The organism is Streptomyces sp. NBC_01244 (assembly GCF_035987325.1).
In the GTDB taxonomy this organism is placed as follows: domain Bacteria; phylum Actinomycetota; class Actinomycetes; order Streptomycetales; family Streptomycetaceae; genus Streptomyces.
This window is the reverse complement of the sequence record NZ_CP108488.1, coordinates 230687-692059: the sequence shown is the minus strand read 5'-3', so window position 1 is coordinate 692059 and position 461373 is coordinate 230687. Positions and strand designations below refer to the sequence as shown.

The 461373-nt window shown below is 72.2% G+C and carries 354 protein-coding genes and 13 pseudogenes (1 of these 367 running past the window's edge); 189 read left to right on the top strand and 178 right to left on the bottom strand.

The window, feature by feature from the left end; all coding sequences use genetic code 11:
• On the top strand, window positions 1-1055 hold the 3' portion of the coding sequence (locus tag OG247_RS02890; protein ID WP_327257320.1) for a sensor histidine kinase. 313 nt of this gene lie to the left of the window's left edge; 1055 of the gene's 1368 nt are visible here — the last part of the coding sequence; the start codon falls outside the window, past its left edge; its stop codon occupies window positions 1053-1055.
• Between the two features lie 23 nt (window positions 1056-1078).
• Here OG247_RS02890 and OG247_RS02885 read toward each other — a convergent pair whose 3' ends face one another.
• The gene (locus OG247_RS02885) at window positions 1079-1759 is read right to left on the bottom strand and encodes a TetR/AcrR family transcriptional regulator (protein WP_327250680.1); all 681 of its coding nucleotides are present in this window, start codon (window positions 1757-1759) and stop codon (window positions 1079-1081) included.
• A 140-nt stretch (window positions 1760-1899) separates the two neighbouring features.
• Entirely contained in the window at window positions 1900-2721 is an 822-nt protein-coding gene (locus OG247_RS02880; RefSeq protein WP_327250679.1) for a hypothetical protein, read from the bottom strand.
• A gap of 140 nt (window positions 2722-2861) precedes the next feature.
• Here OG247_RS02880 and OG247_RS02875 point away from each other — a divergent pair, with 140 nt between their 5' ends.
• From OG247_RS02875 to OG247_RS02855, 5 genes are all read left to right on the top strand, one after another.
• The gene (locus OG247_RS02875; protein WP_327250678.1) at window positions 2862-3353 is read left to right on the top strand and encodes a GNAT family N-acetyltransferase; all 492 of its coding nucleotides are present in this window, start codon (window positions 2862-2864) and stop codon (window positions 3351-3353) included.
• 204 nt (window positions 3354-3557) lie between these two features.
• Window positions 3558-3932 (top strand): hypothetical protein, encoded by a 375-nt coding sequence (locus OG247_RS02870; protein WP_327250677.1) that lies wholly within the window; start codon window positions 3558-3560, stop codon window positions 3930-3932.
• Between the two features lie 39 nt (window positions 3933-3971).
• Window positions 3972-5846, top strand: a complete 1875-nt coding sequence (locus OG247_RS02865) for a galactose oxidase early set domain-containing protein (protein WP_327250676.1) — start codon at window positions 3972-3974, stop codon at window positions 5844-5846.
• Window positions 5847-5976: 130 nt separating this feature from the next.
• Window positions 5977-7983 carry a peroxidase gene (locus OG247_RS02860; RefSeq protein ID WP_327250675.1) on the top strand — a complete coding sequence of 669 codons (2007 nt, stop codon included), beginning with the start codon at window positions 5977-5979 and terminating at the stop codon, window positions 7981-7983.
• Between the two features lie 9 nt (window positions 7984-7992).
• Window positions 7993-8952, top strand: coding sequence for an aldo/keto reductase (locus OG247_RS02855; protein WP_327250674.1), 960 nt, complete (start codon window positions 7993-7995; stop codon window positions 8950-8952).
• 16 nt (window positions 8953-8968) lie between these two features.
• Here the strand turns inward: OG247_RS02855 and OG247_RS02850 are convergent, their stop codons facing one another.
• Window positions 8969-9859 (bottom strand): esterase/lipase family protein, encoded by an 891-nt coding sequence (locus tag OG247_RS02850; protein ID WP_327250673.1) that lies wholly within the window; start codon window positions 9857-9859, stop codon window positions 8969-8971.
• 272 nt (window positions 9860-10131) lie between these two features.
• Here OG247_RS02850 and OG247_RS02845 point away from each other — a divergent pair, with 272 nt between their 5' ends.
• Window positions 10132-11262 carry a PucR family transcriptional regulator gene (locus OG247_RS02845; protein WP_327250672.1) on the top strand — a complete coding sequence of 377 codons (1131 nt, stop codon included), beginning with the start codon at window positions 10132-10134 and terminating at the stop codon, window positions 11260-11262.
• A 38-nt stretch (window positions 11263-11300) separates the two neighbouring features.
• Here OG247_RS02845 and OG247_RS02840 read toward each other — a convergent pair whose 3' ends face one another.
• The 3 genes from OG247_RS02840 to OG247_RS02830 all read right to left on the bottom strand — a co-directional run bounded on the left by OG247_RS02840 (window position 11301) and on the right by OG247_RS02830 (window position 14441).
• A complete protein-coding gene (locus OG247_RS02840) occupies window positions 11301-12170 on the bottom strand; it encodes a glycosyltransferase family 2 protein (RefSeq protein WP_442813206.1) in 870 nt (289 codons plus the stop codon).
• A gap of 97 nt (window positions 12171-12267) precedes the next feature.
• On the bottom strand, window positions 12268-13527 hold the full coding sequence (locus OG247_RS02835) for an Ig-like domain-containing protein (RefSeq protein WP_442813575.1): 1260 nt from the start codon (window positions 13525-13527) through the stop codon (window positions 12268-12270).
• 374 nt (window positions 13528-13901) lie between these two features.
• Complete coding sequence (locus OG247_RS02830; RefSeq protein ID WP_327250670.1) at window positions 13902-14441, bottom strand: FBP domain-containing protein; 540 nt, start codon at window positions 14439-14441, stop codon at window positions 13902-13904.
• 71 nt (window positions 14442-14512) lie between these two features.
• Here OG247_RS02830 and OG247_RS02825 point away from each other — a divergent pair, with 71 nt between their 5' ends.
• From OG247_RS02825 to OG247_RS02810, 4 genes are all read left to right on the top strand, one after another.
• Complete coding sequence (locus OG247_RS02825; protein WP_327257318.1) at window positions 14513-15082, top strand: TetR/AcrR family transcriptional regulator; 570 nt, start codon at window positions 14513-14515, stop codon at window positions 15080-15082.
• Window positions 15083-15171: 89 nt separating this feature from the next.
• The gene (locus OG247_RS02820) at window positions 15172-16347 is read left to right on the top strand and encodes a GDSL-type esterase/lipase family protein (protein WP_327250669.1); all 1176 of its coding nucleotides are present in this window, start codon (window positions 15172-15174) and stop codon (window positions 16345-16347) included.
• A gap of 172 nt (window positions 16348-16519) precedes the next feature.
• Window positions 16520-17968, top strand: coding sequence for an argininosuccinate synthase (argG, locus tag OG247_RS02815; RefSeq protein WP_327250668.1), 1449 nt, complete (start codon window positions 16520-16522; stop codon window positions 17966-17968).
• Window positions 17969-18161: 193 nt separating this feature from the next.
• Window positions 18162-18350, top strand: coding sequence for a hypothetical protein (locus OG247_RS02810; protein ID WP_327250667.1), 189 nt, complete (start codon window positions 18162-18164; stop codon window positions 18348-18350).
• Here the strand turns inward: OG247_RS02810 and OG247_RS02805 are convergent.
• Window positions 18347-18904, bottom strand: coding sequence for a GNAT family N-acetyltransferase (locus OG247_RS02805; RefSeq protein WP_327250666.1), 558 nt, complete (start codon window positions 18902-18904; stop codon window positions 18347-18349). The genes OG247_RS02810 and OG247_RS02805 overlap by 4 nt on opposite strands.
• A gap of 166 nt (window positions 18905-19070) precedes the next feature.
• On the opposite strand from OG247_RS02805, the gene OG247_RS02800 reads away from it, so the two are divergent.
• Together OG247_RS02800 and OG247_RS02795 are read left to right on the top strand one after the other, a co-directional pair.
• Window positions 19071-19277, top strand: a complete 207-nt coding sequence (locus OG247_RS02800) for a hypothetical protein (protein ID WP_327250665.1) — start codon at window positions 19071-19073, stop codon at window positions 19275-19277.
• Between the two features lie 23 nt (window positions 19278-19300).
• Entirely contained in the window at window positions 19301-19654 is a 354-nt protein-coding gene (locus OG247_RS02795; protein ID WP_327250664.1) for a VOC family protein, read from the top strand.
• 68 nt (window positions 19655-19722) lie between these two features.
• Here the strand turns inward: OG247_RS02795 and OG247_RS02790 are convergent, their stop codons facing one another.
• From OG247_RS02790 to OG247_RS02775, 4 genes are all read right to left on the bottom strand, one after another.
• Window positions 19723-21060, bottom strand: a complete 1338-nt coding sequence (locus tag OG247_RS02790; RefSeq protein WP_327250663.1) for an MFS transporter — start codon at window positions 21058-21060, stop codon at window positions 19723-19725.
• A 58-nt stretch (window positions 21061-21118) separates the two neighbouring features.
• Window positions 21119-21823, bottom strand: coding sequence for an RNA 2',3'-cyclic phosphodiesterase (gene thpR, locus OG247_RS02785; protein ID WP_442813205.1), 705 nt, complete (start codon window positions 21821-21823; stop codon window positions 21119-21121).
• Between the two features lie 64 nt (window positions 21824-21887).
• Window positions 21888-22388 carry an isochorismatase family protein gene (locus OG247_RS02780; RefSeq protein WP_327250662.1) on the bottom strand — a complete coding sequence of 167 codons (501 nt, stop codon included), beginning with the start codon at window positions 22386-22388 and terminating at the stop codon, window positions 21888-21890.
• Window positions 22389-22437: 49 nt separating this feature from the next.
• Window positions 22438-23346 carry a GlxA family transcriptional regulator gene (locus OG247_RS02775; protein ID WP_327257316.1) on the bottom strand — a complete coding sequence of 303 codons (909 nt, stop codon included), beginning with the start codon at window positions 23344-23346 and terminating at the stop codon, window positions 22438-22440.
• Window positions 23347-23496: 150 nt separating this feature from the next.
• On the opposite strand from OG247_RS02775, the gene OG247_RS02770 reads away from it, so the two are divergent.
• The gene (locus OG247_RS02770) at window positions 23497-24150 is read left to right on the top strand and encodes an MBL fold metallo-hydrolase (RefSeq protein WP_327250661.1); all 654 of its coding nucleotides are present in this window, start codon (window positions 23497-23499) and stop codon (window positions 24148-24150) included.
• Between the two features lie 123 nt (window positions 24151-24273).
• On the top strand, window positions 24274-26799 hold the full coding sequence (locus OG247_RS02765) for a discoidin domain-containing protein (protein ID WP_327250660.1): 2526 nt from the start codon (window positions 24274-24276) through the stop codon (window positions 26797-26799).
• A gap of 74 nt (window positions 26800-26873) precedes the next feature.
• On the opposite strand, the gene OG247_RS02760 is transcribed toward OG247_RS02765, so the two are convergent.
• From OG247_RS02760 to OG247_RS02705, 12 genes are all read right to left on the bottom strand, one after another.
• Window positions 26874-28127 carry an MFS transporter gene (locus OG247_RS02760; protein WP_327250659.1) on the bottom strand — a complete coding sequence of 418 codons (1254 nt, stop codon included), beginning with the start codon at window positions 28125-28127 and terminating at the stop codon, window positions 26874-26876.
• Window positions 28128-28312: 185 nt separating this feature from the next.
• Window positions 28313-31684: a S8 family peptidase gene (locus tag OG247_RS02755; RefSeq protein WP_327250658.1), complete on the bottom strand. Its 3372-nt coding sequence runs from the start codon at window positions 31682-31684 to the stop codon at window positions 28313-28315.
• 124 nt (window positions 31685-31808) lie between these two features.
• Window positions 31809-33239: a cytochrome P450 gene (locus OG247_RS02750; RefSeq protein ID WP_327250657.1), complete on the bottom strand. Its 1431-nt coding sequence runs from the start codon at window positions 33237-33239 to the stop codon at window positions 31809-31811.
• Window positions 33236-33817, bottom strand: a complete 582-nt coding sequence (locus tag OG247_RS02745; protein WP_327250656.1) for a carboxymuconolactone decarboxylase family protein — start codon at window positions 33815-33817, stop codon at window positions 33236-33238. The genes OG247_RS02750 and OG247_RS02745 overlap by 4 nt, the downstream gene beginning before the upstream one ends.
• A gap of 5 nt (window positions 33818-33822) precedes the next feature.
• Complete coding sequence (locus OG247_RS02740) at window positions 33823-34014, bottom strand: 3-oxoacyl-[acyl-carrier-protein] synthase III C-terminal domain-containing protein (protein ID WP_327250655.1); 192 nt, start codon at window positions 34012-34014, stop codon at window positions 33823-33825.
• A gap of 344 nt (window positions 34015-34358) precedes the next feature.
• On the bottom strand, window positions 34359-34817 hold the full coding sequence (locus OG247_RS02735) for a 3-oxoacyl-ACP synthase III family protein (protein WP_327250654.1): 459 nt from the start codon (window positions 34815-34817) through the stop codon (window positions 34359-34361).
• Between the two features lie 38 nt (window positions 34818-34855).
• Window positions 34856-36112, bottom strand: a complete 1257-nt coding sequence (locus tag OG247_RS02730) for a beta-ketoacyl-[acyl-carrier-protein] synthase family protein (RefSeq protein ID WP_327250653.1) — start codon at window positions 36110-36112, stop codon at window positions 34856-34858.
• Window positions 36109-36357, bottom strand: coding sequence for a phosphopantetheine-binding protein (locus OG247_RS02725; RefSeq protein ID WP_327250652.1), 249 nt, complete (start codon window positions 36355-36357; stop codon window positions 36109-36111). Before OG247_RS02725 ends, OG247_RS02730 begins: the two co-directional genes overlap by 4 nt.
• A gap of 313 nt (window positions 36358-36670) precedes the next feature.
• Window positions 36671-37720 carry a beta-ketoacyl-ACP synthase 3 gene (locus OG247_RS02720; RefSeq protein WP_327250651.1) on the bottom strand — a complete coding sequence of 350 codons (1050 nt, stop codon included), beginning with the start codon at window positions 37718-37720 and terminating at the stop codon, window positions 36671-36673.
• A 440-nt stretch (window positions 37721-38160) separates the two neighbouring features.
• Window positions 38161-38484 (bottom strand): putative quinol monooxygenase, encoded by a 324-nt coding sequence (locus OG247_RS02715; RefSeq protein WP_327250650.1) that lies wholly within the window; start codon window positions 38482-38484, stop codon window positions 38161-38163.
• A gap of 42 nt (window positions 38485-38526) precedes the next feature.
• Window positions 38527-39588, bottom strand: a complete 1062-nt coding sequence (locus OG247_RS02710) for a DUF7847 domain-containing protein (protein ID WP_327250649.1) — start codon at window positions 39586-39588, stop codon at window positions 38527-38529.
• Between the two features lie 139 nt (window positions 39589-39727).
• A complete protein-coding gene (locus OG247_RS02705) occupies window positions 39728-40453 on the bottom strand; it encodes a TetR-like C-terminal domain-containing protein (RefSeq protein ID WP_327250648.1) in 726 nt (241 codons plus the stop codon).
• A gap of 249 nt (window positions 40454-40702) precedes the next feature.
• Between OG247_RS02705 and OG247_RS02700 the strand changes: the two genes are divergently transcribed.
• Complete coding sequence (locus OG247_RS02700; protein ID WP_327250647.1) at window positions 40703-42163, top strand: purine-cytosine permease family protein; 1461 nt, start codon at window positions 40703-40705, stop codon at window positions 42161-42163.
• A gap of 33 nt (window positions 42164-42196) precedes the next feature.
• Here the strand turns inward: OG247_RS02700 and OG247_RS02695 are convergent, their stop codons facing one another.
• The 4 genes from OG247_RS02695 to OG247_RS02680 form a co-directional block, all read right to left on the bottom strand.
• Entirely contained in the window at window positions 42197-43633 is a 1437-nt protein-coding gene (locus OG247_RS02695) for a GH1 family beta-glucosidase (protein WP_327250646.1), read from the bottom strand.
• An 87-nt stretch (window positions 43634-43720) separates the two neighbouring features.
• Entirely contained in the window at window positions 43721-44668 is a 948-nt protein-coding gene (locus OG247_RS02690) for a carbohydrate ABC transporter permease (RefSeq protein WP_327250645.1), read from the bottom strand.
• Window positions 44669-44673: 5 nt separating this feature from the next.
• Window positions 44674-45636, bottom strand: coding sequence for a carbohydrate ABC transporter permease (locus OG247_RS02685; protein WP_327250644.1), 963 nt, complete (start codon window positions 45634-45636; stop codon window positions 44674-44676).
• Between the two features lie 147 nt (window positions 45637-45783).
• Window positions 45784-47136 carry an ABC transporter substrate-binding protein gene (locus OG247_RS02680; protein WP_327250643.1) on the bottom strand — a complete coding sequence of 451 codons (1353 nt, stop codon included), beginning with the start codon at window positions 47134-47136 and terminating at the stop codon, window positions 45784-45786.
• A 448-nt stretch (window positions 47137-47584) separates the two neighbouring features.
• Between OG247_RS02680 and OG247_RS02675 the strand changes: the two genes are divergently transcribed.
• Window positions 47585-48625: a LacI family DNA-binding transcriptional regulator gene (locus OG247_RS02675; protein ID WP_327250642.1), complete on the top strand. Its 1041-nt coding sequence runs from the start codon at window positions 47585-47587 to the stop codon at window positions 48623-48625.
• Window positions 48626-48776: 151 nt separating this feature from the next.
• Here OG247_RS02675 and OG247_RS02670 read toward each other — a convergent pair whose 3' ends face one another.
• The 3 genes from OG247_RS02670 to OG247_RS02660 all read right to left on the bottom strand — a co-directional run bounded on the left by OG247_RS02670 (window position 48777) and on the right by OG247_RS02660 (window position 53314).
• Window positions 48777-50561 carry a glycoside hydrolase family 6 protein gene (locus OG247_RS02670; RefSeq protein WP_327250641.1) on the bottom strand — a complete coding sequence of 595 codons (1785 nt, stop codon included), beginning with the start codon at window positions 50559-50561 and terminating at the stop codon, window positions 48777-48779.
• Window positions 50562-50577: 16 nt separating this feature from the next.
• On the bottom strand, window positions 50578-52089 hold the full coding sequence (locus OG247_RS02665; RefSeq protein WP_327250640.1) for a cellulase family glycosylhydrolase: 1512 nt from the start codon (window positions 52087-52089) through the stop codon (window positions 50578-50580).
• Window positions 52090-52405: 316 nt separating this feature from the next.
• Window positions 52406-53314, bottom strand: a complete 909-nt coding sequence (locus OG247_RS02660; RefSeq protein ID WP_327250639.1) for a LysR family transcriptional regulator — start codon at window positions 53312-53314, stop codon at window positions 52406-52408.
• A gap of 118 nt (window positions 53315-53432) precedes the next feature.
• On the opposite strand from OG247_RS02660, the gene OG247_RS02655 reads away from it, so the two are divergent.
• Window positions 53433-54203 (top strand): SDR family NAD(P)-dependent oxidoreductase, encoded by a 771-nt coding sequence (locus tag OG247_RS02655; RefSeq protein ID WP_327250638.1) that lies wholly within the window; start codon window positions 53433-53435, stop codon window positions 54201-54203.
• Window positions 54204-54244: 41 nt separating this feature from the next.
• Entirely contained in the window at window positions 54245-54457 is a 213-nt protein-coding gene (locus tag OG247_RS02650; RefSeq protein ID WP_243333154.1) for a tautomerase family protein, read from the top strand.
• A gap of 8 nt (window positions 54458-54465) precedes the next feature.
• On the opposite strand, the gene OG247_RS02645 is transcribed toward OG247_RS02650, so the two are convergent.
• From OG247_RS02645 to OG247_RS44715, 3 genes are all read right to left on the bottom strand, one after another.
• Window positions 54466-55116 carry a helix-turn-helix transcriptional regulator gene (locus tag OG247_RS02645; RefSeq protein WP_327250637.1) on the bottom strand — a complete coding sequence of 217 codons (651 nt, stop codon included), beginning with the start codon at window positions 55114-55116 and terminating at the stop codon, window positions 54466-54468.
• A gap of 66 nt (window positions 55117-55182) precedes the next feature.
• The gene (locus tag OG247_RS02640) at window positions 55183-56790 is read right to left on the bottom strand and encodes a M6 family metalloprotease domain-containing protein (protein ID WP_327250636.1); all 1608 of its coding nucleotides are present in this window, start codon (window positions 56788-56790) and stop codon (window positions 55183-55185) included.
• Between the two features lie 322 nt (window positions 56791-57112).
• Window positions 57113-57280: a LuxR C-terminal-related transcriptional regulator gene (locus tag OG247_RS44715; protein ID WP_442813574.1), complete on the bottom strand. Its 168-nt coding sequence runs from the start codon at window positions 57278-57280 to the stop codon at window positions 57113-57115.
• 614 nt (window positions 57281-57894) lie between these two features.
• Here OG247_RS44715 and OG247_RS02630 point away from each other — a divergent pair.
• The gene (locus tag OG247_RS02630; protein ID WP_327250634.1) at window positions 57895-58419 is read left to right on the top strand and encodes a GNAT family N-acetyltransferase; all 525 of its coding nucleotides are present in this window, start codon (window positions 57895-57897) and stop codon (window positions 58417-58419) included.
• Window positions 58420-58464: 45 nt separating this feature from the next.
• Here the strand turns inward: OG247_RS02630 and OG247_RS02625 are convergent, their stop codons facing one another.
• Window positions 58465-59817 (bottom strand): tetratricopeptide repeat protein, encoded by a 1353-nt coding sequence (locus tag OG247_RS02625; RefSeq protein ID WP_327250633.1) that lies wholly within the window; start codon window positions 59815-59817, stop codon window positions 58465-58467.
• A gap of 139 nt (window positions 59818-59956) precedes the next feature.
• On the opposite strand from OG247_RS02625, the gene OG247_RS02620 reads away from it, so the two are divergent.
• A complete protein-coding gene (locus tag OG247_RS02620; RefSeq protein WP_327250632.1) occupies window positions 59957-61315 on the top strand; it encodes a M64 family metallopeptidase in 1359 nt (452 codons plus the stop codon).
• A gap of 111 nt (window positions 61316-61426) precedes the next feature.
• Here the strand turns inward: OG247_RS02620 and OG247_RS02615 are convergent, their stop codons facing one another.
• A complete protein-coding gene (locus OG247_RS02615; protein ID WP_327250631.1) occupies window positions 61427-62983 on the bottom strand; it encodes a hypothetical protein in 1557 nt (518 codons plus the stop codon).
• 115 nt (window positions 62984-63098) lie between these two features.
• On the opposite strand from OG247_RS02615, the gene OG247_RS02610 reads away from it, so the two are divergent.
• Together OG247_RS02610 and OG247_RS02605 are read left to right on the top strand one after the other, a co-directional pair.
• Window positions 63099-64391, top strand: a complete 1293-nt coding sequence (locus OG247_RS02610) for a sensor histidine kinase (RefSeq protein ID WP_327250630.1) — start codon at window positions 63099-63101, stop codon at window positions 64389-64391.
• On the top strand, window positions 64388-65086 hold the full coding sequence (locus OG247_RS02605; protein WP_327250629.1) for a response regulator transcription factor: 699 nt from the start codon (window positions 64388-64390) through the stop codon (window positions 65084-65086). The genes OG247_RS02610 and OG247_RS02605 overlap by 4 nt, the downstream gene beginning before the upstream one ends.
• On the opposite strand, the gene OG247_RS02600 is transcribed toward OG247_RS02605, so the two are convergent.
• Window positions 65058-66014: an IS481 family transposase gene (locus OG247_RS02600; protein WP_327250628.1), complete on the bottom strand. Its 957-nt coding sequence runs from the start codon at window positions 66012-66014 to the stop codon at window positions 65058-65060. The two genes, OG247_RS02605 and OG247_RS02600, sit on opposite strands and share 29 nt — an antisense overlap.
• Before the next feature lie 246 nt (window positions 66015-66260).
• Here OG247_RS02600 and OG247_RS02595 point away from each other — a divergent pair, with 246 nt between their 5' ends.
• Window positions 66261-66653, top strand: coding sequence for a hypothetical protein (locus OG247_RS02595; RefSeq protein ID WP_327250627.1), 393 nt, complete (start codon window positions 66261-66263; stop codon window positions 66651-66653).
• Window positions 66654-66660: 7 nt separating this feature from the next.
• On the opposite strand, the gene OG247_RS02590 is transcribed toward OG247_RS02595, so the two are convergent.
• Genes OG247_RS02590 through OG247_RS02580 form a run of 3 tightly spaced genes read right to left on the bottom strand, consistent with a single transcriptional unit; the run spans window position 66661 to window position 70036 of the window.
• Window positions 66661-67353, bottom strand: a complete 693-nt coding sequence (locus tag OG247_RS02590; RefSeq protein ID WP_327250626.1) for an aspartate/glutamate racemase family protein — start codon at window positions 67351-67353, stop codon at window positions 66661-66663.
• A gap of 34 nt (window positions 67354-67387) precedes the next feature.
• A complete protein-coding gene (locus tag OG247_RS02585) occupies window positions 67388-68452 on the bottom strand; it encodes an FUSC family protein (RefSeq protein WP_327250625.1) in 1065 nt (354 codons plus the stop codon).
• Between the two features lie 36 nt (window positions 68453-68488).
• Window positions 68489-70036, bottom strand: coding sequence for a DUF6056 family protein (locus OG247_RS02580; RefSeq protein ID WP_327250624.1), 1548 nt, complete (start codon window positions 70034-70036; stop codon window positions 68489-68491).
• Between the two features lie 268 nt (window positions 70037-70304).
• On the opposite strand from OG247_RS02580, the gene OG247_RS02575 reads away from it, so the two are divergent.
• Window positions 70305-71873 (top strand): hypothetical protein, encoded by a 1569-nt coding sequence (locus OG247_RS02575; protein WP_327250623.1) that lies wholly within the window; start codon window positions 70305-70307, stop codon window positions 71871-71873.
• Between the two features lie 36 nt (window positions 71874-71909).
• Here OG247_RS02575 and OG247_RS02570 read toward each other — a convergent pair whose 3' ends face one another.
• Complete coding sequence (locus OG247_RS02570; protein ID WP_327250622.1) at window positions 71910-74015, bottom strand: PIG-L family deacetylase; 2106 nt, start codon at window positions 74013-74015, stop codon at window positions 71910-71912.
• Between the two features lie 629 nt (window positions 74016-74644).
• On the opposite strand from OG247_RS02570, the gene OG247_RS02565 reads away from it, so the two are divergent.
• The gene (locus OG247_RS02565) at window positions 74645-75868 is read left to right on the top strand and encodes a glycosyltransferase (protein ID WP_327250621.1); all 1224 of its coding nucleotides are present in this window, start codon (window positions 74645-74647) and stop codon (window positions 75866-75868) included.
• A gap of 283 nt (window positions 75869-76151) precedes the next feature.
• Window positions 76152-77765 carry an alpha/beta hydrolase gene (locus tag OG247_RS02560; RefSeq protein ID WP_327250620.1) on the top strand — a complete coding sequence of 538 codons (1614 nt, stop codon included), beginning with the start codon at window positions 76152-76154 and terminating at the stop codon, window positions 77763-77765.
• A 39-nt stretch (window positions 77766-77804) separates the two neighbouring features.
• Here OG247_RS02560 and OG247_RS02555 read toward each other — a convergent pair whose 3' ends face one another.
• Complete coding sequence (locus OG247_RS02555) at window positions 77805-79253, bottom strand: FAD-dependent monooxygenase (protein WP_327250619.1); 1449 nt, start codon at window positions 79251-79253, stop codon at window positions 77805-77807.
• Between the two features lie 38 nt (window positions 79254-79291).
• Here OG247_RS02555 and OG247_RS02550 point away from each other — a divergent pair, with 38 nt between their 5' ends.
• Window positions 79292-79990 (top strand): TetR/AcrR family transcriptional regulator C-terminal domain-containing protein, encoded by a 699-nt coding sequence (locus tag OG247_RS02550; protein WP_327250618.1) that lies wholly within the window; start codon window positions 79292-79294, stop codon window positions 79988-79990.
• Window positions 79991-80014: 24 nt separating this feature from the next.
• Here OG247_RS02550 and OG247_RS02545 read toward each other — a convergent pair whose 3' ends face one another.
• From OG247_RS02545 to nadE, 3 genes are all read right to left on the bottom strand, one after another.
• The gene (locus tag OG247_RS02545) at window positions 80015-81586 is read right to left on the bottom strand and encodes an MFS transporter (protein WP_442813204.1); all 1572 of its coding nucleotides are present in this window, start codon (window positions 81584-81586) and stop codon (window positions 80015-80017) included.
• Between the two features lie 28 nt (window positions 81587-81614).
• Window positions 81615-81989 (bottom strand): hypothetical protein, encoded by a 375-nt coding sequence (locus tag OG247_RS02540; RefSeq protein WP_327250617.1) that lies wholly within the window; start codon window positions 81987-81989, stop codon window positions 81615-81617.
• A 127-nt stretch (window positions 81990-82116) separates the two neighbouring features.
• Complete coding sequence (gene nadE / locus OG247_RS02535; protein ID WP_327250616.1) at window positions 82117-82947, bottom strand: ammonia-dependent NAD(+) synthetase; 831 nt, start codon at window positions 82945-82947, stop codon at window positions 82117-82119.
• A gap of 137 nt (window positions 82948-83084) precedes the next feature.
• On the opposite strand from nadE, the gene OG247_RS02530 reads away from it, so the two are divergent.
• Together OG247_RS02530 and OG247_RS02525 are read left to right on the top strand one after the other, a co-directional pair.
• Window positions 83085-83645, top strand: a complete 561-nt coding sequence (locus tag OG247_RS02530; RefSeq protein WP_327250615.1) for a PadR family transcriptional regulator — start codon at window positions 83085-83087, stop codon at window positions 83643-83645.
• A 126-nt stretch (window positions 83646-83771) separates the two neighbouring features.
• Window positions 83772-85502: an acyl-CoA dehydrogenase family protein gene (locus OG247_RS02525; RefSeq protein WP_327250614.1), complete on the top strand. Its 1731-nt coding sequence runs from the start codon at window positions 83772-83774 to the stop codon at window positions 85500-85502.
• A 41-nt stretch (window positions 85503-85543) separates the two neighbouring features.
• Here the strand turns inward: OG247_RS02525 and OG247_RS02520 are convergent, their stop codons facing one another.
• Entirely contained in the window at window positions 85544-85666 is a 123-nt protein-coding gene (locus OG247_RS02520; protein ID WP_327250613.1) for a hypothetical protein, read from the bottom strand.
• A gap of 230 nt (window positions 85667-85896) precedes the next feature.
• Between OG247_RS02520 and OG247_RS02515 the strand changes: the two genes are divergently transcribed.
• Window positions 85897-87222 carry a peptide MFS transporter gene (locus tag OG247_RS02515; protein WP_327250612.1) on the top strand — a complete coding sequence of 442 codons (1326 nt, stop codon included), beginning with the start codon at window positions 85897-85899 and terminating at the stop codon, window positions 87220-87222.
• A gap of 31 nt (window positions 87223-87253) precedes the next feature.
• Here OG247_RS02515 and OG247_RS02510 read toward each other — a convergent pair whose 3' ends face one another.
• Entirely contained in the window at window positions 87254-88372 is a 1119-nt protein-coding gene (locus OG247_RS02510; protein WP_327250611.1) for a glycosyltransferase, read from the bottom strand.
• Between the two features lie 404 nt (window positions 88373-88776).
• Here OG247_RS02510 and OG247_RS02505 point away from each other — a divergent pair, with 404 nt between their 5' ends.
• Complete coding sequence (locus tag OG247_RS02505) at window positions 88777-89115, top strand: hypothetical protein (RefSeq protein WP_327250610.1); 339 nt, start codon at window positions 88777-88779, stop codon at window positions 89113-89115.
• Between the two features lie 21 nt (window positions 89116-89136).
• Here OG247_RS02505 and OG247_RS02500 read toward each other — a convergent pair whose 3' ends face one another.
• The 4 genes from OG247_RS02500 to OG247_RS02485 all read right to left on the bottom strand — a co-directional run bounded on the left by OG247_RS02500 (window position 89137) and on the right by OG247_RS02485 (window position 92785).
• The gene (locus OG247_RS02500; RefSeq protein WP_327250609.1) at window positions 89137-89985 is read right to left on the bottom strand and encodes an SDR family oxidoreductase; all 849 of its coding nucleotides are present in this window, start codon (window positions 89983-89985) and stop codon (window positions 89137-89139) included.
• Between the two features lie 175 nt (window positions 89986-90160).
• Entirely contained in the window at window positions 90161-90736 is a 576-nt protein-coding gene (locus OG247_RS02495) for a GNAT family N-acetyltransferase (protein ID WP_327250608.1), read from the bottom strand.
• Complete coding sequence (locus OG247_RS02490; protein ID WP_442813203.1) at window positions 90733-91629, bottom strand: hypothetical protein; 897 nt, start codon at window positions 91627-91629, stop codon at window positions 90733-90735. The genes OG247_RS02495 and OG247_RS02490 overlap by 4 nt, the downstream gene beginning before the upstream one ends.
• Window positions 91630-91768: 139 nt before the next feature.
• Entirely contained in the window at window positions 91769-92785 is a 1017-nt protein-coding gene (locus tag OG247_RS02485) for an NAD(P)/FAD-dependent oxidoreductase (protein WP_327257314.1), read from the bottom strand.
• A 114-nt stretch (window positions 92786-92899) separates the two neighbouring features.
• Here OG247_RS02485 and OG247_RS02480 point away from each other — a divergent pair, with 114 nt between their 5' ends.
• A complete protein-coding gene (locus OG247_RS02480) occupies window positions 92900-93523 on the top strand; it encodes a helix-turn-helix domain-containing protein (RefSeq protein ID WP_442813202.1) in 624 nt (207 codons plus the stop codon).
• Between the two features lie 140 nt (window positions 93524-93663).
• On the top strand, window positions 93664-94599 hold the full coding sequence (locus tag OG247_RS02475) for a class I SAM-dependent methyltransferase (protein ID WP_327250606.1): 936 nt from the start codon (window positions 93664-93666) through the stop codon (window positions 94597-94599).
• A gap of 73 nt (window positions 94600-94672) precedes the next feature.
• Here the strand turns inward: OG247_RS02475 and OG247_RS02470 are convergent, their stop codons facing one another.
• A complete protein-coding gene (locus tag OG247_RS02470; protein ID WP_327250605.1) occupies window positions 94673-95290 on the bottom strand; it encodes a TetR/AcrR family transcriptional regulator in 618 nt (205 codons plus the stop codon).
• A gap of 158 nt (window positions 95291-95448) precedes the next feature.
• On the opposite strand from OG247_RS02470, the gene OG247_RS02465 reads away from it, so the two are divergent.
• Entirely contained in the window at window positions 95449-96912 is a 1464-nt protein-coding gene (locus OG247_RS02465; protein WP_327250604.1) for an MFS transporter, read from the top strand.
• A 9-nt stretch (window positions 96913-96921) separates the two neighbouring features.
• Here the strand turns inward: OG247_RS02465 and OG247_RS02460 are convergent, their stop codons facing one another.
• The gene (locus OG247_RS02460; protein WP_327250603.1) at window positions 96922-98070 is read right to left on the bottom strand and encodes an SRPBCC domain-containing protein; all 1149 of its coding nucleotides are present in this window, start codon (window positions 98068-98070) and stop codon (window positions 96922-96924) included.
• Between the two features lie 76 nt (window positions 98071-98146).
• Here OG247_RS02460 and OG247_RS02455 point away from each other — a divergent pair, with 76 nt between their 5' ends.
• Complete coding sequence (locus OG247_RS02455; RefSeq protein ID WP_327250602.1) at window positions 98147-98689, top strand: GNAT family N-acetyltransferase; 543 nt, start codon at window positions 98147-98149, stop codon at window positions 98687-98689.
• 23 nt (window positions 98690-98712) lie between these two features.
• On the opposite strand, the gene OG247_RS02450 is transcribed toward OG247_RS02455, so the two are convergent.
• Window positions 98713-98904 carry a hypothetical protein gene (locus OG247_RS02450; protein ID WP_327257825.1) on the bottom strand — a complete coding sequence of 64 codons (192 nt, stop codon included), beginning with the start codon at window positions 98902-98904 and terminating at the stop codon, window positions 98713-98715.
• 171 nt (window positions 98905-99075) lie between these two features.
• On the opposite strand from OG247_RS02450, the pseudogene OG247_RS02445 reads away from it, so the two are divergent.
• Window positions 99076-99480, top strand: a pseudogene (locus OG247_RS02445) (helix-turn-helix domain-containing protein); the annotation flags it as partial.
• Between the two features lie 2 nt (window positions 99481-99482).
• On the opposite strand, the gene OG247_RS02440 reads toward OG247_RS02445, so the two are convergent.
• Window positions 99483-100754: an alpha-L-fucosidase gene (locus tag OG247_RS02440; protein WP_327250601.1), complete on the bottom strand. Its 1272-nt coding sequence runs from the start codon at window positions 100752-100754 to the stop codon at window positions 99483-99485.
• Between the two features lie 211 nt (window positions 100755-100965).
• Between OG247_RS02440 and OG247_RS02435 the strand changes: the two genes are divergently transcribed.
• Entirely contained in the window at window positions 100966-101223 is a 258-nt protein-coding gene (locus OG247_RS02435; RefSeq protein ID WP_327250600.1) for a hypothetical protein, read from the top strand.
• Between the two features lie 152 nt (window positions 101224-101375).
• Window positions 101376-101672, top strand: coding sequence for a WhiB family transcriptional regulator (locus OG247_RS02430; protein ID WP_327250599.1), 297 nt, complete (start codon window positions 101376-101378; stop codon window positions 101670-101672).
• A 103-nt stretch (window positions 101673-101775) separates the two neighbouring features.
• Here the strand turns inward: OG247_RS02430 and OG247_RS02425 are convergent, their stop codons facing one another.
• The 3 genes from OG247_RS02425 to OG247_RS02415 all read right to left on the bottom strand — a co-directional run bounded on the left by OG247_RS02425 (window position 101776) and on the right by OG247_RS02415 (window position 103319).
• Complete coding sequence (locus OG247_RS02425) at window positions 101776-102120, bottom strand: SH3 domain-containing protein (protein WP_327250598.1); 345 nt, start codon at window positions 102118-102120, stop codon at window positions 101776-101778.
• A 211-nt stretch (window positions 102121-102331) separates the two neighbouring features.
• Entirely contained in the window at window positions 102332-102775 is a 444-nt protein-coding gene (locus OG247_RS02420) for a hypothetical protein (RefSeq protein WP_327250597.1), read from the bottom strand.
• 1 nt (window position 102776) lies between these two features.
• Window positions 102777-103319: a hypothetical protein gene (locus tag OG247_RS02415; protein ID WP_327250596.1), complete on the bottom strand. Its 543-nt coding sequence runs from the start codon at window positions 103317-103319 to the stop codon at window positions 102777-102779.
• 161 nt (window positions 103320-103480) lie between these two features.
• Between OG247_RS02415 and OG247_RS02410 the strand changes: the two genes are divergently transcribed.
• Window positions 103481-103990 (top strand): hemerythrin domain-containing protein, encoded by a 510-nt coding sequence (locus OG247_RS02410; RefSeq protein WP_327250595.1) that lies wholly within the window; start codon window positions 103481-103483, stop codon window positions 103988-103990.
• 122 nt (window positions 103991-104112) lie between these two features.
• On the opposite strand, the gene OG247_RS02405 is transcribed toward OG247_RS02410, so the two are convergent.
• The gene (locus tag OG247_RS02405) at window positions 104113-104478 is read right to left on the bottom strand and encodes a PRC-barrel domain-containing protein (protein ID WP_327250594.1); all 366 of its coding nucleotides are present in this window, start codon (window positions 104476-104478) and stop codon (window positions 104113-104115) included.
• A 221-nt stretch (window positions 104479-104699) separates the two neighbouring features.
• Between OG247_RS02405 and OG247_RS02400 the strand changes: the two genes are divergently transcribed.
• Together OG247_RS02400 and OG247_RS02395 are read left to right on the top strand one after the other, a co-directional pair.
• Window positions 104700-105344 (top strand): VanZ family protein, encoded by a 645-nt coding sequence (locus OG247_RS02400; protein ID WP_327250593.1) that lies wholly within the window; start codon window positions 104700-104702, stop codon window positions 105342-105344.
• A 155-nt stretch (window positions 105345-105499) separates the two neighbouring features.
• Window positions 105500-106567 carry a mechanosensitive ion channel family protein gene (locus OG247_RS02395; RefSeq protein ID WP_327250592.1) on the top strand — a complete coding sequence of 356 codons (1068 nt, stop codon included), beginning with the start codon at window positions 105500-105502 and terminating at the stop codon, window positions 106565-106567.
• A gap of 85 nt (window positions 106568-106652) precedes the next feature.
• Here OG247_RS02395 and OG247_RS02390 read toward each other — a convergent pair whose 3' ends face one another.
• From OG247_RS02390 to OG247_RS02370, 5 genes are all read right to left on the bottom strand, one after another.
• On the bottom strand, window positions 106653-106775 hold the full coding sequence (locus tag OG247_RS02390; RefSeq protein WP_327250591.1) for a hypothetical protein: 123 nt from the start codon (window positions 106773-106775) through the stop codon (window positions 106653-106655).
• Window positions 106776-106862: 87 nt separating this feature from the next.
• Window positions 106863-107294 (bottom strand): ATP-binding protein, encoded by a 432-nt coding sequence (locus OG247_RS02385; protein WP_327250590.1) that lies wholly within the window; start codon window positions 107292-107294, stop codon window positions 106863-106865.
• 183 nt (window positions 107295-107477) lie between these two features.
• A complete protein-coding gene (locus OG247_RS02380) occupies window positions 107478-108434 on the bottom strand; it encodes a sensor histidine kinase (protein ID WP_327250589.1) in 957 nt (318 codons plus the stop codon).
• Window positions 108431-108799 (bottom strand): STAS domain-containing protein, encoded by a 369-nt coding sequence (locus OG247_RS02375; RefSeq protein WP_327250588.1) that lies wholly within the window; start codon window positions 108797-108799, stop codon window positions 108431-108433. The genes OG247_RS02380 and OG247_RS02375 overlap by 4 nt, the downstream gene beginning before the upstream one ends.
• Window positions 108800-108808: 9 nt before the next feature.
• Window positions 108809-109735 (bottom strand): SigB/SigF/SigG family RNA polymerase sigma factor, encoded by a 927-nt coding sequence (locus OG247_RS02370; protein WP_442813201.1) that lies wholly within the window; start codon window positions 109733-109735, stop codon window positions 108809-108811.
• A gap of 154 nt (window positions 109736-109889) precedes the next feature.
• On the opposite strand from OG247_RS02370, the gene OG247_RS02365 reads away from it, so the two are divergent.
• Window positions 109890-110480, top strand: coding sequence for a hypothetical protein (locus OG247_RS02365; protein ID WP_327250586.1), 591 nt, complete (start codon window positions 109890-109892; stop codon window positions 110478-110480).
• 112 nt (window positions 110481-110592) lie between these two features.
• On the top strand, window positions 110593-110937 hold the full coding sequence (locus tag OG247_RS02360) for an STAS domain-containing protein (protein WP_327250585.1): 345 nt from the start codon (window positions 110593-110595) through the stop codon (window positions 110935-110937).
• Between the two features lie 71 nt (window positions 110938-111008).
• Here the strand turns inward: OG247_RS02360 and OG247_RS02355 are convergent, their stop codons facing one another.
• A complete protein-coding gene (locus OG247_RS02355) occupies window positions 111009-111437 on the bottom strand; it encodes an ATP-binding protein (RefSeq protein WP_327250584.1) in 429 nt (142 codons plus the stop codon).
• 349 nt (window positions 111438-111786) lie between these two features.
• On the opposite strand from OG247_RS02355, the gene OG247_RS02350 reads away from it, so the two are divergent.
• Together OG247_RS02350 and OG247_RS02345 are read left to right on the top strand one after the other, a co-directional pair.
• Window positions 111787-115812, top strand: a complete 4026-nt coding sequence (locus tag OG247_RS02350; RefSeq protein ID WP_327250583.1) for a HAMP domain-containing protein — start codon at window positions 111787-111789, stop codon at window positions 115810-115812.
• Window positions 115813-115907: 95 nt separating this feature from the next.
• A complete protein-coding gene (locus OG247_RS02345) occupies window positions 115908-118307 on the top strand; it encodes a SpoIIE family protein phosphatase (RefSeq protein ID WP_442813573.1) in 2400 nt (799 codons plus the stop codon).
• A 21-nt stretch (window positions 118308-118328) separates the two neighbouring features.
• Here OG247_RS02345 and OG247_RS02340 read toward each other — a convergent pair whose 3' ends face one another.
• On the bottom strand, window positions 118329-118967 hold the full coding sequence (locus OG247_RS02340) for a peptidylprolyl isomerase (RefSeq protein WP_327250582.1): 639 nt from the start codon (window positions 118965-118967) through the stop codon (window positions 118329-118331).
• 228 nt (window positions 118968-119195) lie between these two features.
• On the opposite strand from OG247_RS02340, the gene OG247_RS02335 reads away from it, so the two are divergent.
• Window positions 119196-119918 carry a dioxygenase family protein gene (locus OG247_RS02335; protein ID WP_327250581.1) on the top strand — a complete coding sequence of 241 codons (723 nt, stop codon included), beginning with the start codon at window positions 119196-119198 and terminating at the stop codon, window positions 119916-119918.
• A gap of 47 nt (window positions 119919-119965) precedes the next feature.
• Here OG247_RS02335 and OG247_RS02330 read toward each other — a convergent pair whose 3' ends face one another.
• The gene (locus OG247_RS02330; protein ID WP_327250580.1) at window positions 119966-120631 is read right to left on the bottom strand and encodes a GNAT family N-acetyltransferase; all 666 of its coding nucleotides are present in this window, start codon (window positions 120629-120631) and stop codon (window positions 119966-119968) included.
• Between the two features lie 183 nt (window positions 120632-120814).
• Between OG247_RS02330 and OG247_RS02325 the strand changes: the two genes are divergently transcribed.
• Both OG247_RS02325 and OG247_RS02320 read left to right on the top strand, forming a co-directional pair.
• Window positions 120815-121513, top strand: a complete 699-nt coding sequence (locus OG247_RS02325; protein WP_327250579.1) for a beta-glucanase — start codon at window positions 120815-120817, stop codon at window positions 121511-121513.
• A gap of 96 nt (window positions 121514-121609) precedes the next feature.
• The gene (locus OG247_RS02320; RefSeq protein ID WP_327250578.1) at window positions 121610-122695 is read left to right on the top strand and encodes a WD40/YVTN/BNR-like repeat-containing protein; all 1086 of its coding nucleotides are present in this window, start codon (window positions 121610-121612) and stop codon (window positions 122693-122695) included.
• Window positions 122696-122701: 6 nt separating this feature from the next.
• Here the strand turns inward: OG247_RS02320 and OG247_RS02315 are convergent, their stop codons facing one another.
• Both OG247_RS02315 and OG247_RS02310 read right to left on the bottom strand, forming a co-directional pair.
• Window positions 122702-123088: a hypothetical protein gene (locus OG247_RS02315; protein ID WP_327257824.1), complete on the bottom strand. Its 387-nt coding sequence runs from the start codon at window positions 123086-123088 to the stop codon at window positions 122702-122704.
• Window positions 123089-123614: 526 nt separating this feature from the next.
• Window positions 123615-124127 (bottom strand): annotated as a pseudogene (locus tag OG247_RS02310) (2-isopropylmalate synthase); the annotation flags it as partial.
• Window positions 124128-124483: 356 nt separating this feature from the next.
• On the opposite strand from OG247_RS02310, the gene OG247_RS02305 reads away from it, so the two are divergent.
• Complete coding sequence (locus OG247_RS02305; protein ID WP_327250577.1) at window positions 124484-125221, top strand: SAM-dependent methyltransferase; 738 nt, start codon at window positions 124484-124486, stop codon at window positions 125219-125221.
• 19 nt (window positions 125222-125240) lie between these two features.
• Here the strand turns inward: OG247_RS02305 and OG247_RS02300 are convergent, their stop codons facing one another.
• From OG247_RS02300 to OG247_RS02290, 3 genes are all read right to left on the bottom strand, one after another.
• Window positions 125241-125927 (bottom strand): DUF4230 domain-containing protein, encoded by a 687-nt coding sequence (locus OG247_RS02300; RefSeq protein ID WP_327250576.1) that lies wholly within the window; start codon window positions 125925-125927, stop codon window positions 125241-125243.
• A gap of 83 nt (window positions 125928-126010) precedes the next feature.
• Entirely contained in the window at window positions 126011-126940 is a 930-nt protein-coding gene (locus tag OG247_RS02295; RefSeq protein ID WP_327250575.1) for a DUF7916 family protein, read from the bottom strand.
• A 368-nt stretch (window positions 126941-127308) separates the two neighbouring features.
• The gene (locus tag OG247_RS02290) at window positions 127309-131079 is read right to left on the bottom strand and encodes a hypothetical protein (RefSeq protein WP_327250574.1); all 3771 of its coding nucleotides are present in this window, start codon (window positions 131077-131079) and stop codon (window positions 127309-127311) included.
• A gap of 132 nt (window positions 131080-131211) precedes the next feature.
• On the opposite strand from OG247_RS02290, the gene OG247_RS02285 reads away from it, so the two are divergent.
• On the top strand, window positions 131212-132117 hold the full coding sequence (locus tag OG247_RS02285) for a D-hexose-6-phosphate mutarotase (RefSeq protein WP_327250573.1): 906 nt from the start codon (window positions 131212-131214) through the stop codon (window positions 132115-132117).
• 51 nt (window positions 132118-132168) lie between these two features.
• Here the strand turns inward: OG247_RS02285 and bla are convergent, their stop codons facing one another.
• Entirely contained in the window at window positions 132169-133038 is an 870-nt protein-coding gene (gene bla, locus OG247_RS02280) for a class A beta-lactamase (RefSeq protein WP_442813572.1), read from the bottom strand.
• 715 nt (window positions 133039-133753) lie between these two features.
• Here bla and OG247_RS02275 point away from each other — a divergent pair.
• Window positions 133754-134158, top strand: coding sequence for a transglycosylase SLT domain-containing protein (locus tag OG247_RS02275; RefSeq protein WP_327250571.1), 405 nt, complete (start codon window positions 133754-133756; stop codon window positions 134156-134158).
• A 97-nt stretch (window positions 134159-134255) separates the two neighbouring features.
• Here OG247_RS02275 and OG247_RS02270 read toward each other — a convergent pair whose 3' ends face one another.
• From OG247_RS02270 to OG247_RS02260, 3 genes are all read right to left on the bottom strand, one after another.
• A complete protein-coding gene (locus OG247_RS02270; RefSeq protein WP_327250570.1) occupies window positions 134256-137159 on the bottom strand; it encodes a helix-turn-helix transcriptional regulator in 2904 nt (967 codons plus the stop codon).
• Window positions 137160-137254: 95 nt separating this feature from the next.
• Window positions 137255-138112, bottom strand: a complete 858-nt coding sequence (bdeA, locus tag OG247_RS02265) for a bis(hydroxyethyl) terephthalate hydrolase (protein ID WP_327257312.1) — start codon at window positions 138110-138112, stop codon at window positions 137255-137257.
• Window positions 138113-138420: 308 nt separating this feature from the next.
• Window positions 138421-139608, bottom strand: a complete 1188-nt coding sequence (locus OG247_RS02260) for a PucR family transcriptional regulator (RefSeq protein WP_327250569.1) — start codon at window positions 139606-139608, stop codon at window positions 138421-138423.
• Between the two features lie 187 nt (window positions 139609-139795).
• Between OG247_RS02260 and OG247_RS02255 the strand changes: the two genes are divergently transcribed.
• Genes OG247_RS02255 through OG247_RS02235 form a run of 5 tightly spaced genes read left to right on the top strand, consistent with a single transcriptional unit; the run spans window position 139796 to window position 144683 of the window.
• Window positions 139796-140593 carry an ABC transporter ATP-binding protein gene (locus tag OG247_RS02255; protein WP_327250568.1) on the top strand — a complete coding sequence of 266 codons (798 nt, stop codon included), beginning with the start codon at window positions 139796-139798 and terminating at the stop codon, window positions 140591-140593.
• Window positions 140581-141399 (top strand): ABC transporter ATP-binding protein, encoded by an 819-nt coding sequence (locus OG247_RS02250; protein ID WP_442813200.1) that lies wholly within the window; start codon window positions 140581-140583, stop codon window positions 141397-141399. The genes OG247_RS02255 and OG247_RS02250 overlap by 13 nt, the downstream gene beginning before the upstream one ends.
• Window positions 141396-142286 carry a branched-chain amino acid ABC transporter permease gene (locus OG247_RS02245; protein ID WP_327250566.1) on the top strand — a complete coding sequence of 297 codons (891 nt, stop codon included), beginning with the start codon at window positions 141396-141398 and terminating at the stop codon, window positions 142284-142286. The genes OG247_RS02250 and OG247_RS02245 overlap by 4 nt, the downstream gene beginning before the upstream one ends.
• The gene (locus OG247_RS02240; RefSeq protein ID WP_442813199.1) at window positions 142279-143415 is read left to right on the top strand and encodes a branched-chain amino acid ABC transporter permease; all 1137 of its coding nucleotides are present in this window, start codon (window positions 142279-142281) and stop codon (window positions 143413-143415) included. Before OG247_RS02245 ends, OG247_RS02240 begins: the two co-directional genes overlap by 8 nt.
• Window positions 143412-144683, top strand: a complete 1272-nt coding sequence (locus tag OG247_RS02235; protein ID WP_327250565.1) for an ABC transporter substrate-binding protein — start codon at window positions 143412-143414, stop codon at window positions 144681-144683. The genes OG247_RS02240 and OG247_RS02235 overlap by 4 nt, the downstream gene beginning before the upstream one ends.
• Window positions 144684-144803: 120 nt before the next feature.
• On the opposite strand, the gene OG247_RS02230 is transcribed toward OG247_RS02235, so the two are convergent.
• Together OG247_RS02230 and OG247_RS02225 are read right to left on the bottom strand one after the other, a co-directional pair.
• A complete protein-coding gene (locus OG247_RS02230; protein ID WP_327250564.1) occupies window positions 144804-145592 on the bottom strand; it encodes a GNAT family N-acetyltransferase in 789 nt (262 codons plus the stop codon).
• Between the two features lie 163 nt (window positions 145593-145755).
• Window positions 145756-145959, bottom strand: coding sequence for a cold-shock protein (locus tag OG247_RS02225; RefSeq protein ID WP_243336897.1), 204 nt, complete (start codon window positions 145957-145959; stop codon window positions 145756-145758).
• A 248-nt stretch (window positions 145960-146207) separates the two neighbouring features.
• Here OG247_RS02225 and OG247_RS02220 point away from each other — a divergent pair, with 248 nt between their 5' ends.
• Both OG247_RS02220 and OG247_RS02215 read left to right on the top strand, forming a co-directional pair.
• Window positions 146208-146600 carry a TOBE domain-containing protein gene (locus OG247_RS02220; RefSeq protein ID WP_327250563.1) on the top strand — a complete coding sequence of 131 codons (393 nt, stop codon included), beginning with the start codon at window positions 146208-146210 and terminating at the stop codon, window positions 146598-146600.
• 6 nt (window positions 146601-146606) lie between these two features.
• Window positions 146607-147395 carry a sulfite exporter TauE/SafE family protein gene (locus OG247_RS02215; protein ID WP_327250562.1) on the top strand — a complete coding sequence of 263 codons (789 nt, stop codon included), beginning with the start codon at window positions 146607-146609 and terminating at the stop codon, window positions 147393-147395.
• Between the two features lie 34 nt (window positions 147396-147429).
• Here OG247_RS02215 and OG247_RS02210 read toward each other — a convergent pair whose 3' ends face one another.
• Together OG247_RS02210 and OG247_RS02205 are read right to left on the bottom strand one after the other, a co-directional pair.
• A complete protein-coding gene (locus tag OG247_RS02210; RefSeq protein WP_327250561.1) occupies window positions 147430-148029 on the bottom strand; it encodes an HAAS signaling domain-containing protein in 600 nt (199 codons plus the stop codon).
• Window positions 148026-148400, bottom strand: coding sequence for a PadR family transcriptional regulator (locus OG247_RS02205; protein WP_327250560.1), 375 nt, complete (start codon window positions 148398-148400; stop codon window positions 148026-148028). Before OG247_RS02205 ends, OG247_RS02210 begins: the two co-directional genes overlap by 4 nt.
• Before the next feature lie 180 nt (window positions 148401-148580).
• On the opposite strand from OG247_RS02205, the gene OG247_RS02200 reads away from it, so the two are divergent.
• The 4 genes from OG247_RS02200 (at window position 148581) to OG247_RS02185 (ending at window position 153651) form a co-directional block, all read left to right on the top strand.
• A complete protein-coding gene (locus OG247_RS02200) occupies window positions 148581-149594 on the top strand; it encodes a helix-turn-helix domain-containing protein (protein WP_442813571.1) in 1014 nt (337 codons plus the stop codon).
• A gap of 10 nt (window positions 149595-149604) precedes the next feature.
• Window positions 149605-150234, top strand: coding sequence for a class I SAM-dependent methyltransferase (locus tag OG247_RS02195; protein WP_327250558.1), 630 nt, complete (start codon window positions 149605-149607; stop codon window positions 150232-150234).
• A 300-nt stretch (window positions 150235-150534) separates the two neighbouring features.
• A complete protein-coding gene (locus OG247_RS02190; RefSeq protein ID WP_327250557.1) occupies window positions 150535-152652 on the top strand; it encodes a glucose PTS transporter subunit IIA in 2118 nt (705 codons plus the stop codon).
• Between the two features lie 147 nt (window positions 152653-152799).
• Window positions 152800-153651, top strand: a complete 852-nt coding sequence (locus OG247_RS02185; protein WP_327250556.1) for a PRD domain-containing protein — start codon at window positions 152800-152802, stop codon at window positions 153649-153651.
• A 71-nt stretch (window positions 153652-153722) separates the two neighbouring features.
• Here the strand turns inward: OG247_RS02185 and OG247_RS02180 are convergent, their stop codons facing one another.
• Window positions 153723-154409 carry a response regulator transcription factor gene (locus tag OG247_RS02180; RefSeq protein ID WP_327250555.1) on the bottom strand — a complete coding sequence of 229 codons (687 nt, stop codon included), beginning with the start codon at window positions 154407-154409 and terminating at the stop codon, window positions 153723-153725.
• A complete protein-coding gene (locus OG247_RS02175) occupies window positions 154406-155575 on the bottom strand; it encodes a sensor histidine kinase (protein ID WP_327250554.1) in 1170 nt (389 codons plus the stop codon). Before OG247_RS02175 ends, OG247_RS02180 begins: the two co-directional genes overlap by 4 nt.
• Window positions 155576-155708: 133 nt before the next feature.
• Here OG247_RS02175 and OG247_RS02170 point away from each other — a divergent pair, with 133 nt between their 5' ends.
• Together OG247_RS02170 and OG247_RS02165 are read left to right on the top strand one after the other, a co-directional pair.
• The gene (locus OG247_RS02170; RefSeq protein ID WP_327250553.1) at window positions 155709-156620 is read left to right on the top strand and encodes an ABC transporter ATP-binding protein; all 912 of its coding nucleotides are present in this window, start codon (window positions 155709-155711) and stop codon (window positions 156618-156620) included.
• Window positions 156617-157492: an ABC transporter permease gene (locus tag OG247_RS02165; RefSeq protein WP_327250552.1), complete on the top strand. Its 876-nt coding sequence runs from the start codon at window positions 156617-156619 to the stop codon at window positions 157490-157492. The genes OG247_RS02170 and OG247_RS02165 overlap by 4 nt, the downstream gene beginning before the upstream one ends.
• A gap of 48 nt (window positions 157493-157540) precedes the next feature.
• On the opposite strand, the gene OG247_RS02160 is transcribed toward OG247_RS02165, so the two are convergent.
• The 5 genes from OG247_RS02160 to OG247_RS02140 all read right to left on the bottom strand — a co-directional run bounded on the left by OG247_RS02160 (window position 157541) and on the right by OG247_RS02140 (window position 161427).
• Window positions 157541-158539, bottom strand: coding sequence for an endonuclease/exonuclease/phosphatase family protein (locus tag OG247_RS02160; protein ID WP_327250551.1), 999 nt, complete (start codon window positions 158537-158539; stop codon window positions 157541-157543).
• A 540-nt stretch (window positions 158540-159079) separates the two neighbouring features.
• Window positions 159080-159463, bottom strand: coding sequence for a hypothetical protein (locus OG247_RS02155; RefSeq protein ID WP_327250550.1), 384 nt, complete (start codon window positions 159461-159463; stop codon window positions 159080-159082).
• The gene (locus OG247_RS02150) at window positions 159460-160047 is read right to left on the bottom strand and encodes a TetR/AcrR family transcriptional regulator (RefSeq protein ID WP_327250549.1); all 588 of its coding nucleotides are present in this window, start codon (window positions 160045-160047) and stop codon (window positions 159460-159462) included. The genes OG247_RS02155 and OG247_RS02150 overlap by 4 nt, the downstream gene beginning before the upstream one ends.
• Window positions 160048-160052: 5 nt before the next feature.
• Window positions 160053-160631 carry a GNAT family N-acetyltransferase gene (locus OG247_RS02145; protein WP_327250548.1) on the bottom strand — a complete coding sequence of 193 codons (579 nt, stop codon included), beginning with the start codon at window positions 160629-160631 and terminating at the stop codon, window positions 160053-160055.
• Window positions 160632-160959: 328 nt separating this feature from the next.
• The gene (locus OG247_RS02140) at window positions 160960-161427 is read right to left on the bottom strand and encodes an RICIN domain-containing protein (protein WP_327250547.1); all 468 of its coding nucleotides are present in this window, start codon (window positions 161425-161427) and stop codon (window positions 160960-160962) included.
• Between the two features lie 381 nt (window positions 161428-161808).
• Between OG247_RS02140 and OG247_RS02135 the strand changes: the two genes are divergently transcribed.
• A complete protein-coding gene (locus tag OG247_RS02135; protein WP_327250546.1) occupies window positions 161809-163590 on the top strand; it encodes an RICIN domain-containing protein in 1782 nt (593 codons plus the stop codon).
• A gap of 13 nt (window positions 163591-163603) precedes the next feature.
• Here OG247_RS02135 and OG247_RS02130 read toward each other — a convergent pair whose 3' ends face one another.
• The gene (locus OG247_RS02130) at window positions 163604-164977 is read right to left on the bottom strand and encodes an MFS transporter (RefSeq protein ID WP_327250545.1); all 1374 of its coding nucleotides are present in this window, start codon (window positions 164975-164977) and stop codon (window positions 163604-163606) included.
• Window positions 164978-165047: 70 nt separating this feature from the next.
• Here OG247_RS02130 and OG247_RS02125 point away from each other — a divergent pair, with 70 nt between their 5' ends.
• From OG247_RS02125 to OG247_RS02095, 7 genes are all read left to right on the top strand, one after another.
• Window positions 165048-166070 carry a GlxA family transcriptional regulator gene (locus OG247_RS02125; protein ID WP_327250544.1) on the top strand — a complete coding sequence of 341 codons (1023 nt, stop codon included), beginning with the start codon at window positions 165048-165050 and terminating at the stop codon, window positions 166068-166070.
• A gap of 228 nt (window positions 166071-166298) precedes the next feature.
• Complete coding sequence (locus OG247_RS02120) at window positions 166299-167663, top strand: CapA family protein (RefSeq protein ID WP_327250543.1); 1365 nt, start codon at window positions 166299-166301, stop codon at window positions 167661-167663.
• 249 nt (window positions 167664-167912) lie between these two features.
• Entirely contained in the window at window positions 167913-170180 is a 2268-nt protein-coding gene (locus OG247_RS02115) for a cache domain-containing protein (RefSeq protein ID WP_327257310.1), read from the top strand.
• A gap of 108 nt (window positions 170181-170288) precedes the next feature.
• Window positions 170289-174254 (top strand): GTPase, encoded by a 3966-nt coding sequence (locus OG247_RS02110; RefSeq protein ID WP_327250542.1) that lies wholly within the window; start codon window positions 170289-170291, stop codon window positions 174252-174254.
• Window positions 174254-176191 carry a GTPase domain-containing protein gene (locus OG247_RS02105; RefSeq protein ID WP_327250541.1) on the top strand — a complete coding sequence of 646 codons (1938 nt, stop codon included), beginning with the start codon at window positions 174254-174256 and terminating at the stop codon, window positions 176189-176191. Before OG247_RS02110 ends, OG247_RS02105 begins: the two co-directional genes overlap by 1 nt.
• Window positions 176188-177222, top strand: a complete 1035-nt coding sequence (locus tag OG247_RS02100; protein WP_327250540.1) for a toll/interleukin-1 receptor domain-containing protein — start codon at window positions 176188-176190, stop codon at window positions 177220-177222. The genes OG247_RS02105 and OG247_RS02100 overlap by 4 nt, the downstream gene beginning before the upstream one ends.
• 65 nt (window positions 177223-177287) lie before the next feature.
• Window positions 177288-179555, top strand: coding sequence for a TIR domain-containing protein (locus OG247_RS02095; protein WP_327250539.1), 2268 nt, complete (start codon window positions 177288-177290; stop codon window positions 179553-179555).
• Window positions 179556-179625: 70 nt separating this feature from the next.
• On the opposite strand, the gene OG247_RS02090 is transcribed toward OG247_RS02095, so the two are convergent.
• The 3 genes from OG247_RS02090 to OG247_RS02080 all read right to left on the bottom strand — a co-directional run bounded on the left by OG247_RS02090 (window position 179626) and on the right by OG247_RS02080 (window position 182406).
• The gene (locus OG247_RS02090; protein WP_327250538.1) at window positions 179626-180069 is read right to left on the bottom strand and encodes an IPT/TIG domain-containing protein; all 444 of its coding nucleotides are present in this window, start codon (window positions 180067-180069) and stop codon (window positions 179626-179628) included.
• A gap of 168 nt (window positions 180070-180237) precedes the next feature.
• Window positions 180238-180972 carry a hypothetical protein gene (locus tag OG247_RS02085; protein WP_327250537.1) on the bottom strand — a complete coding sequence of 245 codons (735 nt, stop codon included), beginning with the start codon at window positions 180970-180972 and terminating at the stop codon, window positions 180238-180240.
• A 303-nt stretch (window positions 180973-181275) separates the two neighbouring features.
• Entirely contained in the window at window positions 181276-182406 is a 1131-nt protein-coding gene (locus OG247_RS02080; protein ID WP_327250536.1) for an NADH:flavin oxidoreductase, read from the bottom strand.
• Between the two features lie 222 nt (window positions 182407-182628).
• Between OG247_RS02080 and OG247_RS02075 the strand changes: the two genes are divergently transcribed.
• Together OG247_RS02075 and OG247_RS02070 are read left to right on the top strand one after the other, a co-directional pair.
• The gene (locus OG247_RS02075) at window positions 182629-183069 is read left to right on the top strand and encodes a MarR family winged helix-turn-helix transcriptional regulator (protein ID WP_327257309.1); all 441 of its coding nucleotides are present in this window, start codon (window positions 182629-182631) and stop codon (window positions 183067-183069) included.
• Between the two features lie 191 nt (window positions 183070-183260).
• The gene (locus OG247_RS02070) at window positions 183261-183587 is read left to right on the top strand and encodes a hypothetical protein (RefSeq protein ID WP_327250535.1); all 327 of its coding nucleotides are present in this window, start codon (window positions 183261-183263) and stop codon (window positions 183585-183587) included.
• 19 nt (window positions 183588-183606) lie between these two features.
• Here the strand turns inward: OG247_RS02070 and OG247_RS02065 are convergent, their stop codons facing one another.
• The gene (locus OG247_RS02065; RefSeq protein WP_327250534.1) at window positions 183607-184026 is read right to left on the bottom strand and encodes a hypothetical protein; all 420 of its coding nucleotides are present in this window, start codon (window positions 184024-184026) and stop codon (window positions 183607-183609) included.
• Between the two features lie 75 nt (window positions 184027-184101).
• Here OG247_RS02065 and OG247_RS02060 point away from each other — a divergent pair, with 75 nt between their 5' ends.
• Window positions 184102-184503 carry a hypothetical protein gene (locus OG247_RS02060; RefSeq protein WP_327250533.1) on the top strand — a complete coding sequence of 134 codons (402 nt, stop codon included), beginning with the start codon at window positions 184102-184104 and terminating at the stop codon, window positions 184501-184503.
• Between the two features lie 151 nt (window positions 184504-184654).
• On the top strand, window positions 184655-185125 hold the full coding sequence (locus OG247_RS02055; RefSeq protein WP_327250532.1) for a hypothetical protein: 471 nt from the start codon (window positions 184655-184657) through the stop codon (window positions 185123-185125).
• Between the two features lie 188 nt (window positions 185126-185313).
• Here the strand turns inward: OG247_RS02055 and OG247_RS02050 are convergent, their stop codons facing one another.
• Window positions 185314-187650: a M9 family metallopeptidase gene (locus OG247_RS02050; protein WP_327250531.1), complete on the bottom strand. Its 2337-nt coding sequence runs from the start codon at window positions 187648-187650 to the stop codon at window positions 185314-185316.
• A gap of 283 nt (window positions 187651-187933) precedes the next feature.
• Window positions 187934-191320: a S8 family peptidase gene (locus OG247_RS02045; RefSeq protein ID WP_327250530.1), complete on the bottom strand. Its 3387-nt coding sequence runs from the start codon at window positions 191318-191320 to the stop codon at window positions 187934-187936.
• 348 nt (window positions 191321-191668) lie between these two features.
• Here OG247_RS02045 and OG247_RS02040 point away from each other — a divergent pair, with 348 nt between their 5' ends.
• Window positions 191669-195586 carry an nSTAND1 domain-containing NTPase gene (locus OG247_RS02040; protein ID WP_327250529.1) on the top strand — a complete coding sequence of 1306 codons (3918 nt, stop codon included), beginning with the start codon at window positions 191669-191671 and terminating at the stop codon, window positions 195584-195586.
• Window positions 195587-195600: 14 nt separating this feature from the next.
• Here the strand turns inward: OG247_RS02040 and OG247_RS02035 are convergent, their stop codons facing one another.
• A complete protein-coding gene (locus OG247_RS02035) occupies window positions 195601-197355 on the bottom strand; it encodes an FG-GAP repeat domain-containing protein (RefSeq protein ID WP_327250528.1) in 1755 nt (584 codons plus the stop codon).
• Window positions 197356-197605: 250 nt separating this feature from the next.
• Complete coding sequence (locus OG247_RS02030) at window positions 197606-198121, bottom strand: DUF2716 domain-containing protein (RefSeq protein ID WP_327257308.1); 516 nt, start codon at window positions 198119-198121, stop codon at window positions 197606-197608.
• A 96-nt stretch (window positions 198122-198217) separates the two neighbouring features.
• On the opposite strand from OG247_RS02030, the gene OG247_RS02025 reads away from it, so the two are divergent.
• From OG247_RS02025 to OG247_RS02015, 3 genes are all read left to right on the top strand, one after another.
• Window positions 198218-198595 (top strand): PadR family transcriptional regulator, encoded by a 378-nt coding sequence (locus OG247_RS02025; RefSeq protein WP_327250527.1) that lies wholly within the window; start codon window positions 198218-198220, stop codon window positions 198593-198595.
• The gene (locus tag OG247_RS02020; protein ID WP_327250526.1) at window positions 198592-199179 is read left to right on the top strand and encodes a hypothetical protein; all 588 of its coding nucleotides are present in this window, start codon (window positions 198592-198594) and stop codon (window positions 199177-199179) included. Before OG247_RS02025 ends, OG247_RS02020 begins: the two co-directional genes overlap by 4 nt.
• 103 nt (window positions 199180-199282) lie before the next feature.
• On the top strand, window positions 199283-200287 hold the full coding sequence (locus OG247_RS02015) for an ArsR/SmtB family transcription factor (RefSeq protein ID WP_327250525.1): 1005 nt from the start codon (window positions 199283-199285) through the stop codon (window positions 200285-200287).
• 71 nt (window positions 200288-200358) lie between these two features.
• Here OG247_RS02015 and OG247_RS02010 read toward each other — a convergent pair whose 3' ends face one another.
• Window positions 200359-203304, bottom strand: coding sequence for a discoidin domain-containing protein (locus OG247_RS02010; RefSeq protein WP_327250524.1), 2946 nt, complete (start codon window positions 203302-203304; stop codon window positions 200359-200361).
• A gap of 180 nt (window positions 203305-203484) precedes the next feature.
• Entirely contained in the window at window positions 203485-204201 is a 717-nt protein-coding gene (locus tag OG247_RS02005) for a TetR/AcrR family transcriptional regulator (protein ID WP_327250523.1), read from the bottom strand.
• 118 nt (window positions 204202-204319) lie between these two features.
• Between OG247_RS02005 and OG247_RS02000 the strand changes: the two genes are divergently transcribed.
• Window positions 204320-205591 carry a saccharopine dehydrogenase family protein gene (locus OG247_RS02000; protein WP_327250522.1) on the top strand — a complete coding sequence of 424 codons (1272 nt, stop codon included), beginning with the start codon at window positions 204320-204322 and terminating at the stop codon, window positions 205589-205591.
• Between the two features lie 48 nt (window positions 205592-205639).
• Here OG247_RS02000 and OG247_RS01995 read toward each other — a convergent pair whose 3' ends face one another.
• The gene (locus tag OG247_RS01995; protein WP_327250521.1) at window positions 205640-206071 is read right to left on the bottom strand and encodes a VOC family protein; all 432 of its coding nucleotides are present in this window, start codon (window positions 206069-206071) and stop codon (window positions 205640-205642) included.
• A 175-nt stretch (window positions 206072-206246) separates the two neighbouring features.
• On the bottom strand, window positions 206247-206507 hold the full coding sequence (locus OG247_RS01990; protein WP_327250520.1) for a hypothetical protein: 261 nt from the start codon (window positions 206505-206507) through the stop codon (window positions 206247-206249).
• 173 nt (window positions 206508-206680) lie between these two features.
• Here OG247_RS01990 and OG247_RS01985 point away from each other — a divergent pair, with 173 nt between their 5' ends.
• Window positions 206681-206824, top strand: a complete 144-nt coding sequence (locus tag OG247_RS01985) for a hypothetical protein (RefSeq protein ID WP_327250519.1) — start codon at window positions 206681-206683, stop codon at window positions 206822-206824.
• A gap of 128 nt (window positions 206825-206952) precedes the next feature.
• Here OG247_RS01985 and OG247_RS01980 read toward each other — a convergent pair whose 3' ends face one another.
• Together OG247_RS01980 and sigK are read right to left on the bottom strand one after the other, a co-directional pair.
• Complete coding sequence (locus tag OG247_RS01980) at window positions 206953-207705, bottom strand: anti-sigma factor (protein WP_327250518.1); 753 nt, start codon at window positions 207703-207705, stop codon at window positions 206953-206955.
• Window positions 207702-208289: an ECF RNA polymerase sigma factor SigK gene (sigK, locus tag OG247_RS01975; RefSeq protein ID WP_442813570.1), complete on the bottom strand. Its 588-nt coding sequence runs from the start codon at window positions 208287-208289 to the stop codon at window positions 207702-207704. The genes OG247_RS01980 and sigK overlap by 4 nt, the downstream gene beginning before the upstream one ends.
• 412 nt (window positions 208290-208701) lie before the next feature.
• Between sigK and OG247_RS01970 the strand changes: the two genes are divergently transcribed.
• Window positions 208702-208899, top strand: coding sequence for a hypothetical protein (locus tag OG247_RS01970; RefSeq protein ID WP_327250516.1), 198 nt, complete (start codon window positions 208702-208704; stop codon window positions 208897-208899).
• A 92-nt stretch (window positions 208900-208991) separates the two neighbouring features.
• Here OG247_RS01970 and OG247_RS01965 read toward each other — a convergent pair whose 3' ends face one another.
• The 6 genes from OG247_RS01965 to OG247_RS01940 all read right to left on the bottom strand — a co-directional run bounded on the left by OG247_RS01965 (window position 208992) and on the right by OG247_RS01940 (window position 215009).
• Window positions 208992-209234: a hypothetical protein gene (locus OG247_RS01965; RefSeq protein ID WP_327250515.1), complete on the bottom strand. Its 243-nt coding sequence runs from the start codon at window positions 209232-209234 to the stop codon at window positions 208992-208994.
• Window positions 209235-209715: 481 nt separating this feature from the next.
• The gene (locus tag OG247_RS01960; RefSeq protein WP_327250514.1) at window positions 209716-210042 is read right to left on the bottom strand and encodes a hypothetical protein; all 327 of its coding nucleotides are present in this window, start codon (window positions 210040-210042) and stop codon (window positions 209716-209718) included.
• A 64-nt stretch (window positions 210043-210106) separates the two neighbouring features.
• The gene (locus OG247_RS01955; RefSeq protein WP_327250513.1) at window positions 210107-211534 is read right to left on the bottom strand and encodes a GH1 family beta-glucosidase; all 1428 of its coding nucleotides are present in this window, start codon (window positions 211532-211534) and stop codon (window positions 210107-210109) included.
• Between the two features lie 90 nt (window positions 211535-211624).
• Entirely contained in the window at window positions 211625-212545 is a 921-nt protein-coding gene (locus OG247_RS01950; RefSeq protein WP_327250512.1) for a carbohydrate ABC transporter permease, read from the bottom strand.
• The gene (locus OG247_RS01945) at window positions 212542-213549 is read right to left on the bottom strand and encodes a carbohydrate ABC transporter permease (RefSeq protein WP_327250511.1); all 1008 of its coding nucleotides are present in this window, start codon (window positions 213547-213549) and stop codon (window positions 212542-212544) included. The genes OG247_RS01950 and OG247_RS01945 overlap by 4 nt, the downstream gene beginning before the upstream one ends.
• 155 nt (window positions 213550-213704) lie before the next feature.
• Complete coding sequence (locus OG247_RS01940; protein WP_327250510.1) at window positions 213705-215009, bottom strand: ABC transporter substrate-binding protein; 1305 nt, start codon at window positions 215007-215009, stop codon at window positions 213705-213707.
• A 243-nt stretch (window positions 215010-215252) separates the two neighbouring features.
• Here OG247_RS01940 and OG247_RS01935 point away from each other — a divergent pair, with 243 nt between their 5' ends.
• Window positions 215253-218027: a glycosyl hydrolase gene (locus tag OG247_RS01935; protein WP_327250509.1), complete on the top strand. Its 2775-nt coding sequence runs from the start codon at window positions 215253-215255 to the stop codon at window positions 218025-218027.
• A 114-nt stretch (window positions 218028-218141) separates the two neighbouring features.
• Here the strand turns inward: OG247_RS01935 and OG247_RS01930 are convergent, their stop codons facing one another.
• Together OG247_RS01930 and OG247_RS01925 are read right to left on the bottom strand one after the other, a co-directional pair.
• On the bottom strand, window positions 218142-219179 hold the full coding sequence (locus tag OG247_RS01930; protein ID WP_327250508.1) for a LacI family DNA-binding transcriptional regulator: 1038 nt from the start codon (window positions 219177-219179) through the stop codon (window positions 218142-218144).
• 145 nt (window positions 219180-219324) lie between these two features.
• Window positions 219325-219486, bottom strand: coding sequence for a carbohydrate-binding protein (locus tag OG247_RS01925; protein WP_327250507.1), 162 nt, complete (start codon window positions 219484-219486; stop codon window positions 219325-219327).
• A gap of 177 nt (window positions 219487-219663) precedes the next feature.
• Here OG247_RS01925 and OG247_RS01920 point away from each other — a divergent pair, with 177 nt between their 5' ends.
• A complete protein-coding gene (locus OG247_RS01920; protein ID WP_327250506.1) occupies window positions 219664-220608 on the top strand; it encodes a LysR family transcriptional regulator in 945 nt (314 codons plus the stop codon).
• A 230-nt stretch (window positions 220609-220838) separates the two neighbouring features.
• Window positions 220839-222203 (top strand): carbohydrate-binding protein, encoded by a 1365-nt coding sequence (locus OG247_RS01915; RefSeq protein ID WP_327250505.1) that lies wholly within the window; start codon window positions 220839-220841, stop codon window positions 222201-222203.
• Window positions 222204-222294: 91 nt separating this feature from the next.
• Here the strand turns inward: OG247_RS01915 and OG247_RS01910 are convergent, their stop codons facing one another.
• Entirely contained in the window at window positions 222295-224694 is a 2400-nt protein-coding gene (locus OG247_RS01910) for a bifunctional serine/threonine-protein kinase/ABC transporter substrate-binding protein (RefSeq protein WP_327250504.1), read from the bottom strand.
• Window positions 224695-224857: 163 nt separating this feature from the next.
• On the opposite strand from OG247_RS01910, the gene OG247_RS01905 reads away from it, so the two are divergent.
• The 4 genes from OG247_RS01905 to OG247_RS01890 all read left to right on the top strand — a co-directional run bounded on the left by OG247_RS01905 (window position 224858) and on the right by OG247_RS01890 (window position 230228).
• Window positions 224858-225343 carry a hypothetical protein gene (locus OG247_RS01905; protein WP_327250503.1) on the top strand — a complete coding sequence of 162 codons (486 nt, stop codon included), beginning with the start codon at window positions 224858-224860 and terminating at the stop codon, window positions 225341-225343.
• 254 nt (window positions 225344-225597) lie between these two features.
• A complete protein-coding gene (locus OG247_RS01900) occupies window positions 225598-226011 on the top strand; it encodes a VOC family protein (protein WP_327250502.1) in 414 nt (137 codons plus the stop codon).
• 167 nt (window positions 226012-226178) lie between these two features.
• Complete coding sequence (locus tag OG247_RS01895; RefSeq protein ID WP_327250501.1) at window positions 226179-226613, top strand: YdeI/OmpD-associated family protein; 435 nt, start codon at window positions 226179-226181, stop codon at window positions 226611-226613.
• A 177-nt stretch (window positions 226614-226790) separates the two neighbouring features.
• Window positions 226791-230228: a phosphocholine-specific phospholipase C gene (locus OG247_RS01890; protein ID WP_327250500.1), complete on the top strand. Its 3438-nt coding sequence runs from the start codon at window positions 226791-226793 to the stop codon at window positions 230226-230228.
• Window positions 230229-230315: 87 nt separating this feature from the next.
• On the opposite strand, the gene OG247_RS01885 is transcribed toward OG247_RS01890, so the two are convergent.
• Window positions 230316-231149, bottom strand: coding sequence for a hypothetical protein (locus tag OG247_RS01885; protein WP_327250499.1), 834 nt, complete (start codon window positions 231147-231149; stop codon window positions 230316-230318).
• A 59-nt stretch (window positions 231150-231208) separates the two neighbouring features.
• On the opposite strand from OG247_RS01885, the gene OG247_RS44710 reads away from it, so the two are divergent.
• The 3 genes from OG247_RS44710 to OG247_RS01875 all read left to right on the top strand — a co-directional run bounded on the left by OG247_RS44710 (window position 231209) and on the right by OG247_RS01875 (window position 235622).
• The gene (locus OG247_RS44710; protein ID WP_442813198.1) at window positions 231209-231559 is read left to right on the top strand and encodes an FG-GAP repeat protein; all 351 of its coding nucleotides are present in this window, start codon (window positions 231209-231211) and stop codon (window positions 231557-231559) included.
• Window positions 231552-233021 (top strand): RICIN domain-containing protein, encoded by a 1470-nt coding sequence (locus OG247_RS01880; RefSeq protein WP_327250498.1) that lies wholly within the window; start codon window positions 231552-231554, stop codon window positions 233019-233021. Before OG247_RS44710 ends, OG247_RS01880 begins: the two co-directional genes overlap by 8 nt.
• A gap of 231 nt (window positions 233022-233252) precedes the next feature.
• The gene (locus OG247_RS01875) at window positions 233253-235622 is read left to right on the top strand and encodes a helix-turn-helix domain-containing protein (RefSeq protein ID WP_327250497.1); all 2370 of its coding nucleotides are present in this window, start codon (window positions 233253-233255) and stop codon (window positions 235620-235622) included.
• A gap of 18 nt (window positions 235623-235640) precedes the next feature.
• On the opposite strand, the gene OG247_RS01870 is transcribed toward OG247_RS01875, so the two are convergent.
• Window positions 235641-236099 carry an LIC_13387 family protein gene (locus OG247_RS01870; RefSeq protein ID WP_327250496.1) on the bottom strand — a complete coding sequence of 153 codons (459 nt, stop codon included), beginning with the start codon at window positions 236097-236099 and terminating at the stop codon, window positions 235641-235643.
• A 216-nt stretch (window positions 236100-236315) separates the two neighbouring features.
• Here OG247_RS01870 and OG247_RS01865 point away from each other — a divergent pair, with 216 nt between their 5' ends.
• On the top strand, window positions 236316-236816 hold the full coding sequence (locus OG247_RS01865) for an SRPBCC family protein (RefSeq protein WP_327250495.1): 501 nt from the start codon (window positions 236316-236318) through the stop codon (window positions 236814-236816).
• A 49-nt stretch (window positions 236817-236865) separates the two neighbouring features.
• On the opposite strand, the gene OG247_RS01860 is transcribed toward OG247_RS01865, so the two are convergent.
• Window positions 236866-241677: an aminotransferase class I/II-fold pyridoxal phosphate-dependent enzyme gene (locus OG247_RS01860; RefSeq protein ID WP_327250494.1), complete on the bottom strand. Its 4812-nt coding sequence runs from the start codon at window positions 241675-241677 to the stop codon at window positions 236866-236868.
• 108 nt (window positions 241678-241785) lie between these two features.
• A complete protein-coding gene (locus OG247_RS01855; protein WP_327250493.1) occupies window positions 241786-244011 on the bottom strand; it encodes an MMPL family transporter in 2226 nt (741 codons plus the stop codon).
• A 305-nt stretch (window positions 244012-244316) separates the two neighbouring features.
• Between OG247_RS01855 and OG247_RS01850 the strand changes: the two genes are divergently transcribed.
• The 3 genes from OG247_RS01850 to OG247_RS01840 all read left to right on the top strand — a co-directional run bounded on the left by OG247_RS01850 (window position 244317) and on the right by OG247_RS01840 (window position 246440).
• The gene (locus tag OG247_RS01850; RefSeq protein ID WP_327257307.1) at window positions 244317-244472 is read left to right on the top strand and encodes a DUF6131 family protein; all 156 of its coding nucleotides are present in this window, start codon (window positions 244317-244319) and stop codon (window positions 244470-244472) included.
• Window positions 244473-244582: 110 nt separating this feature from the next.
• Window positions 244583-245644, top strand: coding sequence for a fatty acid desaturase family protein (locus OG247_RS01845; RefSeq protein ID WP_327250492.1), 1062 nt, complete (start codon window positions 244583-244585; stop codon window positions 245642-245644).
• Between the two features lie 388 nt (window positions 245645-246032).
• A complete protein-coding gene (locus tag OG247_RS01840; RefSeq protein ID WP_327250491.1) occupies window positions 246033-246440 on the top strand; it encodes a DUF3618 domain-containing protein in 408 nt (135 codons plus the stop codon).
• A 218-nt stretch (window positions 246441-246658) separates the two neighbouring features.
• Here OG247_RS01840 and OG247_RS44705 read toward each other — a convergent pair.
• A pseudogene (locus tag OG247_RS44705) lies at window positions 246659-246763 on the bottom strand (ribonuclease BN); the annotation flags it as partial.
• A gap of 362 nt (window positions 246764-247125) precedes the next feature.
• Here OG247_RS44705 and lanKC point away from each other — a divergent pair.
• From lanKC to OG247_RS01815, 4 genes are all read left to right on the top strand, one after another.
• Complete coding sequence (lanKC, locus tag OG247_RS01830; RefSeq protein WP_327250490.1) at window positions 247126-249771, top strand: class III lanthionine synthetase LanKC; 2646 nt, start codon at window positions 247126-247128, stop codon at window positions 249769-249771.
• Window positions 249758-249895 carry a SapB/AmfS family lanthipeptide gene (locus OG247_RS01825; RefSeq protein WP_254386476.1) on the top strand — a complete coding sequence of 46 codons (138 nt, stop codon included), beginning with the start codon at window positions 249758-249760 and terminating at the stop codon, window positions 249893-249895. Before lanKC ends, OG247_RS01825 begins: the two co-directional genes overlap by 14 nt.
• 67 nt (window positions 249896-249962) lie before the next feature.
• Window positions 249963-251813 (top strand): ABC transporter ATP-binding protein, encoded by a 1851-nt coding sequence (locus tag OG247_RS01820; protein ID WP_327250489.1) that lies wholly within the window; start codon window positions 249963-249965, stop codon window positions 251811-251813.
• Window positions 251810-253597 (top strand): ABC transporter ATP-binding protein, encoded by a 1788-nt coding sequence (locus OG247_RS01815; protein WP_327250488.1) that lies wholly within the window; start codon window positions 251810-251812, stop codon window positions 253595-253597. The genes OG247_RS01820 and OG247_RS01815 overlap by 4 nt, the downstream gene beginning before the upstream one ends.
• Window positions 253598-253622: 25 nt before the next feature.
• Here the strand turns inward: OG247_RS01815 and OG247_RS01810 are convergent, their stop codons facing one another.
• The 3 genes from OG247_RS01810 to OG247_RS01800 form a co-directional block, all read right to left on the bottom strand.
• Window positions 253623-254231, bottom strand: coding sequence for a response regulator transcription factor (locus OG247_RS01810; protein WP_327250487.1), 609 nt, complete (start codon window positions 254229-254231; stop codon window positions 253623-253625).
• Window positions 254232-254467: 236 nt separating this feature from the next.
• Window positions 254468-254917 carry an SRPBCC family protein gene (locus OG247_RS01805; RefSeq protein WP_327250486.1) on the bottom strand — a complete coding sequence of 150 codons (450 nt, stop codon included), beginning with the start codon at window positions 254915-254917 and terminating at the stop codon, window positions 254468-254470.
• Between the two features lie 317 nt (window positions 254918-255234).
• Window positions 255235-255696, bottom strand: a complete 462-nt coding sequence (locus OG247_RS01800; protein WP_327250485.1) for a hypothetical protein — start codon at window positions 255694-255696, stop codon at window positions 255235-255237.
• A gap of 587 nt (window positions 255697-256283) precedes the next feature.
• Here OG247_RS01800 and OG247_RS01795 point away from each other — a divergent pair.
• From OG247_RS01795 to OG247_RS01750, 10 genes are all read left to right on the top strand, one after another.
• On the top strand, window positions 256284-258017 hold the full coding sequence (locus tag OG247_RS01795; RefSeq protein WP_327250484.1) for an AfsR/SARP family transcriptional regulator: 1734 nt from the start codon (window positions 256284-256286) through the stop codon (window positions 258015-258017).
• Between the two features lie 141 nt (window positions 258018-258158).
• Entirely contained in the window at window positions 258159-260384 is a 2226-nt protein-coding gene (locus OG247_RS01790) for a TOMM precursor leader peptide-binding protein (protein WP_327250483.1), read from the top strand.
• A complete protein-coding gene (locus OG247_RS01785) occupies window positions 260374-262383 on the top strand; it encodes a TOMM precursor leader peptide-binding protein (RefSeq protein ID WP_327250482.1) in 2010 nt (669 codons plus the stop codon). Before OG247_RS01790 ends, OG247_RS01785 begins: the two co-directional genes overlap by 11 nt.
• Window positions 262384-262456: 73 nt before the next feature.
• Window positions 262457-264109, top strand: a complete 1653-nt coding sequence (locus OG247_RS01780) for a nitroreductase family protein (protein WP_327250481.1) — start codon at window positions 262457-262459, stop codon at window positions 264107-264109.
• Window positions 264110-264122: 13 nt separating this feature from the next.
• Window positions 264123-266984 carry a lantibiotic dehydratase gene (locus OG247_RS01775; protein WP_327250480.1) on the top strand — a complete coding sequence of 954 codons (2862 nt, stop codon included), beginning with the start codon at window positions 264123-264125 and terminating at the stop codon, window positions 266982-266984.
• The gene (locus tag OG247_RS01770) at window positions 266972-268072 is read left to right on the top strand and encodes a lantibiotic dehydratase C-terminal domain-containing protein (protein ID WP_327250479.1); all 1101 of its coding nucleotides are present in this window, start codon (window positions 266972-266974) and stop codon (window positions 268070-268072) included. The genes OG247_RS01775 and OG247_RS01770 overlap by 13 nt, the downstream gene beginning before the upstream one ends.
• Complete coding sequence (locus OG247_RS01765; RefSeq protein WP_327250478.1) at window positions 268069-269193, top strand: M50 family metallopeptidase; 1125 nt, start codon at window positions 268069-268071, stop codon at window positions 269191-269193. The genes OG247_RS01770 and OG247_RS01765 overlap by 4 nt, the downstream gene beginning before the upstream one ends.
• A 117-nt stretch (window positions 269194-269310) precedes the next feature.
• Window positions 269311-270324 (top strand): ABC transporter ATP-binding protein, encoded by a 1014-nt coding sequence (locus tag OG247_RS01760; RefSeq protein ID WP_327250477.1) that lies wholly within the window; start codon window positions 269311-269313, stop codon window positions 270322-270324.
• On the top strand, window positions 270321-271076 hold the full coding sequence (locus OG247_RS01755) for an ABC transporter permease (protein WP_327250476.1): 756 nt from the start codon (window positions 270321-270323) through the stop codon (window positions 271074-271076). The genes OG247_RS01760 and OG247_RS01755 overlap by 4 nt, the downstream gene beginning before the upstream one ends.
• Window positions 271073-273034 (top strand): TOMM precursor leader peptide-binding protein, encoded by a 1962-nt coding sequence (locus OG247_RS01750; RefSeq protein ID WP_327250475.1) that lies wholly within the window; start codon window positions 271073-271075, stop codon window positions 273032-273034. Before OG247_RS01755 ends, OG247_RS01750 begins: the two co-directional genes overlap by 4 nt.
• 101 nt (window positions 273035-273135) lie before the next feature.
• Here OG247_RS01750 and OG247_RS01745 read toward each other — a convergent pair whose 3' ends face one another.
• Window positions 273136-273309 (bottom strand): thiazolylpeptide-type bacteriocin, encoded by a 174-nt coding sequence (locus OG247_RS01745; RefSeq protein ID WP_007268044.1) that lies wholly within the window; start codon window positions 273307-273309, stop codon window positions 273136-273138.
• Window positions 273310-273475: 166 nt separating this feature from the next.
• On the opposite strand from OG247_RS01745, the gene OG247_RS01740 reads away from it, so the two are divergent.
• Window positions 273476-274759, top strand: coding sequence for an amidohydrolase (locus tag OG247_RS01740; protein WP_327250474.1), 1284 nt, complete (start codon window positions 273476-273478; stop codon window positions 274757-274759).
• A gap of 12 nt (window positions 274760-274771) precedes the next feature.
• Here the strand turns inward: OG247_RS01740 and OG247_RS01735 are convergent, their stop codons facing one another.
• The gene (locus OG247_RS01735; protein WP_327257306.1) at window positions 274772-275146 is read right to left on the bottom strand and encodes a cupin domain-containing protein; all 375 of its coding nucleotides are present in this window, start codon (window positions 275144-275146) and stop codon (window positions 274772-274774) included.
• On the opposite strand from OG247_RS01735, the gene OG247_RS01730 reads away from it, so the two are divergent.
• The gene (locus OG247_RS01730; RefSeq protein ID WP_327257305.1) at window positions 275081-275437 is read left to right on the top strand and encodes a zinc-binding dehydrogenase; all 357 of its coding nucleotides are present in this window, start codon (window positions 275081-275083) and stop codon (window positions 275435-275437) included. The two genes, OG247_RS01735 and OG247_RS01730, sit on opposite strands and share 66 nt — an antisense overlap.
• 108 nt (window positions 275438-275545) lie before the next feature.
• On the opposite strand, the pseudogene OG247_RS01725 reads toward OG247_RS01730, so the two are convergent.
• A pseudogene (locus OG247_RS01725) lies at window positions 275546-276471 on the bottom strand (ATP-binding protein); the annotation flags it as partial.
• Window positions 276472-276952: 481 nt separating this feature from the next.
• Here OG247_RS01725 and OG247_RS01720 point away from each other — a divergent pair.
• Complete coding sequence (locus OG247_RS01720) at window positions 276953-277831, top strand: GNAT family N-acetyltransferase (protein WP_327250473.1); 879 nt, start codon at window positions 276953-276955, stop codon at window positions 277829-277831.
• A 70-nt stretch (window positions 277832-277901) separates the two neighbouring features.
• Here the strand turns inward: OG247_RS01720 and OG247_RS01715 are convergent, their stop codons facing one another.
• The 8 genes from OG247_RS01715 to OG247_RS01680 all read right to left on the bottom strand — a co-directional run bounded on the left by OG247_RS01715 (window position 277902) and on the right by OG247_RS01680 (window position 292133).
• Window positions 277902-279683, bottom strand: a complete 1782-nt coding sequence (locus tag OG247_RS01715; RefSeq protein ID WP_327250472.1) for a hypothetical protein — start codon at window positions 279681-279683, stop codon at window positions 277902-277904.
• Window positions 279680-283594, bottom strand: coding sequence for a DUF5682 family protein (locus tag OG247_RS01710; protein WP_442813197.1), 3915 nt, complete (start codon window positions 283592-283594; stop codon window positions 279680-279682). Before OG247_RS01710 ends, OG247_RS01715 begins: the two co-directional genes overlap by 4 nt.
• Window positions 283595-283598: 4 nt before the next feature.
• Complete coding sequence (locus OG247_RS01705; protein WP_327250471.1) at window positions 283599-284792, bottom strand: ATP-binding protein; 1194 nt, start codon at window positions 284790-284792, stop codon at window positions 283599-283601.
• Window positions 284789-289771, bottom strand: coding sequence for a hypothetical protein (locus tag OG247_RS01700; RefSeq protein ID WP_327250470.1), 4983 nt, complete (start codon window positions 289769-289771; stop codon window positions 284789-284791). The genes OG247_RS01705 and OG247_RS01700 overlap by 4 nt, the downstream gene beginning before the upstream one ends.
• Complete coding sequence (locus OG247_RS01695) at window positions 289768-290622, bottom strand: DUF4132 domain-containing protein (protein WP_327250469.1); 855 nt, start codon at window positions 290620-290622, stop codon at window positions 289768-289770. The genes OG247_RS01700 and OG247_RS01695 overlap by 4 nt, the downstream gene beginning before the upstream one ends.
• A 144-nt stretch (window positions 290623-290766) precedes the next feature.
• Window positions 290767-291099, bottom strand: coding sequence for a hypothetical protein (locus OG247_RS01690; protein WP_327250468.1), 333 nt, complete (start codon window positions 291097-291099; stop codon window positions 290767-290769).
• Between the two features lie 46 nt (window positions 291100-291145).
• Window positions 291146-291718 carry a hypothetical protein gene (locus OG247_RS01685; RefSeq protein WP_327250467.1) on the bottom strand — a complete coding sequence of 191 codons (573 nt, stop codon included), beginning with the start codon at window positions 291716-291718 and terminating at the stop codon, window positions 291146-291148.
• A gap of 46 nt (window positions 291719-291764) precedes the next feature.
• Window positions 291765-292133, bottom strand: a complete 369-nt coding sequence (locus tag OG247_RS01680; RefSeq protein WP_327250466.1) for a hypothetical protein — start codon at window positions 292131-292133, stop codon at window positions 291765-291767.
• A gap of 139 nt (window positions 292134-292272) precedes the next feature.
• On the opposite strand from OG247_RS01680, the gene OG247_RS01675 reads away from it, so the two are divergent.
• The 3 genes from OG247_RS01675 (at window position 292273) to OG247_RS01665 (ending at window position 294674) form a co-directional block, all read left to right on the top strand.
• Window positions 292273-293154, top strand: coding sequence for a hypothetical protein (locus tag OG247_RS01675; protein ID WP_327250465.1), 882 nt, complete (start codon window positions 292273-292275; stop codon window positions 293152-293154).
• Between the two features lie 483 nt (window positions 293155-293637).
• Entirely contained in the window at window positions 293638-293970 is a 333-nt protein-coding gene (locus tag OG247_RS01670; protein ID WP_442813196.1) for a hypothetical protein, read from the top strand.
• Between the two features lie 95 nt (window positions 293971-294065).
• Complete coding sequence (locus tag OG247_RS01665; RefSeq protein WP_327250464.1) at window positions 294066-294674, top strand: hypothetical protein; 609 nt, start codon at window positions 294066-294068, stop codon at window positions 294672-294674.
• A gap of 58 nt (window positions 294675-294732) precedes the next feature.
• Here the strand turns inward: OG247_RS01665 and OG247_RS01660 are convergent, their stop codons facing one another.
• Both OG247_RS01660 and OG247_RS01655 read right to left on the bottom strand, forming a co-directional pair.
• A complete protein-coding gene (locus OG247_RS01660; protein WP_327250463.1) occupies window positions 294733-296337 on the bottom strand; it encodes a TROVE domain-containing protein in 1605 nt (534 codons plus the stop codon).
• Window positions 296338-296825: 488 nt separating this feature from the next.
• Window positions 296826-297341: a hypothetical protein gene (locus OG247_RS01655; protein WP_327250462.1), complete on the bottom strand. Its 516-nt coding sequence runs from the start codon at window positions 297339-297341 to the stop codon at window positions 296826-296828.
• Between the two features lie 203 nt (window positions 297342-297544).
• Here OG247_RS01655 and OG247_RS01650 point away from each other — a divergent pair, with 203 nt between their 5' ends.
• From OG247_RS01650 to OG247_RS01625, 7 genes and pseudogenes are all read left to right on the top strand, one after another.
• Window positions 297545-298345 carry a hypothetical protein gene (locus OG247_RS01650; protein ID WP_327250461.1) on the top strand — a complete coding sequence of 267 codons (801 nt, stop codon included), beginning with the start codon at window positions 297545-297547 and terminating at the stop codon, window positions 298343-298345.
• A 202-nt stretch (window positions 298346-298547) separates the two neighbouring features.
• Window positions 298548-302108 (top strand): annotated as a pseudogene (locus OG247_RS01645) (HEAT repeat domain-containing protein); the annotation flags it as partial.
• Window positions 302008-302436, top strand: a complete 429-nt coding sequence (locus tag OG247_RS44700; protein ID WP_442813568.1) for a HEAT repeat domain-containing protein — start codon at window positions 302008-302010, stop codon at window positions 302434-302436. The pseudogene OG247_RS01645 and the gene OG247_RS44700, both read left to right, overlap by 101 nt.
• 129 nt (window positions 302437-302565) lie before the next feature.
• Window positions 302566-303084 (top strand): MarR family winged helix-turn-helix transcriptional regulator, encoded by a 519-nt coding sequence (locus tag OG247_RS01640; RefSeq protein ID WP_327250459.1) that lies wholly within the window; start codon window positions 302566-302568, stop codon window positions 303082-303084.
• A 172-nt stretch (window positions 303085-303256) separates the two neighbouring features.
• A complete protein-coding gene (locus OG247_RS01635; protein ID WP_327250458.1) occupies window positions 303257-303757 on the top strand; it encodes a hypothetical protein in 501 nt (166 codons plus the stop codon).
• A gap of 83 nt (window positions 303758-303840) precedes the next feature.
• Window positions 303841-304761, top strand: coding sequence for an NmrA family NAD(P)-binding protein (locus OG247_RS01630; protein ID WP_327250457.1), 921 nt, complete (start codon window positions 303841-303843; stop codon window positions 304759-304761).
• A gap of 291 nt (window positions 304762-305052) precedes the next feature.
• Window positions 305053-305505, top strand: coding sequence for a hypothetical protein (locus OG247_RS01625; RefSeq protein WP_327250456.1), 453 nt, complete (start codon window positions 305053-305055; stop codon window positions 305503-305505).
• A gap of 364 nt (window positions 305506-305869) precedes the next feature.
• Here OG247_RS01625 and OG247_RS01620 read toward each other — a convergent pair whose 3' ends face one another.
• A complete protein-coding gene (locus OG247_RS01620; protein ID WP_327250455.1) occupies window positions 305870-307009 on the bottom strand; it encodes a hypothetical protein in 1140 nt (379 codons plus the stop codon).
• A 444-nt stretch (window positions 307010-307453) separates the two neighbouring features.
• Here OG247_RS01620 and OG247_RS01615 point away from each other — a divergent pair, with 444 nt between their 5' ends.
• Window positions 307454-308026, top strand: a complete 573-nt coding sequence (locus OG247_RS01615) for a snapalysin family zinc-dependent metalloprotease (protein WP_327250454.1) — start codon at window positions 307454-307456, stop codon at window positions 308024-308026.
• A 171-nt stretch (window positions 308027-308197) separates the two neighbouring features.
• Here OG247_RS01615 and OG247_RS01610 read toward each other — a convergent pair whose 3' ends face one another.
• From OG247_RS01610 to OG247_RS01595, 4 genes are all read right to left on the bottom strand, one after another.
• Window positions 308198-310285: a PIG-L family deacetylase gene (locus OG247_RS01610; protein ID WP_327250453.1), complete on the bottom strand. Its 2088-nt coding sequence runs from the start codon at window positions 310283-310285 to the stop codon at window positions 308198-308200.
• A gap of 479 nt (window positions 310286-310764) precedes the next feature.
• The gene (locus OG247_RS01605) at window positions 310765-314247 is read right to left on the bottom strand and encodes an NB-ARC domain-containing protein (protein WP_327250452.1); all 3483 of its coding nucleotides are present in this window, start codon (window positions 314245-314247) and stop codon (window positions 310765-310767) included.
• 360 nt (window positions 314248-314607) lie between these two features.
• On the bottom strand, window positions 314608-315492 hold the full coding sequence (locus OG247_RS01600; RefSeq protein ID WP_327250451.1) for a carbon-nitrogen hydrolase family protein: 885 nt from the start codon (window positions 315490-315492) through the stop codon (window positions 314608-314610).
• A complete protein-coding gene (locus OG247_RS01595) occupies window positions 315489-316268 on the bottom strand; it encodes a flavin reductase family protein (protein WP_327250450.1) in 780 nt (259 codons plus the stop codon). Before OG247_RS01595 ends, OG247_RS01600 begins: the two co-directional genes overlap by 4 nt.
• Window positions 316269-316674: 406 nt before the next feature.
• Here OG247_RS01595 and OG247_RS01590 point away from each other — a divergent pair, with 406 nt between their 5' ends.
• The 7 genes from OG247_RS01590 (at window position 316675) to OG247_RS01560 (ending at window position 324257) form a co-directional block, all read left to right on the top strand.
• A complete protein-coding gene (locus OG247_RS01590) occupies window positions 316675-318579 on the top strand; it encodes a WD40 repeat domain-containing protein (RefSeq protein ID WP_327250449.1) in 1905 nt (634 codons plus the stop codon).
• 6 nt (window positions 318580-318585) lie between these two features.
• The gene (locus tag OG247_RS01585) at window positions 318586-319872 is read left to right on the top strand and encodes an MFS transporter (protein ID WP_327250448.1); all 1287 of its coding nucleotides are present in this window, start codon (window positions 318586-318588) and stop codon (window positions 319870-319872) included.
• Between the two features lie 13 nt (window positions 319873-319885).
• Window positions 319886-321751, top strand: a complete 1866-nt coding sequence (locus tag OG247_RS01580; protein ID WP_327250447.1) for a WD40 repeat domain-containing protein — start codon at window positions 319886-319888, stop codon at window positions 321749-321751.
• Entirely contained in the window at window positions 321748-322389 is a 642-nt protein-coding gene (locus OG247_RS01575) for a GTP cyclohydrolase II (protein WP_327250446.1), read from the top strand. The genes OG247_RS01580 and OG247_RS01575 overlap by 4 nt, the downstream gene beginning before the upstream one ends.
• A gap of 11 nt (window positions 322390-322400) precedes the next feature.
• Window positions 322401-323411, top strand: coding sequence for a formylglycine-generating enzyme family protein (locus OG247_RS01570; protein ID WP_327250445.1), 1011 nt, complete (start codon window positions 322401-322403; stop codon window positions 323409-323411).
• Between the two features lie 112 nt (window positions 323412-323523).
• A complete protein-coding gene (locus OG247_RS01565; protein ID WP_327250444.1) occupies window positions 323524-323733 on the top strand; it encodes a hypothetical protein in 210 nt (69 codons plus the stop codon).
• Window positions 323734-323816: 83 nt separating this feature from the next.
• A complete protein-coding gene (locus OG247_RS01560; protein WP_327250443.1) occupies window positions 323817-324257 on the top strand; it encodes a VOC family protein in 441 nt (146 codons plus the stop codon).
• A gap of 41 nt (window positions 324258-324298) precedes the next feature.
• Here OG247_RS01560 and OG247_RS01555 read toward each other — a convergent pair whose 3' ends face one another.
• From OG247_RS01555 to OG247_RS01520, 8 genes and pseudogenes are all read right to left on the bottom strand, one after another.
• On the bottom strand, window positions 324299-324496 hold the full coding sequence (locus tag OG247_RS01555) for a hypothetical protein (RefSeq protein WP_327250442.1): 198 nt from the start codon (window positions 324494-324496) through the stop codon (window positions 324299-324301).
• Window positions 324497-324561: 65 nt separating this feature from the next.
• A complete protein-coding gene (locus OG247_RS01550; RefSeq protein ID WP_327250441.1) occupies window positions 324562-324954 on the bottom strand; it encodes a tetratricopeptide repeat protein in 393 nt (130 codons plus the stop codon).
• Between the two features lie 68 nt (window positions 324955-325022).
• Window positions 325023-325148: pseudogene (locus OG247_RS01545) on the bottom strand (DUF6193 family natural product biosynthesis protein); the annotation flags it as partial.
• Complete coding sequence (locus tag OG247_RS01540; RefSeq protein WP_327250440.1) at window positions 325088-325741, bottom strand: S1 RNA-binding domain-containing protein; 654 nt, start codon at window positions 325739-325741, stop codon at window positions 325088-325090. The pseudogene OG247_RS01545 and the gene OG247_RS01540, both read right to left, overlap by 61 nt.
• 81 nt (window positions 325742-325822) lie before the next feature.
• Window positions 325823-327319 (bottom strand): MFS transporter, encoded by a 1497-nt coding sequence (locus OG247_RS01535; protein ID WP_327250439.1) that lies wholly within the window; start codon window positions 327317-327319, stop codon window positions 325823-325825.
• 381 nt (window positions 327320-327700) lie between these two features.
• On the bottom strand, window positions 327701-328096 hold the full coding sequence (locus tag OG247_RS01530; protein WP_327250438.1) for a hypothetical protein: 396 nt from the start codon (window positions 328094-328096) through the stop codon (window positions 327701-327703).
• A 330-nt stretch (window positions 328097-328426) separates the two neighbouring features.
• Complete coding sequence (locus OG247_RS01525) at window positions 328427-329902, bottom strand: sensor histidine kinase (RefSeq protein WP_327250437.1); 1476 nt, start codon at window positions 329900-329902, stop codon at window positions 328427-328429.
• Window positions 329895-330572 (bottom strand): response regulator transcription factor, encoded by a 678-nt coding sequence (locus OG247_RS01520; RefSeq protein ID WP_327250436.1) that lies wholly within the window; start codon window positions 330570-330572, stop codon window positions 329895-329897. The genes OG247_RS01525 and OG247_RS01520 overlap by 8 nt, the downstream gene beginning before the upstream one ends.
• A gap of 211 nt (window positions 330573-330783) precedes the next feature.
• On the opposite strand from OG247_RS01520, the gene OG247_RS01515 reads away from it, so the two are divergent.
• From OG247_RS01515 to OG247_RS01480, 8 genes and pseudogenes are all read left to right on the top strand, one after another.
• Window positions 330784-331437, top strand: coding sequence for an HAD family hydrolase (locus OG247_RS01515; RefSeq protein ID WP_327250435.1), 654 nt, complete (start codon window positions 330784-330786; stop codon window positions 331435-331437).
• A 93-nt stretch (window positions 331438-331530) separates the two neighbouring features.
• Entirely contained in the window at window positions 331531-332004 is a 474-nt protein-coding gene (locus OG247_RS01510) for a YxiG-like protein (RefSeq protein ID WP_327250434.1), read from the top strand.
• A 23-nt stretch (window positions 332005-332027) separates the two neighbouring features.
• A pseudogene (locus OG247_RS01505) lies at window positions 332028-332150 on the top strand (transposase); the annotation flags it as partial.
• A 348-nt stretch (window positions 332151-332498) separates the two neighbouring features.
• The gene (locus OG247_RS01500; protein WP_327250433.1) at window positions 332499-334226 is read left to right on the top strand and encodes a diacylglycerol kinase family protein; all 1728 of its coding nucleotides are present in this window, start codon (window positions 332499-332501) and stop codon (window positions 334224-334226) included.
• Window positions 334227-334352: 126 nt separating this feature from the next.
• The gene (locus tag OG247_RS01495; RefSeq protein WP_327250432.1) at window positions 334353-335306 is read left to right on the top strand and encodes a YihY/virulence factor BrkB family protein; all 954 of its coding nucleotides are present in this window, start codon (window positions 334353-334355) and stop codon (window positions 335304-335306) included.
• Window positions 335307-335467: 161 nt separating this feature from the next.
• Window positions 335468-336211: pseudogene (locus OG247_RS01490) on the top strand (phosphatase PAP2 family protein); the annotation flags it as partial.
• Between the two features lie 155 nt (window positions 336212-336366).
• Window positions 336367-336609: a protealysin inhibitor emfourin gene (locus OG247_RS01485; protein WP_327250430.1), complete on the top strand. Its 243-nt coding sequence runs from the start codon at window positions 336367-336369 to the stop codon at window positions 336607-336609.
• Between the two features lie 197 nt (window positions 336610-336806).
• Window positions 336807-337157, top strand: coding sequence for a hypothetical protein (locus OG247_RS01480; RefSeq protein ID WP_327250429.1), 351 nt, complete (start codon window positions 336807-336809; stop codon window positions 337155-337157).
• Here the strand turns inward: OG247_RS01480 and OG247_RS01475 are convergent.
• Window positions 337088-337867 carry an alpha/beta fold hydrolase gene (locus tag OG247_RS01475; protein WP_327250428.1) on the bottom strand — a complete coding sequence of 260 codons (780 nt, stop codon included), beginning with the start codon at window positions 337865-337867 and terminating at the stop codon, window positions 337088-337090. The genes OG247_RS01480 and OG247_RS01475 overlap by 70 nt on opposite strands.
• 329 nt (window positions 337868-338196) lie before the next feature.
• On the opposite strand from OG247_RS01475, the gene OG247_RS01470 reads away from it, so the two are divergent.
• The gene (locus OG247_RS01470) at window positions 338197-339072 is read left to right on the top strand and encodes an oxygenase MpaB family protein (protein WP_327250427.1); all 876 of its coding nucleotides are present in this window, start codon (window positions 338197-338199) and stop codon (window positions 339070-339072) included.
• A gap of 32 nt (window positions 339073-339104) precedes the next feature.
• Here the strand turns inward: OG247_RS01470 and OG247_RS01465 are convergent, their stop codons facing one another.
• Window positions 339105-340031 (bottom strand): UbiA family prenyltransferase, encoded by a 927-nt coding sequence (locus OG247_RS01465; RefSeq protein WP_327250426.1) that lies wholly within the window; start codon window positions 340029-340031, stop codon window positions 339105-339107.
• 79 nt (window positions 340032-340110) lie between these two features.
• Here OG247_RS01465 and OG247_RS01460 point away from each other — a divergent pair, with 79 nt between their 5' ends.
• The 8 genes and pseudogenes from OG247_RS01460 to OG247_RS01425 all read left to right on the top strand — a co-directional run bounded on the left by OG247_RS01460 (window position 340111) and on the right by OG247_RS01425 (window position 347951).
• Complete coding sequence (locus OG247_RS01460) at window positions 340111-341181, top strand: type III polyketide synthase (RefSeq protein WP_327250425.1); 1071 nt, start codon at window positions 340111-340113, stop codon at window positions 341179-341181.
• Window positions 341182-341188: 7 nt separating this feature from the next.
• Complete coding sequence (locus OG247_RS01455) at window positions 341189-341728, top strand: isoprenylcysteine carboxyl methyltransferase family protein (RefSeq protein WP_327250424.1); 540 nt, start codon at window positions 341189-341191, stop codon at window positions 341726-341728.
• Entirely contained in the window at window positions 341725-342753 is a 1029-nt protein-coding gene (locus OG247_RS01450) for an NAD(P)/FAD-dependent oxidoreductase (RefSeq protein ID WP_327250423.1), read from the top strand. The genes OG247_RS01455 and OG247_RS01450 overlap by 4 nt, the downstream gene beginning before the upstream one ends.
• 212 nt (window positions 342754-342965) lie before the next feature.
• Window positions 342966-343229, top strand: a pseudogene (locus OG247_RS01445) (restriction endonuclease); the annotation flags it as partial.
• A 216-nt stretch (window positions 343230-343445) separates the two neighbouring features.
• Entirely contained in the window at window positions 343446-344768 is a 1323-nt protein-coding gene (locus tag OG247_RS01440; RefSeq protein ID WP_327250422.1) for an MFS transporter, read from the top strand.
• A 35-nt stretch (window positions 344769-344803) separates the two neighbouring features.
• On the top strand, window positions 344804-346036 hold the full coding sequence (locus OG247_RS01435) for an anhydro-N-acetylmuramic acid kinase (protein ID WP_327257302.1): 1233 nt from the start codon (window positions 344804-344806) through the stop codon (window positions 346034-346036).
• Between the two features lie 64 nt (window positions 346037-346100).
• Window positions 346101-347465, top strand: coding sequence for a mycothione reductase (locus OG247_RS01430; protein ID WP_327250421.1), 1365 nt, complete (start codon window positions 346101-346103; stop codon window positions 347463-347465).
• A 216-nt stretch (window positions 347466-347681) separates the two neighbouring features.
• Entirely contained in the window at window positions 347682-347951 is a 270-nt protein-coding gene (locus OG247_RS01425) for a DUF6296 family protein (protein WP_327250420.1), read from the top strand.
• Between the two features lie 83 nt (window positions 347952-348034).
• Here the strand turns inward: OG247_RS01425 and OG247_RS01420 are convergent, their stop codons facing one another.
• Window positions 348035-349744 (bottom strand): SpoIIE family protein phosphatase, encoded by a 1710-nt coding sequence (locus OG247_RS01420; protein WP_327250419.1) that lies wholly within the window; start codon window positions 349742-349744, stop codon window positions 348035-348037.
• Between the two features lie 267 nt (window positions 349745-350011).
• A pseudogene (locus OG247_RS01415) lies at window positions 350012-350858 on the bottom strand (ribonuclease BN).
• 1217 nt (window positions 350859-352075) lie between these two features.
• On the opposite strand from OG247_RS01415, the gene OG247_RS01410 reads away from it, so the two are divergent.
• Window positions 352076-352504 (top strand): VOC family protein, encoded by a 429-nt coding sequence (locus OG247_RS01410; RefSeq protein WP_327250418.1) that lies wholly within the window; start codon window positions 352076-352078, stop codon window positions 352502-352504.
• 242 nt (window positions 352505-352746) lie between these two features.
• Here the strand turns inward: OG247_RS01410 and OG247_RS01405 are convergent, their stop codons facing one another.
• Genes OG247_RS01405 through OG247_RS01395 form a run of 3 tightly spaced genes read right to left on the bottom strand, consistent with a single transcriptional unit; the run spans window position 352747 to window position 355382 of the window.
• A complete protein-coding gene (locus OG247_RS01405) occupies window positions 352747-353508 on the bottom strand; it encodes an FAD:protein FMN transferase (protein ID WP_327250417.1) in 762 nt (253 codons plus the stop codon).
• A 1-nt stretch (window position 353509) separates the two neighbouring features.
• On the bottom strand, window positions 353510-353983 hold the full coding sequence (locus OG247_RS01400) for an FMN-binding protein (protein ID WP_327250416.1): 474 nt from the start codon (window positions 353981-353983) through the stop codon (window positions 353510-353512).
• Between the two features lie 31 nt (window positions 353984-354014).
• On the bottom strand, window positions 354015-355382 hold the full coding sequence (locus tag OG247_RS01395; RefSeq protein WP_327250415.1) for a ferredoxin reductase family protein: 1368 nt from the start codon (window positions 355380-355382) through the stop codon (window positions 354015-354017).
• Window positions 355383-355531: 149 nt separating this feature from the next.
• On the opposite strand from OG247_RS01395, the gene OG247_RS01390 reads away from it, so the two are divergent.
• The 6 genes from OG247_RS01390 to OG247_RS01365 all read left to right on the top strand — a co-directional run bounded on the left by OG247_RS01390 (window position 355532) and on the right by OG247_RS01365 (window position 360789).
• On the top strand, window positions 355532-356221 hold the full coding sequence (locus OG247_RS01390; protein WP_327250414.1) for a response regulator transcription factor: 690 nt from the start codon (window positions 355532-355534) through the stop codon (window positions 356219-356221).
• The gene (locus OG247_RS01385; protein ID WP_327250413.1) at window positions 356218-357651 is read left to right on the top strand and encodes a sensor histidine kinase; all 1434 of its coding nucleotides are present in this window, start codon (window positions 356218-356220) and stop codon (window positions 357649-357651) included. Before OG247_RS01390 ends, OG247_RS01385 begins: the two co-directional genes overlap by 4 nt.
• Before the next feature lie 32 nt (window positions 357652-357683).
• On the top strand, window positions 357684-358046 hold the full coding sequence (locus tag OG247_RS01380) for a WXG100 family type VII secretion target (RefSeq protein ID WP_327250412.1): 363 nt from the start codon (window positions 357684-357686) through the stop codon (window positions 358044-358046).
• Between the two features lie 152 nt (window positions 358047-358198).
• Window positions 358199-358480, top strand: a complete 282-nt coding sequence (locus tag OG247_RS01375; RefSeq protein ID WP_327250411.1) for a hypothetical protein — start codon at window positions 358199-358201, stop codon at window positions 358478-358480.
• A 92-nt stretch (window positions 358481-358572) separates the two neighbouring features.
• The gene (locus OG247_RS01370; protein ID WP_327250410.1) at window positions 358573-359217 is read left to right on the top strand and encodes a hypothetical protein; all 645 of its coding nucleotides are present in this window, start codon (window positions 358573-358575) and stop codon (window positions 359215-359217) included.
• A gap of 51 nt (window positions 359218-359268) precedes the next feature.
• A complete protein-coding gene (locus OG247_RS01365; RefSeq protein ID WP_327250409.1) occupies window positions 359269-360789 on the top strand; it encodes a hypothetical protein in 1521 nt (506 codons plus the stop codon).
• Between the two features lie 79 nt (window positions 360790-360868).
• Here the strand turns inward: OG247_RS01365 and OG247_RS01360 are convergent, their stop codons facing one another.
• Window positions 360869-365353 carry an FtsK/SpoIIIE domain-containing protein gene (locus tag OG247_RS01360; protein WP_327250408.1) on the bottom strand — a complete coding sequence of 1495 codons (4485 nt, stop codon included), beginning with the start codon at window positions 365351-365353 and terminating at the stop codon, window positions 360869-360871.
• A 239-nt stretch (window positions 365354-365592) separates the two neighbouring features.
• Here OG247_RS01360 and OG247_RS01355 point away from each other — a divergent pair, with 239 nt between their 5' ends.
• On the top strand, window positions 365593-366552 hold the full coding sequence (locus tag OG247_RS01355) for a hypothetical protein (protein ID WP_327250407.1): 960 nt from the start codon (window positions 365593-365595) through the stop codon (window positions 366550-366552).
• 18 nt (window positions 366553-366570) lie between these two features.
• On the opposite strand, the gene OG247_RS01350 is transcribed toward OG247_RS01355, so the two are convergent.
• Both OG247_RS01350 and OG247_RS01345 read right to left on the bottom strand, forming a co-directional pair.
• Window positions 366571-367116, bottom strand: a complete 546-nt coding sequence (locus OG247_RS01350) for a sigma-70 family RNA polymerase sigma factor (protein ID WP_327250406.1) — start codon at window positions 367114-367116, stop codon at window positions 366571-366573.
• Window positions 367117-367477: 361 nt separating this feature from the next.
• Window positions 367478-368305 carry a LamG domain-containing protein gene (locus OG247_RS01345; protein WP_327250405.1) on the bottom strand — a complete coding sequence of 276 codons (828 nt, stop codon included), beginning with the start codon at window positions 368303-368305 and terminating at the stop codon, window positions 367478-367480.
• Window positions 368306-368618: 313 nt separating this feature from the next.
• Here OG247_RS01345 and OG247_RS01340 point away from each other — a divergent pair, with 313 nt between their 5' ends.
• The 6 genes from OG247_RS01340 (at window position 368619) to OG247_RS01315 (ending at window position 374663) form a co-directional block, all read left to right on the top strand.
• A complete protein-coding gene (locus tag OG247_RS01340; protein ID WP_327250404.1) occupies window positions 368619-369380 on the top strand; it encodes a DeoR/GlpR family DNA-binding transcription regulator in 762 nt (253 codons plus the stop codon).
• Window positions 369381-369499: 119 nt separating this feature from the next.
• Entirely contained in the window at window positions 369500-370861 is a 1362-nt protein-coding gene (locus OG247_RS01335) for an ABC transporter substrate-binding protein (RefSeq protein ID WP_442813195.1), read from the top strand.
• 1 nt (window position 370862) lies between these two features.
• Entirely contained in the window at window positions 370863-371837 is a 975-nt protein-coding gene (locus OG247_RS01330; protein ID WP_327250403.1) for a carbohydrate ABC transporter permease, read from the top strand.
• 8 nt (window positions 371838-371845) lie between these two features.
• Window positions 371846-372706, top strand: a complete 861-nt coding sequence (locus tag OG247_RS01325; protein WP_327257300.1) for a carbohydrate ABC transporter permease — start codon at window positions 371846-371848, stop codon at window positions 372704-372706.
• Complete coding sequence (locus OG247_RS01320; RefSeq protein ID WP_327250402.1) at window positions 372703-373692, top strand: zinc-dependent alcohol dehydrogenase family protein; 990 nt, start codon at window positions 372703-372705, stop codon at window positions 373690-373692. The genes OG247_RS01325 and OG247_RS01320 overlap by 4 nt, the downstream gene beginning before the upstream one ends.
• On the top strand, window positions 373689-374663 hold the full coding sequence (locus OG247_RS01315; RefSeq protein WP_327250401.1) for a carbohydrate kinase family protein: 975 nt from the start codon (window positions 373689-373691) through the stop codon (window positions 374661-374663). Before OG247_RS01320 ends, OG247_RS01315 begins: the two co-directional genes overlap by 4 nt.
• A 51-nt stretch (window positions 374664-374714) precedes the next feature.
• Here OG247_RS01315 and OG247_RS01310 read toward each other — a convergent pair whose 3' ends face one another.
• Window positions 374715-377576 (bottom strand): helix-turn-helix transcriptional regulator, encoded by a 2862-nt coding sequence (locus tag OG247_RS01310; protein ID WP_327250400.1) that lies wholly within the window; start codon window positions 377574-377576, stop codon window positions 374715-374717.
• A gap of 396 nt (window positions 377577-377972) precedes the next feature.
• On the opposite strand from OG247_RS01310, the gene OG247_RS01305 reads away from it, so the two are divergent.
• Together OG247_RS01305 and OG247_RS01300 are read left to right on the top strand one after the other, a co-directional pair.
• Window positions 377973-378650 (top strand): helix-turn-helix transcriptional regulator, encoded by a 678-nt coding sequence (locus OG247_RS01305; protein ID WP_327250399.1) that lies wholly within the window; start codon window positions 377973-377975, stop codon window positions 378648-378650.
• On the top strand, window positions 378650-379288 hold the full coding sequence (locus tag OG247_RS01300; protein ID WP_327250398.1) for a helix-turn-helix transcriptional regulator: 639 nt from the start codon (window positions 378650-378652) through the stop codon (window positions 379286-379288). Before OG247_RS01305 ends, OG247_RS01300 begins: the two co-directional genes overlap by 1 nt.
• 90 nt (window positions 379289-379378) lie before the next feature.
• Here OG247_RS01300 and OG247_RS01295 read toward each other — a convergent pair whose 3' ends face one another.
• The 3 genes from OG247_RS01295 to OG247_RS01285 are packed head-to-tail and all read right to left on the bottom strand — an operon-like array spanning window position 379379 to window position 386912.
• Window positions 379379-380899 (bottom strand): hypothetical protein, encoded by a 1521-nt coding sequence (locus OG247_RS01295; protein ID WP_327250397.1) that lies wholly within the window; start codon window positions 380897-380899, stop codon window positions 379379-379381.
• 35 nt (window positions 380900-380934) lie between these two features.
• Complete coding sequence (locus OG247_RS01290) at window positions 380935-383517, bottom strand: hypothetical protein (RefSeq protein WP_327250396.1); 2583 nt, start codon at window positions 383515-383517, stop codon at window positions 380935-380937.
• Entirely contained in the window at window positions 383514-386912 is a 3399-nt protein-coding gene (locus OG247_RS01285) for a right-handed parallel beta-helix repeat-containing protein (protein WP_327250395.1), read from the bottom strand. Before OG247_RS01285 ends, OG247_RS01290 begins: the two co-directional genes overlap by 4 nt.
• A 224-nt stretch (window positions 386913-387136) precedes the next feature.
• Here OG247_RS01285 and OG247_RS01280 point away from each other — a divergent pair, with 224 nt between their 5' ends.
• Window positions 387137-388312, top strand: a complete 1176-nt coding sequence (locus tag OG247_RS01280) for a S8 family serine peptidase (protein WP_327250394.1) — start codon at window positions 387137-387139, stop codon at window positions 388310-388312.
• 69 nt (window positions 388313-388381) lie between these two features.
• Here the strand turns inward: OG247_RS01280 and eccCa are convergent, their stop codons facing one another.
• On the bottom strand, window positions 388382-392329 hold the full coding sequence (gene eccCa, locus OG247_RS01275; protein WP_327250393.1) for a type VII secretion protein EccCa: 3948 nt from the start codon (window positions 392327-392329) through the stop codon (window positions 388382-388384).
• A 227-nt stretch (window positions 392330-392556) separates the two neighbouring features.
• Between eccCa and eccD the strand changes: the two genes are divergently transcribed.
• The 9 genes from eccD (at window position 392557) to OG247_RS01230 (ending at window position 423515) form a co-directional block, all read left to right on the top strand.
• The gene (gene eccD / locus OG247_RS01270; protein WP_327250392.1) at window positions 392557-393945 is read left to right on the top strand and encodes a type VII secretion integral membrane protein EccD; all 1389 of its coding nucleotides are present in this window, start codon (window positions 392557-392559) and stop codon (window positions 393943-393945) included.
• Between the two features lie 76 nt (window positions 393946-394021).
• A complete protein-coding gene (gene eccB / locus OG247_RS01265) occupies window positions 394022-395563 on the top strand; it encodes a type VII secretion protein EccB (protein ID WP_327250391.1) in 1542 nt (513 codons plus the stop codon).
• Between the two features lie 111 nt (window positions 395564-395674).
• Window positions 395675-396016 carry a hypothetical protein gene (locus tag OG247_RS01260; RefSeq protein ID WP_327250390.1) on the top strand — a complete coding sequence of 114 codons (342 nt, stop codon included), beginning with the start codon at window positions 395675-395677 and terminating at the stop codon, window positions 396014-396016.
• A 104-nt stretch (window positions 396017-396120) separates the two neighbouring features.
• Entirely contained in the window at window positions 396121-396444 is a 324-nt protein-coding gene (locus OG247_RS01255; RefSeq protein ID WP_327250389.1) for a WXG100 family type VII secretion target, read from the top strand.
• 29 nt (window positions 396445-396473) lie between these two features.
• Window positions 396474-396941, top strand: a complete 468-nt coding sequence (locus OG247_RS01250; RefSeq protein ID WP_327250388.1) for a type VII secretion system-associated protein — start codon at window positions 396474-396476, stop codon at window positions 396939-396941.
• Between the two features lie 39 nt (window positions 396942-396980).
• Entirely contained in the window at window positions 396981-399776 is a 2796-nt protein-coding gene (locus OG247_RS01245) for an AAWKG family protein (RefSeq protein ID WP_327250387.1), read from the top strand.
• Window positions 399773-400288, top strand: coding sequence for a YbaB/EbfC family nucleoid-associated protein (locus OG247_RS01240; RefSeq protein ID WP_327250386.1), 516 nt, complete (start codon window positions 399773-399775; stop codon window positions 400286-400288). Before OG247_RS01245 ends, OG247_RS01240 begins: the two co-directional genes overlap by 4 nt.
• A 140-nt stretch (window positions 400289-400428) precedes the next feature.
• Entirely contained in the window at window positions 400429-400773 is a 345-nt protein-coding gene (locus OG247_RS01235; RefSeq protein ID WP_327250385.1) for a hypothetical protein, read from the top strand.
• Window positions 400770-423515: a hypothetical protein gene (locus OG247_RS01230; RefSeq protein ID WP_327250384.1), complete on the top strand. Its 22746-nt coding sequence runs from the start codon at window positions 400770-400772 to the stop codon at window positions 423513-423515. The genes OG247_RS01235 and OG247_RS01230 overlap by 4 nt, the downstream gene beginning before the upstream one ends.
• 71 nt (window positions 423516-423586) lie before the next feature.
• Here OG247_RS01230 and OG247_RS01225 read toward each other — a convergent pair whose 3' ends face one another.
• From OG247_RS01225 to OG247_RS01205, 5 genes and pseudogenes are all read right to left on the bottom strand, one after another.
• A complete protein-coding gene (locus OG247_RS01225) occupies window positions 423587-424453 on the bottom strand; it encodes a carbohydrate ABC transporter permease (RefSeq protein ID WP_327250383.1) in 867 nt (288 codons plus the stop codon).
• Window positions 424450-425799, bottom strand: a complete 1350-nt coding sequence (locus OG247_RS01220; RefSeq protein WP_327250382.1) for an ABC transporter permease — start codon at window positions 425797-425799, stop codon at window positions 424450-424452. The genes OG247_RS01225 and OG247_RS01220 overlap by 4 nt, the downstream gene beginning before the upstream one ends.
• Before the next feature lie 9 nt (window positions 425800-425808).
• Window positions 425809-427143 carry an ABC transporter substrate-binding protein gene (locus OG247_RS01215; protein WP_327250381.1) on the bottom strand — a complete coding sequence of 445 codons (1335 nt, stop codon included), beginning with the start codon at window positions 427141-427143 and terminating at the stop codon, window positions 425809-425811.
• A 29-nt stretch (window positions 427144-427172) separates the two neighbouring features.
• On the bottom strand, window positions 427173-428852 hold the full coding sequence (locus OG247_RS01210; protein WP_327250380.1) for a glycoside hydrolase family 13 protein: 1680 nt from the start codon (window positions 428850-428852) through the stop codon (window positions 427173-427175).
• 199 nt (window positions 428853-429051) lie between these two features.
• Window positions 429052-430322: pseudogene (locus tag OG247_RS01205) on the bottom strand (ABC transporter substrate-binding protein).
• A gap of 168 nt (window positions 430323-430490) precedes the next feature.
• On the opposite strand from OG247_RS01205, the gene OG247_RS01200 reads away from it, so the two are divergent.
• The 5 genes from OG247_RS01200 (at window position 430491) to OG247_RS01180 (ending at window position 435853) form a co-directional block, all read left to right on the top strand.
• Window positions 430491-430997: a PadR family transcriptional regulator gene (locus tag OG247_RS01200; RefSeq protein WP_327250379.1), complete on the top strand. Its 507-nt coding sequence runs from the start codon at window positions 430491-430493 to the stop codon at window positions 430995-430997.
• Entirely contained in the window at window positions 430997-431782 is a 786-nt protein-coding gene (locus OG247_RS01195) for an ABC transporter ATP-binding protein (protein WP_442813194.1), read from the top strand. The genes OG247_RS01200 and OG247_RS01195 overlap by 1 nt, the downstream gene beginning before the upstream one ends.
• 2 nt (window positions 431783-431784) lie before the next feature.
• Window positions 431785-434148 (top strand): ABC transporter permease, encoded by a 2364-nt coding sequence (locus tag OG247_RS01190; RefSeq protein ID WP_327250377.1) that lies wholly within the window; start codon window positions 431785-431787, stop codon window positions 434146-434148.
• Window positions 434149-434294: 146 nt separating this feature from the next.
• Window positions 434295-435269 (top strand): 4-hydroxy-3-methylbut-2-enyl diphosphate reductase, encoded by a 975-nt coding sequence (gene ispH, locus OG247_RS01185; protein WP_327250376.1) that lies wholly within the window; start codon window positions 434295-434297, stop codon window positions 435267-435269.
• 221 nt (window positions 435270-435490) lie between these two features.
• Complete coding sequence (locus OG247_RS01180) at window positions 435491-435853, top strand: hypothetical protein (protein WP_327250375.1); 363 nt, start codon at window positions 435491-435493, stop codon at window positions 435851-435853.
• A gap of 112 nt (window positions 435854-435965) precedes the next feature.
• Here OG247_RS01180 and OG247_RS01175 read toward each other — a convergent pair.
• Window positions 435966-436415, bottom strand: a pseudogene (locus tag OG247_RS01175) (PadR family transcriptional regulator); the annotation flags it as partial.
• 152 nt (window positions 436416-436567) lie between these two features.
• On the opposite strand from OG247_RS01175, the gene OG247_RS01170 reads away from it, so the two are divergent.
• From OG247_RS01170 to OG247_RS01160, 3 genes are all read left to right on the top strand, one after another.
• On the top strand, window positions 436568-437506 hold the full coding sequence (locus tag OG247_RS01170) for an ATP-binding cassette domain-containing protein (protein WP_327250374.1): 939 nt from the start codon (window positions 436568-436570) through the stop codon (window positions 437504-437506).
• Window positions 437503-438327, top strand: a complete 825-nt coding sequence (locus tag OG247_RS01165; protein WP_327250373.1) for an ABC transporter permease — start codon at window positions 437503-437505, stop codon at window positions 438325-438327. Before OG247_RS01170 ends, OG247_RS01165 begins: the two co-directional genes overlap by 4 nt.
• Before the next feature lie 156 nt (window positions 438328-438483).
• A complete protein-coding gene (locus tag OG247_RS01160; RefSeq protein ID WP_327250372.1) occupies window positions 438484-440877 on the top strand; it encodes an excinuclease ABC subunit UvrA in 2394 nt (797 codons plus the stop codon).
• 79 nt (window positions 440878-440956) lie between these two features.
• On the opposite strand, the gene OG247_RS01155 is transcribed toward OG247_RS01160, so the two are convergent.
• The 5 genes from OG247_RS01155 to OG247_RS01135 all read right to left on the bottom strand — a co-directional run bounded on the left by OG247_RS01155 (window position 440957) and on the right by OG247_RS01135 (window position 450669).
• Window positions 440957-441649, bottom strand: a complete 693-nt coding sequence (locus OG247_RS01155; protein ID WP_327250371.1) for an alpha/beta fold hydrolase — start codon at window positions 441647-441649, stop codon at window positions 440957-440959.
• A gap of 81 nt (window positions 441650-441730) precedes the next feature.
• Window positions 441731-444631 (bottom strand): LuxR family transcriptional regulator, encoded by a 2901-nt coding sequence (locus OG247_RS01150; RefSeq protein ID WP_327250370.1) that lies wholly within the window; start codon window positions 444629-444631, stop codon window positions 441731-441733.
• A complete protein-coding gene (locus OG247_RS01145; RefSeq protein ID WP_327250369.1) occupies window positions 444631-445311 on the bottom strand; it encodes an alpha/beta fold hydrolase in 681 nt (226 codons plus the stop codon). The genes OG247_RS01150 and OG247_RS01145 overlap by 1 nt, the downstream gene beginning before the upstream one ends.
• Window positions 445312-445440: 129 nt before the next feature.
• Window positions 445441-447708, bottom strand: coding sequence for an ATP-binding protein (locus tag OG247_RS01140; protein ID WP_327250368.1), 2268 nt, complete (start codon window positions 447706-447708; stop codon window positions 445441-445443).
• A gap of 126 nt (window positions 447709-447834) precedes the next feature.
• Entirely contained in the window at window positions 447835-450669 is a 2835-nt protein-coding gene (locus tag OG247_RS01135) for an ATP-binding protein (RefSeq protein ID WP_327250367.1), read from the bottom strand.
• Between the two features lie 308 nt (window positions 450670-450977).
• Here OG247_RS01135 and OG247_RS01130 point away from each other — a divergent pair, with 308 nt between their 5' ends.
• Complete coding sequence (locus OG247_RS01130; protein ID WP_327250366.1) at window positions 450978-451643, top strand: helix-turn-helix transcriptional regulator; 666 nt, start codon at window positions 450978-450980, stop codon at window positions 451641-451643.
• Between the two features lie 103 nt (window positions 451644-451746).
• A complete protein-coding gene (locus OG247_RS01125) occupies window positions 451747-452250 on the top strand; it encodes a DUF3224 domain-containing protein (protein WP_327250365.1) in 504 nt (167 codons plus the stop codon).
• On the opposite strand, the gene OG247_RS01120 is transcribed toward OG247_RS01125, so the two are convergent.
• Window positions 452228-452443, bottom strand: coding sequence for a hypothetical protein (locus OG247_RS01120; protein ID WP_327250364.1), 216 nt, complete (start codon window positions 452441-452443; stop codon window positions 452228-452230). The genes OG247_RS01125 and OG247_RS01120 overlap by 23 nt on opposite strands.
• A gap of 28 nt (window positions 452444-452471) precedes the next feature.
• On the opposite strand from OG247_RS01120, the pseudogene OG247_RS01115 reads away from it, so the two are divergent.
• From OG247_RS01115 to OG247_RS01105, 3 genes and pseudogenes are all read left to right on the top strand, one after another.
• Window positions 452472-452591 (top strand): annotated as a pseudogene (locus OG247_RS01115) (MarR family transcriptional regulator); the annotation flags it as partial.
• Between the two features lie 208 nt (window positions 452592-452799).
• Window positions 452800-453144 (top strand): hypothetical protein, encoded by a 345-nt coding sequence (locus tag OG247_RS01110; protein ID WP_327250363.1) that lies wholly within the window; start codon window positions 452800-452802, stop codon window positions 453142-453144.
• Between the two features lie 497 nt (window positions 453145-453641).
• Window positions 453642-454079, top strand: coding sequence for an ester cyclase (locus tag OG247_RS01105; protein ID WP_327250362.1), 438 nt, complete (start codon window positions 453642-453644; stop codon window positions 454077-454079).
• Between the two features lie 355 nt (window positions 454080-454434).
• Here OG247_RS01105 and OG247_RS01100 read toward each other — a convergent pair whose 3' ends face one another.
• The 7 genes from OG247_RS01100 to OG247_RS01070 form a co-directional block, all read right to left on the bottom strand.
• Window positions 454435-455121 (bottom strand): TetR/AcrR family transcriptional regulator, encoded by a 687-nt coding sequence (locus OG247_RS01100; protein ID WP_327250361.1) that lies wholly within the window; start codon window positions 455119-455121, stop codon window positions 454435-454437.
• A gap of 195 nt (window positions 455122-455316) precedes the next feature.
• Complete coding sequence (locus OG247_RS01095; RefSeq protein WP_327250360.1) at window positions 455317-455616, bottom strand: hypothetical protein; 300 nt, start codon at window positions 455614-455616, stop codon at window positions 455317-455319.
• A gap of 162 nt (window positions 455617-455778) precedes the next feature.
• Entirely contained in the window at window positions 455779-457929 is a 2151-nt protein-coding gene (locus OG247_RS01090; RefSeq protein WP_327250359.1) for a xanthine dehydrogenase family protein molybdopterin-binding subunit, read from the bottom strand.
• Window positions 457926-458900, bottom strand: coding sequence for an FAD binding domain-containing protein (locus tag OG247_RS01085; protein ID WP_327257298.1), 975 nt, complete (start codon window positions 458898-458900; stop codon window positions 457926-457928). Before OG247_RS01085 ends, OG247_RS01090 begins: the two co-directional genes overlap by 4 nt.
• Before the next feature lie 7 nt (window positions 458901-458907).
• Entirely contained in the window at window positions 458908-459513 is a 606-nt protein-coding gene (locus OG247_RS01080) for a (2Fe-2S)-binding protein (protein ID WP_327250358.1), read from the bottom strand.
• Window positions 459514-459743: 230 nt separating this feature from the next.
• A complete protein-coding gene (locus tag OG247_RS01075; protein WP_327250357.1) occupies window positions 459744-460427 on the bottom strand; it encodes a TetR/AcrR family transcriptional regulator in 684 nt (227 codons plus the stop codon).
• The gene (locus OG247_RS01070; protein WP_327250356.1) at window positions 460424-461095 is read right to left on the bottom strand and encodes a DUF998 domain-containing protein; all 672 of its coding nucleotides are present in this window, start codon (window positions 461093-461095) and stop codon (window positions 460424-460426) included. Before OG247_RS01070 ends, OG247_RS01075 begins: the two co-directional genes overlap by 4 nt.
• Between the last annotated feature and the right edge of the window lie 278 nt (window positions 461096-461373).

Genomic DNA, 461373 nt, shown 5'->3' with positions numbered 1-461373 from the left:
CCGAACCACCCGTCGCACCCGGCACGGTCCGCGACACGTGGAAGGGAGGCCGGGTCCGTCAGGAACACCGCCAGCGCGTCGTACAGGTCACCACCGTCACCGCGAAGGGCCTGGTCACCGTCTACGCCGGGACCTCGCTCCGGGACGCCGACACCGCCGACGCGACCATCATGGCGGTGCTGGCCGTCGTGGTCCCGCTGCTCGTGCTGGTCGTGGCCATGATCACCTGGCGGGTCACCGGCTGGGCCCTGCGCCCCGTCGAGGCGATCCGCGCCGAGGTCGCCGAGATCGGCGACCGCGAACTGCACCGCCGGGTGCCCGTTCCGCCCACCCGCGACGAGGTGGCCCGGCTCGCCGTCACCATGAACGCCACCCTGGACCGGCTGGAGGCCGCCGGCATCCGCCAGCGCCGCTTCATCGCCGACGCCTCGCACGAACTGCGCAGCCCCATCACCGTGCTCCGCACCCAGCTGGAGGTCGCGCAGGCCCACCCGGATCCCGAACTGTGGGGCGAACTGGTCAGCGGCGCGCTGGAGGACACCGTACGGCTCCAGGACCTGGCGGCCGACCTGCTCCTGCTGGCCCGCCTCGACACCTCGGAGCCGCCGCCGGCCGCCGCCGTCGACCTCACGGAAGTGGTGCGCGAAGCGGCCCGTACGCGCAGGGGCGCCCGCGTCCCCGTGCACGCCGACATCGCCCCCGGGATCGCGGTCCGCGGCAGCACGATCTGGCTGTCGCGGCTCGTCACCAACCTGCTGGACAACGCCGGCCGCCACGCCGAGCAGGACGTCACCCTCGTCCTGCGCCTGGACGAGCCCCGGGGCGAGGCCGTTCTGGAGGTCACCGACGACGGAGCGGGCATCGCGCCCGCCGACCGCGAGCGCGTGTTCGAACGCTTCACCCGGCTCGACGACGCCCGCGCCCGCGACGAGGGCGGCACCGGTCTGGGCCTGGCCATCGCCCGCGACATCGCCCTGCGCCTCGGCGGCACGCTCACCGTCCGGGACTCCCCGAAGGGCGCCCGCCTGGTCGCCACGCTCCCACTGGGCCCCTGACGGCGGAGCCGCCCGACGTTCCGCTACGGAGCGGCGTAGCGAGCCAGGAAGAGGTCGACTCCCGAGGTGACGACGCGGGTCAGCTCCGCCGGGTCCGTCGCGGTGCCGGGTGTGAGGGTGTGCACCCGTTGCGGGACGCCGGCGGTGGCGGCGACGAGCTGCCGGACGGCGAGTACGGGGTCCGGGACGTCGAGCCTTCCGCGCCGGCCGAGTTCGGTGCAGGCCTCGACGAGGGGCTTGTCGTACCCGTCGTACGTGACCCGGTACCAGAGCCGGCCGAGCTGAGGGAAGCGGTGGGTCTCGCCGATCACCAGGCGGTGCAGCGTCATGACGTCGGGGCGCAGCAGGAGCCCGGCCCACTCGACGGAGAGGGCGATCAGGGCGGCGCGCAGGTCGGCGGCTTCCGTGAGGCGAGAGTCGTCGAACTCGAGGCCGGCGCGGATCTCGCGCAGCATGCCGCCGATGACGGCGAGGAACAGTCGCTCCTTGGTGCCGAAGTGCTTGTAGACCGTCGCCTTGGAGACCCCGGAACGGCTGGTGATCGCATCCATGGAGGCGGCCGCGTACCCCTCGGCGAGGAATTCCGCGGCGGCCGCGGCGGTGATCGCCCGGCGTTTGCGCCGGACGGAGTCGGAGGAAGCGGGGATGGCGGGGAGGACCGGGATGCCGAACTCGTCGGTGGCGTTCGCCGTTTCGGCTTCCATGGGGGAGTCCTTCGTACCTGCGGGGTGGAACGGGGGCGGCGGTGCGTGCCGGGCCAGTGTAGGAACCGAACCGGTCGGTACGCACAGCCTGCCCCTGCCCCTGCCCCTGCCCGGCCCCCCCCGCCCGGCCGTCGCGCGCCTCAGCCCTGCGCGCCTCTGCCCTTCTTGACGGCCTCGGTGACGTCGGCCGTGTCGGCTGCCGGCGGGGCGGCGATGTCCTTCGCGACGCCGAAGGACAGGAAGTCCATCCTGACGTCGGCGTCCCCGAAGGTCTGGTTCAGCCGCGAGGGCATCCCCTTGTCGTCGACCCAGATGTCCGAGACGAGCTCGGTCGCACCTCCGCCGCCCACCGCGGCGAGCAGCGTCTTGGTGTCGCCCAGTTCGTCCACCGGAACGATGGCGCGGTAGTGGATGGAGCTCTTGCCGTTGACGTCCTCCCGGCCGACCTTGGTGACGTTCTTGGCCCGCTTGAGCGACTTCAGCGCGGCCGTCGGGTCGCTGTTCCCCGCGTTCATCCCGGCGGCGCCCTGCTCACCGAGCACGGCCGAGGCCTCGACCTTCAGCCAGGTCTTGCCCGCGAAAGGGCCGCTCGGCGCCGGATCGATGCCGTAGTAGTACGCCCCCTGGACGAGCCGGTACGTGACCGTGCCGTCGGACACCAGGTCCTCCAGCCGGAGGCTCTCGGCCGGCATCTCGGCCTCCATCGCGAGGCCGCCGCCCCAGGAATAGGTGCCGTTCACCTGGACCGGCTTGCCGCCCGTGCCGGGCATCGTCAGGCTCATCTCGACCTTGGCCGAGCCCGCCTCGGAGGCTTTGTCGGAGGCCTTGGCGAGCGTCGCGAGCAGCGACTCGGCGGAGTCCACCGTCTCCTTGCCCACGGAGGCGCCGGCCGTACAACCGCTCAGTCCGGCCGCCACGATCACGGCCGCCGCGATGCTCGCGGTGACTGTTCCTGCCTTCATGCCCCACCCCTTGGCCGGTTGCCGCCCCAGTCCCCCGTACGGGACCTCATCGTCACACGCCCGCACACCTCCCCGACCGGCAGGGAAGCCCCCCGAAACTCGCGGGCGCCCGTCCGAGCAGCCCGGATATCCTGCCCGGCATGCTGCGACTCGAACGCCTGCGGGCCGATCACGAGGATGCCCTGCTGGCCTTCGAGCGGGACAACCGGGCTTATTTCGCCCGCTCCGTACCGGATCGCGGGGACGCGTACTTCGCGGAGTTCGCCTCCCGCCACCGCGCCCTGCTCGCGGAACAGGACACGGGCGCGTGCCGGTTCCACCTCGTGCTGGACACCGCCGGCGAGCTGATCGGACGAGTCAACCTGGTGGACCTGGCGGACGGCGCCGCCGACCTCGGCTACCGGATCGGCGAACGGGCGGCGGGCCGCGGGGCGGCCACCGCCGCCGTCCGGGAGGTCTGCCGGCTCGCCGCCACCGAGTACGGGCTCGGCGTCCTCACCGCGTCCGCGGCCCTGGACAACGCGGCCTCGGCGGCGGTGCTGCGGCGGACCGGATTCACGGTCGTGGGGGAGACCGTCCTGGACGGCAGCCCCGGGCTGACCTACCGGCGGGAGCTGACCGCCGAGGGCTGACCCGGCCCTGCCGCACCAACCGCCCCACCCCGCCCGGACGGGGCGACAGCCCCGGGCCTGGTGCGTACGGGTGACGGTCCGACAGCGATGCGTCACCCCATCGGTGGCCCCGGCGCGCGCGCACGGCGTTGATCACCGAGTGTGTTGATCACTGGCAGCGGGTGCGCTGCCCGTCGGCCCCCGCACTGAGGAGTCCCCGGCCCCATGGCTGTCGCCGCCGTCCTCTCCGTCTTATGCGCCGCGCTCATCGCGATGGGCGCGGCGAAACCGGGCCACCGCGCGGCAGGCAACCGCAGGATGCCGGACGTGAGTCCAGCCGTCGGCACCGCCGCGGTCATCATGGTGGTCACCTTGATCGGCGCGGCCGCGCTCGCGGTGGCCTTCCCGCTCCTGACCGGCCGGCCCAGGGGCATGCTCGGAGTCCTCGGCATCGCCGCGCTCGGCGGCATCTGCGGGTACGGCGTCCGGCTGGTCCTCCAGCTCGACCACCACGGCTACGCCTCGGGCGTGTACGTCCCGCCCGCCGGCTTCCACGAGGCGCTGCGCCGGACGGCGTTCGCCACCGCGCACGGCATCTGAGACACCCCGGTTCCCCCTCCCCCCACGTAAGGGTTCCCCATGTCCCGTCCCGGAGTCGCCCGCGCCCTGGTCGCAGGCACCCTCCTCGGCCTGCTCCCCGCCGGTCCAGCGGCCGCGCACGAGGCCCCGTACGACCCGGATGCCGCGCGGCCGACGCCGTACGTCGCCCCCGAGTGGGTGCGCCGCGAGGTCAGCGCGGACGAGCGGCGCAATCTCGGTGAGGACCACGCCGAGGAGCACGCCCGCACCCGCATCGCGCTGCGGGACGCCGCCGACTACCCCGACACCACCCGGCGCGCCCGGCTGAAGGCCCTCACCGAGTCCCAGGCGGAGGCCAACGCCGGTCTGGCGCCGGAGAAGTACGGCGTGTTCAAGGAGTACTTCGACTCCCCGGACTTCGCCGCCCACATCGCGCTGCTGCCCACCGGCAAGGTGTTGCTCTTCTCCTTCGAGCGGATCGAGACCAACCCCACCAAGGAACCCGCCCCCACCAACATCATCGGCGCCACGAACGCCGGCCGCGCCTTCCTCTGGGACCCGGCCAAGGGTACCGGGGCGTCGGCGTTCACCAAGGTCACCCCGCCGGTGGTCGACATGCCCGACGGCACCCACGCACCGCGCCCCGCACCGTTCTTCTGCTCCGGGCACTCCTTCCTGCCCAACGGCATGCTCGGCGTCTTCGGCGGCAACCTGGGTTCCAACGGAGGCAGCGGCGCGAAGCTCTCGCTGGTCTTCGACCCGTGGACGGAGACCTGGAGCCGCAACGGGGACATGGCCACCGGGCGCTGGTACCCCTCCGTGGTGACCGCCGCGGACGGCCGCCAGCTCATCATGTCCGGCCAGTCCGAGCTGGGCTGGGGCACCCCGACCCCGCTCGTCGAGCGCTTCCCCGCCCTCGGGCACCCCGTGCCCCGGGAGAAGACGGACGTCCCGCGCGACGCCCCGGTCGGTCCGTTCAAGGCGAAGGCCCCCTTCACCCGCGACTACCCCCACCTCTTCTCGCTCCGCGGCGGGCTGGTCTACGGGCTCGGCAGGGTCCACAACGAGCAGTGGGCCTTCGACCCCGTCGCCGAGTCCCGTACCGACCTGCCGCCCCGCCCCGACGCCAGCTCCCGGACGTACGGGGGAGCGGTGCCGCTCCCCGGCGGGTACGAGGGCCCGGGCGAGGCCCTGATCATCGGCGGGGACCGAGCCGACCCGAACACCTACAAGCTGTCCGAGGGCCGCTGGACCATCGACAGGCCCCGGGCCTTCGGCCGCACCCAGGACAACACCCTGCTGATGCCGAACGGAACGCTGCTGACGGCGAGCGGCGGCTACGACATCCGCGACTACGGGAACGGGGTCCTGAACCCCAACGCCGACCTGAAGTACCGGCAGTTCGAGATGCGCGACGGACAGGGGAACTGGAAGCTCGGCCCCGCCCAGCGGCTTCCCCGCGGCTACCACTCCAATGCCGTCGTCCTGCCCGACGGCCGGGTCGTGGTCACCGGGGACGAGCTCCAGCAGCTCGCCAACGACGCCGACATCACCGACGAGATGAACGGCACCATCGAGATCTACGAGCCCTCCTACCTCCACCAGGGCGCCCGGCCCGCACTCGACAAGGCGCCCACCGGCCCGGTCGGCCACAACACCCGCTTCGAGGTCACCACGAGCACCCCCGACCAGGTCAAGCGGGCCGTACTGCTGGCGCCCACCACCGCCACGCACGCGGTCAACACCAGCCAGCGCCACGTGGAACTGCGCATCAAGCGGCGTGCGGGCGACACCCTCACCCTGCAGGCCCCGCCGAACGCGGCCGCCGCCCCGCCCGGCTACTACATGCTCTTCCTCCTCGACGCCAAGGGAGTGCCCGGCGTCGCCCAGTGGATCAAGCTCGACTCCGGAGTGCCCGCCGCGCCGCTGCGCTGAACCCGGCAGCTCTCCCCTGGATTCGATTCCCCCACTCGATTTCCCGTCCCCTCCCCACCCCACCCCGCCCCTCCCCACCCCCTTCCTCCCGACCCCGCCCTTCCCCCTCACCGCCACTAGGAGCAAGCCGATGGCCCTCGCCCCGTCGTCGCCCCCGGGCTGCCCCCACACCGGACCCGCCCGCAGGACCGTGGTCCAGGCCGCGGCCCTCGCCGCCGCCGGAGTCGCCACGGGACTCGCGCCCACGGCGTGGGCCGCCGAGCCCCCGGCCCGCCCGGCGGCCGGCCCGGCCGCGGAGCCCGCGCGCAGGGACACCGAGCCCCAACCCCTCCCGCTGCGCACCGACCGCGACTCCCAGGGCGACATCCTCGCCGGATTCCGCAAGGACCACGCCTGCTTCCTCTTCCTCCACTTCCGCGACGCCGACAAGGCCCGGCACTGGCTGACCGGTCTGCTGCCCTCGATCTCCACCACCGAGGAAGTGGCCCGCTTCAACCGGGCCTTCAGCAGGGCCCGCCGGCGCAGCGGCGGCATCGACCCCGACTCCATGGCCACCCTGTGGACCGGGCTGAGCCTGACACATCCGGGGCTGCTCCTGTTCGCGGGCAAGGAACCCTTCCCTGCGGCCCCGGCCGGCTCCAGCGCCGAGGCCTTCACCCAGGGCTGCGCCGCCCGCGCGCAGCAGATCGGCGACACCGGAACCAGCGCCCCGCAGTCCTGGCTGTTCGGCTCGGAGGAGCCCGGCCGCGTGGTGCACGCCGTCCTCACGCTCGCCGCCGACCAGCCCGAACGCCTCGACGCCGCCGTCTCCGAACACAGCGCGGGCGCGGGCGCGGCCGGCGCGACGGTCCTCTTCCGCCAGGACGGGGCCACGCTCCCCGGCGAGCTGCGCGGGCACGAGCACTTCGGCTTCCTCGACTGCATCAGCCAACCCGGAGTGCGGGGCTTCGACGAGCCGGACCCGGCCGACGCCACCGGCCTGCTCGGCAAGCCCGGAACCCGGCTGATCCCCGCCGGCGAGTTCGTCGTCGGCGCCGAGCGGGTGGGCAAGCGCCCCACGGGCCTGCCCGCCTGGGCCACCGGCGGCGCCTTCCAGGTGGTACGCCGCCTCGCGCAGGACGTGCCCGGCTGGTGGACGCAGGTCGCCCTGCGCCTCGCCGAACTCCAGCGCGCCGGCGCCGCGCCCGCCGACGCCGGCCGGGAATGGCTCGGAGCCCGCCTGATGGGCCGCTGGCCGGGCGGGATGCCGGTCGCCCTGTGCCCCGCGGCGGAGCAACTGCCCGTGCCGGGCGAGCACCCCGACGCCAAGCTCGACTACGGCCGGGATCCCCAGGGCTGGCAGATGCCGCTCTTCGCGCACATCCGCAAGGGGAACCCGCGCGACGGCCTCGTCCTCACCCCGGGCCGTCCCCCCGTGGCCCAGGCGGAGCTCGACGCACGGCGCCTGATGCGGCGCGGAATCCCGTACGGCCCCGTCTACAAGCCCGAACTGGGCGGGGAACACGGTCCGGAGACCTCGCGCGGGCTGGTCTTCGTCTGCCACCAGTCGGACCTGGTGGGGCAGTTCGAGCTGGTGATGCGCAAGTGGGTGAACGAACCCGACTTCCCGGCCGGCCGCAACCCGCGCACCGGCTGCGACCCGGTGCTCGGCCCCGATTCCCCCATCGCCTTCGAGACCCCCTCGGCGGACGGCACCGGCAGCCGGGCCAACACCCTCTACTTCGGACGGTTCGTGCGCACCGAGGGCTCGGTCTACGCCTTCAGCCCCTCCCTGCCCGTCCTGCGGGCCCTGGCCAAGGGAGAACTCGACGACTCCATCGAGTTCCACACCGGTTCCGTACTGCGCCCCGGCGAGCTCCTCGACGCGGGCACGTTCCGGCTGTCCCTCGACAGCACCGGAGACCTCGCCCTGCTCGACTCCGAGGGCCGCCGTACGTGGCACACCAACACCGCGGGCTCCGGCCACGACGCCGTCCTCACCCAGGACGGCGAACTGCTCGTGCGCAAGGCCGACGGCCGCCCGGCCTGGTCGAGCGGAACCACCGGCCACCCCGGCGCGCGCCTGCTGCTGCGCCCCACCGGAGAATTGGTGATCGTGGCCGGCGACCGGGTGCTGTGGAAGGCGTCCGCCTCGTAGGGTGACGCCATGGCGATCACGGCACCAGTGACAGGCGACACCCGGCTGATCTACGGCTGCATGGCTCTCGGCGGGAGCTGGGAGCCCGGCCCGTACCAGGCCGAGGACATCGACGCGGCCGAGGCGGCGATCGAGGCCGCCCTCGACAGCGGCATCACGATGTTCGACCACGCCGACATCTACCGGCACGGAAAGGCGGAAGCCGTCTTCGGCGAGGTGCTCGCCCGCACCCCCGGCCTGCGCGAACGCATCACGCTGCAGACCAAGTGCGGCATCCGGCTCGCCGATGGCGACCGCCCCGGGATCTACGATCTGCGGGGCGCGAGCATCCTGCGCCGCGTGGAGGAGAGCCTCACACGGCTGCGCACCGATGTCATCGACGTCCTGCTCCTGCACCGGCCCGACCCCCTGGCGGACCCGGCGGAGACCGCCGAGGCGCTCACCTCGCTGCACCGCCAGGGCCTCGTCAGGGAGTTCGGCGTCTCCAACATGAGCGCCGCGCAGTGCGCCGCCCTGCAACGCCACCTCGATGTCCCGCTCGTCGCCAACCAGCTGGAGATGAGCCTGCAGCGGCGGGACTGGCTGGAGGACGGGGTCCTCGTGAACACCCCGGCCGCGGCCGCCGTCGGCTTCCCGGCCGGCACCGTCGAGTACTGCACGGCCAACGGAGTCCGCCTCCAGGCCTACGGGGCGCTGGCCCAGGGCCGCTTCACCGGGCGGGAGTCGAGCGTCGGGGAGCACGCGACCGCCGAGCACCTGCGCGCCCTGGCCAAGGCCAAGGACACGACACCGGAGACGATCCTGCTGTGGTGGCTGCAACGCCACCCGGCCCGGATCGCCCCCGTCATCGGCACCGGCCGCCCCGAGCGCATCCGGGCCTGCCGCGACGCCGCCCTGCGCGCCCCGGACCTCGGCCACGAGGAGTGGTACTCCCTGTGGCTCACGGCCCGGGGCGGTCCGCTTCCCTAGGGGGCGGCTTGTTGTCCTAGCCGGGCGAGCCGACCGCGCAGACCAGGATCGGGGTGGCGCGGCGCGGGTCGAGGGCGTTGCGGACCAGGTGCCAGACGTTCAGGTCGTACGCCTCGCCGATGTGGCCCACCGGGTCGAAGGGGCAGAAGTCCTGCACGTACTGGTTCTTGACCCCCGGCTCGCGGACGAACGCCGTCTCGGTCGGGGTCACGAGCTCGTCGTAGCGCGAGGTGATGATGGTGTAGGCGATCCCGGGCTGGGCCACCGGACCGTCGTTCAGCGCCAGGATCGCGGGGCCGCCGGGCACCTCGTCGGCGAGCACCGGGATGCCGATGGTGGTCACGATCTTCTCCATGGCCGCCCGGCCGAGCAGCTTGTCGCCCAGGTCGAGCAGGCCTGCGGCGTTCGTGCCGTGGGTCGGGGGAGCGATGGCCACGACCGCCTTGATGTGGGGCTGGATGCCCTGCATCTTGGCGAGGTAGAGGGCCTGGAGCCCACCTTCGGAGTGGCCGACGACCGAGACCTTGGCGGCGCCCGTCGCACCGCGCACCTTCTCCACGTACTCCTTGATCTCCAGGTTGGAGACGGCCACCGGCTTGAGGCCTCCGACCAGCGGGAAGCCGTCGTAGGCGCCGTAGGTCAGGGCGAAGGTGCAGTAGCCGCGGGCGGCGAGGTCGAGCTGGAGGAAGTTCAGGTCCTCGTACCAGGTGGCGAAGGTGCCGTGGAGCAGCACCACGGGCTCGGGGTGCGCGGCGCTCGGCCGGCAGGAGAAGTCGTTCACCCCGCCTCCCGTGACGCCCTCGGTGGCGGCGTGCGCCGGGAAGGCGGCGCCGAGCAGGAGGGCCAGCGGGAGAGCGGCTCTGGCGAGCAGGGTGCGGGTGCGCGACGCACGGGTACGGGGGGCCATACGACATCTCCTGACGGGGGGTCGTGCACTGGTCGGACTGCACAGAATGCTCCGGCGCGCCGCCCGTGTCCCCTGGCGGTACGCGCAGAATGCTTCCTCCCGCGTTTGTGCACGGTGACAATGCGGGGATGGACGACGCGGACGGTACGGCGGTTGTGGCATCCGGTGGGACGACGGCCGGGGCGGCTGACGGGTCCGCTGGCGGGTCCGCTGACGGGGCGTCGGGAGCAGCGCCGGGGCTCGCCGCCGCGCTGCTGCCCCGGATATCGGAGATGGCTGCCGAGACCGTCGCCCGGCTGACCGCCGACATTCCCGCCTACCGGCTGCTGCCCGACAGCGTCCTCGGCGGAGACCTCGTCGCCAACACCGAAGCCGTGCTGAAGCTGTTCTTCACCACCGTCGCCGAAGGGCGGGCGCCCACCGAGGCCGAGCTGGCCCTCCCCGTGGCCTGGGGCGCCGAGCGGGCCCGGGACGGGGTCCCCCTCGAGGCGGTGCTACGGGTCTACCCGCTCGGCGCCCGACGGGCCTGGGAGCTCGCCGTGGCCGGCCCCGAACCCGTCGACGACCCGTACGCCCTGGTCACGGGCCTGCTGGCATTCCTCGGCGAGGTCATGCCGAAGGTCGCCGAGGCCTACCTGCGCGAACAGGCCGACCTCGACTGGGAGCAGCGCGAACACGGCCGCAACCTCGCCGGGGTCCTGCTCGCGGGCCGCCCGGCCCGCCGCGCGGCCGAACGGTACGGGCGCACCCTCGCCGAATCCTACGAGGTGGTCGTCCTGCGGCTCCCCGAGGCACCCGGCGGCGCGACGAACCGCATCCTGCGCGCCCTGCGCTCCGAACTGGACGGCAATCCGGAGGTTCTGGCCACCTTCAAGGGCGAAGGCGGTGTCCTCCTGGTCCCGCTCGCCCCGGACGGGACGGACGCGCCGGACGGCGCGACCAGGCGGCTGCTCGCCCGCCTCGACACGGCGGCCGAACTGCGGTGCACGGCGGCGGCCGCCGTCGCCGAGGACCACGCATCGATCCCCCGGGCTCAGGCGGAGGCCTCCGAAGTGCTCTCCCTGGCCGAGGACTTGGGGCGCCCACCGGGCCTCTACCGGCTGGCCGACCTCGCCGTCGAGTACCAGATCGTGCAGCCGGGCCCCGCCCGCGACGCCCTGGCCAGGGTCCTGGCACCCCTCGACGACCAGCCCCATCTGATCGCCACGCTGCGGGAGTTCATCGCGGCCGGCTACCGGCGGGCCGAGGCCGCCGAAGCCCTCACGGTCCACCGCAACACCCTGACCTACCGCCTGGGCCGCATCCGGCTGCTCACCGGCCACGACGCCACCGACCCCACCGGCGCCCGCCACCTCGCGGCCGCCCTCACGGCGTACGGTGCGGCCCGCCGCAGCGGCCCCTGAGGCGCACCGGCGGGCCGGTGGGCCGTGGGGCAGGCTCCTCAGAGGACCGGCGGCCGTCCGGCTGCCGTCAGCCGCACCACGGTGCGCCAGCGCATGGGCCGCCGCACCTGGTCGTGCCGGGCCGCCCACCCTTCGCGCAGCCCCTGGAGCGAGTCCCGGAGTCCGCCGCCGCGCAGCCCGCGCAGGGCCGTGACGGCCGTCCAGACGCCGAGGTACGCGGGGATGAGGGGCGCGGGGAGGTTGCGGTAGGCGAGCCAGACGCGGTTGCGGGCGGCCAGCCGGTGGAAGAGCGCGTGCCGGGTGGGGCTGGTGACCGGGTGGTGCATCCGGACCTCCGCCGCGTACCAGCCGCTGCCGCCCTGCTCCCAGAGCCGGTACGCGAGGTCGATGCCCTCGTGGTACAGGAAGAAGTCGGGCCAGCCCCCGGCCGCGTCGAAGGCGTCCCGGCGGACCATGACCACGCCCTCGGTCATGGTGGCGATGGTCCCGGACCGCCCCGGATCCCCGGCGCGCAGCCGGGGCACCCAACGGCGCGGCGTCGTGGTGTCGTCGGGCCCGGTCAGCCGCGGCTGGACGTACGCGGCCTCCGGGCGCCGGCGGGCCTCGGCCACCAGCCGGGACAGGACGTCGGGCCGGGGGAACGAGGCGTCGTTGTCGAGGAAGAAGAGGAACTCGCTGCCCGGGTCCCGCAGGGCGAGCGCGCCGCGATTGCGGCCCTCGGGGATGCCGAGGTTCTCCGGAAGGGCGACGACGGTGGCCCCGTCCACCGAGAGCCCGGGGACGCAGCCGTTGCCGACGACGACGATGCGCAGGTCGACGTCCTGCTGTGCGAGGAGCGTCCGGACGGCCGCCGCCTCCTCGTCGGGACGGTCGTTCATCGTCAGCAGGACGACGTCGATCCCGGTCACGGCGGGGGAGGGTGGGGTGGAAGAGGGGGAGGCGGGCACGGATCGGATGTTATCGGAGCCGCCGCCCCCACCTCCGCGGGGAAGCCGCCGGGCCGGCTCAGGTCAGGGGGAGGAGCCGGGACGGCCCGTGCGCCGACGGGGGCGCGGAGGCGGGCGACGCGAGCGGGGCATCGGTGTCGCCGCCCAGCGCGCTGCCGGCCAGCCAGGCGTCCCAGCCGAGGTTCCAGTCGCCGAACCCGTTGGCGAACGGGGCCATCGGCTCACCGCCGCTGTTCACCACCGACACCACGTCCCCTTCCCGCACCGTGTCGAAGAACCAGGCCGCGTCGGCCGTGCTCATGCCCGTGCAGCCGTGGCTGACGTTCTCCTCGCCCTGCGCGTCGACCGACCAGGGCGCGGCGTGCACGTACTCCCCGCTCCATGTCACCCGGGTCGCGTAGAACACGGGCAGGTCGTAGAACTCGCTCGTACCGCGCTTGATGCCCACGCTGTCCCCGCGCATCCGCACCTTGCGCTCCTTGCCGAGCACGACCTTGATGCCGGTACGGGTCAGGAAGCCGGCCTTGCCGGTGGTCACCGGGATGGTCCGGACGGTCCGGCCGTTGCGGCGTACGGTCATCTCGTGCGCGGCGGCGTCGGTGAGCGCCTCGATCCGGTCCCCGATGGTGAACCGCAGGGACTCGGAGGGGCCGCCGTACTGCCGCTCCCCGACCTCGACCCCGTCGAGCCCGCTGACCACGTGCACCACGGCGTGGGCGGGCCAGTAGGTACGGGGCCGGTAGTGCAGGGTCGATTCGTCGACCCAGTGCCAGGCTCCCTCGACCGCCGGCTCCGAGGTGACCTGCAAGGCGCGCTCCAGCCGGGCCCGCGCCGCCGGGTCGGTGGCGGGGACGGGGTGGCTCAGGGAGGCCGTCACGATCTGCCCCGCCCCGTACGTGCCGGGCCGGGGCCCGAACTCGGCCGTGAGCCGGTCCTCCTGCGCCGCGGGCGCGGTCCGGAACGCCATGGTCACGCCGACCGGGGTGCCCGCCGCGTCCTGGGCGCCGACCCGCACGGTGTAGGTCTCACCGGCCCGCAACGGCTCGGTGTTGGCCCATCGGTGCCCCCGGGCGCCCAGGGAGCCGCCCACGTGGCGGCCGTGACCGTCGTGGACGGTGACGTAGGTGAGGAGCCCCGGTCCGGCGAGGGCGATCTCCAGGGGGCCGGCCGCGTCGGTGGGCAGGACGACCGTGTGCGCCGCCGCCCGCGAGGCGCCGCGGGACGAGGGATCGCGCACCACGGAACCGGCTCCGCTGGAGGTGGCCAGGACCACCCGCTGCTCCAGGCCGCTGCACAGACCGGCCCGGAAGGCGTCCATCGCGCACCCCCGGCCCCCGTCGTCCAGCACCCGGCCGACCAGCAGCTCGACGGAGCCGGCGTGGTCGCCGCCGGGCTGGCGCCCGTCACCGGGCCGCGACGCGGGCTGTGGCGCGGCGGCGACGACGAAGACCACCCCGGCCACCGCCCCGGCCACGCTCCACGTCCTGCTCCGTCGCCGGAGTCCTCCACGGTGTGTCGATGACAGCATGCGCGCCACGCAGCCCTCCCAGATCGCCTTCGGCCGGATGGCAGCATCAAAACGATTTCCGGGCAGCCTGATGATCATGAACTCGGCCCGTGGGGCCGAATGGGCGCCGAAGAGGGCTCGTACGGAGTAGGGGAGGGCCGCTCCGGGCCGCAGGGAGCCGTGCTTCAGGCCGTGACGTTGCCGAGGGCCTTGACGTCGCCGAAGGCCTTGACGTCGCCGGTGACGTTGCCGAAGAAGGCGGCGAGGTTCGCGACCGTCCGCTGGATCTTCTCCTCCAGCGTGAGCGACTCGTGGAGCCGTGCACCCGGGCCCGCGTCCTTCTTGCCCCGTACGTAGAGCGAGCAGGCGAGGTCGCTGCAGATGTAGGCCCCCACGGAGTTCCCCTGCTGCCCGGCCTTGCCCGCCTTCGGCGCGACCATCAGGGAGACGCCCCCGGTGTGCGTGGTCAGGCACAGCGAGCACATGCTGCGCCGCGCCTGGGAGGGGGCGGCGGCGGAGGTGCGCAGCGCCAGGGCGACCGGGCGGCCGTCGAACTCGGTGGCGAGGTAGGCGCGCTCGGGGGCCTTGGGGTCCCACCAGCCGAGGAAGTCCAGGTCCTCCCAGGGCCGTTCGGCCAGATCACGGGGTACGGACAGGCGCTTGGCTTCGCCCTTGGTGCAGTTCACGAAGGCGGCACGGATCTCTTGCTCGGTCAACGGCTTCATGAGCGGCAGGCTAATTTGCCTAAAGGTTTTAGGCAAATACATAATGGCTATCGCCAGCTAGGAGGCACATGATGGTTCGAGCAGGACTGACCACGGAGCGGCTGACCCGGGCGGGCGCGGAGCTCGCCGACGAGGTCGGCTTCGAGCAGGTGACCGTCTCGGCGCTCGCCCGGCGCTTCGACGTCAAGGTCGCGAGCCTCTACTCGCACCTGAAGAACTCCCAGGACCTCAAAACCCGGATCGCCCTGTTCGCGCTGGAGGAACTGGCCGACCGGGTCGCGGCCGCGCTCGCCGGGCGGGCGGGCAAGGACGCCCTGGCCGCCTTCGCGGACGCCTACCGGGACTACGCCCGGCAGCACCCCGGCCGCTACGATGCCGCCCGCCTCCGGCTCGACCCCGAGACGGCGGCCGCCAGTGCGGGCGTCCGGCACGCCCGGATGACGCGGGCGATCCTGCGCGGCTACGACCTGACGGAACCGGACCAGACGCACGCGGTACGGATGCTCGGCAGCGTCTTCCACGGCTACGTCAGCCTGGAACTGGGCGGCGGCTTCAGTCACACCGCCGTGGACCCGCAAGAGTCATGGGACTGGATCGTGGACTCGCTCGACGCGATGCTGCGCAAGCCCGTAACCGCGTAATCCCGTAACCCTGTAGTCCCATAACCCCGTAGTGCCGTAGTCCTGTAGTGCCGTAGTCCCATAACCCCGATCATCACGAGGCTGAGGCGATGACCACCGACCGCGACCGGATCACCACGCCCGTCACCGAGGACCTCCTGCGCGGCGCCCTCGACGTGGAACGCACCGCGCACGGCCTGCTGCCCCACCGGCTGCCCGCCCGGGCCCGCCTGCAGATCCCCGACGACCAGCTGGCTACGGCCGAGGCCCGCCCGTCCGGCGTGCGCCTGGTCTTCCGCACCAGGGCCACCGTCATCGAACTGGACGCACTGCCCACCAAGCGGGCCTACCGGGGCTTCCCGGCCTCGCCGGACGGTGCGTACGACCTCGTGATCGACGGCGTGCTCACGGCCCGGGCCACCGTGCCCGGAGGCAGGGTCCGCACCCTCGACCTGGCCACCCAGGCCGTCGAACTCGAAGAAGGGCCGCCCGGCACCGCCCGCTTCGCGGATCTGCCCGCGCGGGACAAGGACGTCGAGATCTGGCTCCCGCACACCGAGATGACGGAGCTGATCGCCCTGCGCATCGACGCCCCCGTCACAACGGCGCCGGAGAGCGGGCGCAGGGTGTGGCTGCATCACGGCAGCTCCATCAGCCACGGCTCGAACGCGGAGCGTCCGACCGGTACCTGGCCGGCGCTGGCCGCGGCGCAGGGGGCCGTGGACCTGGTCAACATGGGATTCTCCGGCAGTGCCCTGCTGGACCCCTTCACCGCCCGCGCGATGCGCGACACCCCGGCCGACCTGATCAGCGTCAAGATCGGCATCAACATCGTCAACCTGGACGTGATGCGGCTGCGCGCCTTCGCCCCCGCGGTCCACGGCTTCCTCGACACCCTCCGCGAGGGCCATCCGGCCACTCCGCTCCTGGTCGTGTCGCCCCTCCTGTGCCCCATCCAGGAGGACACCCCCGGCCCCCTCGCCACCGACTTCAGCACCGGGACCCTGCGGTTCAAGGCCCTGGGCGACCCCGCCGAACGGGCCGCCGGGCGCCTGACGCTGGGCGTCGTCCGCGAGGCGCTGGCCGGGATCGTCGCGCAGCGGGCGGCCGGAGATCCGTACCTGCACTACCTCGACGGCCGTGACCTCTACGGTGCCACGGACCACGCGGAGCTGCCGCTCCCGGACGACCTGCATCCCGACCCCGCGGGCCACGTGCGCATCGCCGGGAACTTCGCCCGCCACGCCTTCGCCGCCGGGGGCCCCTTCGCGGCCGCGACCGCCTGAACCACCCGGAACCACCCTGCGCCGCGGCCCGGCGGTGCGGCCCCTCGGGCGCCCCGCCGGGCGCGCCGCCGACCCGGCCGCGCGCCACAATGACGGCACGCCCGTCCGGTGCCCAGGAGCCTCATCGGCCCGTCATTTTGCATGAACATGCATCATCGCGCATACTCATCCCATGTCAAAGGTTCTCACCTCCCTGCCCACCGGCGAGCGCGTCGGTATCGCCTTCTCCGGCGGCCTCGACACCTCCGTCGCCGTCGCCTGGATGCGCGACAAGGGTGCCGTCCCCTGCACCTACACCGCCGACATCGGCCAGTACGACGAGCCCGACATCGCGTCGGTGCCCACGCGGGCCACGGCGTACGGCGCCGAGATCGCCCGCCTGGTCGACTGCCGTGCGGCGCTCGTGGAGGAGGGCCTGGCGGCTCTCGCCTGCGGTGCGTTCCACATCCGCTCCGGCGGCCGCGCCTACTTCAACACGACGCCGCTCGGCCGCGCCGTGACCGGCACGCTGCTGGTCCGCGCGATGCTGGAAGACGACGTGCAGATCTGGGGCGACGGGTCGACCTTCAAGGGCAATGACATCGAGCGGTTCTACCGCTACGGCCTGCTCGCCAACCCGCACCTGCGCATCTACAAGCCGTGGCTCGACGCCGACTTCGTCACCGAGCTCGGTGGCCGCAAGGAGATGTCGGAGTGGCTGCTCGCCCACGAGCTGCCCTACCGCGACAGCACCGAGAAGGCCTACTCCACCGACGCCAACATCTGGGGCGCCACCCACGAGGCGAAGACCCTGGAGCACCTCGACACCGGTGTCGAGACCGTGGACCCGATCATGGGCGTCCGGTTCTGGGACCCCTCGGTCGAGATCGCCACCGAAGACGTGGCCATCGGCTTCGAGCAGGGCCGCCCGGTCACGATCAACGGCAAGGAGTTCGCCTCCGCCGTCGACCTGGTCATGGAGGCGAACGCCATCGGCGGCCGCCACGGCCTGGGCATGTCGGACCAGATCGAGAACCGCATCATCGAGGCGAAGAGCCGCGGCATCTACGAGGCTCCGGGCCTGGCCCTGCTGCACGCCGCGTACGAGCGCCTCGTCAACGCGATCCACAACGAGGACACCGTCGCCCAGTACCACAACGAGGGCCGGCGCCTCGGTCGCCTCATGTACGAGGGCCGCTGGCTGGACCCGCAGGCGCTGATGATCCGCGAGTCCCTGCAGCGCTGGGTGGGTACGGCGATCACCGGCGAGGTGACGCTGCGACTGCGGCGCGGCGAGGACTACTCGATCCTGAACACCACGGGCCCGGCGTTCAGTTACCACCCGGACAAGCTCTCCATGGAGCGCACCGAGGACTCGGCGTTCGGCCCGGTGGACCGCATCGGCCAGCTCACCATGCGCAACCTCGACATCGCCGACTCCCGCGCGAAGCTGGAGCAGTACGCCGGCCTCGGCATCGTCGGTACGACCCACCCCGCCCTGATCGGCGCCGTCGAGGCGCCGGGCTCCGGCCTGATCGGCGCCATGCCCGAGGGCGGTGCCGAGGCCATCGCCTCCCGCGGCGAGGTCTCCGGCGACGACGAGCTGCTGGACCGCGCCGCGATGGAGTTCGGCACCGACTAACCGGTACCGGCGGCAGGGCGCGAAGCGCCGCCCGTGGTCCCCGGAGGGGCCGCGGGCGGCGTTCTCTTTGGCCGGGGCGCGGGCGGGGGCGCCGTTCGGGACGCCGGTCAGGGCGCCGTGGCCGTCCAGGGGGTGACCGCGCCACCGCGGACCCGGCGCACCTCGCCCGGGAGTCCAGGAGCCGGAGATCTCGGTGGATGGTCATCGCGCTGACGTCGAGTTCGCGGACGAGCCGTTCGAGGGAGACATCGAGCAGCTCACCTACGACCAGTACGGCCGCCCCTGCGAGTCCAACCGCGTCGTCTACCGCGCCGACCGCTACCGCTTCCACACCACCCTGGCGGTCTTCCCCGGGCGGGACGGAGCCGGTCGAGCGGCCTAGCGCCGTACGTGCAGGTGGCCGTCGAGCGGATAGGCGGGCGGCGCTGCCGGCAGGATCCCGTCGAACCCGTAGCCGGCCTTCGCCGCGACCCTGCAGGACGCCGGATTGTCCACCTGGTGGAGCAGTTCGAGCCGTTCCAGGCCCTGGGCCCGGAACGTGTCGAGCGCCCAGGCGGTGACGGCCTCCAGGGCGCGGGGAGCGACCCCCTGGCCGCGGGCCGAAGCCGAAGTCCAGTACCCGACCTCGGCGGCGGCCTTGCCGGGGGAGAGCTCCTTCACCACCACGCTGCCCACCAACCGCCCCTCCGGCGCTCCGGGAACGGCCTCCAGAACGGCGAAGCCGCACCGTTCGCCCGCCGCCCACCCCCGCTCCTGGTCCCGCACCCACCGCAGCCCGTCCTCCTGGCTCTCCAGTCGAGAAGTCGCCCAACGGCGCAGTACGGGGTCCCGGTGGATCTCGACGAGCGCGCCGACGTCCGCCGCCCGCCAGGGACGAAGGGCGAGGGCGGGAGCGGTGGCCGTCGGGGCGGCCGTGAGCGTGATGTGAGGTGACACGGGTGGATCTTATGCGTCACCTCCCGCTGAACAGGCCGGTATCCGGCCGCGTGGAGCGGGGGCCGGATGGCGGCTGGGGTGGGGGCCTTGGTCCCTTGTGGGGGATCGAGGCGGCCGTAGTTTGGACAAACGGGATATCTGATCGGCTGAGGGAGTGGTGGGAGCGATGACCGAGGTGCACTGGGAGGTCGGCTCGTACCGGATGACGGTGTCGCTGCCGGAGTCGGACGCGGCGTGGGCGGTCGAGGGTACGAAGGGGTTGATGGGCATCCGCCCCCTGTTCGAGGGGCGGGGACCCGAACCCCGTCCGCTGCCGGAAGTCGAGAGCGGGATGAACCCCGTGCTGCTGGGCGCGCTCGGCAAGGGATTCTGACGGAGTCCTGGCAGGATCGCGGGATGGAACGTGTGCTGGGAATCGGTGGATATTTCATGCGGGCCGCGGATCCGGCGGCCCTGGGCGCGTGGTACCGGGACTGCCTGGGGCTGGACTCGGACGAGCACGGCCTGTGGCGTCAGGGAGCCGGACCGACGGTGTTCGCACCGTTCGAGTCCGGGACCGACTACTTCGGTTCCCCCGCCCAGCAGACCATGCTCAACTTCCGGGTCCGCGACCTGGACGCGATGCTCGCGCAGCTGCGCGCCAAGGGCGCGGAAGTGGCTCCGGAGGCCCAGGACATGGACGGCGTCGGCCGGTTCGGCTGGGTCACCGACCCCGAGGGCAACCGGATCGAGCTCTGGCAGCCCGCCTGAGCAGGCCGGCACGCGGGAAAACCGTGCTCGGGCGGGCTGCGGAGCCTCTTGGTCAGAGTGCGCGTCGCTCAGCCGGTGGCTGTCGTGGCCGGCTCGCGGGTGACCGCTTCCGCCGGGGCCGCGGCCGGTGCAGGGGTCGGGGAAGGTGGAGTGGCGTGGACGGCCTCCGGCGGGAGGTGGCGTTCCAGCCGGGTCAGGGCGAGCGCGGCCCCGAGTGCGGCGACGGTGAGGAAGGCCCAGGGCAGGCGGCCGTCGAGGGCGAGCAACCCCGTGAAGAGGGACGGGGCCAGCGCGGTGGCCAGGGAGTACGACAGCTGGTAGGTGGCGAGGTAGCGGCCGCGTACGGCCTCGGGAGCGGCCGAGACCGACAGGGCGCCGCCCGAGGGGCTGTGGACCAGCTCGCCGACCGTGTAGACCACCACGATGACCAGCAGGGCGACCAGCGTCGCCGTCTGTCCGGGCCGGACCGTGCCGAGCACGATCTGCCCCACGAAGGCGGCGGCGAAGAGCAGTGCCCCGAGGGCCGCGGAGCGGGTGCGGCGGGCTCCGGAGCGGCGGACCCGGCTCGCGATCAGGACGCCGATCCCCGCGCAGAGGGCGGTGTTGACGGTGAAGGCCGCACCGGTGAGGGAGTCGGGTCCGTGCAGCCACGTGGTGATGTAGAGCGGGAAGAGGACGGACAGGGCCGAGTACCCGAGGGCGGTCAGGAAGTTGGCGGCGGTGAGGCCCAGGAAGGGCCGGTCGGCGAGCACCATCCGGTAGCCCGCGGGCGGCCGCTTGGCCGAGCCGGGTGCGCCGTCCGCGCTGAGCAGGCCGTTCGTGTGGTCCCGTAGCGGCTTGACGCGGCTGACGAGCAGTCCGGCGAGCGCGAAGGCGACCGCGTTGCCCCAGGCGGTGTAGGTGAACCCGTCCGTGCCCCACAGGGCCAGTACCCCGGAGACGACCAGCGCGCCGGCGCCCATGCCCGCGTTCTGCAGGGCCCTGATGGAGGCCTGGAGCCGGTCGCGGGCGCCACCCCGGGCCACTTCCCCGATCAGCGACTGCTGCACGATGGAGAAGGACCGGTCGGCGAGGGCCGTGACCAGTGCGACGGCGGCGAAGGCCGGCAGCGATCCGGCGAACGGGTAGAGGGTGAAGCCGAGCGCCCGGACCGCGTAGAGCAGCAGGTTGACCTTCCTTGCCCCGAACCGGTCGACGGTCGAGCCGGCGAGCGGCATGACCGCGAGTCCGGCCAGGCCGGTCGCCGTCAGCACGATGCCGACGAGGGCGAAGGAGAGCCCGGTCACGTGGTGGAAGAAGACGAGCGAGAAGGGGATGTACATCCCGATCCCGATCGCGCTGATGCCCACTCCGAGCAGCAGTGAGCGTTCGCCCGCCACCCGCTCCTCGCGCATGCCCTTGACCACGTAGAACTCTCCCCCGATTGGATTGCCGGGAAGTAGCTTAGTGATAAGTGGCTTAGCGTCAAGGCATTTCCTCGCTGTCGCTGTCGCTGTCGCTGTCGCTGTCGCTGTCGCGGTCCGAGGCCGAAGGCCCGCCGTTCGTACGCTCCTCCCCGCCGCCGAGGTTCCACGCCTCGATGTCGCGGTAGTGGATCGGACCCGGCCCACGGCCGATGTTGCTGCCGACCAGGTGCAAACGCTCCGTCCGCCAGCGGCGACCGGTGAACCCGGTGAGTCCGGCGGCGGCCTCCACGGCCGAGGTGGCGTCGTTACGGCGGGCCCGCGCCAGCGTCAGGTGGGGGCGCAGCGGCCGGTCTTCGAAGGGGATGCCGCACTCCTTGACCACGGCGCGCACCTCGGCGGCGAGCCGGTGCAGTCCGTCGAGGTCCCCGTCGATCCCGCTCCAGAGCACCCGCTCGCCGAAGTGCCCGCCCCCGCGCAGGGCCAGGCGTACGGGACTGCGCGCCGCCGCGAGCTCCGCGAGCGGCGGCCCCAGGAGGGGGACGGTCTCGACCGGCAGCTCACCGAGGAACGCCAGGGTGATGTGCCAGTCCTCGATGCGGTTCCACCGCATGTCCGGGTACGCGGCGTAGGCGGGGCCCAATTCCCGCGCCAGTTCCTCCTTGGCGTCGTCGGGCGGGGCGAGGGCGATGAACACGCGAACGGTCGCGGGCCGGGTCTGTCCGTTCACGGCGTTCGCATCGTCCACGGCGTTCGCATCGGTCACAGTGTTCACATCGTTCGCAGGAGACTTCGTACAGTGCTTCGGGCGGTCCGGTCGTTCATCGTGGTCAGGTGTAGTGCGCCGTGTTGTGCACGTCGCCGAACCGGGGGAAGATCCGCTCCACGGTGAACGCGTGCTCGTCGGCGGTGAAACCGGACATGGCGTCGGCGACGAACTCCAGCTCGTAGCCGTGGTCGCTCGCGGCCCGCGCCGTGGACTCGACGCCCATCGTGGTGACCAGACCGCCGAGCACCAGCGTGTCCACGCCCATGCCGCGCAACCGGTCGTCCAGGCCGGTGCCGTGGAAGGCCCCCACGGTCTGCTTGACGATCAGGACGTCACCCGGCCGCTCCAGCCCGTCGGCGAAGCCGCTGCCCGGCGGCTGCTCCGCCACCCCCGGCCGGTCCACTCGGACGAGCACCACCGGGCGCCCGCCGGCCCTGAAGGCCTCGGCCAGCCGGAGGCAGCGGGCCAGCACCTCCTCACCGGAGTGAGGGGCGACCGGCAGGTCGATGATGCGGGGCATCAGGTCGATGAGGATCAGCGCGGAGGTCACGGGAAGGATCATAGGACAGGGCCGTACGGGCGCCGGGGGCCTCGCGCCAGGGCGACAGGCCCTACGGCGTGCTCGTGAAGGAGCGGCGGTAGGCGCGGGGCGGAACTCCCCTGCGCCGCACGAACTGTTCGCGCAGGACCGCCGCGCTGCCGTAGCCGACCCGGCGGGCGATCTCCTCGACGGGCAGGTCCGTGCTCTCCAGGAGTTCCTCGGCGCTGCTCAGCCGCAGGTTCCGCAGCCAGGCGTGCGGGGTGGTGCCGGTCGCGGCGGTGAAGCGGCGGGCGAAGGAGCGCTTGCTCATCACGGCGCGACGGGCCAGCTCCGTGACGGGAAGCGGCTCGTGGAGGTGGTCGCGCGCCCAGGCGAGCACCTCGGAGAGTCGCTCGTCCCGGCAGTCCTCGGGGACGGGCGCCGCGAGGTACTGGGCCTGCCCGCCGTCGCGGTGCGAGGGCAGCACCATGTCCCGGGCGACGGCGTTGGCCATCGCGGCCCCGTGCTCCCGCCGCAGCAGGTGCAGACACAGATCGAAGCCGGCGGCGGCCCCCGCGCCCGTGACGATCCGGCCTTCGTCGATATAGAGGGCGTCCGGTTCGACGGCCACGTCCGGATGCCGGTGGGCCAGCAGTTCGGCGAACCGCCAGTGCGTGGTGGCCCGTAGCCCGTCGAGCAGCCCGGCCTCGGCCAGGGCGAACGTGCCGACGCAGTGGGCCGCGAGCAGGGCGCCGCCCCGGTGGGCGGCCACCAGGGCGTCGAGTACCGCCGGACCGGGCGGTGTGCGGAAACCGGCCCCCGGCAGGGCGATCACCAGATCGGCGGCGGCCAGCCGGTCGAGGCCGTGCTCGATCGCGAGCGGCACCCCGAAGTCGGTGGGGACCGGCCCGGGCCGCTCGGCGCACAGGGCGAAGTCGAAGCCGGGCAGCCCCTGCCCGTGCGGGCCGAAGACCTCGGCGACGATCCCGACGGCAAGCATGCCGACGCCGGGCGGGACGTACGCGGCGACGGTCGCGAAAGGGGGCACGGGGGCAGTCTGCCACCGTGGCACGACTACTGGCACTAATCCTGCGATCACTGGCAGATGTGCCACTCGTGCGCTCCCTGTCGCCGCGGAAGGATTACAGCCATGACGAACACGACGAAGAACGACACGGCGAAGAACGACACGGTCACCGTCCAGGACCTCCGCACCGACGCACCGCTCGGTCGCAGCGCCGTCTACAAGGTCCTGACCACCGGCTACGTCGGATCCACCGGGCCCGGGGTCGCCGCCACCGTCTCCTACGTATCCGATGCCGGCCGGCACTTCATCTTCGACCCGGGCATGGTGGCGAGCCACACGGACATCCTCGGCCCGCTCGCGGAACTGGGGCTGGGCCCCGAGGACATCACCGACGTGGTGCTCAGCCACCACCACCCGGACAACACCATGAACGTGGGCCTGTTCGGCCGGGCCCGGGTGCACGACCACAAGGTGGAGTACCGGGGCGACCAGTGGACGAACCGGGACGCCGAGGGCTACGAACTCACCCCCTCCCTGCGCCTGATCCGTACCCCGGGGCACAGCCACGAGGACATCACCCTGCTGGCCGGAACGGACTCGGGCGTGGTGGCCTTCGCCGGCGACCTGTGGTGGCACGCGGAGGGCCCCGCCGACGACCCGGTCGCCCCGGACCGCGAGGTGCTGCGCGCCTCCCGGCTGCGGGTGCTCGCCGCGGCGGACCTGATCGTGCCCGGCCACGGAGGCCCGTTCGCCGCCGACGGCACCGTGCCGCTCTAGGCGCTCCCTCCCGGATCGCGTCGGTGCCTTCGGTTTTGCGTCAACTTGCCTCTGATTTAGGTGAGTTGCTGCCATCCTGACCTATCTTCCATGGGGCATACCGGTTCGCCCCAGGAGGTCAGATTGCAGTCCAGGCGCTTCTTCGCCTTACCCCGCACGCTTCGCCGGTCGAGACTGCTCACAGCCTTCGGTCTCGGCGCGCTGCTGATCGGCTTCACGCCGTGGCTCGGGGTCGCGAGCCCCACGCCCACCCCGGGGCCGGTCGGCGAGCAGGCGGCGCGGCAGTCGCCGCACCACGGCGTCGCCCCGGCGAACGCCATGGAGCCGACGGCCCCCGTCCTCGACCGGACCGGATGGACGGCCGCGGCGAGCGACGAGGAGACGGCCGGTGAGAACGGCCGCGCCGCGGGCGTCCTCGACGGTGACACCGGCACCCTCTGGCACAGCAAGTGGTCGGGCACCGCGGCCCCCTTGCCGCACAGCATCACCATCGACCTGCACCGTACGGCGGTCGTCTCGGCGCTCGTCTACACCCCCCGCACCAACGGGGCCAACGGGCGCGTCGGCGAGTACACCCTCAGCGTCAGCGCGGACGGAACGAACTGGCCGGCCCCGGTCGCCAGTGGCACGCTCGCGGACGACGGCAGCGCCAAAACGCTCGGGTTCGCCCCACAGGGGGCCCGGTTCGTACGGCTGACGGCGCTCACCGAGGCCGGCGGCCGCGGCCCGTGGACCTCCGCCGCCGAGATCAACCTGCTGGGCGACCCCGGCACCCCGGAGGCCACCGTGGACCTGGCCCGGACCGGATGGACGGCCGCGGCGAGCGACGAGGAGACGGCCGGTGAGAACGGCCGCGCCGCCAACATCCTCGACGGTGACACCGGCACCCTCTGGCACAGCAAGTGGTCGGGCACCCCGGCGCCCCTGCCGCACAGCATCACCATCGACATGCACCGCACGGCCGCGGTCTCCGCACTCGTCTACCACCCCCGCACGAACGGACCCAACGGCCGGGCGGGTGCCTACACCGTCACCACGAGCACCGACGGAGCCGCCTTCGGCGCACCGGTGGCGGCCGGCACCTGGCGCGACGACGACACCGTCAAGACCGCCACCTTCACCCGCAGCGCGAACGCCCGGTTCGTCCGGCTGACCGTGACCGCCGAGGCCGGCGCCCGCGGCCCGTGGACCTCCGCCGCCGAGATCCGCCTGAGCGGGCCGGCCAGTCCCGCCGTCCACGGATCCTGGGGGCGGATCACCGGCTTCCCCCTGGTTCCCGTGGCCACGGCCGTGCTGCCCGGGGACAAGCTGCTGGCCTGGTCCGCGTACGCGGTGGACCGCTTCGGCGGCAGCAACGGCTACACCCAGACCGCGATCCTCGACCTGAAGACGGGCAAGGTCACCCAGCGCCGCATCGACAACACGGGGCACGACATGTTCTGCCCCGGCATAGCCATGCTGGCCGACGGCCGCGTGCTGGTCACCGGGGGCAGCAACGCGGAGAAGGCCAGCATCTACGACCCCGCCACCGACGACTGGTCCGCCGCCGGCAACATGAACATCCCCCGCGGCTACCAGTCCATGACGCTGCTCTCCACCGGCGAGGCCTTCGTCCTGGGCGGATCCTGGAGCGGTCCCGCGGGGGACAAGGCGGGCGAGGCCTGGTCGCCGGAGACCGGCACCTGGCGCGGACTCCCGGGCGTCCCCGCCCTCCAGGCGTCCACGGCCGACCCCGCCGGACCCTACCGCGCCGACAACCACATGTGGCTGCACGCCACTTCGGGCGGCAAAGTGCTGCAAGTGGGCCCGAGCAAGCAGATGAACTGGATCTCGACCACCGGTACGGGCAGCATCACCCCCGCCGGCGTCCGAGCCGACAGCGCCGACGCCATGACGGGCAACGCCGTCGCCTACGACATCGGCAAACTGCTCACCCTCGGCGGCTCGCCCGCCTACCAGAACACCCCCGCCACGCGCCGCGCGTACACCGTGGGCATCGCGGGCAGCCAGGTCGAGACCGCCCGTACCGGAGACATGGAGTACGCCAGGGCCTTCGCCAACAGCGTGGTCCTGCCCGACGGCAAGGTGATCGTCCTCGGCGGGCAGAACTATCCGGTGCCGTTCAGCGACGCCACCTCGGTCCTGACCCCCGAACTGTGGGACCCCGCGACCGGCGCCTTCACCCCGCTCGCCACCATGGCCGTCCCGCGCAACTACCACAGCGTGGCCAACCTGCTGCCGGACGGACGGGTCTTCTCCGGCGGCGGAGGCCTCTGCGGCGACTGCGCCACCAACCACGCCGACGGGGCGGTCTTCACACCGCCGTACCTCCTCAACCCGGACGGATCGCCGAAACCACGCCCCGACATCACGGGAGACGTCCCCTCCAGGACGCGCCCCGGCACCTCACTGACCCTCTCCACCTCCTCCCCGGCGGCATCCTTCGTCCTGATGCGCGCCGCGGCCGCGACCCATTCCACCGACAACGACCAACGGCGGGTCCCCCTCGCCTCCACGGCCACGGGAACGGGCGGATACACGGTGTCCGTACCCGCCGACCCGGGCGTGGTCCTGCCGGGGACCTACATGCTCTTCGCCCTCGACGCCCAGGGAGTACCGAGCACGGCACGCTTCCTCACCATCTCCTGACCCGCGTACGGCATCCCGCCGGCCGGAACTCCACAGTCCGGCCGGCGGACGCACGCACCGTTCCCCCACGCGTCTCAGCCCGGCGGTGCTCCCTGCTTCGGCCCCGGCGCGAGGTCGCGCCGGGGGAGGAGGAGCGGGGTCGCCATGGTCAGGAGGCCGGCGGCCGCGAGGGCGGTGCGGAGGTCGGTGAGGGCGGCGAACAGGCCCCACAGCGCGGTCAGCGCGGCGATGGAGGCCTTGCTGGTGACCGACCAGGCGGACAGGACGCGGGCCACCCGGTCCGGCGGGGTCCGGGTGAGCCGGCGGGTGGCGAACACCGGGTTGAACACGCCCATGCAGGTGATCAGCCCGAACTCGACGGCCATGACCAGTACGAGCCCGCCGGTCCCGGAGTGGACCAAGGCCAGCCAGGGCAGCCAGCACGCCCGCAGCACCCCGGCGGTGAGCATCACCCGGTGCTGTCCGAACCGCTCGACGAGCCGCGGGGTCAGCCGTGAGCCGAGCAGGCCGCCGGCGCAGGGCACGGCGAAGGCGAGTCCGTACTGCCAGGGCGTGAAGCCGAGCGGGCCGAGCATGAGGACGGCGAGCAGCGGCGAGGTCGCCATGATCAGGCCGTTGACCAGGATCGTGTTGGCGAAGAGCGGGCGCAGCTCGGCGTCGGCCAGGATGTACCGCCAGCCTTCGAAGAGGTCGCCGAAGCGCAGCCGCGCCGGGGCTCCGGGAGGTGGAGCGGGGCGTGGCTCCTCGCCGCCGATCGCGCGGATCCCCGCGGCCGAGAGCAGGTAGCTCACCGCGTTGCCCACCACCGTCATCACCGGCCCGAACACGGCGACCGCCACCCCGCCCAGCGGGGGCCCGAGCATGGTGGCGGTCCAGGTGGTGGACTCGAACCGGCCGTTCGCGACGAGCAGGTCCTCCGGCCGGACGAGCGCCTTCAGACAAGCGCCGCCGGCCGCCGTGAAGGCGATGTCCGCCGCGCCGACGACGACCGAGACGAGCAGGAGCTGGGTGATCCCGAGCCCGCCGAGCGCGAAGGCCGCGGGCACGCTCATCAGCGCCGCGAACCGGATCAGGTCCATCCCGATCATCACCGGCCGCTTGCGGCGGAACTCCACCCACGGCCCGAGCGGCAGCGCCACCACCGCGGCGACCGCCGGCCCCGCGGCCGCCAGCGCCGACACCTCGGCGGGCCCGGCGTGCAGCACGAAGATCGCGATCAGGGCGAAGGAGTCGAAGGCGAGCCAGGTGCCGAGCGTACTGACCGCGTACGCCGCCCAGAGCCACCCGAACTGCCGTCCCAGTGACCGCCCGGTCCTCGTGATCGGCATGATCGCCGCAGCCCCCGCTCTCTCGCACGCCCGCCCGGTGGTGCGAGCGAGCGTACGAACCTACTTGTGTCGCCCGGAGCAATCAAAGCGAGCGGCACACAGCCGGGTCAAAACCATGCCCCCGGCACGGCTCCGGCCCGGCACCCGCGTGGTGCGGGGCCGGGCCGGAGTGTCGTGCTGTCGGCTCAGGGAGCGAGCCGGTAGGCGTTCGTGATCGTCTCCCGTACGGTGTTGCCGGCCTTGTCCTTCAGGTCCACCCGGAACGACACGGCCTTGGCCGACGCCGGGTGCTGCACGGTCACCGACCGCGCCCCCTCCGCGTCCGTAGCCACCGCGAGGAGCCGCCAGGTCTTGCCCCCGTCGAAGGAGACCCTGACCGTCAATGCGGCGACCTGCCCGTCCTTCGCGGCCGCCCCGCCCAGCACCAGCGGCACCTTCAGCGCGCCGCCCGCCGGCGCGGTCCCGCTCAGGCTCAGCTTCGGCGACAGCCGCACCGTGGACAGCGGCAGCGCCACGGTCTCGTCCGTGGCCGGACGGGCCGAGGTGAACGTCCAGATCGCGCTCACCTTCGTGCTGGTCGAGGTGTCCCCGGCGGAGCGGCTCGCCTCCTTGGTCAGCCGGTACGTCGCCTTGCCGGCCGGCACCTCGGCGCTCAGCCAGCCGCTCGGCGGAGTTTCGACGATGACCTTGCCGCCGGACTCCAGCCGGGTGACGCCGCCGGTGGTGATGGAATAGCCCTCGTGGCCGGCGCCGTCGTTGAACAGCCCGACATTGAAGTCCACGTAGTCGCCGGAGCGCGTCGCGGCCTGCTCCTTCCCGGCCTCCAGATCGGGGCCGACCACGCCGGTGTTGAAGTTCAGCGTGTACCGGTGGCCCGCCTTGTACGAACGGAGGTCGTGCGTGTAGACGACGCGCGGCTCCCCCTTGGAGTCGATCTGCGAGGCGACCCAGGACCAGCGCACACCGCCCTCGGTGTTGACGTACTGGGTGCTCGCCAGCGGCAGGCTCCGCTCGGCGGGGTCCTGTACGCCGGACGTGTAGCCCTTGGCGTCCGTCGGCGTCGCGTAGAGCAGGCCCTTCGCCCCGGTGACCGAGGCGCCGAACCCGAGCTTCACCTCGGCGACGTCCGCCCGGGTGAGCTTGCGGTCGAGCCCGGTGAACCAGGTGTCCGAACGGTTGAAGGCCAGCCGGTAGTCGACGTTCTTGCCCGCCGCCCCCGGTGTCTTCCACAGACCGTTGTACTGCGCCCGCAGCGTGGGCGTGGCCGGGCCCAGGTGCTGGGTGAGGATCTTCGTGGCCCCGTCGGTGGCCCACATGTCGGACACCATCGCGGCCTCGTCGTAGAACCCGGCGTAGGCGCTCACCAGCTTCGCGGACGGATCCGGCGGGGTGACGGCGAACGGCTTGGCCTTGCGGGAGTCGAAGGTGACCGTGGTCCTCCCGGTGAGCTTCAGCACCGGCTGGACGAAGAAGCCCAGGGTGGCGTCCGGGCCCCAGATGACGCCCTCCAGCAGGTAGTCGCCCTTGGGCAGCCGCTGGACGACCGTGCCGCTCGGGTCGTACGGGACCTCGAAGCGGCCCTCCAGGCCCGTGCCGAGCTTGGTGACCGTGGTGTAGTACGTCGCCGGCTTCGCACCGTTGACGTCCAGGTGCTTCAGGGTGACGTCGTAGGACTCCACCTCACGCTCGACCATGAGACCAGTGCGCACCTGCTGACCGTCCCCGGAGGCCAGCACGGTTCCGCCGAAGGCGCCGTCGGCGGCGCCCTTGCGGGTGTCGGCGGTGACGGTGGTAGTCGCACTGCCACCGGCGGGGACGGTGAGCTGCGCGTCCTTGACGGTGAACATCCCGGCCGGGGCCGGACGGCCGGACGGGCCGGTGCCGGCCGTGCTCAGCTTCAGCGTGACCGGCTTGGTCCCGTGGTTGCGGTACGTGAGGGACTTGGACACCGGCTTGTCGTCGGCATGCGGCCACAGGTGCGTACCGAAGGCGAGAGAACCGGGATCGGCGGTGACGACGGCCTTGACGGCCCGGACCAGATCGGTGAGGCCCGCGCCCTGCTGATAGGCGTTGAGCTTCGGGTTGGGCGTGGCCGAGGCGGTCAGCAGGGCCTTGATCCGGGCCGCGCTCCAGTTCGGGTGCTGCTGCTTGACCAGGGCCGCGGCGCCCGCGACGTGCGGGGTGGCCATCGAGGTGCCCGACATGCTGACGTAGCCCTCGGGGGGCCCGGGATCGGCGCTCTGCGTGGTCGCGGCGGCGGTGATGTCGACGCCCGGGGCGGTGATGTCCGGCTTGGCCAGTCCATCGGCGGTCGGACCACGGCTGGAGAAGTCGGCGAGCTGGTCCTGCTTGTCCACCGCGCCGACCGTGAGGGCCGCGGCAGCGCTGCCGGGCGTGCGCATCGTGCCGGCCTGGTCGCCCTCGTTCCCGGCGGCCACCACGAACAGGGCCTTGCCGGAGAGCTGGGCGACCGCTTCCTCCATGGGGTCGACGCCCGGCTGGTCGGGAGAGCCCACGCTCATGTTGACCACGGTCGCGCCCTGGTCCACGGCCCACTGCATACCGCTGACGATCTCGGAGTCGGAGCCGAAGCCGTCGTCGCCCAGGACCTTGCCGTCCAGGAGCTGCACATCGGGTGCCACGCCCTTGTAGAGGCCGCCCGACCGCGCGCCCGACCCGGCGATCGTGGAGGCCACGTGCGTACCGTGCCCGTACCGGTCTTTGGAGTCGGGTGAGCTGCTGAAGTTCTTCTGCAGGGTCTCGACGCCCTTGAGGTCCGGGTGGGTCTCGTCGACCCCCGTGTCCAGGACCGCCACCTTGACGCCCTTGCCGGTGTAGCCCGCCTTCCACATGGCGGGCGCGCCTATCTGCGGCACGCTCTTGTCCAGGGTGGCGCTCACCTTGCCGTCCAGCCACAGGTGGGCGACGGGCGGTACGGGCGCGGAGCCCAGCGCGCGGGCGTCCTTCCGGCCGGTGACCGCCGTCCAGAGGGCCGCGGCGTCGGCCTTCCGCGCGTTGAACGCCTCGCCCGCCACCGCGGGCAGTTCGCGGCGGTCGCGGGCGACCGCCGCGAGCGTGTCGCCGGCGGCGCCGAAGGTTTTGGCCCCCGAGGCGTCGCGCCGGTAGCCGGCGATCAGGGGCAGCGTGGTGCGGTGCGCGTCGTCGTACCCGTCCTTCACCAGCTGGGTGACGTCGAACAGCCGCCGGTCGAGCACCCCGTCGGCGACCAGTCGCAGGGCGTCCTGCGGAACGACGTACGTGTGCGCGCCCTCGCGGCGCACCGAGAGGGCCGTCCCCTCACGGCCCGCGCCGCGGATCACCTGCTCGACGCTGCCGTCGCCCTTGACGACGACCCGGTCACCGGTGACCAGGGTCACGGTCGCCGACGGCGTCGCTTCCTTCTTCGCCCGGCCCTTGGCCGGACCTCCCGTGCCGTCCTGTGCGGTGGTGCCGGCGGCCGGCGCCGGCGTGGCGCCGGCGGACACCGTGCCCGCGACCAGTGTGCCCGTCACCGCTGCGGCCAGTGCCGCCGTTCGGGCCTTCCTTGCGAATCCCACCCGTGTTCCCCCGCGTTCGTGTGCATGCCCATGCGTGTGGTGTGGGGTATCACGCCGGGCGGGCCCGTTCGGTTCTCCGCCGACGCGGGAAACATCAGCTCGCACACGAATTCGTCCGTGGGGGTCACCAGGCGACGGGGAGCTCCCGCAACCCGTAGACGATGGTGTCCCGTTGGAACACGAGCTGCTCCTCGGGTACGGCCAGTCGCAGGCCGGGCAGTTTGCGCAGGACGGTCTCCAGCATGACCTGGAGCTCGACGCGCGCCAGGGTGTGGCCCAGGCACTGGTGCGGACCGTGGCCGAAGGCCACGTGCCGGCGCGCGTCCCGGGTCACGTCCAGCTCGGCGGGACAGGCGGAGCCGCCGCCCGGGGCTTCGGCGGGTTCGGCCGGGTCGGTGGGTTCGGTGGGTTCGGTGGGTTCGGTGGGTTCGGTGAAGTCTGCGGAGCCGAAGAGCTCCGGCTGCCGGTTGGCGGTGGACAGCATGCAGATCACCCCGTCCCCAGCCCGGATCGCCGCTCCGGCGACCGTGACGTCCTCGGTGGCGGCGCGGCCCAGGCCGAGGTGGATGATCGTGAGGTAGCGCAGCAGTTCCTCCACCGCACCTGGAATCAGGGCCGGTTCGGCACGCAGCCGGGCGGCCTGCCCGGGGTGGCGCAGGAGGGCCAGGACGCTGAGCGCCGCCATGTTGGTGGTGCTCTCGTGGCCGGTGATCAGGAGCATGAAGCCGAGCGAGGCCGTCTCCCGCGCGGTCAGGTCGGGCCGGACGGCGAGCCGGCTGAGGATGTCGTCCCCGGGATCCCGCCGTTTGCGCTCGGCCAGCTCGGCCAGCTCGGCCAGCTCGGCCAGCTCGGCCAGCTCGGCCAGCTCGGCCAGCTCGGCCAGCTCGGCCAGGTAGCCCATCAGCCCGCGGTGGGCCCCGGCGGCCCGTCCCGGGTCGGTGGTGTTGTCGAGCAGGGTCCGGCTGAGCGACTGGAACAGCGCGTGGTCCTCGTACGGGACCCCCAGCATCAGGCAGATGACCAGTGACGGGACGGGCAGCGCGAAGTCCGCGACGAGGTCGGCGGTCCGGCGTCCGCCGGAGGTCATTGCCCCGACGGCGGCCTCGACCACGTCCGCGATGGCCGGGCGCAGTTCCCGGACCCGGCGGTTCAGGAAGTCCTTGGCGACCATCCTGCGCAGCCGGGAGTGCTCCGGGTCGTCCATCCGGATGAAACTGGGCTGCGCGGTGGCCAGTTGACGCTGGCCGGGGGAGAGGAAGGGGAATCCGGGGGTGCGTGCGTCGGCGCTGAAGCGGGCGTCGGCGAGGACGGCCCGCACCTCCTGGTGGCCCGTCACGAGCCAGCAGGGGGTGCCGTCGGGCAGCTCGGCGCGGCTGACCGGAGCCCTGGCGGCGGCCTGCGTGTAGCCGGGTGGCGGGTCGTAGGGGCAGGACCCGTACGGGGCGGGCAGGGCGAGCGGGGCCGCGGCGGCGGCCGGGTTTCCGGAGCCGAAGCCGGTGTCGGCGGAGGCGGCGGTCGGCGTGGTGGTGACGGTCGGCGTGGTGGTGACGGTCATGGTGGCGGATCTCGTCCGGAGGGGGTTCGGCCGCCGTCGGGCGGGGTGTGGAGGGCGCCGAGCGTGGCGCACATGGTGGCGCACTGCCCGGCGAGGATCAGCAGTTCGATCAGTTGGTCGGCGCGCAGTCCGCCCGCCAGCCGGTCCCACAGCGGCTGCGGCAGCGGCTCACCGGCCGCGAGCGCGTCGGAAGCCTCCAGCAGGGACAAATCGGCGTCCTGCCAAGGGTGTTCGGTGAGAGGCGAGGTCGTCGCCGCCACTTCCCGGCAGTCCAGCCCGGCGTCGGCGGCGACCGCGCTGTGACGGTCGAACACGAAGGACCCTCCGCGCCGGTGTGCGGTGCGCAGGACGACCAACTCCCGCTGACGGTTCGTCAAGGTTCCTTCGTGGGTCAGGACCCGGGCCAGGGAGAGCCAGGCGTGTGCGAGTCCGGGATGGTGGGCGAGGGTGCCGAAGAGGTTCACCCGCCCGGGGCCGTCCTTGGCGGATCCGGCCAGCAGCCCGCGCAGGGCGGGCGTCCACTGCTCGGGCGGCAGCGGGGTGATGCGTACGGGGCGCTCGGGCGGTTCGGTGGTCATCGGGCTCACCACCGGCAGACGACGACGCCGGCGCTGGCGCCGCTCGCGAACCCGAACATGCCCACCAGGTCGCCCGGGTGGAGCCGGTCCGACTTCATCGCGGTGGCCGGCTGCAGCGGGATGGTGTTGGTCGCGACGTTGCCGTGCGCGGGGAAGGTGGACAGGATCCGCGAGGGATCCAGCCCACCCAGTCGCACGCCACCCGGGTGAAGGGCACGGACGGCTGGTGCACGCAGACGAGATCGAAGTCCTCGACACCCACCCCGAGTTCGCGTACCGCACCGCGCACCTTGGCCGGCATCCCGTCGAAGGAGGCGACGAGCCGCGCCGAGTCGATCTCCAGGCGGCCCATCCTGCGGTGGTTCGCGTACGGATTGGACAGTGTCGCGGCCTGCCAGCCCCAGGAGTTGGCGAAGAACCGGCTCTCGAGGATCCCGGGCCGCGCACTCGCCGCGACCAGGACCGCCGAGCCCATGTCGCCGGTGCTCAGGCTCGGCAGGGCACTGAGCAACTCGTCCGGGTCCGTGACGCTCCATCGGCTCTACCGGGTGCTGACCTCGGCGCTGGTGATCAGCACCCGCCGGTACTGTCCCGCCCGGACGAAGGCGTCGGCCACCTCCAGCGCGTTCAGTACGCCGTTGCAGGCGTTCTTCAGGTCGAACACAGGGCAGTCCAGGCCGAGTTTGGCCGCCACCACATGGGCGGTGGCCGGTTCCTCCATATCGGCGAGGATGTCGGCGTACAGCAGCAGGTCCACCTTCCGGGCGGGGGTGCCGCTCTCCTCCAGCAGACTGCGGGCGGCGCGCACCGCCAGGTCGGAGGGCTGCTCCTCGGGCGGTGCCACCGTGCGCTGGTCGAGCCCGTACATGTGCCGGAGCACGCCCCGGGACATCGGGACGCCGGGGCTGCCCGCCCGGAAGCGGTCCTCGACCGCGGAGACGCTCTGGCGCTCCTGCGGTACGTGGACGGTGGCGTGGACGACGGCACTGTGAACGGCCAAGGGTACGAAGCCTTCTGCTGGTGGGGGACGGGCGGCGGTCAGGGCGCGGTGAGGAGGAGCACCACGTTGTGCCCGCCGAAGCCGAAGGAGTGGCTGACGGCGGCGCCGACCCGCTGCTCGCGCACCGTGCCCGTCACGCAGTCGATGTCGTAGGGAGAGCCGGAGCCGCAACCGGAGCCGCGCGCCGCGAGGTTGGCGATCGGTGCCACCCGGGAGTCACGGATGGTGAGGGCGGTGAGCGCGGCCTCCACGGCGCCGGAGGCACCGAGGCTGTGGCCGAGCACCCCCTTGGGGGCGGTCACGCTGGGGCCGTGCGCCAGGACTCGGGCGATGAGCTCTGCCTCGGTGCGGTCGTTGAGCGGGGTCGAGGTTCCGTGGGCGTTGACGTGGTCGACGTCCGCCGGGGACAGCCCGGCCTGGGTGAGCGCCGCGCGCAGGGCCGCCTCGGCGTACTCGCCGCCGGGGGACGGCGCCGTCGGATGGTGTGCGTCCGAGGTGAGGCCGGCTCCGGCCAGGTGCGCGTAGCCGCGCCGCCCGCGAGCCGCCGCGTCCGCCGGCCGCTCCAGTACGAGCACTGCGGCCCCCTCGGCGATGACGAAGCCGTCCCGGTCCGCCGCGAACGGCCTGGAGGCCAGGGCCGGCTGGTCCACCCGCCCGGACAGGGCGCCCATCCGGGCGAACCCGGTGGTGACCACCGGGGTCACGGCCGCCTCCGCACCGCCGGCGATCGCGATGTCGCAGGCCCCGGAGAGCAGCAGGTCACGGGCGATGGCCAGGGCGGTGGCCCCGGAGGCACAGGCCGTCTCGGTGGCCAGGGAGGGCCCGTGGGCGCCGAGGTCCGCGGACACCTCGCCGGCGGCCATGTTGGGGATCAGCATCGGGATGAGGGAGGGCGAGACCAGGTCGGGTCCCCCCTGGTGGTGGCGCAGGGTCATCGTCTCCAGATGGAGAGCCCCGGCCAGTCCCGAGCCGATCACCACGGCCACCCGGGCCCCGTCCCAGGAAGCGGGGTCGAGTCCGGCATCGGCCACGGCCTCGCGGGCCGCCAGCACCGCGAGCTGCGTGAACCGGCCCATCCGCCAGGCCCTGCCGCCGCCGATGCGCCCCTGCTCGGGGGTCATGGCGGGGATCCGGCAGGAGAAGCCGACCGGGCAGTCCTTGAGCTCGGGATCGGTGTCCGCCGTGGAGCGGCCCCGGAGCACCCCGGCCCAGGTGTCCTCACGGCCGATCCCGGCCGGGGTGATCAGCCCCAGGCCGGTGACGGCGACGGCGCGGGGGTGCGGGGAAGCCGTCACAGGGCGTCCTGCGCGGTCCGCTTGGAGTGGAGTACGGCCACGAGCTCGCCGATGGTGGTGCGCTTGGCGGCCTCGTGTTCCTCGACCTTCACGCCGAGCTCCTCCTGGAGGGCGAGGGCCAGTTCGGCGAGGGCGAGCGAGTCGAGGTCGAGGCTCTCCAGGGTGGCGTCGGGCAGGACGCTCTCGGGGGAGACTTCGAACTTCTCGGTGAGCACGGTGGCGAGAACGGTCTGGACAGGGGGCATGGCGGAGCGTCCTTCCGGGACGGGTGGTGAGCGTGAGCTGAAGACGGGCAGGGCGCGGTGGGCGGCTGGGAGCGGGTATCCGGGACCGGTGTGGGGAGCGGGACTTCAGGGACCGGGGATCACGTGGCGGCAGGGTCCGGTGCGACCGATCGGGCCCTACGGCATCGGCGCGGACGGTGAAAGTGGTGGGCGCCGAAGGCTGCGCGGGGGTCACGGGGACCCCGCGGGAACCCGGTGGGCGGAGTCGGGTGGAGGCGGTGGGTGCGGCTGGGTGTGGTGGGTGAGGCTGGGCGTGGTGGTGAACGAGCAGAGCTCAGGGCGCCGGGTCGATGGCGGGCACCGCACGCTCGAGCCGCGGCCAGAGCACGGCGGCAGACCCCCAGGTGAGCCCGGCCCCGAAGGTGGTGAGCAACACCCTCTCCCCGGCGTGCAGTTCGCCGCGCGAGGCGGCGTCGGCCAGGGCGAGCGGGATGGACGCGGCGCCGGTGTTGCCGACCCGCTCGATGTTGGTCACCCGGCGCGGTCCGGGGACGGGCAGCCGCTCCCCGACGGCTTTCACGATGCGGGCGTTGGCCTGGTGGGCGCAGAACCGGTCCACGTCCTCGGGTGACCAGCCCGCGTGTTTCAGTACGGTCTGAGAGGACTGGGTCATCCGGGTCACCGCGTGCTGGAACACCTCGCGCCCCTGCATCCGGAAGTGCCGGTCGCCGGGGCCGTAGGCGTCGGGGGCGGACCGTTCCCGGGCTCCGCCTCCGCGCACCTCGATCAGCTCGTCGCCCGAGCCGTCGCTGCCGAGGTCGAAGGCGAGGATGCTGCCCGGTTCCCCGGCGCGGCCCCGGCGCAGGACGACGGCACCCGCACCGTCGCCGAAGACGATGCCGGCCGAGTGGTCCTCGGGGTCCAGAAGGGTCGAGTACAGGTCGGCCGCGACGAGCAGGACCCGGTCCGCGCAGCCGGACAGCAGGGCTCCGGTAGCGGTGGCGAGCCCGTACAGGAAGCCGCTGCAGGCGGCGTTGACGTCCCAGGCGGCCGCGCCGCCCAGGCCCAGACGGGTGGCCAATTGCGGGGCCATGGCCGGCATGGGCCGGTCCGGGGTGGAGGTGGCCACGAGCACGGTGTCCACGGGAGCGCCGCCCGCCACGGCCAGGGCGCGGCGCCCGGCCTCGAGGGCGAGTTCCCCGGTGGACACTCCGGCGTCGGCCCGGCGCCGCTCGCGGATCCCGGTGCGGCGGTGCACCCAGGCGTCGTCGATGCCCCAGGCCGAGGGGAGTCCGGCGTTGGCGACCACCCGGGGCGGAACGTATCCGGCGATGCCCTCCAGCACCGCCGCGGGCGGGGCGGACCGGGTGGCCGGGGGTGTCAACTGGTCTTCTGAGCAAGGCAAGAGGGAAGTCACGCACGTCTCTCAGGAGGGATCTCGGGGGAGCGGCACGACTGTAGGGCGGGTCAAGATCACGTCGGGCGCGGAGGTGCGGGGGAACGGATGTGCTGAATGCCTGGTTCTGCATCATCGCCGCAGCTCAGCGGCGTGTAGGAAGAAACGTTACGGCCGATGGGGCATCGGGGTATCGCCCCAAAGGCTGAACTAGGTACGGCTGTCCAGGCGTCCGGCTGACGTCGGGGTGCTGCCGTCCTCGAGTCCATCAACCGTTTCCACGGCCCGAGGGCAACGGTGGGAACGGGTGGCGCTGTTGAACGTGTTGCACGCGCCCCCCTCCCGGGCCGCTCCGTAGCGCGCGATGCCGGGAGGGGGACGGGGAGGGTTCGGGGAGGTTCGGGGCGTGAAGTGGAGCGTGTCTGTTCTCAGTCGACCTGGAGCTCGCCCATCCGGCTCCAGCCGGTCGCGCCCTCGATGGTGGTGCTGACGATCTCCGGCGTCCGGGTGACCAGGGGACGCATGGTCTCCAGGGCCTTGCGGAAGTGTGCGGAAGTGACGTGCGCTTCGCCGGCGTCGTCCTGGAACGCCTCGACCAGTACGTAGGTGTCCGGCTCTTCCAGGCTCCGGGACCACTCGAACCACAGGTTGCCCGCCTCGCCGCGGGTGGCCTGCGTGAACTCCGCGACCAGTTCGGGCCACTGGTCGACGTACTCGGACTTGACGGGGAATTTCACCACAATGAAGATCATTCGAGCATTGTAGGCGCGAGCCCCGCCCGGCCTGCGGTGCCCTCAGGTCCGTTCGGGGGCGGAAGCCGGCCCCGCCGCGGTCTCCGTCCTCGGTGCGGGGAAAGCGGCGGCGGTGAGGGTCGCCGCGAGGTCCTCCTTGCGCATCCGCTGGTCGACGTAGATCAGGGCGATGACCATCTGCGGGAAGCTGAACTGGAACAGCGAGCTGATGACGCCGCCGAGCAGCATGGCGGCCCCGTAGACGAGGAACCCGACGATCAGCGTGCCGGGGTCCGGCGAGGGATCGTCCGACCCCGGCAGGCTCGGGAAGGCCGCGAACATGCCGACGAAGCCGAACGGCATCTGGATGGCGTACCCGGCGGCCATCGCCACGACGTACCCGAGCATCGAAATGCCGAACACCCTCCACCAGCCGTCGCGGACCAGCTGCGAGGAGCGCCGCAGTGCCGCGACGGGGCCGAGTCCTTCGCAGACCGCCGCGGCGGGCGCCAGGCTGAACCGGGCCATGAGCCAGACGGAGAAGGGCACGCACAGGAGGGAGCCCAGGAGGAGCAGCCCGACGGCGGCCGGCGTGCCGAAGCCGTCCGGGCCCGCGGACATGATGATCAGCGGGATGCAGATCGCGTACAGCAGGAGCGCCGGCCCGCCCGCGATCAGCGCCGTGAGCAGTACGGCGGCGAGCACCGACGGCAGCCGTGACCAGCTGCGGCGCCACATCGCGCCGAAGGTCGTGGGGCGGCCGAGCACCGCCTCCTGGATCAAGGCGGGGCACAGGGCGCTGAACATCGCGGCGCCCACCGTCATCACGACGAGCAGGACCACGCACGCCGGTACGAAGGAGAGGAAGAGGGCCGCCACGTCCGAGCCCGCAGGGTCTTCTCCCGGTGCGAGATCGAAGACGGCGGAGAACCGGTCGTACGCGGCCGCGAAGGAGAGCGCGAGCGCGGCGGCCGCGAGCAGGATTCCGATGCCCTGCACCGCGGCCATCACGCCGATCAGGGGCTTCCAGTACCGCCGGAACGTCCCGAAGGCCCCGCCCAGCACCTCGCCCGTGGCGAGCGGGCGCAGCGGCATGACGCCCGGCTGTGGTGCGGGAGGCGGCATCCAGCCACCTCCCCACTGCGGCGGCACGGGCTGACCCGGGTGGTGACCCCACCCGCTGTGGTGCGACATCGGTGTTCCCCCTCGACTGAAGGGACACGGTAACCCGCCCGTGAAAGCCCTGGCCAAGGCCCCCCGGTCCTCAGTGGGCGTCCCCGTCCAGGGGAACCACGAGTCCGATGGTCTCGGCCGCCACGGCGATGGCGTAGTCGAAGAACGCGGCCTCGTCCCGGACGCTGTCGTGGGTACGGCTGAAGACCTGGAACACCAGGAGCCCGATCAGGCTGCTCCACAGCACGATCCCGCGCTCGATGACGTCGGAGAACGGGGCCGGGGGCAGGCCGCCGAAGGCCTCCACGGCAGCCGGCAGCAGCAACGGCGGCCCGGGCACCGTGCGCCGGGGCGGGGTGAGTTCGCCTCCCGCCAGGGCCGCGCCCACGATGCCGGCCAGGACGCCGGGCGTGCGCGAGGCGGGCAGGACGGTGTCCTGCGGGGCGTGGTAGCCGGGGACGGGCGATCCGTAGATCAGCGTGAACTCGGCGGGGTGGTCGAAGGACCACTGGCGCAGCGCGCGCGTGACCGCGAGCAGCCGCGCGCCCGCGGAGGCGTGGAGGGCGGCGGCCTTGTCGGCGCGCTCCATCGCGGCGCCGGACCCGTCATAGGCATCGATGACCAGCGCGGTCAGCAGGTCGTCCCGGTGCGGGAAGAGGGCCCGTACCTCGGTGACGGCACGACCGCAGTCGCGCGCGAGGGAGTCCAGGGACAGCCCTCCGCCGCCCAGCTCCGCCAGGTGCAGGCGCGCGGTCTTCTTGATCAACTCTGACAGGATCGCGTCGGCGGATGTCGAATTCGTTGCGTGATCGTCCATGCCGAAACCGTACCGGTCGGGGCCAACTGCCTTGTGTGCGGCCTCCGCAGGGCGCCGGCCGGGCACGGGCGGGACCCGGTCGAGGGACCCGGTAGAGGGCCCGGCCGAGGACCCAGGCAGGTCGCGGCGCCCAAGTGCGCCGATGTCGTCGTACGCGACTCCTCCCCGCGTGCGTGAAGATCGGGCGGGAGCGACGCGCACGCCTCCGCCAGAACACGCAGGTGGGTACGACCGCAGACGGAGGGCTCCATGGGATCCACGGGCACAGGCTCGGGAACGGGCTCGGGCTCGGGCTCGGATACGGATACGGATACGGGCACGGACCGGCCCGGCCGGGTCGAGGTCCACGGCATCGACCACGTTCCCGACCGCGAGCGCCACGGCCGGGCCCGCGAGCTGTTCCCCGTCTGGGCGGCGGCGAACGTCAACTACCTGAGCATGGTGGTCGGCGGCGCCCTGGTCCTCATGGGCCTGAGCCTGGGTCAGGCCATCGCGGTCATCGTGCTGGGCAGCCTGTTCTGGGCGCCGATCGGGCTGCTCGCCGTCTCGGGGCCGGCCTCCGGCACGCCGAGCGAGGTGATCGCACGGGCGATGTACGGCGTCCGCGGCAACCGGGTGAACATCGCCGTCAACGGCTGGCTGCTCTGCATCTGCTACATCGCCCTCAACCTGGCCGCCGCCGCGGTCGCCGCCTTCGTCCTCGTGGAGAAGGCGGGCATCGACACGAACAGCGGGGTCAAGATCGCCGTCGTGGTGGTCATCGCCGCCCTCACCCTGGCCATCGGCGTCTACGGACACGCCACCATGGTGAGGCTCTACCCCCCGATCGCGATCGCCCTCACCGTCACCTTCGCCGTCGTGGCCTGCTACGTGTGCACCCGCCCCGGCCTCGGCCGACAGCCCTCCGAACCACTGACCGGCACCGCCCTGTGGGCCACCCTCGCGGCAGGCGTCACGCTCATCGCCTCGGGCCCGCTCTCCTACACCAACAGCGCGGACTTCTCCCGCTACCTGCCGCGAACGACCTCCCCGAGGGCGGTCGCGGGCTGGACCGCGCTCGGCGGATTCCTGCCCGGAGTCCTCCTCTGCTCGCTGGGCGCGCTCGCCGCGACCGTCGTGGACATGGCCGAGCCGCAGGCCGGGCTGGAGAGCATCCTGCCCTCCTGGTTCTCGCCCGTGTTCCTGTTGGCGATCGTGCTCGGCACGATCGCCAACAACGCCATGACCGCCTACAGCTCCGGCCTCGCCCTCCAGGCCATGGGCGTCCGTGTCCGCCGCTCCGTCGGCGTCCTCGTCGACGGAGCGCTCGGGGTCGTGGTGACCCTGTACGCGCTCCTCGTCTCCAACTTCCTCGACACGGTCGGCAACCTCCTCCAGCTGAGCGTCGTCGTGCTGGGCCCCAGCACGGCCGTCTACGCGACCGACATCCTGCTGCGCCGCTGCCGCTACGACGGCCGCGCGCTCGGCGACGAGAGCCCCGGCGGCCCCTTCTGGTACACCGGGGGCGTCAACCGGGCGGGAGCGCTGGCCCTGACGGCGGGCATCGCGGCGGCCGCCCTCTGTGTGGACACCCTGTACACGGGCCCCGTCGCCCGGGCCCTGGACGGCGTGGACCTCTCCCTGCCCGTCGGCATCGCCGTGGCGGCGTCCCTCTACGCGCCCCTGATGCGCCGCACGCTACGGAGCCGGGCCACCGTGCCGCCGGCCTGACCCGGGCATCCGGCGCCGGGGCACGCGCACCCGCTACGACGGGGCGTGCAGCTCACCGGTCCGTGCCACGCGGGCGTACCAGTGCGCGCTCGATTTGGGTGTGCGCTTCAGGGTGTCGTAGTCGACGTGGATGGCACCGAAGCGTTTGGCGTAGCCGTAGGACCACTCGAAGTTGTCGAGCAGCGACCAGAGGAAGTAGCCGTGCACGTCCACCCCGTCGGTGATCGCCCGGTGCACGGCGTCGAGGTGGGCGTGGATGTAGGCGGCGCGTTCGGGGTCGTGGACCGTGCCGTCGGGCCCGATCTCGTCCTCGTACGCCGCTCCGTTCTCGCTGATGACGAGCGGCAGTCCGGGGTAGCGGGCGGCGGTGCGGGTCAGCAGGTCGTACAGGGCGCTCGGGTCCACTGGCCAGCCCATCGCCGTGCGTTCGCCTGGTGCCTGGTGGAAGGCGACCTCGTCCGCGCCGGGCCAGGGGGAGTGTTCGCTGTTGCCGTGGCCGTCGTCCTGCGGCTTTTGGTCGCCGGGCGCGACGTGCGAGACGACTGTCGGGGTGTAGTAGTTGACGGCGAGGAGGTCCAGGGGCTGGTGGATCGTGGCGGTGTCACCGTCGCGGACGAAGGACCAGTCGGTCAGGTGCGCGGTGTCCGCGAGGAGGTCCTGGGGGTAGGCGCCCTCCAGCATCGGGCCCAGCCAGATGCGGTTGCCCACGGCGTCGATGCGCCGGGCCGCGTCCCGGTCCTCGGCCGAGGGGGTCAGGGGGCGCACTTCGTGGAGGTTGAGGGAGACGGCGAGCTGGGCGTCTGCGGGCAGCGCCGCCCGCAGGGTCTGGACGGCGAGGCCGTGGCCGAGGTTGAGGTGGTGGGCGGCGCGCAGGGCGGCGACCGGGTCGGTCCGGCCGGGGGCGTGGACGCCGGAGCCGTAGCCGAGGAAGGCGCTGCACCAGGGTTCGTTGAGGGTGATCCAGTGCTTGACCCGGTCTCCGAGGGCGTCGGCGACGAGGCCCGCGTACGTGGCGAAGCGCTCGGCGGTCGTCCGCTCGGGCCAGCCCCCCGCGTCCTCCAGGTCCTGGGGGAGGTCCCAGTGGTAGAGGGTGAGGGCGGGGGTGACACCGGCGGCGAGCAGTTCGTCGACCAGCTTGCGGTAGAAGTCGAGGCCCTTCTGCACGGCCGGGCCGCGGCCGGTCGGCTGGACGCGGGACCAGGAGACGGAGAACCGGTAGGCGCCCAGGCCGAGTTCGGACATCAGCCGGACGTCTTCGGGGAAGCGGTGGTAGTGGTCCACGGCGACGTCGCCGGTGTGGCCTTCGAAGACCTTGCCGGGGGTGTGGGAGAAGGTGTCCCAGATGGACGGGGTCCGGCCGTCCTCGCGGGCGGCGCCCTCGATCTGGTACGCGGCGGTGGCCGTGCCCCAGAGGAAGTCGGACGGGAAAGAGCGGACGGCGGTGAGCGGCCGGGTCTCGGACGCGGTCATAGGAGAGCGCTCCCAACGCGAAATTGGATGGAGTGGTGCCGGATAACAGAGGGGGAGGGGACGGGCGGGGGCGCGGCGCGGAGCCGGTCAGTTCTTGACGGCGCCGGCGGTGATGCCGCCCACGATGTGCTTGCCGAGTACGGCGAAGACGAGCAGCAGGGGCAGGGTGGAGATGAGTGCGCCGGTCAGGACGACGGCCTGGTCGACGGTGTGGTTTCCCGCGCCGAGGCCGGCCAGGGCGACCTGGAGGGTCGGATTGCCGTCCGGGGTCAGTGCGATGAAGGGCCAGAAGAAGTCGTTCCAGGCCTGGACGAAGACGAGCATTCCGAGGACCGCCATAGCGGGCCGGGCGACGGGGAACACCACGTGCCAGATGATGCGCAGGCTGTGCGCCCCGTCCATCCTGGCCGCCTCGACGAGTTCCACGGGCAGTGCCTCGATGAGGTATTGGCGCATGAAGAACACGCCGAAGGCGGCGACCAGGGAGGGTAGGACGACCGACTGGAGCTGATCGACCCAGCCGAGGTCGGTGATGATCTGGTAGAGCGGGATCACGCTGAGCTGCGGCGGGATCGTCATGGTCGCCACCACCAGGGCCAGCAGGGCGCCCCTGCCCTTGAAGGGCAGTTTGGCGAAGGCGAAGCCGGCCAGGGTGGAGAACAGGACGGTGGACAGCGCCACCAGCGAGGCGACGATGGTCGTGTTGACCAGTGCCTCGCCCATGTCGACCTGGTTCCAGGCGAAGGTGAGGTTGTCGAAGAGCCGGGGGCCGGGCAGGAGCGGGGCCGGGGCCTCGACCACGCGCTCGCCGGTGTGGGAGGCGGCCACGAGGTTCCAGTAAAGGGGAAAGAGGGAGACGAGGGCCGCCAGTCCGAGGAGGACGTACGTCAGCGGTCCCGCGTGATGCTGACGGCCTGCCGACTGGCGCAGCAGCCTGCGGCGCGGCGCCGGTGTGGTGGCCGGACCCCCGGGCGTGGCCGTGGCCGTGTGCGTAGGTACGGGTGTGGGCGTGGGCGTGTCGACCGTGCGGGCCATGAGCTTCAGCTCCCCGACTTCTTGCGCTTGTGGTTCGAGCGGGTGATCAGCGTCTGGATGCCGCCGATGAGCAGGAGGAGCAGGAGCATGACCCAGGCGATGGCGGAGGCCTGGCCCAGCGCGCCGGTCACCCATCCCTTCTCGTACATGAGCAGGCTCAGCGTCTGGAACTGGTTCCCGCTGCCCCCGCTGATGCCGACACTGCCGCCGAAGAGCATCGGTTCGCCGAAGAGCTGCGTGGCGCCGATGGTGGAGACGATGACCGTGAAGAGGATCGTCGGCCGGATCGAGGGGATGGTGACGCTGATGAACTGGTGCCAGCGCGAGGCCCCGTCCAGCGCGGCGGCCTCGTAGAGGTCCTGGGGTACGGCTTGCATCGCCGCCAGGTAGATGAGCGCGTTGTAGCCCGTCCAGCGCCAGGTCACGATCACCGAAATGGCTATCTGGGCGGGCCACTTGGAGGATTCCCAGGCGACCGGGTCGAAGCCGGCCCAGCCCAGGACCGTGTTGATCAGGCCGTAGTCGGTATTGAAGAGCTGGGCGAAGACGAGCGTGGCCGCCGCGATCGAGGTGGCGTACGGGGCGAGGACCGCGACGCGGAAGAAACCCCGGCCACGCAGCTTGTAGTTGAGCAGGTGCGCGAGCCCGAGGGCCATCAGCAGCTGGGGGACGGTGGAGATCACGCCGATGGTGAAGGTGTTGGCGAGCGCGTTCCAGAAGAACTCGCTGGTGGCCAGGGAACTGTAGTTCTCCAGCCCCTTCCACTGCGTGCTGCCGCCGAGTTCGACCCGGTGGAGCGAGAGCCAGCCCGTGTAGATCAGGGGGAAGAGCCCGAAGGCCGCGAAGGTGAGGAAGAAGGGGGCGACGAAGACGTAGGGGACCGCCTTCAGGTCCAGGCGGTAGAGCGTGCTGCGCAGGCCGGCGGGCGGCGGGGAGCCGCCACTCGTCGCCCGTACGGAGGTGGCCACGGGGGCGTCCTTCCGGGTGGGTGCGTAAGGGGAGATGCGTAAGGGTGGGTGGGTACGGGAGACGCGTACGTGTGGTCGGTACGGGAGGTGCGGACGGGGGCGGCCCGCCGCCCGAGAGGCGGTGCGACGGGCCGCGCCCGGCCTCCGTTACTGGTCGATCTTGTCGTCGACCAGCTTCTTGACGTTCTCCCAGGCCTTCGCCGGGTCGGTGCCGCGCTGCTCGATGTCGAGGATGCCGTTGTCGGTGAGGAAGGTCTTCACCTGTCCGTCCCAGCGGCTGATCGGGGCGGGCGTGATGCCGGCCGCGGCCTCCGAGTAGATCTTGCCGATCGGGGTGTCACCGAAGTACGGCAGTTTGGCGTCCTGGACGGCCGCCGAGATGAGCGTGTCCTTGGTGGAGGGGATGTTGCCGTTCACGCCGAAGACCTTGGCGTGCTGCGCCGGTGCGGTGAGCCAAGCGGCCAGCTCGGCCGCTTCCTTGGCGTGCTTGCCCGACTTCGGCACGGCCAGGAAGGAGCCGCCCCAGTTCCCGGCCACGGGCGGTGCGGCGATGTCCCACTTCCCCTGGTTCTCCGGGCCCGCCTGGTCCTTGATGATGCCCGTCATCCAGCTGGGGCAGGCGACGGTGGCGAACTTCGAGTTCTTGAAGGCCGCGTTCCAGGTGCCCTTCTCGTCGAACTGGCGCAGCTTGGCCGTCAGTTCGCCCTTCGTCGCCGCCACGGCGGTGTCCCACGCCTTCTTCACGCCCGGGCTGTTCTCGTAGTCCAGCTCGCCCTTGGTGTTCGCGTACTGCACCGGCTCACTGGAGATCACCGCGTTGAACAGACCGCTCGCGGAGTCGTGGAAGGAGGTCCCCTCCGGGGCGCTCTTCTTGTACGTCTCGCCGGCGGCTATGAACTTCGCCCAGTCGCCTGCCCAGAGCTTGCCGACCTCGGCGCGGTCCGTCGGTAGCTTGGCCTTGGCGAAGAGGTCCTTGTTGTAGCAGATGGCCATCGGGCCGATGTCCGTGCCGAGGCCGATGACCTTGCCGTCGCCCGTGGTGGCCTGCTTGACCTTCCAGTCCAGGAACGCGCCGAGGTCCGCGCCGCCCGTCTTGCCGAGGTCGGTCCACTTGTCCGCCATGGCCGGACCGGTCGCCTCCGCGATGTAGCCCACCTCCAGGGCCTGGATGTCCGCCAGACCGCTGTCACGGGAGAGGCGCAGCTTCAGCGTGTCCCAGTACTTCTGGCCGTCCGCGACGTTCGACTCTTCGATCTTGATGTTGGGGTGGGCCTTCTCGTACTCGGCGTAGAGCTTGGCGCCGGTGGCGTTGTCGTAGCCGAAGGAGCCGAAGGTTCCGATCCGCAGCGTGATCTGCTCGCCGCTGCCGCCGGCCGCGCCGTCGCCGTCGCTGCCGCAGCCGGTGAGCAGGGCCGCACCGGTCGCCATGACGGCGATCGCTGCGACCGCGTTGACCGCGGTGCGGCGTCCGCGTCCGTGTCTGCTGCTGGAAGTGCGCATTCCACTCTCCTCGTCCAAGGTGGTGCTCGTTGTGCGCCGGGAGGTCCGGCGGGCTGTTCGCGGCTCGGCGAGGGCCCTGCCAGGACCTGATGTGAAGCTCGTTCTCGCATCCGAGGATGGGAGCGCTCCCACGTCGTTGCCGGAAGGTTGCTGCTTGGTGGGTGCGGGTGTCAAGAGATGAACGCGGATTCGTGACGTGAAGGCGTCCGGTGCGCGTCGCGCCCCGCTTTCCGATGCGCCTTCGTCGGTTCCTGAATGCGGTCATGGCGTCGAGGTGGGATCATGAGTAGTGTGGGAGCGCTCCCATTCGTGCCTTCCGTGCGCCGGACCGGCGTAACGTGTTCCGCGTGAGATGGGGGCGGGATCCACTTCTTACCTGATCAGCCGCGACCGGCCCGGGCCCGCACCGGCCCGGAGCGCGAGAGCGCACGAGGGGAGTTCGAGAATCGTGACCGGACGGCAGAACGGCAGACCCACCCTGGAAGAGGTCGCGGCGCTGGCCGGTGTCGGCCGGGGCACGGTCTCCCGGGTGATCAACGGCTCGCCGCGGGTGAGTGAGCAGGCCAGGGAAGCGGTCGCCCGCGCTGTGGTCGAGCTGGGGTACGTACCCAATCAGGCGGCCCGGGCGTTGGCCGGGAGCCGGACCGACGCGGTCGCCCTCGTCATCCCGGAGACCGAGGCCAGGCTGTTCTCGGAGCCGTACTTCCTCGACCTGATCCGCGGGGTCAGCGCCGAACTGGCGGAATCAGACAAGCAGTTGCTGCTCACCCTGGTCCGGACCGAGACCGAGCGCCGGCGGTTCGAGGACTACCTGGCCGCCCAGCGGGTCGATGGCGTCCTGCTGGCGTCCGTGCACGGCGACGACCCGCTGCCGGACCGGATCGCACGACTGGGGCTGCCGGTCGTCATGAACGGGCGGCGCTCCGAGGCCGAACCCGTCGCCTACGTGGACTCCGACAACATCGGCGCGGGACGCGCGGCCGTCGCCCACCTGGTGGGGCGGGGCCGCAGCCGGATCGCGACCATCAGCGGTCCGCTCGACATGTACGTGGCCCGCGCGCGTCTGGGCGGCTACCGCGCGGGGCTCGCGGAAGCCGGGTTCCGGCCCGACGAATCGCTGGTGGCGACCGGGGACTTCACCGAGGAGGGCGGCCGGCTGGCGATGCGCGAGCTCCTGGAGCGCGCCCCCCGTCTGGACGCGGTCTTCGCCGCCTCCGACGTGATGGCGGCCGGTGCGCGCGGGGTGCTGCGCGAGGCCGGACGGCGGATCCCCGAGGACGTGGCCCTGGTGGGGGTCGACGACTCGACGGTGGCCCGCCTGATGGATCCGCCCCTGACGAGCGTGCGCCAGCCGATCGAGGAGATGGGCCGCACGATGACCCGGCTGCTGCTCCAGAAGATCGCGGAGGGGTCCGAAGCCGGTCATGCGGCGGGGGAGGAGTGGCGGCGGGTCCTTCCCACGGAGCTGATCGTGCGGGATTCCTCCTGAGAACTGAGGGATCCGAGCTGCTGCTGCATGGTGCTGATGCCTGATGCCTGATGCCTGATGCCTGATGCCTGAGGCCCGGGTGCGGTACGGCCCGGAGCCGTACGGAATGTAGACGGCTCCGTACGGCTCCGGGTCCTTCACCAGCGGTGTGTCACAGTGCCGGGTGGGCGTTCTTCATGAGCTCCTGGAACTGGGCGGAGAACCACTGTCCGGCGAGCGGTGCGTCCGGGAGGGACCCCGACATGCTGTTGCCGTTGCGCACGTTGCCCGTGTAGGTGGGGTCGCACATGCGGTCGAAGCCCTTGCCCTCGTCGTTCGGGATCTCCTTGCTCGCCCCGTCCGACTCGCCCGGCGGCTTGACCCACACGTACGCGTCGATGCCCGCCGCCGGGGCGGCCTGCGGCCGCTCGCCGAGGCCGGCGCCCGACTGGTTGCACCAGTTGCCGAGGTGGATGCGCCGGTCGTAGCGGCCCCCGTTGACGAAGGTGTCCACGCTCGTCAGCGCACCGGGGCCGGCCGGGCGGGCCGTGCCGCCCCAGCCGTTGCGGGAGGTGTCGATCAGCATGCCGATGTTGGCGTCGAAGCCCAGGGTGACCAGTTTGGCCCGCATGCCCTGGGCGTAGGACAGCTCGTCGGTGTAGCGGTTCCAGTCGACCCACTTCGACTGGCGCACGGAGGTGCCGTTGACCGAGTCGTCGATCTTGAAGTGGTCCTCCTTCAGGGCGCTGTAGTTGGCGGTGTTGACGATGAAGCCGTGCACGTTGGCGAGCGTGGAGCCCTCGGCGGTCGCCGCCTGCTTGAACATCTCCGCGGAGGCGCCCAGGTTGTCGTCCCAGCCGAGCCAGCCGTGGTGGCCGGCGTCCACGTAGTTGTAGACGTTGGCGACGGCACCGAGCTTGTTCAGTGCGTAGCCGACGCCCTTGATGTAGTTGCCGTTGGTCTTCATCACGTCGCAGTTGGCGACGGCCGTGGGGCGACCGGAGACGTTGGTGACCAGGTTCGGCAGCGAGTCGATCTCGACGGTGGTGACGATCCGCAGCCCCGTGTACTTGGAGTCGGCGAGGATCGCGGCGATCGGGTCGATGTACTGCGTCTTGTACTTGTCGATCTCGGTCGGCCCCAGCTCGCCGTTGGAGGCGAGTGCCGAACAGTCGCGTCCGGGCAGGTTGTAGATCACGAATTGGACGACCATCTCGCCGCTGCCCTTCTGCGCCAGCGCCGCGTCGAGGTGGGCGCGCAGGCCCATCCCGCCGTTGACACCCGCGATGGCGGCGGTGCGGTCCAGCCAGACGGCGGTGGGCTGGTTCGCCACCCTGGACCCGCCCGGTTCGGCGGCGGCCTTGGCGGACCATTCGGGGTTCACGTACATCTTGGCGCCGGCGTACGGGTTGTCGACCTTGCCGCCCGACGGCGGCGGGGTCGTGGGGGGTGTGGTGGGTGGTGTCGTCGGCGGAGTGGTCGGCGGTTGGGTCGGGTCGGTCGCGCCGTTGCACGTGACGCCGTTGAGCTTGAACGTCGCGGGCACGGCGTTCGTGCCGGTGTGCGAACCGTTGAACCCGAAGGAAGTCGAACCGCCCGTGGCCAGCGACCCGTTGTACGAGAGGCTCCTGGCGGTCACGGCCGCCCCGGACTGGGTGATCGTGGCGTTCCAGCCCTGCGTGACCTGCTGGCCGTTCGCGTAGGACCACTCCACGGTCCAGGAGGCCACCGGGTCACCGGTGTTGGTGACGATCACGTTCGCGCCGAACCCGGTGTTCCACTGGTTCGTGATCTGGTACTCGACCTTGCAGCCCGCGGCGGCGGCGCCGGCCGAGGTGCCGAAGACCGTCGCGGTCGCGCCGGCGGCCGTGACCAGACTGAGCGCCGCCAACAGGGCGGTGCGCTTGGTCGTACGGGACGTGGTGCGGGGAGTCGTGCCGAGTGCTGTGCGGCTCATCTTCTTGGAATGCCTTTCAGTTCAGGGCGCGCAGGTGGTCGCGCAACCCGGTGCCGAATGCGGTGGGGGTGCCGTCGTACGAGGTGATCAGGGCCGGTCCGGAGTTGCAGTTCCAGGTGTTCCAGGTCCAGCCGAGGTACGAGAGGGAGCGGTCGTCGAACCACTTCATGACGCGGTCGACGAACGCGTGTGCGCAGGTGTTCTCGCCGATCTCGCCCGCCACGAGGGGGACCCGGGCGGCGACCGGGGCGAGAGTGGAGTCCCAGCAGGCCTCACTGGCACAGGAGTTGAAGTTGTAGACGTGCCAGGCCGCAGCCAGATTGCCCGTCGGGTCGGTGGGGGAGTGGCTGAGCCACTGGCTCAGGTCGTTGGAGTAGGCGATGCCGGGGACGAGGACGAGATTGCGGGCGCCGGTGGCGCGGACGGCGTCCACCAGGTCCTGCATGCCGGCGACCTCGTATCCGATGCCCGGACAGGTGCCGCCGTCGCGCCAGCAGGTCCATGCCTGGGCGGTGGTGGAGGTGGCCCGGTCCGGATAGGGCTCGTTGAACAGGTCGAAGACGACCCGCCGGTCGTTCTTGAAGGTGTTCGCCACCGAGGTCCAGAACGCCGGGGTGTACTGGGCGTCCGGCATCGGCTTCTGGCAGGAGGCGTGCACGTCGGCGCATCCGGAGGAGTTGCCGGTGTACTGGCCGTACGTCCAGTGCAGTTCGACGACCGGGGTCATGCCGTGCGCGAGGACCCGGTCGACCAGCCCCTTGACGGCGTCGGCGTAGTTCGCGCCCCGGTACTCGGGCTTGATGTTGTCGAGGCCGAGCCAGCACTCCTCGTTGAGGGGGATGCGGACGGTGTTGGCCTTCCAGTCGGCGATGGCGCGCACCGAGGCGTCGTCGACGGGACCGTCGAAGATGCCGTGGCCCTGGACGCACATGAACTCGGCCCCGGAGCGGTTGACGCCGAGGAGGCGGCGGGTGGCACCGTTCCGGTCGGTGAGGCGGTTGCCGGTGACGCTCAGTTCGGGCGCCCCGGAGGCCGGGTCGGTGGGTGTGGGCGTGGGGACGGTGGGCGTCGGCGTGGGTGTGGGCGTCGGAGTGGGTCCGGGCCCGGAGTCGGTGGTGCAGGTGGCTCCGCCCAGCGTGAACGTGCTCGGCGCCGTATTGGCGCCCGACCACGAGGCGATGAAGCCGGTGGTCACGCTCGCGCCGGTGCCGAGCGCGGCGTTCCAGCTCTCGTTCACGGCGGTGACGGCCGACCCGGTCTGGGACCACTTGGCGCCCCAGCCCTGACTGACGGTCTGGCCTGCCGGGAAGCCGAAGCCGAGGCTCCAGCCGTTCAGCGCGGAACTGTTGTTGGTGACGGTGACCGAACCCTGGAATCCGCCGGCCCACTGGCCGACGACCGAGTACGTCACCGTGCAGGAGGGTGAGGCCGCGGCTCCTGCGGCCGTACCCATGACGGCGAGCGCGCAGCTCGCCGTCGCGAGCGCTGCCGTTGTGAGCAGCGCGGACGTGCGTGGGGGGTGTCGCATGAGCGAGTCCTTGCAGCGAGGGCACGCTTGTGACGGCGCGCCGACTGACGGATTCGCTCCCACTGGTTGGGGCCAGACCGTAGCGGCAACTCACGCCAAGCAACAGAGGAGTTGACGAATTTTCCATGGGAATGGCTTCGACTCTTCACGGACCTTGACGGCCTTGAGTCACGAATGCACAGTGGGAGCGCTCCCACTGGTTCAGAGCTTGTGCCCACCGTCCCCGTACGCCTTCATTCCCGAGCCGAGAGGAGAACCATCCCCATGCCGGTCCGGCGTCCGGACCGTCTCCCCGGTCCACGCGTGGGGCTTCGAGTCAGTCCACGCGTGGAGCCTCGAGGCGGCCGACGAGTTCCTCGACGAACGCCTCCAGGTGGGGCGGGCGGACGCCGGTCCGGGTGGCGACGAACCACGTGCGGGTCAGCGGCTTCGCGCCCATGCGGACCAGTGCCAGATCGTGCGAGGTCGCGTAGGGGGCGGCCACCCAGTTGGGCAGGACCGTCAGCCCCTGGCCGCCCGCCACCATCTCGATCACCAGGTCGGTCACCACCGGCATGGTGGTGATGCGGGCGGGCCGCGCCCCGGCGGGGATCGGCAGTGGCATGGACGGGATGCGCTTCTGGTCGTAGAAGTCGTAGAGGACCAGATCCGTGCCGTCGAAATCGCGGGCGGTCACGTGCGCGCGGGAGGCCCACGGGTGGCCGGCGGGCACCACCGCCACCATCTCGTCGTCGAACAGCCTGGTCAGGGACACCCGGTCCATCTGCAGGTCGGGCTTGGTCACCAGGGCCACGTCGACCAGGTCGGCGAGCAGGGCCGGGATCGGCGCGTCGTCGGCGACGGTCTCGATCCGCACCTCGATGTCCGGCTGGCGCGCCCGGAAGGCGCGCAGGACCGGAGGCAGCCACGGGAAGGTGGTGCTGCACTGTGCGGCGAACCGCACGCGCCGGTCCCGCCCGTCCCGGAGCTCCCGCAGGTCGCGCGAGGCCGATTCGAGTTCCCCGAGGACGTGGCGGGCGGCGACCAGGAGCCGGCGGCCGGCGGCGTTGGGGATCAGCCGGCGGCCCTTGCGGTCGAAGAGCGGCATCCCGAGACGGGCCTCCAGCCGGGTGAGCCGCTGGCTCAGCGCCGGCTGGCTGACGTAGAGCCGCTCCGCAGCGGCGGTCAGCGAACCGGCCTCGGCCGTGGCCTCGAGGAGTTCCAGGTCACGCAAGTCCACATCCATAACGCTGGATTATCACATGCTCCATATTCCGTCGTGGTGTTATGGGTCGAAGGCTCCTAGGTTTCTGGTGTCGGCCACCGGAACTCCCCGGCCGCCGCCCACGAAAGGAACCCCTTCCATGAGCGTCACCAGCACCAACACCAGCGCAGGCGGCAGGACGACCACGGCCCTCGTCACCGGCTCCTCCAGCGGCATGGGACTCGACATCGCCCGCGCCTTCCTGGCGGCCGGCGCGAACGTCGTCCTCAACGGCCGCGACCCCGACCGTCTCGCCAAGGCCGCCGCCGGCCTCGGGCATCCGGAGCGCACCGCCTGCGTCGCGGGCAGCACTGCCGCCCGGGAGACGGGCGAAGCACTCGTCCGTACGGCGCTGGAGCGCTTCGGGCGGATCGACGTCCTGGTCAACAACGCCGGCACCTTCGAGCCGAAGCCCTTCACCGAGGTGACGGAGGAGGAGCTCGACGGCTATCTGACGGGGAACCTCAAGGGCACCTACCTCACCACGCAGGCGGTCGTACGGGCGCTGCGCGCCCAGGGTGAGGGCGGCAGCATCGTGAACATCGGCACCGTGCTGGTCGACCACGCGCTGGCGGGCTTCCCGGCCTCCGCGCCCGTGGTCAGCAAGGGTGGTGTGCACGCGCTGACGACCAGCCTCGCGGCCGAGCTGGCCGCCGACGGGATCAGCGTCAACCTGGTCGCGCCGGGCATCATCCGCACCCCCCTGCACGAGGGGGCCGACGTGGACTCCTACGGCGGCCTCGCCCTGCAGGGCCGTGTCGGCGAGGTCGCCGAGATCTCGGACGCCGTGTTGTACCTCGCGGGCGCCGGCTTCGTGACCGGCCACTCCCTGCGGGTGGACGGCGGTCACGTCACCGGCCGTCGCATCTGACGCTTCCGCCCCCCGTCACCGCCACGAGAAGAGGAATCCCCGTGCCGTACGTCAACGTCAAGATCACCCGTGAAGGCGCCACCGCGTCGCAGAAGGCCGAGCTCATCGCGGGCATCACCGACCTGCTGGTCAAGGTCCTCGACAAGGACCCGGCGACCACGTTCGTCCTCATCGACGAGGTCGCCCTGGAGGACTGGGGCGTGGGCGGCGTCCCGACGGACGAGTACCGCCGCCGCAACCGTCCCCGCGGCTGACCCGCGGGTCAGGCCGTGCGCAGGTCCGCCGCGCACAGGTCCGGGCCGATGAAGGGCAGCAGTCGCACCGTGCTCCCGCAGTCCTCCAGCAGTCCGTCCAGGACGCCTTGATGGACGGCGCACACGACCTCGGGCCGGGCGCGGGCCAGGTCCCGGTACGGGCACTCGTGCAGCAGTACCCGCCGGGTGTCGGGGTGGGGACCCGGTGCGTCCCGGGGTGCGAAGCCCATCCGGGCGGCCGCGGCGAACACCCGTTCCGCCGCCGGACCGCTCCCGGCCAGCCGGCGCCCCCAGCCGAGGCCGGCCTCGCGGGAAGCGCCCGGGCCGCCCCCGACCGCCTCGGCCAGGGCCCGGGCGAGCTCCCGGAAGGGGGTGTCGGCCGGTTCCTCCCGGGGATCGGACCGGATGGCCGCGTATCGCAGTCGGGGTCGGCCCCGGCCCGGGCCGGCCGAGGCGGTGGCCGTGATCAGGCCCGCCTCGGCCAGAGCGGCCAGGTGGTGGCGGACGGTGGCGACCGAAAGCCCCGTGGCGGCGGCCATGTCCTCCACGCCCAGCAGGTCGTCCGCCTCCCGCAGCAGGGTCATCAGGCGCCGGCGCGACGGTGCGGCCAAGGCGTGGTGCACACGCTGGGCATCCACATCACGGGGCATTTCGGTCATGCCCCAAATGTAATCGACGCCCATGGGCCAAAAGGAGGAGGGAGTCCCGGAGTCCCGGTACCGCAGTCAGGTGCCCGTCCGGATGGCGAGGGACCACTCGTTCAGCACCCCGGCGTTCGAGACGACAGCGTCGGTGATCCTGAGCTTCCAGCTCCCCGGCACGGAGTCGCCGATCAGCGGGGCGAGCAGGGACGGCGGCTGCGAATCCAGCGTCACCCGCAGGTTCTTGGTGTTGCCGCCCGAGCGGTTGTGGATCACGGCGCGGCGGCCGCTCGGCGCCATCAGCACCACGCGAAGGTCGCCGATGCGGGGGTGCTCGATGTCGATGGTCACCGTCAGGTCCCGGACCGTGCCCAGGCCCTGGAGGGTGATCGCGTCGGTCAGACCGCCGAAGTCCTCCTCGGGGATCGTGGCGCCGGGCGCCGAGGCACCCGTGACCAGGGTTCCGGCCACACCCTGCTCGCCCGTCCGGAAGGTGAGGACCGGGCCCGGCGCGGAGACGGCCGAGATGGTCAGCCCGGACTCGGTGCCGTCCCACCACAGGGACGCCGGGCGGCTGCTGTGCGAGACGGCGGTGCCCTGGGTGGGGCCGAACAGGTCGGCGCCGTCGCCCTGGTTCCGGTTGGTCTCCAGGTCCAGGTGGCCGTCGGCCTGCAGGAGGGCGCACTGGTAGTGGCCCACCGGAGTGCCGTTCTGGAACTCGTTCGATCCCTTGATGTCGCAGTGGTAGACGGCGAGCCCGCTGGAAGTGAGCCGGGAGTCGAAGCCCGTGCGGGTGCGGTTCTCCACGAGGTAGTACTCGACGTCGCGCCGCTGCGGGTTCTGGTAGATCAGGGCCTCGTCGTACTCGCCCTGCCGGGCCTCGTAGACGCCGGGCAGGGAGATGTCGACGTCGTGCGTCCAGTGCACGAGGCGCCGCAGGTAGACGCAGACCGCGGACGGGAGGAACCCGTCGCCCAGGTTGTTGCCCGCGGCCATCGCGCAGTACGTGCCCAGTCCCGCGCTGGAGAAGTCGTCGCCCTCGCGTTCGGCCGTTCCGTAGTCGTACAAGTCCGGCCAGCGGCACAGCAGGTGGCCGCTCTCGTGGCAGAAGGTGCCGATGCTCAGGTCGGAGGCCGTGTCGCCGATGCTCGTGACGGTGTACAAGTCGGTGCGCACGCCGCCGATCTGGGCGGGGAAGCGGGAGTTGTGCGGCCAGAGGTCCTCCCTGAACTCCGTCCGGCCCGCGTACATGATGCAGAGGGAGTCGACGACGCCCCGCCCGAGCGAGTCGAACCGGCTGAAGTCCACGCCGGCGTCGACGGCGGCCTGCAGAGCCTCCGGTACGAGCCGTCCCCGGTTCGCCTTGAGCCCGTAGGCGAGGCGGGGACGGCTCAAACGCAGCGGGCCGACCACGGTGTTGGTGAAGCGGAGCCGGCCCGTCGACATCGTGCGGAAGAACTCCTTGACCGAGGAGCTGTTTCCGTTCGCCGTGAAATGGGGGCCGTTCAGCAGTGCGGAGACCTCGTCGACGGTGACCTCGGTGGGCTTGTCCGGGAAGTCGACGAGGATCGTCAGCCCCTGCACGTCGCCCTCGCTGAGGACGAAGCCGGGGAGCAGGCCCTTGTTGGGGCCGAAGGTCAGCAGGGTGTCCGGATCGGTGGTGGCCCGGTCCTCCGCCGGGACCGTCTCCATCAGCCGTTCCCTCACCACGTCCCGCCGGTATACCTGCCCTTCCCGCAGGTGCCGGGGCAGCCCCTCGGGCGCCGGCCGGGAGACCGGAGTGCCGCTGGAGACGAACCGGCGCCCCGAGCCGCCGCCGTCGGGCTCGGCGAAGCAGTACAGGCCCCGGGCGTCGTCGTAGACGACCGAATAGCCGTCGAGCGTCTCGTACCACTCATCGCAAAGCGCCTCCCGGATCCGGGCACACGAGGGCTGTCGCCTTCAGTGTCCGGTGGAACCCGGGACGGGCACAGGGCAGAAGAACCCACGCGGGGGCGGGGCAGGGTTACCCCGGTCAGGAGGATGCCGCGATGAGGTCGTGGGTCAGGGCGAAACGCGTCAGGTCGGCCCGCCGCCGCGAGCCGATCTTGTCGCGGAGCCGGTCCAGGTGGGAGTGCACGGTGTGCTCGCTGATCCCCAGCCGGACGGCGATGCCGTGGTCCGTCTCCCCGTGGGCGACCAGCTCCAGGACCTGCGCTCGCTGTCCGTGACGTGGCAGAGGGGCGCCGCGTCCGGGACCGGCCCCACGGCGAGATCGGCGGAGGCGTACGGACAGCCGCCGGCGACCAGCCGGATCGCGGCCGGCAGTTCGCGCTCCGCGGCCCGCCGGCTCAGGCAGCCGAGGGCCCCGGCGCGCAGCGCGCCCCGGACGTCGTCCGGCGGGCCGGAGGAGAGCACCAGGACGGCGACCCCGAGTCCGGCCAGCCGCGCCACCACCTCCGCCAGGCAGCCGGGCGACAGCCGGAGGTCGACGAGCAGGACGTCCCCGGCCCGGGCGTCCCCGCGCTCCACCGCGGCGGTCAGCTCATCGACCGATCCGGCGCCGAGCACAAAGGCCGGGCCGTCGGCCGCTTCGAGCTCACGGGCCACACCGTGGCGCAGCAGCGGGCAGCCACCGAGGACGGCGACCCGTCCCGCGTCCGCACTCATGCGCGCCCCTCTCCCGTACGGCCCGCGCCCGGTGGGAGCGCGGCCCCGCCCCTCCAGTCTTGGCCCCCCGCGGCGGTCCGGCATGCCGGCGGCCCGTACGTCCCCACCCCCGCCGGGACGGTTTCCGCGGACTGTTATCGTCCGCTCATGCCCGAGCTGATCACACCCACCCCCCGTCTGTACGCCTCCTGGATCGCCGCGCAGGAGGAATGGGGGCCCGACGCGCACATGGACGGCGCCGGGCTCGGCTCGGATGACGACGTGGACACCCTGGAGGGCTTCACCGCCTGGACGCAGCGGCTGCGGCGGTACGGGGACCGGGCGGTGCCGCTCGAACACGGACGCGTCCACGCCACGTACTGGTGGATCGCGGAGGGGGACGAGTACCTGGGCGCCATCGACCTGAGGCACTACCTGAACGGTTTCCTGCTCGACGCGGGAGGCCACATCGGCTACAGCGTGCGCCCCTCGGCCCGCCGCCGCGGCCTGGCCACCTGGGCCCTGGGCGAGGTCAAGCACGAGGCCCGGCTGCTGGGGATCGACCGGGTGCTGCTCACCTGCGACCCCGGGAACCAGGCCTCGATCCGCACGATCGAGGGCAACGGCGGAGTGCTGGAAGACGTCCGCGAGACCCTGATCGGCCCCAAGCGGCGCTACTGGATCGACCTCTAGCCGACCCGCCGCCACCACCTGCGCTCCACCGCCACCACGTGCCCGCTACCGCGCCGCCGGCCGGTGCGGGAACGCCGGCGCCGCGGGAGCGGGGCCCAGCGTGGTGGTGCCGGGAGCCGCCCGGTGGCCCAGTCCGGTGCGGTAGGCGTCCAGGGCCGCCTCGGTGCGGCCGGCCCGGCGCAGCAGATCACCCAGGAGCCGGCACAGGTCCGCGAGGTCGCCCGTCGCCCCGCTGCGCTCCAGCAGCGCCAGGGCCTGCACGTAGTGCTCCTCGGCGGCCTCGGGCTCGCCCCGTTCCTCGGCCATGAGGCCGAGGAGCCGGTGCGCGCCGCCCGCGTGCACGGCGCCGTGACTGTCTCCGAGGGCCAGCAGCGCAGAGAGCAGCCCGGCGGCCTCCTCGTACCGGCCGAGCCGGCGCAGTACGTCGGCCAGCTCGACCTCCACCTGGGCGGTGTAAAGGGCCGCCCGCCCGGCCGAGAGCATGTCCCGCGCCGTGCGCAGTTCCCGCTCGGCGGAGGCGAGGTCCCCGTCCTGGGCCTGTACGTAGCCGCGCATCCAGTGGCAGTGCGCCAGGTCGGTCCGCAGCTGTAGCTGCCCGTAGATCGCCTGGGCCTTGGCCAGGGAGGCGTCGGCGTCGGCCACCCGCCCCTCGGTCAGGAAGGTCCGCGCGACCTGCCGGTGCATGCCCGCCACCAGGGCCGGGTCGGTGACCCGGGGGGCCAGCGCCAGGGCGAGCTCGGCTGCGTGGGCGGCCCGGGCGTGGGCGCCCATGTCGATGTACGGCCCGATGACCGCGGCGTAGAGCAGGAGCAGGGCCTCGGGATCGGCCAGCCCGCTCGCCCCCAGCTCCTCGATGGTGGATTCGAGCAGGTAGCAGGCGTAGCGCAGTTCCCCGGCGAGTAGGTGCGCCACGGCGCGGCCGCGGATCGGGCGGGCGCGGCGGGGGAGCGGCTCGTCGGCCAGGAGTCGTTCGGCTGACTCGAAGTACCCGATGGCATCGGGGAGTTCACCCGTCTCCAGGGCGCAGTCGCCTAGTCCGAGCAGCGCCTCGACCCGCTCGCCGGTGAGCCCGAGGTCCTCCGCTTCGGCGAGCAGGCGCCGGTAGTGGAGGGCGGCCTCGCCCGCCGCGCCGGAGGCCAGGAGCTGCTGGGCGTCGGTGAGGGCGAGGCGCAGCTCGGTGGCCAGCCCGGCGGGGCGTCCGGTGGCCAGTTCCTCGTAGGAGGTGCCGAGCCGCCCGGCCAGGAAGCGCAGGGCGGCCTCCGAGGGGCGCACCTTGCCCGACTCCAGGGTGGAGATATAGGCCGGGGTGTACGAGGGCTCCGCCAACTTGCGCTGTGTCAGGCCGAGTTCGGTGCGCATGCGCTGAACCCTGCGGCCGATTTCGGCCGGTTCGTCCATGGGATCCCCCTGGTTGCTCGAACTGCCCAGTATTCAGGGGGAGCAGGGCATTGCGCACCCGTCGTGCGCCGCCTAATTTAAGCAATCGATTCAATGTGTTTACACACCTACTTAACTCCCGTCATCGCAGGAGGACTTCATGCACCACGTCAGACGCCCGGCCGCCCGGGCGGTCCTGCGGGCAGCCGTCGCGGCGGCCTGCGCGACCGCCGCCCTGCTGGCCGCCGGGCCCGTCCGCGCGGCCGGCGACCCGGTCGTGCCGCGGCTGGTGGTGGAGATTCCGGGGCCGGAGCAGGGTGGTGACGCCGGGTCGGGCCACGTCCGCGTCCCTGCGGGGGCCGGCCGGGCGGCCGGTTCCGGTGCCCGGCTCTCCGAAGCGGAGCGGGCGGCGGACGGCGAGGTGGTCAAGCTCGTCGACAACGGCCCCACCGGCGACCGGCTGGACGTGGTCGTCATCGGCGACGGCTACACGGCGGCCGAGCTGGGGAAGTTCCACACCGACGCCGAGGCCAAGTGGGCCGAGGTGACCGCCGTGGAGCCGTACGCCACCTACCGGAACCTCTTCAACGTCTGGACGGTCGACGCCGTCTCCCACGAGTCCGGAGTCTCCGGCGATCCCGACCGGACGGCCGTCCGCGACACGGCCCTCGGCTCGTACTTCTGGTGCGAGGAGATCGAGCGGCTCCTGTGCATAGACCAGCCCAAGGTGGACGCCTACGTCGCCAAGGCGCCCGAGGCCGACCTGGTCATCGTCCTGGCCAACAGTGCCAAGTACGGCGGCGCCGGCTACAACGAGCCGAGCGCCGCCCTCGGTTACGAGGGCATCTCCACCGCCTCGGCGGACAACGCCAAGTCCGGCCAGGTGGCCATCCACGAGACGGGCCACTCCCTCGGCAAACTCGCCGACGAGTACTTCTACCCGGGCGTCCCGGACTACGCGAAGTACACCGGGCCCGAGCCCGCCGAGTCCAACACCTCCAAGCTGTCCGCCGACCGGATGGCCCGGCAGCGGGCCAAGTGGTACCGCTGGCTCGGCGAGCCCTCTCCGGACGGCGGCACCGTGGGCGCGTACGAGGGCGGCGGCTACTTCGTCACCGGGATCCAGCGGCCCACCGACAACTCGCTGATGCGGGTCCTGGGCAAACCCTTCAACCTCCCCGGCGTCGAGGCGATGATCGCCGGCTTCTACAAGCACGCGAAGGCCGTCACCCCGCTCACCCCGACGGACCGCACCCTGCGGACGGCGCACACCGCGAAGGTGGCCGTGCCCCTGCTCACCGGCGGTGACGGCCGCCGGATCCTGGTCCGCTGGTACGTCGACGGCCGCGAGGTCAAGCGCCTGGCGGGCCGGACCGACGTCACGGTCGCGGAGCTGCGGCTCCCCGACCCGCGCACCCACACCCTGTCGGTCACCGCCGAGGACCGGACCCCCTCGGTCCGCGACCCGGAGATCGCCCGCACGCTGCGCTCCACCGCCGCCTGGAACGTCCGCCGGTAGCGGACCGCCGGGCGGGCGCAGCCCCGACGACGGCGGCGCGGGAGCCATCGCTCCCGCGCCGCCGTCGTTCCCCTCCCCTCCCCTCCCCTCCCCTCCGCTCCGCGGACCGGCCTAGGCGGGCTCGCCCACGGGGTCGGCGGCCCGGGCCTCGGCCCGCTCACCGCTCCGCGGCAGGCGGCGCAGGGCAAGGGCGACAGCGGCCGCCGTGTACGCGCACAGCACCGCGGCCCCGGCCCACCAGGGCAGCGGGAAGTACCCCGCGGAAGGCGCGTAGTGGGCGGTGACCTGGTGGTACTCCACCAGAGTCTGCTGGACGGCGAAACCGGCGGCCGGAGTCACCCGGAGCAGCCACTGCGCGATCCCGTCGCTGAACAGGGGGACGGTGGCCACGGCGTACGGGACCACGACGGCCGAGACGGCGAGGACACCCGCGATCAGGCGGCGCCGGAACACCGCGCCCAGGGCAAGGGCGAGCACGGCCGTGAGGGCGAGCGCCGCGGCGACGCCGATGACCACCCGGGCTCCGGTGAGCGCGGACAGCCCCACGACGGGAACCCCGTTCGACTCCAGGACCGCCGCGCCGACCGGCACCACGATGCCCACGGCGAGCAGCCCGGTCACGAACGTCACGGCCCCCACGACGACGGCCCTCGCCCCGAACACCGCCCGGGTGAGCGGCGCGCCGTCCCCGGGCCGGCGCCGGCCCGACCCGCCACCGGCGAACCGTACCGCCACCACGAGCACGATGAGCAGGGCGAGGCTCAGACCGGTCAGCATCCCCTCCACGGGGCGGCCGCCCGAGGCCGCCACGGGCGCGATGTCACCGGTGCCGGTGACCGTGATCGTGCCGTCCTTCTCCACGGCCCCGGACGGCTGGTGGTGCTTCTCCCAGTCGGTCGCGTTCATCTCGCCGACCAGCCCGCCCCGCCAGCTCCCGCCTGCGGCGGCGCCCTCCAGGCCGACGTGGTCGAAGGAACCGGCGGCCTGCGTGAAGCGCACCTCTTCCGTGGCCCCGCCCAGGCCCACCGGCCGCAGCGTCAGGTCACCGGGCGAGGTGGCGAACAGGCCGACCTGCGCCGTCTCGGGCAGCCCGAGAACCTTCACCGCGGCCACCATCACCCACCGCTCGCCGTCGGAGGACTCGTAGCCCGTGATGGTGTCGCCCGCCCGGGCCAGCCGCAGCCACCGCGGCGAGCGGGCCGAGACCGCGGCGCCGTTGGCGCTGCTCCCCGCGATGTCGTGCCCGTAGTCGTACTGCATCCGCACACCGTGCTCGCCGGTGACCATCAAGGCCGCGTACGAGGACCCCTGGCGGACGCCGTCCTTGATGATGATCCCGGCCTTCGCCCAGGGCACCAGGCCCGGGACGATCTGGTCGTGGTGGGGCGGTGGATAGGTGACGGTGCCCGTCATGGACGTCATCCGGACCGTGATGCTGCCCTCGCGCCCCATGTCCCGGTACATGAAGGCGAACTGGTCGCTGACCGCGGAGCCGTCCGGACCGGTGGGCTCGGCCGGGCAGGTGGCGGCACAGGACGCGTGGTTGCCGAAGGCGTAGAGCAGACCCAGGGCGAGGACCATCAGGGCCGCCGTGACCAGTGCGATGAGCCGGCCCGGACGCCGGAAGCGGGTCCACTCCTGCCGGAGGAGTTCGTTGTGTGTGAGCATGCTCCGGTTCTACGCAGCGGCTCGTAACGGGGTCCGAACCGCCGCTGTCATGACGCTGTTAGGTGCCGCCGGGCATGCTGGACCGCATCGGACGGGGCGGGACGGGGAGCGGAACATGGTCGGACTGCGGAGAAGGACCGTCGGGCGACGGTTCACGATTCTCTACGCCACGGTCTTCCTGGTGTCCGGGATCGGGCTGATCGGCCTGATCTACCTGTTCTCCCGCTCCGACCTGACCGTGTCCGCTCCCCGACAGCCACCGCCGGGCGGGCCGGCCACGGGCGTCGCGCAGCACGTCCTCGACCTCGAACGACAGCTCGCGGACGTACACGCCCAGCAGTCCAGGCAGCTCCTGTTCGGCTCTCTGATCGCGATCGTGGTGATGGCGGCCGTCTCGCTCCTGCTCGGCCGGATCCTCGCCGGGCACGTCCTGCGCCCGCTGCGCCTGATCACCGCGGCCACGCGGCGGATCTCCGCGGAGAACCTGGACCAGCGGCTCGCCGTGGCCGGGCCCGACGACGAGGTCAAGGAACTCGCGGACACGGTGGACGGCCTCCTGGCGCGCCTCGAGGCCTCGTTCGCCGCGCAACGCCGCTTCGTGGCCAACGCCTCGCACGAACTGCGCACCCCACTGGCGACGATCCGGGCTTCGCTCGACGTGGCCGTGGCCAAACCGCAGCCCGCGCCGCAGACCATCGCGCTCGCCGACCGGCTGCGGACCGAACTGGACCGGGTGGACCGCCTGTTGGAAGGTTTCCTCGTCCTCGCACGGGCGCAGCACGGCGCCCTCCCCGACCGGGTACCCGTATCGCTCGCCGAACTGGCGACGGAGGCACTGGCCACCCGGGCAGCCGCCATCGCCGGGAAGGAGCTGACCGTCGAGGACGGGCTGAGCTCGAAGGCGTGGACGCGGGGCAGTCCGGCGCTGCTGTCCCGGCTGGTGCAGAACGTGATCGACAACGCGATCGTGCACAACCAGGAGGGCGGCTGGATCCGGATCGCCACGGAGGACGGCGCGACCGGGGGCGGCGCGACCGGGGACGGTGCGAACCGGGACGGTGCGAACCGGGACGGCGCGGCCGGAGACGTGGCCGCCGGGGGCGGTGCCACAGGGAAAGAGGCCCGGGGGAGCGACACGCACGGGGCCGCACGCCTCGTCGTCGAAACCGGCGGGAGCGTCCTCGACCAAGACCAGGTGGACCGGCTGACACAGCCGTTCGAGCGGCTTGGCGCCGACCGGACCGGATCGCAGGAGAGTTCCGGACTGGGGCTGTCGATCGTCGCCGCGATCGTCTCCGCGCACGGCGGCAGCCTCGACCTCCGCGTCCGGCCGGAGGGCGGGCTGAAGGTGACGGCCGCGATGCCGGCGGCGGACGCCTCGAGCGGTCCGTACGGGGGGACGCTGTGAGGATCCTGGTCGTCGAGGACGCGCGCTCGCTCGCGGAGGTCGTCGCCGAGGGACTGCGCGACCAGGGAATGGCCGTGGACCTCGCGTACGACGGGCTGGCCGCCGCCGCCAAGCTCGACGTCAACACGTACGACGTGGTGGTCCTCGACCGGGACCTGCCCGGCATCCACGGCGACACGCTCTGCCGGATGATCACGGAGCGGGACGACCGCGCGATGGTGCTGATGCTGACCGCGGCCGGATCGCCCGGCGACCGGGTCAGCGGCCTCACCCTGGGCGCCGACGACTACCTCGCCAAACCCTTCCACTTCCCCGAACTGATCCTGCGCATCCGCTCCCTGGCCCGCCGCAGGCCCGCGGCCCGGCCCCGCACGCTGCGCGCCGCCGGAATCGAACTCGATCCGGTCCACCGCACGGCCCTGCGGGACGGCGCCCGCCTGGAGCTCTCCGTCAAGGAGTTCGCCGTCCTGGAGGCCCTGCTCCGGGCCGGCCCGGGCTTCCTGAGCGCCGAGGCGCTCCTGGAACAGGTGTGGGACGAGAACGCGGATCCCTTCACCAACACGGTCGCGGTCACCATGGGCCGCCTGCGCCGCAAACTGGGTACCCCGCAGATCATCACCACGACCCCCGGCGTGGGCTACCGCATCACCGCGCCCGCGCCCAGCCCTAGGTGTATTGACCTGCAGGGTTGTTGACGCGGCTGATGGGTGGTTTGCCGTCGAGTGCGGTGTGGCAGCGGTGGTGGTTGTAGGTGTGGAGGAAGTCTGTCAGGGCTGCTGTCCGTTCGTCGTTTGAGGTGTAGGGCCGTAGGTAGGCCCATTCGTCCAGCAGGGTGCGGTTGAAGCGTTCGACTTTGCCGTTGGTCTGGGGCCGGTAGGGGCGGGTGAGTTTGCCGCTCGCGCCGAGGTCGGCCAGGACGTTCTTCCAGGCCAGGCCTTTGCGGTAGGCCCAGGCGTTGTCGGTCAGGACCCGTTCGATGCGGGTGATGCCCTGGGAGTGGAAGAACGCGGCCGCGCGGGTGAGGAAGGCCGCGCAGGTGGCGGCTTTCTCGTCTGGGTGGATCTCGCTGTAGGCGAGGCGGGAGTGGTCGTCGACGGTGGAGTGGACGTAGTCGAAGCCCATGGCGGAGCGGGTGGTGCGGCCGGCCTGGCGGCCCAGGACTTTGTGGCCGCCGCCGTCGGGGATCCGGCCGAGTTTCTTCACGTCGATGTGGACCAGCTCGCCCGGGCGGTCGCGTTCGTAGCGGCGGATCACGGTGCCGGTGGGGCGGTCGAACCAGGCGAGCCGGTTCAGGCCGTGGCGGGTCAGGATCCGGTGGACGGTCGAGGCGGGCAGGCCCGGGACCGGGCCGATCCTCGCGGGGCCCAGCTTGCGGGTCCGACGCAGGTCGCAGACCTTCGCCTCGATGGCGGCCGGGGTCCGGTGCGGCGTCCTGTGAGGCCGGCTGGACCGGTCGTGAAGACCCGCCTCGCCCTCGGCCCGCCACCGGCGCACCCACTTGTGGGCAGTGGCCCGCGATATGCCCATCTCGGCTGCTACGTGGGCGACCGGACGTCCCGATGCGACCCGATCGACCAACAGGCGCCTACCGAAGACAGTCAGCCGGGCATTACGGTGGGACACGAAGACCTCCGTTGTGCAATGGGTTCCTAGACAGCTCCCACCACACCGGAGGTCTTCGCCATGTTCAAGACCTGCCAGGTGTCAACAACGCTCGTGATCAATACACCTAGGCAGACGGGAGTTTGACGACAGGCCCCAGAGGGGGCTCGGCTGCCCGGTCCGGCCGTTCCGGATGCCGCCGACGGGTCGGCGTGGGCCGGGACGGATAATGGCGGGGCACGTACCGAGCGGAGAGTTGAAGAGACGATGACGCTGAACGAAGGCCGGCGGGTGAGGCTGGCGGCGGACACCCGGCTGACCGACTGGGTCGCGATGACGGAGGGCCCTTCGGCGGGGACCGGTGCCGTCGCCGGTTCGCTGTCTTTGGCGGCGGGCACCGAGGGCACCGTGGTGCGGGTGGTCGAGCACGACCTGCAGACTCCGGAGTCCCGCGAGTACGAGAGGCTCAAGTCGCTCCTCGACGCCTTCGGCGCGGGCATGCCGACGGAGAGCAGGAAGCAGCTGGAGGAGAAGGTCGCCGGCCTGGAGCCCGCGTGGATCGCCTACCGCGCGCAGCCGCTCCGGGTGACCGTCGGGGTGCGCTTCGACAACGGATTCATCCTCGACGACGCACACGAAGACCTCTTCGTCCCCGCCTGACGCCCCCCTACGGGGCCAGGGCCGCGTCCACCGCGGCCTCGGCGTGCAGGCGGGCGGTGGGGAAGAGCGGTACGGGGCTGTCCGCGGGACCGATGAGGAGTTCGATCTCCGTGCACCCCAGGACGACTCCCTCGGCGCCCCCGGCCACGAGGTCCTCGACGACCCGGCGGTAGGCCGCCCGTGATTCCTCGCGGACGATGCCGAGGCAGAGCTCCTCGTAGATCACCCGGTGTACGAGCGCACGCCCCTCGGGATCCGGGACGAGGACGTCGAGCCCGCCCGCGGCGAGGCGGCGCCGGTAGAAGTCCTGTTCCATCGTGAACGCGGTGCCCAGGAGCCCCACCCGGCGCAGTCCGGCGCCGCGGACGGCCGCCGCCGTGGTGTCCGCGAGGTGCAGCAGCGGTACGGAGACGGCCGCCTCGACCGAGTCGGCGACCTTGTGCATGGTGTTGGTGCAGATCAGCAGGAGCTCCGCGCCCGCCGCTTCCAGCGCGCGGGCGGCATCGGCCAGTGCCTCGCCGGCTTCCGCCCAGCGGCCCTGGACCTGCAGCCGCTCGATCTCCGCGAAGTCCACGGAGTAGAGCACGCAGCGGGCGGAGTGCAGTCCGCCGAGGCGCTCGCGGGTCCGCTCGTTGAGGATCCGGTAGTACTCCGCCGTCGACTCCCAGCTCATACCGCCGATCAACCCGATCGTCTTCATGCGCCCACCATAAGGGAGAATCCGTAATGGCCGCTCAACCATAAGTCGGCCTTTGGTCACCTGTGGGTGGGACCTCCAGCTCGTCCAGGACCCGGTGCAAGGGCCGGCGCAGGGCAACGGCCACGGGCCGGGAGTCCGCGCGGGCATAGGCGGCCAGCCCCTCGCGGGCGGTGGTCACGGCGGCCCGGGGATCGTCTCCCGACAAGGCCAGCTCGACGGCCCGCGCGGTGAGCGAGGTCAGTTCCGGCACCCGTAGCCGCGCTCGGGCGAGATCGGGAGCGAGGTCGTCCCGGCAGGTGAACGCGTCCACTTCGCCGGCCAGGGTCGCCACGTGCACGGCGAGCCCGTCGGCGGTGGCGATGCGCTCGGCCCGGAGGCGTACGGTGCCGCGCTGACGGCGGCGCAGGGGGTTGAAGCGCAGGGCGCGTTCGGCTTCACGGGCGCGTGCGGCGCCCGAGTGCACCGCTTCGACGTGGGCGTGCACCCGGGCGAGGTTGTCACGGGCGGCGGCCGGCCCGCCGCCCAGCACCGCCGCGGTGCCCGTGAGGGAACGGCTCAGGCGCGCGGCGCAGTCGCCGGCGACGACCGCCAGGACGCGCTGGGGGTCGGGCGGCCACAGCAGCGGGGCCAGGAGGATGGTGACGGCCGCGCCCGCCACGGTCTCCCACACGCGGTCCAGCGCGTAGGAATCGGGGGAGGTGTTGGCGAAGACCAGCAGCGAGGACAGCGCGACCTGGATGTTGTTCGTACCGCCGGCCCGCAGGACCATGCCGACGCCCAGGCCCAGGGTCACCACCAGGGCCAGGGTGAGGGTGGAGGGCTGCCACAGGTTCAGGACGCCGATCGCGATCAGCACGCCCGCCACGACCCCCAGGATCCGCTGCAGCGAGGTGCCCAGGGCCGTCATCGGATCACCGCGCAGGGCCACCAGGGGGACCATCGCCGCGAACACCGGCGGCTGGTCGGCGCCGAGCCACAGCGCGGCCTGCCAGGCGGCGGCCACGGTGACCACGATGCGGGCGGCCGCCGGCCCCTCGGTGCGCAGGAGCGCCAGGGCCCGCCCGCTCGGTCGTGCCGGGGAGTCGGCGAGATCGGTCATCCGTTCCCTTCGGTGTGACCCCCCGGCACGGACGGTTCAGCGGCGGTGGATCCGGTCGATGCCGTACCACTCCGACACGCAGGCGGCGACCCAGTCACGCTTGTAGGTCTTCGTGAAGAACGGCTCGGCGAGGCTGCCGATGTACAGGGGCTTGTAGGCCACGTCCGTCGCACCGCGTTCGGCCTCGGCCTCGATGCGCGCGTTCTGCGCGTCCCAGGCGGTCGAGCGTGCGACCGTCATGGTCGTGAGCCGCTGGACCTCCGGGATCAGGACGGCCACCGCGGCCAGCGCGAGGCAGCCCGCCGCCACGGCCCCGGTCAGGAGGGCCGGGACGGCGTTGCGGTGTTCCCGGAGCCGGCGCCCGCCCCAGGCGCCCAGCAGGGCGCCGTAGCCGCAGAGCGCCAGCTCCATCGGCACCAGGTAGCTCGTCCAGGTACGGGCGTACGTCCACCCGGTCGGCCCGTAGCCGCTGCGCAGGCCCACCGCCACGGCGAACGAGCCCAGGATCACCACGGGCACCGGGAGCAGCAGGAGGGCGATCATCGTGCCGCGCGGCACGGTCCGGCGCGGCTCCCGCTTCTCGGGTACGACACCGCCCGGGCGGGCCCTGCCCAGGACCATCGCCAGCCCCAGCAGCACGCCGACGGCGGCGGCTCCGAGGTAGGCGGGCCGGCCGGTGACGGAGTCCCACATGCGCAGCCAGTCGTCGAAGGTGGCCCGGAGTTCGCCCGCGGACAGCAGGGACTCCTTGGCCGGCTGCTGCGCCCGGCGCCACCGGGCGCCGGGGGAGGTGTAGAGCACGATCAGGCCGGTCACCAGGCCCGAGCACCAGACGAGGCACCAGGTGAAGGGCTGCCAGTTCCGCGTCAGTCCGAGCCGGGGCACGCAGAGCAGCCCGACCAGCGTCGCGAGGAGACCGCTGACGAGTGCGAACGGCTCGCTCAGGGTGCCGATGGCGAAGGCGATGAGGAACGCGCCGACCAGACCGGTCACCCGGACGGCGGTACGGGGATGGGAGGCGGTCCGCAGGGCCAGCAGGAGCGCCCACACGCCGATGACGCTCGGTATGGTGTGCGAGATCGTGGCGGGGGCCCACAGCAGGGCCTGGTAGCTGCGGGGGCCCGCGAAGTAGACCAGTGCCTGGATGACCAGGGCGCACGCGAGCAGGACCGACAGCCGGGGCCTTCCGCCGATGAACCGGACGAATTCGCGGCCCAGCAGCACCAGTCCCACGGTGAACGTCACGGCTATGACCGCGGGCAGGACCTTGGCCCCGACCAGTCCGTCGCCGTAGATGATCCCGCTGAGGAAGGCGTTGGTGATCCTTCCGTTCTGCGTCATGTAGAAGTCGGAGGTGATGCCGAAGACCCCCATGTCGCGCGACTTCCACGCGGCGCACCAGTCGTCGGACGTGGGCCGCACGTAGAGACCGAGGAAGCATCCGACGGCGACCAGTGCCCCGGCCGCCGCGACGAGTACCGCCCCGGTGGCCGCGAAGACTCCGCGCAGGAGCGGGCGGCGCCGGCCACCGGTGTCCCTCACCCTCTCCCTCTCGGTCTCGCCCTGGCCCTCAACTGTGCTCATGTACCTGTCCTTCGCAGCGGAAGCCGGCCGTGAGAAGCGGCCGACGCGCCCGCCGCCCCGCGGTGACCTGGGGCCCGCGGAAATCCATGATGTGCACGGCCCGCGGCCCCCGGCATCCTGGGTGCGCCAGGACGGGTACGGGGCCACGAGGCCCCTCCGCGCTCCCGGGTCACCCGCGCGGCGGGCCTTCCGTGGCAGCCTACGCGGGGCGCTCCCACTATGGGGAATCAGGGTCCGCACGCACGCGGGCCCGGCGGAGGGAGCGGCGATGCCCGGTGTCCGACCCGGCCGTTGGGTGGTCGTCACGGCGGCCCTGGCGAGCGTCGCCGTACCCGTGTGTACTTCGGGCCCTCCCACCGCCCGGCACCCGGGGCAGGCCACCCGGTACACCACCCCGTTCGAGGCCGGGCACACCACCCCGTTCGAGGCGGCACACCCCGGGGACCGGCACGCCGAGCAGCAGGACGGCGGCCCGGCGCCGTTCGCCCTGCCCGTGGGCCACCGGGCCCGTTCCGGCGCCTGGCCCGGGCACGCACACCGGACGGCGCTCGAGGCCCCCACGGCGGGGCTCCTGTCGAACACGACGGCAGCCGAGGGCGTTCCGCCGTCCCTCGCCGCGGACGCGCGCTACGTCCGGGGGAGTCACGTCCTGCGGCTGGCCTCCGGCCGGTGGATGTACCTCCCGGACGGCAGGACGGCCTCGGCCGTGGTCGCCGCCGGCCATCCGGCCGCCCTGCGGCAGATCGAACGCAGCCGGGCCTGGCTGGCCTCCGGCCGGGTTCCCGGCACCTCGCCCGAACAGCGCGCGGCGGCCGAGCGGGCCCTGCTGGCCATGCGCGCCCTGCTCCTGCCCAACGGCGCCGTGGCGGCCGGCTGGAGCCACGGCTGGAAGTACTCCTGGCCGCGCGACTCCAGCTTCGCCGCGGCGGCCTTCGCACACACCGGACACGACGCCGAGGCCCACCGGATCCTGCGTTACAGCGCCGCGACCCAGCGCGCCGACGGCACCTGGGAAGCGCGTACGAAGCTCGACGGATCCGGGCCGCCCGACGCCAGGAGCCCGCAGCTCGACGCCAACGGCTGGGTCCCCTGGGCCACCTGGCAGTGGTACCAGAAGGCCCCCCGGGCCACCCGCAGGGCCCGGCTGGCCACCCTCTACCCGATGATCCGCAAGGCGGCCGACCACGCGGCGGGCTCCCTGCGGGCGGACGGGCTGCCCCCGGCCTCCCCCGACTACTGGGAACTGACGACGCCCACCGCGAACATCGGCACGGCCGCCCCGCTGCTCGCCGGGCTCAACGCCTCCGCCGACCTCGCCCGGGAGGCGAACCGGCCCGGGGACGCCGCCCGCTGGGCCGGCGCCGCGCGGCGGCTGTCGGCCGGGATCTCCACGCGCTTCCTCCCCCTGGGGTACCAGCGCACCGTGGACGGACGCCACGGGCACGACAGCGCGGTGGCCTTCATGGCGCCCCCCTTCAACGAAGCCCCCGCCGGCCTGGCCGGGGCGCTGGACACCACGTACCGGGAACTGCTGCTGCCCAACGGCGGGCTGACGCCCGGGAACGATCCCGGGGCGCGCTGGGGCGCCTACGCCTGGACCCCCAGTACGGGCTTCTTCGCGCTCGCCTGGGCCGGCACGGGCCGACCGGAGAAGGCCGGGCGGGTCCTGGACTGGGTCCTCTCCAAGCGGAACGCGCTCGGTGAACTGCCGGAGAAGGTGGACGGTTCGGGCCGGCCCTGCTCGGTCGCCCCTCTCGCGTGGACGGGCTCCATCGCCGTCCTGGCGCTCGTGGCGCTCGAGGGCACAGGGCTCCCGACCCCGCCCCTGCGCCCGTAGCGGGCCGCCGCGGCGGCCCGCTACGGGCGACAGGACCTAGGGGCTGCCCGGTGCGCCCTCCGGCGGCGGGACGGCCGGGTACCAGGGAGCGGAGGGAGGCCGGCTGCCGCGCTGCCCGGCGGCGCCCGAGGGAGGAGTCGTGACGTGCAGACCGGCGTCCAGACCGAGAACGGCGCCGACGGCCGTGCCGTCCTCGGGATTCAGGGCCGCCGGGGCACCCGTGTAGTACATCTGGGATTCGTACCAGGACGGTCCGCGGTCCGTTTCCGAGATGCCTATCGTGCCCGAACCCGCGCGGCCCGCGAACAGGTCCCCCGCGATTCCGACGGAGCCGTAGCCGCCCTGGCCGCCCAGCTCGTCGAGCGGGGAGAACTTCGGTACGGGCCCGTCGGTGGTGGCCGTGCTCGTGGCGAAGGTGCCCGTGCCGGGGCGGCGGAAGTACAGGGCGACGGCCTCGCCCTCCGCGCACGCCGCGAGCGGCCCGGTGGTCGCCGGCAGCTTGGTGGGTACGGGGGGGCCGAGCGGGGCGTCGGGTGCGTGCTGGATCCAGGCGAACACGCTCTGGGCCGTGGCCGCGTACACGTGGCGCCGGCCGGACGCGTCCGTGGCGGTGACCGGGTCGCCCTGCAGGCCGGCGCCGCCCAGGGAGGCCCACGCGCCGAAGGCGCCGTCGGGGGCCGCCTGCGTGCTGGCGCGCAGGGTGCGCCGGGAATCGCGTACGTAGACGGTGATCCGGCCGGTACGGTCCTGGGCCACGGCCGGTCCGCTGATCGCCGAGGTGCCCGTCACGTCGTCCTTTTCCGGGGTGCCCAGCGACAGCCACGGGCCGAAGTCGCCGTCGGGCGCCGCCTGCACGGAGTACACCAGGTCGCGCCGGTATTCCTTCGGCGTGGCGCCCAGCGTGGTCCGGGTACCGAAGACCCCGACCCTGCCGTCGGGGAGCCGGACCGCCGTCGCACCCGTGTCCATCCCGGTTCCGGCGAGGAACTGGGGCCCTGTCCAAGGGGTGTTGCGTCCGATCCGGGACCAGTAGGCCATCCGGCCGTCCAGCACGGCGAAGGCCCACAGCCGGCCGGATGCGCCCTCGGTCATCCAGGAGCTGACATCGCCCCGGCTGTAGCGGATGGTCCGGTTCCAGCCGGCGCCGGTGGGCCGGGTGGCCGTCTTGCGGTCGCCGCAGCCGGCGGGGCTGCCGCACCAGTTCTGGTGGTCGGTCCAGGCGTAGGTCTTGAGGTAGCCGAGCTTCTCCGCGGCGGTCTTCGGGTCGAGGGCCGGGGGCAGGGCGGTGGTGGGATAGCTCATGTAGTTCTGGATGGAGAAGTGCGGCCGGTCCGTGGACTTCGCGTAGCGCTCGGCCGCGGCCTGCACGAACCGGGCACCGTAGAGATGGTCCTGGTGGTCGAGGAAGTTGCCGCCGATGCGCGTCCGGCCGGGCGTCGGGTCCTGCGTCCGTATGGTGGTCGGCCGGTACATCGCGAATATCCCCGCGATGGCCTCCACGACCTGATCCTTCTTGTACGAGAACCCGGGCTTGACCGGAGTCCCCGAACTCACCTGGACACCCAGGGCGGGGACGCGGCCGTCCCACAGTCCGCGCAGGCTGTCCGGATTGTCCCCCGAGATGCTGCGGGCCTCCCGCAGCTGCATCCACACCAGGTTGACCTCGGGCCGCGCCACGAGGACGTCCACTTCGGCGCTCCCGCCGCCGACGGTGGGTATGGAGCGGCGCTGCCAGGCGCTGGTGCGGTCGCCGGTGCTCATCTGTGCGTAGGCGGCCCGTATGCCGTTCTGCCGGGCCTCCGCGTAGGCGGCGTGGTTGGCGGGGACGACGGGGTCCTGCAGGTGCGGGCCGTGGGCCTCGTTGTGGCCGTCGGACTCGCCGGCGGTGAGGAAGACGGTGGTGACCTTGATGCCCGTCGCTATGGAGCGGCTCAGGTCGGGGTTCATGAAGAAGAGGTCGTCGTCGGGATGTGCGACGACCTGGAGGACCGTGCCCTCGGTCACACTCGGGCGGGGGGCCGCCCCGGGGGCCGCCGGTTCCGATATGGTCCCGTCGCCGTAGGCCCAGGTCGTCACTCCGACGGCGCCGACGGTGAGCACGGTGAGTACGGCCGCGAGGCGGGTGCGGCTGGCCAGGGACATCTGCAACGCCTCGGGAGTCGGTCGGTCGGGTGCGAAGTTGGGCTGCGGGGCGGGTCGATGCCCCGTTGGCCCCACCGCTCTCCGGAGACGACCGGGTCTGATTATGCCTCGCGCGCGTGCGCCTGACACACCGTCAGGTCCGGTATCCATCGACATCGAGTGACTTTCCCCCTATCACCCATGTTGGGCCTTTTTGTCCCTATACATCAGGAGTGGATCCCTGCCCCGTGCCCCCGTGAACCGCGCCGCCCCCGCCGAGGCCGCAGGCCCGGCGCATCCGGCTGTCCGCGGAGCCCGTCCCCTGGTGGGCGCGGCAGCGGCCGCCCCCGCGGCACCTGGCGAGACGTCGGCGGCCGGGTCGCGCAGCGTCCCCGTGGTCGCGCGGGGAGGGTGCTTCGCGTGTGAGCGGATCCACACGGCGGGCGACACTGCCCGAGGTTCGCGGCGGGCCGCACGCCAGGCCGACGATCGTCTCGAATCCGTCGCGCACGGTACACCCCCCACCATGATCAACATACAGGGGCGCAGGGGGCTTGCGGCAAGCCCGGGGGCGTGTCGAAGAATCGTCGGCCGGGGCCGCGACCCACGGCCCCTCGCCTCTGCCCACATACCGGAATGGGAGTTGCCGCATGCGTGTGGTGTTGTCGACGTACGGGTCGCGCGGGGCCGTGGAGCCGATGGCGGGGCTGGCGGTGCGGTTGCGGGAGTTCGGTGCGGACGTGCGGATGTGCGCACCGCCCGACGAGGAGTTCGCGGTACGGCTGGCCGGGCTCGGCGTGGAATCGCTGCCGGCCGGCAGCGCGGTGCGCCCGCTGGTGACCTCGGTGACGCCGGGATCGGCGGAGGGCCTGGCCCGGCGGGCGGCTGATCTGATGACCGCGCAGTTCGACATCGTCGCCGCGGCCGCCGAGGGGGCGGACGTGCTGGTGGCCACCGGTCCGCTGCCGGTCACCGCGGGCGCGCGGTCGGTGGCCGAGAAGCTGGGTCTGCGCTACGTGCACGCGAGCCACCAGCCGGTCAGCCTGCCGTCGCCCCACCGGCGGCCGCCCGCGCGGCGGGGGCAACCGCTGCCGCCGGACGCCACCGACAACCTGGCGCTGTGGGACCAGGACGCCCGGATAGCGGACGCCATGTTCGGCGAGACGCTCAACACCCTGCGGACGGCGGCCGGCCTGGCGCCGGTGGACTCCGTCCGTGACTACGCCTTCACCGCCCACCCGTGGCTGGCCGCGGACCCCTTCCTCTCCCCGTGGCAGCCGACGGCACTCGGCGTGGTGCAGACCGGAGCGTGGTGCGCACCGGACGAACGCCCGCTCCCCGCCGAGCTGGTGGAGTTCCTGGATGACGGCCCCCCGCCCGTCTACCTGGGCTTCGGCAGCATGCCCCAGGGCGCGCTCGAAGGGGTCGCGCGGGCGGCCGTCGAAGCGATCCGGGCGCGGGGCCGCCGTGCGGTCGTCTCCCGGGGCTGGGCCGAACTGGCCCTGGCCGACGGCCGGGACGACTGCCTCCTCGTCGACGAGGTCAACCATCAGGCGCTCTTCCGCCGGGTGGCCGCCGTCGTGCACCACGGCAGCGCGGGCACCACGACGACCGCCGCGCTGGCCGGTGTGCCCCAGGTGGTGCTGGCCCAGGGGGCGGACCAGCCCTACTGGGCCGGCCGGGTCACCGACCTGGGCATCGGCGCGGCCCACGAGGGCCCGGCCCCTGCCGCCGAGGCCCTGTCGGCCGCACTGCACACGGCCCTGGCCCCGGAGACCCGCGCCCGTGCGGCCGCCGCGGCCCCGGCGGTCCGCACCGACGGGACGACCGTGGCCGCGCGGCTGCTGCTCGAGGGGGCCGCCCGGACCGCTTGACCTCCACTCCGGCCGAGGTGCCACCGGCCGGGGACCCGGGCGGCGGGCCCGGCCGGTGGCCCCGGTCGGCCCCGCCCTCATCCGGTCGGCCCAGCGCGCCCCAGGGTCGAATCCGCAGGCCGGGGCCGTACGTTCCGCATCCCGTCGGGCCCGCCGTCTATCCCGGCCCGCCCCGCGGATGGGAACCTGAGGCTGCCGCTCAGCCGAGCGCGGGGCGCCCGCACCCTCCCCCCGACCCGGGTCGCCCCCCTGCCGCCGACCTGCCAACAAGGGAGTTCACCGCATGCAGACCCGTTCAGCCGATGATGCGCGCAAGCGAGTGGTGTGGGGGATAGCCCTCGTCCTGATCGCGGTCACGGCGCTCCTCGGAGCCGGGCCGGGGGCCGCCACGGCGACCGCCTTGCCCGCCCCGCCCGTCCCCGTGCTCACCTGGGGCCCCTGCGCCGACGACCAGGGCGACGGCTTCGAGTGCGCGACCGCGCAGGTGCCGCTGGACTACCGCGAGCCCACGGGAAGCACGATCCCGCTGGCCGTCACCCGCCGGCTCGCGGCCGACCCGGCCCACCGCACCGGCGTCCTGGTGCTGCACCCCGGCGGACCCGGCAACTCCGGCGTGAACTTCGCCCGCAACAGCTACGCCGCTCTCCCCGCCGCCCTCCGTGACGGCTTCGACGTCGTCGGGTACGACATGCGGGGCGTGGCCCGCAGCGGCCAGGTGGAGTGCTGGAACGACGCGGAGTACTCGGCCGCCGTCGACGCCGCGCGCGGGGTCCCCGGACCGGGAGCCCTGCGGACCGCCATCCGGCAGGGCCAGGAGTTCGCCGCCGCCTGCCGGGAACGCGCCGGCGGCCTCGTGCCGTTCATCGGCACCGGGTCGAACGCCAAGGACCTCGACCTGCTGCGCCAGGCCCTCGGCGAGGAGACGCTCACCTTCTACGGCCGCTCCTTCGGCAGCTATGTCGGCACCGTGTACGCCGCCCAGTTCCCCCGGCGCGTGCGGGCCATGGTCCTGGACGGGGCCTACGATCCGCGCCGCTACGCCGACGTGCCGTACGCCTACGACGCCGCGCAGTTCACCGCGCTGGACACGGCGGTCGGCCGGTTCCTCGACTGGTGCGCGCAGAACGCCACCGCCTGCGGATTCGGCGCGGGCAAGCCCCGGGAGGCCTTCGATCAGCTCAAGCGGGACCTCGACGCCGATCCGGTCATCACCCCGAGCGGACGCCCGGCCACCGGCTACACCCTCGCCTACCGCCTGATGTTCAACATCAACTCGGGCAAGGAGATCTGGCCCTACCTGGGCGAGGCGCTGGCCGCGGCCCAGGCGCACAAGACCTCCTTCCTGCTGTCACCCCCCTCACCCGGGTCCTTCGACTTCCTCAACGTCAACCTGGCCGTCGAGTGCGCCGACCGCGTCTACCCGACCAGCCGGCTCCTCCTGGGCGCCATGGTCGGCGCACAGTCCGCCTCGGCGCCCCTGCTCGGCCCGCCCATCGGCCTCGGACCGCCCACCTACGACCACAACCACGCGCCCGCCTGCGCGCAGTGGCAGGCGGAACGCCCGAGCCGCTACGAGGGCTCCTACCGGGCGGCCGGATCCGCCCCGATCCTGGTGCTCGGCACGACCGGGGACCCGGACACTCCGTACCGCGACGCAGTGGTCCTGGCCGGGACGCTGGAGGCCGGCCGGCTGCTGACCTTCGACGCCGAGGGTCACACCGCCTACAACCGGAGCGCGTGCGTCAGCGCGCTCGTCAACGACTACCTGGCCACCCTGGCCCTGCCCGCACGGGGCACGGTCTGCGCGGACGAGACGCCCCCGGAAGCGCTCGGCCGGCGCACCACCGGTCCCGTGGAAGCCGACGAGACGAACGACGTGATCCCCACCCTGCGCTGACGGGGGATCCGCCTCGGCTGCCCGCCCGGGCCGCTCGCCTCAGCCGGCCGTCGCGGGTGAGCCGGGGCGGGCCAGGCGGGCGAGGTAGCGCACGAGTCCGGTCGCGTCCTCGCCCGCCCAGCCCACGTACCCGTCGGGCCGGACCAGGAAGAGCCCCTTGCCGTACGGCTCGTACGGTCCGATCCGGTGGACGTGCAGGAACTCCGAGCTCACGGGCGGCAGTTCGGCATCCGTGCCGACGGCCAGCAGCGTGAACTGCGGCCCCCGGAACAGGTCGAAGAGCCTGCGCCCGTCCGGCAGGGGGCCGTCGGGGGCCCGGTCCCCGGCCTCCAGCGCGCCCGCGGCCCCTTCGGAGAGGGGGCCGCCCCGATAGCCCAGGCCGAGCTGGCGGGTGGCGTCGCCGCGCTCCGCCTGGCCGCGGTGGATCCGCGTGGACAGGCCCAGTACGTGCGCGGCGACGGGCTGACGTTCCTGCTCGTAGGTGTCCAGGAGCGCGGGGTCCGCGCCGTGGCGCAGCACCTGTCCGAGTTTCCAGCCGAGGTTGTAGGCGTCCTGGACGCTGGTGTTGAGGCCCTGGCCGCCGGCCGGGGAGTGCACGTGGGCGGCATCGCCCGCGAGCAGCACCCGGCCGGCGCGGAACCGGTCGGCCATGGCGGCGCGGGGCCTGAAGTCGGAGGCCCACCGGACCTCGATGACGTCCTCGGCGCTCAGGTGGGTCAGGGCGGCGACCGCGGCCGGGATCTCGAGGGCGTCGCAAGCCTCGGTCCGCGCGACGAACTGGTGCTCGTCGGTGCCGGGCAGCGGGCACAGCGCGGCGAAGCCGCCGTCCGCTCCCGGGAACAGGTGCCAGTGGTCGCGGTCCAGGGCGCCGGGGCGCAGCCGGACGTCGGCCACGGCCATCGGTGCGGGATCCACGGTCTCGCCGGTCATGCCGATGTCCAGGGCCTTGCGGACGGTGGAGCGGCCGCCGTCGGCGGCGACCAGGTAAGCGGCGCGCAGGGTACTGCCGTCCGAGAGGTGCGCGCTCACCCCGTCGGCGTCCTGGTCGAAGCCGGTCAGGGCGGCGCCGAAGCGGACCCGGCCGCCGAGCCCGGTGAGGCGCTCGAACAGGATCTCCTGGGTGCGCCACTGGGGCAGGAGCCGGGCCCGCGGATGCGGCTCGGTGTCCGTGGGGCCGCCGACGCCTGCGTCTCCGAGCATGTCGTGCTCGCCCACGGGCCTGCCGTCCTGCCAGATCCGCCCGATCGGTGCGTGGGCGCTCGCCTCCCGTACCGCGTCCCCCACTCCGAGGTCGTCGAAGACCTCCAGGGTCCTGGGCTGAAGCCCCTTGCCCCGAGAGCCGGGGAAGAGGGCGTCGGCCCGCTCGACGACCAGTGCGTGGACGCCGCGGCGGGTGAGGTCGAGGGCCAGGGCGAGTCCCGTGGGGCCGGCGCCGACGACGAGCACGTCGGGAGCTCCGATTTCCTTAACGCTGTTAAGTGCGGTCATGGGTACGAGAATGTGCTTAACGCTGTTAAGTTGTCAAGGTGGTGAAAGAAGAACGAGAAGCGAAACCCGAACGGGCCCGGCTCGACCGGGCGACGGTGGCCGCCACCGCCCTGCGCCTGCTCGGCGAGGTGGGGCTGGAGGGGCTGACCCTGCGGGCCATCGCCAAGGAGCTGGACGTCAAGGCGCCCGCCCTGTACTGGCACTTCAAGGACAAGCAGGCCCTGCTCGACGAGATGGCCACCGAGATGTTCCGCCGGATGACGGCGGACCTGGACGCGGCCCGTCCGCCCCGGGACTGGGTGCGGGCACTGGAGGCCGCGATGCGGGGCCTGAGGGGGCACCTGCTGCGCTACCGGGACGGAGCCAAGGTCTACAGCGGTACGCACTTCACCGACATGAGCTACGCCGCTCCGATGGAAGGCCATCTGCGGACGCTCGTCGCGGGCGGCTTCACGGCCGCCGGGGCTGCCCGGGCCTGGTTCACCGTCTACAGCTACACCATCGGGTACGTGATCGAGGAGCAGTCGATGGGCCCGCTGCCCGGCTCGGACGGTGAGGGCTACGACCTGGAGGCCCGCGCCGAACGGCTCGCCGGCTTCCCGCTGACGGCCGAGGCGGGCCCCGAGATGTTCCGCGACCAGGACGCCGGCTTCGAAGCGGGCCTCGCGGCGGTGCTCGCGGGCATCGCCACGACCCTGCTCCCGCCGACCGCGCGGCCGGCCCCGCAGGGCCCGTGAGCCCCGCCCGTCACGCCGGCCCCGTCAGGCCGTCGGAGCGGCGACCGCCGCGCCCGGCACCTCGCGGCGGAGCGCCGGCGCAGGGGCGGTGACCATGACGGCGGCCGCGACGGCGCCCAGGAGCATGATGCCGGCCGCCCACCAGAGCGCGACCCCGAAGCCGTGCACCAAGCCCTGGGCCTCGATCAACCGCTGCGCCGGGGACCCGGGGACGCGGTCGGCCGACTCCGCCGGACCCGCGAGGTGCGCGGCGACGTAGGCCGTCGCGGCCGTGCTGGCGATGGTGTTGAGGAGCGCCGTTCCGATCGCCCCGCCCACCTGTTGGGCCGTGTTGACCGTGGCCGAGGTGACCCCGGAGTCCCTCCGCGCCACGCCTTGGGTGGCCGTCGACATCACGGGCATGAACACCAGGCCCATGCCGAACCCGAGGACCAGCATCGCGGGGAGCACATGGGTCGCGTACGCGGAGTCCACCGTCAGCCGCGTGAGCAGGACCAGGGCCAGGGTGGCCAGGAGCAGCCCGGGGACGATCAGTGAGCGGGGGGCGAGCCGGTCGAGGAAGCGCGCGGAAACCTGGGTGGCCCCGGTGATGGTCGCCAGGGTCATGGGGAGGAAGGCCAGCCCGGTCCTGACGGGGGAGTAGCCGAGGACGAGCTGGAAGTAGTAGGTCATGAACAGGAACAGGGCGAACAGGCCGATGGTCGCCAGGGCCATGGTGACGAGGCAGCCGGCTCGCGTCCGGTCCCTGATGATGTGCGGCGGGAGCATGGGGTCGCTCGCTCGTGTCTGCCACCAGGCGAACACGGCGAGCAGGGCGGTACCGCCGGCGAGGAGGCCGATGACCAGGCCGTCGGACCAGCCGCGCGGTTCGGCCTCGCTCAGCCCGTAGACGATCGCCACGAGTCCGCCGCATCCGAGGACCGCTCCCGGGACGTCGAGCTTCGCCCCCGTACGTCCCGTGCCGCGCAGGACGGCGAAGGCGCCGATGACCGCGATCGCGGCGATGGTCACGTTCACGTAGAGGCACCAGCGCCAGTTCAGGTACTCGGTGAGCAGGCCTCCGGCGATCAGGCCGACGGCGCCGCCGCCGCTCGCGATCGCCGCGAACACGCCGAAGGCCTTGGCGCGTTCCCTGGGGGTGTCGAAGGTGGTGGCCAGAAGCGACAGGGCGCACGGCGCGAGGAGCGCGGCGAAGACCCCTTGCAGGGCCCGGGCCGCGAAGAGCATCCCCGGTCCGCTCGCCGCGCCGCCCAGGGCGGAGGCGAGGGCGAAGCCGCTCAGGCCGATGACGAACGCCCGCCTGCGGCCGATGAGGTCCGCGAGGCGCCCGCCGAGCAGGAGCAGCCCGCCGAACGCCAGCGAGTAAGCGGTGATCACCCACTGCCGGTTGCCGTCCGACATCCCCAGATCGCGCTGGGCCGAGGGGAGCGCGATGTTCACGATCGTGGCGTCGAGCACGACCATCAGCTGGGCCAGCCCGATCACGGCCAGCGCCCACCAGCGCCGGGGATCGGGAGGGCCCGCCGGTGCGCCGTCGGCGGGCCGGGGCACGGCTTCGGACATCGGGCCGGGTGAGGTTCCGCTGGCGGACGTCATGCGGTCAGCCAAACACGGATCGTGACGCTCAGCCCGCCTGGAGGTCCGGCGGTGGGACCCTGCGTCCCCAGCCGGAACGGCCGGACGGGTGAGCGGGGCGGCGGGGGCGGTCCGCGTGGCCGGAGCCGTCCGCGTGACCGGAGCGCGCCGCGTGTCCGGAGCCGTCCGCGTGTCCGGAGCGACCGGAAGGCCCCGAGTGAGCGGACTGACCGGGAAGGCCGGGCCGACCCGTACGCACGCCCGGCCCGGCGCACCGCGCGGCACGCGCGGCGTCCGGCAGGGCTGCTGTCACCCGCTGGCGGCGGACATGGAGGCGGCGCAGGGCCGCGTACAGGGCCGCGGTGACCACGCTGGCGGCGCACCAGGCGCCGAGGATCACGAGGATCGTGCTGAGGACGGCCACGGGGACTCCTCGGGGTGTGAAGGGCACCGCCTGGGCGAGCCGGCAAGGTGGTTGCTCGCCGTGACCGACCAGTACCCGGGGGAGACGGACTTCACGCCCGCCACCCCCGCCCCCGTCGCGGACGCCGCTACGGCGCGATCGGCAGCTGCCGCTTGTGCTCGGTCAGGCGGTAGCGGCGGACGATCGTCTCGAAGGCGCGCTCCCCGACCGGCTTGCCCTCCAGGAAGTCGTCGATCTCGTCGTACGTGACACCCAGCGCGTCCTCGTCGGCCTTGCCCGGGTCGAGGGTCTCCAGGTCCGCCGTGGGCGTCTTCCAGACCAGCTCCGCCGGGGCGCCCAGGGCGTCGGCGCAGGCCCGTACCCGGCGCTTGGTCAGGCCCGTCAGGGGCACCACGTCGGCCGCGCCGTCGCCGAACTTGGTGAAGAAGCCGGAGACCGCCTCGGCGGCGTGGTCGGTGCCGACGACCAGTCCGTCGTGCGCGCCGGCCACCGCGTACTGGGCGATCATCCGCTGGCGGGCCTTGATGTTGCCCTGCACGAAGTCCTGGTGGTGGGCGTCGCGGAAGACGGTCCCGCCGGCCAGGGAGGCGGACAGCGCCGCGTCGCTCGCGGGCTTCACGTCCACGGTCAGCACCCGGTCGGCGTTGATGAAACCGAGGGCGAGCTGCGCGTCCCTCTCGTCGGCCTGGACCCCGTACGGCAGTCGCATGGCGTAGAACACCGCCTCGTGCCCGGCGGCGCGGACCCGCTCCACGGCGAGCTGGCAGAGCCTGCCCGCCGTCGTGGAGTCCACGCCGCCGCTGATCCCGAGGACCAGGGAGCGCAGGCCGGTGGACGTGAGCCGCTCGGCCAGGAACGCCACCCGGCGCTCGATCTCCCGCTGGGCGTCGAAGGTCTCGGCGACCAGGAGCTCCCGGGCGATCTCCTGCTGCAGGGCGGTGGACGCCGGCTGGCTCACGGCTGCTCCTCATGATGGTTCGTCGGTCCGGAAACGATGCGCTGTCCCGCCGACCCTAGCCGAGCGCGCGGGTGAGCCGCGTCTCACCCTCGTGGTGGCGCTTGTCTATGCAACGAGTTGCATAGAAGGATCGGGGCATGGCACTTGAGCACGCGATCCTCGTCTCCCTGCTGGAGCAGCCGGGTTCCGGATACGAGCTGGCCCGCCGGTTCGACCGCTCCATCGGCTACTTCTGGACCGCGACCCACCAGCAGATCTACCGCGTGCTGAACCGGATGGAGGCCGACGGCCGGCTCGACGTCCGCGAAGTGCCGCAGCGGACCCGGCCGGACAAGAAGGAGTACTCCGTCACCGACGCCGGCCGCGCCGCCCTCTCGGCCTGGCTCCACGAGCCGATCCAGGCCGACACCGTCCGCCACGAGCTCGCCGTGAAGATCCGCGGCGCGGCCTTCGACGATCCGGCCGCCCTGATCCGCGAGGTCGAGCGGCACCACCGGACGCACGCCGACCGGCTCACGCACTACCTGGCGGGAGAGCTCCGCGATTTCACCGGACCGCAGGCTCCGGCCTCGGGCCCCTCCGACGCCGGGCGGGAACTCCAGCACGTCGTGCTCCGCGGCGGCATCGCCTACGAGCGCATGCAGCTCGCCTGGCTGGAGGACGTACTGGCCACCCTCCACCGCCTGACGGCCCCCTGACCGGAAGCCGCCGCACCCCCCTACCCCTCCCTCGATCCTTCCCTCCCCCTGCTTCCTCCTCGTCCCGTCCTCTTCACCCCTCATTCGACCCATCCGACGCATCCTCCGACCGGAAGGCGAACGCCCATGAGCGACCCGCTGCTGTTCAACCCGCGCACCTACGACCCCGCGCACTTCGACCCCGAGACCCGCCGGCTGCTGCGCGCGACCGTCGACTGGTTCGAGGAGCGCGGCAAGCGCCGGCTGATCGAGGACTACCGCACCCGTGCCTGGCTGGGGGACTTCCTCGCCTTCTCCGCGAAGGAGGGACTGTTCGCGACCTTCCTGACCCCGGAACCGGCCGCCGGCCAGGACGGGCCCGACAAGCGCTGGGACACCGCGCGCATCGCCGCCCTCAACGAGATCCTCGGCTTCTACGGCCTCGACTACTGGTACGCGTGGCAGGTCACCATCCTCGGCCTCGGGCCCGTCTGGCAGAGCGGCAACGCCGCCGCCCGCGACCGCGCCGCCCAACTCCTCGACGCGGGCGAGGTGTTCGCGTTCGGCCTGTCCGAGAAGACCCACGGCGCGGACATCTACAACACCGACATGCTGCTGGAACCGGCTGCCGACGGTTCCGGCGGCTTCCGGGCCACCGGCTCGAAGTACTACATCGGCAACGGCAACGCCGCCGGCCTCGTGTCCGTCTTCGGCCGCCGCACCGACGTCGAGGGCCCGGACGGCTACGTCTTCTTCGCCGCGGACAGCCGCCACCCCGCGTACGACGTGGTGAAGAACGTCGTCGACTCCTCCAAGTACGTCAGCGAGTTCCGCCTCACGGACTACCCGGTCGGCGCCGAGGACGTCCTGCACACCGGCCGCGCCGCCTTCGACGCCGCCCTCAACACCGTCAACGTCGGCAAGTTCAACCTCTGCACCGCCTCGATCGGCATCTGCGAGCACGCGATGTACGAGGCCGTCACCCACGCGCAGGGCCGCATCCTCTACGGCCGCCCCGTCACCGCCTTCCCGCACGTGCGCCGCGAGCTGACCGACGCGTACGTCCGCCTCGTCGGGATGAAGCTCTTCAGCGACCGCGCCGTCGACTACTTCCGCTCCGCCGGCCCCGACGACCGCCGCTACCTCCTCTTCAACCCCATGACCAAGATGAAGGTCACCACGGAGGGGGAGAAGGTCATCGACCTGATGTGGGACGTCATCGCGGCCAAGGGCTTCGAAAAGGACACCTACTTCGCCCAGGCGGCCGTCGAGATCCGAGGCCTGCCCAAGCTGGAGGGCACGGTCCACGTCAACCTGGCGCTCATCCTCAAGTTCATGCGCAACCACCTGCTGGAACCGGCCGACTACGCCCCCGTCCCGACCCGCCTCGACGCGGCCGACGACGGGTTCCTCTTCCGCCAGGGCCCGGCCCGCGGCCTGGGATCGGTACGGTTCCACGACTGGCGCCCGGCCTACGACGCGTACGCCGCCGTGCCCAACGTCGCCCGGTTCCGCGCACAGGCCGACGCCCTCTGTACGTTCGTGGAGACCGCCGCCCCCGACGAGCGGCAGAGCCGCGACCTCGACCTCCTGCTGGCGGTCGGCCAGCTCTTCGCCCTGGTGGTGCACGGCCAGCTGGTCCTGGAGCAGGCCCGGCTGACCGGCCTGGACGAGGACGTGCTGGACGAGCTGTTCGGCGTCCTCGTACGGGACTTCTCCGCGCACGCCGTCGAACTGCACGGCAAGGACTCCGCCACGGCGGACCAGCAGGCCTGGGCCCTGGGAGCGGTCCGCCGCCCGGCCGTGGACGCGGACCGCTCGGCGCGCGTGTGGGCCCGGGTGGAGGGTCTCGCGGGGGCGTACGAGATGAAGCCCTGACGCCCGGCCGGGCCTGGTCCTGGGCCAGGCCCGTGCCCGGGTCAGGCCGGGGCCTGACCCGCGATGCGGGCGAGCAGCGCCTGCAAGGCGATCGCCCCCTCCGGGCGGCCCAGAACGACGGCATCTACGACGCCGACCAGGGACTTTGGGCCCGGGTCTCTCATCGTGGGCCGCTCCGTCCTTTCGGCCGGTGCGCACACGGCCCTGCGGGGTGTTGGCTGGAAGGAGCCGGAACAGCCGGAGCCCACACCCCCGAGAGGCTGGAACGCCATCATGTCGACGTCCACGGAGCAGAGGGCGGAGGTGATCGCAGAGAACCGCACCCGCAAGGGTCTGCTGCCGCTGTGCCTGAGCGAAGCAGCGGAGCGGTTCTCCTTAGAGGTCCTTCTACGGAATGCGCGCGGTACTGGCGCTCTTCCTGATCGACACCGCCCACGGCCTCGGCATGTCGAAGACCACGGCGGTCGCCCTCGTCGGCGCCTACCTGTCCGCCTGCTACTTCACCGCCCTGCCGGGCGGCTGGATCGCCGACCGGCTGCTCGGCGCCCGTAAGACCGCCCTCACGGGCGGGCTCGCCATCCTGGCCGGCCACCTCGCGCTCGCCTTCGAGGCCGGAGCGGGCGGCGTCTACGCCGGACTCCTCCTCATCGCGGTCGGCACCGGCCTGCAGAAGCCCAACATGACCGCCCTGGTCGGGAAGCTGTACGCGCGGGGCACCGACCAGGAACGGGACGCGGCCTACAGCAAGTTCTACGCCAGCGTGAACGTGGGCGGCCTGGCCTCGACCCTCCTGGTGGGCTGGCTCGGACTCCACTTCGGCTGGAACGTCGCCTTCGGTACGGCGGCCGTGGCCATGGCCCTCAGCCTGTGCGTCTTCCAGGCCTCGGGCAGCCTCCGGGAAGCCGCCGACGCACCCGGCCGTCCCCTCACCCGCGCCGAGGCGCGCACGGTGGCCGTCCGGGCGCTGTGGTGCGTGGCCGGCATCGTCGCGGCCGGCGCCACGGCCCGGGCGACCGGCACGCTGACCCTGCCCCACGCACTCACCGCGTTCGCGGTCCTGGCCGTGGTCGTACCGGTCGGCTACCTCGTCACCCTGCTGCGCCGCACCGACCTCGACGAGCGGGGACGAGCGGGCATCCGCGCCTACGCGCGGCTGTTCGCGGCGGCCGTCGCCTTCTTCTGCATCTTCGACCTGGCCGCGTCCAACGTGCAGCTGTTCGCCGCGGACCACGTGGACATGATGGGGATCCCGGTCACCTGGCAGGCGGCCCTGAACCCCGTCATGACCATCGCCTTCGCCGGGGTCCTCGCCTTCGTGTGGCGCAAGGTGCGCATCTCCTCCCCGGCGAAGTTCTCCACCGGACTCGTCCTCGGCGGGCTGTCCTTCCTCCTGCTCGCGCTCGCCGCGGGCCACGCCACCGGCGGCGCCCACATCTCGCTGCTCTGGTTGGTCGGCCTCTACGTCCTGCTGAGCACGGGGGAACTGTTCCTCGCCCCCACCGGACTGTCCATCAGCCACAAGCTGGCCCCGGCGGGCACCGGATCCCAGCTCGTGGGTCTCTTCTTCCTCGCCGCGGCGGCGGGCGACGCCATCGGCAGCCAGGTCGCCACCCACCTCACCGGCGCCGCCCTCTACATCGCCCTGGGCGGGCTGGCGCTGGTGGCCGGCCTCGCGATGGCCGCCGCCACACCGAAGCTGCGCCTGCTGACCGGCGAATGAACCGGCCGCCCGCCCCCGCGACTCTCCCGGCCTAGCCGATGGCCTCGAAGGAGGCGACGAGATCGGTGGGGGAGGGGAGTGCGGCCATCTCGGCCTGCGTGGCGGCGGCCCCCTTGCGGAGGGCTTCGTCGGTGAGCAGCCGGCCGAGCAGGTCGGCGTCCACCTCGTCGCCGGTCGTACGCAGGGCGAAGCCCAGGCCGGTCGCGGCATCGGTGTTCATGAAGTGGTCGGCGCCCTGCGGGAGGATCAGCTGAGGGACGCCCAGGGAGGCGGCGGTGAGCATGGTGCCGGCGCCGCCGTGGTGCACGATCGCGTCCGCGGTGTCCAGGAGCTGCGCCAGGGGCACCCAAGGCAGCGCCCGGACGTTGTCGGGAAGCGTGCCGAGCGGGCTCAGATCGGTGTCGCCGACCGCGAGCAGGAACTCGGCGTCGACGGAAGCGGCCTCGGAGATCACCCGGGTCACCGGTCCGACGCCCGCGAACGCGGTCACCACGGTCCCCAGGGTGACGGCGATCCGGGGCCGGGAGCCACGGGCCAGGAGATCGCGCGGAACCGAACCGCCACCGTTGTGCGGCACGAAGCGGACGCGCCAGCCGGTGCCGTCCCCGCCGAGGGAGGGCGGTACGACGTCCAGGACGGTGTGGGTGGCCGGGCCTTCGACCCCACGGGCCCGGTACTCGTCCGCCAGCAGGTCGGCGAGCCGGCCGACCATGCCGAGGCCGGACATCACGCCGAAGTTGTGGACCACGGCCGGTATGCCCAGGGCCGCGGAGACCAGGGGAGCGGCGGCCTGGAAGGCGGCGTGGACGATGACGTCCGGCCGCCAGGCCGCGGCGACGGCGAACAGGTCGTCGATGGAGACCCGCCCGTGTTCGGCGAAGCCCGCCGCGGCGCTCCGCTCGGTCTCCTGCGGGCTCTTGCCGTCGGTGACGAACTGCAGGTCCGAGCCGTTCGAGGCGCGCCGGAAGGCCTCCAGCAGCGTCGAGCCGTCGCCGATCTCGACGGTGGGCAGGCCGGACTGCCGGATCTGGTCGTACGGGGCCGAAACGGCGAACAGCACCTGGTGACCCGCGGCCTGGAGGGCCTGGGCGGTCGGCACCATCGGGAACAGATGGCCCACCGAAGCGGGGCCGGTGAAGAGGATGCGCACGGTGTGACTCCTTGGGTGGGGCCCCGAACCGGTCCCCGGTCAGGGCTCCTTGAGGTTCTGGCACATGGTCGAACGAATCCGCGTTCGCCTCGGTTTCCCTCGAGATGATCGAATTTCGGCCGATTCGGGAGGGCATCCGGCCCTCCGGGACCGGGCGTTGACCATGCGTTCAGCCGTCGGTCGGCGCTCCGCGCCATGCGACGGCCTGTACGGGAGCTACGGCATCGGCGACGCCGAGCCGGGCGACGGCGGGTCGTGGGTCAAGAACTACCCCGGCAGCCCCCTGGTCGCGGTCACCGCGACCTTCGACGCCCAGGTCGCCGGCCCGGACGGCTACCGCTTCCGGGGCACGGTCACGGCCGTTGACCGGCAGCCCCGCACCTCGTTCCTGTATCCGGCGCCCAGTGTCACCGCGGCGCCCCTCGACGAGGTCGCCGCCGTCCTGGACCAGGTCGCGGACCAGATCCGCACCACGATGGCGCCGGGTCAGCGGATGCGCCCGCAGTCCTTCCGTCCGTCAGTGGATCCGCGGCATCGACCAGGGCACGGTCCGGCTCCTCGGCGAACGCGGGCCCAGCCAGGCCGGCCGGGCCGCGGTGGCCGCCTTCGTCGCCGATTTCCCCAAGGTGCGGATCGAGGTGTCCTACGGGGCCGCGGCCGCCCAGGCCGACGGGTGCGGCTACGCCGACGCCACCGCGCTTCCGGGCGGCACCTGGCTGAAGGTGTTCCCCGCCGCCCGCTGAACCGGCTGCCGCGGCCTCGCGTCAGGCCTGGGGCGGGCCCGGTACGAGCGGGCCCTGTACGAGGAGGCGGGCCGCGGCGTGGTCGGCGCGGTCCGCCTCCTCCGAGGCGTCGATGTAGCCGTAGGCGTCGTCGCCGACGGGGATCCGCAGGGGCGTGGGGCCCGCGGCTGCGACGATGTCGAGGACCCGTTCGGCGAAGTACTCCGGGCGTCCGGTCTCGGGGCTGTCCGCGAGACCCCGGGCCCCTTCGAGCATCTCGCGGTTGGTGGCGTCGTAGGCGGGGACCCGGTGGGCGGCTTCGGCCATGGAGGTGCCGTAGCGCGTCGCGAACATGCCCGGTTCGATGACGGTGACGCGGATGTTGTGGGGGGCCGCCTCCATGGCGAGGGTCCGGCTCATGCCTTCGAGGGCGTGCTTCCCGGCGGTGTAGGCCGCCAGACCGGGGAAGGCCATCCGGCCGACCACGGACGAGACGTTGAGGATGTGGCCGTGTCCCTGGGCCCGCATCAGCGGCAGGACCAGGCGCGCGAGCCGCCAGGGGCCGACGACCAGGGTCTCCAACTGGTCGCGGAGTTCGGCGTCCGAGACCTCCTCGACCGCGCCGAACAGCCCGACGGCGGCGTTGTTGACGAGGATGTCGATGCCGCCCAGGCGCTCGACCGCGGTGCGGACGGCCTCCTCGCAGGAAGCGCCGTCCCGCAGCTCGAGCGGGATCGGGACGATCCGGCCGGGCCAGGCGGCGGCCAGGTCCTCCAAGTCGGCGGTCTTGCGGGCGGTGACCGCCAGTTCGTCCCCCGCCCGGGCCGCCGCGGTGGCCAGTGCGTGCCCGAGCCCCGAGGAGCATCCCGTGACCAGCCAGCGTCGTCCCATGGTTCCCCCGTGTTGACCGAGTCGCCCCGGATGATGGCGGCAGTTCATGGTCGTGGGGGCTCCGGTCCGGGGTCATCCCTGCTGCGGGGGCGTGCGGCGGCGCGCAGGCGCACGTCCGGGCGCGCGCACGCGCCGGGCCGGCCCCGCAGCCCGGCGGGCGAGCCGGACCGGTCGCCTATGCGAGCGGCCCCGCGCCCGTCGAACCCGCGCTTGCCGGGCCCGCCGCGCCTCCGCCGGCCCGGGCGGCGCGGCGCAGCCGGGACCTGGCCGGGTCCTGGGGGGAGTAGGAGGCCGTGCCGGTGTGTTCCCGCGGGTTCGGGCGGACGAAGAGGGTGACGGTGACCTTCTCGGTGAACCCGTTGCGCCGCATCATCGCGGCGGAGGCCGCGTTGCCGCTCTCCACGTCGGTGATGATCCGGGACGCGCCCGCGGCGAAGAGCGCGGCGCAGCAGTGCTCGACCAGGGAACTCGCGACTCCCCGGCCCCGGGCGCGTTCCTCCAGGGCGATCCACTCCAGGTAGCCCCAGTCCTCGCGCTCGTCGTAGGACAGCGATCCGAGGACGAAACCGAGCAGTCCCTGCTCGTCGCGGGCGATCCAGCAGGCGTCCGGCTGGGCGTCCCAGTGCGCTGCCACCGACGACAGCGACCAGGAGGTGTAGGGCATCGCCTTCACGTCGAAGGCCCGGTAGCCGAGATCGAGAACGGCATCGAGGTGGGTCAGTCGCAGGGGGAGGGTCTCGACTTCACTCATGAACTCGATGATGACATAGCGGGATTTGTCTCTACGTCACCTCGCGGAGAGGACCTCGGGGTCCGCGGCCGGCTCCGGCTCCGGGTTCTTCGGGCCGCGGGCGAGGACGTAGAGGAACAGGACGCCCATGACGGCGACACCTGCGGGATGTCCTGGAGCCGTCCGTCGACGGCATCGCGGTAGCCGGCCGACAGGAGCGCTCCGAGCAGGGCCACACCCAGCGCGGTGCCGAACTCGCGGGTGACGTCGTTGAGCGCGGAGGCGACGCCCTGGCGCCCTCGCGGCAGGGAGCCGGTGATGGCCTCGGTGGAGGGCGTCATCGCCAGGCCCATGCCGATGCCCATGGCGAGCATGGCCGGAAGGACGGACGGGTGGCCGCCGTCGACGGAGACGATGCCGGCCATCAGGGCGAGGCCGGCGCCGGCGAGCAGGATGCCGGCCGCCATGGCCGAGCGGACACCGGCGCGCGCGGCCAGCCGGGGCGCCAGGCCGGAGGCCAGCATCACGGCCACGGCCACGGCCACGGCCACGTCCACGTCCACGGCCACGTCCACGTCCACGGCCATGGGTATCAGCGCGAGCGTGGACATGATGCCCGACCAGCCGAGAACGGCCTGGAAGAAGGGGAAGAGCACCACGAAGATCCCCGCCTGCACTCCGAAGACCGTCAGCAGGGTGAGGGAGCCGCCGGCCAGTCCGCGTTCGCGCAACAGCCGTACGTCGAGCAGGGCGGCGTCCCCCAGGCGCAGCTCCCAGACCGCGAAGGCGACGGCGGAGAGCAGCCCGACGGCGAGGCCGACGAGGGTGGCGGGATCGGACCAGCCGCGCTCAGGCCCTTCCTGGAGGGCGAAGATGAGACCGGCCACGGCGACGACGGAGGTCAGCGCGCCCACGGTGTCGTAGGAATGCCCGGGTTTTTCGCGGGAGCGGGAGGGCGGCCAGCGCCGGACCAGGTCCGGCGCTGCCGGGGTGGGGTGGGGGCGGGCGTTCGTGCGCCCGACGGGCCGGACGTCAGGTGTGAGGCGCCAGGTGTCAGGCGGTGGCGCTGGTCCCCGCCGGGGCGAGGGCCGCGACCGCCGCGTCGGTGTCGGCGACGGCGAGGAGCGCGTTGACGTGTGCGCCGGCCAGCGCCCCGGCCGCGGCGGAGGCCCCTACCTGGGCGATCGGGTCGGTGACGTTGCCCGCCACCCACACCCCCGGTACGTCGGTGGCGCCGGCCGTGCCGGAGGTGAAGCGGCGGCCGCCGCCGGGCAGCTCCTCCATCGGCAGGCCCAGGCCCGCCAGGCCTTCGGTGCGGGCCACGAGCGTGGTCGCCACCGCGAGGACGCGGCGGTCGACGACCCGTCCGTCGGCCAGGCGGACACCGCGGATCCCGCCGGAGCCGTCCCCCAGGACCTCCTCGACCGGGGCGTCGATGACGCGGATGGCGCGTGCGGCGAAGCGCGCCCGGGTGTCGTCGTCGAGCTCGGTGCCGTGCGTGAAGTAGACGAGGTCGTCGGTGAGCTGACGGAACAGCAAGGCGTGGTGCACCGATGCGGGGCCGGTGGCGAGGACGCCGATCGGCTCGTCGCGCACCTCCCAGCCGTGGCAGTACGGGCAGTGGACCACGCTGTGACCCCAGTGCTCCGCCAGTCCGGGCAGCTCGGGCAGGACATCGCGCAGTCCGGTGGCCACCAGCAGGCGGCGCGCCGTCAGGGCGCGGCCGTCGGCCAGGGTGACGGTGAAGCGCAGGTCGCCGTCGGCGGACGGGTCGGCGTGCTCGGCGGCGGAGACCTCACCGGAGACGATGAGGCCGCCGTAGCGGCGGACTTCCTCACGGCCCCGCCCGTACAGCTCCGCCGGTGGGGTGCCGTCCAGGCCGAGCAGGCCGTGCACGCCCTCGGCGGGTGCGTTGCGGGGGGTGCCGCTGTCGATCACGACGACCGAACGGCGGGAGCGGGCGAGCATCAGCGCACCGTTCAGACCGGCGGCGCCGCCGCCGATCACCACGGCGTCGACGGTCCCGTCCGGCAGTGCGTCGGTCGCGTAGGCGGTAGTCGTCGCGGACATGTCGTCCATGTCGTCGGGTTCCCTTCTGGATGTTCCTTCGTACCGGCCCGGTGGTCCGGGGCCGTCTGCACCGACGCTAACCGCGACTTGCAGGACGGGCATACAATGTTGCCTATGACGCAAGAAGATGGCGACCTGGACAGCCTGGTACGCAAGCGCATCCGCGCGCTGCGGGTGGCGCAGGGCTGGTCCCTGGAGGAACTGGCCACACGCGCCCGGCTCAGCCAGTCCACGCTCAGCCGCATCGAGAACGGCCAGCGCCGCCTGGCGCTGGACAGCCTGGTCACGCTCGCCCGCGCGCTGGACACCACCTTGGACCAGCTCGTGGAGACCGCGACCGACGATGTCGTCACCAGCCCGATGATCGACGCCGCTCGCGGGCAGATGCGCTGGCCGATCAAGGGCGAACCGGGCATGACGGTCATTCGCCAGCGCATGACCGAGCCGCCACCGGACAACCCCTCCCGCATGCGCGCGCACCCCGGGCGCGAATGGCTCGTCGTCCTGTCCGGCACCGCGATCCTGATGCTGGGGCACCGCCGCTTCCGGATCGAGACCAACCAGGCCGCGGAGTTCCCCACGATGATGCCGCACGCGATCGGCGCCGAGGGCGGACCGTGCGAGATCCTGGGAATCTTCGACCGGGACGCCCGCCGCGGCCACCAGCGGGACAACGGTACCGGCGACGGGGGAGGCGACGGGAGCGGCGAAGGTGCTGCTCAGGACCCGGGTCATTGACGATGCGCGGTGGGCCCACTCTGTCCCGTACGGGGTGCCGCGCCCGGGCGTCTTGCGCGTCCCGGGGGCAGCGGGGCCATCTTCTTGCCTAACCGGCAAGAATCAATGCGGCAAGCGCATGGGCGTCCTACCGTGGAGCCATGACCCGCGCACAGCACGCACCCCGGCACGGCCACGACGACGCCCACCGACTCCACGGTCACGGCCACCACGGCCACGACCGCGACCACGGCCCGGCGGCCGGGCACGGCCACACCCGCGACGACCTCGAGGGCCAGGCGGAGATCCTCGACCTGGACGCGGAAGTCCTCGCCGAGCACATCGCCGACATCACCACCTGGCTGCCCCTGCGCGAGCCCCCGCGCCACGTCGTGGACCTGGGCTGCGGCACGGGAGCCGGCACCTTCGCCCTGCTCGACCGGTTCCCCGACGCGCACGTCACCGCCGTCGACTCCTCGGCGGGGCACCTGCAGCGCTTGAGGGAGAAGGCGTGCGCCCGGGGGGTCGAAGACCGCGTCCGCACCGTGCAGGCAGACCTCGACGAGACCGTGTGGCCCGACCTCGGTACGCCGGACCTGGTGTGGGCCTCGGCCTCGATGCACCACATGGCCGACCCGGACCAGGCCCTGCGCACGGTCCGGGACCGGCTCGCCCCCGGCGGACTGTTCGCCGTCGTCGAGCTGGCGGGCTTCCCCCGCTTCCTGCCCGCGGACGCCCCCGAAGGCCGGCCCGGACTGGAGGATCGCTGCCACACCGCGAGCGAGAGCTACCACGCCGACCACGTGCCCCACCGCGGCGCCGACTGGGGACCGAAGCTCACCTCGGCCGGATTCACCCTCGACGGCGACCGCGTGATCGACGTGAACATCGAGGGCTCCCGCAGCGCAGCGGTCGGCGCGTACGCCCTCGGCAGCCTGCAGCGCCTCCGCCGCAGCATCGTCGACACCCTCGGGCCCGAGGACCTCGCCGCGCTCGACCGGCTGCTCGACACCGACGGCCCCGAGAGCATCCTGCGCCGCGACGACCTCGCCGTACGCACCGAGCGCGCCGTCTGGGCCGCCCGCCGCAAGAACTGATCCGCGCCGGCCGCGGCGGCAACACCCTGCTCCGCCTCGACCTGCGCCGCAGGGCGCTACGGCCCGGAGGACGTCACTCCTGCGGCCGGCGCAGCAGCGGGGGAGCCGGGTGGGGCAGGGGGGTGGCCGCGGCCGGGCTCAGGCCGTCCATGACGAGGGTCACGTAGCGGCGCCAGCCCTCCTCGGCGGGGTCCATGGTCCACAGCACGCTGACGAGCATGCTCATGATCCTCTTCAGGTCGTCGGGCACGAGGTCCCCCCGGATCACCCCGGCCTGCTGACCCCGGGTCACCAGCGGGTCGAGCGCGTCGAAGAACCGGGCGCTGGTCTCCGCGGAGAGGACGCCGGCGTTCCGCGCGGCCGTCAGCACGTGGTACTCGTCGGCCGCCGAGGTCAGGGCGGCTTCCAGTACGGCGGTCAGGCCGCGGCGGGGGTCCTCGTCGGCCAGCCCGCGGTCGATGGCGGGCAGGACGTCCTGCGTGAACTGCTGGTCGAGTACGGCCCGGAGCAGGGCGGCCTTGTCCGGGAAGCGGCGGAAGAGCGTGGCGATCCCCACCCCGGCCCGCCGCGCGATCTCGTCGAGCGGCGCGTCGGGTCCCAGCTCGGCGTACACGCCGCGTGCCGCTCTGACGATCTTCTCGATGTTGCGCACGGCGTCGGCGCGCAGGGGTTTGGGGCTTTCGGTCGGCACGCTGCCGAGAATACAACTGATAGTCGGCGATCGGATCCGGTTGACACGTCGCACACCGCGAACTGATAGTTGACTACTGATTGTGGTGTGGGCCGACCTCGTGCCCGCGCATCGCCGGGCCCGCGGCGCGACCGACAAGACACCCCCTAGGACCTTTCATGCGACAGCCGCCCACGGCCGCCCCCCGCACCGGCAAGGTGATCGCGACGCTCGCCCTCGCGGGCATCGCCGCAGCCGTCATGCAGACACTGGTCACGCCACTGCTGGCCGACCTGCCGAACATCCTCCACACCTCCCACTCCAACGCCGCCTGGGTCGTCACCGCGACCCTCCTGGTCGCCGGCGTGTGCGTACCGATCAGCGGGCGCCTGGGCGACATGCTCGGCAAGCGCCGCATGCTCCTGGCCTGCTGCATACCGCTGATCGTCGGATCGGTGGTGTGCGCGCTGGCGGGCGGCGTCGTCCAAATGATCGTCGGGCGCGGCCTGCAGGGCATCGGCATGGGCATGATCCCGCTGGGCATCGCCCTGCTCCGCGACATCCTCCCCGCGGAGAAGCTCAGTTCCTCCATCGCCCTCGTGAGCGCCTCCATGGGCATCGGCGGCGGCATCGGCCTCCCGGTCTCCGCGGCCGTCGCCCAGTACGCGAGCTGGCGCTTCCTGTTCTGGGGGTCCGCGGCGCTCGCCGGCTGCGTCGCCGTCATGATCGTGGCCTTCGTACCCGAGGGCTCGGGCGCGGCCAAGGGGCAGCGCTTCGACGCGGTCGGCGCGCTGGGCCTCGCGGCGGGCCTGGTGTCCCTGCTGCTGTTCGTGTCCAAGGGCGCCGACTGGGGCTGGGGCTCGGCCACCACCCTCGGGCTGATCGCCACCGCCGTGGTGGTCCTGGCCGCCTGGGGGTGGTTCGAATGGCGCACCACCGACCCGCTGGTCGACCTGCGCACCACGGTCCGCCCGCGCGTCCTGCTGACCAACCTCGCCTCGGTCTCCATCGGCTTCGGCATGTACGCCGGCATGCTGGTGGTCCCGCAACTGCTGCAGTTCCCCGCCGCCACCGGCTATGGCCTGGGTCAGTCCATGCTGGCGGCCGGCCTGTGGATGCTCCCCGGCGGGCTGATGATGATGGCCGTGTCCCCCCTCGGGGGCAAGCTCACCAACACGCACGGCCCGAAGGTCACCCTCGTCAGCGGAGCGCTCGTCCTGGCCGCGGGCTACGGGGTCGCGCTCCTCTTCTCCGGCACGGCCGCCGGGCTGATGGTCGCCGTCATGGTCATCAACAGCGGTGTCGCCCTCGCCTACGGAGCCATGCCCGCTCTGATCATGAGCGCGGTACCCCTGACGGAAACCGGGGCGGCCAACGGCTTCAACGCCCTCATGCGGTCCCTGGGCACCTCCGTCGGCGCCGCCGTCGTCGGTGTGGTCCTGGCCCAGATGACCACCACGGCCGGCGGGTTCACCTTCACCTCCGAGGCGGGCTTCCGCACCGGCCTGCTGATGGGCGGCGGTTTCGCCCTGCTGTCCGGTGCCATCGCCGCGCTGATCCCCGCCCTCCGGCCGCAGCGGCTCGAACTCCGGGACCAGTCGGGGCCCTCGGCGGAAACGACCGCCACCGCGGTGGGCAAGTAGCGCCGACCCTCAGCCAGGCCGTCGGGCCGCTTCGACGTACGACGCCAGATGGGCCAGCGAGGAGGCGATGCCCGCCTCGTGGTCCGCGCGGTCGATGCCCGGCGGTACGTCCGTGGCGGTCACGGTCACCTCGGTGCCCTCACCGGAGCCGGAGGCGGCGAGGTGCCAGGTCATCGTCATGGTGCCGGCGTACGACGGGTCGTCGGACACGAACACGGCCTGCTGCACCACGCGTTCCGGCGGCACGAGGCCGGTGAACCGTACGTCGACCACGTCGGTCGCGTCGGAGGTTTTGCCGGGGCTCTCGGCGGGATTCTCGGCAGGATCCAGGTAGGTGAGGACCATCCGGAAGCCGCCGCCGGGCCGCGGGTCCCACCGCTCGATCCGCCCGCTCATGCCGTCCGGCGGGAGCCAGGCTTCGAGGGCCTCGCGGTCGAGGAGGGCGGCGTAGACGGCCGCCCGCGGCGCCGCGATCGTCCGGGCGGCACGGTCGGTCCTGCCGGTGGACCCGTTCTCGGACCGGTCCCGGTGCGCCGGTGTGCCGTCGGCCGGGGCCTCCAGGGTGCGGAGGTGGGCGGTCACGGCCGCCGTGGTGCGCCGCTCGTCGCGGCTCGCCAGCAGATCCAGCAGGGCCCCGCGCAGGATCGAGAGCAGCAGGGTGCGTTCGGCGAGCCCCTCGGGCGTGTCGCGGTGCGCCGGTGGCTGGGCGGCGGCGAAGACCTCCAGCCAGTCGGCGATCGTCCGCTCCGCGAAGCCCGCCCAGGGTCCCGTGCCACCGCTCAGCGAACGCGAGTAGCCCTCGACCCAGAGGGTGAGGACCTTGCGGTGTCCCGGGGCGGCCAGCCAGCTCCACACCAGCTCGCCCGTGCGGGCGAGCCCGTGCTCCGGCCGGGCCGCGCGTGCGGCTTCGAGCATCCCCGTCTCGTCCTGCCGGGCCCGCGCGAGCAGCGCCTGCACCAGGGCGTCCTTGCTGCCGAAGAGGAAGAGCAGGACGCGCGGGCTGCTGCCGATCGCCTCGGCCAGGGGGCGCAGGGACATGTCAGCCAGCCCGTGGTCGAGCACGTGCGCGTAGGCCAGCTCCAGGAGCTGCTGCTTGCGGGCGGAATCGGTGCGGGCGGAATTCGCGTGGGCGGAGTCGTCACGGGCGGAAGGCGTCACACGGACATTATGCTTTACTGAAACAGTCGTTTCAGTAGCTCGCCGGCGGTTCGGCGGTGGTGGAGAGAGGGTCCCCATGAATGAGGTCCGTGCGGTGATCCGGCCGCTGGGGGAGCCGGGCGATCTCGGCTGGGTGGTGATGGCCCACGGCGAGCAGTACGCGAAGGAATTCGGCTGGGACACCAGCTTCGAGGCCCTGGTCGCGCGGATCGTCGCGGACTACGCGGCCGGCCGCGATCCCTCCCGCGAGTCGGCCTGGATCGCCGAACTGGACGGCCGCCGGGTCGGCAGCGTGTTCTGCGTGGCCGACAAGGAGGACAAAGAGAACAAGGGGGGCGGGGAAGGCGGGGAGGACCAGGGAGGCACCGCCAAACTGCGGATCCTCCTCGTGGACCCCGCCGCCCGCGGCCACCGCCTGGGCTCGCGCCTGGTCGCACGGTGCGTGGACTTCGCCCGCGAGGCGGGGTACGAGCGGATCCGGCTGTGGACGAACGACACCCTGGTGGCCGCGCGCGGGATCTACCTGGCCGCCGGCTTCCGGCTCGTGGAGGAGGAGCCGCACCACAGCTTCGGCGCCGATCTGATCGCACAGGTCTACGAACTGGACCTGTCGGCCTGACCGGCGCCCCCACCTGGCCGGCGCTACCGCCTCTCCGGCCCGAGGTCCACGGCTACCACCGTGCAGAGGTCGTCGAGCAGCTCGCCCGGGATCCCCACGTGCAGCTCGCCGACCGGATCGGTGGCCGCCGTGTGGATGTCCTTCAGCTGGGCCTGCACCGACCACTCCAGGGCCGTACCGGTCCCCAGCAGGGTGACCGACTCGGTCACGGTCATCCCGTAACTCCGGTCCCGACGAAGGCGCCACGTGAACGACACCTACTGGACCGAGCCCGGCCGCACCGTCGGCGTCCCCCTGGACGCGCCGCCGCGGGTGGCCGGGCTGGGCGTCGGCGTCCACGGCGTCACACGCGCCCTGGACGTCTTGCGGCTGCCCGACCTGTGGCCACCCCGCGCCGGGCCGACGCGGAGGTCTGGGGCGCCCTGTGGCGTGTGGCGGCCCTGGCCGGGCCGGCCGACGGGCAGCCGCGACCGCACCGGGCCGTCGCGGCCGCCCTGGCGCACATCGAGTCGCACCTGGCCGAACCGCTGACCGCGCCGGAGGTGGCCCGCGCCTCCGGCGTCTCGCACAACCACCTGCTGCGCCTGTTCAGGGCCGAGACCGGGAGCACGGTGGTGGCCTACGTACGCCGCCGGCACATGGAGCGGGCCCGGCACCTGCTGCGCGAGTCCACCCTGCCGATCGCCGCGATCGCGGACGCCGTGGGGATCGGTGACCTGCAGGCCTTCAACAAGGCCTGCAGGCGCGAGTGGGGTGCCTCACCCCGCGGTGTGCGGGGCGGCGAGGGCTGATGTCAGTCGCGGCCGGCGCCCCGGTACAGGTCCAGCTCGCCCTCCAGCTCCACGGCGAGCACGGTCGCCCGTCCGTCCACGTCGGCGGGCGCCGGGGCATCGATCCACAGGACGCCGGGCACCTCGCCGAGTCCACCGGTGATCCGGTGCCCGAGCGTGGTGCCGGAGCCGACCACCGAGACCCGCCGCACCTTGTTGCGCAGGCCCCGCAGGGAGACGGCCTCGAGCGGCGGGTCGAAGCAGACCAGGTACAGCGTGCGGCCGTCGGCGGACAGCGTGCTCGGCCCGTAGTGGTGTCCGGCCGGGAGTCCGGCGACGGTGGCGTGCACGGCCTCGGAGTGCTTGGCGATCCAGTCGCCGAGTCCCTCCAGCCGTTCCACCTGCTCGGGGAGGAACGTGCCGTCCTCGCGCGGCCCGACGGCCAACAGCAGGTTGCCTCCCATGCCGATCGTCTCGGCGAAGTAACGGACCAGCTGGCGGACCGACTTGTGGGCCCGGTCCTGCGGCTGGAAGCCCCAGGACTCGTTCACGGTGAGGCATAGTTCCCAGGGTCCGGAGGGCTGCCGGAGGGGGACTCCCTGCTCGGGAGTCGCGTAGTCCCCGTAGCTGAGCATCCGTGCGTTCAGGACGGTCCCGGGGTTCGCGTCGAGGATCCGTTCGGAGAGCGCACGCAGGCCCCACTGCTCCTCGCTGCGCTCCCACTCGCCGTCGAACCACAGCAGATCGGGCCTGAAGCGGGAGACCAGCTCGCCGACCTGGGCGTCGCGGTACGCCAGGAACCGGGACCAGGCCCGCGGATCGTCGACTCCGTCCGCCGGGGTGACGAGCGGGTGGGTGGCGACCGAGTCGTTCGGCGGCTCGGGGTGGGTCACGCTCGCGTAGTCGGGGTGGCTCCAGTCCGAATGCGAGTAGTACAGGCCCACTTTGAGGCCCTGCTCGCGCAGCGCCCCGGCGTACTCGGCCACCAGGTCCCGGCCGGCGGGGGTGCTGCGGACGGCGTTCAGCTCGCCGTGCCCGGTGTCCCAGAGCGCGAACCCGTCGTGGTGACGGGCGGTCAGCACGGCGTACTTGGCTCCGGCGCGGGCGAACAGGCGGGCCCAGGCGCCGGCGTCGTAGGCCGAGGCGGTGAAACCGTCCAGTTGCCGCATGTACTGCTCGCGCGGGACCTCGCCGCTGTAGAGCGACCAGGATTCCGGGACCCCGTCGACGGAGTAGATGCCGTAGTGGACGAAAATGCCCAACTTGGCGTCGGTGAACCAGGGTTGCATCGGCATGAGCGGATTCCCTTGGTGAGAGGGGGGCGGGGTGCGCGGCCTCGTGGACCGCGCACTTCGAAGCTAGGCCCGGGTGTCCGCCCGCCGCGTGGGGGCAGGTCACCAAAACTGGTCGGTTCTCACCAGGGGCGGGGGCGGGGGTGGGGGTGGGGGTGGGGGTGGGGCGGGTCAGTCGTCGAGCCGGCCGCGCATCCACTCCTCGACCTCACCGATGTGTTCGGCGGCCGCCGCCCGTGCGGCCTCGGGGTCGCGGGCGACCGGGGCGCGGTGGGTCCGCGAGGACCAGATCGCGGGCGACGTGCCCGAGGCCCTGGGCCTCCTGGACCCCGCGGGTCTCCTCGCCGCCCTCGAAAGCCTGCCGGTGAACATCGCCTGGCAGGCACGGATGGCCACGCTCCTCGACGTGGCACACGACTACGGAGAGGGACTCAGGTCTTCGCGGGCACGGCCGACCGCGCGTACGGGCTGAACGACCGATCGTCCTACAGGGCCGCGCGAGCCGTTTGAACCGCGCGTTCCGGGCCAGACGAGAGGGGATCGTGTATCCGAATCAGGTCCGGACGAGGTGCGGATCCGTGCCGGATCCGGGCCGTCTCCGATGGAGGTTCCGAGGTGGGAAATGTGTCGCGTCTGCCGGGTCGTGCCGAGCACCACTGGTTGTGGCAGGAGGACGCCGCCTGCCGGGAACTGGGCTCGCGCCTCTTCTTCCACCCCACGGGCGAGCAGCGTGCGGACCGGGAGGCGCGTGACGCGGCGGCGAAGGAGGTGTGCGCGCTGTGCCCGGTGCAGCCCGACTGCCTGCGACACGCGCTGGAGGTGGCGGAGCCGTTCGGCGTCTGGGGCGGGCTCACCGCGCACGAGAGGCGCGGACTGCGTACGGCGGGAGCGCGGAGGTCCGCACTGCCCTCCACCGCGTGAGCGCCGGCGCCCGTAAAAGGGACTCGTCACGGGACTCGCAAAGGGAACGGCCCCGGTGTTCGGGGGCCGTTCCCTTTACGTCTTTCCACCGCCCACCGCGCTTTCAGCAGGGGCGGACCGGCTGGAGGTTGTGGACGTAGCGGGCCGAGACCCAGCCCTTCGAGCCGTGCAGGCGGTACCACAACGGGTTGCCGTCCACCCAGCCCCCGCGCTTCTGGCACACGAGGACCACCCGCTCGTGCGGACGCAGCTTCTTCACCACGTCGGAGTACACGGTCGGCTTCTCGCGGACGTTGAGCGGTGCGCGGGACTCGACCACGCCCACGGGGCCCGACTTGCCCTGCCCGTACCCGGCGGCGAGCCCGTCGGCCGCCCAACCGGCCGAGCTCAGCGGCCCGATCAGTACTCCGGCCGCCAAGGCGTACGTCAGCAATGCCTTCTTCACCATCGGATCCACTCTCCCTGTATCGCCTGGCCTCGGGGCCGGCAGCCCGTGCGGCCGACCGCCCGACCGACTATCCACCGCCCGGGCGGCGGATGGTCGGCGGCCCGTAGGGAACACGCCCCCGTTGCTCCGGATGGCCCACAGCCCTTCGCCGTGGCCGCCTTGCGGGCCGACCACGGCGAAGGGTCCGGATGCCGACACCGGGATCCGGCACTCAGGCGGCGAGGAGCCGGTCCACCAGTGAGCGGTAGGCGCGCAGGGCCTGCCGCAGGTCCTCGGTGGCCACCTGCTCACCGCCGTCCCACTGCTTCTCCAGCCCGTCCCGGCGTTCGGAGAACGTGTCCGAGAACTTGAGCATGACCTCGGACACCAGCCCGTCCGCCGCCCGGACCGCCTCCTGCGGATCGTCCACGAAGCGGCCCTGGATCTCGCTCCACGTGGTGTGGTAGCGCTCCGCCTCGACGGCCCCCAGGAGCGGTTCCTCCCCGTTCCGCGACCCCCGATGCCCTTCCGGCCCGCCGGTGCGCCTGTCGGTGGGCCCGTCCGTGGGCACCGCCGTGGGCGGGGGCGGCGGCGTGGGACGAGCGAGGTCCTCCGCGGTGAGCACGGGCTCGGACACCGCCCCCCGTCCGGTCTTGGCCTCGTAGATCTTCTTCATGTCATCGGCTCCTCTGGTCGGAGAGCAGCTCCTCGAAGAGGGTGCGGTAGTGCACCATCGCCCCGCGCAGCTGCTCCGTCGTCGCCCCGCCCGTACCGCCGCGCACCTTGGTCGCGTGGGCGGCCCGGTACTGCTCCAGCGTGTGGCCGTGCTTCACGGAGAGGTCCCGCACCTGTTCCCGGTGATCCTCGGTGGGATAGCCGCGCTCACCCATCAGCCGGGTCACGAGCTCGTCGGCCTCGGCCACGGAGCGTTCGGGCCCGTCCACGAACCGCCGCTGGACAGCGGTCCACTCGTCCGCGTACTCCTGCCTGCGCGCGGGCGGCAGCTCCTTGATGCGGAGCCGGCCGTGCCGCTCCTCACGGGCCCGCAGGTCCCGCTCGGCGGCCCTCCTGTCCCCGCGTTCCTCTACGGTGCGCTCGTACTCCGGGCCGAACCGCTCGCGCAGGTGGCGTCGCCGGGACAGTGCCCACAGCAGCGCGATGAGCGCGATCACGACGACCGCCGCCACGACGATGACGGCTATCAGCGAAATGGTTGACATCTCCGGCCTCCGTTCGGGGGCTCTACGTCTCAGTCGGCGCGGTTGCCCTGCCGGGCGGCGGGCAAACCCGCACGGCACCACGCCGGGCAAGGTTTGAACCCGCCGGTATCGAGCAGGCGCCCCTGCGGAACGAAACCCCGCAAGCCGAGGAGGGACGTGGCATGGCCGCGGACGCGCAGGAGCACGAGAACCAGGACGTCGTCGCCTTGATCCTCAAGGACCACCGCACGATGGAGGAACTCTTCCGCCGGATGCGCAGCGTGGAGGCCGACCGGGCGGGCGCGCTCGCGAAACTGTCCGCACTCCTCGTCGCGCACGGCGAGGCGGAAGAGGCCGAGGTGTACGGGGCCCTGAAGCGGTTCAAGGACGTCGACAACGCGGAGGTCGAGCACGGGGCCGAGGAGCACGCCGAGGGGAACGAGGCCCTCCTGGCGCTGCTGGAGGTGTCCGAGGTGGGTTCCGACGCGTGGGACGCGCGCCTGGAGGACCTGGTCAAGGCGGTCAACCACCACTTCGACGAGGAGGAGCGCACGATCCTCAACGGAGCCCGGGAGAACGTCCCGGACGAGCGGCGGGCCGAGCTCGGGGCGGCCTTCCTCCGGGAGCGGGAGCGCCGGCTCGCCGCCGACTGCGGCAGCGTCGAGAACGTGCGCGCACTCGTACGGGGATGACGGCGACGCCGGCGCGGCCGGGGGCCGGCCCGCCGGCCCGGCGTAGCGCGGCAAGCTCGGCGTAGCGCGGCAAGGCGACGGGGCCCGGACTCGAAGAGTCCGGGCCCCGTCGCGCCTCCGGGTCAGATGATCCGGCCGCCGAAGCCGCCGATGGAGTAGTAGGTCCCGATCTCCTCGCGGTAGCCGACGTCGTCGAGGTGCTTCTCGCGGTGGAACTCCGGAGCGTTCTTGATCTGCTCCTTGGTGCCGTCGACGTAGACCTTCTCCTGGTTCACGTCGACGATGATCACCGTGCTCGCCGGGAGCAGGACCTCCTTGCCGAAGATCCACATCCCTGTGTCCACGACCAGGTAGGCGTCACCGGCCTCGTCGGAGTGCTTGTCGACCTTGCCGATAGTGCCGTCGGTCGCCTCGACCGTGTACCCGATCAGATCGGTGCCGGTCAGGTGGCCCGCGGTCGACCTGTAGCTCCACACATGCTCAGTCACGCGAATACAACTCCTTCGCCAGACAGGGGGCGGCGGGGCGGTGCCTGCCGTCCCTCTCTTTCGATGTCGTACGGGGCACGGTCGGCGCCCCGCGCCAACTCGCCTGCCCCGGCTTCGCCCCTTCATTCCCTCCCGAGCGCCGACGGTGGGGCGGCCCGCCGGTCCGGCCCCCGGCTCCGGCCCGGGTGCGTACCGGCCCCTTCGCGGGGCAGACGGCCGCCATGACATGGAGACACGCGCTGCGTCGCGGTGAGGGATCCGGCAGGGGAGCCGTGGCGGCCACTTGGCGACGGCACGATCCGGTGCACCCCGTCATCCGGGCGCTGGCCATGGTGGCGGCCTTCGTCGGGACCGTCCTGTTCAGCGTGGTCCTGGCACGGCTCACGCTGGAACCGTCCGCCGCCTCGGTGGCCCTGGTGCACAGCAACGTCCGGCCCGGCCATTCGATCAGCGCCTACCTGGACCGAGCGTCGACCGTCGAGGCGGTGCGCCAGCTGGGCGGAAACCTGCTGCTGGGCCTGCCGTTCGGCGTGCTCCTGCCCGTCCTCATGCCCCCGGCCCGAGGCCTGCTGCGGGTCGCCGCGGTGACGATCTGTCTGATGACGCTGGTCGAGCTGATCCAGGGCGCCCTCGTCACGGGACGCGTCTTCGACATCGACGACGTCATCCTCAACACCACCGGAGCCCTCCTCGGCTACCTGCTGATCGGCCGCCGCCTGGGCCGGGCCGTGCACCCGCGCCGCAGGCACTGGTGGCACCGCCGGCCCCGGCAAGGCACGCCCGTGCCATCGCCGAGGCCGGAACCGAAGCCGGCTTCCAAGCGGGCTTCCAAGCCGGTCTCGGAGCGGTTTCGAAGCCGGTGGTGAAGGCGCCTCGCGCGGGCTGGCGGAAGGCCTTCCACCGCGACAAGTGACGCGCGGTCAAACCTCGGTGCGGACCCCGACCGGGGGCTCCGCGTGTCAGGTCCCCGCCATGGGGCAGGCGTGCGGGAGTCCGTGCCGCTTCGACCCACTGGGGAGACATGAACACCGCCCTTCGCCTCCTGACCGTTCTGGGGGGCTCGATCCTGCTCACCGCCGCGGCCGGCTGGGCCGTCGACCGACTGCTCCGCCGCGCCGACGCGCGACACCCCGAAACGCCCTTGTGGAACCTGTTGCGGCGCTGCCGCCACGCCCTGCAGATCGTCATGCTGGCCGCGCTGTTCAAGGGCGCCTACCGGCAGACGGGATGGCCGCCGCTGCGGGACAACGCCGCTGCCGCGGGGCGGATCCTCTCGCTGGCCCTGATCGGCGCCGGGGCCTGGCTGATCGTGGTCGTGGCCTCCGCCATCGTCGAGTCGGGGTACGCCCGCTACGCCACCGGCACCCGCGACCCCGCCCGCGTACGCCGGGTCCGTACCCAGGTGACGCTGATCACGAGGGTCGTGACGGTCGTCGCGGCCGTGATCGCGGTCGCCGCGATGCTCCTCACCTTCCCGAGCTTCCGCGCGCTCGGAACCTCCGTGCTCGCCTCCGCCGGGATCATCGGCATCGTGGCCGGCGTGGCGGCCCAGTCCACCCTCGGGAACCTCTTCGCGGGCTTCCAGATCGCCTTCGGCGACCTGGTGCGCATCGGAGACACGGTCGTGGTCGCCGGCGAGTGGGGGGTGGTCGAGGACGTCACCCTCACCTTCCTCGCCGTACGCACCTGGGACGAGCGCCGCATCACCATGCCCGTCTCGTACTTCACCACCCGGCCCTTCGAGAACTGGTCGCGCGGCGGCGTCCAGATGACCGGCACCGTCTTCCTCCACTGCGACCACAGCGCGCCCGTGGACCTCGTACGGGACAAGGTCCACGAGATCCTGCACGACTGCCCGGAGTGGGACGGCCGGGGCTGGGACCTCGCCGTCACGGAGACGACGCCCTCCACCATCGTGGTGCGGGCCATCGTCACGGCCAAGGACGCCGACGACCTGTGGACGGTGCGCTGCGCCGTACGCGAGAAGCTCATCGCCTGGCTGGCGGAGAAGCACCCCGGCGCGCTGCCCCGCATCCTCCTGGACCGGGCTCCGACAGCGCACGACACCACGGACGGGCGCCACCTCTGACGGAACTCCCGGCCGGGACCGGGCCCGTACTGCTACGGGGCTACCGGCCTACGCGGCCACGGGCCATGGGCGGCGCAGCACGTTCCTACCGGTGCCGGGCGAGGGTGTGCACGAGGACGATCAGCGCGAAGGCGATGACGAGGAGGTGTACCCAGGAGGGCCCGATCGCCGGGGCCAGGGACAGGGAGGTGAGCTGATGAGAGGTCATGACGCGCTCCTGCCCCCGGCAGCCGGATCGACGCACCCCTCGCGGGGCGGCGGCGATCGGACCCGGAGGGCCGGGTTCCCGACGCTGTCAGCGGGCCGCGGGCCTGCCGGACACCAGACGGGCCGCCTCGATCTCGGCCCAGACGGCCTTCCCCTGCTCATGGGTGTGCGTGCCCCAGCGGTCGGACAGGCGCTCCACGATGTGCAGGCCGTGGCCGCCCGGCATGCCGCGCCGCGGGGCCGGGTGGAGGAGGGGCAGGGCCGTCGTGCCGTCGTAGACCTCGATGCGCAGGGTTTCCCCGGCCGTGAGGACGAGTTCCCGGCAGCCGTCCGCGTGCAGGGAGGCGTTGGTCAGCAGTTCGGACACGAGGAGCAGGGTGTCCTCGGCGGTCTCGGTGCCGTCCCAGCCCCAGTCGCGCAGGGCCCGGCGCGTGAAGTCGCGGCCCTTGGCCACCGCGCCCCCGACGCCCGTGAGGGCGAGGCGACGCCGCTGGCCTCCGCCGGGAAGGCCGGCGCTCACTGGATCTCCCGTTTCCGGTCCGATGGTCTCCACCGTGCTCTCGCACCCCCGTGCCGACGCTGCCCTGTTCGCTGTTCCCGGGACCGCACGACGAGATCGTGGTCGGTGTCCCGGACCCTCCGTATGCCCCCGAGCGGCCCGGGGACACCCGGGCCCGCCCCCGAGTGTAGGTGACCTCCGGTGTCAGGGCGTTGCCATGTGGAGCCGCAGCGTGAAGCCGTCGTCCAGGGCGCGGACCTCGACGAGATCGCAGAGCTGGTGGATCATCCAGAGGCCGCGGCCGCCGTTGGCCGAGGCGAGGGAGGGGCGGCGGCGTCCCGCCAGGGGGTCGGCCAGGCGTCCGCTGTCGTGGATCTCGGCGACGACGCCCGCACCGGGGCCGCCGGTGGTCCACAGGCGCAGGGTGCCCTTCCCGCCTCCGTGGGAGAGGGAGTTGGCTGCTGCCTCGCTGATGGCCAGGACGAGGTCGCCGCGGCGTGCCGGGGTCAGGTCCGTCCCGTACGCCCAACCCTCGGCGTACTCGCGGACTTCGGCCAGTCCTCCGTGGGCGTACGCGAACCGGGGCGGCTCGTCTTCGGGTTCGGGCAGCGGCCGGTCGCAGTCCGCCGAGACCTGAGCGGCATCGGTGTAGACCGGGCTCGGCAGGTCGAGGCCGTCCTCGATCAGGGTGGGGTGTGTGCGTCGGGCGTCGGCCAGCACCTCGGGGGCCAACCCTCGTGCGTCATAGGGGCACAGGATGGTGGCGGGCCGGCCGGTGAAGGCCGTGTTGATGAGGGCTTCGTGCCGGGTGGCCTCCAGGATCTCGGCGGGGGAGCGGCCGGGCCAGATCGGTTCTCCGACGATCCGGGCGGCCCGGCTCACGTGGAGGTCGGCGAAGTCCTGCAGGGCGGCCAGGATGCGGCCGGGGTTGCGGCCCAGTTCCGTCATGTCCGTCCAGGTGACGCCCGAAGCGTCCGCGCCGAGGCTGTCGCGCAGGGCTTCCAGGTGCGGGCCCGGTACGGCGACGAGGACCGGCGCGCCGGTGGACAGGGATTCGCGTACGAAGGCGCCTACTCCGGCCACGTACCCGGGGAGGTCGCTGTAGAAGAGGGCGGGGTGGACGAAGGCCCCGGGCCCGGCGGGCTCAGGAACAGGGATCATGCTGCGACCTCCAGCGCGGCGCATTCGTCCGGGAACATCTCCACGACCTTGCGGAGCGAGTATGGCGGGTCGTGGAGCAACAGACGCCGGCCCTGTCCGTCGAGGGCGGTCGCCGCCCGTACGAGGGCGGCGACCGCGGCCGTGTCGAGGAAGACCACGGCGGAGAGGTCGAGGTGGACGACGGGGCCGGGAATCGCGGTCACGATGCCGAGCGCGGCGCCCAGGCACTGCCGGGTGTCGAGGTCGCAGCTGCCGCTCAGGCGCGCTCCCGGACGGTCCTGCCATGGCCGTGCGGTCAGCGGCGCCGACGCGCCCGCGCCGGCCTCCGCCTCCGCTCCGGCCTCCGCGCCGGATGGGTGGTTCATGGTCCCTTCCTACACCGCGAGCATGCCGGTGCGCAGCCGTGCCAGGGTCCGGGACAGGATGCGGGAGACCTGCATCTGGGAGACGCCGAGCGCTGCGCCGATCTCGGCCTGGGTCTTCTCCTGGCCGAAGCGCATCCGCAGGATGAGTCGGTCGCGTTCGTCCAGTTGCTCCAGCAGGGGCGCGAGGGTGTGGAACTCCTCGAAGAGTTCCATGCCGGGATCGACGGCGCCGTGGCGTTCCGCCGCCGGCCGGGCGCTGCGGCCCGCCACGGACGACGCGTCGCCGTCGACGGAGGCCGCGTCGAGGGAACTGCTCGTGTAGCCGTTCGCGGCCACCAGCCCCTCGATGACCTCGTCCTCGGACAACTCCAGGTGCTGGGCGACTTCCTTGACCGTCGGCGCCCTGCCCAGGACATCGCTCAGGGCGTCCTGGGCCTTGGCGAGTTCCGTACGCAGCTCCTGCAGGCGCCGCGGTACGTGCACGGCCCATGTGGTGTCGCGGAAGTACCGCTTGATCTCACCGGTGATGTACGGGAGGGCGAGGGTGGAGAATTCGACCTCGCGCTCCGTGTCGTAGCGGTCGATGGCCTTGATCAGGCCGATCGTTCCCACCTGGATGACGTCGTCCATGTCGAGACCGCCGCCGAGCACGCGGGCACGGAACCGCCGGGCGGCGAACTGGACGAGGGACAGGTTCATTTCGATCAGGGTGTTGCGCGTGTACTGGTACTCGCGCGTCCCCTCCTCCAGCGTGCGCAGCCTCGCGAAGAAGAGCCGCGACAGCTCGCGGGCGTCAGCGGGTGCCATCTCCCGTGCGTTCTCCACCCGGAACAGGTCCACGTCCTGCGTGGGCGCTCCCGCGGACTCCAGGTCACACGCGTGTACTTGAGCGTCTGCTGCACGAATGGGGCCTACAACGGTGGCCGAGCGATACATGGTGGCCGCTCCCTCCCGATTGACTGACGGCTGCCGGGGGCGCTTCTGCCCCGCCTGAGAGGGGCTACACACGTCGAGGCAGGATTCTTTCCCGGGACGGCGGTGCCGACGGGCGCCTGCGGCCGACAGCGGACCGGTGGATAGCGTGGGTGGCATGGAGATGACGGGGAAGCGGCGGGTCCTGTACCGGCAGGGCAGTGGGTTCTGGCGGATGACGGCGAAGTGGGCTTTGTTCTTCGGGGTCCTGTCCCTGCTGGACGGCGGGCTGCTCCGGTCGTGGGGCGACGCCTTGGTGTGGCCGATGATCGGGATCCTGTTGTGGGTGCCGTTCGGGATCGGCGTCGTCTGGTACCCGAGGAAGGACCAGCGGGTCGAAGTGACGGCGCGTGAACTGCGGGTGCGGCGCAAGCGGCTGGCCATGGAGAAGGTGAACCTGCTGCACGTGGCCCGGTTGTGGCTGGAAGGGCGGTCGACCGCGGACGCCGAGCCGGTGTCGGCATGGACGCGGTCCGAGCGAGTGGTGTGGGTGCCGCTGCGGGACGGCCGTGCCTTCGGTGTGGAGTTCCGCGACCCGGCCGCGTTCGCCAAGGTCTTCGGGGCCTTCGCGGTCGCGGCGTGCGGCGGGCCCGACATCGTCCGCGCGAGGGCCGCGGCGGAGACCTACCCGGATCCGCTGCCCGTGCGGCCCCGCCGCTCCGCCGACGACGCGGGTTCCTGGCTGGACGCCCTGGACGTCTTCAACTGAGAGCCGGAGGCGCAGGACGGGGGGGAGCCGGGCCGGGAGGCTGCCGTGCCGGAGCGAGGAGCAGGCATACTCCCTTGGAAGGACGTACGACGGACGATCCGGGGAGGCGGACATGACCGGAGCAGGGGACGGATACGGGCAGAGCGTGGTCGGGGACGGCTACCCGGCCGGGGCCGGCTGGGTGGTGGAGGCCCGGGGAGAGCTCGACCAGGACACGCTGGTCCCCTTGGAGGAGGCCCTCACCGCGGCCGCCGGACGGCATCCGCTGGTGATTTTGGACGCCGGCTCCATCACCTTCGGGGACTCGTCCTTCCTGAACCTCCTGCTGCGGCTGCACCGCCTCACGACGCTGCGGATCGCCGCCCCCGGGGAGCAGTTGCGGAGGCTGTTCGCGGTGACCGGGGCCGATACGGTCCTGTCCCTGCACGAGAGCGTCGAGGCCGCCGTCGGGGCGTGAGTCCGGGCCGTGATTCCGGGCCGGGTGCCCGGCCGTTGCGCCGGTCGGCCGGCGCCCGCGCCCCGGAGCGCCTACGGCTTCCGCGCATGCGGGTCCGGTCCGCCGCCGGGCCGGAAGCACGCGGTGACGGCCTTCCCGCCGTGGCACGCGTGCACGTCCAGGGAATCGGCCAGCGCGCCGACGATCCCCAACCCGCGGCCCGACGTGGCACCCGTGTCGGCCGCGGGCCCGCGGTACCGCGGCAGCCGCGGATCGGCGTCCGCGACGCTCACGTGCAGGCAGCGGCCGTCCCAGGTCAGCACCAGGTGCGCGGTGCCGACCGCGTGCAGGTGCACGTTGGTGACGAGTTCGGAGACGCAGATCAGCACGGAGTACACGGTGTCGGCCACCGAACCGCTCCACGGCAGTGATGCCAGGTGTCCCGCCGTCCACTCCCGCGCCGCCCGGACGCCCTGCGAGACGGGAAACGACCGGGCCCATCCCACAGCCTTGACCGCCATCGCCTTCACCCCGTTTCCTCCGTTGTGTGCGAATGTCACCGGTTCGTCTACCCGAAACCCGTCGGGGTACCCCGGAGCCCGCGAAGCCTTCCAAACCGGGCTGCCCCAGGCCTGGTTCGGGCCGGGTGCGGAGGCCTCCGGCCCATCTCCCTTTCGCGCGGGCGGGATGCGCCGTCCCCGGTGTGATCGACCGTGCCTTATGGTCCCTTCGGCGGCGCTAGCCTTCACCGGACCGGTGGTGCGGCGAAGCCGGATCCCCGCGGAGCGGGGCGCAGCGGTGCGCCCCGAACCCGGGGTCCGCCTTGTCCCGTTCGTCGGAGTGTCGGTTTCGAGTGTGAGGTTGGGACGGATGGCCGAGCGGGCGGGTACGGGTTCGGCGGGCGGGGTGCCCCCGCTCCCCGGTGAGAGCGGGATCGGTGAGGCGGAGCTGCGCAGGCTGCTGGCCGGGCTGACCGCCGTACGCGACGGGGATTTCCGTACCAGGCTGCCCGATGCGGCGGACGGGCTGCTCGGGGAGATCGCCACCGTCTTCAACGGGATGGTCAACCAGCTGTCCCTGTTCACCTCCGAGGTCACGAGGGTGGCCCGCGAGGTGGGGACCGAGGGGACGCTCGGCGGCCAGGCCGACGTGCCCGGGGTCGGCGGCGCCTGGCTGGACCTCACGGATTCGGTCAATTTCATGGCCGGAAACCTGACCGCCCAGGTGCGTTCCATCGCCCAGGTCGCGACCGCCGTGGCCAAGGGCGACCTCTCGCAGAAGATCACCGTCACCGCGCGGGGGGAGATCCTGGAGCTGAAGGAGACCATCAACACGATGGTCGACCAGCTCTCCGGATTCGCCGGCGAGGTGACCCGGGTGGCCCGGGAGGTCGGCACCGAGGGCCGGCTCGGCGGCCAGGCGGACGTCCAGGGCGTCTCCGGCACGTGGAAGGACCTGACGGAGTCGGTCAACGTCATGGCCGACAACCTGACCGCCCAGGTGCGCTCCATCGCCGAGGTCACCACCGCCGTGGCCCAGGGCGATCTGACCCAGAAGATCCGGGTGGACGCGCGGGGGGAGATCCTGGAGCTGAAGGAGACCATCAACACGATGGTCGACCAGCTCTCCGCGTTCGCCGACGAGGTCACCCGGGTGGCACGCGAGGTCGGCACCGAGGGCAACCTGGGCGGCCAGGCCACGGTCCGGGGTGTCTCCGGCACCTGGAAGGACCTCACCGACAACGTCAACGTCATGGCCTACAACCTGACCGGTCAGGTGCGCTCCATCGCCCAGGTGGCCACCGCCGTCGCCCGCGGCGACCTTTCACAGAAGATCATGGTGGAGGCGAAGGGTGAGGTCGCCGCGCTGGCCGGGGTCATCAACACGATGGTCGACACGCTGTCCGCGTTCGCCGACGAGGTGACCCGGGTGGCCCGCGAGGTGGGCACGGAAGGCCGGCTCGGCGGCCAGGCACAGGTGCCCAATGTGGCGGGCACCTGGAAGGACCTCACCGACAACGTCAACTCCATGGCCAACAACCTCACCGGCCAGGTCCGCAACATCGCGCTCGTCACGACGGCCGTCGCCAACGGCGACCTGTCCAAGAAGATCGACGTGGACGCCCGCGGGGAGATCCTGGAGCTGAAGACCACCATCAACACGATGGTCGACCAGCTCTCCGCCTTCGCCGCCGAGGTCACCCGCGTCGCCCGCGAGGTGGGCAGCGAGGGCCGGCTCGGCGGCCAGGCCGAGGTCGAAGGTGTCTCCGGCACCTGGAAGCGGCTGACGGAGAACGTCAACGAGCTGGCGGGCAACCTGACCCGCCAGGTCCGGGCCATCGCCGAGGTCGCCAGCGCGGTCGCCGAGGGCGACCTGACCCGCTCGATCACCGTCGACGCCTCGGGCGAGGTCGCCGAACTCAAGGACAACATCAACTCCATGGTCGGCTCGCTCCGCGAGAGCACCCGGGCCAACCAGGAGCAGGACTGGCTCAAATCGAACCTGGCCCGCATCTCCGGCCTGATGCAGGGCCACCGGGACCTGGCCGCGGTCGCCGAACTCGTCATGGACGAGCTGACGCCGCTGGTCGCCGCCCAGTACGGAGCCTTCTACCTCGCCGAGGAGCGCCCCGGCGCCGCCGTGCTCACCCTCGTCGGCTCCTACGGGCGTTCCGCCGCCGCGGAGGACGGCGCCGCCTTCGCCCTCGGAGAGTCCCTGGTCGGACAGGCGGCCCGCAGCCGCCGGATCATCGCCACCGATCAGGTCCCCGGCGGGTACGTGATCTCCTCCGGGCTGGGCCACACCACCCCGGGCAGCCTGATCATCCTGCCGATCGTGGTGGACGACCAGATCCTCGGCGTGATCGAGCTCGCCTCCTTCACCGCCTTCAACCCCGTGCACCGAGACTTCCTGGCCCAGCTGATGGAGGCGATCGGCGCCAACGTCAACACGATCGTCGCCAACGCCCGCACCGACGAACTCCTCGGCGAGTCCCAGCGGCTGACCGGCGAGCTCCAGGCCCGCTCGGAGGAACTCCAGGTCCAGCAGGAGGAACTCCAGCGCTCCAACGCCGAGCTGGAGGAGAAGGCCGCCCTCCTCGCCAGCCAGAACAGCGACATCGAGGCCAAGAACCTGGAGATCGAGCAGGCCCGGCAGGAGCTGGAGACCCGCGCCCAGCAGCTGTCACTCGCCTCCACCTACAAGTCCGAGTTCCTGGCCAACATGAGCCACGAACTGCGCACCCCGCTCAACAGCCTCCTGATCCTGGCCCAGTTGCTCGCCCAGAACCCCGCGCGCAACCTCACCCCCAAGCAGGTCGAGTACGCCGGCATCATCCACTCGGCCGGCTCGGACCTCCTCCAGCTGATCAACGACATCCTGGACCTGTCGAAGGTCGAGGCCGGGAAGATGGACATCAACCCCGAGCGGGTCCACCTGCCCCAGCTCCTGGAATACGTCGACGCCACCTTCCGGCCGATGACCACGCAGAAGAGCCTCGACTTCACCGTCACCACGGCCCCCGGCGCCCCCGACGACCTGCTCACCGACGACTCGAGGCTGCGCCAGATCCTGCGCAACCTCCTCTCGAACGCGGTGAAGTTCACCGAACGCGGAGGCGTCGAGCTCCGCATCGAACCGGCCGCGGCCCCCGAGATCCCCGCCCGACTCTCCCGGCGCGGCCCGGTGCTGGCCTTCCGGGTGCGCGACACGGGCATCGGCATTCCCGAACAGCAGCTGGAGTCGGTCTTCGGGGCCTTCCAGCAGGCCGATGGCACCACCAGCCGCAAGTACGGCGGCACCGGTCTCGGGCTCTCCATCAGCCGCGAGATCGCCCAGCTCCTCGGCGGGGCCGTCACCGCCGAAAGCACCCCCGGCCAGGGCAGCACCTTCACCCTCTACCTGCCGGTCAGCCGCGCGGACTACGAGGACGCCTCCGCCACCGAGGCCCCCCCGGCGCTCCCGCCCGGGGCCTCGTACCGGGCGGCGGCGGGGCAGGGCGTCCGTCCGGGCAGGCCCGTGCTCCCGGACCAGCGGCGGCCCCGGCGCCTGCTGGTGATCGAGGAGCGGACGAACGGCCTGCTCTCCCTCGTCGCCGAGAGCGCCGACCGGGACTTCGCCCCCGACCACCGGACGGCGGGGGAGCGGGGCGGCATTCACGTGGTCAACGCCACCGGTTCCCGCGAGGCCGCCGCCGCCCTGGCGGCGCACTCCTTCCACTGCGTGGTCCTGGAGCTGGACCTGCCCGACGGCGAAGCCCTCCGCTTCCTCGACGCCCTCGACGGAGACCCGGCCCTCGCCTCGCTCCCCGTCCTCGCCCACAACAACCCCCGGGTGCGGACCGGCCAGGAAGAAGCCCTGCGCCGACGGTCCGCGTCAGGCCGCGTGGAACTGCTCTCCAGCCTGGACGAGCTGCGCGAACGCATCGCGCTCCACCTGTCCGCCGAACAGCCGGGGGACGTCCTGCCCCTGGTGCACGGCGACGCGCGGCGCCGGCCCGCCGAGCACGTACTCGAAGGCGACCTGGCCGGCCGCACCGTCCTCGTCGTCGACGACGACGCCCGCAACCTCTTCGCCCTCAGCGGGGTCCTGGAGCTGCACGGCATGCGCGTGCTCCACGCCGAGGACGGCCGCAAGGGCATCGACGCCCTCGTCCGCAACCCGGGCGTCGACATCGTCCTGATGGACGTGATGATGCCCGAACTGGACGGCTACGCCGCCACCGCCGAGATCCGGCGCATGCCGCAGTACGTGGGCCTGCCCATCATCGCGGTCACCGCCAAGGCGATGCCCGGAGACCGGGAGAAGAGCCTCGCCGCGGGCGCCAGCGACTACGTCACCAAGCCCGTCGACGCCGACGACCTCATCGCCCGCATCCGGCGCAGGCTCACCCGGTGACCGCGGACACGCACCGGCACGACGATGCCCGCCGCCCGGAGACACCGGACGGTGACCGGCCCACGGGCTTGGTGCCGCAACAGGCCCCGACTCCCATGGGACGTCTCGTCGCCACCGTGGAACGGCTGCGCCGCGAGGTGCTGGAGGCGCAAGCCGCCGCCGACGGGCGGGCCCTGGTCGAACTGGCCAAGGGCATCCTGATCGGGCAGCTGAACTGCACCCCGGCCGCGGCGGCCCGCCAGCTCGACGTGCTGTGCCGCGAGAGCGGGATGTCCCCCCTCGAACTCGCCGCGGACATCGTCAACCAGGCCTCCCGCGACCACGTCAGCGCGATCGCCGCCGAGTTCGTCGAACGTACGGGTACGGGTACGGGTACGCGTACCGGCACGGGAACGGGCACGGACGCGGGCGCCGGCACGGTCGGGAGTACGGGCGGCGGCGACCCGGCCGATCGGCACTCCAACTCCACGGTGTCGGTACGGCTGCGCACCGCCGAGAGCGGGGTGCTCGCCGTCACGGCCGACACCCAGGCGGTCGCCGAGTCCCTCCTGACGAACGCCCTGGGCCCCCTGGGAGCGGTCGCGGTGGCCGTGTGGACCGCGGTGCCCGACGGGTCGCTGGCGCTCGCGGGCCACGCCGGCTTCCCGCCCAGGGAGGCCGCCCGCTGGCGCCACGTACCCCCCGGCGTCTCCACCGTCGCCCGCCTCGCGCTGGGAGAACGCAGGCTGGTCACCCTCGCCGACCTCGACCGGGAGGGACTCCCCTCCATCGGCCGCGCCGCATGGCCCGACGGCGGGCGGATGGCGGTGCCCACGGGGACGGGCGGACGGATCCAGGGCGTCCTGGAGATCTGCTGGCCGCGCCCCCTGGAACCGCAGTCACCCCAGATCGAGCGGCAGGTCGAGGCCCTCGCCGAGCTGTGCGCCCGCACCATGGACGCCTCGCCCCCGCGCGACCCCGCGGCCGCCGACGCGGTCCTCCCCGACCTCGCCGAGCTCATCGACCTCGCCGAGGGGCTCCAGGACCCGGCCGTGGTCCTCACCCCGGTCCTCGACTCCGAAGGCCGGCTCGCCGACTTCCGGATCCGGCACACCGGCAGCCGCTTCGTCGACCCGGTGGGACGGCCGCGCGGCGACGTCAACGGCGCCCTGCTGCTGGAGGCCTACCCCCTGGCCGCCGGCGAGAGCGGGCTGTTCGACATCATCGAGCGCGTGCACGCCACGGGCGAGCCCTTCCGCGCCGAACGCATGAGCCTCACCGCGCTCGTCGACCAGATCCCCCTCACCTCCGTCGCGAACATCAGCGTCAGCCGCCACGGCTCCGCCGTCCTGCTGATCTGGCGGATCCAGGACGAGACGGCCCGGCTGGCCAGCCTCCTCCAGCACGCCCAGCGGCTGGGCCGGATCGGAGGCTTCGAGGAGAACCTCGTCACCGGGGAGACCACCTGGAACGCACAGCTCTACGATCTCCACGGACTCCCGCCCACCGCGCCCCCGGTCCGGCTTCACGAACTCCCCGGCTCCGCGCACCCCGACGACTCCGCGGCCCTCGCCCGCTTCCTGCGCGCGGTGCTCCGCCACCGCCGCCCCGCCTCCGTCAACCTGCGCCTGCGCAGACCCGACGGAATCACCCGCCACATCCGGGTCGTCGCCGAGCCCGTCCTCGACGCGGACCAGCGGTTGCACGCCGTGCGCGGCGCCTACCAGGACATCTCCGCCCAGCACTGGACCGAGGTGGCCCTGGCCGCGACCCGGGACCAACTCGCCCACACCGAGGCCGAGTCCGCCGAGCGCAGCCGCCTGGCCCTCCAGCTCCAGCACGCCATCATGCCCCCGACCCCACCGGCCATCGAGGCCCCGGGCCTGCGGGTCGCGGTCCGCTACCGGCCGGCGGAGATCGAGGCGCTCGTCGGCGGAGACTGGTACGACACCGTGGTCCTGCCCTCCGGGCTGATCATGCTGTCGGTGGGCGACGTCGCCGGGCACGGCATCGAGGCGGCCACCGGCATGGTCGTCCTGCGCAACGCCCTGCGGGGCCTCGCCGTGACCGGGGCGGGCCCCGCGCAGCTGCTGTCCTGGCTCAACACGGTCACCCATCACCTGGCGAAGCACGTGACGGCCACCGCCGTCTGCGGCCTCTTCGACCCGGGCACGAGGGTGATGCGCTGGGCCCGCGCCGGCCACCTGCCCCCCGTACTCGTCCGCCGCGGGGAGGCGGAGGCCTTCCCGCTCATCGAGGGGCTGCTCCTCGGCGCCCTGCCCGAAGTCACTTACGTCGAGCGGGAGGTGCAGCTCGAACCGGACGACACGCTGCTGATGTACACCGACGGTCTGGTGGAGCGCCGGGACTCCTCGGTGCAGGAGTCGCTCGGACACCTGGTGCACGCGGCGGCCGCCACTGCCGGGGACCTGGACGGCCAACTGGACCGCCTCCTCGCCGCGAGCCGCTCCGACACGGACGACGACACGTGCGTGATCGGCATCCGGGTCGGCTGAGGACCCCCGGCCGCGGGCCGTCTACCGGGCAGCGATTCCGACGGAGTTGACGATCACCTCCTGCTTGGGTGCTCCGTCGCCCCCGCCGTGCTTGGTCCCCTTCCTCGCGATCTCGTCCAGCACGTGCGCGTTCCGGGTGATCCTGCCGAACGGGGTGTAGGCCGGGGGCAGCCGGGAGTCCTCGTGGACGAGGAAGAACTGGCTGCCGTTGGTTCCCGGCCCCGCGTTCGCCATGGCGACCGTACCGGCCGGATAGACGGCGCCCGTCAGGTTCTCGTCCCCGAAGCGGTAGCCGGGTCCGCCCGAGCCGGTACCGGTGGGGTCCCCGCACTGCAGGACGAAGATGCCGGCGGTGGTGAGACGGTGGCACGTGGTCCCGTCGAAGTACTTCCGGCCGGCCAGGTACGCGAAGGAGTTCGTGGTGCACGGCGCCTTCGCCGTAAGGGCTTCGAAGACCACGTCGCCGTGGTTGGTGCGGAGCGTGGCCGCGTACGGCCGCAGACGGCTCACATCCCCGGGCGGAGTCCCCACGCTCCCGGCCGCCTTTCCGTCCGGCGTGTACGCACAGGTGGCGGCGGCCGAGGCCGGCCCCGCGGGCCCGGTGACCAGCCCGGCGGCGAGTGCGGCGCCGGCGGCCACGCGGAGAACGTTCGAGAGCATGGGGTTCCAATCCAAGAGCAGGGACCGGATCTTGATACCGGTGTCCCGCTCCGCCCGGGGGAGAAACGCCGTGCGGGTCATCCGATCAGCGGACCCGAGAGGCTCGTGCGCCCCATCGCGGGGCCCCGAGGCGTGTCGGTACCGTGCCGGGCCCCCGCGGTCCGGCACGGTGGGCGCGGCCGGTGGCCGTCCGCCCATGACGGCCCCAGAAGCGCGCGAGGGGTGCGTATGACGGAGAACGGCAACTCCCGGACCAGCCGCCGCACACTCCTGCTGGCCGCCGGATCGGCCGGAGCCGCCGCCTTCGCGGCGGCCTGCTCGGGTCCGGCCACCACTCGGGGGGCGGCAGGCCTGCCTCAGGCCCCCGCGCCCCCGACCGGAACCGGGACCGCGACCGGGGCTGGATCGTCCGCTCCGGCGTGCGTACTGACCACGGAGTCGGGCGAGGGCCCGTACTACCTGGACCTGGACCGGGTCCGGTCCGACATCACGGAAGGCATGGCCGGCGTGCCGTTCCGCCTGGACCTGACCGTGGTCCGGGTACCGGCCGGCTGTCGACCGGTAGCCGGGGCCGCCGTCGACGTCTGGCACGCGGACCCCTCGGGCACCTACTCCACCGGTAAGGACACCTTCTTCCGCGGCACCCAGCTCACGGACGCCGCCGGGCGCTGCACCTTCCGCACCATCGTGCCGGGCTGGTACCGGGGGCTGGCGCCGCACATCCACTTCAAGGTGCGCCCCGACCGGCACACCGAGACGACCTCGCAGTTCTTCTTCCCCGAGGAACTCCTGGTGCGCGTGTACGAGCTCCAGCCCTACGCCCGCCGCCGGGCCCCGGCCCACCCCAACACCCGCGACAGCCGCTACCGGGACTCGGGCGCCGCGACGACCCTGACCCCGTCACCGGACGCGTCCGGCTACCGGGCGGCGTACACCGTGGGCATCACCTGACTTCCGCGGCGCCCCTTCAGCTCATTGCCTCAGCTCATTGCCTCAGCTCACTGCGCGGCATCCGAGGGCTCGTACCAGAGGCTCGCCATCGGGGCGTGCGCGGTCCAGCCCAGCGCGGAGTAGAGCGCCCGACCGTCGGGCGTTCCGACCAGGACGCCGGTCCTCGCGCCGGCCTCGTACGCGGTGTTCTGCAGGGTGCGCATCACCAGGCCGCCGAGGCCCTTGCGCCGGTGCTCGTCGGCGGTCGCGACCTGGTCGACCACGGCATGGGCGCCGGCGCGGGAGCCGGCATGGGCAATCTGTCCGCGGGCGGCGAAGTGCCCGTCGAGGGTGCGGACCAGCACCCGGCTGACGCCGCCCCGGGTCCAGCGGGTGAGTGTGTAACCGGCCGGCACCTCAGGGCTCTCCGGTGCGAGGTTGCAGGTCATCAGGAAGCCCGGACCGTCGAGCCGCCAGCCCGGCCCGACCCAGGGCAGGACCGTCTGGTCCTCGGCGAACAGCTTCAGCCAGGTTCCCGGCGCACTGGTCTCGGCCACGATCTTGCGCACATCGGCCTCGGAGGGCTCCGGGAGCACGTGCCGGGCGACGTGCCGGGGCTGCCCGACGTCGATCGTCCACCCCCACGGCTCGTCGATCGGGTCCGAGCTGCCGCGGGAGACGACCCAGCCGCTGATCCACATCTGCACGAGCTTGCTGATCCTGGTGTCCGGCATCGCGGCCCGCCCCCTGACTGGTAATGGCTGATGACTATAAGGGGACCTTACGTGCCGGGAGTTGGATCTGACCATAGGAGCAGGCCGCCCAGTCGGAACACAGAGTGCCCGAAGCGTTGCAGTGGGTGAGGATTCGGGTGTGCGGGGAATTCTGGCGGGCAGATATCCCGCATGCTCTCGGACATGATCGAACGGCTGCGGCTCCTGCCCCGCCCGCGCCGGACTCCCGTCTTCACCGCCGACTTCGCCTCTCCCACCCAGTGGATCGCCGGCCACTCGTGGGCGTATCCCGACGGCGGCCCGGTCAACCCGGGCGACAACAAGCTGGACCACCTCACCGAAGACCCCGCCTACAGCCGCGGCGGGGTCTTCCGTGCGACACCGCGCCCCGACGGCGACTGGGACAGCGGCCTGCTCACCACCGAGGGCAGCGACGAAGGCTTCGAAGTGCGCACCGGAGACGTGCTGGAGGCCCGGGTCAAACTGCCCGTGCAGGTCGGCGCCTGGCCCGCCATCTGGACCTGGCGCGACGGCGGCCAGGAGATCGACGTCTTCGAGTACCACCCCGACAACCCTGACCTCCTCGAACTCTCCAACCACGTCCGGGAGGCGCACCGCTACCACCGTGACCCGGCGGTCCGGCCCGGAGCGTGGATCGACCTGAAGGTCGAGTTCGGGAAGGGGTCGGTCGTCTGGTGGGTCAACGGCGACCGGGTCTTCAGCGACGGCAGGGGAGTGGGCCGCCGCTGGTCCGCCTACCTCATCGTCAATCTCTCGGTCTGCGCGGGCAGGTACCACCCGGCACCGGAGCCCGGGGTCACGGAGCTGTCCTACGAGGTCGCGCAGTTGCGGGTGTACCGGACCCATCGAGGGCTGCTCTAGAGCCGCAACACGGCTTCGGCGGCCGGATCCGAGGGGAGGCGGGTGGCCGGGAGGCGCCCTGGACGCCGAATCCGGGGTGCGTTAGCTTCCGGCGCCATGAGACTTCTGGGAGTTGGCATGTGCGCGGCGGCCCTGCTGCTGGGGGTGGTGGCCGCCCCGGCGCAGGCCGCGGACGGGGCGCGGGACCTCCGGGATGCGCGCTGGGCACTGAAGGAGACCGGCAAGGACGCCCGCTTCCGGGGGCTGGCGGCCGTGAGCCGGTCCACGGCCTGGGTGGCCGGCTCGAAGGGGACCGTACTGCGCACCGCGGACGGCGGTCGCAGCTGGCGCGACGTCTCGCCGCCGGGAGCCGTCGCGGAGGGGCTGGAGCTGCGGGACATCGAGGCCTTCGACGGGCGGCGCGCGGTGGCCCTGTCCATCGGCGAGGGCGAGGCCTCCAGGGTGCTGCGCACCGAGGACGGCGGCGCCACGTGGACGGAGACCTTCCGCAACCCCGACCCGCGGGCCTTCTACGACTGCCTCACCTTCTTCGACTCCCGCCACGGGCTCGCGATGAGCGACCCGGTGGACGGCAAGTTCCGGATCCTGGCCACGGACGACGGCGGCCGGAGCTGGCGGGTGCTGCCGAACGCCGGGATGCCGGACGCGCTGCCGGGAGAGGCGGGCTTCGCGGCGAGCGGCCAGTGCCTGGTCTCCGCCGGACCGCGCGACGTGTGGCTGGCGACCGGCGGGGGCCCGGTCGCGCGGGTGCTCCACTCCGCGGACCGCGGCCTGACCTGGCGGGTCGCCGACTCCACCCTCCCCGCGGGTGACCCGGCGCGCGGCGTCTTCGCCCTCGCCTTCAAGGGTCGTACGAGGGGCCTCGCGGTCGGCGGCGACTACCGCACCGGGCAGGCCTCCCCGCGGGCCGGGGCGGTGACCTCGGACGCGGGCCGCACCTGGAGCCCGTCCTCCACCCCGCCGCCGGCCTACCGGTCGGGCGCGGCCTGGTTCCCGTACGGCGGCGGCACGGCCCTGGCGGTGGGTCCGACGGGCACGGACGTGACCCGGGACGGCGGCCGCACCTGGCGAACGCTCGACCCGGGCTCGTTCGACACGGTCACCTGCACACCGGACGGCGGCTGCTGGGCGGCGGGGGAGAAGGGGCGGGTCGGGCGTCTGGAAGGAGTGCGCGGGGGCTGACCGGCGTCACCTGCCGCCCTGCGCCGCCCGCAGGCGTGCCAGGTAGAGGTCCGGATCGGGGCCGTGTGCCCGGTCCTGGGCTCCGCGCCGGACGAGGGCCAGGTCCCCGCCGGAGCCGATGCGCAGCATGGTGGTGGCCGCGTGGGGGGTGCCGGGGTGGCGCAGCGCGTCGGCGTCGACGACCGGGATGCCGGGCCCGAACATCGCCGTCGCACGGGCCGCCGTGTCCGCCGGTGGCCGCCCCGTCCGGTTGACGCTGCTGACGCAGAGCCGCGGAAAGCCCGTCAGCAGCGGGGACAGCGGCCGCCAGTGTGCGCCGAACAGCAGGAGGTGGCCGTCGCGCAGGGCGGGTCCGGTCCAGGGCGACGGCCACGCGTCCGCGCGTACGGGCACCACCAGCGTGACCAGCTCGTCGCGCAGCAGGGCGAACGCGGTGCGGAGCGCGGCCGGTGGCAGGGCCAGTTCCGTGCCGAGGTCGCCCCAGACGGCGTCGTCGTGGACCCACAGGGCGACCTCCTGACCGGTGGGGCGACCCTTCGCGCCGTTGACGGCGCCGGGAGTGGTGGCGGCGACGACGTAGGTGAGGGGGCAGTGCGCGCCGGCTGGCGAGGTGGGTCAGCACCACGGTCGGTGCGAGGCCCAGGTGGTGCTCGGGGTCGTAGGGCTGGAAGGCGTGCGGGTGCGTGAAGGGGGTTCCGGTGGAGATCGTGGCGGCCCCGGTGCCCACGATCGGAGTGGTGACGGTGAGCGGCACCCCGGTCTCCGCGGACACCATCCGGGCGATGCCCGGCAGCCGCGTCAGATCGGGCCGCGTCCACCACGGCTCGCAGTCGGGCCCCAGGACGTGCGCGGCCTTGGCCGGGTCGTGCGCGAGGAGGAAGAGCAGTTGCTCGGTGGCGACCATGCCACTGCGCTCGGCCATGCCCAGCCAGGAACAGGCCGCGACCCGTGCCCCGCTCTCCAGGGCGGCCAGGGTGTTCGCGAGGCCGAGGTCGAGGTCGAGGCCGAGGCCGAGGTCGTTGTGGAGGTGCGAGACCAGGACCGTGTCCTGACCGGCGCCGGCCGCGACCCGCCGGAAGAGGTCCCGGGTCTGGCCGGGCAACAGGTCGCCGACCGTATCGGCCAGTACGATCGTGGCCGCGCCCTGAGCCGTCATCCGGCCGGCGTACTCGGCCACCAAGGCGTGGTCCGCGCGCGGCGCGTCCACCAGGCACACGTCCACCGCCGTGCCCCCCGCGCGGTCCACGGCCTCCTTGACCACGTCCAGGCCCCGGTCCAGGGCCGTACGGGCGTCCGTGTGCACCAGGGCACGGGCCGTGGCTTCCGAGGCGGCCACGATCACCATGATCCGCCCGTGCGCCGCACCGCGTACCGCGCCCAGCGCCAGCCGTACGTCCTCCACCGTGCCCCGGCAGATCGCGGACGGACTCACCGATTCCTGCGCCTCCAGGGCGACTTGCCGGGTCGCCTCGAATTCCTGCCCGCACCCGGAAGCCGGCACTCATCAAGGTCTTCGCCTGTGCGCCGTCCCGCGCCGAGTCCTCGAACAGCCCGACGCGTCCGGCCCCGGCCGACTCGGTACCACGTCCACGTCCACGCCCACGCCCACGTCCGACAACGTCCAAGCTCCCTGTCCGGCGCGGTACTTGCGCGCCCGCGCGCGCCGTGGAGATCCACCGGGACCGATCGTGCGGGGCGCGGCAGCCGGGGATCGGCCATTCTCGGACGTTCGATTCCGTGATCGAAATCGGGATGCGCGTTGCCTCCGGGGGCTGGCAAGCTGCGCCCGTGAACCGTGAACAGATCTCCGGGATCGCCCATCGCGACCACCCGATAAAGTCCCCGCTCGACGACGACTCGGTACGCCGGCTCCTGGAACGGGGCCTCCCGTCCGGCGACGAGCGGGTGCTCGACCTTGGGTGCGGCGGCGGGGAGTGGCTCCTGCGCGCCCTGGCCACCCGACCGGACCTGCACGCCGAGGGCGTCGACATCTCCGAGGACGCTCTGGCAGAGGCCCGGCAGGCAGCGGGCCGCCTCGGGGTCGAAGAGCGCCTGGTCCTCCACCACCAGGAGGCCGCGGACTTCGCCTCCCCGGAGCCGTTCGACCTGGTGCTCAGCGTCGGGGCCACACATGCCTTCGGCGGTCTGCTGCCCACCCTCGCGGCGGCACGCAAGCATCTGACTCCGAGCGGGCGGGTCCTGATCGGCGAGGGATTCTGGGACCGCTCCCCGTCCCCGGAGGCCGTCGAGATGTTCGGGGACCTGGCCGACCTGGCGACCACCGTGGACCAGGTCGTCGCCGACGGCTGGACTCCCGTCCACGGGCACGTCAGCACCCGCCGCGAACTGGACGATTACGAATGGGCCTGCTGGGGGTCACTGGCCTCCTGGGCCGTGGACCACCCCGCCGATCCGGACAGCGCGCACGTGCTGGCGACAGCCACGGACCGCCGCACCGAATGGCTGCGCACCTATCGGGACTCCTGGGGCTTCGTTTCCCTGGTCCTGTGTCAGACGCCGGGCTGAAGCGACCCGTTCGGCAGCATCACACGTAGCCGACCGTGACCTCCCGGAAGCCCAGGGAGTGGAGCAGGCCCTCCAGCATCGCCGTGGTGTTCTTCTCGGTGCGCTCGACGAGGCCGCTGTCGCGCGCCGCATCCGTGATGTGCTGAACGGCCAGGCGCTGTACGGCCTGTTCACCGGCCGGATTGTCGGTGAACAGGTCGCCCAGCCGGTCGAGCAGTCCCCGCTGTTTGGACACGGCGTAGGAACGGTCCAGGTCCAGCGCCGCCGTACCGAGGACGGCGTGGGGCAGCCGGAGCGAGACCTTGGTGCGCTCCTCGTTCACGGTGACGGCCTGCTCGCCGAGCCCGCCCAGGTCCACGTACCCGCTCACGGAACCCGCGCCGACGTAGAGGGTCCTGGTCCCGCGGACGGAGTCCGGCAGGAAGGCCGCGTCCTTCTCCAGGTCCACCACGACCTGGAAGTTGCCGGCGGCTCCCTCGTAACGGCGCATGTCCTGGATGGACTTGAGCAGGACCGGCCCCGAACGGTCCACGGTGTCCTCGCGGAACAGATCGCCGAAGCCGGGCAGCAGACTGAACCGGCCGGCCAGCAGCAGGACCACCGCCAGCACCGCGACCCCACCCGCGGCCCGTCCCCACCAAGGCAACCGCCGAGGCTCTCTTCGCGGTGCGGGTCCGCGCTCCGCGTCGTGCGATGAGTTCTCCATGCCCTGCGCATGCCCGCCCGGGGCGGCCCCACTCTCCGAAGCCGACCGCGGCCGGTGGCCGGTGGCCGGATCCGTCGTCGGGGCTACCAGTTGCCGCCCGGCGCGGCCTCGGCGTGGTTGGAGCGGCCCGGGGCGAAGGACATGCGGTTCCAGGTGTGGCGGCGGCCGCGGATGGCCACCGAGTAGGCGTACATGACCTCGGGGTCGCACATGCCGGGGAGGTAGGAGTCGCCGAAGTGGTGGGCGTCGAAGCCGGCTTCCTTGGCGTTGAGGGCGAGTTGCGGCACCACGTTCGCGTGGGAGCCCTCCTGGCTGGTGCCGATGGCGCCCATGACGATCGCACCCGCGTCCTGGACCGCGGCCACGGCCGTCGCGGCCAGCTCACGGGTCATGCCCGGCAGGGTTCCCGGCAGCGGGGCGACCACGCCGTCCGCGCCGGCGTCGACGAGGGCGGTCAGCCGCGCGGGGGTGACGCGTTCGGGGCAGCCGGCGTGGTGCATCTTGCCCGACCACAGGGCCGCGTCGTCTCCAAGCCCCTTGCGTAGTTCCTCGGTGACCCGCGCCATGCCGTCGTAGGTGCCGCCCGTTCCGGGATTGGCGGTGATGCACAGCAGTGCGGCGCCCATGTCGATGAGGCGCCGGGCGTGCTCGGAGGTGGCGCGGCGGATCTCCGGGACGTCGCCGGGCTCCAGGTTCACGCCCACGGGCCGACCGATCAGACGGGCGAGATCGGTGAAGGACGTGAAGGTCCCGAGTCCGGGCATGACGAGCCGCTCCCCGTCCCAGGCACGCTCGATGAGGTTGAGGATGACGATGTCGGCGCCGAAGGCGGCCACCAGCTCGGCGTTGTGCACACCGCGCCCGTCGGAGTGCGGGGAGAGCGCGGCGCGCTCGGCGAAGACCTCGGCCACCATCGTGCGGCCCTCGGCGGCGGCCACCGCCCGGGTCAGATCGCGGCCGCGCAGGGCGGAGAGCGCGTCGCGGTCGAGGTCGAGGATTCGCTGAGTGGTCATGGCTACGACCCTAGCCACCGGGCCCCCGGCCCCGGGCCGCCGTTGGTCCCCCCGAGGGGGCCCTTGGCCCCGGCCCCGGTCCCCCGCTGACGTACGGTCCTGCGCGATCCCGGCCGAGCCCGGCACGTCGGCGGGCCCCGGTCACCGGTCCGGGCCCCTGCGGGTGCGGGAGCCGCCCGGAGATCCGCGAAGGTGGCGCGCCCGGCTTCCGGTCACGTCCGTACGGGCATTGCCGTCCGTACGGGCATTACGAGGCGCGTTGCCGCCGGCACCCCCGGAGGCACCGGACCGGAGGAGCCGGGGCCGCCGACGCCGGGCACGGCATCGGGCGCCCCTCGGGGAAGGCCACCGTCAGAGGGGTGCGGGGCCTAACGGCTCCGCTCCCACGTCGTGAGCGCCGCGTCCGCCGCGTCGCGGACCTCCGGGACGGGGTGTCCCAGCATGTCCCGCAACACCCGCAGTGCCGGGCCGAGTTCGCTGCCCGTCGATGCCGCCCGGCTCGCGTGGTCCGCCGCCAGGGCCACCGCGTACAGGCCCGTGAAGAGCCCGTCCCGGGGCGGGAGCGTGCCGGTGCGGCGCCGCAGCCGCCGGGTCCCTCCGATCGCCAGCGCCGCGTCGCGCGCCTCCGCCAGGGCGGCCGGGGAGACCCGGGGCGAGCGGCGGGCCAGCGCCACCGCCGTACGGGCCGCGAGCAGCGGCCGGTCGCGTACCGCCCGCGCCTGCGCCCGTAGCTCCCCCGCCCGTTCGGCCGCCGGCGCGGCCGGGTCCCACAGCGCCGTCCGGGCCGAGACCGCCCACCGCAGGCTCGCGTCCTGCTCCGCGATCAGCGCGATCGCGTCCTGCCAGACGGGCCGGCAGGCCGAGGGCAGGCCCTGCCCGGCCGTTCGCTCGAGGCTCCCCGCCAGCACCGCGATCCGGTGCAGGGCTTCACGCGGGTCCCGTGCGGCACGTGCGGCCGGTTCGGCCCGCGCGCCGCGACCCCGCGCCCGGGCCTGGGCCCTGGCCTCCCGCACGTGCCGGCCCAGCAGCGCCGTCGTGACCGCCCGCAGCCCCGGACCGTACGCATCCGGATCGACCCGTGCCGCGTCCACCACCGCGTCCAAGGCCGCCCGCCACACGACCTCGTGGCTCCGCGGCTCGATCGCCAGACGCGGCAGCAGGCCCGCGTCCACTGCGTCCGGCGCCGCGAGGGCCCACAGGCGCAGAACCCGGCAGGCCTCGGCGACCGTCCGAGCGTCGAGCCCATCGTCGGGAACCCGGTCAGGGGCCTCGCCAGGGCCCCGGCCGGCCCCGGCGGGGGAGTCCGCGTGCGCGGGCGCCTCCGTGAGGAAGCCGCGGCACACCTCGGCCACCAGCTGCCCGTACGGCTCCCGCGCCGCCGCCGGGAGGTCCGCCGGGTGCACGCGCAGCAGCGCCTCCCGCTCCGCCCTCGAGCCCTCCCGCGCCGTCGTACGAAGGCACGCCTCCACCGGTTCCAGCGTGACGAGCCGAGCCGCCCGCGTCACCGCCGCCGCCCGGACGTCGCGGTGCTGGCCCGGCGCCGAGAACGCCGCCACCAGCAACTCGCCCGCGAGCGCCGCCGGCAGCCGGTCCGCCGCCAGCCGGACGATCTCCTTGCGGCTCGTCACCTTCGTGCCCGTCGCCCGCTCCAGCACCGGCCGGAACCGCTCCGCGAGCTCCGGCGGCGGCACGTGCGCGCAGACCCGCCCGATCGCGTACACGGCGACGCGCGCCCGGTCGCCGTCGGCCCGCGCGAGCAGGTCGGGCAGGACCAGGCCGGGCCGGTCGGCCCCCGGGAGCGCGGCCAGGGCCGCCTCGGCCGTCGGTACGTGCGCCGATTCCGCGCACGCCCGTACCGCCGCCAGCCCACCGCCGCCCGGCACCGCCGCGAGCTCCCGCAGCAGCTCATCGCCGGGGGACCTGTCCGGATGCGCCCGGGCACGCAGCCCGGCCGCGAGCCAGTCGGCCATGGCCGTGCACGTCGCGCCGGTCCACCGGTGCGCGTACCCCCGGACCGGGGGAAAGACCTGTCGCGGAGGCCGGCCCACGGCCTGGGCCGGGTCGTGGAAGCGGCCGCGGGGAGGCGAGTCCAAGGGCGTGGCGACGAGAGCCGGCAACAGGTCGTCGGCCTGTCGCGCCACGAGCTCCACCACGCGGGGCAGTACGACGGCCGAGGGGTCCGCGGCGAGCAGGGCGCGGACCCGCTCGACATGCGGACCGGCCGAGGCCAGCCACAGCACGCAGGCACGTTCGGCCGGCCCGCGCGCACCGGTCAGCGCGATCCGCTCCACGACCTCCGCGAGCCAGGGCTCGGCCCGTTCCCAACGCGGATCCGATGACAGCGACTCGGCGAGGGAGAGCGCGGGGACGGGATCTCCCGCACCGAAGGACTCCGTCACCACGGGACGTACGGCGTCGAGCAGCGCCCGCGCCGCGGCGGGCGGTGGATCCTTGCGCAGGGCCTGCGTCACGAACCTGCCGAACCCGCCGCCGGGCACGTCGGGGCCGTCCGCGCGGGCCAGCGTGCGGACCGCCCACGCGGCGAGCGCCGGCAGCGCCGCGGAACCGGTTCCGGGAGCCTTCGGAGCGGGATGCGTCCCGTCCCCGGCCGTGTCCAGCAGGCGGCCCGAGAGGTGGGTGAGGGCCACGAGGGTGCCGTACGAGAGGTCCCGCGCGGCGAGCGCGTCCGCGGCGATCCGCTCCAGCGCCGGCACCGCCGCCGCCGTGAACGTGTGCGCCGGCAAGGCGCCCAGAGCGCCCACGGCCGTCTGGCGCACCGGGTCCTGCTCGGAGCGCAGGCGGGCCATTTCCGTCAGCACCTCGGTCGTGGCCTCCGGGCGCCGGGCCCGCGCCGCCGCGTGCACCAGAGCCCGCCAGGCGGCCGCGCGCTCGGCGGAGTCGGCCCGTCGGGTGTCCGCCCCGAGCGCGGCGGCCTCCTCCTCGTAGGGCAGGAAGGCCCGCAGCTCCAGCAGCTCGATCGGCGCGGCGCCCCGGGCCCGCGCCCGTTCGAGGGCGTGGCGGGCGAAGGGCGCGGCGTCCCGGGCGGGCAGCAGACGCATCAGCTCGGGCGGGAGCACCGCCGTCTCGGAGCCGGCGGGCGGGGCGGGTGCGGAGCCCTCCCCGGCGCGGACGGCGTCGAGCACCGCCCCGCGCCGACCGGGCGGCAGCGCGGGCAGGAGCGTCGCGAGCACCGGTGCGGGGGCGGCCGCCGCGCGGACCGACGCGACGAGTTCGTCTTCGGGGACGGCGGCGGCGAACCGGCGGGCACCGTTGTGGGACAGCGTCCTCGCCGCGAGTACGAGACGGCCCTGCCCCCACAACCGCGCCGCGAGCCGCGGCCGGTGGGCGACGAACCCGGGCAGGTACGGGACCAGCCCGGCCGTGAGCCGCTCGGGGCCCACCCGTTCGAACAGGTCCAGGGTCGCGCCCGGATCGACCTGCGCCAACGCGGTCAGGGGACCGTCGGCCACCACCAGCCACCAGGTCTGCCGGGCTGCCGGAGCCTGTGCCTCGGCCTCCCGGACCACGGTCTCGTACACGGCCTCGGGCATCCGGCGCGCCAACGGCAGCCAGGAGTGCAAGGAGTGCCGGAGCTCGGGCAGTAGCCGCCGCACGGTGGCGGGGGAGCAGGCGGGCAGCAGCCGTGCCGCCTCGCGGTCGCCCCAGGTCGCGCGGACGGAGTCGATCAGGGCATCGGCGAGCGGAGCCGGGGTGCCGTGCAGCGCGGTGAGGAGCTGCTCGCGGGCGGCGGCCGTGACCCGGTCGGTCACCAGGGCGTCGGCCGCCGGACGTATGCGTCCGGTGCGCAGCGCCGCCAGCGCCTGGGCGCGTACGGCCCCGTGCGGATCGGTGAGCCCCGCGACGAGCAGGCCCGCGAGCCGGTCGCCGTGGGCGGGGTCGCAGGGGACGGCGCGGGCGCAGATCAGGGCCGTGGCCCGGGTGTCCGGGACGTGCCGGTCGGGGTCGGCGAGCTCCGTCAGCAGGTCGGGCACCTCGGCCGGGGGCAGCGCGCGCACCTGGGCGACGGCCGCGTGGATCCGCTCGCGGTGGGCGAGCGGAGCGAGCGAGGCGAGGAGCCGGGCTGCGGCTTCCCGACCGGGTCGGGCGGAGTGGTGCGGGGGCTGCTGGGAGGTGCTCATGGGGCCATCGTGCAATGCGGGGTGGCTGAGGAGCGAGGCAATTGAAAGGCGCCGGCCGCAAGCCCTGCGAAGAGGACAACCCCCCCACCGTGGTGATTTGACCCGCTCCGTGCCGTGAAGGAAGGTCAGGGCATGGATCAGATCTTCGAGAAGTTCCGGGCCCTGCCCGTCGAGGAGCAGCTCTCCCCGGCCCTCACTCGTCGCAGGTACGCGGACTTCCCCGTCCTCGTCGTGGACCACCCGCGAGCCGGACAGGCGTGCCTGAGCATCCAGGGAGGACAGCTCGTCACCTGGCGGCCGGCCGCCGCCCGCCCGGACGACCCCGGTGTGCTGTGGTCCGCCGATCCGGACCTGTGGCGGCGCGGAACGGCCGTGCGCGGCGGAGTCCCGCTGTGCTGGCCGTGGTTCGGCCCCTCCGGCCCCGCCGGCTCGCCCTCGCACGGGTTCGCGCGGACCACCGACTGGGAGCTGACGGCGTGGGAGGAGGAAGCGGACCGGGTCGTCGTGGAATGCACCCTGAGCCCCTCGCCGGCGACCCGCGCACTGTGGCCCGAGGAGTTCGTCCTCGTGGCGCGGTACACCCTGACCGACACCTGTCTGATCGAGATCGAGGACCGGGGCGACCACACCGCCACCACCGCGCTCCACACCTACGTGCGGATCGGCGACCTCGGACGGGCACACCTCGCGGGCCTCGGCCCCGAACACACCGACGGGCTCACCCGTCGCCGCTACGAGGACGAAGACGGCACGCTGACCCCCGTGGACCACGTCGAGCGGTTCCAGACGGCGCCGGCGCCCGTCACCACGGTGCGGGACGAGGTGCTGGGAAGGATCGTCGCCCTCGCCCACCACGACCACAGCGACGTGGTGGTCTGGAACCCGGGTGCCGAACTCGCCCGGGGCATGGCCGACGTCGCGCCGAAGGAACACCGGCACTTCGTGTGCGCGGAGACCGCCCGGGTGGGACGGCCGCTCGTGGCGGAAGAGGGGCGGCCGGGTCGACTGGCGGTCGAGCTCCGTATGACGGAGCAATGAGAGGGGCGCGGGGGAGAGAGGGGCGAGGGGCGGCGGGGAAGGCCGACGTGGTCACCGCCCGGTCAGGGCCGTGGCCAGAAGGGCGGCGGTCCGGGCGATGAGGGGGTTGTCGGCCGGGGCATCGGGGTGGGGCTTGGTGGTCAGGACGGCGATGACGAGGGGCGGCCGGCCGGGGGGCCAGGCGATGCCCACGTCGTTGTTGGTGCCGTACTCGCCCCCGCCGGTCTTGTCCGCCACGGCCCAGCCTGCCGGGAGACCGGCCCGCAGCCGCTCGCTGCTCGTGGTGTTGCCCAGCAGCCAGCCGGTGAGCCGCCGCCGGTCCGCCGGCGCGAGTGCGGAGCCGAGGACGAGGCGCTCGTAGGTCCGCCCGATGGCGTACGGGGTGGTGGTGTCGGTGACCCGCCCGGGTTCGGCGCTGTTCAGTTCCGGTTCCCACCGGTCCAGGCGGGTCGCCGCGTCCCCGGTCGAGCGGGCGAAGCGGGTGACGGCGGTCGGGCCGCCCAGCTCCCGCAGGAGCAGGTTGGCGGCGGCGTTGTCGCTGAAGCGGATCGCGGCGTCGCTCAGCTCCGCGACGGTCATTCCGCGGGCCAGGTTCTCCGGCCGGCCGGTGACCGGCGCGTACCCGGAGGCGGCGGCCTCCTGCGCGGTGTAGCGGACCCGCTTGGCCAGGAACTCCCCGTCCCGGTCGAGGTCGCGCAGGACGGCGGCCACGGCCAGGGTCTTGAAGACCGAGCAGAGGGGGAAGCGCTCCTGCGCCCGGTACCGCACGGTGCGGCCGGTGGCGGTGTCGTGGGCGTAGACGCCCAGGCGGGCGGAATGCTCCCGCTCCAGGTCCGCCAGCGCGTGCGCGACCGCGCCGCTGCCTGCGGGGGACGCGGTCGCGGCGAAGGCGCTCCCGCCCGCCGGCAGCGAGGCGGCCACTGCCGCTCCGGCGCCCCACGCGAGCAGGGCGCGCCGGGACGGGGTCTTCCCTGTGGTGTTCACGGTCGTCCTCTTCCTCTCCGGACCAAGATCTCAACCATTCATCACGCATGTCCCGCGGCGGCGGTTGCAAACGGCGGGCTTCGCACGGGCTTCGCACGGCGAGAGCAGGGGAGAGAAGGGAGCGCGCGGGCGAGCGCGAGACAGAGGTGGGGGCGCCGCGGCGGGCGACTCGTAAAGCGGCGTTCGACGCGCCCGTGGCCTTCGATCCGGGGGCCGGATCCGCCCGCTCACCTTCCCCCGAAAGGGGTACGAGTGGCGACGGAGGGTGAGATTCGGGCCGTCCGCCGGTGACCCGCCCCACAGGACCTTGGTCACATACGAAGCGGGATAGTAGTCCTTAAACGGCCCTTACCCACCCCCTCAGACCACCCCCCACCTGCCCGGATGTCTACTCGACCAGTGGGGGGCCATTCCGCCCCGGCTGCGAGGACCACTAGTAAGAGGGGTCGTTGCCAGACCCCCCGGACCCCCGTAGAACTGGATGAGTCGCAAGGCGGACGGAGATCCCCCGGGTTCACCCCCGGACTCCGGGTTCACCCCCGGAACCCCGGTTCTCCCGCTCCCGCCGACGAACCCCTCTCCTTCGCGTGAGTGGCTCACGCACGTCTCCGGCGTGCTGCGACCGCCCCTGTCCCCTTCGAAAGGTCCGTCCGTGTCCAACGCCGTCATCCGCCGCATCGCCGCTTCGAAGAAGACCCTCGTGGGTTCCGTCCTCGCCCTGGGTGTCGCCGGCTCCATGCTGGCCGCGGTTCCCGCGCAGGCCGCCCCGATGAGCGCCAAGGCGATCGCCCAGCAGATGATCAAGGACCCGGCGCAGTTCGCGGCGTTCAACAACATCGTCTCGAGGGAGAGCGGCTGGAACCACACCGCCACGAACTCCTCCTCGGGCGCCTACGGCCTGGTCCAGGCCCTGCCGGCCTCGAAGATGGCCTCGGCGGGCTCGGACTGGAAGACCAACCCGGCCACCCAGATCAAGTGGGGCCTGGACTACATGAACTCCCGCTACGGCAGCCCCGCAGGCGCCTGGACGTTCTGGCAGAACCACCACTGGTACTAAACCACCAGCGGACCGCGGGACCACGAAAACGCTCGGCCGGACTCTCCGGCCGGGCGTTTTCGCGTGCGTACGCGGCCTCCGCGCCCACCCCCACCCCTCACCCGCCGCCCCGCTCGGCCCGGTCCACCAGGCGTGCGAGCTCCGTCCGGGAGCGCACTCCGAGTACGGCGAAGACGTTGCGCAGGTGGTGGTCGACGGTGCGCGGGCTGACGGAGAGGCTCAGTGCCACCTCCCGGTTGGTGGCGCCCTCGGCCACGCAGCGCGCGATCCGCAATTGCTGCGGTGTCAGCAGGGCCAGCCCACCCGCCGGTACGGGGGCGGGTGCGTCACCGGTGGCCCGCAGTTCGGCACGGGTCTGCTCGGCCCAGGCCGGGGCCCCGCAGCGCTCGAAGGTGACCAGCGCGTCCCGCAGCCGGTTCTTCGCCTCGGCCGGACGGCGCCGGCGGCGCAGCCACTTCCCGTACAGCAGCTGGGTGCGGGCCCGCTCGAAGTCGCCGTGCACCGTCTCGTGCCGGGTCAGCGCCAGGGCGTAGAGCGCATCGGCCGTGTCGTCCGGCGGGGCGATCAGGGCGCGGCACCGGGCCAACTGTGCCGGTGCCTGCGGGTCGGTGCCCTGGGCGGCCCAGAGGGCGAACTCTTCGACGGCCGCCTTCGCATCCGTCGGAGCCCCGCACTGCACGGCCGCTTCCACGAAGCACGGCAGGGCGAGCATGCGGACGGCGAAGTGGCCGCGCCCGGGTCCCGGCCGGGTCAGCGGGCCGAGCCGGGCGGCGGCCTCGAAGGGCCGGCCGCGGCACAGGTCGGCGCGTGCCGAGGCCCATTCGGCCAGGGTGACGGTTTGGAGGAGCCCGTGCGGGCGTGCGATCTCCACGGCGGCTCCGGCGTGCGCGGTGACGGCTGCCGCGTCGTCCTCGACCGAGGCGACCAGGGCCAGGATCGCGTGCTGACCGGCGGCCACGTTGCGCTGGCCGGCCCGGTGGGCGGCGCGGAGGCCTTCCTGCGCGTGGGCCCTGGCCCGCGCGTGCTGGCCGGCCCGCAGTTCGGCGTACGCGAGGTGCTCGAGGATCCGCGGCGTGAGGGAGGCCAGCCCCCGCGACCGGGATACCGCCAGCGCCCGCGCATTGGCCCGGCACGCCGCCGCGATGTCGCCGAGCACCAGCGCGGCCACCCCGGCCCGCAGCAGGCGGGTGGGGTCATCGTCGTCCCGCGCACGGTCGAGGACCCGGCGCAGCGGCGGTTCGGCCTCGGCCAGGTGCCCGTCGATCGCCGTGCGCAGCCCCGCTCGGTAGTCGAGCATCGGATTCCGGGGAGCGGCTGTGGGCTGGGATTGGGACTGGGACTGGGATTGGGACTGGGGCCGGGCATACGGATGGGCGCCGGATCGTACGGACGCCACCCGCCGGACCGGCGTGAACGGGTCGGCCGGCGCCGCCGGAGCGTGGGCGAAGGCGGGGGCCGGTGGTGGAGTCACGAGCGGGGCTTCGGCGAGGGCCGCGAGGCAGGCGGCGGCGTCGCCCGCGGCCCACGCCGCGTCCATCGCCTCCATCCTGGCTTCCAGAGCCGCCTCCGCGTCGTACGGGTCGAGGCGCTCCGCGGCCATGAGCAGCGCCTGGTAGGCGTCGCCGACCGGGCCGTCCCGCAAGGCCATGCTGCCCCGGACGAGTTCGGTGCGGCCCTGCACCGCATCGGGGGACGCGCCTTCCCGGGTGGCCGCCAGCAGCCGGCGCGCCCTGCGGGGATGCCCCGCCAGGCGGGCGTAGTCCGCCGCGGCGGTGAGGCGTGCGGTACGGGCATCCTCGTGGGCGGTGAGTTCCGCGGCCCTCGACAGGGCGGCCGAACGTTCCATGCCGGACGTCGGCGTGCCGGGAGCGGCCGCCTCGGCGAGGCCGGCTGCGAGCACGGCGTCGGGCCCTTGCGCGGCAAGGGCCAGGTGGAGCAGGTGACGCAGGCGGAAGCGGTCGGCGTCGATGGCCGAGGCGAGCAGGGCGTGGGCGGCCCGGCGCTGCGAGGACGGCGCGCCGGAGTAGACGGTCCGGCGGAGCAAGGAGCCCGCGAAGGTGATGCGGTCCCCGTCGTGGTGCACCAGCCTCGCCGCCTCGGCGGGGTCCAGCGCGGCCGGGTCCAGTCCGGCCTTGCGGGCGGCGCGCAGGACCAGGGAGGCATCCACGCCCGCCGCGTCGGGGTCGGGTTCGTGCGCGGCCGCCGCCAGGAGCAGGAGCTGCCGTGCGGGGGCCGGCAGCGGGGCGAGGCGGCTCCCGAAGGTGGCCCACAGGGTGCCGCGGTCCACGAGCGGGCGGGGCAGCGGCCGGCGCCCACCGAGCTGATCCGGCGTCAGGCGCTGGGTGAGGGCGGTCAGAACGGCGGGATTGCCTTCGGCCTCGGACAGCAACTCCGAACGCACGGCGGGATCCAGGCACCCACCGGTGAGGTCCCGGAGGAGGGCGGTCGCCGCGCTGTCGTCCAGCGGGCCGAAACGGACCACGGGCCACCCCGTGAACTCCGGTTGCTCCGCCCGGTGTTCCGCCAGCGAGAGCAGGAACCCGATCGGGCGCCCCGGGCCGGGGCGGTGCGCGGCGGCGCCGAGAACGGCCCGCGAGGGCGCGTCCCACAGGTGCACGTCGTCCACGCAGACGAGCAGCGGCTCTTCCCCGGGGAGGAGCCGCCTGAGCAGTTCGGGCAGTTGGTCCGGCCGGCCGGCTCCGAACCCGGCCCGCGGCGGGGCCGCCCCCCGCACCTCGGCCGCCGCACACAGCAGCGCGCGCATGCCGCCGTACGGCCGGGGGTCGCGGGGGAGGGGTCGGGGGCGCAGGACGGGCCCGGGCGTGAACTCCCGCGCGGCCCCCGCCAGTAGGGTACTCCGGCCCAGTCCCGGCTCCGCCACGAGCAGCAGCGCCCCGCCGTGTCCGGCCCGGAGCTCGGCCGACAGGGCTGCCGCAGCCGCCAGTTCAGTCGTCCGGCCGTAAATCCGGCAAGGACTCTCCACGGTCGTCTGTCCGGTCACGCCGGTGAGGTTACTGCCGTGTAAACAGTGGCGGAAGACGGGACGCGGCGGGTGGGGGGCCGAAGCGTGCCGGCCGCCCACCTGCCGGCGGCGATTCAGGAAGTGTGGGGGCAGTTGCCCCGGTACTCCTCGATGGCCAGGCTGGGGCTCGGCACAGGGCAGAGGAACTGCTCGTAGCGGGTGTCGTTGTCGATGAACCGCTTGAGCCACGAAATGCTGTACTTCGCGATGGTGGTGTCCGAGCTGTTCGGGGTGAAGTGCGTGGCGTTGTTGAGTTCCAGGTACGCCTTGTCGAGCGAGCCGGGGAGGCTCGTGTAGAAGGGCTCCGAGTGCGTGGCCACCGGTGCGACCGTGTCGCCGTCGGCACCCACGATCAGGGTCGGCGTCTGGATCTCGGGCCAGGACTTGTCGGTGTTCCAGCCGGTGAGTGCGATCGCCGCCTGCAGCGAAGGCCGGGTCTTGGCGGCCTCCAGGGTGCCGCCGCCGCCCATGGAGTGGCCCATCACGCCGAGCCGGCTGCTGTCGATCCTGGTGCGGACGGTGCTGCGCTCCGTCAAGTAGTCGAGGGCGGAGAGCAGTTGGCGCCCCCTGCTGTCGGGCTGGTCGAGGGTGGTGAGCGTGTCGATGGTCAGGACGATGAAGCCCTGGGAAGCCAGGCGCGGTCCGAGCCAGGCGATGGACGACTGGTAGGCGGTGAAGCCGGGTGAGATCACCACGGCGCCGAAGGTCCCGTCCGCGGTGGACGTCGGGTAGTGGATGGTGCCGCCGCCGAAGCCGGTGACCCCCAGGGAGGAGACGTTGGTCTGCGACACCGCGTAGGAGCCGCGGAGGGCCTCGATGCTCGATTTGGTCGGCGCGGGGCCCCGCTCGTACGGGTTGGCCGCGGCCTGGGCCCCGGACGCCGTGAACGTGGCGATCGCGCCGATCGTCACGAGCGCCGCCAGTGCGGACACGAGCGAACGGAGCCGCGTCCCTCCGCCGACGGGGTCGACGGACCGCCCCCTCGTACCGGCGGCGCCGAGGTCGGAGTGGGCCTGGTGGGCGTTCTCGAAGTGTTGCTGCTGCACGACGGAGTCGTCCTCTCGGTCGTGGCGGAGCCGGCCCGGCGAGGGCCGGCACCCGGCTCCGTGCCGAGGTCCGTGCCGCCTGCCGATCAGTCGGTCCCGCCGCTTGCGCTGGCCGGACCACTGTCAGGGCGCACCCCGCGGGCGCACATCGGCGGAACCACCGGTCTCGCCGCCGCCCTCGTCACCGGACGGTTTCAGCCGCCCGACAGCCGGTACGCGTCCCGCGCCAGGGTCAGCACGATCAGGTCCCGGGGACGGGACAGGGACTTCGACGTCAGGTGTTCCAGCCGGCGCAGCCGGTTGAAGACCGTGTTGCGATGGCAGTACAGGCGGCTCGCCGCGCGGCCCGCCGAACCCTCCGCCGCCAGCCAGGCGTCGAGGGTTTCCAGCAGCATCGCCCGGTCCGCCGGGTCCAGGTCCAGCAGGGGGCCGAGCACCGCCTGGACCAGCTCGGCCGACAGCTCGGGCTGACGCACCACCAGGGCCGTGGGCAGCCGGTCGGCCAGCCGCACCAGCACCCGTTCGTCCTGCCCGCAGGTCCGCAGCGCCGTCTCAGCCAGCCTCCGGGCCCGGCCCAGTTCGGCCAGTCCGTCCACCACCGGGCTGATTCCGCCCGGCCCCGGGCAGCGGTCCGCGAGCTCCGCCGCCAGATCGGCCGGCGAGGAGTCGCCCAGCGCCACCACGGCCAGCTCCCGCTCCGTGCGCATCCGCCAGAACAGCCGCATCCCGCCCGCCGCGACCACCCGGTGCACCGAATCGCCCCGGTCGGCCGGCAGCACCACCACCGCGTACCGCCCCTGCTCCGGCAGGTCCAGGGCGAGCGCCACCTGCGCGGCCAGGGCCGGTGCGGTGTCCCCCTCCAGCAGGGCGTCCAGCAGGGCCTGGGCCCGCTCGTCGCTGCGCCGGCGCAGCTCCACCTCCGCGGTGCGGTACGCCTCCGCGGTCGCGGCCGCCTGCTGCTCGATACCCGCCCACATGGCCCCGGCCGTGCGGGCCAGGACGGGCAGCGCCTCCGGATCCTTCTCGGTGACGATGTCCAGCAGCGCGTCCCAGGTGAGCCGGCCCGCCCTGCGGTACGCGTAGAGCAACAGGTCCAGCGGCAGCCCCTGCTCGGCCCGCCGGCGGCCCAGCTCCTCCGCGTACGCCAGGTCCTTGCGCGGGCCGGACCTGGGCGCGGCGAAGGCCTCGATCCCGTAGTGCATGGCCTCGCTGACCTGTTGCCAGTGCTCGTCCCGCGGCACGGCCAGGTCGAACAGCGGCGAATGCTTCGCCAGATCCTCGATGAGCTGGTCGGTGAGTCCGGGAATGTCGGCGATCAGCACGTCCGCCGCCGACAGCAGGACCGACCACTCCTGTTCCGTGCGCGTTCTGCGTCCGCTCATGGCCGCCGACGATGTCACCCCGTCCCCCGTCGCCGCCAGAGGCGTGCGCGGCCTGTCTGTGCCCGTGCACAACGCGCTCCTTCCCCGGCTGGTCATCGGCAGCGATTCCGCATCGGCCGGTGGACGCCCGACCCGCCACGGTGCTGATGTGTGCGCCAGCACAAGGCTGCCCAGAGGAAGGAAACACGTGGGTTCGCTACAGGTACGCGCGCTCTCCGTCGGCTACGGACCCGTCCGGGCACTGCGCTCCGTATCGCTGGAGGTGCCCGCCGGCTCGGTGGTCGTCGTACTCGGCGGCAACGGCGCCGGGAAGTCGACGCTGCTGCGCGCGGTGTCCCGGACGCTCGGATTCCACCGGGGCACCGTGACGGAGGGCGCCGTCGCCTTCGACGGCCGGCCGCTGGACGGGCTCACCCCGGACCGGGTCGTCGCCGCCGGCGTGGTGCAAGTACCCGAAGGACGCAAGATCTTCACCCGCATGACCGTCGCGGACAACCTGCGGGCGGGCGCCCTGGGCGGCCGCGCGGGATCCCGCGCCGACACCGCCCGCTCCCTGGCCCGGGTGCACGAGCTGTTCCCCGTACTGGCCCAGCGGGCGCGGCAGCGGGCCGGACTGCTGTCCGGCGGCGAACAGCAGATGCTCGCCCTCGGCCGGGCCCTGATGGCCCGCCCCCGCCTGCTCCTGCTCGACGAACCCACCCTCGGACTGGCCCCCAAAATGGCCGCCACCATCGCCGAGACCATCACCGAGATCAACGCCTCGGGCGCCTCGGTCCTGCTCGTCGAGCAGAACGCCGCCCTGGCCCTGCGGCTCTCCTCCCACGCCTACGTCCTGGAGGTCGGCGAAGTGACCCTCGACGGCCCGGCCGCCGAACTGGCCGCCTCGGACGAGGTCCGGCGCCGCTACCTCGGCATCACCGACGAAGCCGCGCCGTCGCCGGCGGACGCCGGGCCCCCGCGGGAACTGCGCAGGTGGTCCGCGTGAGCACGCCCCCGTCCCCACCGCCTTCGTCCCCACCGCCCCCGCTCACCGTCACCGACGTCACCGTCCGCTTCTCCGGCCTGACCGCCCTGGACTCCGTCTCCTTCACGGTGGATCCCGGCAGCGTCCACGCCGTCATCGGACCCAACGGAGCCGGCAAGTCCACCTGCTTCAACGTGCTGTCCGGGGTGTACCGGGCCACCGCCGGAAGCGTGCACTTCGGCGCCGCCGAACTCACCGGCCTCGCCCCGCACGACGTCGCGAACCTCGGCATCGCCCGCACGTTCCAGAACCTGGCGCTGCCCCCGCACACCACCGTCGCCGACAGCCTCCTGCTGGGCCGCCACCGCCTGATGCGGACCGGGTTCCTGGCCGCCGGACTGCGGCTGCCCGCCGCCGCCCGCGAAGACCGCCGGCACCGCGAACGGGTCAGGGAGATCGCCGAGTTCGTCGGACTGGAGGACGACCTCGCGGCGCCCGCCGGCTCCCTCCCGTACGGAAAACAGAAACTCGTCGAGCTCGCCCGGGCCCTGTGCATGGAACCCCGGCTGCTGCTCCTCGACGAACCCGTCGCCGGGATGACCGCCGACGAGAGGCAGCGCACGGCCGCCGTCATCGCGGGCGTCCGGGACGGCCTCGGCATCTCGATCGTGCTGGTCGAACACGACATGGGGGTGGTGATGCGGCTCGCGGACGCGGTGACCGTACTCGACTTCGGCAAACGCATCGGCGGCGGAACCCCCGCGCAGGTGCAGAACGACCCCGCGGTGGTCCGCGCATACCTCGGAGAGGAGGAACCGGCCGCATGACGACCTTCCTCGAACTGCTCCTGGGCGGGCTCTCCATGGGCTCCGTCTACGCACTGATAGCCCTCGGCTTCGTGGTCATCTTCAAAGCCACCGAAGTGGTCAACTTCGCCCACGCCTCCCTGCTGCTGGCCGGCGGGTACGTCACCGCGACCCTGCACGAGGAGCTCGGATTCTGGGGCGCCCTGCTGGCCGGCACCCTCGCGGCCGCCGCGGTGGGAGCAGCGATCGAGTTCCTGGTGATGCGGCGCTACCGGGGCCAGGACCAGAGCGTGCTGGCCATCGTCACCATCGGCGTCGACATCCTCCTCATCACCGACCTCACCCGGCGCATCGGCACCGACGTGCTCTCGCTCGGCGATCCGTGGGGCGACCGCGTCGTCCACCTCGGACCGGTCGTCGTGCCCCAGACCCGGATCGCGGCCATCCTCGCCGCCGGGCTGCTGATCACCGTGTTCCTGCTCGTGTTCCGGCACACCTCCTGGGGCGTGGCCATGCGCGCCGCCGCCGAGCAGCCGGAGACGGCCGCGCTGATGGGCGTACGGCTGGGCCGCGTCTCGCTCGCGGCGTGGGCCGTGGCCGGGGCACTGGCCGCCGTCGCCGCGCTCTTCCTGACCGTCTTCCCCACGCCCGGCCTGGAGCGGGCCACCTCCCTCGCCGCCCTGAAGGCCTTCCCGGCCGCGATCCTCGGCGGTCTCGACTCCACCTCCGGCGCACTGGCCGGCGGCCTGATCGTGGGCGTCACCGAGGCGCTGGCCACCGGCTACCAGGGCCAGTTGGCCTTCCTCGGCCGGGGAATCGGCGACCTGGCCCCGTACCTGGTGATGGTCGCGGTCCTGCTGATCCGTCCCGCCGGACTCTTCGGCACGAAGGAGCTCGCCCGTGTCTGACACCCGCAGCCCCGTGCTGCAACCCGAGGCCGTCGCCCCCGTGGCGGCCACCCGGCCGCGGCCGCTCAGCGCCCGGAACGCGGCGGTGGCCGCCGCCGGCCTGGTCCTCCTCGTGCTGCCGTTCTACCTCGACCGGTTCTGGCTGCAGGCCGGGCTGTTCGCCATCGCCGCCGCCATCGGGGCCATCGGGCTCAACCTGCTCACCGGAGCCACCGGCCAGCTCTCCATGGGCCACGCCTTCTTCCTCGCCGTCGGCGCGTACGGGTACTGCGCGCTCGCCGGGGACGGCAGTACGACGGGCGGCCACACCCTGGTCGGGCTCGGCTTGCCGAGCTGGCTGGCCGCCGTGCTGGCCGTGGCCCTCGCGGGGGCGGCGGGCGGCCTCTTCAGCCCGATCGCCGGCCGGCTGCGCGGCGCGTACCTCGGCATCGCCACGCTCGCGCTGATCTTCATCGGCCAGCACCTGCTGTTCAACGCCACCAGCCTCACCGGCGGTTTCAACGGCCGCGCCGTGGAGCCCCTGTCCCTCTTCGGGCTCACCTTCGACGACACCGAGACCGTCGTCGCCGCCGTGCCCTTCCACTCCGCCGAGAAGCTCTGGTACGTCGCCCTCGCGGCCCTCCTCGCCGGCGCCCTGTTCGCCCGAGGGGTCCTGCGGGGCCGGCCCGGCAGGGCCATGAACGCCCTGCGCGACCACAGCATCGCCGCGGGGGTGATGGGAGTGCCGGTCGCCCGGTACCGGGCCGCCGTCTTCGTACTGTCGTCCATGTACGCGGGGCTCGCCGGCGTACTGCTCGCCCTGGTCTTCCAGCGCACCGTGCCCGATTACTTCGGCATGGTGCTGTCCCTGGAGTTCCTCGCCATGATCGTGATCGGCGGCCTGGGCACCGTCTCGGGCGCGGTCATCGGCGCCGTCTTCGTCTCCCTGCTGCCCCAACTCCTCACCCACTACAGCGACGCCCTCCCCCTGGTGTCCGCACCCGGGACGGGCGGGGTCTCGCCGGGCGAGGCCTCCCGCTACCTCTACGGAGCCGCCGTCGTCGTGGCCGTCCTGTTCCTGCCCGGCGGCCTCACCGGCATCACCCGGATCATCCGGACCCGCACCACACCCTCGAAGGAGCGAACGTGAACAGAAGAAGGCACGCGGCCGCGGTTCTGGCAGTCGCACTCGTCCTGACCGGCGCCGCCGGGTGCAGCAGCAAGGCCAAACCCGCCGGGGGCACGGACGGGGAAAAGCCCGCCGCGGGCGGGGTCAAGGCCGGAGCGGGGGTGAGCGACACCTCCATCAAGCTTGGCGCGCTCACCGACATGACCGGCGTCTACGCCTCCCTCGGCAAGAGCGTCACCCAGGCCCAGCAGCTGTGGGTCAAGCAGACCAACGCGGCGGGCGGCATCTGCGGCCGCACCATCGAACTGACGGTGCGCGACCACGGCTACGACCCGCAGAAGGCCCTCGCCTCCTACACAGAGTTGGAGCCCTCCGTGCTGGGCTTCGCCCAGTTCATCGGCTCCCCGTTCGTCTCCGCCGTCAAGCAGCGGATCGACGGCCAGGACAAGGGGCTGGTCATCCCGCAGGCCTGGTCCGCCTCCCTGCTGGGCAGTCCGTACATCCGTACGGTGGGCGCGACGTACGACATCGAGACCATCAACGCCGTCGGCTACCTCCTCGACCAGAAGCGGGTCGCCTCCGGTGACAAGATCGGGCACGTCTACTTCGAGGGCGACTACGGCGAGAACGCGCTGACCGGGGCCAAGGCCGCCGCGGCGGAGTCCGGGCTGACCGTCGTGGAGCAGAAGATCAAGCCGACCGACAACGACATGACGGCCCAGGTCGCCGCCCTCAAGCAGGCCGGGGTCAAGGCCGTCGTCATCAGTGCGGGCCCCCGCCAGGCCGCCTCGCTCGTCGGGGTCGCCGCCGCGGGCGGCTGGAACGTGCCGTTCGTCGGCAACAACTCGGCCTTCGCCCCGCAGCTCCTGGCCACCCCGGCGGGCGCGGCCCTGCAAAAGGACTACTACGTGGCCTCCTCGGCCCTGCCCATCGGCTCGACCGAGGCGGGCCCGGCCGCCCTCGCCGCCGCGTACAAGGCCGAGTACCCGGACTCCGGTCTGGACAACGGCGTGGTGGCCGGCTTCAGCGCCGGCGCCCTGTTCGGGGAGGTGCTGAAGAAGGCCTGCGCCGACAAGGACCTGACCCGCGAGGGCATCCGGGCCGCGCTGCTGAGCCTGAAGTCCTACGACAACGGCTTCGGCATCATCCACGACTTCTCGGACCCCAAGGCCCCCTCGACCCGGCAGAGCGTGATCCTCAAGCCCGACGCGACGGTCCCCGGCGGCATGAAGGTGGTGAAGGAGGCCGCCGCGGCACCCGCCGCGGCGAAGTTCACGCCCGCTTCCTGAGGAGCGGGTACGCACACGGACGGCGCCGCCCCGACCCGCGTCGGGGCGGCGCCGCTCGTGGAGGAGCGCGGCGTTCCTCGAGCAGCACGCGGGCCGAAAGGCGCCTTGCCCGCCGGTTCCCTACGGACGCGCCGTGAACGCCGCTTCCGTGAACTCCGTGACCTCGCTGAAGCCGAGCCGGCGGTAGAGGCGGACGGCGGTGGCGTTGTCCGCGCGGACGTTCAGCCCTATGTGGTCCACGGTCTTGGCCAGCCTTCGGCACAGCGCGGCGACGCAGGCGCCGCCGGCGCCCTGCCCGCGTACCCGCGGGTGCGTGGTGACGTTCCCGAGCGCGGCGACCCGGTACGCGGCCGAGTGGACGTGCACGCCCGCCACGGCGACCAGTTGCCCGTCCTGCCGGGCGCCGAGGTACTGGCCGGTGTCGAGCATGCGGTGGTCGAACCAGTTGCCCGGGTACGCCTGATCGAACAGTTCGAGCAGTTCGGGGAGATCGTCCCGGCTCAGCGGAGCGGGCCGCCACGGTCCGGCGGGATGCCGGTCGGCCAGGCCTGGCTCGGTCAGCGCCATCCGGAGCAGGGTGCTGTGCGACTCCGCGGCGTACGCGGATTCCAGTACCTTCGCGGCGTTTCCGGTCAGATGCCCGAGAAAGCGCCGGGGGAGTACGGGCAGCAGTGCCTCGGCGAGTTCCTCCAGGGCGGCCGCTTGCCCGGGGCGGGTGAACCCCAGCAGGGTCGGGATGTCGCCGACGGCGTAGAGGAGCGCCACCGGCCCGTCTTCGGAAAGGGTGTACCAGCTGGTGTGGGGCCACGGCAGGTCGTCGAGGTCGCCGAGCTCCATCAGGTTCACGGCCGGATCCCGTTCGAAGCGGGCGGCCAGGGCTGATCGGTCGTGAAGGCTGTGCAGGATCACCCGCACAGAGTACGGCGGGACCCGGACCGGCCCGACGGCGAGGTGCCCGCGGGCTGCGGGGTGCGGCTGCCGGCCACGGCCCGCGGTCTGCGGGCCACGGACGCGGCGACGCCCCGCACCGAAGCGATGCGGGGCGTCTGGATGCTGCGCTCAGAGCTGCGGCTCAGAGGGGACGGATGTCCTCGGCCTGCGGGCCCTTCTGGCCCTGCGTGACCTGGAACTCGACCTTCTGGCCCTCCTGGAGCTCACGGAAGCCCTGGGCGTTGATGTTGGAGTAGTGGGCGAAGACGTCGGGGCCGCCGCCGTCCTGCTCGATGAAGCCGAAGCCCTTTTCCGAGTTGAACCACTTCACAGTTCCGGTGGCCATCTGAATGCTCCCTGTCGGGGACGAGGGTCCTCGCTTGTGAGGACCCTTGGGTGTGGGTTGCTTGCCCTGGTCCTCCGACGCTTGGTGAAGCGGTACTTCGGACACACGACTGCCGATCACGAGGCATGATCTACCCACTTGCCCGAGGAGGGCAAACCGATGATCGGTTTGCCCCGGCGGGAGCCCGCTCCGGCGGGGGCCGAGGGCGGTGAACCTGCCCATGCCCTGCTGCCCCTAGGGTGGACCTCATGGAGTCGTACACGATGGGGCAGGCCGCCGAGCTGCTGGGCGTGAGCGTGGACACGGTGCGGCGGTGGGCCGACGCGAGCCGCTTCCCGACCCACCGGCAGGGCAACCGGCGCATCGTGGAGGGGCCCGACCTCGCCGCGTTCTGCGTGGAGGTCGCCCATGAAGGCGCCGACGGCGAGGACACCCCGTACACCTCGGCGCGCAACGCCTTCCCGGGGATCGTGACCGCGATCAGGCTGGGCACCGTCTCGGCGCAGGTGGAGGTCCAGGCGGGGCCGCACCGGGTGGTGTCGCTGCTGACCCGGGAGGCCGTCGAGGAACTCGGCCTGGAGCCGGGCGTGACGGTCACCGCCCGAGTGAAGTCGACCAGCGTGCACGTCGAACGCGGCTGAACGGCCTTGGACTGGGGGACCGGCCTGGCCGGCCTCGTCACCGGCCTGCTGATCGCGGTGATCACCGCACCGGTCGGCGTCTCCGGGGCGGTGTTCCTGCTGCCCGTACAGCTGAGCGTGTTCGCGGTCCCGAGCCCTGCGGTCACACCGACCAACCTGCTCTACAACGTCGTCGCCGGCCCCGGTGCGCTCCTGCGCCACCACCGCACCGGCACCCTGCACGGGCCGTTGGTACGGAGGCTGGTCCTCGGAACCCTGCCCGGCGTGGTCGTCGGCGCCGCCATCCGGGTTTTCGCGATCCCGGGCCCGGTCGTCTTCAAGGCCCTCGTGGCCGGCTTCCTGCTTCCGCTCGGGCTGTGGCTGATCATCCGCACGCTCCTGCCGTCCCGACGTTCCCGACAGGCCCGTGACGCGCTGTCGCCGCGCGCGGTGACCGGTCTGGCCCTGGCCGTCGGCGTGGTCGGCGGGATCTACGGCATCGGCGGCGGCTCCCTCCTCGGCCCCGTCCTCGTCGGCCGCGGGGCGCCCGTGGCCCAAGTCGCCCCGGCGGCCCTGGCCTCGACCTTCGCCACCTCCGTGGTCGGCGCCGCCACGTACGCCCTGCTGGCGCTCTCCGGGCCGGGCAGCATCGCGCCGGACTGGTTCCTGGGCCTGGCCTGCGGGGCGGGGGGACTCATCGGCGGCTACCTCGGCGCCCGCGTCCAGCCCCACCTCCCCGAGAAGGCCCTCCGGCTCCTCCTGGGGACCCTGGCCGCCGCCGTCGGCACCCTCTACGCCGCCCAGTCCCTCACCTGAGGCTCTTGCCGGATCCGCATCCGGGAACAGCGCCTCAGGCGCGGCGGATCCGCCAGAGCCAGGCCGTCGTGGCGGCCAGCAGGACGAGCGTCGCCAGGTTGGCCAGGTTGGCGGCGCTGTCGCCCGTCGGCGCGGCGGCGAACAACTTCCAGATGGCGATGGCGAGGGTCGGCAGGACGGCGGTGAGCAGAACACCGGTCGTCTTCTGGGCGGAGGTCCAGTGCACGGAGGTGCAGAGGAGCACCGCGCCGATGACGCGGAACAAGGTGCTCAAGAAGGCCGTGGCGTCGCTGTAGGGGAGGACCGCGGCGACGAGGAAGGGGACGGTCAGCATCAGGAGCGGGACCAGGGGGTGCACCTTGCCCTGCCGGACGGGTGCGCCGGCGCCGCTCGGGGCCGGGGTCCCGGCGACTCCGTCGCCCGCCTCGGCCAGTGCGGTCGCCGCGATCGTACGGGGGTCCCCCAGCTCCGCCAGGACCTCGCCGATCGTGACGTCGGGACGCTCGGCGCGGGTCACCTCGATGTGCTCGGCGAGGTCGGCGAGGAGTTCCCGGCGACGGTCGGCGGGCAGGGCGGAGGCCTCGCGCTCGACGGCGGAGAGGTAGTCGCGTACGGGGTCGGCCGAGGTCTTCATGCGGATTCTCCGGTGGAGTGGTGCGGGGTGGTCAGGAAGGCGTCGACGGCGTTGCGGAAGCCGGGCCAGACGCGGGTGAACTCGTCGAGCGCGGCGCGGCCGCTGTCGGTGAGCGCGTAGTAGCGGCGGGGCGGCCCGGAGGCGGACTCCTGCCAGGTGGTGGTGACCAGGTCGTCGCGGCGCAACCGCGAGAGCAGCGGGTAGACGGTGCCCTGGCTGGTGGCCAGGGTCCCGGAGTCCTCCAGGGCGTGGAGGAGCTCCACGCCGTAGCGGGGGCGGTCCCGCATCAGGGCGAGCACGCAGTACTCCAGCACCCCCTTGCGCAGCTGGGCGGCCGCCCGGGCCTGCTTGGTCGAATCACCTGGTTCCATGCGATGCAAGATACCTGGTGAGGCAACGGGGCGGTAGGGGGGGTGCGGAACCGGGCACGAGGACGGGTCCCCGCCGGATTCGTGTGGCAGATACTTGATCGCGTGACGGGGGGAAGCGCGGCGGTGGGTCGACCGGTGAAGGACTGGTTCACCGCCAGGTCAAAGGGTGTGGGTGATCGCATGGGCTCGCTGGGGGCGTCGGAAGACGTCGTGGCGCGCGAGGACAGGTTCGACTGGTTCTGCGAGGCGGTGTCCAGCGAGGTGATGCCGGTCATGCTCAGCACCCCGGACACGGCCGACTTCCGCGCGAAGATCACGGAGCTGGATCTCGGCGTGGTGCGGTTGTCGTCCCTGGCCTGCTCGCCGGTGCTCTCGCGCCGTACCTCGGCCCACATCCGGCGTGGTGACCCCGAGCACTTCCAGCTGGCCCTCGTGACGCAGGGCAAGGTGCGCATCTCTCAGCGGGGCCGTGATGCGGTGGTCGCCGGGGGGCTCGTGCTCACGGACAGCTCACGACCGAGCGCAGGGGCCTGCGCGGGCGGGCAGGTGGAGACGATCGTGCTGCAGATACCCCGCCCGGCCCTGGCGCTGCGCCCGAACCGGGTGGACCTCCTGCTCGCGCAGAGCCTGGCCGCGGACACGGGCTCAGGGGCGATCCTGGCCGACTTCCTGAAGACGCTGCTCACACACGGCCCGCGCTGCCGCCCGGAGGAGCTGCGCGGGATGGGGGCCATCGCCCTCGACCTGGCCGCGGCGTGCCTCGCGCAGCAGCTGGGTGACCTCGGCGAGGCGCCCGCCGAGGCGCGCACCCAGGAGGCCTTGCAGCGGATCCACCGCTTCATCGAGAACAACCTCGGCGACCCGGGCCTGACCCCTCAGGTGATCGCGGACCGGCACAACATGTCCCTGCGCGGCCTCCACGCCCTCTTCGCGGGCCAGGACCTGAGCATCGCGGCACGCATCCGCGAGAGCAGGCTGGAGCGGGCCCACGCCGACCTCGCACGCGGGAACCTGAGCGGTCAGCCCGTTCAAGTGATCGCGGCCCGCTGGGGATTCTCCAGCGCCACCACGTTCAGCCGGGCCTTCCGCGAAGCCTACGGAATCACCCCCACCGAACACCGGGCGTCGTCTCGGGCCACCCCGGGGCGCTCCCTCTCGGACTCGGCGGGGCGGGTCACCCCGCGCGGATGCTAGCTTCCTTCGCGTGGCGGATCATCAAGAGCGGACCAGGGTGGCCTACGACGGGATCGTCGAGCTGTACGCGTCGATGTTCGCGGATCGGCTGGAGACACAGCCCTTCGCGCGCGCCATGATCACCACCTTCGCCGAGCTGGTGCGAGGCACGGGGAACCCGCGAACAGCCGACGTCGGGTGCGGCCCCGGACACCTCACGGCCATGCTGCACGACCTCGGACTGGACCCCTTCGGGCTCGACCTCTCGCCGGCCATGATCGACCACGCCCGCCGGGCCCATCCGGCGCTACGGTTCGACGAGGCCCGCATGGAGGCCCTCCCCATCGAGGACGGCTCGCTCGGCGGCGTACTGGCTCACTACTCGATGATCCACACCCCGCCCGCGGAACTGCCCGCGCTGCTCGCCGAGCAGGTCCGCGTCCTCGCACCGGGGGGCCTGCTCCTGGTCTCGTTCTTCGGGACCGACGGACCGGATCCGGTCCGCTTCGACCACAAGGTGACGCCCGCCTACAGCTGGCCGGCGGACCGGCTCGCCGAGCTGCTCACCGGAGCCGGTCTCGTCACGTTCGCCCGCCTCCTCCACGACCCGGCCTCCGAACGCGGCTTCCTCGACTCCCACTTGCTGGCCCGCAGGCCCTAGGGGGCGCCCCGCCGGGAGCCGCCGATCCCGCTCCACGAGGCGCGTCACGGCGCCGCCGTCCCGGGCACGCATTTCCCGGTGTTAAGGTTTTGTCTGATCGATCTCGATCGCAGGATTGTTACTCCCCGAGGACACCATCTTCGTCGCCACGCGACGTCAAGGCGGTGCACCGCTTGAGGGGAGGCAAGGCCTGGGTGGCGCCGCGTGCGCGACCCGGGCCTTTTTTGTTGCCCGGATCCGGGCGTGAGAGATCGCGAACCGAAGCAGGATGGCATCAGCCCCAGGATGCAAGGACGCATCATGAACACACCCGTAGCCGGACCCGGCACGCTCGCGGAGCAGATCCTCCGCGGCGTCGGCGGAGCCGAGAACATCGAGAGCCTCACGCACTGCGCGACGAGGCTGCGCTTCCAGCTCCACGACGGGGCGAAGGCCGACGCGGCCGCGCTCGATGCCCTCGACGGCGTCATGGCCACCGTGCCGCAGTCCGGCGACCGTCTGCAGATCGTGATCGGCGGCGCCGTCGCACGCGTCTACTCCGAGATCATGAACCTGCCGTCGATGAGCGGCGGCGGCACGCCCGGCCCGAAGTCCGACGCGGACGTCAAGGCCGCGATGCGGGCCAAGAGCCGCGGACGCTACGCCGTGGTCGACAACTTCTTCGAGTACCTGTCCGACTCGTTCCGCCCCCTCATGGGCGTCCTGCTGGGCTCCTCGCTCATCATCGCGATCGCCTCCGTCCTCGACGCCCTCGGCTTCGTCGACTTCCGCGCTGCCGACAAGTCCGCCACCTGGGTGTTCGTCGACGCCATGTGGCGCTCGGTGCTGTACTTCCTGCCCATCATGGTCGCCTACAACGCGGCCAAGAAGCTGAAGATCGACCCCTGGGTCGGCGCCGCGGTGATGGCCGCGGTGATGACCCCGAACTTCACGGGCATGCTCAACCCGAAGTCCGGCATCCCCGGCATCACCTGCACCACCAACGGAACCCTGGGCACCCAGGAGTGCGTGGCGCACGTCTTCGGACTGCCGATGCAGCTGAACGACTACGGCGGCCAGGTGTTCGTGCCGCTGCTGATGGTCGCCCTGCTCGCCCTGGTCTACAAGGGCCTGCAGCGCGTCTTCCCGGAGGCCGTGCACCTGGTCTTCGTGCCGTTCTTCAGCATGCTGATCATGATCCCGATCACCGCCTTCCTCATCGGCCCGCTGGGCGTCTGGGCCGGCAACGGCCTCGGTGAGGGCCTGTCCTGGCTGAACGGCAACGCCCCGATCGTCTTCGCGATCCTCATCCCGCTGCTGTACCCGTTCCTGGTGCCGCTGGGCCTGCACTGGCCGCTGAACGCGCTCATGCTCGTGAACATCAACACCCTCGGCTACGACTTCATCCAGGGCCCGATGGGCGCTTGGAACTTCGCCTGCTTCGGCGCCACCGCCGGTGTCCTGCTGCTCTCGCTGCGCCACCGCGAGAAGGAGATGCGCCAGACCGCGACCGGCGCCCTGGCCGCGGGTCTGCTCGGCGGCATCTCCGAGCCGTCGCTGTACGGCATCCACCTGCGGTTCAAGCGGATCTATCCGCGCATGCTCGTGGGCTGCCTCGTGGGCGGCGTGATCGTGGGCGTCCTGGGCGGCGTGGACACCAAGGCCTTCGCCTTCACCTCCCTGCTGACCATCCCGGTCTTCTCCCCGATGGCCACCTACGGCATCGCGATCACGGCCGCCTTCTTCGTCTCGATGGCGCTCGTCTACTTCTCCGACTTCCGCACCCCGGAGGACCGCGTCCAGGCCAACGCCGAGCGCGACGCCGCCGAGGCCGCCTCCCGCGGGGAGGCCGCGGCGGCCGATGACCGCGAGCTCGTCACAGTCGGCGCGAGCGCCGTGGGCGCCACGACCGCCGTGGGCGCGTCCACCGCCACCGCATCCGCCTCCTCAGCCGGTGCCCCCGCCCCCGCCTCCACCCCCGCCAAGGGCACCGAGCTCGCCGCGCCCGTCGCGGGCCGTGTGGTCGGCCTCGACGAGGTCGGGGACCCCGTCTTCGCCTCCCGCGCGCTCGGCGAAGGCGTGGGCATCGAGCCCGCGGACGGCCGCATCGTCGCCCCGGTCGACGGGGAGCTGATCATCGTCGCCGCCACCGGCCACGCCTTCGGCATCCGTACCGCGGACGGAGTCGAGGTGCTCATCCACATCGGCATCGACACGGTGCAGATGCGCGGGGAGGGCTTCGACGTCCGCGTCGAGGCGGGCACGCAGGTCTCCGTCGGCGACCTCCTCGCCGAGGTCGACCTCGACGCCGTGCGCGCGGCGGAGCACCCGACCGTCACCCTCATGACCGTCACCAACACCGCCGACCTCACCTCGGTCGAGCCGCACACCGGGCAGACCGTCGCCGCCGGCGCCCCCGTGGTGACCGTACGGCGGTAACGACCGCCACCGGTCCGACGCGGGCGCGCGCCACCTCGTGGGGCGCGCCCGCGTCGGACCGGTTCGGGGGAGAGGGTGGCGCAGGGGTGCCAGACAATGCGGGATCATTGGGCAGAACCGGACCGCGAACGAGAAGGAGAGCAGGCGTTGAAGGCGCTGCGTGTCCTCAATAACAACGTGGTCCTCGCGCGCGACGACAAGGGCCAGGAGGTCATCCTCACCGGTCGCGGCATCGGGTTCAGCTCCCGCCAGGGCAAGCCGGTCGACCCCGCGCTGATCGTGCGCGTCTTCGTTCCGGCGGACGGCCGCGACCCCGACCACCTGAGCGAGGTCCTCGCCCTCATCGACGAGGAGGTCCTGCGGGCCGTCGTGATCGCCCTCGACGAAGCGGGCATCGAGGGGCGCGAGTCCACCCGGCCGACCCTCGCCATCGCCGTCGCCGACCACGTGGCCGGCGCGATGGACCGGGCCGCGCGCGGCATCGTCATCGAGTACCCGCTGCGCGCGGAGGTCCAGGCCCTGTACGCCTCCGAGTACGCCCAGGCGCAGCGCCTGCTGGATGCGATCAACGAGCGCCTGGACCCGCGGCTGGAGGACTCCGAGGCGATCGCGCTCGCGCTGCACCTGGTCAACGCGGGCTTCGCCACCGGCGACCTGTCCTTCACGTACACGATGACCGGGGTCATCCAGCAGATGCTCGCCGTCGTGCGGGAGCGGTACGGGCTGTCCGTGTCCCAGGAGTCCATGAGCGCGGCCCGGTTCATCACCCACGTGCGCTACCTCTTCGTGCGCATCCAGCAGCACCGGCAGCTGAAGGGGCACGAGTCCACCATCGGCGAGGGCATCCGCCGGCACTACCCGGAGGCGACCCGCACCGCGCAGCAGCTGGCGACGATCGTCGAGCTGCGTCTGGGCGAGCACCTGAGCGAGGACGAGGTCTCCTACCTGGCACTCCACGTGGCCCGCATGACCACGGAGCCGGACGGCACCGCGGCATAGGCAGGCAGGCCAGCAGGCAGGTGAGGAGGAGAGCGGTCAACGGTCAGGAGACCCGGATCCGCCGGTGAACCTCACCCCGGGGGCGCGACGAGGCCGAATTCGTAGGCCAGGATCACGAGGTGGACGCGGTCGCGCGCGTCGAGTTTGGTGAAGAGCCGAGCGAGGTGGGCCTTCGCGGTGGCCACACTGATGGTGAGCTCCCCGGCGATCTCCGTGTTGGACAGGCCGCGGCCGACAAGGGTCAGGACCTCGCGCTCCCGGTCCGTGATGCCGTCGACGCCCACCCGGCGGGCTCCCGGTCGTTCCCCCGGCCGGACACCGGGGGAGAGGTCGGGCCGCGCCGCGAACTCCCCGATGAGACGGCGCGTGACGCTCGGCGCGATGAGGGCGTCGCCGGCGGCGACGACCCGAACCCCGTCGAGGATGGACTCCAGCGGCATGTCCTTGACGAGGAAGCCGCTCGCGCCGGCGCGGAGCGCACCGTAGACGTACTCGTCGTCGTCGAAGGTGGTCAGGACCAGGACGCGGGTCGTCGACCGCGGGTCCGCGTCGATCCGGCGGGTGGCCTCGATCCCGTCCGCGCCGGGCATCCGGATGTCCATGATGGCCACGTCCGGCCGCAACCGCGCCACCAGCTCCACGGCGTCGGCGCCGTTCCCGGCCTCCCCGACCACCTCCAGATCGGGGGTGTCGGCGATGAGGACGCGCAGGCCCGTACGGATCAGCGGCTGGTCGTCGATCAGCACGACACGGATCACCGGCCCGCCTCCACCGGTACCGGCAGTACGGCCGCCACGCGGAAGCCGCCGTCCGGGAGCGGCCCGGCGCTGAACTCGCCGTGCAGCAGGCCGACACGCTCCCGCATGCCGACGATGCCGTATCCGGACCCGCCGACGCTGCCCCCGCGGCCGAGGTCGACGACCTCGACGGCCAGCTCGTCACCGCGGTGGTCGACCGTCACGGTGCAGTCCCGGGTGCCGGAGTGCCGCACCACGTTGGTGACCGCCTCCTGGACGATGCGGAAGGCCGCGAGGTCCACGTCCGAGGGCAGTTCGCGACGCTCCCCCCGCCGGCGGACCTCGATACGGACACCGGCGGCCGCGCTCCGCCCGACCAGTTGGCCGAGGGCGGCCAGACCGGGGACCGGCTCCAGCGGCGCGGACTCGTCCTCGCCCTTGCGCAGCGCGCCGAGCATCCGCCGTAGACCGGCGAGGGTCTCCCTGCCGGTGGCCTCGATGGCGTCGAGCGCCTTGCGCGTCTCGGCCGGCTGGGTGTCCATCACCCGGCTGCCCACGCCGGCCTGGATGGTGATGATGCCGATGTTGTGGGCGACCATGTCGTGCAGTTCCCGGGCGATCCGCAGCCGCTCCGCGGTGACCGCCTGCCGCGTGACCTGGGCGCGCACCGAGTCCGCGTGCGCCCGGTCCTGACGGATCGTGTTGCCGATCAGCCAGGCGATGACGACGGTCGACGCGAGCCCGGCCGGAGCCGAGGGGTTGAAGAAGTCGCCGCTGGCCAGGTCCCAGGCCGCGTAGCCCGCCAGAGTGGCGAAACAGAGCAGGGCGGCGGAAACCGAGACCCGCCGAGGACGGGTCGCGGCGGTGTACCCGACGGCCGCGTCGGCGAGCAGGAACAGGACGAACGGCGTCTCGCCGACCGCCATCCCGAGCGAGAACACGCAGCCCGCGAGCGCGACGGCCACGGCCGCCAGTGGCGCGCGGAACAGCAGCAGCGCGCCCAGGGTCGTGACGACGGCGGTGGCCAGCAGCGGCGCGTCCTCGATGTTGCCGTTGTACTGGACCAAGTGGCGTAGCTCGTCCGGCCGTTGCAGCGTGCGCACCAGGATGAGGGTCACCCAGAAGGCGCCCACCCAGGCGCCCGGGGGCACACGTCTGAGCAGGGGTGGACGAGGAAGGGTGGTCATCGGTCGATCGTATCCGCGCCCGCCCGCCGGGACATCGGCCCGCGGGCCTAATCCCCCGGGCTACCTGCGGGGCGCCGCAGTGTGAACCCCGGGCCGACGCACGGACCGTACCCGCACCGGCAGCGTGGACCCCGTGATCGAATCGACTGGACTGACCAAGCGGTACGGCGACACCGTCGCCGTCGACGACCTGAGCTTCACTGTGGAACCGGGCCGGGTGACGGGATTCCTCGGCCCCAACGGCGCGGGCAAGTCCACCACCCTGCGGATGATCCTGGGCCTCAACACGCCGACCGGCGGGACCGTCACCGTGGACGGGGTTCCCTTCTCGCACCGCCCGCGCGGCCTGCGCCACGTGGGCGCGCTGCTGGACGCCCAGGACGTGCACGGCGGACGGAGCGCGCGGGCGCACCTGTCCGCCCTGGCCCGCGGCAACCGCATCCCTCCGTCCCGCGTGGACGAGGTCCTGCGGGAAGTCGGGCTGACGAAGGCGGCGGGCCGCCGGATCGGCGGGTTCTCCCTCGGGATGAAGCAACGCCTCGGCATCGCGGGCGCCCTGCTCGGGGATCCGCCGGTGCTGCTCTTCGACGAGCCCCTGAACGGACTCGACCCCGAGGGCGTGCTGTGGGTGCGCGGCCTGTTCCGGCAGCTCGCGGCCGAGGGCCGCACCCTCCTCGTCTCCAGCCACATGATGGCCGAAATGGAGCAGACCGCCGACCGGATCATCGTCATCGGCCGGGGCCGGCTCATCGCCGACGCGAGCCTGGCGGAGTTCTCGGCGCGGTACGCCTCCCGGGGAGTGACGGTCCAGACCCCCGATTCGGCCGCCCTGGAGGCCGTACTGGTCGCCGAGGGCGCGTCGGTGCACCGGGCGGACGGCCCGGCGGTCCACGTCACCGGCCTGACGGCGGCCCGCATCGGAGACCTCGCCCACCGGCACCGCCTCGTGCTGCACGAACTGGCCGGCCACACCTCGTCCCTGGAGTCGGCGTTCATGTCCCTCACCGCCGACAGCGTCGAATACCTCGCAGGAGAACCCCGATGAGCGCGCCGACCCCCTCCGGTACCCGGCCGTCCGAGCGAGCGGCCGAACCCGGGGCCGAACCCAGGGCCGGATTCGCCGACCTGCTCGCCGCCGAGTGGATCAAGATGCGCTCGCTCAGGTCGACCTACTGGGTGCTCGTCCTCAGCGCCGTGGTCGCGATCGCGATCAACGTGAACGCCGTCCACTCCGACTTCCCGTACATCGACCAGCCGCACCCCCCGCTCCCCGGCGAACCTCCCCACCTGTACGACCCGTTGTTCCACGGTCTGAACAGCATCGCGGTCGATGTGATGGCACTGGCGGCGGCCTCCTTCGGCGCCATCACCATCTTCGGCGAGTACACCACCGGGATGATCCGCACCACGTTCGCGGCCGTTCCCGACCGGCGTGCGGTGATCACGGCCAAGGTGGCCCTGGTCGCGGCGACCACGCTGCTGCTCGGCGCCCTCGTCTCCGCGACCTCGTTCTTCACCATCAACGCGATGCTGGCGTCCCGCCACGTCGGGCTCTCGATCCACGACCCCGGCTGCCTGCGGGCCGTCGTGGCCTACGCGCTGGTCATCCCGGTCTGCGCACTCATCGGGATGGCCTTCGGAGCCGTCCTCCGCCACGCCACGGCTTCGATCGTCGCCGTCGTGGGGATCCTCTTCATCCTGCCCCTGCTCTTCGGCGGCGACAGGTACCGGGCCCTGCGGGAGATCGGCAACCACCTCCCGCTCGCCGCCCAGGCACGTCTGTCCCTGAACCCGGACTCCTACACCAGCCTGGGCGCCCACCCGGGCACGATCACCGGCTCCTGGACGGCGCTCGCGGCCTGGGCGCTCGTCTCGGTGACCGTTGCCGTGACGGTCGTACGGCGCCGGGACGTCTGAGGTCGGCCGGCGGGTGGCGGGACGGTACGCCGCCCGCGCGGCCGTGCCTCAGCGCAGCTTGAGCACGCTTCTGACGCCGGCGTGGTCGGAGGGCCACAAACCTGACGGGGTGCGGTCGGTCCGGGCGTGGCCCACCCGGTGGGTCGTCAGCGCCGTGAACTTGCCGCGGAAGAGCACGTAGTCGATGCGCTGCGCGAGGGCTGAGGAGGGGTTGAGCAGGTTGGGGGCCTGACAGCAGGTGAATCCGGGGTCGCGGGGGCGGGTGGCGGTCCAGGCGTCGGTGAATCCGGCGGCCAGGAGGCGGTTGTGGCTCTGGGTGTTGGTTCCCGGTGTCGCCCCGACTCCGCCGGCGGCCGAGTTCAGGTCGCCGAGCAGCACGGTGGGGAGCGTGGTGTTCAGCGGGCCCGCGAGCAGTTCGCCGGTCTGTGCTTCCTGGACGGCGGGGGCCGCGGGCTCGAGGTGGGTGGTCACCACTCGGGTGGTGTGGCCGCGCAGCGTGGCGTCGGCCGCGACCCAGCCGCGCTCGACCCGCAGGGCCGGATTGGGCGGGCAGCCGAGCACGGGTCGGCAGATGGGCACGTGGCTCTGGAACCGGGCGGCCTGCGGGTTGGCCACGGAGAAGTTGTGTGCGGGCAGGTCGGTGCGGGCCAGGAGCACGTCGCGGTCGGTGAGGCGGATGTCCTGCAGACCGGTGGGCGTGGAGCGCGGGGCCTCGAAGTCGCTGCCGACGGTGACGCTGGCCACGGCCGTGTAGTGCTTGCCCCGGGCGGAGAGCTCATCGAGAAGGATCTGCAGGAAGTCGTACTCGACGTGGGTGGCGCTGCCCGGCCCGGCAGGCGTCTGGCTGCGCCACAGCACGGCTTCTTGGAGGCCCACGAGGTGAGGGTCGCTGTCGGCGATCTCGTCGGCCAGTGCTTCGGCTCGCTCGGGGAAGTTCGTCGCCTGGACGTTCGCCCACGCCCCGGTCACCGCGGCGACGAGCCCCTGGGGGCTGGTGGCGGCGAGAACGGGCGCGAGGTCGGCGCCGAGGTAGAGGTTGCGGGTCATGACCCGGAGAGAAGCCCGGCCTCCTTCGGCGGCCGAGGCCGCGCCGAGTGACCCCGGTGCGAGAAGCGCGAGTGCGCACAGGGCGGATGTGAACCAGCGACGAGCCATGCGGGCAGCCCTTTCGGTCAAAGCGGGTGGAGTCCCGCATACCCGCCGAAATCTAAAATACTGGACGGCGTGTGGCGATCCAGGTGTGGGCCGGGCGGCCTACGGGTGCGTCTGAACGCGCCGGAGGCACCCGGGATATCTGCCTCGCCCGGAGCCGGGTCGGCCACGGCCGGTCCCGCCCGGCGCGACCGACCGTCTCGGCCGGCCGGGACCTGAAGCTCGTGATCCACGGAGACGGCGAAAGAGCCCGATGATCCCCTGATGCTCAATGGGTGGCTGCCGGGTGCAAGCGGCTCCAGTTGTACCCAGAGGCCACAGGCCCGGGTAGTCGCTGACGCTCGAAGCCGCCCAGGTCCACCAGCGGCCCTGCCGATCAGCAGGGCTACGGATCTTCCGGGATGCATGGGTGAACAGTACGAGGCCGTGAACCGGCTACGCGGCACCCGCCGCTGCCAGCACCGCGACGGGCAGGAGCAGGATCCACTGCGGCAGGCGGAGCAGTGGCCGGGGCCAGCCGACGGACAGGGTGACGACCAGGAAGGTCGCCGCGTACGCGATGAAGTGCGCGGCCACGAACCAGGCCACCAGACCAGTGCCCGGCGTAGCCCCGTCCGTCCGGGCGAGGTACAGCAGGGCGAGTCCGGAGAGCACCAGGTCGACGCTCACCATGTGCCAGACGGCATGCAGGACCCGCTTGGGTTCGTCCGCGAGCCCGGAGGACAGCAGCGGGCGCGCCACATCGCGGCCCCCGCCGATGATGTGCACGGCGGCCACGCCCAGAGCGGTGATGCCCGCCGCGAGAAACCAGCTGTTCATCGGACCTCGATTCCCTTGGCCACGACCGTGGCCAGCCGTGTGGCCAACTGCCGGTCAGGGTGTTCCCCGACCAGTCCTACGTGGAAGAACACGGCTCCTGCCAGCGTGTCCAGGACCAGGTCCACCGGCGTTTCGGCCGCGATCTCCCCGCGCACCACGGCGCGTTCGAAAATGATCAGCAGCCGTTCCTTGGACGGGGCCAGGAAGTCGCCGCGGATGCGCGCCTTCAGTTCCGGATCGGCGGCGAAGTCGGCGAGCAGCCCCGGGAGTGCCGCGCCGGCGGCAGGCGCCCGGAACTCGTCGACCAGGCCCTGCAGCAGCACGGTCAGGTCCCCGGCCAGCGTTCCGGTGTCCGGGATCGGAGCGTCATCGGTGGTCGTGAAGACGGCCTCGAAGACCAACTCCGGCTTGCCCGGCCACCGTCGGTAGATCGTGTCCTTGCCGACACCGGCCCGCGCGGCCACCGCCCCGATCGACGTCGCGGCGTAGCCGACCTCGGCCACCAGCTCTGCCGTCGCGTTGATGATCGCCTCGTGGGACCGGGGATCCCTGGGGCGCCCCCTGGAGGGTGGAGAGGAACTCATGGCATTTACCTTACGGGTCGACCCGTAAGGTAAACAAGGGGCCGGCCCCGCGGAACCGGAGCCGGCGCAGGCGATGGCTTCGTCCGGGCAGGGGTGCTGAAGGAGAGCCAGACGTCGGGAGGCAGGTCCGGCCGACCCGGTACGGGCCTGCGCTCCTCGGCCCATGCGTCGCCGGCGATCGCCGTGGCGACCCGACGCCAGAAGCGCGCCGAGGCCGTGTTGGCGTCCTGGAACGCGATCTCCCACGAGCCCGGGTGCAAGGCCACGATCTCCCGCACGGCGCGCAGCCCGATCCCCGACCTTCGCGCACCGCGCACCACGAAGAAGCTGTTCAGCACGCGCGTTGAGGCGGTCAGGCCGCGGACGAACGCGAAGCCGACGGGCCTGTCATCGCTCGTCAGGAGATGGGGAGCCCAATCGGAGTCGTCGGAGAAGGCCTGGTGGAGCCACTCGTCGCGGAAGGTGCCGTCGGGGTTGGGCAGCACGCCCTGGAACTCCGACATGTCATGGCGGAACATCAGCCACAGCCGTTCCACCGCGGCGCGGTCGGCCGTGGCCGCGAGGCGCATGGAAGTGTCTGTCACGGGACTCCCTTGCAAGGACGGTCGAATGCGGGCGCCGTCGGCCCGGAGCGGCCCTAGAGGGAGCGGCCACCGTCACCCGGGTGATCGGCGTTGGAACCCGGGGCGCGATGGCTCCAGGGCATGAAAAAAGCCTCCCCGCCGGATTGCGCATCCGGCCGAAGAGGCTTGCTGTTGTCGGCAATTCTACCAGGCGCCGCCCTTCACGTCCTTCGAGGAGCTCCGTGCACCCCTGTCTTCGGGTGCGTCGGCTTCCGACCCGACGCCGGTCGACCCCACCCCCACCCCCGTTGGGGTGGGGCCGACGGCTGTTCGGGCCCGCGGGGCGCGGTCAGTTCGCGTGGACCCCCCACCACTTCTGGTAGTTCTGCCCGTTGCAGGTGTACGCCCGCAACCCGTAGGCGGCGCTGTCGTCGATGCACCTGCCGGTGTTCCGGTTCCTGAAGGTCGTTCCGCCGGTGGTGTTGCTGACCGACCACTGTTGGTACGACTGGCCGTTGCAGGCGTAGGCCCGCAGCCCGTAGGCGGCGCTGTCGTCGACACACCGGCCGGTGACCTTGTTCCGCAGCTCGTGGTACGTGCCGTCGGAGTACCGGAACTGCTGGAAGTCGAGCCCGTTGCAGGCGTACGCCCGCAGCCCGTACTCGAAGCTGTCGTCCATGCAGCGGCGGGTCGCGTTGTTCTGCCCGTCGAAGTAGAAGACGTCGGCACGGGCCTGCGCGGGCGTGGTGACCGACAGTGCGGCGATCGCGGCGGTCGCTGCGACGACGGCCCAACGCCGGACAGAGGGGAACTGCATGAATCCTCCAGATGGATGAAGAACGACGACTGAGTGATTGCGGTGCGAGGAATCCGCCGTGGTGGCCGGAGTGGTGTGCGGGGTGCGCATTTTCGAGACAACCGGGCCCCGCGCCATGGACGGGGAACAGGGGGAACGTGTTCTCTGTCGCCTGGCCCGGCGTGTGATCGGGTGCCTACCGTGCGTGCGCAATCGGAGGGGAGGGGGCGCCGGAATCTGTCGGGACGCCTTCCCCGGTGGGGTGGTGTGCCCGGTGGGGCACGGCGTTCACATTGCCGGGCCGGGAAGTCGAACCGGCGGCTTCGGCGACGACTGCGCAGGTCAGCGGGTGGTCAGGCGGCGGACAATGCGAATTGTCCGCGGACAATTTGGGGGAGCACGGTGGCGGCAGGTCGTCCGCAGGGCACGTGGAAGGGTGGTACGGAGGCGGCCAACGAACTCGCGCGGTTCCTCCGCGAGGTCACCGAAAGCCTGACGGTGCGCGAGATGGCGGAGCGCTACGGAGGCGGCAAGACGGCCTGGGGCCAGTACCGCTCGGGCGAGCGGATCATTCCGCTGGGCCGCCTCAACACCGTCATCCGCGACCGGGTGCGCGACGGACGCGGGCGCGAGGCGATGCTGAAGCGGGCACGCCGCCTGCACGACACCGCCCTGACGGCCGACATGCGCAAGGCGCCCGCGCCCCGGGTGGACGAGGCCCTGCGGCGGGCGGAGGCGGACCTCGCCGAGTCCGGCCGGCTCGTCCAGAGCCTGCTCGCCGTCATCACCATGCTGCAGGAAACGATCTCACCGCTCCAGGCCGCGCCCACCGGGCCGGCGGTGGGACGGCAGGGCCCACCGGAACCCGAGCCGGCGGCCGGGCACTTGGACGAGGCATTCGAACAACTCGGGGCTGCCCTGGCCCTGCGGACCACGGCCCGCATGGTCCACGCCGACGCGCAGGAGCAGTCCTTGACGGCCCCGCCCGTCGCCGACGGGAGCGGGCAGGTGGCGAGGGCCGACCGCGAACTGTCCCTCGGTCTGGCCCAGGTCGGCAGTGCGCTGGAGCATCGCCGGCAGGACGTGCGAAGGCTGTGGCGGGAGATCCAGGAAGAGAGCGGCGGTGGCCGGGCCGTTGCGGACGGGGTCGTCCTCGAGCGGACGGACACCTCGTCTGCGGCAGTGGTCACCCTCGCCCGGACGGCAGGGGCCCCTGCCGCCGCGGCCGTGGCCGCCGCCCCGGCCGGCGGGCGAGGGAGGAATCTTTCTCCGATCGTGCCCGCGTCCGCGTCCGCGCCGGCGCCCTGGCGCGGACGCGAGGGCAGGGCTTCGTTCCTCGTGCTCGTCACGGCCTGCGCCCTCAGCGTCATCACGGCCGCCGCCGCCGCGATCGCTCTCGGCCGACCCGCTGTCACCGCGCCCACCGTGTACGCCGCCCCGCCCCCGGGGGTTTCGCCCGGGGCCGTGATCCCCGGCGGCGTGACGCCGACGCCCGCCCCCTCGGGAACCACCGCACCCGCGGCCACCACCTCCCCCACCGCGAGCGGGACCAGTGCCCCGCCGCAGACCGTGCCGACGACAGCCCCGCCCTCGGGGTCCGTCGGCAGCCCGGGGCCCTCGACCTCCGCGGGGCCCGGCCCCACGTCCAGCGGCCCGCAGCCCTCCACTCCGCAGCCCTCCCACCCGGTGCCCAGCGGCCCTTCGCCGACCACTTCGCTGCCGCCGCGGCTCCCGGACGGGTTCTTCCGGCTGTCCAACGCCGGCGGCGGCATGTGCCTGTCCGGCCCCGATGACAGCCCGGTGCCCTCGGACGGCATCGTGCAGACCGTCTGCGGTGCGAGCCCCGAGCAGTTCTGGCAGCTCAACAAGGAGCGAACGGGCCCCGCTGGAACGGAGTACTCGATCCGCAACCGCAACGGCGGTCTGTGCCTGTCCGTCGACGCGGCGCGCACCACGAACGACGCCTTCGTCACGGAGTACCTGTGTGGAGAAGGGGACGGCCTCTTCCCCGACCAGTTCTGGACCTTCCGCTACAACACCCCTCGCCATGCCTGGCAGTTGGTCAACCGCAACAGCGGCAAGTGCGTCCTGGTGAACACGGACGGCGGAGACGGGGAGCAGGCACGGCAGGGCGAGTGCGGCGACGACGCCCGGATGCTCTGGCGGATCTCACCCGCGCGGTGAACGCCCCCGTCTCTCACCGGCCCCCACCGGCGGGCGCCGCCGGTTCGGCGCTGTCCGTGGGAGCGGCGCGGCGCAAGGTGCGGATCGCCGGGATCGAGAGCAGCGCCACGCAGCCCGCCAGGCAGGTGCCCCCCGAGACCAGCAGCAGCGTCTCCGGGGACGCCAGCTCCGCGGCCGGCCCCGCCAGGATCTGACCCAGGGCGATTCCGGACACCGACCCGGCCAGCTCGTACGCGGTGACCCGGTTGAGGACCGCCGGTGGCGTGTGGGTCTGGACGCTGGTGGCCCACATCACCGACCAGAACGCCCAGGCCCCACCGCCGATCACGTGGCCCGCCAGCAGCACCGGCAGTCCGACGCCCAGGGCCACGCAGAGCGGCAGCACGGTGAACAGCACCATGGCCATCGCGCCGGCGGCCAGCGGCCGGGCGGGGCGCAGGCGCAGTGCGAGCAAGCCTCCGAGAACCGTTCCGACGCCGAGGGAGGAGACGGCCAGGCCGTACGCGTTCGGGCCGAGCCGGGCTCCGATCAGCGCCGAGCTCAAGGGCACCAGCGGGCCGAAGAGCAGCAGGCCGTAGGCCACCCAGATCAGGATCACCGCCCACATCCAGGTGCGGGAGCGGAACTCCTTCCAGCCCTGGAGCAGGTCGCGGCGGAGCGAACTCATCTGGGTGGCGGTGGAGGCGGAAGAGACGGAGTCGGAATCGGAGTCGCCGCCGGTCAGGGTTCCTGTGGAGGTGCTCGCGGGGGCGAGGCGGATCAGCCCCAGGCACAGCGCACTGAGTACGAAGGTGCCCGCGTCGATCGCGTACACGGTTCCGGCGCCGGTCAGCACGATCAGCAGACCCGCCAGGGCAGGGCCGAGCAGTTGGGCGAGCGCGTCGGCGACCTTCAGCGTGGCGTTGGCGCGCTGCGGTTCCCGGGCGACCAGCGGGACCATCCCGTTCACCCCCGGCTGGAACATCGCCACGGCCGCACCGGCCAGTGCCGCCATGGTCACCAGCAGCCAGAACGGTGGCGTCCCCGCGAAGAACGCGGCCGCCAGTACACCCTGGGTGACCACCCGGACGAGGTCCGCGCCGATCATCATCCGGCGTGCGCCGATCCGGTCGGCGAACACCCCGCCGAACAGGACCAGGAGGACGAACGTCCCGGTCCAGGTGCCGAGGACGAGGCCGACTCCGGAGATCCCGTACAGCGGGCCGACCGCGAGCGCGGCGGCCACCGGCATCATCGCGTCGCCGACCAAGGAGACCGCGCGGGCGGTGAAGTAGAGGGTGAACCGCCGGTCCCACAAGGGCGGCCTGCCGGTCGGTGCATCGGTCTGGGCGGAGCGGTCGCTTGGGACGGAGTGGTCGGTCGGGGTCTGTGTCTGTGTGCTGGTCACGGGATGATATTGGACTGGACCAATCGGTGACTCCAGTGTCCTGAACGACACGATGGGGTACTTTCGCGCCATGACGCCTCGTTCGCTGCCGAAATCCCCGGCGCTCCACCGGGTCGTGGCCGTGCTGCAGCCCCCGCAGTCGACCTTCCCCCTGGCCTGCGCCACCGAGGTGTTCGCCGACCACAGCCCGGCGATTCCCGCCCGCTACGCCTTCGAGGTCTGCACCGAGCACCCCGGCCCGGTGCGAACCCAGGCCGGATACGACCTGTTGGTCACGACGGGCCTGGACGCGCTGGAGCGCGCGGACACCGTCCTGATCCCCGGCTGGCAACAACCCGCCGCCACCGATGTTTCGGCAACGCTGATCGCGGCGGTCCGCCGGGCGCACCGCCGCGGCGCGCGAATCGTCGGCATCTGCTCGGGCGCCTTCGTGCTCGCCGCCGCCGGACTGCTGGACGGCCGGAGGGCCGCTACCCACTGGGGCCAGGCCCCGGAACTGGCCGCCCGGTTCCCGCAGGTCAGGGTCGACCCCGCCGTGCTGTACGTGGACCACGGCGACGTCGCGACCAGCGCCGGATCTGCGGCCGGCGTGGACCTCTGCCTGCACCTGGTGCGCACCGACCAGGGCGCCGCGTACGCGATGCGGATCGCCCGCCAGATGGTGATGCCGCCGCACCGCGAGGGCTGCCAGCTGCAGTACGCCGAACTGCCCACCTCCGGACCGGTCGCCGACTCACTGGCCCCGCTGCTGGAATGGCTGGCCGGGCGGCTGGACCAGCCGGTCAGCGTCGCCGAAATGGCGGTCCGCTCCCAGGTCTCGCCGCGCACACTGACGCGGCGCTTCACCGAGCAACTGGGAATCAGCCCCGGACGCTGGCTGCTGGACCGGCGCATCGCCGCCACCCGGGCCCTGCTGGAGGAGACTGACCTGCCCGTGGAATCCATCGCGCACCGGGTCGGCCTCTCCTCTGCCGTCAACCTGCGCCGGCGCTTCCACGAGGCCCTGCGCACCACACCCGCCGCCTACCGGCGCGCCTTTCGAGCGGACGAGGCCGGTCCTGAGAAGGAAGCGGTGACACGGTCACGGTCTTAGAGGGCGGCGGCCCGCGGTCCGCGGTGCCCTCGGCCCGGAACCCGAACGACCTGCACGCGACCTCTACATCGTCTGCCGCCCCGACGGTGTCCGGCAGGCCGACGCGGTTCCGGCCGGGGCCCTGCGTCGTGTGGGACGTGCATTGGTGCCGATGTCCGTACAACCCCGGGGGCGGGTCGGCAGTCGAACCCCCTGTAGTCGATCAGATGTAACGCACGGGGGAGACCGGTGAAGAGCTTCAAGAGTCCCATGACGGCCGTCGGTACGGCAGTCGCGTTCGGGGCCGGGGGCGCAGGGGCGCCCACCGCCGCCGGCTCGGCGGCCGGCGGCGCCCCGGGGGACTCCTCCCCGTCGGCCGGAGCGAGGCGCTCCGCCTCCCCGGCCACGCTCCGCACGGCGGTCCTCGCCGTGCTCCTGGCCACCGCCCTCACCGCCTGTGGATTCCCGGGAGGCTCGGACGACTACGCGGGCGGCGCCATGACGGCCGGCGGTGGCGGGCGGTCCTTCACCGTGGCCGCGGCCGGCGACATCCTGATCCACCCCCAGCTCATCGATCAGGCCTCCCGGGACGCGAAGGCCGAAGGCCGGTCCGGGTACGAGTTCGACAAGATCATGGCGGGCGTGAAACCCGTCATCAGCAAGGCGGACCTCGGCATCTGCCACATGGAACCGGTCCTCGGACAGCCCGGCGGCCCCTTCCAGAGCTACCCGGACTTCCTGGTTCCGCCGCAGATCGCGACCACGATCAAGAACATCGGCTACGACACCTGCTCCACGGCCTCCAACCACTCCCTCGACCACGGCCCCGAGGGCGTGTACCGCACGCTGAACACCCTCGACAAGGCGGGCCTGAAGCACACCGGCTCCGCCCGCGACCAGGCCGAAGCCGACAAGCCGCTGATCATGGACGTCAAGGGCGTCAAAGTGGCACAGCTCTCCTACGCCTTCGGGTTCAACGGCCGGGAAATCCCCGAGGACAAGCCGTGGCTGGCCAACCTGACCGACTTCGACAAGATCGCCGCCGCGGAGACCGCCGCCCGCAAGGCAGGCGCCGAGGTCGTGATCCTGTCGATCCACTGGGGCCGTGAGCACCAGCCCAACGCGAGCAAGCCGCAGCTCAAGCTCGGCCGCCAGATCGCCGAGAAGACCGGGATCAACTTGGTCATCGGACACCATGCACACGTGGTGCAGCCCTTCGAGAAGGTCGCCGGCACCTGGATCGCGTACGGCCTCGGGAACCAGCTCGCCCGCCACGACGTGCCCACCGGCCTGACCGAAGAAGGCGCGATCGGCTGGTTCGAGTTCGCCGAGAAGGGCGGCAAGTGGGACGTGCAGGCCCGGTTCGTGCCGACCTTCACCGACATCCCGCCGGACCCCGAGGCCACACAGGACGGCGCCGCCACCGGGGTCGAGATGAAGCCCGTACGCGACCACCGCCTGGTCGACGTGGCCGAAGCACTCCGCAGCGACGGGAACCTGCTGCCCGAGCAGCGGTCCCGCTACCGCGTGGCCTTCGAACGCACCGTGGGCACGGTCATGAACCGAGGCGCCGCCAAGGACGGCCTGCGCCCCCTGCAGGAACTCCCGGGCTGAGCCCTCCCGCCCGGCCCGGGACGGCCTGCGATCTCCGCGGCACCTCCTGGGCTGAGCCCCCCTGCCCCCTGCCCTCCTGCCCCCTGCGCGGCCCGCGGCGCATCCGCATGTCTTCCCGCACCGGAACTTTTCACCCGTACCCGTACGTACGACCCCATCCGCTCCGCACGACCCGCACCCAAGGAGAGGAGCGCCACTGTGGCCGCTTCCCATACGAAGCGGCGGCGCACAGCCCGCCGCAGGGCCGACATGTCCCTGCTCGGCGGCATACGCCCGCCGATCGCCGTGCTGTCCGCCCTGCTCCTCCTCCTGGCCGGTCTCACCGCCCTGAGCATGGGCAGCGTCCGCAAGGACCAACTGCCCGAAGCCGTGCTGACCTCCCAGCAACACTTCGCGGAGGACGGCGCGATCGCCCTGCGCGCTTCGCTGGACGAGAGCGTCACCGACCTCAATCGGACCGCGTCCCTCTTCACGGCGGGTGACCCGGTTGCTCCCGACGCCGTCCTCGACAAGATCGGTAGCGCCTACCAGAAATGGCGCGGTACGGCGCTCGTCGAGATCAGCTCCGGCCGGCTGCTCGCCGCCCGCGGCGAGAACCTCCCACTGCCCGCCATCGACTTCTCCAAGCTGTCGGAGAAGAGCGGCCTCACACCCCGGATGATCCGCCTCAAGAACGGCGAGACCCGACTGCTCACCCTCGCCCTGCTCTCCTGGCCGGGCCGGCCGCAGCAACTCCTGGTCGCCTCCAGCAGCTTGCGCTTCCCGGGCATCAGCCTCGGCGACTTCCGGGCCATCGCGGTCGTGGACTCCGAAGGCCGGATCCTCAGCAGCGACGGCATCCCCGAACCCGAACAGGTACTCACCGACCTTCAGCGCGCTGACGTCAAGCGGGACACCAAGCAGCTCAAGTCCTTCGCCAAACTGGGGGCGAAGAAGGCCAAGAGCCACCCGCTGACGACCAAGGAGCCGGGCTCCGGCGGGTTCCGCGGCGTGAGCGGCAGCTTGCTGGGCGGCGAGTTCGCGGGTGACCGCGCCGCCGCCGGCTACGCGAGCCTCGCCGGCCCGGAGGCCGGTGTCGGCACGACCGCCACCAGCCTCGGCCTCACCGTCGTCGCCATGGTCAACGTCGCCGAGGACACCCGACCGGCGACCGACGCCGTCGTCGGCCTCCTCGCGGCCGGCGCCCTGCTGCTCATCGGCGGCCTGGTGATCCTGCTGCTCGTCACCACCGTCCAGCGACCGCTGCTCGCGCTCTTCCTGGAGAGCCGGCGGCTGACCCGCGGTGACCTGCACCGGCCCGTGAGGGTCCCGTACAGCGGTGAAGGCGCTCGGATCGGCCTGGCGCTGGAACGCCTGCGCCGTCAGCTCCTCGACCAGCCCGACCCGGGCCCGGACGGGATCGCCGCCGGCGGCAAGCTGCGCAAGACCGGGGTCCGCACCCTCGTCGCACTGTCCCTGGTCCTGCTGATCGGCTGGTGCCTGCCCCTCGGGCTGATGCTCAACCGAGCCGGCGAAGACGTCGTCGTGCCCCAGCAGATCGTCAACGACCAGCGCGAGCGCACCGACACCGTGAACGACCGGGTCCGCCGCGCACTCAACGAAGGGCACGCCGACCTGCTGTCGGTCGCCTCGCTGATGAACGACCGCACCACGACGCAGCACATGACCACCGTGCTGGAGCGCACGCTGCAAGAGCACCTGCGCTACCAGTCGCTGTACGTCGTCGACGCGAACGGCAAGGTGCTCGCCAAGGCAGGCTCACAACCGAAGGCGTCCGACACCAAGGGCGCCGACCGGGAACCGATCACCCTGATCACCGGTGGCAACGAACCGATCCTCGTCGCCACTGCCGAGGCCTCCGGCCGCAAGGGGGCGGCGGTCGTCGGCGAATTCCGCGTCGACTTCCTCAACTCGCTGCTCAAGCGGCCCGGCCTGGGCGAGATCCGGGTCGTCGACGCGGAACACCGGGTGATCGCCTCCAACAGCGGCTACCAGGCCTTCGAGAAGCTCGGCGACGAGCGGCTCGGCGCGCTGGTCGACGGTGCCTCCCTCAAGGTCGGCATGGCCCCCCGCCCGGCCGGCGTCCTCTACCGCGACCACGGCTCGCCGACCATCGCCGCCGCGACCCCCTTCGTGGGCGGTGGCGCCGCCAAGAAGATGAACTGGACCGTGGTCAGCTGGCAGCCCGTCAGGAACCTGGCCATCCCCGAGTACAGCCTGCAGAACCGTACGGTGCTGGCCGGCCTGCTCGGCCTCACGGCCGCCGTGGCCTGCCTCGGATGGCTCCACCTCATCGTGGTCCGGGCCCTGCGCGAACTCGCGCGGCGGGCCGAAGTCCTGGCGGACGGCGACCGCCGCACCGTCCTCTTCCCGCGCCACCACGACGAGGTCGGCGCCGTCACCCGCAGCCTGGAAGTCATCAGGCAGCAGCTCCAGGAACTACGCAAGCGGGAAGCCGGCCGCACCACCGACCGCTCCGACCGCTCCGACCGGTCCGCCCCGGCCGGAAGGCACTGACCGGCGGCGCTCTCCCGGGAGGCTTGGGCCTCCCGGGGCCGGGGGAGGATCCGTGGCGGCGCTCCCGAGGGGCGGGGTCCGCGTCGGGGCGACGGAGGCACGGGACACATGGGAGAGAACGGGCTGGCCGCGGCCGCCGAGAGAGCGGTGGCCGACAGCGCCCCGATGGTCGAGCGGCTGCGTACCCTGACGTCCGACCTGGCGAAGGAGCTCGCCCCACCGGAGCGGGCCGGCGAAGACTCCTCGGGGCTGCTGGCCGAGGAGCGCGCGGTGCGGGAGCGGGCCGTGGCCGCCGTGCGGGAGCTGGCCGTGTCCCGGCTGGAATCCATGGACACCTTCAACGTCGTCCTGTTCGGCCGGACCAACTGCGGCAAGAGCACCCTCGTCGAGGCACTCACCGGAGGCAGCGGCTTACGGATCTCCACCGGGGACATCGACTACACCACCACGGTGGACGTGGCCGCGTGGCAGGGGCTGCGCGTGTACGACACCCCGGGCACCAACGGCTGGCGGGCCGACGGCGCGAACCAGGACCTGGAGGAGGCCGCCCGCCGTGCCGTCCTGGTCGCCGACGTGGTCCTGCTCTGTTTCGACACCCTGCACCAGCTCGAGGGCGAGTTCGCCAAGGTGGCCGAGTGGGTGCTGGCCTACGGGAAGCCCGCCGTCGCGGTGCTCAACGTCCGCAACCGCTACTGGCGGGACCCCGCACAGGTCACCTCCGGTGACCGGCGCTCCCAGCTGTCCGTCAAGGTGGCCGAGCACGCCTCCAACATTCGTGAGCACCTGGGCGTTCACGGCCTCGCCCGGGTCCCCTTGGTCGCGATCAGCGCCCAGCGGGCCGTCGCCGCGCGGGGCGCGGAGGACTACCAGGGGCCCGACGGGGAGACCATCGCCCTCCTGCGTGACCTCAGCGGCGAGCTGATGCGCCGCGGCGGCCGCGACCTCCCGTACCGGGACGGCCGCGAGCTGCTCCTCGCCTGGTCCAACCTGCCCGCGCTGGAGAGCCTGCTCGTGGCGGCGGTCACCGAGGGGGCCCAGGACCTGCGGCTCGGTGCCCTCACCGGCCGGCTCACCGGTGCCTTCACCGAGGTCGCCGGGGAACTGACCCGCGTCCTGACCCATCCGGTCACCGCCTACGGCGAGCAGTACGAGGAGGGCCTCGAGGAACTGCTGACCGCGCTGGGCCGCCCACCGTCGCCCCGCCCGGCCGCCACGGACGCCGAAGCGGACCGGAACACCGCGTTCAGGGCTCTGGGTACGGCACTCGGCGAGCTGGAACGGCTGCGCGGCAGCCGCTTCGAGGCGACCTCCACCGGTGAAGTGCGCGGCTATCTGAAACACCGGCTGGCCGCCCGGATCGCCCTGCTCCGCGCGCAGGCGGAGAACCGGGCCGAGCAACTGGTGGAGAGCGGGTTCCGCGACCGCAGGGAGATATCCGACGAGGAGTTCTCCCGGACGGTGTTCTCCGTGAAGACCGTTGCCGACGCGGTGGACGCCGTCATCGCGCAGTTCGAGACCCATCTGCTCGCCCGGCTCTCGCTGACCGCCGCCGAGGCACGCGCCAACCTGAAGGCGGTGGCAGCCCCCACGGTCCGGGTGGCCGGCGACGCCGGCAGCGGCATGCGCCGCCTGGGATTCTGGTCGGGCGGCGTCAGCTCCGCCGGCGGCATCCTCGGCCCCGCCCTGACCGCGGCCGTGGTGTTCCACTTCTGGAACCCGGTCGGCTGGGTGGCCGCGGGCGTGGCGGTCACCGCCTCCCTCGCGTACGTGGGCGGGCAGGTGCTCAGCCGCTTCGGCCTTGGCCGGGCGGCCCGGCAGCGCGAGGCCGCACGGATCGAGAGCCGGCAGGAGGTACGGCGCGCTGTCCGCGGACACTTCGCGGACATCGAGGCCCAGGTGCTCGCACAGGGCGGGCAACGCGTCCACGACACGCTCCTGCGTGCGGCGCCTCCCCTGGTCACGGAAGCCCTGGCCCTGCGACGGATCGCGGCCGACGCGGCCAGAGACTCCGAACGCCTCCTCCACGCGGCCGCGGGGCTGCCCGAGATCCGCGAACCGGCCGGTGTGCTGCGCGAGGCCATGGGCCGGATCGAGCGCGAACGCGACGTCGCCGACGCGCCGGACCGGTACTGGCTGGGATCCTCATGGTGCGAAGACCCCTTCAACCTGGCCGAACCCGCCTCCGAGGAACCTGCCGGCGGCCGCTCCCGGTCCACGCCCCGCTTCACCGAGAGCCTCTTCATGAGGCTGCGCTCCGCCTTTTCGGCCCGCTCCCTGGTCCCGGCTCCCGGCAGCGGACGACAGTGGCTGGCACTGCTGCACCAGGAACTCGACGAGACTCCCGAAGCCCTGCCGCTCCTCGCGGAACTGGACGCGCTCGCCGCGGATCCGCGGCCCCGTGTCGTCGTCGCCGGGGCGACGAACTCCGGCAAGTCCGCCTTCGTCCGGCGGCTGCTGATCGAGTCCGGACTGCCGGTGCCCGATGCCCTGCGCAGCGCTCCCGGCCCCGTCACCGCGACCGCCTCCGCACACGAATGGGAGGGGATGCTCCTCGTCGACACACCGGGGTTCCAGAGCGGCATCGAACCGCACACGGCCGCGGCGGTCGCCGCGCTCGCCGACGCGGCCACCGTCTTCTACCTCGTCGGGCCGGATCTCGTCACCGGCGACCGGGCCGACCTGGCGCTGCTGCTGTGCGGAAACCCGGAGGAGGGCCGCGCGGCCAAGGCCGACCGGGTCGTCTTCGTCATCAACAAGATCGACCAACTGGCCCCCGACCCGCGCCTCGGCCATGTGTTCCGGACGATGGTCGAGGGACGGGAAGCCGCCCTGCGCCTCTACCTCGACCGCTTGGCCTCCAAGGGGCCGAAGGGCCCGGGCACGGTCAAGGACGCCGCCCGCCCCCGGAGCCCCGGCCATCAGGTCGTCTCCATGGCCGCCGCCCCCGGAGAACTCCGCTACGACACCGCGCGCGCCCACGACGCCTTCCGCGACTGGGACGGCTTCCGGGACTTCGCCGCGCAGCTCCGCGGACTCCGTACGGACCTTCGGCGCAACGCGGTCGACGTCACCGTGCTGCACGGCGGCCTGGCCCGCCTCGCCGAACTGACGGATGCCGAGCGGCGGCGGGCGACGCGGCTCGAACAGCGCATCGCCCGGCTCGGCGAGCTGGCCGAGGAGGCCGAGGCCGGTGCGCGCACGGGCCGGGACCTCGTCGCCGCGGCGGTGCAGGACGCCCGGCAGTCGGCCCGGGAGTTCACCGCCGGACTCGTGGACGCGGCCCTGGCCCCCGGGCTGGACAATCCCCTCCGCAAGACGCGCGGCGCCCGGCTCGACCACTGGTCCGCCGACCCGGAGTTCACCGCTCTCTGGGAAGAGGCCCGCGCCGAGGCCGTAGGGCGCGCCGAGGAGTGGTTCGCCGACGTCCGTGCCGCGCTGCGGCGCCGGCTGACATCGAAGCGCTTCCGCCTCGCCTTTCCCGAAGGACTGCCGGCGACCGACACCGCCGTCCTCGACACGATGACACCGCACGGCACGGACACCGGTGCCCTGCTGCGCGACACCGCCGTCGCCGCAGGCAGCCTGGCCCAACTGAATCCGGAGGACCTGTCCGCCTTCGGTGATCACCTGGGCGTGTTGATCGACCACGACCAGGCAGTGGCGATCCTGGACGGCCTGGCGGTGGGCAGCGGCTTCCTGAAGATCTTGAACTCCATCAGCAGGATCGCCAAGCTCATGTCGGTGACCGCCGAGGAGCAGCAGGTGGAGGCAGCCCGCAAGGCACTGCTCGCGGCCGTCGGCGACTCCGCCGACACCTGGGCGACGGGAGTGCGCGGCGGGCTCGCCCCGGTCGAGGCGATCTGCGGTCGCCTCGACGCCCTGGCCATGCGCTACACCGACCGCCAGAACGAGGCGCTGGACGAACTCGGCGGAACACGCAAGCGCCTGAGGGCCTACGAGGCGGCGGCCGGCGGAGCCACCACCCGGCTCGGCATCCCCGCCCTGCCGGCGCAGCGCCGAGGCAGCCCCCTCCCCACCCGCACTCCGTACCCCTCCCACCGGAAGGGCCTGTGATGACCGGACCGGAAGCCGGCGGCGACTGGATCACACGGATCCGCGCGGCCTACCGAACGGCCGCCGGCGACACCGCCGCCGACCTCGCGGACGCCGTCTGGGCGGAGGCGGCGGAGCGACCCGAGCCCACGGTGGTCCTCTTCGGCACCCAGAACTCGGGCAAGACCACCCTGCTGCGCCGCCTGCTGGTCGAGGAGGGGGCCGACGTTCCCTCGTGGGCCGTGGTGAGCGCACGCAAGGAGACCTACCGGAACGGCGAGGCGTGGTCGGCCCGGCTGCGCTACGTGGACACCCCCGGCATCGGCGCCGGAGACAGCGGCCACGCCGAACGCGCCGCGCAGGCCGTGCTGACCGCCGACGCCGTTCTGCTCGTGCTCGACCAGGTGCCCGGCGGAACGTCCGAAGGAGACCTGCTCGCCCTGGTCGGCGGCACGTTCGTGGACCCCTCCCGACCGCACCCCTTTCCTCCCGGAGCCCTGCTGCTGGCCCTGACGAAGAGCGATGACCGCGGCCGTCTCCCCGGAACCCCCGGCTTCGGTGAACTCGCGGCGACGCTCAGCGCCTCCGTACGGGCCAAGCTCCGGGCCGTCCGCAGCCCCGAGCCCCTGCCCGCGATCCACTTCATCACCGCGGACCCGGGCGGCATGACCTCCGACCTGCGAACGGACCAGCTCAGAAAGACCCACTACGCGGCTTCGCGCGCATGGGACGGCATCGCCGGGCTCCGCGACGACCTCGCAGGGCTCGAAGTCCGCACGCCGGAACTGCGCGCGGCCGCCGGAGTCCGCTACTGGAGCGCCCGCTCCCGCCTCGCGATCGACGGGACACGGCGCGACATCGGCGACCTCGAGACGGTGATCGAAGGCGGCGACCTCCGCAGGCAGCGCCACGTCCTGCTGGAGAGCGAACTGGAGGCGCTCCGGGGCGACGCCGTCGCGGAGCTGCGCGCACTGATGCGCGAACGGCTGCGCACTCTCGCCCAAGTCCTCCCCACCGACGTGACCGACGAGACGCTGAGCAAGGCCGCACTCGAGCGGATCGCGCAGATCGCACGAGCGTGGGACGGCAGCTGGACGGCGAAACTCCGCCGCCTCGGCCGGCAGGTCGAGTGGGCCCAGGAGACCTCGCGCTCCCAGCCGGGGAGCCAGGCCTTCCTGGCCTACGCCGACGACGTCGCCGAGATCCTCCGCCACACGATGGACGGTGGCGCCCCGTCCCCGGGGGGCGCCACCGGCCGGACCGACCAGGCCGTCTGGCTGAACCTCGCATCGATCAACTCGGCCATCCAGCAGCTGACCGCCCGCAAGGTCGAACGGGCCCACGGCGACGCGATGCGGACGGCGCACCAGCAGCTGACGGCCTTCCTCGAAGCACACCGGGGGGAGGGGGCGCCCATCCGGTCCGACCGTTCCGCGGTGTCAGACGGCCACGATGTTCCGGACGGCCGTCCCGGCCACACACCGGGTTCGGCGGAGCCGGGACAGCCGGAGTGGAACGAACAGGCCTCGGCTTCCGATTCCGGGAGCGCCCCCGCGACCGCCGATTCCGGCAGCGTGCGGACGCTCGACGAGGGCTCCCCGGGCGACCCACCGGCGTTCTCCACCGCCGGGCACGATCATTTCGCGGCCTCCCTGGCGGGACCCGTGACGCAGAGCCTCACGACCCTCTACCAGTTGTGGCGCGTCCACCACAACGAGCAACGGGAACAGCTCCGGTCGAGCGAAGAGGCGGCGCTGCGCCGACGGATCGAGGCCCTCGCGGAAACGCTCGCCACCGTCTCCGAGAGCGACTGGGTGCGCGAGGCCGACCTGCTCGCCGAGACCATAGTGACCCGGCAGACGCCCGACGCCCTCCTCGCGCCGGTCCGCGCCCGGCACGCCGAACTGGTGCAGGCCGCCGCCCACTTGGAGGACCTTCTCGCCCGGGCGCCACGATGACCACGGACGATCCGGCGGCCCCGCCCGCACCGCCCCGGGTCTTCCTCTGTCACGCCACGGCGGACCGCGCCTTCGCCGAGAGCCTGGGGCGAGGACTGGCCGCGAACGGAGTCGTGACCTGGGCTGACTTCTGGGAGGTCCGGTACGGCGACAGCCTGGGCCGAAAACTCTACGTCGAAGGGATCGGCGGCGCCGACGCGTTCATCCTCGTCCACTCGCCGCACTGGGCCCACGACCCCTGGCTGGCCGATCAGTTGGACGTCATGACGGTGCGCCGCATCGAGAACGGGTGCCGCCTCGTCCCCGTGCTGCTGGGCAGTGCTCCCGCGCCGGCGCCGCTCGCCCACCTGCACCCCCTGAGGACCGGGCGCTCGGAACCGGAGGTCCTGCGGGCCGCCGTGGAGATCGCCCGGACGCTCTACGGGATCGACGACCGGCCCCCGGTCCTCACACCGTCCTGGCTCCACGGCGGCGAAGGGCCGGGGAGGTCGGTCCGTACGCCGCCGCCCGCCAGGGACGAGACCTCACGCCCTCCGCCCTTCCCCGGCCTGCCCGAGGAGCACCTCACCCTGCTGCGCCTGCTGCTCCGCCAAGCCCTGGAGGTCGACGAACTCGGCCCGCTGCCCTGGCCGGAGGAGGCTTCGGCGGAGAGCGGGGTTCCCTCGCAACTCGGTGAACGCGAGCGAGCCCTGGGCGCACTGGAAGCGGAGGGCCTGGCCTCCGCGACCCGGCACCGGGGCCGGATCCTCTGGTGCGAGCTGACTCCCCAGGGATATCACCGGGCCGCACCCTCGGTCGTACCGGACCTGGACGCCGTGCGCCGCCGGGTGGTCGCGCACCTGACCGGCCACCGGCCGGAGGACCCCGCCCTCCGTGACACCGACCTGGCCAGGGCGGCCGACGCCCCTCTTCTGGTGGTCCGCCAGCAGCTGGAGGAGCTCGTCGCGGACCGGCGCGTCACACTGCTCCGGCCGCGCGGAGGACTGCTGCTGACAGGGGTGGACCCGGCACTGCGCGCCGGGACGACGTGAACCACCGGCTCGGCCGCATGACGGCGCAGTAGGGTGATCGCGGGCCGGGGGAGGAACGGGGCACGATGCGTGTAGTGGTCAACCATGTCGGACCTGACCGGAGTTGGGCCGAATGGATCGCCTGGGAACTCCGGCGCGCCGGACACCGTGTGGTCACCGATCCATGGGACTGGTCCACTCAGCTGGTCACCGACCGCCTGGACGCCGACGCGGGCGCGGACACCGTGGTGCTGCTGTTGGTGTCCCGCGCGTACCTCGAAAGCGAGTGGACCGCGGGGGAATGGTCCACCGCGGTCGGAGACGTCGTCGCCCGACTGGTGCCGGTGCTCGTGGAGCCGGTGCCGAGACACCTGCTGCCCCCCGCCCTGGCGGCACGGATGATGCTCCCGCTGTACGCGGAAGGGGAACACGACGCAGTCCGGTCCCTCCTGGCCGCGGTCGACGGTGTCGCCCGCCGGCTCATCCCTCCGGACAACGCGCCGGCCAAGGGCGATCCGCCCCCGTGGCACCGGGAACCGGACCTGCGGGAACCAGTGGAAAGCGAACCGGAGGAATACGACCACGCCCCGCAAGAGGAGGACACGGAACCCACCGGAGCGGAGGGCTCCGCGGAAGCGCCGCCGCGCCACCCGGCCGCCGCGTCCCCCGCGCTGACCAATCTCGCTCCGGCCGTGAACGCGGACCTCGGCCGTGAATCCCTGTTCCAGATGCTGCGGGAGAAACTGCTCGGCCGCGGCGGCGCCCCGGTCGACGCCGTGCCGGGGGCCGACGGCATCGGCGCCGAGGAAGTGGCCCGCGAGTACGCCCGGCGCTTCGGCTCGCAGTACGACCTGGTATGGCGGGTGCCGGCGACCGACCGGACCTCGCTGCGCACCGCGTACGCCGAACTCGCCGACTCGCTCGGCGTTCCCCGCGGTGAGCGCGGCGACCGGCCGGCGGATCTCCTCGCCCATCTGGGCCGACGCGACCGCTGGCTGCTCGTCCTGGCAGGGGCGGCGGCGCCCGCGGCCCTCGACGCGCTGCTCCCGCCCCGGTCCGGCCACACCCTGATCCTGTCGGCCGATGCCGCATGGACGGAGGTCTACTCCGGGCGCCGCGACCAGCCCCCGTCGATTCCGGAACCGCCCACGCCCAAACGGATCCTGGCCGTGGCGACCGAGTGGTCCTCCCGGCGCGGAGGCCTGAGCACCTTCAACCGCCGGCTGTGCCGCGGGCTCGCCGCCGCCGGCGCCACGGTGTACTGCCTGGTTCCCACGGCCGACGACGAAGAACGCGACGATGCCCGGAAGTCGAAGGTGACCCTGCTGGAGGCAGGGCACGGGCGGGGGCCCGCCTGGGCGGGGGAGTGGGCGCTGTTCCGCAAACCGTCCGAACAGATGCTGCCGATGCCGCCGGACGCGGTCATCGGCCACGGCCGTATCACCGGCAGAGCGGCGCAGATCCTGGCCGACGACCACTACCCGGGCGCGGCCCGCGTGCACATCCTGCACATGGATCCGGACGATCTCGAATGGCTCAAGGACCACCGCGCGGGACAGGCCGCCCTGGTCGCCGCCGAGCGAAACAGCGTGGAGGTGGACCTCGGCGGCAGCGCCGACCACCCTTTCGCCGTGGGCCGGGTGCTGTGGAACAGGTACGCGGCGGACTTCTCCGACCGGCCCCTGGAAGAGCTGGTACCGGGATTCGACGGCCCCGAGTCGGCGCTCCTCTCCTCCCTGCCGACCGTCCCGCCCGAACCGCGCCTGCCGCCACCCGGAAGCCCCCGCGTACTGGTCCTCGGACGGACCGAGGACGTAAAGGTCAAGGGGCTCGACACGGCATCGGCAGCGCTGTCGCTGCTGGTGGACCGGTGCGAGGAACTCGCGGACACCCGGCTCATCGTCAGAGGGGTTTCAGCGGACGGGGACGCGGTGAACCGGCTCACGGAACTGCTGGAGACCGGACCGCACCTCGTGATCAGACCGTTCAGCGCGAACGCCCGCGAGCGCTCCAAAGACCTGAGCGGAGCGAGTCTCCTGGTGCTCCCCTCCCGTGCGGAGGCGTTCGGCCTGTCCGCCGCCGAGGCCATCGCCGCCGGCACCCCCACCCTCGTGAGCAGTACGAGCGGAGTCGCCGCGCTGCTGACGGAAGTCCTGGGCGTGCGGCGTGCCGCCGGCTTCGTCGTGCGCACCCGCGACGACGGCGAGGACGCCGCACGGTGGAGCGAGGCCATGGAGGCCGTTCTGAGCGACCGCCCGGAGGCATTCCGGCGCGCCGCGGAACTCCGGGAGATCCTCCAGGAGGCCTACTCGTGGGCCGGAACGGCAGCCAAACTCCTGGCCGCACTGGCCTGACCGCTCCCGAACCGCTCGCCCTCCACAAGGGGGAACCGGAGCCGGGGCGGCCGGGCGGGATAGGCGGGCGTCAGTCGAGGTAGGTGTAGCCGAGCGGGTTGCTGAGACGCCCGCAGTCGGTGCCCGCGTAGACGGAGACGGTGGCGGCCGTGGGCCACGGGGGTGCGAGGGCGACGATGGAGGTGTCACTGAGCACCACCACGTCCGGGGCTTCCCGGCCGGCGAAGCACCCGTCGGCTCCCAGGGTGCCGAAGAACACCCGGGTATAGGTGCTGAGGCCGGAGCCGGTCAGCGTGACCTGATTGCCGCCGCTCCGAGGGCCGGCATCCGGCTGGAGCGCGACGAGCTGCCCCTGCGGCTCCCCTTCCGGGGAACCGGGCCGGACGAAGGGCGCCCCGGCCGGGCAGTGCCCGGGCCCGGCAGCCTCGGCCCGCGGCGCGGAGTGTCCCAACGGCAGGTTCCACAGGAACACCGCGACGAGCAGAAGCCCGATCCGGCGCCGGGTACGCGTCATGGCGAAGAAGCCTTCCGACGAAGCAGGCGAAACCGGGGGCACCCGGGCCGCCCCATCATGACGAGGCGGTACGAGGCGAATCCAGCACCAACGCCTGATGTCGCGGACGGCCGGGGCGGGCCCGGCCGTTTGGCCGAGGCTCCCGCCCGGAGGTCCGGCCCGGGTCGGCTACCGGGCCAGCCGACGTACGCTGTCGAGCGTGATCTCCCCGATCGCACCGTCCACGATCCGGCAGCTGAAGAAGGCCTCGAAGGGGTCCTTCGACCTGACGATCGGGTTGTTGAGGAAGTCGCCACTCTCGATGAGGTGCGCCGCGGCCGTGGTGCCGTAGCCCCACGAACCCGCCAGGATCAGCACCGTCTTCTCCGGGGCGAAGGGGTTGGCGCACCGGATGATGAGTCCCTGATCGGACTGGAGCCTTTCGCCCGAGTCCACCCGGCAGTCCGTGACCGTGTTCAGCCGGCTGTCGTAGATGGCGCTGTCCTTCCCTTCGGGCCTGCTCGCCTCGCCGAACCGGAGCGTGGTGGTCAGGCTGCCCAGCACCTGAGCCGTCAGAGGGTTGGAGTGCGGGCCGCCTATGAGGATCAGGTTCGACTTGCGCTGGTCGTTCGAGACCTGGTGACCCGGCCCCAGGTCGAAGTCGCGGAAGCCGCTGCGGTGGAGCTGGCCCTTGAGCTTCAAGTAGGCCTCGATGTCTCCGAGCCCGGCGAACCCCGCCCGTTCCCTGCGGTAGTACTCGTCCTCCATGAAACTGCCCACGGCGACCCAGAAGCCCCCGTTCAGGATCGGCCTCCAGAAACCTCTCAGCACCCTTGTCCTGAGGCTGAAGAAGACCCTCCGCCGGGAAGCGCCCGCGGCGAAGGCGATGGCGGCCGCCGCAAGGTTGATCAGCAGATCACGCAAGCCGTCTTCCATACACGATCCCCCTCTTGTGAGGCGCGGCCGTCGGCTCACTCCGGACGGGCCGACGCACAGCGGGTCGGAAGCCGTGGGGTGGGGCAGCGGTGCGCTTCTCGTGAGTATCCCCATGCCGCGTTCATCTGGGCAGACCAACTCCGCCTCGGCATCGGGCAATCCGCCGACGACCGCGCCCTCTGGCACGAACGCCCCGTGACTTCGGCGGACCGATGTCACGGGGCGTTCGCGGGCGGGGCATCCGGCAGCCGTCCGTCCGGACGGCTGCCGGCCACGGCCACCGGCTAGCGGCTACCGGCTGAGCGACTTGAGCGCCGCCGCGTCGTACGGCTTCAGCTCGTCGAAGCGGTTGCCGAGGACCTTGGCCGCCCACTGCGGGTCCTGGAGGAGTGCCCGGCCGACGGCGACCATGTCGAACTCGTCGCGCTCCATGCGGTCGAGGAGGTTGTCGATGTCGCCGAGCGCGGCGCCCTCGCCGGCGAAGGCGCGGAGGAAGTCGCCGTCGAGGCCGACCGAGCCGACCGTGATGGTGGGCCGGCCGGTGAGCTTCTTGGTCCAGCCCGCCAGGTTGAGGTCCGAGCCATCGAACTCCGGGAGCCAGTAGCGCCGGGTGGAGGCGTGGAACGCGTCGACGCCGGCGGCCGCCAGCGGGGCCAGGATGGCCTCCAGTTCCTCCGGGGTCTGCGCGAGCCGCCCGTCGTAGGCCTCCTGCTTCCACTGGGAGTAGCGGAAGATGACCGGGAAGCCGGCCGGGACGCGCTCGCGGACCGCGGCCACGACCTCCGCGGCGAACTTCGTACGGGCCACCGCGTCGCCGCCGTAGGCGTCGGTGCGGCGGTTGGTGCGCTCCCACAGGAACTGGTCGATCAGGTAGCCGTGGGCTCCGTGCAGTTCGACGCCGTCGAAGCCGATCCGCGCGGCCTCCGCGGCGGCGTCGGCGAACGCGCCGATGACGTCGTCGAGGTCCGTGCGGGTCATCGCCTTGCCGGTCCCCTCGGTGCCGTCGACACGGATGCCGGAGGGGCCGACGGCGGGGGCGTCGGGGTACGGTGCCTCGCCCTGCTTGCGCACCATGCCTATGTGCCACAGCTGGGGCACGATCGTGCCGCCCGCCTCGTGCACGGCCGCGGCGACCTTCGTCCACCCCGCCAGCTGGTCCTCGCCGTGGAACCGCGGGACCCGGTCGTTCTGCCCGGCCGAGTCGTGACCGACGTAGGTGCCCTCGGTGACGATCAGGCCGACACCCGCGGCGGCTCGGCTGGCGTAGTACCCCTGCACGTCCTCGCCGGGTACGCCGCCGGGGGAGAACATCCGCGTCATCGGCGCCATCGCGATGCGGTTGGGGACGGTCAGGCCGTTCAGGGTGACGGGCCGGGACAGGATCTCGGCCGCGCGTGAGGCGGTGGCCGTGGTGACGGTCATGCGGGTCCTCCGGGTTGAGGCTGCGGCTCGTCGGGTGACAACGAGAAGTGCATAGTACACAGGCTATGTATCATGCATATTGCAGCGTCCGGCCGTCGTGCCGCGACGCACGCGGGCCGGGCCCTACGGGGGTCCGCCGGTCCCCGGCCGCACAGGTCCGCGATACTGGAGCGTCGGAAGGAGTGGGGAGGCTCAGTGCTGGAGAAACTGGAGCGGGAGCTGATGCTGCTCTCGCGGCACCAGGTGCTGGCCCGGCGCGAGCGTGACCCCGAACGCCTGGAGCGGTCGGCGTACGTGCTGCTCAGCCGTCTCGACACACAAGGCCCCATGTCCATCGGGCAGTTGTCGGAGGCCTTCGGGCTCGACACCTCGACCGTGAACCGCCAGACGGCCGCGCTCCTGCGGTGCGGACTGGCCGAGCGCCTCGCGGACCCGGAAGGCGGCATGGCCCGCAAGCTGCGCGTCACCGTGGAGGGCGGGCGCCGGCTCGCCGAAGACCGTGAGGTCAACCGGTCCTGCCTGGCCCGGGTGGTCGCAGACTGGTCCCCTGAGGAAGTGCGGCAGCTGGAGGACGCCCTGGTCCGGCTCAACCGCAGCGCCGAGGCCCTCGAGGGGCGGTGCTGGCCGCGCACGGAGGAAGGCGACACCACCTGCTCGCGGTGAGTTTCGGCGGGTAACCGAAGGCGCCTGGAGGGGTGTTCCCCCGCTCATCTCCTTGCCGGGGAGGCCGGACTCGCGGACGATGCTGCAAGGCCCCTTCCGTCCGGCTCCACCGGGCCGTTTGCCGGGGGCGTCGAACAAAAGGGGGAAAAGTGGCAAACCGTCGCATTCCGGGAAAGCGTTCCCGTACGGCCGTGTCCGCATTGGTACCGCTCTTCGTGCTCGCCGGGCTGCTGCTGGGCCCGGCGGCGACCGCCACGGCAGCCGCGGCGTCCGTCCGCCAGGCTCCCACGGCCGCGGCCCTCCCGCAGAGCCCCCTCCTGGCCGGCGCCGGCGCGGTGACCGTCCTGCGCGCCCCGACGTCGTCCCAAGTCCAGGCAACCAGCGGCAACAAGAAGAAAAAGAAGAGCAAGAAGAAGGGCGGGTTCTTCAAGACCCTCGTCATCGTCGTGCTCCTCGTCATCGTCGTGCTCGCGATCCTTTTCGCGGCGCGCATGGTTTTGCGCCGCAGGTCCTCCTAGGCTTTGGCCGGCCGGCCGGTCAGTGTGCCGCGGGGTCGATGTTGCAGCTGGCCCGGCGGCGCCCAATGGCGACCAGAGCGTGGTGGAGGGCGTCGAGATCGGCGCGTCGGACCTCGTGGATGGCCCCTTCGGCCGGCTCTAGCCCGGGGCCGATCGCCTCGTCCGCCTCGTGGGGGTCGCGGCGCAGGATGATCCCCGTGGGAGGGTCGAAGGACCGAAGGGCGTGAACGAGGGTCCTGCGGTCGCGTTCTCCCCGGGCGTCGGGACGGTGGAGGGTGACCACGGCGATGTCCGGAAGCAGAACGCGGGCCTGCGCCAAGGCGACGTCGGCGTCGCGGGTGTGGGCGACGATGCGGAAGTGCGGCCCCGCGTGAATGCACGTACGGAGGGCTTCCAACTCGGCACCGTCCGCCACGCCCGTCACCAGAACGGTCATCATGGCCCCATTCTTCACAGAATCTGCAATTCTGGCCGTCCGGGGTCGTCGTCCGGATGCGGGGCTACCCTCCACAAGATGGAACGTGGAGAGGTACTCAAGCGAGTCATCGGCATCCTCACCGAGGCTCAGGACATCCGGCGGGCCGCCGAGTCCGGCCGGGAGGACCCCGGCCATGACGACGGGGCGGCGGGTGACGGGCCGGCGGGTGACGGGCCGGCGGTCGGAGTGGCCACGACGCTCCTGAACGAGATGCTCCCGTCGATCAAGGTGCCGGTCGACGCGTCGCCGAAGGAGGTGGCGACCCTGGTCGCCGAGGCCCTGGGCCCGGCCCTGCACACGATGGTTTCCGGATTCAGCCTGGCGTTCACCAGTCTCGCGATCGCCCATGACAACGGGCGTACGGACCTTTCCGCGATCGACGTCCTCCAGGAACTCGCCCTCGAGGTCGAGGCGGGGGTCTACGACGAGGGGCCGTAGCGCGGCCCGCGCCGGGAGAGTGTCGTGTGGCGGCCTGGCGGAGTTCAGGCGGTGAACACGCTCCGTTCTGATGACATGTGAAATATCACATGTCATAAGCACCGGCCGGGAACCCTCGGACGGTGCTCCATCACAAGGAGAACGAACCGCGATGAACCGCTTAGCCCTGCTCGCAGCCAGTGCCATGAGTCTGGCCGTCTGCACGATCACTCCGGCCGCCGCCGCCGCCACCACCGCCGCCGCCCCGCCGGCAGGCACGACCGAGACGGTCACCTCCTGCGGCAGCTCCGGCCTCCAGGCGGGTCTGGCCACACGGGTGTGCGCGGAGATCACCGGCACGACCGTGACGTTCTACGGGAAGGTCGGCCTTGCCGGCCCGCCCTCCCCGGGCAGCCCGCAACCCGCGGCCAAGGAACTGCTGACCACCCTGACCGTGGAGACCGTCGGAGCCGCCTCGCCCCAGACGCAGGTCAAGCCGGTCCTCTTCACCTCCGCCACCCTCGAGGTGCGTGCTCCCGCCGCCACCGCTTCGTGCGGTTCCACCGTCCGAGGCACCTTCGGCGTGGCCGCGTACCCCCGTGCGGCCAGTCCGGTGGTCCACGAGGTCACCCTCACCTGCTGAGGCCTCCCGCACACACGGCTCCTACCGCCAGGCGCCGTTGCTTCCCGTAGAGCCCCATCGGTGAGATGACCTGGAGGCCGACCGGCGCCCGCAAGGCAGCCGGCAGTCGGCCGTGTGCCGGGCGGTCCTTGCCCTCCGTCATCGGATGGCAAGGACCGCCGTCACGTTTCAGGACCCGGTGGACCGGCTCACTTGGACTGCGTGGAGAGGCTCACCCCGCTGAAGTCCTGCGCGGCGGCGAGGCTGAAGTACACCCACCCGGACGGCGGGTTGTCCACCGTCAGGGTCTCGCCGTTGCCGGAGTTGGTGGACTTCGCCTGGTGGCTGCTCGTGGTGGCCCAGCTGCTGCCGCCGTAGTACAGGTCGGCATTGCCGGTGCCGCCGCTGCTGGTGATGGTCAGCTGCTTGACGCCGGCCGGCAGGTACACGAAGTGGTAGCTGTAGTTCCCGGTGTTGGCCGCGAGGTTGTCCCGCCGGCAGTTCTTGTCGAACTGCCGGGGGTCGCTGATGGTGCACACCGGGGTGGAGGGAGCCTCCGGCAGGGGGCCGCAGTCGTTGGTCGCGCAGGCGGTCGTCAGCCAGGTGGCGAAGCCGGCGTCGTACGTGGTGCCGATGGTCTGCTTCAGGAACGTGCGGGCACCGTTCCAGTCGCCGGTGCGGTACTTGCCCAGCACGGTCTCGACGTCGGCGGGGTGCGCCTGCAGCATGTAGCGGACCGCGAGGAAGCCCCAGCGGTAGACCCGGTTCGAGTTGACCTCGGGGTCCGCGTCCTGGCCGTAGACGGTGTCGAAGAGGTCGCTGAGCTTGTAGGTCTTCTTGCCGGCCTCGGCGATCGCGTCGGCGTTGCGCTCTCCCCGGTAGCCGAACGAGATGTTCTCGGCGATGCCCTCGACCCACCAGATGGTCGGCGTCACGATGCCGGCCTCGAAGTCGCCGGCCATGTTGTAGCGGCCGTCGAGGTAATGCGTGTACTCGTGGTTGAGGTTCCAGATCTGGAAGTCCGGGCGCAGCCAGTGGGCTTCGTGGGCGATGAAGCGGGCCTGGTTGCCGGCGGCGGCAGGGTTGCCCTCCTCGTACATGCCGCCGTTGTCGACGTCGATGTCGTAGATGGCCCAGGCGTACAGCGAGTAGTTGGTGTAGTCGTCGAAGACGACGACCTCGAGGTTGGTGTTCACGTCACCGGGGATCGCGCCCTTGTCGCCGATGACCCGGTGGAAGTAGGCGTCCTGGTTGACCAGGCTGGTGCAGGTGCCCTCCAGCTGCCCGGGGGACATGTCCTGGGCGCGGATCTTCAGTCCCGGGGTGCAGGTGTGCTGGATCGGCAGGATGGCCGGGAGCACGCGTGCGCCGAGGTCGCAGATGCCGTAGGCCGCGCAGTTGTTCCTGTCGTACTGGCGTGTGTACCAGCCCAGGTTCATGGTGATCGGCGCGGTGGGTCCGACGTTCGGGTAGCGGTTGATCAGGTCCTTCAGCAGCGGGCGGACCCGCTCCTTGAGCTCGGGGACGTCCAGGGCGTAGCCGAGGAAGCGGCCGACGTTGCTGACGACGTCCAGGCGGTTGAGCTGCGCGCCGTTGCGCGTGATGAATCCGGCCCAGGTGTTGAGGATGCTGGGATCGGCCTTGAGGGCGGCCCGCCAGCCGCGGTCGTCGTTCTTGGCCTTGAAGCCGTTCTCGACGACCCACTCGACGTGCTGCATCGCGAGGTTCATCTGGCCGGGCCAGGTGCCGTCGTAGCTGCCGAGCATCCACTTGACGACGCCCGCGTAGCGGCCGGCCGCGTGCGTGCTGTCGATCAGGGTGACGACCTCGTTCAGGATCTCGCCGTTGGCGTCCGTGACGTCCTTGCTGCGCGGGGAGGCGAAGAAGGCGTCCAGCGCGCCGCGCGCGGCACCGTCGAGCGCCGTGCCGTAGGGGCCGACGACATCCCCGTTGTTGTCCTGCACGTAGTAGCCGGCCCGCAGGAACAGCACCAACTGCCCGACGGCGGTGCTGTTGCCGCCCGCATAGGTGGCGGAGGCGTCGCGCAGTGCGTTGGCGACGGTCACCATCTGGGCTTCGTTGAAGGCCTTCCGCGCGTTCTCCCCGGTGAGGTTGAACAGCGGGTACGTACAGGTGATCCGGGGGAGCGCCTTGAGCTGCTGGACCAGGGCGGTGCCGGTCGCGTTGATCACGCCGGAGAGGTCGCCGCACTCGTCCCCGGCGGCGGCCGAGGAACGCCGGCCGTCCTTGCCGGACTTGGCCGGCTGTACGGGCTTGACGGTCGGGGCGGGGGCGGACTCCTCGGTGCTGTCCTGCGAGGAGATCCGGAAGCGGGAGCTGTTGCTCATCGCATCGGGCGACTTGGGAACCGGGATGGACCGCGGCGCCGGGGCCGCGGTTCCACGTGCGTACGCACTGGCCGGGGTCGTGGAGCCGGCGGAGGCGGCCTGGCTCTGTGGCGCGAGCAGGCCGAGCGCAATGAAGACGGCTGCGCCCAGCGCGGGAAGTCTGCGCGTGTTGGCCTTCGATATCCGGAAGGGATGCATCTGCGGGGGCCTCCGGGGCCGTTGTGGCCACGTGCTGGAAACACGGGCGATTGGTGTGTGACATGTAAAATTTCACATGTCGCATCGCGCCGGAAGTCTTTTGGCTGGATTGCCGCCCGGCGCAATCGAAACGTTGCCGACCGTCGGCTCCGCTCTCGTGCCCGAAAGCAAGGACCCGCCCGCCACGGTTCGTGGCGGGCGGGCGATAGGGCGGATGAGCGGGGCGGGTTGGGGCAGGCCGTCGACCGGCCCACCGAACCGCCGTCGGCTCAGGGAAGTGAGATCACTTGCCCAGGTAGGCGTTGTGGATCGTGACCTCGGAGACGTTGCCCTGCTTGTCGGTGACCTTGGCCCGGAAGGAGATCCCCTGGCCCTTTGCGGGGTTCCGGACGGAGAACGCGCCGTCGGTGACCGTGACGCGCTTCCAGGTCTTGCCGCCGTCTGCGCTCACGGAGATCGTCAGCGACTTGAGGTTCTTCCCGGAGGCCGCGCCCTGCACGGTCACGGGGATCCGGGTGTCCTTGCCCGCCGGGGCGCGGGAGGCGATGTCGAGCGGGGCGTGGAAGCGAACCGTGGAGACCGGGAGCGCGGTGTGAGCGGCGACCTGGCGGGAGCGGAAGGTGAAGCTCGTGTCGATGCGGGTGGAGACCGGGGAGATGTCCCTGGACCGCTCGACGGAGGTGGTCAGCCGGTATTCGGCGTCGGCGCCGTCGACCGTGAAGGGCTCCCAGCCGCTCAGCGGGTCCTCGTTCTCGGCGAACTTCACTCCGTTGCGGTACAGCGTGGTGGCGGTCTTGGTGAGCGTCGAGGAGCCGGGGTGTCCCGCGCCGTCACCGAAGAGGGGCACCGCGGCGGTGATGGTCTGCTTGCCCGTCTCGGGGTCGGGCGCGCTGCGGAACACGCCCAGGCCCTTGCCCAGGAGCGGTGAGAAGACTCCGGTGTTGAAGGTCTCGCGGTAGGAGGAGCCCGCCTTGTAGCGCTTCGGCTGCAGGGAGGCCTGGTCCGCCTCCACGCGCTGTTCGCCGTCGGCGTTCGGGGCGCCGAGCTGCCAGAACCCGCTGCGCCAGGTCGCGCCGTCGAGGGCGGAGAGCAGGAGGGTACGGGTGCCGCGAGCGGGCTGGACGGCACCGTAGAAGTCGCCCTGGGCCATGCCGGGCAGGGTGGGGGCGGCGTAGGCGTAACCGGACTTGCCGGGGGCGGGCGCGCCCATCTCCAGGGAGAGCTTCGCCAGCTCGGTCGCCTTCACGTGCCTTTTGTACCCGGTGGCGAGACGGTTCGTCACGCCGCCGAGGGCAACGTTGTACTGGGAGGCCGGCGCCTTGATGAAGGTCGCCAGCCAGCTCTGCGTGAGCGAGCCGTCGGTCACGGCCGGCCCCATGTGGGCGGAGCGGAAGCCGGTGTACCCCTTGGGGAGGACCCAGCCGTTGCCGAGGTGGCCTTCGCCGACCTGCTGCTGGTAGTACGGCAGGGCGAAGTCGGCCGTGGCCAGACCGGGAACGGTGATGTCCACCGGCTTCGCGGTGCGCGCGTCGACCTTGACCTTGGTGGTTCCGGCGACCTCCAGCCGCGGCTGGACCAGCCAGTCGACGCCCTTGGTGAGGTCCGAGCCGTCCTGGTACACGGCGCCGTGGAGGGCGTAGGTGCCCTTGGGCAGGCGCAGCGTGCGGGAGCCGGTCTCGTTGCTGACGCCTTCCCATATGCCGTCGGCGGCGCCGCCGATTCCGAACAGGGAGTGGGAGAACTCGCGGGCGGGGCGGCCGTCGCGGTCGACCGTCGTGATGGTGACGTCGTACGCCTCGGCCTCACGGACGGCTGCCGCGCCCGTGCGCACCGACTGGCCGCCGCCGGTGGCGGTGACATAGGCGGAGAAGGCGCCGTCGACAGTGCCGAGCCGGGTGTTGGCGGCCAGGTCGACCTCGGCCCGGCCGCCGGCGGGCACGGTCACCTTGGAGGCGCCGAGCGAGAAGAACCCGGCCGGGGCGGCCTTGCCGCGGGAGTCGGTGCCGGTCACCGCGAGGTCGAGGGTGATGGCCTTGGTACCGAGGTTGCGGTAGGCGATCTTCTTGGTGAGCGGCTTGTCGTCGGCGTGCGGCCACCGGGCCGTGCCGAGGGACACCGACGGCTGCTCGGTGATCACCGTTTGGGTGAGGGCCTTGTCGACTTGCACGCGGCCGGTGCCCTGCTGCTGGACGCCGGTCGCGCCGCCCTTCGTGGAGGCGGTCAGCGCGCCCTTGAGCTCGGTCCCGGTCCAGCCGGGGTTCTTCTGCTTCAGCAGCGCTGCCGCTCCGGCCACGTGCGGGGTGGCCATGGAGGTGCCGTTGAGCCGCAGGTACCCCGGGGTGGGGTGCTGGGCCCCGGGATCGGTGTCGAGCTTGCTCCCCTTGGCCGCCGCTGCGGTGATGCCGACGCCGGGCGCGGTGAGGTCGGGCTTGACCGCGCCGTCGCCGACGCGCGGGCCTCTGCTGGAGAAGTCCGCGAGGACGTCCTTGGAGTCGACGGCGCCGACGGTCAGGGCGGCGTCGGCACTGCCGGGCGAGCCGACGGTGGACTCGCCGGCGCCGTCGTTGCCCGCGGCGATGGCGAACAGGACGCCCTTCTCCGCCGACAGCCGGTTCACGGCGGCCTCGACCGGGTCGACGCCGGGGAAGTCCCGGCTTCCGAGGCTGAGGTTGACGATGTCCGCACCCTCGGCGACGGCCCACTCCATGCCCGCGATGACCGCGGAATCGCTGCCGTAGCCTTGGTCGTCGAGGACCTTGCCGCTGATCACCTTGGCGCCGGGCGCGACGCCCTTGAGCGCCCCGCCGGACGCCGCCCCGGTTCCGGCCGCGATGGAAGCCACGTGGGTGCCGTGGCCGACGCGGTCCGCGGTGTCGGGGGAGTCGGAGAAGTTCTTCTCCCCGACGACCTGGCTCTTCAGGTCCGCGTGGGTCTTGTCGACGCCGGTGTCCAGGACGGCGATCTTCACGCCCTTGCCGTCGAACCCGGCCTGCCAGGCCCGGTCGGCGCCGATCTGCTTGGTGCTCTTGTCCAGGCTCGCCTTGCGTACGCCGTCCAGCCAGACCTTGGCGATGCCGGCGCCGGCGGCCCGGACTCCGCGTGCTGTGGGGTTCGTCAGGGCCTCCCAGACCTTCGTGGCGTCGGCGGGCGAGGCCTCGACGGCTTCGGCGTTGACGGCCTGGAGGGTGTGCTTCGCCCCGCTGCCGGCGGCGGACCGCAGCTCCGTACGTGCCGCCGCGGCGGCGCCCTCGTACTGGACGATCAGGCCGAGTCCGCCGCGGTGCAGTGCGCGCAGGGTCGGGTCGGCGAGCGTGTTGACGTCGAAGAGGCGCCGGTCCAGCTTGCCGGCGGCCAGCAGGGCCCGGGCGTCGGCGGGCAGGACCAGGGTGCGGCCGTCGGCGCGCTCGATCTCGACCGGTATGCGCTCACGGCCCTTGGCGGGCTCGAAGCGTACGACAGCGCCGCTGCCGTTCACGGTCACCCGGTCACCGGTGATCAGCGTGACGGTCACGGGGGCGGCCGTGGTCTGGGCGGCGGGGGTGCCGCTCGTGGTGGAGGCGGCGGGCGCCGCCCCGGCGGGGGCGGTCAGCCCCGTACTGAGGGCGACGACCGCCGTGGCGAGGGCGAGGGCCCCCGCGGCGCGTCGAGGCGTGTGTGTCCGTGTGAACAACTTTGCTCCTGTGGAAGGCGCGCACGGCGGTCGGACGCCGTGGCGCGCACCCCGTCGTGTGGCGTACGTGATGTACGCGGTGTGTGCGTGGGGTTGTGGTGACGCCGGCCGCCGGGGCCGGGTCGACCCGTGTCCCACCTGCCCCGGGGGAGAGGCGGAGGTGGGCGGTGCGAGCCGTCCGGGCCGTGCGGCGACCGGGTACGGCAGCAGTCCACCGGCTCGCGCATTGTTCAGCAGCCCTGATCCGGGGGACTGAACAATTGTTTTCCGTGGCCGAAGAGGCCCTTGTGGCTGCCGGCGCCCCCTCATACGGTGGAAAAGATCTTGATCCCGGGGGAGCGGAGCAGCATGGGCAGTGGTGTGGGAAGGCCGGAGAAGGCGCTCGATCCACAGGCCGGTCCAATCGCCCGGTTCGCCGGTGAGCTCCGCGCCCTGCGCCGCTCGGCCGGCTCCGTTCCCTACCGGGAACTGTCCGCGCGCGCCGGCTATTCGGTGACGGCGCTCTCCCAGGCCGCCGCCGGGAACCGGCTCCCGAGCCTGCCCGTGGCGCTGGCCTACGCCGAGGTCTGCGGCGCCGCCCGGACGGAATGGGAACGACGCTGGCGCGAGGCCGAAGCCGAGACCGAAGCCCTGGCCTCCCTCGAGCTCGGAACCGACGGCGGCGGCACGCCGCCCTACCGGGGCCTGGCACGCTTCGAACCCGAGGACGAGACGGTGTTCTTCGGCCGGGAACGCCTGACCGACCAACTGACGGCCCTCGTCGCGGAACACCGCTTCGGCGTCGTCCTCGGCCCCTCCGGCAGCGGCAAGTCCTCCCTGCTGCGGGCCGGTCTCGTGCCCCGGCTGCGCCGCTCCGCGCCGCCGCTGCCGCCCGCCGCGGCCCTGCGCGTCCTCACCCCCGGCGAACACCCGATGCGAACCCACGCGCCGGTTCTCACCCCGGCCCCCGGAAACGGCGAAACCTGGCTGATCGTCGACCAGTTCGAGGAGGTCTTCACCCTCTGCGCGGACCCCGACGAACGAAGGGACTTCCTCGCGGCCCTCCTCGCCGCCCGCAGCCCCGGAAGCCGGATCCGCGTGGTGCTGGCCGTACGCGCCGACTTCTACGCGAACTTCCTGGCCCACCCCGACCTGGCCGAGGCCGCCCGGGCCGCGACCCTCCCCGTGGGCCCGCTGACCGCCGAGGAGATGCGCGGCGCGATCGTGCGCCCCGCGGCAGCGGCCGGCCTCACCGTCGAACGCGCCCTCACGGCCCGGCTCGTGGAAGAGGTCACCCGTGAACCAGGCAGCCTGCCGCTGCTCTCCCATGCCCTCCTGGAGACCTGGCGGCGCCGCCGCGGGCGCACACTGACCCTGGCCGGACACGAGGCGGCCGGTGGTCTGCGCGGCGCCCTGGCCCAGACCGCCGAGGAGGTGTACGCGGAACTCGGGCCCGACCGGGCCCCCGTCGCGCGGCGCCTCCTGCTGAACCTGATCACCCCCGGCGACGGAGCCGCCGACACCCGGCGGCCCGTCCCCCGCGACACCCTCGTGCCCCCGGACGCGCCGGAAGCAGCCGAGGCGGGGGCCGTACTGGACCGGTTGGCCCGGGCCCGGCTCGTCACCCTGGACCGGGACGTCGTGGACTTGACGCACGAGGCCCTGATCACCGCGTGGCCGCGGCTGCGCGGCTGGATCGACACCGACCGCGAACGGCTGCGACGCCACCGCAGGTTGACCCAGGCCACCCAGAACTGGCTGACCCGCCGACGCGACGCCGGGGCGCTCCTGCGCGGAGGCGAACTGGCCGAGGCCGAGGCCACGTTTGCCGACGACGCGGGCCGCACCGTCGAACTGGTCCCGGCGGAGCGGGAGTTCCTGCACGCGGGTCTCGCGTCCCGGGCCCGTACGCGACGCATCCGGCGCGGCGTGACCTCCGTCGTCGCCCTCCTCCTCGTCCTCCTCACGGTGGCGAGCACGACCGCCTGGCAGCAGGGCCGCGACAACGTCCGACAGAGGGTCGACGCCGAGATCCGGCGGGTCAAGGGGGAGGAACTGGCCGCCGGTCAGCTGGCGGCCGTCGCCCAGGGCCTGCGGAGCTCCGACCCCGCGCTGGCGATGAGGCTGAGCGTGGCCGCCTGGCGGCTCGCCGAGACTGCCGAGACCCGGTCCGCGCTGCTGGCGGCGTCCGTCCAGGCCGAGTCCGACGCCTACGACGTACCGGACGAGGCGGGGCCCTGGGATTCCCACCCGGCGCTCCCGGTCCGGCTGAGCGCGGACGGCCGCATCGCGGTGACCGTCGACGAGGACTCCGTACGCGCCTGGGACGTCAAGACGAAGACGGCGGTGGGGCCGGAGACGGCCCTCGGCCGGGACGCTCTGTTCCGGGGGATCTCCCCGGACGGCCGCACCGCCCTGGTGCAGGGGGCCCGGGAGCAGGAAGGGCCCGGAGCCGGGCTCGGGGCTCGGCGACTGGATCTGGCGTCCGGGAAGGCGCTCGACGCCGTGCCCCGGCCGTCGGGCCCCTCCGTTGCCTGGACGGCCGCCGAACAGGTCGTCGCCAACCAGGACATGGACGGCGCCGTCGGCCGCCTTTCGCTCCGGGACGCACGAAGCGGCCGCACCCTGCTGGAGGTGCCGACCGGCCGGCATCCGATGTGGGCGCTCAGCCCGGACGGACGCCACCTGGCCCTGTGCGCCAGGGGAGGTGACGCGGTGAACTCCTTCGAACGGGCCGACGTGCCCCTGAGGGTCTGGGACGTGGCCCGGAGCACGGAACTGCCCGCCACCCGACCCGGCGCGTGTGCCGTCGACTCGTTCCGCTTCACCGGCGACGGCGCCGTCCTCGTGAGCCGGACACCGGGTGGCCTGAGCCTGTGGGACCCGGTCACGGGCCGGGAACCTGCCCGGATCGACCACCTGGGCCTGACCGAGGTGACCACCAGCCCCGACGGCCGGTTCGCCGCGGCCGTCGACGGCCGGGAGATCCTGATGTGGCGACTCGCCACGCCCGAACGGCCGGTCTTCCGGTACTCCCTCGCCAACGGGGCCGCCTCCCAGCTCCGGATCGACCCGGAGGACGGTGTCATCAGGTACCTGACCGAACGCCGGCTCGGCGACACCATGGTGCGCACGATCTCCTACGGACCGGCCACGACACCGGAGTGGAGTGCCGCACCGGCATCGACGGGCACCTTCAGCGCGGACGCCACGACCGTCGCGGTCGACCGCCGGCAGGGCGCCAGTACCTGGTCCGAGGCCTACGCCGTGGCCGGCGGCCGGCGCACCGCCCGCACCCCGCCGGCCGACTGCCCGAAAGCCGTGCCGGGATCCACCGGAGCGCCCACAGAACAGGACTGCCGTGTCCTGCTCGCGCTCACCCCCGACGGAAAGACCCTCGCTCACGCCCGAACCGGCCTCGCCGAAGGCTCCGCCGCGGGGGACGGACAGCGGGAGACCGCCCAGGAGCCGACCCTGTGGGACGTGCCGGCCAACGCGGCCCGCCCGCTCCCCACCGACATCAAACCGCCGTTCGCCGCCCGGATGCCCATCACCGGGATGGCCGTCGCGCCCGACGGCCGGTCCCTGCTCACGACGCGCGCGGGCGTTGACGCCCTGGACGTACGGGACGTGGCGAGCGGACGCCGCACCCGACCCCAGGACCTCACGAAGGACCGGACCTCCCCCGTGGAGAGCCCACGGAGCAGCCGATCCGCTCCGGTCGCGGTCCGCCCTGACGGCCGACTGCTCGCGACGTCCTCGAGCACCTTCGACATCACCACCGGCCGGCGCACCGAACGGGGCCTCACCACGGAACCGGGCGGGGTGATGACCTACAGCCCCGACGGCACACGCCTGGCGGTCGGTGACACGACGGGTGGGGTCACCCTGTGGGACAAGGAGGCCGAGCGACGGCTGGCCACCCTCCCGGCCGGGTTCGACGCGATCGGCCTCGACTCCGCAAAGGCCGTCACCGCCTTGGCCTTCTCCCCGGACGGCCTGACCCTGGCCGTGGCGGGCGCCTCCGGCACGCTCCGACTCTGGGACGTGAACGCTGCCCGACCACTGGGACCACCGCTGCCGACCCCCGGCGACGGGATCGTCGCCGTCGCCTTCGCCGCCGACGGACACACCCTGCACAGTGCGGGCGAACACAGCACCGTCCGCACCCACGAGGTGACCCCGGTCCGACTGGCGGAGTCCGTCTGCACCCGGGCCGGAACCGGACTATCCCGGTCCGACTGGCGTACCTACCTCCCGGATCTCCCTTACCGAAAGACCTGCTGACAGGACCCGCGGACTCAGATCATGTTCTTGTAGATGTTCCAGCCCTTGCCGAACAGCGCCCTGGCGGTGAAGGTCGCGGTGCCGGCGTTGCCCGTCGAGGTGTACAGGTACATGTCGCCGTTCGGGAGGCGGCCGAGCACATCGCCCTTGCTGTCGCCGTCGATGTCACCCGGCACGACCAGCATGTCGTACACGTTCCAGCCGGTGGCCACCTGCTCCCGTGCGGCGAACGGCGCGGTGGACGAACCCGTGCCCTTGTAGAGGAACAGCCGGCCGGAAGTGTCCCGGGCGAGCACGTCGGGCCGCCCGTCGCCGGAGTAGTCGCCGGCGCCGACGAGCGCGTTGTAGATGTTCCAGCCGGTGCCGACCTGGATCCGCGCGCCGAGCTTGGTGTACACCGCGCCGTCGCCGGGGTGCAGCCACAGGGCGCCGGCGGAGTCGCGGCTGAGCAGGTCGCCCTTGCCGTCGCCGGTGAGGTCACCGGGGCCGACCATGAGCGTGTAGTTCCACGCCGTGCTGACCTTCTGGCCGCGGATGTACAGATCACTGCCGATGTTCTGCACATAGGCGGCGTGATTGTGGCTGTTGAGCCCGGCGGCGTAGGTCGTGCGGGAGCCGGGCGTCTCGGTGCCGGCCCCGATCGGCGGCGACAGGTAGTCGCCGTTGGCCAGGGCGGTGTACTTGGCCAGCGTGTTGTTGGCCTGAGTCATGAGGTTCTGCGACTTGCCGTAGAGCTGCGTGGTGCCGGCGCCGACCATGAACCGGTTGAGTTCCCACCCGCTGCCGTGGTAGACGCGTGCGGCGAACTTGCCTCCACCGATGGACTTGTAGAAGTACTGCAAGCCGTCGCGGTTGCGGGCGATCAGGTCGCTCATGCCGTCGCCGTCGACGTCGTCCGGGCCGCTGATCACGTTGTACGTGTTCCAGCCGGTGCCGACCTTGACGCGGGGCTTGAGCGGGGCGGTGGCGCTGCCGGATCCCTTGTGGAACCACAGCTCGCCGGTCAGAGTGCGGGTGAAGACGTCCCCGAGGCCGTCTCCGTCGACATCGCTGGCGCCGACGATCTGGTCGTAAGTCCCCCAGCCGGACCCGACCTTGACCCGCGTGTTGAAGGGCTTGCCGACGCTTCCGGTGCCGGTGTACAGCCAGAGGTCACCGACGTGGTCGCGGGCCAGCAGGTCGGGGCGGCGGTCCCCGGTCACGTCGCCGGTGGCCGCGAGTCGGTTGTACTTCTGCCAGCCGCGGCCCGACCACAGGGGAGCCGACGTGCCCTTCAGGCCGGTCTCGTAGAGCGTGAGGACGCCGTCGAAGGAAAGCGAGAGCAGCTCGGCCTTGGTGGTGCCGCCGACGTCGCCGACCGGCAGCAGGTCCTTGAACGAGGAATCGGGGTCGGTCTTGGAGATCGTGTAGTCGCTCCAGGACGAGATCGACGACAGGTAGACGCCCGTGCTCTGGTCGTACTGCATGACGATCTTGTCGCTGATGCCGTCGCCGTCGACGTCGTGCCGCGGCGGAGCCTTGACGGCCGCCCGCGCGAGGGGCGTGGCGCGGCCGGGCATGACGACGGTCGGGTACCCGCCGTCGCGACGCGGAGCGGCGCCGGAGGCCGACTCCGGTGCCGGGGCGGCCGCGGGCCGTGCGAGGGCGGAGGCGGGTGCCGGGGGCTGCGGGGCGGCGGTGCTCGGGCTGGCGGAGAGGGCGCCGACTGCCAGGGCGAGTACGCCGCCGGCGGCCAGGGCGCGCAGGTGTCCGAGGTGTGGTGAAGTCAAGATCCCCCCTGAGGATCGAGGCGTGGGGGCCTGTCCGGGCACGTGCTGCCGTGTGCCCCGGAACACGCGTCCGTGCGTGAGCGGCCCCCACTTCCGTCCGTGCAGCGTATGCCGGGCCAGTGACAACGGGCGGGGTCGCTCCGCATCGACGCCCTTCCGCGGATGCCCAGTTGGTGCGTGCCGTGCCGAGGCCATCGGTTCGTGCCGGTCGGGAGGGTGTGCGGGAGTGCGGGCGTTGTGTATCGACGCGCTATGCGTGATGAGCACGCAGGCCGGACCTGCGAATCGGTGAGCCCAGGATGTCATCGATCTTCGCTGATGCGACGTCAAGGAGCCCCTGCCCGAACAGGCACAGTGACCCCTCCCAGGGGTGACTGAAGCTGCCCGTCCGGAAGTCCTCGGAGAGGTAGATGTAGTAGTCGCCGTCGGGGTACGGGCTCAGGGGCCACCGTCCCTGGCCGGAGCCGGGAACGCGATGGGGCGAGAAGCGGAAAGAGGTGTGCTGCCAGTCCAGTGCGAGCAGCGTGCCGTGCGGAGGTACGCAGGCCGTAAGGCTCTGCCTGACCACCTCGACGAGCCTGTCGAGCCGCTCGTATGCGGGGTCGTCGTCCAACGAGGCCACGCTCCAGGTGACGGAGTCGAGCGGCTCCTTGATCGCCGGCCAAGTGGCCGGGTTCATGCCGGGCCGAAAGGCGAACTCCGTGTCGAAACGCTCCCAGACGTCGCGGTACTCCGCTTCCGAAATGTGGACCACAGCCTCATGCATCACACGTGGAGTTTACCGAGCAGTCGGAACGGGCCCGGATCCAGCGGCCCCCAAGTCTCTTGCGGTGCAAGGTACTCGCTGACTATCTTGTACCGCATGACAAAGGAACTGCCCGCTGCCGGTGACCAACGGCGCAGCCAGCTCCTGCGCGGAGTGCTCGACCTGTGCCTCCTGTCGTTGATCGCCGAACGCCCCAGGTACGGCTTCGAGTTCGCCGAGGCGCTCGCCGCCGGCGGGCTGGAGCTGGTCAGCGACGGCAGCATCTATCCGCTGCTCGCCCGGATGGAGCGGGCGGGGATCGTCTCCTCCTACCGAGCCCCCTCTTCGAGCGGCGGCGCCCCGCGCAAGTACTACCGCCTGACCGAGGCGGGGCACGCCGAACTGAGCGGCGGCCGGGCCGACTGGCTCGCCTTCGCCGGGCAGGTGGGCCGCATCATGACCACCACGGAACCCACGGGGGGAACCACACCATGACGAACGAGCAGATACTCGCGGCCTGCCGCAGCAACTGGGAGTACCGGGGGATCGACGACGCGTCGGTACGGGAGATGCTCGACGAGCTCTCCTCCCACCTGGAGGACGCCCAGGCAGCCGGCCGTACGGCACAGGACGTCGTCGGCCGGGACGTCCGCGGCTTCGCCGCGGCATGGGCGCGGGCACGGGCCCCGCTCTCCCGCCGGGCGCTGCGCACCGTGTCCCTGGCCTGTTTCGTGATCGGCTGTGTCCTGCTGTTCGCCTACCTGCGACGGTGGACCACCACGCTCGCCGTGACCCCCGACCACCTGGCCTTCTGGACGGTCCTCGGTGTGGCCACGGTCGTCTGGGAGCTACGCCGGGGCAGCCTGGGCCTGGTGGCGAGCTGGGCGCTCGCCCTCGTCACCGCCCTGCCCGCCGCGATCCTCACCGGCCTTTGGGCCGGTGACGGGGCGCTGTTCACGCTGCCGCTGTGGGCGGCGCCGATCCTGCTGCTGCCCGGCCTGCCCTATGCCGTCGCCGACACCCGGGCCAGGAGGAGCAGTCGCACCGGCGAGGTCGCCGTTGCCAACCGGGGCCACTGACGGGGTCTTGGCTGAAACCGGTCCTGGACGGAGCACCGGGCAGGGCACAGACTGCGGTGGACGATCAAGCGGCGCTGGATCGGACAGCCATGGGGGATGCTCGGTGCTACGCATTCATTTCACCGCCGAGGATCTGGCTCGGACCCGCGTGGCCGCGACCATCGGAGCGGCCGCGGAAACGATGTACAGCCTGAGGCTGCTGCGCGACTGTGCCGCCGCGGCCCTGCCCTTCCGTCCGTGGCAGGAGGCGGTCCGCGGGCGGCTGGGTGCGCAGGCCCGCCCCGTCACGAGCCTGCTGGCCGTGGGTGGCCCGGACATCGACCTCACGGTACTGATGGGCGCCGCGCCGTCCCTCGAGGAAGGGATCGAGAACCTGCTTCGGGCCTCGCCCGCCCGTTTGCAGACCGAACTCCAGCACATCGACTTCCACCCCTCGCAGCTGTCGTGGGCACGCAACCTCGCGGCGGGCGACCTCGAAGCCCGCAGGGACTTCGCCGCGGGGCTCGTAGCCTGCAACGAGGCGATCGTCGCCCCCTATTGGAACCGGGCGAGATCCCGTCTGGAGGGCGTACGGGCGACCTTCGCGCGGACGCTGCTCGACGGCGGGATCGAACGCCTCCTGGAAGGCATGTGCGTCTCGCTCGTGCGGTGGCGGGCGCCCGTACTGGAGGTGCGGTACCACCGGAACGTCGACGTCCATCTCGGGGGACGCGGTCTCGTCATCGCGCCGACGGTCTTCCTGTGGAAGGACCCGGCACTCCTGTGGGACTCGCGGGACGAGACCTCGGCGCCCACCCTTGCCATTCCCACCATCGGTGACGCTGAGGCGGGCGCCGCCTTGTGGGGTGCGGCGCAGGCCGCGGACCAGTCACTGGCCGCGCTGCTGGGGCGTACTCGGGCCGCCGCACTGAAGGTGGCCGCCGAAGGGTGCAATACCACCGAGCTGGCCCGGCGCCTGAACGTGTCGATCGCAGCGGCGAGCGAGCATGCGACAGTGCTGCGCAACGCCCATCTGATCACCACCAGCCGACGCGGCAAATCCGTCGTGCACACCGTCACCCCGCTGGGCGCCGAACTCCTGGGAAGCTCAACGGCCGAGCACGGGTGAACCGGGACGGCCGGCCCGGAGGGAGCCGGGCCGGCCGTCGGTGTGCGGTGCGCGGTGCGCGCACGAGCTGGCTAGGAGGTGTACGCCTCCAGTTCCGACAGCTGGCCCGCGGGCCAGCCCGTGTTGCCGGTGAAGGTCAGGCGCAGGTGGCGGACGCCGGACGCGGGAAGCGTGACGGTGACCGTGTGGGATCCCTCGGTGAAGGTGTAGGCGGCGGACGCCTTGAGCGTCGACCAGACCGCATTGTCGGTGGATCCGAGCACCGAGAGGGTCTGGACGCGGTTGCCCCAGGTGGCGGGGAGCCTCAGCACCAGTCGGCCGACGGTCTGGGTGGCGCCGAGGTCGACGGTGAGTGACTGGGGGAAGGCGTTGTTGTCGCTCTCCCAGTAGCTGCCGGAGTTCCCATCGGTGACGTTGGCGGCCACGTAACCCTGGGTGTGGGTCGTGTCGGTCGCGCTCTTGCCCTGCGCGAGGTTGGTGCCGGCCGGCGGGGTGGTCGGTGCGGGGGTGGTCGGAGCGGGAGTGGTCGGCGGCGTCGTCGGGGTGCCGTCGGCCGCCGCGTAGACCTCGAACTCCGAGATCTGTCCCGCCGCCCAGCCGGTGTTCCCGGTGATGTTCAGCCGTACGTAGCGGACGTCAGCCGGGTCCAGGGTGAGTGTCGCGGCGTTGCCGGAGGCGGGATTGAAGGTGACGCCTGCGGAGGCGCGCAGCGTGGACCAGGAGGAGTTGTCGGTGGAGCCGAGCACCGCCAGGTTCTCGGTCCGGGTGGCCCAGTCGGAGGTGGGCGGGAGCTTCAGGGTGACCTTGCCGATCCGCTTGGTGTCGCCGAGATCCACCGTCAGGGTCTGAGGGAAGGAGTTTCCGTTGCTTTCCCAGTAGGTGGAGGCGTTGCCGTCGACGGCATTCGATGCCGTGTACGACTGGACGGCCGAGGAGGCGGTGGCAGGCCTGCCCTGGGCGAGGTTGCCGTTCGGCGGGGTGGTGGGGGGTGTCGTCGGCGGGGTCGTCGGCGGCGTGGTGGGGGGCGTCGTGGGCGGGGTCGTCGGGGGAGTGGTGGGCGGCGTGGTCGGAGTGCTGGGAACGCCGCCGTTGGTCCACACAGGCGCGGGCCACAGGCCGGAGCAGGTCTGCCCCGTGTTCCAGCCGGAGTTGCCGCCGCCATCGGTGATCTGGAGACCGGCGCCGATGCAGTTGTGGATCGGGGTCGCCGACTGGGCGATGTTCTTGGCGGTGACGTGGGTGAACTTCGCGGCGAGGTTGGACTGCGCCTGGATGGCGTAGGTCCCGGCCCCGTCGATGTTGACGTTGGTGAACTCCACCCCGCTGATCGGCCCTTCGATCGAGTGGATCGCAGCGTACGAGGAGTCCAGGATGTCCGTGTCGGAGATCTTGATGCTGGCGCCCTGCACGGCCTCGTTCAGGCCGGAGAACCAGATAGCGCCGACCCCGAAGTTCCAGTTGAAGTCGCTGTTCCCGGCACGGATGAGGGTGTTTCGCGCGGCAGTGATGGTCCCGGCCACCGCGGTGCCCTTGCCGGAGTTGACCCCCGGGTAGCGGTTGGCGATGTGCAGGCCGCCGCCGTTGCTGATGGTGTCGGACATGACGTTGTCCGAGATGGTGAAGTCCTTGCCGCCGTAGGTGACGATGTTGTTGGCGAGGATCGGCAGGACGACCGTGTTGTGGTCGAAGCTGATGTTGGTGTTCGGCTTGTCCTGGGGCCAGGAGGCCAGGCCGTCGTCACCCGCGTTGCGCACGAAAGTGTTGGTGACGCGAGAATTCGTGACACCCGTGTGGAAGTTCACGCCATCTGCGGTCATGTCGAGGAAGCGGCTGTTCTGGATGGTGAAGCGGTCCATCGGACCGTCCATCCAGGCGGCGACCTTCACGTGCTGGATCCAGAGGTTGTCCACCGTGGAGTTGGACATGGCCCCGCCCACGGCGTTGACCTGGTCGTCGTCGATGCGCTCGCGGATGTCGCCGATGATCGCGAAGTCCTTGAGGGTGACGTTCTTGCTCGGTCCGTTCGCCTCGTGCGGCCGGGCCGGTCCCGTGTAGCCGCCGCCGGGGACGTACTTGCCGTAGAAGCCGGCGGCGCGGTTGCGGTTCACCGGGTCGCGCCCGCCGAAGACGGTGTACCAGGGTCCCGCACCCTGGACCGTGACCCCGTCGACGACGACGTGGTCGTAGAGGGTGTAGCTGCCCGGCGGGACGTAGACGGTCTTGCCCTGTGCCTGTCCCGCGTCCACGGCGGCCTGCATGCGGGCCGTGGAATCGGTGGCGCCGGTCGGGTCCGCGCCGAAGTCGGCGACGGCGTCGAGCGCCCCGGCCGGCTTGGCGGCGGCGGGGGCGACCTGCTCGAAGTCGGCGAGGTCGATGGTGAAGGCGGGCGACTGCGCCGTCGAGGTCACCTGCACGCGGATCTTGGTGCCGGCCGGGTGGGTGGCGCCCAGCAGTGTGCGGGACTCGTCGTAGAAGTGGTGCGGGTTGGTGTCGCCCGGGTTGTTGTTGAAGGGGTATCCGCCGTAGTACCAGCTGTACTTGGAGGTGACGGGAAGGGTCTTCACCGACTGGCCGTTGGCCCGTACGTCCAGCGTCGCGTCGCGCCCCTTTCCGTCGCCGGTGTCCGGGAGGCTGTAACGCAGCGACATCGCGTTGGCGGGCTTGGTCAGGGTGAACTCGACGTACTGGCCGACCGCGTTCAGCGTCACGGCCTGCCGGCCGGAGGCCTCCGAGGGGAGGCTGCCGTAGAGCCGGTCGGGGCCGATGAACGTGCCGTTGGTGGCCGCGTACTCGGCCTCCAGTTCGGTGAACGGCACGCTCGCACCCCGCCCGGCTATGCCGATCGGGGAAGGCGCGGGCACCCCGGCGGCGTGCGCCGCGGGGGCGGCGCCGAAGGTCAGCGCGGTCAGTGCGGCGGTCCCGGTGAGGGAGAGGGTCAGGAAGACGGCGCCGGCCCGCCGTCTGAGGGAGCGGATGTGCCGGGGTGTCGCGGAATGGCTCTGTGGGGGCTGGAGCACGGGCACGCACGTCCTTGCGGCTCGATCGGCGGAGAGGGGAAGTGGCTCAACCCGGGACGCTACGACTCCACATGGAGGAAGTCTATGATCCTGCGCAAAAACCAGACGCGACGTCGCAATAAACATCTACCCGAAGGGCTCTGGGTGTCCTCAGAGCCCAGAGCCCAGAGCCCAGAGCCCTCAGCCCCGCGCTCCTGCTCCTCCGGCCAGCTCGCGCTCGGCGCTCTCCAGCAACATGTCCAGCGCGACCGGATAGGCGCTGTGCGGCATCCGGGCGGCGAGGAGCCCGGCGGTGGCCGCGATGTTCGGGTACGTCCCGGCCGGCAGGCGGGCGTACGTCGACTCCCACCGCTCCTCGTCGGACTCCCGAGCCTGCTCCGTCAACGCGAGGGATCCCGCGTCGAGCGCCGCGAAGGCCAGGCACTGGTCGATGTAGGCGTGGTAGATCCGCACGGCATCCTCGTCACCGAACCCCGCACCGCGCAGGCTGCCGAGGATGGCCTCGTCGGCCGCGATCTCCCGGGGCCGCCCGGTCACCCGGCTCGCGGTCAGCAGGGCGGCCTGCGGATGGGCGAGGTAGGCGCCGTGGATGCGCAGGCCCAGGGAGCGCAGGTCCTCGCGCCAGTGCCCGGTCGGGACCCAGCCGGCGAGGGCCCGGCCGATGAGTTCCTCACCGATGGCCAGGGTGAGCCCGTCCATGCCGTCGAAGTAGCGGTAGAGGGTGCTGGGGTCCGCGCCCAGGGCGGCGCCGAGCCGCCGGGCGGTCAGACCCGCGCTTCCGTGCTCCCGCACCATCCGCAGCGCCGTCTCCACGATCAGCCGCTCGGAGAGCACCGTGCCCTGCCGGGTCGGCCGCCGACGTCGGCGGGCCTCCTCCGGTACCACGTCCTTCGGCATGACGGACTCGCCTCCCGGACCGTTCCGTGCCCTTATGCCAACACCATTGACCTTAACTCTTGGCAGACGGTTCCATCAGCCCCCAGGGGCACACGCCCCACCGAGAGAGGACCTCGTCATGCGCGTTCTGCTTGTGGGTGCCGGCGGTGTCGGGAGCGCGATCGCCAAGATCGCCGCCCGCCGCGGCTTCTTCGAACGATTCGTCGTCGCCGACTACGACCTGGCCCGCGCCGAGGCCGCGGTCGCCGCCCTGGGCGCGGAGGAGCACCGCTTCACCGCCTGCCGCGCGGACGCCTCCGACGAGGAGGGGATCACCCGCCTGCTCACCGAGCACGAGTGCGACGTCCTGATGAACGCGACCGACCCGCGGTTCGTGATGCCGCTGTTCAACGCCGCGCTCGCGGCCGGCACCCACTACGTGGACATGGCCATGTCCCTGTCCCGCCCGCACCCCGCGGACCCGTACGGCACCTGCGGGGTGAAGCTCGGCGACGAGCAGTTCGAACGGGCCGCGGAGTGGGAGAAGTCGGGCCGGCTCGCACTCGTCGGCATGGGTGTCGAACCCGGTCTCTCGGACGTCTTCGCCCGCTACGCGGCCGAGGAACTCTTCGACGACATCGAGGAGATCGGAATCCGGGACGGGGCCGACCTGGCCGTCGAGGGCTATGACTTCGCGCCGTCCTTCAACATCTGGACGACGATCGAGGAGTGCCTGAACCCGCCCGTGGTGTACGAGCGCGAGCGCGGCTGGTTCACCACCGAACCGTTCAGCGAGCCGGAGGTCTTCGACTTCCCCGAGGGCATCGGCCCCGTGGAGTGCGTCAACGTCGAGCACGAGGAGGTCCTCCTCGTCCCGCGCTGGGTCGGAGCCCGCCGGGTCACCTTCAAGTACGGCCTCGGCGACGATTTCATCGGCAAGCTCAAGACCCTCCACGCGCTCGGCCTGGACTCCACCGAACCGGTCACCGTGCGCGGCGAGGACGGCAGCCCGGTCCGCGTCTCACCGCGGGACGTGGTCGCGGCCTGCCTGCCGGACCCGGCGACCCTCGGGGACCGGATGACCGGCCGCACGTGCGCCGGGACCTGGGTGAAGGGCACCAAGAACGACCTGCCCCGGGAGGTGTACCTCTACCACGTGGTCGACAACCAGTGGTCCATGAGCGAGTACGGCTCCCAGGCCGTGGTCTGGCAGACCGCCGTCAACCCGGTGGTGGCACTCGAACTGCTCGCCGCCGACGTGTGGTCCGGGTCCGGAGTCCTCGGCCCGGAGGCCCTGCCGCCCCGCCCCTTCCTCGACCTGCTCACCGCGTACGGTTCCCCCTGGGCGATCCGGGAACAGGACCCGGCCCCCGCACCGCCCGCCCCCGCACCGCCGGCTCGAACCCCGTGATGAGGGTCCCGGCGAAGGGCCGTCGGGGGGCGCAGGCGCCCGGCGGTCTCAGCGTTCCGACAGCTCCGAGGGTGCCTCCTGGACGACCCAGCCGTTGCCGTCCGGGTCGGTGAAGGTCAGGAAGGAGTTCCAGGTGTCGCCCTTGCCGTCCTCCCAGCCCTTCTCGCCGATGTGCCGCACGGGCGACACCTCCACACCGCGCACCGTCAGCTCTTTTCGAGCGGCCTCGATGTCGGTGACGCAGAGCTGCAGGCCTTGCAGCATGCCCGGTGCCATCTGGCGCGCACCGGGCGCCGGGGGCATCCCCTGCTCCAGCGCGATCGAACAGCGTGAGCCGGGCGGGGTCAGCTGGATGATGCGGACGCCGGGCGCGACCTCGCTGTCGAGGTCGACTTTGAAGCCGACCTTGTCCGCGTAGAACTCCTTCGACCGGTCCATGTCGGTGACAGGGACCAGAACCACTTCGAGCGTCCAGTTCATGACGGGTCTCCTTGGAACACGATGGTGCAGAGAAAGTCCACCGTGACCCACAGGCTGCCCGCGTGCGAGCCGAATCGCGGCATGCGAAGAAGAATTGGACGTCGGCCATCGGCCCCGGGTCCGGATCAGCGGGCCGGCCGCAGGTCGTCGGCTCATCGCGGTCCCTCCGCGTCGGCTACTGCGCCAGGCGGGCGTTGATCAGGTACTCGGCTTCCTCGGCGAGCCTTTGGCGTCGTCCGTCCTCGTTCACCTGCAGCAGCTCCCCGCGCAGGGCGAGCTCGGTGCGCAGCACCGTCGCCCTGGGCACCGGTACCCGCTGGCCCGGCTTCTCCGTGAACGGCCGCAGCTCCGCCGCAAGGGCGTGCGCGTCCTGCGACGAGCCACGCCGCAGCGAGAGGAACACCCGGGCAAGCCAGGCAGCCGGAATCTGCACCATGAGGTCAGTCATGTCGGGGCCAACGACCGTTGCCTTCACACGTGACGGCAGACGACCCGCTCGGCCCACGATGCGGCGAAGCAGCCCAAGTGGCACCCACGGCCGGAACACGCCCATCCGGCAAGGGTTCGGCCGCGAATCACCCGCATAGAGAACGCTGCGAGGTGAGCCCCATGACCGACGAAGAGTTCGAGCGTCTCCTGGCCCAGGCACGGGCGGAGGCACGACAGGTCTCCTTCCCGGCTCCGCCCTCACAAGACGAGGCGGAGTACGCCTTCCACCCGCAGCACGCCGAATTCGGAGGGTCTGCCCACTGACGCGCACCCATCCGGTGGGCTTGGGGCTTCGCATCACCAGGTTGAGGCATGAGGAGGAGCTCTTCATGGCGCCGGGTCCTGACCCGGGGCGCAGAGGGCCCGGCCACACGGGCCCTCTCCGCGTCCGCTCAGGTGGGCAGGGGCATCAGGAGGAGGGGGGTGGTGGTGGGCTGCGCGGACCCTCCCGCGGGCTCGAGGGTGAGACCGACCGCGCCGGCGCCGCTGCTGTCGCCCCGGATGAGCACGGTGCCGTCCTGGTGGATGAACCCGGCCGGGCGCATGGAGCCGTCGTGGTCGAGCCAGAGCTGGTAGGTCTGGCCGGGCGCCGGTGCGGGCAGGCCGCTCGCCGTGAAGACGGCCTTGTTCTGCTGCCGGGAAGCGACGACCGTGGTGAGGGCGCCGTTGCCGGCCCGGCCATGGGCCGTGCGGGCGTCGGGTGCGGCCAGGACGGTGCTGATCTGGTCGAGTCGCCCTTCGGCCTGCCGTGCCCGCTGCTCGAAGTCCTTGCTTTCCCGATGCTCCCAGGCGGCCAGCCCGGCGAACGAGGCGGCGGCGGCCAGGCTGGCCGCCAGTGCGAAGGGGACCACCCGGCGTCGCAGGAGGCTGCCGAAGGTGTTCGCCGACGCGTTGGCGGGAAGGGGCGGGGGCAGTTGGCGTAGGCCCTGAACGGCGGCCATGGTCTGCTGCCTCATCGCGGCCGGAGGAGCCTGGGCCGCGGCGGACCCCAAGCGCGCGGCGGTGGCCTCGAACTCGGCCGTCTCCTGCCGGCAGGCCTCGCACTGGGCGAGGTGGTCGGTGAACAACTGCCGCTCGGCGGGATCCAGAGCGTTGAGGGCGTGGGCGGCGGCGAGGGAGTGAACGTCGCAATGGTGCTGCCTCATGTGGTCACCCCCATGCAGTCGCGCAGCCGGATCAGCCCGTCGCGCATGCGTGTCTTGATGGTGGGAAGCGGTGCGTGGAGCGCTTCGGAGACTTCACGGTAGGTCAGGCCCCCGTAGTAGGCGAGGGTCACGGCCTGGCGCTGGAGCTCGGTCAGGCCGCGCAGACACCGCCGGACCTGTTCGCTCTCCAGCCGGGTCTCGACCTGCTCGGCGACCTCGTCGTACGCCGTCCGGTGCTCGCGGGAGGCCTGAGCCTGCTCACGGTCGGCTGAAGCCTGGGCGGAGCGCACCCGGTCCACAGCACGCCGGTGAGCGATCGTCGCCGCCCAGGTACGGACGCTGCCCGCCCCGGGCCGGTAGCGCGCTGCCTGCCGCCACAGGTCGATCATGACCTCCTGCGCGACCTCCTCCGACTGCGCCCGGTCCCGTAGGACTTTGACCACGAGCCCGAACACCATCGGTGCCAGGGCGTCGTAGAGGGCGGAGAAGGCCTCCTTGTCGCCGCGCGCGACCCTCTGCATGACGTCGCCGAGGTCGCTGGGAGCGGTACCCGGGCGGGCGCCGGACGGGTGCGGTTCGTTCACCGGCCGGACTCCTGTGGCGGCGACCAGGCGAAGGGCCGGCAGGCGGCGACCGGCCAGGGGCGAGGTGTCCATCGCATGGTGGTCCTTGTCCTTCGAGCGGGGCCGGACCGCTTCCGAGGGCGATCCGGCCGCATTGCCATCCATGCGCCCGTCACAGGGCGTTGCGGACGCGTGTGTTTCGTTGCCACACCATTCTTTGTACGTTCCTCCGGCAATCGATCTGCCGTTCGGCAACGACGACACGGCCCTCACACCCATGTGAGCCGGCCCGTGCCCGTCCACTCGCACCGAGGGGGAGCCATCCGGTTCCCCCTCGGGTGGGAGCCCGTTGGTCACCTACCGTGTTTACCGACCCGAATACCGGTTACACCAAGTAGTGACAGGCAGTCAGTACCGGACGGAAGGCAGGAACATGACCCTCGTCACCGTGCTCATCCTCGTCGCGGTCCCCGCACTGATCGCTCTCCTGGCCTTGGCACCCAACGCGCCCGTCCGGAACAACGCCTTTCCGGGCCGCCCCCGTCGGCGCCGGGCCACCCACCGCCGCACCACGGGGCCCCGGTTGCCCCGAATTCCCCCGCAGCACGGGATCCAGAACCATGCCCGCTGACCGGGCTGGATACAGCCGGCTCCGCGACTGACACGCCCTGGCTGACGTCGGGCACTCCGACGTCAGCCAGTTCGTTGTGGGTAGGCCGATGTTCAGCAGCCGTGGCCGCCGCGGTCGTGGTGGCCGTAACCGCCCCAGTCGTCATCGTTGTCATGCCAGCCGTGGTGGTTGTAGCCGTAATCGTCGTCGTCCCAACCACCACCGGTGACGTAGGTGGTCGAATGCGTGGGGACGGACGCCGCAGCCGTACCGGCTGCGCCGATGGCAGCGCCGCCGGCCATCAGAACGCCGATGGCGGATACTGCGAAAAGCCTCTTCACTCGCAGTGCTTGCATGGTTCAAACCTTTCTCGCTGCCCACTACTACCGCGGCGGACATCGGTCGGTTCTCGGGTCGGAGACCTGCGGGGGCTTGGGGGGTCCGGCGCATGGGTCCAGGAGGCAGGTCTCCCGGCCCGCGGGGTGAGCCCTGCACGGGAAACGCACGAGCGAGGTGCGTGACAGAGCTTCGGAGTGCCTCGCGATCCGGATGCTTCCCACGGTGCGGCCCTCCTCCCACCAGGCTAGGCACACACCTGGGCCTCACGCATCTCAGGGAACTGGGCGGGGAGCGGCCGACCGCCCGCGGCCGCGCCGCCGAGCGGCCCGCGGACGCCCGGACGTCGTCAGCCCTGGTTCAGCGGGAGGGCGAGGTCGGTGACCTGGCGGTCCTTGGGGGATTCGCAGCCCACGGCCATACGGACGGGCCGAGCCCGCAGGATTCACCCCGGCGGCGCCATGGTCCGCTGGTCGGCCCCGGCGGGCGGCCGGGTGACGGTCAGGGCTGCTGCTGACCTTCCTCGCGGGCGAGACGCAGAGCGAGTTCCTGCAGGATCGCGTCGGTACCGGGCTCCGCGCCGGTTTCGTCGTACGCGTAGGCGACCGCCGCGAAGGCGGCGATGAAACCGTTGACCAGAGCGCTCAGGGGCGCGGAGAGCTGATCGAGCACGGCGCCGCCGATCTCCTCGGGGGCGGCTCCCTCCGGCACCAGGAAGTGACTGGGGGTCACTTCCGCGAGCAGATCGGAGGCGAGGCCTTCGCCGACATCCGCGCGCAGTGCGGTGAGCGCGGCGATGGCTTTGAGTTTGATCTCGTTTTCGTGCACGGCCCGAGACTACGACGCGGGCGGCCCCGGGAGGTTCCCAGGGCCGCGAGCGGAGGAGATCCCCTCAGTCCCGCGCCAGCCCGCCCCGCGCGATCACCCCCGCGTACCACCGCGCACTGTCCTTCACCGTCCGGCGCTGGGACGCGAAGTCCACGTGGACGATGCCGAAGCGCTTGCTGTAGCCGTACGACCACTCGAAGTTGTCCAGCAGGCTCCACAGGAAGTAGCCGCGTACGTCCACGCCGTCCTGGATCGCCCGGTGGACGGCCGTCAGGTGCGCGTCGAGGTACGCCACCCGCTCCGGGTCGTGGACCTGCCCCTCCGGGTCCGCGTAGTCGTCGTACGCCGCCCCGTTCTCCGTCACCAGGAGCGGGAGGTGCGGGAGTTCGTCGCGCAGCCGGGTCAGCAACTCGTACAGGCCGTTCGCGTCCACCGGCCAGTCCATCGCCGTGCGCGGGCCCGCCGCCGGGGTGAACGCCACATGCTCCTCGGCGCCCGCCCAGGGGGCGGGGGAAGTGGAGGAGCCCGCCGAAACCACGCTGGGGGAGTAGTAGTTGATGCCCAGCGAGTCGATCGGGGTGGACGTGACGTCCAGGTCGCCGTCCCGGACGAACGACCAGTCCGTCACCCCCGCCGTGTCCTCCACCAGGTCCTGCGGCAGCCGCCCGTGGAAGACCGGGTCCACGAAGATCCGGTTCGCCACCGCGTCGATCCGGCGCACCGCGTCCCGGTCCGCCGCGGTGTCCGTCAGCGGGCGCAGGGCATGGAGGTTCAGGGTCAGGGAGATCTCGGCGGTGGACGGGAGCCGGTCACGCAGGACGCGGGCCGCGCCGCCGTGTGCCAGGTTGAAGTGGTGGGCGGCTCGCAGCGCGGCGAGGTCGCTGGTGCGGCCGGGGGCGTGGACCCCGTTCCCGTACCCGAGGAACGCCCCGCACCAAGGCTCGTTCAACGTCGTCCAGGTCGTCACCCGGTCGCCCAGCGCCCGGGCCACCAGGCCCGCGTACTCCGCGAACCGGTGCGCGGTGTCCCGCTCAGGCCAGCCGCCCGCGTCCTCCAGCTCTTGTGGGAGGTCCCAGTGGTAGAGCGTCGCGACCGGCCTGATGCCGTTCGCCAGCAGCTCGTCCACCAGACGGCGGTAGAAGTCCAGGCCGCGCTCCACGGCCGGGCCCCGCCCCGTCGGCTGGACCCGGGGCCAGGAGACGGAGAAGCGGTAGTCCGTGACGCCGAGCTCCTTCATCAGCTTCACGTCGTCCGGCATCCGGTGCAGGTGGTCGGCGGCGATGTCACCGGTGTCACCGTTGCGGACCTTGCCGGGGGTGCGGCTGAAGGTGTCCCAGATGGAAGGCGTCCGGCCGTTCTCGGTGGCTGCTCCCTCGATCTGGTAGGCGGCGGTGGCCGTGCCCCAACGGAATCCGGTGGGGAAACGGAGCCCCGTCCCGGTCTCGGGGCGGTTGCCCGTGGAGGTCGCCGGGCGGGCATCGACAGCGGTCATGAGACGGACACTCCAGGGAGTAGGAGGAGGGGGGACGATCAGATGGGGCTGGTGGGGCCGAGCTCTCGCAGGTGGCCGCCCGGGAACGCGTCAGCCCTTCACCGCGCCCTGCATGATGCCGCCGACGATCTGCCGGCCCAGCAGGCCGAAGACGAGCAGCACCGGCAGGGTGCCGAGCAGGGTGCCGGCCATGATGACCGACTGGTCGTTGACGTAGCCGCCGCCGAGCTGCCGCAGGGCGACCTGCACGGTCGGCTCCTGTGAGGACAGCGCGATGACCGGCCAGAAGAAGTCGTTCCACGCGGTCATGAACGTGAGCATTCCGAGCACCGCCATCCCCGGACGCGCGATCGGGATCACGATCGACCAGAAGATGCGGGCCGTGGAGGCCCCGTCGACGCGGGCCGCCTCGATCAGTTCGTCCGGCAACGACTGGATCAGGTACTGGCGCATGAAGAACACCCCGAACGCCGACACCAGACCCGGCAGGATCACGGCCTGGAGCTGGTTCACCCACTGGAGTTCGGCGATCAGCATGAACAGCGGGATCACGCCGAGCTGCGGCGGGATCATCATCGTCCCGATCGTCAGGGTCAGCAGCGCGCTCCGGCCCCGGAACTTCAGCTTGGCGAAGGCGAACCCGGCCAGCGTGCAGGAGAGCACCGTGCCCACGGTGATGGCCCCGGAGACGATCAGCGAGTTCAGCAGGGCCTTGCCGATGTCGGCCTCTTCGAGGACCGCCTCGACGTTCTTCATCAGGTTCGGGCCGGGCAGCAGGCTCGGCGGCACCTGAGCCAGGTCCGCGTTGGACCGGCTGGCCGCGACGATCGTCCAGTAGAAGGGGAACGCCGAGATCAGCAGCGCGAATCCGAGGATGAGGTAGGCGATCCAGCCGCCCGTCATCGTCTTCCCGGCTCCGCTGCCCTTGCGGAGCCAGGGGTGCTTGCCGGGCCGCTCCCGCGGAGGGCGGCGCTTCGCGGGCGAGGTCGGCGGTGGGGCGAGCGCGGTCATCGGCCGGCCTCCTTGCGTGCACGGCGGCGCGCGATCAGGGCATTGACCCCGACGAGCACCACGATCAGGACGAACATCACCCAGGCGATGGCCGCGGCCCGCCCCAGGTGGAAGAAGCCCCAGCCCTGCTCGTACATGTACAGGCCGAGGGTCTGGTACTGGTGTGAGATGCCGCCGGAGATCGACCCCTCGAACAGCAGCGGCTCACCGAAGAGCTGGGTCGCGCCGATCGTCGAAATGATCACCGTGAAGACGATGGTCGGCCGCAGCCCGGGAAGGGTCACGTGGATGAACTGGCGCCAGCGAGAGGCCCCGTCCATCCCCGCGGCCTCGTACAGCTCGTGCGGGATCGACTGCATGCCCGCCAGGTAGATCAGCGCGTTGTAGCCCGTCCAGCGCCAGATCACGATCGACGATACGGCGATCTGTGAGGCGACCGTGCCCGTCTGCCAGTCCACCGGGTCGACGCCGATGAGTCCGATGACGTAGTTGATCAGCCCGAAGTCGCGGCCGAAGAGCTGGGCGAAGACGAGCGTGGCGGCGGCGACGGACGTCGCGTAGGGGAGCAGGACGGCGGTCCTGATGAACGTCCGGCCGCGCAGCTTGTAGTTGAGCAGGTGCGCCAGGCCCAGTGCCATCGCGAGCTGGGGCACGGTGGACAGCACGCCGATGGTGAACGTGTTGCGCAGCGAGATCCAGAAGTACTCGTCGGCGAAGAGCGCGGTGTAGTTGGCGATGCCCCGCCACTGCATCTCGCCACTCGTCTGGAGCTCGACGCGGTAGAGGGAGACGAACGCCGTGTAGAGGAGCGGGAAGAGGCCGAAGGCCAGGAACAGGGTGAAGAAGGGGGCGATGTAGGCGTAGGGGGAGGCCTTGCGCCAGGTACGCCGGAGAGCGGCTGCAGGACCGTCGTCCGGGCCGGTCCCGGCACCGGATCCGGGAGCGGACCCGGGACCGGTTTCGGCCGGGCGGGGTCCGGCCTTCGCGGTGGAGGTGGGGGACACGATGCGGCCCTTCGGTGGATCGGGGCGGGAGGGGGCACGGGGCAGGACGGGTGCGGGGGCAGGAGGAGTTATGGGGGCGGGAGGGCCCGGGGCGCGGCCGGTCCACCGAGGTGCCCGGGTGGCCCGGCCGTCGGCGGCCGGCCCCGCGACCGGGGTCAGCCGATCACGTTCGCCACGCCCTTCTTCGCCGTCTCCCACGCGGTGTCCGACGCGACGCCCTTGCGCTCGACCTCGCTCAGCGCGTTCGTCAACTGCTGCATCACGTTCTGGTCGTGCACGCCCAGCACCTGGACCGGGGACTCCTTGGCCGCGTCACCGAAGATCTGGCCGATCGGGGCGCCCGAGAAGTACGGGTCCTTGGCATCCGCGATCTTCGCGATCGCGCCCGTCGAGGAGGGGAAGTTGCCCTGCTTCTGGAAGACCTTCGCCTGCTGCTCCGGCGCGGTGAGCCACTCGATCAGCTTGTACGCCTCTTCCTTGTGCTTGGCCGCACGCGGGATCGACAGGTACGAGCCGCCCCAATTGCCCGCTCCGCCCGGCAGCTTGGCGACGTCCCACTTGCCCTGGCCCGCCTCGCCGGCCTGGCCCTTGACGTAGCCGAGCATCCAGGCCGGGCACGGAATGGTGGCGAACGAACCGGCGGCGAAGGCCTGGTTCCACTGCGGCGACCACTGGTCGAGCTTGGCGCTCAGGCCGGCCTCGGCCGCCTTGACGGAGGTGTCCCAGGCCGTCTTGACCGCTGGGTTCTTCTCGTAGATCAACTCGCCCGAGGCGTCATAGTACCGCTCCTTCTCCTGGCCGATCATGACCCCGTAGAGGGATCCGATGCTGTCCAGCCAGGCGCTCTGGGCGGGTGCCTTCTTCTTGTACTCCTTGCCCAGCTCCAGGTAGCCGTCCCACGTGGACCACTTCTTCGCGAGCTCCTCGCGGTCGGTGGGGAGACCGGCCTGCTTGAAGAGGTCGGTGCGGTAGCACATGGCCTCGGGGCCCACGTCCGTGCCGAGGCCGAGGACCTTGCCGTCCTTCGTGGTCGCCGCCGACCACTTGGCCTCGGCGAACTGGCCCTTGAGCTTGTCGGCCCCGAACTCCTTGAGGTCCTGGAACTTGTCGGACTGCTGCTGGGTGACCGACGCGATCCTGCCCACCTCGACGCCCTGCACGTCCGCGAGACCGCCGCCGCCCGCGAGGCGGGTCTGGAGCGACTTCCAGTAGTCCGCCTCGTCCTGGGTGTCGCTCTGCTTGATCGTCACCTTGGGGTGGAGCTTCTGGTACTCCTCGTAGAGCCCGGCCTCCTTGAAGCCGAAGGATCCGAAGAGGTCGACCGTGAGGGTGACTTTTCCGCCCGCGCCGTCGGAGGCGTCCGGTGAGGCGCCGGATCCACAGGCGGCGAGGAGGGCCCCGGTGAGGGCGACCGCGCCGAGGCGGGCTGTGGCTCTCTTGGCGGCTCGGGCGATGGGCATGGGAAGCCTCCCTTGACTTCGGGATGAACCGAGCGCCTTGAGAGCGCTCTCAGTGCGTGCGTCTGGAGCGTCCCCCACCGCCCGCCCGCCGTCAAGACTCGAACGCATAACAGCTTGGTGTTACGCCCAACCGCCCGCTGTGCCTGCTCTCTTGACACCTAGGTTTCAGGAGATTTACGTTCCTTGGCACTTGAGAGCGCTCTCGAGCGCGCTCTTCCCCCCACGTGATCGAGGTGCTGTTTCGTGCGAGCCTCCCTCTCCAGACCCGCAGTGGCGACGCTCCTGGCCATCGGCCTGGCCGCCGTCGGCCTGGGCCCCGCCGCCTCCCCGGCGGCCGCCGCCACCATTCCTGCGGGTTCCGGTAGTTACACCGACATCCGACCCGCCGGCACGTCAGGACCCACGACGAACACCGGCGCCCCCGTCACCCCCAAACTCACCGCCGCCGCCCGGGACAAGCCGGTCCCGACCAACGACTGGTGGACCTCGCTCGCCTACCAGCGCTACGGCGACAATCCGTACTCCACCCCCATGTACGGCCACCCCCTCACCTACCAGGCCAAGGCCTCCGGACTGGAGGTCGGCTACCCGACCACGCCCGCGATCGTCGGTGACGGCCGGCAGTACGAGTACGCCCACAAGGCAGACCTCACCGTCGGCCTCACCGGCCTGAACTCTCCCGACACCAAGGCCGATGCCTGGTCGGACTGGACGGTCACCCCGTACTGGGCGGACGGCTCCCGGACCTTCCGCGCCACCATCGGCCACGGCATGCCCTTCGTGTACGCCAAGGGCTCCGGTGGCGACGCCCGCATCACGACCGCCTCCACGCCCACCGTCTTCGCGGACAACGGCAACGTCCTCGGCATCACGGTCGCCGGTCACCACTACGCGCTCTTCGCCCCGACCGGCGCCGACTGGAACGTCTCCGGCACCACGATCACCGCGGGACTCGCCGGCAAGGACTACTTCTCGCTCGCCGTCCTGCCCTCCACGGACGCGCTGGCGACCTACCGCAAGTACGCCTTCAGCTTCGTCACCGGCTCCCAGGTGGCTTGGCAGAACGCCGGCGGCGACGTCCGGGCGACCTACACCCTGACCACGGAGGCCAAGGAGGGCGCCGAGCGCGGCACGCTCCAGGCCCTCTACCGCCACCAGTGGCTGCACACCACCGACGCGCTGACCCCGTACACGTACGTCTCGCCGCGCGGCACCATGAAGGTGCGCGAGGCCGCCTCCTTCACCACCAGTCAGAAGAACAGCGGCGTGCTGCCCGCCCTCCCCGCCTCCAGCGGTGTCGACCGTGCCCGGCTGACCGGCTACCTCAACGAGGTGGCCAACGCCTCCGACCCGTTCTCCGGGGCCACCGACACCTACTGGGCCGGCAAGGCACTCGGCCGCCTCGCCCAACTGGTGCCCGTGGCCGACCAGATCGGCCAGACCGCGACCCGCGACAAGCTCATCGGCCTGATGAAGGGCCGGCTCCAGGAGTGGTTCACGGCGGGCGGGGCGAGTGGGTTCAGCTACGACAAGGACTGGAAGACCCTCACCGGCTACCCGGCCTCGTACGGCAGCGACACCGAACTCAACGACCACCACTTCCACTACAGCTACTACGTCTACGCGGCGGCGATCATCGCCCAGTACGACCAGGCCTGGGCCGCCGACTCGGCCTGGGGCGCGATGATCAAGCACCTGATCCGCGACACCGCCAATCCGAGCCGCACCGACTCGGCGTACCCCTTCCTGCGCGGCTTCGACGTGTACGCGGGCCACAGCTGGGCCTCCGGCCACCAGGGCTTCGCGGCCGGCAACAATCAGGAGTCCTCGTCGGAGTCCGTCAACCTCAGCGCCGGTCTCGTGCTCTGGGGCGCGGCGACCGGAGACACCTCGCTCCGCGACCTCGGCAGCTACCTGCTGACGACGGAGTCCGAGGCGATCACCCAGTACTGGTTCGACGCGAGCGAGCAGGTCTTCCCCGCCTCCTACAAGTACGGCACGGTCGGCATGGTCTGGGGCAGCGGCGCCGCGTACTCCACCTGGTGGACCGCCAACCCGGAGGAGATCCACGGCATCAACGTCCTTCCCGTGAGCGGAGGTTCACTCCACCTGGCCCGTGAGAAGGCCGCCATCACGCGGAACATCGCCGAGATGGAGCGCGAGAACGGAGGACCGGCCCAGGAGTGGCGCGACCTGCTCTGGGAGTTCGAGGCACTGGCCGATCCGACTTCGGCGAAGGCCAAGTGGGATGGTGTGAACGGCAATTACACCCCAGAGCAGGGTGAGTCCAAGGCGCACGCCTACCACTGGATCAACACCCTCGGCACACTCGGCGCACCGGACATGACGGTCAGCGGCGACCTGCCCACGTCCGCCGTCTTCAGCAAGAACGGAACCCGCACCTACGCCGCGCACAACCACGGCTCCGCCGCCCGTACGGTGACCTTCTCGGATGGCAAAACCCTTGCTGTGCCGGCCCGTTCGACGGCCACGGGCACCGGCGCCGGAAACCCGGACCCGGAGGAGCCGGGACCGTCCACCGGGAACACCTTTCGCCTCAAGACCGGCGGCGTCCTCACCACCGCCACCACCGATCCGGCCGGCGCGGACACCCTGGCCTCGGCCGACGGCGTGAACCGGGACGGCACCCCGTACCGGCCGAACGTCTACGAGGTGAAGCAGGTCAACGGCAAGCTCGCCGCGGGGGTCGCCACCGCGTTCCGGCTCCGGGTGGACGCGGGCGCCAGGGTCGGGCTCGCCCCGCAGGTCCGGGTCAGCTACGACCTGACCGGTGACGGCACCTTCGACCGCACCGAAACCTTCCGCTACTTCGCGACCGACCCGGTCGCGGGCTGGGAGGAGTACACGCAGGCGGTCGGCGCGCAGGCCGTCACCGGCAGCCTGGGCGAACTCAAGAACGGCACCGTCCGCCTGGAGATCTGGAACGCGCTGGGCACGGGCACGTCCCAGGTGCAGACGGGCACGGACGCGGCGGTGCTGAGGATCCCGTACGTGTAGTCCACCAGGTGGATGAACCGGGCGTATGGGCTTGATCGAGTGCGGCGGGTCTCCGGCTCCTCGGGGCGGAGACCCGCCGTACGCGTACGTCAGGGCTCCGGCTCCGGCTCCGGATCAGGCCGAGGCCCGCCGGACCAGCATGGTCGGGGTGATCACGGAGTCGGGTGCCGTGCCGTTCCCGGTACGGTCGAGGGTGCGCAGCAGAAGGCGTGCCATCAGCCGTCCCTGGCCCTCGATGTCCTGGCTGACGGTGGTCAGCGGCGGGTCGGTCTCCTTGGCCACCGGATCCATGTCGTCGAACCCGACGACCGCCACCTGCTCGGGCACCGCGATCCCGCGCTCCCGCAGGACCCGCAGCGCCCCCGAAGCCATCAGGTCGTTCGCGACGAACACGGCGTCCAGGTCGGGCCGCCGTTCCAGCAGTTCCGCCATGGCCCGTGCCCCGCTCTCCACGGTGAACGCGCCCTGGGCGACGAGCGTCGGATCCATGTCCAGCAGTACGTCGCGGTAGCCGTCGAGGCGGTCCATCGCCGAGGTCTGGTCGGGCGGCCCGCCGATGTGGGCGATCCGCTCCCGCCCGAGGTCCCGCAGGTACCGCACGGCGACGCGGGCCCCGCCCCGGTTGTCGGCGTCGACGTAGGGAACGACCTGTTCGCCGGGGCCGGCGGTCCAGCCGGGCCGGCCTCCGAACACGGTCGGAATCCCCGCTCGCCGGGTGATCGCGGGCAGCGGGTCGTTCGTGTGCAGTGAGAAGGCGAGCGCTCCGTCCACGTGCCCGCCGGACAGGTACCGGGTGATCCGGTCGAAGTCGCCCGGCCCCTCCACCAGCAGCAGTACGAGCTGGGTGTCGTGGGCGGTCAGCTCCTTGCTGATGCCCCGGATCTGCTGGGAGAAGAAGGGGTCCGAGAAGATCCGCACCTCCGGCTCCGCGATGACGACGGCCACGGCGCCCGTCCGCCGGGTCACCAGCGTCCGTGCCGCGTGGTTGGGGACGTAGCCGAGCTCGTCGACCGCCCGCAGCACCTTGTCGACCAGCGGTTTGCGGACCCCGTCGCCCCCGTTGACGACCCGCGAGGCGGTGGCCCGGGAGACTCCCGCACGCGCCGCGACGGCTTCCAGGGTGGGGCGGGACCCGGGGGACTGCTCGGGCAAGGCGGTCGCTCCTCGTCGACGGGGGCGGCGACACGCAAGGTGGTGCGGACCTGCGCCGTCGCCGGATCGTCTACAGCCTAGCGCCGGAAGGGGCGGACGGATGAGAGCGCTTTCAAAGAGGGCGCTGTCCCGCTCCGCGGGCCGGTCAGCCGGTGTAGGGCTGCCACATCTTGACGGTCGTTGCCGGGTTGCTCGCGGAATTGGATTTGTGCGTCACCAGGCACCGGTACTGCCTGCCGAAATGAACGACACGGTCGTTCGCCGCGTACTGGCGGTTGACTTTCCATTCCGAAAATCCTGCTGCCATGGGACGCCACCTTTCACCGAGCCGGCTCACTGCCGGCGTGCATGAAGCATCGCACCCTCCTGAGCAGGGCAGACACCCGATCCTGTCGGGCCGCTGTGCGGGCCCGTAGGGGTGCCCGCGATTCCGGATGCGGCAGACCCGTAGCGCAGATCCATAGGTCTGGACCAAGCTCGGAGCATGGATCTGGAGTTGAGGCACCTCAAGATCGTCAGAGCCGTCGCCGACGCCGGCAGCCTGACCCGCGCGGCCACAGTGCTGGGGCTCACACAGCCCGCTCTGAGCACCCAGCTCAAGCGGATCGAGCGGGCGCTGGACGGGCCGCTCTTCGTCCGTGGGCGGGAAGGCGTACGGGCCACCGCGCTCGGGGAGCTGGTGCTGGAACGGGCCCGCGTGGTGCTGCCGGCCGTGTGCGAGCTCCAGGAGGAGGCGGTGCGCTTCGCCCGGCAGGGCACGGCCGGCTACCGGCTCGGCGGGACGCACGGGCCGCTGCTGGGCGGGCTCGTCGACCGGATCATCAGGCAGGAGCCCGGTGTGCCGGTGACCACGTACACCTCGTGGTCGGAACGGGAGGTCGCCGGGGGAGTGGCCGCCGGCAGGCTGGACTTCGCCCTGGTCGGGGTGTGCGGGGAGAGCGCCCCGCCGGAGCCGGCGGCGCGACTGGTGTGGAGGGAGGTGGCACGGGACCCGGTGCACGTGATGCTGGCCGAGGACCACCCGCTGGCACAGCGGCCGTGGATCGAGCTGGCCGAGCTGGCCGCCGAGGCCTGGACCGACGTACCGGGCGACGGATGCTTCGGGGACTGTTTCGCGGCGGCGTGCGTCCGCGCCGGGTTCACCCCGGCGTGCGTGTACGAGACGGACACGGCTTCGTGCGTGCACCTCGTCCAGGTCGGGCGGGCCGTGGGGCTGTGCCGGGCGACCTTCCCCGTGACCCCCGGGCTGGTGACCCGCCCGCTCGCCGGGAGCCCGCTGGTGTGGAGGCACCTGCTCGGCTGGCATCCGGCCGCGCGGGCAGCCGCCCGCGCGGCAGCGGTGCTGGAGCACGCCCGGAACGCGCACACGGAGGCGCTCGCGCGATCATCCGCAGCCGCAGTCGCCGCGGCACTGGCGGAACGGGCGTAGACCGGACGAGGCAAGGGATGGGGTGAGGCCGGGAGCGGTGAGGCGTAGAGCGGTGAGGTGTGGATGGGCGAGGCGAGGATGGGCGAGGCGTCGAGTGGTGAACCGCCCGGCGGAGGCGCCCGCCGCTCGGGCGGCCATAACACCAGGGGAGGGGCCAACCGGCATCTCCCGCAGGAGCGTTCGGATTTCTACGGTGTCGCTGACCCCCCACCGAACCGAGGAGATCCCCCATGCTCAAGCGACACGCCCGCGCGGCGTGTACCGCCCTGGCCGCCGCCGGGCTGCTGCTGGCCGCCACCGGCGCCGTTGCCACCGCCGCCCCCTCGGACCCCGCCGACACCGCGCGCCCGCAGAAGTCGGCCTCCGCCACCCTGCGCACCGCCGACGCTCCTCCCGAGCTGCTCACCGCCATGCAGCGCGACCTCGGCCTGACCTCCACGCAGGCCAAGGCCCGCCTGGCCCACGAGGCCGAGGCGGGGGCCACCGCAGCCCGGCTGCAGGCCCGCCTCGGCGCGGCCTTCGCCGGAGCCTGGCTGGACGGTGCCGACGCGGGGACCCTGACCGTGGCCACCACCCGGGCCGCCGACACCGCTTCGATACGGGCCACCGGGGCCCGGGCGAGGCTGGTCAGCCGCTCCCTGGCCGACCTGGACACCGCGAAGGCGGTACTGGACCGGGCCGCCACCGCCGGGACCCCGGTCCGCTACGTCGACCCGCGCGGCAACACCCTGGTCGTCGAGGAGACCCGGCCCGGGGCCGCGGCCGGCCTGCTGGCGGCCACCGGAACCGACGCGGCACTGGTCACGGTGGTCCGTACCGCCGAGGCCCCGCGCCCGCTGTATGACCTGCGCGGCGGGGACGCGTACTACATGAACGGCAGCGGCCGCTGTTCCGTGGGCTTCCCGATCACCAAGGGAACGGTGAACGGCTTCGCCACCGCCGGGCACTGCGGGCGGGCCGGGACCAGCACCAGCGGCTTCAACCAGGTCGCCCAGGGTTCCTTCCAGGCTTCCGTCTTCCCCGGCAACGACATGGCCTGGGTGGCGGCGAACGCCAACTGGAGGTCCACCCCCTACGTCAAGGGCAGCGGCGGCGCGAACGTGCAGGTCACCGGCTCGGTGCTGCAACCCGTCGGGGCCTCGGTATGCCGTTCCGGCTCGACCACCGGCTGGCATTGCGGGACCATCCAGCAGCACAACACCAGTGTCACCTACCCCGAGGGCACCATTTCCGGCGTCACCCGTACGACGGTGTGCGCCGAGCCCGGTGACTCCGGCGGCTCCTACATCTCCGGCAGCCAGGCCCAGGGCGTGACCTCGGGCGGCTCCGGCAACTGCTCCAGCGGGGGAACCACCTTCTTCCAGCCGCTGAACCCGATCCTGTCCTCCTACGGCCTGACCCTCAAGGTCTCCGGGACCGACCCGGGCCCCGGCCCGGGCGACCCCGAGCCCGGCGGCACCTGGAAGGCCGGCTCCGTCTACGCGGCCGGCGCCACCGTCACCTACGGCGGCGCGAGCTACCGCTGTATCCAGGGCCACCAGGCCCAGACGGGCTGGGAGCCGCCCGTGGTCCCGGCGCTCTGGCAACGGCTGTAGGTCAGCCGGTGGGACAGGAGGCGCCGTGGCTGCCAAGGGGGGAGCCACGGCGCCTCCGGCGTACGTACGCAGCGGCCGCCCGAGGGCCGGATCAGGGGGCCCCGGAGCCGCTCTTCACGGTCGTCCAGCTGCCGGCCTTCACCGCGTACACCGTCAGTTGGCGGTTGACAGCGTCGCCGTACTCGTCGAAGGCGACACGGCCGGTGATTCCGTCGAACGCCAGCCCCGACACGGCCTGCGACATCTTCGCCCGGGCATCCGCGGGGAGGGTTCCGCCGTGGGCCTCCACCACGGCCTTCACCGCCTCGATGACGGCCCAGGTCGCGTCGTACGCGTAGGGTCCGTACGCACCGGCTGCCTCCGGGTACCCCGCCTCCTGGTACTGCGAAAGGAAGTCCGGTCCCTTTTCCAGGTCCTCGGCAGGAACGCCGATGCCCGTGGCGAGGTCACCTTCGGCCTTCGTGTTCGCCGTGAGGAACTGCTGGTCGAAGATGCCGTCGCCGCCCATCAGGGGGATCGTGACGCCCGCTTGCTTGAGCTGCTCGGAGAGCGGCCCGGCGGTGTCGTAGTAGCCGCCGAAGTACAGGGCGTCGGCGCCGGAGCCCCGAATCTGGGAGGCCAGGTAGGAGAAGTCGTCCTGCGCGGGATCGACTTGGTCCGTACCCACGACGGTCCCACCGAGCTTCGCGAACGCGGCACTGAACCCCGAAGTGAGGCCGTCGCCATAGGCGCTGGCGTCGGAGATGAGGTACAGCTTCCTCTTCCCGGCCTCGTCGTGGAGGTACCGGGCGGCGAACGGCCCCTGGTCGACGTCCGTGGCGACGGTTCGGAAGTAGGACGTGTACGGGCGGGACTTGGACCCCTTGGCCCAGTGGGGGCCCAGGGTCAGCACGGGGTCGGTGTTGGCCGGTGAGACGTTGACGAGGTTCGCCAGTCCGAGCGGTTCCGCCATGGTCTTGGCGACCCCGGAGGTGAGTGGCCCGACGACGCCGAGCACCTTCTCGTCGTCGATGAACCGGGTGGCGTTCGGCCGGCCCTTGGCGGGAGCGGCCTCGTCGTCCAGGGCCTTGATCTCGAAGTTCACGCCGGGTACGTGTTTGGCGCGGTTGGAGGTCCTGACCGCCAGGTCGGCGGAGTTCTTCATGCCGACCCCCATGGCCGACAGGCCACCGCTGAGCGGTGCGTCCACTCCGATGACCACCGTGATGGTGGAGGCCGCGGAACCGCCGCCGGGCGTCCCGCCGCCGGGCGTGTCGTCACGGGTCAGCTTCCAGGTCAGAACGGAGCCGGCCGCGAGCGTGACCATGGCCATTCCCAGAACGGCGGAGCGCCGCGTGAGGGTGCGCCGGCGGGCGGAGGCCCCCTCCTCCCGCCCCTGCCGGTCCGGCCGACCGAGCGAGATCACGTCCTCGGCAGGGGGTACGGACACGGGCGGGGTGGTCGGCCGCTCCGGTACGGGCAGGCGGCGCGTATCGGGTACGTGCGCCGGTTCCTCGACCGTCGGCGTCGGCGTCGGCGTAGGCGTCGGCGGGGGCGCCGGTGACGGCAGCTCCGCTTCCCGCTCGGTGGGGGTCGGGGTCGGGACGTGCTCCGTCGCCGTCTCCGGGACGGGTGCCGCCACGGGCTTGCGCGGGACGGTTTCCGCCGTCGTGTCGGTCCGGGACCGGGAGGACCGCAGCGCCGAAGCCAGCAGCTCGATGGCCTCTGCCGCACTGGCGCGTTGCGCCGGGTCCTTCGTGAGGAGCGCGTCCAGCACCGGCGCGAGCGGGCCGGCGTGGGCCGGCGGCCGGTGGGGGCGGGTGAAGACGGCTACGGCAAGGGCGTGCAGTCCGTCGGCCTCGAACGGCGGGCGTCCCTCGATGGCGTGGTACAGGGTGGCGCCGAGCGCCCACAAGTCGTTGGCGGGGGTCGGGCGCTTGCCCTCCAACTGCTCCGGGGGCATGTAGTGCGGGGTGCCGATGACGGTCCCGCTCCGGCTGAGCTTGGTCGTGGCGTCCGCCAGGTGGGCGATGCCGAAGTCGGTGAGGACGACGCGGTCCTTGGCCAGGAGCACATTGTCCGGCTTGATGTCGCGGTGGATGATCCGTGCGTCATGCGCTTCGGTGAGCGCGCCGAGCATGGCCGCCCCTATCTCCGCCACCCGCTCCACGGGCAGCCGGCCCTGCCGGCGGATGACCGCGGCGAGGGACTGCCCCCGGATGAACTCCATGACGATGACGGGGGCGCCGTGATGCTCGACGACGTCGTGGATGGTGATGATCCCGGGATGGCTGAGAGTGACCGCCGCGCGGGCCTCGCCGGTGAAACGCCTGAGCAGCGTCGCGCGGTCGCCGTCGTCCAGCCCCGCCGGGAAGAGGATCTCCTTGATGGCGACCTCGCGTCCGAAGAGCTGCTGGTCGATGCCGCGCCAGACCCGGCCCATGCCTCCCTGGCCGATGGGTTCGACCAGCTGGTACCGGCCGGCGATGAGTTCGGATTTCTGCTCGGTCACGCGCACACTCTAGGACCTGTTGGACCGGTCGGGTGACGCAACCATGGCCTGATCCGGCACCCCGCCCGGCGGCCCGGTGCGGCAGCTCGCGGGCCGGAACACGCCGGGGTCGATGTGTGGTGGCCGGCTGGGTCCAGGGCCGAGAGAATCGGATGCTGTGAACATGGGGATCTCTGGTTTCGAGCCGTCCTTCCTTATCGGTGTCGACGCGATTCGGCAGGCGCACGGAGCGAGACTGGCGACGCTCGCCGGCAGGCGGCTGACGGGGTTCGCACTGGTGCGGTTCGCCGAGGACGGGGACTGGTTCGCCGACTGCCCGGTGGTGCTGGACTTCGAAGGAGTCCAGGTGGAGGTCTGCCACTGGAAGTTGGACGAACTCTCGATCGGCTGGGACACGATCGACACCGCGGCGACCATCACCGGGTGGGAGTGGTTCGAGCTTACGCCCCAGTGGTCGCACAGCGACGAACAGATCGAACCGTTCGTCGGCCGGGAATTGCGCGAGGTCACCCTTGTCGAGTGGCGGCCGGCAGGCCGTGACCTGGCGGCAGGAACCGTGGCCGTGGAGTTCGTCTTCGCCGGCGGCCGCCTGAGCATCCTCAACGGCCTCGACGAGAACCGCATCGAGGTCGGTAGCGCCCACTCGTGAACGTCCGGGGTGTAGCCGGATCGATCAGGAATCAAGAAGCGCGGTTCACGGAGCCGCTCTAGGCTACTCACCATGGACATCACCGGTCACACGGTTTTTCCTCCGGATGGTGACCCGGAGGCGTCGCTCGGCCCCGAGCCGTCCTGACTCCCGGCCTTTTCCTACCGATTGACCGGCGCTCACGCGCCGATGTGACGTCCGGCCCCTGGCCCGGACGTCCGGCACGTATACATCCACAGTGCAAGGAGTAAGACATGAAAGCGCACGTCAGCTCGATCCTTCTTGGTGTCCGGGACATGGACCGGACGAAGAAGTTCTACACCGAGGGGCTCGGCTGGAAGATCCAGAACGACTACGGGATCTCGGTGTTCTTCGAATCGGACGGCGCCTCTCCCGTCGGCTTCTACAGCCGTGAAGGCCTGGCCGGCCAGGTGGGCACGGACCAGGAAGGCAGTGGCTTCAGCGGACTGGTGCTGACCTACGTCGTCCGCAGCGAGACGCGGGTCGACGAGGTCATGGCGGAGGCGCAGAAGGCCGGCGCCAAGGTCCTCAAGCCCGCCGGTGCGCTGCCGTGGGGCGGGTACGGCGGTACCTTCGCCGACCCGGAGGGCTACATTTGGAGCCTCGGCTACAGCGACCAAGGAACCGACCAGCCCTACGCGGAGTAGCCGCGATCTTCGTCTCACAGCCGTCCGGGACGGCGGGGCGCGTGCCGCTGCCGTCCCGGACGGCTGTGACACGGGCGCGGGAGCGGGCGAGGGCGCGGGAGCGGGAGCGGCGATCGGAGCCGGGCGGGCGGGTCCGTGGTGAACGGCAGAACGAAGAGGAGAAGGTCTTGAAGTTTCGGTCCATCGTCGAGCCGCCCGAGCCCATGCGGGGGCTGGAAGTTCCGTCCGAGGTGGTGACAGCGCTCGGCGAGGGCACGCGGCCGCCGGTGACGATCACGATCAACGGGCATTCCTGGCGGAGCCGGCTCGCCCACCTGCGCGGCCGCCACTTGATCGGCCTCAGCCATGCCAACCGGCGGGCCGCGGAGGTGGAGATCGGCGAGGAGATCGAGGTCGAGGTCGAGCTCGACACCGAGCCGCGCGTCGTCGTCGAGCCCGAGGACTTCGCCCGGGCTCTGGACGACGAACCGGCCGCCCGCGCCGCCTACGACCACCTCACGCTCAGCCGCAAGCGCGAGCACGTGCGCGCCATCGAGAGCGCGAAGATGCCCGAGACGCGCCAGCGGCGTATCGAGAAGGCCATCGCCACCCTGCGGGGCTGACCCGGAAAGCAATGCGGCCGGTGGTCCACGACCACCCGGAGGTTGCCGCACGGCCGTCACGAATCTGCGATCAAGCCTCTGACCTGCGAAAATCAAATACGGCTCGGGAATGAACTCTGGGGAAATCCCTGCCTCCGCGGGTTTCGCGTGGTCTACTCCACGCATAACCTCCCCGGCATGCCCGCTATTTCACGTCGCAAAGCCCTCGGCACGCTCGCCGGTGGCTCCGTGCTCTCCGTCCTGCCTCCCTCCCTCCTCCAGGCCATGGCCGCGCCGATGCCGCGCGGGGGTCTGCAGGGCATCGAGCACGTCATCGTGCTGATGCAAGAGAATCGTTCCTTTGACACCTACTTCGGCTCTCTCAAGGGCGTACGAGGCTTCGGCGACCGGACGGCGCTACGGCTGCCCGGAGGCGCGAGCGTCTTCGAGCAGCCCCGCTCCGGAGGCCCGGCCGTGCTGCCGTTCTCCGCGCGGAAGGCGGCAGTTGACGCCGGGCGGCCCGAGAGCGACATCCAGTACCTGGGTTCGCTGCCGCACGGCTTCGGCGACGGCGTTCAGGCCCGCGCGAACGGCTGGTGGAACGACTGGATCGCGGCCAAGGGACAGAGCACGATGGCCTTCTACGACCGGCGCGACATCCCCCTCCAGTACGAGCTGGCCGACCGATTCACCATCTGCGACGCCTACTTCTGTTCCGTCTTCGGGTCGACGAACCCCAACCGCAACTACCTGTGGACCGGCACCACCGGGTTCGAGCCGAACGGCGGGAGCCGTGCGGTCACGAACGCCGCGTACTCCCACACCCACGCCGGCTACGACTGGACGACCTATCCAGAGCGCCTGGAAGCCGCCGGGGTGTCGTGGCAGATCTACCAGGAGTGGGACAACTTCACCGACAACGCGGTGGAGTACTTCAAACCCTGGAAGCGGATCGGCGCCAAGATCCTGACCGCCGCCGGGTTCCCCTACTCCACCACCGAGCAGTTCTACGACGCGCTGTGGGAGAAGAGCGCCACGGAGCGGGAGGCCGCGCTGGCCACCTTCCGCACGGCTGTGGACTCCCTGCCCGAGGCCGACCGCCGCCTCTTCCTGCGCGGCGCCCACCGCTCCGAGCCGGGCACCCTGCTCACCCGCATCAAGGCCGACATCAAGGGCGGGACGCTCCCCAAGGTGAGCTGGGTGGTGCCGACAGCGGCCCTGTCCGAGCACCCCGGCTCGTCCACTCCGGTCGGCAGCGCGGGCCTGGTCTACGACCTCCTGGACGCGATCGCGAGCGACCCGAAGACCTGGTCGAAGACGGCGGTGTTCATCAACTTCGACGAGAACGACGGCTACTTCGACCACGTGCCCTCCCCGACCGCGCCCCGGCCGGACACCGGCGACGGCGACGACTGGGTCGGCGGGCGCCCCGTGGGCCCCGGCCCGCGGGTTCCGATGACGGTCGTCTCGCCGTGGACGGTCGGTGGATTCGTGAACTCCGAGGTCTTCGACCACACCTCGGTGATCCGCTTCCTGGAGAAGTGGACGGGAGTCCAAGAGCCCAACATCAGCGCCTGGCGCCGCAGCGTCTTCGGCGACCTGACCTCCGTGTTCGACTTCGACCGGGCGTACCGGCAGCCCGACGTGGTGCGACCGGGCCCGATTCCGGCGCCGGTCGGCCGCTGGAATCCGGTGCCGCCGGCCCTGCAGGCGCGGCCCGTTCAGGAGCCGGGCGTCCGGCCCACTCGGCCCTCGCCGTACCGCCTCTCGCTGCGCGCCACCGTCACCGACGGGCAGCTCGCCCTGCGCCTCGGCAACGACGGCCCACGGGCAGCCGCGGTCACCGCCTACCCGGGTGACGCGGCCGCTCCGCGGACCTGGACCGTCGCCGGCGGCGACAGCGCCACCGGCACGTTCCCGCACGGGCCCGGGGGCTACGACGTCCAGGTGCAGGCTCCGGGCTGGTCGCTGTGGGAGCTGCGCGGTCTCGGCGTGGGGGCCGAGGCGTACGTGGTGGAACGACCCCGCGCGCGGAGCGTCCAGGTCGAATGCGGCAATCCGTCCGGGCGGACCCGGACGCTCCTGGTGGGTGAGGCGACGCATCCGCGCCGGGGCGAGGACGGCATCGTGACCGTCAGGCTCGGGCCCGGCCGGAAGCGGACCGTGTCCGTGCCGCTCGCCCGGCACGGCTGGTACGACATCGTGGTGGTCGACGAGGACGACCCCCGCTTCCTGCGCCGGATGACCGGGCGCCCGGCCGACGGGCAGCCGGGCACCACCGACCCGGCCACCGGGACCGCACCGGCGCTGGCCGCGACGATCACCCTGCCGAAGCCGCTGCCTCCCCTGGACGCCCCGCTGGTGCAGGGCAGTCCGGCCGAGGTCGTGGTGAACGTACGGAACCAGGACGCGGGCAGACTGCGCGACCTCGCGGTGTCCCTCCTGGCCCCCGCCGGCTGGACGGTGACACCCTCGGGTGCCGTCCCGCGGAGCCTGCCCGAGGGCGGTTCCGCCGACCTCCGCTTCACCGTCACCCCCGCTGCCGACGCCACCGCCACGACCCTGCTCGTCACCGCGCGCGCCGAGAGCGCGGGCCTGCTGCGGATCGCGGACGCCCGGGTACGGGCGGAGGTCGCCCCCGCGGTGAGCATGACGCTGAGCGCCCCGGCGAGCTCGCCGGGCACGGACGGCCGCGTACTCTCCCCGGACAAGCCCCTCTCCGTGACGGCGACCGTCACCAATGCCGGCAGCACCCCGCTCACCGGACTGTCGGCTTCCCTCGTCGTACCGGACGGCTGGCGCGCCGCCCCGGTCCCCGGTTCCCCCACCTCCGTACCGGCCCGTACGTCGGCGAAAGTCGTGTGGGACGTCACGGCTCCGGCCGCGGCGGCCCGGACATCCGCGACGCTGAAGGCCACCGTCGGCGCCCGCTCGGGCGGCGGCGCGGTGGAGCGGACGGAGACACTGGCCACCCGGGTCGGACCGGTCATGACCGGCTACCTGCTCGCCGAGGACTTCGAGTCCCTCTCCGAGCACCTGGCACCGGCCGCCGACCTGAGCCGGCCCGGCCTGCGGGGGTGGACGCGGACCGCGCCCGAGGGGTGGACCGTCACCAACGCCCCGGACATGCCGCAGGGAACGGAGGAGCTGACCGGCTGGTCGTTCCTCTCCCGGCAGTTCTGGTTCCCGGCGGGCCAGGAACGGCCCGCCTTCGACCGTGCCCTCGGCATCGTCGCCGTAGCCGACCCCGACGACTGGGACGACACCGGCAGCCCCTCCGGCCGCGGCACGTTCGACTCGACGCTGACCACGCCCGCGGTGGCGATCCCGGCGGGAACCGGAACCCTGCACCTGGGCTTCGACTCCCACTACCGCCAGGAGAGCCCGCAGGAGGCCGAGGTGACCGTCGAGTTCGACACCGGCGTCACCTCGCGCGTCCTGCACTACTCCGGCGCGGCATCGGGGAACACCAACGCCGGCCGCGATCAGCAGAACCGCCTGGTGACCTGTTCCTTCCCGGTCCCGTCCGACGCGAAATCGGTGAAGGTCAACTTCCGGATCCACCACGCGGGCAACAACTGGTTCTGGGCCGTGGACAACATCAGGCTGGGCAGCACCCCGGTCACCGACGCCTGACCTCCGCACCGGCGTACGGCGTACCGCAGGCGGCTCAACCGGCCGCCTGCGGTACGCCGGATGGTCCGGATTCGGTCCCCCCGCCGTTCAGCGGCCCAGTGCGCCACGCAGGGTGATCCCGTGGTGGCTGCGCAGGCGCCGTACTTCCCACACCGAGAGCGCGGTCACCGACAGCGGGCCGCCGAGCATGAACGTGTAGAGCACCTCCGCAGGTGCCGCGACGTCGGGACCGCTGAAGAGCTGGAAGGCGAAGAGCGACCAGACCAGCAGGGGTGAGAGCAGCGCCGGAAGGAGCTGGTGCACGTCCGAGGCTCGCAGGCACGTGAAGACACAGGCGTAGGCGGCGAGGAGCGTGAAGGGGATCGAGCAGATCAGTAGGGCGATGGCCGCGAGCCAGCCGATGACAAGGATCAGAAAGCCCAGCACGCCGGCGATGACCCCGCGGCCGATGGTCGCGTCGAAGAAGGCCCCCATGTCCTGCGCGGTGATCAGTTCGCCCTGGAGGGTTTTGAGGGACAGCCATATGCAGAAGGGGCCACTGAGGAGCATGACGACGGCCATGATCGGCCCGCGCAGACGCTCGGCAAAGTCACGGCGCCTGTCGGGGGTGCTCGCGACGAGGAACGCCGTGATGCCGATGACGCAGCCGACCGCCAGGATGCCGCAGGAGAAGCCCAGTTCGACGAGCTTGCCGAGGACGAACTCCTGCCCGCCGCTGCTCAGCGGGTAGGCCACGACCAGCCAGACGGCGGCGACCAGGCCGACCACAGCGCGTGCGACCTGCATTCCGCCGATCACTTTGTCCTGCACGCGCCCGGCGATGGGGGTGTTGTCGACATCGGCCACCCAGGCGCGGAAGAACGCCCCCAGTGCGCCGCCGCGCCCCGACCGGTTCCCGTATACCGCCCTGGTCCCACTCACTCGATGCCTCCGGGTAACGCGTCTGCTACGTAAGCTCCGTGGGGCACGCGCGCACCGTCATGAGCTCGAACACTCTAGCGGCCCGCACATCGAGCTCTGCCGCGGACCTTGACGGCGACGGGTTCTCCGACCTCGTCGTGGGCACTCCCTTTGGCCGCCGACAGTCGCTGCCGGCCGCCGACCTTCGCGGCGGATCGCCCGGCAGAAGTAGGAAGGGCCCTACTTCTGCCGGTGGAACCGCATGGTCCAGCCCGCGCCCACCGTGTTGGCTCGGCGTGGAACGGGCGGCGGGGCCGGGCCGCCGGGCGTCACGATGCCCGGGGCCGCCCACACCGCCGTCCGGCAACCGGTACCGCACGCCCGCTCCGGTTCCGACGACCGTTTTGACCCCTGGGGAACGACATGCTTGAAAGAGGCTTCCGCGTACTGCGAAGGCTGGCCCTACCCGTCCTGCCGCTGCTCTTCCTGGCCGCGACGCTGCCCACTCCCACGGCCGCCGTGGCGGCGTCCGGGAGCAAGTACGGAGACGCCCGCCTCGACCAGTGGTCGTCGCTGACCACCCACAACTCCTACGCGGACTCGGGGATCGCGCCGCCGAGGAACCAGTCGCGCAACATTTCCCGGCAGCTGGACGACGGCGTGCGCGGGCTGATGCTCGACACCTACGACATTGCCTACGACCAGGAGGGCAACGTCGATCTGATGCTGTGCCACTCCACGTTCTCCTGCCACGAGACCTTTCGCAGCGGGCTCGGCAGGGTGGTGGACTTCCTCAAGGCCCACCCGGACGAAGTGGTCACGGTCTTCCTGGAGAACTACGCCAGCCGCGCGTCCCTCACCCAGGCGGTCACCGACGTGCTGGAGGCCGAGAACGCCAAGAACCTGCTGTTCTCGCCCAGCCAGTACGACATCGACAAGCGGAACTGGCCGCGGCTGCGCGACATGGTCTCCGACAACCGCCGCCTGGTGGTGTTCCAGGACCGGTGGGGAGAGGACGTTCCGGTCAAGTCCAGTGACGGGACCAAGGAATACGGGCGCCTCATGTACACGTGGAACCGTACGGTGGAGACCCTCTACGACTACGACGGCCGGCCCAGCGGCTGCGCGTCGCGCAACGGCAACCCGGTGGGGCAGAACCCCATGCCGGGCACGGCCCTGACACCGCTGTTCACCATGAACCAGTTCGACTCGAGCGTGCTGAACCCCGAGGCCAAGGCGCCGGGCGACAACGGCTCGGCCCTGAAGAACCGCATCGACAAGGAGTGCCGTCCCGCCGCGGGCCGCAACCCCAACTACGTCGCGGTCAACTTCTACGAGCACAGCGACACCGGCGGCGTCACCCCGATGTCCGTGGTCAACGAACTCAACCGCAACGCCCACATCTTCCCGCCGCACCCGGCCCTGTGGACCGTCACCTCGAACAGGCAGTTCATCGGCCAGACCTACGAGACCACCGCCCCGAACCGCTGCATGGTGCGCGGCGAGAACTTCCCCGACGGCACGGGCGGCGTGATGACGCAGCGGGCCTGCGCCAGCCCGGCGCCCAGCAGCCAGCAGTGGACGGTGCCCCTGCCGCCCTACGACAGCAAGAACTACTACTGGATCAAGGCGGGCAACGGCAACTGCCTCACCATCCCGTGGAACCTGGGAGTGCCGCCCGGCAACGGCATGCAGCTGTTCTGGTGGCCGTGCGAGAGCCGGTGGGCCTCGTCCAACCAGCTGTGGGAGGTCATGCCGGCAGAGCAGTACGGCGGCAGGCGCGCCTTCTACTTCATCAACCAGTGGACCGGCAAGTGCCTGACCCTGGACCCGGCGACGACCGGCGGCAAGGCCGGCAAGGTCACGCAGGACGTCTGCCCGACCCGCGGATGAGCCCCCGGGCCTGATCCGGCCGGGCACCTGTCACGTCCGTCAAACCAGCGCCCGAAGCGGCCCGGCCGGGCAATCGGCCGGGCACGCCCGGGCCGCGGCACTGACAGCGCCCGGAGGCGGGCATACGGACCACGAACTCGCGCCACCATAAGTAGACATGCCGTCTTGGCATACTTCTGCCGGTAGGGCCCACCGACTCGGGGGGACCGCGCCGATCAGGGGATTCGATGCATGAGCAACGGGGGGTTCGCCGCGCGCCTGCATGCCCTGCGAACGGGTGCGGGGCTGAGTCAGGAGGAACTGGCGCAGGCCGCGGGGATGAGCGTGCGGGCCCTTTCGGACCTGGAGCGCGGACGCTCCCGGGGGCCGCAGCGCCGCACCGTACAGGCCCTCGCCACCGCCCTGGGCCTGGACGGTCCGGCCGCCGCCGAACTGGAACACACCGCCAGCCTCGGCCGACCCCGACCCCGACCCCGAACCCGCCCTTGCTCGGAAGCCGGGCCCGCCGCCCGGCCGGAGGCACCGCCGGTCCCGCACCACCCCCTCCAACTGCCACGCGATCTAGGTGACTTCACTGCCCGCGGCTTTGCCCTGAACCGGCTCCGTGCCTTGGCCGAACACCTCGACCCCGCTCACCCACCCGTTGTAGTGGTCAGCGGACAGCCCGGCCTCGGCAAGACCGCATTCGCCGTCCACGCCGCCCACGCCCTCACCCCCCACTTCCCGCACGGCCAGTACGCCATCGACCTGCGCGGCATGGACCCCCGCCCCACCCCGCCGCGCGACGCGCTCGCCCGGCTCCTGCGCGCCCTCGGCGCCGCCGGCAACGCCATCCCCACCACCACCGAGGACCGCAGCGGCCTCCTGCGCTCCTTGCTGCGCGACCGCCGGATCCTCCTCCTCCTGGACAACGCCGCCGACGAGAACCAAGTCCGCCCCCTGTTGTCCGGCCACAGCCCCTCCCTCACCCTCATCACCAGCCGCAACGCCCTGGCGGGCCTCGAAGCGGTCCACCGCCCCGAACTCGCACTGCTGCGCCGCGAGGAAGCCGTCGAACTCCTCACCCGCGTCATCGGAGCCGAACGGGTGAGCCGCGAGAGCCAGGCCGCCCGCGACCTCGCCGACCTGTGCGGAAACCTCCCGCTGGCGGTCCGCATCGCCGCGCAGCGTCTCGCCGCCCGGCCGGGCGAACACCTCGCCAAACTCGTCACCCAGCTCGCCGAAAGCACCACCCGCCTGGACACCCTGCAAGCCGGGTCGCTACAGGTCCGCGCCGCGTTCGCCCTGTCCTACCGGCAACTGCCCCCACCCACCCGCACCGTCTTCCGCCGCGCGGCGCTCGCCGCCGGCCCCGACTTCAGCCCCCAGAGCGCAGCCCTGCTGGCAGGGCTGCCCTTACGGCAAGCCGCCACATGTGCACAGGACCTCATCGACGCAGGCCTGCTCCAGCCGCACCCCACCGCCGACCGCTACCGCTTCCACGACCTCCTGCGCCTCTTCGCCGCCGAACAACTCGCAGAAGAGGACGGGCCCGAGCACACCGCCGGCGCCCAGAACCGGGCCGACCTCTGGACACTGCACCGCGCGACCGCCGCGGCCCAACTCTTCGATACCGCGCCCCACCCCGACACCAGCCCCACCCCCGACCCGGATCCCGCCACCGCGCCCGCCGACCACGAACAGGCGCGGGTCTGGCTGGAGGCCGAGAAGGCCCAGTGGCTCGCCGCCCTGGGCCGCGCCCAGGCCAGGGGCCTGCACCAACAGGTCATCGATACCGCCGAGGCGATGCACTGGTTCTCCGACCGCACCTCGCACTGGGAAGCATGGGCACAGGTCTTCCAGTGGGCCGTCGACTCCGCCCGCGCCCTGGGCAGCAGACGCGACGAGGCCGTCCACCTCAACTACCTGGCCTGGGCCTACAACATGTGTCTCTACGACCACACCGCCGCCCTGACCTGCGCACAGGCCGCCCTGGTCGCAGCGTGCGAAAGCGCCGACCAGCTCCAGATCGGATGGGCCCTGGGCTACGCCGCCGGCGCCCTCCACCGGCTCGGGCGAACCGACGAGTCCATCGCCTGGCTCCGAGAAGCCGCCGACCACCTCGGCCAGCAGACCGGCGCGGAGAGCCGCCTTGCCGAACTCACCGCCCTCAACTCCCTTGGCCAGCAGCTGCGCCAGACGGGCCGCGCCCAGGAGGCCCTGGCCATCCACCGACGCAGCGAAGCCATCTGCCACACCGGCGTCCCGGGAAAGCCCCGGGAACTGATCGGCCTCTACCTCGCGGTAACCCGCCAGCACATCGGCAACGATCTCGCCGCCCTCAACCGATGGAACGAAGCAGAACATCTCCTGCGCTACGCCCTCACCCACTTCCAGGCGGCGCAGATGCCCGCCTGGAGCGAACCTGCCCGCCTCGACCTCGGCATCGTCCTGCTCCACCTCAACCGGCACCACGAAGCCCACACGGTTCTGACCACCGCTCACGAGGCGCTCGTCCGGCTGAACAACCCCCGCAGCTCCGAAGCCGCCGACCACCTCCGCCAAGTCCACCTGAACGGCGACATCGCACCCGACGCCCGGCAGTCTCCTCCATGGGCCTGACATGGGCCTGACGGTTCCTCAGGATGCCGCCCGGCGCAGGGACAGGGCGAAGGCGCAGCTGGTGACGGTGAGGACGATGATCGGTGGCGGGGGCAGGAAGAGGGCGGATACCGCCAGGCCGACGAGTGAGGCGGCGAGGAGCGTCCACCCGAAGGCGGTGCGGCGTTCGATCAAGGCCGGGGAGTGCCGGGCGGCGAACAGGGCGAGGAGCGCGCAGGATATGACGAACAGGGCCATGGCGGAACTCATGCCATGGACGACTTCGAGGGTGGTGCGTTCCAGACCCATCAGCGTCATGCTCGTGGCCCGCATGGCGGCCGACGAGGCTTCTTGCTGCGGGGTCGGATCGGCCCAGGCCGCTGCGGCGGCAAGGGCGAGGTGTCCCGTACCCAGGAGCAAGAAGCCCCCGACCCCGACCTTGAAGGGTCGCAGCGGCTCGGGCTTTTGCCCGAGGACTGAAGGGGTGGTCGCGCTCATCGGGACTCCTTGAGGACGGGGCAGATCATCCTCTACACATGTAGAGGGCCTTGTGGGGCTGCACTCTACATCTGTAGAGGTGATCTGGTGCGGGAAGGTCCGCATCGGCTCCGCCGCGGCGCTCGGTTCGCGCGACGCCGCCCCGCCGTGAAGTTACTGGGGGGTAGTCATGGGGTGAGTCAGGGCGGTAGCGTCTGACTTCTTGAAGGGAGAACCATGCCCCGTACGCTGACGGTGTCCGACAGCATCGTCGTCAATGTCCGTCCCACAGAGGTCTACCGGCACCTATCCGATCCTGCACGGATGGGTGACTGGAGCCCCGAGAACCTCGGTGCCACCGTGCACGGGGGCGCCCGGGAACCGAGCGTCGGCATGGTCTTCGACGGGCGGAACAAACGGGGCGCCTTCCGCTGGACCACCCGGTGCACGGTGACGGCACTCGAGCCGGACAGGTTGTTCCGGTTCCGGGTGCATGCCATCGGTGTCAGGCGGCCGCGGCTGCAGGGTCCCATCGCCACGTGGGAGTACCGCTTCGAGCCTGTTCCCGAGGGGACCCGGGTGACCGAGACGTGGACCGACGACCGCCGGTCGTGGCCTGACTTCGTGGCGAACACCTTCGACCGGGTGGCGACGGGCGGGAGCGTCTTCGCCGATTTCCAGCGCAGGAACATCGGCACGACCCTGCGCAACCTCAAGAAGGCTTTGGAAACCGGCTGAAACGCCGGTACCGCACTTTTCGCGAAGACGGTGTGCACGGTGCCGGGGGTCACGCGGCGGGGGACGCGGCGGTGGCCGTGTCCGCGTCCAGCTGCCGCAGTTCGCGCTCCAGCGCGGTCACGGCCTGCCGGATCTGGCCGGGCGTGTGGTCACTGGTGATGAAGAAGCGCAGCCGGGCCATTTCCTCCGGTACGGCCGGGTAGAGGATGGGGTTGACGCTGATGCCCTGCCGGAAGAGGGCCTCTGCGAGCTTCAGGGTCTTCAGCGAGTCCCCGACGATGCAGGGGACGACCGGCGTGTCGTGGCTGTCCCCGACGTCGACCCCCGCCTCGCGCGCCAGGCGGACGAACAGGGCCGCGTTCCGCGAAAGGCGTGCCACCCGCTCCGGCTCGGCACGCAGCAGGCGCAGGGCCGTCAAGGAGGCGGCGGTGTCGGCCGGGGTCATGCCGGCGCTGTAGACGAATCCGGGCACGGTGTAGCGCAGGTACTCGATGACCGTGCGGCTCCCGGCGACGTAGCCGCCGCAGCTGGCCAGGGCCTTGGACAGCGTGCCCGACCACAGATCGACGGCCGAGCGGTCGGTGCCGTGGTACTCGCCGATGCCGCGCCCGGTCGCGCCGATCGTGCCGATGCTGTGGGCCTCGTCGATCATCAGCAGCGCGCCGTGGCGGTGTTTGACCTCGAGGAGGGCGGGCAGGTCGGCGATGTCGCCGTCCATGCTGTAGACGCCCTCGATGACGATGAGCACCCTCCGATATTGGTGGCGGACCTGTGCGAGGAGGGCGTCGAGTGCGGCCGCGTCGTTGTGGGGGAACGGGCGTCGTGTGGCGCCGGAGAGCTTGCAGCCCTGCAGGATGCTGTCGTGGGCGAGGGAGTCGTGGAGGACGAGGTCCCCGGGCCCGATGAGGTGCCCGATCACGGTGACGTTGGTGGCGTGTCCATTGGCGAGGGTGAGTGCGGATTCGCATCCCAGCAGGCCGGCGAGTTCCGTTTCGAGTTCGAGGTGGAGCGGTCGGCTGCCGGAGAGCAGCCGGCTGGCCGACACCGAGGTGCCGTAGCGCTCGACCGCGTCCTGGGCGGCCGTCTTCACCTTCGGGTCGGTCGCCATGCCCAGGTAGTTGTAGCTGGAGAAGGAGACGAGTTCCCGGCCGTCGATGACCGTCGTGTCCGTCATACCGGCCTCGTGGACGAGGAAGTACGGATTGGCGAGTCCCAGCCCGGCGAGCGTGCCGATCCGCTCACCGTGGGCGGCGACCTCCGGGAAGCGGTCGATCCGCGTGTGCTCCTCCGGCGCGGCCGGGTCGTCCGTCGGCCGGCCCGCGGGCGTCGGGACCACGCGCAGGCGGGGGGAGTCCGCTGCCGCGGGCGGGGCGGGCGCCATCGCGACCTGCGGCAGGTCGGCGACAGCCGCCGACGGGGTCCCGTCACCGTGTCCGGCGCGCGGTCCGGGGACGGCCGCCGCCGCCGTGGCGTCCGGGCAGGCGCCCGTGATCGACGCGGCGAGCCGGGCGACGGTCGGCCGGTCCGCGGCCCGCTCGTCGAAGGCCCACTGCGGCCACTGCCGGTTGAGGGAGGCGAACAGGTCGGTCAGCATCAGCGAGTCGAATCCGAGGTCGTCGATCAGCAGCTGGTCGTTGCTCAGCTGCTCCACCGGGAAGGCGCTGATCCGGGCCACCTGCGCGAGCACGGCCCCGGTGACCTCACTGGTGACCTCGTCGGCCGCCGCGTGCGGGGCGGGCAGGTCGGCAGGGGCGGCGGCGGGCACCTCGGACTCCTCGGGGACTGCGGCAGCGGGTACGGCCGCGCCGGTGGCCATCGGGGCGGGGAGCGTCGCCGTGATGCGGGCGAGCAGCTCCGCCTGCTGCCGGACCAGCTGGAGCAGTTCGTCCATCGGGGGGTTCGCCGGGTCGTACGTCGGGGCGTTCATCGAGGTCTCCTCGGGCTGTGCCGGCTCTACGGGCTGTACGGGCTGTACGGGCTGCGCCGGGAGGGAGGCGGCGGCGGGAGCCTGCTTCGCGGTGCGCCTGGCAGGCACCCAGTAGGACTGGGTGGCGAGCCCGGCCACCGGCAGGTCCAGCAGCCGGCGGTCCTCCTCGGCGATCAGGGCGCGCGGGTCGACCGGGACGCCCAGGACCGCGAGCCGGGCGAGGGCCAGGACGAAGGTGCGCCCGCCGTCGGCCGTCCCCTCGACGGGGACGACGTGGACGTCGCCGTGGCCGGTGAGGTTGCGGCGGACCGAGGTGAGGAGCGAGTTGCCGCCCGTCACCTGGAGGAAGACGCGGGCGCCCTGGTCGTAGGCGGTGCGGACGGCATCCCCGAAGAGGACCGGCGCGGACGCGTGCCGGGTCCACAGCTCGCGCAGCCGGCCGGGGTCGCTGCAGACCTCCCCGTTCACGGACGAGACGAACGGCACGACGGGGCAGGCGATCGGGCGGGCGGTGAGGCCCGAGCGGATGGTGTCCTCGACGGCGGCCAGGTGCGGTGAGTGGAAGGCACGGGACACGTCGAGCGCCGCCGTGACGATCCCGGCTTCCGCGCAGGCCTCGCACAGGGCGGCGAGACCCTCCGGCGTGCCGCTGACCACGATCTGTCGCGGCTGGTTGAAGCAGGCGAGCCAGACTCCGTCGATCCCGTTCGTGAGCCGGCGGCAGGTCTCCTCGTCGGTCTGCACGGCGAGCATCCCGCCCGGGAAGCGGGACTCGGCCTGCCGGAGCGTCGCACCCCGGTGGACCAGCAGCCGGACCGTGTCCACGCTGGTGAGTGCTCCCGCGGCCGCGGCCGCGGCGAACTCCCCGGCGCTGTGGCCGAGAGCGAGGTCGGGACGGATGCCGCAGTCCGCGAGGACGCGGGTGGTGGCGATCTGGACGGTACCGAGCAGGGGCTGGCACACATCGGTGGCGGCGAGCCGCTTCCTGAGCTCCTCGGTGTCGCCGTGGGACCGGGCCTCATCGCCGTACAGCAGGTCGGAGAGGTCGAAGCCGACGTCCCCGCGGGCCACGGCGTCGAGGACGGCGACGGCCGACCGGAAGGCGGGGAACCGCTGGTGGAGGTCCCGCATCATGCCCGGCCGCTGGCTGCCCTGACCGGGGAAGAGGAAGGCCACGCGGCGCTGCGCGGCCGGCAGGGGGGCGTCGGCGGCGAAGGCGCCCTCGCCGAGGTCGCCGCGGGCGCCTGCCAGGAGCTGCTCACGGGCGTGGCGCAGCCGCTCGACGAACGCGTCCGTGCCGGCGGCGACGATCGCGAGCCGGGCCGTCAGCGGTTCCCGGGAGCCGAGGGTGTGGGCCACGGCGGCCAGCGGTCCGCGGTCCGCGGTGTCGAGCGCGTCGAGCACGTCGCCGATGTGCCGGTCCAGGAGTTCGGCGTTGCCGGCCGAGAGGAGGACGAGGTGGGGTCCGGCGTCTTCGGTGTTTCCGGTGCTTCCGGTTCCCCCGGCGTCTTCGGTGCGGTCCGGGAGGCGACCGGGGGCGGTGTCGGGCTGACGCTCCTCCAGCACCACGTGGACGTTCGTGCCGCCGAAGCCGAACGAGCTGACGGCGGCCCGGCGCGGGGTGCCGGCGCCGGTCTCCGGGAAGGGCAGCGCGGAGGCGGCGAAGCGCAGGCCGGCCGCGGAGATGCCCAGGTCGGGGTGGAGGGTGGTGGTCGGCTGCGGCACGATCGTGCGGTGGTGGACGACCAGGGCCGTCTTGATCAGGCCCGCGATGCCCGCCGCGGCCAGGGAGTGCCCGATCAGGGCCTTGCCCGCGCCGAGGTAGCACAGGGCGGGGTCGTCGTCCGGGTACTCGGTGCGCAGTCGGCGCAGGGCCTCGGACTCGGCCCGGTCCCCGGCCGCGGTGCCGGTGCCGTGGGCCTCCAGGAAGCCCACGGAGGAGGGCGCGACGCCCGCGTCCTCGTAGGCCCGGCGCATGGCGCGCAGCTGGCCTTCGGCGGTGGGGACCAGCGGTCCGGGGGAGGCGCCGTCGTTGGCCGAGCCGATGCCCTTGATCACCGCGTAGACGCGGTCGCCTTCGGCCAGCGCGTCGGCCAGCGGCCGTATGACGACGACACCGGCGCCTTCGCCGAGGACGAAGCCGTCGGCCTCCGCGTCGAAGGGGCGGCACACCCCGGCGGCGGACAGGGCGCGCAGCCGGGAGAAGCCGACCAGGCTGTCGGGGGTGAGGTTGAGGTACACGCCGCCCACGAGGGCGATCCGGCAGCTGCCGGATCGCACCTGGGCGATCGCCTGGTCGAGGGCGACCAGCGAACCGGAGCATGCTGCGTCGACGGCGAAGCTGGGACCGCCGAGGTCGAAGTGGCGGCTGACGGTCCCGGCCGCCATGTTGAGGAGGCTCCCCGGCAGAGTGAAGGCGTCGATGGTGCCGAGCTGCCGCGCCCGCTCCTTGGCGGCGTCGGCGGCGCCTGCGGCCTCGGCCCCGTCGTCCGCCGCGTGCGCGTCCTCGGCCAGGGTGATGGCCCGGAGGGGGGCCGTCATGAGGTCCTTGTAGTCGGACACCGATATTCCGAAGAACACCCCGGTGTTCTCGCGGTCGAAGTCGCCGCGGCCCATCCCCGCGTCGGCGAGCGCCTCGCGTGTGACGTCGAGCATCAGCCGGTGCTGCGGGTCCATGGCCCGGGCGCGAGCGGGCGGTACGCCGTAGTGCGCGGCGTCGAAGCGGTCCAGGTCCTCCAGGAAGGCGACCTGGTCGGTGTACGAGGCGTTGGGGGCCGACCGGTTGCCCGGCTCGTGGAAGGTCCCGTGGTTCCAGCGTTCCCCCGGGACGGCGGAGAACTGACGCTCCGCGCTCATCAGGAGCTTCCAGTAGGTGCGGATGTCGGGGGCGCCCGGAAAGCGGCAGCCGAGTCCGACGATGGCGATGTCAGTCATGGGTCTTCCTTGTCGTAGCGCCCTGGACGGTGGCCGGGGCTGGGCGGAGCTGGAGGGGCGGGATGAAGCGGGGGCAGGACCGGATGGGGGAGGGTGAGCGCCTGGTGGTCAGCGGCGCGCGTGGGCGTGGGTACGGACGACGGTGCGGCTCGGAGAGCAGCGGCCCGGGGCGCACCGCCTCGCGGTGGCCGGTGGCCGCCGGGGCGGCGGCTCCGGCACCTTGGGCCTCAGCGCCTTCGGTGCCCACCAGTTCAGGCCGCCCGCCAGGCGCATGAGCGCCGGTACGAGGACGCCCCGCACGAGCGTGGCGTCGAGGAGGACGCCCAGACCCGCGCCGATGCCGAAGAACTGCAGGAGGGAGACCTGGGAGGTACCGAAGCTCAAGAGGGTGAACGCGAGCAGGGCTCCGGCTGTGGTGACGATGCCTCCCGTCCGGGCGATGCCCGTGACGATCGAGTCGGTGTTGCCTTCTCCGGCGTCGCGCGCCTCCTTGATCCGGGCCAGGACGAACACCTCGTAGTCCACCGAGAGTCCGAAGAGGATGCAGAACAGCAGCACCGGCATGGTCGTGCTGAGCGGTCCGGGCGTGAAGCCGAGCAGGCCGCTCAGATGGCCCGTCTGGAAGATCCACACCATCGCTCCCAGGACGGCCGTCAGGCTCAGGGCGTTCAGCGCGATGGCCTTCAGAGGCAGGAGCAGGCTGCGCGTGAAGCCGAAGAGCAGCACGAACGTGGTGGCGGTGATCAGGCCGAGCGCCAGCGGAATCCGGCCCCCCACCGTGTCCTTGGCGTCGACCAGTACCGCGCTCGGTCCGCCGACCAGGACCTCGGTGCCTGCCGGGGCGGGGGTCTCGCGGACGTCGTGCACGAGCTGCTGGGCCGCCCGCGAGCGGGGGTCGACCCGCGGCACCACGGAGAGCTGGGCCGGACCGTCGCCCTCGGATCCGGCGACCGGGGAAACCTGGGCGACATGGGGGAGCGCGGACAGCCTGCGGACGTAGTCCTCCTTCGCCGACCGGGGCGCCGTGCCCGTCACGGAGACGGTGAGCGCGTCGGCGCCCTTCATGTCGAACGCGTCGCGCACCAGGTCACCGGTCTGCCGGCTGGCCGCGCTCGTCGGCAGCGCCCGGTCGTCGGGGGTGGCGAAACCGGCGTGCGCGAACGGCGCGGCGAGGACCAGCAGCAGGCCGATCACCGGCAGCGCCGCGAGCAGCGGGCGGCGTACGACGAACCGCGCCAGCCCCTCCCAGAAGCGCGATCCGGAACCCGTACGGGCCCGGCGGCGCCACGGCACGGGCCAGGCGTTCACCCGCTTGCCGAGCAGCGTGAGCAGAGCGGGCAGGACGGTCACGGCGCTCACGGCGGCGATGGCCACCACGGCGATGCCCGCGTAGGCGAAGGAGCGCAGGAAGTACGGCGGGAACACCAGCAGCGTCGCGAGCGCGGCGGAGACCGTCGCGGCGCTGAAGGCGATCGTGTGGCCGGCGGTGCGCACGGTCCGGATGGCGGCCGTCCGCGGCAGGTACCCGGCGGCGAGCTCCTCGCGGAACCGCGAGACGATCAGCAGCCCGTAATCGATGCCCAGCCCCAGGCCGAGCGCCGTGGTGAGGTTCAGTGCGAACACGGACACGTCGGTGACGGAGCCGAGGACGCTCAGGACCAGCAGGGTCCCGGCGATGGCGAGGACTCCGATCAGCAGCGGCAGCGCGGCCGCCACGACGCTGCCGAACGCCAGGACCAGCAGGATCAGGGTGCCCGGCAGCACGACGGCCTCGGCCCGCTTCAGGTCGGACTCCGCGATGTCCTGGAGCTCGGCGTCGGTGAGCGCCGACCCGCCCACGTGCACGGTCAGGGCCGCGTCGGGAGCGCCGGGGGCACCGGGAGCGCCGGGGGCGGTCAGCTCCTCGCTCAGCCGCTCGACCCGCGCACCGAGCTGTTCGCCGTCCCCGTCCACGTGCGCGACCACCATGGCCGCGTCGCCGGTCCGGCTGCGCAGCTCCGCCGCACCGCCGGTCCAGTACGAGGTCACGGCGCTCACGTGCGGCTGGGCGGCGAGCCGGCGGGTCAGGTCCTCGCCCGCGCTCCGGGCCGCCGGGCCGTCGACGGAACCGTCGCGGGCCTCTGCGACGACGACCAGGTTGGGGGAGGCCCCCAGGCGCTCGGCGGCCACGCGGGCGGCGCGGCTGGACTGGGACCGGGGATCGTCGTACCCCTGCGTCTTCAGCCGGCCGGTGGCCCCCGCACCGAACACGACGGACAGCGCGAGGAACACGAGGGCGGCGAAGAGGACGAGTCCGGGACGGCGGGTCACGAAGACACCTGCGCGACGGGACATCGGGGTCTCCGATCCGGGTGGCGGCTCGTCCTGCTCTGGTGCAGGACGGTGGATTTCCACCGTGCCCCGGCCGGTGACGGGGCCGTAGCCCCTGCTATTCGTTACTTGACACGACGTGACACGTCCCCTCCGTGTCCTCCGTGCCCCCCGTACGCGCGATCATCGACCGGTTTCGCGGGGGAATTTCCACCGCGGAAGTTCAGGGCCGATCGACAGCTGAGGACGAAATTATCGGGTACACGCAATGTGAAGCACCCGGCGGATCAACCGTTCCGTCGAATTCCCGACACGAGAACGAGGCCATGATGATTTTCGCCGGACTCATCCTCCTGCTCATCGGATTCCTGACCGGAATCTCCATCCTGTGGACCATCGGGATCATTCTGCTCGTGGTGGGCGCGGTATTCTGGATTCTGGGCTCGGTCGGGCACGCGGTCGGCGGACGGCGCCACTATTGGTAGCCGGTGCGCCACGGACGCCCGGCGACTCCCACCTCCGTCAGAGGAGGACCTCGCCTGGCCGGGGTCGTGGAAGGGAGCCACGCCAAGGCTGTGGAGAGCGGCGTCCGATCATGAACTCTGTGGAGAAGGTGCGACCCCCGCCCGCAGGGGCGGAAACGGGGAGCGACTTCGCCCGGTTGTCCAAGAAGATCCAGGCGGCCGGACTGATGGGTCGGCGCCCGGGCTACTACGCACTGCGCATCACCGTCGTGATGACTCTCTACGCCCTGGGGTGCACGGCCTTCGTGCTGATCGGGAACAGCTGGTGGACCCTGCTGGCCGCCGGATTCCTGGCCGCCGTCTTCGGGCAGGTGGCACTGCTGGCGCACGACGTCGCGCACCGGCAGGTCTTCCGCCTGCGCAGGTCCAGCGAGCTGTCCGGGCGTCTCGCCGGGAACCTCGGCATCGGGATGGGATACGGCTGGTGGCAGGACAAGCACAGCCGGCACCACGCCAACCCGAACCACGAGGACCTCGACCCCGATCTCGACCCGGACATCCTCGTCTGGACACAGGACCAGGCCCGGACCGCGAAGGGGCTACCGCGGTTCCTGGGGCGCTCCCAGGCCTTCTTGTTCTTCCCACTGCTCACGCTGGAAGGCTTTAACCTGCACGTGTCCGGGATCCGGTCCCTGGCCGACGGCACCCTGAAGAACCGGGCGTGGGAGGGCATCCTCCTCTTCACGCACATCGCGGTCTACCTCGGTGCGTTGTTCCTGGTGCTTCCGCCCGGCAAGGCGATCGCGTTCCTGATGGTCCACCAGTGCCTCTTCGGCATCTACCTCGGATCCATCTTCGCCCCGAACCACAAGGGCATGCCGACCCTGCGCGGCGCGGACCGGCCGGACTTCCTGCGCCGCCAGGTGCTGACCTCCCGCGATGTGCGGGGCGGCCGGTTGACCGACATCGTGCTCGGCGGCCTGAACTACCAGATCGAGCACCACCTCTTCCCGAGCATGCCCAGCCCGCACCTGCGCCGGGCCCAGGCCATCGTCCGCGGTCATTGCCAGGAGCTCGGAGTGAGCTACCTGGAGACGAGCCTGATCAACTCCTACCGACAGACTCTCGCCAGCCTCCACCACGCGGGCGCCCCTCTCCGCCGGCCCCGCGTGCGGCAGCCCCGCACCACCTGAGCCTTCACGAATTCGCCTGTGTGAGTGGGCGGGAACGGGGCAGACGGCCCGGCGGAGGTCAATCATCATGATTCCCCTTCTTCCCCTTCTTCCCTTTCTGGACGGCAGGGAATTGCCCGCCGTTTTCCCATGACCGGAGGAGTTGTTTTCGCGTGACTGAACATGTGTGGAGTTACAATTCGACCACCGGCAGCCCCCTCGGCATCCCGCCGGCCTGATCAGACCAAGGCAGTGGGCCCGGACTCCTCGAGTCCGGGCCCACTGCCTTGGTCCGGCGCGGCCGCGCCGGGCGAACCCGGTCTCCTGTGCGTTATCGGCCCGTTACCGGGCATCCGCGCAGCAGACAGCCCAGGCAAGCGGAGAAGGATTCGAAGGAAAGGGCACCTCGATGACGAAGACCGGGTCACACGGCAGCACGTCCCTCCCCACCGCACAGGAGGTCCGGCGGCAGGTCGCGCGCACGCGGAAGGAGATCGGGCGGACGGTCGAAGCGCTGTCCTCCAAGGTGGACGCCTCGGGGCGGGCCCACGACGGGATGGCCGGCGTCAAGGGTCAGGTCGGGCAGGCCGCCGCTCGGCTGCGGGATGCGGCCGCGCACGTAGGGCGGCTCGCGGCGGACCAGGGCAACGGCAAGGGCAAGGGCAAGCACAACGGACTCGACTCCGTGCGGGGCAAGGCGGTTCAGGCCGCGGCCGCCGTGCGGAGCAGCCGTACCGCGCTGACTGCGGCCGTCGGCGTACTGGCCGGCGCCCTGATCGTCCGGCGCGCACGACGGGGGACCTCGCGACGCCGCTGACCGGCGCCGGGAGGGAGATCCGCGCCGCCCCGACCGGGGCCGCCGATGCTCAGGCCTGGGTCCGGGTGGCTACGCCCCGGGCCCGTTCGGCGTTGAAACGGGCGCCGGCGAGCAGCGCCAGGTTGGCGAACCGTAGGTGTTGAGCTCCGTGTACAGGGTGAAGAGCCCCGAGGCGGCCGGCCGGGCCGGTGCGGAACAGGATCATGACCAGGAGGCACCAAGGCGTTGACGACCAGGGTGTGGGCCGCGCGAAGCGGTGGCCGCGTGTCGGGTACCCCGTGCATCGCGTGCAGGGCGCGCCGGAACACCGCCAGGTAACTGAGGGAGGCCGCGTGGTCGGCCAGGCTGTCCGTCCAGGCATGGACGGCCGTACGCCGCAGCTCGGCGCGGGTGCGTGCCGCGCGGGCCATGACGCGTGGATGGCCTCGACGTGCTGCCGCGCGGGGGATGACGGTCATGCCGTGCGCGTGCCCGGCGGGGCCCCGCGCATGCGCCGGTGGTGGTGGCCGCCCTCATCGGGACGGTCCTGCCGGGGGCGCCGACACCCCACAGCGCCCCTTCCCGCGACCCGAAGCGGAGCCTCGTTACGCGTGAGTACTGCACACCCCATCCGTGACAGCCGTGACTGTCGGCGCCCGCGCCGCGCGTGACACGGTCAGTCCTGCAACCGACCGAGGGAGCAGGTGTGAACAAGGGGTACGCAGCCTTCTGCGACGCGGACCGGTGGTTCTACGACGCGCCGTACCGGCGGGCCGGCGAGAGCTATCCGGCCGCCCTCGCCCCCGTCCCTCCGGGATGGCGCTCGCACCGGAGCGGCGACTGGCTCGCGCTGCGTCCCACCGATGCCGAACTGCCCGCACAGGGCTGGAAGATCCATGTCTCGGCCACGCTCGACAACGCCGAGTCACTGCTGACGACGGTGTACGAGTACTGCACGGCGCGCCGCATCGCCTTCAAGTTCGTACCGAGCCGCTACCTGCTGCACCTGCGCAACGCCAAGTACGCCGACCGCGCCGCGAGCGGGAAATTCATCACCGTGTATCCCGCGGACGAAGGGCAGTGCCGCCGGATCGCGGAGGACCTCGACGCCGCGCTGGCGGGGGCGGCCGGCCCGTACATCCTCAGCGATCTGCGCTGGGGCGCCGGACCGGTCCACCTGCGCTACGGCAGCTTCACCCTGCGGCACTGCTACGACGAGCACGGCGAGCTGGTCCCGGCGATCGAGACCCCCGAAGGGCGGCTCGTACCGGACCGCCGCGGACCGGTCTTCCAGCCGCCGGAGTGGCTCGAACTGCCCGGCTTCCTGAAGCCGCACCTCGAAGCACGCTCCGCGCTCACCCTGACCGGGATTCCCTTCACGGTGGAGCGGGCGCTGCACTTCTCCAACGGCGGCGGCGTGTACGTCGGCAAGGACACCCGCACCGGAGGGTCCGTGGTCCTCAAGGAGGCCCGGCCGTACGCGGGCCTCGCCGCCGACGGAGCCGACGCCGTGACCCGGCTGCACCGCGAACGGGCCGCGCTGGAGCGGCTCGCGGGCCTCGACTGCGTCCCGTCGGTCCTCGGCACGTTCACGGTCGGCGACCACCACTTCCTGGTCCTGGAACACCTCGCGGGCAAACCGCTCAACACCTACTTCGCCCGCCGCCACCCGCTGATCGAGGCGGACCCCGAACCGGCGGAGCTCGCCTCGTACACCGAGTGGGCCCTCACCATCCACCGGAAGGTCACGGAGGCCGTCGACGCCGTGCACGCCCGCGGCGTGGTCTTCAACGACCTCCACCTCTTCAACATCATGGTGGCCGAGGACGAGGCGGGCGAACCCACCGTCTCACTACTGGACTTCGAAGCGGCCGCGCACGTCGACGAGGGACTGCGGCAGACCGTGGCCAACCCCGCCTTCGTCGCCCCGGCCGGGCGGCGCGGGTTCTCCGTCGACCGCTACGCCCTCGCCTGCCTGCGGCTCGCCCTCTTCCTCCCGCTGACCAGCCTGCTCGTCCTCGACCGGGCCAAGGCCGTGCATCTGGCCGCCGTGGTCGCCGAACAGTTCCCCGTACCCAGGCAGTTCCTCGACGAGGCCGTCGGGGAGATCCTCTCCGGCGTTCCGCAGGGCGCACCGGGTGACCGCCCGCCCGCACCGGCCGGACCGTACCTGCCGGTCGAGCCGCGGGACTGGCCCGCCGCCCGTACGTCGATGAGCGCGGCGGTGCGTGCGAGCGCCACCCCGGACCGCGAGGACCGCATCGTCCCGGGCGACATCGCCCAGTTCGCCAACCCCGGTGGAGGCACCGGCTTCGGCCACGGGATCGCCGGCGTGCTGTACGCCCTCGCCGAGACCGGCGCCGGTCCCTGGCCCGAGGCCGAGGAATGGCTCCTCGACCGGACCCTGGAGCCGCTCTCCGGCACCCCGCTCGGCTTCTACGACGGCCTGGCCGGCACGGCCTGGACCCTGCACCGGCTCGGACACCACGACCGGGCCCTCGCCCTCGCCGACCAGCTGCTGCACCAGCCCTGGGAGAGCGCGGGCCCCGACCTGCACGGCGGACTCGCAGGCATCGGCCTCGCCCTCGACGCCCTCGCCGCGGCGAGCGGCGAGGGCGAACTGCACACCGCTGCCCTGCGCTGCGCCGAGCTGATCGCCCGGCCCGGGCAGCGCCCCGCCCGCGCGGGACTGCTGTACGGCAACTCCGGCCCCGCCCTGCTCCTCGTACGGCTCTACGAGCGCACCGGTGACAAGGAACTGCTGGTCCAGGCCGCCCAGGCGCTCCACCGCGACCTCGACCGCTGTGTCACCAGCGCGTTCGGCACCCTCCAGGTGAACGAGGGCTGGCGCACGATGCCGTACCTCGGCGAGGGCAGCGTAGGCATCGGCATGGTGCTCGACGACTGGCTGGAGCACGGCCCGGACGAGCGCTTCGAGCAGGCCCGGCGCGAGATCGTACGGGCGGCCCAGGCGACCTTCTACGCCCAGCCCGGGCTGATGCGCGGCGCCGCCGGGATGATCCTGCACCTGGCCCGGACCACCACGCCGGGCCCGGGCACCGGACCCGCGGCCGTCGCCCGCCAGATCGACGCCCTGGCCCGGCACGCCGTGCCCTACCAGGGCCACCTGGCCTTCCCCGGCGAGCAGATGATGCGGCTGTCCATGGACCTCACCACGGGCACGGCCGGCGCCCTCCTCGCCCTCGGCAGCGCTGCGCCCGGTGGGCGCGCACACCTGCCGTTCCTCCCGCCGCTGCGCGAACGCGCGGCGGCCCCAGAGCCGGTCCCGTCCGGGACCGTGACCCATCGCACCACTCGAGAGAAGAAGAGGAACCGACATGACCCTTCTTGACCTGCAGTCGATGGAGACCCCGAAGGAAGAGATCACGGAGATGCACGGCGGCGGTGGCGGCGGCAGCCGGGCCAGCCTCCTGCTCTGCGGCGACAGCAGCCTCAGCATCACGACCTGTAACTAACCAGGTCACTCCGGGCCCGGGCGGTTCACCGCCCGGGCCCGCACCACGTCTTTGGAGGCGTCCGACGATGAGCCCACCCGACGCGGCGGACGGCCCGAAACGGGCGCCCGCCGAGGCGCGCGACGCCGACCGGGCACTCGTGGCGGCGGCCCGGCACAGCGCCGGGCGCACCGCCGCCGTCCTCGGATGCGCCGTGGCGGCCGCCGCGGCGGCGCTCGCCGAACCGGCGGTCCTCGGCCACACCCTCGACCTGCTGCTCCGCCGGGACCCCTCGGGCCCCACCTGGACCCTGCTGTGCGCCGCGGTCATCGCCGCCGAGGTGGCGCTGGACGCCGCGGCCGCACGTCTGACCGGCGAGGTCGACGGCCGCTCCACCGCCCGGCTGCGCAGGCTCGGGACCGCCCGGCTGCTGCGGACGGCCCCGCACCACGCGGCCCGCCACGCACCCGGAGACACCGCCGCACGGCTGACCGCGCACGCCACCGAGGCGGGGAAGGCCCCGGCCGCCGCCGCGCACGCCGTCGCCTCGCTGCTGCCGCCGATCGGCGCGGTGGCCGCGCTCTTCCTCATCGACGTGTGGACGGCGCTCGCCTTCCTCGCGGGCGTTCCGCTGCTCGCGCTCCTGCTGCGGACCTTCGCCCGCTCCACCCTGACCAGCGTCGCCCGCTACCAGCAGGTGCAGCTCGCCACCGCAGGGCTGCTCGTGGAGGCGCTGGCCGGGGCGCGCACGATCGCCGCCGCGGGTACCGCGGAGCGCGAACGCGCCCGGATCCTCGCGCGGTTGCCCGAGCTCGCCGCCGAGGGCAGGCGGATGTGGCGGGCCTACGGGGGGACGACGGCCCGGTCCGCGGCCCTCATGCCGATGCTCCTGTACACGGTCCTCGCCGTCGGAGGCATCCGGCTGTCGGCCGGAGCCCTCGGGGTCGGCGAACTCCTCGCCGCCATGCGGTACGCGGGCCTCGCGGCCGGCGTCGGCGGGGTGACCGGCGCACTGGCGGCCGTCGTCCGCGGCCGGGCGGCCGCCCGCCAGACCGCCGCCCTCCTGGCCCTGCCGGTGTTCGAGCACGGCCGGGCGGAACTGCCGGAAGGCGGCGCGGGCACCCTGGAACTGCGCGGCGTCCGGGTCGTGCGGGGCGGCTCGGCGGTCCTGCACGACATCGACCTGGTGATCCCCGGCGGCACCACGGTGGCGGTGGTGGGCCGGTCCGGCTCCGGCAAGACGCTGTTCGCCGCCGTGGCCGGCCGGCTCACCGACCCGGACGCGGGCGAGGTGCTTCTGGACGGCGTACCCCTGCGGGAGCTGACCGCCGAAGCGCTGCGCCGCGAGATCGGCTACGCCTTCGACCGCCCCGCGCTGTTCGGGGACACGGTCGGCGACGCGATCGGCTTCGGATCGGGTCCGGACCCCGGCCGCGAAGCCGTCCGGGCCGCGGCGCGTGCCGCCGGCGCCGACGCATTCGTACGGCGCCTGCCCCAGGGGTACGGCACGCACCTCGCCGATGCCCCGATGTCCGGTGGTGAGGTCCAACGCCTCGGGCTGGCCCGGGCGTTCTGCCACGCGGGCCGGCTCCTCGTACTGGACGACGCCACCTCCAGCCTCGACACCGTCACGGCCCGCGAGGTCGAGCGGGCGCTCGCGCACGAGGTCCGGCCCGGCACCCGGATCGTGGTGGCGCACCGCCTCTCTTCGGCCCTGCGCGCCGACCTCGTCGTATGGCTCGAGGACGGGCGGGTACGGGCGGCGGGCCTCCACGAGGAGCTGTGGCGGCACGACCCCGACTACCGGGCCGTGTTCGCCGCCGGGCCGGGGACGGCGGCCGGAGCGCAGGCGGCGCCGGACGCTGCCCCCGGAGCCGGGGCGGAGGCGGAAGCGGACGCCCGCCGGATGCCGGTGGGGAAGCGGGAGGTCGCACCATGACCGAGGCGGAAACCTGGCGCCGGGTCGCCCCCGAGGGCCGCCGCTTCCTGCGCGGCCACAAGCGCGCCCTGGGGCGGCTGGCGGCATGGTCGCTCCTCGAATCCGCGCAGACCTTCCTCGGCGGCTACGGAGTGGCCCGCGCCCTCGACGACGGCTTCCTCGCCGGCCGCACCACCACCGGCCTCGCATGGCTGGCCGCGGCCGGAGCCGGAGCACTGATCGGCGGGTTCGCCCTGCGCGGCGTGTTCGCCGGACTCGCGGACCTCGTGGAACCGCTGCGGGACGGCCTGATGCGGCGGGCGGTGCGGCAGGCACTGGACCGTGCGGTGGCCGACCCGGCGCGCGCACCGGACGCGGGCGCGGTGTCCCGGCTGACCCAGCAGACGGAAATGGCCCGTGACTCCTTCGCCGGACTGGTACTGACGGTACGTTCCTTCGTCTTCACCGCCGTGGGCGCCTTCGCGGGCATGGCGGCCCTGGCTCCGGTCCTGCTGCTCATCGTGCTGCCGCCCCTGCTGCTGGGCGTGGCGGCCTTCCTGGCCACGCTCCGCCCCATGGCTTCCGTACAGCGCCGGTCCCTGGACACCGACGAGGCCCTCGCGGACCGGGTGGGTGCGCTGGGGGAGGGGCTGCGCGACATCGTGGCCTGCGGTGGGCAAGCGGAGGCGCGGGCCCGGGTGGAGCCGCTGATCGCCGCCCAGGAGCGGCTGGCGCGCACGCTCGCGCGGTGGGCCGCTCTGCGCACCCTGGCCCTCGGTGCGGCGGGCCGGCTGCCGGTGATCGCGCTGCTCGCCGCGACGCCCTGGCTGCTCGGCCACGGGATCACCACCGGGGCGCTGGCCGGAGGCCTCACCTACGTGGTGCAGGCGTTGCTGCCCGCCCTCAACACCCTGATGACCGCGCTGGGTTCGGCCGGCACCCGACTGCTGGTGGTCCTCGAGCGCTTCTGCGAGCCGCCGCCGTCGCCCCCCGGCGCCCGCCGCACCGGCGAGGCGGGGGAGAGGGAGACGCCGGGGGAGACGGTGGATCCGGTGGAGCCCGACCCCGCGGCTGCCGAGTTCCGGGGTGTCACCTTCGCCTACGGCCCCGCGGCGGCACCCGTCCTCGACGGCCTCGACCTGGAGGTGCGGGCGGGGGAGCACCTCGCGGTGGTCGGACCGAGCGGCATCGGGAAGTCCACGCTCACCGCCCTGCTGGCCGGGATGCTGCCACCCGGTGCGGGGACGGTCCTCGTCGCCGGCGCCGCCGCCCGCCGGGAGACGGGTGCCACGGGCCCGGATCCGCGGCGGACCCTGCTGCCGCAGCAGGCCTACGTGTTCAGCGGCACCGTACGGGAGAACCTGACCCACCTGTCCGCGGGCGCGGACGGCTCGCTGCCCGGAGACGCCGAACTGCGGCGCGCCGTCGGCTCCCTGGGACTGGAGGGCCTCGTCGAGCGGCTGGGCGGCCTGGACGGCGAGGTGTCCCCCCGGCTGCTGTCCCGGGGGGAGTGCCAGCACCTCGCGCTCGCGGCCGCCTACCTCTCCCCGGCTCCGCTGCTGCTGCTCGACGAGGCCACCTGTCACTTGGATCCGAGGACGGAGGAGCGTGCCGAGCGGGCCCTCGCGGAGCGTCCCGGCACCCTGGTCGTCGTGGCCCACCGCGTCTCGTCCGCGGCCCGCGCCGACCGGGTCCTCGTCCTCGACGGGACCCGGGTCGTGTGCGGCACGCACGCGGAACTCCCGGCGCTCTCACCGCTCTACCGCGATCTGGTGGGCGGCTGGCACGGGACCACGGACACATGAGGCCGACCGACGCGGGCGTCGCGGATCAGACCCAGCCCGCCCCCTGGGATATCCGGATCGCGTCGATGAGGTTGCGCGCTCCGGTCTTCCGGGTCGCCGCGGCGATGTAGTTGCGTACCGTCCCGCTCGCCAGGTGCAGCGTACGGGCGATCTCGGCGATGGAATCGCCCTCCGCGGCCCGGGCCAGCACGCTGAGCTCGCGCGGGCTCAGCGGCACGGGGTCGGCCTCCATGAAGGCGGAGGCCAGCGAGGCGTCGATGAACCGTTCCCCGGCCGCGAGCTTGCGTACCGCCCGGACGAGCCGCACCGGCGAGCCGTCCTTGTCGACGTAGCCGCGGGCCTCGGCCCGGAACGCACGGTGCAGGGAACCGGGGGCACCGGTCGACGCGAGGACCAGTACCGCGGACGGTGACGCGAGGACCTGACGGTTCGCGCGTCCCGCGTCCGTCAGAGCGGCCGCCGTCCCCGGACAGTCGAGGTCGACGACCGTGACGTCTGGTCGTAAGGATTCGGCCTGGCGCACCGCGGTGCGCCAGCCCGCCGACGTCACCTGGAAGGGGCCTTCCGATCTCAGCAGCGCGGCCAGTGCCGACCGGACCAGGCTGACACTGTGCAGGACGAGGACCTTCGTCATCGTGTGGTCTCCTCGGTAGACGAACCAACGGCACCACGCGGCTGCCCCCGGACGGAGGAGATGGAACGTCACTTCAGGGGGCGCGCGGGGGCGTGTGGGCAAGTTGGCCGAGACACCGTGGAATTCGGGCTTCCTTTAGGCGGGGAATCCCCTTGAAGACCGTGCCCTTCCCGCCCCGCCGCGCCCCGGGAGGCGGTACGGGCACCCTCGCGCGCGAGCCCGGTTCGCGTCGCGGGTCAGATCTCGCCGCGCCAGGCGCCCGTCGCGACCCCGCGCGACTCGATGAACAGCTTGAACCGCTTCAGGTCACCCGCGACCTGACGTTTGACGAAGCCGAGCTTGTCCGCGGCGGACTCGGCCAGGCCGTCGGGGACCCAATTCATGTGCAGGACGACCTTGGTGGTGGTCGCGTCGATCGGCTGGAAGGTGACGAGCCCGGCCTGGCGGGCCTCCCCGCCGACCGTGATCCACGCGACGCGCCGGTCCGGGAGCTGCTCGGTGATCTGCGCGTCGAACTCGCGCTCCACCCCGTTCACGTTCGTCACCCAGTGCGTGAGGGTGTCCGTGCGCTGGACGATCCGCTCGACTCCCTCCATGAAGACGGGGAACTCCTCGAACTGGGTCCACTGGTTGTAGGCCGTGCGCACGGGGACGTTGACCTCGACGTACTCCTCGACGTGCGACATGCGATCCCCTTCCGTGTGGTCGGCGGCCCGCACCCCGCGGCGCGGGACCTGCCGCCGACATCCGCAGGCGCGGCTACCCCCACTCGGGATCCCCATGCACGGCCCGAGCGGCACGGCTCACTCATCCGTGGAAAGGCTCCGCTCCAGCAGCGCGGGAATGGTCGCGGTGAACAGGGGGACACCGAAGTGGTCTTTCCTGCCCCGTTCTGGATTCCGGGCCGTATCGGAAACGCTGCTTGCCCGCACAGACTGCGAAGTCCCCTGCCTCTGGGCGGGGGACTTCGCAATCTCTTGGAGCTGGTTCAGCAGGAGCCGGTTCAGCAGGAGCCGGTGAAGGGGGTGTGGCCGGCGTAGACGACGCCGTTGCGGTTGATGTCGACGGTCTCGCCGGGCAGGCCCATCGTGTGGCTGGCCCACAGGGCATGGCCGCCGCTGGTGTAGAGGACGAAGTTTCCGTCGCTCTGGTAGACGGCGTAGTTGCCCGAGTAGGGGTAGGTGTTGGTGGCCCAGCACACCGACTGGCCGTATCGGTGGATCTTGTACTCGACCAGGTTGCCGTCCGTCTGCATGACGAGGCGGTACCAGACCTGGAGATTGGCGATGGGGTCCCAGATGCTGCGCTGGATCATCTCGCCGGGCTGCAGGCTCTCGCCCCGGTTGAGTCGGTCGCCGTACTGGTGCTGTGCGCTGGCGGTTCCGGCTCCACCGAGTATCGCCCCGGTGATCAGGGCGGCGGTGGCCAGTGCCGTGGTGGCGGCACGGCGCAGTGTGGTCGGCATGGTGGGTCCCCTCTTGTAGCGGCGGCGCTGGTGGCCTCCGGTGGGTACGATGCTGCGCCGGACGCGCGGGGGCGGGCGAAGGTTTCGGCCTGGACCGAAAGGTCGAAGGACCCAGCCGGCTCCCGGCCGCGGTGATGGGGTACCGGATGTCGAGACGCGCGGGCCGGTCCTTGGACAAGGATGAGGATCGGCCACGGACGTTTCGGTAGTGGCGGGATATGCACCTTAATTGGATCACGACATCGTGCTTGGATGACGCCGACACAGCAATTCGTTTATGGCTGAACTGTTTTGACGGCCCATCGGTAACTCCTCGAAGTGTTCAGGTTACGCAGAGGGGAGAAATGGTCGACGGGTGTCAAATGGGTCATCCAGCGGCTCGACTTCCGCAAGATCCGTTATGTAGTGTTCCAGTTATTCACCGCCCAACGGGGGGCGGGCAGCGACTGCGGGCTTGGTCCGGACTATTTCCGGCGTGTGACGGGCCCCGCGGAGCCGGCAGACCACCGCCCCCGCCACGCTCCCTATAGGGGGAATGCGTGTCCCGACACGGGGGATCAATCATCCGGTTCCAGCTTTTGGGGCCCTTGAGCATTGCGCACGGACCCGAAACAGTCGTTCTCAAACCGTCCAAGCCGACCAGTCTGCTCGCCGCTCTCCTGCTGAATCCCGGCACCGTCGTGTCGACCACCTATCTGCTGCGTGCCGTATGGGACGAAGAACCGCCCGCCACGGCCCGCGCCGCATTACAGACGTGCGTCCTGCGGCTGCGCCGGCTATTCGCCAAGTACGGCATTTCCGCGACCACCATCGAGGCCGTCCCCGGCGGATACCGGATGCACAACGACACCGAGACCCTCGATCTCGTACTGTTCCGCGCGCTCACCGCCCGGGCCGGTACGGCGGCCGGGTTGGGGGAGGAGCTCTACCGGCTCCGGGAGGCGCTGTCGCTCTGGCAGGGGCAGCCGCTCGCCAACGTGGCCTCGCGGATGCTCCAGCAGGACGCGGTGCCCGCCCTGGAACAGGAGCGGCTTCGCGTGCTGGAGCGCGTCTGCGACCTCGAACTGGCCGCCGGGAACTGCCATCAGGTCCTGGTCGACCTCTACGAGAGCGCACGCCGCCACCCGGTCCGCGAACGCTTCACCGAGCAGCTCATCGAAGCCCTCTACCGCACAGGGAGACAGGCCGAGGCACTCGCCGAGTACCGCACGGTGCGCGACCAGCTGCGGGACGAGCTGGGCATCGACCCTGGCGCCGGACTGCGGCGCCTGGAACTCGCCATCCTGCGCGCCGAGGATCTGGCGCCCGCCCGGGAGCCGTCCGCGCGGGCGGTGACCGGGGGAGCGGCCCCCGTACCGGCCCTCGGCGCCGGTTCCGCCGGGGCGGACGCCACCCCGGTCCGGCCCGCCCGCGCGGCGCTCCCCGTACCGGCCTTCGCCGGGCGCGAAAGCGACCGCCGAGTCATGGCCGCACGGCTCACCGCCGCCGACGGACCGCGTCTGGTCGTCGTCTCGGGAGCTCCGGGCATCGGAAAGTCGGCGCTGGCCCGCCAGAGTGCCCACGAGGTTCAAGATGCCTTCCCCGGCGGGGTGTTCACCGTCCAGTTGGCGCATCCGGACGGCAGTGCGGTCACCGCGGAGGATGCGGCGCGGCTGCTGCCGGCGCCAGGACCCGGACGGCGGCTGATCGTCATGGACGGCGCGGCCGGCGCCTGGCAGGTGCTGCCGCTGCTGCCCGCCGCCGGGGACGCCTCCGTGGTCGTGACCAGCAGGCGCGGCCTGGCCGCGGTCGTCGCCACGCACGGCGGCGCGGTCCACCGCCTGGACGTCCTGCGCCCCGCCGAGGCGAACGGTCTGCTCGCCGGGCTCGTGGGCGTCGACCGGATCGCCGCCGAGCCCGCGGCGGCCAGGCGACTGGCCGCGGTGTGCGGCCACTTCCCGCTCGCCCTGCGGATCGCCGCGGGCCGGCTGCTGACCCGGCCCGGACTCTCGGTGGCGGACTGCGCGGCCTGGCTCGCCGAGGATCCCCCCTCGCGACTCGCCCTCGCCGAGGACGCCCGGCTGTCGGTGCCCGAGGTGCTGGGGCAGGCGCTCGGAGCGCTGCCCCCGGAGCTGCGGGCGGCGTTCCTCCGGCTGGGCACCCGTACCGAGGCCGACGGCCCGGCGTCCCAGGAGAGCGAGGCCGTCCTCGAACAGCTCGTGGACACCGGCATGTTGGAAGACGGGCCGCCCGGCCCGTACCGGCTCCACGACTTCCTTCGCATCTACGCGCGTTGGCACGTCCGCACGCACGAAACGGCTGCCGCTGCAGCGCCCCGTTGACCCCTCAAGTCCCTCTCACCTTCCTCCCAACCCCTCCCAACCCCTCCCACCCCCTCTCGTCCCCCTCTGCTTCCGCTTCAGCTGCCTCCCACTCCCGGTTCCTCCCCGATCCCGCCCAGACCGCACTCAGGGGTGTTTCCCATGGCTCACGCCAGCTACCAAGCCGTCGCCGCGACCCGTCCCCGGATCCGCCGGGACGTGCTGTTCACCGAGACGCCCGACGGCGTGCTCTTCCACAACGCCGACGGCGGCTTCCGCCTCACGGCCAAATCCGCGTACCGCTTCGCGACGCTGATCGTCCCCCACCTCACCGGCGAGCACTCCGTCGCCGATCTGTGCCGGGGGCTCGGCGAGGCCCAGCGGGCCATGGTCGGCGAACTCGTACGGACCCTGTACGAACGGGACTTCGCCCGGCCGGTCACCGCCCCGGCCGAGGACGGAGCCGGGCAGAGGGTGCCGGATCCGGACGTGGCCCGCCGCTACGCCCCGCAGATCGCGTACGCCGACCACTACGCGGACGACGCCGAGGCACGGTTCCTGCGCTTCCGGGAGACCCGGGTGGCCGTCATCGGCGACGACGAGGTGGCCCGCTGGTGCGCGAAGAGCCTGATACGCAACGGCTCCGCGGTCGTCGGCGTGACGGCCGGCCCCGACACCCCGGAGCTCGATGCGGAGGCCGCCGAGGCCGTGGCCGACGGCTGCCCGGTCGAACTGCGCACGCTGCCGCCGACCCCCGGACAGGAGCCCGCCTGGTCCGAACTGGCCGACTACGACCTCGTGGTGGTCACCGGCGGCCGCACCGCCCCCGCCCGGGTGCTGCCACTCCTGCGCGCCGGCATACCCGAAGGCCGCACCCTGCTGCCGGCCTGGACGTACGGCTCCGACGCCGTGATCGGCCCCCTGATGGAACACGGCACCCCCGGCTGCTGGGCCTGCGCCGCACTCCGGCTCGGGTCCGCCGCCGGACGCGGCACCGCGGCGGCCGCCGAGCTGTGGAGCGGTCTGGCCCTGCCCGGCGGCTTCGCCGCGGCCGGAACCGAGCCGGGGCGGCCACTGGCCGCGATGATCGGCAACCTGCTGGGGTACGAGGTGTTCCGCGCCACCTCGGGGGCCCTGCGCGCGGAAACCGCGGGGCAGCTGATCGTCCAGGACATGGCTTCCCTGGACGTCACGGCGGAACCGCTCCTCGCGCACCCCCGGTGCCCGTTCTGCGCACCGGGGGAGACGGAGGAGTCCCTGGCCGCCGTGGCGCCCGTGGACCTCACCGCGGCCGGCCAGTCCCGCTCGCCCGCCCTGCCGACCCTGGAGACCGCGCGCGAAGCGGACGCACTGGTCGAGGAGTTGAACCGGCGATCCACGCTCGTCCGCCCGTACGCCGGCCTCTTCACGCGCTACGCGGACGAGCCGCTCACCCAGATCCCCCTCAAGCTGAGCGTGGTCGAGCTGGGCATCGGCCACGCGGGCCCCCGGGCCATCGCCGCCTTCGACGTCCACCACGTCGCCGGGGCGCGGATGCGGGCCCTCGACGCCGCGGCCCTGGTCTACGCCGAGCACGTGGTCCCCGCGCGCGCGGTGGCGCCCCGGGCCGCCGGGGAGGCCGTCGCGGAGGGCTCGCTGACCGTCGCCTCCGGTCTGCCGGGCACGGCCGCCGTCTGGCAGCGGGCCGTCTCGCTCGTCACGAAGGAGCCGGCGCTGGTCCCGGCGGGCGCGGTACGCCCCTTCGGCCCGCACAACACCGACCGGCTCTTCGAACGCACCCGGGCCGGCGCGGGCGCCGGCCCCGCGGCCGCCGACGCGGCCGCCGCGGGGCTGCTGTCCGCGGTGTCCCACGACGCGCTGCTGAGGGCGGTACGCGGGGCCGCAGCCGTGCCCGTACCGCTGCGGGACGAGTCACCCGATGCCGAACTGACCTTTCTCGTACGGTCGTCGGAGCGGCTCGGGCTGGGCGTCGAGTTGCTGGACCTCGGCGAGGGCGCGCGGTCCGGGATCCAGGTGCTGCTCGCCCGGGCGGGGGAGCGCTGGGCCGTGGGCGCCGACCTCGACCGCCGGACGGCTGCGGCGGCCGCACTGCGGGACCTTCTGGGCGCCGTGCAGTACGAGCGGGACCCCGCCGCCTCCGGAGCGGCCGACACCGGGGACCCGCTGCTGCGGGACCTGGACGCGCGCACGCTCACGGCGTCGGTCGCCTCCCGCGCAGAAGAGGAGGCTCCCGCGGTCACCGGCTGGCCCGAGGTGCTGGACCGGCTGCGTACGGCCGGCCGCGACGCCTACCTCGTCCCCACGGGCTCCGCGGACCTGGCCTCGGCCGGGCTGCACACCGTCCGGGTGCTGCTCACCACCGCCCAGGAGCCGGGCGATGACCACTGATCCGCCCGGCCTGCCGGGTCTGCCCGGTCCGCTGACGGCCGGTCCGGAACTCGCCGACGCGCTCGGCCCGCAGGCGGCGGCCCGCTTCACGGCCCTGCTGGGCCGCGCCCTCGGGGAGCTCGGCGGCCCCCGGGTGCGCCTCTCGGTCCTGGGGCTCGGAGATGCCTTCACCCGGCCGGCGCCCGCCGCCCGGGCCGGTGACACCGCCTCCGTGTCCGTGCACCTGTACGCACACCAGGCGGTCGTCGGGCCGCCCGGCGGCTGTGCCCGCTGTCTGGAACGCCGCTGGCAGGCGGTACGGTCCGTCGCGCTCCGCGACGCGCTGGAACTGGGCGGCGGCACGCGGGCCACGGGCGACTGGCCCTACGCGCATCCCTTCGCCGTCGAGGCGCTGGCCGCGCTGATCGCGGCGGCGGCCACGGCGCCCGCGCCCGCGACGCCCGCGGCCATGGCCGCCGCGGGCGGCTTCCCCGAGGTCCGGCTGCTGGACCTGGGGACAGGCCGCGTACGCCGCTACCCGCTGGTCCCCGACCCGGAGTGCCCCGTGTGCGCAACTCCGGGGCAGGACACCGCCGAAGGGGCGGTGCTGGAGCTGCCGTCGGCACCGAAGTACCGACCCGGGGTCTTCCGTACCCGCCCCGTGGAGTCGTACGGGATCGACGTGGCAGCCTTCGCGAACCCGCTGTGCGGGGCGCTGGGACCCTCCCTCGTCCAGGACGTCTCCTCCACCTCCACATCCGCGACCATCGGCTGCTTCTCGATGCGCTCGGGCGAGTACCTGCGCGAGACCTTCTGGGGAGGCCACACGGACTCCTTCGCCCGCAGCGCCCGCGTCGGAGTGCTGGAGGGGCTGGAGCGCTACGCCGGAATGCGGGCCCGGTCGCGGACCACGAGCGTCACCGGTTCACTGAGGAAGTTCGCAGCCGATGCCGTCGATCCGCGCGAAGTGGGCCTCTACAGCGATGAGTTCCACCGACAGAACCCGCGCGTGCGCCCCTTCGACCCGGACCGGGAGATCGCCTGGGTGTGGGGCTGGTCGCTGCGCGACCGGGTGCCCCGCCTCGTACCGGAAATCCTGACGTACTATCACGCGCCCGGCATCGAGAACCGGTTCGTGCAGGAGAGCTCCAACGGCTGTGCCTCCGGTGGCAGTCAGGCGGAGGCCGTGTACTTCGGCCTGATGGAGGTCGTGGAGCGCGACGCCTTCCTGCTCACCTGGTACGGACGCCAGCCGCTGCCCGAGATCGACCCGGCGAGCAGTTCGCGCCCGGCCACGCGCTCGATGGTCGACCGGCTGGCGATGTACGGGTACCGGGCCCGGTTCTTCGACACCCGGATCACCTTCCCGATCCCCGTGGTGACGGCGGTGGCCGAGCGCTTCGACGGCGGCCCCGGCCGGATGTGCTTCGGCGCGGGGGCCGGTCTCGACCCGGAGTCGGCCCTGGACTCGGCGCTCTGCGAGATCGCCACGGACGCCGTCAACCTTCCCGGGCGCACCGAGCGCGACGAAGCCCGACTGCGTGCCATGGCAGCCGACTTCGGACTCGTCACGGCGCTGCACGACCATCCGCTCGTCTACGGGGTCCCGGAGATGGGCCGACACGCGGACTTCCTGCTGCGCTCGCAGGGGCAGGGGCAGGGGCAGGGGCAGGGGCAGGGGCACGGACGGCCGCGCACCGTGGCCGAGCTGCGCTGGCCCGACCGGTGGGGCTCGGCAGCTTCCGACGACGTGCGCACGGACCTGGAGCGGTGCGTATCGGCGGTCACCGCGGAGGGCTTCGACGTCGTGGTCGTCGACCAGACCATGCCGGAACAGCGGGCCCTCGGCCTGCACACCGTGAGCGTCCTCGTCCCCGGGCTGCTCCCCATCGACTTCGGATGGTCCCGGCAGCGGGCCCTCGGCATGCCGCGGATGTGGAGCGCCCTGTACGACGCCGGGCTGCGCGAGCGCCCGCTGGAACCCGCCGACCTCAACCCGGCGCCCCACCCCTTCCCCTGACCCGGCCCCCCTTACCCCGGCTCCCCCACCCCGCCCGCCGCCACCGGCGCCCGCCCCGAACGCAGGAGGACCCATGGGCTACGCCCATGTCTACGCCCACGAGATCATGCACCGCGGCCGGGTGCCGATGGAGCCCGCCGACTTCGTACCCGACTGGGCCGACCGGCCCCGCAAGGCCAAGTTCCACCCGGACGCCGAGACGATCCCGCTGCCGGACGGGCCGGATGAGCAGGCGGGGTCGACGGACGGGGCCGGGCCCGGGCCCGTGCCGGGATTCACCCTCCCGCTGCTGTCGGGGATGCTCAGGGACTCGTACGGGCTGACCGGGCGGCGGCTCGCGGTGCAGGCCAACACCGACCTGGCCGCGCTGCCGCACTATACGCACGCGAACTGGTCCCGGGGCACCGCCTCGGGCGGCGGGCTCTACCCGGTGGCCATCCACTGGGTGTCCGGACCGGGCGGGCCCCTCACCCCGGGGATCCACCACTACGCGCCGCACCAGCACGGGCTGCGGCGGCTGCTGACGGGCGACGTGACCGCGGAGGTCCGGGCGGCCCTCGGCGCCGGGTCGGGCGGGGGCGCGATCGGCGGCGCGGGCGGGAGCGCGGGCGGGAGCGCGGCCCCGGGCGGTGGCGTGGCCGCGGAGGCGACCCAGTACCTGGTCCTCAGCGTCAAGTACTGGCAGAACGCGTTCAAGTACAACAGCTTCTCCTTCCACGCCGTGAGCATGGACGTGGGCGCACTGGTGCAGACCTGGCGGCTCTGGGCGGCGCAGTACGGGCTGCGGATCGACCCCGTGCTCTGGTTCGACGAGGAACGCCTGGCCCGGCTGCTGGGCGTGGCGCCGCAGGAGGAAGGCGTCTTCGCGGTGGTGCCGCTGACCTGGGCGGGGGCGCCCTCCGGCGACGGAGCTCCGGTCCCGGGGACGGCCCGCACCGCGGACGTCGCCGTACGGCACCGGGACGTCGAACGCTCCCGCCGGGTCCTCGCCTTCGACACCCTGCTCCGCATCCACGAGGCCACCGCCGGGCGCGCCGCCGAACGTCCCGCGCCGGGGGCGCTGGACGCGGCCGCCGCGTTCCCGCCGCGGGGCGCCGGACCGCTGCCGCTGCCCGCACCCCCCGCGCCGCCGGCCGCCACCACACGCGCCCTGCGCGAACGCCGCAGCAGCTTCGGCCGCTTCGACGCCTCCCGGCCGGTCGAGGCCGAGCAGCTCGCCGCCGCGCTGGCCGACTGCGCGGCCACCGGGTACGGAACGGAGGCCGAGCGCCCGGGCGGGCCCCCGCTCACCGCGCTGTACGCGTTCGTCAACCACGTGGCGGGCATCGCCCCCGGCGCCTACGCGTACGACCCGGCCGCGCACACCCTGCGCCCGGTGAAACCGGGCCCGCCCGGCCCCTTCCTCCAGCGCAACTACTTCCTGTCCAACTACAACCTGGAGCAGGCGGCCGCGGTGCTCGTGCCCACGGTCCGCACCACGGCCGTCCTCGACGCCGTGGGTGACCGCGGCTACCGGCTGGTCGGCGGCACCGTCGGAGCCGTCGCGCAGACCTTCTACACCACGGCCGCCGCTTTCGGACTGGGCGCCGGCGTGGCCCTCGGCTTCGACAACATCGCGTACATCGAGGAGCTGGGGCTGACCGGGACCGACGAGGCACCCCTGCTGATCATGCTGCTGGGCCACGAGCGCCCGCGGCCGGCCGACTTCCGTCACGAAACAGCCTGAAAGGAGCGGGGAGATGGACACCACCGAGTGGCATGCGGGCGACCGCTTCATGCTGCGGGTCGCGGGGCTCGCGCTGTCGGCGGTCGAGGGACTGCGCGCCGCCGACACCCACCGCTGGGCCGAAGACGTCCTCGCCGCCGAGGCGGCGCTGCGCGAGGGCGCCGAGCGGCTGGGCGACGTACTGTACGAGGCGGTCGGTGCCACCGACCCGGCGCCGGACGGGCCGGGCGCGGCCCGGCGCCGCGCACTGCTGAAGCTGCGCCGCCAGATCCACAACGACCGGTTGCCGTCCCGCCCGGACGCGTCCACGCAGACGGCGGTGGAGGCCGTCGCGCTCGTGGACGAGGCTTCCGCCGAGCGGCTCGCCGGCTGGCTGCACCGGCGCCGGCTGCTGGACAAACTGCTGGCCGAGGGCCCGTCGCTGCTCAGGGGGGACCTGGTCCGCAACCGGGCCGCGCTGCGGGAGCTGGTGGCCGACGACCGGCTGCGGCTCGGGATGCTGCTGGCATCGCCGGTGCTCGAAGGGCAGCTCGACGGGTACGCGCGCACCCCGGGCGTGCCGGGCGGGCGGGCCCGCAAGGTCGAGCGGTCGGTCCTGTCGTACGTGTACCGCACGGCCTGCAAGACGAGCCCGTTCAGCACCTTCACCGCGGTGGCGACGGGCCGATTCACGAGCGGTGGCGTCTCGGGCGGTGGCGTCACGAGCGGTGGCCTCAAGCGCGGTGGCCGCACGGAGGTGGGCGCAGCGGCTCGTCCCCCAGTCGACGCAATGCGCGTGGCCGACGCGTGGACCAGCCACGTCCGGCTCAACGTCGTGGTCCTCGCCCGGCTCGCCGAGCTGATCCTGGCCGACCCGGTGCGCCGCCGCGACCTGCCGGTGCGCCTGGCCTCCGGCTGGGGCCACGAGGAGGACCGGATCCGCTACGTGCGCCGCTCGGTCACCGCCGGAGACGACGCGGCCGCCGTCACCTTCGACGCCGTCAAGGACCGGCTGTTCTTCCTGCGCCGCAGCGGCACCCTGGACCGCCTCCTCGGCCTGTTCTCCGAGCGCCCCGAGCTGCGGCACCGGGAGCTCACCGACTGGTTGGCCGCCGAGCAGGACGCCGACCCCGCGGACTGCGAGGCGTACGTCTCCGCTCTCCTCCAGCTCGGCATGGTCCGCGTGCCCTGCCTGGACACCGAGGTGCACAGCGGGGACCCGCTGCGCTCCTTCCAGCGCTCGCTCGCCTCCCTGGAACGGCCCTGGGCCGACCGGCTCGCGGCCCTGCTCGAAGCGCCCGCCGAAGCCCTGGCCGGCTATCCGGCGGCCGGGCACGCGGAGCGCGCCGGGCTGCTGCGGGCCCTGCGCACCGGACTGCGCCGGGTCCAGGAGGAACTCGGCGCACCGGACGCGGCGTTGCCGCAGACCCTGCTCTACGAGGACGTGAGCGCGGGCCGCGAGATCCCCTGCCCCGCCCCGGACTGGGCCGCGCTGCGCTCGGTCGAGCGGATCCTGCCCGCCTTCGACCTCACTCTGGCACAGCGGATCACCTTCGAGGGGTTCTTCACGGCCCGGTACGGCGCCGGCGGCCGCTGCGAGGACCTGCTGGGGCTGGTGCACGACTTCCACGAGGACTTCTTCGACCAGTACCTCTCGTTCACCGCCCGGCGCCGTCCCTTCGACGAGCACGGCGAGTACGTCGCGGAGGAGAACTGGCTGGGCCTGCCGGCCATCCGCGCCCTGGACTCGGCGCGCCGCGCCTTCATCGGCCGGATGCGTCAGGCCTGGACGGCGTACGGGGCCACGGCCGCCGAGGCGGCGGACCACCCGACCGTGCTCCGCCTCGAAGCGGCGGACCTGACGGCGGTCGCCACGGAACTCACTTCGCTGACATCCGAGTTCGCGCCACGCTGTCACCATCTCCAGCTCGCCCGGGACCCCGCCGACGGCTCCGCGCTGACCGTGCTGAACCGCTCGTACGGCGGACTCTCCTTCCCCTTCAGCCGGTTCACGCAGGTGTACGACCAACCGGACGGGGCGTCCGCCGACTTCTCCGGGGAACTGCGGGACACCGCACACCGGTTCACCCCTCCCGGCGCGGTCCTCGCCGAGGTCACCGGCGGGCCCGTCACCACCAACCTCAACCTGCACGGGCAGCTCACCGACCACGAGATCGTCTGCCCCGGCGAGACCGGCACGCTCCCGCCGGACCGCCGGCTGCACCTGGACGACCTGTACGCCGAACACGTGCCCCGGACCGGCCGGGTGGTGCTCCGCTCCCGCCGACTGGGGTGCGAGGTGATCCCCGTCTACCTCGGCTACCTGGTGCCGCTCGCCCTGCCCGCGATCCCGCGCACCCTCCTGCTGCTGTCCCCGTCGTCGATGTCCCCGCTCGACGTGTGGGCGGGCGTACCGGAGGGGCCGGTGCGCGACAACGTCACCTCGCGGCCCCGGGTGGTCCACGGGGACGTGGTGCTCAGCCGGCGCAGCTGGACCACCACGGCGGGGCACCTGCCTGTCCAAGGGGCCGAGGAGGCCGGGCACTTCCTCGGCTGGCAGCGCTGGCGGCGCCTCCACGGCCTGCCGGAGCAGGTGTTCGCGACCGTCTCGGCCGGCCCCTCGGCCGCAGGGGCCAAGCCGAGTTACGTCGACTTCGCGAGCCTCCTCTCGCTCGCGGCCTTCGAGACGCTGCTGCGCGATCCGCACCACCGCGTCGTCTTCCGCGAGATGCTCCCCGACCCCGGTGGTCCGCACGTGCGGACGGCGCGCGGCGGCCATGTCGCGGAGCTGGCCGTGGAGACCTTCACCACGACAGCGCCCAGAGAGCCCGAAGAACCCAGGCGACCCAGAGAAGCCAGGGAAGACCAGGAAGGCGGCCCCCGATGTCAGAGCTGACCCCGTCCACCCCCTCCACCCCGCCCCCCGCCGGGGCGCCGGGGACCCGCGGTGCCTGGCAGGCCCTGCACGTCTTCTACGCCGCCAACCCGCAGCCCCTGCTGGTCCGGTGCGTCCGCCCGCTCATCGCCGAACTCACCGCCGACGGGCTGCTCGCCGGTCACTTCTTCATCAACTACTGGCTGGAGGGCCCGCACGTGCGGCTGCGGCTGCGCCCCGCCGGCCCCGAGGCGGAGCCGGAAGTGCGCCGCCGCGCCGAGGAGGCCGTCGCCGGGTTCCTCAAGACCCGTCCGGCCCTGTACGAGGTCGACTCCGGATTCCTCAACGAGTTCTACAACACGCTCTTCGACATCGAGTTCCCGGAAGGGGACCGGGCCGCCTTCATGGGCCCCGACGGCCGGATGAACCTGCGCCCCAACAACTCCTTCTCCTGGGAGCCGTACGAGCCCGAATTCGGAAAGTACGGCGGTCCCGCGGGCATCGAACTGGCCGAATGGCACTTCGCCCGCTCCAGCGAGCTCGTCATCGACGCCCTGCACCGCATGAACCTGCACCTGCGGACCGTCCTGCTGGGGACCTCCGCCCAGCTGATGATGGTCATGGCGGCCGTCTTCCTGCCCGAGCGCGAGGAACTCACCGGATACCTCGACCGGTACTACGAGTTCTGGCACCAGGCCTTTCCGGGAACCGGCTTCATCGGCTCCGAGGAGTACGACCGCACCTACGGGCAGACCGCCCCCGGGCTCTCCCGCCGCTTCGGTGCCGTGCGGGAGGCGCTCGCCTCCGGGCAGACCGGCCGGCTCCCGGCCTTCCTCGCCGGATGGGCGGAGCACTGCCGGGAGCTGCGCGAGCGCGCGGAGGAGCTTGCCGTCGGCGGGGAGCTGGTCTTCCGTTCCTGGGACGGTACCCGCGACGAGCGGGTGACCGATCCCGCCGTCGCGCTGCCGCTGCTGCTCTCCCCGTACATGCACATGACCAACAACCGGCTGCACGTCACCATCCGCGACGAGGCGTACCTGGCCCATCTGCTGGGCCGGGTACTCCGTGAGGGCGCGGGCCGGGCCGAGGGTGCGGCGGTGGCCCCGTGACCGGCGCTTCCCCCGGGCCGGGCCCCGCCGGACTGCTGGAGCACCGGCCCGCCCTGCGGCCCGACGTGCTGCTGTCCGCACCCCTGCTCGACGGACCGGTCACCGTCCACCTCGTCAAGGACCCCGTTTCCGGTGCCTCGTTCGAGATCGGACCCAAGGAGTTCTTCCTCGTCTCACGGCTGGACGGCTCCCGCAGCCTTGCGGAGATCGGCGCCGAGTACGGACACGCCTTCGGCCGCCGCCTCGGCGAGGGCAACTGGCAGCAGCTGCTGGCCCTGCTCGGCAGCCGCCGACTGCTCGCCGGCGGCCCGCCGACGACCGCGCCCGGGCCGCCCCGCAAACCCCTGGAGGGCACCCTGCTCCGCGGCACGCTGCGGCTGGTCGCGGACGCCGACGCCACCACGGCACGGCTGCACCGCGCGCTGCGGCCACTGCTGCACCCCGTCCCGCTCGGCGTCCTGCTCCTGGCCTGCCTGGCCATGGAGGCGGTGCTCGCCACCTCGTTCGGGGAACTGGCCGACTCCTTCGGGTGGTTGTTGCGCAGACCGGTGCCGCTGGCCGCGGTGGCCACCCTCATGTGGCTGAGCACCGCCCTGCACGAGTTCGCACACGGCATCGCGGCCCGCCACGTCGGCGGTACCGTGGGGGAGATCGGCCTGCGGTGGCGGCTCCCGGTCGCCATCATGTACTGCACCGTGGACAACTACCGCTTCCTGGAACGGCGTAGGCACCAGGTGGCCGTCGCCTCCGCGGGCGCGTACGCCAACCTGCTGTTCCTGCTCCCCTTCTTCGGCTGGTGGGCGGCGCTCCCCGCAGGCGACCCCACCCGGCGGGTGCTCGGCGCACTGCTGCTCATCGGCAGCGCGCAGGCCCTCGTCAACCTGATCCCGCTGCCCCCGCTCGACGGCTACACGATGCTCGGCCACGCCCTGCGCGTCACCCGGCTGGCGCCCGCCAGCTCGGCGTACCTGCGGCTGCGGACAAGCGACCGGGCCGCCGCGGCCGCATACCCGCCGCGGGCGCGCCGGCTCTACCTCGGATACGGCATCGGCTCCGCCGTGCTCGTCCTGGCACTGGCGGCCGGTCTCGCGGGGGCCGTCTGGCACGCCGCCACCACTTGACCACGCCCCACACCCACGCCCACATCCACGCCCACATCCACACCCACACCTCGAACCGACGCCCCACGCCCGCCCGAACACCGGCACCACGGACACAGACAAAGGGACGCACGACCCATGACGACTGACAACACCCAGCCGCCCGACTCCCCGGCCATCGCCGTGCACGAGGTGCACAAACGCTACGGCGACCGCCGGGCGGTCGACGGGGTCTCCCTCGACGTGCGCCGCGGCGAGTTCTTCGGACTGCTCGGCCCCAACGGGGCGGGCAAGACGACCCTCATCGAGATCATGGAGGGACTGCGGCAGGCCGACGGCGGCACGGTCACCGTCCTCGGCCGGAGTCCCTGGCCCCGCAACACCGACCTGCTGCCCCGGATGGGCGTGCAGACCCAGGCCTCGGCCTTCTTCGTACGGCAGAGCGCGCGCGAGCACCTCGTCACGGTCGCGGGCCTGTACCGCTGCGCACCGGCGGCCGCCGACCGCACGCTGGAGAGCGTGGGGCTCACCGAGCAGCGGCACGTCCTCGTGGAGGACCTCTCCGGCGGCCAGCGCCAGCGCCTGGCCATCGCCTCCGCCCTCGTCCACAGCCCGGAGCTGATCTTCCTGGACGAGCCGACGGCCGCCCTCGACCCGCAGGCCCGCCGCGATCTGTGGGAGGTGCTGCGCGCCCTCAAGAGCGAGGGCCGCACGATCGTCTACACGACCCACCACCTCGACGAGGCCGAGGCGCTGTGCGACCGCGTCGCCATCCTCGTCGACGGCCGGATCGCCGCCCTCGACTCCCCGCACCGGCTGGTCACCGCGGCCGGAGCGCCCTCGCGGCTGCTGCTGCCCGTGGGCCGGATCGGTGTCGAGGAGGCCGCTGCCCTGTCCGGCGTGGACCGGGCCACGGTCCAGGGCGGCTCCCTGGTGTTGGAGACCTCGGCTCCCGGCAAGGTGCTCCGGGCCGTCGACGCGCTCACCGGACTGGAAGGGGTGATGACCCGTACGGCCACCCTGGAGGACGTGTACCTCGAACTCACCGGCGCCGCGCGCCCTGGTCCCGTACCGCCGGGCTCCGTACCCCCGCCCGCCTCGCACATCGGTTCCCAGGCCGGCCCCCACGCACAGACGGAGCACCAGGCATGAGCGCGTACACGGTCCTGACCGCCGCCGGCTACCGGGCGCAGGTCCGGGACAAGGCCACCCTCTTCTTCACCTTCGCCTTCCCCCTCCTCTTCCTCGTCGTCTTCGGCCTGATCTTCAGCGGGCAGGACGTCGAGGAGACCGGCCGCCCCTACATCTCGTACATCGCGCCCGGGGTGATGTCGTGGGGCGTGGCGAACGCGGCCGTCTTCGGCATCGCGTTCACCCTGATGCAGTGGCGCCGCGACGACCTGCTGCGGCTGATCCGGCTGACGCCCACTCCGCTGACCACCGTGCTCGCCTCGCGGTACGTACTGGCCCTGGCCGTCGGCGTGGTGCAGGCGGCCGTGTTCATCGCGGTGGCGATGCTGCCCGGTTTCGGGCTGGTCCTGGACGGACGCTGGCCGCTGGTACTGCCCGCGCTGGTGCTCGGGATCACCGCGTTCCTCGCGATCGGCGTGATCGTCGGCACGTACGCGAACACCCCGGAGGCCGTCGCGGCCATCGCCAACTGCCTGATGGTGCCCATGGCGTTCCTGTCGGGCTCGTTCCTGCCGCTGGACATGATGCCCGCCTGGCTCCGGTCGGTCTCGCGCGCCCTGCCGCTGCGCTACCTCAACGACGCCGCGACCGGCGCGCTCACCGGCAGCGGCTCCCTCTCCACCCTCTGGACCGGCTGCGCGGTACTGCTCGGATTCGCCCTCCTCTTCGGCGCGATCGGGCTGAAGACCTTCCGCTGGAGCAACCGGACATGACGACGACCCCCGTCCCGGTGCGCGACCCGCGCCCACCGCACCCCTCCGCCCCCGACGGGACCGCCCTGGAAGCTGCCCGCCGGGACCTCGCCGCGGAGCTGGGACCGCTCGGCGCCGTGGTCGTGACCCTCGGCGTCCACGACGCCCTGGGCCCGCGCGCCGCGGACCCGTTCGCGGCGGTCCGGCCGGGCGCGAGCGTGCACCTCACCGCGCGGGAGGTGCTCGTCGGCCCGTGGGGCGGCGACGGCACAGCTCCGGCGTGCGGGCAGTGCCTGGCAATGCGCCGCCAGCGGCTGCGCAGCCGCAGCGAGCGCGACGCGCTGGAGACGGGCGGGGGACCGGGCACCCCCGCGGGTCCCGAGTGGCCCCGGCTGTCCCCGTACGCGCGGGACGCGGCGTACGGGCTGTACGAGGCCGTCCAGGGCGGCCGGGTCGGCGCACCCGCCGGGGCGGCGGCCGACCGGGCCCTGCCCCAGGTGTCCCGGCTGGACCTGGAGACCCTGCGGATCCGGACGTACCCGCTGCTCGCCGACCCGCTGTGCCCGGACTGCGGCCCGCGCGGCACCGATGCACCGCGGCCCTTCGTACCCGCCTCCAGGCCCAAACCCGATCCGGGCGCGCAGCGGCTGCGGGCCGCCTCCTCGTACCCGATGCCGTACGGGGCGCTGGCCAACCCGGTGACGGGCGTGCTCGGCGGCGGCACCTGGCTCAACGTCACCTCCCCGACCACCGCGCCCGTCGCGGGCAGCGTGTTCATGCGCGGGTACGCGGGACTCACCGACGTCACCTGGAGCGGCCAGGCCAACAGCTTCGCCGCGAGCCGCGACCTCGCCTTCCTGGAGGGGCTCGAACGGTACGCCGGCACCCACCGCCGCACCGGGAACACCCTGCTCACCGCCTCCTACGCGGAACTGGGAGAGCGCGCCCTGCACCCGGCCGAGTGCGGCTTCTACGCCCCGCAGACCTACCGCGACGACCCCCTGCTGTCCCCCTTCGACCCCGAGCGGCCGATCCCGTGGGTCTACGGGCACTCGCTGCGCGACGACCGCCCGGTCCTGGTGCCGGCCCGGCTGGTGCACTACAGCGCGGGCCTCGCCGCCGACAACTTCGTCTTCGAGTGCTCCAACGGCTGCGCCATCGGCAGCTGCCTCGAGGAAGCCCTGCTCGGAGCGCTCCTCGAACTCGTCGAGCGGGACGCGTTCCTGCTCGCCTGGTACGGCGGACTGTCGTTGACCGAGATCGACTTGGCGACCGTACCGGGAACGGCGGTCCGTACGATGGCCGACCGGGCAGCCCTCCAGGGGTACGACGTGCACGCCTTCGACAACCGTGTCGACCTCGCGGTACCGGTGGTCACCGGGCTGGCGGTACGGCGCGACGGCGGCCCGGGACTGTTCTCCTTCGGTGCGGGCGCCGCGCTCGATCCGGCGACCGCGGTGGAGGCGGCCCTGTCCGAGGTGCTCACGTACATTCCGCACCTGCCCCGCCAGGTCGAGGAACGGCGGGACGAACTGGAGGCGATGGCGGGGGACTTCGACCGCGTGCTGCACCTGAAGGACCACGCCCAGCTGTACGGGCTGCCGGCCATGGCCCAGTACGTAGCGCCCTACCGGGAGCCCGTGGGCGTGCGCGCGATGGAGGAGGTCTACCAGGCCTGGGAGGAGAGCGGACGTCCGAGGACCGGGGATCTGCGGGACGATCTGCGGTGCGTCACCGACGAGTTGGTGCGCGCGGGCCACGACGTGATCGCCGTCGACCAGACCACACCGGAGCAGCGGCGGATCGGACTGCACACCGTCTGCGCGGTGGTGCCGGGGCTGCTGCCCATCGACTTCGGGTGGTCCCGACAGCGGGCCCCGTACCTGCCGCGACTGCGGAGCGCGCCGCGACGGGCCGGTCTTCGGGCGGCCGAACTCACCGACGCCGACATCCGGATGGTCCCGCACCCCTTCCCCTAGGCGTTCTCCCGCCGGTCCCCCGTACGGGCGGATGCCCCGGTCCTCGCACGCGAGGACCGGGGCATCCGCTGCTGCGCACCCCAAGGGTGGGTCAGACGGGGTCAGGCGGAACAGGAGGTGGTGCTCGTGGTCGAGGAACACGTCGAGGTGGAGCTGCAGCTCGTGGAACCGGCGAGCACGACCTCGCTGGCGTCCGAGTAGTCGGAGATCTCGAAGGTCTCGGACTCCAGCTCCAGGATCTCGTCGGCGAGCGAGGCGAGCGGCGACTTCTCCATGGTGACTCCTTCAGGCGTGGGGACGGGCACCGGGACGTGCTGTGCCCGCCCCCCATCAGAGCCGGTGCCTGCCGCACGGGACACGTCGCGCCGCTGACACTCCGCTGACACAAGATGTCAGCGCTCTGCCCTGCCCCCTCCCACCCCGCGGGGCGATCATGGCGGCATGACCGGCCACGCACCCGTACCCGTACCCGCGCCCGCCCCCGCACCGCTCGCCCGACTCGAAGGCTCACTGCGCGACCTGACCGCCTTCTACCTGGAACTGCACCGCGATCCGGAGCTGTCGGGCCTGGAGCGGCGTACGGCCGAACGCTTCGCCGGGCGGCTGGAGGCGGCCGGGTACGCGACCACGCGCGGCATCGGCGGACACGGAGTGGCCGGGGTACTGCGCAACGGGGACGGGCCCACGGTCCTGCTGCGGGCCGAACTCGACGCCCTGCCGATGCGGGAAACCAGCGGACTGCCGTACGCGGCCGAGGGGGAGGCGGCGCACGCCTGCGGGCACGACCTGCACCTGGCCGCGGCCGCGGGCACCGCCACGCTGCTGGCCGAGACACCGGGAGCCTGGCGCGGCACCCTGGTGGTGGTCGGGCAGCCCGCCGAGGAGACGCTGGAAGGGGCCCGGGCGATGCTCACCGACGGCCTCTACCGGCGCTGCGGCCGGCCGGACGACGCCCTGGCCCAGCACGCCGCGCCGCTCCCGGCCGGGATGGTCGCGCACGGGTACGGGCCGGTGACGGCCGGCAGCGTCACCTTCAGGGTGGTGGTGCACGGCCGGGGCGGGCACGCGGGCGCCCCGCACCTCGCCGTGGACCCGGTGGTGACGGCGGCCCACGTGGTGACCCGCCTTCAGACGGTGGTGGCGAGGGAGGCCGCGCCGGCCGAGCAGGTGGCGGTGACCGTCGGCTCCTTCCGGGCCGGGGACCGGGCCAACATCATCCCCGACCGCGCCGAACTGGCCCTCACGGTCAGGGCGGTGGGCGAGCACTCGCTCGCCCGGGCCGCCGCGGCGGTGGAGCGGATCGTGCGCGCCGAGTGTGCTGCGGCGGACTGCCCCCGGGAGCCGGAGATCGTCCGGCTCTCGGTCTCCCCCGTCACCCATCCCGATCCCGGGGCGACGGCGGCCCTACGGGAGGCGCACGCGGCCGAGTTCGGGCCGGAGAGGGTGGCGCTCTGGCCGCCCTCGCTCGCCACGGAGGACTTCGCCCTGTTCGGCGACGCGGGCCTGGACGTGCACGGCGAGCGGGGCATCCGGCTCGGCTACTGGATGCTGGGCACCGTCGGCCCGGCCGCCTGGTCCCGGGCGCCCGGCCGTACGGCGGCCGAGAAGCTGGCCGCCCTGCCGGCCAACCACGCGCCGGACTTCGCCCCCGACGCCCGCACCGCGCTGCCCGCCGGGGTCCGCGCCCTGACCACCGCGGCACTGACCCGCCTCGGGTCCCCGTAACGGTCCCCAGGATCAGGAACCGCTTCGACGATCTGAAGGACGCCGGGCCGATCGAGCAACGGCCGAAAGATGGTCGCGCCTCGGGCGGGCGGCTCGTCGAACCAGAAGCGCAGGATGTACAGCCGGCAGGAGGGGGCGAGCGCGGGACGGGTCCAGCTGGTAGGCCCCGCAGAGCACTACGGTGGCCGGACCGCCGTCTCCGCTCCGGTCGACGCTGTCCGAGGCATAGGCGTCGTACAGCTCGTGGTCGCCGCGGCCTCCTTCAATCCCGCCGAGGCCGCTCTGCGTGCCGGACTGCTGCGCGAACGCTGCGGCCCTCCCATGGCCGACTACACCGCCGGGCCGGTGGGCGCGGCGCTCGACGGCCCGGTGGACACCCTGCTCAATCTCGTCCCGCTGAGTCCGCCGGACGCCGCAGCTCTGGCACGTGTGCTGCGGCAGGGCGGGAGGCTCGTGTCGATCGCAACCCCGATCGAGCCGTCCGCCGATGCCGGGGTGAGCGCCGTGCACATGGTCGCCCGCAACGATGTCGCGCAGCTTGCGGCGCTCGTGGAACTCGTCGACGCGACTGTGCTCGGCATCGACATCGGCGACCTCCGTCCCCTGGCAGGCTTCGCCGACGTCCACCGCCGCAGCGAAGAGGGCCAGACCCGAGGCAAGGTCATCATCACCCCTTGACCCCGCCGGTGCGCAGCCCCGCCGTCTTGCGGCTACGTAGAAGGCCAGTACCGCGCTCTGTGTGGCTGCTCAGCGGGACGTCCTTCGTCACGCCTTTCCGTGTCCGGCGGCGGCGTTGAGGATGTGGCGGATGATGGCAGCGGCTTCGTTCGGGTGGTGGTCCAGCCAGCTGGTGAGGTGCTCGCGGACGACCTCCTGGACGTAGGAGTCGGCTTCGGGATTGGAGAGTTTGGTCCGGGTGGAGCCCTCGAAGACGGGGCGGGCGAGCTTCACAGAGATGACTGCGGTCAGCCCCCGGTAGACGGCTTCGGCAGTGATGTCTTCGCCACGGCGACGTAGTCTCGTAGACCCTCTGTGTGGTGGTAGCGGACCGGACGCTCCGGACGCTCGTCGGTGAGTGAGATGGCCAGGCCCCCGTGGAGGAAGGCCAGTTCCTGGAGGCGCTGCGACAGCGTGGCGAAGGAATACAGGGTGGTCTCGAAGATGTCGCCGTCGGGCAGGAACACCAGCGTGGTGCCGTGTCCGCTGTTCGCCTCGTGCCTCGTCAGCGCCGTGGTCGGGATGCCCTTCTCGTACTCCTGGGTCCAACGGTGGCCGTCTCGGTGGATCTCGACCGTGAGACGGCTCGACAGCGCGTTGACCACGCACAGGCCCAGGCAGCCGAGCCCGCCGGACACCCAGTAGCCGGTGCGGGGCTTGGAGCCGAAGGAAGACTCCGTCAGCTCGCGTTCGACGGCCGTCTTACCGTCGGGCCCCTGTACCTCGACGGGCAGGCCCCGCCCGTTGTCCGCGACGCGAACGCCGCCTTCGGCGGTGATGGTGATGTCGATGGTGTCCGCGTGGCCCGCAACGTACTCGTCGACGGCGTACGCGACGACCTCGTACACCAGTTGATGCAGGCCGCGCTCGCCGATGGAGCCGATGTACATGCCGGGGCGCTTGCGTATCGCCTCGCGGCCCTCGAGCACCTGGATGTGACTGGCGTCGTACTCGCTCGCGTTCACGGGTTGACTGGGGTTGCCGGACTCGGTCATGAAGCACCCTTCCTGGGTCGTCCAGTGCATGTGTGTGGGTGGGTGTCACCGAAGGGCCGACGCGGCTTCCACGCCGTCGGCCGTGCAGGTACATCCTATTCAAGCTGAAGGTAAATCAGCAGGTCAGGGCCTATGTGGCGAGGTCCCGGGCGGGTGCGTCCAAGGCTTTGCCGAACCCACGGCTCTGGGAGGACGCCGCTGGGACCGGAGCTGCGCGAAGGCCCCGCCACAGGCGCGGGAGAGGCATTCCAGGAGCGGCCCGAGGGGCCTTTCGCAGCGCATTTTCCGGGCACACTCCCAGGTGGTACCTGCCTTCAGTTAAACCTTTGCCCAGGAACGGATGGCCAGCTAAGTTCGCCCAAGCCGTCCCTGTGGTTCCGGACCGGCACTGTCGACGAGGAGGTGTGGAGCACATGCGTACGAGTGCCCAGCAGGTGAGCCCGCGCACTGACCTTTGCCACCTCCTATCGACGGAGACACCTTGTCGCTTCGCATCACCCCACTGACCGACCCCGCTCACGGGGCGCACAGCCGACGCCTTGCATGGCTGGCATCCGACGCCGATTCCATCCCCGTGGGGACGGCCTTTCTCCGCCTGTTCGATGGCGGACAAGAGCACCTGGCCGAACTGACCCTCCACGTCCATCCCGCGGAGCGCCGCGAGGGCGTCGGCTCCAGGCTCCTCGACTCCGCCGTGGCAGCCGCCCGGGACAATGCCCGACGCTGCGTCAGCGCGCAGGCCGAGGCCGGATCGCCCGGCACTCGCTTCCTGCCGGCCCACGGCTTCCGCAAGGTGCTCACCTTGAGATTCGCCCGCTTGGCGCTGGCCGACGTGGACCTGACCGCCCTCGCCGAGATCATCGATCGTCCGCATCCCGGCTATCGGCTGGCGTCATGGCAGGGAACCGTCCCCGACGACTTGGCCCAGACGTTCGCCGCCTCACGCCGCGCCATGGACGACATGCCCATGGAAGACACCGACCACGGCACCGTCACCTGGGACGTGGACCGGGTCCGGGCCGCAGCGAAGGCCGTTGAAGACCGCGGAGACCAGCTGCACACGGTCGTCGCCATCGACACGGCCGACGACTCGATCGCCGGGTTCACAGAACTCGTCGTCCCCGGCAACGGCACGGGTGATGGCCAGCACTACGGCACCGGCGTGCTCCCCGAGCACCGTGGACACGGCCTCGGCCGATGGATGAAGGCCGAGTCGATCCGACAGGCCCACGGGCGCCATCCAGACCTCGGTGGCCTCCTGACCGACACCGCCGACAGCAACACGCACATGAGACACATCAGCGACAGCCTCGACTACGTGCCCACCCACACGACAGTCCAGTACCAGCTCGACCTGTAGAGACAAGCGGACGACGGGCCGGACCTGGGCATCACCTGGTCCGGCCCGTCGGCATTTTCACAACAGGCGCTCACCGGTCCGGTTGCCACGCCGCCGCGCACAGTGAGGTCTCGGCCGCCTCGGCGTACAGGGCCGCGCCCAGCCAGGCGCGGGCGAAGTCGGTCGGGTCGGCGGGGAGCAGGCGGCCGAAGGGGTCGCGGCCGCGCCGGGTGGCGGTGCGCTGCAGTTCGGCCAGGAGATCGGCGGCGGTGGGGAGGGCCGAGCGGCGCAGCTGCCCGGCGTCGGCCGACAGCGATCCGGGGACGGCCAGGAAGGGCCGTCCGGCGGCGACGGCCTGTTCGAGGCGGCGCCGCAGGAGGTGGAGCGGGGCCGGGTCCGCCCCACGGCCGGCAGGGACCTGGGCGACGGGCGGCGGTGGGACGGAGGGGAGGTCGGCACGTTGCAGCCGGTCCAGGCCCAGGTCGACGCGCCGGGCGGGATCCGCCGGATGGGCGGCCGCCAGCAGCTGGAGGCTGGGCCGGGAGTCCGGGACGAGGCGGCCGACGACGCGCAGGCGCGTGCCGGGCAGGGCCGCCAGCATCCGGAGGTTGTCGCGGTACGCCAGCGCGGGATGGTCGTGGGCCGCGGTGAGGCGGAGCGTCAGGTCCTCGCACGTGGCGAGGAGGCAGTCGCCGCCGGTCTCGCGGGCGGGGCCCAGGATCGTCACGTCGAGGAAGAGCAGGTCGCCGCCGGGAGCCTGGGAGTGCAGGGCGCGAGCGGCCTGTCCGGCGGCCGGCGGGGCCCACAGGGCGGCGATGGGTTCGTCCGTCCAGGCCGCGCCCGCCGCCTGGACCGCCTTGCTCCCGGCGCCCGCGCCGAGGCGGCCGGTGGGCGAGACGGTGGCCCCCGACAGGGCGAGCCCGGCGTGGGACAACTGGCGGTGGGTGAGCGCGGTGTCGCCCAGGCGTACGGTGCGCCCGGCAGCCGCCGTGGCACGGCCGGGGCCGCCCGGGGCGATGTCCGAGACGGTGTAGAGGCGGCCGTCGGCGGCGGCGGTCCAGGTGATGGCGCCCGCGTAGCCGCCGGCGGTGATCAGGGGTTCGGTGAACAGGCCGTACAGGCGCAGGGATCCGTCCGGTACGTAGGTCTGCCGGGCAGTGCCGCGCAGGGCGGCCAGTTCGGGGCCGGTGGCGTCGGGCAGCCGGTGGGCGGTGCCGAGCAGTTCGCGGACGGCTGCCGTGAGGTCGGCGAGGCGGTGGGCGGGGTCGGCGGAGCGGGCGGAGCGCAGCGCGGTGACGACGGAGACGGCGGCCGCAGCCGGACGGGGCAGGCCGCCGAGCTTGGCGGCGTGGGCCGCCCGCAGCAGTTCGGACTGCAGGACGGCTCCCGCGCCTTCGATGCCCGTGTCGAGCACGGCGGCGCCCGCGGCCCACAGGTGGCCGGCCGCGGCACGCTGCTCGGGGGTGGCCGCGCTCACCTCGGCATGCGGCGGCTCCGGGGATCCGGCGTCCCCGCCGGGGGACGATGGCCCGGCGTCCGCGTCGGAGGACGGGCGGGCCACGGGGTCGGCCACGGGGTCGGCGACCGGCGCGGCGGACGCGATCGCCGCCCGGTGTAGGCAGCCCGGCGCGAGCAGGCAGCCGCAGCGGATCCCGTCCGCCGTGGCCACCACCCCGGCGGGGGCGTGGAGTTCCAGGCCGGTCTCGTCGTCGACCGCGATCCGTACGGTGTCGCCGTCGCGGGTGACGGGCCGGTCGGCGATCTTGGTGATGGCGGCGTCGAGCCGCTTGCGCAGCCTGGGCGAGAGCGCGCCGACGATCTCGGCGGTCACGGCGGGCGCGACGGCGGGCAGGTGTCGGCTGTGCTGGCTCATGCGATCTTCTCCCCTACCCAGCGGGCGAGTTCGAGCGGGCTGAGGGCGGCCACCGGCATCCCTGCGGCGACGAGCTGGCCGGCGACGCCGGTCGAGTACCGGGGGCGGCCGGCGTCGTCCAGGCTCGCGCAGCCGAGTACATGGCATCCGGCTCCGACGAGGGTGCGCACCTCGGAGAGGAGCCCGCCGACCGGATGGCCCTCCTCGAAGTCGCTGATCACGACGACCAGGGTGCGGGACGGCACGGTCACCAGCGTGCGGGCGTGGCGCAGCCCGGCGGCAATGTGGGTGCCGCCGCCGACCCGTACCTCCAGCAGCAGGGACAGAGGGTCGTGCACGTGGTCGGTGAGGTCGATGACCTCGGTGGAGAAGGCGAGGAAGTGGGTGGAGACGGTGGGCACCCCGGCCAGGACGGCGGCGGTGAGGGCCGACCAGATGGTGGAGGCCTCCATGGAGCCGGAGACGTCGGTGACCAGGATCAGCCGCCAGTCGGCGGCGCGCCGGGCGCGGGAGCGGAACACCGGGTGCTCGGGGATGACCTGGACGCGGCCGTCGGGGGTCCGGCGCGCGGTGGCGAGGTTGGCGCGCAGGGTGCGGGCCAGGTCGAGCCGTCCGCCGGGGCGTCGGCTCGGGCGGGGCAGCGTCATGCCGGTCAGGGCGGGGCGCAGCCGGGTGGCCAGCTGCCGGGTGAGTTCGTCGACGAGCCGGCGGACCAGGGGGCGCAGTGCGCCGAGCCGGGCCTCGGGGAGGCCGCCCGCGTGCTGGAGGACCGTGCGCAGCAGGTCGACGGAGGGGCGGACGCGGGCGGGGTCGAGTTCTCCCAGGACGTCGCGGCGGCCGGCCGCGGCGGCCGCCGCGAGGACTTCTTCGCGGATGCCGGGGCCGAACAGGGCGGACAGTTCCTCGGACCATTCGCGGACGCCGGGGTAGGGCGCCTGGCGGCCGCCGCGGTTGCCCGCGCCGAGATCGCCGCGGGAGCCCTCGCCGCGGCCGCTGCCGTACAGCTCGTCCAACGCGGTGGCCAACGGGGCTGCTGATGGGGGCAGTTGGTCGGTACGGCGGCCGAGCACCAGTCGCCAGCGGTCGGCGGGGGCCAGGACGCGGTCGCGCGCCGGTGCGGCCTTCCCGGCCGTGCTCCCGGACGCGGCGGGCGCCGCCGGGAATGCCGTCGGCGGCAGGCCGGCCCGCTGTGCGGCCGCGCGGTCGGCGGTGCCGCCGGGCGCAGCGGCGTCCGGGGCCGGTGGGTGGCCAGGGGAGTGCGGTGGCGTACCGGTCGGACCAGGGGTCGTGGGCTCGGCCAGGGGGGCGGGTGAGGGTTCGCCGGGGCGGTGATCGCCGTCATGCGGCGGCGTCGCGGACGGTCCGCGGACGTCGGGCCCCGCCGGGAGGGCGGGGGGCAGGAGGCCCAGCCGGGCCAGGGTCCCGCGGGCGGCGAGGTCGGCGCGGGTCCACAGCGCCAGCGCGGCCGGGTCGATGCCGTCCGTGTCGGTGACCAGGCCGACCGCGTCACCGAGCCGGTCTTCCACCGCCGTGAGCAGCCGGTCGCGGGAGGCGGGGCTGAGGGTGTCGAAGCCGCCGCGCAGCGCGGGCAGGCGGTCCAGGAAAGCGGTGTCCGCGAGGTCGGCGACGCGGTCCAGCACCGGGTCGAGGACGGGGGCCATGGTCTCCAGGAGCGGGGCGGCCGCGGTGAGCAGGCCGGTGAGGCGGGCGGTCAGCGCGGTCCGGGCGGCGGCGTCGGTGGCCGCGTCAACCCAGGACGCTGTACGGGTGCCGAAGGCGCGGGCGTCCTCGTGGCCGAGCAGGACGCGGACGGCTCCGGCCGCGGCGGACATCAGCGGCGAGCCGTCGGCGGCCAGCCGGGTGAGGGCGTCGGTGAGCCGGATCCCGCCGAAGACGTCCGCGCGGTGGGCGAGTTCGAGCAGTGCTCGGGCGTCGTCGGGGTCGTCGGATCCGGTGAGGCCGTCGACCTGGCGGACGGCGGCCGAGGTGAGCAGTTCGCCGGCCGCCGCCGACCGCGCGGCGCGGTCCGGGTCCGGGCCGAGTCCGGCGATGTGGCCGGCCCGGATGCGGTCCAGCAGGCCGAGGGCGGCCAGCAGTTGGGGCAGCGTGCCGGTGGCCGGGACTGCCTCGCCCAGTTCCGTGAGCCGTTCGTCGGCCAGCGCGGGCAGTCCGCAGGCGGCGGCCTCCGCGAGCCCGTCGATGCTCTGGGCGGCGGTGGGTCCTCCGTCGTCCTGTTCGGTGCGGCGGCGTTCGCGCAGCAGGCCTTCGGCGGCCTGGGCCGGGGTGACGCCGCGGATTGCGGCGGCGGTGAGCATGGCGGCGGTGGCCGGGGTCCAGCGCACCTCCCACCGGGTGGTCAGGGCCTCGCCGGCGCCCGCGCCCGTGACGGGCGTCGAGGTGGCGTAGGGGATGCCGCAGACCGACAGCCGGCGCAGCAGGAGTTCGCGGCGGCGGTCGAGGTCCGAGCGCAAGGGGTCGAGCCGCAGGTCGCGGGCGGCGGGGCCCGTATCGGCGGGGCCGGGCAGGCCCAGGGCCGCGACCTCGTCCTCGACGGCCGGTGCCAGACCGCTGCGCGGGGCGGCGGGCGCGGGCCGGCCGGAGCGGGTGCCGACCAGGACCCGTTCCAGCGACCGGGCGACCGCGCGCCCGCGGCCGAGCGGTTCGCCCTGGGTCAGTACGGTCTGCACGGCCTCGATGAGTTCGCCGCGGCCGGGCGCGGGCAGGCCGCGCAGTCGGGCGAGGTCGCCCGCCAGCCGGACGATCTCGCGGGCATCCGCGGGCCCCGAGGGGTGGTCCTGTGCACGCAGTTCGCCACAGATCCGTACGGCCGTGGTGAGCAGTGCCTCGTCGATGGCGGCCGGACGGCCCGCCGCCTCCAGGACGAGGTGCTGCCATTCGGGGTCGCGGATGCCGGCCGGGTAGCCGGACCGCTCGTCCAGCAGCGGATAGGTGTACGGGATGAGGGAAACGGTCCAGGCCGGACCGCTGGGGAGCGCGTCCCCGGGCGGCACCGGGCCGGGCCCGGGGCCCAGCAGCGCCGGGGTGTGGAAGGCGCCCACGACCACGGCGGCCCGGCGGCCGGCGGCCGTGGCCTCGTCGATCCGGGCACGCATCCAGCGCTCGCGGGCCAGGTCCGACTCGGCCACCGCCCCGGCCCGTTCGGCGTCGTGTCGCAGTGCCCAGCCCGTGAGCAGGGCGGCGCGGCGCAGCGCCTCGGGCGAGGAGCCGGGGGCGGCGGTTTCCACCAGACGGTCCCACAGGTCCTCGCCGGGACGGCCGGTGAGGCGGGCGGTGAGCGCCTCGCGCAGCCCGGGTCCTTCGTGGCCCGCGCCGGCCGGGCGCCGGGGCTCGTGCCGGGGCTCGTGACGGGCCGGGTCGGACAGCGGAAGGTCGCAGGCGATCACGGGGATGTTGTGGCGGGCGGCCCAGCGCAGGGCGACGAGTTCGGGGGAGAAGTCGGCGAACGGGTAGAAGGCGGGCCCCCGCCCGTCCCCGCCGTCCCCGCCGTCCCTGCCGGAGGCGGCGGGGACGGCGGCCAGGGCGACGGGGGCCCGGGTGTCGGCGTGGGCGAGCCAGGGCAGCCACTCCTGCAGCTCCGCGGGGAGCTCGACGAGCAGCACCTCGGGCTTCGCCGCGTCCAGTAGTTCCGGCATGACGGCGGCGAGCGAAGGCGCGTGGTGGCGCACGCCGATGAGGTACGGGGCGGTGGGGTCGGTCAGGGCCGCCACCGCCTCGTCCGGAGTCATGGCGGGGGCGGTGGAGTTGGACGGGGTCGTGGAGCCGGACGGGGTGGTGGAGCAGGACGGGGTCGTGGAGCCGGACGGGGCGGTGGAGCCGGCAGGAGCGGTGGAGCCGGACAGGGCGGTGGAGGCTTCCGCAGTGGTGGCGGACGCCGGGGACGGAACGGTCATGGCGTCAGCTCTCCAGGGCCGGGCGCAGGTCCCACAGCGTGCGCCAGGTCGCCGAACCCTGCTCTGCGCGGCGGCGCACCGCGCCGTCCCAGTAGCCCAGCAGCCGGGCGGCGTCGGCCGGGTCGTCCTTGCGGACCACGCCCAGAAGGTGGCCGGGGAGCAGGGACAGCACGTCCCGGTCGCCGGGGAAGTACGCGGCGGCCAGGGCCAGCGAACCGGCCACGGACACCGCCTCCGCGGTGCTCATCACCGTGGAGGGGCGCTCGACCTCCCAGCCTTCGGCCGACCGCCCGTCCCGCAGGTCGCGGAAGGCGGTCACGAGGGCCTCGAGGATCGCGTCGTCCACCTGGAAGGGGGCGCCGGCCCGGGTGACGGCCGCGTGGGCCTGGCGGCGTACCAGGGCGGTCTCGGCGTCCAGGTCGCCGATGGGGCCGACGGTCTCGAAGTTGAAGCGGCGCTTGAGGGCCGCGGACATCTCGGAGACGCCCCTGTCGCGCAGGTTGGCGGTCGCGATGAGGGTGAAGCCGGGGGCGGCGTGGGCGAGGGCGTCGGCGCTGCCGGCCAGTTCCGGGACGGCGATGTGCCGTTCGGACAGGAGGGAGACCAGGGCGTCCTGGACCTCGGGCAGGCAGCGGGTGATCTCCTCGATGCGGGCCACCGCGCCACGGGTCATGGCGGTGAGGACCGGGGAGGGCACCAAGGCCTGCCGGGTGGGGCCCTGGGCCAGGAGCAGCGCGTAGTTCCAGCCGTACTTGAGCTGGTCCTCGGTGGTGCCGGCGGTGCCCTGCACCACCAGGCCGCTGGTGCCGCACACGGCGGCGGACAGCAGCTCGGAGAGCATCGACTTGGCGGTTCCGGGCTCGCCGACGAGCAGCAGCCCGCGTTCTCCGGCCAGGGTGACGACGCAGCGTTCCACCAGGGCGCGGTCGCCGACGAACTTCTGCTCGATCACCAGCTTGCGCGGGACGCCGTCGGGCGCCGCGGCGCCCTCGGGCAGTCGCAGGGCCTCGCCTCCGCTGCCCATCACGAAGGTGACGACGGCGCGCGGGCTCAGCAGCCAGGCGGGCGGCCGGGGGCCGTTGTCGTGGGCGGCGAGGAAGGCCAGTTCGGTCGCGTGGCGGTCCTCGGGCGGGCTGACCTGCCGGGCGGACGGGGGTGCGGACGGGGGTGCGGAAACGGTGGCGGTGTCGGTGGTCATCGGCGGCGGCCCTTCCGGGTGGCACGGGTGGTGAGTTCTTCGAAGGCGGGGGCGTCGCCGTCCTTGACGCGGCCCCACGCGCGGGCGAACAGGGCGGGCACCGGCAGGTGCGGCACGGCCCGGGTGTGGTCGCGGAGCGGGTAGAGGGGTTCCTTCCAGGTCTCCACCGGCAGGGCGGGGGCCTTGAAGTCGTGCCAGCCGCAGGGCAGGAACAGGGTCCGGCCCGCGCGGGACCGCTTGGCCTCCAGGACCAGGCCGGTGGCGGCCAGTTCGGTCCTGGCCTTCTTCGACCGGCCCGGCGTCCAGCCGGTCCACCGGGCGCGGTCGCGGTCGGTCGGGTCGGGCAGTGCCAGCAGTTGCAGGTAGAGCGCGGCCGCGTCGTCGCCCAGACCGTGGGCCGCGGCCACTTCGGCGACCAGCTCCGGGACCGAGCGGGCGGGGTCCTGGGCGTAACCGGTGAAGCCGCCGGGAGCCGACCCGGCCAGGACGGCCTGTTCGAGGTCGTCGCCGAGCAGGGCCCGCACGGCCGCCAGGGAGTGGCCGCGGCCCGGGCCGACCAGCCCTTCGAGCAGCCCGAGGACGGGGTCGTCCGCGCCGGTGATCCCGGCCGTACGCACCAACGTCATCTCGGTGTCGCCGTACCAGGGGCGCAGCACGAGGGCGTCCCCGAGCCGGGTGAGGCCGTCGGCTCCCGCCCCTCCCGTCGCGGGCAGGCCGTACGCGGTGCGCAGCGGGACCGCGGTGGCGGTGCCCTTCTCCGTCCACTCCACGTCCAGGTCGAGGATGAGGCCGGGGTCGGCCAGGCGCCGGCGCAGCGCGGCGAGTCCGGCCGGCAGGTGGGCGCGCAGCGGATGGCCGTACGGCAGTCCGTAGGCGAGCCCGCTGAGCGCGGCCACCGCGCTCGTGAGGTGGCCGCGGCCCGGGACTGCGGCCGGGTCCTCCGCCACGAGGTGGCCGTCCTTGTCGAGCCGCATCGGGGTGGTGCGGCTGAGCCACGCGGTGGTGCCGGGGTTGAGGACGGCTTCGGCCGACGCGATGGAGACACCGGCCAGGACGTCTCCCAGCTCCTCCGGCAGCCGGACCAGCGAGCCCAGGCGCTCCGCCCAGGTCTTGGCGGCCGCCGCGGTGTCGGGGCCGGTCTCCCACAGGTCGGCGGGGGCGGCGGGCAGCAGCGCGTCCAGCAGTGCCAGCCGGTTGGCGCCGCCGAGCGCGCTCAGCCTGGCGTCGGCCCGTTCGGCCTGCCGGGCCTTGAGGCCCACCAAGGCCAGCCCGGCCGCGTCCGGTTCACCGGTGCCCGCCCCGACGAGCAGGGCCGCCTGTGCGGGCCCGATGCCGGTGGCGGCGTCGAGTGCGACGGGCGCCTCGGGCCGCCACGGCGCGGCGCCGCGCTCGCGGACGAGGCGGATCAGCGGGAGCAGGCGCTCGTGGGGGAGGGTGGGGGTGTACCGCTGGTCCTCGTGGTGGGTGAAGCCGGCGATCTGGCCGAACGCCCCTTCCGGGTCGTGGTCGAGGGCGAGCCAGTGGACGCGGTCGTTGCGCTGGGTGTGCCCCCGGCCGAGGATCACCACCGTGCGGTCGCCGCGGCGCAGCACCTGGCCGAGCCGCGCCTTCTTGCCGACCTGGTCCTCGCTGTCCTCCTCGCACAGCAGGACCTGCCGCAGGGCGCCCGCGGGGTCGGCGAGCGGGCCGGTGGCGACCGCTTCCAGGAGGAGCAGCAGCGCCTCCCGGTGTTCGTCGGTGGTGGTGGGGGCGGCGGCGCGGTAGGCGAGGGGGCCCAGGGCGTCCAGGAACGCCAGCCAGGCCAGTTCCATGCCGGGGACGGTGTGGGTCTCGCTCGTCCAGCCGTCGCCGAGGGCCGGCAACGGGGTGGGGTCGGGCAGCGGCTTGCCGTCGGCGGGCTTGCCGGACAGGACCTGGTTGACGGACAGGATCTGCTGGAGGCAGCTCCACCTCGCTTCGCGCCCCCAATAGCCGTATCCGCCCGGCGCGGCGATCCCGTCCGCGGCGGCGGTCAGGGTCGTGTCGTCCCCGTGGACGGGCCGGTGATCGGCGTACATCCCGTCGCCGTGCCGCTTCCCGCCGTGCGGCTCGTCCTGCGGGGGTGCGACGTACGCGGCGGTGTCGGCGCGATGGCGGGCGGCCGTCCGCACGAGCGCGCTCACACCGGTGAGCAGCCGGGTGTCGGTCAGCGCGGGGAGCGCCGTGGCGACGGCGGCCTCGATGAGCTCGTCCGCGGAGGGGCCGTCGTACGACGTGTCGGCGACGAGCGCGGCCCTCCGCCCGGCCAGTGCCGTGGCGACGGCGTCGAGGAGGGTCGCGATCTGCGCGTCGGTGACCGCGCGCAGGGCGGCCGAGCCCCGCTCGTCGCGCGGGCGCAGGGCGTGCCAGAACGCGGGCGGCGGGACGTACCGGGTGCCGGCGGCGTACTCGCCGCCCTGCTCGCCGAGGGGGACCGATCCCAGCGCGTGGGTGGTGACGGCGCCCGCCGGATAGAGCTCGACGGTGCCGCCGACGACGGCGGCGAGGGGCGCGGCTCCGCCCGGCAGCAGCAGGGCGCCCAGCGGGACGGGATGGTCCCGGCGGCCCGGCGCGACGGCCAGGGTGATGGTCCGTCCGTCGGGGGTGCCGGAGGTGACGCGCCGGTCGGGGTCCTGTCCCTCGGTGCGCACCCAGCGGCCCAGGACGGCGCCGTCGGTGCCGAACGGCGTGGTCTCCAGGCCCGGGACCAGCGGCAGGACCTCGCACTCCTCGGTCACGAGGCGGGCACCGTCGCGGATTCCCGACTGCAGGAAGGCGGGCAGTGAAGCACGCCCGTGGGTGCCGCCCGCCGGGTCGTACTCGACCCAGCAGTGGTCGCGGCCCTGCTTGCCCTGGCGCCAGTGTCCGGTGCCGTCGCCCAGCACGGGGCGGGTGGACGGCAGGGTGGTGTCGCCCGCGTGCAGGGTGCGGCCGCCGGTGGCGCGGCCGCCGCCGGGCAGCGGCAGCGACGGGGAGCCGACATCCTGCCCGTTCCACCACTGCGGCAGCTGCTCGCCGCCGAGGGTGAAGGGTTCGCCGGGGCGGTTCGACCAGTACGCGCGCTGCTTGCCGTCCTCCGCCCAGATGACCAGCAGTTCGCCGTCGGTGTACCGGAAGCGGGGACGCCGCCAGCGGTCCAGGTCGGCGGGCAGGCGCAGGTCGTGTTCGAGCAGCACCCCTTCGGGGCCGACCACGACGGCCGTGTGGCGGTTGGCGAGGACCAGGGCGGGCCAGGCCTCGGCGACCACCATCCAGTGGTGCTGGTCGGTCCGGTCGGTGTCGAGCCGCCGGTAGGTCTCCTCCAGGGCGGGCCAGCCCAGTTCGTCCAGGATGCCGGCGCGCAGGGTGGCGCCGAGGACCGGTGCCAGGTCGTGGGCGGCGATCCGGGCGATGGCCTCCGGGTTGACCTGGCCGGCGACCGCACGGAAGGACGACAGGCGCCGGAGCGCCGCTCGCGAACCGGGCAATCCCGCCGCCCCGGTGAGTTCCGCGGAGCGATCGCGCAGCCAGTCGTGGAGCACGGCGCCGAGCACCGGGTGGGCGGCGATCGCGGCGAGCACGGAGTCCTTCGAGCGATGGCCGTTCATGCCGTTCAGCGCGTCGTACAGCAGTCCGCGCAAGCGGGCACGGCCGGCGACGGCCGTCAGGTCGCGGCGGCCCGGGGTGTCGTCGCCGATCCAGCGCTCCAGCGGGAGGTGGACGTTGGCGCCCGCCGCCGGCTCGGTGACGGGTATGTCCCAGGCGACGCAGGCGTCGAGCAGGTCCAGGTCGGCGCCCGCGTGCCAGCGCCCCTGGAAGAGGTCGACGGGGCGGCCGTCGGCGCGCAGCCGGGGGGCCATGCGCTCGACGAGGGCGAGGGTGTGCGCGCAGCGCTGCGAACTGGACGAGCCGTGCTTGCGGTGCAGGGCCCAGCGGCTGAGCCAGTCCGCGGGGTCGACGCCGTCCGTGCTCTCCGCGTCGGTGAGCAGGGCGTCCGCGCCCGTCTCCGCGAGCAGCGACAGCCAGGCCTCGTCGGCCTTCCGGTCGTCGCCGAGACCGGTCGGCATGATCTCCAACAGGCGGGTACGGATCTCCGGTCGTGCGGCGGCGAGCGCCACCAGGGTCGGGCGGTAGGCGGTCCAGAACGACGCGGGGGCCCGGACGATGCTCGGTGAGGTGATCAGGTCGCCGACGAAGGCACTCTCGGTGGTCTCCCGGTCCAGGCCCGCGGCCTTGACGAGCGCGCGGGCGTCCTGCGGCAGGGCGGCGTACGGTGCCATGCCCGCACCGCAGCGTTCGACGGCGAGTTGCCGGAACTGCGCCCAGGCCTCGGCAGGGTCGAGGCGGCGCGACAGGTCCTGCGCGTGGTCCTTGAGCGCCTTGACGGTCAGGGCCCCGGCGAAGGCGAACTCCAGGAAGACGGCCCGCTGCCGCTCCTCGTCGACCGGCAGGCCGTGGACGCGCTCGGCGGCGCGCGCCTTGCCGAAGAGCGTCGCGGCGTAGGTGCTGTTGTCGTGCTGGAGGAAGACGCGCGCGGCCTGCTCGTAGAACGTGGGCAGGAAGTGCGGTACGGCGCGGCCGAGCCGGGTGGCGAGTGCCTCGAAGCCGTCCTTGGCGGCGCCGGCCCGGGACTTGGCCTGGCGGGCCAGCCGTTCCATGTCCTTGACCAGGGCCAGCGCGTGGTGGCCGTTGGCCGGATCGTTGACCAGGGCCCAGGCGGGGAACCCCAGCGTCTCGCGGCGCACCTGCCCCACCTCGGGGGCGTCGGGCTCGCGGGCGAGTCCCAGGAAGTCCAGTGCCAGGTCCTCGGCCTCACCCAGGGTGCCCGCCACCAGGCGCACCACGCGCCGGTCGTCCAGGGCCGGGTGGGTGTAGGTGCGGGCGGTGAGGGTGTCGGCGTCGTCGCGGGCGACGGTGCCCGCGCGCAGGATCGCCCCGGCGTCCAGCAGGGCCGCGGCCCGGGTGATGTCGTCGGTGTTCATGCCGCCTGCTCCTCGTCATCGATGTCGCGTCCCGCGTACAGGGCCGCCGCCATGCGCATGCCTTCCGACCAGGCGACCGGGCCGACCTGTCCGGCGGTCAGTACCCGGCCTGCGGCGTCGGTCCAGGTCAGCGAGCCGGTCTCGGTCCGCTCGTAGCCGTCGTAGTCGCCGATCCAGATGCGCGCCTCGACCGTCGCGCCGTCCTCGACGACCGGGCACACCGCCTGGCCGCCGCGGGCCCGGTAGCCGAGCTGGGTGGTGCGCCCGTGCAGGAACCGCAGTTCCTTGAAGGCGCCGCCCGCGTAGTCGTCGACCGAGACGGTCTCCGGGTCCAGGTCCGCCGGGCGGTGCCAGACCTCGCGGAAGAGCTGCTGCACCCGCTGGTCCACGGTGAGTTCGACCGCGAACTCGCGGAGTTCTTCCAGGTCCGCCAGCAGCACCGGGTGCGGGATGCGGACCAGCTCCGGGCCGATGCGCACCGTGTCGCCGTCGAGGTCGACCAGGCCGAGGCCCCGGACGGGGTCGGCGTCACGCAGGAATCCGGCGACTTCGCCGTCCTCGCCCGTGACGACGAGGTCGTACAGCGCGGAGCGCCAGGCCGTGTCCTGCCACACCTGGGCGATGACCGCGACGGGGACGGGCAGCGAGCGCACCATCCAGCGCTCCACGTCGGCGACGCACTGGCGTTCGTGCCGGTCCAGCCACTCCACCAGCTGGCGCAGTCCGACCACGGCCGGGTCGTCCGCGAGTTTCCCCGGGACCGTCTTCAGCCGGCGCCCCGCCGCATTGCGGCAGACCACTTTCCCGTCGTCGAGGGCGACTTCGTAGTCGCCGGCCGGAACCCACCCCATGTGCTGTCTCCTCGGTCAGACGGCCTGGTCCGGGGCATGGCACGGCATGGCACACCCCCGGTCGCAGCGCCGCCGCGATCACGTTGGTGTGACTCTAGGGGCAGCCTCGGACAATGCCTCCGGCAGTTCCACGGTGAGGGCGGATCACGCGTGGTCCTCACGCACGCTCAGTGGGTCCGCTTCCTTCGCGGTCTCGATCAGCTGAGAGGTGGTCAAGGGGAAGGCCGCCGTGCATACCCGCCGGAGGTGGCGGCAGTGCACCATCGGGCGGAGCTCCTCCGAGTACGGCTCATCGGCGACCGCGAAGAGATCGGGCAGGGTCCACCCGAGCGTGGCTGCCGCGGCCGACAACTGCCGCCGGCGGTACGGACTCGGGTCACAGCGACACAGCATCCCGTGCAAGGTGCTGAGGGGCAGTCCCATGAGAGGTGGTTCGCGGATGGCGAAGCCGCGGTTGCCGATCAGTGCGCCGAGCACGGAAGAGAGCCTGGTCTGGGCGGGGCGGCTACGGGCCGGCCAAAGGTCAGCTGGTGAGCGTGTCGTCGCACGTCGGCTTCGGCGGGGCCTTCGCCAGAACGTCCCGCCAGTAGGCGGCTTCCCCGGCCACGCCCCGCTTCACGGGCTGGACGACCTCGGCGAACGCGAAGCCGTAGTTCTTCGTCCCGGGCCCGGCCGTCAGGTCTCCGGGACCGACGGCCACCACGTACTGGCGGCCGGCCTCAAGGAGTACCTCCTGCCGGTTCGGGGTGACCGTCAGGGTGTAGCTCCCCGGGGCCCCGCCGGACTGCACCCTCTGGGTGATCGCCACCGCAGGCGCCCATTCCTCCTTCACCACTTCCAGGACGCGCACAGGGGTCGTCACGAACTTCCGTGCCTCGGCGTCGGAGATCCCCTCGAGCGAGACCGGTCCGGCCGGGCCGGTCGCCTCCACCACGGCGATGCCCTGTGCGGAGGTGGCCACTTCCGTATCCGTGCCGTACGGCGCGTCACACAGGCTCTCCACGGACTCTGGCGAAGACGCGTCCCAGAGGTACCAGCCGCCCCCTCCCAGGAGCACAGTGGCGGCGACCGGAGCGATCAGCAGCATCTTCTTCATGAGCCCCACGGCTTTCGGTAGTTCGCCTTGTCGATCTGGGTCACGTTCAGCGTGATCCTGTCGGTCGCGGCGGTTCCGTGTCCTGTGTCCAATGCCCGGCCTTCTTGTCCGTCTTGCTGGAGAAGTCGGAGACGTCCAGGTCGTTCACGGTCGAGGGCCGAGTCCGAGTTCGAGTCCGCGAGGATCTTGATCCTCGCGCCGAGAACTGCCACACCTTGACCGCGTGTGCCCACTCGGCCTTGTACTTCGTGCTCGAGGTCCACCGGATCTCGCCCCCGTCGACGGAGCTGTGGGCCTTGGTCTCGGTGGAATCCTTGGGGTCCGCGCACGGCGCAGCCGTGGCGGCGGCCGCGTGGGGCGGGGCGCCAAGCAGCGGCGCGGCGGCGGCAGACAACGCGGCGAGGGGACGTTGCATCCCGTCCACGGTAGGACGCCCCCGGGCGGGGCCAATCGTTTCGCCGAGCCGGCCGGCCGGCCGAATGAGCTCGGGCGGGCCGACGCGCGGTGCCCCTCAGGTGACGGACAGTTTGCGGGCCGGGCGGGAGACTTCGGCTATGGATGTGGAGTCGCTGGCAGCAGAGCTGTCCGAGCTGAAGCCGTCGGAGTTCACCGCGGCCCGGGACGAGTACGTGGCCATGGCCCGCAAGGCCGGCGACAGGCAGCTCGCCTCGGCGATCGCCGGATTGCGGAAGCCGACGGTCGCGGTGTGGACGGCCGGTCTGCTGGCGCGCCGCCGGCCGAAGGAGGCGCAGGGCCTGGTCGATCTCGGCGAGGCGCTCCGCTCCGCGCACCGAACCCTGGACGCCGAACAGTTGCGGAAGCTGTCGCATGATCAGCATGTGGTGATCGGGGAGCTTGCGCGGACGGCGCGCGCTCTGGCCGTCGAGGCGGGGCAGGCGTTGAGCGAGCCGGTGCTGCACGAGGTAGAGCAGATCCTCCACGCGGTCCTGGCTGATGCCGACGTTGCCGGGCAGTGGGTGGCGGGTCGGTTGACGAAGGCTCCAGATGCCGCGTCGGGCTTTACCGGTCTGGAAGTGCAGCCGGGCACCGCACCGCAACGACGGACGCAGCAGCCCGCAGGATCCCCGTCGGGCCACGTGCGGCCCGCGACGCGGGAGCCCGGTACGGATGCCGCTGCGGGACGGGCGGACCGGCAGCGGGTGGAGGCGGCGCAGGCGGAGTTGGTCGAGGCCCGCGCGGAGGCGGACCGACTGGAGTCGGCCGTCACGGCCGCGCAGGAGTCGGTGGACCGTGCCGGCGCAGCCGTCGAATTGGGTGAGGAAGCTGTCCAAGCCGCGAAGGAGCAGGTGGAGTCGGCACGTGCGGAGAGGGCGGATGCCCTCGCCCGCCGGCGGGAGGCCGGGCGGGCGGCCGAGAAGGCAGGCACGCGCGCGAAGGCTGTAGCCCGGAAGGTCGAGAAGCTCACCGGCTCCTGAGCGGAGCCGGGGGCCGCTGCGGGTGAAAGTGTGGCGGCGGGGGCGAGGCCCGCAGCCGGTGGCGGTGGCGGTGGCGGTGGCGGCGGCGTCAAGGCCGCAGGCATAAGGAACTTCCTTCGGGACGTGCTCGGGTGGTCTTGGCGGGGTAGGCGCGGTGGGTAAGGTCGCGAAGGTACTTTCAAGAGGGTTTGGGGTGATTATGCTTCGCCAGACGCAGCTGGGTGTCCCTATGGTGACGGCCACTCTGTTGGTGGGAGCGCTCGCGGGCTGCGATCCGGGGGTCTCGGCCGGCGATGACGCGAAGCCGGCCCGGCCCGAGCGCGGGAAGGATGCCGGGCAGGGTGCGCCGGGGGCACCGGCGCGCACCGGACCGGGAAGGGAGACTCGTGCGACACCCGCGCGGTCGTGCCGGAGCGGGCAGGCAAAGACGTGAAGCGCGACAGCGAGTGCGAAGCGTGGACGAATGTGAAGGATGTGCCCCTGATGGCCACCAACCAGCCGGCTGACGCCCCGCATCCCCACCGCGGCAGCAGCCAGGATGGCGCAGTTCGGCTGACCGCCCATGTGAAGGCGGGTCCTGGCGGGGTGATGACGGATGAGGTCGGTGTCATCACCGGCGACGTCACCCTGACAACCGAGCCCGGCCCGGACGGCAGCGTCGAGGTGCGGGTCCAGTACACGGGGGCGGAGGAGTGGTACACCCTCACCGGCAGCCCCGCGCCGCACCCGCCAGGCGGACTCGCGGCGTTTCACGAACGCGTCGTCGACGCCGTCAAGGCCGGCGGTGCGGCGGAAGTCCCCGACACCATTTCGTGAATACCGCTTGCTCGACGGCCCGGCTGCGGCATCGTCATCTTCGGGCGGCACACAACCAGCGGGCCGCCTGAACGCGGCGCGGTGCGAGGAGGGGCATGGTGAGCAGGCGCGAGACCTGGACGACGGAGGAGTTCGGCACATCCCACGCCGGCGCCGTCGAGGCCGTCCTCCCCGACGGCACCGTCCCGGACCCCGTGTACTTCGACAGCGCCTCCGGCTCGGGAGGCGAGGCAGTCTCGCAGTGGAGCATCTACGACGGCCGCCGCACCCAGGTACCGCGCGCGGCCGCGCTGCGGGCGGTGTGCTCCTGCGGCTGGACCGGCCCCGAGCGCCGGCTGGACTGGGATGCGATCGGCGGCCAGGACTTGGTGGACGGCGGGGACGAGCAGGCTGACGCGTGCGACCGGGACTGGTACGGGCACACCGACCAGGTCGAGGCGACGGCCATCCCCCTGCCGGAGACGGTCACCACGTTGCTGGCCCGATTGGAAGCGGAGATCGAAAAGCTGACGAGGACCTCCCCGATCGCGGCGGTGAGAGCGGCCCGCCGACTGGAGGTGATAGCCGAGCGGGTCGGCTACTGGGCGGCCCGGGACACCGCCCGCGACGTGGACACCGCGCAGGCCGCCACCCACCTCGGCCTCGATGAGAACGCCACCCGGAAGCTGATGGCCCGCTTCGGACAGTGGAGCCCCTACCGCTGACCCGACCACATCGGGGGAGTAGGCGGCCCCCTGATCCAACCTGATCCAACCGAACCCGCTAGTCCTGTGACGTCCATGGCCATCGGGCCTCGCGGCCGGCCTCAACCAGGCCGATCATCCGGAACCCGGCGTCCGTCAGGCCGCCGAAGGTGTGCCGGTTGGGGCCACCGGGGCCGTGGGCGGGCCGGTACCCGGCCAGGTTCCACGTGTACACCGGGACGTCCTCCGGGACCGGTTCCGCCGGACCGCGGCGCCCCGGGTACGGGGCCGTCTGCTCGTCGGTGACGATCAGGACCCTCTCGTGGCCCCGGTAGTGGGCGCGTACCGCCTTGGCGGTGTCGGTGCCCCCGAGGTTGTTGAACCGTTTGAGTACGTCGAGCACCGGCTCCCCGGACCGGTACGGCACCTGCGCGCTCGACCATCCGAACTCCACCAGGTCCGCGTCCTCGGCACGCATCGCCAGCGCCGTGCCGAACACGGCCGCGGCGTCCGCCCGGGTCAGGGTGGACCGCTCCGAGACGGTGCCGTAGAACATGGACCCCGACCGGTCCACCAGGATCAGGGTCCGGCCGGTCAGCGCAGGCACGTTGGCCAGTGAATGGCTCAGCGCCACCTCCAGCCGCGCCGACCAGCGCGCCGAGGGTGCGTGCCGGTGGGCGGCCAGGTAGCGGAAGGGGAACTGCCGGGACCGGGCGACCTCCTCGGCGTCCGAGATCCGTGCGGCGACTCCGGCCGCCGCCTCGTCCGAGATCCCGGCCCCGTCGAAGTTGCGCAGGTTGCGCAGCAGCGCCATCGGCCCCATCGAGGGGATCACGGCTTCCCAGACGGCGGCGTCCATAGGTCCCTGGAGCCAGCCCGCCAGGGCCTCCCAGGTCATGCCGGCCGTGGCCAGCCGTTCGGAGCCGCCCGGCCCGGTGACCACGGCCCGCCGCTCGTCCGGCGGCAATTCCGTCAGGGCCCGGTGTGCGGTGAGCAGCCGGTCGCCGGTCGGCGGCGCCGCGTCCTCCGGATGGTGCCGGCGGTCCAGGGCATGCCGGAACAGCGGTCCCTGCCAGGGCTTGGCCGGGTCGGGTGTGGCATGGACGAGGTTGAGGACGTCGCCGAAGCGGAAGGCCTTGGACGCGGTGTCGTACTTCAGCAGGGAGCGGGAGGAGTACAGCCGCCGTACGGCGTCGGCGATGCCCCGTTTCACGGGCTGGGGGACGTTCCGCCCGTAGGCCGAGGTCCAGTGGGCGAGCAACTCGCCTGGTTCGTCCGCTCGTTGGAGCACGGAGTCGATGACGGACCGGTTGGACGGTCCCGCGCAGGACCCGGCGGCGAGCCGTGTCCTGACGTACGCGGCCGCGCCGATCAGGGAGGCCGTACGCATGTTTCCTTCGCCTCGGAGCCAACGCAGCAGACCGGCCGTCCATACGGGGTCCTGGAGGGCGAGTTCACCCACGAGGCGGGTGTACCGCTCGTCGCGTTCCGGGCCGCCCTCGTAGACGGTCTGTTGGGAGACGAAGTTCCCCACGGCCAGGAGGAAGAGCTCCTCGCGCGGCTCCCGGACGAAGCCGGGGCCGCCTTCGTAAGTGAGCGGGTCCGCCCCGGTGGGGTGATGGTGGGGCCACGGACCGGGCGCGGTACGGGCCGCCGCGGCGGAGATGTGCGGGGCCACGAGCATCTCGGACCAGATCTTCGACGTGCGCGGGGTGTGGCGAGGCAGGGAATCCCCCCGGATCCAAAGGCAATTGGGGAGCCCCGTCCGAGACGTCCGACGGAGCGGAGGGACGGGCGGGGCGCAGGCGCCCGCGCCACCCCGAGATCAGAAGTGGCCGCGGCGTCACTTGGTTTCGGAAGGAAGTAGCCGCAGCCGAGCGCATCGGGGGGACGCGGTCGCGCCGTCACATTAGGCAGGCCCGCGCACCGCGTGCCAGTCAATTAAGACGCGGCGGTGATGCGATGCGGTCGGAGCGCCGAGGAATCCAGCGACGCGTACCCCTCAAGTCTCGTACCGGCAGCCGCTGATCCGGGCCGGTCCCCGACGCGAACCTCCTTCGGTACAGGCCGCGCGGGCGCGGCCTGTACCGAAGGAGGTTCGCCGCCCACGCCGTGTCCCCACCGGGCGATGCCCCTTGCCGGGACCGCGGCGAAGGACGCGTCCGGATCAGCTCACCGGGCGGTCTTCGAACCGAGTTCGCCGGGCTTCTTCGGCACCCACGGGTGCACGGCGGTGGCCTCCTCGGGGGCAGGCTCGTCCATGGTCACGCGCCAGACGTCCTTGCCGTCCACGCTGGTTGCCCGGACCTGGATCTGCTTGATCTGGCCGGTCTCGTGCAAATAGAGCACGACCTCCTGCCGGAGCGAGCCCTCGTCGTAGAACTCCGCGGTCACCTTGCCCCGGGCCCCCTTGCCGAATGCTGCGATCCAGTTCTCGGCGGTCCTCTCGGGGATGCCCTCGTCCTCCTTGTCCGCCACCAGCGAGGCCAGCTCGCCGACGTTGCCGTCGGCGATGCGCCACACCACCTGCTGGGTGATGCCCAAGGATCCCGTGGACGGGTATCCGACCACGGCGAGCGGCGGGTGGCTGCCGTAGTCACCGGCGTACGCGACGTCTTCGGCATCGTAGGCCGAGGAACAGGCGGTCAGCATGCCGACGGCCATCGCGCAGAAGGTCACGGCCCGCAAGGCCGGTCCTGGCCTCATCGGGACTTCCGGCGGTGTGCCGCGGAGAAAAGAGTGGCCATGGTTCCTCGGTCTTTCGATGGAGTATCAAGTCTGCAGGGCCCCGACCACCTCCGCAGCCTCCGAAGTACGAGCGAGCCGTCCTCGCCGGCGCGGTGATCCGCGAGAAGCCGCGCACCACCGTCGCAGCGCGAGACGACAGGGCGGTGTCACCGGAACCGCTACGGGCGTCCCTGCGCCGCTCTGAGATGCTGGACACCCCCGAGGCCGCGGTCGAGGCACTCCGCGAGAATCATGACCGACCGCACGGCCTGCACCGCACCGTGACCGCCGAGGAGATCGTCGATGCGGCCGAGCTCCTCGACGAGCCCGACGCCCTCGTCACGGCCCTGCTGGAGCTGATGAGCTCGTACGAGTTCACCGGCGAGCACCGCAAGTCGCCGGTGGTCTTCGCCCGGCTGCTCAAGCTGTGGGACACGGCCCCCGGCACCCTCAGCCAGTGGGAGGCACGTCAGGTCTTCTGGCGCTTCAAGTGGGTGGCGACGTCCCTGCTGCAGGTGCCCGAAGTACCACTGGCCGCGATCCACGGCTGGCTCGAGACGATGCGCGGCCGCTACGCGGCGGCCGACCACGGCATGCAGCCGGTCGCGGCGATGCGCTACCACCTCGCGCACCACACGGGCACCTGCCAGGCCGACGCCTACGACCTGTGGGCCACGCGCCCCCGCACCGAGATGAGCGACTGCGAGGCCTGCGAGATACGGCACCTCGCCCAGCACCAGGTGGAACGCTCCTCGCCCACGTCCGCTCCGAAGCCGGACGGATCGCGGCCGCGTTCGACGCGCGCAACGCCACCAGTGCCGTGGGGGACCGTGGTATCCGACACCGCCCGCCGCTGGACCCGGATCGTCATCGGCGTCCTCGAAGTCCCCGCACGCATGCCGCGACGGCGTGCAGGATGCCGGCGCGGTCCTGTGAAGGGGTGTCCTTCAGCGCCAGGCCGGTGATGGCGACCAGGGTGATCGCGAGGATCGCGAGCCCGGCCAGAGGCACCGCCGCCCACCAGATGTCCATGTGTCAGTCCTTCCCCAAGCAGCCTCGACCGCCCCGGACGAGGTGGCCACGAGAACCTTCTCCAGGACCCTTGGGGGGCGGCCATGGATACCGGATCGCCGGATTTCCCGCCGCAAGCCGCCAGGTCGCAGGACCATGGCTCCGGGGGTGCCGGATCGGTCGGATCACAACAGCACCCGAGTGGGGAGGCCGGAAGTGAGCGCGAGGCAAGAGCACGAGGGACGGCTGGTGTTGGCGCAGCGGCTCGGGGATCTCAGGGAAGCCCTGCGTGAAAAGCGGACGACGGAGAGGACCGTGATCGAGAAGGTCAACCGGCGTCGGCGCAAAGCCGCAGGCCTTCTGGAGACCGAACCCTGCCTCCGCCCGTACAAGGAAGGCGGCGACCTGGGCTCCTCGACGGTCAACGGCTGGTTCCCGAAGCAGAAGACGGGCTCGAAGGAACCAACCGTGCCGCAGCACTTCGATGAGCTGTGGTCCGTGGTCGTCGTGATGCTCGAAGTGATCAGCGGGAGGGACACGCGGTACGTGGAGGGCAGGTTCCGCCGCACCTGGGCGCAGCTCCATGAGGATGCCCAGCGCTGGACCGGCATGGACGAGGAGGTGCGCGGCTACCTCGAAGCGGCCCGCAAGGCCGCCGAGACGCATCCGGATCAGGACATTCCCGAACCGCCTTCCCTGACCGAGGTCTACGTCCGCCAGCGCAGCCACCCCACGGCCCGGGACGGGCAGGCCCCGCCCGGCGACGGCTCTACCGGCGGAAGGAGCAGTACCGGCCTCGTCGCTCCTTCCGAACCGGCCGAAGCGGTCTTCCGGACGGCCGACCGGATGAGCGTGCTCATCGCCGGCCCCGGAACCGGCAAGTCCACTCTGCTGCGCACGCGGCTGCGCGACGCGGCCGGTGAATTGCTCGACGACACGCGCAACGCCGGGAAGTCCGGTTCGGCCGTCCCGGTCTGGGTGAGCGCACATGCCCTTGCCGGAGAGGAGAAGCAGGTACCCGATGTGCTCGCCGACGCCACCGGGAGGCTCAGCAGGTTCGGACGGGGCCCGGGACTGACCCGGGACCGCTTCCTCCAGCGGCCGTGGAGCGGCGCGCACTGGCAGCTTCTCGTCGACGGCCTCGATGAGCTCCCCAACGCGCAGGAGCGACGGGCCGTATTGGAGAAACTGGCCAACGCCGTCGCGGCGGACCCGCCGCTGTACCGGTGCGTCGTGGCAACCCGCCCTCTGGCGGAGGGCGAACTCAACGTCCTCGACCGCGTTCTCGGCCTGAAGGCGCCCCACTACGAACTGCAGCCCTTCACACCCCACGATCTGCACACCTACATGGGGAAGTACTTCAGCACCCGCTGGCCGCACGAAGAAGCGATCCACCGCGCCGGACACTTCACCGGTGCGCTCCGCAGCGCCTCCCTGGACGAGCTGGCCCGTACCCCGCTGATGGCCTTCATGTTGTGCCAGCTCTATCTCGCCAGGCCCGAGCAGCCGCTGCCGGAGGGCCGTACCGCGGTGTACGAAGCATTCACCGACCTGGTCTACGAGTACAACCAGACCAAGGACGTTGCGAAGAGCCACGAAGAGTCGATCAAGCACCTCGTGGAAAGCGTCCAGAGCCCGCGGGCACGCAAGGAAGCCGACGCCGCTGCCCGGCATGTCCACGAACGACTGCCCGAGCTGATCAACCACCTGGCCTACCAGAGGCTTTCGGACCACGACACCCCGCTCGCGGAGGCTCTGGCCTCACACGAAGCCGTGCGACGCCCCGGCAAGATCCGCCCAGAGCGCTGGGAAGCGTTCTTGGAGAACCTCCTCCTGCACACCGGACTGATGGTCCACCGTGCCGACGGACTAGGCTTCCCCCACCAGACCTTCCTCGAGTACCACGCCGCGGCCGAACTCCGCCGCCGGCTCACCATCGAGGGCAGCCTGACGGGGGATGCCCTCATCCACCAGGTGTACGGCAAGCACTGGGCCGACCCCACGTGGCACGAAACCCTCGTCCTCGTCGCGGGCATGGTCGAGCCGCGTCTCGCAGGCGAGATCGTCGACCACCTCCTCGCGGCCGATCCGCTGTGGTTCATTCCGCCGCGCAGGTCGTTCGCGGGCGAGACCCCACACCACATCGTGCTCGCCGCCCGCTGCCTGGGCGAGGTCCGTGATCCCGGCAAGCTACGCGTCCAGTGCTCAGCCGTCGTCAACGCCGTGATCGCACTGATCGAGCACATGGTCGCGGAAAGGGTGTCCCAGGCTTCCCCGGTCACCCGCACGGTCGAGGAGACGCTACCGCCCGTGCTCGGCCGGCTCGGAGCACGCGACCGCGCCATTCGCCGGCGATACCACGACTGGTACCGGGCACGCGGCCAGTTCCTGCGCGTCATGAGGGAGGGGGAGGATTTCGTATGGATTCAGGTACCGCCGGCCGCGCGGGTCGGCGCCGCGCTGCTACGCGACAACGGCGAGTTCCGCGAGAGCCTGTTCAGTCAGGCGGTCTTCCGCCACGAGCCCGCTCTCAGAGAGGAGGCGCTTCGCGCACTCATCCAAGAATGGCCTGACGATCCGCAGGTCGCCGACCTGCTCCGCGAGCTCGCCGAGACGGACCCTGACGGAGACGTCCGGAGACTCTCGCTCCAGCTGTTCGCAATGACCCGTCACCAGGACCGGTCCACCGGCGACTGGCTCCGGACCTGCCTCACCGATCACGACCTGTACCTACGGCAAGGGGCGCTGGCCGCGCTCGCCGACGGCTGGAGCAACGAGCCCGAGACGTTGGCCTTGGCACGCCGATCCGCGACAGGCGACCGCGACCACTCGGTCCGCCTCACCGCCCTGAGGGCCATCGCGGCCGGCTGGCCGCGCAACCCGGACGCCGCGGCCGCGGCACGCGACCGGGCCGCCCGCGACCCCGACCCGCACCTGCGGTGCAGGGCGTTCGACATCCTCGTAGAGGTCTGGCCCGACGATCCACAGACCGTGGAGCTGTTGCGTTCGGTCGCCAGCGACCCCGGAATCGAGGAATGGGTGCGAGGGGCCGCGAAACGGGCGCTCGCCCGCTCCGAGCCCCGACCCGTCGCGCCTGCCCCAGCCCGGTCGGCGTCCGGGCCCGCCGTGGAGGATCCGCGACATGCCGCGCTGAAGCCCCTCGTCGTCGACCGGCGGACCGACGCGCAGACCCCTGTGTTGCTGCGCGAACAGTCCGAAGCCCACCCCGACGACACGGTCCGGGTGGCTGCGGTGCGGGCACTGGCCGCGGAATGGCACGACCATCCTTCAACGCTGCCGTGGCTGTGCGCGCTCGCCGCCAACGCCGACGCCAGCGAGCCGGTGAGGCAGGCCGCGCTGTGGGCCGTCTACGCCGTCTGGCCCGACCATCCCGACGCCGGGGCACTGCTCCGCAGGGTTGCCGGCGGCCGGGGCCAGTCGCAATCCCGCGAGGTGGCCGTTCTCGCCCTCGCCGCCGGATGGCGCGACGACCCGGAAACCCTGTCGCTGCTTCGCGGACTCGCAGTCGACGGCAACCCCGAGTTCGTACGCGCGGCGGCGATACGGACGCTGGGTGCCGGCTGGCGCGACCACCCCGAGACCGTCGAGCTGGCGCATGACAGGGCCGGCAACGACCCCGAACCCTACGTCCGTGGAGCCGCCGTCCAGGCCCTCGTCACAAACGGTCGCACCCCGCAGACCGTCTCCCTGCTCCGCCCGGCTCGCCATCGAGGACCCCGACGACCGCCTGCGCGCAGTCGCCGTCTACAACCTGGCGGCGGGCTGGCACGGACCGGAGACCGGCGAACTGCTCCGGCGAATCGTCACCAGCCAAACCGACCACCCGATCAGCCGGGGCGCGGCAATCCGGGCACTGGCAGGCGGCTGGCGCGACGACCCCGTCACCGAGGAACTCCTACGCGAGCGGGCCGTCGACGACTCCGACTGGAGCCTGCAGCGAGCGGCCGTGATGGCACTCGCCGAACGCTGGCCCCATGACCCGGAGATCCAGGCGCTGGCCGACCGCCTCTCCGACGACTGGTAGCGGTCAGCGGGTGGGGTAAGCCCCTACCCCTCCGGTGGCCCGGTAGCAGGCTCGCTGCGGCATCGTGAAACCGCGAGCGTAGTCCGGAACGCCTTGACGGGCTAAGTAGTTAGCCGCCATACTATCTGCATGACGAGCGACGGCATCGACGGTGAGGCGCCCACGCTCGACCAGGCCAGGAGGCAGGTCGAGCACTACGGCCTGGAGGTCGATCCGCAGGCGGTGCTGGTCGCGGTGCGGCTGATTTCGGCGGGCGCGCGGGTCGGCAGGATGGCCGAGGTGCACTTCGCCCGGTTCGGCCTGTCGACGGGGCGGTACCGGGTGCTGGCCGACCTCGAAGACCACGGCGGGGAGAAGTCTCCGTCGCGCCTCGCCGCCGACCTCGGTGTCTCCAGGGCCACGGTCACCGGCCTGCTGGACGGCCTCGAGCGTGAAGGTCTGATCGCGCGCCGGCCCTCCGTGGAGGACGGCCGGGGCACGGTGGCCATCCTGACCGCGCGTGGTGCGCAGCTCCTGCGCGACATGGCGCCCGAGCACTTCGGGCGGCTCGAGGCGATGGTGGGCGGACTTTCCGTCGAGGAGCGCGCGGTGTTCTTGAACCTGCTCGCGCGAGTGGTCCGCGGTAGCGCGGCCCTGGTCGACGACTGATCACACTCTCCGCTGTTTTGGCCCCGCCCTCCGGCCGGGCCCTTTTTGTGACCCGATAGTTAGCTGCCTAATCACATGGGGCGGTATGGCCTGCCGCCCCACCCCGCCCCGCCCCGCCCCCACCCTCGCCGTGACCCTTCGCTTCCCTCGCACGTACGAGAAAGAGGCCACCATGCCCGCAACGAAGGACAGGACCAGCCGCAATCGAGCAGCTTCCCGGCCGTCCCGGCCGTCCCGGCCGTCCCGGCCGTTCACCCTGTGGCGTGAAGTGCTGACCGCCTACGCCGCCCCCGCGCTGATGGCCGGTACCGCCGGTCTCGTCAACGGGCAGCGGGACCTGGCCGTGGCCGCCTGTACCTCCATCGCCGGCACCTCCGCCGTGGTGGCGTTCCTGGTCGGCCTCTGGCTGCGGCGTGGCGGGCGGCCCCGACGCTGGACGGTCACCACCCCGAGCTTCGTCCTGACCGCCGCACTCCTCATCACCGCCGCCGGCGCGGCGGCCCTGCTGGGATGGTTCACGGCCCAATGGGTACCCGCCCACACCCCGGTCCCCGCCACCCCCTGGCTGGAGCGCCTGCGCATCGACCTGCCCGTCTCCGCGGCCCTCGCCGCCACCATCGTCACCCTCCGCTGGCGCGCCACCACTCCGGCACTCCCGGGCTCCCCGGCGTAACCCTTACCTCCACCGGCCCACCCGCCCGACGGGCCCCGGCCCGACCGAAGTCACCAAGGAACGAGCAAAGGAATGAGTACGCGATGATCGTCGTCATGGGAGCGACCGGAGCCACCGGCAACGCCCTGCTCCGCAGCCTCCTCGCCCTCGGCGCACCCGTACGCGCGCTGACCCGCACTCCGCACATCCCGATCCCCGGCACAACCGGCGCACACCGGCAGCCCGTTGAGGTCCAGTACGCCGACGCCGCCGACCCCGGTTCTCTGCGCACCGCGTTCAAGGGAGCCGACCAGCTCTTCCTCGCGATGGCCAACGGCCCCGCGCAGGTCGCGCTCGAAACCCGCGTCATCGACCTCGCCGCCCAAGCCGGCATCGGACACATCGTCAAGATCTCCGCACCCGCCGCCGAACCCCACTCCCCGGTCGCCGTCTCCCGCGGACACCACGCCGTCGAAGAACACCTGCGCGCCTGCGGCCTCACCCACACCGTCCTGCGCCCTTACGCGTTCATGCAGAACCTCCTGCGCCTGGCTCCCGCCGTCGCCCAGGGCGTCATCCTCGGCACGATGGGCGAAGCGCCCTGCAACTACATCGACTGCCGCGACATAGGCGACGTCGCCGCGGCCGCGCTCACCAGGCCCGGCATCGCCGGCGGCACGTACACCCTGACCGGACCGGAAGCCGTCTCCTACCCCGAACTCGCCGCACGGCTGGCCACTCTGACGGGCAGTGCGGTCCGCTACGTCAACCTCGCCCCGGACGAACTGCGCGTCAGCCTCATCCGCAACGCCCACATGCCCGACTGGCTCGCCGACCACGTGACCGAGATCCAGCAGCTCGCCGTCACCAGGCCCGAGAGCCCGACCACCACAGTCACCGACCTTCTCGGCCGCCCGCCCCGCACCCTCGACGCCTTCCTGCGGGAACACCAGGCACACTTCCGCTCCACGGATCCTTCAGCGGAGCGGCCACTTCAACCGGCCGCGGACGACCTCCCGGTATGAGGAACTCGCGGAAAGCAATCGCGTGAGCGGCGGCTCCGCCCGGGCGCTGCTCTACGGTACCGATGGGGTGGGCGGCGACGTCTTCCTCCTCGGCTCGCGGCATGGGCTTCTGTCCTTCCTCGCGCTCGTCGTCTCTGGCGACGAGTCGCGGGTAAGACCCGGCGGCATGCCACCGCTGCCGCCGGTCCCTGCATCCATTCGGGCGAAAACCCGCTCAGAGGCTGCTCCACGTGCTCGAAGGCGCGTCATCGTCTCTCAGAGACGTCGGGCTTCAAGAATGGGGACGGAACATTGCACCTGAGGCGTACCGGAACGATCCTGGGCGCGGCCGCGCTGGCGGTGCTGACACTGCCGGCCAACGCGCACGCCGCAGCCATCGCGTGCGGAGGGGGCGTGTCGACCGGCCGGGTGGCGGTCAACGGCTGCATCAGCGCCGAACGGGGCTCCGTGGGCAGGTTCCCCACGCGGGACATCACGGCGTACATCAAGGCGCGCAACACGGGAAAGAAGGGGCTGAACGTCTCCTACGAGGCGTTCTTCCGCGTCGTCGACGGCGGCCACTGGGAGAAGGTGGGCAGCGGCCGCACCTACCTCGCGCCCGGCGCGGCCGCCGACCCCACCGCCGTGGGGAGCACGACCCGGGTGTGCGGCCCGGTGAAGGTGGAGATCCGCGTCCATGCCCGGGCCGACGGCGCCGCCTGGAGCGGCTGGTCCCAGGCGGCCACGAAGCAGTGCCAGACCTGACCTTCACCGTGAACGCGACCTGATCTCCCGAAGGCTCCGATCGCCCATCGCGAGGACGACTGGCCGCTATCCCTGCTGGTCACAGCCGGTCAGCGGGGAGACGGCCCGCGGTTTACGGCCGCGCTGCACGGCATCCGGGTGCCCCGCGAGGCAGGTTGGGGGGAATGAACGGAAGCGGGAGATTTCCTCGAAATGGACTGCTGGTACTGAGGGCCATCGACTTGCTTCTTCCGTTTCCTGATGGGCGTCACCGATTTTTCGTAGGTCGGCGACAAGGCTGCTCATCGGGTGGCAGGGCTCTGACCTGGGGTGGTCGGGGAGAGCGAACCGGCCGGGTGTGGTGTTTCCCCCGCCCTGGGCGGACCTACTGAATACAGCCAGCGGCAGCGGGGTTTGAGGGATCGCAGTTGCCAGGGTTGTTGTTTGCGATGGTGGTGTGGTTGAGGGTGACGGTTCCGCCGTTGTTGTGGAGGCCGGCGGGGGCGTAGGCCGCGGTGTTGCGTGTGATGCGGGAGTCGTGGAGCGTCGCCTCGCCCTGGTTGTGCATGCCGGCGCCGGTTCCTTGAGTGACTGCGTTCCCGTCGATGAGGGTGTTGCGGGTATTGAGCGTTCCAAAGTTGTAGATGCCACCACCGGAGAAGCTTGCAGTGTTGCCACGGATGGTGGTTTGGACGTTGGTGGTGAGCGTGCCGAAGTTGGCGATGCCCCCGCCCGTTCTGGCGTCGTTGCTGCGGATCTGGCTGCTGGTGATGGTCGCGGAGGAACTGGTGTTGTAGACCGCACCGCCGAGGCCTTGTGCTTCGTTGCCGGTGAGGATGCTCGCGGTCAGGGTGAAGGGTGAAGAGATGGTGCTGTGCGCGATGGCTCCTCCGTTGCCACCGGTGACGGGGCCGGTGGAGTTGCTGGTGAAGACACTCAGATCTACGCGTGTGGTGCCGTTGCTCAGGATGGCACCGCCGTGGCCGGCTTCGGTGTTGTTGCTGTTGAAGTAGGAACCTACGACGCGGAGGCTTCCATTGTTGTTGTTGATGGCGCCGCCTCCGTTGCTGGAGGTGTTGCCGGTGAGGCGGGTGTTGGAAAGGGAAGCGACGGTGCCGAATCCCAGCTGGATGGCCCCGCCCTGGGCGCCTCCTCCGACTTTGGCTTTGGTGAGGGCAAGGTCTCGGAGAGTCAGGTTCCCGCCGGTGGTGGGGGGGAGGTTGAAGAAGCGGAATTCGTGGTCGGTGTTCTCGTCGCGGGTGATGGTGGCGTTGCGTCCGTTGATGGTGATGGGGCTGGTGACCTGGGGGAGCGCGGCCTGGCCGGGGCCGGCGATCTGCTCGGAATAGGCGTAGGTGCAGTCGCGGGCGAGGTTGAGGGTGTCGGAGGTGGTGGGGGTGCTGTTGGCGGTGGTGATGGCCTGGATGAGGGCGGCGGGGGAGCAGGTGACGTTGATGGTGGCGGCGTGAGCGGGGGTGGCGACCAGGCCGGCGAAACTGAGAGCGAATGCGGGCGCGGCGAGCAAGGTAGTGGCCTGGTGGGGGCGGCGCAGTGGCCTCATCGTCTGACTCCTTGTTGGGGGGAGGCGCCGGGGGTGATCCGATCATTGTTTACATCAGATCAACATCTATTCTTTTCGGGACACACCGGGCGTGTGCTGTGGGTTGCTCCGGCCTGCCCTCCACCCTCAACCCCTGCTCGGGCCTGCTGCCGCCGGAGGCGCGCGAGCACTGATCCGCCCGCCGATCGATGATCTGGGTGGTGCCGCCCGCTGACCGGGCATCGGCTGGAGTGCCTGCCGGAATTGGCTGGCAGGTGCATGACGGGTAAGTGGGGTGCGGGGCTACCTTCTTAGGGCTCCGGAGGGGCGGCTGTCCGAACGTGCGGCCACGGGCGGGCGGCGGCGGCGTCTCCAGTGCCCCGGCTCCGCCGAGGAGCCGGGTCCCCCCACGTATGAAGGAAGACGACCATGGCTCTGGGCACCTGGCTGAAACTCGGCACCTCCGCCGCCGCAATGGTTCTCGCGGCGGCAACCGCCGCGACCGCGGCACCCGCACCCGTACCGGCCGCCTCCGCAGCGGTAGTGACGCTCCGTTACGACGACAGCCGGGCCGGAGGTTGGGAAGCGGCCATCACGGCCGGGGTCGCTTCCTGGAACGCGAACGTCAGTAACATCCGGCTGGTGGAGGCGGCGCCCGGGGTCCGGGCCGAGATCGTCATCGTGGCCACCACCGGCTGGCCGCAGGCCACCCTCGGTCCGGTCCGTCCTGGGCGACAGGTGCGAGTCGAACTCGGCGCGCAGGCCGTGAGCCAGGGGTACGACAAGACGCGCATCGCCGCGCACGAGCTGGGCCACAGCCTGGGCCTCCCGGACACCAAGCCGGGGCCGTGCTCCCAGCTGATGTCCGGGTCCAGCGCCGGGACGGCCTGCACCAACGCCGTGCCCAACGCGACCGAGCGGTCCCGCGTGCAGAACGCGTACGCGAACGGGCTCGCGGCAACCGTGCCGACCGACGGCCGGGTACTCATCGACGCCCCCTGACCGGCGGCTCCGCGACGCGGGCCTTCGCGTGCGCGACCGTCGGGCGGACGACGGCGCCCTCGTCAGGTACGCGGTAGCCCTGCCCCGGGTCCGCGAGGCTGTTCTCCGGAGTCCACTCGAGGGTCTCCGCGGTCTCCGCACCTGCGTGGTGAGCTTTCGACCAGCCTCTGACTATCCGGGCGCGAGCCTCCACTTCGGTGCGTCCGCCTCGGGCGCCCGGGCCCAGTAGAGCTTGGCGTCGAGACCCAGCGCGGCGAGGAAGCCGTCCGATCCGGTCCCGGCGCCGGCGGGGGCACCCGATATGAGCAGCTCGGCGGTGGTCCACTGCGGTGTGCCGCTGCCGGTCAGAGCCGTGCCGAGGGTGCCGTCGGGGCCGCGGCCGGCTAGGGCGGGGCCGCACAGGCCCACCGCGCCGTAGCCCCCGACTCCGCCCACGTCGAGCACGACCGGGCGGCGGCCCGAGCCATCGAGGACGGCGGTTTGGACGGCCCCCGAGTCGGGCTTGCGAAAGAAGACCCGTATCCCGTCGCCGTCGCTGTCGGCACAGGCGGAGAGTCCGCTGACCGTGGTCGCGGGCAGGCCGCTCTCCTGGGGACGGTTGGAGAACGGGGCGCCGGGCGATGCCTGGGCCCAGACGAGTACGGACTTCTGGGTGGCTGTCAGCACGTGGACGCGGCCGGCCTTGTCGGTCGTGGCGGCCGGGTCGCCGTGCAGGCCCGAACCACCGATATCGCTCCACGCGGACCACTTTCCGTTCGCGTCCTGCTCGATCTGGTACAGCCTGAGGTCTCCTCCGCGTACGAACACCCTGAGGTGGCCGGAGCCGTCGACGGCAGCGGACGGGGCCGACAGGTCGGACAGGACGCTGGCGCCGCTCTGGGGCGGCGAGCCGAGCGGACGGAAGGGATCGAAGTCGCCCCCGGGGCGCTGCTGGACGGCGGTGACGACCTCACGGCGGTAGGCGGCACCCGGGCCGAGGTGGGTGCACGTGCCGAACACGGCGATGCGCCCGTCGGGCAGCCCCACCGAGGTGAGTCCGGCGTCGAGCAGGCCGACCGCCGCCTGCAGCTTCGGTCCCGTCCACGCGTCGTCCCTGCCGGACGGCTTGTGCCAGACGGCGAGCTTCTGGTCGAGGACGCCGAAGGCCCAGAGGCTGCCGTCGTCGCCGGGCTGGAGCCAGCGGGTCGAGTTGGAGCGGGAGTATCGGACCGACTGCGCCCAGTTGTTGCCGTACGGGCGATTGGAGACCTTGCGGTCGCCGCAACCCGCGGCACTGCCGCAGAAGTTGTCCTTCGGGTCCATCCAGGCGTACGTCTTCACCGTCTCAGCCTTGGCATCCGCCCCCGCCTTGTCGAAGGTGTGCGGCAGGTAGCTGGTGTTGTAGGCGTAGTAGCTCTGGACGGTGAAGTTCGGGCGGCCAGAGGTGGCGGCGTACTTCTGAAGCGCCGCCTGGGCGAAGCGGGCGCTGAAGACGTGGTCCTGGTGATCGATGATCTGATGCCTGACGCCCTCTCGGGCCGGCGTGGGGTCCAGGGTGCGAATGTGGGTGGGGCGGAAGCGCTGCATCAGCCCCACGAGCGCGTCGATGAGCTGGTCCCTGGTGTAACTGATGGGCTTGGCCGGGGTGCCGGACGTGAGGCACGGCTCCAGCGAGGGGGTCTGGCCGTTCCACAGACCGCGGAGGCTGTGCGGTACGTCCTTGTACATCTCGCGCGCTTCGCGCAGTTGTATCCAGACGAGGTTGATCTGGGGGTGTGTCCGGAGGGTGTCCAGCTCGGCGCTGCCGCCGCCGGTCGTGGGTATGGAGGTGCGTGTCCAGGGACTGCTCTTGTCGCCGGTCGCCATCTGCGCGTATGCCGCGCGTATGCCGTTCTGCCTGGCCTCGGCGTACTGCGCCCGGTTGGCGGGCGGCATGGGGTGCCCGGGGGACGCGTGCCCGGGGGCGTTGATCCCGTCGGCCTCCCCGGACGTCACGTACACCGAGGTCATCGGACGCCCGGAGCGTATGGAATGGCCCGTGTCCGGATTCATGAAGAACAGGTCGTCGTCGGCGTGGGCGACGATCTGCATGACCGACTCGCTGCTCACCAGGGGCGCTGCCTGCGCACTGCCCGTTCCCGCCCGGTCATCCGCGCCTTCGGTTCCGCCCGGCCAGGAAGCCGCCGCATACCCGGCGGCTCCGACGACCGCCACCGCCGCTGCGGACGTCAGCATGAAGTGCCTGCGGGACGGCGTCGATCGGTGCTGACTGGAGGTCATGTATCGGTCTTTCGGTGCGCGGCCCGGCAGGGCTCGTTTCGGGGCGTCAGCACCGCCCCTCCGCGTCCGGCCGCTCGTGCTGATCGGAGCAGACGTGATCAAAACCCGCTCCGATGGGGAGACGGAGTGAGCCAAAGCCGCGTTTATCGCGATCCGTGTAACTCTTGTCACACCCTGGCCACGCCCTCGTGCTGCGAGCCCGTGTGCGGGTCTGCACAGGGCCCGCGCAGGACGCTCCCCTTGGGCTCCTCACCCATTGCCTCGCATCCACAACGCTGCTTCGTCGCTGTACAGGCAGGCCTCTGTCACGCGCCAGAGCATCTGCGGGCCCGAACCACGCCTCCCTACGGGCCGTCTCCTCAAGTTCCGGCGTCAGGCCGGGGCGATCCGCGGCGACCTCGGCCAGGTCCGAAGGGAGATGCGGCAGGGAGGGCCCCTCGCCGGGCACCCCTCCGCATCAGGCCTCCGACCTGCCTGGATCAGCTTCCTAGGCTTGTCGGTCCCCGGTCAGGGCCTGGAGTGGTCGCCGGATCCAGGGAGTATCCGAACAGGCCCTGGTCGCCACCGACGTACAGGGAGCGGCTGTCCGGTCCGAAGGCGAGGGTATGCAGGGGACTGCGCGTGCGCATGAGGGTCTGTGTGGTTTCCTGGCCGGGGTCCCAGATCCGCACGGTCATGTCGGCGCCGACCGATGCGATCCTGGTGCCGTCCGGGCTGATGGCCACCGCGTTGACTTGACCGGTATGGCCGCTGAGCGTCCGTAGCAGCTGGCGGCTGTGGGTGTCCCAGATTAGGATCGCTCCCCGGTCCTGAGACACCGCCAGCCAAGTGTCATCGGGGCTGATCGACACGTCGGTGTGCGTTACCCATTCCTCGTGGCCAAGTTTGTGACTACGTGCCCACGACCGTCCGTCGGCGGTGAATATCTCGGTGTGATGCCAACAGGCGACCGCGAACCAGGTTCCGTCGGAACTGACGGCGACGGCACTGGCAAGACCGCTGTGGCGGATCTCATCTGGAGGCGAAAAGGTCACGTGGCCCGCCGTGCCCTCGAGGTTGACCGTGATGACCATCGAGTTGTCCGGTCTGACGGCCAGTGCCCGAGCACGGCGTCGCTGGGTTGAGTGCGATTCCTGCTCGGTGATGCGGTTGAACAGCCGTACCGATCCGTCTCTTCCGCTCGTCGCGATCATGGTGCCGTCCGGGCTGATGGCGACTACGTCGAGGTGGCCACGATGGCCGGTCAGTGTTCCGGTCTCCTCGCCTGTTGCGGGGTTCCACGTGCGGGCCAGCCCGTCGTCGCCGGTCGTCGCGAGCCATGTGCCGTCCGGGCTGACCGCGAGAGTACGTACGGCTACGACGGGGCGTGTTCCGCTGGTCGGCCCTGTACCGACGGAGGTGTCACAGATGCGTACTGCACCGTCGCGTGTGAGGGCGGCCAGCCACGTGCGGTCGGGGCTGATGGCGATGCTCCGCACGTGGGCGATTCCGGTCAGGGGGTTGAGTTCGGCACCGGTCTCCGCGTCCCAGAGCCGCACCGTGCCGTCAGTGCCACTGGCGGCCAGCCACGTACCGTCGGGGCTGACGGAGAGGGCGTCCACCGCACGGGGATGCGCCGTCAGCGTCCGGATCTCGGTGCCCGTGTCAGTGGTGTGCAGACTCACCGTGCCAACGTTCCCAACGATGGCGAGCCAGCTGCCGTCCGGGCTGAGGGCGGCGGCGCGCACTGGGCCCGTACCGCAGGTCGCGGTGGTCAGCAGGGTGCCGTCGGCGGTGTTCCAGGTCCGCACTGTGCCGGCGGAGTCGACTGTGGTGAGCAGGGCGCCGTCAGGGCTTGTGCCAGTCGCGCGTATGGAGTTCGGGGACCAGGTAGCCGGTGCGCCGGTCGGTAGGGCGAGAGTGCGCAGCCGCTTCCAGGAGGTGGTGCTCCACAGTTGTGTGGTGCCGTCGCGGTTGACGGTGGCAAGCCATGCGGCGTTCGGATCGGAGACCAGTGCGGTGACCCAGCTGGTGTTGCCGGCGAGTGTGCGCACGTGAGCGCCGGACGCCGTGTCCCACACGCGTACGGTTCCGTCCGCGCCTGCGGTGGCCAGCCACGTGTCCGTCGGGCTGATGGTCAGCGTGCCCAAGGGTCCGTTCTGTGCTCCTCCCAAGGTCCTGATCTCCGCGTCGGTGCTGACGCTCCGGATGCGAACGCTGCCGTCTTGGCCGGCGGTGGCGAACCATGTGCCGTGCGCGTTGACGGCCAGGGCGGTCGCGCCGTGGTTCGTGTCGGTGTGGCTGCGCATCAGCGACGGGTCGGGCAGGTCCGGTGGGGTCCACTTGTTGACCAGCGTGGGGTGGGAGGTGGGGAGGGGGATGTGGTGGGTGTTCCAAAGGGGAAGCGGCCCAAGTCGGCTGCGGAGCACGGCGTCGAGGGCCTCGGGCGGGTCGGTCGGTGCGAGCAGGGGTGCGGCGCGGGCCAGATCCCGCGCCATGGTGCGCGTGGCAGGGGTTCGAACGCGATCGAGGTCGCGGATGGCGGCGTTGGGCCCCAGACGCTCCAAGTGCGCTCTGATCCAGCGCAGGTCACCGGCCAGCGCCTGCGCAACGTCGCTCTGGTCGGCGTCCACGAGGTGTCCGATGAGGTGATCTTGCAGGTAGCGGCTTTCGGTTTGCCACCACGCTCTGACCACGGGCGTCAGGGTGTCCGACGCGGAGGCCGCCTGGGGGAGGTCCATGGCCAGGGAATCCACGAACGCGCGGTTCACCGCGGCCAGCTCGCCGGCGAGTTCCGCGCGCTGGTAGTCGCGGACGACGTCGTGGACCCGCACGACGCCCTCGGTTACGGCGGGGTCGAGAGAGAGGAGAGACAGGTCCGCCATCAGCTTGCACAAGGCTCGCGCCTGTGCTTCCTCCAGATCGCCGGTGGCCTGCCAGAGAAGGAGCACCAGCGGTACGGGGATGGCTTCGTCCTCGGCGAAGATGCCGAGTTCGGCGAAGCGGCGGGCGCCGTCGGGCGGTAGCAGGGTGGTGGCGGCCTGGATGCTCGCGCGCACGGCGGCGTTGCGTCGCTTGGGGTCGTTCAGGTCCAAAGGGGCATCGGGATCGTCCGCGCCGGTCGGCCCCTGCGCACGCAGCCGGGTGAGGAGCTGGTAGGCAGCGGCGGCGGGGTCGGCGCCGGTGGCGGCCTGAGCAGACAGACGCTGGTTGGCCATGCGCAGGAGCAGTGCCCACCGGCCCGTGGCGTCGACCAGGGCGCGTGAGATCGACTCAGGCAGATCCAGACCGTGCGTCAGGACCGCCAGCGCCTGCTGCGACGACATCCGGTCCACGGTGATGGGCCTCGATCCCGGTGGCAACACACCGGGGTTTCGCGTGGTCACCAGCCTGACGCAGGTGCGAGATGCACCCTGCAGGAACGGCGCCAGTTGCTCGGCCTCCCAGACGTCGTCCAAGACGAGCAGCATGCGGGGCTGCTCCGCGAGGAGGCCCGCCAGGTGTTGCCCTGCCAAGTCGGGGTCCTGACCGATGTCCCGTGCGTCGCCGGTGAGATATCGGGTCACCTCGGCCACCTTCGCCGCGATCGCCGATCGACCGCGTACCTCGCGCCCGATCGTGACGACGTAGACACGACCGCGGAAATGGCGGCGGACCTTGGGATCCGCGCACACCACGTTGGCCAGCATGGTCTTGCCGAAGCCGCCGGCACCGTGGAGGCCCGTGGTGATGCCCACCGCCCCACCACCCCGTCGACGGCACACCGCGGTGGCGACATCCCTCACCTCGGCCCTGTCCACCACCCACTCGGGAACCGTCGGCGCGGTGGACGGCGGGAGTCCTGCCCCGGAGGTCCGGTCGGTGCGGGACGCGCGCAACACCGCGATGAGGGCGGCAATCCCCGCGGTGGCTCCCAGCACACTGGCGACGGGGTCCGCCTCGCCCCAACCGTCGCGCACCGCCATCGCGCCCAGCCAGACCACCGCGGCCGCACAGCAGGCCACTCCGGCACGGACGCCCAAGTTCTTTCCCCAACCCATGGGGTTGATCCTCGCCGCCTGCCCCGCAGCACACCACCCCTTCGCCGTGGTCGGTGGACCGCGAGGTGTTCATCGGGAGCGGGGTTTTCCCTGCCTGTCCGGACCGTTCTCGGCGCGGCGTTCGATGCGGGGGAGCTCTGTTCCCACCGGAGGCCGGGGAAACCGGCAAGGGCCGCATCCCCCGCTATCGACCGGGGGATGCGGCCCTTTCGATCTTGGGGGTTGGCTGTTCCTCAAGGGAGCCGTGGTTCATGCTCCCGTGCGGAGGGTTGCCCATCCCTCGGTGGTGAAGCGCAGACCGGTTCAGCTGATGCTGAGGACTGCTGGCGCGGCGCCGTCGCGGCGGCCGGCGGGGCTCGGCTGTTGGGTCTGGTACTCGGCGAGCATGTGGAGGAAGTCCCGGACGTGTGCGATGGCCGAGGGGTGGAGTTCGGCCATGAGCGTCGCGGTGCGGGGCGCCGTCGCACGGTCCAGGGTGCTGCCGTCCGGCCCGTAGATGGCGCTGCCGCCGTTGGCCGGCCGGTCCGCGGGGCCTGCGACGGGATTGACGAACACGGTGTAGACGGTGTTCTCGAGAGCGCGGGCCGCAAGGTAGACGGCTGCCCGGTGTTCGTTTCCGGTGGCGAACGCGCTGAGGCACAGATAGGCGTGAGCCCCCGCCGCGGCAGCGGCTCTGGCGTGTTCGGGGAAGGACATGTCGTAGCAGACGCCGATTCCGAGCCGCCAGCCGTCGACTTCGACGCATCCTCCGCGGGAACCGGGGGTGAACAGGCGCGCCTCGTCGGCGTGCCAGAGGTTCTGCTTGTCGTAGACGACGGTGATGCGACCGGTCGGGGCCGCGGCCAGGACGGAATTGGTCAAGGTGCCGTCGGGTCTGCGCACCGCCGCGCCGAAGAGGACGACGGCCGCCCCCTCCGAGGCGGCGGTGGCGAGGGGCTTCAGCCGGGCGTCGGTGATGTGGCCGGCCGCGTCAGCCGCGATCTGGCAGGTTTCGGGGGCGCCGGCGATGGTCGGTAGATCGTAGGCGGACAGGTAGAGCTCTGGCAGGACCGCTACCCGGGCGCCAAGACGCGTGGCCCGGGAGATCAGCTCTGCGGCGCGCAGGGCATTGCCGGCCACATCCCCGGGTACCGCCTCCGTCTGTAGGGCGGCGAGGTGCAGGGGCGCAGTGGGCAGTGACGCACTCATCGGGAGGTCATGGGGGAAAGGCGGGCGTAGCCGGGCTTGGCTCCGGGACGTTCCACCTTGACCCGGGCATCGGAGAGTGGGAACGGGACCTGGGGCAGGGGCACGTCGAGGAGGAAGTCCCCGTACTCGGCGGACGGGTAGGTGCCCAGGGGGACTTCTTGGCCGTCGGATGACAGCAGGCTGAGGTGCCATTCGTCGGGGCCTGCTGCGCTGGGTCCGGTGGCGGCGATCCGTATCGCGTGCTCCGGAAGGAACTGGGCTGCCGCGACGACGGCGGTGCGCTGCACCGGAGCTCCCAGGGAGTGCATCGCCCCGTGCTTGACCAGGGGGTTGCGTGCGGTCGCGGGGGTGTGGACGGCGACGACCTCGCCGACGTACATGCGGTGGACGGGAAAGTCGACGGTGTTGCGCAGCACGCACTCCAGGGCCGTCACGCCACCGGTGACCCAGGGGGTGCGGGTGGCTTCCGGTGTGCCGAACTCGATGAGCTCACTGCTGGTTTTGTCGATGTCGCCGAGGGAGAAGCTGCCGGCGAAGTCGGCGAGTTCGGCTTGTTCCTCGGCGCAGAGAGTAAGGCTGAACTCCTTGGCCGTGGGCAGCAGGTTGCGTGTGTCGGAGCGCGGGCTGAGCACCACGGCCACGTACAACGGTTCCTTGTTCACGAAGTACGACCACTCCGCTGACATGACATTTACGCCGGATTCGTGGCGCACGGTGACGAGCCCGATCGTGCTTGTCAGCGTCTTCCACAGCTGAGCTGGGATGGTAGAGGACATTTTCACCCTGCCTGGGATAGCGTTGTTGCCGAATATCGGGGGTTCTGGGCATGCCGAAAACGCCGTGGCCTAAATCCCCCCTAACGCACTTTGATCATGGACTTGCCCATGGTCAAGTAATGGAATCTGTGATCTACGTCACCGGCGGATTCGCTTGCGTAGAATTTTCCTTCCCTATCTAGTGGATCTCGTTGGAGCGCTGAATTGCAGATCAGTCGCTCTTGAATCCGGGTGGGAGGTGTTCAACATGAAGAAGCCGGTTCGCCGCAACGTGCGCAACAACAAGTAAGCCTGAGGGCATCCTGAGGCCTGAGTTTGTCAGGTCAGGGGCCGGCCGATGGGGTCTTGTGATTCGCTCGGCCGGCCCTTTCCCGTCACCGTACCGTTTACGCGAGGGATAATCGTCGTGGAGTTGACAGACCGCATCATCCGGATCTTGCATGTTGACGGCGTGGGGCTTCTCGCCTCCGACGCGTTCGGCCGCGTGCACCTCCTCGACGAAGAGCTGCGGGTCATCAGGTCCTCGCCGCGCGTGCAGCACGGGCGTCCCTTGTACGGGCTGGCGGTCGCCGACGGATGGGTCATCGGCAAGGACCGCATGGGTGCGGTGATGCGCTGGTCCCTGGACACACTTGACATCGTCAACCGGCTGGACCCCGCGACGGTGTGCGATCCCTCTATGCTCATCGAAGGTGAGGAGCCCTCTCCCGTAAGTTCCCGGGGCATCGGGATCTGGGAGGGGCGCGTATTCATCACCAGCGGCTATCACCAACAGATGCTGGTCCTCGACCTTGAGACGTTCGACGTGCTCGAAATCAGGCCCAATATTTGTGAAGACAGCCCCATGGAATGGGCATCCACGGACCACCCGACACGGCATGCCGTCTCGGACAAGAATGGGAACCTTCGGTTCGGGAGTTTCTCCACGCTCGAATTCCCCCAGCTCGTAAAACTCGATGACGGAAATATTCACCGAGTGCGGTACGACGCCCGGCATGATCGGTTCTGGTGCACTCAGGACTTCGGTGAAGGCGAGACCGCTGACGTCGCCAACGGCGTCGTCCTCGTGTCCATGGACGGTGAGAAACTGGACGAATGCCTCTTCGCCCGTGATGATGTGGAATTCGTCATCTTCTCTCCCGACTATTTGCGGGCCTATTCCGGAGGATTTGACGGCGAGCTGCACATCTTCGACAATTCGGAGCGTGAACTGCGCATCGAGCGTACCGTCAGCGGGTTTTCGCACCAGCTCAGTGACATCACGCTCAGCGCGTCCGGTGACGTCTTCGTCCTGTGCCAGGACGGCGAGATCGTACAACTGGCTCCGGACGGCACCTTTGTCCGAGGTCTCGGTTTCCGCCGCCAGGCCGTCTGGGACATCCAGCCGTCGGTCGAGGACCCCGAGACCCTGTACTGCGCCACCGACTCGGGCGTCGCGGTCGCCGAAGTCCACCACACCGCGAGCGGACCGACCCTGCGCATCCAGGAGGACCACGAAACCGGTTACGGCTTCACGCGCCGTGTTGCCCCCGTCGACGGCGGCTGGATCGGAATCACCCGGGACCGCCACGTCTTCCGCGCGGCACGGGGCGGGGAAGTGCTGTGGACCCGCCGGCTGCCCTCGCTCCTCCACACCGTCGCGACGTCCCCCGACCGCTCGCGCACACTGATCGCCGGCAATGCCGGCGCCGTTGAACTCGACGCCGTCACCGGAGAGGAGCTGGAGACCCTCACGCTGGACGGGCTGCCGGTCTGGGCCTGCACCTACCTCCCCAACGGCGACCGTGTGCTGGCCACCCGCAACGGAGTCATCGCCGTCTTCGCGGAGCAGTCGGCCGAGCCGTCCTGGCGGCTAGACCAAGGCGAATACCCCAAACGCATGTGGGCCCAGAACGGATTCGTCTACGTCGTGGGCGACGGCGGACTGAAAGAGATCGAGATGGGGCGCGGCGTCACACGGCAGTGGACGGACCTGCTGTCGAACACCGCCGAGAACGCCACCATCAACGACGGTCTGGTGTGCGTGAGTTCTTACGGCATGCAAATCGCTGCCTACACCTACGACGACGACGAGTTCGTGGGCTTCCTCGAAGACCTGCCGGACTACCCGAAGGCGCTCACCATCGTGCGCGACACCGACGGTGCCGCCCACCTTCTGGCGGGTTCCCGCACCGGTCTGCTCTCGCTCTACCGTCTCGACAAGCCGTCGGAAGCCGGAACGTTCGCCAAGCTCGAGGACCGTTGGCTACCCCGCAGGTCCGCCCACTACACCCTGACCCACCACGACAACCCCACCACTGGTCAGGCGTGACACACGATGGCGCGACAGACCACAGCGATCACTGACCTCCCCCCGTGGCGCGATCGCAAGTTCCTGATCTTCGCTTCCGGGAACTTCGCGAACAACCTAGGTGAGGCGGCCTACAAGGTCGGCCTCCCGCTGTACGTCTACGAGCTCACGGGCTCCCTGACCACGATGTCACTCCTGGCCGCCCTCTCCCCGGCGATGCTGCTCCTCAGCCCCTGGCTGGGAGCGATCGTGGACCGGTGGGGGCCTCGGGTGTTCGTCGTCCCCGGACTCCTCCTCCAGCTCGTCGCGGCAGTGGCACTCAACCTCATCGCCCTCACCGGCGATATCGCCACCGTGCCGCTGTTCTGCCTGGCAGCGCTGGTGCAACTGGGCGGCGAGATGTACCGGGCCGGCTGGATCACCGGAGTACCGGGGATGTTCCCGCGCAACGCCGCCCAATCCAGAGCCGTCCTCAGCAGCCTGTTCGTGACGTCCAACATCGCCGGCCCGCTCGTCGTCGCGGCCGGCGTCGGCCTGGTCGGCTACCTCGGACTGCTGTGGTTCAACGCGGCCACCTTCATCGCCCCGATCATCGTGTGGCTTCTCGGCGTGCACCCCCCGGCAAGGAAGCGGCCCGTCGCGATCGACCGCCCCAGCCTCGACCGCCCCAGCCTCGGGCGCGACATCATCGACGGCTGGCACATCATCAAGGCCGAGAAGCGAGTCCTGTACGTGCAGCTCACCGCGCTGCCCCTGCACTTCGCCAGTGGTATCGGAGTCCTGGCCTTCATGATCTGGTACCTGCGCGACCACTGGGGGATGTCCGCGAGCGGCGTCAGCACCGCACAGGCAGTGGCCAACATCGGAGCCCTGGCGGGCAGCGTCTACATCGCGGCCCGGGCCCGCACCCGTCCACGTACGGTCCTGGCACTGTCAGCCGCCATCATGACCGCCGCGCTGTTCACCATGGCCATCCCCTCCACCTGGAGCTTCGTGGCGTGCATGGTGGCCTTCTTCACCATGCGCTCGGCCATGACCGCCGTCTCGGCAATGATCATCGTGAAATACCTGCCCCCCGAGGTCGTCGGCCGGGCCGAAGGCCTGTTCAACCTCATCGGCGGCGCGCCCCTGCTGCTCGCCCCGCTCCTCATCCCGCTGGTCCAAGGCACCTTCGGCAGCACCGCCGTCCTGATGTTCCTCGGCTCCGCGGCAGGCCTGTCACTGCTGTGCCTCGCCCGCTTCTGGCCGCACTGGAGCGACCCGGACCACACCAGCACCGACACACCCGTCAGCGGCGACGTACCCGTCAAGTAGCAAGGACACAGCCATGCGCACGATCAACTTGCCGGCCAACCCGAAAGGCCATGCCGCACCCATCACCCACGTGGCCCTGAGCACCGACGGCCGACGTCTCGCCAGCTGCTCCTACGACGGCACCGTGCTGATCTGGGACACCACCGACCCCACGCAACCGATCCAGACCACCCGGCTGCACCACCGCCGCCTCGTCAACGCCTCCTCCTGGAACCCCGTGGACCGCGCGCTCCTGGCCACTGCCTCGGCGGACAAGTCGGTCGCCGTGTGGCGCATACCGGACGAAGGCCGGGCCGACCTCGTCAACGTCCTCGCCCGCCACACCGACGACATCAACTCCGTCGCCTGGATGCCCGACGGCGAGCGCCTCATCTGCGTCTCCGAGGACGGCCGGGCCACCTTGTGGAACGCGCACAGCGGACGTTTCCTGGCCGAGGTCAGCTCCCACGCCGCCCACTGCATGATGGTCTCCGTCAGCCCGAACGGCCTCGTCGCCACCGTCGGAGAAGACGGAATGGTCGCCGTCAGCGACCCCGACACCCACCAGAGCCCCACCGTCCGCCACTACGACTCCTCCATCGAAGGCTGCGCCTGGTCCCACTCGGGCAAGATCCTGGCGGTCGCCTGTGACAACGGCACCATCGACCTGCTGACCGACACATTGGGCCATCTGCGCACCATCCAGGTGTCCAACTCCGCCGCCCGCACGGTGGACTGGACCGAGGACGACGCCACCTTCGTCGTCGGCGCCTACGACGGATCCCTGCACTTCTTCGACATCACAGGCGAACGCACCCACCAGGTGTACGACGCCCGCGTGTGGCCCAGGTCGGTGTCGGTGGCAAAAAGCGTAGTAGCCGTCGGCAGCTTCCGGGGCGGCCCCCACCTGTTCGATCGCGCCACCGCCAAGCCGTTGGCAGCCCCGGACACGGTGAACCACGGGCCCAACGCAATGGTCGTCCTGGGCCGAGAGCTCTTCGTGGGCTGCGACTCTGGAAGCGTCCTGGCCGTCGACCTGGACGCGGACCTCGACACCGCCGCCGTGCGCCGACTGGACCTGACCGACGGGCCCATCCTCTCGCTGGCCGCGCACGGCACAGCGCTCTACGCCGGCACCTACTCCGGACACGTGATCCGCCACGAGGGCGGCCGCACGCACATCAGCGAGCAACTCGGCGCCCCCGTGCCGTCCCTGTGCTCCGGCGGGCAGACGATTGTCGCCGGTACCTACAACGGCGAACTGATCGCCCTGGACCCGCGCACACTGGACGTCGTCGACCGCCGCTCCGCACACCAGGGTTCGGTGAAGTCGCTGACCGCGCTGCGGACCGGATTCCTGTCCGCGGCCACCGACCGTACCGTCGCGACCGGCACCTTCCGCGAACGCGCCACGTTGTGGGAACACGGCAACCTGATCAACGCCGTGGCAGTACTGGACGACTCCATCGCAGCCACCGCATCCCGCGACCACACAGTCAAGGTCGGCCGGTTCGAGGTCGACGAGAACGGCGAGTCGCAGATACTGAACCTGCAAACGCTCCTAGGCCCGGACGAATCCGTGAAGTGCGTCGGGCTGCTCGGCACACCGGACGCGCCGGTGGTCCTCGCGGGATCGTACGACTTCGCGCTCTACCAGTGGCGTGTGGACTGGCACGACAGCACCCGTACCCTCGCGTCCGGCCAGGTACTGGCGGAATTCAGCCAGGGCCTGTCCTGCATGTGCCCCCTGGACGGGTCCCGGGTCGCCGTCGCCGGCTGGGACGGCCAGATCGTGGTGGTCGGGCAGGACTCCGACGGGCAGGTCCGCCTCCAGCGCACCCTGCATGTCAACGAGCTGGCGGCCACCGCTCGCCTCCAGGAGAAGGGCGTGACGGCATGACGCACGCTTCCCGGACCGTAACCACCCCTCCGGTCACCGTACGAGCCCGGGTCCGCATCACCCTGGAACGCACCGGAGGACAAGGAGCCGAACTGCTCACCTTCACCGGGCTCCCCGATCCCGGCGAACACGTCGCCGTGGTGCTCGCCGAGACGAGTCCGGGCATCCCCCTGGTCCGTGTGCACAGCGAGTGCCTGACGGGCGATGTCTTCGGCTCGGCCCGCTGCGACTGCGGCCCACAGCTCGACGAGTCCCTGCAACTCCTCGCCACCGAGGGCGGCATACTCCTCTATCTCCGGCAAGAAGGCCGCGGCATCGGCCTGTACAACAAGATGGATACCTACCTGCTCCAAGACCACGGGAAGGACACCTTCGAAGCGAACCGTCTTATTGGCCGGGGCGCGGACGAGAGGGAATACGCGGTCGCCGCCGCGATGCTCCACGCCTTGGACGTCCCGCGCATCCGGTTGCTCACGAACAACCCCGAGAAAGTCCGGCAACTACGCGACCACGGAGTCGACGTAGTCTCCGTCATCGCCACCACGGTGCACGTCACGGACGAGAATGCCCGCTATCTCGAAGCGAAGGCACGGCTGGCCGGGCACACCCTGGCCCTGGGCGAACGGGAGACGGTATGAGGCTCGAGGACGTGGCGAACTCCCCTCACTTCCAGGAGCAGGCCGCCCTGGCGCAGAGAGGGGATGTTCGCCCGTCGGCGTCGATGGCACGCCAGTTGCTCGGGACGAGCACCGAGCAACTGACCGCGCTTCTGGCCGACCGGCGGGCACCGCTGCCTCAACGACTGGCAGCGGGCGGAATCCTTGCCCTGACCGGCGATCCGCGCATGACCACCACACCGGCCACCTGCTTCGTCCCGGGCGGCCGGACAGAAATCGGACTGCCACCTGAGGCGGTCGCGGACGTCGTCGCCACCTGGGCGCACGTGGGTGTCGAACAGTCCTGGATCGACAAGGAGACGCCTGCCCACACCGTCCATCTCGACGACTTCTGGATCGGCACCTACCCCGTGACCAACGGCGAGTACCGGGACTTCCTCGACGACACCGGCCACCCCGGCCGCCCGACCACCTGGTATCTCGGTGCCTATCCCTACGACCGCAGCAACCATCCCGTCGCAGGCATCGAGCCCGAGGACGCGGATGCCTATACGAACTGGCTGAGCCGGCGCTCGGGCCACCCGTGGAGGCTGCCCACCGAAGCCGAATGGGAGCACGCGGCCAAAGGAGACGACGGCAGGCCGTTCCCCTGGGGGGAGGCCTTCGACCCCGAAGCGGCCAACACGCGCGAGACCGGAGTGCACACCACCACTCCCGTAGGAGCCTTTCCCGCCGGACGCTCCCCGTACGGAGTCCACGACATGGGCGGCAACGTCGAGGAGTACGTCGCAGACCTCTACCTCCCCTATCCCGGAGGCCCCTACGTGGAAGACCACCTCGTGGAGACCATGGGCGCCTACCGCGTCGCCCGCGGAGGCAGCTTCGCCCGCTACGGAGACCTCACCCGCACCCGCCGCCGACACGGAGCATTCCCCGGCCCGCTGTACCCGGTGGGCTTCCGGATCGCGACAAGCAACCTCCCCAACCCGACGGAAGCAGCACCTGACAACCCCGGTAGGGACGCTGAGGCGCACCACAGGTGAGCGACTTTGAGCTCCTATAGACCGTCAAACCGCAAGAGGTCCTCGGCGGTCAGCCTCCGGGTGGTGTCGACACGGGTCGTGGCTGAGGGCGGCGGGCGTCGTCGTCGCGGCGTTGACGGTCAGCGCGGGCACGGTGATGCCGGCGGCCGCCGATTCCGACCCTCGGGGCTACCTCACGAAGATGAAAGCCCAGGAGATGTGGAAGGTCGCGGACGGCAGCGGCATCACGGTGGCCGTCATCGACAGCGGCGTCAAGGATCAGCCTGCCAGCCCGACGTGCGTCGATCCGGAATTATCGGAGTCCGGGAGTCCGGGAGTCTGAGGATGTCGAGAACGTGTCACCGGCTCCGACCCAGGGACATCAGCGGCCACCACCCGCCGCGCGAGAACGAAGGAGAAGCCGCCATGGCGATTCAGCGGATGGACAACGTCGGCATCGTCGTCGAGGACATGGACGCCGCCATCGCGTTCTTCGTGGAACTCGGTATGGAGCTGGAGGGCAAAGCGGAGGTCGCGGGCCTTGTCGCCGACCAGTGCACCGGCCTCGACGGCGTCCATTGTGACATCGCGATGCTCAGCACCCCCGACCGTCACAGCCGGCTCGAACTGGCGAAGTACCGCAGCCCTGCGGCCATCAGCGCCGGGCCGCGCGACCGACCGCACAACATCCTGGGCACGCACCGCGTCATGTTCGCCGTCGACGACCTTGAGGACACCGTGGCCCGCCTGCACCCGCACGGCGCCGAACTTGTCGGCGAGATCGCCCGGTTCGAGGACAGCTATCTGCTCTGCTACCTCCGCGGCCCGGCGGGCATCATCGTCGGACTGGCCGAGCAACTGCGCTGAGCACGAGGGGCGGTGTGCACCGAGCAGGGCTGCGCGCGTGCTCAACCGGCGTTGATGCGGTCGAGCAGGGCCCGAGCCTCGGTGGTGCGGCGGTGATCCGGGCCGAAAGCGGCCAGGCAGGCGTCGTGCGCCGTCGCCGCGAGCTGGCGGGCCTCGGTGTCACGGCCCAAGCCCAGGAGGGCGGTGGCCGCGGCCAGTTCAACGGCGCCGGTTTCCGCGCGGTTCTGTTGCTGGGACAAGCTGCGGCGCAGTTCGTCGGCGCGCTCCGCTTCGGCGAGAGCGTCCTCGTAGCGGTCTTGGCTACTCAGGCTGCGGGCCAGCCCGAGACGCAGGACCAGGTGAACCGGTCCGGTACTCGATGGACGGCGAGTGCCTGGCGCGCCAGTGCCTCTGCCTCCGGGTAGCGGCCGAGCGCGGTCAGCACCTGGGCGCGGTCCGAGCGCAGTTTCAGGGTCTGCGGGTGTCCTGCGCCGAAGGTCTTGCCGAAGACCGGCAGCAGTGCGTCGTATGTGGTGACGGCCTCGGCATGGCGGCCCTGGGCGCCCGCCGCGAGCGCCGCGATGCCCAGGGCCAGCGGTGCGTACATGTCGTTGCGCGGCCGGGCCCGGGCCGCGGCCACGGAGCGTGCCTCCGCCTCGGCCTCGGCATAGCGCCCCGCCAGATAGGAGGCCTCGGCTCGGGCCAAAGGGGTGGCCATCTGACCTGCTTCGCTTCGGCCGCGCGAACGACGATGGTCAGGCTCGGGCGGGTGGTGGTCGGGAACCGCAAAACCCAGTGGCTCGTGAACGGGTAGAGGGCACGCAATGCCGACTCCGCGTGGGCCGCCTCGATCAAAGCCCGGCACGCCTCCTTCCAGGAGGCGGACTCGAGTGTGTCCGCCTCCTGGTGCAGGACCTGCCACTCGGATGCGGAGCGGAGCCTGAGGCCGTAACGGTGACGGCGCCGAGGCAGCCATCCGCTAACGAGAGCGTGACCTGTCCGGAGCGCGTCTCGGAGATGATCACTTCAGCGGTGATCCGCTGGCCGGCTTCGACTGCCTCGGAGGGGTGGTTGATCCAGCCCCACGTGAGGTCCGGCACCCGAATGAAGCCGGTACAGAGGCCGTCCGGTTCGCCGTCGACGTGAACGAAGACCCCGAAGTTGTGAACCTCGGAGACTGTCCCGGCCACGACCTGCCCCCGTTCAATCGAGAGCAGGAAGGATCGCAGGGCCGGGACTTCGCACGCCCTGGCGGAGAGGTGAAGCTGACCTTCGCGCCAACGCCCGATCTCCTCGGCGCTGATCTCCTGGCCGACCTCGAACAGCTCGGATGGATGCTCCATCCGGCGCATCGACGCCTCATGCCGAGGAATCCGAGCGATCTCGGCTTCTTCCCCCTCGACTTCTTCCCCCTCGGCATCTACGACCTGCACCAGGACGTCCGCCCCGTCGAATCCGGTGACCTTGACCGTTCGCACGGCCCCCGGCCGGAGGTGGTCGACCAAGGACTGCAATGCGAGGGTCAGGGGCTGGCTCGGACATGGGCGTGAGCCTGGTCGGGGTCGGCCTTCCGGGCCGCACGCGGCTCAGAACTTCGGGTCCGGGGACTGGGCCGCGCACAGCTCCGCGGCCTCCTCCTGCGTCTCGACGGCGGGCGGGGAACCGTCGAGCGGTTTGCGCGCGGTCTCCTTCATGCAGGCCACGGCGATGATGCCGACCAGCGCCGCCCCCATCGAGTAGTAGGCGGGCATCAGGTTCGAGCCGCTCCAGCTGATCAGGGCGGTGACCACAAGCGGGGTCGTCCCGCCGAAGAGCGAGGTCGACAGGTTGTAGCCGACCGACAGGGAGCCGTACCGGACCTGCGTCGGGAACAGGGCGGGCAGCGCGGCGGACATCGTCGCGAGCATGCAGACGAGCGACAGCCCCAGCGCGAGCATCCCCAGCCCGACCGCGATGACACTGCCCTGGCGGATCAGGAGGAACGCGGGCAGAGAGAGCAGGAAGAACCCCGCCATGCCCGTCATCAGCACCGGTTTGCGGCCGAAGCGGTCGGAGAGTTTGCCGACCCGGCTGATCACCAGCATCAGGAAGATCATCATGCCCAGCAGGACGAGCAGGCCGTGCGTCTCGCTGTAGCCCAGCTCGTCGGACAGGTAGGTCGGCAGGTACGACAGCACCAGGTAGACGTTGATGTTGTACGCGCCGACCAGGCAGACGCACAGGACCAGCGTCGGCCAGTAGTCGCGGAAGATCGTCGCGAGGTCGCCCTTGGTGGTGGTCTCCACGGCGTCCGCGGCCTCCGAGGCGAGCGCCTTGCCGCCCTCCAGCTTCCGGAAGGCAGGGGTCTCGTCCAGGCGCAGCCGCAGATAGAGGCCGACCAGGCCCAGCGGCCCGGCGACGAGGAAGGGGATGCGCCAGCCCCAGGTCTCCATCTGGCCGTCGTCGAGCACGGCGTAGAGCGTGGTCACGAGGCCGGCCGCGCCGACGTACCCGGCCAGGGTGCCGAACTCCAGGAAGCTGCCGAAGAACCCGCGGCGCTTGTCGGGCGCGTACTCGGCGATGAAGGTGGAGGCGCCGCCGTACTCACCGCCGGTCGAGAAGCCCTGGATCATGCGGAAGAGGATCAGCAGGGCGGGTGCCCACAGGCCGATCGCGTCGTGCGAGGGGATGAGCCCGATCGCGAACGTGCCCACCGCCATCATGATCATGGTGAGTGCCAGGACCCGCTTGCGGCCGAGGCGGTCGCCCATGGGGCCGAAGAACATCCCGCCCAGCGGCCGCACAAGGAAGGCCACGGCGAAGGTGGCGAACGAAGACAGCAGCTGGGTGGTGTCGTTCCCGGTCGGGAAGAAGACGTGTCCGAGGGTGACGGCCAGGTAGGAGTAGATGCCGAAGTCGAACCACTCCATGGCATTGCCGAGGGAGGCCGCCTTGACGGCACGCATGACCGTCGCCTCGTCCGTGACGGTGATGTCCGTCCTGCGGAGTCTGGGATTCCTGCGCTGCCTGATGACACGGAAGAGGATGGGATGGCGCTTCACCGCTTCGGGATCGGCCACCTGCGGGGGATTGGGGGCCACCATGGGCCTGTCCTTTCCTCGGTGGGTGTTCCAGCAATCCCGTCTGCGCGATCATCGTGCTCGCAAACGGTCCGGACGGCCGAATGCGATGTGGATCACATCGTTCCGGAACCCGGAACCCGGAACCCGGAACCCGGAACCCGGAACCCGGGATCAGCGGAGCCGCAGACCGGGACGACCGACGGCCTCGACCTCGCCGTGGCCCCGATCGTGCTTCCGTGATGCCTGCGACTGCAGGAGGAAGCGGGCTCTGAAGAGAGCGAATGAGGCTCTGCCGGACATCTGCCAGTCGGTGGCGGAGGAGCTCGGCGAAGGCGCGGGCGAGGTCGCATTTCCGTGAGGGTGAGGAGACCAGCAGGAGGCAGCGGTATTGCCCCGAATGTGTCATCGCCGCAATTGCGGGCGGTCGCTGCCGAGCCCGCTCCTGGCCGCCTCCACGAAGGCAAGGCGGCACTCGCGCTTCGTGGGCGCCTGGCCGTGTCCCGCCACGTCGCGGACGATCTGGTGGAGTGCCTCGGTGTAGCGACGCGCGGCTTGAGCGACCTCCTGCAAGCAGACCAGTTCAACAGCCTTTTCTGCGAGCCACAACGCGTGAAGGATCTGATCTTCGGGCTCATCCACCGCTGGCAGACCTAAGCTCCTTCGGTCCAGCACCAGTTCGACTTTCTGCGCGGCGGCCAGGAATATGAGGATGACCTCCTTGCGTTCCGCCCGCTCGGTCTCCACTCGGCGTTGCAGGTCGCGTCGTATCTCAACGCGCGTTGCCAGGTGCTGTCCCACGAGTGTGCCCATGGTTCCCAGAAGGACACCGACCAAGGCAAGTACCGTTCCCACACTGACTCCGTCCACGGCATCCAGGCTGACTCACTCCGGCAGGCGCCGTCCAGGACTTTGTACCTGCCAGGCGCCTTGGGGCCGTACGAGTCTCGCTCTGAGGCAGGCGCGGCGCAGATGCGCTTTCCAAGTCGCCTCGTCGAGCCCCAGCGTGGCGCGTCCGCATGACGCGGCAGACCGGCGAGCTCGCACGGGCTCGGCGTGTCCGCGCAGGGCGCCGACCCAACCCGAAGCCCGCGGGGGCGCGGATGTGCTGCCTGGTCAAGCAGCTCGAAGTCACGGTCGGTGGGGGAGATCGACGATGAGGAGGGCTCCTGACGGGTTGGGAGCCGCGTGCAGGGTGCCGCCGTGGCGGGCTGCGATCTCGCGGCCGATGGCCAGGCCCAGCCCGGATCCGCCGGTGTTGCGGGCGCGGGCGCTGTCGAGGCGGGTGAAGCGTTCGAAGATCCGTTCGCGGTCGGCGGTCGGGATGCCGGGGCCGTCGTCGCGTATCTCCACCCGGGCCCGGCCGTCGGAGCCGGCGGTGACGGTGATGTCCGTGACCGTGCGGGCGTGCCGTGCGGCGTTGTCGAGGAGATTGCGCAGCAGCCGCTCCAATTGCACGGCGCTGCCGTCAACGACGACCGGGTCGTCGGAGTGGAACGTGAATTGAAGTGTCTTGTGGATGCGGAGGTGGCGGAACTCCTCGACCAGGTCGTGGGCGAGCGCGGCGAGGTCGACGGGGCTGCCGGCCGGTGGGGCGGTGTCGTCGAGCCGGGCGAGGAGGAGCAGGTCGTCGGTGAGGCGCTGGAGCCGCCCGATGTCGGTGAGCGCGCCCCGAACGGTCTCCGGCCAGTCCACTTTCTCAGGATGGGCGAGGGATGCTTCGAGGGAGGTGCGGAGGTTGGCGATGGGGCTGCGCAGTTCGTGGGAGGCGTCGGCGATGAAGAGCTTCTGGCGGGTGACGCCGGCGAAGACGCGGTCGAGGTTGACGTTGATGGTGCGGGCCAGCCAGGGGACCAGCGTGCCGATCTCGGAGACCGTGATGCGCTGGTCGAAGGCGCGGCTGGTGGTGATCTCCTGCAGTTCGCGGTTGAGGGTCTCGACCGGGCCCAGAACGATGCGGGTCGCGGCCCAGGCGGTGGCGCCGACGGCGAGTCCGCCGCCGATGGCGAACAGCCAGTTGGTGAGCGCGCGCGTGGATTCGTGGGACCCGCTGCTCAGGGCGCTGAACCAAGCGCCCGTGGCCACCAGAGCCGTTGCTGCGGAGAACGGGAGCAGGATGCGGGGCGTGCGCGTGCGGTCCCGGTCCGCGGCCGGTGCGCCTTCCTGCCGTGGCGGCGCGGTCGCCCAGGTGGTGGCGGCGACGAGCAGCCCGGGGACCGCGACGGTGACGCTCAGGACCAGCCACCGCAGATAGGAGGACGTCTGACCGGTGCTGGACATGACGACGGTGGGCATCCAGCGCGCATTGGCGAAGGTCACCAACAGTGCGGTCGCGGCAGCGGCCGTCACCGCGCTCCGGCTGCGCGCGCTCCCACCCAGCCTCCATACAGCGGTGGCCACCAGGGAGGCGGCCAGCAGCGCAGCGGGCGCCGCTGCCTCTTCGATGAGCGCGAGAACGCGGCCGAGGAGACCGGAGCCCGCACCTATCGGCGCCGGCAGCATGGAGCTGATCATCAGGGAGGCCGCGAGGCCCGCGCCGAGCACGGCAAAGGTGCTGAGGCCCGCTATGGCGGCGAGGCGGTCCCGGCCCGCGCGGATGTCACCCACCGTCGGCCGCCAGCCGGTAGCCGCCGCCGCGCACCGTCTCGATCGCTGCGCGCTGGAAGGGCGCGTCGATCTTGCGCCTCAGGGAACTGACGTAGACCTCGACGATGTTGATGTCCCCGTCGAACGACACGTCCCACACCTCGTCCACGATGTCGAGCTTGGGAACGACCTCGCCCGCCCGGCGGGCCAGGCATTCCAGCACCGCGAACTCCTTGGCAGTGAGAGTGATCCGGTGTTCGGCGCGTCCGCAGGTCCGCGCGGCGGGATCGAGCCACAGGTCGCCCAGGCGCAGCCGGGTACGCACCCGCGGCCCGGCGCGGCGTAGCAGGGCACGGAGCCGCGCTTCCAGGACGACGTAGGAGAAGGGCTTGGCCAGGTAGTCGTCCGCGCCGGTATCCAGCGCCTCGGCCTCGTCGTACTCACCGTTCTTGGCGGTGAGCATCAGGATCGGGGTGTCGACGCCGTCGGTGCGCAGGCGGGCGCAGACCCGGTAGCCGTTGAGGCCGGGCAGCATGATGTCGAGGATGACCGCGCTGTACGCATGACTTCCCGCCATCGACAGGCCGGTCCTGCCGTCGTGGGCGACGTCCACCGCGTACCCGGCGGCCTCCAGGCCGCGCTTGAGGGACGCGGCCAGCCGCTCCTCGTCTTCAACCACCAGCACTCTCATGATCGCCAGTATCCACGGGACGCGACGACCTCCCTGAAATGATCTTCAGGGAGCTTCAGACTCCTTTCAGCAGGTCAAGGGGCAGATTCTCCGCTGGCCGGGTGACTTCGTGCCCGGTCCGAGCCGGCGCCCGCTTCGAACGCGGACACCTTGTCGAACGCCCCGAGATCACTGCTGCCGCGTGACGGGACAGCCCACCTATCCTGTGGGGATGATCCATCCCATTGAACTCGTCATATTCGACTGCGACGGCGTGCTGGTCGACAGCGAACGCATCGCGGTGCGCGTGGATGCACTCGTCCTGGCCAAGCTGGGATGGAGCCTCACCGAAGCCGAGATCGTCGACCGATTCATGGGGCGCTCGAGCCAGTCGATGACGCAGCAGATAGAGGACCACCTCGGGCACAGCCTGCCGGCCGACTGGGAGGAGGAGTTCAAGCCCCTCTACCGCGATGCGCTCGCCGCCGAGCTCACCCCCGTCCAGGGCATCGTCGACGCCCTCGATGCGCTCACGCGTCTCCCCACCTGCGTGGCATCCAGCGGGAGCCACGACAAGATGCGTTTCACACTGGGGATCACCGGTCTCTACCCACGCTTCGAAGGCCGCATCTTCAGCGCCACCGAGGTCAAGCACGGCAAACCGGCCCCAGATCTGTTCCTCCACGCCGCGCGACGGATGGGCATCGCGCCTGAGGCATGCGCCGTGGTCGAGGACAGCCCATACGGTCTTCAAGCAGCCCGAGCCGCAGGCATGCGAGCATTCGCCTACGCCGGGGGGATGATTCCCGCGGACCGACTCGAAGGCCCTGGCACCGTCGTCTTCGACGACATGCGCAGACTGCCCGGCCTCCTCGCGGATCAGTGATCACCACCTGGCCACTCAGCGCCATCATCCACAGAATCTCGACACCTGTGCATCTCGTTGTCGAAGGTCTCTTCGGGTGAGGTACAAGGGGGCATGGACACCGCCGTACTTGAACAGATGCTGGACGAGACCTTCGATCAGGCTGTCGTCCATCACGGATACACCAACTACATGCGCGACTACGAGGTCATCGTCTATGCGACGGCTGCTCCCCGTACCGGCATCACGCCGTCCCACCTGCGGTATCTCTTCCGGTACTGCGTTGAGGCCCGTTGTGAGACGTCAGTGTCGGCTGCGACCTGGCGAGTCTCTTTGGACGACCGGCTCATCGACCGCGAAACCGGTGTCGACCTTGATGGATACGTCTGGGGCGTGAAGTGGCATGACCTGTACCCGGGAGCCAAGCTTCTCCCTGAGTCCGAGGCGACCCGCCGCTGGGCGAAGGCCGTCGGGATCGACTTCCATGAGGTACGCATTGAGACCAACGCACACAACCTGACCCTGGTCTTCTCTGACCTTCAGGCGAGCGAGGTCCCGGTCGGGTACACGCCCTTCGTCACGGAGTAGTAGGGGTCAGGGTTCCCAACAGGCGTGGTGGCCGGTGGCGGGATCACCGGCAGGTGACCGATGGGATTCCGCACCGGGTGCGGACGGGCGTTCAGTGGCGTGACCTGCCCGAACGGTTCGGGCCGTGGAAGACCGTCCACGAACGGCACCGGCTGCGCCGGCACACTTCTGGCGCGTCGGCATCGCCTGCACATGGCGGCCGGGAAGATCGAGTACGAGGCCTGCGCCTCCATCCTCATCGGGATCCTGCTCGTCCACGTCGCCTACACCCTCGGGCGGGCGGGCCCGCGCGCAACTCGGCGGCGAGGCGGCCGAGACCGCCGTCGAGCGGCAGGTACGCGCGTTCCTGCTGGAGCAGCCGGACACCCCGGCCGGCCTCGGGGGCGCGCAAAGCGTCTGAGGACGACAGCACGGGGTAGCCATCGCCCGCTCCGGAGTGGGGGCGGCAGTCAAGGACCGCGCATCATTCGGTCGGTGCGGGCCAGAAGGCATCCATGAGACGAAGCCGCAGTTCCTCCGTGCGCGGTGTCGGACCGCTTCTGCTCCTTCCCGTGCAGGCGGCCCTGATGGTCGGGCTGGGACGGCTGGTCACCGGGCCGGCGGCCGGGCACTGGCCGCTTTCGGCGGAGGCCTCGATCGGCAGGGACCTGGTGGAGGGCAGGGACCCGGCCACGTCCGGAGTCACGGAGTTGTTCTCCGTACTCGCCGGCACTCAGGCCGTCATCGGCGTGACCCTGGTCTCCATCGTTGCCCTGCTCGTCCTTCCCCGCGCCGCACTGCGTACCGAGGCACTGTTCCTCGGCGTCTCGGTGGCCGCGCAGTCGGCGGTGTTCGTGTCGGTGACGGCCTTCGTGGACCGCCCGCGGCCCGCGGTTCCCCACGAGGACGCCGCGCCGCCCACGTCGAGCTTCCCCTCCGGGCACGTCGGCGCTTCCCTCGCGCTCTACGGGGGATTGGCCGTCATCGCCGCGCTGCGCATGCGGGGCCCGTGGCGCCACGCGGTGACGGGCATCCTGCTGCTGATCCCGCCGGCCGTCGGACTGTCGCGGATGTACCGCGGCATGCACTACCCCAGCGATGTGGCGGGCGGCCTGCTCAACGGCACCTTGACCCTGCTGATCACCGGGTTCGCGCTGCTGTACGGGCGACATCCCGCCGCGGGGACCGACGGAGCGGAGCGATCCGACCGGGAGGTGCCCGCCCCGCGCGGCACCGGTGGTCCGGTCCTTGCCGTGCGCCACCCGTACGGCTGCCCGGACGAGCTCGCAGACCGGCTGGCCGCCGTCCTGCGCGAGCACGGCCACCGGGACCTGCGGTGGATCCTGACTTCCGCCGAACTCCCCTGCGGCACCCTGGCGGAGGAGCTCCGCACCATCCGCCCCGCCCTCGTGGTGGTCTGCGCAGGCGACGGCACCCTGCGCGCCTGCGCCGAGATCCTGGCGGGCACCCGGATCCCGCTGGCCGTCGCACCCTGCGGCACCGGAAACCTGCTCGCCCGCAACCTCGGCCTCCCGATGGATCCGGCTGCCGCCCTGGCCGAGTCCCTGTCCGGCGAGAGCTTCGGCATCGACGTCGGCCGGGTCCGCGGCGACGGGCTCGAGCCGACGCGGTTCACCGTCATGGCAGGCGCCGGGTTCGACGCCGCGATGGTCCGGGACGCCTCCCCGCGGCTCAAGTCACGGATGGGCTGGGCCGCGTACGTCCTGTCGGCTCTGCGGCACCTGCGCGATCCCGGCGTGCGCCTCACGGTCCGCGTCGACGGGGGCCGCCGGCTGCGGCGCCGGGCCCGCATGGTCGTCATCGGGAACGTCGGCACCCTGCAGGGCGGACTGCCGCTCCTGCCGGCGGCGCGGCCGGACAGCGGACGCCTGGAAGTGGTGCTCTTCGACCCGCGCGGCCCCGCCGGATGGCTCACCGCCGCCGGGCACCTCGCGGCCCGCCTGCTGCGCCGACATCCGCCGGCAGCCGCCGGCCCGGCCGCCCCCGACGGGCGCAGCGAGGCCGGGGGAGCGCTGGAGTACTTCAGTGCCACACGGATCGACGTCCGCTGCGCCGTACCGCAGCCGCGCGAGCTCGACGGTGATGCCGTGAGCGATGGTGTCCGCCTCACCGCCGAGATCGAACCGGGAGCCCTGCGGGTGTACCTGCCCCGCGCGCCCGGGGTGCCGCAGGCCCCACCCGCCGAGCAGCTTCCGGCGGCGGCCCCCGGTACCCCGTCCTGAGGCCCGGCGGGGTACGCCCTGCGGCGGCATCGGCGACACAGGCCGACCGCAAGCCCCGAGGGTCCGCGGGCTTCGCGCGTCGCGCAGGTTCCACGAGACGAGACGCCACCAGAAGGCAGGAACACGATGGGCACCGCGAGACGGGTACCGCAACGCCACAACGTGAGCGGCGAGGAGCTCTCCGCCGACGAGGCGTGGACCGCACTGCGCCGCTACGGAGGCTGGAGCCTGGCGCGCGACTCCTTCGTGCGCTTCCGCTACGCCGACGGCTTCAGCCACGCCCGCGCGCTCGCCCTGCAGACCGTCCTGTCGATAGTCCCGCTGGCCATCGCCGCCGTCGGCCTGTCCGTGGTGCTGCACACCGAGGACGTGGGTCGGGTCGCCGAGCTCACCATCCGCGGGCTCACCAGCGGCCCGGGACAGGCCGTCGTCGACGACGCGCTCAGCGAGAGCAGACGCCACGCCGGCGACGGCGGCCAGGCCGCGCTGTGGCTGGGTCTGCTGTTCTCCCTGGCCAACGTCACCACCGCCCTCTGCCAGGTCGAACGGGGCGCCAACCGCATATACGGCAACGAGCGGGACCGGCCCTTCCTCGCCAAGTACGGCCGGGGCCTGGCGATGGCGGCCCTCGCGGGACTCCCGCTGGGCCTCAGCTTCATCCTCACCGTGCTGGGCGCCCACCTGACCCGTGCGATGGCCGAGGTGTACCGGCTCTCTCCCGACACCGTGCGGGCCTGGGAACTCCTACGCTGGCCCCTCGGCATCCTGCTCGCCGTCCTCGCCACCAGCGCGATCTTCCGCCTCTCCCCGCGCCGGCGCCAACCCGGCTACACCTGGCTGGCCTTCGGGGCCGTCGTCCACCTGGTGCTGTGGAACCTCGCGACCTGGGGGCTCAGCCTCTACATCGGCGAGAGCAGCTCCTTCACCAGCGTCTACGGGCCCTTGAGCGCCATCGTGTCCCTGCTGCTCTGGTCCTACCTCACCTCGATGGCGCTCTTCCTCGGCCTCTCCTTCGCCGCCCAGCTGGAAGCCGTACGGGCGGGGGTGAGGGAGCCGGTCATGAACGACCCCGGGGTCTGACCGCCCCGGCCACCGGCGGCCGGAGGCCCGCCACCGCACGCACACAAGAGGGAGCCGCCACCATGGCACGGCGCACGGAAGGCGCTCGACGCGTTCAGCGACATCCGCGAGGCCCCAGGGATCCGCACGGACCGCGTCATCCGGGAGGTCCGCTACGGAGCCTGCTCGCGCGGCACGCCGGACCCGACGCCACCTTCGGCGCGAGACTCGTGCTCGCCGCGGTCGCGACCGCCGTCGCGGCCGTACCGTTCGCCCTCGCCCTGGTACTGGTGGAGTCCCAGTGGGCGCCACTGCACCGCCTGGACCAGGGCACGGCCGAACGCCTCCACGCCGCCGCGCTCGCCCACCCGGACAGGGTGGGCCTCCTGCACGTGTTGTCGGAGCGGGTCTGGGACCCGGTCACCATGCGCCTGCTTGTCGTCGCGCTCGTGGCCTGGCTCGTGAGCCGGCGCGCCTGGCGACTGGCGGCCTGGGCCGGCGTCACGACGGTCGCGGGGGGTCTGATCGGGCTCCTGGTCAAGATCGCGGTGGAGCGGGCCCGGCCGCACCTGCCGGACCCCGTCGCCCACGCGCCCGGCTTCTCCTTCCCCTCCGGCCACGCGATGACGGCGACCACCTCGTGCGCCGTCCTGCTGCTGGCCCTGCTGCCGGTGATTCCGCGGGCCTGGCGTCCCCTGGCCTGGGCCCTCGCCCTGGTCACCGTGGTGGGCGTCGGCTACACACGCGTCGCGCTCGGGGTCCACTGGGTCAGCGACGTCGTGGGCGGCTGGCTGCTGGGCCTCGGGGTGGTCACCGCGACGGCGCTGGCCTTCGAGGCCTGGCGGTCCGACACCGGACGGCGCCGCACGGCGGTGGCCGAGGGCCTGGAGCCGGAACTCACCGCACCCGAACCCGAAGCGCCCCCGGCCGACCCGCAGGCCCCCGCCCCACCTGCCGACTGTCGGCCAGGCACCGACGAGTTCGAGCCGTTGGCCCCGCGGCGCGGGCCCGGCGGGGGAGCGGCGCCCGATCGGGGGCAGGCGAATCCACCGACAGCTTCGACATCCGAAGGAGAACGGCCATGCTGATCACTGTCAGTCGCTCCGGGGGTTTCACCGGCGTGGACAAGATGCGGAAGATCGACACCTCTGCCCGGCGGGACGCCGCGGAATGGGAGGGTCTCGCGCGACGCGCCGTGCGGCCGGTCGCGGACGGCTTCCACTACCGGATCACGATCGACGGCCAAGCGGTCGACCTCGACGAGGCGAGCCTGACCGGAGACCAGCGGGAACTGATCCGTGCGGTCCTCGGCGAAGGGGCCTGACCCGCTCCACGGTCCCGAAGAAGGTCCGCGCTCCGGGACGCCCTGTTTCGCCGACCGGGCGCGCGGCCTCGGCCGCCTCTCCGCTTCCTCTCACAGATGGGTGAAGACGACGTCATGCGGCTCGGCTACCCAGCCGTCGCCGTTGCACGAGCACGCCGCCCCCGGTGCCGGGGGTTCATCCCTGCGGTGCCAGGATCGTGAACCTCGAGCAGGCCTCGCAGCACACCAGGCCCGAAGACGCCGTCGAGGAGAAGGCCGCCGATATCGAGGCGCAGGCCATGGACGTGGCAGCCGACGTCAAGGCTCAGGCCCAGGACCTGACGGCACAAGCCTTGGAGAAGGCGTCCGTGATGACGGAGCAGACCGCGAATTTCGTGAAGGACAAGACACCGGACCCGGTACTCGACGAAGCAGACCGGGTTGGAGAACGGCTCCCCGAGCCGGGCCCATCGAAAGCAGCGGGCAGTGCCTGGCTAGGTCAGCTCGAATCCTCCACGCGCGCGAGCCACTCGAGGAGGAGGGCGCGCAGGAGTTCGGGCTTCTCGTGAGGAAGGGCGTGTCCAGCGTCGTCGACCACGGCGAGCGTGGCGTGTGGGTAGTGGTGGATCAGGTCAGCGGCGGTGGCATATCCGACCGTGGAGTCCAGCCGCCCCGCGACGACCAGGGTCGGACCCTCGTAAGCCCGTGCGTGGATGGGCGTCAGCGCCCACCGTTCGCCGATTCGTTCGAGCGCCGCCTCGTCGACGAGCGCCGCGGCCGGGGCGACGTAGCGCTCGTACCGGTCGAGCATCTCCGGGGTCTGGATCACGAAGTAGTTCCGGAAGACGTCGTCGCCGATCTCACCCGATCCGGTTGCGACGCGGTGTTCCGGCACGTCGCGCAGTCCCGGCAGCAACGGACATACGAGCGCCAGACCGGCGACCTGCGCCGGGCGCCTCGCGGCCATCGCCTGCGCGAAGTACGCGCCTGCCGAGTGACCGATGAGGAGGAATGGAGTCTCGCTGGTGACGGCTTCCGCGAAGGCGAGCAGAGTGTCGAGGACGTCGTCGGCGCTGCGCAGCGATGCGGGAGCGATGGTCCGGCCCATGCCGGGGAGATCCGGATAGATCCGCCGGAGCCCCGCCACGCCGTGAAACGCCGGCTCGAAGCAGGCCTCGGCCTCGCGGTGGTCGACGCCGGCCCCGTGGAGCATCAGCACCGGTCGACCGGTTCCGTGCTCCACGTAGTGGACCTCTGCTCTTCCCCCATGGATCTCCATCCGCGCAGGCTAACCGTGTCGGCGACGTGACAATGGAAACCCGACCGGATCGGTCGGCTGGAGTACGCCGAGTAGGCCAAGGTCGTGCTGCTCGTGAGGGCTCGTCCGCGCTCGAGGAAGCGACCATGTACCGCTGGTTTCAACGTGACCCGCACTATGTGCACTTGCGTTGCCTTCAGATGGTGCCGCGGCGCCTCTGCGTGAGCGTCTTCGGCCGGCTGGAAGGGACTTCGCGCCACCTGGATCGCCGCCATCGTCGGCTCCCTGAGTGCAACCCTCGATATCCGGTCGATGCGATGGGCCGAGCTCGTGGCGGGTATGACAGCTGCATGGAGATGCCTCTGGCAGGAGGTGCGGACCTGCGGGCGCGGCTCGGCTCGGCGCTGTTCAGTCGGGTGGCCGGGCCGTCGGGTCCCGCCAATCGTGCCCGGATCCACAACACGCCCGGACCTCGATGGTTCGGTCCCGAGAGGCCCATCCGTACGGTCCACGGCGACGCCTCGATGTTCATCGGAGGCCTGAGCGCACTCCTGCTCCAGTCCCTGCACCCGCTCGCCATGGCAGCCGTCGCTGCGCACTCCGGCTTCCGCGGGGACCCGTGGGGCAGGCTCCAGCGCACCAGCACCTTCCTGGCCGTCACCACCTTCGGTACCGCACAGGACGCCCAGGAAGCCGTGGACCGGGTTCGGGCAGTCCACGACCGGGTAAGGGGTGCAACCGCGGCGGGCGAGCCGTACCGCGCGGCCGATCCCCACCTGCTGGGCTGGGTGCACGCGGCCGAGGTCGACAGCTTCCTGCGAGCCCACCAACGCTTCGGCGCGCACCCGCTGGACGCGGCCGGCTGCGATGCCTACGTCGTGGACACAGCGCGCGTGGCGACGGCCCTCGGGGTGGTGGAACCGCCCCGTGACCGGGAGGCGCTGACATCCCTGCTGACGGCGTACCGGCCGGAACTGCGGGCCACGTCCGAGGCACTCGACGCGGCCCGATTCATCCTCCGCGACCCGCCGCTGCCCTGGGCCGCCCGCGCCCCGTACTCGCTGCTCGCCGCGAACGCGGTCAGCCTGCTCCCACCGTGGGCTCCCGGCATTCTCGGCCTGAGCCCCGCGACGGGCCCGAGGGCAACCGGCGTACGCCTGTCCGGGCACGCCCTGACCCGCACGATCCGGTGGGCGATGGCCCCGCCGCCCCCGACTCCGCGCTGAGCCGGTGCCCGGACTCCGCCCGGGGACCGCAGTCAGCCGGCGGTCAGGGCGTCGCCGGCCAGGACCAGGAGTGCGGCGTCGGCTCCGGCCAGGGCCAGGATGATCAGGAAGGGCATCCGGCCGCGGGCGAGGGCGGGCGGTGCGGCCAGTGCCGCCAGGCACAGGGCCAGCGTCACGCCCAGCAGCAGCCGACCGGCAAGGGGCACCGGGCCGGGCGGACCGAGCGTCACCACCGTGCAGGAGGCGAAGGCGAGACCCGCGGCCATCGCGACGGACACGCGTCGCCCCAGTCGCTGAGGGAGCCCCAGCACACCGCCCGCGATGTCCTCGTCGATGTCGGGCAGGGCATTGGCGAAGTGGGCACTGGTCCCCAGCAGAGCCGCTGCCGCGGTGAGCCACATCGGGGGCCATCCGGCCGACGGCGAGGTCAGGGGCAGGGTCAGCGTCAGGACGGCGGGAAGCAGCCCGAAGGCGACGGTGTACGGCAGCCAGGAGGCGGGAGTGCGCTTCAGCCACAGGTTGTACGACCAGGCTGCGGCGACGCAGCCGATGTGGACCCAGCCGGCCCGGGCGCCGCAGGCCAGCGACAGCGGGACGCAGGCGAGCAGGGCCGCACAGGCGGCCGCGGTCACCGCTCCGGGCCGTACCTCCCCCGTGGCGAGCGGCTTGTCGAGGCGGTCTGCTGCCACGTCGCGCCGCATGTCCAGCCGGTCGTTGCACCAGCCGATCGACAGTTGGCCCGCGGCGACCGCGGCCACCGCTGTGGTTCCGGCGACGGGTCCGAGCCCGACGGCGGCGGCCAGCAGCGCCGTGAGGAGGGTGACGGCGGCGGCCGGCACGGGGTGACTGGCCTTCAGGACCCCCAGGAAGCCCACGCGGGCGAGGCGCCGGGCCGTCGCCGACCCCGCCGACCCCGCGGCCGCGGCGGCTCCTTCGTCGGTGGTGCTGATGATGGGCACCGCACCACGCTATGGGTCCGGCGCGCCCGTGGCGGCTGTGTTCAGCGTGCCTGCGCCCTGCTGTCCCTATGTTGGACCAATGACACGCGTCCTCGGGGTGAGCACGGCGTTCCCGCCCCATCGCTACATGCAGCAGGAGATCACCGACGTCCTCGCTTCCTGTCTGCCGCCCGGGGCCGACAGCGCGCTCCTGCGCCGGCTGCACGGCGCGGCCCAGGTGGAGACGCGCCACCTCGCCCTCCCCCTGGACGTGTACCGGAGGCTCGGCGGCTTCGGCCACACCAACCGCCTGTTCGTCGAACTCGCCGTCGCCCTGGGCGCCGAAGCGGTCGAGCGGGCACTCGACGAGGCGGGGGTGCGCGCCGAGGAGATCGACCTGGTCGTCTCGACGACAGTGACCGGGATCGCGGCGCCCTCCGTGGAAGCCCGGCTGGCCGCACGGGTCGGCCTGCGGCCCGACGTCAAGCGGGTGCCGATGTTCGGACTCGGCTGCTCCGCCGGTGCGGCGGGGCTGGCCCGGGTGCACGACTTCCTCACCGGGCATCCGGACGGTACGGCGCTCTTGCTGTCCACCGAACTGTGCTCGCTGACCTTGCAGCCCACGGACACCTCAATGGCGAACTTGGTGGCGGGAAGCCTGTTCGGCGACGGGGCCGCCGCTCTGGTGGCGGTCGGCGGCGACCACGCTCCCGCGACAGCGCGCGCGGCCGGCACGTCCGGACCGGTCGTAGCGGCCACGCGCAGCCGCCTGTACCCGGGGACCGAGCACCTCCTGGGCTGGGACGTCGGCGACTGGGGCTTCCGCATGGTCCTCGGCCGGGAGGTCCCCGAGCTCGTCCGGCTGCACGTGGCGGAGGAGATCGAGTCCTTCCTCGCCGCTCACGACCTCAAGCCCCGGGACGTGGCGGCCTGGGTCTGCCATCCCGGCGGCCCGAAGATCATGGACGCGCTCGCCGACGAACTCGGCCTGCCGGACTCCGCCCTGGCCCCCTCCCGTCGAGCGCTGGCCGCCACGGGGAACCTGTCCTCCGCCTCGGTGCTGCAGATCCTGCGAGACACCCGGGCCGCAGCGCCACGGCCGGGATCGGCAGGCCTGATGATCGCCTTCGGTCCGGGCTTCTCCTCCGAACTCGTCCTGCTGACCTGGTGATTGCACTATGACGACGCCGTACACCTTGCTGATCTTGCTGGTCATCGCGGAACGGTTCGCGGAACTCTTCGTGGCGCGCCGCAACGCTGCCTGGAGCCGGTCCAGGGGCGGGCTCGAGTACGGGGCCGGGCACTACCCGGCGATGGTCGCCCTACACACGGCCCTGCTGCTCGGCTGCCTCGTGGAGCCGTGGGCGGCCGACCGGCCCTTCCTGCCCCTGCTCGGCTGGCCCGCCCTCGTCCTCGTGCTGGCCGCCCAGGGGCTGCGGTGGTGGTGCATCGGAGCCCTGGGCCCCCGCTGGAACACCCGCGTGCTGATCGTCCCCGGCCTTCCGCTGGTGACCCGCGGCCCCTACCGGTACCTGCGTCACCCCAACTACCTGGCCGTCGTCGTCGAAGGCATGGCCCTTCCCCTGGTGCACACCGCGTGGGTGACCGCCCTTGGCTTCACGCTGCTGAACGCCGCCCTGCTGTCCGTACGCATCCGCTGCGAGGACGACGCACTGGCGCCCACACGCCCGCTACCCGCCCTGGGCGCGGCTCAGTGATCGATCTCCTCGTGGTGGGTGGCGGCCCCGCGGGCCTGGCCACCGCGATCCACGGAGCGCTCGCCGGGTTCGACGTCGTGGTCGCCGAACCGCGTCCCGCGCCCATCGACAAGGCCTGCGGAGAAGGCCTGATGCCGGGTGCGGTCCGCGCCTTGGACGCCCTCGGCGTCAAGGTGCCGGGCCATCCTCTGCGCGGCATCCGCTACGTGGACGCCGTGGGCGAACGGCGCGCCGAGGCCGTGTTCCGGACGGGCCACGGCCTCGGCGCGCGCCGCACCCTGCTCCACGAGGCACTCACCGACCGGGCCGTCCAGCTCGGCATTCCGATCCTCCGCCGCCGGGTTCGCCAGGTGAGCCAGTCCATCGACCACGTCACGGCGGACGGGATGGCCGCCCGGTATCTCGTGGCGGCGGACGGACTGCATTCACCGACCCGGCGGTCGCTCGGCCTGGACGAGCGGCCGAGGGCCGGGCGCCGGCCGCCGCGGTACGGATTGCGGCGCCACTACTCCGTCGAACCGTGGAGCGACCTGGTGGAGGTGCACTGGTCGGCCGGCTGCGAGGCCTACATCACTCCGCTGGGCCCACACCAGGTCGGAATCGCCGTCCTCACGTCCGAACGCCTCCCGTACGAAGCACAGCTGGCCCGATTCCCGCTGTTGGTGTCCCAACTCGGCACTGCGGGCCGGACCCCGGTCCGGGGCGCGGGTCCGCTCCGCCAGCAGGCCCGCTCCCGGGTGGCCGGGAGGGTCTTGTTCGTGGGCGACGCCGCCGGATACGTGGACGCCCTGACGGGCGAGGGACTCGCCCTCGCTCTGACGGCCGCTGCCGAACTCGTGCGCTGCCTGCGCGAAGGCCGCCCCGAAGCCTACGAAGACGCGTGGCGCCAGCTGTCCCGCAACTACCGGGTGCTGACCAAGTCTCTGCTCTGGGCCCGCAACCAGCCCCGGCTGGCGCCCCTGATCACCCCAGCTGCCGCCCGCTTCCCCGGCCTGTTCCAGCAGGCCGTGAACCTGCTGTCGTGAGTACGTGGCGCTGTCGGGGATCCAGGTGGGAAGGAGCTGACCGCGGTCCGGGGTGACGCGACCCGCCGTATCGCAACGCCGCTCCCCGGTTGCTTCGTCCGGCCCAGGCCTCGCAGGGCGGTCCGCCTGTGTGTTTGCGGGCGGCGATCCGGGTCAGATGAGGAAGGGCATGAGGTTCCCCGTCCTTCAGAGAGTGATCAGCCGGTCCCGCGCAGGGATCCGACTACGCCGACACCCATCGCGTCGGATCGCAGGACCTGCAGCGCTTCGGCGGTACCTGCTTCGCCGTTCACGGCGCCGACGTGGCGATCGTCGTCACCACGAGCGCCTACACCACCCCTGCCCTCGAGTACGCCGACGCGTGCGGCATCGTCTGCGTCGACGGCGAAGCCCTGGCCGCCTGGACCGAGTCGGCCGTGGCCCCGCCCTGGGAATCGGGCAGCCGCGATCCCGCCGCGCAGGTGTCCACCGCCTGACGAGCGAGACCGCCTCGTCTTGCGACTTGGAGGATCGGCATCCTGGGGCCCTGGCCATGTCCAGCTCATCCGTGGGCTGGCGGCCGCAGTCACCACTGGCCAGTCCGGACAGGACACGGCTGTTCGTGTCAGATATGACTCTCCGCCCCATCGCCCTGTGTGGCATATGGCGGACGGAACTTGTGGAGCGGCCACCTGCTCAGCAGGCTTGCCTCCATGCTCTCACCCGCCCCCGGACCGGTCCTCTCATCCGTGGCAGCGGCCCGGCGGTCCGGTTCCCGTCGGGCGCTGCTCGGCGGCAGCGTCGGCAACTTCATCGAGTGGTACGAGTTCGGTGTCTACGGCTACCTCGCCACCGTCATCGCGGCGCACTTCTTCACTCCCGAGGGCGGCAGCGAGGTGGAGGGGCTCGTCAAGACGTACGCCTCCTTCGCCCTGGCGTTCTTCTTCCGGCCCGTCGGGGCGGCGGTGTTCGGGCGGCTCGGTGACCGGATCGGCCGGCGGCCGACGCTCGTCCTGGTCATCTGCCTGATGACCGGCGCCACGACTCTCATCGGCGTGCTCCCGACGTACGCGAGCATCGGCGCGGCCGCGCCGTGGCTGCTGACGCTGCTGCGGATCCTGCAGGGGCTGTCGGCGGGCGGGGAGTTCGGCGGAGCGGTCTCGGTCATGACGGAGAGCGCGCCGCCGGGCCGCCGGGGGCGGTACGGGGCGTGGCAGTCGTTCACGGTCTCGCTCGGTCTGATCGCGGGCGCCGGTACGACGGCGCTCCTGGCGACCGTACTGACCGCCTCGGAGCTGAACGCCTGGGGCTGGCGGGTGCCTTTCCTGCTGACGCTTCCGCTCGGGCTCGCCGCACTGTGGCTGCGCGTGCGCCTGGACGAGACGCCCGCCTTCGTGTCGGCCCTCTCTCCGGCGGGTGGACCCCCGCGGCGACCGCCCGCCGGAGAGACGGCCAAGGCCGTCGCGCTGGGCGCCGGGCGGGTCATGGGCTGGTCGGCGGCCGGGTACACCTTCCTGGTGGTTCTGCCCTCCTACCTCCAGAACACGCTGAACGCCACGTTCCAGCAGGCCCTCGTGGCGACCGTGCTGGCGAACCTGGGATTCGCGGCGACCATCCTGCCCGCCGGCGCGATCAGCGACCGGCTCGGGCGGCGGACGGTGATGCTGGCCGGAGCGCTGCTGGTGGCCGTGCTCGCCCTGCCGCTGCTGAACCTGGTCCAGGACACGGGCACGCCGGTGTACGTGAAGGGGGCCGCGCTCTTCGCTGCGGGGGCTGCCGTCGGACTGATGGCCGGACCCGGTCCTGCGATGCTGTCCGAGATGTTCCCGACCACGGTGCGCTACACCGGGCTGGGGCTGGCGTACGCGCTGTCCAACGCCGTGTTCTCGGGATGCGCGGGGCTGATCATCACCCGGGCCGTCGCGTGGACCGGTGACGCCGACATTCCCGCGTACTACGCCGCGGCCGCCTGCGCGGTCAGCGTCGCCGCGCTGCTGACCCTGCGCGGCGACGACCACGTGCGGACGCTCCGGTGAGCGGCCCGCCGGTGGGCGTCCGCGGGGCGGGCGCCCTGCGCGTGGTGGGGCTGATGTCGGGCACCTCGTACGATGCCGTCGACGCGGCCGCCGCGGACCTCGCCATGGACGGGGACACGCTGGTGCTCACGCCGCTCGGCATGATCAGTACCGCGTACGAGAACGGGCTGCGGGCGGAGCTGGCCGGGGCGCTGCCACCCGCCGCGACGGATCTGGCCACGGTGTGCAGGCTCGACACGCGCATCGGACAGGCCTTCGCCGCGGCGGCCGTACGGGCCGACCGCGAACTGTGTGACGGACGAGCTGACTTGATCGCCTCGCACGGGCAGACCGTCTACCACTGGGCCGAGGCCGGCCGGGTGCACGGCACGCTCCAGATCGGGGAGCCGGCCTGGATCGCCGAAGCCACGGGCCGGCCCGTCGTCTCCGGCTTCCGCACGCGGGACGTGGCCGCCGGGGGACAGGGGGCGCCCCTGGTCAGCGTCTTCGACGTCATGTGGCTGCGCGGGCGGCCGGGCGTCCCCGTGGCGCTCAACCTGGGCGGCATCGCGAACGTGACGGTGGTCGCGGACGGGTTGGGCGGCGGCGCACCGCTGGCCTTCGACACCGGACCCGCCAACGCGCTGATCGACGCGGCGGTGCAGGAACGTGCAGAGGTGGGCGCCCCGGGCGGGGCACGGTTCATGGACGTGGACGGCGTGCTCGCCGCCCGCGGAACCGTACACCCGGGGCTGCTGCGCAAACTGCTGGACGAGCCGTACTACGCCCTGCCCGCACCGAAGACGACGGGCAAGGAACTGTTCCACCTGCCCTATCTGCGCGCGGCGCTGGACACCTGCGGGCCGCTGTCCGCCGAGGACGTCGTCGCCACCCTGACCCGGCTCACGGCACGGACCGTCGCCGACGCCGTCCGGCCCTTCGGGGCGACGGAGGTGATCGCGTCGGGCGGCGGGACCCGCAACCCGGTGCTGATGCGGTGGCTGCGGGAGGAACTGGGCGGGGGCGGCGCGGGGGTGGTGCTGCGGACGTCGGACGAGCTCGGACTGCCGTCCGGCACGAAGGAGGCATACGCCTTCGCCGTCCTGGGCTGGCTCACCGCGCACGCCCTGCCCGCGACCCTCCCCTCCTGCACCGGCGCCCGGCACCCGAGCGTCCTCGGCTCGCTCACACCCGGCGCGGCGGGCCGGACCCTGCCCGCACCACTGGCGACGGCCCCCGACCGCCTGGTCGTCCGCGCCCCGCGCCCCGCGCAGGGCGCGGTGACGTAAATTGCAGGCCGAAAACGGACGAACAGAAACTCGCCCCGCGCCGAGGGGCCCGTAGCCTGGCCTGATGCGTCAGCACGATCTTGTCGTCATCGGTGCGGGATCCGGCAACGCCGTCATCGACGATTCGTTCGCCGGACTCGACGTCGCGATCGTCGAGGAGAAGTGGTTCGGCGGAACCTGCCTGAACGCGGGCTGCATCCCGAGCAAGATGTTCGCCTACGCCGCGCACGTGGCCCGGACCGTCGGCGAAGCCGGTACGTACGACGTGGGCGCCGAGCTCCTCGGGGTGCGCTGGAAGGCGATGCGTGCCCGGGTGTTCGGCCGCCTGGACGCCGAGCGTGAGGAGGGCCGCCGGGGGCGCCGGGAGGCCCACTCCGTCACCGTGTACGAGGGAAGGGCACGTTTCACGGGCCCGCGGGAGCTGCGGGTCGAGCGCGCGGACGGCTTCGTCGACATCGGCGCCCGGCAGATCGTCATCGCCGCCGGAGGCCGCCCGGTGGTACCCGCACCTGTGCTCGGGTCCTCGCTGCCGTACGAGACGTCCGACACCGTCATGCGGATCGAAGCCCCGCCCCGGCGACTGGCCATCCTCGGCGGCGGCTACATCGCGGCCGAGCTCGCGGAGGTGTTCGCGGCGGCCGGCAGCTCCGTGGTCATCGTGGAGACGCAGGACCGCCTGCTCGGCCCGCAGGACGAGACGATCGCCGAACGGTTCACCGAACTGGTCCGTTCCCGCTACGACCTCAGGCTCGGCCGGGAAGTGACCGCGGTGGGCGGCCGTCCGGGCGCCCTGCGGCTGACCCTGGACGACGCCTCCACGGTTGAGGCGGACATGCTGCTGGTCGCCGCGGGCCGCGTGCCCAACAGCGATCGCCTGAACCTCGACGCCGCGGGCATCGCCACCCACGACGACGGCCGCATCGTCGTCGACGCGTACCAACGCACCACCGCGGAAGGGGTCTTCGCGCTCGGCGACATCTGCACACCGGTACCGCTCAAGCACGTGGCGAACCGCGAGGCGCAGGTCGTCGCCCACAACCTTCGTCACCCGGACGACCTGATCACGGCCGACCACGACCTGGTGCCCGCGGCCGTCTTCACCAGCCCCCAGATCGCCTCGATCGGCGCCACCGAGCAAGCCTGCCGCGACCGGGGCCTCGATCCGCTGGTGGGCGAGGCCCGGTACGCGGACATCGCCTACGGCTGGGCGATGGAGGACACCACCGGTTTCTGCAAGGTGCTCGCCGAACGCGGCACCGGCCGCCTGCTCGGCGCCCACCTCATGGGCCCGCAGGCCGCCACCCTCATCCAGCCCCTCGTCCTGGCGATGACCCTGGGCATCGACGCGCCCACTCTGGCCAGATCCCCGTACTGGATCCACCCGGCGCTCACCGAGCTCGTCGAGAAGGCCCTCCTCGACCTCGACTAGTGCTCCGTTCCACTGGGGCGACCAGCCCGCGGTGGCCCCGCGAGCAGGCTGGGGCAGCGGCCGGTTTCCTGGAGGCGTGGTGGACACAGGCCCTGCGGATGGAATCGCCACCGGTCCCTTCCACGATCAGCACCATCGGTCCGGCAGGGGGAGGATGAAACGGAAGGACTCATTGCGACTGTCCCGCGTCGGCACCGGCGCAGAGGGGAGAGGGTGATGGGACAAACGGATCCGGTGGCGGACGTGCCGGGAGGCGAGGTACGGCGTGCGTACGAGCTGGTGTTCCCCGGCATGACCGAGGGCGGTCCGGATGTCGTGCGGGTGACCGTCACGGACCGGACGGGGCCGGGAGGCCACCCGGTCTACGAGGACGTCACGGGCATCATCCAGGCGGAGATCAGTGAGCAGTCGGAAGTGCGCGTACTGGCCACCGGGGCCGGTCAGGAACCGGCGCACGGGGTCACGGCCCGGCTCCTGTCCGGGTGATCCGTTACCTGGACGGGCGTCCGTATCCCGCCGGGGAAGGACCACGGTCGGTTGGTCGCTGGGTTGGACGTTCCGTCCGCGGTTCAGGGGGCGGGGACGCGCACCGCGAACAGGACGGTGTCGTCCTGGGCCTCCTGAGGCCCGATGGTGTCCAGGAGTGAGCGCAGCAACGCGTGCAGCCGGATGCCCGGCGGGGCCGTGACGAGCTCTCGGGCGAGGCGCTCGACGTTCTCGTCGATGTCCGTGCCGCGTTCCTCGACCAGCCCGTCGGTGTACAGCAGCAGCGTGCTGCCCGGAGGAAGCGAACGGGTTCCGCAGGTGCGGGGCCCGGGCGGCAGGGTGTGGTGCAGCAGGACATCGTGGTCGGTGAGGTTCTCCACTCCGCCGTCCGGGGTGAGCAGGAGCGGGGCGGGGTGGCCGGCGTTGCTCCACTTCAGGTGCCAGTGACCGTCTGCCACCGGACGGATGTGTGCGTGGACGGCGGTGCCGCTGGCCGGCAGGTTCAGGCGCCGGCAGGCCCGCTCGAGGGCGCTGAGGGCCTGTTCCGGTCCCTGGCCGGGGTGGTCGTGGTCCGCCTGGCGCAACATGCTGCGGACCTGTCCCATGAGGGCGGCGGCCCGCATGTCGTGTCCGGTGATGTCGCCGACCGTGAGGGCCAGCGCCCCTGCGACGCCGCTGCCCGGCACGCGGGGCAATGGGTAGGCGTCGTACCAGTCTCCGCCGACCATGTCGTCCCGTGCGGCGGGCCGGTACAAGGCGGCCAGTTCCAGACCGGGTGCGTCGGGGAGGTCGGTGAGCATGGCCCGCTGGAGGTGGCTGGCCGCCGTGACGCGGTCATCCAGGTGGAGTGCGCGTTCGACCGCCTGGGCGGTGTAACCAGCGAGCGTGGTCAGCACCGCCCGCTCGTCCAAGCCGATCTCGTGCGGGGTGTCCCACCCCAGGACGAGGGCGCCCAGTATGCCGTGCGTGCCGCGCAGGGGCAGGCAGGCGGCGGTGTGAAGGTTCAGGGTGTCGAATCCCGGGCTCGCCACGGTGTCGGAGAGGGCGTCGGGATCCGAAGGCGGCCCGGCGACCACGACCATCCGGTTCTCGCGCACCGCTCGCGAGACCGGCCAGTGCGAGCCGAGGGCGAACCGTTCGGGAACGCCTCCGGCGGCCGCGTCACCGTCGACAGGACTCGGCACGCGGTGGAGCATCCCCTGCCGGACCAGGAGCAGGTCGACCCGGGCCGGCTTCAGATCTCCGCTGACCAGGTCTCCGACCCGTTGGCGTACGTCGTCCAGGCCGCGGGTGTCGGCGAGGTCCTCGGAGGCCCGCAGGAGCAGCTCCGAACGGTTGAGCAGCTCGTGCACCCGGGAGGCCTCTTCCTCGGCCGCGATGGCCGCCACCTCGGCCGCTTCGCGGGCCTGACGCCCGATCTCGGAGCGGACCCGCATCCGGGCCTGGGCGCTGCACGCGGCGGCCAGGTCCGAGAGGTCCTGTACCTCGTCCTCGCTCCAGACCCGGAGGCCGGGGTCCATGACGGCGAGGACGCCGAGGAGCTCGCCGGAACTCCCGACCAGGGGGACACCGGCGAACGAGAAGGCCGCGGTGCCGTCACCGGCCCTCGACAGGAACCGGGGTCGCCCGTCCTCCGCGACGCGGCGGCAGCACTCCAGTACTGCCTGGTCGGGTCTCGTTTCGGGCGGCCAGCACTCCGGGAGCGCGCCGGCGGCCTCGCCGGCCGGCTCCAGGCATACGAGTCCGAGCGGGACCGCGAGCACGCGGGTGGCGAGCCGGGCGAACCGATTCAACCGTCTTCCTCCCATGCGTACCCGGGGGCCGGGCCCGCCCGCCCCTGACCTGCACCCCGCAGGTCCGGGCACCATCCTAGGCCCGTGCAGCCGAGGCGGCGGCGTGCTGTTCATGCTGTTCGCGGCCGTCACGGGGCCACGTAGAGCGCTGCGAGTGGAACCGAGGCCAGCATGTGCAGAACCCGCCCCACCCGATGGCGCGGGTTCTGCACATGCCGAAGCCCGCCCGCCCGTCGGGCCAGGGTCCCGGCCGCCCCGGCTCTCGCCTCACTGGCCGGGTTCCACCGGAGGTGGCCGGCGCAGCAGCTCGTCGTGAAGGAGCCGGCCGACGAGGGAGCCCCCGAACACGACCACGCCGATGCCGACGAGCCAGGTCTGGATGACGAGGACGGTTCCGAAGGGGCCGTAGGTGACGGCGCTGGACGCGATCAGCGGCGAGAAGACGAGCCGGGAGAACACCCGCAGCCCGAGAAGCCCGAACATGGTGGCCACCGCCCCGGGGAGCAGGGCGGTCCACGGGACCCGGCCGCCGAGCAGCAGGCGCTGGGACCACCAGAAGAGGGTGCCGATCGCCACCGTGACGAAGCCTCGGGCGGGGGAATCGCGCCACGGCGGGGCGATCGCCGAGAGGAAGAGCACACCCACCAGCACGCCGAGCCACAGCATGTGACGCCATCGGGCCCACCAACGGGACGGGAGGTAGGTCCCAGACCCGTTCGTAGCCGCCCTGCAGCATCGTGCCGAAGGACAGGCCGAACAGGCCGAACAGGCCGAACACGGCGAGTAGCGCGAGGCCGAAGGCGGTCGTGGTCCGCCAGGCCTGGCCGGGCAGGGCGAAGAGCCGCTCGATTTCCGCCCGGGCGGTCGGCGATACGCCGAGCCCGTCGCCGCCCAGCCACTGCGCGAACCCCTGTCCGCTGCGGGTGTCCGCTGCGGACACGACGATGAGCAGGGGCACCAGGGTCAGGAACCCGAGCGCCGCGAACCCGAGGGAGCGTTGCCACAGGTCGACGTCCCGCACGTGCACCCAGCGGCGTCCGGCCCGCGCGCGGCGGGCCGCGCTGCGTATCCGTCCAAAGGGCGACAGCCGTCGGGCCTCACCGGATCTGGTCATCTCACCGGCACACGCCCGGGTCCGCCACGACCGCTGCGCCCCGGCCGGTTCCGAGGCATCCGCGAGGGGCGTCGGCGGCGGGTGCGGTGACGGGGACGGGTGGGTCAGGGGGTGAGGTGATGTGCATGGCCGTTCCAGGTGCTGCTTTCACGGTGGAACCCTGCCGAACGGGAATCCACTGCGGGGACGGCGCCCATGTGTCCGGACGATCAGGTCGGGCCTACGAGGACCGGCGCCGACGGCCGTGGGACGGCCTGTCCGGGTAGTCCGGGTAGGCCGGGCGGTCCGCGGACAGGGCCACCCGCCGCGGACGAACACAGTGAGTCAACGGTCGGGGTGAGGCGGCAGTGAATATGAGGGGAGAGGCTGAGGGCGATCATCGGCGCGTGCGCGTGCGAGGGCCGGTCATGGGCCAGCGGCGTCGGCTCGCTCCGGGCGGTGTGCGGGGCGCCGTCGGCACGGGCCGTGACTTCACCGGCTGGACCCTGCTGGACCCTGCTGGACCGGGGTGGGACGGACGGGAGAGTGTCGAGTACACGTTGCTGCTCGTCGTCTCCGAGCTGGTGACCAACGCGGCCCTGCACGGGCACGGCTGCGAAGAGCTCGTACTGACCGCTGGCGAGAGAGAGCCTGCGGATCGAGGTGCTCGACGGAGCTGCCGAGCCCCGGGCCGTACGCCGGCCGGCCCCCCCGGCGGCCACCGCCAGCACCTCGTGCGTCGGCTCGCCAACCGGTGGGGCTGCGACCCCCTTGGCAGGGGAGACCCTCGACAGGCAGCGTGCAACTGACCGCCGTGCACCGGTCCTCCAGCCGCCCGAGTGGCTCGAACTGCCCGGCTCCTTCCCGGCTCTGCCGCTGCTTGACGAGGCCACCTGTCCCTTGGATCCGCGGACGAAGGAGCGAGCCGAGCGGGCCCTCACGGAGCGTCCCGGCACCTTGGTCGCCCTGGGCCACCGCCTCTCGACCGCGGTGAAGCGCGCACCGGCCCCGAACAGGGCCGACAGACACGGCAGCGTCATGCCCACGGCCAGACGAGGAAGCCGCCGAAGCTCTTCCCGAGAGTTCCTCCCCATCAGTACGTACAGCACCCCGCGCGCCAGCAGGCCGCAGCGCACCGTGCTGCGTCCACTGGCCGGGCATGGAAACTGGTCCAACTCACCTACCGGCAGGGGTTGTACGGAGCGCGTGCAGGCGAAGGCCCAGGGCACACGCGGGTCATGACGGTACTCAAGACAAGCGTTCTCGTCCTGGACTGCGCCGATCCCGAACCCCTGGCCAGGTTCTACGCCGAACTACTCGGAGCCACGGCCGGTCCGGCGACCGGGGACGGGGAACTGATCCTCGTCACTGGCGACTCCGGCGTGGTGCCCCTCGGGATCCGGCGCGATCGGAACCACCTGCCGCCGAGCTGGCCGCCGCCGGAGGACTCCCAACAGGCCCATCTGCGGATCCTGGTGGCGGACGATGACCTCGACGAAGCCGAGCGGGAGGCCGTGGCACTCGGTGCGCGCCCGCTGGCCGCCGAAGAGGACGGCAGCCGGCTGGACGACCGCACGACGCTGCGCCGGTTCAGCGATCCGGCAGGGCACGCGTTCGTCCTCGCGGCCGTACGCGAGGACCCCGCCGCCCACGGCGGGGACCGGTGACGATCCCAGACGGCGACCGGACGTCGCCCCCGTCGCAATCGGCATCGGCGCCGGGCTCACGGGGACGGGGACGTGCGCGGGTCTGCGAGCGACGGCTCGCGCCACATCGGCCAGAGCGGGTGGGTCCGTCCGTCCTCGGGCTGGGCGCGACAGGTTGTACGGAGCGTGGTCGTCAGAGGTTTCGATCTGGAGCCAAGCGTGGTGAAGGGCCATACGGGCGAGGAGGGAGCTGGCCCTGCCGGTCACCTCCCGGCGGATGTCCGGAGAGGGTGGCCGTCGGGGTTGCGTGGCGTGGGCAGTCCCGCGGTGTGGAGGACCTTGCGAGCGGCGTCGATGGCGAACACTTCGCAGTGCGGGCGCCCAGCTGCCCACGCGACGCCGTCGGTGCCCAGTGCGAACGCCGCCGTCGCCGTGGCGTCCGCCACCGTGAGCGTTGGCGCGACGACCGTGAGGGAGAGGAGACCGGTGGCCGGGCGGCCGGTCCGGGCGTCGAGGATGTGGGCGTCGCGTTCGTAGTGGCCGGACGTGGCGACCGCAGCGTCGGTCAGCTCCAGGGCCGCGCAGAGCCGGCCGGCGTCCTCGGGGTGACGTATGCCCACCCTCCAGGGGCCGCCGCCGGCGACGATGTCACCGCCGGCGTTCAGGCAGAACCGCTGTACCCCGGCGGCCGTCAGCAGCTCGGCGGCGCGTTGCACCGACCATCCCTTGACGACGGCGCACGGGTCGAGACCCCGGCCCGGCAGCCGTACGTCGAAGGCACCGCCGCTCGCCTTCCGGTACTCCTCGCACAGCTCCAGGACATGGGCGAGGTCGGCGCTGACGCCGGCGACGCTCAGCTCGCCCCGGTTCAGACGAGACACCTCGCTGTCGGGCTTGAACGGGCTGAATCGCCCGTCGACCTCGCGTAGCCACGCGAAGACCGCGTCCGCGGCTCCCTCGGGGACGTGTGCGTCGTCGATGCGCAGGGAGACCGGAAGGCCCATGACGTGCTCGACCCGGTTCATGTCAGGTGCCGCTCTTCCGGTCGAGGGCCGCCTGGAGTGATTCCTTGTAGCCGTCGCTGGTGATCGTCGCCCCCGTCACCGCGTCGATGTCGGCGCTCTGGGCGTCGAGAGTCGACTCGATAAGCTGTGGCAGTGCCGCGGTGGTCTGGGGGTGCCGGGGCGCCTTGAGGGCCCTGACCGAAGTGATCCTTCCTGCCGTGAGTGTCACCTCGACCTGTACGGCCCCCTTCGCGGTCGGGACCGTCGACCCGGCGATCACCTGGGTGCCGGAGGGAGACGAAGGCGGGGCGGACGACTCCGACGGGGAATTCGGCGGGGCGGAGGAGGCCGAGGAGTCCGACGGGGGCGCGTCCGGGGACAGAGCCTCCGCCGGGCTCGGCGGCGCTTGAGCGGACGCGCCGGTCGACGGGGTGTACCGCCAGACCGGGATCAAGGCCGCGATGGACAGGACAAGGGCGGGCAGTGCTCGTCTCACGTGATGTTCCCCTTTTTCTGCTCTGGCTGACTCATCCGGCGAGACTGAAGCGTTCGAAATGAATCTGTGGTGTGGGCACGCCGAGCGTGCGCAGGCCGCGCAGTACGGCGCCGGTCATGCCGGGCGGGCCGCAGACGTAGATGTCGCGCTCGGCGAGGTCGGGGACGAGCGCGGACAGCGCGCCCGGTGACAGCGGGTCGGGGTTCGGCGGGCCGCTGATCAGATGCAGCGATGCGCCCTTGGCGGCGGCGAGCTCCCGCAGTTCGCCGTAGAGGACCGCGTCCTGGGGGGCGGAGACGCGGTAGACGAGCACGGCATGCCCGTGCAGGTCCTCCAGGAGCGCGCGGATCGGGGTGATCCCGACACCGCCTGCGATCAGCAGGGCGTCCGGGCGGGTGCGGTGGAGGGTGGTGAAGGCGCCGTATGGGCCTTCGGCGAAGACGCGGGTCCCCGGCTCCAGGTGGCGCAGGGAAGAGGATCCCGCGCCGGAGGCCTTCACCGTCAGGCGCAGGCGGGTGCCGTCGGGGGCAGCCGACAGGGAATACGGGTTCGCCTGCCACCAGCGATCCTTCGTCAGGAACCGCCACAGGAAGAACTGGCCCGCGCGGGCGGGGAGCCGGTCCAGGTCGCGGCCCGTCACATAGACGGAGACGACGTGGTCGGACTCGGGGACGACGGCCGCCACGCGCAGCCGGTGCCGGAGGTTTCGCCGCAGGGGGAGCGCGAAGCGGCCGGCGAACACCGCACCGAGCGCGCAGCCCCACAGTCCGTACCAGTAGGCGGTGGCGGCCGGCGACGTGGCGAACGTGGTGCCCGCCGCGACCTGGTGGGTGAAGGCGAGCACCACCGCGACGTAGGTGTACAGGTGGATGAAGTGCCATGTCTCGTAAGCGAGTCGGCGCCGCGCCCAGCGGGCCGAGGCCCCGCCGACGACCAGGATGAGGACCATGGCGACGATCGCCCGCAGCACGCCCTCGGTGGTCTCGGCCAGGTCGATCAGCTGGTCGACCGGGCCGAGCGAGGACGCCTGGGCGTAGCCGAAGGCGATGAAGACGCCGTGTCCGACCAGCGAGCACAGCAGCCCGAATCCCGTGACGCGGTGCCAGGCGGTGAGCCGGTCCATGCCGATGCGGCGATCCAGCCAGGGCAGCCGGGCGACCAGCAGCAGCTGGAAGGCCATGAACAGCGCGCCGTAGAGGCCGCAGAGGCGACCGAGCACGATCAGCGCGTTGGACGCGAAGCCCGCCTGGGAGAAGAAGTAGGCGACGGCCGCCGCGTTCGAGGCGAGCAGGGCGTACAGGCCGGCTCTGGCCACCACCCGGGGTCGCAGCGCCGAGGGTGGACGGGGCGGAGCCGGCGCCGGTGACGGCGGTGAGGACGTCGTGGGGGCAGCGGTCACGGGCCAAACCTCCTGGATCGAGTCGTTGGAGAGAGCTTGGCCGCCGGGACCTGTCGATTCCCTGTCAGGAGACTTTCAACTCCCTATCGAAGTGCCCCGGAGCTGATCGGCGGGGCCGCTCCGCCGTGCGCGTGACGCAAGATGGGCGGGTGGACAAGATACGAGTGCTGGTCGTGGACGACGACCCGCCGATCGCCGACCTCGTCGCGACGGTCGCCCGCTACGAGGGCTGGGAAGCGGTCACGGCCAACTCGGGCCGGGAAGCGCTGCGGCTGGCCGGCGACTTCTCCCCGGACATCGTCGTCCTGGACCTGATGCTTCCCGACATCGACGGCTTCGGCGTGCTCGACGGTCTGCGCGCGGCCGGGACGATGGTGCCCGTGGTGTTCCTCACCGCACGCGACACCGTCGCCGACCGGGTCGCGGGGCTGACCCGCGGCGGTGACGACTACCTGGTCAAGCCGTTCGCGGTGGAGGAGCTGATGGCCCGGCTGCGCACCGTGCTGCGGCGCAGCACCGGGCCGGGATTCGAGCGGTCCGTCCTGCGCGTCGCCGATCTGACGATGGACGAGGACAAACGGGAAGTGCGGCGTGGAGAAGACCAGTTGACGCTCACGCCGACCGAGTACGAGGTGCTGCGCTACCTCATGCGCAAGTCCCCGACCGTGCTCACCAAGGCGCAGATCCTCGACCACGTGTGGGAGTACGGCTTCGGCGGCCGCTCGAACGTCGTCGAACTGGTCGTCAGCCGGCTGCGCCGCAAACTCGACGCCACGGGCAGCCCGCTGATCCACACCGTGCGCGGCTTCGGATATGTGGTGAGGCAGGCCGCCGAATGAGCGCGCGGCTGCGCGACACGTACCGCAGACTCCGCCTCGGAACCCGGCTCGCGCTCGGCCTCGGCGTGCTGTCGCTGCTGGCGTTCGCCGTCGTCGGCACGTCGCTGACCGCGTACATGCGCGACTACCTGGGACACCAGCAGGTCGCCCAGCTGAAGCTGGTGCAGAACACGCAGGCCAAGGACGCCGCCGAGCACGGCACGGTCAAGCGACAGCCGTACTACGGGTGGTACACGGCTGTCTACGACGTCAGTGATGGCACGGCGGCGCTGCGCCGGCCCGCCGATGTCCCGGACGACACCGGGGAGTTCACCGCCCTCGCTCAGGCGCGCGCCGACTCCGACGGCGACCTGACGAGCACCGCGCAGCTCGCGGGGAAGGGCGCCTACCGGCTGCGGGCCTGCGAGGTAGTGCCAGGAGTCGTCCTGGTCAGCGCCGCCCCGATGGCGGAGATCGAGGAGACGGTGGAGCAGCTGATCACGGTCCAGGTGATCGCGTTCACGGTCGCCCTGCTGGCCCTCGTCGCCTTCGGGCGGATCCTGCTGCGGCGCGGCCTGAAACCGCTCAGCGACATGGCGCACACCGCACACGGCATCGCCTCGCACGACCTCACGGAGTCGGCGGCCCGCCTGCCGCTGCGCGCCGACCGGTCCGGCGGCGGACCCGAGGTCGAGGAACTGCGCACTGCTTTCAACACGATGCTGGAACACATCGACGACTCCCTGGCCGTACGCGCCGAGGCCGAGCAGCGGCTGCGCCGCTTCGTCGCCGACGCCTCGCACGAACTGCGCACCCCGCTCATGTCGGTACGCGGCTACGCGGACCTGTTCCAGTACGCCGCCGCCAACATCCCCGAGGAGCGCGACAGGCACCTCGCCCGACTGCGCTCCGAAGCCGCCCGCATGGGCATCCTCCTCGACGATCTCCTGCTGCTCGCCCGGCTCGACGCCGCCGAGGTGGACGCGCCGCTGCGCATGGAACCGTGCGATCTGGCGGAGCTCGCCCGGCAGGCCGCCGACGCCTTCCGCGCCGTCCATCCCGGTCATCCGCTCACCCTCGACGCGGGGTCCCGGCCGCTGCCGCTGAGCCTCGACCCCGTCCGCGTCCGTCAGGTGCTCGACAATCTGCTCACCAACGCGGCCGTCCACACGCCCGCGGGGACGCGTGTTTCGCTGACGGTGGGCGTGACTCCGGGGGCCGCCCGTTTGGTCGTGGCCGACACGGGGCCCGGCATCACGGACGCCGACCAGCACCGGATCTTCGACCGGTTCTACCGCGTGGACAAGGCCCGCAGCCGAGTGAACGGCGGCAGCGGTCTCGGCCTCGCGGTGGCCCGATCCCTGGTGACCGCGCACGGCGGCACCCTGACCCTGCGCAGCGGGGCCGGCGACACCGCCTTCGTTCTGGAGCTGCCGCGCTCGGAGCTCTAGGCCGCGCCGCCCGTGAACCGTTTCCTTCGGGGGTGCGTAGGACCGCGTACGGCGCCGGGAGCCGGACGCCGTTCCACGAAGGACGGAAGGACACCGACATGGCGGGCAACATCAGGGTCAGCCCGGAGGAGATGCAGGAAGCCGCCGTCTGGATGGACAACCAGAAGCAGCGGATGCTCGACGCCATCAAGGAGGCGAAGAACAAGATCGACCACGTGGTCGACAACTCGTACGACACCCCGCAGTCGAAGGCCAAGTTCGCGCCGATGTGGGAGAACTTCCAGCGCCAACTGGAGACGGGTGTCGAGGAGATGACGCAGATCAGCGAGTACCTGAAGAAGACCGCCGAGGCGTTCGTCCAGACCGACGACCAGACCACTTCCGGGATCGGCTGACGCCTCGGCCGACCACGGCACCGGGCCGGGTTGCGGGCGCCTCGGCGGCCCGGAACCCGGCCCCCGGCCGTTCGGCGGGGCCGCGGGGCGTGGAGCCGTAGAGCCGCGGGGCGGTAGAGCCGCACAGCCGCGCGCGGTGGAGAAAGGGAGTCATGGCGACGATCGAGATACCCCTCGACGAGCTGAAGGACGTCATCAAGCTGCTCTCCGACATCCAGGAGCGGATCGAGACGAAGACCGGCCTGCAGCGCGTCGGGAGCGAACAGGACGTGGGCGATCCCGCGCTCATCAAGGCCGTCAACGACTTCGACGGCGCCTGGAAGGCCGGCCACGAGCGGGTCCAGGAAAACGTGGAGGCGTTCAGGGAAGCGAACCAGGGCGTCATCGACAACTTCGAGAAGACGGACAGCGAGACCACGTCGGGATTCGAATAGCACCGGTGGGGCCGGTCCCCGGGGGGCTCCGCGCGAGCCCCCCGGCGACCGGCCGCACCGAAGCCCCGTAGGGCGGAAGGGAGACGAGTTCGATGGCACAGACAGCCGGTACGACGAGCACGACCGCGGAGGCGGCACCGCAGCGGTTCACCATGGGCTACCCCGACTCCTGGTGGACCCTCGACCTCGACGGGCACAGCAGGGACGCGGCAATCCGCCGCATGATCGAGGGGCAGGCGGAGGGGGCCGAAGCCGACCGCGAGGTCGTCGACGCGCTGATCCGGTCCACCCGCAAGACGGCGCGCGAGGCCCACGCCCGCGGCGCGCTGCAGGTGGCCGGGATGGTCAAGTTCACCGAGGCGGCCGCCACGCTGAGCGCGACGACCGTGGTGATGCGGGTGTCCCCGCCCGAGGACTCCTCGACGGACCTCGCCGAGCTGCTCATTCCCGTGGCCCTGAAGAACTCCGAGAACCCGATGGGCAGGGGCACCCGGGCGAACAAGGTGGAACTCGTGGATGTGCCGGGGCTCGGCGCCGTGGGACGCGCCACCGCCATCGAGGACGTGGACTACTGGGGGAACGGCACCGTGCGCACCGCCTTGATGCACACCATCGTGCCCGTACCGCACAGCCGGGACTTCATGGTGGTCTCCAGCTCCACGCCCAACCTCGGCCTGGTGGACGCATTCTTCGACCTCTTCGACGCCATCAGCGGGACCCTGCGGTTCCTGCCCTGAGCGCTCTGACTGCCCTCCCCTTCCCAGACAGCAGAAAGCGAGGCCGACGCGATGGCACGTCCGGCACTGGCCGAATGGGCGGTCCTGGACCTGGACCAGGATCCGACCCCTGGCGATCCCGAGATACTGAAGAACCTGGCCAAGGAGTACCGGACGGTGTCCGAGGAGGCGGGCGACGCCTTCGGCACCTTCGACCGGATCAAGAACCAGGACCTGGGCAAGGGCAAGGCCATGGAGGCCCTGAAGAAGGTGCTCGACGAGCTGCCCAACCAGGTGGCCGCGCTCCGGGACTCCTACGACATGGCCGCCGACGCGGTCGAGGCCTACGCCCCCAAGTTGCGCGACCACCAGGACAAGGCGGCCCGGGCCCTGGCCGACGGCCAGCTGGCGAAGGCCGATCTGACCTCGGCCATCGCCACCGCGAGGTCGGCCTCGGCGGCGGTCACGGGGCTGGACAACGCCGCGCCGCCACCGCCCGACGACGAGTCGGCGAAACTCGCCGCCCGGCAGGCCATGGACCGGGCCAGGGACGAGGCACGGTCCGCCACCGCCGGCGTCGACGCGGCCCAGAGCGCACTGGACGCGGCCAAGAACCTGGCCCTGGAGGCCAGGGGGCTGCGGGTGGCCGACGCCTCGACGGCGGCAGTCGCGATGGGCGACGCCGAGGACAAGGCGGTCAAGCAGAAGAACTTCTGGGACAAGCTCTGGGACACCATCGGCTCGGCGTTCGGCATCATCAGCGCCGTCCTCGGCGTGATCTCCTTCCTCATCCCCGGACTCGGGGCGCTGGGGCTCGTCCTGGGCGCCGTCAGTCTGATCATGGGCCTCGTCCCGCTCGGCATCAACATCGCCAGAGGAGCGGTAACCGGCGACTGGGACATCGCCGGAATCGTCCTCGGCGTTCTCGGCGCGGCCTTCGGCGGCTTCGCCGTGGTCAAGGGCATCGCCGCCGGGTGGGGCGGCATCGGCAAGGGCGTCATCCAGAACATCAGGGGCATCCGGGGCGGCCCCGTGAAACCCCCGGCGCCCGGGGCCGCCGACGACATCCCGCTCGTGCCCCGGCCTCCGGCCGAGCCGCCGCTGCCGCCGTCCACGCCGCGCCCGGCGCCGGGCGAGCCGCCGCTGCCGCCCTCCCGGCCGCCGTCCTCCTCCAGCGACGACGCCTTCTACACCCCGCCCGGCAGCCGGCCGCCGTCCTCCTCCTCCAGCGACGACGCCTTCTACACCCCGCCCACCAGCCGGCCTCCCACTCCGGACGCTCCGGAGAACATTCCGCTCCCCAGTACGCGGCCCAGCACCCCGGAGAACACTCCGATGCCCCCGTCGGGGCCGCCCTCGACGGCTCCCTCGTCGCCGCCCCCGTCGATCCTGCCGAACAACCCCGGCTTCGTGAACCAGTACATCCAGGACCTGAAGACCGGTGTCTGGGGCTGGCAGCAGGTCCCGGGCACCATCGGCGCCTCCACCGCGTTCGGCGGCACCATCTACGCCCCGGGCGCGACCGCCGGCACGTGGAGCGGGACCGTGCACGCCCCGCCGCTGGTGGGCAACACGAACGACAACGGCACCTGACCGCCCCACCACCCCCGATACAGCAGCGGGCTCCCGCGCCGGAAGGCGCGGGAGCCCGCTTGCGTGTCCGGCCCGGGCCTCAGCCCTCGGCTCCGGCCGCGTCGTCCGCCGCCAGTGGCTCGGGCGCGTCACCCGGCTCCGACTCCAGTGGCGCGGCCGGTGCCGTCCATGTCTCCAGGACCGCCTCCGGCACCTGGACCGTGCGCAGCACGCCGTCGCCCAGGTGCAGCATTCCCCGCCCGACCCGGCCTCCGCCCAGCCTGCTGCGCGGGATCTTCGCGCCGATGAGGTCGCCGTCGCTGACGTTCTGTGGACTGAGCAGCATGCCCTGCCGGTTGCGCCGCATGTCCGCGCTCCAGCCCGAGTACGCGGAGGAGATCCGGTCGAGCTGGCCCGACGCGATCAGCCCCTGCTTGGTCTCGGCCCCGGTCCGCGCGATCCGGTTGAGGATGTCCTCGGCCTGGGTCTGGAGCAGCAGGTCAGCGTCGTCCAGGATCACCACGGCTCCGCCCGGGGCGCTGCCGAGGACGTCCTCCAGGGCCTCCGGATCGATGTCGGCTCCGTCGAAGACGGCGAGCACCCCCGGCCGGCCCGCCAGGTCCCGCAGCGGCGAGCGGCGCGGGGCCCCGACCACGACCGGCGTGCCCGCGTCGATGAGTGACAGGGCCATGGTCAGCAGCACGGTGCTGCGGCCCGAGCGCGCCGGTCCGGCCACCAGGAAGGTGGGCGTCAGCGTGAAGTCCGGCCCCAATGCGACGAGTTGGTCACCACCGACGGCGGCCATCGCCCACATCGCCCCCGGCTGACCGCCCGGCTGCCCGCCCGGCCGGTAGGCCGAGGCCTGCTCGTACGTGAGCCGGTCGGGCAGGACGTCCACCCGGAACGGGCGTGCCGCATCGGGGAGTTCGGCGTCCCGCTCCAGGCACGCGGCGGCGATCCGCTGGACCTCCGCGGCCTGCCCCTGCCCGCTCGCGTCCTCGCCGAGCAGGGCGATCTGGACCTCGCACTTGTCGGCGGCCCGCAGCGCGCGGCCGCTCGGGATGTCGTCCGGTACCGACCGCTGGTTGACGCCGATCATGGCGTACTCGGACTTCTCGTTGAGGCGCAGCACGAGCTTGTCCTCGGTGGTCGAGCTGATCCGGGACGCGAAGAGCGAGCGGTCCCCGGCGAGCACCACGTGGATGCCCACGCTGGAGCCGTCCCGGAGCAGGGCCGACACCCCGTCGTACAGGGCGCCGCCGTCGTACTCCCCGAGGGTCTTCTCGAACACCTCCCAGCGGTCCAGCAGCACGAGGACGTGCGGGGGCCGCTGGCCGGGCGCCAGCGCCCGGCGCAGTTCCGGCAGGTCGGCGGCGCCCCGCGCGGCGAGTAGCTCCTGACGGCGGGTCACCTCCTTCGTCAGCCGGGACAGCAGCCGCGCCACCCGCTCGGGCTGGCTGCGCTGGACCACGGCCCCGCAGTGCGGCAGCGACTCCAGCGTGAGCAGCGCGCCGTTGCCGCAGTCGATCCCGTACAGGTGCAGATCGGCCGAGGAGACGGCCCGGGCGGCGCTGCCGGCGATGGTGCGCAGCGTCTGGGACCGGCCGGCCCGCGGGGAGCCCACGATGTGCAGGTGCCCGAGGGTGGCGAAGTCCAGCACCAGGGGCCGCTGCGCCTGGTCCTCGGGCACGTCCACCAGGCCGTACGCGACCGGGGGAAGGTCGTACGAAGCACTCGGGGCCACGACTGGGAGGGCCTCGGGGACCAGCACGGTCGGCAGCGCGGGCAGCCACGGGCTGTGCTGGGGCGGGATGTCCATGTCCCGGTTCGCGCCCCGGATCGCCTCGACGAGATCGGCGAGGTCCGTGATCGCGTCCTCCTCCCGCTGCCGCGTCCTGCCGGGACGCGAGGGCAGCGGCTGACCGAGCTGGTTCCAGCCCAGGGGCACCACCCAGGGGGCGGGCGCCGACTCGGCGGCGGTGCCGGGCCTGCGGCCGCCTACCCGGCCCGCCTGGAAGGGGACGAGGGAGTTCTGGCCGAGGCGGACGTACGCCCGGCCCGGGGTGCCCTTGGAGATGCCCGCCGCCTCCGGCGAGGTCAGGACGTCCTGGCTCTCGGAGCTGTCGGTCACGCGCAGGGCGATGCGCAGGTTGGTGTTGGCGCGGATCTCGGGGGAGACCACGCCGCCGGGGCGCTGGGTGGCCAGGATCAGGTGGATGCCCAGGGAGCGGCCCCGCTGGGCGATGTTGACCAAGCCCTTCACGAAGTCGGGGAGGTCACGCACCATCGAGGCGAACTCGTCGATCACGATGAGCAGCCGGGGCATCGGCGCGCGGCCGTGATCGCGCCGCAGCAGGTCGATGTAGTCCTCGATGTCCTTCGCGCCGGCATCGGCCAGGATGTGCTCGCGGCGCTTGAGCTCGGCGGACAGCGAGGTCAGCGCCCGCTCCACCAGGTGGGCGTCCAGGTCGGTCACCATGCCCACGGTGTGCGGCAGTGACACGCAGTCCTTGAACGCGGAGCCGCCCTTGTAGTCGACGAGCACGAAGGTCATCGCGTCGGGGCGGTTGGCGACGGCGAGCGAGGCGACGATGGTCTGGAGCAGCTCGGACTTGCCCGACCCGGTGGTTCCGGCGACCAGGCCGTGCGGCCCGTCCCGCTTGAGGTCGAGCGCGAACGGGCCGTCGAGCGATACGCCCACGACCGCCGAGGTGGTGCGCCCGCCCGTCGTCCAGCGGGCGGCGATCTGCTCCGGCGTCGGCGTGTCCAGCGCGAGGACGTCGAGCAGCCGCGCGGCGCCGGGTAGTACCGCGCTCTCCTCGTCGGCCCCGCCGGTGTCCCGCACCGGGCCCAGGGCCCGCGCGACGGACCGGCACCAGTCGGGTGAGACGACATCGGGCCGCACGCCCGGCACGGTGGCCGAGCCGGACAGCCCCACCCGCAGCGAGCCGTCCCGCTCCTCGACCACGACTGCCTGGCACTCCTCGGGCAGCAGCCGCTCCTCGGCGTCCAGGCACACGGCGTGCACCCCGACGGCCGGCCCGTCGCGCAGGATCTGCACCACCCCGGGCAGCGACCGCAGCCGGCGCGCCCCGTCCAGGACGACGAGCACGTCCGGCTCGCGGACGACGGCGCGGGAGTCGCGGCGCGCGTCCGTACGGGCTGCGATGAGCGCCGTCAGCTCGGCCACCCGACGCGCGGAGGTCTCCGTGTCGGTGCCGATCGTGGCCAGTACGTCGCCGGAGTGCTGACGCACGTGCGGCAGCCAGCGGACCCAGGTCCACGCGTCCTCGCCGCCGCCCTGGCCGGTGGTGAGCACGTACAGCAGCAGGTCCTTCGGGCTGTGCAGCACGGCCGCCTGGGCCGTGACCCAGCGGGCCAGCGAGCGGGCGGCCGGGCCCTCGCCGGAGATGCCCAGCACCTTGTGCTCGCGCAGGGCCACCGTGACGGGCACGTCGAGCGCCACCCACGACACCTTGCGCCGGTGCTCGTCCCGCGTCGGGTCGGTCAGTACGACGGCGGAGGCCCGGTCGGTGGTGCCGACCCGCAGTTCCAGGAAGTCGGTGTCGGAGGTCCGGCGCTCCCACAGCCGGCGCCGCGGTCCCACCGCGGTCAGCAGCACGGTCGCCGGGTCCGGGAAACCGGCACGACGCGCGGTGCGCTCGGCGACCAGGGCCTCCTGGGCGTCGGCCTCGATCCGGGCCTTCTTCTCGTTGTACTCGGACAGCAGCTCGGCGTACGTCTGGCGGCCGCTGCGCTTGTTGTACCAGTGGTTGGCGAACAGCGAGACCGGCGACAGCAGGCCGAACAGCAGCATGTACAGCCGGCCGAAGATGAACACGCCGGCCACGGCCATCACCAGCGGCAGCATCGCCGCGATGTACGGCAGCGGGCGCTTGGGCGGCTCCGTGGGCGGGCTCGGCAGGGTGAACTTGGTCTCGGGCACCGGCGGCCGTAGCCGGGGCGGCCGGTTGTAGTCCCAGCCCGCGCCGTCCTCGGACCGCTGGACGGCGGCGTCGGGGCCCTCCGGAGTGAAGAGTTCGAGCAGGCTGCCGCCCACCAGGAGCTGACCGCCGACCGGCCAGGCCTGATCGTCCTGGAGCGGGACCCGGTCCAGCTCCAGCGGGCCGGACCCGGTCTGCGGGGCCGTGAGCAGGCAGCGCCCGCCGGGCCCCACGCGCAGGGAGGCGTAGGTGTGGTCCGGGGTGCCCCGCACGATCTGCGGGAGCCCTTCTGCGGAGAGCCCGACCCGGTAGTCGCCCATGTCGAGCCGGTGCACCGCTCCGGAGCCCCGCCCGCCGACGGTCCGTACCTCGACCAGTCCGCCGGGTTCGGCGGGTGCGGGCTCGGCCGCGCGGCCGAGACCCACGACGGCCGCGTCCCGCAGGGGGGAATCCCGTAGCGGCAGGTCGGCGGGCAGGCGTACGCCGTCCATCTGCAGGCCGAACGCCGGGGCAGGCAGCGGCCGGCCCCCCGCCTCGGCGATCGCCTCGGCGATCACACCGATCGGGGTGTCGGGGTCGGCTTCGAGCCGGATGTCGTAGGCGTCGCCCACGTCATCGACGACGGTGAAGATCAGGGGCACGGGATTCCTCCTGGGAGGACAGGACCGACGGGGGAGCGGCAGCGGGCCGGACGCGGCCCGTGCGCACCGGGGCCTACGGGCGCGGCCGTCAGGTGGTTCACCGGTGGCGACCGGGGGTGAACCGTCCGCCGTTCGGGGCGTGAACCGTCCGCCGCTCGGGGGTGAACCATCCGCCGCCGGGCCTCGTAACTGCCCGACGAGGCTCCCCGCAACGCACGTGACTGATGAAGGTGATCGCGATGAACCTGCTTGTCGTCCTGGCCGTGGTGATCGGCCTGGCCCTGATCGCCGCTCTCGTGGCGCTGGTCCGCAACGAACTGCGGCCGAGGTCGGCCGCCCCGCCCCGGTCGGCCGCCGCCGTCTCGGGGCGCGAGGCGCTGGACGCCATCGACCTGGGGCTGCGCCGGCTCGACGCGGAATGCACGCGGGCCGGGCGCCATCTGCCCGATGTATACGCCGTCACCTACGCGGAGGACCGTCTGCTGCTGAGGCTGACGGTGGCCGACAAGAACCCGCCCGCCCCGTGGGAGGCGGACGACACGGGCGAGGAGTGGACCGCGCCGCCCGCCGAGCTGTCGGCGGGCATGGGAGCGGTGGAACTGTCCTCCGCCGCCCAGCCCTTCCCGCTGGCGGTGACCGTCGGGATCGAGGCGGGCGAGCGCGTCCTCATCGACCTGTCGCGGTCCTCCGCGCCGATCGCGGTGACCGGCGACGGCGAAGGCGTACGGCAGTTGGTGCGCGCCCTGGTCACCGAGCTCATCACCGGGCCGGTCGGGCGGCGGGCGGAGGTCACCCTGGTGGGCTCGGCGGCGACGGCGGAGATGACGATGGGGCTGGGGCTGATGTCGGCCCGGCTGCACACCGTGGCCACCCTCGACGAGGGGCTGAGCGCGGGACCGGAAGGAGCCGGGGCGCGGACGGGCGCCTCGTCTCCGGCGGTCACTCAGGTGTTTCGGATGATCGAAGGACGCGGGCCGCTCGGTGTACAGGGCCGCGTGCCCCGGCTGTTCGTGCTCCACGCCGCGCAGTTCACGGAGGAGCGGGCGGCCATGGCGGGCCTGCGTGAGGCCGACGCCCTGCTGGTGCTCGGTGAGGCACCGGACTTCTCCTGGCGCTTCGACGTCTCCGCCGACGGCTCGCTCGACACCGGCGCGCTCGGGCTGCGGATCGCGGTGCACGCCGGCCGGCTGCTGTCCTGACCGTGGTGCGCCGCGCCCTCATACGGTGCTCAGGCCGCGGCTGCTGAGCCCGTCGCGCAGGGCGCGCATCGCGTAGTGCGTACGTGATTTGACGGTGCCGGGCGGTACGCCGAGGACGCGCGCCGTCTGGTTGACGCTGTGGCCCAGGTAGTAGACGTGCAGGAGGACCTCGCGCTGGAAGGGCGCCAGGTCCCGCATCGCGTCGACCACTACCTGGGTCGTCAGCGCGTGGTCCACCCCGTCGGCCACGGGCAGGTGTGAGATGTCCGGCTCCCCGTCCTCCGTGGGCCGGGCCCTGCGTTCGCGGTAGCCGTCTATGACGAGGTTGCGGACGACGTGGAAGAGCCAGGGCCGCAGGCCCTCGGTGGTCGCATCGAGCTTGGCGGAGTGCTGCCAGGCGCGGAGCGCGGCCTCCTGGAGGACGTCCTCGGCGCGGTGCCAGTCCCCGCCGAGCATCCGGGCCGCGAAGCGGAGCAGCACGGACCCGTGTAATGCGTACAGTGCCCGCAGGAACTCCTCGTCGGGTTCCGTCGAGCGGGCAGGACTATATGTGGATTCGGGCATGGCGGATCCCTCCGTGGCACTTCGGATGACGGTCATCGCCCGGAACCGGCAGGTCGTGCCCATGTCCACGAGCGGTACCAGAAGTTCTACGGCGATCCGGGCACGCCGAACGGGTCCGTTCCGACACGCATCACGACCGAACCTGACCGCTTGTGCGGCACCGGACCGGGCCGTCCACGTCCGGTGTTGCCACTGTGGCGGCTCGGCTCCGTGCCCGATCAGGTCCCGCCGTTGCCCGTTTCGCTGCCCGGTCGCGCTTCGGCCCGTGACCGAACCGGGCCTGGAGGCGGGCCCGGTTCGGTCTTCGGCCGGTCAGCTCGCGATCAACGGGCCGCCTGCAAGCGGTCGTTGGCCCGTCCGTCTACCGGGAGGGCTCGCGCGCCGCGAGTGCGGCGATCTCGGCCGGGGTCAGCGCGCGGTCGTAGACGTGCACGTCGGCGATGGCCCCGGGCCAGAAGTCGGTCGGCTTGCCCTGATACTTGCCGCGTCCGATGACGAGATTTCCGGCGGGCTTCTCGGGGTTGTCCGGGGCCAGCACCTCTCCGGCCGCCACCCCGTCCACGTAGACCCGCAGCTTCTTCTCGCTGTGGCTGTACGTGCCGACCAGGTGGTACCAGCGCCCGAGCTTCGGCGCCTCCACCAGGTTGGCCAGGGCCCTGGCATTGGAGAAGCTGAAGGAGAAGCGCCTGTAGTCGGCGACGTACTGGAGGAAGAAGACGCTGGACCCGGCGCCGTCGAGGGACACCGCAGTACGGAAGCCGTCGGCGTCGAGGCGAACCGCGGCGGCCGCCGAGTAGTCGCGGCCCACCGTCTCGACGATCGGGGCGCCGGCGTCCGCATAGCCGCTGGTGCCGTTGAGGAGGAGGGCCCCGCCCTGCTCACCCTTGGTCCAGCCCGCTCCGTCCTTGAGGTCTGCCGGGTGTTTGCCGGCGGCGTCCCGGGCCACGCCGCCCGACTTCTCGTCCGTGGGCCACCACCCGATGCCCTTGAGGGCGGGCGGGGCCGGTTTGGCCGTGCTCTTCGAGGGGGCCGCGGACTTCGAAGCCGCCGTCAGTGAGGGTTTCGGCCCGGGCTTCGCCTCGGCGCGGGTGCCCCCGTCGATGTTGGTGACCACGAATGCGAGCGCGACGGCGAGTGCCGTGATCACTCCGATCAGCGACCAACGCATGGTGTTCCGGCGCTGTGCCATGGGCCTCTCCTGGTGTTCCGGCGGGTCGGATACGTGCGGTCTGGCTGACGTAGCCGCGGGGGAACCGGTTCACCCGAGAGGCCCGCGATGGCGCGATTCGGTCCCTGTTCACCTCTTGACGGGCAGATCTCTCGGAATGTTTCCTCAACAACCCCTGATCAGATCGGAGTTGCCACTTGTGCGAAACGGGCCCAGACGGGCGCGCTCTTGTGTGGAACGGACCGGGCTGCGCCGGTGCGGCAGGGGTATAAAAATCGGGCAGGCCCATTCGGGCGCCGGATGCCCGAACGGGCAAGGGAGGGTGGTCGTTGCTATGCGTTCGGAGGAACGGCACCAGAAACTGCTGACCTTGGCCCGCCGGGAAGGCCGCATCGAAGTCGCGGGAATGGCAGCCGACTTCGGGGTCGCACCGGAGACCATCCGGCGGGATCTCAGCGAGCTGGAACGGCGTGGTCTGGTCCGGCGCACGCACGGCGGGGCCTATCCGGTCGAGAGCGCCGGTTTTGAGACGGACCTGGCCCGGCGGGTCACCCTGCACGTGGAGAACAAGCGCCGGATTGCGGCGGAGGGGGTGAGACTGCTCGGCGGAGCCGAGACGGTCTTCGTCGACGAGGGCTACACGCCGCAGATACTGGCGTCCCTGCTGCCCACCGACAGGCTGCTGACGGTGGTGACGGCCTCGCTGTCGACGGCGGCGGCGATAGCCGATTCGCCCAACACCACGGTGCTGCTGCTGGGCGGCCGGGTCCGAGCCCGGACACTGGCCACCGTGGGCTCGTGGGCGGCGGCCATGCTCTCCGGATTCGTCATCGATCTCGCCTACATCGGTTCGAACGGCATCTCACGGGAGTTCGGCCTCACCACTCCCGACCCCGTGGTGGCCGATGTGAAGGCCAAGGCCCTGGAGGTGTCGCGGCGACGCGTCTTCATGGGCCACCACGGCAAGTTCGGGGCCAGCAGCTTCTGCCGCTTCGCCGAGATTCCGGACTTCGAAACGATCATCACCGATACCGGCCTGTCCACGGCGGAGGCCCATCGCTACTCCCTGCTGGGCCCGCAGGTCATCCGGGTCTGACCGGGCGGCCGGTACCCCTCGGCCGGTACCCGTCCACCCACCATCAAACTGCACGTCAGTGCAGGTCAGCACGCACCCCGACATGGGTTGATCTGGCATGCCCATGGCGAAATGAAGGGATGTTCCCCGTGATGAACAGAAGAAACACCACGAGTGCCGCCGCGGTCCTGCTGTGCGGCACGCTCCTCGCCGGCTGCTCGGGAGCGGGTGGAGCGGGCGGGGGTTCCGCCGCGCGCTCCATCAACGTCCTGATGGTCAACAACCCGCAGATGGCCGATCTCCAGAAGCTGACGGCCGACCACTTCACCAAGGACACCGGGATCAAGGTCAACTTCACGGTCCTGCCCGAGAACGACGTACGCGACAAGATCAGCCAGGACTTCTCCAGCCAGGCCGGCCAGTACGACGTCGCGACGATCAGCAACTACGAGACGCCGATCTTCGCCAAGAACGGCTGGCTCGCCCCCCTCACCGAACGGGCAAAGGGGGACGCGGAGTTCGATCAGGCGGACATCCTGCCGGCCCTGGAGAAGTCCCTCACCGCCTCCGGCGAGATCTACGCGGAGCCGTTCTACGGGGAATCGTCCTTCCTGATGTACCGAAAGGACGTCCTCGCCGCCAAGAACCTCACCATGCCCGAACACCCCACCTGGCAGCAGGTGGCCGACCTGGCCGCCGCCGCCGACGGCGCCCAGCCCGGAATGAAGGGCATCTGCCTGCGCGGCCAGCCCGGCTGGGGCGAGGTGATGGCCCCCGTCACCACCGTCGTGAACACCATGGGCGGCACCTGGTTCGACAAGGACTGGAACGCCAAGCTCGACAGCCCTGAATTCGCCCGCGCGGTCGGCTTCTACGTGGACCTGGTGCGCGCGCACGGAGAAGCCGGCGCACCCCAGGCGGGCTTCACCGAATGCCTCAACGACATGACCCAGGGCAAGGTGGCCATGTGGTATGACGCCACCTCGGCCGCAGGCGCTCTGGAGGCCGCCGGCTCACCGGTGGCCGGCAAGCTCGGCTACGCACCCGCGCCCGTGGAGAAGACCAGCAGTTCGGGATGGCTGTACACCTGGGCCTGGGGCATGCAGAAGGCGAGCAAGAACCAGGACGACGCCTGGAAGTTCATCTCATGGGCCTCCAGCTCGCGCTACGAGACCCTCGTCGGCGAACAGCTCGGCTGGTCCCGGCTCCCCGCGGGCAAGCGCACCTCGACCTACGTCAACCCGAAGTACGTCGAGGCCGCGGCCGCCTTCGCGCCGGCCACCAAGGAAGCCCTCTCCGCCGCCGACCCGGCGAACCCCGGCGTCCAGCCCCGCCCCGCACCCGGCATCCAGTTCGTCGGCATCCCCGAGTTCACCGACCTGGGCACGCAGGTGTCCCAGGAGATCAGCGCCGCCATCGCGGGCAAGACCAGCGTGGAAGAGGCCCTGCGCAACGGCCAGGCCCGGGCCGAGGCAGTGGCCGCCAAGTACCGGGGGCGATGACATGGCCGCACCGCCCCTCACCCGTCCCGCCACCACCGTGGGACGGCGGGCGCCAGGACGGGGGGCGGCCGGCCCCCCGCGCCGCCGCCCGCCCGGCGCCTGGTCCCGCCGCGCACCCCTGCTGCCCGCCCTGATCTTCCTGATCGTCGTCACCCAACTGCCGTTCGTCGGCACCCTGGTGATCTCCTTCATGCGCTGGAACGCGCTCGACCCGGACGACCGGGGGTTCGGCGGGCTCTCCAACTACAAGGCCGCGATCACCGACCCCGACCTGCGCGCGGCCCTGCTGACCACCGTCGTCCTCACGGCCGTCGTGGTCCTCGTGAGCCTCCTGCTCGGGCTGGGGCTCGCGCTCCTCCTCGACCGGAGGTTCTGGGGGAGGGGCGTCGTACGCACCATGCTCATCACCCCGTTCCTCATCGTCCCCGTCGCCGCGGCCCTGCTGTGGAAGCACGCGCTGTACAACGCCTCGTACGGATTCATCAACGGGTCCCTGACCTGGCTGTGGTCCCTCTTCGGCAGCGACGGCGCCCCCCAGCCCGACTGGATGTCCGCGCTGCCGCTCGTCGCCGTCGAGGTGTCGCTGATCTGGCAGTGGACCCCGTTCATGACGCTCATCCTGCTCGCGGGACTGCAGAGCCGCCCGCCGGACATCGTCGAGGCGGCCCGCGTCGACGGAGCGGGCACCTGGCAGGTCTTCCGCCACCTCACCTTCCCCCACCTGCGCCGCTACCTCGAACTGTCCGCCCTGCTCGGCAGCATCTACGTGGTCCAGAACTTCGACGCCGTCTTCACCCTCACCTCCGGCGGGCTCGGCACCGCCAACCTGCCCTACACCGTGTACGCGACGTTCTACCAGGCACACGACTACGGCCAGGCGTCCGCCGAGGGAGTGATCATCGTGGTCTGCACGATGGCCATCGCCACCTTCGCGCTGCGCACGGTGTCGTCCCTGTTCAAGGAGGAGACGCTGTGAAGGCAGTGATGGTGAAGGCGGGCGGCGTGAGGACGGACACCCGGAAGTATCTGCCGCGCCGCGGCATCTGGGGCCTGCTCGCCTGGGCCTGCGGACTCCTCTTCTTCCTTCCGTTCGCCTGGATGGTGCTCACGTCCCTGCACAGCGAGCCGGACGCCGCCACCAACCCGCCCAGCCTGGGTGCCGGCCTCACCCTCCAGGGCTACCGCGAGTTCTTCGGGTCGGGCGCTGGCGTGACCCCCTGGCCGCCCCTGATCAACTCCCTCACCGCCAGCCTCGCCTCCACCCTCCTGGTACTCGCCCTCGCCGTACCGGCCGCGTACGCCCTGTCCATCAAGCCCGTGCGCAAGTGGACCGACGTCATGTTCTTCTTCCTCTCCACGAAGATGCTGCCGGCCGTCGCAGGGCTGCTCCCCGTCTACCTCATCGCCCAGAACACCGGCCTGCTCGACAACGTCTGGCTGCTCGTCATCCTCTACACCTCCATGAACCTGCCGATCGCGGTGTGGATGATGCGCTCCTTCCTCGCCGAAGTGCCCGTCGAGATCCTGGAAGCCGCGTCGATCGACGGCGCGGGACTGCCCACCGTGCTGATGCGCATCGTCGCCCCGGTGGCCGCCCCCGGGATCGCGGCCACCGCCCTGATCTCCTTCATCTTCAGCTGGAACGAGCTGCTGTTCGCCCGGGTGCTCACCGGGGTGGTCGCCGGAACCGCGCCCGTCTTCCTGACCGGCTTCGTCACCAGTCAGGGACTGTTCCTGGCCAAGGTGTGCGCCGCGGCCGTCTGCGTCTCCCTGCCGGTGCTCATCGCCGGATTCGCCGCCCAGGACAAACTGGTCCAGGGCCTGTCCCTTGGAGCAGTCAAGTGAAAGCCGCCGTGATCCACGCACCCGGCACCGTATCGGTCGAGACCGTCGACGATCCCGCCCCCGGCCCCCGCGACGTGGTCGTCAAGGTCGCGGCCTGCGGCCTGTGCGGCACCGATCTGCACATCCTCCAGGGCGAGTTCGCCCCCAGCCTGCCCCTGGTCCCGGGCCACGAGTTCGCGGGCGAGGTGGTCGCCACCGGCTCGGCGGTCACCGAGCTGCGCGCCGGCGACCGGGTGGCGGTCGACCCCTCCCTCTACTGCAACGAGTGCCACTACTGCCGGCTGGGCCGCAACAACCTGTGCGAGCGCTACGCCGCCATCGGCGTGACCACGGCCGGGGCCGCGGCCGAGTTCGCCGTCGCACCCGTAGCGAACTGCGTCAAGCTCCCCGACCACATCCGTACCCAGGACGCCGCCCTGATCGAGCCGCTGTCCTGCGCCGTGCGGGGATACGACGTGCTGAGCAGTCGCCTGGCCCGTCACGTACTCATCTACGGCGCGGGCACCATGGGCCTGATGATGATGGAACTGGCCAAGCGGACGGGGGCGTCCACGGTGGACATCGTGGACATCAACGCCGAACGACTCTCCACCGCACACGAGTTGGGCTGCACCCACACCGCAACCGCTGCGGCCGAGATCGAACGGCCGCGCGGCTGGGACGTGGTCATCGACGCCACCGGCAGCGAGCGGGCCATCCAGGACGGCCTCGGACGTGTCGCACGCGGCGGTACCTACCTCCAGTTCGGCGTGGCCGACTACGCGGCCCGCGCGATCATCGAGCCGTACCGCATCTACAACCAGGAGATCACCATCACCGGCTCGATGGCCGTCCTGCACAGCTACGAACGCGCCGCGGACCTCTTCGCCGCGGGCGTGCTCGATCCCGAGGTCTTCATCAGCGACCGCCTGCCCCTGGCCGACTACGCCGGTGCGCTCGACCAGTTCCAGGCGGGACGCGGCCGCAAGATCCTGGTCATACCGTGACGGGCGGCTCGCGGCCGATGCTGGTCATCGGGGAGGCCCTCGTCGACGTCCTCGCCCCGCCGACCGGGGCGCGCAGCTCCCGGCCCGGGGGCAGCGCGGCGAACGTGGCCCTGGGCCTGTCCCGGCTCGGCCATGCGGTACGGCTCGCCACCCGCATCGGTGACGACGCTCCCGGCCGGCAGATCCGCGAACACCTCGAACACAGCGGGGTGGAGCTGGCGAAGGGATCCGTCACCGGCGCCCCCACTTCCCGCGCCGTCGCCCGCCTCGCCGCCGACGGCTCGGCCACGTACGAGTTCGACCTCACGTGGAACCCGGACCCGGCGGTGGTGGACGGGGCATACGGCTCCACGCCGGTCCATGTGCACACCGGCTCCCTCGCCACCGCCCTCGGCCCGGGCAACTCCCTGGTCGTCACCGCGGCCAAGAGGCTCCGGGCCGTGGCCACCCTCTCGTACGACCCCAACCTGCGGCCGGCGCTCCTGTCGGAGCCCGAGCGGGAGCGGCCCGGCGTCGAGCGGATGGTCGCCCTGAGCGACGTGGTCAAGGCAAGCTCCGAAGACCTGGCGTGGCTTCATCCCGGCGTGGATCCTCACCTCATCGCCGAGCGCTGGGCGCTGACGGGGCCCTCGCTCGTCGTCCTCACCCTCGGCGGGGAAGGCGCCACGGCGTTCTGGCGCCACGGCAGTTACCGACTGCCGCCGTCACCCGTGGACGTCGTGGACACGGTCGGGGCGGGCGACGCCTTCATGGCGGGACTGCTCAGCGGGTTGCTGCACACCGGCCTCCTGGGCGTCGGCCCGGCGGATACGACGGCCGCGGCGCGCTCCCGCCGCGCACTACGCGGGGCCACCGCCTCTGCCCGGCTCCCGGAGGCCCTCGGACCGGCCCTGACCTTCGCCGCCCGGGTGGCCGCCCTGACCTGCTCCCGCCACGGCGCGGACCCGCCGACGCGGCGCGATCTGGGATGACACATTCCGGACGTGCCGCCGTACAGGCTGACGGCGGGGCGGCACGCGCTGTCAGCGGGCCGCTTCGGCGGGCCGACTCTCCTCGTGGTAGCCCAGCTCCGAGAGCTTTTGGTAAAGGGAGGCCCGCGAGGTGATGCCGAGCTTGGGGAAGAGGTTGTACAGGTGGGTGCTCACGGTGCGCGGCGAGAGGTAGAGCCTGCGGCCGATCTCCTTGTTGGACAGACCTGATGCCGCCAGCCTGCCGATCTGCAGCTCCTGTCGGGTGAGTTCGGCCGGATTACCGGGCGGACCCGCCGGTACGGGTAGCAGCGGGGTCACGTCCGCACGCTCGTGCTCCTGCTGCGGTCGGCGGATGACGGCACGGACCGCGTCCGTGCGCACCTCGGCCTGCAGGACGCCGCCACCCGTACTGCCACCACCCGCACCCTCGCAGACCCCGTCGCCCCCGTCGCCGTGAGTGCGGCCGCTGCGGTCGAAGGCCAGGCGCAGGAGGGCGCATTCGAAGGGGTGCCGATCCCGCTCGGCCGAGCCCACCGAGGTCTCGAAGAGGGACTCCGCCTGCTGCGGCGGGGCCAGAAGGGCGCGCGCGCCCGCGACCAGGACGAGGTGCCGTCCCGAGCGCTGGGGGAGTCCCGCGGCCTGGGCCGCCGACAGGTGCATGTGCCCCTCGTGGGCTCGCCCGGTCAGCACGGCCGATTCCACCAGGGTCAGGAAGACCCACGGGTGCAAGGGGGACAGGGCGGCACCGTCCGCCGCCGTCCCGGAGGCGCGCAGGGCGTGGGCGTAGGCCTCCGCGTACGCGCCCTCCGACAGGGCGGCCCAGGCGCTCGCCTGGTGGACCATCAGGGATGTCTGCCCGGAAAGGCTGTTCGCCGCGGTCAGTTCGCGGATCAGCGCGCGTGCCGTCCCCGCGTTCCCGCCTGCCGCCGCGATCAGGGCCGACTGGGCCTTGGCGCGCCGGGCCGTGAGGACGAGTCCGTGCTCCTCGGCGAGCCGCCGCATCCGCGAGGTGACCTCCTCGGCGTCGTCCCGGCGGCCGCCGAGGAGGAGGTCGAGCCCGAGGGTGCCGAGCGCGTCGGCGCAGTCCGCGACGGCCCCTCCCCGTTCGCTTGCCCCGACCACCTGCCGCAGCCGGTCCCGGAGCGGGCCCAGCCCGTCCAGGGCGACCGCGAGGTGGGCGAGCCGCAGCACTTCGGCGCTGCCGGCGTCCGCGGGAAGATCCTTGACGGCGGAGTCGAGCCGCGCCGGGTTCCGCGGGGCCCCGTCGGTGACCGGCGCGGAAAGCTCCTTGACGAGACGGGCCCAGGAGGGCCCCGTACTCAGCCGGGAGGCGGTCGCGTGCCACTGCTCCGCGTCGCCCGAGAGCACGGCGAGGGAGAAGAGCCGGGTGAGCAGCGCGTCGCGCCAGGCGCCCCGGGGGCCGGAGCCGTCGCCCGGACCGTCGCCGCACGAGTCGAAGGCTCCCAGGAGCAGTTGGAAGGCGGCCCGGTTGTCACCGTCCCGCTCGGCCAGCAGCTGCGCATGGGCGAGGGCGAAGGCCGGACCCTCCGGCAGGGGTGCCTGCGCCGAAGCCTGACCCAGCAGATCCGCCGCGAGCGCGAACCGCCCGGCCCGCCCGGCGCTGTGGGCGGCGAGCGCCAGCAGTTCGGCGCGTTCGGCGAGGTTCCCGGACAGATCGGCCGCCCGGCTGTGGGCCGTGAGGGCCAAGTGCTCGAAGCCGTGCCGCGCCGCGCGGGCCGCCCCGGCCGCCAGCGCGCCCGCCGCGGCGGGATCGAGTCCTACGGCCGAAGCCGTCAAGTGCCGCACCTGCTCGTCCGGTTCATGGTCGAGCACGGAGGCCAGCGCCCGGTGCGCGGCCCGCACCCGGTCGGGCGCCGCCGCCGCGACCACCGCGGACCGCAGCAGGGGTTCGGTGAACTCGAGCCGCCCCCGCTCCCCGACGACCCGCAGGACACCGGCCTGCTCGGCGGTCACCAGCGCCTCACCCGCGGCCTCCCAGCCGTGGAGGTAGGCGGCCCACACCGTGCGCGTACTGCCGCGCGCCTCCAGGGCGGCCAGCAGAAGCAGTTCCCGTACCTCGTGAGGGAGGGCTTCCACCAGGGGGCCGTACACCCTGCGGAGGGGCGCGCCGAGGGGGAGGAGGGCGGGCAGCGGCTCGTGTCCGGCCAACTGGGCGTCGGACAGGGCTCCGGGCAGTTCGGCCAGCACCAAAGGGCTGCCACCAGCGGCTTCGATGATCCTGCGCCGTGCCTCGGGGGCGAGCGCGGGGTGCCGCGCGTCGAGCATCTCCGCCGCGTCGGTACGGGACAGCGGGCCCAGGGAGCGCGCGACGGTCCGCGCGTCGTCGAGGAGCGGGTCGGCGCTGTCGGCCGTCGCGGCTACGAGGGAGATCCGCGTGCCGGCCAGGCGGCGGTAGAGGAATCCGAACGCCGCACGACTCTCGGGGTCGAACCAGTGGGCGTCGTCGAGAACCAGAAGAACGGGCCGCTCCCGGGCCGATCCCCGGAGCAGAGCGAGGACCGCCGTGGAAAGGCCGAACACATCGGCGCGGGAGGTGTCTCCCGTGTCGAGGGCGGACCGGAGCGCGGCGCGCTGAGGGCAGGGCACCTCGTTCGGTTCCCTCGGTTCGTTCAACTCGTCCTGCACGGACCAGAGGGCCTGGTGCAGTGCCGAGTACGGCAAGGACGCCTCGGTTCGGACACCCGCTGCCCGGAGTACGAGAGCCCCCGCGGCCCGGGCCCCGGCCGCGCAGCCGTCGAGGAGAGCGGTCTTGCCCATGCCCGGCCGGCCGTGCAGCGTCAGCGCCTGCCCGGAGTCCCGACCCGGCAGTGCGCCTATGAGGGCGTCGAGCCGGGCCGTCTCCTGTTCCCTGCCGACCAGTTGCCAGGGGGTCCTCGTCTCAGCGGACTCCATCGTGTTCGCCCCCTTGCTTCGTGTTCCCGTCGGTTCCTCCTTCAGCAGAGCACGCGGATCCGGGGATCCCCGATCCGCCGGCGGGGCCCTGTCCCCTTCGTGCAGGAGGAGTGCCCTCCGGGGCAGCGGGGAGGGGTTCGGAGGTCCGGTTTGAGTAGCCAACACATATCCACCAGCTTGTTCAGGAGGTAGGGATCGGGGTCGGTTCAGGTAGTTCCGGATGCCTAACATGTATCTATACAATGCCGGTTGTGTCGACACCGTGTGCCAGACGGTCGACCCGGCGGGACCGATCCGCGAGCGGGTGGATCCCCAGGAGTCCCGGATGCCTACCCCGGCCGGACGAGGCCCGGCAGGAGCACAGACGACAGCGACGGGAACGGGAAGGGGACCGACATGCCGACCGACATGCTGAGCGAGGAGAGAACGGCGTCCCGGACGACGCTCGCCCTCGCGGTGCACGCCACGGACAGCATCACGGCCAGGGGTGTGGAGCAGTACTTCCGCGCCTTCGAGGACATCGAAGTCCAGGAACCCGGCCGCGAGATGGACGCCGAGGTCCTGCTCGTGATCGCCGGTGAGGTGACGGACGAGGTCATCGACCGGATGGGCTGGGTGGCACAGCGGTCGAGGGTGGGAGGGATGCGGATCGTCCTCGTCGCCAGCGACATCGACGACTGGAAACTCGTCCGGGCCTTCGACCACGGCCTCGTCTGCTTCATGATGCGCAGCACCGCCACCCTGGCCGAGGTGCGGGACACCGTGCTCGCGAGCAGGGCGGGGAGGACGGAACTGCCGGGCAGCATCATCCGCTCCCTCATCGACCGGATGCAGTCGGCACAGCAGGGTGTCTTCGCGCCGTGCGGACCCGACTCGGCCCCCGACGCGTTCTCCCCGCGCGAGATCGACGTACTGCGGCTCCTCGCCGACGGATGGGACACGGTGGAGGTGGCCTGCCGGCTCAACTACTCCGAGCGGACCATCAAGAGCGTGATCACCCACATGATGAGCCGACTGGGTCTGCGCAACCGGTCGCACGCCATCGCCCACGCCATCAGGTCCGGAGTCCTGTAATGGCCGTGGGTCCGGTGCTGGTGAGAGTCGTCGGTGGTGACCCGATCACGGACTTCGCGATGGCGGCCTGTCTGGAGCAGGACGCCCGGGTCGAGGTACTCGACCCCAAGGGGTACGCGCGGACCCAGGTGGTCCTCGCGCTGGCCTTCGGCGTGGGCGGGGACACCCTGACAGGGATCCGCCGCGCGGTGGCCGAAGCTCGGTCTCCCGGGGTACCGGTCGTTCTGGTCGCCGAGTCGATCACCGAGGCCGACCGGGCGCGCGTCGAGGCGCTCGGGCTCGTGGGCCTCGTCCACCGGCCCCAGGCGGACGCCGACATCGTCGTACGGGCCCTGCTCTACGGCCGTGACGCGCAGCAGGGGCCTCCCGACGGGACTCGCGGTCCGCGCGGAGCCGGCGCGGACACCGCGGACGCCCCGCCGGCGGAAGGGCCGTCCGGTCGGGGGACGGACTCGCACCCGCGTGAACTCGACGTGCTGCGACTGCTGTCGGAGGGACTGAGCACCGCGGAGATCTCGGCCCGGCTCAACTACTCCCAGCGCACGATCAAAGCCATCATCCAGCGCATCCTCGTACGACAGGGCCTGCGCAATCGTCCGAATGCCGTGGCGTACGCGCTGCGCCGCAATCTTCTGTGACGGCACATCAACTCTCTTATGCGGAAGGCCTCCACCCGGCAGTTGTCGCCGGGTGGAGGCCTTCCTCCTTCTGCGGGAGAGTGTCGCCGATCAGTACTGGGTGCCGCTGCCCCAGAGGAACCTGCCGCCGGCCGCCTGGATGGTGACGTTGCCGTCGTTCTGCAGGATCAGCTTGGCCCCCGGGTTGCCGTCCGTACGGGTGGACCAGACGGTCTTGCCGTCCGCCGCCAGGACGACCAGGTTGCCGTCGCCCTGGAACACCGCGCGGTCTCCACGACCGGAGGTGCCCGCGGACCAGCGGGCCCGGCCCTTGGCGTCGAAGATGACCAGATTGCCGTTCCGCTGCATGGTCATCGAGATGCGGTTGGTGGAGACGGACTGGCCGCGCTTGATCACGTAGGTGCCGCGCAGGACCTTGGTCTGCCCCTGCTTCGCGGTAGGCGGGGGAACGGGTGCGGGGAGGTTGCGGGCGTTGGCTGTCGGGGGTGTGGGTGCGGGGAGGTTGCGGGCGTTGGCTGTCGGGGGTGTGGGTGCGGGGAGGTTGCGGGCGTTGGCTGTCGGGGGTGTGGGTGCGGGGAGGTTGCGGGCGTTGGCTGTCGGAGGTGCGGCGGCCGGGAGGGTCCTGACCCTCGTCCCGGAGTCGGGGCCTGCCGCCGGGTCGGCCGTCGAGTTGGAGGCCGCCAGGAAGGTCCTGGGCGACCCGCTGTCCGAGTTCGAGTCCGTGTTGCCGGGGCCGCGCCCGCCCTTCCGGCCACCCGCGTCGTCGTTCCGACCGGGTGACGTGGTCCCGGGCGGGCCGTCCGGCTTTCCGCCGGGCTTCGTCCGGTCCTCGGCCCCGGTCTTCTCGATCGCCTTTTCGCCGGCAGGAGTGATCACCGGCGGCTGGTAGACGGAGGTGTCCACCGGACGCGGCGAGCCGGGAGTGGTCTTGGACGGCAGGACGGATGCGGGCTGCCGGAGCCGTTCGGCGGGCTCCGGGGACTTCTCGCCCGTGCCGCCCTGCGCGCTGGGCCAACTGGCGCCGCCGCGCTCCCCGAGCATGGCGACGGGGACGGAGGCCGTGATGTCGCCGACCGCACGTATCGTCTGCTCGGCGTCGGAGCGCTGGCTCACCACCAGCGGTACGGAGACCAGTACGGCTCCCGCGATGGCCGCCGCGGCCATCAGCGGACGCCCGCCCTGGCCGCCGCTCCCACCCGCGGCCTGGCGGGTAGGGGGCGTCGAGCCGTCCGCCGCGGCGCGCGGGGGCGCCGTGGTGGGAGCGGCCGCCGCCGTGCTCGTACGAGTGGAGCCGCCGTCGCCCGGGCCCTCGGCCACCGCCGTGGAGACCGGTGCGGTCGGCGTCGCCGTCGGGCGTGCCGGGCGGGCCTGCGCGGTGGGCCGGGAACGCCTGCGGGCGCGCCCCGCCAGGCGGGTGGGAGCCGGCTCGGCGGCGGACTGGGGTGCGGGTTCGGCCGGGGCGGGCTGCGAGACGAATACCTGCCCGGAGGGGGCCTGTTCCGAAGTGGCGGCGCCGTGGAGGGCCACCGCCTGCCGGATTCTCGGCCGCTCCGTGCTGTCGGGCCGGGCCTCCGGAGGGTCCTGGCTGACGTTCCGTTCCTCTTGTGCCATGGGAATCTCCTGTCTATGGATGTCGGTCCCGCCCTTCAGGACAGGGCGGGTGCGGAACCGGCTGCCGCCGGTCGCCTCGCACCGGGCGGCTCCGTCAGTAGGCCGACGCAGCGCTCGGGCCAGACAGCGGCCTCGTGCCACCGAGGTTCGGAGTCCGCGAGCCACGTGAGCAGCCGTTCCTGGAACAGCGCGTCCTGGGCGTCGAGTTCACCGGGGACGGCTGATGGAGCGGATTCGGGCAGTTCCCGGAGCAGGACCAGCCGGCCGCCGGCCGGGCCGTCCCGCACGCCTAGTACGCGCAGCCGGGTTCCCGCGCGGAACACGACCTCCTCGACGGCGTCGGCGTCGGCGGACCCGTCGTCGAGCAGCGGCCGGATCCGGCGCGAGGTCGCCGACCAGATCAGGTACCGGTCCCCGCCCGTCCGGGGGAGCGGCCGGTCGGCGGCGAGCGCGCTGATGGGAGCGTCGGCGCTCAGTTCCGTACCGGGTACGGGATCGTGCGACGCGCCGCTCGGGCCCGAGCTCCGCAGTGCCGGGCCCCGGTAGGAGGGCAGCCGGCGCAGGCCGGCGTTGACCGCCGCCCGCCGACGGCCTTCCGGCAGGACAGCCGCCCCACCCGTCAGGTGCAGGTGCAGGGCGACGAGGTCGGATCGCATCGCGTCGTCGGCGCGGCTGCGTACGGAGGGCAAGCGGGTCAGCGCCCGGACCACGGCCTGGTGGTGCAGCTCCCAGGCCGGGCCGAGGAGGGTGCGCAGGTCGACGGGGTGGCCCACGGGCACGGTCGGTGCGGAGGCCGGCGCTGGTTCCGGCGCCGCCACCGCCACCGGCTCCGGCTCCGGCGTGGGCTCCGGAGCCGACGGCGCCGGAGGTTCAACGGCTGCCGGCGCCGGGGCCGCTTCCGCCTCAACATCCGCCTCCGCCTGAGCTAACGCCGTCGTTGCCGCTACCGGTACGGCCTGCTCCGCGGGCTCCGCAGTCCGGACCGGGGTGCCCGAGGTCAGCCAGCTCGGCAGGGCGCCTGCTGATGCGGCCGCGCCTGAACCCCCGGGGACGCCGATCTGCGGGAGCGCCAGGAGCTGCGCGGCCTGCGAACTCTCCACCGCCGGGATCGAATTCTCCGCCTCGGGAGCGGCCGGTTGCTCGGCCGGGGCCAGCGAAGGCGCGGTGGAGGACATGAGGGAGGCGGGCGCGGAAACGGCGGCTGCGGGCCGGGCGGGTTGCTGCGGGGGAGCCTCCGCCATGCCGGCGGCCGCGTGCCCCGGCAGGTACGAACTCGCACCCGCACCCGGCAGCCAGCCCCGGCGGGCCAGGCCGATGCCGTGCCGGACCGTGATGCGGCGCAGTTGGGTCAGCTGGTCGGTGGTGCAGTCCGAGTGGATCTGGAGCATGGCGCGTTCGAGGCCCGATGCCTCCAGCCGGGAGAGCATGCCGTCCAGCACGGGCAGCAGCGAGTCGTCCGTGGCGACACCGGGCAGCCCGACGTCGATGGCGAGGACCTCGGCCTCCACCGGGCGCTCCGACGCGCTGGTGTCCTGGCCGGTGGGGCCCACCCACAGCCCCGCGCGGGTCACCGTCACCTGCCAGTCGTCGGAGAGCCGGTACGTCCCGTCCTGCGGCCCGGGGGCCAGTCCGGCGAAGGGCGGCCGCCAGCGCTTGAGACGCCCGCCCGGACCGTCGAGGGGGCCGTAGACCACCGATTCCACGTACGCGTTCCAGGTCGGGTCGCCTTCCGCGGAGATCAGCAGGGTCCGAGACTCGGGAGCCTCGCCGGCCGCCGCGTCGAGCAGTAGCGGCAGTCCCCCCGAGACCTCCACCTCGGTGTCGAGCAGGTGGGCGGCCTCCTTGGCCACCGGCAGTAGGTCCCCGGACCAGGGGACCAGCCGGGTGGCTCGGCGGATCCGGTCCGGCAGGGCGGCCAGCACGCTGGCGACGGCCTCGGCGGAGGTGCCGGCGGCGCCCGGGCCGCCGACGAGCAGGACGGGGCTGCTCGCCTCCATGGGCACCGTGTGCGCGAGCGCCGGCACCGGGGGAGCCGTGTACCGGTCGGGGCGCAGGATGATCCCGGCGGGGATGTGGTCGATGCGGTGCCCTTCGGCGGTGTCGGCCGCAAGCCGGGAGAAGGCGGCCCGCCAGACGGGCACCGGGAAGCGGCGGCCGATGATCTCGGGGGCGCGGTCGGCGGCGAAACGCAGCCAGCGGCGGTGGGTGAAGAGGGTGCCGCCCGGTCCGACGACGGGGACCCCGTTGCAAGCCAGCACCTCGACCGGCCAGGCTTCGGTGATCCGCGCCGCGATGCCGGAGCCCGCGCCGTCGGCCATGACCAGGGTCACGCGGCCGACGTCCCGGCGTACGGCGGCGGCCAGGATGGGGGTGAACTGGTCGAGGAGCGACGCGGTGTCCTCGACCCCGCTGTCCACCAGGAGCACGACGTGGTCCCGGGCCATGGGACCCAGCCACTCGGCGGCGTCCGTGAGGTGCTGGGGCGGGTGCTGCGCGGGATGGAAGAGGTAGACGCCGGGAGCGCCTTCGGGCGCGGGCGGCTCCTGGACCCCGGACGCCGCGGCGTCGTCGGTGCTGCCGGACCCCCGGCGGCCGAGAAAGCTCTGCCAGAGGCTCATGAGCGGGCACCTCCGTCGTGCTGCAGGACCCGCTGCCGCTCACCGCGCGAGGCGGAGGCCCCCAACGGCAGGTCTTCCGGAAGCAGTTGGCTCAGTGCCTCCAGACTGGGATCGGTGAGCCCCCTCAGCCGGCCGGCCTGCCTGGTCATCGTGGTCTCCACGAGCTGGCGGGCCAGGCGCGCGTTGCCGAAGGACTTTCCGCGGGGGGTGGCCTCGAAGAGCAGTCGCAGTGCTTCCAGGGTGTCGGGGGCGCACTGGTAGCCGAGTTCGAGCGTGTGCCGGTCGGCGATGGTCACCAGTTCGTCGGTGGTGTAGTCCTCGAAGGTGATGTGGCGGGAGAAGCGGGAGGCGAGACCGGGGTTGGAATCCAGGAACCGGCTCATCTCGTCGGTGTAGCCGGCGGCGATGACGACCACCTCGTCGCGGTGGTCCTCCATCAGCTTGAGCAGCGTGTCCACGGCCTCCCGCCCGAAGTCGGAGGGGGCGTCGAGCGGGGTGAGGGTGTAGGCCTCGTCGATGAAAAGGACTCCGCCCAGGGCTCGTTCGAAGGCCTCGCGGGTGAGCTGCGCGGTATGGCCGATGTACCGGCCGACGAGGTCGGCGCGGGCCACCTCGACGAGCTGGCCGCGGGGCAGCACCCCGAAGGAGCACAGCAGGTCGGCGTAGAGGCGGGCGATGGTGGTCTTGCCGGTGCCGGGAGGCCCGGCGAACACGAGGTGGTGGCTGATCCTGGGCGCGGCCAGTCCGGCGGCCTGGCGTTGCCGGATCGCCGCGAGGAGGTCGACCACGCCCGCGACCTCCTCCTTCACGGCGGACAGTCCGATCATGCCGTTGAGGCGGGCCAGTACCTCCGAGTCCGCGGGCCGGTCCTCGCCGCCCGAGCTGATCAGGGCGGCCTCCGCCTCGCCCACGTCCTCCGCGACGAGCAGCGCGAGGTCGGCCTGGCTGATCTCGGAGCGGGACGCGAGCCGGAAGGCCTGCCGGTCCACCATCTCCTCGAACACCTTGCGGGCGGCGCGTCCGTTGCCGAAGCTCGCGTCCCGGGGCATCCGGGTGAAGTGCAGGGCCAGGGCCTCGCGAGCGGTCGGGGCGAGCTGGTAGCCGTGGGCGGCGCACATGTTCTCGACGATCGTGACGAGTTCGTCGACGGTGTAGTTGATGAACTCGATGCTCTTGGTGAACCGGGAGGCGAGTCCGGGGTTGGCGGAGAGGAAGGCCTGCATCTCCTTGGAGTAGCCGGCGACGATGACGACGACCTCGTCGCGGTGGTCTTCCATCAGCTTGACCAGGGTATCGATGGCTTCCTGGCCGAAGTCGGCCCCGGAGCCCTTGCTGTCGGAGAGCAGGGTGTAGGCCTCGTCGATGAACAGGACTCCACCGATGGCCCGTTCGAAGGTCTCGGTGGTCTTGATGGCGGTACCGCCGATGATCTGGGCGACCAGGTCGGCCCGGGAGACCTCCACGATGTGGCCCGAGGGGAGCGAGCCCAGCTCGGCGAGGATGCTGCCGTACAGCCGGGCCACGGTGGTCTTGCCCGTACCCGGCGGACCCGCGAAGACGAGGTGACGGCTCATGGGAGGTGCGGGCATCCCGAGGCTGGCGCGCTGCTGGGCCAGCCTGTTGAGGTTGATCAGCGTACTGACCTGGTGTTTGACGCCTTCCAGGCCGACCAGGGCGTCCAGTTCGCCGAGCGGCCCCTTCGGCGCCGTGTCGGGGGCCGTGCCGCCCGCCCCGGCCTGGGCCGGGGCGCCGCTGCGGCCGCCGGTTTCCGACGGGGCCGCCTCCTGCTTCGGGGCGCCCTCCCAGATGTCGGCGGCGCCGTTGCCCGTGCTCACCAGCCCGTCCACCGAGAGCCGGGTCCCCGGACGCGAATGCCGCAGTCCGGCGCCCCGGTTGCCCCGGACCGCGCACCCCGCGATGGTGACTTGTTCGGCGCTGTCGACCCGGATGCCGTCGCCCGTACTGTCGGCGAACCCGCAGGAGTTGAGGGCCGCCCGGGCGCCTGCCGCGACCAGGATGCCGTGGGCGCCCGCCTCCTTGACGTCCACCCGGGTCATGGACAGCTCGCCGCCGTCCTCCACCGAGACGCCCTCGGTCCCCGTACCGCTGATCTCGCAGTCCCGCAGGGAGCCCCGGCCGAGGGCGCCGACCGACACCCCGGCCTGCTTGGAGCCGCGCAGTGCGGTGTTGCCGACGTGCGGGTTGCCGTGCCCCTCGATGCGCAGGGCCGCCGAGCCCGTGTTCTCGACCTCGCAATGTTCGAGCCGGCCCCGACCGTCCTCGGCGACCTCGATCCCGAAGCCCTTCGATCCGTTGACGCGTACGCGCCGCAGCAGTGGATTGGCCCCCGAGCGCACCGAGATGCCGTGGCCGCCGGCGTCGATGACGTCGAGCCTGTCGATCTCCGCGACCGACTCGTCCAGGAGGAGTACGGCGACGCCCTCGGTGTCCCGCACCGTCGTCCCGGTCAGTACCGGACTGCTGGACTCGGTTATCCGCACGGCCGCCTGCGCGGAGGTGCGGAACACGCAGTCCTCGTACGTACCACGGGACTTGCCGGTGACGAGCAGGCCGCTGCCGCGGGTATCGGCGGTGCCGCAGCGGCGCAGCAGGGGGTCCGATCCGGCGGCCACGACCATGCCGTGACCGGTGGTGTCGGTCACCTGGACGTTCTCCAGGACGGTGCGGGACGTACTGGTGACATAGACGCCGACGGTCACCCCGGTGACCGTGACGTCCTGCACGGTGACGCTGCTGGAACCCTCCAGGGCCACGGCCGGTTTGTCGGTGGAGGAGATCTCGCAGTTCTCGACGGAGCCGCGGGCCTGCCCGTTGGCCAGGATCCCGTTGCCCCGCGCGTCGCGCAGCCGGCAGCCGCGCAGGCTGAGCCGGCCCTGGTCCACGATGACGACCGCGGAGGTGCCCAGGTGCTCGATGACCGAATCCTCCACGGCGCTCGGCTGGGCGGAGGTCGCCACGATGCCGGCTCCGTCCGGGTTGGTGATCCGGCAGTCCCGCAGGGCGAGCGAGCCGGAGTCGGAGGCCCACACGGCCGCCCATCCCTTGCCGACCACTTCGCAGTCCTGCATGGCCAGTTGGCCCCGGGCGGCGTGGACGACGGGCACGTCGCTCTCCCCGCCGCGGACCAGGAGGTCGGTGAGCATGACCGCGTCGGCGGTCAGGGTGATCGCCGTGTCGCGGCGCGGGGCGATCTCCACGCTCCCCTTGGGGCCGTCGGCGACGATCGTGACCTGCGTACCCACGAGCAGGTTCTCCACGTACCGCCCGGGCTGCACGCTGATGACCGCGCCCGTTCGGGCGTGGGCAAGCGCTTCCTTGATGGTCCGGTACTCGCCGGAGCCGTTGTGATCGACGGTGAGTACCTGGCGTACCACGACGGTGCCTCCCCTGATGGTGCAGTGATGCGGCGATGTGTGCCGCGGATCGCGCCGACTCACAGGCTGCCGGGCGGCGGTGGGGCGAAGCCACCGAACAATGACTGGTTGCGACGACGTAGGGCGGGCGGTCGATGACGTAGATTCCGCCGCTGCGGCCCCCGGCATACCGAACTCCGTCCGCCCATACAGCTGTTGGGCGAGGCGGCTTCTACGCTGCGCTCATGAGAGCGATGCGACGGGGCGCGGCCCCCCTGATGTCGGCGATGGCTCTGGTCGCCGTCGCGGCCGCACCCGGCGAGGCCGCCGGGTCCGAGGACGAGGCCCTGCCGGTGGTCGTACGGGCCCTGGCGGACGATGCGCCCTGCAGGCCCGCCTCCGACAAACGGGCCGAACAGCCCCCGTGGACGCAGGACATGCTCGGCCTGGAGCGCGTGTGGCGGATGGCGCGCGGACAGGGGGTCACCGTCGCCGTGGTCGGGACCGGAGTCGGCACCACGATCCCGGCGCTCGCCGGCCGGGTGACCGCCCTCGGGGCCGAGAGCGGGCAGGACTGCGTGGGCCACGGCAGCTTCGTCGCCGGGCTGATCGCCGCCGCCCCGCGCGAGGGCTCCGGCTTCACCGGGGTGGCCCCCGAGGCGCGGATCCTCGCGGTCCGGGCCACCACTCCGAGAGGCGCGACCACCCCGGCCGCGGTGGCGCGGGGGGTCGAGGCAGCCGTCGGCGGCGGTGCCAAGGTGATCGCCGTGCCCTACGCGTTCCCCGACCGCAGCGCCGAACTGACCGCCGCCGTGCAGCTGGCTCAGCGCGCCGACGCCCTGGTGGTGGCGCCCGCCGTGCCCGACCAGCCGCCCCGCCAGGGCGGCGCGGAGGCCGCGAAGCCCCGGGACCACTGGCCGGCGGCCGAGCCCGGGGTGCTCTCCGTCGTGGACTTCGCCTCCAACGGATCCCGCCCGGCGAACGCGGTCGTACCGCTCCACGCCGACCTCGGCGCCCCCGGGGACGGGGTCGTCAGCGTGGGGCCGGGCGGCGAGGGCGCCTTCACCGGGTCCGGCTCCTCCCTCGCGGTGGGCTTCGCCGCGGGCGCGGCGGCCCTGGTCCGGTCCTACGAACCGGACCTGAGCGCCGACCGGACCCGGACCCGGCTGCTGGGCGGCTCGTACACGGCCGCCGTACCGCGCCTGGACCCGTACGCGGCCGTCTCGGGCGTGCTCCCGGCCGACTCGGCGCCGGCCCTGGAGCAGGCCGCTCCCGTCACCCTGCCGGTCGCGGCCCCGGACGGGGGCGCCCGGGCGCGCAGCATGCTGATCGCGATGGGCGGCCTATCCCTGGTCCTCCTCGTCGGAGCCCTCGGCTGGCTGCTGCCGAGGGCGCGGGCGCGCGGCTGGCGGGCCGGCTGAGCGGGGAGCCACTGGAGCGGTCCGCGGTCCGCGGTCCGCGGTCTGCCGGCCCCGGCCCGGCGGCCCCGCTCAGTCCTCCAGGAGCGCGGTCTGGATCATCAGGCTGCGCCGCCTGGCGATCCGTACGGCACGGCCCGGCGGCAGCAGCTTCGGCTTCACGTTCCCGATGAACGTCCCCTCGCTCGGCGGGCACGACATCAGCAGCGCCGTGCTGTTCGCGTCGATCAACGTCCGGATCACACTGTCCGAAGCACCGCGCACGGCGCCCGACGAGGCCCTCGCCACGACCATGTGCAGGCCCACCTCGAAACCGAGGGGTACGTGCGGGAGCAGGGATTCCAGCGGGGAGTTGAAGCCGCTGCCCACCATCTCGTAGTCGTCCACCAGGACGAACAGCCGCGGCCCCTCCCACCAGTCGCACAGCCGCATCCGGGCCGGCGGGATGTCCTCGCCCGGGGTCCGCTGCGACATGACCTGGGCCACGCCCTGGGCGTACTCGCGCAGCGCGTCCCCCGACACGGCCTGGCCCAGCCGGTACTCGGGCGGCACCGCGTCGACCAGTTCGCGCCGGAAGTCGGCGATCAGGATCTTCGCCTCCGAGGGGGAGTAGCGGGAGACGATCGACCGGGCCAGAGACCGCAGCAGGTTGGTCTTCCCGCACTCGGTGTCCCCGACCACCACCAGGTGCGGGCTCTCCTCGAAATCATGGTGCACGGGCTGGAGTTCGTTCTCGTCGATGCCGATCGGCAGCCGGTGCCCCTGCGGCGCGGGCAGTTGCCCGTACCCGAGGCGCGCGGGGAGCATGCGGACCGTCGGCGCTCCCGGGCGTCCGGCCCAGCCGTCGGACACGGCGCTCACCAGGCCCGCCACGCCGTCGGCGAGGTCGTCGACCGACTCGGCGCCGTCGATCCGCGGCAGCGCCGTGAGGTAGTGCAGCTTGGTCTGGGCGGTCAGTCCCCGACCCGGCGTGTTCGCGGGCACGGTCGCCGCCTTGCGCATGTCGATGGAGGAGTCCATCGGATCGCCCATGCGGAGCTCCAGCTTGGTGCCGACGGCCTCGCGCAGGACGGGGGTGAGCTCCATCCAGCGCGCGGTCGACAGGATCAGGTGGATCCCGTAGTTGAGCCCGCGTTGCGCGATCTTGTTGATGTCGTCGACGAGGTGGTCGAAGTCCTGGCGCACGGTAGGCCAGCCGTCGATGACGAGGAAGACGTCACCGAAGGGCTCGTCGGCGAACTCCCCGGCCGCCCGGCGACGCCGGTACCCGGTGACCGTGTCGATGCCGTGGTCCAGGAAGAACTGCTCCCGCCGGCCGAGCAGCACGCTCACCTCGCTGACCGTTCGCCCCACCCGGTCCTCGTCCAGTCGACCCGTCACCCCGCCCACATGCGGGAGCCCGGCCAGGCCCGAGAGGGAACCGCCACCGAAGTCCAGGCAGTAGAACTGGACTTCGCGCGGGGTGTGGGTCAGTGACAGCGAGGTGATCAGGGTGCGCAGCATCGTCGATTTGCCGCTCTGCGGCCCGCCCGCGATCCCCACGTGCCCGCCCGCCGCCGACAGGTCGACGGTGAGCAGGTCCCGCAGCTGCTCGAAGGGCCGGTCGACCACCCCGACCGGGACGCGCAGCCGGGGCTCCGCGTCGACGGCGCTCAGCCCGCGCTCGTGGTGCGGTTCCAGCGGCGGCAGCAGCATGTCCAGGGGCGGGGAGGCGGCCAGCGGCGGCAGCCACACCTGGTGGGCCGCCGGCCCGGAGCCGAGCAGCCGGCCCACGGCCACCGACAGCAGCGAGTCGGACTCCTCCTCGGCCGCGGCCCGCGCCTCTTCCTCAGAAGGCTCCACCGGCTGGCGCGGCACCACCCAGGTGGTGGTCCACGGCACTATCTGGTTGGCCACCCGGGAGGTCGAGACGGCTCCGCTCCGGCTCCGGTACGCACCCGACACGTACGCGGCGCGGAAGCGGGTCAGCTCCTCCACACCGGTCTTCAGGTAGCCGTTGCCCGGCTCGGGCGGCAGCAGATAGGCGTCCGGCACGCCCAGGACTCCCCGGCTCTCCATCGCGGAGAAGGTGCGTAGCCCGATCCGGTACGACAGGTGGCTTTCAAGCTGGTGCACCCGGCCCTCGTCCAGCCGCTGCGAGGCGAGCAGAAGGTGGACGCCCAGCGAGCGGCCCAGTCGGCCGATCATGACGAACAGGTCCATGAAGTCGCGGTGTGCGGAGAGGAGTTCGCTGAACTCGTCGACCACGACCACCAGGCTCGGCAGCGGGGCCAGTGGGGCGCCGCCGGCCCGGGCCTGTTCGTAGTCCAGGGCCGAGGCGTAGTTGCCGGCCTGCCGCAACAGCTCCTGTCGGCGCATCAGTTCACCGTGCAGGGCGTCCTGCATGCGGTCCACGAGGGCGGCCTCGTCGGAGAGGTTGGTGATGACCGCCGAGACGTGGGGGAGGGTGTCCAGCCCCAGGAAGGTCGCGCCGCCCTTGAAGTCGACGAGGACGAAGTTGAGCCGCTCCGAGGAATGCGTCAGCGCCAGCCCGAGCACCAGGGTGCGCAGCAGCTCGCTCTTTCCGGAGCCGGTCGCCCCGATGAGCATGCCGTGCGGTCCCATGCCGCCCTGCGCGGACTCCTTCAGGTCCAGCTCCACCGGGACGCCGTTGCCGGCCAGTGCGATCGGCACCCGCAGGTGCTGGTGGGCGGTGCGGCGCTGCCACAGGGTGGAGGGCTCGTGGCGGCGCAGGTCGTTGATGCCCAGCAGCCCGGTCAGCTGGATGTCCGAGGCCAGCGGTTCGGCGGATTCCCCGCCCGTCGTCGCCCGGAAGGGAGCCAGCTCCTTGGCCAGGGCCCGGGCCGCGTTCGGCCCCAGGGCGTCGGGGACCCCGAGCACCGTCGACTGCTCCCGCCGGTTGCTGTCCGTACGGATCAGCTCGACGCGGCCCTCGGTCAGCCCCAGCCGCAGGGTGGTGCGGCCCGGACGCCAGCGCAGTTCCCCGGACAGGTCGACGACCACGCAGTTGCGGAAGCCCGCGCCGTCGAACCGGTGCCCGGTGGACACGCCGCCCCCGTCGACCACCACGACCACCAGGGGCTCGTCCCGGGTGGGTGAGGCCGTCGGGTCGAACGGCGGGCGCTCGGTGAACTCGGCGCCGATCAGGTCGGTGAGGTCGCCGACCGCCGAGGCCGTCATCCGGGTCGGTCCCGCGCCGTCCGTGGCCTGCGGGTGCAGCGCGTGCGGAAGCCACTTCGCCCAGTCCCATTCCTCCTTCACCTCGTCCGAGACGCACAGCGCGATCCACAGGTCGTCCGGGCTGTGCAGGGTGGCCAACTGCGCGAGCACGGCCCGCGCGAAGGCCCGCGCCTCCTCCGGTTCCCCGCGCACGAGCACCCGCGACCACGCCCTCAGGTACACGGCGATGGGCTGGTCGGGTACCTGCGCGTACGCCTCCACGAAGCAGCGCAGCGCGTGCGCCGTCAGCGGTTCCAGGTCCTCCACCGGGCGGGTGGTCACCGGAGCCAGGCGCAGCCCCAGCCGCTGCGGTCCGCGGGCGATCCGTACCTCGGCGAAGTCCTCGTCGCTCACCCGCCGCTCCCACAGCCGGCCGGAGCGCGCCAGCGACCACAGCGCCCCCGGCGCGGGATGCCGCCAGGCCAGGGCCTCGCCCTGCTCCACGACGGCCCTGCGCACCCGCCGCCGGACCTGCGACAGATAGCGCAGGTAGTCGCGCCGCTCCCCGTTCATCTTCGACTTGCGCTCGCCCCGGCGCTGCATGGCCTGGCCGACCAGCATCGCCACCATGCCCATCGCCATCATGCCGACCGCCACGTACATGAACACGCCGCCCGCGCCCGGCCGCAGGAACATGAACATCATCGACATCGACATCATGCCCATGGGCAGGAACGTCCAGATGCCGCCGGCGTTCGGCTGGGCCTCGGCCAGCACCGGCGGCTCCTGGAGGTTCAGTTCACCGTCCGGCATCTCCGGCCCGCGCCGGCGGGCCGGCCTGCGGAAGAGGACCACGCTCACGGGCTGCTCCTTCGTCTGGGCGCGCCACTAGACGTCACTACATGTCACCGCGCGTCCGCGCGCGCCTGTACGTGTCTGCGCGGACGGGTGGGGCGCTTCGGGATTCGCACCCTAGGTGCCGTCACGGCAGGCTCGGCCGGGGCCGGGGGAAACACCGTCATCCGGGCCGGGAAGTTGCGTCATTCGTCGGAAGGGAGGGGGCCTCGTGCGCCCGTAGTGTGCGGCCCATGAGTGAGAGTCCCCTCGCCGGTCTGAGCCGCCTGACCATCCACATGCCCGGCCGGAGAGTCGAGTTGGCGGCTCCGACCGACATACCCGTGTCCGACCTGTTGCCGGCGCTGCTCTCCTTCGCCGGCAGTGCGGCGGAGGAGACCACCGTCGAGGGGCAGGGCTGGGTGCTCCAACGCCTGGGCGGTGCACCGCTCGACGAGGAGGGCACCCTGTCCACCCTCGACGTGCGCGACGGCGAGACCCTGTACCTGCGGTCCGCCGCCGACGCCATGCCGGAGGCCCATTTCGACGACATCGTCGACGGGATCTCCACGGTGATGGGACGCCTCGGCGGCGACTGGACCGAGTCCAGCAGCCGCGCCTTCGTCCGGGTCGTCGCCGCCACGCTCCTCGCCGCCGTGGCCCTGGTCCTGGCCATGCCCGGGCTGCCGCCCTTCGACCGGGGGCTGACGGCCGCGCTGTGCGGCGTACTCCTCCTGGCGGGCGCGGGCACCGCGAGCCGGGCCGTCGGCGACGCGTTCACGGCGGTCGTGCTGGGGTGCGCCGCCGTCCCCTTCCTGGCCCTGGCGGGCTGGCTGCTGCCCGGTGGACCCCCCGGCGCGGACCTGCTCGGCCCCCGGCTGCTGTCCGGCGGCGCCGCCGCGGCCGGCGGCGCAGTACTCGCCCTGTCGGTGGTGGACGCCTCCGCGGCCGTCTTCCTCTCCGTCGGGGTGGTCGCCGCCTTCGGGACCGCTGCCGGCGGTCTGATCGCCGCCACCGGCTTTCCGCCCTCCGACGTCGCCGCGGTGGTCGCCGTCTGGGCCGTGATCCTCGGTGGGTTCGTCCCTGCACTGGCCTTCCGGATGTCCGGCATGCAGATGCGGCCCCTGCCCACCTCGCCCGAGGAACTCCAGCAGGCCATCGAACCGCACCCGAGCGAGGACGTGGCCCGGCGAGCGGTGACCGCGAACGCCTGGCTCACCGCCCTCTACGCCGCGACCGGCCTCGTCTGCACCGTCTGCGTCACCGTGCTCGCCCGGCACTTCGGCCTCGCCGAGGCCGTCACCGCGGCCACCCTGACGGGGCTGCTGCTCCTGCACGGCCGCAACCTCGGCAGCGTCTGGCAGCGGGCGTCCATCCTGGCCCCCGGGGTCTGGGGCGTCGCCGTCCTCGCCATGGCCTGGGCCGGGGCTCTCGACGCCGGCGGCAGGCTCGGCCTGGTGGCGGCCCTGGTGGCACTCGCCATCGCCCTCACCATCGCGATCTGGACCGTACCCGGACGACGGCTGGTCCCCTACTGGGGACGCGCGGCGGAGCTCCTGCACTCCCTGGTGGCGCTCGCTCTGCTGCCCCTCGCCCTGTGGGTGCTGGGCGTGTACGGCCTGGCACGCGAGCTGACCGGCTGACGCGGAGACCGCCCGTATCGCTGCCCGCAGCCCCTCGCAGACATCCCGAACACCGACGAGCAGCCCGGAGGGCCCCGTGCAGTCAAGGCGCGACCAGGTACAGGCCCATCTCTTCCAGATGGGCCGCCTCACCTCCGGAATGCTCCGCGCCAACCCGGACCATCTCGAGCCCCCCGGCGGGCGCACCAACCGCGGGATGACCTTCGGGCTGGTCATCGGCGTGGTCGCGGTCCTCGTCTCGGCCCTCTGGGGCCTCTTCTCCCCGGGCACCTCTTCCAGTTGGCGGGCGGAGGGCACCCTGGTGCTGGAGAAGGACACCGGGAACCGGTACGTGTACGCCCAGGGGCGGCTGCGCCCCGTCCTGAACTACGCCTCCGCGCGCCTGCTGCTCGGCGGCACGATGAAGTCCGCGACGGTGGGCAGCAAGGCCACGAAGGACGCCGCGCACGGCCCGCCCGTGGGGATCCCCGGCGCTCCCGACTACCTCCCCGGCCGCAAGAGCCTGCTGTCCACCCCCTGGCAGGTGTGCGCGGCCACCACCAGGCAGACCTCCCGGGAGGTGGTCGTACGGACGCGCCTCGCCCTCGGCGGGGCCCAGGGCGGGCGGCCGCTGGGCCCCGGTGAGGGGCTCCTCGTGCAGGGGCCCGACGGACGCCGCTCGGTGCTCTCGGGAGGGGAGCGCCACCTCCTGGACGAGGCCACCGGCGCGGCCACCTCGCTCGGTTACGGATCGGCCCCGGTGCACCCCGTCTCGGCGGCCTTCCTCGTCGCGCTCCCCGCCGCCGCCGACCTCGCCGCGCCTGCCGTACCGGGCCGCGGAGAGCCCGGACCGGCGCTCGACGGGAGCCCGACCCGCATCGGCCAGGTCCTCAGCGTGCAAGTCCCGGGCGGCACGGGCCAGGTCCACCTGCTGCTGCGCGAGGGACTGACTCCGCTCACCGAGACGGAGACCGCCCTCGTCCTCGGCGACCCCGAGACCCGAAAGGCCGCGTACGAGGGCCAGAGCCCGACCGCGCGCCCGGTCGGCGCGGAGGCCGCCCGCGGGCACCTGGCGCCCGCGACGGGCCGTCCCGCCGGTTCCGGACTGCCGGCCTCGCCGCCCCGTCTGGTGCCGATCCCCGGCGGCACCGAGCCCTGCGCCCTGGTCCGGCCGAGCGACGGCACGGGCACGGGCGTCAGCGTCGCCTTCGCCCCCGCCGCCGTAGCCGAGGACCACGTGGCGCAGCCCCCGGCGCACGGGGTGGCCCCGGCCTGCCTGCCCGTGGACCGGGTGGAGGTGCCGCCCGGCAAGGGAGCCCTGATCCAGGCCCTGAGCAGCTCGGGCACCCGGATGGGCGACACCGTCTTCCTCGTCACCGACTCGGGCGTACGCCACCCGGTGGCCTCGGCCGGGGCCCTGACGGCGCTCGGCTACACGGCCGCCGACGTACGCGGTCTGCCCTCGGCTCTGCTCATGACCCTGCCGACCGGCGCGACCCTGGATCCGGCGGCAGCGGCCAAGGCCCCCGCGGTGGACTCCGGGGCTCCGCGCAGGAGTTGCCCGGGCGCCGCCGAGGTGCCGGCCGCCGGGGGGCAGCCCGCGCGGTCCGTCAACGCAGTCTCACCAGCGGGCAGTTGACGTAGATCAGGCTTCGCGGCGGCAGGTACGTCACACAACGGATTCGCCCGGGGGGCAGGGAGAAGCACACTCGAACCTCAGGACACGACACTCACGGAAAGGGTGATCCCGATGGCCGATATCCCCGGCGGAGCATACAAAACCGTAGTCGAGGCGAACCTCAAGGTCGCCGAGCTGATGCAGAACGCCCACGACGACATCACCCGGATCCGCGGCATCGTCCACTCCTCGGCCAACGAGCTGGTGGGCCCCAGTGGTTACGGCGGCGCCGACGGCAAGGCGTACCAGGACCTCCTCGCCGCGTGGGACGCCGACGTGATGAAGGTCGAGCGGGGCCTGGAAGGCGTCAAGGAGACCATGATCAGGAACTCCGGCCGTCAGACGGACCTTCAGGACACCACCACCGGCCAGATCACGCGCATGCAGAACGCCATCGCCGGCCTCAAGGGCTGATCCGTCCGGCCCCACGGACCCCATCGGCGGCCCCGTAGAAGTCCAGACCGCCCGCCGCGGCTCCGCATCGCATCCGGCAGCAGACGCAGACGAAGGAGGACCTCGTGCCCGAGGCCAGTTACGACCACGGATCCATCAACATCCACTACGCCACGACCGATGGCGTGACCGCCCAGCTCATCAACGCGAGCGAGGCGATCGACACCGTCCTGAACAACCTCCAGACGGCCATCGCCCAGTGGGCGGACAGCTGCGTCGGTATGGACAAGGGCGCCTTCAACGAGAAGATCGTCGAGTGGCACGGCTACGTCGACCACGCGGCGCAGGCCGTCGCCGGCAGCGGCAAGCTGCTCCGCGACATCGCGGAGGGCTACGGAGTCCTCGACCGCGGCCTGGCCAACGACTGGGGCAACCTCCAGGTCTACTGACCACCCCTCCGGACCCAGGGAGCATCCCGGTGCCCACCCAGGCGCAGCTCACCAAGCTCGACACCCCGGCGGTCAACGCCTTCGTCAACGGGCCGCTCACCGAGTTCCTCACCGCGATCGAAGACCTCGGCAAGGACTCGGGCAGTGCCCTCTCGCCCCGCAACATCGCCCGGGGCTACACCAATCCGGACACCTTCTCGCTCCAGAAGCCGCTCGGCATGGGGCTGATGGCGAGCGGGGACACGGTGCACGGATCGACCCTCAACACCACCACGCTCAAGTTCACGCAGAGCATCGACGTGATGCTCCAGAACATGACGAACCTCTCGCAGGAGATCAAGGACACCCTCCTGAAGATGGTGGAGGAGTTCCTGAAGAAGCAGGGGACCACCCTCGACGACATCAAGGCACAGGAGTTCCTCAACACGATCAAGTCGGCCGGCAGCCCGAACGACCCGACCAAACCGCCGACCGACCCGACCAAGACCGGCGCCTGAGCGCCGGACCCGGACCAGAAGGAAGAGCGGAGGGTATCCATGCCTGCCGACCTGTGGGCCTCGGCGGTCCAGCTGCTGACGGGCTATCCGATGCCCGACCGCTCGACCCTCTTCCAGGATCTCGCCGGCAGCGACGAGAAGACGCCGCTGATGAACGTGAAGGTCGAATCGCTCGGCAGCGTCGCCGCGGCCTACAAACTGTCGACCGTCGGCCCCAACGTGGAGGGCCACTCGTACGTACTCGGCTACTACACGGTCGGTGGCGGCGGCAAGGGCGGCGGCCTCGACCTCAACAAGATCTCGATCGACTTCCTCTGGAACCCGGCCGAGCGCCCCTCCCAGGCGGGCACTCCGCTCGACAACTACATCTTCGGCGGCTGGACCCTGCTCAACGCCATTGTGAACACCCCCTTCTCCACGCAGGGCCGTTCTTACGGAGGCCTCGTGGTCGACCCGCAGAACGCCGTCAACCTGCGGACGTTCTCCGACGTCGCCGGCGCCTACGACCGCTCCTTCCAGTACTTCAACGACGAGGAGATCGTCCTCAAGCAGTGGGGCGACTCCCTCGGGCACAAGGACGCGGACATGAAAGGGACGGCCGCCGACGCGTTCGCCGCCCTGATCAGGCGGATGGAGGAGAACTACAAGGGCTACAAGGAACAGCTCCTGCCGCCCGGCTTCTCGGCCAAGAACTACGCCCTGCTGCCGGTGAACGGCCGGGGCGCCTCCCTCACCAAACAGGGTGATTCCCTCATCGGTGCGGCGAACGCGGTCCATCAGTCGAGCTACGACCTGGTCATGGAGTGGCACAAGTGGGCGGCCACGCCGGTGTCCAACCCGATGCAGGCGTTGTCGAGCCTGATCTACGACGTAGCTCTCTGGATCCAGGCGAACAACCTCGGCCAGGGTCTGATGGACGTGAACGAGAACTCCAGCTCCTACATCATGGTGGCCGGCGGATCCTTCCAGCAGAACCACCCCCGATGGGGCGACCTCAGCCAGATCGACAGCTGGGGCAACATCGGCAAGGAGGCGGTCAAGCTCTGGAACGACGCCGTCGAGGCTGCCCTGGTGCCCGCCGGGAACAGACAGCTCAGCATCGTGAACAACGCCTTCGTCGATGCCACCGCCGTCCTGACGAACCCGCTGGTGACACGGAACACCTCGCCGATCGGTAGCGACGGCAAGGGCGGCAACGACGGCACGGGCGGCGACGACAAGAACAACCAGAGCGTCGACGACCTCCTGAAGAAGCTGGGCCTCGGCGGTGATGACGGCAAGGGCGGCACGGGCGGCGACGACGGCACGGGCGGGAACGACAGGAGGCTCCCGCCGCCCCCCGACCTGGGCGACCTGGGCGACAAGGGCGGCAATGGAGCCGACGGCACCGGGGGCCAGGACGGTACGGGCGGCGATGGCGGGAAGAACATCCCCGACCCCCAGAGCTTCCTCCGGGACGTGCCCGCCCCCGAACTCAACAACCCCGGTGGCACCGGCTCCGGCGGCGGCCTGAACGGCTCCGGCATCAACGTGCCGGGCGGTGTCCCGGGCGGGGTGCCCGGCGGCCTACCGGGCACCACCGGTTCCGGAGGCCCCGGCGGCAGCGGGAATCCGACCACCGGCACGCGGGTGCCCGCTCCGAACGTCAACCTCTCCGGCTCGGGCCTGCCCGGTTCGGGTCTCCCCGGCTCCGGCCTCCCAGGATCCGGGCTTCCGGGCACGCGGATCCCGGAGCCGGGCCTGCCGGGCTTGGGTCTGCCCGGCAGCGGGTTCCCCGGCGGCAGCAGTCCCGACGGGACCGGCTCCAGTGGCAGCGGCGGCCCCGTCATCCCCGTCCCGCCCACGACCTCGACCGTCGGCATCAAGCCGCCCAGCCTCCAGGGCCGGGACGGCGCGGGTTCCCCGATCGCCTTCCCCGACGGGAGCACCCGTACCGTCCTGCCCGACGGCAGCGTCGTCACCACCAGCCCGGACGGGACGAAGGTCACCCGCAACCCCGACGGCACCACTCTGACGGAGAAGCCCGACGGCACGAAGATCACCACCGAGCCCGACGGGACCACCACGACCGTCAAACCCGACGGCGGCAAGAGCGTGCTGCACCCCGGCGGGGTCGTCACCGTGACCACCCCCGACGGCCACACCTCGTACGTGGGCCCGGACGGCAAACCGCTGGGGGAGCGCCCGGACATCCCCCTCACTACACCGCCGCTCCCCAGCCTCAACGGCTCCGGCTTCGACCTCCCCGGGGTGTCCGGCGCCGGCGGCCTCCAGGGCTCGGGCGGTGGAGTGCCGGGTGGCGCCGGCGGTACGTCCGGCGGCGGCGGAGGCTCGCTCCTCGCGAACCCGCCCAGCTACGAGGAGGCGGGCTACGACCTGTCCACCGACTTCCCCGCCTACGGAGTGGACGCCCTCGGCGGCGCCCCTGCCGGCGGCGTGCCGGGCGGTTCCCCCGCGACCGGGGCCCCGCCCATGATGCCCCCCATGGGAGCCGGGGGCATGGGCGGCGCCGGCGGCGCGGGCGGTGGCATGGGCGGCGGTGGCGATCGGGTCCGAGAGTTCACCGGGGATCCCGCGGGCTCCTCCCACCGGATGGCCCAGGGCCCCGGCGGTCAGGGCGTAGGCGGCACGCCCCCGTACATGCCCCCGCCCGGGGGTGGTCAGAACGGCGGCCAGCAGACCCAGAGTTCCGACCGGGAGCGGGCCAACTGGCTGGCCGAGGAAGAGGACGTCTGGGGCACCGAGGACGAGGGCAACCCGGCCGTCCTGGGCCGGGAGGAGCCCGGCGCCAGCGGTGGGAAGCGCAACGCCTTCATGACGGGAGAGAACGGATGAGCTCGTCACAGCACTCGATCGAGGAGCGCCTCGCCATGGCGATCGCGGACCTGGAGGCCTCGGAGCGCGCGGCCGCCCAGGCCCAGGAGCGCGTCCGCGGCATGAGGGTCTCGGCCACCTCCAAGGACCGGTCCGTCGAGGTGACCGTCGCGGGCACCGGCGAGATGGCGGCCGTCCGCTTCCTGGAGAGCCGCTACCGGAGCATGGCGGCCCCGCAGTTGGCGGCCTCCGTCATGGAGGCCTTCGGCAAGGCCCGGTCCCTCGCCTCCCGGGACGTGAGCGAGGTGGTCAAACCGCTCACCGACAGCGTGAACGCCCTCAGTTCCATGTCCGGCACGCCACAACTGCCCGGCATCCCAGGAACCCAGGCCGACTGGGGCGCCCTGATCGGCCAGTTCCTCGGCCCGGCGGCTCCCCCCGAGCCCGAGGGGGCCGCCGACCGGCCGGGCGGACGGCGCCGGCAGCGAGGCCGCGCCCTCTACGACGAGGTGGACGGCGACCCGCACGACTGAGCGGCGGCGGGTGCGGCCTGCCGGACCGGTGACCGTCGCCACCGCGTACGTCAACTGACGCAAGCGTCGCAGGACTTCCGGGCACAGAATTGCCCCCCATCACTCCACCATCGCACCACGGCACGACACCGGGAGTAGGCATGCCCTCAGGTTTCGAAGCGTCCGCCAACGACGTCCTCAACGCGACCAACGTGCTGCGCAATTTCACGCTGGCCGTGGACCAAGTGGTGCGGGTGTTCGACGACGGCGTGAACGACACCATCACCTGGTTCGGGACGGGCACGGACGAGTTCGCCAAGAAGGCGGGCCCGGTCTACCTGGAAACGGTCGACATCACGCGCAAGACGCTGGTCGCCATCGCGGAGGCCCTCACGGAGCTGGCCAACGGCACGATGGAGAACGCCAACGAGTTCCTCAGCCACCAGGGTGACGTCCTCTCCTCGATCAAGAAGGAGAACGACGGGCAGTCCGGGCACCGCGGATGAGCCCCGCCCTGGACCCGGGACTCGGCGGCTGGCCCGAATGGGCCAGGGTCCTGGTCAAGATCCTGACGGGCGACGAGCCTCCGAGCGCGCTGCCGCAGAAGGCCGTGGACGCAGGGCAGGTCTACGAGCGACTCGCCCGCGACATAGACCAGTTGATGGAAATGGCCAGAAACGTCAGCCTGAAGATCGGCGACGGAATGCCCGAGGAGGCGCGCAAGCAGTTCCAGGGGGTCGTCGACAGCTTCACCTCCGGCCGGGGGAAGACGCGCCTGGACGAGTTCACGGGTCAACTGCACGGTGTGCGCCTCGATCTGGAGGACAAGTCGCGGCAGATCTACGAGATGTACTGGCAGGTCATGGCCGCCCTGATCCAGATGCTGGCGTTGCTGGCCTGGGTGGCGTTTCTGGCCGCGTTCGGCTTCGGCGGCCTGGCGGGCCTCCAGGCTCAGATCCTCAACCAGGCCCGTGTGGCCGTGCTGGCCGGCATCCTCCAGCTCCTCCAGCGCGTCAAGGTGCTGCCGGGCGTCTTCGAGGCGTTCGAGGAGGCGTTGCTCTCGTTCGCCGTCCAGCTCGCGAACAAGGTCTTCGGCAACAAGCTCTTCAAGCGGGACTCCCTCGACTGGGGGGCGATCGGCAAGGACGCCCTCTTCGGGTTCTTCGCGGGCGGCATCGGCGAGATACTCGGCGGCGCCTTCAACAAGGGCAAGGACCTCCTGTCCAAGGTGGGCCGCAACTCGCCGGACTTCGGCAACGGCGTCAAGAACCAGACGAACTGGGACCGGGTGGTCAAGGAGGGCTACGGCAACGCCAACGACTTCGTGTCCGAGGGCTTCGGCGAGAGCCTCGGCGCCGCGGCGATGGGTCTGTTCTTCGCCGGATACTCGTTCAGTTGGGCGACCTTCGTGTCCGCCGGCAGCAGCGGCGTCGTCGAGCGCAACCTGGAGGGGGGCGCGGAGGGCGGGGCGCGCTGGCTCCGGAACAAGTTCGTGAACCCGCCGCCGACCCCGGACGGGGTGAACCGCGACTCCGGCGGCGCTTGGCCGACCCGCACCTCGGACCCGAACTCCGGCTCGGGCCCCGGCTCGACCCGGAGCCGCGACGGGAGTAACGACAGGAGCAGCGGCACGAACGGCCGTAGCGGCCCTCGTACGGACATCAGCTCGGGCGGCGGAACCCGCCGCCGGCCCCTCACGACCTCGGACGGAGACCGGAACGGAACCGGCGGGACAAACCCCAGCCCCAGCCGCACCGGGAGCACCAGACGGGACGGCGGTGGGAATCCGAACGGGACCGGCGGCCGCGACAGCAGCGGTATCCCGAACGGGAACGGCAGCGGATCCACCCGCCCGCCGGGCGTGGCCACCAGCACCCGGGACCTCCCCGACCTTTCCACCTATCAGCCCGGCGGCGACACCCCGTCGCCCGGGCCCTCGATGCCCACCCCGGACGCCTTCCGGAGCAACTCTGGCCAGGACCCCTGGCAGCTCCCGAACCAGTCCCAGGGATTCCTCGCGGACCCAGGCGGTAGCTCCGGCACCACCCCGTCGAACGGCCAGGGCGGCCGCCCCCTCACGGTGACCGGTCCGGGAAGCACGGGCGGCGACGTCATCCCCGACGGGCAGCGCCCCGGACAGCAGCCCGTGCCGATGCCGGTCCCCGCAGCGGACGGAAGCACGGTCCAGGCTCCCGGTACCAACCCCACCTCCGGTACCAACCCCCCTCCTGGTACCAACCCGTCGGACCCGGTGGCGGCCACGCGCCCCGTGCCGCAGCCGGGCTCCTTGGAGACCAGCGGCCCCGCTTTCCAGACGGATGGAGGCCCGATCGACACCGGCGGCACGAGCGTCATCGAAAGCGACGGCGTCGCCAGTGACACCGGCACGATCGGCACCGGTACCACCGACGGCGACACCTCCACCACCGACACCAGGACCACCGGCGTCACGGGTACCGGCAATTTCAGCGAATCGGGGCCCCTGGACCGAGAAGTAACGGGCCAGAGCGAGCTGACGGTCGATCAACAGGAAGCCCTGATTACCCAGGGCGCCATCCTGCGCGCCTCCGCCCCCGGTCAGGACAGCCTCGTCCTCGCGCTGGAGGCCTCCGCCCCGGATCTCGTCACCGGAACGCCGACCGAGATCCGCACCCACCTGGCGGACGCCCTCGTCGCCGAGCTGAACGCCGACCCGGGCGCCGGCTCGCGGCCGCTGTGGGACGCCGTCGACGAGCAGTCCCAGGCCGCCGTCGCCGCGGACCGTACGGCGGACCGGCTGCGCGTCGGTGACCCGCTGCCGCGGTCGGAGATCTACCAGCAGGAACTCCGGGCCGTGCACGACACCTGGGGCGATGACAACCGGCGCTCGCTCGCACACGCGATGCGCACGTACACCACCGCGTCCGACGCCACGGACGATGTCCTTCCCCTCGTGGCCGGACGGGTCTACGGGCTGACCGTCAACGTCGTGCAGCCGGACGGCAGCATGATGCTCGTCGGCTCGCCGGACGGGCGCTCAGTGACCGTCGCCCGGCTGCCGAGGAATCGCCGCACCACAGAGCAAGGACACGACCGTGACCGGTGGCTGGCAGCGGCCAGGCCCGAGGACTCACCCGAGGCCGTTCGCCTGTCGACCGAGGCCTTCCAGCAGCGCTGGGAGCAACTCCCCACGGACACGGTGGGGTTCGCACGCGCTGCCACCGCGGCGCGGTCGCTGCTCGCCGAGCACGGCCGGGTAGCCGGACCGTTCACTTCCACGCCGTTCTCCGACCTCGACGGAGTCGACCGGGCGGCCCGCCGGCTCGCGGTCGTCCTCCACGGCGACAGGCTCTACCAGGACCTCGACCGTCGCGACGAGGCCCTGGCCTGGGCCCTGCACCTGCTCGGCGATCCCGCTCCGCCCAGGCCGGTCACGGAGTCCTCCGCGGAGACCGACACCGTGTCCGACGCCGTGTCCACGACGGGGACGGACCTCGACACCCTCGTCGAGGAGCAGGAGCAGGACCAGGATCAGGAGCAGGACCACGACAGCGACGCCACTCGTATGTCGGAGCGCTCCTTCCAGCGCCGCTGGGACAAGCTCAAGAGGGACACGCCCGAGCTGGCGGAGGCCGCCGCCGCGGCACGCTCGCTGCTCGCCGAGCACGGCCGGGTCACCGACCCGCTCAGCTCCACGCCGTTCGCCGACCTCGACGACGCCGGCCGCGCCGCCCGGCGCCTCACCCACACGCTCCACACCGACCCCGGACTCCGTACCGATCCCGCCCGCCGAACCGAGGCCCGGGCCTGGGCGCTGCAACTGCTCGAAGACCCGCTGTTCCCGCACGGGGCGGCCCGTTCCGCGCCGGGCAGTCCGGCCACGGAATCCTCCGCGTGGTCCGACGAGGACCCCGACACCTCCTCCCTGTTCTCGGTCTCCTCCGTCTCCTCCGTGTCCTCGGACGAAGGCTGGGAGCCGCTCACGGACGTGGACGACTCGGACGTCGCGTACGCGGATCCCGCCGAGCACGGCGTACCGAGTGAGCGCGCCGAGCCCGGTACGCCGTCCCCGCCCGCGTACGAGGAGCGCGCCGTACCGCCCGCGGAACCGCAGCCGGAGCTGCCCTCCTACGCGGAGGGCGATGCGGCGCCCTCCTACCCGGCGGACCGGGTGAACCCGGCCGGCTCACCGGCTCTGGTCTCGGCCGTCTCCAAACACCTACGGGCGGACCGGGGCCGTACGGCACGGCTGCTCGCGTACCAGTGGTTCGACGTCAAGGCCGTCGACCGGTTGCGGCGGGAGCTCGGGCTGCGCAGGAGCAGCGACCTCCTGGACCTCGCGGAGAGTATCGGGCGGGTCCCGGAGGACCTGCCGCGGATCGCCGCCGAGATGGGGCTGACGCCGGTCCGCCTCTACAAGATGGCCCGAGACCTCGGTGCGGATCCCCGCCACGTCTCCGCCGTACTCGGTCCGGCCCTGCGCGAGGGCGGGGACCGGGCGGCGCGTGACCTGGCGCGTTCGGCGGGCTGGACACTAGGTGCCCGGGACGGGCATCCCGAGGCGGGTTCCCACCCCCAGGGCAAGGGCTGGCTCCTGGCGGTCGCCGCCCACTACCAGGTGAGCTGGGAAGGGCTGACGTACCCCGGCCAGGGGCTCGCCCACTACCTGGCCCGCCGGACCTCCACCGCTCCCGTCCTGACCCCGCCCGACCACATCAACCTCGCCGAGCTGGTGGAGGAGTGGGGCTGGGACCTGGGGTTCGGACCGCGGGGCGGGAGGTTCGGCACGGCCGCATGGGAACTCGACAGCAAGTCGCCGCCTCCCGAGGAGGAAACTGCCCCGTCCGTGCACGACCAGGTGGCCAGGGCCTCCCAGCGGGCGGTGGCCCTGGTGGACGGCCTGCTCACGAACAGGGGCGCAACGCTCACCCCGCAGCAGCGCGCCGCCCTTGCCGAGGCTGCCTCGGCGCACCTCTTTCGCGATCCCGCCGACACAGAGGGGGCCGGCACGGCCGCGGCGCGGCTCCTCGACGAGACGAAGCGCGCCGCGGAAGCGGCCAAGCTGCGCACGAACCTGCCCTTCGATCCGACGGCGTTCGACCGGCTCTGGGAGAGCGCCCGGCGCGAGGCCGTTGGCGAAAGCCTGGACTCGGCCCTGGCGGACGCGCGCGGCCTGGTCGGCCCGCTGCGCAGGCTTCCCGCCTCGATCGACCGCGACACCGCCCCGTACCACCGCCTGGGGCCCGCGGATCAAGTCGTACGCCGCGTCGCGCACCACCTCTACACCTGGCCCGGCGACACCGAGGGCGCCCGCGCGCTCGCGCAGCGGCTGGTCGGGGACCTCCCGGCAGCGCCTGTGGACCCTTTCCGGCGGGTCGGTGGCGCGAACCCCGAGAAGACGGCCCAGCCCGTCCCGCAGCAGCCCACGGCCTCGACATCCTCGCCCACCGCCGCGGCCCTGGAGACCATCCCCGAGGTCGCCGAGGAAGAGCCGGCCGCGGACGGCGCGGTGGGGCGGGAACCGCCGAACGGGCAGGAGCTCGCCGCCTCGGAGCAGCCCGCCCCGGAAGAGCCCGGGCCTGTCCAACCCCCGGCGTCCACCCCCGGGATCGTGGCGCCCGCCTTCGTGCGGGGCGGCGCCATCGGCTCCATGACCGTGGAGACCGTACCGGCCTGGACCGAGCAGCGCGCCCGGCTGTGGGCCGCGGCGACCACCCTCCACCTGGACGGGGCGATCAGGCCGGAGGTGGAGGAGGCCGTGGTCCGGCTCCTCCTGAGCACCACCCCGGAGGCGTGGTCGGCCTTGCTGCGCGACGGTGTCCGGCTCGCGGTCGGGGACAAGCTCGTCTGGCTGCTGCCCACCCCCGCGGACCTCGCGGTCCCGGTGCCCGGCTCCGGGCCGGCCCCGGGCGCCCTCACCCGCTACCGGATCGCCTTCGGCTCCACCAGCTACAGCGGGGAGCGGTCGACGGAGACCAGCACCGGCCTGGAGTCGATGCTCCAGTTCGGCTTCCAGCTCGCCTCCGCCTTCGCGTCGGCCGCCACCGCGGGCGTACCGCACCTCGGACTGTCCTTCGCGCGCGGCCGCTCCAGCAGCTGGGAACAGGAGGTCATCTCCGGCCTGAAGCCCCTCACCAGGGGAACGGCCACCTTCGTCAGCTCCCTGCGGATCCAGATCTTCCTGGACGGCGTCCAGCAGCAGCACTCCGTCGTGGTGCCGCGCGACCTCGGGGTCGAGTTCCCGAAGATCTTCTCGGCGCCGCCGGCGCCCCTGCGGCTCGACTCGGTCAGTTCGCCCTCCGACATCCCGGCCGGCCGGGAGAGCGCGGCCGACCACACCCAGGGCACCCTGCACGCCCTCGACCTCGTCCCCGTCGTCGCCGGAATCCAGGCCAGGCTGCGCGGCGTCGGACTGCGGCCCGACGCCGCGGCCTCGGTGTCCGCCGAGATCCAGAAGGTGGTCAGCGAGGCGGCGGCCCTGGACCGCAGCCGCTTCTGGTTCACCAGCGGCGACCGCACCGCGCCGATCCGGCGCAAGCTGAGCAGGTTCTCCGAGTTCAGGGGCCACCTCGTGGTCCGCGCCGAGGTCACCGGCGCCACGCTGCGCGAGGTGACCGACGCCCTGCGCACCCGGGCGGACCTCGGCCTGGGCGCCACCCGCGGGCAGTCACGCAGCGGTTCGAGCGGAGCCTCGCTCTCCTTCGGGAACTCGGTGCTCGGACTCACCCACGACCCCGTCGAGGACCGCCCGCGCGGGGTGCTGCCGCTCGCCACGGTCACTGTCGGATCCACTCGGAGCGACGGCTTCTCGACCTCCGCCAAGACCCAGAGCCACACCGTGCTCAACACCGCCGCGCAGGAGTACGCGCGGTACGACGCCGAGGTCCGGCTCAGCGTCACCATCGAGTCCGACACCCACCCGGGCATCGAGCCAGTCGTCCTGGAAACGTACGGGGAGATCGGCGTTCCGTGGCGGTACGGACAGGGCGCGGCCGACTGGGAGACGCGCACCCTGGGCGCGATCCGCACCCCGGGGCTCGACACCCACGCCAACCCCGGGACCGGTGCCGTCGACGGCCCGGACCCGGACCCGCAGCCCGAGGCCGGCCCCTCGGCGGCGGTGACCGCCCTCCTGGCAGCCGCGGGCCTCCCGACCGGCGCCCGACCGGCCCCGGCGACCCCAGACCCCGCGCACTCATCGGAGCCCTTGCCCCTCGCGGCCCGGACACAGGACGCGCAGGGCTTGGGCTTCAGCACGCTTCTGGCGCTGCCGGGTTCGGAGTCCGTGCTGGAAGGATTCGCCGATGCCCTGCGGAGCATGGCCGGTACGACCAAGGTCACGGCTCCCGTCCTGCACCGGCTTTCCGTCTTCTTCGGCACTCCCGCCCTGGAAGGCTCCCTGGCCGACCTGCTCGTGGGGCGTACGCACGTACTGAACCTGAACGGGAATCAGTATCGGCTGGGGCTCAGGGCGACGCTCGGCCGGCGGCTGGGCGGCGCCGACTACCCGCTGACGGTCAACACCCGGGCCACGGCGGCCTGGGGGCTCACCGGCAGCATGTCGACCGGGTGGAGCGTCTCCGGGGCATTGGGCGCTGCCCTGCGGGTCCCCGCGGGCACCCGGCTGCGCATGCAACTGGGGGCCCTCCGGGGCCGCTTGCAGTACGACAGGGAACGGGGCGACGAGCTCGTCGCCGCGGTGAAGGAGACCAACCGGCACGAGACAGGCGGCCTGGTCCACCAGGGGAACTACGAGCTCCGCTGGGCGCTCGCGGTCCACCGGATGTCCTCGACGGGCACGGTCCGCCAGAGCAGGGGATGGGAACTGGACACGCCGGGAGGGACCTCGGCCCAGCTCCTCCTGCCGAAGGTGTTCGCACCCCCGACCCCTTACGCACCTGCCGTACTCGGGCCCGTCGGGACGGTCACCCGGTACGACCGGGAGCCTGCGGACCTCGCGGGGGAGGCCCGCGCCGATCTCACCACCAGCGGCTCCTCCGGCGTACGCCCGACGTTCCTCGCGGTGCGCGCCCTCGGGCGGCACCTCGCGGAGGTCTACCAAGACCTGAACGGCATGACGGGGGAGTGGCTCGCCGACTCCGCCCTGTGGCCCGAGGAGTTCCTCGAGGCGACGGGCCCCGACACCCTGGCCGCGTACTTCGGGGCACTGACCTCCGCCGAGGGCTTCGAGGTGGCCCTGCCGGACCGTGACGGCTGGAAGCAGCGGCTGACCCTGCGCGTGGCCGCGTACAACGCGCGCGGTCAGGGGACGACTTCGGACCCCGTGGAGATCGAGCAGTACAGCCAGCTGACCTCCCGCCGTGCCATCGAGACCGGCAGTGCCGTTACCGGCGCCCTGGCCTTCCAACTCGGTCCGCAGGGGAGCTGGGGCGGGGACGAGGCGGCGGAGACCGACGAGGAAGACGGCTCCCCGCAGCAGGAACAGCAGGGCGGCGGTGCTACGAAGAGCCGCGCGGCCGGAATCCTCCAGGTGACGGGCAGCGCGGTGCGCGGCACCTCGCTGAAGACGGCCGAGGGCATGATGAGCATCAGCCGTGCCACGTACGGCGGCACGAAGGACCGGCTCACCGCGGACCCGGTGTTCCACGTACGGCTCGACCGCCGCAAGGGGGTCCGTGCGGAGTCCGGGGAGCGGTGGCTGCGGGTCCAGGCCGGGCTGGAGATGCTGATGCCGACGTGGCGCGCGGCGGAGATCCTCCGGCCGGCCCCGGCGCCTTCGGTGGGCGCGGTGCCTTCGCCGGAGCCGGAGCCGGAGCCGGAGCCGTCGGCGGATCCGTCGGCGGGGCCGTCCTCCGCCATGCGGTCCGCCGTACCCGGGGCCACGCCCCCGGCTCCGCCCACCCCGCCGCACACCACCCCGACGCACACCTACGCCGGGCAGCTCCTGCGCGTCGGCGTCGCGCATCCCGAGGTGTTCCGCGCGGACGGCGCGCTCGGCGAGATCCAGCGCCTGCTGTCCGCCCGCGGAGTCACCTCCCCGGGAGTGCTCGACGCGGTGCGCTCCGCGTTCTCCCCGCGCTCCCTCGCCGCACAGGTCCCGGCACTGCTCGGCTCAGGCGTCCTGCGGGTGATCCCGAAGCCCTCGCCGTTCGGTACGACCGAGTACCTGGCCGTCAGCGTGCGCATGGAGTCCGTGGCGGCCGCCCACGCGCAGACCGACCACCCCGACGTCGAACTCACGGGCCGCGCCCAGGGTTCCTCCGAGGAGGCCGACGACACGACGACCGGGTACTCCTTCGGAGGCGAGGCCGGCGTCAAGCTCCGGCTCGCCGCAGAAGGCTCCGGCGCGAGCCACGGGCACGGCGGGTTCGAGGCGATCGCCGGCTACTCGCGCAGCCGCGGCGCCGGCACCACGAGCTCGACCTCCGAACTGGACATCCACCGCCTGGCGGTGGGCGGCGCCACGGCCTTCACTCACGCCTTCACCCTGCGCGTCGGCATCAGCATGTCGAAGCAGCCCATGGAGCTCGTCTCGGCGCCGATCCGCCTGGTCACCGGCGCCTACGCCGCGGCGATGAGCACGCCCCTGCTGGCCGGGGGCCTCGGCCTGCGCTTCAACCCGGCCTTGGGCACCGGCCTCGGCCGGTACGCGCAATGGCAGGAGACGGCGACCACCGCGGGCTCGATGCGGCTCCTGGTCCCGACGCGGTTCACCGTCCCGAATCCGGCGGCGGTGACGGCGGACGGGACGCCGGACCCGGCGCCCGCGCCGCTGATCCACCGGCCCCGGGGCGAGAACCCGCGCTGGGCCGACCCGGCGCCGGAGGGCGAGGGCCGGGACGGGGTGCTCGCGTCCGGCGACCTGGCCGGCCTGCTCGCGGACCACGTCATCCCCCTCGACATGCCCGCGGCCCACGCCGTGCAGCAGTGGGCGAGGTACGCCCCCGCGCCCGTGGGCCGGCGCCCCGACCTCGCCGCCATCGCGGCGGAGGAGCACCCAGGGCTTTCCCCGTCCGAGCTGACGACGATGGCCGGACTGCGGTACGCGCACGCCACCAGCACCGAGGTGATGCGGCCGCGGCTGGAGGACCTGCTGCGCGGCAGCTACGAGGTCCCCGTGGGGAGCACCACGCGGACGGTCCGCTTCGAACTCTCCCGCCTGCGGCGGTTCGGGCCGTCCGAGGGCACCGATCTCACGGCCCGGCGCTACCAACAGTCGGACAGCTCGGCCGAGGCGTCCACCCACTTCAGCTCCGGGGTGGACACCACTCTGGGGCCCGACGGCGGCGGAGACTCGGACGGCGTACGGCTCTTCGAGCGGCTCGTGGGCTCGTACGGCCGGTCGTCCGGCGAGGACACCACAGCCGGGCAGAGCCGCACGGAGGAGGCCAATGCCGTCTCCCAGTCCGTCTACGGCGGACTGGAGGCCGACCTGACCGTCACCGTCGGGGGAGTGCTGCGCTTCGACGTCCCCGCCGGTCTGCACCTTCTGATCCGGCTCGACGGCAAGGGCCGGATGGTGGACGAGACCGTCGACGGCCTGCTGTCGGCCCTGACCGAAGGGGCCGAGGAGGACGGCTCGTCCCGGCAGCCTTCCGAGAAGGCCCTCGGCAAGCGCCGGGACCCGCACGGATCCGACCCGGAGGACTCCGCTGAGTCACGAGGGCGCACAGAGCCCGAAGACGCCGAAGGGACCGAAGAGAAGCCCGAGACCGAAGAGTTCGAGGGAGCCGACGAGCTGAGCCAGTCGGCCGCGGACGCCCTCGCCCGGCTGCGTCGCGAAATTCCCGAAACCTGGCAGGAACAGCTGGGCGACGCCTCGAGGCTCCTAGCCCTGCCCATGGCGGTGACGGACCAGGACCGGATCGCGCAACGCGAAGCGGTGGTGCTGACCGCCGCGGTCCTGTACGACACTCCGCACGAGACGGTGGCCCTCCTCGACCACCACGGCGCCCGGCGCGCGGACAAGGGCGAGCCGCCCGCCCGGGGCACCGCCCTCCTCGCGGCCCTGCACGAGGCGCTCCACGGCCTGCCCGTGGGTCAGAGCCCCCGCAAGGGCGGCTCGCAGGCTGGCGGCGCCCCGGGACACGAAGGCGTCGACACCCCTGGCGCCTCGGGCTCGGGACCCCGCTCCCCGGATCAGCGGGGTCCCGAAGACGCGGTGCTTCCGCCGAGCCCCGCCATCGGCGCGCTCGTGAGCAGCGAACCAGACGGCTTGGCGGGCGAGCTGGGCCCGGTGAACGGGCCGGCGCCGGTGGACGAGGGTGCGCCCGAGCCGGATCCCGTCACCCTCCCGGCGCAGCCCCTCGCGACCCCGGCTCCGGCACTCCAGGCCCAGGCCCCGCTGCACCAGCCCGTTCCCGTCCCCGACATGACCACGACGGACTGGGTGCGCGCCAAGGACTCCCGGGACGCGACCCTTCTCTTCGCTCCGCCCGAGGCCTTCACCACCCCGACCCTCAGGCAGTCCGCCGGGGCCGGCACCTTCGACCTGCCCGACCAGCGCCTCCACGCGGCCATCCGTGACGCGGTCCTGGACGCGGTCCCCGACTCCGCGCGCGAAGGCGTGCGGCGGGAGCTCGAGGACCGCTTCTCGGCGGAGAACTTCATCAGCGAGCTGCCGCAGGCGATCGGTGACCGCCTCGTCCTCGGCCTACAGGCGGGGGGCAGGCGCTTCGAGGCCGCCGTGCGCGTGCGGGTCGGTGACTGGCGGCAGCTCACCGACCCGCACGGCCGCCGCCTCCCCGGCACCGAAGACCACCTCCCGCCCACGGTGTCCGCCAAGCGCGAGCCGCGGACCCGCCAGCTCTTCGAATCGGGGGAGTCGGTCGGCAGCAGCCGGACCCGGGCCCACGGAGTCGCACTGCCCGCCGCACTGTTGCTCAACCACTCGCTCGAAGCGATCCCGCATCTCAGCTCGGTGGCGGCCGTCTTCAGCTCGGTGCTCGCCGGGTACAGCGCGGCCTCGACGAGCACGGTCTCCTCGGGAGCGACCACCGCCCGGTACACCAAGGGCACGTTCCGGGCCGTCGACTTCCTCTATGACGTGCTCTACGACGTCACCGTCCAGGCCGTCGGCGCGTCCAGGGCGCCGCGACAGCACCAGGCGGTCCTGGAGGGCGCACTGGTGGGGCGGCACGACCGGCAAGTGCTGCGGAGCCGGCCCAAGCCTCCGGAGGGGGTCACCCACGCCACCTCCGCGTGGTGGGCCACACCCGAGCAGTCCACCGACGACGCGGATTCGCAGGAGGAATCCGGGATCCACACCCCGGCCACGCCGTACCGCTGGGACGCCGGAACCACTCTGCTCAGGAACGTCCTGGGTTCCCTGGGGCGGCACCGGGAGCGCGCCGCCGCGAACACCACGGCCTACCAGGAGTGGTGGCCGTTCGGCCGACCGAGGGCAGCGGGTGGTACGGACCCGGCCGTCACGGTGACGGTCCCGAACCAGCAGGACATCCCGTTGCACGTACCCCGTACCTCGGTCGTCGAGTCCTTCGACCACACCGAGGAGCTGCGTCGCGCCGTGCTCTCCGTACTGCCGGACTCGATGTCGCGGGTCGGCACGCCGGAGAAGGCCGCGATCGACGCCTTCACCGCCGTCCATTCGATCGCCGGCGCCCTCCACCGGGCCATGTCCGGAGGCTACTTGTCCGTCCCCTTCAACACCGGCGGCGGAGCGACCCAGGCCGTGGAGCTCCGCACCGACTTCCTCGGCGCGCAGCTGGTCACCGAGGAGGACGGCACGGCCCAGGTCGACTGGATGATTCACATCGACACCGAGGACGTGAACGTCGACAACGTCGCCCACCGCAACAGTGGAAGCGACGCCATGTCCCTTTCCTCGACGGTGCTGTTGGGCGCGAACACGGGGAAGTTCGCGTCGACCGTCTCGCTCCCCGCCCTCGGGGGAAACCGCTCGGTGGGGGTGTCGGATCCCGGACAGCAGGCGGGCTCGGTGACCCTGCACAAGATCAAGCTGGAAGAGCCCACCGTGGTGCTCACCGGACGCACCCGCACCACGGTCCGGGGCCGCGGCGGCGTGAGGACCGTGGACGGCACCGCCCGGCTGCGCATCCTCCTGCAGGACGCCGTGCGCCTCGGGCTGATGGACGGACGGCGCGTGCCCCGTGCCACCGTGGACGGACCGCAGGCCGGGAACTTCGAACTGCACGCCCGCACTTCCCCCGACCGGAACCTGCGCTTCGCTCCCGCCCTGGGGAGCTGGCTGCCCCAGCTCAGCCGGGTCGACCAGGTGAACCACGACGACGCCGGGCGCCTGCTGGACCGGGTGATGAGCGCGGTGCGCGCCGCGGCGCCGGGCATGCTGCCGCCGGAGACGGGCGAGGAGAACCAGGCGGCGAAGGCCCACGAACACACCAACCTGATGACCGTCGCCAACCTCGTGCGTCCCGAACCGCTCGCGGCGCGACTGCACGACATCATGGGCGGCGGGATCTCCGTCGTGCTGAGCAGGCCCGCACTCCTCACCGGCCCGCAGGAGGTGGTGCTGACCCTCTCCGGCACCCTCGCCCCGGACACCTTCACCCACCAGGGGATGTGGGACGGCAACAGCGAGACGTACTACGGCGGCTTCTACGAGCTCCAGGGCAGCCGGTCCACCGCCTACTCCGTGGAGGGCGGCTTCGACGTACCGCTGAACCACACCACGAGCCCCGACTGGTTCACCATCCGCGGCGCGGGCGGCCGTATCGCGCCCCGCGTGGGCACCAGCTGGGTCACGACCACCGGCGGCGGCTTCTCGGTGGGCGGCGCCTCGGGCGGCGGTTCGCGGTTCATGGCCGGCTTCGAGGGCGCCGTCCACATCAACGTGACGGTGACCCCGTCCCGTCGGACCGCGACGCCGGAGGCCACCGCGGAACTGCCCGGCGCCCTCACCGACGGCGGCGGTGAGGCCATCGAGATGACCCCTGTCGGGCCCACGACGGGCACGGCGGCGCACGAGACGGCGATGACCGCCGCGGAGGAGGGCCGGGCCGGGCAGGACACGAACGCGCCGGTCGAGCTGAACCTGCGCCTGATGGTCGCCGACGACCTCCTGGAGGAGCAGGGGCCGGACGGCGTGTGGCGCGACTCGGTCAGCATGCGTTCGCACCTCGATCCGGACACGCGCGTCGCCAGCCGGGAGCTCCACTCGGACCCGCAGGAGCCGCCGCTCGTCCACGTGCCCGGCGAGAACGAACGCCTGCCGCTGCACACCCTGTTCCTGGCGGACACCAGCACGATGCACGCCGCGGTGGACGGCCTCCTCACCGACCTGAACGTGTCCCTGGAACCCTCGGAGCAGGTCGGACTGCACACGGCGCTCAATGCCATGGGCTCGCGCGTCGAGGACTTCATCGGCGGCAGCCGCCCCTTCTGGACCCGCACCGTCGGGCGGGACGCCTTCGGCATGCCGAAGCGGATCGAGATCTCCCTGCGGGCGACGGTCAAGGAGATGAGGACCAGGGGGGTCAGCCAGACCTCGTACCAGTACGACCACACCCTGACGACGGCATCGGTGAGCGACAGCGCCACCCGCGACCTCATCAGCATGAGCGGGTCCCTCGGTGCGAACCTCTCCCTCACCAGCGACCCCCGCCCGCAGGGGTACGGCGGAACCGCCGCGGAAAGGAACGCCGCCACCGACAACTCCCATACGGGGGTGGCCGGCTACCGCTACGGAAGGGGAGCGCCACGCACCCTGTCGGCGAGCGCCGAGGGACAGAGCGACCGGGTGGACATCGTCACGGGTCCCCAGGAGCACATCCACGCCCGGATGGAATACCGCCTCGTCGCCAAGGTGTCCTCCCGGAGCCCCGTGGCCCTGGGGCTCGATCCGGCCACCGCGCACACCTACGGGGAGCGCACGGCCCACCGCACGATCGAGGACGCCCACGCCCTGCTCGTCATCCCGGCCGGGCGCGCGGAGCGGATGCGCGAGGCGAGCCGCAGGCGCGCGGACGAGACGGGTATCGCGGGGCCCCTGCCGCAGTCGCCGGTGCCCGTCATCACGGTCGACGGCGGCCCGTTCCCCAGCACCCACCCGGCCGACGGCCTGGGCCACGCGGTGCTGTACGACATCCCCGACCTCACCCCGGTGGTCGAGCAGGCCCGGGACGCGCTCTTCCGGCGGCTCGATCCCGATCACGCCGAGCTCGTACTGACGCGCCTGCGCGCCGCCCTGGCCTCACGGCAGGGCGCCAAGGCCGCCCTGGAGCCCATGGCCTCCGGTGTCTTCCGGATCGTGGTGCCGTACCGGGGCGCGCTCTCCACGGCGCTCGCCGTGGTCACGGCGAGGATCGACCTTTCCCGTCCCGTCCACACGGGCGAGGCGGACACCCTCCACGTCATTGAGGGCAAGAACGTCCGCCGGGACGACGTCTCCGCCTCGGCCTCCCACTCCTGGTCGCACTCCGGCAACGCCGGCTGGAACTACGGGCACAACCCGCACGATACGGACGGCCCCGTCGTGGACGGGGGCGGCGGCGGTGGATTCGGCGTCACCTACGGGCAGGGCCGCTCCCTCGGCGCTTCCCTCGGCCAGACGCGCAGCTCCGGCATGCTGCACGTGGACGCCCACCCCGCCCTGGTGGCGTACGACGTCGCCATCAGCATCTCCCTCGACCTTCACTGGGGAGCCACCGCCTCGACCGCCCTGGTCGGACCGGTGCTCACGCTCATCGGCAGGCACACCCGGTACGCACTCGCCGAGGCGAACCTGCCCGGGGCGCTGACCCTGGCGTACCCGCAGCAGCTGATGCAGCCCGGACCTCCCCGGGGCACCGACCGGCCGGCTCCGCGCACGATCCCCGCCCACGAAGCGGTCGTACGCACCGGCCTGCGGCCCGAACCGGAGGACCTGACCGAGTCGTTCATCGGCACCATCGCAGGACTGCGCGACCTCCTGGCACAAGCCGAGGACCTGCTGGAGCAGAACGCGGCGTCGGCACTCGGCGGCAACAGCTGGCACGGCGCCCGGGCCCACGTCGGGAGCCGCCTGGCCGTCGTGTTCAGCATGGCCTGGCTGCACCAGCGCACCGTCCACCTGCTGAGCGGCGGAACGCTCCGGGTCCCCCTCACCGTCCCGGGCGCCTTCATGAACGAGGGGCTCACCCTCGTCCTGTCCCTCGACTACGACAGCCTGACCCCCACCTCGACGCACGGCGCGGGCGAGGGGACCATCACCGGCACGATCGTCAAGGACTTCAGGCGCTCGCACCGCTCGGTCGGCGGCGGTGTCGACGCCGCCCTCGACCTGCGGGGATCGCTGTCGCTGCGGTCCGGCCTGGCCACGGAGGGCCCGGACGTCCTGAGGCCCGGGATCACGGCGGAGGCCGGACGCACCCGGGGGACCGGACAGAGCGGAGGCGGACTCTCCAGCATGCTGGAGAGCGGGGACAAATCGATGGGCACCTGGGGTGCCGAACTGGACGACCCGGCCCAGCGGAAGTTCGCCCACCTCTCCGTGGGACGGGCCCGCTGGAACATCGGCCTGGAGCGGTCGGGCGGAACCGGATTCGGCGTCCAGGTCACCGTGGAGCAGGACGCCCTCACCTTCTTCGCTCCCGAGGAACGTGCCGCGCAGCTCCTCGCACTCGAGCCGAAGGCCATCACCGGGCCCCCGCTCGTGGGCGCGGAGCCCGCGCGGCACGGCCTGCGTCGCTTGATGCCGGGCGGCTGGCCGCCGGGCACCGATACCGACACCGAGCCGGCCGAGGTGAACCCGCCCCCCGCCGAGGCCTTGACCGAGTGGGCCCAGGAGGAGGACGGCCCGTCCCGGCAGCCTTCCGAGAAGTCCCTCGGCAAGCGCCGGGACACCAGGCCGTCCGCGACCGAAGACTCCGGCACCTCGGAGCAGCGGGAGGAAGGCTTCGAGGGCGTCGACGAGCTGAGTCCGCGGGCCGCGCAGGTCCTCACCCGGCTGCGCCGCGAGCTTCCCAGCGCCTGGCAGCGGCAACTCGGCGCCGCCTCGCGGCTCCTCGCCCTGCCCCTGGCGGTGACGGACGGGGACCGGATCGCGCAGCGCGAGGCGGTGGTGCTGACCGCCGCGGCCCTGCACGACACGCCGCACGAGGCGATGGCCCTCGTCGAACACCACGGTTCCCGACAGCCCGACAAGGGTGAGCCTCCCGCCCGGGCAACCGCTCACCTCGCGGACCTGCACGAGGCGCTCCGCGATCTGCCGGTGGGCCGCAGGCCCGGCAAGGGCGGCTCCGTCCCGGCCGGCCGGGTCGATGACGGCATCGACACCCCGGGCGCCTCGGGCTCCGGGCACCTCCCCGCAGCGGTTCCCGTCCGGGACATCACCCCGACGGAGTGGATACGGACCCGGGACGCCCGGGACGCGGACCTCCTCTTCGCTCCGCCCGAGGCCTTCACCGCCCCCAGCCTCAGGCAGTCCGCCGGGGCCGGCACCTTCGACCTTCCCGACGAGAGCCTTCACGCGGCCATCCGCGACGCGGTCCTGGACGCGGTCCCCGAGGCCGCGCGCGAGGGCATGCGGCGGGAGCTCGAAAGCCGTTTCTCGGTGGAGAACTTCATCAGCGAGCTGCCGCAGGCGATCGGTGACCGTCTCGTGCTCGGCCTGCACGCGGGCGGCAGGCGCTTCGAGGCCGCCGTGCGCGTGCGGGTGGGCGACTGGAGGCAGCTCACCGACGCGCACGGCCGCCGCCTAGCCGGTACCGAGAACCACGCGCCGCTCATGGTGTCCGAGAAGCGCGAGCCGCGGACCCGCCAGCTGCTCGAGTCGGGGGAGTCGGTCGGCAGCAGTCGGACCCGGGCCCTCGGCCTCGGGCTGCCCGCGGCGCTGCTGCTCAACCACACGCTCGAAGCGATCCCGCACCTCGGCGCGGCCGCGGCCACCTTCAGCTCGGTGCTCGCCGGGTACAGCGCGGCGTCGACGAGCACGGTCTCCTCGGGAGCGACCACCGCCCGCTACACCAAGGGCACGTTCCGGGCCGTCGACTTCCTCTACGACGTGCTCTACGACGTCACCGTCCAGGAGGTTGGCGGATCGACGGCCCCGACCCAGAACCAGGCGGTGCTGAAGCGGGCCCTCGTGGGCCGGCACGACCGCCAGTTGCTGCGCAGCCGCCCCAAGCCCGCGGAGGGAGAGATCACCTACGCGACCTCCGAGTGGTGGCGGCAGACACCCGGCCCGTCGGAGGTCGCGGAGGCCACCGAGATCCAGATCCCGGCCGCGCCGCTCCGCTGGGAAGCGACCACCTCCTTGCTCACCAACGCCCTGCCGAACCTGGGGCAGCACCGGGCCCGCACCGCCCGGGACAGCGCCGCCTACCAGGAGTGGCGGCCGTTCGGTCCGCCGGCCGCGCAAGGAGGAACCGGCGGTACGGACCGGGCCACCACGGATCCGGCCACCACGGATCCGGCCGACACGGATCCGGCCACCACCGCGGGGTCCCCGAACCGGCCGCGCAACCCGCTGCGCGTGCCCCGTACCTCGGTCGTCGAGTCCTTCGACCACACCGAGGAGCTGCGCCGCGCCGTGTTCTCCGTGCTGCCCGATTCGATGTCGCGGGTCGGTACGCCGCAGAAGGCCGCCGTCGACGCCTTCACCGCGGTCCATGCGATCGCCGGTGCCCTCCACCGGGCCATGTCGGGCGGCTACCTCTCCATGCCCTTCAACACCGGTGGCGGAGCGACGGAGTCCATCGAACTGAGCACCGTGTTCCACGATGCGGCGCTGGTCACCGACGAGGACGGCACACCTCAGGTCGACTGGCTGATCCACATCGACACCGAGGACGTGAACGTCGACAACGTCGCGAGCCGCTACAGCGGGAGCGACGCCGTGACCTTCTCCGCAGCGGCACTGCTGGACGCGGCCGGCGGGCAGCTGGGGGCGAACATCGCCGTCCCCGCGCTCGGGGGCCGCCGCGCCGTGGGAATGTCCGACCCCGGACAGCAGGCGGGCTCCGTGACCCTGCACAAGATCAAGCTGGAGGAGCCCACAGTGGTGCTCTCCGGACGCACCAGCACCACGGTCCGCGGCCGCGGTGAGGCGAAGACCGTGGAGGGCACCGCCCGCGTACGGATCCTGCTGCAGGACGCCGTGCGGCTGGGGCTGGTGGACGAACGGAGCCGGCCCCGCGCCACCGTGGACGGGCCGCACGCCGGGAACGTGGAGCTGCATGCCCGCACCGCACCCGGCCGGCGGCTGCGCTTCGCCCCGCTGCTGGGGGGCTGGCTGCCCCAGCTCAGCCGGGTCGATGAGGTGGACCACGACGACGCCGAACGGCTGCTGGGCCGGGTGATGCGCGCGGTGCGCGCGGTGGCGCCGGACATGCTGCCACCGGACGACGGGAACCCGCCCGCAAACCTGGTGGTCGCCCAGGCCCGGTCGGTGCGCGGGGTGAAGACCCACGAGCACACCAACCTCATGACCGTCGCCAACCTCGTGCGTCCCGAACCGCTCGCGGCGAGGCTGCACGACATCGTCAACGGCGGGATCTCGGTCGTGCTGAGCAGGCCCGGGCTGAAGGGTGCGCAGGAGGTGGTCCTGAGCCTCTCGGGCACCATCGACCCGGACGGTTTCACCCACGAGGGAATGTGGGACGGCAACAGCGAGACGTATTACGGCGGCTTCTACGAGCTTCAGGGTGACCGGTCCACTTCCTTCTCCGTGGAGGGCGGATTCGACGCACCGCTGGGCTACAACTCGACCCCCGACCAGTTCACCTTCCGCGGCGCGGGCGGCCGTATCGGGCCACGACTGGGCACCAGCTGGTCGTCGACCACCGGCGGCGGATTCTCCGTGGGCGGCGCCTCGGGGGGCGGATCACGGTTCATGGCCGGCTTCGAGGGCTCGGTCGACGTCAACGTCACGGTGACACGGTCCCTGCGGTCCGCGACGGCCCAGGCTCCCGCGGAGGATCAGGTCCCCGTGGGACAGCCCGCCGCCGTCACGGAGGACGGCGCAGACACCTTCGAGATGACGGACTTCGGGACCGCGAACGCGACCGATCCGGTGGCGCAGGACGCGGCGCAGACCGCCGCGGAGGAAGGCCGGGCACGGCCGGATGACACCACCGGGCCGGTCTCGCTGAAGCTGCGCCTGATGGTCGCCGACGACCTGCTGGAGGAGCAGGGGCCGGACGGGCGGTGGCACGACTCGGTCGCCATGCGCTCACACCTCGACCCCGGGACGGGCCTGGCCGGCCGGAAGCTCGACCCGGAGCAGGCGGAGCCACTCGTGCACAGGCCGCAACAGCACGAACGCTTGCCGCTGCACACCCTGTTCCTGGCCGACACCAGCCGGATGCACGGCGCCGTGGACGGACTCCTCTCCGATCTCCACGTGGACCTGGAGCCCTCGGAACGGGTGGGCCTGCACACGGCAGTCAGCGCCGTGGGCTCTCGCGTACAGGACTTCATCGGCGGCAGCCGCCCCTTCTACACCCGCACCATCGGCCGCGACGCCTTCGGCATGCCGATCCAGCTCGAAATCCAACTCCAGGCGATCGTCGAGGAGATGAGGACCAGAGGAGTCAGCAAGACCTCGTACCAGTACGACCACACCCTGACCACGGCCTCGGTGAGCGACAGCGTCAGCCGCGACCTGATCAGCATGAGCGGATCCATCGGTGTGAGCGCCACCTTCGCTTCCGACCCCCGCCCCGAGAACTACGGCGGCACACCGGAGGAGCGGGGCGCGGCTACCGACCACACGCACACGCCCTCCCTCGGTTACCGCTACGGATCGGGATCCCCGCAGACCCTGTCGGCCGGCTCCGAGGGGCAGAGCGACCGGGTGGACATCGTCACCGGCGATCAGGAGCACATCTACGCCCGGATGGAGTACCGGTTCGTGGGCAAGGTGTCTTCCTGGAGCCCCGTACCCCTGGGAACCGATCCGGCCACCGCACATACCTACGGGGAGCGCACGGCCCCCCGTACGATCGAGGAGGCCCATGCCCTGCTCGTGATCCCGGCCGGGCGCGCGCAGCGGATGCGCGAAGCGGCCCGCGTCCGCGAGGCCGGGACCGGGGCGGCCGGGCCGTCGCGACTGTCCCCGCCGTCGAGCACGGGCGTCGGGGGCACGTTCCCCACGTCCCACCCGGCCGACGGCCTGGGCCACGCGGTGCTGTACGACATCCCCGACTTCGCGCCTGTGGTCGAAGACGCCCGTGCCACGCTCTACCGCCACCTGGATGCCGGTCACGCCGAACTCGTCCTCACGCGCCTGCGCGCCGCCCTGGCCACCCGGCAGGGCACCAAAGCAGCCATCGAGCCCATGGCCTCCGGTGTCTTCCGGATCGTGGTGCCGTACCGGGGCAAGGCTTCCACGGCGCTCGCCGTGATCACGGCCAAAGTCGACCTCTCGAACCCCGTCCACGCGGGCGAGGCGGATACCCTCCACGTCATCGAGGGCAAGAACGTCCGCCGGGACGACGTCTCCGCCTCGGCTTCCCACTCCTGGTCCCACTCCGGCAGCGCCGGCTGGGGCTACGGGCACACCACGCACGACCCGTCCCGGCCCGTCCTGGACGGGGGCGGCGGCGTCGGCTTCAACGCCTCCTACGGGCAGGGGCGTTCCCTTGCCTCCTCCCTCGGCCAGACCCGCAGCTCCGGCCTGCTGCACGTGGACGCCCACCCCGCCCTGGTGAGGTACGACGTACGCATCACCCTCTCCCTCGACCACTACTGGGCGGCCACGGCGACGCCCGGGCTGGTCGGCCCGGTGCTCACCCTCATCGGAAAGCACACCCGGTACGAACTCGCCGAGGCGAACCTTCCCGGGGAGCTGACCCTCGCACACCCCCGGCAACTGATGCGGACCGAACCTCCCACGGGACCGGGCCGCCCGGCAGCGCACGCCACCCCCGCCCACCAGGCCCCGCGGCGCACCGGCCTACGGCCCGAACCCGATGACCTGACCGAGTCGTTCATCGGCACCATCGGCGGACTGCGCGAGCTCCTGGCCCACGCCGAGGACCTGCTGGAGGAGAACGTCGGCCCGGCGCTCGGCGCCCACAGCTGGCACGGCGCCCGAGCCCACCTCGGGAGCCGCCTCGCCGTCGTGTTCAGCATGGCCTGGCTCCACCAGCGCGCCGTGCACCTGGTGGGCGGCGGCACGCTGCGCGTCCCGCTCACCGTCCCGGGCATGTTCACCAACGAACAGCTGACCCTCGTCCTGTCCCTCGACCACGACAGCCTCGACCCCGTGCCGGCGGAGGGCGGGGCGACCATCACCGGCACGATCGTCAAGGACTTCCGGCGCTCCCACCGCTCGGTCGGCGGCGCCGTCGACGTCGCCCTCACCCTGAGGGGATCGGGATCGCTGCGCTCCGGCCTGGCCACGGAGGGCCCGGACGTCCTGCGCCCCGGTATCACCGCCGAGGCCGGACAGACCCGGGGAACCGGTCAGAGCGGAGGCGGCCTCTCCAGCATGCTGGAGAGCGGGGACAAATCGATGGGCACCCTTGGCGAAGGACTGACCGACTCCGACCGGCGGAAGTTCGCCCAGCTCTCCGTGGGTCGGGCCCGCTGGAACATCGGCCTGGAGCGGTCCGGCGGCAGGTCGGCCGGCGTCCAGGTCACGGTGGAGCAGGACGCCCTCACCCTGTTCGCGCCCGTGGAGCGGGCCGTCCGGCTCCTGGCTCTGCAGCCGGAGGCCATCGCCGAGCCACTCGTGGGCGACCGGCCTCCGTCGCGCGGCTTGCGGGGCCTGATGCCCGGGGGCTGGTGGGCGGACGCCGACTCCGACACGGGGTCGGACACCGAGCAGGAGGAGGCACCCGCACAGCTCCCCGAGCCGGCCCCCTGGCCGGTGCTGCCCGCCGCCGAGGCCCTGATCGACCTGCGCCCACGCGGCCGCGAGCAGGTGGGACCGCAGGTGGAGACCCGGAACCTGCTGTGGGACGGGGACTCCGTCGCCCCGCTCGCTCCGGCGCCCTGGGGGGCCGTCCGGGTGCGTCTGCTCCTCTTCGAACCGGACGGCGGCAACCTGTTGCTCCCCGACCCGCAGGGCACCTGGGAGTCGTACGCCCCCGACCTGGCGGCGGCCCACATCGCCGACACCCTCGCGAGGGCGGGAGTGCGGGTGGGAGCCGGGGTGGTCCCGGAGGCGTTCGTCCTGGTCGGGGCGGGGGACGAGGACGGTCGGCAGGACCTCGCCTTCCACTTGTCCTACGTGACGGGCACCCCGGTATGGGTCGCCGTCACGGCGTCACGCCTAGAGGCGGGCCCCGACGGGATCGCCCGCGTCCGTACCGAAGCGGACGGCCAGTGGATGCGCGTCGATCCTCCGCGGCCCGAGGAGACGACCGGGCCCACCGGGGACTGAGCGGGCGCACGCGAGAGGCGGAGGCGGCCCCGATGACCGGGACCGCCTCCGCCTCTCGCCTACCGCTGCGTCTACTTGACCGAGCCCGCCATCACCCCCTGTACGAAGTGCTTCTGGAAGGCGAAGAACACGACGAGCGGCACCACCAGTGAGAGGAACGCGCCGGGGGCGAGGACGCCGATGTTGCTGCCGAACTGCCGCATCTGCGACTGGAGGGCGACCGTCAGCGGCTGCGAGCCGCTGTCCGCGAAGAGCAGGGCCACCAGCATGTCGTTCCACACCCACAGGAACTGGAAGATCGCCAGGCTCGCGATGGCCGGCCGGCCGAGGGGGAGGATCAGCCGGGAGAAGATCCGCCACTCCGTGCCCCCGTCCAGCCGGGCCGCCTCCAGCATCTCCTTCGGGATCTCGGCGAAGTAGTTCCGCAGCAGGAACACCGCGAAGGGCAGTCCGTACGCCACGTGGAAGACCACCACACCGGCCACCGTGCCGAACAGGCCGATGGCGCCGAAGAGTTTGGCCACCGGGAGGAGGCCGATCTGGACAGGGACCACGAGGAGCCCCACGACGATCAGGAAGATCCAGTCGCGTCCGGGGAACTCCAGCCAGGCGAAGGCGTATCCGGCCAGAGCCGCGATGCCGACGACGAGCACCGTCGTCGGTACCGAGATCAGCACCGTGTTCCAGAACGCCCGGAGCAGCCCGGAATCGGCGAACAGGGCCGTGTAGTTGTCCATGGACAGCTGGGCGGGGTCGGTGAGCGAGGTCCACCAGCCCGTCGAGGAGTTGTCCCGCTCGGAGCGCAGGGAGGACAGGAAGAGCCCGACGAGCGGGGTGAGCCAGAGGACGGCGACCAGCATCAGTACGGCCTGGACGGCCGAGTTGCCCAGCCACCGGCCCGCCCGGTTTCCCCTGGTCGTGGTGTGGCTGCTGCTCATGCTCCGCCCCTTCGGAAGCGACGTATGTTGAAGATCATCGCGGGCACGACGAGGAGCAGCAGCAAGACGCTCAGCGCGCTGCCCAGGCCCTGGTTGTTGCCCCCGCCGAAGGAGACCAGCCACATGCGGGTGGCCAGGACGTCGGCCTCCTCCTGCACCGGCCCCGGCGCGATGATGTAGACCAGGTCGAAGACCTTCATGACGTTGATCACGAGGGTCACGAAGACCACCGTTAGCACCGGCGCCAGCAGGGGTACGGTGACCCGCCGGAAGATCTGGCCCTCGCTCGCCCCGTCCACCCGGGCCGCCTCCAGTACATCGCGCGGGATCGCGGCCAGGCCCGCCCCGATCAGCACCATGGAGAAGCCGGTCCAGACCCACAGGTAGGCGCCGATGATCGCCGGGGTGACCAGGGTCGGGCCGAGCCAGTCCACCCCGGTGTAGCCGACGGCGAAGTTCGAGGCCGGCAGGCGCAGGGTGTACTCCGCCGCGCCGTCGAGGCCGCCGAGCCGGAAGGAGCCGTCGGGGCCGGTGGTCGTGGTGGCCGCCGCCTTCCCGTCCCGCAGTACCTCCACCCGTACGCCGGGCAGGCCCTTCTCGCCCGGGTCGACCGCGCCCTGGGTGCCGGACGCACCCGGGGCGACGTCCAGGTAGACGGTCCCGGTCACCGCGTCGCCCGAGGCGGAGCCGGAGCCCGCGGGGACCGCCGCCGGGGCGGAGCCCGCCGGCACCGCACCGGGTGCGATGCCGACGAGCGGCAGGGCCAGGCCCTGCCCCCCGGGCCGGACGGTGCCCAGGGAGACGTAGGGGCCGCCGGGGCTGCCCGTCAGACCCTTGCCCTCGCGGGCGCGGGCCGTCGGGTACGGGGCCGGTTCCTTGAAGGCGTCGTGGACTCCGACGACCGCCGCGTTGATCACGCCCCGGTCGGGGTCCTGCTCGTAGGCCAGCCGGAAGATGATGCCGGCGGCGAGGAACGACACCGCCATGGGGAGGAAGAGCACCAGCTTGAACGCGGTCGCCCAGCGCACCTTCTCGGTGAGCACGGCGAGGACCAGACCGAGCCCGGTGAGGAGGGTGGGCGCGACGACGATCCAGACGGCGCTGTTGCGGACCGCCTTCATCGTCGCCGGATCCCGGAACATCTCCACGTAGTTCGCGGCCCCGACGAACCGGTCGCCACGCGCATCGAAAAGGCTGCGGCCGACCGAGAACACGACCGGGTAGACGACCAGCGCCCCGAGCAGGAGCAGGGCGGGCAGGACGAAGAGGACGGCGAGACGTCTCCTTCTGCGCCGGGCACGGACCTGCGGATCCGCCGTGCCGCGCGCCTTCACGATGTGCGCCATGGAGCTTCCTCAGTTCCCGTAGGCCTTGGCGGCGGCTTCTTCGAGCTTCGCGGCCGTGCCCTTGGGGTCGGACGGGTCGCGCAGGAAGTCCTGGAGGAGCTTCCACTCCCCGGCGCCCTTCGTGCCGCCGAAGGCCGCCGGGGCCTGGTCGGACATGTCGAAGCGGACGGAGTCGCCGGCGGCGACCAGCGAGGCGGCGGTGGCGCGGGCCGTGTCGTCCGCGTACGCGGACGCCTTGACGTTCTTGTTCGGGGAGAGGAAGCCGCCGGCCCCCGCCCAGACCTCCGCGGCCTCGGGAGTGGCCAGGAACTCCAGCAGCTTCATGCCGGCGTCGGCGTTCTTGGCGTCCTTCAGGACGACGGCGGCGTCGCCGCCGCTGACGACCGGGGCCAGGCCCGCGCCCACGGGCGGGAACGCGAAGAACTTGGCGTCCTCACCGGGCTTCTTGCCGAACTCGTCCTTGGCGACACCGCCGACGAAGTCACCCTCGAAGACCATGGCCGCCTTGGGCTCCGGCCCGAAGACCTGGCCGACGGAGGCGGGGAAGTCGGTCCGCAGCGCACCGCTCGCCCCGCCGGAGACCAACTGCTGGTCCTCGAAGACCTCGGCCAGGGTGGTGAGGGCGTCCACGACGCTCTGGTCGGTCCACTTGAGCTTGTGCTGGGCGAGCTGGTCGTACCGCTCCGCGCCCGCCGTCGAGAGGTAGACGTTCTCGAACCAGTCCGTGAGGGTCCAGCCGTCCTCGCCGGCCACGGCGAAGGCGGGCAGCCCGGCATCGGCCAGCGACCGGCCGGTCGTGAGCAGCTCCGCCCAGGTCTTCGGCTCGGCGGCGCCGGCCTGGGTGAAGGCGGCGGGGGAGTACCAGACGGTGGATTTGTGGGCGGCCTTGAAATAGAGGCCGTAGTAGGTGTTGTCGACGGTGCCGTAGTTCTTCCAGACCGGGGCGAGCCCGGCCGAGGCGGTCTGCGCGGTCGCTTCGGAGAGAGGGCTCAGCCAGCCCTTCGCCGCGAACTGCTGGAGTACGCCCACCTGCGGGACCAGGGCGACGTCGGGCGCGTTGCCGCCCTCGATCTTGCTTCCGACGAAGGTGGAGACGTTGTCGCCGGAGGGGACGAACTCCGTCTTCGCCCCGGTCTTCGCGCTGAAGGCGTCCAGCACCTTCTTGAAATTCTGCTGCTCGCTGCCGGTCCACACGCCCGCGACGGTGACCGTCTTGCCCTTCAGGTCCCCGCCGCCCGAAGCGGGTTCGGTGCTGTCGCTACAGGCCACGGCGGTCAGGCCGAGCACCAGGGCGGTGGAGAGGGCGGCCGCGCCGCGTCGTGCCGTTCTGCTGGATCGTCCCATGACGAATCCTTCCTTGTCCGAGCGTGGGGTCAGGCGGTCTTGAGGTCGGTGATCCACCAGGCGGCGGTCGCGCCGGGCAGTACGCCGTCGGGGCAGGGCCCGCTGGCGAGGAGGGGAGCCCCGGGGACGGGGGCCGGTACCGGGTCGGAGCCGAAGTTCACCGCGCAGACGAGCCCGTCACCGCGGACCATGGCCAGCACCTGCGGGGGCGTCTCCAGCCAGCCCAGTGGGCCTTCCCCCAACTGGGGCATGCTGCGGCGTAGTTGGAGGCCCTCGCGGTAGAGGTGCCAGAAGGAGCTGGTGTCGGCCAGGGCCCGGTCCGTGGCGTGGTCCGCGAACCAGGAGGGCTGCGGCAGCCAGGGCTGGGCGCCGGCCGGACCCTGGCTGAAGCCGAACGGGGAGGCGTGGCCGGACCAGGGCAGCGGGACCCGGCAGCCGTCGCGCACGTGCTTGCGGCTTCCGGTACGGGAGAAGATCGGGTCGGTCAGTACGTCGTCGGGCAAGTCGAGCACCTCCGGCAGCCCCAACTCCTCGCCCTGGTAGACGTAGGCGGCGCCGGGCAGGGCCAGCATCAGCAGGGCGGCCGCCCGGGCCCGGGCGGCGCCCAGCCCGCTGCCCTCGACTCCGGGCTCGCCCGCGTACCGGGTGACGGTGCGGACCTGGTCGTGGTTGTTCAGCACCCAGGTCACCGTCGAGCCGGTACCCGCGATGTCGCGTACCGCCGCGTCGATGGTCGTGCGGAAGGCGGCAGCGTCCCAGGGGGCGCTGAGCAGGTCGAAGAAGAAGGCCTGGTGCAGCTCGTCCGGCCGTACGTACAGGGCGTGTTCGCGGGCCGTGGGTACGGACACCTCGCCGACGAGCAGGCGGTGCTGCCCGTCCCGGGCGGTGTACTCCTCGCACACGGCCCGCCAGCGGCGCCACACCCCGTGCACCTCGGGCTGATTCCAGGCGAGGGGGTTGACCGAATCGCGGGAGCGCTCGTCGGCCTCGGGGTCCTCGGAGTCCGGCAGTTCGGGGTGCTTGAAGAGGCCGGCCGCGACATCGATGCGGAAGCCGTCCACCCCGCGGTCCAGCCAGAACCGCAGCACCTGCTCGAACTCGTCGCCGACCTCGGGGTGGCGCCAGTTGAGGTCCGGCTGTTCGGGGGTGAAGAGGTGGAGGTACCACTCGCCGGGGACGCCGTCGGGCCCGGTCACCCGGGTCCAGGCCGGACCGCCGAACATGGCCCGCCAGTTGTTCGGCGGTTCGCTGCCGTCCGCACCCCGGCCGGGTGCGAAGTGGAACCTGGACCGGGCGGCCGTGCCGGGCCCGGAGGCCAGGGCCTCGCGGAACCAGGGGTGCTCGCTGGAGCAGTGGTTGGGGACGATGTCGAGCAGGACCTTCAGGCCGATGCGCCTGCTCGCGGAGACCAGCCGGTCGAACTCGGCGAGGTCCCCGTAGACCGGGTCCACGGCGCGGTAGTCGGCTACGTCGTACCCGTGGTCGTGCTGCGGGGAGGGGTAGAAGGGGCTGAGCCAGATGCCGTCCACGCCGAGCTTCTTGAGGTACGGGAGGCCCGCGCGGACACCGGCCAGATCACCGATGCCGTCGCCGGTGCTGTCCAGGAAGCTGCGGACGTAGACCTGGTAGATCACCGCGTCGCGCCACCAGGGAGCGGCAGTTGCGGTGGGGGAGGGGCGGCCTGTGTCGGCCGGGAGCGTGTTGAGCATCTCGCGTCGACCTGTCTGCTGAATGCGAGGAGGCGTCTCGAATACCGTGCCTCGTTATGCATTCATGTTAAGTACAGGCGGCCGCCGGATGTCAACGATGTTGCGGCCAACTCGGCCTTGGTCAGGGGTGTTTGCCCATGAGGGCTGCCCGAAGGTGCAGAGATGAGACCAACGGGTTTCGATCGAGGGTGGACCGGGCTCAGCGAGCGCCGGCGATCGTCCCCAGCTCGGCGGCGAGCCGCCGGGCCGCCTGATCAGGCGACTCGCGCTGCGCCAGCAGGTCCTGGCCCACGGCCTGTACGGCGAGGCTGACCTGTCCGTAGCGCGGGCTCTTGGGGCGCGGCACGGCCGACAGGATGCTCTGCCGCAGGGTCGGCAGGTACGGATGGGCGGCGATCAGCGCCGGATCCTCGTACAGGGCCGCCCGCACCGGGGGCAGGGAGCCCTGGGTCAGTACGCGGCGCTGCACCGCCTCGCTGGTCAGGTACGCGAGCAGGTCGGCCGCCGAGGCGGCGTGCCGCGACCGGGCGGACACCGCCAGGTTGGAACCGCCGAGCACGCTGGAGCCCGGCCCGTCGAGGCCGGGCAGGGGCACGGCACCGAAGCGTCCCGCCACCTTCGCCCGGGAGCGCTCGCGTCGGCGTAGACGTAGGGCCAGTTCCGCAGGAAGAGCAGCCCGCCCTCCTGGAAGGCGGTACGGGAGTTCTCCTCGGTATAGGCCAGCGCCTCGGGGGCGATCCACCCCTCGCGCACCCCGCCCGCCAGGAACTCCAGGCCCGCGCGGGCCGCCGCGGAGTCCACCGCGACCCGGTGCCCGTCGTCGCCGAGCACGGTGCCGCCCGCTGACTGGATCGCCTCGGTGACGTTCACCGTCAGCCCCTCGTACGGGAGGAACTGCCCGGCGTAGCCGTCGATCCCGTACCGGGGGGCGAGCGCGCGGGCCTGCCGCTCCAGTTCGGCCCAGGTCCGCGGAGGCTGTTCGCCCGCCGCGTCCAGGATGTCCTTGCGGTAGTAGAGGAGTCCGGCGTTGGTCACGTAGGGGAGGGCGTACAGCCGGTTCTCGAACGTGGCCGTGTCGACCACCGGCGGGAGGAAGGAGTCCACCGGGAACCGGTCGCGCTCCAACGGTGCGATCCAGCCGGCCGCGGCGAACTCGGCCGTCCAGGCCACGTCGATGTTCAGCACGTCGAACCGGCCGCTCCCGGAACGGAGTTCGCTGATCATCTGAGCCCGGGTCTCGTCCGCGGAATCGGGCAGCTCGACCAGGGTGACCCGCTCACCGGGGTGATCACGGTTCCAGTCGTCGAGCAGCGGGGCCAGGTAGTTGGTGAGGTCGCCGGCCGTCGCCAGTGTCAGGGGCCCGCGACCGCCCGGGTCCGCGCCTTCCGCCCGCTGGCCGAGGCCCGCGTAGCCGGCCAGCACCACCGTCGCCGCCAGGAGTCCCCTACCCGCGGCACGCATCCACCGCAAAAGGTTCCTCCCGGTGTGAATCGCGGCCGCGTCGCCGTTCTCGCGGCCCATATATACCCCTTGGTGATAAGCGATACTAGACACCCGGTCGGCGGGGCTGTTTCGTAGTCCTGTACGGGTCGGCACTCACTAACAAGTAACTACGGAACCATAGAGAAGGGGGAGCGCGTGCGGCTACAGCTGCTGGCACTCCTCACCCGCGGCCCCGCCCACGGCTACGAGCTGAAGCTGGCCCTTGAACAGCTGTTGGGCGCCGCGTACCCTCAGCCCAACGTCGGCCAGATCTACGTGACCCTCGGGCGCCTGGAGAAGACCGGACTGATCGAGGGCGAGGACGTCGAACAGGCGGGCCGGCCCAACAAGCGCACCTACCGGCTGACCGAGGCCGGGCAGGAAGCCGTCGCGGCGTGGTTCGAGGAGACGGCCGACGAACCCCGGGTGCGCGACGAGTTCTTCATGAAGCTGGCCCTGGCCCCCTTCGCGGGCCTGGCCGATCCCATCACCCTGATCAACCGACAGCGTCGGCAGTACCTCAACACCATGCGCGACCTCTCCAAGCTGGCAGCGTCGGAGGACCGCGAGAACAAGATCTCCCAGCTGCTCATCGAGGGCGCCATGCTGCACCTGCAGGCCGACCTCGACTGGCTGGAGCGATGTCAGGAGGAGCTGGAATGATGCGGGCCGACGCAGCCGCCGCAGCGGTCGCAGCACCTCCGCACGACGCGATCGTCCACGCCGAGGGCCTCACCAAGACCCACGCCGGCGACAGCGCCCCGGTCCACGCGGTGAGGGGTGTGAACCTGACCGTGCGGCCGGGGGAGTTCGTCGCCGTCACCGGCCCCTCCGGCGCAGGGAAATCCACCCTGCTGCACCTCCTGGGCGGCCTCCAGCAGCCCGACGGAGGGCGGCTCTGGGTGGACGGCCGGCGCGTCGACGCCTTCTCCGAGGCCCAGTGGGCCGTCCTGCGCCGCCGGCGCATCGGCGTCGTCTTCCAGTTCTTCAACCTGGTCTCCAACCTGACCGTCGCCGACAACGTCGAGCTGCCCGCCCTGCTCGCGGGCGCCACCACCCGGACCGCCCGCGCCCACCGCGTGGAACTCCTGGCCGAACTCGGACTCGAAGGCCGCGAACGGGCCCTGCCCGGCGAGCTGTCCGGCGGCGAACAGCAGCGGGTGGCACTGGCCCGAGCCCTGGTCAACCAGCCCGCCCTGCTCCTCGCCGACGAACCGGCAGGCAGCCTCGACAGCAAAGGGACCCGCGAGGTCCTGCGCCTGCTCACCCGCTTCCACCAACGGGGCCAGACCATCGTCATGGTCACCCACGACGCCCGCATGGCCAGCGCCGCCGACCGCGTCATCAGCTTCTTCGACGGGCGCATAGCCGACGACGCGGAACTCGGCGGCGTCGGCGTCCGGCCCGGCCGCGGCGGAGTCTCCGGCACCCTCGAACTGAAGGACTGAGCGTGCGGGCCACCCTGCGCTGGGCACACGCCGACCTCCGCGCACACCGCGGAGAGGCACTCTTCCTCGTCCTGGCCAGCGCGGGCATCATCGCCTCCCTGCTGCTGGCCGGCGCCCTGTTCAGCTACGCGACCAACCCCTGGCAGCGCGTCTTCAACCAGTCGCAGGGCGCCCACATCTGGCTCCATACCCGGGCCGACACCGACACGGGCCGGCTGGCCGCCCTCGACGAGGTGGCCGCGGTCTCCGGGCCGTTCGCCACCGCCCCGGCCACCGTCGAGGCTCACGGAACGCGCGGGCGCGTCACCTTGCGCGCCACCGGCGACCGCCCGCCGAAGGAGGCGCGCCCCCTGATCACGGCGGGACGCTGGCTCGGCGGGGCAGGCGGGGACGTGGACGCCGCCGCGGACATGAAGGGCCACACCGCCGCGGACCGGTCCGACGAGGTGGTCCTGGAAAGCAGCTTCGCCCGCGCCGTCTGGGCCCGGCCCGGCGACACCGTGCGGTTCACAGGCGCCCAGGGCCAGCCCGTAGACCTCAGGGTCGTCGGTCTGGCGGAGGCGGCCGAACCCCGCTACCGTCCCGGCCTCGCCCCCGGCGTGGCCTGGGCCCCGCAGTCCGCCCTGGACCGGCTCGGCCCGGCGGACAAGGGGCAGAGCATCGGACTGCGCCTGAAGGACCCGGCCGACACCGACTTCGTGGTCCAGCGGGCCGTCACTCTGCTGGGCGGCGACAACGTCGGACAGGTCACCACCTGGCAGCAGGCGAGGGCCGACGCGGGCGGCGACGACCAGCTGCTGGGGCGGATGTTCGCCGCCTTCGGCCTCAGCGGCCTGATCGCGGCCGCGGTGACCGCCTCCGGAGCGGTCACCGCCCGGGTGCGCGGCCAACTGCGGGACATCGCCGTCCTCAAGGCGATCGGCTTCACCCCCGGACAGGTCATCAGGGCCTGTCTCGTCCAGCACCTCTCCTTCGCCGTGCTGGGCACGGCCCTCGGCACGGCCGCCATCGTGTTCCTCGGCGGCTGGATACCCGGCCGGATCGGCGACGCGGCCCGCCTGTGGAAGGACATGCCGGGCCACACCGCCCTCACGATCGGCCTGCCGACCGCCACCGTCCTGCTGATCGCGGGCGCCACCGCCCTCACCGCGTGGCGGGCCGGCCGCGTCCCGCCCGTACCGGCGGCCAGGTCGGCCCAGCCCGGCGGAGCCCCCATGACGGCCCTCGGCCGCCGGGCGCTCGGCCTGCGGCTGTCACCGGCGCTCGTACTCGGCTGGCGCGCCGCGATCACCCGCCCCGGTCACGCCCTGGTCCCCGTGGTCCGCCTCGCCCTGCCGCTCGTACTGATCGCCGTCGGCCTGGTCGCCTGGTCGACCCTCGACCAGTTCCGCACCGACCCGGCCCGGATGGGCGTCCCGGCCGCGCTCACCGTCCGCGCTTCCGGGCCGTCCGCCCTGGCCGAAGCCGACTTGGACCGGGCCATCGGCTCCGTACCGCAGATCGCCGCCGCCCACCCCGGCGTCGAACTCGCGGCCCTGGCCCCCGGCCAGACCGGCACCATCGTCCTGCGAGGCCTGGGACTGGGCGATGTCCCGTACCCGCACACCGTGGCGGAGGGCCGCGCGCCGCACGGCGACGACGAAGCGGTCGCCGGCCAGGGCCTCCTCGACCTCCTCGGAGTGGGCGTGGGGGACTGGGTCCGGCTGACCGTACAGGGACGCCCGCAGATCCTGCACATCGTGGGACGCAGCATCGAGCCCGACTTCGACGGCCGGGTGATCTCCACCTCCCTCGACGTACTGCGCCAGCGGGACGCGCGGCTGCGCCCCGAGTTCCTGGCGCTCGAACTGCGACCCGGCGCCGACCCCGGGGCGGTACGGGACGCCCTCAGCCGGGCGGCCGGAAGCACCGTGGACGTCCGCGCGACCTCCGACGCCGCCGCCCGGCTCGATCCGGCGCGGGGCGTCATCGCGGCCCTGATCGCGGTGTCGACGCTGATCGGGCTGATCGAGCTGCTCGCCCTGATCGGTGCGGACGTACGGGCCCGCTCCCGCGACCTGCTCGCCCTCAAGGCCATCGGCCTGACCCCCCGGCAGGTCGGCGCGGTCATCGTGACCGCGGCGGGCCTGACCGCCCTGGCCGCGGCCGTACTGGGAACCACCCTCGGCACCCTCGCGGGCGGCTGGCTCGTCGACGCCCAGGGCCGGGCCGACGGGACCGGATCCGGCATCGCCGGCCACCCGCAGGCCTCCGTCCTGCTCACCTTGGTGGCAGGCGCCGTACTGGGCGCGGTGGCGGCCGCACTGCTGCCGGCCGCACGAGCGGCCCGCCGACGGCCGGCCGACTCCCTCACCGAGACGATGTGACCCCGGGGCGCAAACCCGGAGGCTGAACGCCCGCACCCCTTCGGGCGCAGCCGGTACCCGATGGTGCAAGGTTCGGACCGTGCCAGTGGTCCGCCCGGGCGCGCGATGCTTCTCTCCTCCTCAGCCGACGAGTGCTGGAGGACGACATGTCGAACGGGTCCGCACGGCCATCCGGAGCACCAGGCCCCAGATCGGTTCTGCTCGCCGCGCCCAGCGGGTTCTGCGCGGGGGTGTCCCGGGCCGTCGAGACGGTCGAGAAAGCCCTCGCCCGCTACGGGGCGCCCGTCTACGTGCGCCGCCAGATCGTGCACAACCGGCAGGTGGTGGAACGGCTGCGGCGCGCGGGCGCCGTGTTCGTCGCCGAGGCCGACGAGGTCCCGGCGGGGGCGGTGTTGGTCCTCTCCGCGCACGGAGTGGCCCCGCACGTGCGGGAGGCGGCGGCGGACCGTGGCCGGCGGGTCATCGACGCCACCTGCCCGCTGGTGACCAAGGTGCACCGCGAGGCCGACCGGTACGCCGAACTCGGCTACGACATCCTGCTGATCGGGGACCCGGAGCACGAGGAGGTCATCGGGACGGCCGGAGTTGCCCCCGGCCGAACGCACCTGGTGCACGGCGTCGCAGCCGCACGCGTGCTGGAAGTCCCCGACCGGGGGCGGCTCGTCTGGCTCGCTCAGACCACGCTCACCGTCGACGAGACCGAACGGGTCGCGGCGGAGCTGCGCAAGCGGTTCCCCGGCATCGAGGACCCGCCGAGCGACGACATCTGCTACGCCGCGCAGAACCGTCAGGCGGGCGCGAAGCACTTGGCGGGGGCGAGCGACATCGTCCTGGTCGTCGGCTCCGCGAACTCCCACAACTCCTGCCGCCTGGTGGAAGTGGCGAGGGCCTGCGGCACCCCGGCCCACCTGGTCGGCGCCCCCGCCGCGATCGAGGACGGGTGGCTGCACCGCGCCGCGGTCGTCGGGGTCACGGCAGGAGCCTCCGCGCCCGCGGAATCCATCGCCGCCGTGGTCGCGGAACTGGCCGCCCGCGGCTACCGGGACGTGCGCACGGTGGAGGTGGCGCGCGAGGGCCAGCGCTTCTCCCTCCCCCGTGAACTGACCGAACCCCGACCTTGATCGGCGGCAGGGCAGGCGTCCCGGAGGGGTGCCACCGGCCGGCGGAATCCCGCCCGGGCGGGAGTTTCCCGTCCGGGCAGAAGGCGCCGTTGAACGGGCAAACCCCACCAGGATCCGGCCCCGTGGCCGACGAGCGTGGCAATCATGAACTGCACAGGGGCGGGCCGTGGGTCGGCCCCTCGGCCCCGTCTTCCGCGACCACTTCCCAGGAAGGGCATCCCATGAACCTGAGCACCCGCATCAAGCGTGCCGGAGCCGCCGGAGTCACGGCCGTCGCCGCCGCGGCGGTCGTGATGGCGGTGGCGGTCCCCGCGTCCGCCGCCACCAGCTCGACCACCATCTGCGCATCCGGCAACTACAGGATCCGCTTCGAGCTCCCCCAGCAGGGCAGCTCCGGCGAAGTTCCCAGGGGAGTGTGCCAGTACGTCCCGCTCCAAGCGGGTACCAGCTACGTCAAGATCTGGGGCTACTGGAACACCAACCCCGGGACGTTCTACGTGGGCACCGGGCACCCCCAGAACCCGGGTTCGACCTGGTTCTACGCCGGAGGCACCACGACCAGCCCCAACCTGACCTTCGGCTGACCGGCCGGGCTGCCCGGGGACGTCATTCCCCGGGGCGGTCCGACCGCTCGGACCGTGCCTGCACGGATCTGAGCGGCGACACCGGCCCCGGCGCCGCCGTCAGGACCTGCGGCTAGCGGTTGTCCCCGGGGTGTGGCCCTGTCGCGTACGGGTTCGGCTCATCGTCCGCGAGCACGCCCACGAAGGGTTCGCCCTCCCCCGCGAAGGTGTACGCGCCGCCTTCGATCCGCTCGACGAGTCCGCGGGTCCATTCCGCGCCGCTGTCGGCCGAGTGCACCCACAGGTTCATGATTTCGCCGATGTGGCCGAGCTGCCCGGGCCCGTCCTCCGGCGTGTAGTACTCGGTGACGGCGGACCGCCACTGCTCGAGCCCCGCGATCCGCTGCTTGAGGAGGGCGACGGCCTCGTTCCGGGGCAGGTCGACGATGAAGCCGAGGCCGGCCGAGACGACGTCGGACTTCTGCTCGTGCGAGCTCAGGGCCTCGCGCAGCAGGGTGAAGAACTCTTCGGTTCCCTTGTCGGTGATCTCGTACTCGACGCGGGGCGGGCCGCCGACGGCGCTCTTGGGCAATTTTGACTAGACTATCTCTATCCAAGTTTGACTAGCCGTGCCACTCCCTTCGCTTCGCGATCTAATCAAGTTTGACTAAGAGGGCGGAGCGCCTTACCTTGGAATCTCTAGTCAAGTTTGATCATTAGGTGAAGGAGGGTGTTTTGTCTGACCATGATCTGGCGATCGTCGTCGAAGGTCTGCGGAAGAAGTACGGGGACAAGCAGGCCCTCGACGGCCTTGATCTCACCGTCCGAGCCGGGACCGTACATGGGATTCTCGGCCCGAACGGCGCCGGAAAGACCACGGCCGTACGCATCATGTCCACGCTGCTGCGCCCCGAGGAGGGGCGTGTCGAGGTGGCGGGCTTCGACGTGCGGACCCGGGCCGACGAGGTGCGCTCGCGGATCGGGCTGCTCGGCCAGCACGCCGCTGTCGATGAGGAGCTCAGCGGCCGCCAGAACTTGGAGATGTTCGGCCGCCTCTACCATCTCGGCTCCCGCCGTGCGGGCGCGCGGGCTGATGAGCTCCTGGCCCGGTTCGGGCTCGCGGACACCGGCAAGAAGGCGGTCAAGCAGTACAGCGGCGGCATGCGGCGGCGGCTCGACCTCGCGGCCTCCCTCATTTTGCGGCCTCAAGTGCTCTTCCTGGACGAGCCCACGACCGGGCTCGACCCCCGCGGTCGCACGGAGGTGTGGAACGCGGTGCGTTCCCTGGTGGGCGGCGGCGCGACCGTCCTGTTGACCACGCAGTACCTGGAGGAAGCCGACCAGCTGGCCGACAAGATCGCGGTGATCAACCACGGGAAGGTCATTGCCGAGGGAACGGCCGACGAGCTGAAGACCAAGACGGGCGGCGACCGCATCGACGTGGTCCTGCACGACACGGCCCAACTGGCCCGAGCGGCCTCACTCCTGCCCGGTGACGTGGTGGTGGACGAGGACCGGCGGATGGTCAGCGCCTCGGTCACCGACCGGATGGCGGCCCTGACCGAGACCGTGCGGGCACTGGAAGTGGCGGGCATCGAGGCGGAGGACATCGCCGTACGCCGGCCGACGCTCGACGAGGTCTTCATGCACCTGACGAGGGAGGAGGCCGTATGAGTGCGACGCACGGTGTGAGCGCGGAGCACGGCACGGGTTCGAAGCTGGGCTGGGCGGCCGTCGACTCCTGGACGATGACCCGGCGCGAGCTGGCCCACTGGGCGCGACAGCCCGTGCAGGTGGTCGTCGGGCTGGTCTTCCCGGTGATGATGCTGCTGATGTTCAGCTACCTGATCGGCGGCGGACAGGGCGTCGACGGGGACTTCACGGCCTACCTGGTCCCCGGCATGCTCACCATGACCATGGCCTTCGGCCTGGAAGCCACGATGCTCTCGGTCACGCAGGACCTCGGCAAGGGGGTCATCGACCGGTTCCGCTCGATGCCGATGAACTCCGGCGCGGTCCTGGTCGGCCGGAGCGTCGCCGACATGCTGCAGTCGGCGGTCGGCCTGACCGTCATGATCACGGTCGGATATGCGATCGGCTGGCGCTGGCACGAGGGCCTCGCCGCCTTCCTGGGCGCCGTAGGACTGCTGTTGCTGCTGCGGTTCGCGATGCTGTGGATCGGCATCCACCTGGCGATGGTCGCGGGCAAGCCGGAACTGGTGCAGGCCGTGCAGATCCTCGTCTGGCCGGTCAGCTTCCTCTCCAACGTCATCGCCTCGCCCGAATCGATGCCCTCCTGGCTGGGCGTGATCGTGGAGTGGAACCCGATGTCCGCGACGGCCACCGCGGTACGCGGCCTCTTCGGCAACCCGGGCGCGGCCGGCGACTCCTGGGCCGCGACCCACGCGGAACTCCTCGCGGTGGCCTGGCCGGTTGTCTTGATCGCGGTGTTCCTCCCGCTGGCAGTGAAGCGGTTCCGGGACCTGAGTCGCTGACGAACCCGGCCCGGGCCTCCGATCCGGACCGGAGGCCAGGGCCGACCCGGCGCGATCGGCGCCGGCCTACCGCGCGACAGCGACTCCGCGAATCCAGTGACGGCCACGGATCCGCACAACTGCGTTGCCGCACATCAGTCTTGGAGAACGACGAGCATGCCTCAGCACACGCACACCCCCCATACGCAGTCCTCTGCGCCGCACGCTGCCGATCGCCACGGCCTGATCCGCGTGCACGGTGCGAGGGTGAACAACCTCAAGGACGTCAGCGTCGAGATCCCCAAGCGCCGGCTCACGGTCTTCACCGGCGTGTCCGGCTCGGGCAAGAGCTCCCTGGTCTTCGGTACGATCGCCGCCGAGTCGCAGCGGCTGATCAACGAGACCTACAGCGCCTTCGTGCAGGGCTTCATGCCGACCCTGGCGCGGCCCGAGGTGGACGTCCTCGACGGGCTGACGACCGCGATCATCGTGGACCAGCAGCGGATGGGCACCGACCCCCGCTCGACGGTGGGCACCGCCACCGACGCCAACGCCATGCTCCGCATCCTCTTCAGCCGGCTCGGCCGGCCGCACATCGGACCGCCGAGCGCCTACTCGTTCAACACCGCCTCGGTGAAGGGAAACGGTTCGATCACTGTCGAGGGCGGCAACAAGACGGCCGTCGAAGCCACCTTCAACCGCACCGGCGGGATGTGCCCCCGCTGCGAGGGCCGCGGCACCGTGTCCGACATTGACCTCACCCAGCTCTACGACGACTCGAAGTCGATCGCCGAGGGTGCCTTCACCATCCCCGGCTGGAAGTCCGACAACTGGTGGACCGTGCGGACCTACGCCGAGTCCGGTTTCCTCGACCCGCACAAGCCGATCGCCAAGTACACCGAGGAGGAGATGCAGGACTTCCTCTACCGGGAAGCGACCAAGGTGAAGGTCGACGGCGCCGGCCTCACCTATGAGGGGCTCATCCCCAAGCTCCGGAAGTCGCTCCTGTCCAAGGACCGGGCGTCCATGCAGCCGTACGTCCGTGAGTTCGTGGACCGCGCGGTCACCTTCACCACCTGCCCCCGGTGCGACGGAACCCGGCTCAGTGAAGGAGCCCGCAACTCCAAGATCAAACAGATCAGCATCGCCGACGCCTGCACCATGGAGATCCGTGACCTCGCGCAGTGGGTACGCGGCCTGGACGAGCCCTCGGTGGCCCCGCTGCTCGCCGTCCTCCAGCAGACCCTCGACTCGTTCGTGGAGATCGGACTCGGCTACCTCTCGCTGGAGAGGCCCTCGGGCACCCTGTCCGGCGGCGAGGCCCAGCGCGTCAAGATGATCCGCCACCTCGGCTCCGCACTCACCGACGTCACCTACGTCTTCGACGAGCCCACCATCGGCCTGCACCCCCACGACATCCAGCGCATGAACAACCTGCTGCTGCGACTGCGCGACAAGGGCAACACCGTGATCGTCGTCGAGCACAAGCCGGAGGCCATCGCCATCGCCGACCACGTCGTCGACCTCGGCCCCGGGGCCGGCACGGCGGGCGGCAGCATCTGTTTCGAAGGAACTCTCGAAGGACTGCGCGCATCGGGCACGGTCACCGGCCGCCACTTCGACGACCGGGCGGCCGTCAAGGACGGCGTGCGCAGGCCCACCGGCGCGCTGGAGATCCGAGGCGCGACCTCACACAACCTCCGGGATGTCGACGTCGACATCCCGCTCGGTGTGCTCACCGTCATCACCGGCGTCGCCGGCTCCGGCAAGAGCTCCCTCATCCACGCCTCGATCCCGGCGGGCGAGGGCGTGATCTCGATCGATCAGAGCCCCATCCGCGGTTCCAGGCGCAGCAATCCGGCAACGTACACCGGGCTCCTCGACCCCATCCGCAAGGCCTTCGCCAAGGTCAACGGTGTGAAGCCGGCCCTGTTCAGCGCCAACTCCGAGGGTGCCTGCCCCACCTGCAACGGCGCCGGCATCGTCTTCACCGACCTCGGCATGATGGCCGGCGTCCCCAGCCCTTGCGAGGACTGCGAGGGCAAGAGGTTCCAAGCCTCGGTCCTCGACTACCACCTCGGCGGCCGCGACATCAGCCAGGTCCTCGCGATGCCGGTCACCGAGGCCAAGGAGTTCTTCCACTCCGGCGAGTCCCGCATCCCGGCCGCACACAAGATCCTTCAACGCCTCGCGGACGTCGGCCTCGGCTACCTCAGCCTCGGCCAGCCCCTCACCACCCTCTCCGGAGGCGAGCGCCAGCGGCTCAAGCTCGCCACGCACATGGGAGAAAAGGGAGGAGTCTACGTACTCGACGAGCCGACCACCGGTCTGCACCTCGCCGACGTGGAACAGCTGCTCGGCCTGCTCGACCGGCTCGTCGACTCCGGTAAGTCGGTCATCGTCATCGAACACCACCAGGCGGTCATGGCACACGCCGACTGGATCATCGACCTCGGCCCCGGCGCCGGCCACGACGGCGGCAGGATCGTCTTCGAAGGCACCCCCGCCGACCTCGTCGTTGCCCGCTCCACCCTCACGGGCGTACACCTTGCGGCTTACGTCAGAGCCTGAGGGAACGGGTCGTTGAAGCCGGTTGAGGCCCGGGAGCGAAGGTCCCGGGCCTCAACTGTGCTGCGCCTTGATGGCGGCGTCAGCCGCGGGCGGCCTGCCGGATGAGGTCGGCGACGGCATCGGGCTGCGAGACGTACACGGAGTGGCTGGCGGCCACCTCGACCGTCTGCGCCCCGATCCGGTCGGCCATCGCCAGCTGGGCGGGCGGCGGGATCATGCGGTCGTCCGTGGCCACCAGGTACCAGGACGGCTTGCTGCGCCAGGCCGGCTGGGAGACGGCGCCCGTCAGGGCGCCGACGCCCCACGGGACCTGGGAGTCGGCCATGAACTCGGCCTGGGCGCGGGGGAGGTCACCGGCGAAGGAGTCGGCGAACTGCTCGCGGTCCAGGAAGAGGAAGCCCTCGTCGGGCGGCAGGATCGGCGGTACGGGGGCTCCGGCCGGCGGGTCGGAGATCAGGGTGTTCACCGACTCGCTCTTGTCGGGCGCGAAGGCGGCGATGTAGACCAGCGCGGTCACGTTCGGGTGGTTGCCCGCTTCCGTGATCACGACCCCGCCGTAGGAGTGGCCGACCAGGGTCACCGGCCCCGGCAGCGAGTCGATCACCTGGTGGGTCGCGGCCACGTCGCCCTCCAGCGAGAGCGTGGGGTTCTGCACGACGGCCACCCGGAAGCCGTCGGCCTTGAGGGCCTCATGGACTGCCTGCCAGCCGGATCCGTCCACGAAACCTCCGTGGACGAGCACGACGTTCCCCCGCTGCGCGTTGTCGCTCAAGATTCCTCCAGTGCTCCTGCGGGCCCGGATGAGTGGCCCGTGGTCAAAACACTAGGAATGCAACCCTTTACGCCGCTTCCGTCATGTGACGTAGGGAGTGACGGGGCCCGGAGCACGGCCCGTCAGCGCGTCGCGCAGCCCGGCGCGGGAGGTGATGCCGAGCTTGCCGAAGGTGCCGCGCAGGTGGGCGGCCACGGTGCGGTGGGACAGGAAGAGCTGAGCGGCGACCTGCTTGTTGGTGAGCCCCGTGGCGGCGAGCTGGGCGGTCCGCCACTCCTGAGGGGTCAGCAGCACGGCCGGTCCGTCGACGGACGGGGTGGGCGTGACGGGAGCCGGGAGCCGGCCGCTTGCCCGCAGCTCCGCGGCCGCGCGGCCGCTCCACGGGGCGGCGCCGAGGCGCTCGAAGGCACTGAGGGCGGCTTCGAGGTGTGGGCGTGCCGCGACGCTCGCCTGCGACCTGCGGAGCCGTTCGCCGTAGGCCAGTCGGATCCGGGCCAGGTCGAAGGGCCAGCGCTCCGCGCCGGGTGTGGCGATGGCCTCGTCGAAGAGATCGCGGTCCACGGCGTGCGGGTCGGCCAGGGCGGTGGCCGCCCGTGTGTTCATGGCCAGCCGCGCCGAGAGGGAGGGGACGCCGGCGGCCCGGACGGCAGCCAGATGGGCGGCCGCCTCGGCATGGTGGCCGGAGCGGGTCGCCGCCTCGGTGAAGTCCCAGACGAGCGACAGGGCGTGCGGTACGTACGGCGCCGGCCGGCCCGCAGGGCTGATGAACGCCAACTGCTGGTAGGCGGAGTCGAAGTCGCCGCGCCCCAGCGCGGACAATGCCTTGATGTGCGCGGAGTACACGCGCAGGGTGCCCAGCCCTCGGGGGTTGCCCCAGGACGCGAGCCGGTCGGCCACGTTCTGCGCGGAGTCCTCGTCACCTCGTGCGGCGGCCAGCAGTCCCTGCAACCGGTGGCCCGACCGGGCATGGAGCCGGTAGTCGTGGGTCGCGCACCAGCCCAGGGCCTCGTTCGTCAGCTCGGTGACCTCGTCCCACCGGCCCCTGGCATAGGCGTCGTCGGCCAGGAGCAGCAGGGCGGGTATGGCCGAGGCCACGGCTCCGTCGCCGCGGCCGTCCTCGACCACGCGCAGCAATGAGGTACGGCAGCCCGGCAGCCTGTCCACGGGGGCGGCGCAGGCTGCCGTACGGACGATGCGGGAGGGGTCGGCCTGCCGGTGGAGGCCGGCGATCAGCGCGTCGAGACGGGGCAGCACCGGCAACGCCGTGCGGACCGGGTCACCGAGGGTCCCCCGCAGAACCGGTAGCAGCGGGTCGGGGCTGACCGGGCCGAACCGTGCCAGGACGGTGTCGAGGGACTGCCACAGTTCCCGCCGCCCGCCGAAGAAGCACGCAGTGGTCAAGGTGTGGAGTGCCTCGCGGATCATCACGTCCCCGGCCGGGGGCCGACCGGCATCGCCGGTGAGCGCGCCGACCAGCAGCCGGTGGGCGCCGGCCGCGTCCCCGTCGCAGTGGAGGAGCTCCCCGGCCGCCGCCGTGGCGGCGGCCGGAGTCGTACCGGCCTGCGGGTCGACGGCCGCGACCTCGGCGAGAAGGACGCGTACGCCACGCAGGTCGCCGGTGACATTGGCGCTCAGACAGGCGGCCTCGGCCAGCCGCCGGCCCTTGGCCGGCCCCGAGCCGCTGAGCTCCGAAGCGCGCAGCAGGGCGGCGACGGCACCAACGGCGTCACCCTGGCGCAGGGTGGTGTAAGCGGACTCGTGCAGCAGGGCGGCCACCTGCTCGTCCGGCCCCACGGTGGCGCGGGCCAGGTGCAGGGCCCGGCGTACGGATCCCTCCGGGAGTACGTCGGCCAGCGCCTGGTGCGCCCATCGGCGCTCGGAACTGGTCGACAGCTCCATGACGGCAGAGCGGGTCAGCGGCTGCCGGAAGACCAGGCGCCCGGCCCCGGCGTCCACACGTACCAGCCCGGCTCGCTCGGCAGCCGAGAAATCCGCGAGGGCCCCTGGCCCGTCGCCGGTCCGGGGCAGGAGGCGAAGGTCGCCCGAGTCGTCGAGCGCCGCGAGCAGGAGCAGCTTCCTCGTGGCCTCGGGCAGGTCCGTGACCCGCTCGGAGAAGATCGTCCGCAGCCGCTCGGTCAGCGGCAGCACCATCGGCAGCGCACGTGACCGCGTCTGTTGCGCGAGACTGAGCGGGACGGGCAGCTCCAGTAAGGCGAGGGGGTTCCCACAGGCCTCCGCGAGCAGCCTTCGACGGATCGCGGGCGCCATGGCCGGAAAGCGGTGGGTCACCAGCTCGATGGCCGCATGCGCGTCGAGCGCCTGCACCTCGTGCACCTGGATCCCGGTGCCGGGGGGAAAAGCCGCTTTCCGACGGGAGGCGGCGAGCAGCGCGACGCACCCGTCGAGGTGACGGGCGACGCTCTCCAGAACCGCCGCACTGGGCCGGTCCAGCCATCCGTAGTCGTCGATGACCAGGGCCAGCGGGCGGCTCCTGGTGCCCGTTCGGGACAGCAGGTTCCGCATCGCGTACGCGACGGCCGACGCCTCCTCCGGTTCGCCCGCCGTCAGCCCGAGAATCGTCTGGAGCGTGTGCGCCTGCGGCGCGGGCAGGGAGGCGAGCCCTCCCGCCAAGGGCAGCAGGATCTGGTTCAGCCCCGCGAAACCGACATGGCGATCGAACGGCGCTCCGGCAGCCCGCACCACGCGGAATCCGCGGTGCGCCGCCTGCCGCGCCGCGACATCGAGCAGCACGCTCTTGCCGACTCCGGGCGCACCCGTCAGGAACAGCGCGCCACTGCGGGTGACGGCCTCGGTGAAGAGCGAGTCGATCAGCGCCAGCTCCGCCGATCGCCCGACGAGACGGCCCGTATCGCTGTGGGACCCGCGCCGAGCGATCGCGTGCCCGGGCGCCGGGGCGAGGGCGGATGCGCGGGCCGCGGCACCACGAACAGGGGCGGAGGGCTGGAGGAGGAGGCTGTTCATCACGCTGTGGCCTCTCGGACGAGGGCGGCGACCGCGCCGTGCTGCGCTACGTGGACGGCGTGGCTGCCGATGGCCTCGACCGAGGTCGAGCCCGCGCGCCCCGCCATGGACCGCTGCGCCGACGGCGGGATCATGCGGTCCTCGGTGGCGACCAGGTACCAGCTGGGCTTGTGTCGCCAGGCCGGCTCGGTGACCGTGCCGCCGAGGGCGTCCAGGCCCCAGGGGACCTGGGCATCGGCCATGAACGCGGACTGCCCCGCGGGCAGATCGGCGGCGAAGGCTTCGTGGAACCTGTCCCGGTCCAGGAAGAGGAAACCGTCCCGCGGAGGCAGGAGGGGTGGCACTGGCGCCGCCGGGGACCGTTCGGCCATGAGCATGCCGACCGACTCGCCCTTGTCGGGGGCGAAGGCGGCGATGTAGGCCAGCGCCGCGACGTTGGCGTGCGTTCCGGCCTCGCTGACGACGGCCCCGCCGTAGGAGTGGCCGACCAGGAGGGCAGGGCCGTCGAGCGCGTCCAGCACCCGGCGGGTGGCGGCGACGTCGCCTTCGAGCGACAGCGTCGGGTTCTGGACCATCCGGATGCGGAAGCCGTCCCGGATGAGTTCCTCGTAGACGCCGCGCCAGCTGGACCCGTCCAAGAACCCACCGTTCACGATCACGATGTCTCCGATGGTGGGCACGTTGTCTCCCGGGGTGGAGGGACAGGCCCCCACGGGTCCGTCCGGCTGACCCCAGTCAACGCGCTCGCAAGAGCCCGGCCCACGCAGAACAGCACGCAGAAGTTCCGCACCCGGAAACTGCGCGAGGCATCAGGGAGCGGCGGCCGCCAGCTCCTGGCAGCGGCGGCTCGCGTCGGCGTCGCCGACCGCCTCGAAGACCTCGGCTGCCCGCGCGTACGCCCGGCCGCTCTCGTCGGGCCGGCCCTCCTCGGCGAGCAGGGACGCCAGTGTCTCCAGGGCGCGGGCCTGCTGGACGGGTACCTGGGCCTGCTCCATGAGGCTGATCGCCTCGGTGAGCTCGGTGATCGCTTCGGCCCGGCGGCCGAGCAGTCCCAGACATTCACCGACGCGGGACAGGACGATCGGCCGGAGGAACGCCGCCATGCCCGGAGTCGCCCCGGAGCGGTCGTCGTTCAGCAAGCTCCACAACTCCTGGTACTGCTCCAGAGCCTCGGCGTGGCGTCCCGCGTCGCGCAGACAGGTGCCGAGGGCGCCGAGACACTGGCAGTACCCGTCGATGTCCCCGGCGGCCTTGAACATCTCCGCCGCCAGGGTCTCCGCCGCCGTGGCCTCGTCGAGCCGTCCGAGCCTGCGGAGCGCGGCACCCGCGTGATGGTGGGCGGAGGCGATCTGCGCAGAGGAGGTGCAGCGCGTCGCGAGGTCCAGCGCCTCGGTGGCGTACCGCAGTGCCGTCTCCGGCTCGTCCCTCGGCACCAGATGGACCCAGGCCAGCGAGTTGAGCTGGCCGGCCCGCCGGGGCGGATCGTCCAGGACGGCGGCGGCCTCGGCACCGAGGGTGAAGACCTCGTACCAGTGCGGCGCGTGCATCCACCGGTCGGCGAACTCGTACAAGGACTCGGAGCAGTCGAGGACCGCGGAGTGCCGGCCTTCGCCCGCCGCGGTCCGCAGCGCGCTCAGCCAGCCGTCGGCGTTCACGCGCAGCCACTGGTCGGCCGCCTCCGGTGTGGGCAGTTCGGCGAGGTCGGGATCGGGGCGCTCGGGACGGCCGTACGCGGGCTCGAACCAACGCCCGGCGGTGATGGCCATCCGCAGCAGCCAGGACCTCATCGTCTCGCCGATCGCCTCCCGCTCGTCCTGTGGATCCTCGGCCTTGAGCCGCTCGCGGGCGAACAGCCTGACCAGGTCGTGGAAGCGGTAGCGGCCCGCCGCGCCGTCCTGGAGCAGGCCGAGGTCGATCAGCTCGTCGAGCACGTCCCAGGCGTCCGACAGGGAGATCTCGCCGACCACCGCGGCCAGGGCGCTGTCGAAGTCCCGGCCGGGTACGAGGGCCAGCCGGCGGAAGACCTTCCGTGCGGGCGGGGCGAGTTGCTCGTACGACATCTGGAACGCGTTGGCGATCTTGAGGTCGCCGGACTTGAGCTGGTCGAGGCGGCGCTCGTCGTCGGCCAGCCGGGTGGCGAGCTCGGCGGCGCTCCACGCCGGGCGGCTGACCAGCCGATTCCCGATGATCCGCACCGCGAGGGGCAAGCCGCCGCACAGCTGCGCGAGCTGAGTCAGTACCGACTCGCTGTCCTTGGCCCTGTGGTCCCGCATGATGCCGGTCAGCAACTGCGTGGTGTCCGGCAAGGGCAGCGGGCCCAGGTTCAGCCGGCGTACGCCCTCCAGGCCCGCCAGGAGCCGACGGCTGGTCACCAGAGCCCGGCCCAGACCTCCCCCGGGCAGCAGGGGGCGGATCTGCTCCTCCGACGAGGCGTTGTCGAGCACGACGAGTACGCGCTTGTCCCGGAGCAGCGACCGGTACAGCGAGGCGCACCCGGCGGTGTCGGGGGGCATCTGTTGATCCGGGACTCCCAGCGCGCGAAGCATCGGCGCCAGCGCCTGATCGGCGGCCAGCGGACTTGAGGACATGCCGAACAGGTCGATGAAGTACACCCCGTCCGGAAAGTCCGGGCGCAGGGCATTGCCGGCATGGATGGCGAACGTGGTCTTGCCCAGACCGGCGGGCCCGGTGATGAGCCCCACATGGGCGACAGCCGTCGAGTCCGCGTCGTGGACGAGGTTCCTCGTCCATGCCAGTTCAGCGATCCGGCCGGTGAAGTCGTCTATCCCGCGCGGGAGTTCGCACAGTCCCGTCGGGCGCGTCCAGTGGTCCCGCAAGCGGCCGTCACGTGCCAGCTCGATGAGCTGCTTGCGGTCGGACCCTTCCAGCGCGAAGGCGTCCGCGAGCGCGGTGACGGTGCGCTGCTGAGGCCCTTTGCTGCGTCCCCGCTCCATGTCCGACAGGGTGCGGGCGCTGACGCCGGAGGCTTCGGCGAGCTGCTCCAGTGTGAGGCGTGCCGCGTGCCGATGACGGCGTAGCAGTTCCGCGAAACTGGGCGTGGCAGCGATGAGGGGCACTCCTTACCGTGCTGTCGTACATGCGATCCACTGGTGACGGCCGCAATCCTACTCAGTGGATATGGATAACTACACCTCAATCAACGCAAGTTGGTGGAGCGTCGGTGGCGGTTGACCTGTTCCTCATCAAGAGGATGCTCTGCGGGTGAGCGCGTCGCGCAGCCCGCCGCGAGAGGTGACGTTCAGCTTTGGGAAGACGCTCCGCAGATGTGCGGCCACGGTGCGGGGTGACAGGAAGAGCTGGGCGGCGATCTGCTTGTTGGTCAGCCCCGTGGCGGCCAGTTGCGCGATCTGCTGCTCCTGCGGAGTCAGCGGCGTTGTGCCGCCGTCCTCGGCCGATGCCGCGGTCGTGACGAGGATGCCGCTCGCCCGTAGTTCGTTCGCCGCTCGCGCACACCACGGCTGGGCTCCCAGGCGCTGGAACGTGCCGAGCGCGGTCGCCAAGTGGACGCGGGCGGCGCTTCCCGCTTTGGCTCTGCGCAGCCTCTCGCCGTACGCCAGACAGATCCGCGCCCAGTCGAAGGGCCATCGTTCGGCGCCGGGCGCGGCTACGGCCCTGTCGAACAGATCGTGGTCGATGGCGTCCGGGTTGGCCAGGGCCTCGGCCGCGTCGGTCATCATGGACAGGTGCGCCGAGAAGGACGGGATGCCGGACTGCCTGACCGCGGCGACGTGTGCGATAGCCTCGGCATGGTGACCGGTCCGCGTAGCGGCCTCGACGAAGTCCCAGAAGAGCCAGAGGGAATGGGGCATGTGCGAGGGCAGCGTGCCGGGAGTGCCCAAGGAACGCAGGCAGCGGTACGCACCTTCGAAGTCGGCGCTGCCCAGCGCGGACAGGGCCCGTATGTGGGAGGCGTAGACCTGGAGCGCGCCCAGTCCTCGGGGATTCCCCCAGAGCACGAGCCGGTCGGCGATCTCGCGCGCGGTCTCGTTCTCACCCCGTGCGCCGGCCAGCAGACCCAGCAGGAAGTGCCCCGTCCATCCCAGCAGGCGGTAGTTGTGCGTCGCGCACCAGCGCAGCCCGTCGTTGGTGAGGTCCGCTAGGTCGTCCCACTGTCCGCTGGCGTAGGCGTCGTTCATCAGGAGGAAGTGGGCCTCGATCGCGGTGGCGATGGCGCCCCCGTTGCGGCCGTCGTCGACGACGCGCCGCAGGGCACTGCGGCAGTTGGGCAGGCGGTCGACGTAGGAACTCGCGATGGCCGTCCGCACGATGCGCCGGGGGTCGGTCTCGCGGGTGAGGCCGAGGACGAGCTCGTCGAGCGTGTCCAGAACCGCGGGTGCCGCGTGAGCGGGGTCACCGAAGGCGCCGCGGAGCACGTACAGCAGCGGATCGGGAGAGTGTCGCAGAACATCGGCGACCGCACTGTCGAAGGCCTGCCACGTCTCGGACCGACCGCTGAAGAAGCACACCATGAGGAGGGTGTGCAGTGCCTCGCGCAGGATGTCCTCGTCCGTGTGGCCCGGGCGGGCATGACTGCGGATCGCACCCGCGAGGAGCTGGTGGGCCGTGTCGGCATCGCCCTCCCCGTTGAGGAGTTGGCTGGCCGCCGCGACCGCCGCGGCAAGCGAACCGGTGCCCATGGGGTCGGCGAGCACGGCATTGTCCAACAGGCCGCGTACGTTGCGCAGGTCACCGGTGACGTTGGCGCCGAGACAGGCCGCCTCGGCCAGGATCCTGCCCCTGGCCTTTCCCACACCGGTCAGCTCGGAGGCGCGGAGCAGGGTGGTGATGGCGCCGACGGCGTCGCCGCGACGCAGGGTCCGGTAGGCGACATCGCGCAACAGCGCGGCCAGTTGATCGTCCGGCCCGACGGCTGCGGCGGCCAGATGGCGGATCCGGCGCTCCGATCCCTCCGGGAATTCTTCGGCCAGGTCCAGGTGTCCGCGACGACGCTCCGCACTCGTCGACAGCTCCATGACCGCGGAACGGGTGAGGGGGTGCCGGAAGGCCAGCCGCCCCGTCAGGGAGTCCACTCGTAGCAGGCCCGCCCGCTCGGCGGGGGCGAGCCGGGACAGGACGTCGGAGCTGTACACGGCCCGCTCGAGGACGTGCAGATCACCGGAGCCCTCCAGAACGGCGAGCAGGAGAAGCTCGCGCGTCGATTGCGGCAGGGCGCCGACCCGTTCCGAGTAGACGCTCTTGAGGCGTTCGGAGAGGGGCAGTACAGCCGGCAGCGGTCCCCGCTCCGAGTGTTGTGCCGCGTTGAGCGGGACGGGCAGTTCCAGCAGAGCCAGCGGGTTGCCGGCGGCCTCGGCGACGAGGCGCTGGCGGACCCTGGCCGTCATGGCCGGAAAATGCTCTGCCACCAGCTCGTTCGCGGACTCCTCGTCCAGGGGATGCACCTCGTACACGGGTACTCCGGTGCTGCTGAGGAAGGACTCGTCACCGGACCGGGATGCCGCGAGCAGGGCCAGCGAACCGGTCGTGACCTGACGGGCGACGGTGCCCAGCACCACGGCGCTGGGCCGGTCGAGCCAGGCCGCGTCGTCGACGACCAGCGCGACGGGGCCCTGTTTCGCCGTGGTTCGGGCCAGCAGGACCTGAACGGCGTTGGCGATGGCGAGCAGTTCGGCCGGCTGCTCCGAGGACAGCTCGCGAACCGCCTGGAGCGTTTGCGCCTGCCGTAACGGCAGAGCCGGGATCTCCTCCGCCAGGGGCTGGAGCAGTTGGGCGAGACCCGAGAAGCTGACCCGCTGCTCGAACTGCGAGCCGACCACCCGCAGAACCGTGAAACCCGCCTCTGCCGCCCGCTGCGCCGCGGCGTCGAGCAAGGCACTCTTCCCCACTCCCGCCTCTCCCGACAGCACCAAGGCGACGCCCCGGGTGGCGGCGGAATCGAAGAGGTCGTCGATCAGCGCCAGCTCCGCCGAACGCCCGACGAGACGGCCCGCTGAACGCGTTCCGCCGTCATCTGCGGGGTCCTTGCGGCCTTCCGGGGGCGACGGCGTACGGGACGACATAGAGGCCTTCCACTGCACTCGAGCCGGATGTACGGCATGACGGAAGGAGGGGGCAAAAGATCAATTTGTGAACGAGCGGGGCTCACATTGGCAGATCTTGCTCCGTGCGCCAAGCCCTCCTACCGGTCACCTCGCGGGAGTGCTGCCCGCACCCCCGCCGATGGCTGGAGAACTGCCCATACGGCGCTATAGAGATGAACCGTCTGAAATCCCACTGGGTCATTTGACCGAAGCTGCGTGACCGCCGGCCGTCTAGCGTGGTGATGTGTCCCGAGGCTCATCAGGGGGTTGCTGACGTGACTGTGACTATGGCTGAGACGGCTGAGACGGGAACCGTGCGGTGCGGTTCGATCAGGGTCGCCCTGAGGGCGAGCGATGCCTTCCTGGAACATGCGACCGGCGCCTACCTGCAGTCGTGTTCCCGCGTGAACATCGTCACCCAGCACGGACTTCCCGACGCGGACGTGTCCGTCATGCTGATGCACAGCCTGAACGAGGACTGGCTGAGGGTCCTCAGGCAGGACGCCGCGCGCGCGGTCGGCGCGCCCGTCCCGGTCGTGGTGATGGCCGATCACGTCGACGAGCGGCAACTCACCACGGCGGTCGAGTACGGGCTGACGAGCTTTCTCTACCGGAGCAGCTCCAGCCTCGAGCAGCTTCTCGACGCCACGATCGAGGCGAGTTCCGGACACAGTCGCATACCGGATGAACTGGTGGGCCACCTGATTTCCGAACTGGGCCATCAGCAGCGACAGCAGACGCTTGCGCAGGTGTCGCGCAGGGGTGGACTCGCGACCCGGGAGATCGAGGTGCTCCGCATGCTGTCCGAAGGGATGAGCACGCTCGAGATCTCCGAGAAGATGAGCTACTCGGAGCGGACGATCAAGGGAATCGTCCATGACACCGTGAAGCAGCTGAACTGCAAGAACAGGACGCAGGCCGTGGCGTGTGCGGTCCGGTCCGGAATTCTCTGAACGTCCGGGCATGCGGGATGCGGGAGCTCGGTTGCATGCGGTTCTTCCGGGCTCCGGCGTCTATTCACTTCCCTGATGGTCCATCAAAGACAGGTGAAATCGAATGCAATGGAGCATATCCAGGGCGGCAGGCGTGGTGACGGCCTCCGCGATGGTGTCCGTGCTCGCCGCGGCCCCCGCGACCGCGACGAACTCCCGGGTCGTCCTGAGCCACTACTACGACTCGGGCACGGAGATCGTTCCCTCCGAGAACATCGTCTGCGCCCCGGGTGGCCAGGCGATCCAGGGGAGGGCCACGTTCGGAACTCGGCCGGGTGATGTCTGGCAAGGCACGACGACCTACGACTACTGCCTCTATCCCGAGGCCACGCCGGGCCAGTACCGCTACATCGGGACGGAAACGCTCACGGGCTCGGCAGCGGGGTGCGGAACCGGATCGTTCACCTGGATCGGCGTGGGCACCACGGCGGGCGGCGGCACCTGGCGGATCGTCTCGGGATCGGGGACGGGCGACCTGGCGGGCGCGCGGGGGAGAGGGACGAACACCGCGACGACCAGCCCGACGTGGGAGAACTACGGTGACTTCAAGGGTGCGTTCGCCTGCTGAGACGCGACGCGGATGCGGTCGTGGCCGTCGTGGTGTCCCAGTCGATGTGGTGGCCGTAGGTCAGCCGGCTCTGCTCGCCGTTGGCCAGCCGCGGCAGGACCAGCGGCACCAGCAGGTCGCGGATGACCGTCCGGCCGGGCCCCCGGCCTTGTTGTTGATCCGGGCGGCCTGCTTGACGATCCGTTCGACGCACGGGCGTCGCAGCTCCTCCCGGCAGCGTCACCACGATGCTCGACCGGCTGGAGAAGGCCGGCTACCTCACCCGCAGCCCGCACCCCACCGACCGCGGTGGCCGCCGGGCCTCCGGACCCCGCCGGACCGGAGCCGCCGGGAGTCGGTGACCCGGGCCACCGATGCCTGCCGTGTCAGGCCGACGCAGCCGGACCCGGAACGGGCGTGAGTTCGGTCCGTGCCCGCGTCACCGCGTCGTAGAGCGCCTTCGGGTCGTCCGCGTGCAGCCTGATCACCTTGACGAGGTGGGGTGCGCCGAGGAATTTCGGTGCGTTGACCGGTTCGGTCGGGGTGAGCGGGAGGGAGGTCTGTGAGCCGATGGGCAGGTTCAGCTCGCCGTCCTTCTTCTCGTGGGTGAAGCGTGTCTCGCGCCGGACGGAGGCGATCTGGTCGTGCGGGTACGCGGACGTCGACGTGGGCTGCCTGCCGGATGCGCAGGGCGCCGTCGGCCAGGACGTGCGGCCGCGTGACGGAGGCGGCGTGCAGCCGCGTGACGGAGGCGGCGTGCAGCCCGAGAACGAACAGGACCGTGTACACGTCCACGACCAGCAAGACGGTGTGGATGACCGGCCAGTCGGCGAGCAGGTAGGACAGGGCGACGGTCTCGACGACGCACGCGAACGTGAGGCCGTACATCATGATCGCCTGGTCGCGGCCGTGTGAGAAGAACGCGTCGGCGCCGTCGACGCCGTGCCGGCGGCGGGCGGCCCACCGCACCAGGCTCGCCATGAGGCGCAGCTCGTGCGTGAGGAACCGCAGCGCGGGCCACCGGGCGGAGGTGGCGGGTGGGGGCGGGGTCTGCCGGGTCTCGGGAGTCGTCATGACGCGTCTTCCTGTCGATGTGCCGCGAGTTCCTTTGCGTGGCGGACGGCAGACGCCGGGTCCGGGGCCGGGTCCGCGAGGATGACGTCCGCCAGGCCGCCACCGTTCTCGCCGGTTCGCATGAGCCCCAGTGCAGACCATGACGTCGCGGCAACGTCAAGGACGGTCCGAGCCGCGGATCCCGTGTCCTGCGCCACCGTCGCCGGAGGGTGCCAGGAGCGACCCGAGGCCGCCCAAGGCCGGTTTGACCTTGCCGCGACGTCAGGGTTTGTACTGAGTGACATCCCCCGGGGCGCACCGAGCTCACGGGACGGCAACCCACCCGAGAGGACTCCCGGATGACTGCGACCACCGCTGTCGAGAAGAACATGGCCCTGCTGCGCACCGCGTACCGGTTGGTGGAGAGCGGCGACATCGACGCTGCCGAACAGCTGCTGAGCGAAGACTTCATCGCCAACGTCCCCGGATGCCCCGACCCGCTGCACGGCCGGGAGACCTGGCGGACGGGCACGCGGATGATGAAGGACGCGTTCCCCGACCTGAAGATCGACGTGCGGGACATGTTCGGCGTCGGCGACAAGGTGACGGTGCTGGTCCACTTCCAGGCCACGCACCTGGGTGCGTTCCAGCAGTTCGAGGCGACCGGACGGCAGGTCGGCTACCGCAGCGTCGAGGTCTACCGCTTCGAGGGCGACCGGATCGCCGAGGAATGGGTCGCGCCGGACCTGATCAGCCTCTTCCAGCAGATTTCACCCGCCCCCGCCCCCGCCCACTGATGCCGGTCCGTCCACCCGCGGTATGCCAGGGATCGAGATGGTTCGGCTCCTTCTGCTGCTCCGGCGGCTCCGTGCCTGACCGGTCGACGGCAACGCGTCAGAGGCCCCTTCCCGTTCACGGCGTGGCCGAATCCACGGGAAGTCACGAGCCGGGTGTGTCGTGTGACGCCCGTACGGGTTCCCGGACGCGCCGGGGCAGGGGAGGGGCCGGCTGCGTGTGGCTGCGTCGAAAGGTGCCGCGGGCTGCGCCGGCGGACGGGTGGGTCAGGGTTCGTCGAGGCCAGGTGGCGCGTCAACGCGGGGAGGCCTGGAGGGGGAGTGCTCACGCTCCCCGGACGCTCGTTCCGGAGACGCGCTATGCCTGCGGCGGTACGGGCCTGGTGAGCCCCATCAGGTGTTCGACGGTCGGGTTGCCCAGGCTCGGCGTGGTCAGGGGAACGTTGTCGGGGCGCCGCCTGAGGCCGTTCAGGAGGATCTCGAGGTAGCGGCGCCAGATGTCGGGCTGCGTGCCCTGCGCGAATTGGGAGGCCGCGCTGAGCATGTGCTGGATGACGGGGATGTCGGAGGGCGTGATCTCGGTCCGGAGCTGCCCGCTTTCCTGGGCCCGGCTGATCAGGGACTCGAGGAGCGGCAGCATGCCTTGACGTGCGGATTCGATGGGCCCCGAGCTGTGGCTGCCCAGCATGATCACTTCGTGGAGGCCGCGGTTCTCCGCGAGGTCGGCCGACATCTCGACCAGGAAGTCCACCAGGCCTTCCCAGGGATCCGGATGGGCCAGGGCCCTCTCCGCGGAGGCCTGGCGGATGGCGAGGTCCTGCTCGAACAGTGCGCGCACGAGTGCTTCCTTCGTGGGGAAGCGGCGGTAGACCGTGCCCACGCCGACGCCGGCGTGGTGGGCTATGTCGTCGAGGGTGACCCCCAGCCCGCGCTGCCCGAAGACCTCGCGCGCGGCGCGCAGAATCCGCTCCCGGTTGAGGGCGGCATCCCGCCTCAGCGGGCGGTCGCCGTCCTCCCGAGCGCTGGTCCGGGAACCCTGAGTCATGGCCACATGGTAACCGTGCTGATCACAACCCGGCCGCCCCCGCTCTCCGTGCCCGGCGGCGGCTCCCGTGCGCTCTTCGGGCGCCCCGCCGCACGTCACCCGTGGTGGTCATCCTTGACGCAGTGGAGTCAGCGCAGCGACTGTTCCGGGGCCCGAATCACCGACACGGCCACGGGCGGGTCGCAGCGATGCCGGCTAGGAGTCGTGGACGTTCGCGCCGCCCGGGCCACCCAGACGGGCACTGATCAACTGCTCAGCCCCTTCCGACAGCCGCGCCCGCCGGGCCGGATCCTCGACCCATTCGAGTTCCACCGCCAAGGCCAGTTCGGACCGCATGACGGTCGCCCGGGGAACAGGCACCCGCTGGCCGGGCTTCTCCGTGAACGGCTGCAACTCCGTTGCAACAGCCTGGGACTCCTCCGATGAACTGTGACGGAGTGTGAGGAAAACTCGGGCGAGCCAGTCAGCAGGGACCTTCACCATGAAATCGGTCATACCGAGGCAACGACTGCCGTGAACCTCGGTGACGCCCGAGCCGACGTGACCAAACCCAGACCAGGTACGCGATGGCGCTCCTGCGCCGCGGTGATGGCCCGCTGGTCCGCGCAGAGTCGCCGCTTCCCGTACTCACGGCACCAGCTGGCCGCCGTCTGCTGCTCAGAGCAGCGCCTCCAGCCTGATGGGCAAGTCCGTCAAGCGTTTGCCGGTGGCGTTGAATACCGCGTTCCCGATGGCGGCCGGGACACCCACGATGGTGATTTCCCCCAGTCCCTTGACCCCGATGGGGTCCGCCAGGGGATCCTCCGTGTCGATGAACGCGGCGTCCAGTTCGGGAACGTCGGCGTTGACCGGGACCAGGTAGTCGGCCAGGCCCGCGTTGACGATCCGGCCGTCGCGGTGGTCCGTGACCGTGCCCTCCAGCAGGGCCATCCCGATGCCGCCCACCATCCCTCCGATGGCCTGGCTGTGGGCCAGTTTGGGGCTGATCACGCGGCCCACGTCGTAGGCCGCGAACATCCGGCGGATCCGGACGAGCCCGAGGAGCGGATCGACCGACACCTCGGCGAAGACGGCCCCGTAGCCGTAACTGGAGATCCTCTGGTCGGCGTCGCCGGGCCCCCAGGTGGAGGTGGCCTCCAGGCCCGGCAGGCCCGCGCGATGAAGGATCTCGCGGTAGCTGTCGGTGGCGCCGCTCTCCCCGGAGCCGAGCCGGCCGTCACGGACCGCCACCTTGGCGGGGTCGGAACGGTACAGGGGCGAGGCGGTGTCGGCCACCGCCATGCCGATGAACTTGTTCCGCAGGGCCGTGCACGAGGTGTGGGCGGCGGAGCCCACGCTCGCCATGGTGGTGGCGCCGGCGTGCGGAGGAGCGGACGGGTAGGCAGAGTCCCCCAGCCGGAAGGTGACCTGCCGTGCGGGCAGACCGAGCGCGTCCGCGGCGACCTGCATGACGGAGGTCGTCGTACCCGGCCCCATGTCGCTGGTGGCCGTCGCCACCGTCGCCGTTCCGTCCGCGTCGACCCGAGCGCGCGAGCCGACCTGGCGGCGGTTGTTGTGGTAGCAGGCGGTGGCCATGCCCATGCCGATCAGCAGGTCCCCCTCCGTGCGGCCGCCGGGTGCCGCACTGCGCCGAGACCACCCGAAACGGCGGGCGCCGAGGGCGTAGCACTCGCGCAACTTGCGGGTGGAGAAGGGCAGACGTGTCACCTCGTCCCGGGTGGGTTCGTTGCGGAGCCTCAGCTCGATGGGATCGATGCCCAGGTCGTGTGCCAGTTGGTCCACGGCGGTTTCGAGAGCGAAGGCACTGGTGACGACGCCCGGGCCACGTATCGACGCCGGCGACTGGGTGTCGATGGCGGTGAGCCGGTACCGGGTCCTCGTATGGGGGACGCCGTAGAGGAACTTCGGCAGGTCGGTGAGCCCCTCCTCGTACTGCTCGTAGCGCGAAGTCTCCGTGCGGACCTCGTAGGTGAGGCTCTCGATGCGTCCCGTCACGCCGGCCCCGAGCGCGAGGCGCTGCCGGCTGGCGGGCCGGTACCCGGTGCCGTAGTAGAACTGGCGCCTCGACAGAACGACCTTGACGGGCCGTCCGGCCTGCCGCGCCGCGAACGCGGCCAGGATGACGTGGTCGTAGGCGCGGATGGCACTGCCGAACCCGCCGCCGACGTACTCGCAGTGCACCCGGACGTCCTGCTCGGGGATGCCGAGCGCGCCGGCCACCGTACGGGCCGCGCCCTGGACCCACTGGGACTTGTCCCAGAGCGTGAGCTTGCCGCCGTCCCACCGGGCGATGGTCGAGGGCAGCTCGATCGGGTTGTGGTTCTCCCGGCCGATGGTGAACGAGAGGTCCACCGTGGCGTCCGCCGATCCGAAGGCGCCGTCCGGATCGCCGCGGCTGTAGTCCGGGTTCGACGGCGCCGTGACCGAGACCGCACCGGGGTCGTCGAAATCGGTGAGGGCCGGCCGCCGTTCGTACGTCGCTTCGAAGAGGGACGCTCCGTGGGCCGCGGCCTCCGCCGTCGTGGCCACCACGACGGCGATCGGCTGGCCGTAGAACGCCAGCTCGGTCACCGAATGGGCGAGCCTCAAGGAGTTGAAGTCGGTGAGGACGTGCAGGACGCCGGGGTGGGCGCGGGCCGCGTCCGTGGCGATGCCGGAGACCCTGCCACGGGCCGCCGTTCCGTTGACGATGACGCCGTACAGCAAACCCTCCAGGCGGTGCTCGGCGGCGTACGGGGCGGCGCCCGTGACCTTGAGCCGGGCGTCGACGCGGGAGAGCGCCTGCCCCACGACCTTGTTGGCCATCATCGCCCTCCGATCGTCGTCAGCTGCCGTCGCACGGTCCGCTCCAGGAGCTGGATCTTGAAGGCGTTGCCGGACAGAGCCCGCGCGCCGTCGGCGGCACGGGAGGCCGCCTGCGTCCACGTCGTACGGCCGGGGCGCCGGCCCACCAGAGCCCGCTCCACCCCCGGCAGCCGCCACGGGACGGTGGCGACGCCGCCGACGGCCACGCGGGCGCTGAGGATCACACCGCCCTTGATGTCGAGCGCGACGGCCGCCGACGCGAGGGCGAACTCGTACGACTGGCGGTCCCTGACCTTGAGGTACCCCGACCGCCGGGTATGCGAGCCCGCGGGGACGTGCACGGCGGTGATGAGCTCTCCCGGCCTCAGATCCTGTTCCCGGTGCGGGGTGTTCCCCGGCCGCAGGAAGAACTCCGCGGCCGGGACCGTTCGGGCGCCCCCGGTGCCCCGCAGATGGACGGCGGCGTCCAAGGCCACCAGCGCCACGGCGAGGTCCGACGGGTGCGTGGCCACGCAGTGCGCGCTGGTCCCCAGGACCGCTTGCATTCGGTTGTCGCCGTCGACGGCGTCGCACCCCGCGCCGGGGGAGCGCCTGTTGCACGCCGAGTGCACGTCCCGGAAGTAGGGGCACCGGGGGCGCTGCATGAGGTTCCCGCCGATGGAGGCCATGTTGCGCAGCTGCGCCGAGGCACCCAGCTCCAGCGCCTGCGCGATGACGGGGTACTGGGAGCGGACATCCGGGTGTGCGGCGAGTTCGCTCATCCGGACCAGGGCTCCCACCCGTAGACCTTCGGAGGACACGGCGATGCCCCGGTACGGGAGAGCGTTGATGTCGACCACGTGGGGAGGGCGTTCGACGGTCTCACGCATCAAGTCGACGAGCGTGGTGCCGCCCGCGATGTAGCGGCCGCCGTCGGCCCCTGCGGCCAGTACGGCGCTCTCGGTCGCCGGCTTGCTGAAGACGAAGGGGTACACGCCGGATTCACCCACCCTTCGCAGTCTGCTCGATGGCCGTGACGATGTTCGTGTAGGCGCCGCAGCGGCAGAGGTTGCCGCTCATCCACTCGCGGATCTCCTCCCGGGAGCGGGCATGCCCTTCCGCGATGCAGGCCACCCCCGAGACGATCTGACCCGGCGTGCAGTATCCGCACTGCAGCCCGTCGTGATCGATGAACGCCTGTTGGAGGGGGTGAAGCCGGTCGCCGTACGCGAGTCCCTCGATGGTGGTGACGTGCGCGCCGTCGTGCATGACGGCGAACGTGAGGCAGGAGTTCACCCTGCGCTCGTCCACCAGGACCGTGCACGCCCCGCAGGCTCCCTGGTCGCAGCCCTTCTTCGTGCCGGGCAGCCCCAGGTGCTCCCGCAGCAGGTCGAGGAGCGACGTCCTGTTGTCCACCACGGCGGACCGTGGTTTCCCGTTGACGGTCAGCGCGACCGTCGATGTCGTGCCGGTGCCCGCCGGGGTCAGGACCGCAGAACTGCCGGGCGCGGACCGGGAAGCCGGCAGGGGCAGCCCCACGGCAGCCGTAGACATCACCAGGAAACGCCGTCGGCCCACGGCGGACGCGCCGCCGAACCCACCGGGCATGGATCCACGCCTTCCGGTGACCGGGACCGCAGAGGCCCGCGCCGACGACCGCACACCTCGCGCGGGGCACGGGAAGACGCACTCGATCACCTGAACACTCAGAGAGAACAGGTCGCTACGCAAGGTAGCAGGAGTGGCTGGGCCGTCCTCCCGAATGATCACCTCAACACGGGAGGGTCCCCCGGGAGGCAAAGGCCAGGACTGTACGGGGCCGGCCGGCTGCCAGGAGGTCAGAAGTCCTGCGACGGGTGCGCGGTGCTACCCGGATGCCGGGGCGGGGGCTTCGGCCACGTGTGCCGCAGCTCGTCCTCGGTCATGGCGGACGTGCGCGTTCCCGCAGGCCGTTCCAGTCCGAAGCCCGTCAGCAGCACGTCGACGTAGCGGCGCCAGGCGTCGGGCGCGATCTCGTGTGTGCGGTCGGCGACCGCGCCGATCATGTAGAGGAAGGCGTACACGTCGGGGCTGGCGAAGTCCGCGCGGACGGCGCTGGCCGCGACCGCCCGTTCGGCGATGCCGTCCACGAGAAGGGCGAGTTCTTCACGCATCCGGGCGATCGACGGGACGTCGATGCTCGCGTTGGCGAGGATGACCTCCAACGCGCGGTCAACGGCCCTGAGCTGCGCGGCATCGAGGAGGTAGCGGTACAGCGCTCCACCCGGTGTCGGTTCTTGAGCGGCCTCCGTCGCCAGCCGCAGGAAGATCGTGAACCGCTCGGTGAAAAGGTCGTCGATCAGGGACTGCAGGTCCGGGAACCGTCGGTAGACCGTGGCGACGCCGACGCCGGCCTCGGCCGCGATCTCGTTGAGGGTGACGGTGGTGCCCCGCTCCGCGAACATCCGGTCGGCCGTATCGATGATCAGTCGACGGTTTCGTTCCGCATCCGCTCGCAGTGGGCGTTGGCTGTCCCGGCTCATGCCACGACATTCTCCACCACCCTGTGGTCGCGCCGGTTCTTGACCAGGAGGAGTGCGCCCGTCACGACGCTCCACAGCAGCCAGGAGTAGACCCCGCCGCGCTCGAAGACCCCTGCCGTGCTCGGAGACAGGCCCACGAAGACCTCGCTCAGCAGGCCCAGGGAGCCGACCGTGATGCTGAACGCCCGGTACGCGGCGGGCAGGCCGAGGTTCCGCAGCGCCCCGGCCATGATGACCAGGGTGTTCGCGCACAGAATGCCGATCCCGGCGGCCCCGGCGTGGACGACGAGGCCGATGCTCGGGCCGTCGGGGGAGCCGTGGAACAGCCCGACCAGCACCATCCCGACACCGTGCGCGATCGCCAGCGCGATGACGGCACGCCGGGCACGCCCGGTGACCAAGTGGGCCAGCAGGACCATGCCGGTCGCGAAGAGGATTCCTTCGAGCACGAACGACGCGTTCATGGCCGTGTGCAGGGGAGAGCAGATGTCGCGGCCCTGGAACTGCGCGCCGCACTCCGGCACGCCGAGGTCGCTGATGTAGTTCGCGGCGTAGCTGTACGGCGGCTCGGTCCAGGCCGCCGAGGCGACCGCCTCGACGATCACCCACTGCAACGCGTTCACCACGAGGATGACCGCTCCCAGCAGGAGCTGGACTCTGCGCGACATGGGGATTCCTCTCACGGTCTGAGTAGGTCATCACCCTACAGTTAAGTGGATACTCTCATCCACTTAGTTTGCTCTCAAGGCCCGTGCAGCATCACAAAAATGGAGATCATCACTCCATTTTGGGCGCACGCTAGCACGGAGGGCCATCGCCGCCTACCCGTCACGCAGCATGTCGCGAAGCCCCCCGACGCTCTGGATGTCCGCGGGCGACGGTGGCGCGGCCTGCGGCCCGGAACATCCCGGCGAGCGTGCGGGAAATCCCGCAAATCCGACACTCC

Coding starts and splice junctions, on each gene's coding strand:
- OG247_RS02885 (WP_327250680.1), bottom strand. CDS start 1,759: ATGGAAGCCGAAACGGCGAACGCCACCGACGAGTTCGGCATCCCGGTC.
- OG247_RS02880 (WP_327250679.1), bottom strand. CDS start 2,721: ATGAAGGCAGGAACAGTCACCGCGAGCATCGCGGCGGCCGTGATCGTG.
- OG247_RS02875 (WP_327250678.1), top strand. CDS start 2,862: ATGCTGCGACTCGAACGCCTGCGGGCCGATCACGAGGATGCCCTGCTG.
- OG247_RS02870 (WP_327250677.1), top strand. CDS start 3,558: ATGGCTGTCGCCGCCGTCCTCTCCGTCTTATGCGCCGCGCTCATCGCG.
- OG247_RS02865 (WP_327250676.1), top strand. CDS start 3,972: ATGTCCCGTCCCGGAGTCGCCCGCGCCCTGGTCGCAGGCACCCTCCTC.
- OG247_RS02860 (WP_327250675.1), top strand. CDS start 5,977: ATGGCCCTCGCCCCGTCGTCGCCCCCGGGCTGCCCCCACACCGGACCC.
- OG247_RS02855 (WP_327250674.1), top strand. CDS start 7,993: ATGGCGATCACGGCACCAGTGACAGGCGACACCCGGCTGATCTACGGC.
- OG247_RS02850 (WP_327250673.1), bottom strand. CDS start 9,859: ATGGCCCCCCGTACCCGTGCGTCGCGCACCCGCACCCTGCTCGCCAGA.
- OG247_RS02845 (WP_327250672.1), top strand. CDS start 10,132: ATGGCTGCCGAGACCGTCGCCCGGCTGACCGCCGACATTCCCGCCTAC.
- OG247_RS02835 (WP_442813575.1), bottom strand. CDS start 13,527: ATGGACGCCTTCCGGGCCGGTCTGTGCAGCGGCCTGGAGCAGCGGGTG.
- OG247_RS02830 (WP_327250670.1), bottom strand. CDS start 14,441: ATGAAGCCGTTGACCGAGCAAGAGATCCGTGCCGCCTTCGTGAACTGC.
- OG247_RS02825 (WP_327257318.1), top strand. CDS start 14,513: ATGGTTCGAGCAGGACTGACCACGGAGCGGCTGACCCGGGCGGGCGCG.
- OG247_RS02820 (WP_327250669.1), top strand. CDS start 15,172: ATGACCACCGACCGCGACCGGATCACCACGCCCGTCACCGAGGACCTC.
- argG (WP_327250668.1), top strand. CDS start 16,520: ATGTCAAAGGTTCTCACCTCCCTGCCCACCGGCGAGCGCGTCGGTATC.
- OG247_RS02800 (WP_327250665.1), top strand. CDS start 19,071: ATGACCGAGGTGCACTGGGAGGTCGGCTCGTACCGGATGACGGTGTCG.
- OG247_RS02795 (WP_327250664.1), top strand. CDS start 19,301: ATGGAACGTGTGCTGGGAATCGGTGGATATTTCATGCGGGCCGCGGAT.
- OG247_RS02780 (WP_327250662.1), bottom strand. CDS start 22,388: ATGATCCTTCCCGTGACCTCCGCGCTGATCCTCATCGACCTGATGCCC.
- OG247_RS02775 (WP_327257316.1), bottom strand. CDS start 23,346: ATGCTTGCCGTCGGGATCGTCGCCGAGGTCTTCGGCCCGCACGGGCAG.
- OG247_RS02770 (WP_327250661.1), top strand. CDS start 23,497: ATGACGAACACGACGAAGAACGACACGGCGAAGAACGACACGGTCACC.
- OG247_RS02760 (WP_327250659.1), bottom strand. CDS start 28,127: ATGCCGATCACGAGGACCGGGCGGTCACTGGGACGGCAGTTCGGGTGG.
- OG247_RS02750 (WP_327250657.1), bottom strand. CDS start 33,239: ATGACCGTCACCACCACGCCGACCGTCACCACCACGCCGACCGCCGCC.
- OG247_RS02745 (WP_327250656.1), bottom strand. CDS start 33,817: ATGACCACCGAACCGCCCGAGCGCCCCGTACGCATCACCCCGCTGCCG.
- OG247_RS02725 (WP_327250652.1), bottom strand. CDS start 36,357: ATGCCCCCTGTCCAGACCGTTCTCGCCACCGTGCTCACCGAGAAGTTC.
- OG247_RS02715 (WP_327250650.1), bottom strand. CDS start 38,484: ATGATCTTCATTGTGGTGAAATTCCCCGTCAAGTCCGAGTACGTCGAC.
- OG247_RS02710 (WP_327250649.1), bottom strand. CDS start 39,588: ATGCCGCCTCCCGCACCACAGCCGGGCGTCATGCCGCTGCGCCCGCTC.
- OG247_RS02705 (WP_327250648.1), bottom strand. CDS start 40,453: ATGGACGATCACGCAACGAATTCGACATCCGCCGACGCGATCCTGTCA.
- OG247_RS02700 (WP_327250647.1), top strand. CDS start 40,703: ATGGGATCCACGGGCACAGGCTCGGGAACGGGCTCGGGCTCGGGCTCG.
- OG247_RS02695 (WP_327250646.1), bottom strand. CDS start 43,633: ATGACCGCGTCCGAGACCCGGCCGCTCACCGCCGTCCGCTCTTTCCCG.
- OG247_RS02690 (WP_327250645.1), bottom strand. CDS start 44,668: ATGGCCCGCACGGTCGACACGCCCACGCCCACACCCGTACCTACGCAC.
- OG247_RS02680 (WP_327250643.1), bottom strand. CDS start 47,136: ATGCGCACTTCCAGCAGCAGACACGGACGCGGACGCCGCACCGCGGTC.
- OG247_RS02670 (WP_327250641.1), bottom strand. CDS start 50,561: ATGAGCCGCACAGCACTCGGCACGACTCCCCGCACCACGTCCCGTACG.
- OG247_RS02665 (WP_327250640.1), bottom strand. CDS start 52,089: ATGCGACACCCCCCACGCACGTCCGCGCTGCTCACAACGGCAGCGCTC.
- OG247_RS02660 (WP_327250639.1), bottom strand. CDS start 53,314: ATGGATGTGGACTTGCGTGACCTGGAACTCCTCGAGGCCACGGCCGAG.
- OG247_RS02655 (WP_327250638.1), top strand. CDS start 53,433: ATGAGCGTCACCAGCACCAACACCAGCGCAGGCGGCAGGACGACCACG.
- OG247_RS02645 (WP_327250637.1), bottom strand. CDS start 55,116: ATGACCGAAATGCCCCGTGATGTGGATGCCCAGCGTGTGCACCACGCC.
- OG247_RS02640 (WP_327250636.1), bottom strand. CDS start 56,790: ATGGAGACGGTCCCGGCGGAGGACCGGGCCACCACCGATCCGGACACC.
- OG247_RS02630 (WP_327250634.1), top strand. CDS start 57,895: ATGCCCGAGCTGATCACACCCACCCCCCGTCTGTACGCCTCCTGGATC.
- OG247_RS02625 (WP_327250633.1), bottom strand. CDS start 59,817: ATGGACGAACCGGCCGAAATCGGCCGCAGGGTTCAGCGCATGCGCACC.
- OG247_RS02620 (WP_327250632.1), top strand. CDS start 59,957: ATGCACCACGTCAGACGCCCGGCCGCCCGGGCGGTCCTGCGGGCAGCC.
- OG247_RS02615 (WP_327250631.1), bottom strand. CDS start 62,983: ATGCTCACACACAACGAACTCCTCCGGCAGGAGTGGACCCGCTTCCGG.
- OG247_RS02610 (WP_327250630.1), top strand. CDS start 63,099: ATGGTCGGACTGCGGAGAAGGACCGTCGGGCGACGGTTCACGATTCTC.
- OG247_RS02595 (WP_327250627.1), top strand. CDS start 66,261: ATGACGCTGAACGAAGGCCGGCGGGTGAGGCTGGCGGCGGACACCCGG.
- OG247_RS02590 (WP_327250626.1), bottom strand. CDS start 67,353: ATGAAGACGATCGGGTTGATCGGCGGTATGAGCTGGGAGTCGACGGCG.
- OG247_RS02585 (WP_327250625.1), bottom strand. CDS start 68,452: ATGACCGATCTCGCCGACTCCCCGGCACGACCGAGCGGGCGGGCCCTG.
- OG247_RS02580 (WP_327250624.1), bottom strand. CDS start 70,036: ATGAGCACAGTTGAGGGCCAGGGCGAGACCGAGAGGGAGAGGGTGAGG.
- OG247_RS02575 (WP_327250623.1), top strand. CDS start 70,305: ATGCCCGGTGTCCGACCCGGCCGTTGGGTGGTCGTCACGGCGGCCCTG.
- OG247_RS02570 (WP_327250622.1), bottom strand. CDS start 74,015: ATGTCCCTGGCCAGCCGCACCCGCCTCGCGGCCGTACTCACCGTGCTC.
- OG247_RS02565 (WP_327250621.1), top strand. CDS start 74,645: ATGCGTGTGGTGTTGTCGACGTACGGGTCGCGCGGGGCCGTGGAGCCG.
- OG247_RS02560 (WP_327250620.1), top strand. CDS start 76,152: ATGCAGACCCGTTCAGCCGATGATGCGCGCAAGCGAGTGGTGTGGGGG.
- OG247_RS02555 (WP_327250619.1), bottom strand. CDS start 79,253: ATGACCGCACTTAACAGCGTTAAGGAAATCGGAGCTCCCGACGTGCTC.
- OG247_RS02545 (WP_442813204.1), bottom strand. CDS start 81,586: ATGACGTCCGCCAGCGGAACCTCACCCGGCCCGATGTCCGAAGCCGTG.
- OG247_RS02530 (WP_327250615.1), top strand. CDS start 83,085: ATGGCACTTGAGCACGCGATCCTCGTCTCCCTGCTGGAGCAGCCGGGT.
- OG247_RS02525 (WP_327250614.1), top strand. CDS start 83,772: ATGAGCGACCCGCTGCTGTTCAACCCGCGCACCTACGACCCCGCGCAC.
- OG247_RS02520 (WP_327250613.1), bottom strand. CDS start 85,666: ATGAGAGACCCGGGCCCAAAGTCCCTGGTCGGCGTCGTAGATGCCGTC.
- OG247_RS02515 (WP_327250612.1), top strand. CDS start 85,897: ATGCGCGCGGTACTGGCGCTCTTCCTGATCGACACCGCCCACGGCCTC.
- OG247_RS02500 (WP_327250609.1), bottom strand. CDS start 89,985: ATGGGACGACGCTGGCTGGTCACGGGATGCTCCTCGGGGCTCGGGCAC.
- OG247_RS02495 (WP_327250608.1), bottom strand. CDS start 90,736: ATGAGTGAAGTCGAGACCCTCCCCCTGCGACTGACCCACCTCGATGCC.
- OG247_RS02485 (WP_327257314.1), bottom strand. CDS start 92,785: ATGTCCGCGACGACTACCGCCTACGCGACCGACGCACTGCCGGACGGG.
- OG247_RS02480 (WP_442813202.1), top strand. CDS start 92,900: ATGACGCAAGAAGATGGCGACCTGGACAGCCTGGTACGCAAGCGCATC.
- OG247_RS02475 (WP_327250606.1), top strand. CDS start 93,664: ATGACCCGCGCACAGCACGCACCCCGGCACGGCCACGACGACGCCCAC.
- OG247_RS02465 (WP_327250604.1), top strand. CDS start 95,449: ATGCGACAGCCGCCCACGGCCGCCCCCCGCACCGGCAAGGTGATCGCG.
- OG247_RS02455 (WP_327250602.1), top strand. CDS start 98,147: ATGAATGAGGTCCGTGCGGTGATCCGGCCGCTGGGGGAGCCGGGCGAT.
- OG247_RS02450 (WP_327257825.1), bottom strand. CDS start 98,904: ATGACCGTGACCGAGTCGGTCACCCTGCTGGGGACCGGTACGGCCCTG.
- OG247_RS02440 (WP_327250601.1), bottom strand. CDS start 100,754: ATGCCGATGCAACCCTGGTTCACCGACGCCAAGTTGGGCATTTTCGTC.
- OG247_RS02435 (WP_327250600.1), top strand. CDS start 100,966: ATGTGTTCGGCGGCCGCCGCCCGTGCGGCCTCGGGGTCGCGGGCGACC.
- OG247_RS02425 (WP_327250598.1), bottom strand. CDS start 102,120: ATGGTGAAGAAGGCATTGCTGACGTACGCCTTGGCGGCCGGAGTACTG.
- OG247_RS02420 (WP_327250597.1), bottom strand. CDS start 102,775: ATGAAGAAGATCTACGAGGCCAAGACCGGACGGGGGGCGGTGTCCGAG.
- OG247_RS02415 (WP_327250596.1), bottom strand. CDS start 103,319: ATGTCAACCATTTCGCTGATAGCCGTCATCGTCGTGGCGGCGGTCGTC.
- OG247_RS02410 (WP_327250595.1), top strand. CDS start 103,481: ATGGCCGCGGACGCGCAGGAGCACGAGAACCAGGACGTCGTCGCCTTG.
- OG247_RS02400 (WP_327250593.1), top strand. CDS start 104,700: ATGACATGGAGACACGCGCTGCGTCGCGGTGAGGGATCCGGCAGGGGA.
- OG247_RS02395 (WP_327250592.1), top strand. CDS start 105,500: ATGAACACCGCCCTTCGCCTCCTGACCGTTCTGGGGGGCTCGATCCTG.
- OG247_RS02390 (WP_327250591.1), bottom strand. CDS start 106,775: ATGACCTCTCATCAGCTCACCTCCCTGTCCCTGGCCCCGGCGATCGGG.
- OG247_RS02380 (WP_327250589.1), bottom strand. CDS start 108,434: ATGATCCCTGTTCCTGAGCCCGCCGGGCCCGGGGCCTTCGTCCACCCC.
- OG247_RS02375 (WP_327250588.1), bottom strand. CDS start 108,799: ATGAACCACCCATCCGGCGCGGAGGCCGGAGCGGAGGCGGAGGCCGGC.
- OG247_RS02370 (WP_442813201.1), bottom strand. CDS start 109,735: ATGTATCGCTCGGCCACCGTTGTAGGCCCCATTCGTGCAGCAGACGCT.
- OG247_RS02365 (WP_327250586.1), top strand. CDS start 109,890: ATGGAGATGACGGGGAAGCGGCGGGTCCTGTACCGGCAGGGCAGTGGG.
- OG247_RS02360 (WP_327250585.1), top strand. CDS start 110,593: ATGACCGGAGCAGGGGACGGATACGGGCAGAGCGTGGTCGGGGACGGC.
- OG247_RS02355 (WP_327250584.1), bottom strand. CDS start 111,437: ATGGCGGTCAAGGCTGTGGGATGGGCCCGGTCGTTTCCCGTCTCGCAG.
- OG247_RS02350 (WP_327250583.1), top strand. CDS start 111,787: ATGGCCGAGCGGGCGGGTACGGGTTCGGCGGGCGGGGTGCCCCCGCTC.
- OG247_RS02345 (WP_442813573.1), top strand. CDS start 115,908: ATGGGACGTCTCGTCGCCACCGTGGAACGGCTGCGCCGCGAGGTGCTG.
- OG247_RS02340 (WP_327250582.1), bottom strand. CDS start 118,967: ATGCTCTCGAACGTTCTCCGCGTGGCCGCCGGCGCCGCACTCGCCGCC.
- OG247_RS02335 (WP_327250581.1), top strand. CDS start 119,196: ATGACGGAGAACGGCAACTCCCGGACCAGCCGCCGCACACTCCTGCTG.
- OG247_RS02330 (WP_327250580.1), bottom strand. CDS start 120,631: ATGCCGGACACCAGGATCAGCAAGCTCGTGCAGATGTGGATCAGCGGC.
- OG247_RS02325 (WP_327250579.1), top strand. CDS start 120,815: ATGATCGAACGGCTGCGGCTCCTGCCCCGCCCGCGCCGGACTCCCGTC.
- OG247_RS02320 (WP_327250578.1), top strand. CDS start 121,610: ATGAGACTTCTGGGAGTTGGCATGTGCGCGGCGGCCCTGCTGCTGGGG.
- OG247_RS02300 (WP_327250576.1), bottom strand. CDS start 125,927: ATGGAGAACTCATCGCACGACGCGGAGCGCGGACCCGCACCGCGAAGA.
- OG247_RS02295 (WP_327250575.1), bottom strand. CDS start 126,940: ATGACCACTCAGCGAATCCTCGACCTCGACCGCGACGCGCTCTCCGCC.
- OG247_RS02290 (WP_327250574.1), bottom strand. CDS start 131,079: ATGAGCACCTCCCAGCAGCCCCCGCACCACTCCGCCCGACCCGGTCGG.
- OG247_RS02285 (WP_327250573.1), top strand. CDS start 131,212: ATGGATCAGATCTTCGAGAAGTTCCGGGCCCTGCCCGTCGAGGAGCAG.
- OG247_RS02260 (WP_327250569.1), bottom strand. CDS start 139,608: ATGAGCGGACGCAGAACGCGCACGGAACAGGAGTGGTCGGTCCTGCTG.
- OG247_RS02245 (WP_327250566.1), top strand. CDS start 141,396: ATGACGACCTTCCTCGAACTGCTCCTGGGCGGGCTCTCCATGGGCTCC.
- OG247_RS02225 (WP_243336897.1), bottom strand. CDS start 145,959: ATGGCCACCGGAACTGTGAAGTGGTTCAACTCGGAAAAGGGCTTCGGC.
- OG247_RS02220 (WP_327250563.1), top strand. CDS start 146,208: ATGGAGTCGTACACGATGGGGCAGGCCGCCGAGCTGCTGGGCGTGAGC.
- OG247_RS02210 (WP_327250561.1), bottom strand. CDS start 148,029: ATGAAGACCTCGGCCGACCCCGTACGCGACTACCTCTCCGCCGTCGAG.
- OG247_RS02205 (WP_327250560.1), bottom strand. CDS start 148,400: ATGGAACCAGGTGATTCGACCAAGCAGGCCCGGGCGGCCGCCCAGCTG.
- OG247_RS02200 (WP_442813571.1), top strand. CDS start 148,581: ATGGGCTCGCTGGGGGCGTCGGAAGACGTCGTGGCGCGCGAGGACAGG.
- OG247_RS02190 (WP_327250557.1), top strand. CDS start 150,535: ATGAACACACCCGTAGCCGGACCCGGCACGCTCGCGGAGCAGATCCTC.
- OG247_RS02175 (WP_327250554.1), bottom strand. CDS start 155,575: ATGACCACCCTTCCTCGTCCACCCCTGCTCAGACGTGTGCCCCCGGGC.
- OG247_RS02165 (WP_327250552.1), top strand. CDS start 156,617: ATGAGCGCGCCGACCCCCTCCGGTACCCGGCCGTCCGAGCGAGCGGCC.
- OG247_RS02160 (WP_327250551.1), bottom strand. CDS start 158,539: ATGACCCGCAACCTCTACCTCGGCGCCGACCTCGCGCCCGTTCTCGCC.
- OG247_RS02155 (WP_327250550.1), bottom strand. CDS start 159,463: ATGAACAGCTGGTTTCTCGCGGCGGGCATCACCGCTCTGGGCGTGGCC.
- OG247_RS02150 (WP_327250549.1), bottom strand. CDS start 160,047: ATGAGTTCCTCTCCACCCTCCAGGGGGCGCCCCAGGGATCCCCGGTCC.
- OG247_RS02140 (WP_327250547.1), bottom strand. CDS start 161,427: ATGCAGTTCCCCTCTGTCCGGCGTTGGGCCGTCGTCGCAGCGACCGCC.
- OG247_RS02125 (WP_327250544.1), top strand. CDS start 165,048: ATGACGCCTCGTTCGCTGCCGAAATCCCCGGCGCTCCACCGGGTCGTG.
- OG247_RS02115 (WP_327257310.1), top strand. CDS start 167,913: ATGTCCCTGCTCGGCGGCATACGCCCGCCGATCGCCGTGCTGTCCGCC.
- OG247_RS02110 (WP_327250542.1), top strand. CDS start 170,289: ATGGGAGAGAACGGGCTGGCCGCGGCCGCCGAGAGAGCGGTGGCCGAC.
- OG247_RS02105 (WP_327250541.1), top strand. CDS start 174,254: ATGACCGGACCGGAAGCCGGCGGCGACTGGATCACACGGATCCGCGCG.
- OG247_RS02100 (WP_327250540.1), top strand. CDS start 176,188: ATGACCACGGACGATCCGGCGGCCCCGCCCGCACCGCCCCGGGTCTTC.
- OG247_RS02095 (WP_327250539.1), top strand. CDS start 177,288: ATGCGTGTAGTGGTCAACCATGTCGGACCTGACCGGAGTTGGGCCGAA.
- OG247_RS02090 (WP_327250538.1), bottom strand. CDS start 180,069: ATGACGCGTACCCGGCGCCGGATCGGGCTTCTGCTCGTCGCGGTGTTC.
- OG247_RS02080 (WP_327250536.1), bottom strand. CDS start 182,406: ATGACCGTCACCACGGCCACCGCCTCACGCGCGGCCGAGATCCTGTCC.
- OG247_RS02075 (WP_327257309.1), top strand. CDS start 182,629: ATGCTGCTCTCGCGGCACCAGGTGCTGGCCCGGCGCGAGCGTGACCCC.
- OG247_RS02065 (WP_327250534.1), bottom strand. CDS start 184,026: ATGATGACCGTTCTGGTGACGGGCGTGGCGGACGGTGCCGAGTTGGAA.
- OG247_RS02060 (WP_327250533.1), top strand. CDS start 184,102: ATGGAACGTGGAGAGGTACTCAAGCGAGTCATCGGCATCCTCACCGAG.
- OG247_RS02055 (WP_327250532.1), top strand. CDS start 184,655: ATGAACCGCTTAGCCCTGCTCGCAGCCAGTGCCATGAGTCTGGCCGTC.
- OG247_RS02050 (WP_327250531.1), bottom strand. CDS start 187,650: ATGCATCCCTTCCGGATATCGAAGGCCAACACGCGCAGACTTCCCGCG.
- OG247_RS02040 (WP_327250529.1), top strand. CDS start 191,669: ATGGGCAGTGGTGTGGGAAGGCCGGAGAAGGCGCTCGATCCACAGGCC.
- OG247_RS02030 (WP_327257308.1), bottom strand. CDS start 198,121: ATGCATGAGGCTGTGGTCCACATTTCGGAAGCGGAGTACCGCGACGTC.
- OG247_RS02025 (WP_327250527.1), top strand. CDS start 198,218: ATGACAAAGGAACTGCCCGCTGCCGGTGACCAACGGCGCAGCCAGCTC.
- OG247_RS02020 (WP_327250526.1), top strand. CDS start 198,592: ATGACGAACGAGCAGATACTCGCGGCCTGCCGCAGCAACTGGGAGTAC.
- OG247_RS02005 (WP_327250523.1), bottom strand. CDS start 204,201: ATGCCGAAGGACGTGGTACCGGAGGAGGCCCGCCGACGTCGGCGGCCG.
- OG247_RS02000 (WP_327250522.1), top strand. CDS start 204,320: ATGCGCGTTCTGCTTGTGGGTGCCGGCGGTGTCGGGAGCGCGATCGCC.
- OG247_RS01995 (WP_327250521.1), bottom strand. CDS start 206,071: ATGAACTGGACGCTCGAAGTGGTTCTGGTCCCTGTCACCGACATGGAC.
- OG247_RS01990 (WP_327250520.1), bottom strand. CDS start 206,507: ATGGTGCAGATTCCGGCTGCCTGGCTTGCCCGGGTGTTCCTCTCGCTG.
- OG247_RS01985 (WP_327250519.1), top strand. CDS start 206,681: ATGACCGACGAAGAGTTCGAGCGTCTCCTGGCCCAGGCACGGGCGGAG.
- OG247_RS01980 (WP_327250518.1), bottom strand. CDS start 207,705: ATGAGGCAGCACCATTGCGACGTTCACTCCCTCGCCGCCGCCCACGCC.
- OG247_RS01970 (WP_327250516.1), top strand. CDS start 208,702: ATGACCCTCGTCACCGTGCTCATCCTCGTCGCGGTCCCCGCACTGATC.
- OG247_RS01965 (WP_327250515.1), bottom strand. CDS start 209,234: ATGCAAGCACTGCGAGTGAAGAGGCTTTTCGCAGTATCCGCCATCGGC.
- OG247_RS01955 (WP_327250513.1), bottom strand. CDS start 211,534: ATGACCGCTGTCGATGCCCGCCCGGCGACCTCCACGGGCAACCGCCCC.
- OG247_RS01950 (WP_327250512.1), bottom strand. CDS start 212,545: ATGACCGCGCTCGCCCCACCGCCGACCTCGCCCGCGAAGCGCCGCCCT.
- OG247_RS01940 (WP_327250510.1), bottom strand. CDS start 215,009: ATGCCCATCGCCCGAGCCGCCAAGAGAGCCACAGCCCGCCTCGGCGCG.
- OG247_RS01925 (WP_327250507.1), bottom strand. CDS start 219,486: ATGGCAGCAGGATTTTCGGAATGGAAAGTCAACCGCCAGTACGCGGCG.
- OG247_RS01920 (WP_327250506.1), top strand. CDS start 219,664: ATGGATCTGGAGTTGAGGCACCTCAAGATCGTCAGAGCCGTCGCCGAC.
- OG247_RS01915 (WP_327250505.1), top strand. CDS start 220,839: ATGCTCAAGCGACACGCCCGCGCGGCGTGTACCGCCCTGGCCGCCGCC.
- OG247_RS01905 (WP_327250503.1), top strand. CDS start 224,858: ATGGGGATCTCTGGTTTCGAGCCGTCCTTCCTTATCGGTGTCGACGCG.
- OG247_RS01900 (WP_327250502.1), top strand. CDS start 225,598: ATGAAAGCGCACGTCAGCTCGATCCTTCTTGGTGTCCGGGACATGGAC.
- OG247_RS01890 (WP_327250500.1), top strand. CDS start 226,791: ATGCCCGCTATTTCACGTCGCAAAGCCCTCGGCACGCTCGCCGGTGGC.
- OG247_RS44710 (WP_442813198.1), top strand. CDS start 231,209: ATGAGCTCGAACACTCTAGCGGCCCGCACATCGAGCTCTGCCGCGGAC.
- OG247_RS01880 (WP_327250498.1), top strand. CDS start 231,552: ATGCTTGAAAGAGGCTTCCGCGTACTGCGAAGGCTGGCCCTACCCGTC.
- OG247_RS01875 (WP_327250497.1), top strand. CDS start 233,253: ATGAGCAACGGGGGGTTCGCCGCGCGCCTGCATGCCCTGCGAACGGGT.
- OG247_RS01870 (WP_327250496.1), bottom strand. CDS start 236,099: ATGAGCGCGACCACCCCTTCAGTCCTCGGGCAAAAGCCCGAGCCGCTG.
- OG247_RS01865 (WP_327250495.1), top strand. CDS start 236,316: ATGCCCCGTACGCTGACGGTGTCCGACAGCATCGTCGTCAATGTCCGT.
- OG247_RS01860 (WP_327250494.1), bottom strand. CDS start 241,677: ATGACTGACATCGCCATCGTCGGACTCGGCTGCCGCTTTCCGGGCGCC.
- OG247_RS01855 (WP_327250493.1), bottom strand. CDS start 244,011: ATGTCCCGTCGCGCAGGTGTCTTCGTGACCCGCCGTCCCGGACTCGTC.
- OG247_RS01850 (WP_327257307.1), top strand. CDS start 244,317: ATGATTTTCGCCGGACTCATCCTCCTGCTCATCGGATTCCTGACCGGA.
- OG247_RS01845 (WP_327250492.1), top strand. CDS start 244,583: ATGAACTCTGTGGAGAAGGTGCGACCCCCGCCCGCAGGGGCGGAAACG.
- OG247_RS01840 (WP_327250491.1), top strand. CDS start 246,033: ATGACGAAGACCGGGTCACACGGCAGCACGTCCCTCCCCACCGCACAG.
- OG247_RS01825 (WP_254386476.1), top strand. CDS start 249,758: ATGACCCTTCTTGACCTGCAGTCGATGGAGACCCCGAAGGAAGAGATC.
- OG247_RS01820 (WP_327250489.1), top strand. CDS start 249,963: ATGAGCCCACCCGACGCGGCGGACGGCCCGAAACGGGCGCCCGCCGAG.
- OG247_RS01815 (WP_327250488.1), top strand. CDS start 251,810: ATGACCGAGGCGGAAACCTGGCGCCGGGTCGCCCCCGAGGGCCGCCGC.
- OG247_RS01810 (WP_327250487.1), bottom strand. CDS start 254,231: ATGACGAAGGTCCTCGTCCTGCACAGTGTCAGCCTGGTCCGGTCGGCA.
- OG247_RS01805 (WP_327250486.1), bottom strand. CDS start 254,917: ATGTCGCACGTCGAGGAGTACGTCGAGGTCAACGTCCCCGTGCGCACG.
- OG247_RS01800 (WP_327250485.1), bottom strand. CDS start 255,696: ATGCCGACCACACTGCGCCGTGCCGCCACCACGGCACTGGCCACCGCC.
- OG247_RS01790 (WP_327250483.1), top strand. CDS start 258,159: ATGGCTCACGCCAGCTACCAAGCCGTCGCCGCGACCCGTCCCCGGATC.
- OG247_RS01785 (WP_327250482.1), top strand. CDS start 260,374: ATGACCACTGATCCGCCCGGCCTGCCGGGTCTGCCCGGTCCGCTGACG.
- OG247_RS01780 (WP_327250481.1), top strand. CDS start 262,457: ATGGGCTACGCCCATGTCTACGCCCACGAGATCATGCACCGCGGCCGG.
- OG247_RS01775 (WP_327250480.1), top strand. CDS start 264,123: ATGGACACCACCGAGTGGCATGCGGGCGACCGCTTCATGCTGCGGGTC.
- OG247_RS01770 (WP_327250479.1), top strand. CDS start 266,972: ATGTCAGAGCTGACCCCGTCCACCCCCTCCACCCCGCCCCCCGCCGGG.
- OG247_RS01760 (WP_327250477.1), top strand. CDS start 269,311: ATGACGACTGACAACACCCAGCCGCCCGACTCCCCGGCCATCGCCGTG.
- OG247_RS01755 (WP_327250476.1), top strand. CDS start 270,321: ATGAGCGCGTACACGGTCCTGACCGCCGCCGGCTACCGGGCGCAGGTC.
- OG247_RS01750 (WP_327250475.1), top strand. CDS start 271,073: ATGACGACGACCCCCGTCCCGGTGCGCGACCCGCGCCCACCGCACCCC.
- OG247_RS01745 (WP_007268044.1), bottom strand. CDS start 273,309: ATGGAGAAGTCGCCGCTCGCCTCGCTCGCCGACGAGATCCTGGAGCTG.
- OG247_RS01740 (WP_327250474.1), top strand. CDS start 273,476: ATGACCGGCCACGCACCCGTACCCGTACCCGCGCCCGCCCCCGCACCG.
- OG247_RS01730 (WP_327257305.1), top strand. CDS start 275,081: ATGGCCGACTACACCGCCGGGCCGGTGGGCGCGGCGCTCGACGGCCCG.
- OG247_RS01715 (WP_327250472.1), bottom strand. CDS start 279,683: ATGAGCCAGCACAGCCGACACCTGCCCGCCGTCGCGCCCGCCGTGACC.
- OG247_RS01710 (WP_442813197.1), bottom strand. CDS start 283,594: ATGACCGTTCCGTCCCCGGCGTCCGCCACCACTGCGGAAGCCTCCACC.
- OG247_RS01705 (WP_327250471.1), bottom strand. CDS start 284,792: ATGACCACCGACACCGCCACCGTTTCCGCACCCCCGTCCGCACCCCCG.
- OG247_RS01700 (WP_327250470.1), bottom strand. CDS start 289,771: ATGAACACCGACGACATCACCCGGGCCGCGGCCCTGCTGGACGCCGGG.
- OG247_RS01695 (WP_327250469.1), bottom strand. CDS start 290,622: ATGGGGTGGGTTCCGGCCGGCGACTACGAAGTCGCCCTCGACGACGGG.
- OG247_RS01685 (WP_327250467.1), bottom strand. CDS start 291,718: ATGAAGAAGATGCTGCTGATCGCTCCGGTCGCCGCCACTGTGCTCCTG.
- OG247_RS01680 (WP_327250466.1), bottom strand. CDS start 292,133: ATGCAACGTCCCCTCGCCGCGTTGTCTGCCGCCGCCGCGCCGCTGCTT.
- OG247_RS01675 (WP_327250465.1), top strand. CDS start 292,273: ATGGATGTGGAGTCGCTGGCAGCAGAGCTGTCCGAGCTGAAGCCGTCG.
- OG247_RS01670 (WP_442813196.1), top strand. CDS start 293,638: ATGGCCACCAACCAGCCGGCTGACGCCCCGCATCCCCACCGCGGCAGC.
- OG247_RS01665 (WP_327250464.1), top strand. CDS start 294,066: ATGGTGAGCAGGCGCGAGACCTGGACGACGGAGGAGTTCGGCACATCC.
- OG247_RS01660 (WP_327250463.1), bottom strand. CDS start 296,337: ATGCTCGTGGCCCCGCACATCTCCGCCGCGGCGGCCCGTACCGCGCCC.
- OG247_RS44700 (WP_442813568.1), top strand. CDS start 302,008: ATGACAGGGCCGGCAACGACCCCGAACCCTACGTCCGTGGAGCCGCCG.
- OG247_RS01640 (WP_327250459.1), top strand. CDS start 302,566: ATGACGAGCGACGGCATCGACGGTGAGGCGCCCACGCTCGACCAGGCC.
- OG247_RS01635 (WP_327250458.1), top strand. CDS start 303,257: ATGCCCGCAACGAAGGACAGGACCAGCCGCAATCGAGCAGCTTCCCGG.
- OG247_RS01630 (WP_327250457.1), top strand. CDS start 303,841: ATGATCGTCGTCATGGGAGCGACCGGAGCCACCGGCAACGCCCTGCTC.
- OG247_RS01615 (WP_327250454.1), top strand. CDS start 307,454: ATGGCTCTGGGCACCTGGCTGAAACTCGGCACCTCCGCCGCCGCAATG.
- OG247_RS01610 (WP_327250453.1), bottom strand. CDS start 310,285: ATGACCTCCAGTCAGCACCGATCGACGCCGTCCCGCAGGCACTTCATG.
- OG247_RS01600 (WP_327250451.1), bottom strand. CDS start 315,492: ATGAGTGCGTCACTGCCCACTGCGCCCCTGCACCTCGCCGCCCTACAG.
- OG247_RS01595 (WP_327250450.1), bottom strand. CDS start 316,268: ATGTCCTCTACCATCCCAGCTCAGCTGTGGAAGACGCTGACAAGCACG.
- OG247_RS01585 (WP_327250448.1), top strand. CDS start 318,586: ATGGCGCGACAGACCACAGCGATCACTGACCTCCCCCCGTGGCGCGAT.
- OG247_RS01580 (WP_327250447.1), top strand. CDS start 319,886: ATGCGCACGATCAACTTGCCGGCCAACCCGAAAGGCCATGCCGCACCC.
- OG247_RS01575 (WP_327250446.1), top strand. CDS start 321,748: ATGACGCACGCTTCCCGGACCGTAACCACCCCTCCGGTCACCGTACGA.
- OG247_RS01560 (WP_327250443.1), top strand. CDS start 323,817: ATGGCGATTCAGCGGATGGACAACGTCGGCATCGTCGTCGAGGACATG.
- OG247_RS01550 (WP_327250441.1), bottom strand. CDS start 324,954: ATGGCCACCCCTTTGGCCCGAGCCGAGGCCTCCTATCTGGCGGGGCGC.
- OG247_RS01535 (WP_327250439.1), bottom strand. CDS start 327,319: ATGGTGGCCCCCAATCCCCCGCAGGTGGCCGATCCCGAAGCGGTGAAG.
- OG247_RS01520 (WP_327250436.1), bottom strand. CDS start 330,572: ATGAGAGTGCTGGTGGTTGAAGACGAGGAGCGGCTGGCCGCGTCCCTC.
- OG247_RS01515 (WP_327250435.1), top strand. CDS start 330,784: ATGATCCATCCCATTGAACTCGTCATATTCGACTGCGACGGCGTGCTG.
- OG247_RS01510 (WP_327250434.1), top strand. CDS start 331,531: ATGGACACCGCCGTACTTGAACAGATGCTGGACGAGACCTTCGATCAG.
- OG247_RS01500 (WP_327250433.1), top strand. CDS start 332,499: ATGAGACGAAGCCGCAGTTCCTCCGTGCGCGGTGTCGGACCGCTTCTG.
- OG247_RS01495 (WP_327250432.1), top strand. CDS start 334,353: ATGGGCACCGCGAGACGGGTACCGCAACGCCACAACGTGAGCGGCGAG.
- OG247_RS01485 (WP_327250430.1), top strand. CDS start 336,367: ATGCTGATCACTGTCAGTCGCTCCGGGGGTTTCACCGGCGTGGACAAG.
- OG247_RS01475 (WP_327250428.1), bottom strand. CDS start 337,867: ATGGAGATCCATGGGGGAAGAGCAGAGGTCCACTACGTGGAGCACGGA.
- OG247_RS01470 (WP_327250427.1), top strand. CDS start 338,197: ATGGAGATGCCTCTGGCAGGAGGTGCGGACCTGCGGGCGCGGCTCGGC.
- OG247_RS01460 (WP_327250425.1), top strand. CDS start 340,111: ATGACACGCGTCCTCGGGGTGAGCACGGCGTTCCCGCCCCATCGCTAC.
- OG247_RS01455 (WP_327250424.1), top strand. CDS start 341,189: ATGACGACGCCGTACACCTTGCTGATCTTGCTGGTCATCGCGGAACGG.
- OG247_RS01440 (WP_327250422.1), top strand. CDS start 343,446: ATGCTCTCACCCGCCCCCGGACCGGTCCTCTCATCCGTGGCAGCGGCC.
- OG247_RS01430 (WP_327250421.1), top strand. CDS start 346,101: ATGCGTCAGCACGATCTTGTCGTCATCGGTGCGGGATCCGGCAACGCC.
- OG247_RS01425 (WP_327250420.1), top strand. CDS start 347,682: ATGGGACAAACGGATCCGGTGGCGGACGTGCCGGGAGGCGAGGTACGG.
- OG247_RS01410 (WP_327250418.1), top strand. CDS start 352,076: ATGACGGTACTCAAGACAAGCGTTCTCGTCCTGGACTGCGCCGATCCC.
- OG247_RS01405 (WP_327250417.1), bottom strand. CDS start 353,508: ATGAACCGGGTCGAGCACGTCATGGGCCTTCCGGTCTCCCTGCGCATC.
- OG247_RS01385 (WP_327250413.1), top strand. CDS start 356,218: ATGAGCGCGCGGCTGCGCGACACGTACCGCAGACTCCGCCTCGGAACC.
- OG247_RS01375 (WP_327250411.1), top strand. CDS start 358,199: ATGGCGACGATCGAGATACCCCTCGACGAGCTGAAGGACGTCATCAAG.
- OG247_RS01370 (WP_327250410.1), top strand. CDS start 358,573: ATGGCACAGACAGCCGGTACGACGAGCACGACCGCGGAGGCGGCACCG.
- OG247_RS01365 (WP_327250409.1), top strand. CDS start 359,269: ATGGCACGTCCGGCACTGGCCGAATGGGCGGTCCTGGACCTGGACCAG.
- OG247_RS01355 (WP_327250407.1), top strand. CDS start 365,593: ATGAACCTGCTTGTCGTCCTGGCCGTGGTGATCGGCCTGGCCCTGATC.
- OG247_RS01350 (WP_327250406.1), bottom strand. CDS start 367,116: ATGCCCGAATCCACATATAGTCCTGCCCGCTCGACGGAACCCGACGAG.
- OG247_RS01345 (WP_327250405.1), bottom strand. CDS start 368,305: ATGGCACAGCGCCGGAACACCATGCGTTGGTCGCTGATCGGAGTGATC.
- OG247_RS01340 (WP_327250404.1), top strand. CDS start 368,619: ATGCGTTCGGAGGAACGGCACCAGAAACTGCTGACCTTGGCCCGCCGG.
- OG247_RS01335 (WP_442813195.1), top strand. CDS start 369,500: ATGTTCCCCGTGATGAACAGAAGAAACACCACGAGTGCCGCCGCGGTC.
- OG247_RS01330 (WP_327250403.1), top strand. CDS start 370,863: ATGGCCGCACCGCCCCTCACCCGTCCCGCCACCACCGTGGGACGGCGG.
- OG247_RS01325 (WP_327257300.1), top strand. CDS start 371,846: ATGGTGAAGGCGGGCGGCGTGAGGACGGACACCCGGAAGTATCTGCCG.
- OG247_RS01310 (WP_327250400.1), bottom strand. CDS start 377,576: ATGGAGTCCGCTGAGACGAGGACCCCCTGGCAACTGGTCGGCAGGGAA.
- OG247_RS01305 (WP_327250399.1), top strand. CDS start 377,973: ATGCCGACCGACATGCTGAGCGAGGAGAGAACGGCGTCCCGGACGACG.
- OG247_RS01300 (WP_327250398.1), top strand. CDS start 378,650: ATGGCCGTGGGTCCGGTGCTGGTGAGAGTCGTCGGTGGTGACCCGATC.
- OG247_RS01295 (WP_327250397.1), bottom strand. CDS start 380,899: ATGGCACAAGAGGAACGGAACGTCAGCCAGGACCCTCCGGAGGCCCGG.
- OG247_RS01290 (WP_327250396.1), bottom strand. CDS start 383,517: ATGAGCCTCTGGCAGAGCTTTCTCGGCCGCCGGGGGTCCGGCAGCACC.
- OG247_RS01280 (WP_327250394.1), top strand. CDS start 387,137: ATGAGAGCGATGCGACGGGGCGCGGCCCCCCTGATGTCGGCGATGGCT.
- eccD (WP_327250392.1), top strand. CDS start 392,557: ATGAGTGAGAGTCCCCTCGCCGGTCTGAGCCGCCTGACCATCCACATG.
- OG247_RS01260 (WP_327250390.1), top strand. CDS start 395,675: ATGGCCGATATCCCCGGCGGAGCATACAAAACCGTAGTCGAGGCGAAC.
- OG247_RS01245 (WP_327250387.1), top strand. CDS start 396,981: ATGCCTGCCGACCTGTGGGCCTCGGCGGTCCAGCTGCTGACGGGCTAT.
- OG247_RS01240 (WP_327250386.1), top strand. CDS start 399,773: ATGAGCTCGTCACAGCACTCGATCGAGGAGCGCCTCGCCATGGCGATC.
- OG247_RS01235 (WP_327250385.1), top strand. CDS start 400,429: ATGCCCTCAGGTTTCGAAGCGTCCGCCAACGACGTCCTCAACGCGACC.
- OG247_RS01230 (WP_327250384.1), top strand. CDS start 400,770: ATGAGCCCCGCCCTGGACCCGGGACTCGGCGGCTGGCCCGAATGGGCC.
- OG247_RS01225 (WP_327250383.1), bottom strand. CDS start 424,453: ATGAGCAGCAGCCACACCACGACCAGGGGAAACCGGGCGGGCCGGTGG.
- OG247_RS01220 (WP_327250382.1), bottom strand. CDS start 425,799: ATGGCGCACATCGTGAAGGCGCGCGGCACGGCGGATCCGCAGGTCCGT.
- OG247_RS01215 (WP_327250381.1), bottom strand. CDS start 427,143: ATGGGACGATCCAGCAGAACGGCACGACGCGGCGCGGCCGCCCTCTCC.
- OG247_RS01210 (WP_327250380.1), bottom strand. CDS start 428,852: ATGCTCAACACGCTCCCGGCCGACACAGGCCGCCCCTCCCCCACCGCA.
- OG247_RS01195 (WP_442813194.1), top strand. CDS start 430,997: ATGCGGGCCGACGCAGCCGCCGCAGCGGTCGCAGCACCTCCGCACGAC.
- ispH (WP_327250376.1), top strand. CDS start 434,295: ATGTCGAACGGGTCCGCACGGCCATCCGGAGCACCAGGCCCCAGATCG.
- OG247_RS01180 (WP_327250375.1), top strand. CDS start 435,491: ATGAACCTGAGCACCCGCATCAAGCGTGCCGGAGCCGCCGGAGTCACG.
- OG247_RS01165 (WP_327250373.1), top strand. CDS start 437,503: ATGAGTGCGACGCACGGTGTGAGCGCGGAGCACGGCACGGGTTCGAAG.
- OG247_RS01160 (WP_327250372.1), top strand. CDS start 438,484: ATGCCTCAGCACACGCACACCCCCCATACGCAGTCCTCTGCGCCGCAC.
- OG247_RS01150 (WP_327250370.1), bottom strand. CDS start 444,631: ATGAACAGCCTCCTCCTCCAGCCCTCCGCCCCTGTTCGTGGTGCCGCG.
- OG247_RS01135 (WP_327250367.1), bottom strand. CDS start 450,669: ATGTCGTCCCGTACGCCGTCGCCCCCGGAAGGCCGCAAGGACCCCGCA.
- OG247_RS01130 (WP_327250366.1), top strand. CDS start 450,978: ATGGCTGAGACGGCTGAGACGGGAACCGTGCGGTGCGGTTCGATCAGG.
- OG247_RS01125 (WP_327250365.1), top strand. CDS start 451,747: ATGCAATGGAGCATATCCAGGGCGGCAGGCGTGGTGACGGCCTCCGCG.
- OG247_RS01110 (WP_327250363.1), top strand. CDS start 452,800: ATGGGCAGGTTCAGCTCGCCGTCCTTCTTCTCGTGGGTGAAGCGTGTC.
- OG247_RS01105 (WP_327250362.1), top strand. CDS start 453,642: ATGACTGCGACCACCGCTGTCGAGAAGAACATGGCCCTGCTGCGCACC.
- OG247_RS01100 (WP_327250361.1), bottom strand. CDS start 455,121: ATGACTCAGGGTTCCCGGACCAGCGCTCGGGAGGACGGCGACCGCCCG.
- OG247_RS01095 (WP_327250360.1), bottom strand. CDS start 455,616: ATGACCGATTTCATGGTGAAGGTCCCTGCTGACTGGCTCGCCCGAGTT.
- OG247_RS01090 (WP_327250359.1), bottom strand. CDS start 457,929: ATGATGGCCAACAAGGTCGTGGGGCAGGCGCTCTCCCGCGTCGACGCC.
- OG247_RS01080 (WP_327250358.1), bottom strand. CDS start 459,513: ATGCCCGGTGGGTTCGGCGGCGCGTCCGCCGTGGGCCGACGGCGTTTC.
- OG247_RS01075 (WP_327250357.1), bottom strand. CDS start 460,427: ATGAGCCGGGACAGCCAACGCCCACTGCGAGCGGATGCGGAACGAAAC.
- OG247_RS01070 (WP_327250356.1), bottom strand. CDS start 461,095: ATGTCGCGCAGAGTCCAGCTCCTGCTGGGAGCGGTCATCCTCGTGGTG.